Genomic DNA, 451139 nt, shown 5'->3' with positions numbered 1-451139 from the left:
GAAGCGCGGACCTAGCCAGAGGCTCCCGAACTTCTGCAGCACGGCCGACAGCGGCGGAAAGTAGAAGTTGGTCGAGTTCGCGCTGACCGCGTAGAGCAGCGCGAACAGCAGCAACGGCAGTGCCAGCTCGATGGCCAGCTTGCGCAGCAATGACGCAGTCATCGGCCGCCTCCCGCGCTGCGCACGCTCGGGTGCCAGCGCAGCAGCCGCTTCTCGGCCGCGCGCGCCGCCACGTTGATGGCCACGCCCATCAGGCCGGCCACCAGCACGTAGGCATAGGCTTCGGCGATCGCGTTCGAGGTCTGCGCGACCACGATGCCGCGGCCCAGACCCTGGCTGCCGATGACCATCTCCGCCGTCACCGCGAGCACCAGCGCCATCGCCGCGGCCAGCCGCACGCCGGTGAACAGGAAGGGCAGCAGCGTGGGCCATGCGACGTGCCGAATGAAGCCCCACATGCTGAAGCGGAACGAGCGCGCCGTGTCGCGCGCCACCGAGTCGATGTCCTGCAGGCCATAGAGCATCTGCAGCAGGACCTGCCAGAACGCGGCATAGGTGATCAGCACCACGCCGGACTGGTAGCGCGAGCCGAACAGCAGGATCACGCCGGGAATCAGCGCCACCGACGGGATCGGCCGCAGGAACTCGATGGTCGAGTGCGTGTAGGTGCGCGCGCCTGGCGTCAGGCCGATGACCAGGCCCGCTGCCACGCCGCTCGCCGTGGCGATGGCCAGGCCGAGCACCCAGGTGCGCGCGGTGCTCAGCACGTAGCCCCAGAACTCGGCCGTGGTGCCGAGCGTCGCGAGCTGCGTCAGCACCGCCGACAGCGGCGGAAAGAAGTCGCGGTTGACCAGGCCGAGCCGGGGCGCGAACTCCCACAGCGCCGCCAGCGCCAGCACGCCGACGGCGCCGCCGAGCCAGCGGACGACGGCCCCGGTGTCGAACAGCGGCGCGGCCGGCGCTGACCGCGCCTCGCCCGCAAAGCCATTGCCAGCCGACACGGTCACTTGCCCTCGGTCCAGACGACTTCGTCGTACACGGCCGGCTTGCTCAGCATGCCGAACTCATTGCCGGTGCGCGAGAACATCTCCACCGACTCGCGCGGGATCGCGGTCAGGTAGTTCGGCAGGATCAGCTTGGCGGCGACGTCCGGGCCCAGCTTGGTGAACTTGGGCAGCTGCTTGCGCACCGCGTCCGGGTTCTTCTGCGCGTACTCGAGCGACTCGTTGATGGCCGCGCGCAGGTTCTTGAAGAGCTCCGGATTGGCCTTGATCTGCTGTTCGCTGGTGAAGTAGCCCGAGGTCAGCATGCTCTTGGTCGACATCGACTGGTAGGGCGACGCGATCGGCGGAAAGCCGGCGGCGATGGCCGCGGTGCCGAAGGGCTCTGCGCCGACCATCGCATCGGTCTTGCCGGCCTGCAGCGCGGCCAGTGCTTCCGCAAAGCCCAGCTCGATGAAGCGCACCTTGCCCGGGTCGCCGCCATCGGCCTTCACCGCGGCCTTGCCCAGCATCTGCAGCAGGCCGTTGAGCGCGTTCACGCTGACGGTCTTGCCTTCGAGGTCCTTGGCCGACTTGATGCCGCTCTTCGGGCCGGCGTGGATCATGGTCACGTCGGCGCCGGCCACGCCGGTGGAGCTGGAGCCCGCGGCGATGATCTTCAGCGGCAGGCCCTTGTCGCGTGCCTGCAGGATGTTCACCAGCGCGGTGAAGGCGAAGTGGTATTCGCCGCTCATGACCGCGGGCACGCCGCCGGTCGACGCCACGTTGGCCTTCAGCTGGAGGCCATGCTTCTTGAAGATGCCGACCTCCTCGCCGAGATAGAGGGCGGCCACGTCGGTCACCGGCACGAAGCCGGCGTTGACCGTGACGAGCTTGGGTTCGGACTGTGCGATGGATGGGCTGCTGGCCATCAGGCCGGCCGACATCAGCACGGCGGCGACGGTGGCGGCGAAGGTTCGGCGGAAGAGGTGGGGCTTCAAGTCGGTCTCCTTGTGGGTGTGGGTAATCGTTGTCGGGGGCGTTGTCGGGGCGTTGTCGGGGCGTTGTCAGGGTGTTGCGCGGTGTCAGCGCGGCCGTTCGCCGGCGATGGTCGTGCGCGTCATGTAGCGCGCGCGGCCGATGTAGTCCGGGATGGCCTTGTGCATGGCGCAGCGGTTGTCCCAGATCAGCACCTGGTCCTTCTGCCAGCGCACGCGGCAGGTGTTCTCGAAGCGGGCGCAGTGGTCGTAGAGAAAGCGCAGCAGCGGCTGGCTCTCGGCCTCGGTCATGCCTTCGAAGCGCTGCACGTAGACCTGGTTGACGAACAGGAAGCGCCGGCCCGAGCCCGGGTGCGTGCAGACCGCCGGATGGATCGTCTCGCGGTCGCCGGCCTCGATGTCGAGATCGACCTTCGCGTTGTTGGCGCTGAACTTCCTTTTCTGCGCGTGGTAGGCCGAGCCGTAGATGCGCGTCGCGCTGTGCACCACGTTGAGCGTGTCCAGCAGCTCGCGCAGCCTGGGCGAGAGCGTCTCGTAGGCCGCGTACATGCTGAGGAAGCCGGTGTCGCCGCCGAACTCCGGCACCGTCACCGCGCGCATGACCACCGCCGCCGGCGGCTGCTCGAAGTACGTACTGTCCGCGTGCCAGTTCTCGCCGATCACGCGGCCGTTGTCGTCCGCGTCGCGCTTGATGATGTGGATCTGGCCGAAGCCGTCGACCGCATGCAGCTGCGGCATGTCCATGAGGTCGCCGAAGCGCTGGCTGAAGGCCAGGTGCTGCGGATGCGTCAGCGGCTGGTCCGGGAAGTAGATGACCAGGTAGTCGTGGAAGGCCTGGCGGACTTCCGCCCAGGTTTCGTCGTCGAGCGGGCGGCTCAGGTCCACGCCGCGGATCTCCGCACCGATCGTGCTGTTGGCGGGGCGCACGTCGATCCGCCGGAATTTGAGTGGGTTGTCGTAGATCGCTGTCACGTCGGATTCAGTCCATGTTCTGTTCAATGAAGACAGCCTCGCGGCTGCCCGTGTCGGCACGTCGCGCCTTGTCTTGCGGGGGATGTGTTCGTCTAACCCAGGTGCGTGCCGAGCCACTGCATCGAGCGCTCCCAGGCCCGCGCGGCCGATGCCGGCTCGAAGGCCGCGCGCTCGTCGCAGTTGAAGCCGTGGCCCGCGGGGTAGACATGGACCTCGCATTCCGGTCGCCCTGCGCGGATGCGCGCGACCTTGTCCATCGGGATCGTGTGGTCGGTCTCGCCGTAGTGGAGGATCGTCGGGCACTGCGGCGGCGTGTCGAGATGCTCCGCGATCTGGCCGCCGTAGTAGCCGACGACAGCCGAGAGATCGGGGCTGCGCTGCGCGGCCATGTAGGCCACCGATGCGCCAAGGCAGAAGCCCATGGCCGCGACCGGCAACCGGCCGTCGTGCGCTCCGCGCGCACGGGCCACGGTGGCCAGCGTGTCGACGACCATCGCGTCCCAGTCGAGCCTCGGCAGGAACTGCAGCGCCACGGCCACTTCTTCCTGGCTGTAGCCGCTCGCGAACCCGGGCTCCATGCGATCGAAGAGCGCCGGCGCATAGGCGTCGTAGCCGGCTGCCGCGAGGCGCGTGCAGAGCGCACGGATGTGGTGGTTGACGCCGAAGATCTCCTGCAGCACGACCACGCTGCCGCGCGGCCCGCCGACGGCGCCCACGTGCCAGCAGCCGAAGCCGTGGCCATCGGGCGAGACGATGTCGATGTATCCGGTCATGGCGCGCCTCAGTCCGCGGGGCCGAGCGTGGTGCCGCCGTCCACGATGATCTGCTGGCCCGTGATCAGCCGCGATGCCGGCGACGCGAGGAACAGCGCCGCGCCTTGCAGGTCGGCCGTGCTGCAGATCTCGTGCATCGGCGCTGCGCGTTCGAAGGGCGCGCGGGCCTCGGCGGACTTCAGGCGCCCGCCGCCGATGTTGGTGATGACCGGCCCCGGTGCGATCGCATTCACGAGGATGCCGTAGGCCGCGAGTTCGTGGGCGTACTGGCGGACCATGTAGCCGACCGCGGCCTTGGAGGTCGAATAGATCGAGCTGACGAGGGTCTCGGTCTTCGACGCCGAGATCGAACTCGTGACGATCACGCGGCCGCCGCCCAGCTTCTTGAAGTGAGGCACGACGATCTGCAGCGTGGCGAAGATCGATCGCGTGTTGGTCGCGATGACGCGGTCCCACAGCGCCAGAGAGAGGTTCTCGACCGCGCCCGCCGGATTGCGTTCGCCGGCGCCGTTCAGGAAGCCGGGGCCGGCGCTGATGCCGGCGTTGGCGAACACGGTGTCGAGCCGGCCGTGGCGTGCCAGCACGCGATCGAAGGCCTGGGCCAGGGTGTCCGGCTGCGTCACGTCGGCGAGTTCGCCGCTGACGGTGGCGCCGCTGGCGGCCAGGCGTTCGACCGCGCCGTCCAGCGCATTCCGGTCCACGTCGATGAGGGTGACGCGTGCGCCATTGGCCGCCATGACTTCGGCATAGGCCAGGCCGATTCCGCTGGCCGCACCGGTGATCGCGACCACCTGGCCCTCGACATTGAAAAGTTCTTCTGATCTCATGGGGTCTTAGTTTGCAGTCTCATTTAATGAGATGTCAATATAAGAATAACCCTGAGAAGGTCAGCGCGGGCCGACCGAAAGCCTGGCTGCGCTTGCCGAACATGGGAATCAGCAATGGAGCGGTCAGGGGCACTGAAGAACACCGCCGCAGGCCTCGCGCACTGGTCGCCGACGTTGCCATCTCGGCGGGTGCCCTGATCAGTTCCGCCGCATGTGCGCTGAAGTAGTCGTCACCTACCAGTCTGCAGGTCGGTGTCCGACGCGCACCTCGTATTTGGGACTGTGATGCATCACCGCGTCTTCGGGCACCGTCGCCTTCACCTGTTACCCAGGTTGTATCCCGACATTGAACATGCGTATCGCACGCGCAACCGCAGTGTCGGGCGCCAGGGGAACAGTCGGCCAAAACCGGCCGCGTGAAGCTGGCTTGGCCAGGAACCATTCAGCCCCCAGACGGAGACAAACCATTGATCGAGTTTTTTCATACGAAGGAGCGCCTTCGATTTCTGCTGTACGTTGGCGCGATCGCCGTGCCGATCCTGCTTGCTTCCGCTTGGGTTGTGAGCCGGATGGAGGACTCGGCCGCCGCCAAGGGCGAGCCGAATGACAAGGGTGGCCTGCATTACCGCATTCAGGAGAAAGGCGGCGCCGCGGCGCTGCCTCCTGCGCTGGCTGCCCTGATCTCGGTGCCGCCGAACACCGCGATGACCGATGTGAACGCGGACACCGACAGCGCCGGGCGCCTGACCAGCGCCTCAATCAAGGCCTTCAGCACCGACGACTTCAAGACAGTTGCGGCGTTTCACAGACCCACGCTTGCGCCTGTGACTGACGACACCGCGAACAGCCTCGCGGGCGTGCGCGATGGCTATGACATCAAGATCTCGCAAGAGTCGAAGTTCTTTGACAACGATCCCTACAAGGACCGCACGAAGATTGAGTACTACGTCAATCCGTCAGGAAAGTGATCGTTCTTCAAGACCAGGCAGCGGCCACGCCGATTTGGCTGCGGCGCCACCCCGACGTGTGGCTGCGGCGCAGCGCTCCTCGCGCCGGTTCAAGCCGCGTTGGCGAGCGCTGCGGCCTTGAATGCTCGGCGCTTTGCGGCGAGCGCCACGAGCCCAAGCGCTACGAGTTCGCATGCTGCGCCGAGAAAACCAAGGCGCTCGATGTGCCCCGAGGCCGCCACGAACGAACCGAGCACCGCGCCCACCGACACGCCCAGGTAGATCGCCGAGCTGTTCAGGGACAGCACCACAGGCGCCAGGGTTGGCGCACTGCGCACGAGGCTGAGCTGCTGCGCCGGCGGGAACGACCAGCCCACCACGCCCCATGCTGCGATGACCACCAAGATGGCCACCGTCGCCATGGCCGGCGGTACCCAGGTCGCGATGACCGAAACCAATGTGAACAGTACCGTCACACCGAGCAATGCGCGCCGAATGACGCGCTCCGGCCCCAGTGCATCGGCGGCGTGGCCGCCCCACAGATTGCCGATGGCACTGCCAATGCCGAACACCATCAGAGCGAAAGCCACTTGGGTGTCTCCATACCCACTCACCTTATGCAGCAGTGGGGACAGGTAGGTGTAGATGGCAAAGACGCCGGCCAACGTGGTGGTGGTGGTCAACAGGCCCAGCAGGATCTCGGGGCGCCGAGCCACCGCCAGACGCTCCTTCAGCGAGACCACGGCCTGCAAGGGCTGGGGCGCACGCGGGAGGCACAGCCCCGCCCAGGCAACGGCCGCGAGCGCAGCCACCCCGAGAAAGGTCGAGCGCCAGCCGAACATATGGCCGACGAGCGTGCCGAGCGGCACGCCGACCACGGTGGCGACCGTGAGGCCCATGTACACCAGCGCCATCGCACGACCGCGCTGCTCGGGCTTGACCGACGAGGCCGCGTAGCCGCCAGCGGTTGCCATGAACAGCCCGGCACAGCCAGCCAGCAGGACGCGCCCGACGACGAGCCAGCCGTAGCTCGGTGCAACGGCCGCGGCGACGTTGGCAAGCGCGAAGGCGCCCATGGCGACGCGCAGTACGCGCTCGCGCGGCCAGCTCGCCGTGGTCACCGCGAGCAGTGGCGCGGCGACCGCATAGGTCAGCGAGAACGCCGTCACCAGCTGCCCCGCGCGCCACAGTGAGACACCCAGGTCAGCCGAAAGCGAAGGCAGAAGGCCGGAGACCACGAAGCTCTCGGTGCCGATGGCGAAGGCGCCGAGCGTGAGCCAGAAAAGGTTGCGGAACATGACAAGCCATGAAGTTCAAGAAGCGTTGAACTATTGCGCCGGCATCGTGCCTTGTCAATAGTTGTTCAAAACATATTGAACAAATGGACAAAGGCCGTCGCCTGCCTGGCTGCGCTATCCTTCCGAAATGGCTCGCGAACTTGACCATCCCCCCGTCGAACAGATAGGGCTGTCCGGCATCTACGACGCGCTGAGCGATCCGGTTCGTCGTCAGATGGTGTTGGCATTGGCAGCGCAAGGCGAGCAGAACTGCGCCGCTTTCGGCGTCCTCGGTTCCAAGACCAACCTGTCGTATCACTTTGCCCGCCTGCGCGGGGCGGGTCTCACACTCACGCGCCTGGAAGGTACGTCGAGGTACATACAGTTGCGAAGGGCTGATCTGGCGGCGCGGTTTCCAGGGCTGCTCGACGCGGTGATAGCCGCGGCGCGCGATGAACAACGGGTGAAAGCCGAGGCGACAAAGCCGCTGGCGGCAGAAATCCCGGCGACAGTGCGCACACAAGTCTGATTGGAGCGGTCTGGCCGCGTTGCGGATGCGGAGGGTAACCACGACATCTCGGTGGAGGCTGGGAGCCTTCTCCACGCAGTCTCTCCCCGACTGTCGGGTGAACAGCTCGGCCTCGAATGGGTGACTGCACAAATGTGCCTGTGTCTGAACGCAAGCGACATTTCGACGGCCCAACTTAGCTGAGGTAGGCGGCCTGGAGCAGATTGGAGTCGGAAACGTGCACACCCTCGAGAGGCTTCAAATCGTTGTTCGAGAACGGCTGGGCGGCGACATGGCGCGCCTGTCCGAGCTCTTTGAGGACAGTGAGGTGTTCAACCTGCTCAAGTCAGAACAGCGGCCCGCCGACTGGTATCACTTCGAGCCAAAGACTTTTGATGGCGAATACTTGATCGAAAACCCGAGTGGATTCCGGGTCTACCAACAGGATCGCGGCGTTCAGTTCTCCGTTCAAGATTTCAGGACGCTCCGGGAAGCTTGTTGCGCTCTCTTTGCGGATCGTACGAAGCACGGCTGACGTCTATAACCAGACATCCGGTCGGTCGTTGAAACCATGCGCGTCGGCGAAAATCGATTCCCGCTCTGGCTGGACGGGCCGGGAAGGCGGGACGCTGCGCCTGGATTCAGAAGAATGAACTGCGAGTTTGAAAGCGCGGCCTTCTTCTATGCGGCCGCACCCACCATGTCATTCCAGCGTGAAGCCGACCTTCAGCGTGACCTGCCAATGCGCCACGTTGCCGTCGATCACATGCCCGCGCGTTTCGATGATGTTGAACCAATGGATGTTGCGCACGGATTCGCTCGCCTTGTGGATGGCGATTTGTACGGCGTCCTCGATGCTGTTGGGAGATGAGCCGGTCAGTTCCAGCAGCTTGTAGACATGGTTCGACATGGCGATGGCCTTTCTGTGGAGTGATGAAAGCGGGACGGGAATCGAGGGCGTGAACGCATCGTCTGCGTCTCAGCCCGGCGTGAGCACGCCCAGATGGCTCTTGCCGATCACGTCGTGGCTGGCCACCGTGTTGGGCGGATGGAAGGGGCCGGAACGCACGTCGCGCGTGAGCCGTTCCAGCTCGTTCCGGCGGAACAGCGAGGACGCACCGACCACATCGGTGGCCAGGTCGACGACGCGCCGCGCACCGTCGACCGCGTGCTGCTTGGCCGCCAGCAGCTTGGCCGGCCACAACGCGCCATGGTCGACACCGGCCGCCCAGTCGCGCGCCACGCTGTCGAGCAGTGCACCGATCGAGTCGAGCTCGATCGCCGCCTTCGAGATGTTGAACTGCGCAATCGGGTGATGCGCCTGGCTGAGGCCGCCGAGCGCGGGCGACGTGCGCTTGCGTGCCGACTCGATGGCGATGTCGAACGCGCGGCGCGCGATGCCGTAATAGACGGCGGCGATCGGCAGGATGGCTGCGCCGAAGATGCCTTCGGTGAAAGCGTCCTTCGGCGGCCCCGCGGGCAGCACGCGGGACACGCGATCCGCCTTCACCACCACGCCGTCGAGCACGGTGTCGTCGCTGCGCGTGGCGCGCACGCCGTGCGTGTCCCAGGTCAGCTCGGAACGATGGCCGGCATCGTTCCGGTTGACGAACGCATGGACGATGCGCGGACGGCCCGGGTCGGACGCGTCGAGCGCATGGATGCCCAGCCAGTCCCACACCGGCGACAGCGACGTGAATACCTTGCGTCCGGTGAACCGGTAGGCGCCGTCGGCCAGCGGCTCAGCCACAGTGCCCGAGCCCGCGAGGCCGAGATCGTTGCCGGCTTCGCCATGGCCGGCCGCGAAGATCTTGCCCGCCGCGATCTCTTCCAGGATCCAGTTGGTGGAGTGGTCGCCGCGCTTCCACAGATGCGTGGCGGTGCCGCTCCAGTACAGGTGCATGTTGATGGCGAGTGCCGTGGCCGGCGCGTGATAGGCCAGTCGCGACTGCTCGCGCACCACCTCGGGAAGGTCCAGGCCAAGTCCGCCGAACTCCTCCGGCAGCCACAGCAGCAGATAGCCGGCGCTCCGGAGTTCGTCGAGGTCCTCATGGAAGAAGGCGTTGTCCCGGTCGTAGGCTGCCGCGCGGCCGGCAATCCGGTCGAGCAGGGCCTGGTCCAGCACGGGCGCACGACGAGCTTCCTTCGCAGCATCCGGCCTGGACAGTACCGCTGAATTCATGGATGGACTCCTGGGATGAGAGATTGGAAATCCATCGTAGGCCGGGGTCGTGCGGATGCGCCAACGCGGAATCCGCGCATCGATACGCACGGCGACTGCATATCGTTGATCGCTTTTATTCTTTGTCCGTGAGCCTTCGCGCCACTAAGGTCCTTCCCTTTGCAGTCGGGGCCAGCAATCATGGGTGCGAGAGATTTCGAGCGGCAGTTACTTTCCGGCGCGGACGGCGCCGTGCAGCACCAGGCCGATGTGCTGGTGATCGGCGGCGGGCCGGCCGGCGCGTGGGCCGCGGTGAGCGCAGCCGCACAGGGCGCGCGCGTGGTGCTCGCCGACAAGGGCTTCTGCGGCACCTCGGGTGCGACCGCGCCATCGGGCACCGGGCTCTGGCATGTGTCGCCCGACGGCACGGCGCGCGAAGAGGCCAAGGCCAGCCGGTTCACCATGGGCGGCCAACTGGCCGAGCACGCCTGGATGGACCGCGTGCTCGCGCAGACCTGGGACAACGTCGAGCGCCTGAAGGACTGGGGCTATCCGTTCCCGGCCGATGACCAGGGCACGCTGCGCTGCACGTCCCTGCAAGGGCCGGAGTACATGCGGCTGATGCGCAAGCGCGTGAAGGAGTCCGGCGCGCGCATCCTCGACCATAGCCCCGCGCTCGAACTGCTGGTCGACGAACACGGTGCCGTCTGCGGCGCCACGGGCGTGAACCGCCAGAGCGGCGACACCTGGGTCGTGCGTGCCGGCGCCGTGGTCATCGCGACGGGCGGCTGCGCCTTCCTGAGCCGTGCGCTGGGCTGCAACGTGCTCACGGGCGACGGGCAACTGATGGCCAGCGAGGTCGGCGCCGCGTTGTCGGGCATGGAGTTCTCGAATGCCTACGGCCTGGGGCCGGCGTTCTCGTCGGTCACCAAATCGCTGTTCTACAACTGGGCCACGTTCTACACGGCGGACGGCGTGGCGATCGAAGGTGCCGGCTCGTCGAAAGGCCGCGGCGTGATCGCGCAGACGCTGCAGTCGCAGCCCGTGTTCGCCTGCCTCGACCATGCCGATGCGCAGATCCGCGCGTGGATGCGCACCGCGCAGCCGAACTTCTTCGTGTCCTTCGATCGGCAGGGCATCGACCCGTTCACGCAGCACTTCCCGGTCACGCTGCGGCTGGAAGGCACGGTGCGCGGCACCGGCGGGCTGCACCTGGTCGACGATTCCTGCGCCACGTCCGTCCCCGGCCTCTATGCCGCAGGCGATGCCGCCACGCGCGAGCTGATCTGCGGCGGCTTCACCGGCGGCGGCAGCCACAACGCGGCCTGGGCGCTGTCGTCCGGCTTCTGGGCGGGCGCGGGTGCGGCGGCCTTCGGGCGCGACGCGCGCGCTGGCGCTCCGCGTGCGGCCTTCCGTGCGGGTGGCGTGGCGCTGTCGAGCCGGGGCAGTGCGCCCGTCGACAGCCAGGCGCTGATCCGCGCGGTGCAGGCCGAGGTGTTTCCGTACGAGCGCAACTGGTTCCGCGAGGGCGATGCCCTGCGCGATTCGCTCGCGCGTCTCGACGCGCTGTGGGCGCGGCTGCGCACCAGTGCGCCGGCCGCCACCGCCACCGAGGCGGTGCGCGCACGCGAGGCGGCGGCCATGCTGGCCACGTCGCGCTGGATGTACCGCAGCGCACTGGAACGCACCGAGACGCGCGGCATGCATCGCCGTCGCGAGCACGGCGGGATCGACCCGGCACAGCGCCATCGCCTGCTCAGCGGCGGCCTCGACGAGGTGTGGGTCCAGCGCCAGGTCGTGAAGGAGTCCGCATGATCGAAGTCATCAGTGCCGAGCGCTGCACGGCCTGCAACATCTGCGTGAACGCCTGCCCGACCAACGTGTTCGAGGCGGTGCCGGGCGGCCCGCCGCGCATTGCGCGCCAGGACGACTGCCAGACCTGCTTCATGTGCGAGCTGTACTGCCCGGAAGACGCGCTCTATGTCGCGCCCATCGCCGACCGTGGTGCCACCGCGGAAGAGCGCGACGCTGCGGCCGTGGCGCTGATGGGCAGCTACCGCAGTGCCATCGGCTGGGGCAGGGGGCGGCAATCGACCGCTTCGGCCGACGCGAGCTTCGAGCTGCTGCGCCGCGCGCACTGAGCTCTTTCACCGCCCCTTTGTCTTCTTTCCCGTAGAGAGTTCCCTGATGTCCGATTTCTTCGGCCGCCGCAGGCTGCTGCGCGGCGCCGCGGCGGGTGTGGCCGCCAGCACCCTGCCCATCTTTTCCATCGCCCAGGCGGCCGGCCAGACGCTGCGCCTCGGCTACATCGGCCCCGGCAAGAAGCCCGCGAACGCGACCGGCTGGGCGCTGCGCCAGGGCCACCTGCAGCACGAGCTGTCGCAGCTCGGGTTCAAGGACGTGACGACGCGCAACTTCCCGAACGGGCCCGACCTCAACGAGGCCTTTCTCTCGGGTGCGCTCGACGTCGGCATCTACGGCGACACGCCCGCCATCGTGGCGCGCTCGCGCGGCCTCGAAGGGCAGCTGATCGGCTTCGACGCGGTCGGCATGAACGTCTGGCTGCTCACGCCACGCAACGGGGCGCGCAACGTCAAGGCGCTCGAAGGCCAGTCGATCGGCGTGGCCCGCGGTTCCTACATGCATCGCTATGTATTGGGCCTGCTGAAGGAGCACGGGCTGCAGAAGTCGGTGAAGGTGATCCACATGTTCCCGCGCGATGGCGAGGCTGCGCTCGACCAGGGTTCCATCGCGGCCTTTGCGGCACAGATCGACGTCGGCCCGCTGCTGGCCTCGCGCGGCTATCCGGTGATCGACGAGGCCGAGCAGCATCCCACGCTGCGCGGCACGTCGGTGATCGTCGCCTCCGCCAAGGTGCTGGCCGCGGCGCCGGCGCTGCCTGCCGCGTGGACGCGCGCGCGCCGCACCGCGCTGCAGGAGATCCGGCGCGACAGCAACGCGTACTACGCCTTCCATTCGGAGGTCAGCGGCTTTCCGGTGGACGTGGTCAAGGTCTCGCATCCGTTGTCGCAGTTCCCCGAGGCGGCCTTTCCGCAGGAAGGCATGGCGCTGCTGGACGAGGTGAAGAAGTTCCTGCTGGCGGAAAACCTCGTCACCCAGGACTTCGCACTCGGCCAGTGGCAGGCGCCCGACGCCTAGCGCCTGCGAGGAGCGACATCCATGACGACGACCGTCCGATTCGGCGTGTGGGCGCCGGTGTATGGCGCCTGGGGCAGCTACCAGCATCCGGACGATCCGCCCGACGCGAGCTACCGGCGCAGTCGCGACCTCGTCGTGCGGGCCGAGGCGCTGGGCTTCGACTCGGCATTGCTGGCGCAGCACATCGTCAACCCGTCGTTCAGGGAAGAGCCGATCCTCGAGACCTGGACTGCCGCCGCGGGCATCGCGGAGGCGACGCAGCGCATCGAACTCATCGCGGCCGTCAAGCCGCTGCTCTTCCACCCCGGCGTGCTGGCGAAGATGGCGCTCGGCATCGACGGGATCAGCAACGGGCGCCTGGCCATCAACCTGGTCAGTGCGTGGTTCCGGCCCGAGATGGACCGGCTGGGCATCGCGATGCCCGGGCACGACGCCCGCTATGCGTATTCCGCCGAATGGCTCGACGTGGTCACGCGCCTCTGGTCGGGGGCGACGGTCCACCACAAGGGCAGGCATTTCGAGATCGATGACCTGCGCCTCGTTCCGGCGCCGCGGCACGGAAGGCGGCCGACCATCTACCTGGGCGGCGAGTCGGAGCCGGCACGTGCGCTGGCCGCCGATGCGGCCGACGTGTTCTTCATCAACGGGCGCCCGCTGGCCGACACGGCGGCACTCATCCAGGACGTGCGGGCACGGCCGCGCCGGGGCGCACCGTTGCGCTTCGGCCTGTCGGCCTTCGTCATCGCGCGCGAGACCGAGGAAGAGGCCCGGGCCGAGTACCGCCGCCTGCAGGCGCTGGCCGACCTCGACGACCGTTCGGCGGTGCATCACGGCCTCGATCCGGAAGTCGCGATGTTCAAGGTGGGCGCCGGCGAGAAGCGGGTGGGGACCAATGGCGGCACCTATGCAGGGCTGATCGGCAGCTACGCGCAGGTGGCCGCCCGGATCGACGCCTTCGCCGATGCGGGCGTCGAACTCTTCATGTTGCAGTTCCAGTCGCTGGAGGCGGAGCTTGAACGCTTCGCGCGCCATGTGAGGCCGCTGGTCGGTTTGCAGAATGCGGCGTAACCTTCCGATGGCCGATGCGCTGCATCGCGCATTTGGATATTCGGCATTCTTCGTTCCCGCGCGGGCTGGCCTTGGCTATCCTTCAGTTGCTTCTTGATTGGAAGGGAAGTAAGTCTCCTCGTCGCGGGTGACGACGTTCGACGGACCCCCTGGGGGTCCGTTTTTTTTGGCAGCGACAGATCCACGGAGATCCCCATGAGCCTTCGACAGTTTCCTCAGCCCACGCAACCGGTCGCATGGATCGCAGGCGTCGGTGCCACCGCGGGCCTGGGTGCGGCCCTGGCGCGGCGGTTCGCACGCGAAGGCCACGTGGTGGCGCTGACCGGGCGAACACCGCAGCAGTTGCAGGCGGTCGCGCACGAGATCGAGGCCGCGGGCGGCAAGGCCCACGCATTCGCCGGCGACGTGGCGAGCGAAGCGGAAGTCCAGGGCATCGCACAGCGCGTGCGCGCGCTCGGCAACCTGTCGGTCGCCGTGTTCAACGCGGCGGCGGCGGTCCGTGCGCCGTCGCTCGAGATCACGGTGGACCAGTTCACCCAGGCCTGGCGCACCAGCACGCTCGGCGGCTTCATCTTCGCACGTGAAGCGCTGCCCGCCTTGCTGGCGAACGGCGTCGACGGCCGGGCCGGGAGCGGACGCGGCAGCCTGCTGTTCACGGGTGCGACGGCGGCGCTCCGCGGCAAGCCGCCCTTTGCGGCTTTCGCCTCCGCGAAGGCCGGCCTGCGTTCGCTCAGCCAGAGCCTGGCGCGCGAGTTCGGGCCGCAGGGCATTCACGTGGCGCACGTGGTGATCGATGGCGGCATCGACGGCGAGCGGCTGCGCAGCAGTGCGCCACAGCGCGTCGCACAGGCGGGCGACGACGGGCTGCTGCAACTCGACGCGATCGCCGAGAGCTACTGGCAACTGCATCTGCAGCATCGCAGCGCCTGGACGCAGGAGCTCGACCTGCGGCCTTTCAAGGAACCGTTCTGAGGCGTTCCGGCCGATGGAACGGCGGTCCTGCCGCCTCGGAACGTCAGGACGTCAGAACGCCGGCACGAGCGCGCCGCTGAACTTGGTCTCGATGAAGCTCTTCACTTCGGGCGACTGGTAGGCCTTCACCAGTTGTGCCGCCCAGGGCTTGTCCTTGTCCACGCGGCGCACCGCGATGATGTTGGCGTACGGGCCCTTCGGCGACTCCTTGATCACGCCGTCCTTTGCCAGCGTGAGGCCGGCCTTCTCCGCGTAGTCGTTGTTGATCGACGCGATGGTCAGGTCGTCCAGCGAGCGCGGCAGCTGCGCCGCGTCGAGCGCCACCAGCTTGAGCTTCTTCGGATTCGTCACCACGTCCAGCGGCGTGGCCGTGTTGTTCTTGACCGCTTCCGGCTTGAGCGTGATGAGCTTGGCTTCCTGCAGCAGCAGGAGTGCGCGGTTGCCGTTCGACGGGTCGTTCTGGATGCCGACGGACGCGCCGTCGGGCAACTGGTCGATCGACTTGATCTTGCGCGAGTAGAAGCCCAGCGGCGCCGTGATGGTCAGGCCGACCGGCACGATGTCGAAGCCGCGCGACTTGTTCTGGTTGTCGAGGAAGGGCTGGTGCTGGAACGCGTTGGCGTCCAGGTCACCGGCGGACAGCGCGGCATTGGGCAACTGGTAGTCGTTGAAGACGACCACTTCGACGTTGAGCCCGTCACGTGCAGCGACCTGCTTGACGACTTGCCAGATCTGTTCGCCGCTGCCGACGGACACGCCGACCTTGAGTGTCTTCTTGTCCTGGGCATGAAGGGCACCCGTGGTGGCGAGGAGGGCGACGGAGAGCACGGCGCTGAGTGCAGCGCGGCGGCGGAAGGTATGGAGCATGGTCATGGGGAACGTCGATGGATTGAGCGGCGACTGTGCCTGCGGTCGATGGATCGGAGAAAGAAGAAAAACGTGGAACGTTATGCGGCGAGCGATGTGTCGATGGCTCAGAAGTCCGGGCCGCCGAAGCCGCCTGGCGCGGCGGCCGGTGCGGGTGCGGTGTCGTCCTTGGGCGCCTCGGCCACGATCGCCTCGGTCGTGAGGATCAGGCTGGCCACCGATGCCGCGTTCTGCAGCGCGGTGCGCGTCACCTTGGCGGGGTCGAGCACGCCTTGCGCCACCAGGTCGCCGTAGGTGCCGTTCGCGGCGTTGTAGCCGTAGTTGCCGGTTCCTTCGAGGACCCTGGCCACCACCACGCTGGACTCTTCACCCGCGTTGGCGACGATCTGGCGCAAGGGCTCTTCGATGGCGCGCAGCACCAGCTTGATGCCGGCGTCCTGCTCGGCGTTGTCGCCCTTGAGCGTGCCCGCCTTGAGCACCGCCTGCTTGGCGCGCAGCAGCGCCACGCCGCCGCCGGGCACCACGCCTTCCTCGACGGCTGCGCGCGTCGCGTGCAGCGCGTCTTCCACGCGGGCCTTCTTCTCCTTGAGTTCGACCTCGGTGGCGGCACCGACCTTGATCACGGCCACGCCGCCGGCGAGCTTGGCGACGCGCTCCTGCAGCTTCTCGCGGTCGTAGTCGCTCGTGGCGTCGTCGATCTGGGTGCGGATCTGCTTGACGCGTGCCTCGATGTCGGCGGCTGCACCGGCACCGTCGATGACGATCGTGTTGTCCTTGCCGACCTCGATGCGCTGCGCCTGGCCCAGGTCGGCCAGCGTGACCTTCTCGAGCGTCAGGCCGACTTCTTCCGCGATGACCTTGCCGCCGGTCAGGATGGCGATGTCCTCCAGGATGGCCTTGCGGCGATCGCCGAAGCCCGGCGCCTTGACCGCCACGACCTTCAGGATCCCGCGGATGGAATTCACCACCAGCGTCGCCAGCGCCTCGCCTTCGACTTCCTCCGCGATGATCAGCAGCGGGCGGCCCGCCTTGGCCACGGCTTCGAGCGTCGGCAGCAGCTCGCGGATGTTGCTGATCTTCTTGTCGAACAGCAGGATGAAGGGGCTGTCCAGCACGGCGACCTGGCGCTCCTGGTTGTTGATGAAGTAGGGCGAGAGGTAGCCGCGGTCGAACTGCAGGCCTTCGACCACGTCGAGTTCGTTGTTCAGGCTCTTGCCGTCTTCCACGGTGATCACGCCTTCCTTGCCGACTTTGTCGATCGCGTCGGCAATGATCTGGCCCACGTCCCAGTCGGAGTTCGCCGAGATGGCGCCGACCTGGGCGATCTCCTTGCTGGTCGTCGTCGGCTTGGCGAGCGTCTTCACTTCGGCGACGAGCGCGATCACCGCCTTGTCGATGCCGCGCTTCAGGTCGGCCGGGTTGAGGCCGGCGGCAACGTACTTGAAGCCTTCGCGGACGATGGCCTGGGCCAGCACCGTGGCCGTCGTCGTGCCGTCGCCGGCGTTGTCGCTGGTGCGCGAGGCGACTTCCTTCACGAGCTGCGCGCCGATGTTCTCGTAGCGGTCCTTGAGTTCGATCTCCTTCGCGACCGAGACGCCGTCCTTGGTCACGGTCGGTGCGCCGAAGCTGCGTTCGAGCACCACGTTGCGGCCCTTGGGGCCGAGCGTGACCTTGACCGCGTCGGCGAGGATGTTGACGCCGCGAACGATCTTCGCGCGGGCGTCGTCGGAGAACAGGACGTGTTTGGCTGCCATGGGAATTGCTCCGGATGATTTCTATGTCTGGGGGGTGAGGTGTCGGTCGCGGTGGCCTGGTCGATCAGGCCAGGAGCACGCCGAGGATGTCTTCTTCGCGCAGCACCAGGACTTCGTCGGCGCCGAGCTTCACGGTCTGGCCGGCGTACTTGCCGAACAGCACCTTGTCGCCGACCTTGACGTCGGGCGCGAGGCGTTCGCCCCGTTCATCGCGCTTGCCGGGGCCGACGGCCAGGACTTCGCCCTGCTCGGGCTTCTCACCCGCGGAGTCGGGAATGACGATGCCGCTGGCGGTCCGGGTTTCGGGTTCGTTGCGTCGAATGACGATGCGGTCGTGCAGCGGGCGGATGGATGACATGGGCAAGGGCTCCTGGGGTCGGATGGGACAGTGGCTGCCGATGGTCGGGCCGCATCCCTTTCAGTGGAACGAAGGCTTTCGCAGAAGCTTTCTCTTGGAGCGAGGAAGTGCCGTGCGGGCACGGCACCGTCGCTCAGAACGCGGGCAGCAGCGTGCCTTTGAATTTGGTCTCCAGCAACTGGCGGACCTCGTCGGACTGGAAGGCTCGCACCAGCTTCGGCACCCAGGGCTGGTCGCGGTTCTTCTCCTGCACCGCGATCACGTTGGCGTAGGGCCCGCCGGGCGGTTCCGCGGCGATGGCGTCGCGCGCGAGCAGCAGGCCGGCTTGCGAGGCCTGCGCGGTGATGACGGCGCCGGCGTCCACGTCCGACAGCGAGCGTGCCAGGATCAGCGAGTCGATCTCCTTGATCTGCACCTTCTTCGGGTTCTCGACCACGTCCAGCAGGGTCGCGTTGTCGCCCTTGCTCACGTCGAGCGTGGGCCGCAGCTTGATGACGCCGTAGTGCTGCAGGATCAGCAGCGCGCGGTTGCGATTGGTGTCGTCGCCGGGTATGCCGATCACGGCCTTCTCGGGCAGGCTCGCGAGCGACTTGTAGCGCGTGGAGTAGATGCCCAGCGGCGCGCTAAGCGTCTTGCCGACCGGCACCAGCTTGTAGCCGAAGGCCTTGATCTGCCCGTTCAGGTAGGGCTGGTGCTGGAACGCATTGGCATCGATGTCGCCATCGTTGAGCGGGCCGTTGGCGTTGATGTGGCCGCTGAAGACCACGGTCTGGATGGTGAGGCCTTCGCGCGCGGCTGCCTTCTGCGCCGCCTGCACCACGTCTTCCATGACGCCGCCGCTGATGCCCAGCCTGATCGTCGTCTTGTCCTGCGCGTGCGCGCCGGAAGCGAAGGAGAGAACGGCCACGCAGGCGGCCAGGAGATGTGCGAATTTCATTGCGATCGATGGTCCCGGGGGGATGAAAAAAGAGCAGCGAATCTAAGGCGCCCACCGCCGCATCGCGTCGATGCATTTCAGTTATTCATATGCATGAAACCGGCTTGGAGGACGGCGTCGCGGTCGTTACGCTCCCTGTCCTTTGACCGGCCAGATAGCCCAGATAGCCGCATTGCATGACTGACCTGTCCGATATCCACCGGGTGCTCGACCGGCCCGCCGACGCATCGCCAGCGTCGATGGGCGCCGTTGTCCCTCCGCTCGTCTTCGAGGATCTTTCCAAGCATTACCAGGGGCCGGCGGGCACGATCGCCGCGCTGCAGGACATCGACCTGCGCATCGAGCCCGGCGAGGTCTTCGGCATCATCGGCCGCAGCGGTGCAGGCAAGTCCACGTTGCTGCGCACCATCAACCGGCTCGAGCGTCCGAGCACGGGCCGCGTGCGTGTGCAGGGCATCGACGTCAACACGCTCGGCGAGCGGGAGCTCGTTCGGTTGCGTCGACGCACCGGCATGATCTTTCAGCACTTCAACCTGCTGTCGTCCAAGACAGTCTGGCAGAACGTGGCGCTGCCGCTGCAGGTCGCGAAGGTGCCGGCAGCCGAAGTCGAGGCCAAGGTTGCGCGCCTGCTGGACCTGGTCGGCCTGGCGGACAAATATGCGGTGTATCCGGGCAAGCTGTCCGGCGGGCAGAAGCAGCGCGTCGGCATTGCGCGCGCGCTGGTGCACGACCCCGAACTTTTGCTGTGCGACGAGGCGACGTCCGCCCTGGACCCGGAGACCACGCAGTCGATCCTCGCGCTGTTGCGCGACATCAGCCGGCGGCTGCGGCTGACCATCGTGCTGATCACCCACGAGATGTCGGTGATCCGCGAGATCTGCGACCGCGTGGCGGTGCTGGAGAAGGGGCGGGTGGTCGAGCTGGGCGAGGTGTGGCGCGTGTTCGGCGATCCGCGCGACGATGCCACCCGCGCGCTGTTGCGCCCGCTGCTGCACGACGTGCCACCGGAGCTGCTGGCGGGTGTCGAGCCTGTCGGCGACGCGTTACCGCTGCCTGCCGCAGGCAGCCTGCTGCTGGCGCTGCACTTCACGGGCGAGTCGCGGCAGGAGCCCGACCTTGGCCGGCTCGCGCAGGTGCTGCAGGGCGGCGTGCAACTGATCCATGGCGGCATCGACCGCATCCAGTCGCGACCGCAAGGCCGGCTGCTCGTCGCCGTGACCACGGCACTGCGCGACGTCGCTGCCGTGCGCAGGGCAGCGCATGGCCTGGTCGATCGCCTCGACGTCCTGGGGGTGCGCCATGGTGTTGCTTGACCTGTTCATCGCCGCCATCGGCGAAACGCTGACGATGGTGTCGATCTCCGCGCTCCTGGTGCTTGTCATCGGGTTGCCGCTGGCCGTGCTGCTGGTGACGACCGCGCCCGGCGGCATCTACGAGGCGCCGCGCCTGCATCGCGCGCTCGGCACGGTCGTCAACATGTTCCGTTCGACGCCCTTCATCATCCTGATGGTGGCGCTCATCCCGTTCACGCGCTTCGTGGTGGGGACGACCATCGTCGTGTGGGCCGCCGCTGTGCCGCTCACGGTGGCGTCGGCGCCGTTCTTCGCGCGCGTGTCGGAGGTCAGCCTGCGCAGCATCGACAAGGGGCTGATCGAAGCCGCGCAGGCAATGGGTTGCGAACGCCGCGACATCGTGCGCCACGTGCTGCTGCCGGAAGCGCTGCCCGGCCTGATCGCGGGCTTCACGCTCACCGTGGTGGCGATGATCGGCTCGTCCGCCATGGCGGGCGCGCTCGGTGCGGGCGGCCTCGGCGACCTGGCGATCCGCTATGGCTACCAGCGCTTCGACACCGGCGTCATGCTGATGGTGATTCTGCTGCTGATCCTCCTGGTCAGCCTGGTGCAGTTCGTGGGCGAGTCGCTGGCGCGGCGGCTGACGTGCTGAAGCGAAGAGCTTGCGACGGGCCCGGTATCCCGGTATCGGTATTGCGGCGGCGCGCGCCGCTCAGGTGCCGGCGCCGACCGTCGGCTGCCCGAGCGCGGCGCGCGTCAGATGCGGCGCGAACGACGCGATGAATTCGTAGACGAAGCTCTGCAGGTGATCGCCGCGGCAGATGGCCAACTGGGTCTGGTGCTGCCCGAACAGGTGGCTGGCGTCCAGCGCGCGCAACTGCGCGTCGCGGGCGCCGTCGTACGCCAGGTCGGCCACGATGCCCACGCCCATGCCGAGCGCGACGTAGGTCTTGATGACGTCGGCGTCCATGGCCGCCAGCACGATGTTGGCGCGCACGCCCTGCCGTGCAAAGGCCTCGTCGATGCGTGAGCGGCCGGTCAGGCCGTTGTCGTAGGTGATCAACGGCCACGCCGCGAGCGCCTCGAGCGTGAGGAGTCCGCCACCCAGCAGCGGATGGCCCTTGGGTGCGACCACCACATGGTTCCAACATCGGCAGGGCAGCACGAGCAGCTGCGGGTAGTCGCCGAGCACCTCGGACGCGATGCCCACGTCGGCATCGCCGTCCAGCACCATCTGCGCGATCTGTCTGGGAGACCCCTGGTGCAGTTGCAGCCGGACTTCGGGGAACCGGCTTCGAAAGGCCTGCACGGCCGCGGGCAGTGCGTAGCGCGCCTGCGAATGCGTCGCCGCCACCGACAGCACGCCCTGCTGCTGTGAGAGATAGGCCTGCCCGACGTCGCGCAACTGGCGGCTTTCCAGCAGCACGCGTTCGATGATCGGCAGCAGGTGATCGCCCGGCCGCGTGAGCCCGGTCAGCCGCTTGCCCGCCCGCACGAACAGGTCCACGCCGAGTTCCTGTTCGAGGTCGCGGATCTGCCGGCTCACGCCGGACTGCGACGCCCCCAGCCTGTGCGCCGCCTCGGTCAGGTTGAAGCTGGCGTCGACGGCTTCATGCACCGCGCGCAATTGCTGGAGATTCATGGTGCCCCTTCGGCCGGCGTCGCCGCGTCCGGCGGTCAGTGCACCTTGAAGAATCCATGCCGCTCGGCGAGCAGCGCGAGGATGCGGCGGGTGTCGGTGACGAAGCGCGTGCTGCCGATGGCGAGCGCGTCCGGCGGCGCGGGTTGTTCGTCCCCGAGGATCAGCACGGGCAGCCCCTGGTGTGCTTCGTCGAGCGCGGCGATCACGTCGGCACGCGGGCGCGCGAAGGGGTGATGCGAGATGTCCAGCCTCGCGGTCAATTCGGGAGCGCTGGCCAGCAGACCTTCGATCGGAAGACAGTCCGGACAGACGAAGTTCTCGCCCGGATGCCCGGGGTCGGCAAAGCCTGGAGAAAGCAGGAGGAGGCGGTCGCGGCTCATGGAGTTTCCTTGGCGGGCACCCGGCTGTGCCAGGGTGCAAAGCGATCGATGCTAAGGACGCACCGGTCGGTGCGCAAAGATGAAAAACGTATTTGGTAACGCGCTGGACGCCGCTGCGCCAAGCCGTTCCGCGCATAAGCAAGTGCGCATTCCTTCTGATGGCGCGTTGCATCGACCCCAATAATTCCCGTCGATGTCCGAGCCCCGACCCCTGATCCTCAATGCGTTCACGATGAGTGCGGTGTCGCATCTCAACTATGGGCTGTGGCGTCATCCCGATGACCAGAGCTGGCGCTACAACGAGCTTGCGCACTGGACGGGTCTGGCCCGCACCCTGGAGCAGGGCGGCTTCGACAGCCTGTTCATCGCCGATGCGCTGGGGCAGCTCGATACCCATGGCGGCAATGCCGACGCATCGTTGCGCACCGGCACGCAGTCGCCGCTGTCCGACCCGTTGCTGGCCGTGTCCGCGATGGCGGCCGCCACCGAACATCTGGGCATCGGCGTCACCGTCTCGACGACCTATGAACATCCCTATCTGCTGGCGCGCAAGTTCACCACGCTCGACCACCTGAGCAACGGCCGCATCGCCTGGAACATCGTGACCTCGCAACTCGACAGTGCCGCGCGCAACCTCGGGCTGGCCGAGCAGTTGCCGCACGACGAGCGCTACGAGCGGGCGGATGAGTTCCTGGACGTTGCGTACAAGTTGTGGGAGTCGTCCTGGGACGACGGCGCCGTGCTGCGCGACCGGGAGCGTGGCATCTACACCGATCCCGCGGCCGTGCACGGCATCGGCCATCACGGGCGCTGGTACGACGTGCCTGGCGCACACCTGAGCGAGCCGAGCCCGCAGCGCACGCCCGTGTTGTTCCAGGCCGGCGGCTCGCCGCGCGGCCAGCGCTTCGCAGGCCGGCATGCGGAGCTGGTCTTCGTCGCGGGCGCGAATGCGGCCGGCATCCGCCGCAGCGTGGAGGCCATTCGCGGCTTTGCCGCCGAAGCCGGGCGGGCGCCCGATGCAGTGCGCTTCGTGGCGCCGATCGCGGTGGTCACGGGCGCCGACGACCGCGCCGCGGCGGACAAGCTGGCCGGGTACCGCCGCTACTACGACGCCGAAGGCGCCATCGTCCATTACTCGGCGAGCACCGGCATCGACTTTTCGGCGCAAGACCTCGATGCGCCGATCCGCCATCAGGAAACCAACGCCAACCGTTCGCTGCTGAGCAATCTCACGCAGGACCCGACCCGCGACACGCCCTGGACGCTGCGCGAGGCATTGGCGCCGGCCGCGGGTTTCGGGCGTCACAAGACACTGGTCGGCGGGCCCGCCACCGTCGCCAACGGACTGCAGGCCTGGCTGCGCGACACGGGCACCGACGGCATCAATCTCGCCGCCATCGTCAACCCGGGCAGCTTCAGCGACTTTGCCGAGTTCGTCGTGCCGGAGCTGCGTCGGCGGGGCCTGTTGGCCGATCCGCCCGCGGTGCCCCGGACGCTGCGCGAGCGGCTGTTCGGCGATGCGCGGCTGCCGGCCGACCACCCTGGCCGGCGCCAGCCGCAACCATCCACCGCAAAGCCATGAGCACCGACAACACACATCGCGCCACCGCGCGCGCGCCGCTGATCTTCAACGGCTTCGGCATGAACGTGGTCGGCCACGTGTCGGCCGGACTCTGGCGCCATCCACGCGACCAGGCCCATCGCTACACCACGCTCGCCTACTGGGTGGAACTGGCAAAGCTGCTGGAGCGTGGCGGCTTCGACGGGATCTTCCTGGCCGACGCCGTGGGCCATCTCGACGTGTACGGCGGCAACGCCGACGCGTCGCTGCGCACGGCCGCGCAGTCGCCGGTGAACGATCCGCTGCTGCTGGTGTCGGCCATGGCGGCCGCCACCGAGCACCTGGGCTTCGGCATCACGGTGTCGACGACCTACGAGCAGCCCTACCTGCTGGCACGCAAGTTCAGCACGCTCGACCATCTGACGCGGGGCCGCATCGCCTGGAACGTCGTGACCTCGATGCTCGAAAGCGCGGCGCGCAACCTGGGCCTCGGCCAGCAGATCGAGCACGACGAGCGCTACGACCGCGCCCAGGAATTTCTCGAAGTCACCTACAAGCTGTGGGAAGGTTCGTGGGAAGACGGTGCGGTGGTGCGCGACCGCGAACGCGGCGTCTACACCGATCCGTCGAAGGTGCATCCGATCCGCCACCATGGGCGCTGGTACGACGTGCCCGGCGCCCACCTGAGCGAGCCGAGTCCGCAGCGCACGCCGGTGATCTACCAGGCCGGCACATCGCCGCGCGGCAAGATCTTCGCGGCGCTCAATGCCGAGGTAATCTTTCTCGGTGGCACCAACCCGGCGGCGATCCGCCGGTCGGTCGATGCCATCCGCGCGCAGGCGGTGGCGCTGGGCCGCGCGCCCGACGCCATCAAGTTCATCACCGCGGTCAGCGTGGTCGCCGCGGCCACCGACGCCGAGGCCGAGGCGAAGTACCGCGACTATCTGTCGTACACCAGCACCGAGGCGGCGCTCGCGCTGTTCTCCGCATGGACCGGTGTCGACTGGTCGGTCTATCCGCTGGACCATCCGCTCGAATACATCGAGACCAACGCCAGCCGTTCGATCCTCGCGGCGCTCTCCAGCGTGGACGCGGACCGGCGCTGGACCGTGGGCGGCATCGCCGAGTACATCGGCATCGGCGGCATCCATCCGACGCTGGTCGGCGGGCCGGCCAAGGTGGCCGACCAGCTCGAAGCCCTGGCCGAGGCGGCCGGCGTCGACGGCTTCAACCTGGCCTATGCGATCAGCCCGGGTTCCTTCGAGGAGTTCGTCGAGTTCGTCGTGCCCGAGCTGCGTGCGCGCGGGCGCATCAAGCCGCGCGCCGACACGCCCGTCACTCTGCGTGAGCGGCTGCAGGGCGAAGGCCAGGCGCGGCTGCGCGCCGACCACCCGGGCGCCGCGTTCCGCTCGCTCCAACCAGCGGACCGACCCTCCGTTTCAACTTCGGCCGATACGGCCAGCGCCACATGACGTCCACCGCCAACACGCACGCCGTTGCACCCTATCGCGGTCTCGATGCCGCGTCGTTCACCCACTGGCAGGGCGTGGCGCGCGAGGTCGCGTCGCAGCTCGCCCGGACCGCGCTCGCGCGCGATCGTGCCAACCAGAACCCCGAAGCCGAGATCGCGTTGCTGCGCGATGCCGGCCTGCTCGGCCTGGCCACGCCGGTCGAGTTCGGCGGTGCGGGCGCGAATCTCCCGCAGGCCTTGCGCATCGGCCAGATCGTCTCGGCCGCCGACGGGTCGATCGGCCAACTGTTGCTGTATCACTACTCCAACGGCGTCTGGAGCCACATCCTCGGCACGCCCGCGCAATGGGAGCATGTGGCGCGCGGCGTGGCAGAGAAGGGCTGGTTCCAGGGCGGTGTCAGCAATCCGCGCGACCCCAAGTCCGACATCGCGGAGCGCTACGGCAAGTTCCACATCAACGGCACGCGCACCTTCGCGACCGGCGCCTCGGTGGCGTCGGTGCTCACGGTGACGGTGTGGCTCGGTGAGCGCCTGGTGAACTTCCAGGTGCCGGCCGACCGCGCCGGCCTGCGCTACGAGAGCGACTGGGACAACCTGGGCCAGCGGCTCACGGCCAGCGGCAGCGTGGTCTTCAGCGATGTCGCGGTCGATCCGTCCGAGCGGCTCGCGGGCCTCGACGAATGGCCGGGCGACGTGGCGCTGCGCGACGGGCTGCGTTCGCAGTTCAGCCAGCTGATCTTCGTGTACCTGTATCTCGGCATCGCCGAAGGCGCGCTGGCGGCGGCCGGCGACTACGTGCGCACGGCGGGCCGGCCCTGGCCCGAATCGGGGCTGGCGGATGCGGGGCAGGACCCGTATCACCTGCAATTGCTCGGCCGCCTGTCGGCCGGCGTCGCGGCCGGCATTGCGCTGGCCGATGTCGCCGCCGCGCAATACCAGGCGGCGCTCGAGAAGGGCCCGGCGCTCACGGCGCAGGGATGGGGCGAGCTGGCCTTGCGCATCTCGCAGGCCAAGTCGGTCGCGAGCGAGATCTCGGTCGAGACCAGCACGCAGATCTTCCAGGCCACCGGCGCGCGGTCCACGGCCAACCGCTACGGGCTCGACATCTTCTGGCGCAACGTGCGCACGCACAGCGTGCACGACCCGCTGCCCTACCGCCAGCGCGAAGTGGGGCAGTACGTCATCAACCGCGTGCTGCCGAAGCCGCGCGTGTTCGTGCCCCCCAAGGCCTGATTCATTTTTTCTTCTCTGGAGCGGCCCGCTGCACGGGCCGGATTGCTGCCATGTCCGATTCCCATCTGCCCATCGTCAACGATGCTTCCGTGACCCGCCGCCAGGGCCGTCGCCATTTCATGGCCACGATGGCCGCCATGGCCGGCGTGGTGTCGCTCAGCCTGCAGGATGCTTCCGCGCAGGAGAAGAGAGGCACGCCGCGGCGCGGCGGCACGCTGGTCGTGGGCCTGAGCGGCGAGCCGTCGGTGTTCGACCCGAATCGCCAGTTCAGCTACGAGACCTACCGCATCGACCTGCACATCTACGAGTCGCTCGTGGCCGAGAACCTGGCGCGCCCTTTCAAGGACGGGCCGCCGGAGATCATCCCCGCGCTGGCGGAGAGCTGGCAGGTCAGCGACGACGCGAGGACCTTCACCTTCAAGCTGCGCAAGGGCGTGAAGTTCCACGACGGCACCGACTTCGACGCGGAAGCCGTGCGCTTCAACGTGCGGCGCTTCACCGACCCCACCTTCGAGTTCTACGACGTGCGTTCGAACGGCTCGATGAAGCCGGTGTACGGCGGGCTGAAGGAGATCAAGGTGCTCGACGCGCACACGGTGCAATACGTGTTCGCGCATCCGTTCATCGACTTCCTGCGGCTGCTGCCGCAGGGCAACTTCGTGTCGGGCGTGTTCAGCCCGGCCGCGCTGCAGAAATACGGACAGGACGGCCTGGCCGAACACCCGACCGGCACCGGGCCCTACCGCTTCGTGAGCCGCGTGCGCAACGAGAAGACCGAGCTGGTGCGCAACGACGGCTACTGGGGCGCGCAGCCGTATCTCGACAAGCTGATCTTCCGCCCCATCAACGACGACGCCACGCGCCTGTCGGCGCTGCGCTCGGGCCAGCTCGACATCCTGAGCAAGATCCCGGCCGATGGCGTGGAGGGCCTGCGCAAGTCGGGCTACACGATCCACGACAGTCCCGGCGCGAACCAGCTGTTCCTGAGCTGGTACTTCGGCAATCGCTTCGCCAAGGACAAGGCGGTGCGCCAGGCCTTCGTGAAGGCGATCGACCGCGAGGGCCTGGTGAAGTCGCTCTACAAGGGGCTGGCCTTCCCGTCGTACAGCATCTTCAACTGGGGCAGCACGGCCTACGACCCGGCGCAGAAGGACTTCGCGTACGACCCGGCCGGCGCGCGCAAGCTGCTGGCCGATGCCGGCTACAAGGACGGCGAGATCGAGTTCTCGATCATCACCTACACGCTGCAGCAGCCGGTGATCGAATGGATCCAGCGCGACCTGGCCAAGGTCGGCATCAAGATCAACATCATCTCGCTCGAATGGCTGACCTACGCCAGCAAGCTGGCCACGCCGACGCCCGAGACCGCGTTGTTCACCATGGAGTGGGGCTTCATCACGCCGTACTGGCTCAAGCTGGCCTACCAGACCTACATCGTGTCGCGTGGATCGGGCGAGAAGGTGGTCGACCCGGCGCTCGGCCCGGCCGTCGAGAAGGCCGCCGCGCAGACCAGCGAGGCGCAGGCCATCGTGGAATGGAAGAAGGCCAACCTGATCGCCCAGCGCGACGCCGCCTTCGTGCCGCTGCTGTCGCCCACCGTCAACTTCATCAGCGGCAAGAAGGTGCAGGGTTTCAACGTGCCGCTGCAGAACTTCTACGACCTGAGCAAGGTCTGGCTCGAGAAGTAGGCCGGCGATGATCGCGCGCTCCATCGCCAGCCGCGTGCTGCAGGCGATCCCGGTGTTCCTGGCCATCTCGGTGCTGGTGTTCTTCATCTCGCATCTCGGTGGCGACGACCCGATCACCAACGCACTGGCCGGCATCCTGCCGCAGGACGCGATCGACGCGATCCGGCGCGAATACGGACTCGACCAGCCCGTGTACGTGCAGTACCTGCTGTGGCTGAAGCACCTGTTCTCGGGCGACTGGGGGCTGTCGCTCACGCTGCGCGTGCCGGTGTTCGACGTGCTCGGCAAGGCTTTCTTCAACACGCTGATCCTGACGGTCGGCGCGGTGCTGATCTGCCTGCTGGCGGGCGTGTCGGTCGGCGTGCTGGCCGGCCTGAAGCGCGGCTCGGCGATCGACGGCGTGACGATGCTGGTCATCCAGCTTGGCCACAACCTGCCGGTATTCTGGTCGGGCCTGGTGCTGATCTGGCTCTTCGCCGTGCGGCTCGACTGGCTGCCGGCCTCGGGCATGTACGACATGCGCGGCGACCAGACCTTCGGCGACCTGCTGGTCCATCTCGTGCTGCCGGCCTTCTCGGCGGCGATCGTCTCGATGCTCATCCTGGCACAGCTGGTGCGCGCGTCGGTCATCGAGATCATCGGCTCCGACTACATCCGCACCTATCGCTCGCAGGGCTTCTCGCGCGGCACCATCCTGCGCCGGCATCTCGGGCGCAACCTGCTGAGCCCGGTCGTCAACATCACCGGCCTGCAGATCGGCTACCTGCTCAGCGGCGTGATCTTCGTGGAGAACGTGTTCGCCTGGCCGGGCATCGGCACGCATCTCTACAACGCGGCGGCCGGCAAGGACTATCCGATGACGCAGGCGGGCGTGATGCTGATCACGGGCTGCTTCCTGGTCGTCAACCTGGCCACCGACGTGATCCTCGACCTGCTGAATCCGCGCCTGCGCGCCTGAGCTTTTACCGATGTCTCCTCCCGATCCTTCCTTTGCCCTGGCGGCCGAACTGCCGTCGCACGAGACCGAGCCCTTGCTGCCGTCCGGCGGGCTGGTGCACTGGCGCCGGCTCAAGGCCAACAAGCTGGCGCTGGCGAGCCTGGTCTTCATCGTGTTCATGCTGCTGGTGTCGCTGCTCGCGCCGTGGATTTCGCCGTACGACCCGAATGCCGCGGCCGATCCGTCGCTGCGGCTCGCGCCGCCAGGCACGCCGGGCCATCTTCTCGGGCTCGACGGACAGGGCCGCGACTTGCTCAGCCGCTTGATCTGGGGCGGCCGGCAGTCGCTGCTGTCGACGATCCCGCCCGTTGCCGCCGCCGTGCTGCTGAGCCTGGCGCTCGGGCTGTATGCGGGCTACACGCGTGGGCGCGGCTCGGCGCTGGTCATGCGCGTGATCGACATCCTCTTCGCGTTCCCGATGGTGCTGCTCGCGATCGGGCTGGCGACCGCGCTCGGGCCGGGCCTGTGGACCATCGGCCTCACCATCGTCTTCTCGGCGACGCCCTATCTGGCGCGGGTCGTCTACGCGGGCGTGCGTGCCGAGCGCGACAAGGACTACGTGGAGGCCGCCCGTGCGCTGGGCGCGTCGACCCGCACGGTGCTGTTCTCGGAGATATTGCCGAACGTGGCCACGGCCGCCGTGGTCTACGGCACCACGCTGGTGGGCAGCATGATCGTGTTCCTTTCCGGGCTGAGCTTCCTCGGACTCGGCACCCAGCCGCCGACCGCGGACTGGGGCCGCATGGTCAGCGAGGGCGCGCAGGTGCTGGTGCTCGACGCGGCCCACGTGGCGACCGTTCCCGCCTTGACCATCGTGCTGGTGGCACTCGCCTTCAACTGGCTCGGCAACGGCCTGCGTGATGTGCTCGATCCCAGAAATTGACATGCAAATCCCCATGCCCATCGCTTCGCGTATCGCCGCCCCCCGAGAGGGCGCGTCAGTGCCTTCGGGCGGCCGGGCGGCACTGACATGACTGTCCTTTCCATCCAGGACCTCGAAGTCGATTTCGTCGGCACCCACGGCGCGGTCGAGCCCGCGGTGAAGAAGATCAGCCTGTCGATCCGGCCGGGCGAGATCCTTGCGCTGGTCGGCGAATCCGGCTCGGGCAAGAGCGTCACTGCCGCCGCGGTACTCGGGCTGCTGCCGCAGCGCGTCGCGCGGGCGCGCGGCAGCGTCACCTTCGAAGGGAAGGAACTGCTGGGCCTGGCCGACGCGCAGCTCAACACCGTGCGCGGGCAGGGCATCGGCATCGTGTTCCAGAACTCGCTCACGTCGCTGGACCCGTCGTTCCGGGTCGGGGAGCAGTTGCTGGCGTGTGCCGTGCATCGGCGGCGCCTCGCGTCCGAAGAGGCGCGGGCGCTGGTGCTGAGCTGGCTCGACCGCGTCGGCATCCGCGACGCGGCCCGCGTGCTGCGCTCGTACCCGCACGAGCTCAGCGGCGGCATGCGGCAGCGCGTGATGATCGCCATCGCGGCGATGGCCAAGCCGCGGCTGCTGATCGCCGACGAGCCCACGACCGCACTCGACGCCACCATCCAGAAGCAGATCCTCGCGCTGCTCAAGGACATCAACCAGCGCGACGGCACCGCCATCCTGCTCATCACGCACGACTTCGGCGTGGTGTCGTACCTGAGCCATCGCGTGGCCGTGATGCGCGGCGGACAGATCGTGGAGCAAGGCCCGACCGACCAGGTGCTGCGCGCGCCGGCGCATGCCTACACGCGACGCCTGATCCATGCGGTGCCGGAGCTTGGCGAGCGGGCCGCCGACCCGACGGCGTCGCGGCGGCTCGGCGTGGCGCGGTCGTCGCCGTTGGCGGTCGTGTCGCAGGTGCGGCAGGAAGGCCAGCCGCTCGCGCCCGTGCTGCTCGAAGTGAGCGATCTCAGCAAGACCTATGTGATCGACAGAAGCCTGTTCGATCGACGCGGCAAGTCCGTGCAGGCGGTCAGCCATGTCGACCTGCAGCTGCGGCGCGGCGAGATCCTCGGCCTCATCGGCGAATCCGGTTCGGGCAAATCGACACTGGCGCGGCTGGTGGCGCAGCTGCTGCCCGCCACCGGCGGACGCATCCGCTTCGACGGCGTGGACACGGCCGGCTTCGACGCCGCGGCGCTGCAGGCGTTTCGCCGGCGCGTGCAGTTCGTCTTCCAGGACAGCACGGCGTCGCTCAACCCGCGCCGCAGCGTGGCGAGCCAACTGGTCGAGCCGGCGCTGCGCCTGGGCGTGGCGGGCCATCGCACCGAAGCGCTGAGGCTGGCGGCGGAAGCGCTTGAACGCGTGGGCCTGCTGCCGAGCCATCTGGCGCGCTATCCGCATGAGTTTTCCGGCGGGCAGCGGCAGCGCATCGGCATTGCGCGCGCGTTGATCGTGAAGCCCGAGTTCGTCGTCCTCGACGAGCCGACCTCGGCGCTGGACGTTTCGATCCAGGCGCAGATCCTCAACCTGCTGCTCGAACTGCGCGAGCAGCTCGATCTGACCTACCTGTTCATCGGCCACAACCTGTCGGTGATCGAGTTCCTCTGCGACCGTGTGGCCGTGATGGACCAGGGACGCATCGTCGAGGCTTTCGATGCCGGCGACCTGCATGCCAACGCCACGCATCCGGTCACCCGAAAATTGCTGGATTCGGTGTTGCCGGTACGACGCGCGGTGTTGCGCGATGCCTTGGCCGCCTGACTGGAGCAATTTCCCCATGCCATTCACGACACAGCTCACCGACACGCCGGACGACGAGGCACGCACGGTCATCGTCCAGGGCCTGCTGGCCTACAACCGCGCGCAGACCGGCATCTCGGACCACCGGCCGCTCGCCGTCCTGCTGCGCGACGAGGAGGGGAAGGTCATCGGCGGCCTGTGGGGGCGCACGGCCTACGGCTGGCTGTTCACCGAACTGCTGTTCGTGCCCGAGGTGCTGCGCGGTCAGGGCGCCGGCGAGTCGCTGCTGCTGCAGGCCGAAGCCCAGGCGCGCGAGCGCGGCTGCCACGGCGCCTGGCTCGACACCTTCGCGTTCCAGGCGCGGCCTTTCTATGAAAAGCTGGGCTACATCTGCTTCGGCGAGATCGAGGACTATCCGCGTGGCTCCTCGCGGTTTTTCATGAAGAAGGATTTGGAGGGGGGATGAGGCTGGGCGGGCGCTCCCGATACGGCATCAGGACGCGCAGGCGTTCGCTGCCGTGTCCCGCGCCTCGCGCAGCATCCGCCGGCCTTGTGGGCGCAGCGTGATGCGGCGCTTGCCGTCGTCATCGGCCGTGCGCTCCACCAGCCCGATCTTTTCCAGCGGCAGCAACTGCTGGAGCAAGCGCGAGGCCGGCGTGCGCAAGGTGCGCGCGAGCTCCGTCGCGGGTGCCGCCCCGCCGGCCGCATCCAGCACGGTGAGAAGCACGAAGTCGGTCCATGACAGGCCATGCCGCATGCCGATTTCTTCGTCGAGCACGAACACCATCGCCGCGTGCGCCAGATGGCGGTCGACGCAGGCTTGCAGAGCTTTCTCGCTCATGTCGACAGTCCTTGCAGTTCGCGGTGGATCTGCTCCAGCGCTTTCAGTTCGGCTGCGTAGTCGAAGTCTGGATCCTCGCGTTCCTTCACGAGCTCCCGTACTTCGAACGCGAGTCCATCCGCGCCGCTGCGGTTCCACTCGGCCTGCAGCACCCGGTCGGCGTGCTTGCCCATGCGCAGTTCGAAGTGCGCGCGATTCAGCGCGGCGTGCACGTTTCGGCTTGCGCCAAGCAGCAGGTGGCCGCTCGCGTGACTGCGGATCGCGTAGATGCCCATCGGCGGGAAGGCGTCGCGCACCTGGCGCGCGACTGCTCGCCGCGCCGAGCGCGACGCTTGCTTCGTGGAAGAGTCCATCTTTCTCCTTGGGACGGTAATGAAGGCCGTGCGGCACACGCACATGTGCCTCGTCCCTGTGTGAATTTTACCCGGGCATAATTAATGATGTCAATAAAACCCGGGTAAAAGTCAGCGCACGAGGATAAGTGGTTCCCTCTTGGCAAATTGCCGAAGCTTGCCGTCGGCTGGTAGCAGTCACTCGCCCGCGGATGACCTCATCGGCCAAGGTGGCCGACGCCGACGGCTGCTCATCGGCTCAAGCGGGTCGCCTCGCCAAGTGCCAGGAAATCTGCGGAGGCTGAACACTGGCGCACACCGGCCCCCCATCCTTCATGGTTCCGTGGATGCAGGCCTCGATCGCGGCATCCGGCTTGCCCGCAGCGCTTTTCACAAGCTCGACGGGAATGCCCGCCAGCTTGATCTTCGCCCTTCGTTCCCACGGCGTGCCCATCTGGCCTGCGTAGAAGCCGGAGTTCACGTAGACGAACCGGTCTGCAGCCGTGCCTTGCGCGAAAGGACCGCGGAAGCTGGGGGACCCATCTGCGAGCGAAGGTCCAAGCGTCAGCGTGATGGCGAACGACACCCGGTCTGTCGTCACGAGGAAGGGCTTCACCAGGTCATCGCGACCGCGCTGCACGGCAAAGTCCACGCCGGACGGAGGCGACTGCAGGGTGAGAATGAGCTGGAGGTGTCTCGCTGGGTCAGTCTGCATGCGTTGCAGTTTAGAGGTGGCCTCTCTCTTCGGCTCGAGTTGATGGACCCAGCCATCGCGGCGACTCACCAGGCGTACGGTGCGAGGCCCGCGCCATCGCCGTCGTGGAAGAAGCCACCGGTCGGTCCGGCCCACCCGAGAGTGGCCAGGCGCACGGCAATCACCGCGCCCTGTTCGACCCTGCGTGGCGCCATCGCGCCGCCCATGTCGGTGGCGACCGAGCCGGGGCAGCCGGCGTTGACTTTGATGCCGGTGCCGAGCAGCTCCTTGGCCAGCTTCGCGGTGAACATGTTCAGCGCGGCCTTGGAAGCCGAATAGCCCATGGCGTGCAGGCTCCAGGTGGGCGCCTTCATGTCCTCGGTCAGCGTGATCGAGCCCAGCCCGCTGCTCATCATCACGATGCGCGCCCCATCGGACTTGCGCAGCAGCGGCAGGAACGCCTGGGTGACGCGCACCGTTCCGAAGAAGTTGACGTTGAACGTGGCGTGCATCTCGCTCACGCCCTCCTGGCTGGGGACGGATTGCAGACCACTGCCGATGCCGGCGTTGTTGACCAGCACGTCCAGGCGACCCGAAGCCGCCCCGACCGTGTCCACGGCGGCGCGCACGCTGGCGTCGTCAGTGATGTCCAGCTGGACGAAGTGCGCCTGGATGCCGTCGGCGCGCAATTCTTCGACGGCCCTGGCGCCACGCGCCGGGTCGCGGCAGCCCAGCCAGACGACGTGGCCCAATGCGCCCAGTTGACGCGCCGTTTCGAGTCCGATGCCCTTGTTGGCGCCCGTGACGAGGGCGATTCTTTCAGTGCTCACGATGATCCTTTGCAAAGGATTCGATCGTAGGCAGCGGAGCGTGGCTCGGCAGTCCTGATCGTGCCTTATCCTTGCCCGATTCTTCCAATCACTCATCGTGGCTGCATGACTGAACTTTCGGGCATCGCGAATCGCATCCTTGGACAGGTGGCGCATTTCGTGGCGCAGCAGCCCGGTGTCTCCGGCGTCTCTACGGCCATTCCGCGCCTCAAGGTGTGGTCGAGCCTGCGCCCGACGCCACCCACGCCGGCGATGTTCGAACCCATGTTCTACGTCGTCCTCCGTGGCACGAAGGTGTTGACGATCGCGGAGCATCGCCTGGAGCTCAAGGCGGGCGCCTGCGCGGCTGCGTCGTTCGGCATGCCGTACGTCAGCCAGTTGATCGACGCGAGCCGCGACTCGCCCTATGTCGCGATGAGCCTGGCGCTGGATACTGGGTTGTTGATCCAGGTCATGCTCGATATGCCCAGCGCCGACGACCGTTGGGTCTGTTCCGCGGCGACCTCAACGCTGGCCGGGCCGTTCGGAGAGGCTTTCGCCCGTCTGGTCGGACTGCTCGACACGCCCGAAGACATTGCTGTCCTGGCGCCGCTGCTGGAAGCCGAGCTGTACTACCGCCTGCTTCAGAGTTCGATGGGCGACACCCTGCGCCAGATCGGTCGCCGCAACGGTCGCCTGCGCCAGATCAAGCGGGCGGCGGACTGGTTGTGCCTCAACCAGGACAAGCCGTTCGTCGTGGCCGAGCTGGCCGATTCGGTCGGGATGAGCCTTACCTCCTTTCACCGTCACTTCAAGGCCGTCACAGGTTACAGCCCGATCGCATTCCAGCGTCACGTGCGCCTGCTGGAGGCGCGCAAGCTGCTGTTGACTGGCAGCACGAACGTCTCCGGCGCCGCGTTCGCAGTCGGCTATCTGAGTACGTCCCAGTTCAGCCGCGAGTACAAGCGCATGTTCGGCACGCCACCGCTGCACGATCTGGCCACCACGTCGGGTTAGAAGAACGAGTGCAACTCGGCTTCAGTGGGCAAGCGCAAATTGCCGCAGGCTCTACAGGTCGTTGACTTGGAATCGAGGGGCGGAGATGCGCAGGCCCAGGTGGCTTCTCGAATGCCTCGCGCAAAAGTGGCCTGCAACACCTGCCGTCGGTGGCGCCGATGCTATTTGCCGGAGAGAGCTTTGAGCTGCCAGTCGATACTGCCCAATAGCCGAATCGGCGAATTACGGCCGAATCATTGGACATTGGCCAACTATTTTCTCCATCACGGGAAGTTCAAGTTCAGACCGAGAATCCTGCTAAGGCCGAAGGTGAAAAGCGAGAGGCCCAGGAGCGACAGCACGAAGACTGCGGCCACCTTGCCACCCGCGCGCAGCACGGTGCTCTGTTTCCCCTTCTTCCCTTGATCGTAATGCCACTTGATGGCAAAGAACATGCCTATGCCAAGCACGAGAACCTTGAACGTGATGAGGACTACAGGGATCCAATCCATGATTTCAGTATTTCCAGTCTATTCATTGATGCAATTCAATGCGAGAAGTATTGAATCTCGGCGATTGTCCGTCTCGCCAAAGTGGCAGACGAATTCCAGGTTCAGCGCAGCATAAAGAAACACGCACACCCTTCGACGTTGATGTAACGGTCGGCTGCGGGAGTCACGAACGAGCCTTGATGTCCGCGCTTGGCCGCCAGCTGAATCAGAGTCGCGAAGCCTCTTTCCACCCCAAAGACTTCTTCATGGAAGCAAGGTAGAAGCCGGCCGCATAGTCGTCGATGCGCGCGTATTCCTCATAGCCGTGCTTTCGATAGAACGCGGGCGCTTGCCACTCGAAAGTATCGAGCTTCGCGTTCCTGGCACCCAGTGCGATGGCCTGCCGCTCCGCTTCGGCGAGCAGACGGCTGCCCAGGCCCGAGCCGCGTACATCGGCTTCGACAAACAGCACGTCAATGTTGAGCCAGTAGAGAAACACGAAGCCTCGCAGCCCGCCCAGCAATCGGCCGTTGCCGTCTCTGGCGTTGAGCCGGATGTACTGCTGCTCGGGGTACTCGCCGACGAACCCGTAGTTGTAGTGGCGCAGCCGGCTGCCGAGCTCGCCGGAGCGGAGTTCTTCGGGGGTGGCGGCCGCAATGATGATGTTTTCCATGCGGGAGGAAGCGTAACGGAGAGGGCACCGCGGAGGTCTGCTCTTCGACCGACTGTCGCTGTCGACCGGCCGGGCGAAGTGACTGCGACCCGCCGCGCGCCGGTATCGGCATCCTGTCGCGCCCGCCAGCTGCCGCCCACAGGCCCTTAGACACCACCTGCTTGAGCTTATGAAGAGGAAGTATTTGTCGCAGGCATGATGAATGCTTGATGATCATCAATATGGATGATCGAAACGATGGAACTCCGGCAGCTTGAGGCCTTTGCTGCTGTCATGTCGACCGGCAGCGTGACCGGCGCGGCACGGCTGCTGGCGCGGTCGCAGCCCGCGGTGTCCCGCCTCGTGCAGGAGCTGGAGGCCGAGATCGGCTATGCGCTGTTCACCCGCCACGGCCCGCGCGTCACACCGACCGAGCAGGGATTCCTGCTCTATGAAGACGTGGCGCGTGCGCTCGGCAGCCTGCAGCAGATCCACCTGCGCGCGGCCGAGATCGCGCGCGGCCATGCCCAGCCGCTGCTGCTGGCCGCGACCTCCGCGCTGGCGGTCGGGCTGCTGCCGCAGGCGTTGCAGCGCGTGCAGGCCGCGGCCGGCGCCGTGCCGATCCAGCTGCGCAGCGCGTCGCCCGAACAGGTGGTGCACGCGGTGCTCAGCGGTTCGGTGCAACTTGGTGCGAGCAGCCTGCCGCTGGAGCATCGCGGCCTCGATGTGCACTGGATCGGGCAGATGCCGTGCGTGGCGGTGCTGCCGCAGGACGACCCGCTCGCCGCGCACGCGGTGGTGCCGCTGGAGGCGCTGGCGCATCGCCGACTCATCACGATGAGCAATCCGTTCCGCCTGCGCCGCCGGCTCGACGAGACGCTGGCGCGCGCCGGCCACCGGCCGACGCGCAGCGACGCGCTGATCGAGACCAACTCCTCCGTCAACGCGCAGGCGCTGGCACGGGCCGGGCTCGGCGTGGCCGTGCTGGAGCCGCTGACCGCCTACGGCGCGCCCCTCGACGGGCTGGCCGTGCGGCCGCTGGACATCGACATCCCCTTCGTCTTCGGCGTGGTCACGCCGCAGGCGCGGCCGGTGACGGCACCGGTGAAGGCGCTGATCGACGCGCTGCTCGAGGTGGCGAGCGCGCTGCCGCATTTCGTGCGGCACGACCCGTCCGCCCATGCGGCTCTGCTGCAGACCGTGTATGGCGGCGACAGCCCGACCGGCGACGACACCTCTTCCGAAAGTACCCCGCGATGAACATCCCCCTGGAACCCTCCGTCGGCGCCATCGCCCCCAGTCCCGCCGGACTGCCCGCGCTCGAAGCCCGCCTGCGCCAGGACCTGGCCTGGCTCGGCCTGCCCGCCAAACGCTGGGTGCCGGTGCGCGACGGCCACGGCGAGGCGCTGCTGGACGTCGCCGTCGTCGGTGGCGGCATGGCGGGCCTGGCGCTGCTCGCGACGCTGACGCACCTGGGCCTGCGCGCCCGCATCTACGACCGTTCGCCGGCCGGTTTCGAAGGCCCCTGGGCCACCACGGCCCGCATGGAAACGCTGCGTTCGCCCAAGGAACTCACCGGCCCCGCGCTGGGCCTGCCGGCGCTGACCTTCCGGGCCTGGTTCGAGGCGCAGTTCGGCCTGCCGGCGTGGGACGCGCTCGACAAGATCCCGCGCCTGCAGTGGGCGGACTATCTGCGCTGGTACCGCCGCGTGCTGGCACTCGACGTGCGCAACGAACAGCAGGTGGCCGCGGTGCTGCCGCGCGCCGACGGCGTGGTGCAGCTCGATCTGCTCGACCACACGGCTGACGGCAGGCGCTACGCCGTACAGGCGCGCCACGTCGTGCTCGCGACCGGCCGCGACGGCCTGGGCGGCGCCTGGGTGCCCGAATGGGCGCACGCCTTGCCGCGCGACCGCTGGGCGCACTCGTCCGATCGCTGGGACGCCGCGCAGCTCGAGGGCCGGCGCGTGGCCGTGATCGGCGGTGGCGCCTCGGCCATGGACGCTGCCGCCACGGCACTCGAAGCGGGTGCCGCCCGCGCCGACCTGCTGATCCGCCGGCCCGACCTGCCGCGTGTCAACAAGGGCAAGGGCGCGGGCAACCCCGGCATGGTCCATGGCTTCTGGCAACTGCCGGACGCCTGGAAGTGGCGCCTGCGCAATTACCTCAATCGCCAGCAGGTGCCGCCGCCACACGGCAGCACGCTGCGCGTGTCCCGCCATGCGAATGCGCACTTCCATCTGGGGACGTCGGTGTCCGGCGCCACCCAGCGTGCCGACGGCGTGCTGCGGCTCGACACCGGCAAGGGGCCGCTGGCCACCGACTTCGTGATCTTCAGCACGGGCTTCCGCACCGACTGGTCGCTGCGTCCCGAGTTCGCTGCCTTCGCCGGCCAGGTGCGCGTCTGGCGCGACCGCTTCGCGGCGCCCGACGGCATGGCGGACGATGAGCTCGCCGAGTCGCCCGACCTCGGCGCGCTGTTCGAGTTCCAGCCGAAGACGCCGGACGCGTGCCCGGGGCTGGAACGCATCCATTGCTTCAACTACGCCGCATCGCTGTCGCATGGCGCCGCGGCAGGCGACATTCCGCAGATCACCGACGGCGCGCAGCGCCTGGCGCGCGGGCTCGCGGGCAGGCTGCTGGCCGAAGACGCCGAGCTGCACTTCGCGGCGATGCAGCGCTATGCCGATCCCGAGCTCGACGGCGACGAATGGACGCCGGCCGAATTCCCGCCCTATGCGCAGACCGAGGCCGAAGCCGGCGATCGCGAGGTCTCGCGGTGACCGGTTGGCTGCTGCGCCGGCTGCTGCAGGCGCTGCTCGTGGTGGTCGCGATGACGCTGATCGTCTTCGTCGGCCTGCACGCCATCGGCAACCCGATCGACATCCTGATCGGCGAGGACATGAACCAGCAGGAGCGGCTCGCCGCCATCGCGCGGCTCGGCCTCGACCAGCCGCTGTGGCGCCAGTACCTGGCCTTCGTCGACGGTGCGCTGCACGGCAGCCTGGGCCGCAGCTTCGTCTACCAGGAAGACGCCGTGCGGCTGATCCTGCAGCGCCTGCCCGCCACCATGGAGCTGGCCTTCGCCGCGCTGGTGATGGCGATCGTGGTGGGCGTGCCGCTGGGCCTGTTCGCGGGCATGAAGCCAGACCATCCGGTGTCGCGCGCGCTGATGGCGACCAGCATCGTCGGCTTTTCGCTGCCGGCCTTCTGGGTCGCGTTGATGCTGATCATGGTGTTCAGCGTGCAGCTCGGCTGGCTGCCGGCCAGCGGGCGCGGCGCCACGCGCGAGTTCCTCGGTGTGCAGTGGTCCTGGCTCACGCTCGACGGGCTGCAGCACCTGCTGCTGCCGGCCTTCAACCTGGCGCTGTTCAAGATCTCGCTGGTGCTGCGGCTGACGCGGGCCGGCGTGCGCGAGGTGCTGCCGCAGGACTACGTGAAGTTCGCGCGTGCCAAGGGGCTGTCGCCCGCGCGCGTGGTGCTGATGCATGTGCTGCGCAACACCATGATCCCGCTGGTCACGGTGCTGGGGCTGGAGCTGGGCGCGACCATCGCCTATGCGGTGGTCACCGAGACGATCTTCGCCTGGCCGGGCGCCGGCAAGCTGATCCTCGACAGCATCAACTCGCTCGACCGGCCGGTGGTGGTGGCCTACCTGATGGTCGTGGTCGTGATCTTCGTGACGCTGAACCTGATCGTCGACCTGCTCTACAAGCTGCTCGACCCGCGCGTGCGGCTGGAGGCATCGAAATGAGCGCGGTGAAAAGCGACAAGAGCGACAAGAGCTACGACGAGCACTCGATCTGGTGGCGCGTGGCGGCCGACTTCCTGCAGTCGCGCATCGCGATCGGCGGGCTGGTGGTGCTTGGCCTGGTGGTGCTGGCCGCGCTGCTCGCGCCGTGGATCACGCCGCAGAACCCGTACGACCTGCTGCAGCTCGACGTGCTCGACGCGCGCCTGCCGCCGGGCTCGCACAGCGGCGAGGGCGGCTACACCTACTGGCTCGGCACCGACGGGCAGGGCCGTGACCTGTACTCGGCCATCGTCTACGGGCTGCGCATCAGCCTGACGGTGGGCGTGGGCTCGGCGCTGATCGCGGCGGTCGTCGGCACACTGGTCGGCCTGGTCGCGGCCTATGCGGGTGGCAAGGTCGACGCGCTGCTGATGCGGCTGGTCGACCTGCTGCTGTCCTTCCCGACCATCCTGATGGCGCTGATGATCCTGGCCTACGTCGGCAAGGGCGTCGGCAACGTGATGCTCACGCTGGTGCTGCTCGAATGGGCCTACTACGCACGCACGGCGCGCGGCCAGGCGCTGGTCGAGGCGCGGCGCGAGTACGTCGAAGCGGCGCAAGGGCAGGGGATTCCGCGCTGGCGCATCGTCACCGGCCACATCCTGCCGAATTGCCTGCCGCCGCTGCTGGTCATCGGCGCGCTGCAGATCGCGCGTGCCATCACGCTGGAGGCGACGCTGTCCTTCCTGGGGCTGGGCGTGCCGATCACCGAGCCCTCGCTCGGGCTGCTGATCTCCAACGGCTACCAGTACCTGCTGTCCAACGAATACTGGATCAGCTTCTTCCCCGGCGTCGCCCTGCTGGCCGCCATCGTGGCGATCAACCTGGTCGGCGACCAGTTGCGCGACGTCCTGAATCCGAGGTTGCAGAAATGAGCGCCGTTCCCGTGCAACAGCTCGACGTGCCGACGCTCGAAGTCCGCAACCTGCAGACGCGCTTCCACACGCGCGCCGGCGTGCTGCCGGTGGTCGACGGCGTGTCCTTCACGCTGGGCCGCGGCAAGGTGCTGGGGCTGGTGGGCGAGTCGGGCTCGGGCAAGTCGGTCACCGGCTTCTCGATCATGGGCCTGGTCGATCCGCCCGGCAGGGTCGAGGGCGGCCAGGTGCTATTCCAGGGCCGCGAGCTCACGCAGCTGCCGCCCACCGAACGGCGCGAGCTGCAGGGCAACCGGATCGCGATGATCTTCCAGGATCCGATGGCCACGCTCAACCCGGTGTTGCGGGTCGACACCCAGATGATCGAGGCGGTGAAGGCGCACAAGCGCGTGTCGACCGACGAGGCGCGCCGCCATGCGCGCGACACGCTGGTGCTGATGGGCATCCCGAGCCCGGAGGAACGGCTGCGCGCCTACCCGCACCAGCTGTCGGGCGGCATGCGCCAGCGCGTGGCGATCGCCATCGCGCTGCTGCACGGGCCCGACCTGATCATTGCCGACGAGCCGACCACCGCGCTGGACGTGACGATCCAGGCGCAGATCCTCTCGGAAGTGCAGAAGCTGGTGCGCGAGACCGGCACCTCGCTGATCTGGATCAGCCACGACCTCTCGGTGGTCGCGAGCCTGGCCGACGAGATCGCGGTGATGTATGCCGGCCGCATCGTCGAACACGGCACGGTGGCCGACGTGCTCGACCATCCGCAGCATCCGTACACGCGCGGGCTGATCGACAGCCTGCCGAGCGCCAATGCACGCGGGGCGCGGCTGCGCCAGATCCAGGGCATGACGCCGAGCCTGCTGAACATGCCGGCCGGCTGCGCTTTCGCGCCGCGCTGCCCGCACGCGGATGCGGCCTGCGAACAGCGGCCCGGGCTGTCGCGCCCGCGGCCCGATGCGCCCTGGCACGAGGTGCGCTGCTTCCATCCGCAGCGCCACGTGGTTGCCGCTCAGCCGGTGGCTGCCGTGCCGGTCGCGTCGCCTGCGGCCGTGCGCGCGCCCGCCGATGCGCAGGCCGTTCCGCTGATCGAGCTGCGCCAGGTCGCGCAGCGCTTCGGTGCCGTGCCAGCGCCCGGGGCGGTGGGCCGCGCGCTGCGCAGCGTCGGCCTCAACAAGCCGCCGGTGGTCACGCACGCGGTCGACGGCGTCGACCTGTCGGTGCGGCCCGGGGAGGTGGTCGGCCTGGTCGGCGAGTCGGGCTGCGGCAAGTCGACGCTGGGCCGCATCGCCGCCGGCCTGCTGACGCCGACCGAGGGCGAGGTGATCGTCGGCGGCAAGCCGGTGGCGAGCCTGTCGCCGGCCGAACAGCTCGCCGCGCGGCTGCGCATCCAGATGGTGTTCCAGGACCCGTATGCGAGCCTGAACCCGCGCCTGCGCGTCTCGCGCATCGTGGGCGAGGCCGCGCTGCTGCACGGGCTGACCGATGCGGCCGGGCTGGACGACTACGTGTGCGCCCAGTTGCAGCGCGCCGGGCTCGACCCCGCGCTGCGGCACCGCTATCCGCACCAGTTCAGCGGTGGCCAGCGCCAGCGCATCGGCATCGCGCGGGCGCTGGCGGTGCAGCCGTCGATGCTGGTCAGCGACGAGGCGGTGGCCGCGCTCGACGTGTCGATCCAGGCGCAGATCCTCAACCTGTTCATGGACCTGCGCGACCAGCTCGGCCTGGCCTATCTGTTCATCAGCCACGACCTCGGCGTGATCGAACACCTGTGCGACCGCGTGGTCGTGATGTACCTCGGCCGCGTGGTCGAAAGCGCGCCGGTGGCCGAGCTGTTCGCGCGGCCGAGCCATCCGTACACGCAGGCGCTGCTGGCCGAGATTCCGCGCATCGACGCGCGGCGCACCAGCTTCAGCGCGATCCGCGGCGAGATACCGAGCCCGATCGCACCGCCGTCGGGCTGCCACTTCCATCCGCGATGTCCGCGCGCGATGCCGCGCTGCAGCACCGAGGTGCCGCGGCTGCGCGGCATCGCGGTCAGGCATGCCACGGCCTGCCACCTGTACGACACCGCGCCAAGCTGATTTCTCCCGTCCATCGATTCACCGAATTCACCGTTTTCCCCGAAAGGATTCCTCATGAACCGCCTGCTCCCCATCGTTGCCGCCGCGCTGCTCGCCACCGGCGTCGCGGCCACGGCCCAGACGCTTTCCATCGGCTTCGCCGACCCGATCTCGTCGGTCGACCCCGAGCTCAACAACCATGCGGGCGATCGCTCGCTCGCGCTGCACTTCTGGGATTCGGTCGTCAACTCGCGCGACGGCGGCAAGCTCGAGCCCGGCTTGGCCGCGAGCTGGAAGACGCTGGACGACAAGACCTGGGAATTCAAGCTGCGCACCGACATCAAGTGGCAGGACGGCACGCCGTTCACCGCCGACGACGTGGTCTTCTCGTTCCAGCGCGCGCGCAGCGTGCCGGGCAGCGTGGCCTCGTATTCGGGCGCGCTGCGCACGGTCGAGTCGGCCACAGCCAGGGATCCGGCCACGCTGATCATCAAGACCAACACGCCCAATCCGATGCTGCCGCTGGACATCGCGTCGATCTACATCGTGAGCAGGCACGTGGGCGAGAAGTCGAAGACCGAGGACTACAACGCCGGCCGCGCGGTGGTCGGCACCGGGCCGTACAAGTTCGTCTCGTACGTGCCGGGCGACCGCACGGTGTTCGAGCGCAACCCCGGCTACTACGGGCCGAAGCCGCTGTGGGAGAAGGTCAACTACCGCTTCATCAACAACGGCGCGGCCCGCACCGCCGCGCTGCTGGCCGGCGACGTGGACGTGATCGACAAGGTCGCGGTGACCGACGTCGAGAAGCTGCGCAAGGACCCGAAGGTCAGCGTCTACACGTACCCCGGCCTGCGCGTGCTGCTGCTGCAACCGACCTTCAAGGCCGGCCCCAATGAATTCATCACCGACAACGCGGGCAAGCCGCTCGACAAGAACCCGCTGCTCGACGTGCGGGTGCGCCAGGCGCTGTCGCTGGCCATCAACCGCAAGGCGATCGTCGACCGCATCCTGCAGGGCACGGTGACCGAGGCTAACCAGTGGATGCCCAAGGGCAGCTTCGGCTACAACCCCGACGTCAAGGACATCGCCTACAGCGCCGAGCAGGCGAAGAAGCTGCTGGCCGAGGCCGGCTTTCCGCAGGGCTTCCAGATCTCGATCCATGTGCCGGGCGACCGCTATCCGCAGGCGCCCGAGACGGTTCAGGCCGTGGCGCAGTTCTGGAGCCGCATCGGCGTGAAGACCAAGGTCGAGGTGGTGCCGTGGTCGGTGTATTCGAGCCGCGCGACCAAGAACGAGTACGCGGTGAGCGTGATCGCCTGGGGCAACGGCACGGGCGAGGCCGGCTACGGTCTGCTGCAGACGCTGGCCACGCCAGACGCCAAGCGCGGCCGTGGTTCCAACAACTGGGGCGGCTACAGCAACGAGTCGGTCGACAAGGCGCTGGACGCCGCCACCGTCGAGTTCGACGCCAAGCGCCGCGAGGCGATCTTCCGCCACGCGGCCAAGCTGGTGACCGACGACGTGGGCCAGATCCCGCTGTACCACTACCAGAACATCTGGGCCGCGAAGAAGGGCCTGAAGGTCGTGCCGCTGCTGAGCGACCGCACGACGTCGATGCAGGTCACGCAGGTCAAGTGAGGCCGGCATGCTGAGCATCACGCCTGCCGACGCGCTGATCGACGTGCCGCGGCGCATCGCGGTCGACGGCCTGGCGCCGGGCGAGCAGATCGAGATCGCGAGCTGCACGCTGCGCGGGCCGGGCGTGCCCTGGCGCGCGTCGGCGCGCTTCATTGCCGATGCGCAGGGCACGGTCGACCTGACGCGCGACGCGCCGGCCGCCGGCAGCTACGAAGGCGTGTCGGCCATGGGCCTGGTCTGGTCGCAGGTGCCCGACACGGCGGGTGCGCGCGAACAGTTCGGCGCCGAACCGGGCGCCGCGCTGCGCACCGACATCACGCTGCGCCGGAGCCGTCATGCGGACGGCGTCGGCGCGCCTGACCTGACCGAGATCCACGGCGGCTTCGTCCAGCGCCTGGCCGGCGAGGGCGTCACGCGCCGCGAGGTGCGCGATGAAGGCCTGGTCGGCACGCTCTACCTGCCGGCCGGGCCCGGGCCGCATCCGGCGGTGTTGATCCTCAACGGCTCCGGTGGCGGCATCAACGAGCCGCGTGCCGCCCTGTATGCATCGCACGGCTACGCGGCCTTCGCGCTGGCGTACTTCAAGGCGCCGGGCCTGTCGGACTACATCTCGGCCACGAAGCTCGAGTACTTCGAGACGGCGCTCGCCTGGCTGCATCGCACGGTGAAGCCGCTGCATGGCTTCGTCGCGCTGAGCGGCCAGTCGCGCGGCGGTGAACTGGTGCTGCTGCTGGGCACGCTGTTCCCCGAGTCGGTGTCGGCGGTGATCGGCTACGTGCCCGGCGCGGTGGTGCACTGCGCGCAGAACGCCTGCGACCCGGCGCTTGGCCGCGAAGGTCCGGCCTGGATCTTCCGCGGCCAGCCGCTCACGCACGTGTGGGAGAACAACCGCACCGCGACCTGGGCACCCTGGGACGAAGGCCCGGAGCCGCGCCGCCATGCCGCCGCATTGCTGACCGCCCTGCAGGACCCGGAAGCCGTCGAGCGCGCACGCATTCGCGTCGAGCGCATCCGCGGCCCGGTGATGCTGCTGTCGGCCACCGACGACGGCTCCTGGCCGTCGAGCCTCTACAGCCGCATGGTGACCGAGCGCCTCGCGCAGTTCGACCATCCGCATGCCGTCGAGCACCTGGACTTCGAGGGCGCCGGCCATTCGATCCTGTTCCCCTATGTGCCGACCACGCAGCTCGGCTATGCGCACCCGGTGTCGGGGCGCCGCAGCACCTCGGGCGGCACGCCCGCGAACAACGCCCACGCGGACGAGGCGTCCTGGCACGGCGTGCTGCGCTTCCTGCAGCGGGCCGTGGCCGCCCGCACCGCATCTTCTGGAGACAAAGACAGTGACTGAACCGACTCTTTCCGCCGACCTCGTCGACGCCTCCGTGCCGCTGGCCGAAGGCGGCACCGTGCATGCCGTGCGCCATCAGCGCGACAAGGTGGTGGCCGCCACGCAGGGCAGCCATGACGCCTTGTTCGACCCCGCGCTTCCGGCGCCGCCGCTGGCCGAGCGCCTGCTGGTCGCGCATGCCATCGCGCGCAGCACGGGCAGCGTCGCCTTGCAGGCGCACTATCGCGCGCGGCTCGATGCGCTGGCGCCGTTGAGCGTGGCACAGCAGTCCGCCGCCGACGGCGCCGCGATCGAATCGCTCGGCGACGATCCGCGCCTGCAGGCGATCCTGGCCTTCACTCGCACGTTGACCGACAGCCCGGTGGACGGCGACCGCGGTGCGTTGCTGACGCTCCCGGCCGCCGGCCTGTCGACGCCCGAAGTCGTGGCGCTGGCGCAGCTGATCGCCTTCGTGGCTTACCAGGTGCGCGTGGTGGCGGGGCTGGGCGCGCTGGCCGCACTCGATGCGGTCGATGCCGTCAATGGCGATGGCGCCGCGCCGGCCGTCATCGCCGCCGACGCTGCACCCTTCGTGCATCCGGCCAACCTGCCACCGCCCGGCGAGCCGCTGCGCATCAACGGCTACACCAGCGAAACGCTGGGCTGGAAGGCCTGGCTGCCGACGCTGGACCTCGCGCAGGCCTCGCCCGAACAGATGCGCGTGCTCGACACCAGCCACCCGAAGGCGCGCAGTTCCGACTACTACCTGCTGTTGGTGCAGCAGCCGCGCATCCTGGAAGAGCGCGCGACCGTGTTCAACGCGATCATGTACGCGCCCGGCGGCCTGTCGCGCGCCGAGCGCGAGCTGGCGAGCGCGGTCGTGTCGCGCATCAACGGCTGCGTGTACTGCGCGTCGGTGCATGCGCAGCGCTTCGAGCAGCTCGCGCGCCGCAACGACGTGATCGCCCAGGTCTTCTCCGATCCGTACACCGCCGGCACCACGGCGCGCGAGCGCGCCATCGTGCAGCTGTCGATCGCCCTCACGCGCGACCCGGCAGGCTTCGACGAGGCAAAGCTTCGCGCTGCGCGAGCCGCAGGCCTCACGAACCTGGAAGTCCTCGACGCCTTGCACGCGGTCGCGATCTTCGCGTGGGCCAACCGGCTGATGCTCAATCTGGGCGAGCCGGTGTTTCCTGCGCGCGGCTGAACCGCCTGCGGTCGGCCTCGGCTGCGGCGATTTCCTACGCGCCTTGCATCGCCGCGCGGACACCTCGGCGCCAGCGGAGTGGCAGGCTCCTGTTGTCAATGCGAAGCCGAAGGCCGTACTCTCGCGCGGCCTTCGGTGCTTCCAGACGAGGAGCCACCATGTCGCTACCGGGCCCAGAGCAGGATGTTCCGCACCAGGACGATCAGCCGTCCGTCTGGCGGCGATTCTGGCTGCCGTACTCCTACCTCGAACCGCTTCCGCCGCGCAGTGCATCGGCCTTCCGGTACACGCTTCGCCGCAATGCCCGGTGGCTCGATGCGCATCTCGGCATCTACCTCCGGCGATGGGCGGTCGTCTGGCTGGCGACCCAGGTGGCGATGGGCTTTGCGGAGCAGGCCGAAGCGGATCTGATCGCCATCGCACTGGGGGTGTGCGGCTGGGTCTGCATCGGCTTCATCGCCAATCTGGCCACCGCGCTGATCCAGGCCAAGAGGCTGCTCGCCGAACGCAGCCAGACCTGATCTGACCGGGCGCCGGCTCGTCAGGGGCGCGTGAGGCCGGCTTCGTTCATCCCGTCGGCAAGCATGCGCATCAGCCGGACCAGCTGGTCGAAATCATCCTTGCGCCACTGCTGGAAATGGGCGAGGGCGAGGCGCTCGCGGGCGTCGTCGACCGCATCGGTCGCCATCTTGCCCTGCGCGGTGACGACCGCTTCACGCATCCGGCGGTCGGTCTGGCCCGCGCGGCGGTCGACCAGGCCCAGTTCCTCGAGCCGGGCGACCTGCCGGCTGACCGTGGTGTGGTCGCGGCCGACACGGCCCGCAAGATCGACCACGCCGATCGGCCCGAGCCGTTCGATCAGCACGAGCAGCGGGAACAGCGCCCGCTCGAGCGTCAGTCCCGCCAGGTCCAGCATTTCTGCATCGCGCTCGGGCCGGTTCATCACGCTGACGATGTCGATCAGCGAGCGATGCAGCTCCGGCAAGGACTTCTTGATATGCGCTGCATGCACATTGCCTGCGGTCATCCGTACACCTCTGGTTGGGAGGTGCAGGTTACACGCTGGCGACCATTCGGATCCCATCCGCGGATAGCCAGTTTGCGCATGAGCACATGACGAATGCTTCGTGGTCAGCCGGACCGGTGCGCCATACGCTTGTGCGCTTCTCTCCACACGCCTACGGCACCGTCGATGTCCCTGAAAACCACTCCCTCCATCCGCCGCCGCACCCTTCTTCAAGCGGGTGCGGGCGCATTCGCTGCCGCCATCGCCGTGCCTTCGTGGTCGCAGGTGTCGGCACCGTCGCGGACACTGCGCATCGGTTATCAGAAGTTCAACACGCTCAACATCCTGAAGGGCACGGGCGCGCTCGAGAAGGCACTCGCGCCCGCCGGCGTCACGGTGGAATGGCACGAGTTCCTCGGCGGCAGCCAGCTGTCGGAAGCGCTCTCGGCCGGCGCCATCGACTTCGGCCATGCGTCCGACGGGGTCGGCGTGTTCCAGCAGGCCAGCGGCAAGGGCCTGGTCTATCTCGCGGCCGAGAGTCCGTATCCCGGCGGCGTCGGCTTTCTCGTGCCGAAGGACTCGCCCATCCGCAGCGTGCGCGATCTGCAGGGCAAAAAGGTGGTCACGGGCCGTGGCTACAACACCCAGTACGTGCTCATCAAGGCGCTGCAGGGCGCCGGGCTGCGCTATGAAGACATCGACCCGGTCTACATCCTGACCGCGTCCGACAGCGTCGCGGCCTATCAGTCCGGCAGCGTGGCGGCGCTCGGCCTGTGGGACCCGTTCCTGGCGGGCGCGCAACTCGCCACCGACTCGCGCCTGCTGTTCGACGGCACCGGCCTGAGCGGCAACCGCACCTACCACTTCGCGCAGGCCAACTATGCGCAAGCCAACCAGGCGACGCTGCGCGCGGTGTTCGGCGAGCTGAAGAAAACCAACCAGTGGGCGCAAGGCAATCCCAAGGACGTCGTGGCGCTGCTGTCGCCGCAACTCAAGGTGGAGCCCAAGGTGCTGGCCCTGGCGACCGAGCGTCGCCAGTACGGCGTGGTGGCGCTCACGCCCGAGATCGCGCGCGAGCAGCAGGGCCTGGCCGACGTCTTCGCGCAGCTCAAGCTGATACCCAGGCCGATCGAGGTCAAGGACGCCTTCCTTCCGCTCGATCTCGGCCTGGCCTGATGGCGCACGCGCGCTATGACGCGATCGTCGTCGGCCTCGGCGCGGTCGGTGCGGCGACGCTCTGCCAGCTCGCGCTGCGCGGCGCGCGGGTGCTCGGCATCGATCGCTTCGCGCCGCCGCACGACCGCGGCTCGTCGCACGGCGAGTCGCGCATCACGCGGCTGGCCATCGGCGAGGGCGACAGCTACGTGCCGCTGGTCCAGCGCTCGCACGCGATCTGGCGGGAGCTCGAGTCGCGCACCGGCCGCACGCTGCTGACGCAGACCGGCGGTCTCGTGCTGGCCCCGCGCGACAGCGCCGCCAACCACCACGGCAAGCCCGACTTCCTGCGCCGGACCATCGCCTGCGCCGAGCGCTTCGGCATCCGGCACGAGGTGCTCGATGCCGCCAGCATTCGCGCGCGCTATCCGCAATTCGCGTTGCAGGGCGACGAGATCGGCTACTTCGAGCCCGAGGCCGGCTTCGTGCGGCCGGAAGAAGCCATCGCGGCGCAGCTCGACGTGGCGCGTGCGCTCGGCGCCGAAGTGCACGTCGGTGAACGTGTCGAGGCGGTCGACGACCCGGCGAACGGCGGCGATGTCGTCGTGCGAACCGACGCGGCGCGCTACGGCGCCGCGCAGGTGGTGGTCGCTGCCGGCCCGTGGCTGCCGGACTTTCTCGGTGCGCCGGCCCGCGCGGCCTGGCAGTCCGACTTCGAGGTCTATCGGCAGGTGATGTACTGGTTCGACGCACCCGGTGCGGCCGCGGACTTCGCGCCCGGCCGGCTGCCGATCTTCATCTGGATGTACGGCGACGCGCAGGAGGACTACATGTACGGCTTTCCTTCGGCCGACCCGGCGCGGCCGGCACTCAAGGTCGCGACGGAACAGTACGCGGCCACGACCACCGCCGACGCGCTGGTGCGCGAGGTGGCCGACGAAGAAGCCGCCGCCATGTACGCCAGCCGCGTGGCGGGACGCTTCCCGCAGGTCGTGCCGCGTGCGCTGCAGACGCGGGCCTGCATGTACACGGTCACGCCCGATCGGCATTTCGTCGTCGACACGCTGCCCGATGCGCCCAGCGTCTGGATCGCCTCGGCGTGCTCGGGCCATGGCTTCAAGCATTCGGCCGGATTGGGCGAAGCGCTCGCCGCGCAGCTGCTGGGTCGCGCGGGCTGTGCCGATCTTGCGGCCTTCCGGCGCGTACGGCCGGGGTAGTCGCGCTGGGGAGCGCGGGGCCGGCGCACGCTGGCGGGGCAGGCACCCTAAGCGGGCGTCCGTGCACCAAGCGAGCGCATTGCCTACTTGCGCAATGGGCCAGTGACGACGGAGCGCTCCGGTGTCGCCAAAAGATATTGCAGGCTTCAACAAGTGAGGAACTGCCATGGCGACATATTCGGATCAGAACGTGATAGGTCGGATCTCCGACGACCCCTTGCCCGTTGTGGCGGGGCACGGTAGCGGGGTTTCATGGGGCGCGATATTCGCGGGCGCCGTGGGCGCGGCGGCCTTGTCCCTGGTGCTGGCGCTGCTCGGCTCGGGCCTGGGCTTCTCGTCGGTCAGCCCCTGGACCAACCGCGGGGCGAGCGCGGCATCGATCGGCATCGCGGCCATCCTGTGGCTGTCGTTCACGCAGATCGCCGCGTCCGGCATGGGCGGCTATCTGGCGGGTCGCCTGCGCACGAAGTGGGTGGGTGTCCATACCGATGAGGTTTACTTCCGCGACACCGCGCACGGCTTCCTGGCCTGGGCCGTCGCAACGCTGGTGACGGTCGCGCTGGTGGCTTCGGCGGTGGGTTCCGCCATCAGCGCCGGTGCGCAGGCGGGTGCTTCGGTGGTTGGCGGTGTGGCCTCGACGGCAGCGGTCGCGGGTGCCGGCGCAGCGGGCGCGGCAGCGAACAGCCCGTCCGGCTCCGACGCATCGGCGAACCCGTTGAACTACTTCGTGGACTCGCTGTTCCGCAGAGACGCCGCCGCACCGACGCCCGCCCCTGCAACTGACGCCGGCACGGCGCCCGCCGCAGCGCTGCCGGCACCCGACCGGACGCCCGGCAATTCGAATGCGGAAGTCACGCGCATCTTCCTGAACAGCATCCGCACCGGCGCTCTTCCGCCGGAAGACGCGAAGTACGTCGGGCAGGTCGTCGCGCAACGCACCGGGCTGAGCCAGCAGGACGCGGAGAAGCGCGTGAACGACACCTATGCCAAGGCGCAAGCCGCGTTGAACGACGCGCAGACCAAGGCCAAGGAAGCGGCGGACGCTGCCCGCAAGGCGTCGGCTTACGCCGCACTGTGGCTGGTGGTTTCCATGCTGATCGGCGCCTTCGTCGCGAGCTTCGCAGCGACGTACGGTGGCCGCCGTCGCGACTTCTGAAACTGAACCCGAACTCGAAAGGACCTGATCATGCGTTCACTCTTGCTGTTTTTTCTCGGTGTGCCGATCCCCGTCATCATCCTGATCGCGTTGTTCTTCCACTGAAGGTTGCGGTTCGACCTGCCATCGGCGCCCCGCCAGCCGGCGTGCCGATGGCTTCGGTCGAGATGGGTCGAGGAGCGATTCCGCACGGCAAGCATGAGGCGGCTTCCGGCGGACCCGGGCATGTCCTTTCGGCGACGACCGGGATGCAGGGGCGTAAGACAGGCTTTGCTTCCGCTCCTAGAATTCGGCCCCTTGCACCGAATTCGTGCATTCAGCCCGCGTTCTGCGGGCTGTGTTCATCCATCAAAGGCCTCTGCCAATGTCTGGCTCCTCCGCGCTTCGTCCTCCCTTGCCTGCTTCCCAGAACGCTGTTCCGGCCCCATCCGCCCAAGGATTCCAGATCCGCATCGTCGGCGCCGCCGCGTTCGCCCATCTGCTCAACGACCTGATCCAGGCGCTGCTTCCGTCCGTCTATCCGATGCTGAAGACGCAGTTCGCCCTGAACTTCGCCCAGATCGGCTGGATTGCGCTGGTCTATCAGATCACCGCATCGCTGCTTCAACCCTGGGTCGGGCTCTACACCGACAAGCACCCCAAGCCCTATCTGCTGCCGATGGGCATGACGGTCACGTTGACGGGTATCGCGCTGCTCGCGTTCGCCAGCAGCTATGGCATGTTGCTGGTGGCAGCCGCGGTGGTCGGCGTGGGTTCGGCCACCTTCCACCCGGAAGCCTCCCGCGTGGCGCGGATGGCATCCGGCGGACGCTTCGGCACGGCGCAGTCCACCTTCCAGGTGGGCGGCAATACCGGTTCGGCCATCGGGCCGCTGCTTGCGGCGGCCTTCGTGGTACCGCACGGGCAACCGGCCATCGCGTGGTTCATGCTGGCGGCGTTGCTGGCCATTGCGGTGCTGTTGAAGATCACCGGCTGGACGGTGCGGCATGGCCAGGCGCAGGTGAAGAGCCTGAGCCGCCAGAGTGCCGGAGGACTCGGCCGCAATCAAATCATCCGTGCGGTGGTCGTCATCGCCATCCTGATGTTCGCCAAGTTCGTCTACATCGCGGCCTTCACGAATTACTTCACGTTCTATCTGATTCAACGCTTCGGACTCGGCGTGCAGCAGAGCCAGATGTATCTCTTCATGTTCCTGGCGGCCATTGCCCTGGGCACTTTCGCGGGCGGACCGGTGGGCGACCGCATCGGGCGCAAGGCCGTGATCTGGGTGTCGTTCCTGGGTGTGGCGCCTTTTGCGCTGGCGCTTCCGTATGCCGACCTTTTCTGGACCGCGGTGCTCGCCATTGCCGTGGGCCTGGTCATGTCGTCCGCCTTCGCGGCGCTGGTCGTGTATGCGCAGGAAGCGGTGCCCGGCCGCGTCGGCATGGTGTCCGGCGTCATGTTCGGGCTGATGTTCGGCATCGGCGGCATCGGCGCCGCCGGGCTCGGCAATCTCGCGGACATCCACGGGCTGCCGTGGGTCTACAAGCTGTGTTCCTTCCTGCCGCTGCTGGGGTTGGCGACGGCGTTTCTTCCGAATACGCGGGCCAAGCAGCGCTAGGCCTGGAGCTTCTGTTGCAGCGCGTCGCGCAGTTTCAGCAGGGTGGCATGCAGCGCGACCCGCTCCGCAGGATCGAGCAGTGACAGGATCTCGGCCTGCGCTCGCTGCGCTTGTCGCAGCACACGCTGATAGAGCGCGCGTCCTTTGGCGGTGATGCGGCAGACGACTCTCTTTCCGTGGTCGGGGTCCGCTTCGACGCTGACCAGTCCGCGGCCGGACAGTGACTGTGTCGAGCGGCTCACCAGCGCCTTGTCCGACATCGAGAGCTTGACGAGCTCGCTGAACGGAATGGGCGTGTAGGTCGCAAGCGCAGCCAGGGTGCGCCATTCCGGCGTGGTCAGCTCGAACTCGCCCAGGTAGCCCGAAGCCACTTCACGCTGCAAGGTGCTGGCGAGCCGTCCGAGGACGAAAGACGGGAAGTCCTCGACACCGAGGTTTTCGCCATCGGCACCCGGATCGGCCCAGGGTGACACCGCCGTCTCCTCAAGGATTTCGACAGGCTGGGCGGCGGAGAGCTTCATCGGGCAATTATCACAGTCCGAGTTGGGCAATACCGCCGCTCGCGCGCTCGCGATACAGGGCACCGATGTCGTACGCGGCCTTCTGGCCCACCTGTTGCGCGATCCCGCAGCGCCCGCCATTGAAGAAGTTGAGGCGATCCGGAACCGGCCGGAATCCGGGGAAGCCTTCCAGCCAGAGCCGGATCATGTGGCGCCGCTGCTCGACCGCCACGTGGTCCTCGAACTGCGTCCTGGCGTGCAGGACCGCCACGTTGTTGGTCATCAGCAAATCACCGGGCTGCATCCGGAAGGCAATGCGCAACAAGGGCGAGCTTGCCAATTTGTCGAAGTAGTCCAGTGCGTCAAGTTGCGCATCGCTCAAGGGAATTCCCGCTTCCTTGTGGCCGGCGGCAATCGGCGACCGGACATAGCGGCAACTGAGTCGACCCTGCGCCTGCGCGAACACCGGTACCAGGTCGCGGGTGAAGGGCCCGTCTTCCGGCCGGCCTTCGCCAAAGCGATGCCAATGGAAGCCCCGGTACAGCAGCGCCAGCAGATCCGGGCGCTGTTCGCGCATGGCGTTGTGCACGGCGATCGCGCTGGTCAGCACGCTTTCACCACCCGACTTGGCGTCCTGCACGCATGCGAGTCCGATCATGTCGGAAGCAGGGTCCGTGTGAAGACGCAACTCCTGGCTGGTTCGGTATTGGCGGGGCGAGGGCTCCTTGCCGGTCACGTCGCTGACGTCGACCAGGCGCTCGCCGTTGACAGTCTGCGGTACGTGGGATCCGAGCCAGGTTCCCAGTCCCCATGCGGCCAGCCGGGCCCTGTCCTTGTGCCAGTCGCCCAGCGGAAGCCCCCGCAGCAGTACGAATCCCCGGCCTTCCTGCAACACCGCCCGCACTTCATTCAGCCGTGGCGCCAGCGCATTGAACGGGAAGTCCTCCTTGCCGACATCGTTCCAGCCAAGGCCGCGCTCTTCCAACGCCACGCAAAGCGCCGTCAGTTCGTCGACTTCCGCCGCAGTCACGCGGTGGGTGAAGTCAGCCGGGCTCTTGAAGGTGGACGCGTTCCAGTCGGCGGGGTCGTGGACGGGCAGGGCGGCAAGGTCGGGTGAGGCGAATGAGGCAGGCATGCGTGCGGTCCTTTGCAAAAGTGGTCGATCATCAAGTTTTGTTGATTGAGTCAACATAAGGGATAACGTTGATTGTTGACTGCATCAACACGATCGTCTAATTCGCTCGGACGGCAGGGCACGCGCCTCGTCATCGCCCGTTACATCCCACGAAAGAGAGCATGAACGCCAGACTGAACCCATCCTCCCTCGAAGCCGCCGATGGCTCTTCCCTTCGCATCGAACGCATGACGGGCGCGCTCGGCGCCCGTGTGTATGGCGTCGATCTCCGCAGGCCGCTGAGCGATGAACATCGCGATGCCGTGCAGAGCGCCTTCGACGCGCATCTGCTGTTGACCTTTCCCGGCCAGGAGCCGCTGTCGCCCGAGGCGCACATGGCCTTCAGCGAAATCTTCGGCGCCCATCAGGACCTGCCGCACATACCTCTGGTCGCCGGCTATCCGAAGCTGCAGGAGGTGCTGGCCGAGGTCGCCCACGTGAAGGGCCAGGTCGTCGGGCAGAACTGGCATTCGGACAGCAGCTTTCTTGCCGCGCCGCCGCTCGGCGTCGCCATGCGCGCGGTCGAGCTGCCCGAATACGGCGGCGACACCGCCTTCGTCAACGCCTGCATGGTCTTCGATGCTCTTTCGCCTTCCCTCCAGCAATTGCTGGAGGGCCTTCGGGCGGTGCACAGTGCCACCCGCGTGTTCGGAAAGGCAGCACAGGAACGCGCCGTTCAACTCAATGTTCGCGAGAACGCCAGTGTCGAGGAGGGCGAGCGAGAGAGTTCGCATCCTGTCGTGCGGACGCATCCGCGCACCGGTCGCAAGGGCCTGTTCGTGAATCGGGTCTACACGCAGCGTTTCGACGGCTGGACGGCCGAGGAGAGCGCGCCGTTGCTGGGCTATCTCTATTCGCTGTTCGATCGGCCCGAGTTCGGTTGCCGCATCGAATGGAGTCCGGGCATGGTGCTCCTGTGGGACAACCGCTTCACGCTGCACCGAGCCATCTTCGACTATGCCGGCCAGAGGCGGTACATGGTGCGCACCACGATCCAGGGCGAACGCCCGGCCTGAACGGCTGACGGCCCATCCAGACATCCAGGAGACAAAACGATGAACGATTCCTTGAACCGCCGCCTGTTTTCCGCCGGCGCACTCGGACTGCTGCTGCCGCTGCCCTTGCGCGCGCTCAGTGCCGAGGGCGCGTTTCCGAACCGCCCGCTCAAGTTCGTCAACTGGTCGAATCCGGGCGGAAACCTCGACATCCTCGGACGCATCGTGGGTGACGCGGCATCGCGGCGGCTGGGTGTGCCGGTCATCACGGAGAACAAGCCGGGCGCCTCCGGAATCATCGCAACGGACTATGTCGCCAAATCGGCGCCGGACGGCTACACCGTGCTGATCACTTCGAGCACCGGGCACCTGACCAACACGCTGACGCGCCTCAAGCTGCCTTTCGATCCGGTGAAGGACTTCGAGCCCTTGTCATTGCTGGCGGCGGGCAACATCGTGCTCATCGCGAGTCCGGCGGCGCCCTTCAGCAATCTGAAGGAATTGGCCGAGTATGCGAAGAAGAGCAGCAAGCCCTTGAGCTATGGCAGCTTCGGCATCGGGACGAGCGCGCATCTGTATGGCGAAGCGCTCAGCAGTGCCATCGGTGCGCCGTTGCTGCACGTTCCGTACAAGACGGGCGAGATGGGCGCGATGACCGACGTGATCGGTGGGAGCCTCGACCTGTCGTTCCTGTCCCAGGGGACGGCCAAGGCCCAGGTCGGAAAAGTGAAGATGCTTGCCATCTCGGGCACGCAGCGGACGGCTTCGGTGCCGGACGTTCCCACTTTCGCCGAACAGGGCTTCAAGGACTTCGGTACGGCGGGATGGATCGCGGCGTATGCGCCCGCCGCAACGCCGAAGCCCGTGGTCGCGAAGCTCGCATCGACGCTCCGGGACGTGCTCCAGCAGCCCGACGTCGTGTCGCGCCTCGAAGGACTCGGCTACGACGTCATCGGCGGAACGCCCGAGGAACTGTCGGCTTTCTACAAGGACGAGTACAAGCGCTTCGCAAAGCTCGTGCAATTCGCAGGCATCAAGCCCGAGTGACGCGCGCCGGGCGATCGGCAAGCCCGGCCTACACCGCCCCGCGCGTGTCGAGCCGAGCCTTGCCGTAGCTCCGATACCGCTCGCGCACGACGGCCATTTCCTGCGCGTCGAGGATCACGGGCGCACCGAGCTGCGCGCTCATCCAGTATTGCCGGGCCAGCGTCTCGAGTCGGGCCGCGCTGGCGACGGCCTTTTCCACAGTCGCCGCGTGGCAGATCATCCCGTGGTTGGCCAGCAGGCAGGCGTTGCGCCCGTCGAGCGCATCGGCGGCCGAGCGTGCGAGCGCGTCGGTGCCGAAGGTCGCGTACTCGGCGCAGCGCACGTCGTCGCCGCCGAAGCCGGCCAGCATGTAGTGGAAGGCCGGAATCGGCTTGCGTTGGCAGGACAGCGCGACGCATGCATCGGAGTGCGTGTGCACCACGGCCTGCGCCTGCGGATAGCGGCGGTAGATCTCGGCGTGCATCGACCATTCGCTCGATGGAATGCCCGGGCCGCGCGTGTCGCCGTCCAGCGTGACGTGCACGAAGGCCTCGGGGCTGATGCTGTCGCCGTCCGCGCCGGTCGGGCTGATCAGCGCCCCGTCTCCGAAGCGGCAGCTCATGTTGCCGGCACTGCCGTTGTTGAGGCCGAGGCGCGCCAGGCGCTTGTAGCCGGTGGCGAGCGACTGGCGCAGCGCGGTGTCGGACGCGGGATTCGGGGATGTCGTCATGAGGTTCCTGCGCCATGGCGCGTGAAAGATTGAACGAAGGCGTCAGGCGCCCTGCATGCTCTGGAGCATCGGCAGCAGCATGTCCTCGGGCCCGAGCTTTCCGGACTTGAGGCACAGCGCAATCAAGGCGTCGCCGTCATGCGCCACGGCACGTGCGATGCCCGGCCCGGCGTATGGGCCGACCTGAAGCCGGTCGATGCCCAGGTGCGCGAGCACGGCGCCCGAGGTCTCGCCGCCGGACACGATGAAGCGCGTCACGCCCGCATGGCGCAGGCGTTGCGCGAGCCGGCCGAGGATGTCTTCCGCCAGGGCCGCGGCCTCGTGCCTGCCGACCCGCGCCTGGATGCGCTCGATGATGTCGGCCTGCGCGGACGTGGCGATCGCCACCGGCCCGTCCATCAGGTTCTGCAGCGCCCAGTCCAGTGCATGCGCCACCACGTCGGCGCCGTCGAGCGCTCGCTCGACATCGATCCAGTGCACCGGGCGGTCGCGGGCAAAGGCATGCAGCTGTGCGATGGAGCGATCGGCGCAACTGCCGGCCAGCACCACGCCCGGGCCGGCCACTGCGGGCAGTCGCGCAGTCGCGCTTTCGGGGGCCAGCCAGCCGTGCTGGCGCCACAGCGCTGGCAGGTAGGCGCAGATGGACGAATTGCCGGTCATCAGCGGCCAGTCCCATGTCAGCTCGGCCACGGCGGCGAGGTCGGCGGGCTCGGCCGCGTCGGCGATGGCAAAGCCGATGCCCGCGTCTTCGAGCGCACGGGCGTGGGCGCGCAGGGCGGCCGGCCCCGCATGCACGACCTGCTGCGGTATCAGCCCGACGCGGGTCGCGGTCTGCCGCTGCAGGGTCCGCACGAGGTTGGGGTCGAGCATCGGCGTCAGCGGGTCGAAGCGCTTGGGCGACTCCGAGATCAGCATGTGGTCCGCGAACAGATGGCCCTGGAACACACGGCGTCCGGCTTCCGGAAAGGACGGGCAGAAGGCGGTCAGCCGCGCGCCGGTCATGTCCCGAAGCAAGTCGGCGCACGGCCCGATGTTGCCGTCGTCCGTCGAGTCGAAGGTGGCGCAGTACTTGAAGAACAACTGCCGCGCGCCGTGCGATAGCAGCACCTGCGCGCCTTGCCGGAAGGCGGCAACGGCTTCGGCGGCCGGCACGACGCGCGTCTTCTGCGCAATCACCAGCGCTTCCAGATCGGTGTCCAGGGACGCCGCTGCGTCGGGATGCGTCACGAAGCCGCAGCGCACGCCCTGCGCCACGAGCATGGCGGCGAGCTCCATGCCGCCGGTCAGGTCATCGGCCAGCGCGCCGAACAAGAGTGTCATGAACGAGTCTCCAAACTTGGCTGTTGCATTGCTATTGCACTACATCAAACATGATATATCATGCAGCGAATTAGCAAATCGCCCAAACAGCCAAGGATTCCGCATGTCGTCCGTTGCCTCGCCTGCTCTTGCCAATCACCAGGACGCCCAGTTGCGTCAGCGCGCAGCCAGGGTGGTGCCGGGCGGCATGACCGGGCACCTGAACGCGGCCGCGCTGCCGGCGGGTTATCCGCAGTTCTTCGAGCGCGGGCAGGGCTGCCGGGTGTGGGATGTGGATGGCAATGCCTACATCGACTTCATGTGCAGCTGGGGCCCGAACCTGCTGGGCCATCACCATCCCGAGGTCGACGCCGCCGCCGAGCGCCAGCAGGCGCTGGGTGACTGCCTGAACGGGCCCACGCCGCGCTTCGTCGAACTGGCCGAGCGCTTCGTGGCGCGCAGTGCGCATGCCGACTGGGTGCTGTTCCAGAAGAACGGCACCGACGCCACCACCGTCGCCGTGATGGTGGCGCGGGCCGCCACGGGCAAGCGCAAGGTGCTGGTCGCGACCAAGGCCTATCACGGCGCCGACCCCTGGTGCACGCCGGTGCCGAACGGCATCACGGCCGAGGACCGCGCGCATCTCGTCTACTACACCTACAACGATGTGGCGAGCCTCGAAGCCGCCGTCGGGGCGGCGGGCGACGACCTCGCCGCCATCGTCTGCTCGGCGTTCAAGCACGACATCGGCGTGGACCAGGAACTGCCCAGGCCCGAATTCGCGCGCCGCGCCCGCGCACTGTGCGACAAGGCGGGCGCCGCGCTGATCCTCGACGAGGTGCGCGCCGGCTACCGCATGCATGCCGGCGGCAGTTGGGAAACGGTCGGCGTGCGGCCCGACCTCAGTGCGTGGAGCAAGTCGATCGCCAATGGCTATGCGCTGGCGGCCGTCACCGGCGTCGATGCGCTGCGCGATGCCGCCACCCGCATCTACACCACCGGTTCATTCTGGTCGGGCGGCGTCGCCATGGCGGCCGGCCTGGCCACGCTGGAGGTTGCCGAATCCACGGACGTGGTGGCCCATGTGCAGCGCATGGGCCAGCGCTTTCGCGACGGCATCGCCGCACAGGCGACGAGCCACGGCGTGGGCGTGCGCCAGACCGGGCCTGCAGCCCTGCCGCTGATCCTGTTCGAGAACGATCCGGGCGTCGACCGGGGTGCGGTGTTCGCGGCCGAGGCCCTGCGCCGCGGCGTCTACCTGCATCCGCGCCACAACATGTTCCTGTCGCTGGCGCACACCGAGCAGGACATCGATCTCGCCCTGCAGGCGACCGACGCGGCGTTCGCGCTGGTCGCGCAGCGCTTCGGCAGCCACTGACGACCACGCACAGGACGCAGCAGCATGAGTACGGTTTCCACGGTTTCTTCTGCAGGCCGGCCGGGCACGGAAGCCTCGGCACACGTCGGCGGCGCCGCCATCGAGATCAGCGGTCTCAGCAAGCGCTTCGGCGCGGTGAAGGCCGTCGACGGCGTTTCGCTCAGCGTGCAGGCCGGTGAGTTCCTGGCGCTGCTCGGGCCCAGCGGCTCGGGCAAGACCTCGATCCTCATGAGCATCGCCGGCTTCGAGCTGCCCGATGCAGGCGGCATCGCCATCGACGGCAAGGACGTGACCTATCTGCCGGCCAGCCAGCGCAACCTGGGCATGGTGTTCCAGAAGTACACGCTGTTCCCGCATCTCACCGTGCTCGACAACGTGGCCTTCGGCCTGAAGATGCGCGGCGTTGCGCGTGCGGAGCGCCACCAGCTGGCCGCGCAGGCGCTGGCCACCGTGCGGCTCGACGGCTACGGCGCGCGCATGCCGGCGCAACTCTCCGGCGGCCAGCAGCAGCGCGTGGCGCTGGCGCGCGCCATCGTCTACCGGCCCAAGGTGCTGCTGATGGACGAGCCGCTCAGCGCGCTCGACAAGAACCTGCGCGAAGAGATGCAGCTCGAGATCAAGCGGCTGCAGTCGCAACTCGGCATCACGGTGGTCTTCGTCACGCACGACCAGGGCGAGGCGCTCACCATGGCCGACCGCGTGGCTATCCTCAACCAGGGCCGCATCCAGCAGCTCGATGCTCCGCGCGCGCTGTACGAGAAACCGCAGACGCGCTTCGTCGCCGGCTTCATCGGCGAGACCAACTTCGTGCCGGTGCAGGTCGGCCCGCTGCGGTCGACCGGTGCGCTGGTGCAACTGCCCGGCGGCGTGGGCGCACGCGAAGTGCGCAGCGACGCGCTGGTCGGCCGCGTCGCCGCCAACAGCGCGGCCGTGGCTGCGATCCGGCCCGAGCAGATCACGCTCGGGCGCACCGAGGACCCGGCGGCGCTCCAGGCCACGGTGAGCGGCGTGATCTACAGCGGGTCGACGGTGCTGTGCATCGCCCAGCTCGCCGACGGTACCGAGCTGCGTGCGCGGCTGCCCGATCCGAGCCGCGTCGCGGTGTCGAGCGGCGACCGCGTCGGCCTGCTGTGGCCGGACGACGCATTGCGCATCTACGGGGACGACGTGCACGGAGTGCCGGCGCGATGACGGCCGCGGCCATCACGCCGGCGGCCTCGGTGCCGGGCGCCGCCACGGCGCCGTCGGCGCTCCGGCGCCTGTGCCTGGGCAGCCGCTCGATCAGCGTGGCGGCATCGGCCGCGCTGCTGGCGCCGTTCTTCGCGCTGCTGCTGCTGGTGTTTCTCTATCCCTTGCTCAGCCTGCTGTCGACCAGCTTTCTCGAGCCGCATCCCGGCTGGGGCAACTACGCACGCGTGTTCGACAACCCGGTCTACCTGCGGGTGATGCTGCGCACCGGCTGGATCAGCCTGCTGACCACGCTGCTCGCGCTGGTGCTGGGCTTCCCGATCGCCTACATGATGACCAAGGTGAAGGGCGCCACGGCCGCCTTGCTCACCGCCTGCGTGCTGCTGCCGCTGTGGTCGAGCGTGCTGGTGCGCACCGCCGCCTGGATCGTGCTGCTGCGCCGCGACGGCATCGTCAACAACGTGCTGCAGTGGCTCGGCATCACGGGCCGGCCGCTCACGCTGCTCTACACCGAAGGCGCGGTGGTGCTGGCCATGGCGCACGTGCTGCTGCCTTTCCTGATCCTGCCGATCTACTCGGCGCTGAAGAACATTCCGGACGACTACATGCGCGCCGCCGCCATGCTGGGCGCCAACCGCCGCCGGGCCTTCTTCGAGGTGTTGCTGCCGCTGAGCCGCGCCGGCGTTTGGAGCGGTTGCCTCATGGTGTTCCTGTCGGCGCTCGGCTTCTTCGTCACGCCCGCGCTCATCGGCAGCCCGCAGGAGCTGATGATCGCCACGCTGGTCTCGCAGCAGGTGCGCGAGATGCTCGACTGGCCTTTCGCGGCCGCGCTCATCGGGGTGCTGATGGCGGTCGTCGCCACGCTGACGATGGTCTTCAACAAGGCCGTCAGCTTCAACCGGTTGATCGGGGGTGGGGCATGACCCGGATGAACCAAACGACCCGCGCGCGCTTCGACCTCGGCGCCTTCTCGCTGCGTGCCTACGTGTGGCTGGTGGTGCTGTTCATCATGGTGCCCACGCTGATCATCGTGCCGATGTCCTTCAGCCCGGCGGACTTCCTGGAGTTCCCGCCGAGTGGGTTCACGCTGCATTGGTACGAGGAATTCTTCGGCGACCGGCAATGGCAGAAGGCCGCGGTGCTGAGCCTGCAGGTCGCAGGGCTCACCATGCTTTGCTCGGTGGTGATCGGCACCATGGTGTCCTATGCCATCGTGCGGGGCACGGCGCATTTCCGCTCGGTCACGCAATTGATGGTGATCGGCCCGGTGATCGCGCCGCACATCGCGGTGGCGGTGGCCTGCTACCTGTTCTACCAGCGCCTGGGCGTCGTCGGCTCGCTGGCCGGCTTCGTGGCGGCGCATACGGTGCTGGCGCTGCCCTTCGTCATCTTCACCGTATCGGCGGCGTTGAGCCGGGTCGACCCCGACCTCGAATCCGCCGCCATGAGCTGCGGCGCCAGCCGGCCGCGTGCGTTCTTCCACGTCACGCTGCCGCTGATCGTGCCGGGGCTGCTGAGCGGTGCGCTGTTCGCGTTCATCATTTCCTTCGACGAGCCGGTGGTGTCGTTCTTCGTCTCGAGCGTGCGCCAGCGCACCTTGCCGCGACGCATGTTCGAGGACATCGAGCAGAACCTCACGCCCGTCATTCCGGCCATCGCCACCTTGCTCACCCTGCTGTCCATTGCGGTGCTGATCGCCGTCGCGCTGCTGCGCGTGCTGGAGCGGCGCCGAAAGAGCGGCTGATCCTGCAATCCATTCCCGGTTTTTTCTGGTCTTCGTTCACAAGGAGTTCGTGATGATGAATTGGCTCGATCGATGCAAGGGCGTTGCATTCGCCTCCCTGACCTGCGCGGCCCTGGCGGCTGCCTCGGGCGCCCATGCGCAGGCGCTCGAAAAGGAACTGGTGATCGCCACCACCGGCGGCCTGATGGAGAAGACGCTCGTGCAGCACTTCTACACGCCGTTCTCGAAGGCCAGGGGCGTCGAGGTGGTGCCCGCCGCGATCGAGGTGCCGGACCAGTGGGCCAAGGTGCAGGCCATGTCGCGCAGCGGCGGCATGGAGTTCGACATCGTCACGGCCACGCCGCCCGACCTGGTGCAGAAGAAGGACCTGCTCGAGACCATCGACTGCAGCAAGCTGCCCAGCGTGACGGCGAACGGCGTGAAGGGCGCTTGCACGCCCTATGGCGTGATCCGCACCGTCGGCGGCATGCAGATCGGCTACAGCACCGACGCCTTCAAGGGCGCCAACGTGCCCAAGACCTGGGCCGACTTCTGGGACACCGCAAGGTTCCCCGGCCCGCGCGGCCTGCCCGACACCGGCGACCGCGAATGGTGGGTGCCGGTGGCCGCCTTGCTGGCCGACGGCGTGACGCCCGACAAGCTGTTCCCGCTCGACCTCGACCGCGCCTACAGGAAGCTCGACAAGATCCGCCCGAACGTGGCGGTCTGGTGGAAGAGCGGTGACCAGCTGCAGCAGATCATGCGCAACAAGGAAGTGGTCATGAGCATGGGCTACTCCGGCCGCCTGATCTCGCTGATGAACGCCAAGGTGCCGCTCGCCGTGTCCTGGGACGGTGCGATCCGCGACGTCGGCTACATGTCGATCCCCAAGGGCGCACCGCATCCGAAGGCGGCCCTGGCCTATCTCGACTACTTCTATGCCTCGTCGCCGGAGCAGCACGTGGCCTTCGTCAATGCCGTCAACTACGACACCGGCAACGGCAAGACCGCCAACCTGTTCCCGCCGGAGCGCCGCGCGATGCTGGCCACTTCGGCCGAGAACTTCGACAAGCTGATCGTGGCCGACTACGAATGGATCGGCAACAACCGCCAGATGCTGCGCGACCGCTGGGTCGCCTGGCTGGGCCGCTGAGACGCCGCGTCCCATGCCCTCCCGCCGCGCTGCCATCGCGACAATCGGGAGGCGGATGCACGCGCATCCGGCAACAACAACCAAGGGATTTTTATGGCGAACGTGATCAACGTCGTGGGACGCACCAACCTGGCCAGCCAGATCTATGAGCACCTGCGCGAGCAGTTGATGTCGGCGACCTTCCAGCCGGGGCAGCGGCTCAAGATCCGGGAGCTCGCAAAGACCATGGGCACCAGCGAGACGCCGGTGCGCGAGGCGCTGATCCAGCTGGTGCGCGACCGTGCGCTGGAGATGAAGGAAGGCTACTTCATCCGCGTGCGGCGGCTGTCGCTGGCCGAGTACATCGAGCTGCGCGACATCCGCCTGGCGCTCGAGCCGCTCGCCGCCGAACGCGCGGTGCCCCACCTCGACGCGGCCGCCATCAGGCAGCTGACCGAGAGCCACCGGCTGCTCATGCGCGCGGAAAAGACCAAGGACTACCGCGCCGCGCTGCAGCACAACTTCGACTTCCATTTCGGCATCTACCGGCGCTCCGGCATGCCGCAATTGACCGAACTGCTCGACCGCATCTGGGTGCAGGTCGGGCCGATGCTGAACTTCCTCTATCCCGCCGGCCATCCCACGTATGACGCCGAGCACCAGCACGTGAACGTGCTGCGCGGTCTCCAGCAGCGCGACGCGACGGTGTTGCGCACGGCGATCGAGCAGGACCTGATCGAAGGCGGCCGCGCCTTCGTGCGCGTGCTGGAGGAGATCGAGGCCAACCCGACGCGCGCGGACGAGCTGCTCGCCCTGCGCAACCAATCCCTCCAAGCCGAAAGCCCTGCCTGATGATGGACCACACCAGCGACCCGAACGCGGCGCGCTACGTACTCGACCCGAAGCGCACCGACCTCGCCCGCGAGTTCCGCGACTGCATCCGCGGGCCGCACAGCGAAGAACTCAAGAAGCTCATGCATCGCATGCGCTGGGGCGCCTTTCCGGGGCGCTACCTGCTGGTGATGGTGGAGCCGGGCCGCCGGTGGGCGCTGGCGCAGATGCCGCAGGAGCGCGGCCAGAAGGTCAAGGTGTTCCACGACGTGATGTTCGATTCGCTCGAAGCCGCCGAATGGCATGTGTTCAAGCTGCGCTGGAAGGTCCTGACCGGCGTCGAACTGAATCTGGACTGATCGAGCGGACAACCTGAAGACCATGAGCGCAACCATCGAAACCAATGCCGTCGTCGGCTATCCCGACACCCTCAGCGTGCGCGCCGGAGAGCGCATCCGCTTTCATCTCAGCAGCGAGCAGCTGTCGCAGGTCGATGCCCGGTTCGTCCGCGTGCGTTGCGCCGACGCCGACGCCACCGGGCCCGGCATCAAGTACGACGAGCTGACATCGCCGATCGACGGCACGCACGACGTCGCCTTCCACGAGGCGCCTTGCGGCTCCAGCATGTCGACGCCGGTCGATGCGCGGCTCGCGCCGGCGCAGGCGTTTTCCTTCGGCTGCTACGTCTGGCCGACCCGCCTGCTGGACACGCCGCAGACCGTGCTCGCGCGCTGGAACGACGACAGCGGCAAGGGCTACGCGCTGCAGGTGACGCGCGAGGGCGTGACCTTGCGCGTGGGTGGCGCGGATGGCCCGATCGAGGTGAAGACCGGCGTGCCGCTGAACGAGCGCCGCTGGTACTGGATCCAGGGCGGGCTCGATCGCGCGAGCGGCGAGCTGGTCGTGCAGCAATGCCGGCTGGCGGAAGGCGTGCTGCCGGAGCAGCGGCACGAGCGCCGCCGCCATGCGCCGTCGGGCTGGCAGCTCGACTCGGGTGGGCCGTTGACGGTTGCCGCGCACCACGCATCGCTCGCCACGCTGCGCACCACCGCGCACTACGACGGCAAGATCGAGGCGCCGCGCATCGTCGAAGGGCTGCTGTCGATCGACGCGCTGCGCCGTATCGACGACCTGCCCCGCCCCGGCCTGGCGCCGGCCGAGGTGATCGCCTGCTGGGACTTCTCCGAAGGCATCGACGGCCTCGAGGTGACGGACCGGTCCGCCAATCGCCTGCACGGCACCTTGCGCCAACTGCCGTGCCGCGGCGTCACCGGCGTGCACTGGACCGGCGACGTGCACGACTGGCGGCTCGCGCCACGCGAATACGGCGCGATCCATTTCCACAGCGACGACATCTACGACTGCGGCTGGCCCGCCACGCTGACGCTCGACGTGCCGGCCGACTGGCGCTCGGGCGTCCACGCGCTGCGCCTGCGGCCGACTTCCGCCGAACATGCGGCGCGCGCCGAAACCTTCATCACCTTCTTCGTCACGCCCGCGATCGGCGCGCCGCGCGCACCGCTGGTGCTGCTGGCCGCGACCATGACCTACATGGCCTATGCCAACAGCGCGCTGCGGTTGCACTCCGTGCATTTCGAGGTGCTGACCGAGCGCCTGCTGATGCTGACGGGCGATGACGTCTACCTGCAGGAGCACCCGGAAGTCGGGCAGTCGACCTACGACCACCACATCGACGGCAGCGGCCGTGCATACAGCTCGTGGCTGCGGCCGGTGCTCAACATGCGCCCGCGCTCGCAGCCCGGCAACCTGGCCATCGACACCCACTTCATCGACTGGCTCGAAGAGAAGGGCATCGACTACGACCTGGTGACCGACGTCGAACTCGACCGCCAGGGCGTGGGCGCACTCGCCGGCTATCCGGTGCTCGCGACGCTGTCGCATCCCGAGTACTACAGCGAGGCCATGATGAACGGGATCATGGCCTACCAGAACGGCGGTGGCCGGCACCTGGCCCTGGGCGCCAACGGCTTCTACTGGCGCTGCGCCTTCCATCCGAAGGCGCCGGCGGCGGTCGAGGTCCGGCGTGGCATGGCGGGCACGCGCACCTGGGAATCGCAACCGGGCGAGGTGCACCTGGCCGGCACGGGCGAGCCGGGCGCGCTGTGGCGCCACAGCGGCTTCGCGCCCCAGAAGCTGATCGGCGTGGGCTTCGCCGCGATGGTCTACGACCACGCGGGCTACTACATGCTGACCCCCGGCAGCACCAACCCGCGCGTCGCCTTCGCGGTCGAAGGCATCCGTGCGGACGAGCGCATCGGCGACTTCGGCGTGCGCATCGGCGGCGCGGTCGGCATCGAGATCGACCGCTTCGACGTCGGGCTGGGCTCGCCGCCGCACGCGGTGATGCTCGCGACCTCGCACGGGCTCGGGCCGGGCGCGTTGCCCACGCCCGAGGAATACCGCACGACGGTGCACGGCCTCGACGGCGAGCAGAACGCGCTGGTGCGCGCCGACGTGGTGTTCTTCGAGACCGCCAAGGGCGGCGCGGTGTTCTCGACCGGCTCGATCTCGTATGTGCTGTCGCTGAGCCACAACGGCTACGACAACAACGTGAGCCGCCTCACCGAGAACGTGCTGCGGCGCTTTCTCGACCCGGTGCCTTTCGAGATGCCGGCATGAGCGGCGTGGCAGGTGTGACCATGGCGGTCCGCGAAGACTGGCAGCGCCACGATCGGCTCGCGTTGCCCGAGGCGCAGCTGCGGCAGGTCGCGCATGCGTTGCGCCGCGCCGTCATCGAACTCGTGCGCAAGCACGGCCAGGGCTATGTGCAGCAGGGGCTGGGCGCGGCGGAGATCTTCGCGAGCCTCTACTTCCACGAGGCACGCATCGACCCGGGCGACCCGCGCTGGGATGCGCGCGACCGCTGCATCCTGTCGACGGCTCACAACTCCGCGCTGTTCCATGCGGCGCTGGCGCTGCGCGGCATGATCCCCGTCGCCGCGCTCGACGGCTATGTGCAGGACGGCTCGCCGCTGGAGATCAACGTGTCGGAACGCCTCGGCCCGGTGGTCGAAGGCACCTTCGGTTCGCTCGGGCAGGGCCTGTCGGTCGCGGCCGGCATGGCGCTCGCGTCGCGCATCCGCGGAGTGCCGTATCGCGTGAACGTGGTGCTCGGCGACGGCGAACTGGAAGAGGGCCAGGTGTGGGAGGCCGCGATGTTCGCCGGCTCCACCGGGCTGCACAACCTCTGCGTGGTGCTGGACCTGAACTGGATGCAGGTCGAAGGCCATACCGACAGCGTGTTGCGGTTGAACCCCATCGCCGACAAATGGCGCGCCTTCAACTGGCAGGTGATCGAGGTCGACGGCCACGACATCGGCGCGCTGCTCGCCGCCTTTGCCCAGGCGCGCGGGCAGACCGAACGGCCGACCATGATCGTCGCGACCACCGTGCCGGGCAAGGGCGTGCGCGCACTCGAAGGCGTGATCAGCCACAACGCCAAGCTGCCGGCCGACGTGGCCGACGCCGCCTTGCACGAACTGGGAGCCACCGCATGAGCGCCGTCACCGCACTCGAAGTGAGCGACTTCACGCAGGGCGGCGCGCACACGCCTGCCGGCGCCGTCGCAGCCGTCCCGCGTTACTACGGCGAGGCCCTGCTCGAACTGGCGCGCGAGCGGCCCGAGATCGTCTGCCTGTCGGCCGACCTCACGGCGTCGACCGAGACCGACCTGTTCCGCGACGCCTTTCCGGACCGCTTCGTGATGCCCGGCATCGCCGAGGCCAACATGGTCGGGCTGGCGGGCGGCCTGGCGCGCAGCGGCCTGCAGGCCTGGGTCCACACCTTCTGCGTCTTCGCGACGCGACGCCCCTTCGACCAGGTCGCGATGCAGATCGCGTACCCGCGCTGCGACGTCAAGATCGTCGGCTTTCTGCCGGGGCTGTCGACCATCCTCGGCGTGAGCCACCAGGCGATCGACGACGTGGCCCTGATGCGCGCACTGCCGAACATGACGGTGATCGAACCCTCGGGTCCGGCGCAGGTGCCGGCCGCGGTGCGCGCCGCGGCGAACCACCGCGGGCCGGTGTACCTGCGCATGCTGCGCGCGCCGGAGGCGCTGCCGCCGGACACGCCCTGGGAACCGCTCGAGATCGGCCGCATCCAGCCGCTGGTCGAGGGGCGGGACGCGCTCATCGTCGCGAGCGGCCTGACGGTGGCGCCCGCCAGGCAGGCCTTGCAGTTGCTGAAGGCGCGCGGCATCGACGCCGGGCTGGCCAACGCCCACACGATCAAGCCGCTCGATGAGCGGTTCCTGCGCGAGCAGGCGCGCCGCCATCGGCTCATCGTCACCGTGGAGAACCACTCCGTCATCGGCGGCCTGGGCTCCGCCGTGGCCGAGGTCCTGGCGGAGGCCGGCAGCGGTACGCGGCTGCTCCGCCTGGGCGTGCGCGACTGCTTTGCCGAAGGCGCCTCGATGCCCTATCTGTTCGAACGCCACGGCCTTTCCGCGCCGCGCATCGCCGATGCGCTGCAGCAGGCCCTCGGAGACATCACGCCATGAAGATCACCGGCCAGACGAAGATCCTGTTCATGCTGGCCGACCCGGTCGGCCACGTGGTGGGCTCGCACATCCTCAACCAGCGCTTCCTGGCGGAGGGCTACGACGTCGCGGTGTCGCCGTTGCACGTGGCGCCCGGCGATCTCGCCACGGTGCTCGGGGCCGTGCGCCGCATGCGCAACGTCGCGGGCTTCGGCGTGACGATCCCGCACAAGATCGACGTGGTGCGCCTGCTGGACGACACGACCGAGCGCGCGGCCCGCGTCGGCTCGGTCAACTTCGTGCGGCGCGAGGCCGACGGCCGGCTGGTGGGCGACAACCTGGACGGCGCCGGTTTCGTCGATGGCTTGCAGCACAGCGGCATCACGCTGCGCGGGCGACGCGTGCTGCAGCTGGGCGCCGGTGGTGCCGGGCGCGCCGTCGCATTCGCGATCGCGCAAGCCGGTGCCGCCGCACTCGTCGTGCACAACCGCGACGAGGCCAAGGCCGCGTCCCTGGCGGCGGATGTGGCGAAGGCCTGCCCGGGCTGCGCCTGCGAGGCCGGGCCGAACGACCCGCGCGGCTTCGACGTCGTCGTCAACACGACGTCGCTGGGCATGCGCACGCAGGACCCGCTGCCGCTGCGGCTCGACGGGCTCTCGGCGCAGACGGACGTCGCCGAAATCATCATGTCGCCCGAGATCACGCCGCTGCTGGCCGCCGCACAGGCGCTCGGCTGCCGCATCGGGCTGGGCAAGTACATGCTCGAGGAGCAGTACAAGCTGGTCAAGGAACTGCTGCGGCTGTCCTGAGTCAGCCCGCGAGGGGCGGATAGTCGACGCCGTCGAGGCCCGGCACCACAACCTTCCGTGGGTCGTTGCCGCAGCCTTGCAGCTGGTCCGCGGCGTAGTCGGTCACGCAGCCTGCGAGCAGCTGCCGCGGGTCCTCGAGGATCACGCGCATGCGGGTGTTGAGCGCGCGCCAGTCATCCGGGTTGTCGATGGCGGGCATGTCGCTGACCTCGGTGGTGCCGGGCTGCAGCACGGGCCGGCCGCCACGGCTGGGCGCGAACTGCGGATAGCCCTCGTACATCATCGGCCCCAGGTCGCTCATGGCCCGTGTGGCCCACCAGAGCTGCCGCATCGGTGCCTCATGCAGCGCCACGGCCGCCAGGTCGACCGGCCGCGCGAAGGTGGGCGCCGGCGCATGCGGCGCGATGTACACCCGCTCCAGCGCCAGGGTGTGGTGCGAGGCGGCCAGGATCATGGCGCACACCGCGTTGGTGCTCCAGGTGACACCGGCGGTCGGCCGGCCCTGGCGGCCCACGATCAGCACCATCGCGTTGGCCCAGTCGATGCGATGCCGCTCGAACCACGCGATCACCCGATGCCCGGTGTCGAGGCCGACGAGGAAGAAGGTGGCGATCAGCACCTTGTTCATGGGCACCGTGGCGCCCACCGCGTCGCCCGTCGCCTCGAGGTAGTGCGTGCGCAGGTCGGCCGCGGTGAAGGTCTCGGGGTGCGCCAGCGCGCGTGCGATGTAGCGCTCGGTGAGCGTGCAGGCGTAGTGCACCATGTTCGCGATGGCTGTCTCGCGGCCCTGGTAGGCCGGAACGGCGATGTCGTCGCGCCACAGTGCCACGCCGTTGGCTTGCCGTGCGGCCACCGTGGCGTCCAGAAGGCGCTGCGCTTCGACGCGCCAGGGCGCGCCGTCCGCATCGCCCGGACCGAGTTCGCGCAGCCGGACCAGCGAGGCCAGCGCCGGTCCGAGATGCGACACGGCCGCGAGCTCCTTGAAGCCGCGCGTCGAGAGCCGGTAGCCCTCGACCTCGGGCGGCTTGCCGGCGCCGGGGAACAGGATGAAGTCGGCGGCGGTGGCGACGATCAGCGCGGCGTCGGGTGCCGCCTCGGCGGTGGCGCGCGTCATCTTCGCGCCGATGCTGTCGGCGCTGGCGGTGTAGGTCTCGAAGAGCCGCAGGAATTCAGGGCTCTGGAAATCGTCGGACGTCATGGCGTGACCACCGAGCCTTCCGCCGGCGCGCCGAGCCGGTACACCTTGCTCGGCGTGCGAAAGCGGATGTCCGCGCCCAGGCTGTTCGCCACCACCAGGTAGGCGACGCCCTGGTCCTCGAAGGCACAGGCGTCGGTGCCGCCGAGTGTCGGGAACGTCCGGCGCCGGGCCAGCCTGCCGTCGACGAAACCGTAGCCCACGGAGGTCAGCGACGTGATCGGCGCCTCGCGGCTGCCCAGCAGGAAGTTGATCTGGACCAGTTCGCCGCCTTCGGCATCCTCGCGCCAGACGAACTCGCGTCCGCCGGGGCCGCTCAGTGTCTGGTGCGCGGCGAAGCCGGTGCCGTCCCAGCGCAGCAGCACGGTGTCGTCGTGCAGGCAGGCGAAGGCGAGCCAGGCCTGGCCGCCGTGTTCGAAGAACTGGAAGGCGCGCCCGGTCTTGCCGTCGAGCAGCTGGAAGTCCTCGAAGCGCGTGCCGCTCCACAGCATGATCCGCGAGCGTGCGACGTGGTCGGCGTAGGCCAGGAAGCGTTGTTCGCCGATCTCGAAGAAGGCGAAGTTGTAGCCCCAGGCCGAGTCGATGACCTGGAATTCCACGAAGCGCTCGCCGTCCCATTCCAGGACGGCCGACTTGGCCGGATGCCGCGCCTCGTTGCCCTCCATCACCACGCCCTGCGCCAGCGCGAGGAAGTGCCGGTCGCCGATGGTGAAGTGCGTCCATTGCTTGGCCGCGAAGGTGGGCACGCGCTGGAACTCGGCGAACGCGCCGTCCTTCAGCTCGAAGATGACGGACACGACGTTGAGGTCGTACGGGCCCGTGCCCGACTTGAGGCTGGCGGTCGCGAGGAACGCGCGGTCGCCGATGGTGAAGAACTCCGCGTCCTCGCCGCCCGGCACCGGCAGGCGGGCGTGCGGCACGAAGCCTTCATCCTGCCACCGGTAGACCAGCGCATCGACGTTGCTGTCGCCGACCGTGATCATGGCCGGCTGGCCCGGCACGTCGACCGCGAGCTGCGGCACCACCAGGTAGCGCGTGCCCTGATGAACGAAGGTCTCCACGGCGCGCGCGCCGGAGGTGTCGAGGTCCTGGATGCATTTCATCTTCTTGCTCCTGGGTTCAGGTTCTGCTGCCTGTGCATCCGAACCTTAGCGCGTGCCTGCGGAAAGGGGTGAAAAACCGAAAAGCCGTGCCGGGTTGTCGACCAGGATGCGCTGGCGGGCCTGCGCGTCGGGCGCCCATTGCGCGAGCAGGTTCAGCAGCTCGCCGGTGTCGCGTCCGCCTTCCGGGATGTGCGGCCAGTCGCTGCCCCAGATGGTGCGGTCGGGCAGGGCGTCGATGATGGCGTGCGCCAGCGGCCGCAGCTTCTCGAAGTTGCCGTCCTTGGCCACGCGGTAGGGGCCTGACAGTTTGATCCAGCCGCGCCCTTCGGCCAGCACCTTCAGCATCCGGTCGAAGTCCTGCCGCGTGAGGCCGTCGCTTTCGAGCATGTAGCCCATGTGGTCGATGACGAAGTCGGCGTCGATGTCGCCGAGATGGGGAATCAGGTCGCGCACCACCCAACCCGGCGTATAGAACTGAAGGTGCCAGCCCAGCGCCTTCGTCGTGCGCACGCATCCCTGGATGTATCGCACCAGTTCGGCGGTCGGCAGGGCGGAGCGCAGGAACAGGTCGAGCCGCAATGCGCGCACGCCGCGGCGATGCATGTCGTGCAGCGCCGCTTCGGTGATGCCGTCGTCCACCATGGCCACGCCACGCGCGCGTTCGCCGGCGATGTCGAGTGCGTCGAGCATGCAGCGGTTGTCGGTGCCGTAGAAGCTGGGCTGCACGATCACGTAGCGCGCGAGGCCCAGCGATTCGCACATCGCGTCCAGCTTGGTGAGCGGGCCGTCCGGCAGCGTGTAGTGCGGATGGTCGACATGCGGGTAGGTGTCTTCGCTCTCGAACACGTGCACGTGTGCATCGCAGGCGCCTGCCGGCACATCGAAGGTCGGCCGTGCGAGCGTGTCGGCGGCGCGCATCGGCTTGGAGGTGAGGATGTCGGGCGAAGTCATTTCGGTTGGGTGCTTTCAAAGGAGGCGAGCGCCAGGCGGAAGCGCTCATGGGCCGCGGTGAGCAGCAGGTCGGTGTCGATGGCCGTCATGAGGAAGGGCGCCGCGCCGCGGTGCATCAGCTCGGCCGCATAGGTGGCGTCGGCGATGCCGCCGATGACGAGCGGCTTGCCCGTGCGCTGGCAGGCGGCCAGTGCCGCGTCGTGGGCCGCGCGCACGCGGGGATGCCGGAAGTCGCCCGGCGCGCCGAGTTCGGCGCTCAGGTCGTTGGTGCCGATGCCCACGATGTCGATGCCGGGCACCGCCGCGATGCGCTCGATGTTCTCGATGCCGAGCGGGCTCTCGATCAGCACCTTCACCGCGGTGGCCCGGTTCATGGCCACATTGAAATCGGCGACGGCCATCCGGCGGTAGCCCACGTGCGGCAGCGTGCCGATGGCGGAGCGGTGGCCCAGCGGCGGGAAGCGGCAGGCGGCCACGAGGTCTTCGGCCTGCGCCACGGTCTCGATACGCGGGGCGATGATGCCGCCCGCGCCGCCGTCGAGCACGCGTCCGATCACGCCGTACTCGCGCTCCGGCACGCGGACGAAGGACATGAGGCCGATGTCGAGCGCGGTGGCGCAGATCTGCACGGCGGCGTCGATCGGGATGCCGCTGTGCTCCAGGTCCACCCAGATCGCGTGGTGGCCGCTGGCCTTGGCGATGCGTGCGATGTCCGGCGTGCGCGACGAGCGCACGCCGAGCGCCGCCACCGGCAGGCGCTGGCGCAGGCGGCGCACGACGAGGTTGGTGGAATCGGCGTCGTCACCGATGCCGTCGGGGGTGGCCGTGGGTACGGCCGTTGCGCTGTCTTGCGCCATGCGGTGCTTCCTCTGTCTCGATGGTTGTGCAGGTTCGAGGGGATGCTAGAGAATGAGCGCCATATCCGGAAATACCAGATTCGGATGGCAATCGATACGCTGGAGATATCAATGGAACTTCGACACCTGCGTTACTTCGTCGCTGTCGCGGAAGAACTCAACTTCACCCGCGCCGCGGAGCGCCTCTACATGGCGCAGCCGCCGCTGAGCACGCAGATCCGCGCCCTCGAAGAGGAGCTGGGCGTGCAGCTCTTCGAACGCGACAAGCGGCGCGTGTACCTCACGCAGGCGGGGCGCCACTTCCTGGACCGGGCGCGCACCATCCTCGCGTCGGTACAGAGCGCCAAGGACGAGGTGCACAGCGCGGCCACCGGCGAGGTCGGCAAGCTCAACCTGGGCTTCACCGCGTCGTCGATGCTGACCTCCGCGCTGCCGTCGGCCATCCGCCAGTACCGCGGCAGCTTTCCGGCGGTCGAACTGCGGCTGCAGGAGATGCCTTCCATGCATCAGCTCGACGCCATCAACGCCCGCGAGCTCGACCTGGGCGTGCTGCGCAAGCCCAACGTGAGCATCCCGATGGGCGTGACGATCGAGGAGTGGTATTCGGCGCCGCTGGTCGCGGCGATGCCGCAGCAGCACGTGCTCACGCGCGGCAAGGGCATCCACGTCCGCGAGCTGCAGGACGTGCCGCTGATCGTCTATCCGCGCGACGCCGGCATCGGGCTCTACTGGAAAGTGCAGGAGCTGTGCGCCAAGGCGGGCTTTCGGCCCGCCGTGATGCACGAGACGCGCGAGGCCTCGACCATGATCGGGCTCGTCGCCGCGGGCTTCGGCGTGGCGATCGTGCCGGCCGACACGCAATGCATCCAGCTCGAAGGCGTGCTGTACAGCCGCATTCTCGACAAGGACGCCGTGTCGAGCCTCTACCTGGGTTACCGCGATGCGGATGCCAATCCGCATCTGGACAGTCTGCTGCGGCTGCTGCGCACCAGCCGGGCCGCGACCACCCGCTAGCAGTGGCGCGGGAGGCGGTGGCGATTCAGTCGCGTCGCCGGCTGCGCGCGACCCAGGCGAGTGCCGCGGCGGCAATCAGCGCCGGAATGGCGGCCAGCGCGAACAGCCAGCCCCACGGCAACTGGGCGCCGACCAGGAGACCACCGAACAGCGGTCCGACGATGGAGCCGACGCGGCCCACCGACATCGAAAGGCCGACGCCGGTGGCGCGCACGCTGGCCGGGTAGTAGTCCACGCACAGTGCAGGAATGTTCATCTGCCCGCCGATGACCAGCAGTCCGATCGCGAACACCAGGCAGAACGCGGCGATCTCGCTGCCGACGACATGGAAGCCGAAGAACGGAACCAGCGCGGCGCCCAGTGCCAGGCACAGCGCCACGGGGGCGAAAGGGCTGCGCCGTGCCACCACGAACGACATCGCGAAGGCTCCCGCCACACCGCCCACGTTGAGCATCACGCCGGCCAGCGCCGAGCGCTGCGGGCTCATGCCGTTCATCGCCAGCACGCTGGGCGTCCAGCTCAGGAGGAAGTAGCTGACCAGCAGGATCATGAACGCCGCCGTGGCGATCAGCACGGTGCCGACGGCGCGCCCGTCGGCGAAGAGTTCGGCCAGCGGACGGCGGACAGGCACGGTGTCGGTGGCCGCCGCATCGCGGTCGGGTTCCGTCATGGCATAGACCAAAGGCAGCAGGGCGAGCGCAAGGATGCCGCCGCCGATGAAGATGCCGTGCCAGCCCAGCGTCTGCATCAGTGCCGCCGTGATGGCGCCGCCGACCACCGCACCGATCGGAAAGCCCAGGAACATGCGCGACACCGTGGCGCTGCGGCGCGCAGGATGCGCATGCTCGGCCGTCAGCGCGGAAATGGTCGGGATCGCGCCGCCGAGGCCGATGCCCGAGAGAAAGCGCCACAGCATGAGCTGTTCCGGTGTCGACGAGGTCGCGCTCAGCAGGATGAAGCCGCCCGCCACGAAGATGGACGCGAGCAGCAGCCTGCGACGGCCGAAGCGGTCGGCCGCCGCGCCCACGACGAGGGCGCCGACCACCGCGCCCGCGAAGCTCGCCGCGAACACCTTGCCGAACGCGCCTGCGGGCATGCCCCAGTCCTTCGAGATCAGCGGTGCGACGAAGGAAAGCATCAGCGTGTCGTAGCCGTCGATGAGCGCGACCAGGAAGCACACGAAGATCGAGAAGCGGCCGGCGTGCGAAGTGGCCTGTGCGGTGGATCGGGATGGGCGATTCGCCCGTTCAAGGGGGAGCGACGTCATGTTCTATGTCTCCTTCGGTGGTTTCGGCTTTGTCCCACCCGGCCCGTGATGGGCCATGCCGTGGGAGCGCCGAGTCCGGCCGATGCTAAGAGTCATCGAACATATCCAGAAATACATTTCCGGAATGCTTGGCGGTATCTTTGGCGTATGGAGCGCGGCGTTCAGGCTGTGCCCGGCTCGGGCCGTCCAGGCTGCCCGGGCCGCCGCACCTGCCGCTGCGCCCGCCGCTTGCGCCACCAGATCACGACCCCCGTGACGCTGAGCATCGCCACCAGCAGCCCCACCGCCGACACGAGGATGCGGCCCGCCATGCCGGCGATGCGGCCCGAATGCAGCGGAAACTGCAGCTGCACGAAGACGTCGGCCCCGGTCCCCTGCCATGGCACGCGGTCGCCGATCAGGCGACCGTCGAGGCCGTCGTAATAGAGGCTCTTGACGGCCATGCCGCCGCTGTCGTGGTCGGCGCCCTGCTGGAAGAAGCGGATGCCGAGCACGGCGAAATCGTCGCTGTAGAACGCGTCGCCCGCGGGCTCCTGCCAGCCGCGCACGGCCGCTTCGGCCCGGCCCATGTCGATCAGCTGTTGCCAGCCGATGCGTGCTTCGATCGGCCGCTCGCGCGGCGCCGGCGTGCGGCTCTCGAATGGGCCGGGCGTGGTCTGCGAGACCAATGACATCGCCGGATAGAACAGCTCGCGGTAGAGGTTCAGCGAGAAGGAGGTGAAGGCGAGGATCAGCAGCATGCCCCAGACCCACAGGCCGCCCGCGCGGTGCAGGTCGAAGTTGAGCCTGTAGCCGCCGGCATGCAGCCGCAGCATCCAGGCCGGGCGCCAGCGCGACCACCAGCCCTTGGACTTGCCATTCCGTGGCGCCTTGCGCGGCAAGGTCAGCAGGAAGGCGATGAAGGTGTCGACCAGCCAGACCAGCGCCACGGCGCCCATCAGCCACACGCCCCACTTGTCGTTGCCGCGCCATTCCGGCAGGTGCAGCGTGTAGTGCAGCTTGTAGAGAAAGGACATGAGGTGCTCGCCGTCGACCGCGACCTTTCCCCATTGCCGCCGGCCGACGATCTCGCCGGTGACGGGGTCGATGAAGACATGGTCGTGCCCCAGCGCGTAGCGCCGGCCCGTGGCGGGGTCGATGCGTGCGTCGACCCATACCTGCAGCGTGTGGCCGGGTTCGCTCGTCAGCGGGAAGAGGCTGACGCGCACGCGCGGATCGGCGTGTTCGATGCGTTCGACCAATGTGAGCGGCGGCAGCGCCGCACCCTGGCTGCGCGTCTCGAACAGATGCGGATTGAGCCATTCATCGAGTTCGTGGTCCCACGAGATCACCGCACCGGTGAGGCCCGAGACGATCAGGAAGCCCGCGACGAAAAGACCCATCCAGCGATGGAGGACGACGTAGGTCGAACGCATGCCTGGCTCAGTACTTCCAGTTCACCGCCACCATCGCGTTGCGTGGTGCGCCATAGAAGCCCTGGTCGAGATAGCGCCGCGACGTGAGGTACTTCTTGTCGGTGACGTTGTTCAGGTTGAAGGTGAGGAAGACCTTGTCGCCGAGGTCGTAGCGGGCCATGAGGTTGAGCAGCGCGTAGGCCGGCTGACGGATGGTCACCGTGGGGAACGCGCCGGCCTGGTTGCTCGTCTCGGAGCGCCAGTTGAGGTTGGCGCCCACCTGCAGCGCGTCGATGCCCGGCACGCGGTAGGTGGCCGACACGCGGAAGATCTGGCGTGGCGTCTGCAGGCGCGTGGCCATGCCCTCGTTGTCCTTGAGCGACAGCCGGGTATAGCCGGCGGTCATCTGCAGGCGTGGATGCACCTGGCCCGCGATTTCGAACTCCACGCCCTGCGACTTCACGTCGGTGCCCTCGTAGATCGCGAGCAGCCCCTGTTCGCCGATGTAGTTCGCCAGGTTCTTCTGCTCGGTCTTGAAGACACTGGCCGAGCCCTGCAGCCGCTTGTCGAACAGCTCGGTCTTCAGTCCGGCCTCGGCACTGTTTCCGCGCACCGGGCTCAGCTGCTTCAGGCTGGCGTCGATCTCGCTTTGCGGATTGAAGATCTTCGTGAGGCTCGCGTAGCCCGACAGCGCCGCGTTGATGTCGTACACCACACCGGCATAAGGCGCGATCTCGAAGTCGGACTTCAGCCGCGAGGTGCCGTAGTTGCTGCCGCTCGACTGGGCGCGGGTGGCATTCGCGCCGACGATCAGCTTGAGGTCGTCCGCCAGGTTGAGCCGCGCGGCGGCGTACATGCTGCGTTGCTTGTCGACGAAGTCGGCGCGGCCGCCTTCGTTCGTGAAGGAGGGCGCGGGCGTGCTGCCGTCCCAGGTGTCGAGCGAAGGCAGGGTGACGTCGGCCGAGGTCAGGGTGTGGCCCTTGGCGCGCGAGATCGACAGGTTGGCCCCGAACACCAGCGTGTGGCGCCGGCCGCCGAGCGTGAAGGGGCCCGAGGCGCGCACGTCCATCAGGTCCTGGCGTTCGGTCGCTTCGTAGTCGACCGGCGTGCCGGACAGGCCCAGCCCGGTGACACGGTCGGGCAGCCCGTACACGTAGAAGTAGCGGTTGGACCAGTCGATCGCACGGTGCGTGTAGACCGCGCGCGCCTCCCAGTCGCTGTCGAAGCGGTGCGTGGCCTCGACGAAGGTGGTCTGCGTGCCGATGTCCCAGTGGCTCCAGTCGGAGGTGGTGCTGGTCGAGCGGTCGTAGTCGGTCAGCGTGCCGTCGCTGTAGACCAGCGGAAGCCCGCCCCAGATCTGCCCCTTGGCCTTGCTCTTCTGGTAGGTGATGCCCGCCGCCAGCGTGGTGCGGTCGCCGACATCGGCTTCGATCACGCCATAGAAGGTGTTCTTGGCATGGCTGTAGCGGTCGAGGTAGGAGTCCTTGTCCTGTGCGGCGGCGACGAAGCGGCCCCGCACCGTGCCTTCCTTGTCGAGTGCGCCCGAGACGTCGGCCTCCAGGCGCTTGCTGTTCCAGCTGCCGTAGGTGGCGGCGGCCGAGGCCATGAAGTCGGCGGTCGGGCGCTTGCGCACGAGGTTCACCGTGGCCGACGGGTTGCCGGTGTTCGACATCAGCCCGTTGGCACCGCGAATCACTTCCACGCGGTCGTAGATGGCGGTCTCGAGGTCGCCACCCATCAGGCCGTGCGTGAAGGGGATGCCGACGCCGTCGTCCTGGAAGGTCGTGATGTTGAAGCCGCGTGCGGAGTAGTACGTGCGTTCGGTCTCGACTTTCTCCACCACCACGCCGGGTGTGGCGTCGAGCACGTCGTTCACGTTGTTCAGCTGGAAGTCGTCCATCTGCTGGCGCGTCACGACCGACACCGATTGCGGCGTCTCGCGCAGCGACAGGTTCAGCCCGGTCGCGCCCTTGCTCTGCCGGTAGGCGTACGAAGGGCTGCGCTCGCTGGGTGGCGCGCCAGGCCCCTCGGCGCTGACCTCGACCGTCGCGAGCGTGGTTCCGCCGCCGGCCGTGGCGCCGCCGGGAGCGGCGCTGCGCAGCACGTAGCCGCCGGTGCCCAGCGGTACCGCCTGCCACGGGCTGCGTGCCAGCAGCAGCGCAAAGGCCTCGGCCAGCGTGTGCTCGCCGCGCAGGCCGTCGGTGCGCAGGCCATCGGTCTGGTCGGCCGTGAAGCTCAGCATCACGCCGGCCTGGCTGGCCAGGCGGCGCAGCGCAGGTGCCAGCGGACCGGCGGGAACATCGTATTGCTGCCGCGCCACGGCGTGTGCCGGCGCGGTGTCCTGTGCCAGCGCGGCCGGCGTGAGGCTCCATCCCAGCGCAAGGCTGGCGACCAGCGCAGCGGCGTGGGCGACGGGGCTGCGCGCGGATGGCCGACGCATCGGCGCGAACTGGCGCTTGCGCGCATGGGCGATGGATTTCTGGATTCTGTTGGGCATGGTTTCCCCTCCGGTGACGACTAAAAAAAGAAGCTCCTGGAGGTAAGTGCCGCGAGAAACGGAATCGGGCAGAAAAAAAGCGATGCGCCTCGAAAAAAACCGCGCCACATCCTGGGGTGGCCTGGCGCGCACCCGGTTGGCGCCGCTAGCGTGCGGCTTCGATCGTGACCCAGTAGCGGGTGCGCTGGCGCACCTGCACCGGCAGCACATTGGGCAGGGCGTCGAGGATGCGGTCGGTGTTTTCCAGCGGGAACACGCCGGAGATGCGCAGGTCGGCCACGGCCGGGTCGCACCGCAGCATGCCGGGGCGGTGGCGTGCCAGGTCGGCAATGAAGTCGCCCAGCCGGGTCTCGTCGGCGATCAGCTGTCCGCGCGTCCATGCCAGCAGGGTGGTCTCGTCCGCGGCGGTGCGCGGCTCGATGTGGTTGCCGTCGAAGACCGCCTGCTCACCGGCGCGCAGGGTCTGGCGCGCGGCCAGGGGCGCTGAGGGCGCGATTTCGACCGCGCCGTCGAACACGGCCACGAGGGTCTGGCGTTCGGACTGCCGCACGGTGAACCGGGTGCCGAGCGCGCGGATGGTGCCGTGCGACACCTGCACGGAGAAAGGCCGGTCGGCACCTTCGCCGTGGCCGGTCGACACGAGCACCTCGCCGGCGACCAGCCGGACGACACGTTGCCGGGCATCGAAGAGGACGTCGACCGCGCTGCCACCGTCCAGCAGCAGACGGGTGCCGTCGCCCAGCGCAACGGCGCGCCGTTCGCCGGTCGCAGTGCGGTGGTCGGCCATCCACTGCTGGCCGACGGACGTGCGCGAGACCATCGCACCGGCGCCGATCAGGGCACCCAGACCGAGTACCGACCGGATCACGGTGCGGCGTCCTGCCGGCACCGGTTTGGTCAGCGTCGACAGGCTCTGCCGGGCGGCCTCGGGCTGCAGGCGCCTGAAGCGTGTCGTCACGGCCTCGATGTGCTGCCAGGCGCGCTCGTTGTCCGGATGCGCTTCGCGCCATTGCTGCCAGCGCCGCTTCGCGTGCGCGTCGGCTTCGCCGGACATCAGCAGCGTCAGCCATTCGGCAGCCTCGTCCGCCGTGTGCTCGGGCAGCGGAAGGCCGCCGGCCATCGGTGCGGGCTGCAAGGGGTCGGACGCGCCGATGGCGGAGGTGGGCATCGCCGGCGGCTCAGTGGCTCAGCGCAAAGAGGCACTGGCGGTTGGCGCGTGTCAGGTACTGCTTGACCGAACTCGCGGAAACCTTCAGCCGCTCGGCGATCTGTGCGTACGTCAGTCCTTCGAGATGCGCCAGCAGAAAGGCCTCGCGCACCGGCGGTGGAAGGCCGTCGAGCGCCCGATCGACTTCCTGCAGCGCCTCGAGGGTCAGCAGGCGTTCTTCGGGAGAGGGCGAGAGGGCCTGGGGCTGGGCCGCCAGCGCTTCGAGGTAGGCCGTCTCCAGCAGTTGCCGCCGGTGGCGATGCGCGATCAGGCGCGCGGCCACGGTGGCCAGAAAGGGTCGCGGCTCGCGGATCTCGCCCACATGGCGGCCGGCGATCACGCTCACGAAGGTGTCCTGCGTGAGGTCGGCGGCGTCGAAGGCGTTTCCGAGACGGCGACGCAGCCAGCCGTGGAGCCAGCTCCGGTGCTCGACGTAGAGCGCATGCACCTCGGGTGGCGCAGCGGACCCGGCAGCCAACATGAAAGAACCTCCGACAGGCACGCGGCCCTCGACGCAGACTTGATGAGAATGGTTCTTATTGTAGGGTGACGTTTCCGTCGGCCGGGCGGCGGCACGCGGGTGCGGGCTTGCAGGCCTATCCGCCGAACTGCCGCAACGTCGCATGCAGCGACTTCGCGAACCGCGGGTCCGTGACGGCGCCGACGTTGAATCGCGACCAGGGCGACGCCTCTGCCGAATCGATGCTGAAGACGCGTCCCGGCGCCAGGACGATCTTCTGCGGGAGCAGCGCCTGCGCGAGGGCCAGCGAGTCCGGAACGCCGGGCAGCGTCGCCCAGAGATAGAGCGATTGCAGGTTTCTCGCGAAGACCGTGGCGCCCACCGATTCGAAGAGCTTGTTCGCGTCGGCCGTCGCTTCCTCGAGCCGCGCACGCAGGCGCTTGAGGTGCCGCTGGTAGTGGCCTTCGCTCAGCATCACGTCGACGGTGCGTTCGCAGTACTCGGAGCTGCTCACATGGATGAGCGCCTTGAGGTCGGCAAGGTCGCTCGCCAGGTCGGCACCGCAGGCGATGAAGCCGACGCGCAAGGCGGCCGAGAACGATTTGGAGAAGCTCCCGATGTAGATCGTGCGCTCCAGCTGGTCCAGCGACGACAGCCTCGGCGAAGACATCGGCTTGAAGTCGGCCAGCGGGTCGTCCTCGACGATCAGCAGGTTGTACTTCTGCGCCAGCTGCAGCACGCGGAACGCCTTGGCCGCGGACAGGTCCGAGCCGGTCGGGTTGTGCGCCAGCGATTGCGTGAAGAACAGCCGCGGGCGCTGGGTGATGAGCAACTGCTCCAGCGCCTCCAGGTCGGGCCCGTCCGCGAGCCGCGGCACGCCGAACACTTCGGCGCTGGCCAGCTTCAGCTTGCCGAACAGCGGGTAGTAGCCGGGGTCGTCGACCAGCACCTTGCCGCCCGGCGGCACGAAGTAGCGGATCACGATGTCCATCGCCTCGTTGGCGCCGTGCGTCAACACGATCTGGCGCGGCTCGGCGCCGATGCCGAAGTCCGCCAGCTTGCGCACCAGGTGCTCGCGCAGCGGCGCATAGCCGAAGCGGCTGCCATAGCGGAACAGTGCGCCGAGGCCGGTGCGCACGACCTTCTGCTGGTACTTGTCCAGCCGCACGTCGGCCAGCCATTCCACGGGCGGGAAGCCGTCGCCCACGGCCAGCATGTCGGGCTCGGTCTTGAGCTGCTCGCGCATGAGCCAGACGATGTCCATGGCCCGCCCGAGCCGGCCCGCCTCTTCGTCGGTTCGCCTGGGCGCGGCGCGGTTGACGACGAAGTAGCCCGATCCGCGGCGTGGCTCCAGCAGCCCGCGCGACACCAGCAGCTCGAAGGCGGCGACGACCGTGTTCTTCGAATACCTGTGCAGTTCGGCAAGCTCCCTGAGCGACGGAAGCTTGTCGCCGGCCTTGAATGCGCCGTCGGCGATCTGGCGTTCGATGGCATCGGCCAGCGTGACCGGCAGCGAGGTGGCGCGGCCCTTCGCGGGCGATTTTCCGGGGGTGGCTGTCATGAGATTCATGATGACACAGCCATTGAAAAAAGAAGAGGCAACTTCACTGTCCCTTGAAACTGTACCTTTGATGTTGGGTACAGAAAAACTACATTGGCCGCCATGTCGTCGTATCCCAAGGAACATTGATGGTCGTTGATTCCCGCCTTCCCAACTTTCGCGCGCTGACGCCAGCGCAACGCTTCGAACATGTCGCACGCATCGCCGGGTTGTCCGACGACGACGTGGCGCTCGTGTCGCAGCCGGGCGCGCTCAGCGTCGATCGCGCCAACGGCATGATCGAGAACGTGATCGGAACCTTCGAGCTGCCTTTCGGCATCGCGGGCAACTTCCAGGTCAATGGGCGCGACGTGCTGGTGCCGATGGTGGTGGAAGAGCCGTCGGTCGTCGCCGCCGCTTCGTTCATGGCGAAGCTCGCACGCGAATCCGGCGGCTTCGAGACCTCGAGCACCGGGCCGCTGATGCGTGCGCAGGTGCAGGTGCTCGGCATCACCGATCCGTATGGCGCACGGCAGGCATTGCTGCGGCAGCGCGACCAGATCCTCGAAGTGGCCAACAGCCGCGACAAGGTGCTGATCGGCCTGGGCGGCGGCTGCCGCGACATCGAGATCCATGTGTTTCCCGACACGCCGCGTGGCGCCATGATCGTCATGCACCTGATCGTCGACGTGCGCGACGCCATGGGCGCCAACACCGTCAACACGATGGCCGAGGCCGTCTCTCCACTGGTGGAGAAGCTCACCGGCGGCACGGTGCGGCTGCGCATCCTGTCGAACCTGGCCGATCTGCGGCTGGCGCGTGCCCGCGTGCGCTACACCCCCGAGACGCTCAAGACCAAGGAGCGCAGCGGTGAGGAGATCATCGAAGGCATCCTCGACGCGTACACCTTCGCCGCCGTCGACCCCTACCGTGCCGCGACGCACAACAAGGGGATCATGAACGGCATCGACCCGGTGATCGTCGCGACCGGCAACGACTGGCGTGCCGTGGAAGCCGGCGCGCATGCCTATGCCTGCCGCAGCGGCCGCTACACCTCGCTCACGACCTGGGAAAAGGACACGACCGGTGCCCTGGTCGGCACGATCGAGATGCCGATGCCGGTGGGCCTGGTCGGCGGTGCCACGAAGACGCATCCGCTGGCGCGCCTGGCGCTGAAGATCATGGCCGTCGAGTCGGCCCAGGAGCTGGGCGAAGTCACCGTGGCGGTCGGCCTGGCGCAGAACGTCGGCGCGCTGCGCGCCCTGGCGACCGAAGGCATCCAGCGCGGCCACATGGCCCTGCATGCGCGCAACATCGCGCTGGTGGCCGGTGCCACCGGCGACGAGATCGACATCGTCGCCAAGCGCATGGCCGGCGAGCACGACGTGCGCACGGACCGCGCCGTGGCACTGCTCGCCGAACTGCGCAGCAAGTAGCCCACGGGCCGCGGCTGCCGCGACCGCCGTCCCTCGCGCCGGGTGTCGAAGACCCCGGGGCGGGGCGGCGGTTCGGCCGCATCCGGCGCGGTGCGGCACATCAACATGAGGAGACAGCAATGAAGGACAGCCGAGCGCCCCACAGGTGGCAACTGGTTGAGGTATGGGGCGACACGGTCGACCTGAAGCATCTGGCCTGGGCCATCGTCATCGGCATCGTGATCAGCCTCGCCGGCTACACCGCTGCGAGCCGGCTCCTGGCGGCCAGCGTGGCGACGCCCGAGCTGGCGAAGGCCTACGCGATGCTGGCCGGCCTGGCCGGCTGCCTGATCTCGGGCGTCCTCTGCGCGGTGCTGTTCAAGCCCAAGCGCGAGGTCATCGAAGGCCGCAGCGCCGACCCGGCATGGCGCCAGGAAGTGCTCGACAGGCTGGTCGAACAGACCGGGCCGCTGGGCTCGGTGGCGGACCTGCCGCCCGCGGTCGTGAAGGAAATGAAGGAGCTGGAGATCTACGAGCTCTTCGCCAGCTACAGGCCGGGTGGCGGCGATGCGGTCCACGCCGCGCCAGAGACAACAAGGAACGCATGATGGACGCCAATCTCCTGAATCAGATACTGGTCGCCGCCGGCATGGGGCTGATCGGTGCGGTGGTCTTCGCCGCGATCGGCCTGGTGTCGGGCACCGACGAAACCACGACGCTGGCGCCGCTGACCCTGCTGGTCGTGCTGCTCGGCGTTCCCGTGGCGGGCGTCTTCACCTTCTTCCTGGCCGGTGCGGTGGCCAAGCACATGACCCATGCGATTCCCACGGCCTTGCTGGGCATCCCGGGCGATACGCTGGCGACGCCCCTCATGCAGGACGCCAACGTGCTGCGCAACCTGGGCGTGCCGCACATCGCGCTGCGCAAGATGCTGTCGGGTGCCATCGTCGCCGCCTTCATCGCGGTGCCGCTGGCGGTGCTGTTCGCGGTCCTGCTCGCGCCGTTCGGTCCGGCCATCACGAAGGCCGCGCCGTGGATCTTCGTGGCGGCTGCGGTGCTGATCGCCTATTTCTCGGGTGGACGCTGGGCGTCGGTCGCGACGCTCGTGCCCTTTGTGGTGGTCATCATCGCGCTGCAGACATTGACGGCGAAGTACAACGTCAAGCTGAGCATCAGCTACTTCCTGGGCATCGCGATCGGTCCGCTGGTGGCCGACCTGTTCTCGGTGATTTCGCCGGCCGACCGCGGCCGCATGAAGCGCGACAGCGTGCGCACCTTCCAGCTCGCACCCGACGCGAAGGGATGGACGGGCTACTTCCCCAATCCGTTCAAGGTGCTCGACAGGAGCCAGACGAAGTGGACGCTGGCGACGGCCGGCATCTCGAGCGCGACCTTCGTCTTCAGCCCGGTCGCGATGACCGTGGTGCTCGGCGAACTGGTGGGCTCGCGCATCAGGCACGCGTACCACCGCCTGACCACGGTGCTTGCCGCACGCAACGGCGTGACCGAGGCCACCTACATCGCCGAGGCGCTGATCCCGTTGATCGCCTTCGGCCTGCCGTTGAGCCCGGTGGCCGCGGGGCCGGCCGCGCCGCTCTTCAATGCACCGCCGCGCTTCACGGTCGACGCCGCCACCGGCCAGACCCACAACCTGCACAACCTCATGAACAACTGGGAGTTCCTGGGTTACGGCATGTTGTCGGTGCTGCTCGCCGCACTGGTGTCCTATCCCTTCGCGATGAACTTCGCGCGCCGGGCGGCGCTCTTCGTCTCGCGCAAGGTCAGCCACGAGGCCATCATCGCCACCTTCGTCGGCCTGATCATCGTGATCAGCGTGTGGGAAGGGCAGTTCCTCGGGCTGCTGGTGATCCTCACCATGGGCCTGATGGGCGGGCTGCTGTTGCGCACCATCGGCTTCAACGCGGGCGTCCAGTTCATGGGCTACTACACCGCGGTGCTCACCGTGCCGGCGATCGTCAAGCTGGTCGGCTGACGAGCAGCACGCACACGAGGAACCTGTCATGAACGAACGCGTGAAGATCGTGGAAGTCGGGCCGCGAGACGGCCTGCAGAACGAGAAGCAGTCGATCGACGTCGACACCAAGGTCGGCCTGATCGAGCGGCTGGTCGCCGCCGGGCTCAAGCACATCGAGGCGGCGTCCTTCGTCTCGCCGAAGTGGGTGCCGCAGATGGCCGGCAGCGCCGACGTGATGCGGCGCGTGCCGGCCGCGCCGGACGTGCACTACAGCGTGCTGACGCCCAACCTCATCGGCCTGCAGGCCGCCATCGACGCGGGCTGCAAGGAGGTCGCGGTCTTCGGTGCGGCGTCCGAGTCGTTTTCGCAGCGCAACATCAACTGCTCGATCCGCGAAAGCCTGGAGCGCTTTCGTTCCGTGACCGAGCTCGCGATGAGCGAAGGCGTGAAGGTCCGCGGCTATGTGTCCTGCGTGCTGGGCTGCCCGTATGAAGGGCCGGTCGCGCCCGGCAAGGTGGCGGAAGTCGCCGAACTGCTCAGCGAGATGGGCTGCTACGAGATATCGCTGGGCGACACCATCGGCCGCGGCAACCCGCTGACCACCGCCCGCATGCTCGAGGCCTGCCTGAAGCGGCTGCCGGTGTCGCAACTGGCGGGGCATTACCACGACACCTACGGCATGGCGGCGGCGAACGTGGCCGCCTCGCTGGCGCTGGGCGTGCGGACCTTCGACACCTCGGTGTCCGGGCTGGGTGGCTGCCCCTACGCCGCAGGCGCATCGGGCAACCTGGCCACCGAAGACCTGGTCTACCTGCTGCAGGGCATGGAGTTCGAGACCGGCGTGGACATCGACAAGCTGGTCGCCGCGGGCAGCTTCATCAATGCCGCATTGGGCCGCGCGTCGAACTCGCGCGTGGCGCGCGCGATGACGGCCTGAGGACCCGACCGCCACCGCGCGGTGGCGGGGTTTTCGGAGTCAGGCCTGGGCCTGCGGCGTCAGCTGGCTGCGCAGCATCTGCATCCGCAAGGCCATGTGCAGTTCGAGCGCGCGGCCGCCCGAGCGCCAGTCGCCCAGCAGTTCGTCGATGGTCTCCAGGCGCTGCCGCAGCGTGTTGACGTGGATCTTCAGCGAGTCGGCCGTCGGCTTCGCGTTCTGCGCATGCTCGAAGTAAGCCAGCAGCGTCGCGCAGAGATCCGACTTGCGACGGCGGTCCTGTTCCAGCAACGCGCCGGCATTGGCTTCGATGAACGAGGCCAGCTCGCCGGCCTGCCGCTGCTCGAACAGCAGGGCGTACATCGACAGCGATTCTTCCGTCACGAGTTCGTGCGTTCGACCGAGTGCGCGCAGCACGTCCACGCCCCGCTTGAGCGACCCGAAGTGCCGCGGCAGCATGTCGGCGCGCGGGATCACGGCCGACGTCACGCAGACCATGTCGATCCGTGCGTCGCCCAGCAAGGTGGACTCGATCGCCGCCTTCAAGGGCGCGAACAGGTCGGCCGCCGCGATCGCGACGATGAGGCCTTCGCATTCCTCCATCAGGACGCCGCGCGGCAGCGACGAGCGCACGCGGCGCAGCGTGTACTCGATGTGCCTGCCGTCCACGCTCATCACCAGCATCCGCAGCGGCGCATGGAGGTCGATGCCGTGCGGCTGCACCCGCGCCTGGAGCGCGGCCACGTTCTCCTGCTGCCAGCTGACCAGCGAGCGGATCGCCGCCGCCGCCTCGCTGCTCACGGCCAGCTCGCTGCGCTCCTGCGACAGCAGCACGACGCCGGCCACCAGCGCGCCGCGCTCGAAGATGCGGACCTGCGTCTCCGTCATGTCCCTGTCCTTCAGGATGACGATGGCGCCCAGCAGCCGGTCTGCGCCCATCAGCGCGGCCACCCGCAGGACCGGGCCGGCCTGGATCGCGGCGAGCCGTGACCCGCCGGCCAGCCGGCTCTCGCTCAGCGCCCTGTGCACCGCGTCCTGCACTTCGATCCGGCGAAGCAGCGGTGCCAGCCCCTCGTCCATGCGGTCCGGGCGGTCCATGCGGTCCGTGTGGAGCGCGGTGCCCGCGGCGGCCTGGACCCATTGCTCGGCCTCGTCCAGCAGCGCGACCTGGCCGTCGAGCATGGACGCGATCATGGCGAGGATGTCCCCCGCGGTGCAGCCCTGCGCCACGAGCTTGGTCATCCGCTCGTGTGCCTCGGCGGCGACCTCGATCTCCTTGGCCTGGCGGTGCAGCAGCTGATTCGCCTCGCTGGCACGCTGCAAGGCGACCTGGGCTTCCTGGAACAGGCGCGCGTTCTCGATCGCGATCGACGCCTGCGCAGCCAGCGTTGCCAGCATCGACACCTCCCACGGCGCATGCCGTCGCACCTGCCGGTCGCAGATGCACAGCACGCCGATGCAGTGGTTGCCGATCATCAGCGGCGCGCCCAGCAGCGACAGGACGCCTTCGTCCCTGATCGCCAGGTCGATGCCCTGTTCGTGGGTGAAGCCCTCGTCGTTCAGGTAGCTGGTGGAGTGGTAGGGCGTCTTGTGCTTGAGCACGTAGCCGCAGATGCCGTGGTCGGGCGGCACGCGCACATTCTTGAAGCGCTCCGAGATCGCACCATCCGTGGCGCGGATGTAGAAGTCGTTGCGCACCCGGTCGAAGTTGGTGAGGTAGCCGATGTCCGACGCGAAGATCTGCCGCGCGCGGCGGACGATGGCCTGCAGCACGAGTTCGAGGTCGCGGATCGCGGTCAGGTCCTGCGCGGTCTCGAGCACGACGAGCAGTCCCTTCTCGCGCCTCAACTGGTCGGCCTGCTGCTGGCGCACGGCGATGGCGGCGCGGATGTTGCCGAGCAGCAGCTCGCGGTGCGCGGGCTCGTGCATGCTGGCCTCGACCCGCGTCAGCATGCCGGTGAACTCCGCCAGGCCGGCATTGCGCTGGAGCATCTCCAGCAGTTCCGACTGCAGCGCGCTCGCGTACAGCGTCAAGGGGGTCGGTGTGTCTGCGGCGCTGGTGCTCCATGCGCGGATCACGTGCGTCTCGTCGGCTTGCATCTCTTGGTCTCCTGTCGTCGATCCGCCTACTGTGCCGAAGGCGAGGGCGCGTGTGCATCGAATCGCTCAGTGAAAACCCGAGTCCCGGTCCGGCGGACCCGGTGCCCTGTGCGATGTCTCCATAAAGAAGCCGCTTCGGTGGGCGCTGCGCACATTGGTTCGGCGTGCCGATACGCAGACCATTCACACATTCCCATAAACGATGCCCGGCGCATCTCAGGAGACAACGAAGTGAAACGACTCACCAGAATTCTGGCGATGGGCCTCGCCCTGCTCGCCGTCGCGGCAACGGCCGTCGCCCAGTCCGCCAAGCCCGCCGAACTCAAGCTCGGCATGAGCACCTTCATGACCGGTCCCGCGGCCGTGCTGGGCGCGCCGGCCAAGGCAGCGGCCGACATGTGGATCGAGGACTTCAACGCTGCCGGCGGCATCGACGGCGTGAAGCTCAAGCCGACATGGATCGACGAAGGCCAGGGCGCGGACAAGTTCCTGTCCGAATACCGCCGCCTGGCGCAGGAGCCGGGCGAGAAGCTGATGCTCTCGGCCATCTCCAGCGGCTATTGCAATGCACTCGCACCGGTGGCCGAAGACCTGAAGGTCGTCAACATCCTGTGGGAATGCTCCACCGAGAAGGTGCTCGAGGAACGCCGCTACAAGTACGTCTTCAGGACCGGGCCGAACGGCACCATGGAGATGGTGTCCGCCGTGCTGCACCTGCTGAAGGTCAAGCCGGACTTCAAGACGATCGCCGTCGTGAACCAGGACTACGCCTGGGGCCGCGACTCCTGGGAGATCTTCAGGAACACCCTGGCCGCGCTGCGTCCCGACGTGAAGGTCGTGGCGGAGATGTTCCCCAAGTTCGGCGCACCGGACTTCTCCACCGAAGTCACCCGCCTGCAGGCGCTCAGGCCCGACGTGGTTCTGTCGACCGCATGGGGCGGCGATCTCGACACCTTCCTGCGCCAGTCGTCCCAGCGCGGCCTGCTCAAGTCCTCGCAATTCATCCTGCCACTGGCCGATTCGTCGCTCGAGAGACTCGGCAATGCCGTGCCGCCCGGCGTGATCGTCGGGTTCGTGGGCGACGGCTATTTCGGCGATCCCGAATTCGCCAAGGACCCGGAGACGAGCGCGTTCGTGCAGAAGTTCAAGAAGCAGACGGGCGCCTATCCCAACTTCGCCGTCTATCACATGATCCAGGCGCTGAAGGCCGCCACCGGCGCCTACCGGCAGGCGATCGCGTCGAACAAGGGCCAATGGCCGACCACCGACCAGCTCGTCGCGACGCTGCAGAAGCTCGAATACCGCGGGCTCTCGCGTCCCATCAAGCTGCGCGAGGACGGTCAGGCGCTGCAGGGCCAGCTCTACGGCGTGACCCGGAACGACCCCGCACAGCCGTTCCCGATGGTCGGCCAGCTCACGTACTACCCCGCCGAACTGGTGGCCGCGCCCGTCGGCCAGAAGTCCGCCGACTGGGTGAAGACGCTGAAGCCGTCGCTCCTCGACAGCAAGCTGATCCAGCGCGTCGGCAACTGAGGACGGGTCGAAGGCCTGCAATCGATGAATCTGAACCTGATCCTGTTGGCGGCGGTGGACGGGCTGTCCTATGCGGGCCTGTTGTTCCTGATCTCCCTGGGCCTGACGCTGATCTGCGGCGTCTTCGGCGTCATCAACGTGGCGCACGGGAGTCTCTATGCCATCGGCGGGTACAGCGCGGCGAGCGTGGTGGCGTGGCTCATGCCGCACACGCAGTCGACGCTGGTCCTGGTCTTGTCGCTCTTCGTCACCTCGGTCATCGTGGGTGGCGCACTCGGCGCCGTGCTCGAGCGCTTTCTGCTGCGCCACTTCCAGGACCGGGATCCGATCCTGCAATTGCTCGTGACCTTCGCTGCGTTCATGGTGCTCGAAGACGTGCAGCGCATGGTCTGGGGCGCGACGCCGGTCAACGCCGGCGAGATCGCGACCCGGCTCGGCACGTCCGAGTTCCTCGGCGTCACCTTCATGAACTACCAGCTGATGCTGGTGCCCGCCATCGCATTGGTCGCCTATGTCTCGCTGCAGTTCCTGCTGCGGCATTCCGTTGCCGGCAAGCAGATCGTGGCCATCATCCACAACCGGGAGGTGGCGACCGCGCTGGGCATCAACGCGGCGCGCGTCGGCACCTTGACCTTCGCGCTGGCGGGAACGCTCGGCGCGCTGGGCGGCGCGCTGTCGGTGCCGATGACCTCGTTCGTGCCCGGGCTCGGCGCCGAGATGATCGTCACGTCCTTCGCCGTCATCGCCACGGCGGGCCTCGGCCAGATCACCGGCGCACTCGTCGCGGCGGTGCTGATCGGCCTCGCGCGATCGATCGCCGTCTACACCCTGCCCGAACTCGAAGTCGTCATGCCCTACCTGATGATGGTCGTCGTCCTGCTGGTGCGTCCGCACGGTCTCTTCACGGTCGCCACCGCGCGGAGGATCTGATGACGTTCACCCGACTCATCGCGGGCATCGCCTGCGTGGCTGCCGTCATCGTGGCGCTCGGCATCGCCTTGCCCTGGACGCGCGTGCCCGCCATCACCTTTCTCTGCTTCGGCATGGCCGCGCTGGGCCTGACCGTGCTGATGCGTGCAGGCCAGGTGTCGTTCGGCCATGCGATGTACGCCGCCATCGGCGGCTATGCCGCCGCGTTCGTCGCGCGCGGCTTTCCGGCCGCGGACGCGATCGTGATGCTTCTCGCGGGCACGCTGGCCAGCATCCTGGTGGGTGTGCTCGCAGCGGCGTTCCTGTCGCGCTATCGCGGCATCTTCTTCGGCATGCTGAACCTCGGCATCTCGATGGTCCTGTTCTCCCTGGTCGGCAAGCTCTACACCTGGACCGGCGGAACCGACGGCCTGCGCTTCGAGCGGCCTTCGGTGCTGGGCATGGTGCTGGAGCGCGGCCAGTTCGAACTGGCGATGCTGCTGATCACCCTGGCACTGGCCGTGCTCGTCATCTGCCTCGTGCAGCGCTACTTCGACTCGGCCGCAGGCCAGGTCATGGCCGCCATCAAGACCAACGAGACCCGCCTCGAATACATCGGCGTCTCGGCGCGCCTCGCGCTCGCCGAGGGCTACGTCCTGTCGGCCGGGCTGGTCGGCCTCGCGGGTGCGTTGCTCGCGCTGGTGCAGGGCCTGGTCACGCCCGAGAGCGGCTACTGGATCCGTTCCGGCGAGTACGTCTTCATCGCCATCCTCGGCGGTGCGGGGCATGCCGTGGGCGCGTTTCTCGGCGCGGCCGTCTTCGAGGTCATCAAGCTCGTGGCGGCCGCCTACTTCACGAATGCCTGGCAGATCCTGCTGGGGTCGACGCTGATCGCGGTGATCTTCTTCGCGCCCAACGGACTGATCGGCTGGCTCCGCCGCAAGGCGCCGCTGCGAAAGGGCGAGGCATGAGCGCCAACCTGAACGAGCCGCTGCTGCGCACCGAAGGCCTGATGCTGAAGTTCGGCGGCATCACGGTCGCCGACAACATCGACTTCGAACTGAAGCGCGGCGAGCGTCTCGCGGTGATCGGTGCCAACGGTGCGGGCAAGACCACCTTCATCAACATCTGCACGGGCTACATCAAGCCGACCAGCGGCAGGATCCATTTCAACGGCCGGGACATCACCTCGGTGGGCCCGCGGCAGATCGCACGCCTCGGCGTGGGGCGCTCCTTCCAGTTGCCCCAGCTGTTTCTCGAACACACGGTCCGGGAATGTCTGGAACTCGGGTCGGTCGGCCATGCGGGAAAGCTGTCGCGCTTCCTGCCGATGTCGCGCACCGCCAACCAGCGGGCCGTCGCCGAGATGCTCGAGCTGGTCGAGCTCACGCCCTTTGCGGGCGAGCCGGTCACCGTGCTGCCGGAAGGCCACCGCAAGCTGCTGGACGTGGCCATCGCGTTGATGCTGGAGCCTCGCCTCGTCATCATGGACGAGCCCACCAGCGGCGTCGCGGCCGAGGACAAGCACGGCGTCATGAAGACGCTCATGCGCGCACTGCAGGAGCGCGAGGTCACGAGCTGGTTCGTCGAGCACGACGTCGACATCGTGATGGCCTACGCCACGCGGGTGGCCGCCTGGATCGACGGACGCATCGCGGCCGACGGCACGCCCGAGGAGGTGTTCGCGAACACCGTGATCCGGCGCGAAGTACTGGGGATGAAATGACCTTCCGGCTCGAATCAGTCCACGTCGATCTCGCCGGCCATGCCGTTCTGCGCGACGTCAATGTCGCGTTCCCGGCGGGAAGGACCGTCGCCGTCGTCGGCCGCAACGGTGCCGGCAAGACGACGTTGCTGCGCACCCTCATGGGCCTCGTCAAGCCGCGGTCCGGCCGCGTGCTGCTGGACGCCGCCGACATCACGCACCAGCCGGCCCATCAGCGGGCCGCCGCGGGGTTCGGCTATGCGCCGGAAGACCGCGTGATCCTGCCGACGCTCACGGTGGCCGAGAACGTGGCGCTTCCGTGCGACGTGCTCGGCGTGTCGAAGGCGGAGATCGCCCGGCGCATGGCGTCCGTGCTCGCCGCCGTGCCCCAGCTCAAGCCGATGCTGCCGCGCTCGGGCGCCGCGCTGTCGGGCGGCCAGGGAAAGATCGTCGCGCTGGCACGGGCGCTGATGGTCGGCACCCGCTTCGTGCTGCTCGACGAGCCCTTCCAGGGCCTGGCGCCGGCGCTGGCGCGGCAGTACGGCGAGTCGTTGATTTCCCTGCGGACGACGCATCCCGATCTCTCGGTGATCGTCACCGAGTCGAACGCCGCCTTGCTCGATGGTGTGCAGAACGAAACGCTCTACATCGAGAGAGGCAGCGTGCTGTCCGTGGGACACGGACCGAATGAAACAAGCGGCGAATGCCGCACTGGAGAAAAGACAAGTGGACTCTGAGATGAAGAACCTGCCGTTGGGCGACGGGCCCTTGCGTGGCGTCGTGATCATCGACATCACCCGTGTGGTCGCCGGACCTTACTGCACCATGATGCTGGCCGACCTGGGCGCGACGGTCATCAAGGTGGAGAACCCGTCCGAACCCGACTACGTCCGCACGTTTCCGCCCTTCGTGGACGGTGAGACGGGCAAGGCCAGCGCCTTCTTCGCGCAATACAACCGCCACAAGCTCGGCGTCAGCATCGACCTCAAGACCGAGGCCGGCAAGTCGCTGCTGCGGGAGCTGGCCGGCAAGGCCGACCTCATCGTCGAGAACTTCAGGCCGGGCACGATGGACCGCATGGGTCTCGGGCACGAGGAATTGCTCAAGGTCAATCCACGGCTCGTGTACGTGTCGATCAGCGGGTTCGGGCAGTCCGGGCCGAACTCGCGCCGCCCGGCCTACGACAACAGCGCGCAGGCAACCGGCGGCCTGTGGTCCCTCAACGGCGAGAAGGGCGGCTCGCCGCTGCGCGTGGGCACCATCATCGGCGACCTGTCCGCATCGTTCTACGCGGCGATCGCCGCGCTGGCCGCGCTCATCCATGCGAAGAAGACCGGCCAGGGCCAACTGGTGGACGTGGCGCAGCAGGACTCGGTGATGACGCTCACCGAGCACGCGATCGTCAACTACACCGTGGCCGGGAAGATCGGCGAGCCGTTGGGCAACGACCATCCCTTCGTGCGGCCCTACGGCCAGTACGCGTGCAAGGACGGGTTCGTGTTCTTCGGCGCCTACACGGACAAGTTCTGGCGTGAAGCCTGCCGGATCTTCGGCGAGCCCGAGCTGGTGAACGACCCCGAGATCGACACCATGGAGAAACGCTTCGACGAGGCCACGTACGCGCGCCGCGTCGAGCCCATCGTGCGCCGCTGGTGCGCCGGTCATACCAAGGCGGAACTCGAGGCGATGGCGGGCGACGTGATTCCGATGACGCCCATCAAGACCATCGCGGACGTCGTCGCCGACCCCCATTTGAAAGCACGCGACATGGTCGTGCCGGTCGAGATCGACGGCACGAGCGTGCAGGCGTTCGGCACGCCGATGAAGCTGTCGAAGACGCCGGCCCGTGCGACCGGATCGGCGCCGGCTTTCGGCGAGCACAACGAGGTCGTCCTGAAGGATTGGCTGGGACTCAGCGCCGCCGACTACGCGCGGCATCTCTCGGACGGGGTGATCTGATGGGCATCGTCTACCAGGTCGAGGATGGCATCGCGACGGTCCGCATCGACCGGCCCGAGAAGCTGAACGCGCTCACGCTGGCGATGTACGACGAACTCGGCCGCGCCTTCGCGAGCGCGCAGGCCGACCCGGCCGTGCGCGTCGTGCTTCTCTGCGGCAGCGGCGAGCGGGCCTTCTGCGTGGGCGCCGATCTCACGGAATCGATTCCGGCATTGGCGGAAGGGCGCTTCGACATTTCCGAATGGGACGGCGCCCACATCAAGCAGAACGGCTTCTACAAGCCGGTGGTCGCCGCGGTGAACGGCCTGTGCATGGGCGGCGGCTTCGAGATCATGCTGGCCGCCGACATCCGGGTCGCCTCCGAGACGGCGGTGTTCGCCTTCCCCGAGGCGTCGATGGGTTTTGCGCCGGCGGGCGGCACGCTGGTGCGGCTCGCCCGCCAGATCCCCTATGCGTTCGCGATGGAATTGATGCTCACGGCCGAGCGCTTCCCGGCGAAGCGCCTGGCCGAAATGGGGCTGCTCAATCGGGTGGTTCCGCCGAGCGAACTCGATGCGGTGGCATTGGCCTATGCGCGCGGCATCGCGGCCAAAGGGGCTGTGGCGGTCGAGGTCATCAAGGAGGCCGCGCTGACGCTGGGGCATCTTCCTTTCGACGAGGCATTCCGCCAGGAAGCGCTTCTCGGCCAGCGCGCCTTCACCTCGGACGAAGCCAGGGAAGGTCTGCGGCGCTTCATGGCCAGAACCAAGTAGAGCCGGCTTGAAGCCGGCCTTCCTGCATCCCCACCCGACGACACCGAATCATCCAGAGAAATGAATCGAGCCGCACATGAAGACAAGTGACGCATCGAAGAACACCGAGGCGGCCGCGCCCGGGGCCGGGCCATCGTTCCTGAGGGCCGGCTGGTTCACCCAGGAGCGCATCGTCTTGCTGCTGGCGGCCATTCTCTTCCTCGGATTCAGCCTGTTCCTCACGGGATTCGCCTCCCGGGAGAATCTGCTCGCGCTGGTTCGCAGCGTGGCCGTGCTGGGCATCCTCGGACTCGCGATGGCGCTGGTCGTCATCGGCCGCGGCATCGATCTCTCGCTCGTGGCCATCATGGCCATCTCCGTGGCGTGGACCCTGGCGCTTGCCAACAGCGGCATGCCGATGGGCACCGCGCTGCTGGTGGGACTCGGCTTTGCGGTGATGCTGGGCGTGGTCAATGGCGTGCTGGTCGCGTATGTGGAGATACCGGCGCTGTTCTCCACCCTGGCGATGGGGACCTTCGTCTATGGACTCGGCCGGCTCAAGCTGATACCGCTCGACGTCGTCTATGTGCCCGAGAACGCCGCCTGGTTCACCCGCATGGGCCAGGGCGAGGTCGCGGGCGTTCCGCTGCCCGTCGTCTTCCTGCTGGCCGTGGCAGCCGCAGCGGCGCTGTTTCTTCGATTCACCCGCACCGGGCGATACATCTACACGATGGGCGACAACTACCTGGCGGCCCGGATGACGGGCATTCCGGTGCGCCCGATCGTCGTGCTGCAGTACGCCATCGCTTCGTGCATCGGCTTCGTCGCCGGAATCATCACCGCCGCATCGGTGGGAAGCATGAACACGCGCATCGTCAACTCAACAATGATCTACGACGTCATCCTGGTCGTCGTTCTCGGCGGCATCGGACTCAGTGGCGGCAAGGGCGGCGTGCGCAATGTGCTCGTGGGCACCGTGCTGATCGGCATCCTGCTCAACGGGATGACGATCCTCGACGTGCAGTACACGGTGCAGAACGTCATCAAGAGCGCCATTCTTCTCGGCGCATTGGTGTTCGACAGCCTGATCAATCCGCGTGACGAGCAGACCGCCCAGCAGGGAGATATCTAGTTCAGTGCAGCCAACCCGTGCGTCCACGCACATTCGAAGAAGGAGACAAACCATGACAAGCAGATTTCTCAGACTCGGCCTGACAGTGGCCATCGCGGCCGGCATCGTCTGCACCGCTCATGCGGACGATGCAGCGTTGAAGGGCAAGACGGTCGCGTTCGTTCCCACGTCGCTGGGCTACGACCTGACCGATGGCTGGAACGCCATGATCCGGCAGCAACTCGAGCCACTCGGCGTGAAGATCGTCGTCCGCGATCCGAACTGGAGTACCGACGCGGGCGCCCAGGCGATCACCTCGTTGATCAGCGAGAAGCCTGACGTGCTGCTGGTGCAGAACCCCGACATCCAGTCCTATGCACGGCTGCTGAAGCGCGCGGAAGACGCCGGTATCCGGGTCGTCCAGGTGAACATGCGCTCGTCCGCCAACACGAGTGCCTTCGTGGGCGCCGACTGGGTGGGCATCGGCGAGGCCATGGCCAATGCCGTCGTCCAGAAGTGCGGCACCGGCTCGGGCAAGTCCGGCAAGATCAGCATCGTCCAGGGCGTGCTGACCGCGGCGGCCAGCAGCTACCAGATGAAGGGCGTGCAGAACGTGCTGGCCAAGCACCCCGAGATCAAGGTCGTCTCCAACCAGGCCGCAGACTGGGACGCGTCCAAGGCGCGCGCCGTGACCGACACCGCACTCAAGCAGAACGCCGACCTGTGCGGCGTCATCGGCTTCTGGGACGGACAGGACACCGGCACGGCCGCGGCGATCCGCGAGGCCAAGAAGCAGGACCAGGTCTTTCTCACGACCAACGGCGGTGCCGCGAAAACCGGTTGCGCGAACATCGCCAACGGCAACTTCAGCGCCTACATGACCTATGACGTCAAGCAGCAGTCCGACGAGCTGGTGAAAGTCATCAAGACCTTGCTCACCACCAGCGGAAGGCCTGCGACGGACATCTCGCGGGTGACAACGGTCACCGTCATCACCAAGGCGAACCTGCGCGGCGACTCGTGCTGGAACCTCGACGACTACAAGAAGAAGTAAGCAAGCCAGTCAGTCCGTCAGTCGAACGGCCCGCCGACCACCGGGCCGTTCTCAGGAGAAGCCCGTCATGTCAATTTCCCATGCCGTCGCCCGATGGCGGTACAAGTACGTCCCGGACCATGTCGTCGGTGAGGTCCTGTCCAAGAACTGGATCGACAACGCCGTGCCATTCGTGGCATTGGTCATCGTCTTCCTGGTCTTCGGAGGCCTGATCCCGAACTTCTTCGGCGCTGCGAACCTGAGCGATTCGAGCAGGCAGCTCGGCGAGTTCTCGTTCGTGGTCTTCGCGATGATGATCGTGATGCTCGCCGGCGGCATCGATCTGAGCGTGGGCTCCAACTTCGCGCTGGGCAACCTCGTCGGCCTGCTGCTGATGAACGTCGTGGGCTGGCCGACCTTCGTGGTCGTCCCGGCCGTCATGCTGGTCTGCGCGGGCGTCGGGTTGATCAATGGCGTCCTGATCGGCTATCTGCGATTGCGGGCTTTCCTGACCACGCTCGTCATGCTGATCATCGTCCGCGCGGTCGTCGACATGCTGTTGCTTGCGCACGCCGTGGACATCTCCACCCATATTCCCGAATCGGCGGCCTGGGACTTCATCGGCATCGGATCGATTCTCGGCCTGCCGTTCAGCGTCTGCCTCGCGATCGCCTTCGCAGTGGGGGCGCACGTCTTCCTGAGCCGGACCCGGCCGGGCTGGCACATCATGGCCATCGGCGGCTCGCGCAAGTCGGCCTACAACGTCGGCATTCCCGTGCGTCGAACCATCTGCCTGACCTACGTCGGTTCCGGCGCGCTGTGCGGCGTGGCGGGCTTGATGTATGCCGCACGCCTGGGCAGCGCGGGCTCGGACACCGGGGTCGGGCTCGAGATCATGGCGCTGACCGCCGCGGTCGTCGGCGGGAACAGCCTGGGCGGTGGGCGCGGCTCGGTCGTGAAGGCGCTGATGGGCGCCGTGATCGTGCTGCTGATCACGAACGGCCTGGTCCGCATCGGCTTTCAGAGTGGCGCGGGCTCGCTGGCACTCGGACTGATCCTGCTCGCCGCGATCGGCATCGATGTCCGGTGGCTCAAGAACAAGCACAAGCTCCTCGCGAAGGTCTATGTGTCGCCGGCCTATCTGGCGCTGCCGGACTGTCCGGCCACCGATGAGAGCGCCACGTCGCCCTATGCGGTGAATGACAGGTTGAGGGAGGTCGAGCTGATCGGGCTGGGGCAGGTCGAGGGGCCCGAAGACGTGATCTTCGATGCGCAAGGCAATCTCTACACCGGCACTCGCCATGGCGACATCGTCAGGTTCTTCGGACCCGACCATCAACGGATGGAGGTGTTCGCGCACGTCGGCGGCCATCCGCTGGGGCTCGCCTTCGACCGCGCCGGTTCACTGCTGGTGTGCATTGCAGGGATGGGGCTGTACAGCATCTCGCCGGACCGGGAAGTGCGTCGGCTGACCGACGAGACCAACCGCACGACATGGTCCGTCATCGACGACTCCCGCCTCAAGCTGGCGGACGACCTCGACGTGGCGCCCGATGGCCGCGTGTTCTTCAGCGAGGCCACGGTCCGGTACGAGATGCACAACTGGGCCTACGACGCGCTCGAGAGCCGCGGCAACGGCCGCATCATCTGCTACGACCCGGCGTCGGGAAAGACGCGCACCGTCATCCGCAACCTGATCTTCCCGAACGGCGTCTGCATGGCGCACGACGGCGAGTCCTTCTTCTTCGCGGAGACATGGGCATGCCGCATCAACCGCTACTGGTTTGCGGGCCCCAAAGCCGGCAAGCTGGAACGCGTCATCGACGATCTGCCCGGATATCCCGACAACATCAACCGCGCCTCGGACGGCACGTTCTGGGTCGCACTGGTCGGCATGCGCACGCCGTCGATGGACCTGTCGCTGCGCATGCCGGGTTTCCGCAAGCGGATGGCCCGGCGCGTGTCACCGCAGGAACTGATCTTCCCCAACATCAACACCGGATGCGTCGTGAAGTTCAACGAGCGAGGCGACGTGCTGGAGTCGCTCTGGGACCTCGGCGGAGAGAACCATCCGATGATCACCTCGATGCGCGAGCACGAAGGCTATCTCTATCTCGGCGGGCTGCTCAACAACCGCATCGGCAGGCTGAAGCTGCCGGATGCCGATCCGCACTGGACTGGCCAGAAGAGCTATTGGGGCGCGCAATGAACGACATCCATGCGACAGGACTCATGACGTCCATTCTCGATCGCGTCCTCGGACGCGGCCGGCACGCGGTCACCGTGCCGCCCATGGATGGCGCGCTCCAGCCCAACAACATGCTCGACCGGGCGGCGCGCGTGGCACAGGCCGTGCGGCCGGACAACCTGGTGCGCTTCGGCGACCAACTTTTTTTCAGCAGCGGTCCGGACCTGTACGCGGTGGGCGTGAAAGGCGGGCCGGTCGCCAGCGAGGGCCGGCTCGATGGCGATGTCTGTGCCATGGCGTCCATGCCGGACGGTCGCGCGGTCGCGATCTCGGCCCATGGCCGCGTTCATTCCATCGGCCATCCGGGCGCCGTCCAGCCTGAAGCCGCCACGGCGCTCCAGTCCGTCCGTTGCCCCACTGCGATGGCCGCGGTCGATGACCGGACCCTGATCGTGACGGATGGTTCGAGCCGGCATCGTCCGGATCAATGGCGCGCCGACCTTCTGCGAAGCGAGTCGAGCGGCAGCGTGTGGCGACTCGACATCGGCACGGGCGAGGCGAAGAAGTTGGCGTCGGGTCTTGCCTATCCGGCCGGCGTCGCCCTCCATCGCGATGGCGCGCTCGTGGTGAGCGAGGCCTGGGCCCACCGCCTGGTCAAGATCGGCGCGAACGGAAACCGGACCGTGCTGCTGGACGACCTGCCGGGCTATCCATCGCGACTGTCGCCGGCGGCCGATGGCGGCTACTGGCTCTGTCTCTTCGCGCCGCGCAGCCAGTTGGTGGAGTTCGTCCTGCGCGAGCGGGAGTACCGGGAACGCATGATGGCCGAGATCGAGGAGCGCTACTGGGTCGCGCCGGCGCTCTCGTCGGGGCGCGACTTCCGGGAGCCGATGCAGGGCGGCGCCATCAAGTCGATGGGCATGCTCAAGCCCTGGGCACCGACGCGCTCCTATGGCCTGGTCTGCAAGCTCGATGCGGACTTCCAGCCGCAATGGAGCGCACACAGCCGAGCCGATGGACGCCGGCACGGGGTGACGAGTACGGTGGAGCTCGATGGTCGACTCTATGCCTGCAGCCAGGGTGGCGACGAGATCGTCGCATTGCCCGTTTGACCCGGAGATCGAAGCCATGGACAACTTCATCGAGCTGAAGAATATCGGCAAGGACTACCGCGGCGCGCATGCCGTGCGGGATGTCTCGTTCTCCGTCCGGCGCGGCGAGGTGCACGCGCTGCTCGGGGAGAACGGTGCCGGCAAGTCGACGCTGACCAAGATCCTGGCCGGCGCGGTGCAGCCGTCGAGCGGACAGATCGTTCTGGAAGGGAAGCCGATCACGTTTGCGACGCCAAACGAGGCGCTGCGCCACGGCATCGCGATGGTCTTCCAGGAGACGAGCCTGGTGCCGTCGTTGACGGTCGCGCAGAACCTCTACCTGGGCGATGAACCGTTCTTCAACAGATTGCGCGGCCTGTACATCGCGGCCCAGCAGTTCCTGCAGCGGCTGAACTTCAATGTCGATCCGACCCGCCTCGTCTCGACACTCGGCGCGGCGCAACGGCAGATGGTGGAGATCGCGCGGGCCGTTCAGCACGACGCGCGGCTGATCATCTTCGACGAGCCGACCGCCACGCTGACGCCGGAAGAGAAGCACCACTTCTTCGGACTGGTCCGCCGACTCAAGGCGGACGGCGTGTCGATCGTCTTCATCTCGCACGCGCTCGAAGAGGCGCTGATGATTGCGGACCGCATCACGATCCTGCGCGACGGCGAGCACGTCGTCACGGAAGACGCCAGTCTGATGGACCGCGACTCGGTCATCCAGGCGATGGTGGGCCGGGTGCTGTCCGACGAGCTCTATGGCCAGGACCGGACGGCGCGGCGGCGCCGGCCGCGCGGCGCGAAGGTGCTGAGCGTGCAGAACCTGTCCATGGGAACGATCGTGAAGAACAACGCGTTCTCGCTCTATGCGGGGCAGATCACCGGCATGTTCGGCCTGATCGGCTCGGGACGGACCGAGACGGCGAAGATCATCGCGGGCGTCGCCAAGCGGGACTTCCTGCACGGTGGCGAGATCCATCTCGACGGCCAGCCCGTTCGGTACCGGACGCCGCGGCCCGCCGTCCGGGACGGCATCGTCTACGTGACCGAAGACCGCAAGCTCGAAGGCTTCTTCGAGACGATGTCGATTGCCGAGAACATCTACAGCGGACGCCTGGCCTCGACCGACAAGCCGGTCATGTTCGTGCGCTACGAAGACATGCAGGTGCTTGCGAACGAGTGGCGCAAGACCCTGGGCATCAAGGCGATCAGCAGCGATGCCAAGGTGATCGAGTTGTCGGGCGGCAATCAGCAGAAGGTCGTGATCGCCAAGTCGCTGGTGCAGGCGCCCCGGCTGGTGATCTTCGACGAGCCGACGCGCGGCGTGGACGTGGGCGCCATCGCCGAGATCCACCAGTTGATCCATCGGCTCGCCGATGACGGCATGGCGGTGATGGTGATCTCGTCCTATCTGCCTGAAATCCTGAGCCTGTCCGATCGCATCCTGGTGACCCGGCAAGGTCGCGTGGTGGAGGAGTTCTCGCCGGAAGATGCGGAGGAGAAGAAGATCATGTATGCCGCCGTTCACTGAGCGGTGGCGGAGTGAGGTGGCAGACCGCCATCGGCTCGCGCCGCCGACGGGCATACGATCGGCGCGCCCGATTCAGCCCGTGCTGCGCACGGCGGCCGCGCGTGCCACGCTGCGCGGCACGGAGATCGTCATGTCCAGCAGCATCTGCGCCATGCCTTTTCCGAGCGGATCCATGCGCATCGAAGACGGTCCGCCGCCGTCGAGCGCGTCGTGCACCAGCAGGTTCATCGAGGCGGTGCCAGGCAGGTGGAAGCGCGTGACCTTGCCCGCTGGCAGGTGCGCGAAATAGGCTTCGACCACTTCCGGCTTCAGCCGGTCCCACAGCAGCGGCAGCCACTCGGGGCGGCGCGCGATGAGCCCGATGTTGGAGATGTTGCCCTTGTCACCGCTGCGGCCGTAGGCCAGTTCGATGAGCCGCACCTCTTCGAGGACTTCGCCGCTGTCGCCCGTCCATGCCTCGGGTTGCGGCGCCGCGGGCGAGGGCGCATCGGCGGCGCCGGGCGCGATGCGCACCGCATGCCGCTCACCGTCGATCACGAAGACCGGCTGCAGGGCGCGCTTGTCGAGCAGGAACGAGAAGGGCTTGATCAGCGGCGACACCGCCGGCCGGCCGCCGCCGGGGCTGGTGGTGCCGGGCGCCCACGAGGTGCCCGACGGAGCGATCTCGCGCGCGAACATCGCGAGCGCCGCCTTCTGCGGATGGTTGGCGACCACGCGCATCATCACCTCGCGCACGTTGCGCGTCCGTGCATGCGGGCCGTAGAGCGTCTCGGACCCGATCACTTCGATGTAGGTCGAGGTGAACGGCGGCAGGCCGCTCTCGCGCAGGATGCCGCTCGTGCGTTCGATGATGGCCTCGGCCGTCCGGCGCGCCTTCTTCTCCGCGTCGATGCCGATCATCACCATGCTGCCGGCGCAGCGGAATCCGTCGAGCTGCGTGGCGGACACCTTGTAGTGCGGCGTCGGCGCACGGCCCCTGGCGGGGCTGACGCGCACGCGGTTTTCCCCCACCTGCTCGATCGTCACGTCGCGAAAGTCGCAGCTCACGTCGGGCAGCAGGTAGGCGCCGGGGTCGCCGATCTCGTAGAGCATCTGTTCGGCCACGTTGGCGCTGATCACCTTGCCACCGGTGCCTTCCGGCTTGGTCACGACGAAGCTGCCGTCGGCATGGCATTCGACGATCGGGTAGCCGATGTGCGCCCAGTCGGGTATGTCTTCCCAGTCGGTGTGGAGCCCGCCCGTGGCCTGGCAGCCGCATTCGATGATGTGACCGGCCAGGCTGCCCGACGCCAGCAGGTCGTGGTCGCCGCTGCGCCATCCGAACTCGTGCATCAGCGGGCCCAGCGTGACGGCGCTGTCCACGCAGCGGCCGGTGATCACCACGTCGGCGCCCGCCGCCAGCGCCGCGGCGATCGGCGCCGCGCCGAGATAGGCGTTGGCGCTCAGGACCTTCTCGGGCAGGGCTTCGCCGGTGAACATGTCGCGCACGCCGCGCTCGCGCAGCTCGGGCATCCGCGGGCTCACGTCGTCGCCCTCGATCACGGCGATGCGCAGCGACACACCCTGGGCCTCCGCCAGCGCCTTCAATGCGGCGGCGCAGCCGTGCGGGTTGATGCCGCCCGCATTGCTCACCACCTTGATGCCCTGGCGTTTGACCTCCGCGAGCACCGACTTCATCGCGATGTCGACGAAGTCGGTGGCGTAGCCCATGTCGGGGTTCTTGGCGCGTGCCGATGCGAGGATCGACATCGTCGTCTCCGCCAGGTAGTCGAAGACGAGGTAGTCGAGCCGGCCTCCCTTCACCAGTTGCGGCGCGGCGACCATGCTGTCGCCCCAGAATCCCGATGCGCCGCCGATGCGCACGGTGCGGCCCGTTGTGCTTGATGTGTCTGTCATAGGTGTCCTCTGCGCAGGCCAGCTTATCCAGGCGACGGCCCCAACGCTTGCGCCGACTCGCTGACGATGCGCTGTCCTCAGGTGCCTTCGGCGCGCAGTTGCGCCTTGTGGATCTTGCCGGCCGGGGTCAGCGGCAGCTCGTCGCGCAGCACCACCTGGCGCGGCATCTTGTAGTCGGCGATGTGCCCCGCGCAGTGCGCGATCACGTCGTCCGCCGTGAGCTGGCTGCCGGCCTTCGCGACGATGAAATAACGGCCCACTTCTCCCAGCACGGGGTCGGCCACGCCGATGCCCGCGACCATCACCACCGACGGATGGGTCGCGATCAACGCCTCCACCTCGGCGGGGTAGACGTTGAATCCTCCCTGGATGTACATGTCCTTCATCCGGCCCTTCAGCGTGATGAAGCCGCGAGCGTCCACGCGCCCCAGGTCGCCGGTGCGCAGCCAGCCGCCGTCGAACGCGCCCTGGCTCGCCGCGGCGCCGATGTAGTCGCGCACCACGCCGAGTCCCTTGAACTGCAGTTCGCCGATCTCGCCGGCCGGCAGCTCGTCGCCGCCGGGCCCGATCACGCGGACCTGCGCACCGTACAGCGTGGTGCCGATGCTCTGCATCAGGTCGTCGTCGCTGCAGTGCCATGGCGTCATCACGAGTGCGCCCGACGCTTCGGAGAGCCCGTACAGATTCATGATGGTGGCGGCGGGCATGCGCCGCTGCAGGTGCGCGAGCAGCGTGGCATCGACGTTCGATCCGCCGGTGATGATCAGCCGCACCGAACTCAGGTCGACCTCGGCCGACTCCGGATGCATGAGCAGCAGCGTCATCATCGTCGGCACGCCGATGAGGATGGCCGGCGGATGCCGGCGGATCATGTCGAGCACCGTCTTCGCCTTGAAGACCGGCACCAGCTCGCAGCTCCCGCCGGCGAGCAGTTGCGCCAGGATGCCGCAGGTGATGCCACCCACGTGATTGAACGGGTTGGCGAGCTGCACCAGGTCGCCAGGGCGTGTCCGCGTGTGGTGGAACTGTCCGCCCGCCGAGGCGAGCAGGCTGGCGTGCGTCAGCGCGCAGCCCTTGGGCCGGCCGGTGGTGCCCGACGTGTAGATGACCATCGCCAGGTCGGCTGGCTGCACGGCCAGCGCCGCCTCGGCCAGCGCCGCGCCGTCGGCCGGCGTGCCCGCCATGCCGGCGAACGCGTCGCCGTCGATGGCGACCACATGGCGGAGTTCGGGCAGTGTCGCGGCCATGCGATCGAGCATCGGCAGGAACTCGAAGCCGTCGATGCGGCTCGTCACGAAGACGGCCTTCGACTGGCTGTCGGACAGCATGAAGGCGATCTCGGCATCGCGGTAGCGCGGGCTCAGGGCGACCACCGCCGCGCCGATGCGCGCCGCGGCGAAGAAGATCTGCAGCCATTCGACCTGGTTGTGCGAGAGAACCGCGATGCGGTCGCCCCGCCCCAGGCCGCGTTGCAGCATCGCCGTTGCCAGCCGCCGGCTCGCGGCTTCCATGTCCGCGAAGGAGAAGCGCCGGTCGCCGTCGATGTAGGCGACGACTTCCGGGTGCGATGCCGCGGCATGCTGCAGCGCCGCATGCAGAAGGCCGTGCGGTGCGCCGGGCGATGCGGCGGTCGAAGTGGCGTGGGCTGAGGCGGGCATGGCTCGGAGGCTGGGGTGGGGAGCCGCACAGCCTATGAAATGGGCGCGCGCCTGGCTTGCGTGAAGTCGCTGTTCGCAGCCAGTTCGCGCAAGACCCGTCCGGTGGCCGTCGCTAACCTCGTGCGGGACCAAGGAGCCCCGCATGGAATTTCTCGAAGCGCCGCCGCTTCCCTTCTATTTCAGCCCCGAGCACGAGCAGTTCCGCGCCAGCTTGCGCGACTTCATCGCGCGCGAGATCACGCCGCACGTCAATGAGTGGGACGAGGCCGAGACCTTCCCGCGGGCGCTCTACGGCCGGGTGGCGGAACTCGGCGTGCAGGGGCTGGGCTATCCCGAGGAGTACGGCGGCACGCCGGCGGACATCTTCTATCAGCTCATCGTGGCCGAGGAGTTCGCGCGCTGCGGCGGTGGCGGCGTCCAGGCGTCGCTCAATTCGCACAGCATCGCCTTGCCGCCGATCCTCAAGGCGGGCAGCGACGAGATCAAGCGCAGGGTGATTCCGCCGGTGCTGGCCGGCGACAGGATCGCCGCGCTCGCGGTCACGGAGCCTTCGGGCGGATCGGACGTCGCCAACCTGCGCACCACCGCCATTCGCGACGGCGACTTCTATGTGGTCAACGGCGAGAAGACCTTCATCACCTCGGGCATGCGCGCGGACTTCATCACCACCGCCGTGCGGACCGATCCCGCGATCAAGGGGGCGGGCGGCATCTCGGTGCTGCTCATCGACGGCGACACGCCCGGCCTGTCGCGCACCGCGCTCAAGAAGATGGGCTGGTGGAGCTCGGACACCGCGCACCTGCGCTTCGACAACTGCCGCGTGCCGGTGGCCAATCTCGTGGGCGAGGAGAACAAGGGCTTCAAGACCTTCATGAACAACTTCAACAGCGAGCGCCTGTTCATGTCGGCGCTCGCCTGCGGCTACGCGGAGGTGTGCCTGCAGGAGGCGCTGGACTGGACGCGCCAGCGCACGCTCTCCGGCAGCACCCTGTCGGAGCGGCAGGTGGTGCGCCACAAGCTCATGGACATGACGCTGCGCATCGACCCGGCGAGGGCGCTGCTCTACGACCTGGCCTATCGCATCGAGCACGGCCTGGCGCGCCCCGCGCAACTGGTCGCGCGCGTCTGCCTCGCCAAGGTGCAGGCGACGCAGGCCATGCAGTTCTGTGCCGACCAGGCGGTGCAGCTGCTGGGCGGCATGGGCTTCATGCGGGGCACGCGCAGCGAACGCATCTATCGCGAAGTGAAGGTGATGATGATCGGCGGCGGCTCGGAGGAAGTCATGAAGGACCTTGCCGCACGGCAGCTCGGCGTCTAGCCGGACCGCCAGCGAATGGCAGCTCAAAGAAGAAGACCACGATGCAACAGACGACCGATGACCTGCGTGCCGAATACGCCCAACTCGCCGACCTGGCGCGCACGCTGACGCCCGCCCAATGGGCCGAGCGGAGCGCGTTCTACGGATGGACGCCCTGGGACGAGATCGCGCACCTCTGCTTCTTCGACGAGACGGCCCTGCTGTCCGCGACGGATGCCGGCGCCTTCGCGGCCAACACCGCCGGGCTGCTCGCAGAACTGGCGACCGGCCGGGAGATCAGCGCCATCGCGCGGGAGAAATATGCGCGGCTCGACGGCGCTGCGCTGCTGGCGCATTGGGAGTCGGTCTCGGCCAGGCTGATCGACGCGCTGTCGGCGCTCGACCCGAAGGCGCGCCTGCCGTGGTACGGGCCGTCGATGAGTGCGCGTTCCTTCGCGACCGCCCGCCTGATGGAGACATGGGCGCACGGCCAGGACGTGTGGGACGTGGTGCGCCGCCGCCGGCCTGCGGGCGACCGGCTCCGCCACATCGCGCACATCGGCGTCACCACCTTCGGCTGGAGCTTCGTCAACCGCAAGCGGCCGGTGCCGGACGTCGTTCCCTACGTCGAACTTCGCGCGCCCCAGGGTGCGGCGCTGTGGACGTGGGGCGACCCGGCGTCGCCGTCGCAGGTGCGCGGCTCCGCGCTCGACTTCTGCCTTCTCGTGACGCAGCGCCGCAACCTGGCCGACACCGCGTTGAGCGTCAGCGGCGACGCGGCGCGCGACTGGCTGCAGATCGCACAGTGCTTTGCCGGCGACCCGGCGGATGCGCCCGCGCCCGGCGTGCGCAAGGTGGCGTACGTCGATTGAGCGGGCAGGCGATCACGCTGGCGCTGCAGCCGGGCATCGAGGCGGCGCTGGAGCCGCTTCGCCGCGACAGCGGCGAGCAGTGCCTGTCCGACCACGTCTTCTCCAACCTCTACCTGTTCCGGCAGGCGCACGACTACCGCTTTGTCCCCGGCGAATGGCCCGGTGTGGCAGGGCGGACCTACGATGGCGCGCGCCACTTCATGCCGCTCTTCGACGTGGCGAAGCTCCCCGCCGCGACCCTGGGCGACCTGATCGAGGCGCACGGCTGCCTCTATCCGGTGGCGACCCGGCACCTGAGGGCGCTTCCCGCTCGCTTCGTCGCGTCCGCCTCGGCCGACGACTCGGACTATCTGTACCGCGCGTCCACCTTCGAGGACTATGCCGGCCGCGCGCTCGCCAAGAAGCGCAATCTGGTGCGGCAGTTCCTGGCCAGTCACGTGTCGCACGCCGTGCCCTTCGGCGCGGCGCAGGCAGACGCCGCGCTGGCGGTGCTGGCGGGCTGGATGGCTCAGAAGGAAAAGGCCGAGGGCGAGGCCGACGAGCGCGCCTGCATCGAGGCCATCGCCCAGGCGTCGCGTTTCGGGTTCGAGGGCTTCGTCCACTACGTCGACAAATCGCCGGTGGCCTTCCTGCTCGTCCAGGAACTGCAGCCCGGCGTGTTCGCGGTGCGCTTCGCGAAAGGCCTGGACAGCCATGTCGGCGTCTATCCCTTCATGTTCCAGCATTTCTGCCGCCACTTCCCGCGGCCGGTGCAGTGGCTGAACTTCGAGCAGGACATGGGCATCGCCGGCTTTCGCCGCAGCAAGCGTTCCTACCAGCCGACGGCGCTGCTGCCGAAGTGGCGCATCTCGCTGCGCGCCTGAACCGCGCCAACAGCCAGTCCGCGCAAGACCGCTCCCCGGCCTTTGCCTAAGCTGACAGCCATACACAGTCCGCGAACGCCAACAGGCACCTGCAGCACAACAGCAATGGCAATCATCGAGTCGAACGTATCCCCCGGCAGCGAGGCCTTCGAGACCAATCGCACCGGCATGCTGGCCCTGATCGACCGCGTACGCGGCTACGAGAAGCGCAGCATCGCCACATCGGGCAAGTCCCGCGAACGCTTCGAGAAGCGCGGGCAGCTGCTGCCGCGCGAGCGCCTGTCGCTGCTGCTCGACCCGGGCACGCCCTTCATCGAGATCGGCTCGCTGGCGGGGCTCGGGCTGGACGACCCCGACCTCGACAAGAGTGTGCCGGGCGGCGGCGTGATCGGCGGCATCGGCTGGGTCTCCGGCGTGCGCGTGATGATCAACGCGTCCGACTCGGGCATCGACGCCGGTGCACTCCAGCCCATGGGCATTCCCAAGCAACTGCGCATGCAGGAACTGGCGCTGGAGAACAAGCTGCCCTACGTGCAGCTGGTGGAGAGCGCCGGCGCGAACCTGATGACCTACAAGGTCGAGGAGTTCGTCACCGGCGGCAACCTGTTCCGCAACATCGCGCGGATCTCGGCGGCCGGGCTCCCGGTGGTGACGGTCACGCACGGCTCGTCGACGGCCGGCGGCGCCTACCAGACCGGCCTGTCCGACTACATCATCATGGTGCGGGGCCGCTCGCGGGCCTTCCTGGCGGGGCCGCCGCTGCTGAAGGCTGCGACCGGCGAGATCGCGACCGAAGAGGAACTGGGTGGCGCACTGATGCACACCGCGATCTCGGGCCTGGGCGACTACCTGGCCGAGGACGACCGCGACGCGATCCGCCTGGCGCGCGAGATCCTGTCGAACATCGACTGGAACCGCGGCATGCCGGCGGAGCCCGTGCGCAGCTTCAAGCCGCCGCGCTACGACGCCGAGGAGCTGCTCGGCATCATGCCGATCGACCACAAGCGCCCGGTCGACATGAAGCAGGTCATCGCGCGCATCGCCGACGACTCCGAGTTCCTCGAGTTCGGCGAGAACTACGGCAGCGCCACGGTGGTCGGCCACATCAAGATCGAAGGCATGCCGCTCGGCGTGATCACGAACAACGGCCCGATCGACCCGGCCGGCGCCACCAAGGCGACGCACTTCATCCAGGCCTGCTGCCAGTCGAAGACGCCGATCCTCTACCTCAACAACACGACCGGCTTCATGGTCGGCAAGGACTACGAGGAGGCCGGCATCATCAAGCACGGCTCCAAGATGATCCAGGCCGTGACCAACGCCACCGTGCCGCAGATCACCATCTATTGCGGCGCATCGTTCGGTGCCGGCAACTACGGCATGTGCGGCCGCGGCTTCCATCCGCGCTTCTGCTTCTCCTGGCCCAATGCCAAGACGGCGGTCATGGGCGGTGAGCAGGCCGCGCAGACCATGGTCAACGTGACCGAGGCCGCGATGAAGCGCAAGGGCGCCGAGGTCGATCGCGAGAAGCTCGCCGAGATGGAACGCCGCATCGTCGACCGCTTCGACAGCCAGATGAGCGTCTTCACGACCAGCGCGCACCTGCTCGACGACGGCGTGATCGACCCGCGCGACACGCGCGAAATGCTGGGCAAGGTGCTGTCGATCTGCCGCGACGCCGAGCTGCGGCAGCCGCAGAAGATGCAGTTCTCCGTGGCGCGGCCCTGAGCCGCATGGTCCGCACGAGCCGAGGCAAGCGATGCAACTCACACCCGAACACGACACCCTGCGCGACACGCTCAAGCGCTTCATCGACAAGGAGGTCAACCCCCATGTCGACGAATGGGAGCGCGCCGAGGTCTTTCCGGCACACCAGGTCTTCAAGCGCCTCGGCGAGCTGGGCATGCTGGGCCTGACCAAGCCGGTCGAGAACGGCGGCGCCGGGCTCGACTACTCGTATGGCGCGGTGATGGCCGAGACGCTCGCGCACATGAACTGCGGCGGTGTTCCGATGGCCATCGGCGTGCAGACCGACATGGCGACGCCGGCCCTGGCGCACCGCGGCAGTGCCGAACTGCGGGCGGAGTTCCTCGCGCCCGCGATCAGTGGCGACTACGTGGCGTGCCTGGGCGTGTCGGAGGTCGGCAGTGGCTCCGACGTGGCGTCGATCAAGACCACGGCCCGCCGGGACGGCGACGACTACGTGATCAACGGCGGCAAGATGTGGACGACCAGCGGCACGCAGGCCGACTTCTGCTGCGTGCTCGCCAATACGTCGGACGGCGCCGCGCACCGAAACAAGTCGCTCATCGTGGTGCCGATGAAGACCCGAGGCGTCGAGGTCGCCCGCAAGCTGCGCAAGATGGGCATGCATTCGTCGGACACCGCGCAGATCCATTTCGACGACGTGCGGGTGCCGCAGCGCTACCGCATCGGGGAGGAGGGCATGGGCTTCATCTACCAGATGGAGCAGTTCCAGATCGAGCGCCTCTGGGGCGCGCTCAACAACGTCGGCATGGCGCAGCGCGCCATCGACACCACCATCGGCTACACCCGCGAGCGCCGTGCGTTCGGCCGCTCGATCCTCGACAACCAGTGGGTGCACTACCGGCTGGCCGAGCTGCAGACCGAAGTCGCCGCCTTGCGCGCACTCTGCTGGCAGGGCGTGGAAGAGGTGGTGGCCGGGCACGACGCGACCCGCACCGCCACCATGGCCAAGCTCAAGGCGGGCCGCGTGATCCGCGAAGTGGCCGATGGCTGCCTCCAGTTCTGGGGCGGCATGGGCTTCGTCGACGAAAGCCCGATCTCGCGGATCTTCCGCGACGGCCGGCTGACCTCGATCGGCGGCGGCGCCGACGAAGTGATGCTCCAGATCCTCAGCAAGTTCATGGGCACCTTTCCGTCCGCCCACTGAACGACAACATCGACGAACGCTTCATGACCGCCACGACATCCACGCTCACACCCTTCCGCAAGATCCTGATCGCCAATCGCGGCGAGATCGCCCTGCGCATCATCCGCAGCGCCCGGGCGCTCGGCTATCGCACCGTCGCGGTCTATTCCACCGCCGATGCCGGCGCACGCCATGTGCGCGAGGCCGACCAGGCCGTGTGCATCGGCGAGCCGCTGCCGGCCCAGTCGTACCTGCGCATTCCCGCCATCGTGGAAGCCGCGAAGCTCAGCGGCGCCGATGCGGTGCATCCCGGCTACGGCTTTCTGGCCGAGAACGAAGACTTCGCACAGGCCTGCAAGGACGCGGGGCTGGTGTTCATCGGCCCGTCGGCCGAGGCCATCGTGTCGATGGGCAACAAGGCCGGCGCCAAGACCCTGATGCAGGCGGCGGGCGTGCCCTGCATTCCCGGCTACCAGGGGGCCGACCAGAGCGAGGAGCGCCTGGCGGCCGAGGCGGTGCGCATCGGCTTCCCGGTGATGATCAAGGCCACCGCCGGCGGCGGCGGACGCGGCATGCGGCTGGTGCCGTCGGCCCGAGAGTTCGCCGAACTGCTGCGCAGCGCCCGCTCCGAAGCGCAGAGCGCGTTCGGCGACCCGGAGGTGATCCTCGAGCGCGCCATCGTCGAGCCGCGCCACATCGAGATCCAGGTCTTCGCGGACCGCTTCGGCAATGCGATCCACCTCGGCGAACGCGACTGCTCCGTGCAGCGCCGCCATCAGAAGCTCATCGAAGAGGCGCCGTCGCCCGCCGTCGATGCCGACCTGCGCGCACGCATGGGCGCCACCGCCGTCGCCGCGGTGAAGGCCATCCGCTACGAAGGCGCGGGCACGCTGGAATTCCTGCTCGACGCCGAAGGCAACTACTACTTCATGGAGATGAACACGCGGCTGCAGGTGGAGCATCCGGTGACGGAAGCGATCACCGGGCTCGACCTGGTCGCGCTGCAGTTGCGCGTGGCCGGTGGCGAGGCATTGCCGGTCACGCAGGAGCAGGTGCGCTTCAGCGGGCACGCCATCGAGGTGCGGCTGTGCGCCGAGGACGCCGACAAGGGCTTCATGCCGCAGAGCGGCACCATGGCGCTGTGGGAGATGCCGTCGCAGTTGCGCGTCGAGCATGCGCTGCGTTCGGGCGCGGAGATCCCGCCTTACTACGACTCGATGATCGCCAAGGTCATCAGCCACGGCGACACGCGCGATGCGGCGCGGCGCAAGCTGATGGCCGGCCTGGAGGATGCGGTGGCGCTCGGCGTGACGACCAACCAGGCCTTCCTGAACCGTTGCCTCGGCCATCCGGTCTTCGCGGCCGGCGGCGCGACCACCGCCTTCATCGCGCAGAACCAGGACGCGCTGCTCGCACCCGACGCCGTGACGCGCAGCCGCGCCGCCGCCATCGCGGCCGTGCTGCTCTACGAGACGACCGGTGCGCGGCGCCAGCCATCGACCGGCCGGCGCATGACGCACAGCCTGCCGATATCGCTGCGCTTCGAGGTCGACGGCCGCGCCGTGAGCGCCGGCGTGGTGCTGACGCGCCAGCGCCGCTTCGACGTGTCGATCGGCGAGACGAACCATGTGGTCGAACTCGACGAGATCGGCGAGCACACGGCGCGCTTCGTGTGCGACGGGCTTTATGAAAGCGCAGCCTTCCATCGCGACGGCGCCACGCTGCTGCTGCACTACCGCGGCATTCCCGCCCGCGTCGAGGACAAGACCCGCGCCGCCACCGCACGCCAGAGCGAGGCCGGTGGCGACGGCAAGGTCCGCGCGTCGATGAACGGACGCGTCGTCGCCGTGATGGCCGCCGTCGGCGACCGGGTGGAGGCGGGCCAGCCCGTCGTCACGCTGGAGGCGATGAAGATGGAACACATCCATTCCGCGCCGGTGGCCGGCAAGGTGATCGCGCTGCACGTGAAGACCGGCGACCAGGTGGCGGCCAGTCGCGTGGTGGTCGAGATCGAGGTGGCCCCGAAGGAAGCCGTGCCGGCCTAGGAACCAGGAGCGAGACATGACGAAGACGAACGAAGAGGCCGGCGTACCGGCCGTGCTGGTGGAGAAGCGCGGCCACGCGATGTGGGTCACGATCAACCGGCCGGACAAGCGCAACGCGATCAACAAGGATGTCGTGGCCGGCATCCGCGACGGCTGGCGCCTGGCGCATGCCGACGGCGACGTGCGCGTGATCGTGCTGACCGCGGCCGGCGACAAGGCCTTCTGCGCCGGCGGCGACCTGCAGCCCGGCGCGGGCTTCGCGTTCGACCTGTCGCAACCCAACATCGACTACGCCGACATGCTGCGCGAGGTGCAGAACGCCACGCTGCCGAGCATCGCGCGCATCAACGGCACCTGCATGGCCGGCGGTGTCGGGCTGCTCTGCATGACCGACATGGCCATCGCGGCCGACCACGTGCAGTTCGGCCTGCCCGAGGTGAAGATCGGGCTGTTCCCGATGCAGGTGCTGAGCCTGCTGCAATCCATCGTGCCGCGCCGCACGGTGCGCGAGTGGTGCCTGACCGGCGAGCCCTTCGGCGCCGCGGAAGCCCGGGACGCGGGCCTGCTGAACTATGCGGTGCCCAAGGAAGAACTCGACGACAAGACGCAGTGGCTGATCGATCGCCTGACGGGCAAGTCGCCCACGGCACTGCGCCGCGGCAAGTACGCGATGCGGGCCATGGCCTCGATGTCCTTCGACGAAGGCATCGCCTACACCGAGAGTCAGATCGCGCTGCTCGCCATGACCGAGGACGCGCGCGAGGGCCTGGCGTCCTTCAACGAGAAGCGGCGGCCCGTGTGGACCGGCCGCTGAACGCGGGCGCGCCGACCGACGGCAGCGCGCATGCCGTCGGGCTCGCCGAATGGCTGGCGCGCCGCGCCGCACGTGCGCCCCACCGCCCGGCGCTCACATGCGACGACGTGCACTGGAACTACGGTGAACTCGTCGATCGCATCGAGCGCATGTCGGCGGTGCTGGCCGCGGGCGGCGTGACGGCCGGGGCGCGCGTCGGCTACCTCGGGCTGAACGACCCGATGTTCGTGGTCGTGCTGTTCGCCACCGCGCGGCTCGGCGGCATCTGCGTGCCGTTGAACTTCCGTCTCAGCGGCGCGGAGCTCGCCTTCGTCATTGGCGATGCGGGCGTGCACACGCTGGTGGTCGGCGAGGAGCACATCGCGGTGATCGATCCGGTGCGCGACGGCCTGCCATGCAGCCGCTACATCCACCGCGGCGCGGGCGCGCCGGGCTGGGAATCTGCCGACGCGCTGCTGGCCGACGCACCGCCGGTGCCTGCCGCCGTGCCGGTTCGCGCGGACGACGTGTCGGTGATCATGTACACGTCGGGCACGACCGGCCATCCCAAGGGCGCGATGCTCACGCATGGCAACTTCTGGGCGAACAACCTCAACGAGATGTTCCTGTGGGACATCGTCTCCACCGACGTCACGCTGAACTTCGCGCCGATGTTCCATGTCGGCGGGCTGCTGTGCGGCAGCATGACGACGCTGCTGGCGGGTGGGCATCTCGTGCTGCAGCGTGGCTTCGAGCCCGAGGCCGTGCTCGACGCGGTGGCGCGGCATCGCGTGAGCGTGAGCTTCGCGGTGCCGGCGATGCTGCTGTTCATCAGCCAGCATCCGGCGTTCGAGGCGGCGGACCTGTCGTCGCTGCGCCTCGTGGCGGTGGGCGGTGCGCCGATGCCCGAGCCGCTGCTGCGGCTCTACGGTTCTCGCGGCATCCCGGTGCACCAGGGCTACGGCATGACCGAGACCGCATCGATGATCACCTTCCTGCATCCCGATCGATCGACCGACAAGCTCGGCTCGAGCGGCACGCCGCCGCTGATGACCGAGATCAAGCTCATCGACGTGATGGGCGACGCGGTGACCGATGCCGGCGCGACCGGCGAGATCTGCGTGCGCGGCGGCAACGTGATGCCCGGCTACTGGAAGCGGCCCGAGGCGAACGCCACGGCCTTCACCGCCGACGGCTGGTTCCGCAGCGGCGATGTCGGCTACCGCGATGCGGAGGGCTTTCTCTTCGTGTGCGACCGGCTGAAGGACATGGTGATCAGCGGCGGAGAGAACATCTACCCGGCCGAGGTGGAGAGCGTGCTGTACGACCACCCCGACGTCGCGGAGGCGGCCGTCATCGGCGCGCCCGACGCGCAATGGGGCGAGCGCGTGGTGGCGGTGATCGCGCCCAAGCCGGGCAGGACCGTCACGCTCGACGGCCTGCGCGATTTCGCCCAGACGCGGCTGGCGCGGTACAAGCTGCCGAAGGAACTGCGGCTGGTCGACGCGCTCCCGCGCAACCCGACCGGCAAGGTGCTGAAGGCGAAGCTGCGTGAGCGCGATACCGCTTCCGGCCAGGGCTGAGCACGGCCGGGCTCAGCCCGGGAACGAAGACAGGAGACAAGATGGATTTCAAGCATTCCGACAAGTCGCTGGACCTGCAGGCGCGCGTGCGCGACTTCATGGAGACGCACGTCGTTCCGGTCGAGAAGCTCTATTACGAGCAGGTGCAGGCCAGCGACCATCCCTATCGCACGCCGGCCATCCTCCAGGAGCTGAAGGCGCTGGCGCAAGGGCAGGGGCTCTGGAATCTCTTTCTCTCGTCGGCCAAGGGCGGCCTGAGCAATCTCGACTACGCGCCGGTCAAGGAGATCATGGGCCGCGTGCTGTGGGCGCCCGAGGTGTTCAACTGCTCGGCGCCGGACACCGGCAACATGGAAGTGCTGTCGCACTACGGCACGCCCGCGCAGAAGGCGCGCTGGCTCGAGCCGCTGATGGCCGGCACCATCCGGTCCGCCTTCTCGATGACCGAGCCCGCGGTGGCGTCGAGCGACGCGACCAACATCCAGTGCGAGATCCGGCGGCAGGGCGACGACTACGTCATCAACGGCCGCAAGTGGTTCACGTCCGGCGCGCTCAACGAGGAGTGCACGCTGCTCATCGTCATGGGCAAGACCGACCCCGACCATGCGGACCGCCACCGCCAGCAGTCGATGATCCTCGTGCCGAAGGACACGCCCGGCGTGCGCATCGTGCGCGACGTCACGGCCTTCGGCTACGACGACGCGCCGGTGGGACATCCGGAGATCGTCTACGACAACGTGCGCGTGCCCGCATCGAACATGCTCCTCGGCGAAGGCCGCGGCTTCGAGATCGCGCAGGGCCGGCTCGGCCCGGGGCGCATCCATCACTGCATGCGGCTCGTCGGCTGCGCGCAACGCGCACTGGAGATGATGTGCGAGCGCGCCAACACGCGCGTCGCCTTCGGCCGTGCGCTCGGCGAGCAGGGCTCGGTGCGCGAAGACATCGCGCATTCGTTCTGCGAGATCGAGCAGGCGCGCCTGCTCACGCTGCATGCGGCCGACAAGATGGACCGCGAGGGCAACAAGGCCGCGAAGGACCTGATCGCCGCGGCGAAGATCGTCGTGCCGAGCATGGCGGCGCGCGTCATCGACCGCGCCATCCAGGTCTTCGGCGGGGCCGGCGTCTCGCAGGACACCTTTCTGCCGCGCGCCTATGTCTACGCGCGCTTCATCCGCATCGGCGACGGGCCGGACCAGGTGCACCTGTCGGCCGTCGGGAAGGAACTGCTCAAGCGCAGCGCCGCGCGCGCATCGGCGTGAGCGCCGACCACCCGCCTGAAGGCATGCCGATGAACGCGCCGATCGGCACGGTGGTCAGTGCGCCGCCGCTGGACCTCGAACGGCTCGGTCGCTACCTGGACGCGCATGCGCCGGGCTTCCACGGCCTGCGCAAGGCCGAGCGCTTCGTCGGCGGCAACTCGAATCCGATCTGGCGTGTCGAAGCCGAAAGCGGCCGCTACATCCTGCGGACGCAGCCCGCCGGCGAACTGCTGAAGTCGGCGCATGCGCTGGACCGCGAGGCGCGCGTCATCGCCGCGCTGCGGCACGGCGGCGTGCCGGTGCCGCGCCTGCGCGTGCTGTGCAACGACCTGGACGTGGTCGGCGTGCAGTTCTACCTGATGGACTTCGTCGACGGCGTGGTGCACCGGCATGTCGGCCTGCCCGACGTGCAGCCGGCGCGGCGCCGCGCGGTGTACGAGGCCGCCATCGACAGTCTCGTCGCCATCCACCGCGCCGACGTGGATGCGCTCGGCCTGCGCGACTTCGGGCGCGCCGGCAACTACTTCGAACGACAGCTGCACCGCTGGACGCAGCAGTACCGCGCCGCCCTCCCCGAAGGATCGGCGTCGATGGACAGGCTGATCGGGCGGATCGAGGCGTTGCTGCCGCACGAGGCCCATCCGGTGGTCCTGCTGCACGGCGATTCGCGGCTCGACAACCTGATGTTCGATGCGGCCGGCACGCGCGTGATCGCGGTGCTCGACTGGGAGCTTTCGACGCTGGGCCATCCGCTGGCCGACCTCGGGCAGTTCCTGGGCGTGCAGGAGCTGCCGCACGACTATCTTCTGCCCGGCCTGCGCGGCATCGACCGCGCGGCGCTGGGCCTGCCCACGCAGGACGAGCTGGCCGGGCGCTACCTGCGTGCCATGAACATGGACCCGCACACCGACATGCGCTTCTACAAGGCCTTCGCGATGTTCCGGCAGGCGGCCATGTCCGCCGGCCTGCGCAGGCGGGCCGCGCTCGGTACCGCCGTGGCCGAAAGCGCACGGGCCTTCGGCGACACGATGGACGTGTTCGCACAGGCCGGGCTGGACATCCTCGACCCCGGCGCCGCGCGCCCACCGACATGGAGAACCACATGACCCACATCCGGCCCTTCGACCTGACCGGCAAGGTCGCGCTGGTCACCGGCTCGTCGCAAGGCATCGGCGCCGCGACCGCACGCGTGCTGGCGCAAGCCGGCGCCCACGTGGTGATCAGCAGCCGCAAGGTCGACGATTGCGAACGCGTCGCGCAGGCGCTGCGCGACGAAGGCCTCCGGGCCGAGGCGCGGGCCTGCCACATCGGCCGCATGGAGGACATCGCGTCGATGGGCGCGCACCTGCAGGCCGTGCATGGCGGGCTCGACATCCTGGTCAACAACGCGGTGCTGAGTCCGTGGCGCACCATCGAGGACATCGATCCGGGCCTGTTCGCGAAGACGGTGGACGTCAACCTGCGCGGCTACTGGTTCCTGTCGAGCGAGGCGGTGAAGCTGATGAAGCCGCGTGGCGGCGGCAGCATCGTCAACATCTCGTCGGTGTCCGCATTGCATCCGGAGAAGATGCTGGGCCTGTACGGCACGCTGAAGACCGCGCTCATCGGCATGAGCCGCGCCTTCGCGCTGGAATACGGGCCGTTCGGCATCCGTGCGAACACGGTGCTGCCCGGCGTGATCGAGACCAAGCTGGCGGAGGCCTTCGACGGCGAGGCGCGCGAGCGCATCCTGCAGAAGACGCCGGTGCGCCGCGTCGGCCGGCCCGAGGAAATCGGCTGGGCCGTGCTCTACCTGTGCGCGCCGGCCGGTGCCTTCACCACCGGTGCGAGCCTGGTGGTCGACGGCGGCATGTCCATTTCGATGTTGTGAGGAGAGAGAAGTGAAAGCAGTACTTGCCAGGCGCCACGGCCCGCCGGAATCGCTGGTCGTGGAGGAGGTCGACGCATTGCAGGCCGGGCCGGGCGAGGTCATCGTCCGCGTGCATGCGAGCGCCGTGAATTTTCCGGACACGCTGATCATCGAGAACAAATACCAGTTCAAGCCGGCGTTGCCCTTTTCGCCGGGCGGCGAAGTGGCGGGCACCATCGGCCAGGTCGGCGCCGGCGTCGAGGGCTTCGCGGTGGGCGATCGCGTGATCGCCGTCTGCGGCTGGGGCGGCTTCGCGGAGGAAGTGCGCACCGTGCCCGCCAAGCTGGTGCGCCTGCCCGAGGGCATCGACATGGAGGCCGCGGCCGCGCTGGTCATCACCTACGGCACGTCGCACTACGCACTGAAGGACCGCGCGGCCATCCAGCCGGGCGAGACCTTGCTGGTGCTGGGGGCAGCCGGCGGCACCGGGATTTCCGCCGTCGAGCTGGGCAAGCTCATGGGCGCGCGCGTCATTGCCGCCGCGTCGACCGACGAGAAGCTGGCGCTGTGCAGGGCACATGGCGCGAACGACACCATCAACTACGCGACCGAGGACCTGCGCGAGCGCATCAAGGCCCTGACGGGCGGGCGCGGCGTGGATGTGGTGTACGACCCGGTCGGCGGCAGCTACACCGAACCCGCACTGCGCAGCATGGCCTGGCGCGGGCGCTACCTGGTGATCGGCTTCACCGCCGGCGAGATTCCGAAGCCCGCACTCAACCTGGTGCTGCTGAAGGGCTGCGCGATCGTCGGCGTCTTCTACGGCGGCTTCGCGCAGGCCGAGCCGGCGCGCTACGAGGCGTTCATGGAGGAGCTCGTGGGCCTGCTGGCGCAGGGGCGCATCAAACCCGCGATCACGGCGCGGTTCCCGCTGGAAGATGCCGCGCTGGCATTGCGGTTGGTGGCTGATCGGAAGGTGATGGGGAAGGTCGTGCTGCGCGTAGGGAAGATGGGCTAGCTCAGCGGCTGGGGCAACTGATACGTCAGTTGCCGTTCGTGTCGGATGGAAAGCAACACCGCCTCATGTGCGGAGTGCGCGTACAGCAGCACATGACGCGCCAGGACGAATTCTCTGAGTTCAGGGCAATCGAGTGACTGTGCCAACTGTCTCGCCTGTTCGGCCTGAAATCTTCCCCAGCCTGATCTCGCATCGAGGAACCGGGCGGGGCGACCGCTACCTGGCGCGAAGGAGAGCAGGGCCCTGGCCTTCACCAGTTCAGCTTGCAGCTTTTGGAAGCGTACAGGCATGGATGCGGCGTCCTGCGCTTCCATGAAGCCGCGTGCGACCTGCAGGCACGTCAGGAAATTGGGAACCGCGCGAATCCTGGCATCGACAGGAATGCTCACGATGCAGGACGTATGCCAAGGGCCTGATCCAGTTCGTCGTCCGACACGAACTGGCCTGCCAACGCCTGCTGCAGGCCGGTGATCGCATCGTCCGCCAGAAGAAGGTTGGCGTGTTCCGCTTCCAGAGCATGGTAGTAGTCGAGCCGACGCGCATCGACCAACGCCACGTAGCTGGCGCCGTTCTTGGTGAGCACCTTCTCCGACCCATTGCCCACCACGTCTTCCGCCAGTTCGGTGAGTCTGGCGCGTGCTTCGCTGATGGGGACGATGTCCGAGGCTCTGAGCGTCATATTGAATTCATTAACGTTTTCGTTAATGCAGTCTACCGATCAACGGGGTCTTCAGCAACCGCCGGCAGCACCATCCGCATCGCCTAGGACTTTCCCTGGGATGCCCCCCGTCCAGCGACTCGGCACAAGACCGCAGCGGCACCCGATCGCGACACTGCCCGGATGGCAGGCCGACCCCGGCCCGCCGGACCAAGGAGTGCGCAGAATGATGACGAGACAAGCCGCCGCAGCCAGCCTCGGGCTCGCCGCGTTGGCCAGCATGTTGCCGGCGGCCTCGCAGGCCCAGACCACGCAGGGCGTGACCAAGACCGAGGTGCTGGTCGGCACCATCCAGGACCTGTCCGGGCCGATCGCCGCTTTCGGCAAGGAGACGGTCAACGGCATGAACATGCGCATCGAGGAGTTCAACGCGGCCGGCGGCACCGCGGGCCGCAAGATCCGGCTGATCGTCGAGGACTCCAGCTACGACACCAAGAAGGCCGTGCTGGCCGCGCAGAAGCTGGTGCAGAACGACAAGATCTTCATCACCGTCGCCAACATCGGCACGGCGCTGGCGCTGACGACCATGCCGATCTTCACCGAGGGCGGCGTGATCCACGCCTTTCCGCTGGCGTCGGCACGCGGGCTCTACGACCCGCCGAATCCGCTGGCCTTCTCGTTCACCGTGCCGTACTACCAGCAGGGCCGGGTCATCGTGAAGGCGATGACCCAGACCCGGGCGGAGCGCAAGTGGTGCTCGCTGATGCAGGACGACGAGCTCGGCTCGGAGCTGATGAAGGGCGTCGAGTCGCAGCTCGGCGAACTGAAGAAGACGATGGCCGAGAAGACGACTTACAAGCGCGGCGCGACCGACTTTTCGTCGCAGGTCGCGCGCCTGAAAAGCGCCGGCTGCGACACCGTGGTCGTGGGCACCACGCTGCGCGAAACCATCGGCACGCTGAACGAGGCGAAGAAGGTCGGCTTCGCGCCGGACTTCATCGGCACGGCGGCGTCGTATTCGCACCTGGTGCCCAAGCTCGGCGGCGCGGTGACCGAGGGCTTCCTGTCCGCGCACGCGAGCTCGCAGCCCTATCCCGACGACGCGTCGAAGGCGCTGCGCGACTGGTATGCCGCCTACAAGGCCAAGTACAACGAGGAGCCGGGCCAGTACGCGGTGTTCGGCTATGCGTCGATGGACTGGACCATCAAGACGCTGGAGAAGGTCGGCGCAGACCTCACGACGCAGCGCTTCGTCCAGGCGCTGGAGACCTCGACCTTCCCGCGTGACAAGCTGGGCTTCGACACGATGAGCTTCACCAAGACCAAGCGCCTCGGGTCCGAGGCCGTGCGCATCTCGCGCATCGTGAACGGTCGCTGGGTGCCGATCACCGACTACCTGCAGCCCTGAGGGCGGTGCCTTGGAATTCGTCCAGCTGCTGATCTCGGGCGCCGCGCTCGGCTGCATCTATGCGCTGATTGCGCTCGGCTTCGTGCTGATCTACAAGGCGACCGAGACGGTCAACTTCGCCCAGGGCGAGCTGATGATGCTCGGTGCCTGCACCGGCTACCTGCTGATGCTGTGGCTCAAGCTGCCCTTTCTCTGGGCGGCGCTGGTCAGCGTGGTCGGGATGACGGGCTTCGGCATGCTGCTGGAGCGCCTGGCGATCCGGCCGATCCTCGGGCAGCCGCAGTTCACCGTGGTCATGCTGACCATCGGGCTCGGGTACATCACGCGCGGCCTGGTCACGATGCTGCCGGGCATCGGCACCGACACGCACGTGCTCGACGTGCCTTACCGCGGCGAGGTCTGGAAGCTCGGCACGCTGGTGCTGAGCGCGGAGCAGGGCGCCGTGATCGGCATCACGCTGCTGCTGTGCGTGGCGCTGTTCGTGATGTTCCGCTACACGAAGCTCGGCGTCGCCATGCAGGCCGCCTCGCAGAACCAGCTCGCCGCCTACTACATGGGCATCCCGGTGCGCCGGCTGAACGGCATGGTGTGGGGGCTGTCGGCGGCCGTCGCCACGGTCGCCGGCCTGCTGCTGGCGCCGATCACCTTCGTGCACGTCAACATGGGCTTCATCGGCCTCAAGGCCTTCCCGGCCGCGGTGGTGGGCGGCTTCGGCAGCCTGCCGGGTGCGGTGGTGGGCGGACTGGTCATCGGGCTCGTCGAGGCCTTCGCGGGCTTCTATCTGCCGGAAGGCTTCAAGGACGTGGCGGCCTATGTCGTGGTGCTGCTGATGCTGGTCGTCAAGCCGAGCGGGCTGTTCGGTGAAAAGCTGCGAAAGAAAGTATGAGATTCATCTTCAGGACCAGCTACCGGCAGGACTACCGCCTGGCGCAGCACGGCGGCCATGTCTTCTGGTACGGCCTGCTGCTGGCCGTGCTGTTGGCGGCACCCTGGGTCGTCGGGTCGTACTGGACTTCGCAGCTCACCTTCGTGCTGATCTACGCGATCGCGGGGCTCGGGTTGATGGTGCTCGCGGGCTACACCGGCCTGGTGTCGATCGGCCATGCCGCATTCCTCGGCGTCGGTGCGTACACGCAGGCGGTGCTCACGGGGCAGGGCTGGTCGTTCCCGGTCGCGCTCGCCGCGTCGGCCGGGCTGTCGGCCGCGGTCGGCGTGGTGGTCGGGCTGCCGGCGCTGCGGGTCAAGGGCATCTATCTGGCGGTGGCGACGCTGGCCTTCGGTTTCATCGTCGAAGAGGTGATGGCGCGCTGGGAACACGTCACGGGCGGCAATGCCGGGCTGTCGCTCAAGGCGCCCGCGATGTTCGGCTGGACGGCCAGCAGCGCGCAGGGCTTCTACATGGTGGTGCTCGTGGTGTGCCTGCTCGTGACGCTGGGGGTGCTGAACCTGCTGCGGAGTTCTACCGGCCGGGCCTTCATCGCCATCCGCGACTCCGAGATCTCGGCGCAGAGCATGGGCATCCACCTGGCGCGCTACAAGACCCTGTCCTTCGCGCTGTCGGCGGCCATCGTGGGCGTGGCGGGCGCGCTGTATGCGCACAAGCTGCGCTTCATCTCGCCGGAGCAGTTCGGCATCGCGCAGTCGATCGACCTGCTCCTGCTGGTGGTCGTGGGCGGCCTGGGCTCGGTCCACGGTGCGTTCTTCGGTGCCATCTTCCTGATCACCATGCCGCAGTTCATCGCCATCTTCAAGGACTGGCTGCCGCCGGCCATCGGGCAGGCCGCCGGCCTGCAGGCGGTCGTGTTCGGCGTGGTGCTCATGGTCTTCGTGCTCTTCGAACCGGCCGGCCTGTACGGGCGCTGGGTCAAGCTGCGGACCTACCTGGAGCTGTTCCCGACATACCGGCGCGGCATGTTCCGCCGCCAGAAGAGCTTCCAGAAATCGGAGCGCCTGAAATGAGCGACGTCCTTCTTTCCGCGAGGGACCTCAGCGTGCGCTTCGGCGGCGTGCTGGCCGTCAACCAGGTGAGCTTCGACGTCCTCAAGGGCGAGGTCTTCACGCTGATCGGGCCCAACGGGGCCGGCAAGACGACGGTCTTCAACCTGATCAGCCGCATCTACCTGCCGACCAGCGGCAGCCTGTCGTTCGACGGCCAGCCGATCGACCGGACGCCGGCGCACGGCATCGCGGCGCTGGGCATCGCCCGGACCTTCCAGAACATCGAGCTCTTCGAGCACGCGACCGTGCTGCAGAACCTGCTGATCGGATTTCACACGCACCGCAGGTCGGGCTTCTGGAGCGACCTGGTCTTCTCGCCCGCGGCGCGGCGCAACGAGATCGCTGCACGCCGCAAGGCGGAAGAGGTGATCGAGCTGCTGCGGCTCATGCGCTACCGTGACCAGCGCGTGGCGGGGCTGCCCTATGGCGTGCGCAAGGTGGTCGAGCTGGCGCGTGCGCTGTGCAGCGCACCCAAGCTGCTGCTGCTCGACGAGCCTTCGTCCGGCCTCAACGCCGAAGAGACCGAGGACATGGCCTGGTGGATCCAGGACATCCAGCGCGAGCTGGGCATCACGGTGCTGATGGTCGAGCACGACATGACGCTGGTGTCGCGCGTGTCCGACCGCGTGCTGGCGATGAACCAGGGCCAGGTGCTCGCGCTGGGCACGCCCGGCGAGGTGCAGTCGCATCCGGGCGTCATCGAGGCCTATCTGGGCACGATCGACGATGTGTCGAGTCTTCGGCGGGAGGTAGTGCAATGAGCGCCGTGCAAGTCGAGGCGCCCGCGCCGGCCGTGGCGGACGACGCCCTGCTCAGGCTGTCGAACCTCGAGAGCTCGTACGGCCCGGTGAAGGCGATCCGCGGTGTCAGCCTGCGCGTGCGGCGCGGCGAGATCGCCACCGTGCTGGGCTCCAACGGCGCCGGCAAGAGCACCATCCTGAAGACGATCTCCGGCGTGCTCGACCCGGCCAAGGGCAGCGTGGAATTCAAGGGCGCGGACATCACCGGCGGCGACCCGGCCGCCATCGTGCGCGCCGGCCTGAGCCATGTGCCCGAGGGGCGCGAGGTGTTCCCGCTGCTGTCGGTGCGCGACAACCTGATGATGGGTGCCTTCACGCGCAAGGACCGCGACGGCGTGGCGCGCGACATCGAAGGCGTGTATGGCTACTTCCCGATCCTGCGCGAGCGGGCCGCGCAGGACGCAGGCCTGCTCTCCGGCGGGCAGCAGCAGATGCTCGCGATCTCGCGCGCGCTGATGGCCCGGCCCGAGCTGATCCTGCTCGACGAGCCCAGCCTCGGCCTCAGCCCCCGGCTGACGAAGGAGATCTTCGAGATCATCGTGCGCATCAACCGCGAACGCGGCACGACGATCCTGCTGGTCGAGCAGAACGCGAACATGGCGCTCAATGCCGCGGACTTCGGCTACGTGCTGGAGAACGGCCGCATCGTGATGGAAGACACCTGCAGCGCCCTGCGCGAGAAGGACGACATCAAGGAGTTCTATCTCGGTGCCAAGGACGACGGCGTGCGCGGCGAGCGGCGCTGGAAAAAGAAGAAGACCTGGCGCTGAGTGCAGCGGCTTTTCGACCCAAGCAGACCACTGAGACCAGGAAGACCGACATGGCCATCCCAGCGCCGTTCCCATCCGTTCCGGCGGACATCGACACCGTGCCGCGCCTGTTCAGGCACGCGGTGCAGACGCGCGGCGACGCGGTCATGCTGCGGCAGAAGGAGCTCGGCATCTGGCGCGCCTACAGCTACGCGGAGGTCGGCGTGATCGTCGACGAGCTGACGCGCGGCCTGGCCGCGCTGGGCCTGCGTCCGGGCGACGTGATGTCGGTGCTGTCCAACACCTGCCGCGAATGGCTGTGGATCGACCTCGCCGGCCTGTCGGCGGGCGCGGTGGTCAACGGCATCTACCCGACCGACGCGGCGCCGCAGGTCGAATACCTCTGCAACGACTCGGGCTCCACGCTGCTGGTGGTCGAGAACGAGGAGCAGCTCGACAAGTTCCTCGAAGTGCAGGATCGCGTGCCGGGCGTGCGCCACGTCGTCGTGTTCGACATGGAAGGGCTGGCGCGGCTCGACGACGCGCGCGTGATGTCGCTCGACGCGCTGCGCGAACTGGGCCGATCGCAGAAAGCCGCGCAGCCGGACCTGGTCGACGAACGCATCGCCAGCCGCGGCGCCGCGGACCTGGCGGTGCTGGTCTATACCTCGGGTACGACGGGCCGGCCCAAGGGCGCGATGATCTCGCACGCGAACGTCATGGCGGCGAGCCGCACGCTGGCCGAGTTCCTGCCGCGCACGTCGCTGCGCGAGCGGGCCGCCTTCCTGCCGCTGTGCCATGTCTCGGAGCGCATCTTCGGCGAGTACTACGCGCTGCTTGCCGGGCAGGTGCTGAACTTCGTCGAAGACCCCGAGACGATCTTCGACAACATCCGCGAGATCCAGCCCGACGTCTTCATGGCGGTGCCCCGCATCTGGGAGAAGCTCTATTCGAGCGTGTCGACCGCGATGCGCGAAGCGACGCGGCTCGAACGCTGGGCCTACGCGCGGGCGTTGGCGGTCGGCGAGCGCGTCGGGGCATTGCGCGAGCGGCGCCAGGCGGTGCCCGCACTTCTCGCTGTGCGCCACTGGCTGGCGCGCAAGCTGGTGCTGGACAACGTGCGCAGCCTGATGGGGCTCGGCCGCGTCGAGCTGGCCATCACCGGCGCGGCACCGATATCGGCCGACCTGATCCGCTGGTACATGGCAATGGGCATCGAGCTGAACGAGCTATGGGGCATGACCGAGCTGACCGGTGCCGCCACCTGCAACCCGCGAGGCCGCAGCCGGCCGGGCAGCATCGGCGTGCCGCTGCCGGGCTCCGAGGTCAGGCTGTCGCCGCAGGGCGAACTGCAGGTGCGCGGCGGCCAGGTCTTCATGGGCTACCTCAACCTGCCCGAGAAGACGGCCGAGGTGTTCGAGGACGGCTGGCTGCGCACCGGCGACGTCGGGCGCGTGGACGACGACGGCTACTTCTACATCACCGACCGGATGAAGGACATCATCATCACGGCCGGCGGAAAGAACGTGACGCCGTCGGAATGGGAGAACCAGCTGAAGTTCAGCCCCTACGTGACCGACGCCGTGGTCATCGGCGACCGGCGGGCCTACCTGAGCTGCCTGGTGATGATCGACCAGGACAACGTCGAGCAGTGGGCGCAGGAGCGCTCGGTCGCCTTCTCGGACTACCGGTCGCTGACGCGCAGCCCCGAGGTGGTCGGCCTCATCGCCGAGGAGATCGAGAAGATCAACCGGCGCTTCGCCCGGGTCGAACAGATCAAGCAGTTCCGCCTGATCGAGACGCAGCTGAGCGCCGAGGACGAGGAGCTCACGCCGACGATGAAGCTCAAGCGGTCGTTGGTGAATCGCAAGTACGCGGGGTTGATTGAGTCGATGTACGAGCAGCGGGCAGCCTGAAAGAGGCTCCAGCGCCGGGCAAGAAGATGAAGCGCAGTGCTTCCGAACAGCTAACCCGCAGCAGCGTCGACTGGGACGTTTTGTCTCAATGCAGGGAAGTTGTTTTTAAGTAGCATGACTCGGCGTGTGCGGCACTTCCCTCCCTGCACGGCAGTTGCTGACGTTTTCTTCCTTCTCCTGACCGAACAAAAAAACGAAGCTCTTGAAGCGGCATTTTGAGCAGCGCTCCACACGCGAGACAGTGCCGAGTCATAGCCTGGAAATACCCGAAATGATGGATTGGTTCCCTATAGTCTTCGTGACGTTCAAGGTCCTCGTGCTCGGCACGGGCATGTGCTTCGCCGTCAAGTGGCATTACGACCAAGGGATGAAAGGAAAAGGGAAAGAGGCGCGCGCGGTGCTTCTGGCGGCCGGCAAGGTGGCCGCAGTGTTCTTGCTGTCGCTCCTGGGGCTGTTGCTCGTCACCTTCGTCCTTGGCAGAAAGCTCGGTTTGGACTTGACCTTCCAGCGATAAAAAGCAGTCGGCCGATGTCCAGTGCGCGATCAGTCAGGCGCCGCGCAGCAGCAGCAGGCCCTTCAAGGGCCGCTGCTCAGTGCTGAACGTGCGATGGAAAGCGCAACGTGAAAATGGTGCCCTGTTCCGCCGAGGACGTGACCGCCATCTCGCCACCGTGCGCCTTGGCGATCTCCTTGACGATGAAGAGCCCGAGGCCGACGCTGCGGATCGTGTTGCTGCCTGTGGCGCCGCGCACCATGGGCTCGAAAACGTTGACGAGCATGCCCGGTGGAATCGCCTCACCTTCGTTGCTGACCTCCAACGAGGCCATCCCGTCGTCGATGGACGAACGCACGACGATGGGCGTGCCGACGCGGCCGTAGGTCGCAGCGTTGCTCACCAGGTTGCCGATGAGCTGGGCCAGCCTGTCGTCGTCGCCCGTGCATGGCCCCTCGCCATGCGACACATGGGTGATTTCCCGGGCAGGAAAGGCGAGCCTCAGCTCGTCAAGCGTGCGTGTGGTCACATGATGAAGGTTCATGGGCTGCAGGTTCACGCTGAGCCCGGAGCCGAGCCGCGCCTGTGTGAAGTCAAGCAGTTCCTCGATCAGCCGCTGAGCGCGCTCGGCCGAATTGCGTACATGGCCCAGCACTCGAGTGCGACGCTCGTTGTCGGCCTGACCCAGCAGTTGTACGCCCATGAGGATCGCCGACAGCGGATTGCGCAGGTCATGGCTCACGATGCCCACCATCTGCTCGGCGAACAGTGCGCGGTCCCTGAGCAGGTTCTGTGCGTCGAACTCAGCCGCGAGCAAGCTGTCGGCCTTGTTGCGTGCGTTCATCAACTCGCGTTCGTAGCGGCTGCGATCTTCCGCCACGTACGCGGCGATCTCGTCGAAATCGCCTTCCGCGCGTTTGCGGCGGTGAGCGTTGAGGATCATCGGCACGGTGTGTCCGTCGCTATGGCGCACGTCGAACTTCACCTCTGCGAGCGAGCCTTGCATCTGCAGGGTCGGTACCCAGTGGGTCTGGTGGAAGATGCGCCCACCCACGGTGAACAGGTCCTGTATGCGCTTCGCGCCCACAAGGTCTTCGCGAGGCATTCCGACCCACGTGCAGAAGGTCGTGTTGACCTTGAGGATGGTGCCGTCCAGTCCGGTCACAAGCAGGCCGCAGGGCGCCTCGTCGAAAAGGACGTTCGCGTCTGGCAGGGATGGGGTCATCGCTGCCTAGCGCTGGCCGAGCGAGCGCAGGAACTCGTCGACCGCATCGCAGCTCGCACCCGGCGCACTCAAGTGCGGGCAATGGCCCGTGTTTTCGACGATGCGCAGCGTGCTGTGTGGCAAGGTCCTGTGCATGTACTCACCCACGGCGACGGGGGCGATCAAATCTTCCGATGACTGGATCACCAGCGCGGGTGTCTGGAGCCTGGCCACATCCTTGCGGTTGTCCGACAGAAAGGTCGCCTTGGCGAACCGCTTGGCGATGTCCGGGTCGGTGCGGCAGAAACTGGCCATGAGTTCTTCGCCAAGTTCAGGACGCTCGGGTGCGCCCATGATCGCGGGAGCCATGCTGCCGGCCCAGCCGAGGTAGTTGCTTTCCAGCGTGTCCAGCAGCGAGTCGATGTCTTCGCGCGTGAAGCCGCCGACGTAATCGCCGTCGTTGATGTAACAGGGCGAGGGGCCGATCATCACGTGGGCCGCGAAGGTGCCCGGTGCCTGCAGGTCGGCCAGCATGCCAATCATGGCGCTCACCGAATGACCGACGAAAAACACCGGACCCGGCGCGAACTCGCGCGCGATCTCCAGGAGGTCGTCGGCATAGCCCTGCAGGCTCGCGTATTTCGATATCTCGTAGGCGCCCTGATCGGAATTGCCCGCTCCGACCAGGTCGAAGGTCACCACGCGGTAGCGATCGGCAAAGTGCGGCGCCATGAAACGCCACATGTTCTGGTCGCAGCCGAATCCGTGCGCAAAGATCATCGTCGCTGAGCCGCAGCCCTGGGTCCGGACGTTGTTGCGCTGACGGATGTTCATCAAAAGGGTCGGACAAGCCCGAAAACAAAGAGAAATGGCGGCGGTGTAACGCCGGAAGGCAGCCATTCTGCCCGTTCGGCCATCTGGAGCACGTCATGAGGCCGTCTCGCAGCGCTCTGCCGGGCGGCGGCAGGGCGCCGGCACCTAAAATCGGTTGGCTGGCGACTGTGGTTTCCGCTCGGCTTCTTGTCGGCGCCGCGTTCCAAATCTACCCTCACATCCGCTCACGAAGAATGAAAAGACTACCCACACTCGTCGAAGGTCTGGACGAGATACTCAACGGTGGTTTGTTCGAGGGGGGCGTCTACATCTTCGAAGGCCCTCCTGGCGTCGGAAAGACCACCCTGGCCAATCAGATTGCCTACACACTGGCACGGCGCGAGACGCGCACGCTCTACGTGACCATGCTGGCCGAATCGCACGCCCGCATGCTGCAGCACATGGAAGAGCAGATTTTCTTTGACCACCAAGAGGTCAACGCGAAGGTCTTTTACGTGAGCGGCTACCGCGAGCTGGAGCAGGGTGGCTTACGCGCCGTGGTGGAGCTGTTGAGAGGCGAGCTCATGCGCCATCGCGCGTCGCTGCTGGTCATCGATGGCCTGGTCGTTGAAAGCCTGGCGTCGAGGGCCAACGATTCCGTTCGTCAATTCGTGCACGAGTTGCAGAGCTTGGTGAGCGCGATGTCGTGCACCTGTCTCGTGCTGACGAGTGGCACCGGCAATGCGCTGAGCGCCGAACAGACCATGGTCGATGGAATCTTCTCCTTCGAAGACCACGGCTTCCACTGGCGTGCCGAGCGCCGCATGCAGGTCAGGAAGTTTCGCGGCAGCCAGATCATCCGTGGCCAGCACACCTTCTGCATATCGAACCAGGGACTGCAGTTCTTTCCGCGGCTTGAAAGTTTGCCGTTGAGAAACGCGAACGTGAAGCTGGGTACCGAAGCGGTCACCACCGGGCTGGCTGCGTTGGATTTCGTCCTACAAGGCGGAGGGCTCCTCTCGGGTGGTGGCTCGGTGTTGATCGGTCACAGTGGCTCGGGAAAGACGACCTTTGCACTTGCATTCGCGGCAGCGTCGACGTCGGAAGCCCGAGGTCTTCTACTTTCGTGCACCGAGCTGGCCTCGGACCTGCGGAGAACGAGTTCGATGCTGGAGATAGGGTTGGGTGAGGCGGTCGATGCGGGTGTCTTGACAATCAAAAACCTGGGCCAAGAGGACGAATCGATGGACGAGATGGGTCACAAGCTTCTGAGGCTTGTTGATGAAATGAAGGTTCGTCGCTTGGTCGTCGACGGGTTGGCCGGACTGGCGGACACCTTGGCGTTTCCCGAACGAGGCTACCGTTTCCTTGGCCGGCTTCTTTTGGAGCTGAGGGCACGAGGCGTGACGTCGTTGTTCACTGTCGACCCATCCGCGCTGGCGATTGCTGCCGGAACCTCCTTGGCGGAAGGCGTGGTCGGCTGGTTCGACAACGCCTTCACTTTCGAAGCAGCGTCGCCGAGAGGCATGTCCGTCGGGATACGCAACCTTGCCATCGAAAAGGTGCGAGGCGGTCGTGCGACGCAAGCGGTCGTCAACGTTCATATCCCTTCGCTCGAGTCCGACGAGTTTTCAACCGATTAGATGAAAGTGCGTCCCGATGAAATTGGTGATGATTGTCGAGGACGAATACGGCAATGCCGAAGTACTTCAGCTCCTTTTGGAAGCAGAGGGTTATCGCGTCGCTGCGGCATCCAACGGCAAGATCGCCTTGGAGCTTCTGGAGGGTGAGAAGCCTGCCTTGATCCTTTCGGATTTCATGATGCCGGTCATGAACGGCGCTGAGCTGGGTGAGGCGGTGCGTCAGGATCCCGCGCTGTGCCACATTCCCTTTGTCTTCATGAGTGCGACCAGCCAGGACGTTGTCAGGAAAGCGTTTCCCAACTTCGACGCTTTCCTGGTGAAGCCGTTCAATCTCGACACAATGCTTTCAGTTGTCGAACGCCTGGTCGATAGTGGACGGCCACCTCCGCCTGGCAATGAAAGAGTTGGTGATCCCCTGCGTCAGCTTCTGAAAGGCATTCAACTCCCGCCAGATGAATGACGCATCAAAGCCCTTTGCGCCATCGGATACAACGGGTAGGCCTCACCGAGATTTTGCGAGTACCGACCGTCCGCTGAACGCAGATCGCCCGGGGCCACCCCGACAGCAGCCTATCTGCTGAGTGTGCTGCTGGTGAGCAGAACGCCTCGGCGCGCCGGGTTGCTCGGACTGGCCCGGCCTTTCAGCACGGCGTGATCGCCTGCCCCCACAGCCGGCGCATGCCGCGCAGCCAGCGCTCCGGGTCTTCCACCTTGCGGCGCAACTGCTCCTGCACGAAGCCGTGCGTCATGATCAGGAAGCGCTCCTCGGCGATCGCCTCGACGACCGTGGCCGCCACCGCATCTGCACCGATCAGCCCTTGCCCCAGCACCGCCTGCCGCGCGCTTGATTCAGACCTCAGCAGCGGCGTATCAACCGCCCCCGGGCACAGGCAGCTGACGCGAATGCCGCGATCTCCATAGGTAATCGACAGCCACTCCGCAAAAGCCACCGCTGCGTGCTTGCTCACCGCGTAGGGCGCATCGAACTGCGACAACAGCCCCGCTGCGGATGCGGTCTGCAGCAAGTAGCCGTGGCCGCGCGCCAGCATGCGCGGCAGCAGCGCCCGCGCCGCGCGCACATGCGCCATGAGGTTGACGTCCATCACCCGTGCCCAATCCGCGTCCGGAAGCTCGGGCCCGCCGATCGCGGTGATGCCGGCGTTCGAGCAGAACAGGTCGATCGGCCCGTGCCGGGCCTCGACCTGGTCGACCAGTGCCGCGACAGCGCCGTCCGCCGTGACGTCGAGTGCCATGGCATGCGCGCCGATCCGCGCCGCCTCCGCATGGGCGCGCTCGACGTCGCGGTCGGCCAGCACCACGGCGCGTGCGCCCTCCGCCACGAAGCGGGCGCCCATCGCCAGCCCGATGCCGCTGGCGCCGCCGGTGACCACGACGACCTTGTTCTTCAACTCCATGAGCGATCTCCTGCGCTGGGTGCCCGTTGCGCTGCAAGGCGCAGGCTAGCCCGCGGCGGATGTCGCGTCTTGCGTCGAACGGCTGCCGCGCACGACAGCGACTGCGCGCAAGCAAAGCGGCGGCGACGCCACTAGCCTTCGCGCAACGCCGCCATGCAGCGGCACACCACGTGAATCCGAGGCAGGAAACTCCACCATGAAAGCAGCCGTTTTCCGAGGGGTCGACCAACCCCTGTCCATCGAGGACCTTCCGCTCCCGCAGGCCGGTCCCGGCGAACTGGTGCTGCGCGTCTTCTACTGCGGCGTGTGCGGGTCGGACCTGCACGCCACGCACCCCGGCCTGTTCACCGTCAAGAGCGGCACCGTGCTGGGCCATGAGTTCGCCGGCGAAGTCGTCGACAGCGGCGCGGCCGGCTGGAAGGTCGGCGAGCGCGTGACCGCCTTGCCGAACAATGCCTGCAGCAGCTGCATGGCCGACGGCCACCGCGAATGCCGCGACGGGCTGGGGATGATCTGCCCGAACAACCGCCTGACCGGCTTCAGCCCGAGCCGGCCCGGCGCCCTGGCGGAATACGTGAAAGTACCGGTCGGGCAGGCGCTGCGCTTGCCGGGGCAGGTCGGCGACCGCGAAGGCGCACTGATCGAGCCGCTGGCCGTCGGCCTCCACGCGGTGCAGTCGGGCCGGGTGGGGCTGGCGGACCGCGTCCTCGTGATCGGCGGCGGCCCGATCGGGCTGGCCGTCAGCGCCTTCTCGCGGCAGGCCGGCGCGACGCACGTCGTGGTCAGCGAGTTCGCCCCGGGCCGGCGCGAGACCGCGGCGCGCTTCGGTGCGACCGCGGCCATCGATCCCGCAGCGGGCGACGTGGGCGAAGCCTTCGCGAAGGCGACGGGCGGCGCGCCCGACGTGATCTTCGAATGCGTCGGCGCCGCCGGCCTGATCCAGCAGTGCGTCGACCTGTCCAGGCCGCGCGGCCGCGTGGTGGTGGTCGGCGTGTGCCCGACCGAAGACCGGGTGCTGCCGCAGCGCGCGATGGCCAAGGAAATCAGCCTGCAGTTCGTGATGGGCTACGGCAAGCCCGACTGGCGCCGCGTGCTGGACCTGCTGGACGCAGGCAGCGTCGACCCGGCGCCGATGGTGACGGACACCGTGGGCCTGGACGCGCTGCCGGCCGCCTTCGAGGCGCTGCGCCGTCCGACCACGCAGATCAAGCTGCTGGTGCGGCCGGGTCTGTCCTGAACCGATCAGCGACTTGACGCAAGAGAGTCCGATACCCCTTTGCTAGCCTCCCCCGATCACCTCGCAGCACGCGTTCAAGCGTCTTTCCAATGACTGAAATCGTCTCTCTCGACCGGCACGGCGACATCGCGGTGCTGACCATCTCGAACCCGCCGGTGAATGCCCTGTCGCCCGACGTGGTGGCCGGGCTGGCCGCCGCGGTGGAGGCCTTCGAGGCCGATCGCTCGTACAAGGCGCTGCTCGTGCACAGCGCCGGGCGGACCTTCGTCGCGGGCGGCGACATCAACTCCTTCGACGACCCGAATTTCTCGGCGTCGCTCTTCAACGGCACGCTGGGGCGGATCGAATCGCTGGACCGCCCGGTGGCTGCGGCATTGCACGGCACCGTGCTCGGCGGCGGGCTCGAGCTCGCGCTGGCCTGCCACTGGCGGGTGGCGTTGCCGTCCACGAAGCTGGGCCTGCCCGAAGTCAAGCTCGGCATCCTGCCCGGCTCGCTGGGCACCCAGCGGCTGCCGCGCGTCGCGGGCGTCAAGCTGGCGCTCGACCTGATCTCCACCGGCCGCAGCATCGGCGCCGACGCCGCGCGCGCCGCCGGCATCGTCGACGACGTGCGCGACGGCGCGCCGCTCGACGTGGGCCTGGCCTTCCTGCGGCAACGGCTCGAAAGCGGCGCCGGCACGCGGCGCGCCAGCGAGCGCCAGGTGCCCGACGAGGGGCTGCCCGCCGACTTCTTCGTCAAGGCACTGGCGGAAGCGGCGCTGCGCAATCCCTTTCACCCGTCGGCGCGCAACATCATCCTCGCGGTGCAGGCCGCGGCGACGCTGCCCTTCGCCGAAGGCGAGGCGGCCGAGGCGCGGCTCTTCGAGGAACTGCGCGTGTCGCCGGAATCGCGCGGCATGCGCCACCTGTTCTTCGCGGAGCGGCAGGCCGCGAAGATCCCCGGTCTGGGCCGTGACGTGGCGCTGCGCCCGGTGCGCACCGTCGGCATCCTGGGTGCGGGCACGATGGGCGGCGGCATTGCGATGAACTTCGCGAACGTCGGTATCCCGACCGTGCTGGTCGAGGCCACGCAGGCGGCGCTCGACCGCGGCCTCGGGCTGATCCGCTCGAACTACGAGGCCAGCGCCGCCAAGGGCCGCATGACCGCGGCGCAGGTCGAACAGCGCATGGCGCTGCTGCGCGGCACGCTGGACGACGCGGCCCTCGGCGACTGCGACCTGGTCATCGAGGCCGTGTTCGAGAACATGGACCTGAAGAAGCAGGTCTGCGCGCGGCTCGGCCAGGTCTGCCGGCCGGGCGCGATCATCGCGACCAACACATCGACGCTCGATGTCGACGTGCTGGCCGCCGCCACCGGCCGCCCGGCGGACGTCGTCGGCATGCACTTCTTCAGCCCGGCCAACGTGATGCGCCTGCTTGAGGTGGTGCGCGGCGCGCAGACCGCGCCGGACGTGCTGGCCACCGTGATGCAGCTGGCCCGCACCATCGGCAAGGTGGCGGTGGTGTCGGGCGTCTGCTACGGCTTCATCGGCAACCGCATGGCCGAGGTGTACATGCGCGAGGCCGAGTTCCTGATGATGGAAGGCGCCAGCCCGTCGCAGATCGACGGCGCCGTCGAGGCGCTCGGCATGGCGATGGGGCCGTGCCGCATGCTGGACATGGCCGGCATCGACGTCGGTGCCAAGACCGTCATCGAATACGGCAAGGCCGGCGGGCTGCCGCCGGACGACAGCTACCGCGCCGTGGTGCGCCGGATGTTCGAGCTGGGCCGCTTCGGCCAGAAGACCGGCGCAGGCTACTACCGCTACGAAGGCCGCAAGCCGGTCGACGATCCCGAGACCGCGCGCATCGCCGGCGAGATGGCGCAACGGCACGGCATCGTGCGGCGCAGCGACATCGGTGCGCAGGAGATCGTCGAGCGCCTGCTGTACCCGCTGATCAACGAGGGCGCGAAGATCCTGGAGGAGGGCATCGCCTACCGGCCGGGCGACATCGACATCGTCTGGACCGCCGGCTACGGCTTTCCCGATCACAAGGGCGGCCCCTTGTGGATGGCCGACGGCATCGGGCTCGCCCGCATCGTCGAGCGGCTCGCGCATTACGGCCGCACGCGCGGCGACGCGTTCGGTTACTGGACGGTGTCGCCGCTGCTGGCCGCGCTGGCGCGTGACGGCCAGCGCATCTCCGACTGGAAGGCCGCCTGAACCGCATCCGCGATTCATGCAATCCGCACCCGAAGCACTCTGCGAAAGAACCCCCATGAAAGAAGCCGTCATCGTCTCCACCGCGCGCACCGGCATCGGCCGCGCCTACAAGGGTGCGCTGAACCACACGAAGTCGCCGTCGATGCTGGCCCATGCCATCTCGCATGCGGTGCAGCGCGCCAAGGTGGACGGCGCCGAGATCGAGGACGCCGTCATCGGCTGCGTGCTGACCGGCGGGACGGCCGGCATGAATCTGGCGCGCAACGCGGTGCTGGCGGCCGGGCTGCCCGCGACCGTGTCGGGCCAGACGATGGACCGGCAGTGCGCGTCCGGCCTGATGGCGATCGCCACGGCGGCCAAGCAGGTGATGGTCGACGGCATGGACATCGTGGTGGCCGGCGGGCACGACAACATCTCCGCCGTGCAGGACGCCTACATGGCCTGGGTCGCGAAGGAGAAGGACCCGCGCGTCATCGAGCACGCACCCAACGCCTACATGCCGATGCTGCAGACGGCCGAGTTCGTCGCGAAGAAGTACGGCATCTCGCGCGACGCGCAGGACCGCTATTCGCTGGTGTCGCAGCAGCGCACCGCGGCGGCGCAGGCGGCCGGCCGCTTCGACGCGGAGATCGTTCCGTTCACCACCACGATGGCGGTGGTCGACAAGGCGACCAAGGCGGTCTCGTACCGCGAGGTGACGCTCGACCGCGATGAAGGCAACCGGCCCGAGACGACGCTGGAAGGGCTCGCGTCGCTCAAGCCCGTGATCGAGGGTGGCGTGGTGACGGCGGGCAACGCCAGCCAGCTGTCCGACGGTGCGTCCGCCTGCGTGGTGATGGCGCGCGGACTGGCCGAGCGCCGCGGCCTGGCGCCATTGGGCGTCTACCGCGGCATGGCCGTCGCCGGCTGCGCGCCGGAAGAGATGGGCATCGGGCCGATCTACGCGATCCCGAAGCTGCTGAAGCGCCACGGGCTGAAGGTGGACGACATCGGCCTGTGGGAGCTCAACGAGGCGTTCGCGTGCCAGGTGCTGTATTGCCGCGACCACCTGGGCATCGACCCCGAGAAATACAACGTGAACGGCGGCGGCATCTCGATCGGCCACCCGTACGGCATGACGGGCGCACGCGTGGTGGGCCATGCGCTGATCGAGGGCAAGCGCCGCGGCGTGAAGTACGTGGTCGCCACGATGTGCGTCGGCGGCGGCATGGGCGCGGCGGCGCTGTTCGAAGTGGCCTGAACCACCCTGGCGCCGAGGAAGAACGAGAAGAAGAGAACAAGAGACGGAGACAAGCAGATGGAAGACCTCACCCTCATCGACGGCCTGAAGCGGCAGCTGGCGGCGCGGCCGGACGAGATCGCCTACCGCAATGGCGAGCGGCGGCTCAGCTTTCGCGACGTCGAGGCGCATACCAACCGCATCGCCAACGCGCTGGCCCGGGCCGGCGTCGTGCGCGACACGCGCGTCGCGGTGCTGACCAAGCAGCACATCGAATGCATCCTCGTGACGCTGGCCGCATGCAAGCTCGGCGCGGTGTGCATGCCGGTCAACTGGCGGCTGTCGGCCAAGGAGATCGAGTACATCGTCAACAACGGCGAGGCGCCGTTCCTCATGGCCGATGCCGAGTTCCTGCCGGCGGTGCAGAAGGCGGACATGCCGGGCGTGAAGACGCTGGTGTGCACCGGCGAAGCGAGCGGCGCGGTGCCATCGCTGGCGCAGTGGTATGCCGGCTTCGCAGACACCTGCGAGCCGGTGGCGGCCGACACGCACGACGCGGCGCTGCAGCTGTATTCGTCGGGCACCACCGGCCTGCCCAAGGGCATCGTGCTGTCGCACGCGGGGCTGCTGTCCACGTCGCGCGTGGTGTCGAAGGAATGGAAGTTCGACAGCCGGCACGTGCTGGGCAACCCGCTGCCGGTGTTCCACGTCGCGGGCATGACGATGCTGCTGCTCACGCTGTACACGGGCGGACAGACCTCGGCCTATGCCGAGTTCGACCCGCGGGGCTACCTGCAGGCCATCGGGCAACATGGCATCACCCACACCTTCGTGGTGCCGGCCATGATCCTCTTCATGCTGCAGGTGCCCGAAGCGAAGTCCTTCGACTTCGGCACGCTGCAGCTGATGGCCTATGGCGGCTCGCCGGTGAGCGAGACGGTGCTGCAGCAGGCCTTCGATGTCTTCCGCTGCGACTTCCTGCAGGTGTACGGGCTCACCGAGGTGTCGGGGCCCGCGACCTTCCTGTTTCCGGACGACCACCGTGCGGGCGATGCCGAACTGCTGCGCTCCGCAGGCCGCCCGATCGGCGGCGGCCGGCTGCGCATCGTCGACCCGATCGGCATGCAGGACCTGCCGGACGGCGAGGTCGGCGAAATCTGGATCGAGTCCGACCGCAACCTGAAGGAGTACTGGCGCAGCCCGCAGGCCACGGCCGCCGCTTACCCGGAAGGGCGCAACGGCAATGGCGGATGGTTCCGCTCCGGCGACGGCGGCTACCTGAAGGACGGCTATCTCTACATCAACGACCGCATCAAGGACATGATCGTCTCGGGTGGCGAGAACATCTATCCCGCCGAGGTGGAGAACGTGCTGATGCGCCATCCCGCCGTGGCGGACGGCGCCGTCATCGGCGTGCCGGACGCGACCTGGGGCGAGGCGGTCAAGGCCTGCGTCGTGCTGCGCCAGGGCGCAGCGGCGGATGCGTGCGACATCATCGATTTCATGCGCGAGAACCTCGCGCATTACAAGTGCCCGAAGACCATCGACATCGTCGATGCGCTGCCGCGCAACCCGAGCGGCAAGGTGTTGAAGCGCGTCCTGCGCGAGCCCTACTGGAAGGGCCAGAAGCGCGCGGTGGGCTAGCGCCGCGCGGCCTTCTCGAAGCGGATCACCCCTGCATAAAAAAGGAGACAAGCATGTTGAAGAAGCTCATCGTCGCGGCGACCGCCGCGCTCACCTGCTGGATCGCGCCGCAGGCGCTGGCCCAGGAGAAGCCGATCAAGATCGCGCTCATCGCGAGCAAGACCGGCCCGTCGGAGGCCTATGCGCGCGACACCGAGCGCGGCCTGCGCCTCGGGCTCGAATACCTCACGCAGGGTTCGATGACGCTGCTCGGCCGCAAGATCGAGCTGATCGTCAAGGACGACCAGATGAAGCCCGAACTGTCGAAGGCCATGCTGACCGAGGCGCTGGCCGACGACAAGGCCGACATCGCGATCGGCACCTCGTGGTCGGGCGGCGCGCTATCGATGGCGCCGGTGGCCGAGGAGTACGGCAAGATCCTGATGGTCGAGCCGGCCATCGCCGATTCGCTGACGGGCGCGGCCTGGAACAAGTACCTGTTCCGCGCCAGCCGCAACTCCTTTCAGGATGCGCTGGCGACCGCCGCCGCACTGAAGGACGGCGACAACATCGCCTTCCTCGCGCCCGACTACGTGTACGGCAAGGACGGCGTGAAGGCCTTCAAGGACGCGATGGTGTCGACCCAGAGCAAGGCGAAGGTGATCCACGAGGAATTCATCCCGCTGTCGACCACCGACTTCACCGCGCCGATGCAGCGCGTGTTCGACCGCATGAAAGACCTGCAGGGCAAGAAGTACCTGGTCGTGATCTGGGGTGCGCCCAACCCGATCCGCAAGATATCGGAGCTGAACCCGGGCCGCTACGGCATCGAGTTCATGTCGATCGGCGGCGCCAACCTGGAGAACGCCAAGCCCTGGAAGGGGCTCGACGTGAACGGCGGCACCTTCTATTACTACGGCTTCCCGAAGAACGCGATGAACGACTGGCTGGTGACCGAACACCAGAAGCGCTACCAGGTGCCGCCGGACCTGTTCACCGCGGGCGGCTTCGTCACCGCGGCGGCCATCGTGGCCGGCGTGAAGAAGGCCAACTCGGTCGATACGCCCAAGCTCATCGCCGCGATGGAAGGCATGGAGTTCGACACGCCCAAGGGCAAGATGACCTTCCGCAAGGAAGACCACCAGGCGCTGCAGTCGCAGTACCAGTTCCGCATGAAGAAGAACCCGGCCAGCGAATGGGACCTGTTCGACCTGGTGCGCGAGATCCCGGCGTCCGAGATGCCGCTGCCGATCACCGTCAAGAGATGACGGCCGTCCCTGCGCCCGCGCTTGCCAGCCGCGGGCTCGGCATCCGCTTTGGCGGCCATGCCGCGGTCGACGACGTGACGACCGGGTTCACGGCCGGCACGCTGACCGCGATCGTCGGGCCCAACGGCGCCGGGAAGACGACGTACTTCAACCTGCTGTCGGGGCAGCTCGCACCGAGCGCGGGTTCGGTGCACTTCAAGGGCGAGGACATCACGCGCCTCAACGCGGCGCAGCGCACGGCACGCGGCATCGGCCGTGCCTTCCAGCTGACGAACCTGTTCCCGCGGCTCAGCGTGGTCGAGAACGTGCGGCTGGCGGTGCAGAGCCGCCACCGCGCGGGCTTCAACATGCTCGCCATGTGGCGCAGCCGCGGCGACCTCATCGAGCAGGCCGAGTCGTACCTGAGCCAGGTCGGGCTGGCGGCGCGGCGCGACGACCTGGCGGCCAAGCTGCCGCACGGCGACAAGCGCAAGCTGGAAGTGGCGATCCTCATGGCCCTCGAGCCGGAGATCGTCATGTTCGACGAGCCCACCGCCGGCATGAGCGTCGACGAGGTGCCCGTCATCCTCGAACTCATCCGCCGCCTGAAGGCGCGCGGCGACAAGACCATCCTGCTGGTGGAACACAAGATGGACGTCATCCATTCGCTCGCCGACCGCATCGTCGTGCTGCACAACGGCCGCCTGGTGGCCGACGGCCGGCCCGCCGAGGTGATGGCGTCGCCCATCGTGCAGGAGGCGTACCTGGGTGTGAAGCGCACGCCGACGGCGCGCAAGGAGCCGGCGCATGCCTGAAGTCCTCGACGCATCCGGGCCGCTGCTCACGCTCAGCGGCGTGCACACGCACATCGGCGAATACCACATCCTCCAGGGCGTGGACCTGGTGGTGCCGCGCGCCGGCCTCACGGTGCTGCTGGGGCGCAACGGCGCGGGCAAGAGCACCACGCTGCGAACCATCATGGGCCTGTGGCAGGCGAGCCGGGGCAGGCTGAGCTTCGACGGCGCCGACATCACGGCGGAGAAGACGCCGGAGATCTCGCGCCGCGGCATCGCCTTCGTGCCGGAGGACATGGGCATCTTCTCGGGCCTGACGGTGCAGGAGAACCTGCGTCTGGCGGCCATCGGCGGGCGCTTCGACGAGGCGCGGCTGGACTGGATCTTCGGGCTCTTCCCCGCGCTGAAGCGCTTCTGGCTGCGGCCGGGCGGCACGCTGTCGGGCGGCCAGAAGCAGATGGTCGCGATCGCGCGCGCCATCATCGAGCCGCGCAAGCTGCTGCTCATCGACGAGCCGACCAAGGGCCTGGCACCCGCCATCGTCGACAACCTGGCGCAGGCCTTCGAGGACCTCAAGGCCCGCGACACCACCATCCTGCTGGTCGAGCAGAACTTCCACTTCGTCCGCGCGCTCGGCGACCACGTCGCGGTGATGGACGACGGCCGCATCGTGCACACCGGCTGCATGGAAGCGCTGTCCGCCGACGAAGCATTGCAGGCGCGGCTGCTCGGCCTGCATGCCGGTGCCGTGCACTGAGCGCCAAGCACCCGCCCCCTTGAACGGAGAGCCCATGGCTGCCCTCGAATCCACCATTGCCGCGCCCACGGCCGCGCCACCCGTGCTGGAGCCGTTGCCCGGACGCACGCGGGACCTCGTGCCCGGCGCGATCATCGTCGCCTTCATCGCGCTCGCGCTGCCCGTCATCGGCAGCGTGCCGACGTGGATCACCCTGACGGTGGCCGCGCTGGCGATGGGCATGATGCTGTTCATCATGGCCAGCGGCCTCACGCTCGTCTTCGGCCTGATGGACGTGATGAACCTCGGCCATGCCGCCTTCGTCGCGGTCGGGGCCTACACCGCGACCTTGCTGGTCGGGCCGCTCAAGCACCTGCTCGAATCGCCGTCCGTCTGGGCGAGCCTGGCCGCCATCGCGGCGGTGATCGCCGCCGCGATGGCCGTGACGGCGGCGCTCGGCTGGGTGTACGAGCGGCTCTTCGTGAAGCCGGTGTACGGCGACCACCTCAAGCAGATCCTCATCACCATCGGCTCGATGATCATCATCGAGCAGCTCGTGCTGGTGATCTTCGGTGCCAACCAGATGCTGCTGCCGCTGCCCGAGGCCGTGCGCGGGTCCTTCCTGGTCGGCGACGTCGCCATCGAGCGTTATCGGCTGGTGGCCGTCGCGGTGGGCGTCGTCGTGTTCGTCGGCCTCACGCTGCTGCTGAACCGCACCCGCGTCGGGCTGCTGATCCGCGCCGGGGTCGAGAACCGATCGATGGTCGAGGCGCTCGGCTACCGCGTGCGCGGCATCTTCGTCGGCGTGTTCGTCACCGGCTCGGCACTGGCCGGACTGGGCGGCGCGATGTGGGGCTTCTACCGCGAGCAGTTCACCGTGGCGATCGGTGCCGAGGTGCTGGTGCAGATGCTCATCATCGTGATCATCGGCGGGCTCGGGTCGGTCACCGGCTGCTTCGCCGGCGGGATGCTCATCGCGCTGAGCACCAACTACGTGAGCTTTCTTCTGCCGGACCTGGCGCTGGTGTCGAACATCCTCGTGATGATGGTCGTGCTGCTGTGGCGCCCGCAGGGGCTTTATCCCGTCAACAAGCACTAGAGCGCGCACCATGCTGACCCGAATCCTGTCCGGTGACTTTCCCCGCAGCCGCGTGCTCTCGACGATGCTGGTGCTGGTCTTCATCTACCTGGCGACCGCGCCGTTCCTGTTCTCCGGCGCGCGCTCGCTCAATGTGGCCGCCACCATCTGCGCCTTCATCGTGCTGGTGGCGTCCTTCGACCTGCTGCTGGGCTACTGCGGCGTGGTGTCGTTCGCGCACGCGATGTTCTATGGCATCGGCGCCTATGGCGTGGCCATCGCCATGTACAAGATGGGACCGACGTGGACCGCGATGGGTGTCGGCGCCGTGGCGGCCATCGCGCTGTCGGTGCTGCTGTCGTTCCTGATCGCGCTGATCTCGCTGCGGGTGAAGGCCATCTTCTACACGATGATGACGCTGGCTTTCGGCGCCGCCTTCGGTGCCCTCGTGATGCGGCTGAGCGGCCTCACGGGTGGCGACGACGGCCGCACCTTCCGCCTGCCGGAGGTGCTGACGCCGGCCTACCGGGTGTTCGACGATCCGGTCTTGGGCACCGCCATCAACGGACGCGTGCTGACCTATTACCTGGTCTTCATCGTGTCGGTCGCGCTCTTCCTGCTGATGCTGCGGGTGGTGAACTCGCGCTTCGGCCGCGTGCTGGAAGCCATCCGCGAGAACGACTTTCGCGCCGAGGCCATCGGCTACCGCACGCTCTACTACCGCATCGCCATCAATTGCCTGTCTGCCGCGCTGGCGACCTGCGCCGGCATCCTGATGGCGCTGTGGCTGCGCTATGTGGGGCCGCAGACCACGGTCGGCTTCAACGTGATGCTCAACATCCTGCTGATGGCCGTCATCGGCGGGCTGGGGACTGTCTATGGCGCGGTGGTGGGGGTCGCGCTGTTCGTCGTGGCCGAGAACTACCTGCAGAGCCTGATGGGCAGTCTCAGCGGATCGCTCACTTCGATACCGCTTCTGGCGAACCTCTTTCACCCCGACCGATGGATGCTCTGGTTCGGCCTGGTGTTCGTGCTGTCGGTCTATTTCTTCCCGAGCGGCATCGTCGGCAAACTGCGCGCGGCGATGCCCGGCGCCAAAGGACTTCAATGAGCGAGCAGGCAGACGAGGCGGTGGGCGTGCGTGTCGAAGGGCATGTGCTGATCGTCACCATCCAGAGGCCCCGGGTCCGCAACGCCGTCAACATGGCCGTCGCGCTGGGTCTCGCCGCCGCCATGCAGGAGCTCGATGCCAACCCCGGACTCCATGTCGGCGTGCTCACCGGTGCCGGCGGCAATTTCTGTTCGGGAATGGACCTGAAGGCTTTCGCCTATGAGGGCGTCGAGCCCGCCATCGAAGGCCGGGGCTTCGCCGGCTTCTGCGAGGCGCCGCCACGCAAGCCGCTGATCGCTGCGGTCGAAGGCCATGCGGTGGCGGGTGGCTTCGAGATCGTGCTGGCCTGCGACATGGTGGTGGCAGGACGCACTGCGAGCTTCGGCCTGCCGGAAACCAAGCGCGGGCTGGTGGCGTCGTCGGGCGGGCTGATGCGTCTGCCGCACCGGCTGTCGGCCAATCTGGCGATGGAGATGGCGCTGCTCGGCGACCCGATTTCGGCCGAGCAGGCGCATGCGTGGGGCTTGGTCAATCGGCTGGTCGAGCCGGGTGAGGCGCTGGGGGCGGCGCTGAAGCTGGCGCATGCGATCGACGCGAACGCGCCGCTGGCTGTGGCGGCGAGCAAGCAATTGGTGCAAGGGTCGCGGACGTGGAGCGATGCGGAGATGTTCGAGCGGCAGAGGCCGGTGGCTGTGGCGGTGAATGGGTCGGAGGATGCGAGGGAAGGGGCTGCGGCGTTTGCGGAGAAGCGTGCTGCGCGGTGGCGCGGGTGTTGAGACGGCGGTGGTCAGGTGTGAAGCGCCAAGAGGTTGCTTCTTGAGGCATTGAGTCTGGACATGGGCACGGAGCCGCCATACCGCCATGCGGGCGATGCATTGATGGCGGCTTTGCGATTACCGCCACTATGTGCAAATCACAGGGTAAACCTTGTAAGGAAGCACATCGCTGGCAAAGCCTAATTTCATTCAGGGCATCGACTTTTTCTCCACATTGTGGATTGTGAAACATGCCCCCCCGTTTCATCTCGCCATCAAAAGGAGCAAGCCATGAGAAACCATCGCAAAGCGGTGCGCCAGCGTATTCAGTCCGGACCGACCCTGTGGATGGGGGGCGCGCAGGACGCGCTGTCCGCATTGCTGGTCGATCAGTCGGATTTCGACGGCATCTTCACCACCGGCTTCGGCATAGCCGCTGCACTGCTGGGCCAGCCCGATGTCGAAATCTACACGCTGACCGAGAACGTGAGCGTGGTGAATCGCATCGTCAATGTGGTCAACAAGCCGGTCTTTGCCGACGCGGACACCGGTTACGGCAACGTCATCAACATGGCGCGAACCGTGCGCGAATTCGAGAAGGCGGGCGTGGTCGCCATCCAGATCGAAGATCAATTCAGCCCCAAGCGCTGTCCCGCCGCGGCGTCGACCATGCCGGTCATTCCCGTGCGTGATGCCGTCGCCAAGATCAAGGCCGCCGTTGATGCGCGCGTCGACCCCGACCTGCTGATCGTCGCGCGCACCGACGTGTTGGACCCGTCGGAAGCGATCGACCGCTGCGCTCAATATGCGGAGGCGGGCGCCGACCTGATCCAGCCGATCTCGCGCACCTTCAGCCGCTACGAAGAGTTGGTCAAACTCAAGGAGGTGTCAGGCCGTCGTCTCTCGTTGCAACTGATGCAGGGACTCTGGATGGCGGACCTCACACGGGAACAGGTCGAGTCCGTCGCCGCCTTCGCGAGCTATCCCCTGATCACGTTGATGAGCACGGTCCATGCGCTGCAGGAGAACCTTCGCGTGATGGCCAGCCGTCGTGGCGGTGACATGAACAGCCTGCCGTGCGGCCAGACGACGATGAGTGCGTTCAAGGAAACCATCGGCTGGAAGACCATCGAAGAGCGCCAGACGTACTACGAAACGATGGCCTGAACGCGGCTTCGCCGATGGCGCGTGACGCCCCGCTGTTGCCGCAACCGCCAGCGGTCTGACCCGTCAGTTTCGCTCGGCGGGCGACACGGCAGCGTCGCCCGTCGGCCTGGCCGCTTCCATGGTGGCGACCAGCTTGGCCACCTCGCGCTGCATCTGCCGCGCGATCTCGTGCCTGCGCTCCGGAAGCAGGCGACCTGCGATGGCCGCCACACTGATGGCCGCCACCGGGTTGTCGGGCGGAAACGCCACGCCGATGGACGCGGTGCCGGGCGTGACCGCGCCCTCCAGAAACGAGTAGCCCCGCGCGCGGCCTTCGGCGATGGCGTCGTACAGAAAGTCGGCCGTGAACGACGCGAACTTTTCATAGCGATGGGCATTCGCCTCGACCAGCGCATGCGCCTCCGAAGCAGGCAATGCACAGAGGATTGCCAGTCCACCGGCGCCGACGCCCAACGGCCTTCTGACGCCGACATCGAGCGACAGTGACTTGATCGGGAAGTCGCCGAGCGCACGGTTTGCACAGACCGCTTCGAGACCGCTGCGCTCGCTCAGGTAGACGGTGTCCTGCGTGAATTCGGCCAGGCGATGCAGCGTCGCATCGCACAGTTCGGCCAGCCGGTAGCGGGGTCGTGCCAGCAAGCCCAATTCATGCAGCAGGGGACCGAGAAAGTATTTCTTGCTGTGCGGGTCGCGGTCGAGCATGCCTTCGATTTCCAGCCGACGAAGCATCCGAAAACAAGTCGCCTCGGTCAGTCCCGATGTGGCGACGACTTCGCCGACACGCATGCCGCGACGTCCGCGCGAGGCAATGACGCGCAGCACGTCGACGACCCTTTCAATGCTTTGAGTGCCGGATCGAGAGTCCCCACTTTGTGAAGGATTCTTGAATCGATCGGCTGCGGGACTGGCTTTTGCAATCATCGCGCCGATCATATGGAGTCCACATTGTGATGCTCTAACTATTAACCCTCAACGCGGTGGCTGGCTGCACTTCTAGCATCGAGCCCATGAAGACGCCTCACCTGTCGATCGCACCGGACTATGTGGATACCAGTGCCGGTCCGTTGCGACTCTGGCATGGCGGCACCGGGCCTTCGCTGCTCGTGCTGCCCGGACTGTTGTGCTCGGCGAGTGTCATGGCACGACGGTTGGGCCAGGCCTGTCCGGGCTGGACGATCACGGTACTCGAGTTGCCTGGCATCGGTGGTTCGGCCCGCATCGCGCCGCTGAGTACCGTACAGATCGCTGCGTTGACCGAAGAGGCCGTGGCATCGCTGGGCATCGACATGCGCGCGGTCGCGGCGGTGCTGGCCTACGATTTGAGCGCGCCCATCGCCGAGGCCCTTGCCATGCGACACCCATCGATGCGGTGGCTACTGGTCGATGCCGAGATCGCCGGGGAGTGGGTCGCTCGCCATGTCGCGCCGCCTTCGCTGACGTTGCGTCCGGACGGCACGCATCTCAGCGCCTTGTGGACGCACATTCGCGACTGCGCCATGCTTGACGCCGGGAATCCGACGCGGGTTTCGAAGGTTGGCAGTCCGCTGTTCGATGCAGAGGATCTCGATGCGGCCGTGGTGGCGGCCGCGGTCGACCCGGGAGGCTATGAGCGTCTGTGGGCCTGCTGCGCTGCGGACTTCGATCGAAGCGCCAGCCGCACGGATCGCAGTCGCGAAGTCGCGTCGTCGGATGTCGCGGCGTTGCTCGCGCAATGGCTTCGAGAGGCACCCGTGCCGGAGCCCGATGCCCGGACATCCAGGCCGGTCACCGACAGCATGACGTCGACCGCGCCAGCCGTGCGCTCCGGGTACCTGCAAACGCCATCCGGGCGTGTCCATGTTCGACGCGCCGGCAGCGGCAGTGGCCGCACGCTGCTGATGTTTCATTCCGCGCCGGGCTCCGCCGCACCGCTGGAGGCGTTGATTCGGGGCCTGGCCCAGGATCGCGAAGTCGTGGCCTGCGACTATCTCGGCAACGGAGACTCGGACAAGGCCGTCGGCGGAGTCGATGCGGACATCGACATCGCGACACTGGCGCGCCATGGCCGGGAGGTCGCAGATGTCTTGGGCCTGGCGCAGGTGGACCTGTTCGGCACGCACACCGGCGCGATGATCGCGATGGAGTTCGCCATACGGTGGCCGGCGCGCGTGGGTCGCATGATCCTCGAGGCGCCGGTGCTGATCGACCCCGACTTTGCCGCGGACATCCTGGCGCACTACCTTCCGCCCCTGGTGCCGGACCGGTGGGGCACGCACTTGCTGCGCGCATGGAACATGCGACGCGACATGTTTCTGTTCTGGCCCTGGTACCGGCAGGAACGCGCCGCTGCCAGATCGCTGGGCTCGCCGCCGCTTCGGACCCTGCACGACTGGACGGTCGGCCTGCTCAAGAGCGGCACGACTTACCACCTGTCCTATCGCGCGGCCTTCGTCTACGACACGCGTTCGAGACTGCCCTTGCTCCCGCGGCCCGCACTGGTTTGCGCCGGTCCGGCGGACATGTTGGTCGAAGGCTTGGAGGAAGCGCGGCGACTCGCGCCTGCCGGTACGCAGGTCGCAGCAACGCCGGCCACGGTTTGGTATCCAGGGCAGGCACCCGAAGCGGTACGCACAACGATCGCTTCGTACGAGGCGTTTCTGCGGGCCGCATGACGGCGCAGTGATGTCTCCTGGAGGTCGGCCGAGGGCGAAATCATCTCTACATTGTGGAGACACCAACAGACCTTGAAGCGAACTTCAAGCAATTCACTCGTGATCGAAGTCAATTTCCTCTCCACATCGTGGAGATATGTACGTTTACCCTGTGAAGGCGGTGATCGGACAGCCTAACAATCCGTTCACAAAGAGACCACGGCGAAAACAATGAAGACATTCAAGATCGGTTCGTATCACGTGACGCGCATTGAAGAAATGTTGACGCCGGGATTCAAGCCCGAGTTCCTCTTTCCGGACTACACACCCGACATCTTCGAAGAGCACAAGGTCCTGGGCGGGCCGAGATTCTGGGACGTGCCCACACAGAAGGTCATGTCGAGCATGCACTCGTGGATGATCCGCGACGACAAGCACACGATCCTGGTCGATACCGGCTGCGGCAACGACAAGACGCGGGCCCTGCCGCTGTTCGAGCGCTTCCATCAATTGCATCTGCCCTACCTCGACCGCCTTGCCGAATCCGGCGTGCGCCCCGAGGACGTGACACTGGTGATCTGCACGCACCTGCACATCGATCATGTGGGATGGAACACGCGGCTGGTCGACGGCAAATGGGTTCCGACCTTTCCCAACGCCAAGTACATCTTCTCGCGTCGCGAATTCGAGCATTGGCAGTCGCCGACCGGCGGTCACCTCACGATGCCGGAGAACATCGCTGTCATCGAAGACAGCGTGATGCCGATCATCGAAGCAGGGCAGGCCGAATTCATCGATGACGGATCCAGGATCATCGAAGGACTGTTCTTCCAGGACGCGCTCGGCCACACCGCCGGTCACGGCATGCTGAAGCTGGAGTCCGGCAACGATGCGGCGATCTTTCCGGGCGATTCGCTGCATCAGCCGATGCAGGTGTTTCGCCCCGACTGGAACAGCCGTTTCTGCGAGTTGCCGAGCCAGGCTCGTGCCACGCGGCGTTCGATCCTCGACTATTGCCACGAGCGCAATGCATTGCTGCTGCCGGCCCATTTCGGTGCCCCGCATGGCGGATACGTGAAGCGCCATGCAACCGGCTACGACTTCAAACCCGCCGACGACCTCGTGGTGGCCGGCTGAGTCCGGCTTCTGACATTGCCTGGTAACCCGAAAGATCCATCCCCAATGCAAGACGAATCCTTTCTCTCCGTACTGCGCGACGCCGTGGGCTCGGCCCAGGTGTTGTCGGACAGCGTGACATGCGAGTACTACGCAAACGACATCTTCTGGCAGCCGGGCATCGTGCCGCTGTGCGTCGTGTTGCCGCAAACGCAGGCGCAGGCCGTGGCTGCGGTCAAGGCGGCCTCTGCGCACGAGATCGCCATCGTGCCGCGCGGCGGTGGCATGTCCTATACCAAAGGCTACCTGCCGGAGAGCACGCAGACGATCGTCATCGATACGCGCAAGCTGAACACGGTGCTCGAGATCAACGTGCCCGACAGGTACATCACGGTGGAGGCCGGTTGCACCTGGGCGCAGGTGCACGAAGCGCTGAAGGGCTCGGGTATGAACACCGGCTACTGGGGGCCTCTCTCCGGCATCAACGCCACGGTCGGCGGGGCGTTGTCGCAGAACAGCGCCTTCTTCGGATCGACGCTGCATGGCACTGTCGCGGCGAGCGTGTTGGGCGTGACAGTGCTGCTGGCCAGCGGCGAAGTCGTCACTACCGGGTCGGGTGGCCGCGTGGGCACGAAACCTTTCACGCGCTACGCCGGGCCGGACATGACGGGTCTCTTTCTTGGCGACACCGGCTCGCTGGGTCTGAAGCTCGCCGCCACGCTCAGGCTCGACGCGGCCAATCAACATCTGGACTATTTGGGCTTCGGATTCGAAGACATGAAGTCGATGGCGCTGGCCCAGGCCGAGATGAGTGCAGTGCAGGCCATCTCCGAAGGCTTCGGCATAGACCGCGCCAAGGCGTTGAACTCGGCAAGCGTCAACAAGCTTTCCGATGGGGTGAAGATCCTGGGCAGCGTTGCCCGGTCGTCCAAAGGTCTGTTTCAGGGAATCAAGGACGCTGTGAACGTCGCCACCACAGGCGCCAATTACCTGGCCGACCACGAGTGTTCGCTGCATCTCGTCGTCGAAGGCAAGACGGCCGACGCGCTGGCCGCCAACCTGGTCGCACTGCGCGCGATCGGCAAGAAGCACGGCATCGAGATCGAGAACGCGGCGGCGCGCGTGATGCGCTCGCGTCCCTTCAACCCGGTGCGCGGCATGCTCGGCGCGGATGGTCAGCGCTGGGTGCCCATCCATGCGGTATTTCCATTGAGCGAGACCGCGCGCGTCGTTGAAGCGAGTGCGGCCTATTTCAGGAGTCAGGCCGCGATGATGAAGGCGCACGGGATCATCCTGTCGCACCTCACCATGACGGTCGGCAACGAATTCTTTCTGGAGCCGGCCTTCTATTGGCAGGACGAGATCACGCCGTTGCACCGCCAAAGCCTGGGCGACGACGTCGTCGGGCCGTGGCTGGACCGCCCCGCAAACCTGGCGGCTCGCGAGGCGGTGATCGCGTTGCGCAAGGGTGTACAGCAGGTCTATCTGGAACTGGGCGGCGTCAACTGGCAAATCGGCCGCGATTACCCGCTGCAGCAGGTGATGAAGCAGGAGACCTGGAACATGCTGACGGCCATCAAGAACGCGTTGGACCCCAAGGGCCTCATGAATCCCGGTTCGCTCGGATTACGCAACGCGGCCTGAAGCAAAGCGCTCTTGAGCGCTGTTGAACATACTCGAACCGGAGACAAATCTATGGGTTCCACGATCACTGAAAAAATCCTTGCGCGCGTGTCGGGCCTGGAGTCCGTCAAGGCCGGCGACGAGGTCATGGCCAAGCCCGACTTCGTTCTGGCCTATGACTTCCCCGGCTACACCGATGTGATCTTCAAGCAGTTGAAGAACGACTTCGGCATCACCAAGATGCCGGAGCCGGAGCGCTTCGGCATCTTCATCGACCACATGGTCCCGACCATCACACCGGCCGAAGAAGAGTTGCACAAGGGAACGCGTGAATGGACGACGAACAACGACGTCCAGCTCTACGAGCGCAAGGGCATCGGACATCAGGTGTCGTCCGAGGTGGGTTACGCGACGCCGGGCGCGTTCGTCGTTCACTTTGACGGCCATGTGAGCCAGTTGGGCACCTTCGGTACGCTGGCGATGGGTCTGCGCCGCAACGTGCTCGAGGCCTTTGCGCTGGAGCGGGTTTCGATCCGCGTGCCGCAGACAACCCGTGTCGATCTGGTCGGCAAGCTCCAGCCGGGAGTCATGGCGCGCGATGTATTTCATCACCTGGTGCGCGTGCTGGGTCCGGCGTCCTGTCGTTTCCAGGTGCTCGAGATCGGCGGACCTGCGGTCGCCGACATGTCGAACGATGCCCTGCAAACCATCACCGGTCTGGCGATGTTCACCGGCGCCGTTACCGCCATCGTCAACCCCGATGCCAAGCGCCTCGAATACGCGCTGCCCCGTGCGCGCAAGAAGCTCGATCCCGTCTACAGCGATGACGATGCGCACTATGCCGCACGCCACGAGATCGACCTTTCGACGCTTGAGCCCATCATCGTGATACCGCCGAGTCCGGCGAACACGCGTGACCTGAAGGACTATCTCGACCTTCCGGTCCACACGGGCTATCTCGGCTCCTGCGCCTCCGGCCGCATTGAAGATATGCGTGCCGCGGCGAAGGTGCTGGCAGGTCGACAGGTCGCGCCCGGTTTCGCCTTGCACGTCGTGCCGACCAGCCAGGAAATCATGGCCGCCGCTTCAAGGGAAGGGCTGCTGTCGGTGTTCGTCGAGGCCGGCGCTTTCGTGTCATCGCCGTCGTGTGACTATTGCTTCGGCCGTATTGCGACCATGGCACCCGGGCAACGCGCCGTGTCGACCGGCACGCTGAATGTGCGCGGGCGCATGGGCAGCCCGGATTCGGAGATCTATCTGTGCAACGCGGCTGTTCTCGCGGCCTCGGCGGTCGAAGGCAAGATCGCCGACCCGCGTCCTTATCTGGCCGGTTGAAGGAGCAAGGCATGGCTCTCATGAACCTACGCGGCCGCGTGGCCTTCAAGTTCGACGAGGTCGACTTCGACGTCGACCAGATCGTCGGCGTCAAGAACATCAAGACCACCAACATCGACGAGCTGAGCAAGGCCGCGATGCAGGAATACGACACGGCCTTCGCCAGCCTGGTGAAACCCGGCGATCTGCTGCTGGGCAATCACAACTTCGGCTACGGACATCCTCACTATCCGCCGATGAAAGCCATGCGCCACATGGGCATCGCGGGCGTCATTGCCGAGTCGTTTTCGCCAGGCTACTGGCGCGGCGAAATCAGCATGGGCTTTCCCCAGGTGTCCTGTCCGGGCATCCTTCAGTTCGCCGCACGCTGGGATGAACTGGAGGTGGATTGGGCGCAGCAATGCATACGCAATCTGACGCAGGGAACCGAGATCGCCTTCGAGCCGCTGCCACGCGCCGACCTGGACATGCTGGAAGCCGGCGGACTCGAGACCTATTTGAAAAAGAGATTTCTTGCCGATGCGACGCGGACTGCCCAACACGCGCATCCCTGAACGCTCGAACGACATAACCACCTGAGGAGACGAGATGAAAAACTGGAACACAAAGAATGGTTCGTGGGCGGTGGCCGCCTTGACCGCCCTGGCCGTGTACGCCGTGCCGGTGTCGGCGCAGGGCCTGGCGCCTGGCGACTACAAGATCGGTTTCGTGACTGAAAACACGGGTGCGATCGCCTCCGCCGGCCAGTCCTATTGGAACGGCGCGCAACTGGCGGCGGAAGAAGTCAAGTCGGGCAAGTATCTCGGCGCCGCGTCGATCGTGCTGGACCCGAAGGAAAGCGGAAGCGATGCCGCCCGTGCCATCCAGGCGACCAATCAGTTCGTGGCCGATCCGTCTTTGCTGGCAATCAGCTGCTGCATTCTTTCGCCCGTGGCCGGTTCGCTGAAGCCGATCGTGACCGAAGCGAAAACGCCTTTGGTGATCTTCGGCGCGACGGCGGCCGGCTTGCCGCAACTGCCGTTCGTCTACAGCATGACCATTCTGCCCGGTCCCAAGGACAAGGCCACGGCGCTGAGAGTCGCCGACGCACTCAAACCGAAGACTGCCGCGTACATCCTCGCGGCCGACAACGACGCTTTCAAAGGCCGCATGAACGCGACGCGTGAAGCGCTCGAGGCCAAGGGCATAACGACCGCCGGCGTGGTCAGCGTGCTCACGAAAGACACCGACTTCACCGCTGCTGCGACGCAGGCCATGGGTCTGAAGCCCGACATGATCCTGGTCTATGCAACGCAAGGTGCGGCTGCCGGTTCGATCACCGCATTGAAGGATCGCGGCTACACCAAGACCATCGTCGGCAACGACGTTCTGTCGCCAGTTTCCATCTTCAAGAAGATGGGCGATTCGGTCGTCGGCGTGCCGTTCCCGGTCAGCTTCTCGGACTCGATCGTGGAGACGCCTGAAGCCAAGGCTTTCGTTGCGGCCTACCAGAAGAAGTTCAACGCGTCGCCCGACATCTATTCGGCCCAGGGCTATCAAGTGGTGTGGTTCATTGCGCAGGGGTTGAAGTCACTCTCCGGCAAGCCGACCCGCGAAGCGCTGGCCCAGGCGCTTTCGAAGGTGACGAAGATCGACCATCAGGTCTACGGCGGCGAGTCCATGAAGGACGGGCAGGCAGAGACGGCCGGCACGCTGGTCGTGGCCTGGTCTGCCGAGGGCAAGATCGTGCCTTGGGTCGCACCCAAATAGGCGCGCAATCATGCAACTCTTCATCGAGCAACTGATCAACGGTTGTGCGCTCGGTGCGTTGTACGCACTTTTCGGACTCGGCTTCGGGATCGTTTTTTCGACGCTCGGCATTCTGAATGCGGCACACGGCAGCTATGCGAGTTGGGCCGCGATCGCGGCACTGGCAGCGGTCGAACAACTGAAGATGCCTTTTCTTCCAGCGCTGGTGATCGGTGTCGTCGGGGGTGGGCTGCTCGCCGTGGTGGTCGATCAGATCGCCTTCCAGCCGCTGCGCAAGCGTGGCAGCGGCATGCTCGGCGCGCTCATCACCAGCATCGCGTTCTGGATCATTCTCGACAACCTGGCCGGCACCGCGACAGGTCAGCAAAGCCTGAGCTTTCCTCGCGGCAGCTATCCCGGGACCATGTTCCGTATCGGCGAGATCCCGATTCCGGCGATGCAGCTCATCACGGTGGCTGTCATGCTCGTCGTGACGTTCGGCCTGCACATGCTGATTCGGCGCAGCCGCTTCGGTGCGGCGATGCGCGCCGTCGGCTGGAATCAGACAGCAGCCTCGCTGGGTGGGGTCAATCCGCGTTATGTCGTGATCGTGACTGCCTTCATCGCCGGGGCGACCTCCGGCCTGGCCGGTGTTCTCGGCGGCATCACCACGCACAACGTTTCGTTTCTCCTGGGCGAAGGGTTGCTGCTCAAGGGGTTCGCCGCCGTGGTGGTCGGCGGCTATGACGACGTTCGCGGCACGGCCGTCGCAGGCGTCGGGCTCGGCGTGCTCGAAGTGATGTCGGCGCAGTACCTGTCGTCGGGGCTGCGCGATGGCATCACCTATGCGCTGCTACTGACCTTCCTACTCGTTCGACCGCGCGGCCTCTTCGGCAGCCTCGGTTTTTCGCGGGCCTGACACCATGCAAGCACTTGCCGATTTCTGGCGTACCTACCAGAGCACGGTCGCGTTCGCGATCGTCAATTCCTTCTTCGCACTCAGCACCTATTCGGTCCTCTCGGTCGGTATCCTGAGTTTTGCCACGGTGACCTACGCCGCCATCGGCGGCTTCGTGGGTGCGCGGCTGATCCTGCAGACGGGGCTTGATCCGATATTGCTCTTGCCCGCGGCCATGGCCGCCGGCGCGTTGCTGGCCTATGCGGTCGCCTTGATCTTCCTCAGGCTGGAGAGCCACTGGATGGCGCTGGCGACACTGGCACTCATCTTGATCGTACGTGTGGCTGTCATCAACGTGCCCGGCGTCACCGGCGGTGTGAACGGCCTGAGCGTGCCGGTTACCCTTCCGCTCGGCATTCTGGGCGTCCTGCTGGCCGCCGCCATGATCGTGTTCTACCGGCTCTCGGTATCTTGGTACGGCATCGCCGCGCAGGCGGTGCGCGAAGACCCGGCCGTTGCATCGAGCCTGGGCATCGCGCCACGCAGGATACAAACGATCGCCTTCATCATCTCCGGCGCGGTCGGCGGCCTGGGCGGGATGCTGTTGGCGTTGGTGCTGCAGTTCCTCTCGCCTGACACCTACTTCGTCAACATCGCGTTCACCATGATCGCGGCGGTGGTGCTGGGCGGGTCGTACCACTGGATCGGCGCGATCATCGGAGCGGCGGTGTTCACCGCGTTGCCGGTGATCGCGCAGGCTTTCGTGCCGCACTTCCAGGAAGTGGCGAACGGGGTCGTGCTGCTGCTCATCATGATCTTCCTGCCGCGCGGGCTGGTCGATCCACGCGCCATCCGTCTACGTCGAGCTGCACGCAACGCCGATGCCGAAGGCGCGCCCGCGAGAGCGACGCCCGTTGCCGGAGCCGCACAGTGACCGCGACGGGCATCGCATCCGACGCGCCGCTGTTGGCCGTGGACGCCATTGGCAAGAACTTCGGCGGTGTCGCCGCCGTGTCCGGCCTTTCGATGACGGTGAAGGCCGGCAGCGTCGCAGGGGTGATGGGACCGAACGGTGCCGGCAAGACCACGTTGGTCAATCTCATCAGTGGCCTGCTGCCATCGGACACCGGCACCATCCGCTTCGGCGGCGTCGAGATCCAGCGCAGTCCTGCCTACGACATCGCATCGCAGGGAATCGCACGGACGTACCAGAACGTGCGTCTCTTCAGCGGCATGACGGTGCTCGAGCAGGTGATGGCAGGCTGCTATCTGCGGCGCGGCACGTCGCTGTGGTCGTCGTTCCTCGGGCTGCCCAAGGCACGCGCCGCGCGCAAAGCGGTCGAGCTTCACGCCTTCGAACTGCTTGAGCGCGTGCAACTGGGTCGGCTGGCCCACGTGCTGGCGGAGACACTGTCCTATGGAGAACAGCGCCGCGTCGAAATTGCGCGCGCACTGGGGACCGGGCCGCGACTCCTGCTGCTCGACGAGCCCACCGCCGGCATGAATGTGCAGGAATCGAACGAGATCGGAAGTCTCGTGCACAGCCTGCGCGACGGCGGATTGACAGTGCTGATGGTGGAACACAACGTGCGGCTGGTCAAAGAGTTCTGCGACCACGTCACGGTGATGAACTTCGGCCGACTGCTTGCCCATGGAACACCCGCAGACTGCATGGCGCATCCCGATGTGCAGGCTGCCTATTTTGGAAATACTGCCGATGCTGACCGTATCCGGGCTTTGCGCTAGCTACGGCGCCATCCGCGCCGTCACCAACCTCAGCTTCGAGGTCAAGCCACGCAGCATGGTGGCCATACTCGGTGCCAACGGCGCGGGCAAATCGACCACGTTGCGCAGCGTCGCCGGCTTGCATCGGCCTGTCAAAGGCTCGATCAAACTGGATGGCGAAGAGATTTCGGCGATGGCGGTTCATCGTGTGGTTCGCCGTGGGCTGGCGCTGGTGCCTGAAGGGCGGATGGTTGTCGCGCCGCTCACGGTGGAAGATAACCTGAAGCTCAGCAGTTACGCAGGGCGCGGCAAGGCGGGCGACCTGATGGCGCGTGTCTACGACCTGTTTCCTCGCCTCAAGGAACGACGTGGCCAGATCGCGGGCCTGATGAGCGGTGGCGAACAGCAGATGCTCGCCATCGGCCGCGCGCTCATGACCGAGCCCAGCATGCTCGTGCTCGACGAACCTTCCATGGGATTGGCGCCATCGATCGTGGACCTGGTGTTCCAGGCGATCGTCACCCTGCATCGCGAAGGCCAGTCGATCCTGCTCGTCGAGCAGAACGCCGAGATTGCGTTGTCCGTCTGCGACTACGCATATTTGATGAAGAGGGGTTCGATCGTGACGGAGGGAACGGTCGATGCATTGCGTGCAGATGCCGGCGTTCTCGAGGCCTATCTGGCTTAGCAGGCTGTTGAGTTTCCCCCTGCGTGGACGAGGCGCGGGTGATTGGATCCAGCGCGGAAATGCCGCACATCAGAGCGGCTGGATGTTGGCCGCCTTGATGAGCTTCTCGTACTTCAGAAGATCCTTCTGAACGATCTCATTGAGCTCCGCAGGCGTGCTCGGCGCGGCCTCGGAGCCGGTGACCAGCAGCTTCTTGCGGACCTCCGGGTCCCGCAACGCCTGCGTGATGGCGGCGTTCAGGGTCTGGATGACCGGTGCCGGCGTGTTGGCCGGCGCAAACAGGCCCCACCACGACTCGAGTTCGAAGCCGGGCACGCCGGCCTCGGCCGCGGTCGGCACATTGGGCAGGAGGGGAGAGCGCGTCCTGGCCGTGACAGCCAGCGGACGGAGCTTGCCGCTTTCGATCAGGGCCATTGCGCCGGCCATGGGTGCCGAATAGACGTCGACCTGGCCGCCCAAGAGCGCGAGGAAGGCCGGCTGATCCCCCTGATAGGGCACGTGCGTCATCTCGGTCTGCGTGAGATTCCGCAGCATCTCCATCGTGAGGTGCGGGCTGCCGCCGGCACCGGAGGACGCGTAGTTGAGCGTGCCTGGATGGGTGCGAGCCGCGGTCACCAGATCCTGCAGGCTGCGGGCCGGGTGATCGGCGCGCACGGTGAACACGTTCTGGATCCGGGCCACCAGCGACACCGGCGCGAGCTCGGTGCGCACGTTGTACTGGAGGCTTTGGTAGATGAACGGCGCCATCGTCAGGTTGGCGCCGCCCAGCAAGATCGTGTAGCCGTCGGGTGCCGCCTTGGCAACGTACGTGTAGCCGATGTTGCCGTTGGCCCCTGCACGGTTTTCGATCACCACCGGCTGCTTCAGATACTCCGCCATCTTTTGTCCGAGCAGGCGGCCGTGCAGATCGCCGCCACCGCCTGCCGGAAACGGCACGATCAATTTGATCGGACGCGACGGGTACTCGTTCTGCGCAAGCGCCGGGATGCCCAGACCGACGGCCAGGCCCACGATCAGGAGGCGGATGGATGCATGCATGAATGGAGCGTCCGATGTTGAAGGGGTCGACCACACGCCTGCGCGTGTCCAGTGCTTCAATGTAGGTATCGCTGCCCCGGTGGTGTTTCCGCAATCGCCATAGCTGTATTGCATCCTGCGCAATGCAGTGGGCGATCTCGCCACGTGCTGCGAAGCGGACCGCCGGGGATCAGAACAGGCTGTGGCGACCCGCTGTCATCACCAGTTCGCTCACCTTCTGCGAGACCAGCGTCACCGCACTGGCGGGCGCCTTGGTCTTGCTGTGGGCAATCGAGATGGTGGCGCTGATCGTCGGGTCGACGATGCGGGCCGCCTGCAGCTTGCCGGCGGCAAGTTCTTCACCCAGGGCGTGGTGCGAGAGGATGACGTTGACGTGTTCGTTCATGGCCAGCGTCTTCAGTACACCGAGCGAGTCGGTCTCGAGGATCGGCGTGAGGGTGACGCGCGCGGTACGCGCCTTGACGTCGATTTCATGCCGCAGGCCGTTGGGTGCACTCGGGAGCACCAGCGGGAGGGACGCGAGCGCGCGGAATGGCACGGTCTCGCCCGCCGTGGGGCGGTCTCCTCGACCACCGACCAGGAACGCATCGCCGACCAACAGGGCGGTCTCATGGGCCGGCAGCGGGGTGTTGTACCGATAGAGCAGGCCGATGTCGGCCCGGCCATCGGCCAGCCACTCCTCGACCTTGCCACTCGCGCCCTCGAGCACGCGCAGCCGTGCGCCGGGATGGTGCTCGCGCAGAAAGGCGAAGAGCGGACCCACGATGACGTGGGCCATCGACGGCATGAGCGCGAGCGTGACCTGGCCGGAGAGTGGACGGGTGCGGCCGCGGATGTCCAGCTCCAGCTGCTCGGCCTGGCAGAGCAATTCGCGCACCTGCGGCAGGATGCGCGCGCCCGTCTCCGACAGTTTCACGCCACGACCGGTGCGCTCGAACAGCCGCGCGCCGCACTGCAGTTCGAGCGCCGTGAGGTGGCGGCTGAGCGCGGTCTGGTTGCTGTCGAGGTGCAGGGCCGCGCGCGTGAGCGTTCCTTCCTCCGCCACCGTGACGAACATTTTCCAGCGCTGAAGGTTGGCGGTGATGTCGAGCTGAATGGAACTGGCTTTGGGCATCGTGAAAGGGCGGGGGCAGACGTGAACTGAACAGGAGGAGGCGCGAGCCTCGTCGACGGACAGCGCAATATTCATGCTAGCCGATGGCGTCAGCGCCCAACGCCGATCGCCGTCTTGCAGCCGGTGCAAACCAGCTATGGCGTTTTATGGATCACAGCGCCTGCACCGCTGCCTACAGTGTGGCGTGCCCTGTCCATCCGAAAGCCGCCCATGCCCCGCGCCGTCGTCTGTCTGACTTTCGATCTCGATGCGCTTTCCCTCTGGTTGGCGCGTGGCATCACGTCGCCGACGCCGATGTCGCGCGGCGAGTTCGCGGTGGTCGGTGCGCGCCGCATCCTGGCGCTGCTCCGGCGCTTCGAGGTGCGCTCGACGTGGTTCATTCCCGGCCACACCATCCAGACCTATCCCGAACTGTGCCGCGAAGTGTTCGATGCCGGCCACGAGATCGGTCACCACGGCTGGTCGCATGTGGCGCCGGGAAACCTCACGCGCGAGCAGGAGGAATCCGGGCTGGTGCGCGGCAACGAGGCGATCCGCTCGATCACCGGTGCCAACGCCGCCGGCTACCGCTCCCCTGCGTGGGACCTGAGCCCGCATTCCATCGAGCTGCTGCTCGCCCACGGCTTCACCTACGACAGCAGCATGATGGCTGACGACTACACGCCTTATTGCGTTCGCCAGGGTGACGTGTTCGCGCAGGACACGCCCGTGGTCTTCGGAGAGCGGAGTCCGCTGCTGGAGATGCCGGTCAGCTGGACGCTCGACGACTTTCCGCACTTCGAATACACGCGCATCGGCACCTCGACCGCGATCCCCGGACTGATGAACGCCAATGCCGTGTTGGACAACTGGGTCGAGGACTTCCTCTACATGAAGGACAACCTCGATTGGGGCGCCATCACCTACACCTTCCATCCCGAAGTGATCGGTCGCGGCCATCGCATGCGCATGCTGGAGCGCCTGATCGCGCGGCTGCGTGATGAAGGTGCGTCCTTCGAACGCCTGGGCGACGCGGCGCACGAGCACATCGCGCGCCGCGTGCCCTGATTTCCTTCCTTACCGAGAGACACCACCCGTGCAAGCCTCCTTCGAAAACGACGGCGTCCGTCTGAACTACTACATCGACGATTTCACCGATGCATGGCGCCATGCGCCCACGATCTTCATGGTGCACGGCGCGATGGCGAACGCACAGCGTTTCGCGTCCTGGGTGCCCGGCCTGTCGCGTCAGTACCGCGTGGTGCGCATGGACATGCGCGGCCATGGCGAGAGCAGCGTGCCGTCCCTGGATGCGGAACTGTCGCTGAAGGTGCTGGTGCGCGACGCGTTGGCGCTGATGGATCACCTGGGCCTGGACAAGGTGCACTTCGTCGGCAACTCGGCGGGCGGTTACGTGGGCCAGCACATGGCGATGGACCATGCGGAGCGGATCGCCACACTGTCGCTGTTCGGCTCGGCACCCGGTCTCAAGAACAGCCAGGCCGGCACCTGGCTGGCGAAGGTGGGCGACCGTGGCCTGCGCAACTTCCTGGCCGACACGATCGACGACCGCTTTCCGCCGCACCTGATCGGCACACCCCAGGTCGAGCATTTCCTGGATGCGCTGTCGCGCAACGACGTGCCCTTCATCGGCAAGTTCGTCGGCTACATGGCCTCGCAGGAATGGTCGGCGCAGTTGCACCGCATCCAGTGCCCCACGCTTGTCGTGGTGCCCGGGGCCGGCCGGATCGGTTCGGCGGATGTCTACCGGCCGATGCGTGAGCAGATGCCGCGCGCCGAGGTGCTGTTGTACGAAGGCGAACGCCACAGCATCTGCGAATACCTGCCCGAACGCTGCGTCGCCGATCTGCTGAGCTTCCTGGCGCGCCACCGCGCACTGGCACATGTCGCCTGAGCAATACATCCAGCACGATGCGCTGGGGCTTGCCGCGCTCGTGGCGGCGGGCGAGGTCACGCCGGGCGAACTGATGCGTTGCGCCATTGCGCTCGCACGCGAACGTGGCCCGGTGCTGAATGCCATCTGCCACGCCGAATACGACGCGGCGCAGGAATGGGCCGAGCGCTGGACACCGCGGGGCGTGTTCCAGGGCTTGCCCTTCCTTTTGAAGGACGCGTCGCTGGCATCGACCCGGCTGCCCGCGAGCGTGGGCTCGCGGCTGTTCGCGGGTACGCGCTACGACTGCGACGCCACGCTGGTCCAGCGCTTCGAACGCGCCGGCCTGCTGCCGTTCGCGCGCACCACCGTGCCCGAGTTCTGCATGGCGCCGACCACCGAGGCCGCCCACAATGGCGGCCCGACGCGCAATCCCTGGGATCTATCGCGTTCGCCTGGCGGCTCCAGCGGTGGGGCCGCCGCGGCGGTGGCCGCCGGCATCGTGCCGTTGGCGCACGGCAACGACGGTGGCGGTTCGATCCGTATCCCGGCGGCGTGCTGCGGTGTCTATGGCTTGAAGCCTTCGCGTGGGTTGCTGCCCATGGGGCCGGCGCGCGGCGAGGGCTGGGGTGGCCTGGCCACCGATGGCGTGCTGAGCCGCACCGTGCGAGACACCGCCGCGGCGCTGGACGCCGTGGCAGGCAGCGAACCTGGCGCCCCTTACGCCGCTCCCGCACGGCCGGACTCGTTCCTGGCGCAGCTCGGCGCGACCCCGCGGCCATTCCGCATCGCCGTCTGGCGAGAGGCCTGGAACGACATCGCGGTCGACCGAGAGCCTGCGGCCGCGCTCGAACACACGGTCGCGCTCTGCCGTGCGCTGGGCCACACCGTGGTGGACGGCGCCGTGCCTGCCATCGACTACACCGCCTTCATTCAGGGTGTGATCGACGTGATGGCGGCCAACATCAAGGCGTCGAGCGATGTGCGGCTCGCCGTCCTGGGTCGTGCGTTGCGCGACGATGACCTGGAACCCGCCATGCTCGACGGTTATGAACTCGGTGCCCGCATGGGTGCGGGCGCGTACATCGCCGCGATCCAGAACTTCCATGCCATCGGACGTGCATTTGCACGTGCGATGGAAGGCTTTGACATGGTGCTCACGCCCGCACTCACGTCGCTGCCGGTGCCGCTCGGCCAGCTGTCCATGCGGGGCCCGAGCTTTGCCGACTTCCGCCGCCAGGTGGCGCGCTACACGCCGTTCCTCGCGGTCGTCAACGCGGCCGGCCTGCCCGCCGCCTGCCTGCCGCTGCAGTGGACCGAGGCGGGTCTGCCCGTGGCCTGTCAGTTGATCGCCAACTTCGGTCGCGAAGACCAGCTGCTGCAGCTGTCGGCGCAACTCGAGGACGCTGCGCCCTGGGCTGCACGCCGACCGTCCGTGTTCGCCGCGGCGAGCGCGTGACACGACAGAAGCGTCATGCCGCATTACGCCCGCTCGCAAGCCCGCCCCTGGATTCGCCAGAACCTCCGGGGGTACATCACCGTCCTGTACACGCCGTTCCTGCCCGACGGCAGCATCGACGAGCCCGGTCTTCGACACAACGCCGAGATGACGCTTCGCCAGCCTGGCGTCGGTGGTCTCGCGGTCAACTCGCTGCATCAGGAGTTCTGGACGATGACGGCAGCGGAGCGCAAGCGCGTGGCCGATGTGGTGCTGGAGGCCGTCGCGGGCCGCAAGCCGGTGGTGGTGGGCTGCTCGGACCCCGCCGCGGCCAACGTGATCGACTTCGTGCGCCATGCACAGAGCGCCGGTGCCGACGCCGTCATGGTCTGGCCGCCCTACTACGGAGTGCGCACGGCGGATGGCGTGCATGCCTTCTACGAACAGGTGGCCGGCCGGATCGACATCGGCATGTTCGTCTACAGCACGACCCTGGCCGAACTCGGCTTCTACATGACCCCCGAGATGGTCGAGAGGTTGCTGCACATCGAGCATCTGGCCGCGGTGATGAGCACCACACTCAACTTCTCGAGCTACGCCGCGATGATGGAGCGCGTGGGTGACAGGGTCAGCGTCACCACCTCGCTCGAGGAGTACTTCCTGTTCGGAAAGCTGGCCTTTCCCGAGCGGGCACCGGACTTCCTTTTCGGCGCGTCACGGCCGATGTTCGTGCAGTCGCACGCCAATCCGCAATGCGCCGATTTTCTGGACGCCGTGCAGCAGGGCGACTACGTGGCCGCTGCCGCCTGCGTGCGCCGCATCGTGGCGATCGCCGAGAAGCTGCAGAGTCGCTACTTCGCCAAGGGCTTCCACAACGTGGGACTGTCCAAGGAGCTGACTGCGTTTTTCGGGCTGAGGAGCGGCGGCGTCCGTGCGCCGCTCAGTCCGCCGACAGCCGACGAGCTGCAGGAATGCGTCCAGATCTTGCGTGACGCCGGATTGCTTCCCGTCGGCCAATGAACTCGACCGCTTCTCCACCAACCTCAACCCTTCAGGCCTCATCGTGAACCTCATCCAACGACTTGCGGGGGCCGCGGCCCTCTGCCTGCTGACCGCAGGCGCAGCCCTGGCTGCTACCTTCCCGGAGAAGCCGGTGCGCCTCATCGTGCCGTTCCCGGCCGGAGGAACCACGGATATCCTGGCCCGCATGCTGCAGGTGCCGGCCCAAGCGGCCGCAGGACAGCCGTTCGTCATCGACAACCGTCCGGGCGGCGCGTCCACCATCGGCTCATCCGTTGTGGCACGCGGGCCGACCGATGGCTACACGCTGCTGCTGACCGATCTCGGCATCGTGGTCAATCCGGGCCTGCTCAAGCAGATGCCTTACAACACCACGAAGGACTTCCGTGCCGTGATCGGCCTGGCGAAGGCGCCGCTGGTGCTGCTCGTCAATCCCTCGGTGCCCGTGAACACGTTGCCCGAACTCATCGCGCTGGCCAAGTCGAAGCCGGGCGCGCTCAACTACGGTTCGGGCGGCAACGGTGCGTCCACCCACATCGCCGGCGAGATGTTCAAGCTGGCAACCGGTCTGGACATCGTTCATGTGCCGTTCCAAGGCGTCGCGCCCGCCATGACGGCGCTCGTCGGTGGCCAGGTGGAGATGTACTTCGGCGGCACGACCACCGCGCAGAGCTATCTGGCGACCGGAAAGCTCAAGGCCCTGGCCATCACCAGTGACCAGCGCAGCCCCTTGCTGCCGAACGTCCCGACCTTCAAGGAACTGGGCATCCAGGGCATGAACGCCGACACGTACTGGGGCCTGTACGCGAACAGCGGCACCGACGACGCCAAGGTCCAGGCACTGAACGAGATCTTCCGCAAGGCCCTGAATGATCCGGCGGTCGTCGCGCGCGCGAAGGAGCTGGGGCTCGAGCTGATACCCAACACGCCGCAGGAACAACAGAAGCAATTTCTGAGCATGGTCCAGTACTGGCAGGACTTCTTCAAGAAAACGGGCATCACGCTCGAATGAGCACTCGGGAGCACAGGCCCCCGGTGCGCATCGGGCGGCTGCAGGATCGAGTCGCGTTGCTGGTCGGTGCGGGCACGGGCATCGGCCGGGCGACCGCGGTGGCCTACGCGCGCGAAGGCGCACGCGTGGCCCTGGCCGACATCCGCGTCAATGCCGCGCGCGATCTCGCCCGTGAACTGAAGGCCGAAGGCGCGACGGCGGAAGCCTACGGCGTCGACGTCACCGACGAGGACAGCGTGCGACGACTGGTCGACGCCGTTATCTCGCGCTTCGGCAGGCTGGATACGCTGTTCAACTCCTTCGGTGGATCCTCGCCCGAAGACGCACCGGCCACCGAACTCGACCTGTCGGTCTGGGAGAGGACCCTGACCCTGGATCTGCGCGGCACCCTGCTGATGGCCCGGCACGCCGTTCCGGCCATGATTCGCTCGGGCGGCGGCACGCTGGTCAACATGTCCTCGGGTGCTGCGCTCCTGGGAACAGGCCGTGCGCACGCGTACGCATCTGCCAAGGGAGCGGTCAACTCGCTCACGCGGGCGCTGGCCGGTGCCTATGCCAAGCACAACGTTCGCGTGAATGCCATCTGCGCCGGTCGCATCAACACCGAGCGCGTGCGCGAGGCCTACGGCATGCCGGGCGCGGCGGGGCAGCACGTCGATCACTTCGATGTCGACCGGATCAGCCGGACGTATCCGTTCTGGGTGGGCGAGCCGGAGGACATCGCAGCCATTGCCGTTTTTCTGGCATGCGCCGACTCGCGGATGATCACGGGCTCCTCGATCGAGGCCAATGGGGGGCGCAGCGCGTACTGATGACGGCGCGTTGCGTGAGGCGTTGATGTACCCGCTCCCTGCGCCGCCAAGGTGCGCAGTTGGTTTCATCGCATCGACGGTAAAAACGCGGACGTTCTGCCGAGCGCGCGTCGGCATCGAGCGACGTGGCCGCAGGCGACCATGCTGGATTTGCAATCCTGATCAGCCACTTGGAATCGGAACTGTGTGCAGTGCATCAGTTTCGACATTTCATCGATTTCAGGCGTTTCCGCGAAATTTCGCCGGACGCGCCAGGATCGCAGGCATCGCGGGGGCCGATGTGTGCCGAACGCCATTGGATGTGCGCCGTCGCGCGTCGATGGTCCATCCATGCATATCCCTGATCTATGCGACGTGCGGCAGCGTGACGCGTGCGTCTCCCGCACCTGTCGTGCGGTTGCGCCCGGCCTTCTTGGACTCGAACAGCAGACGCTCGGCGCGCCGGTAGAAGGCCTGCGGCCGCTCCTCCGCATGGATCTGCACCACGCCCAGACTCGCGCTGAGCATGGTGGTTTCACCGGACATCGGGTCCATGGCGTTCGCCGCGGCGATCTGTGCACGCAATCGCTCTCCCTGCATCAGCGCTTCCTGCAATGGGCAGTCGTACAACAGAAGTCCGAACTCATCGCCGCCCAATCGGCTGGCGATGTCCAGCGGGTCGCGCTGAAAGCCTGCAATCACCTCACCGATCGCGACGAGCGCGGCGTCGCCTGCCAAGTGCCCGTGCGTGTCGTTGTAGTCCTTGAGGCAATCGACGTTGATGAGCAAAAAGGAGATTGCGCGCTGCTCGTGTACCGCGCGTCGGCGAACGAGCTCGAAGTGGTCGCTCAACCAACGCCTGTTCTGCAACCCGGTCAGCGGGTCGAGCATCACCTGCTGTCGAAGCAGGCCGCGCATCAGGAATTGCTCGCGACTCGCCATCTCGCGCAAGTAACCCGTGATGCTCGCGAACGCTGCCGTCAGCAGCAGAAGGAATAGAAACATGGCCTGACCGCTTCGCTGTTCCGGTGGCAGGAGGAAAAACCCGGGCAGCGTGCTCAAGAAAGCCATCGCGAACGAGATCACCATGCTTTGTCGAAATACCAAACCCATCGGGAAGAAGGCCGCCAGGATGGGAATCAAAAGCAGCAGGTCGGCATGCGGCAGGTCGTGAATCCAGTAGAGGGATGACGTGACCCCGCCTGCCAGGGCGACTGGCAGAAACACCGAGGCAACCACCGCCCCACGGCTCACCATGCTGCGCGTCAGGATCAGGCCGACACAGCAAAGTCCCAGGATGAACTCGCATGCGCGTATCGCGACGATGACCCAGACCCAATTGGGTCTTTCAGGAAGATCTCCCGTGTCGCGCAGGCGGAAGATGTCCGCCAGGATCAGCAGGAACCAGCCGGCCATTCCAAAGGCGACCAGGATGCGGGCATTCGGTCGGTGAGCCACCAACAGATACTTCGAATATTCGCGCTCCAGCGGCGCATCGAAGCGCGCCCCGCGGTAGCCCTTGGCCAGCTGCTGGGCGTGCGCACTGGTGGTCGCCATGTCGCGCAACCAGGCTGCGTCGAACTTGGACTGCCAGCCGCGGCCGGCCGGCGCGGCCTCGCGTTCCTCGATCCAGTGGGTGTTCGGGCCGAACAGTTCGTTCGCCGTCTCGACGATGATCTCGCAGTCGCGGCGCACCGCAGGCCCGCTGCGTCGCCACTCTGTGTACTCATGCGTGAGTTGGTGCTGCGGAAAATGCCCGCTGCTGCGAATGCGGATTTCTGTCATCGGGATGTGTCGTTGTCGACGATCGGGCCATCTCTCTTTCCAGTCCGAATCCTTGGCAAGCCTCTGGACGAGGCGGAGTCGTTGGGTCGATTGTGCCTTCGCAGATCCCTTTTTTTCCCTGCAATGCGATCGCGTCGGAACCAGTGTCGAGGGCCGCATATCGCGCACGGAACGTGGGGTCCTTCCAGTGAGTCGTCTGCTGCACTCAGGGGAGGCGGCCTGCCCGACAGGGTTGCCGCGGCTTCAGCGCGCGTACTTCAGACCGTCTTCCCACGCGCCGCGCATCTTCGCCAGAAGTGTGGATGGCACCCGTGCGTCCCCCCGGGGCATCGTCCAGTGTCTGGTGCATCGCCTGTGCGATTCTGGCCAGGATCTGCGCCGCTGCTGGCTGGTCCGGGTCGGGTTCGAGATAGCGGAACTCATAGGTCGATCCCTTGAGCAGCTGGCCAGCCCGCGGATCTTCTCAGGCAGCATCGTCGTCGGCCTGGAAGCGGCGGGCCACATCTTGCGCCGAAGGCCGCCCCACCGGTTCGAGTCGTATCCCGACACCGAGCGCACCCAGAACAGCCATCAACGACGACACGGTGGTGTCTTGACCTGCTTCGAGGCGGTGGATCGTCTGGCAAACGGATTGTGTCAGTCATGGCTTGCAACTGATGATGTGATCACCTCCGTGACTCAGGAGAGGAGTCGCCATCCAAAAAGGCAGAGGCCGACCAGCATCAGCACGAGGCCTGCGATTCCCAGCGCCATCGCCCATACGGGCGGCTCTGCTGTCGCTGTTCCTTTTTTACTCTGGTCTGGGAGCAGATCGATCTCTCACACAGCCGGTGCGGGCGGCAGGCCAAGCAGCTTCTCGATGGACAGGCCGATGGCCAGCAGCCGCCGGTCGCTGCCCAGCGGCCCGTCGATTTCCAGGCCCACCGGCAGGCCGCCGACGGACATGCCGGCGGGCTGCGCGAGCCCAGGCAAGCCCGCGTTGCTGCCTGGATCGACGTTGCGAATCAGCGCTTGAAACTGGGCTGCGGGACCGCCGGGCAGTGGCATGCCGTTGACCGATGCCGCACCTGAGAAGGTGGGGTCGATCAGCGAGGGCAGGATCGGCACGGTCGGAAACAACACGCCTTCCACCGCATGGGTGGCGAAGTAGTCCGCGTACAGCGAAACGAGCTGCGGGCGGTACACCGCGATGGCGTCGTCGTAGGCCGATTTGGGCATTGTCTTCGCGATGCCGAACACGCCTTGTACATCGGGGCTCGCAACCACGGCGATCACCTCCTCGACGCTGAGACCCATGTTCTCCTCCTTGAGAAAGTCGTCCAGGTCGCGGTGGCGGAACTCGTACAGCGCAACGGGCATGGAGACGCGTTCATTCAGCTCGCGCAGACCTTCCAGGTCGGCCTCGACGAACACGACGCCCGCATCGCGCAGCTGTCGCACGGCGGCCTGCAGGACGGCCTCCACCTGCGTGTCGAGGTTCTCCCAGAAATAAGCCCTGGGCAAACCGAGCCGTAGCCCGGCCAGGGGTACGGGCTCGATGGGCGGGCTGCCGGTCGCAACTGCGTCGAGCAAGGCCACGTCGGCCACGGTGCGCGCCATGGGCCCGACGGTGTCGCGCGTGCGCGAAATGGGCACCACGCCAGCGCCGTCATAGCGCCGTTGCGCGCCCCCGTTGCCAATCGATGGACGCAGACCGACGATGCCGCAGAACGAGGCGGGGTTGCGCACCGAGGCACCGGTGTCGGTGCCCAGCCCGGCGGGTGCCAAGCGCGCAGCGATACCGGCTGCGGTGCCACCCGACGAGCCGCCCGGGATGCGGTCGATGTCGTAGGGGTTCCTGACGAAGCCGAAGGCGGCGTTGCTCGAGGTACTGCCGAACGCCAACTCGTGCATGTTGGCCTTGCCCAGCACGATGGCACCGGCACTCAGGAAGATGTCGAGCACCGGCGCATTGCGGACGGGCACCACCGCGTCGAAGGCATGGGTGCCGGCGGTGGTCCTGATGCCTTGCGTGAGGATGTTGTCCTTCACCAGCAGCGGCAACCCCGCCAGCGGCCCGAGCGGCTCGCCACGGGCACGTGCGGCATCGACGGCGCGGGCGGCCTCGATGGCACCCGCGTCGTTGAGTGTGATCCAGCTGTTCAGGTGCTTCAGCGCGTGGGCGCGCCTCAGCAGCGTGCGTACGCAGGTCTCGGCCGTGAGCGCGCCGTCGGCGTAGGCGGCCAGCAATTCGACCGCGCTCAAGGCCGGTATGTCGTGTTCGTGTATGGACGCTCGGTTCATGGCGTGGATCTCCTGGCGTTCAGCGTGTGGCGGGAAGGTAGCGAGGTGCGGTTGCATCTTCCATGCCCTCGCCGGGCGGGCGCACGCATCGGCGTGACAACGCTGAAATAACCGCCGGTTATCGGGCTGGTATCGGGCGGACCTTTGCGGGTGCCCGGAGGCGCTTCAGTCCTCAGGCCAACGCCGTCGCAATGCCGATGGCCGTGTCGATCAGTTGGTTGCGCACGGCGCGCCGCCGGATGGCCACCACCTTGCGCTCGAAGCGCGCCCCCAGCACCGTCACGCGCTCCAGTCCGCGCGGTCCCACCGACTGCTCGCCGATGCGCGCCGGCAAGATTCCCATGCCGCAACCGGCCGCAGCCAGGTCGAGCGTGAGCTCCAGCGAGTTGCTCTCGATCACGGGCTGCAGAAGGCGGCCGCACTCGCGCTCCACGATGCGCCGCAGCACGTAGGGCTGCGGCGGCAGGATGAGGCGCTCCGTGGCGAGCTGTGCCACATGCATCTCGCGTGGCAACGAGGCGTCGATGCGGCGGTAGCCAACGAGCATTTCGTCGTGCAGCATCACGCGCTCCAGCCGCTCGGAGTCGACCGCCAGGTCGTACACCAGGCCCATGTCGGCCTTGCCGCGCACGATGGCCTCCACGACGTCATCCGAACTCGCCGTCATCAGGCTCAAGGTGGCCGCCGGCGCGCGGCGCAGGAATTCGGCCGAGAGCTCCGGCAGCATGTAGGCGGCCAGCGTGTTGACGGTCGATATGCGCAGCTGGCCCGTGAGCGCCTGTCCCACGTCCGTCACGGCCTGGTCGATCTGCTCGAAGGCCGGCTCCAGCCGCGCCAGCAGTTCGGCACCCGGCGCGGTCAGCGCAATGCCGCGGCCGTGCCGGCGAAAGAGCGCGAAGCCGAACTGCTCCTCCAGCCGCTGGATCTGCTTGCTGAGCGCGGGTTGAGAAACGTCGAGTGCCTCGGCCGCCTTGCGCAGCGAGGGCGAGCGTGCGGCCACGACGAATTGACGCAAGGCATGGTCGGAGTTGGACATGGTGTGAGCGAGGCTACCGTATCCCAATCGATAACAGAGGGTTATGTCAGCATTGCCGTCCGGGGGATGGGTGCGCGGCGGGACCACGCCCATCATCAGGGCGTCAACTCCAAACCGCCAGACCCCGACATGCACGTCTCGCTGCGCACCGGGGTCGCGCCTGCAGTAGCGGCGTCTCCACTTTCCAGAGTTTTCTCCTTCGACGAACCAACCAAGGTGTGTGCCATGCCAACCGCTTCCCCCGCCGCCGACCCATTGCCCGAGACTGTCCGCGTCTACCCGTGGCTCGTGGTGGCGCTGTTTCTCACTTGCTATGTGTTCTCGTACATCGACCGCCAGGTGCTGAGTCTTCTGGTGCAGCCCATCAAGCAGTCGATGGGGCTCAGTGACACGCAGATCGGGTTGCTGCAGGGCTTTGCCTTTGGCGTGTTCTATGCGCTGGCCGGCGTCCCCATTGCCTGGCTGATCGACAGCGGCAAGCGCACGCGGGTCGCCTGGATCTGTGTCGGCCTGTGGAGCCTGGCGACCATGGGATGCGGCGTGGTGCGCTCCTTTGTCGGCCTGCTGGCGATGCGTGCGTCCACCGCCATCGGCGAGGCTGGCCTGCCCACAGCAGCCATGTCGATCTTCAGCGACCTGTTCGAGCGCCGGAAGCTGGCGCGCGCCACCGGCTTTTTCGTGCTCGGACCCTTCATCGGCGGTGGGCTTGCATTGCTGCTGGGCGCGGCCGTGCTCAATCACTTCAAGGGCGTGGCACAGGTCGAGGTGCCGCTGCTGGGGGCGCTGGAGCCGTGGCGCATCGTATTCCTGGCCGTGGGTGCACCCGGGCTGGTGCTGGCGGCGGCGGTGGCGTTGTGGGTGCGCGAGCCGCGACGTCAGGCGGTCGTGCTGCCGTCGGGCAAGGCGGACGACGTCAACCGCGTGCTGGGCATCGGCGAGGCCGCTCGCGTGCTGGCCGCGGAGCATCCGTATTTCATCGTCTATACGCTCGCGCTCACGCTGGCCGTGTTTGTTTTCTTCTCGCTCGCCGCGTGGTTCCCGACGCAGTTGATTCGCCAGTTCGGCATTGCGCCGGCCGGCGTGGGCGCCATGCTGGGGCCGATCTTTCTGGTCTGCGGCGCGGTCGGAACGCTGACCGCGTCCACGGTGGCCACCGCCGGCGGGCCTGCCGATCCGCTGCGCCGCATCTACCTGGTGAGCGGCGTGTGCCTGGCGGGCTTGCTCGCGGGTGTGTTCACGTCGTTTGCCGCCACCGGGCTGGGCGCCACGCTGGCGGGCTACGGCGCGTCGATCTTCTTTCTCAGCGGCGTGATGTGCCTGGGCCCGATACCGGCGCAACTCGTGCTGCCCAACCGCATGCGCGCACAGGGCATGGCGCTGCAGGCGCTGGTGTTCAGCCTGCTGGCCGCGGGCGGCGCACCGCTGTTGGTAGGGGCCATTGCGGACGGTCTCCTCGGCTCCGCGTCGATGCCCGTGGGCCGGGCCATCGCGCTGGTCTCGCTGCCCGCGACCTTGGGCAGCCTGCTGCTGCTGTGGTGGTCCTTTCGCATGCTCTACCGCCGGCGCGACGCGCCGGTGGCGATGCAGGCCGGCTGATCCCTATTCCGTCTTCGATTTTCCCGAACACACGAGAACCCCATGGAACACACCGCCGAACACCCGACTGCGATGGCGCATCTGATTCGCATCGACCCGTGCATCTTCGATGCCGCCGCTGTCGATGCCGAGACCCGCGCCATGAACGAGCAGTTGCGCGTGGCCACGCTCGAACTGCCCGCACGCTGGGAAATTCCACTCGAAATGGAACGCACGATGCCTCCGGGCGGCGGCATCGTGCCGCCGATGCGCGCCACGCCCGCGTTGCGCGCTGAAGAGCGCCATATCGACGGCCCCAGCGGGCCGCTGATGCTGCGCGAAATCTTTCCGCCTGCAGGCGTGCCTGTGCGCGGCGTTTACCTGCACTTTCATGGTGGCGGCTTCTGCCTGGGCTCCGCGCGCGGGCAGGACGCAATGCTCGAGCGCATCGCGCGCGAGGCCGGCGTGGTGGCGGTCAGCGTCGACTACCGGCTCGCGCCCGAACACCCGCTGCCGGCCGCTGCAGCCGACGCCGAGGCCGCTGCCTGGTGGATGGTGCGAAACGCGCTGGCGACCTACGGCGCACAGCGCATCGTGCTGGGGGGAGAGTCGGCGGGCTCCGCGCTCAGCGTGTACTGCGCTCTGCGGCTGCGTGAGCGCCACGGTTACACCGCGCTCGCCGGGCTCAACCTGTCGCAGGGCGGCTACGACCTGTCGCTCACGCCGAGCATGCGGCAGGGCAGCGATGCGCTGATCCTCAACCTGCCGACCTTCAAGGTGCACCTCGGTCGCTTCCTGCAGGGCATTGCGGCGGACGACCCCGCGGTGTCCTCGCTGTACGCCGACCTGCGGCGGCTGCCGCGCGCGCTCTTCACCATCGGCACGGCCGACCCGCTGCTCGACGACAACCTGTTCATGGCCATGAAATGGGCCGCGGCGGGCAACCAGGGCGAACTGGCGGTGTACCCGGGCGGAATCCACGGCTTCACGTTCCTGCCGACCGCGCTGGCGCGCGAAGCGGCCGCACGCTCGGAGCGCTTCATTGCGGACTGCGTGACCGAGGCGAGCGCGTCATGAATGCCCAACGCGAACAACTGCACCGCGACGTCGACAGACAGATGCACCGCCACCTGTCCCGTGGAAGCTGGAGCGTGCGCGAGCAGATGGCCATCGGCTGCCGCTACCTTGCCCGCGAAGGCCACTGCGAGACGCTGGCCGGCCAGATCACCGTGCGGCTCGATGGAGATCGGCTCTCGACCACGCCACTGGGCAGCGCCTTCGACGAGCTCAGGCCGGCCGATGTGCTGGTCGTCGACCAAGAACTGAAGACGCTGGAGGGCGACGGCATGGCCAACCCCGCGACGCGCTTTCATCTGTGGGTGTACCGCGCGCGGCCCGATGTGCATTGCATCGTCCACACGCATCCGCCGGCGGCGTCGGCCCTGTCCATGATCGGGCAGCCGCTGATCGTCGCGCACATGGACCAGACCCCCTTTCACGACGACTGCGCCTTCCTCCCGCATTGGCCCGGGCTGCCGATTGCTGACGACGAGGGCGAGATGATTGCTGGAGCGCTGGGCAGCAAGCGCTCGATTCTGCTGGCTCACCACGGCCTGCTGACCACGGGCCGCGACGTGGCCGAAGCCATCTACCTTGCGGTCATGTTCGAGCAGGCCGCGCAGCGCCAGCTCATGGCCGCCGCCGCAGGCACCATCGTGCCGATCGATGCTGCGCTGGCGCGCGAGTCGCACGACTTCCTGTTGCAACCGAGCATCGTCGGTGCCAGCTTTGCGATGTACGCGCGGCGTCTGCTGCGCAGCGACGGTGATTTCCTGTCGACGGAGTTGGCGCCATGACGCGCACCTTGCTGGCCAATGCCACGCTGTTCGACGGCGAACGGCACCATGGCGACCGTCGCTTCGCCATCGGCATCGACGGTAGCCGCATCGCCTTCGTGCGCGAGGGGCTGCAATGCGAAGAGCCCGGCTACCGCAGCATCGACCTGGCGGGCAGGCTGGTACTGCCGGGCTTCATCGACGCGCACACGCACGCCACCGGCGCCAGCCTGGATGTGGCAGCGCTCGACGCGCAGCCGCCTTCTTACTTGGCCAGCCATGCGGCCCGTTTCCTCGGGCGCATGGTGCAGCAAGGCTTCACGACCATCCGCGATGCGGGTGGCGGCGACATGGGGCTGGTGCGCGCCATCGACGAGGGGCTGATCGACGGGCCGCGCTACCGGGTCGCGGGCAAGGGTCTGTCGCAGACCGGCGGCCATGGCGACCTGCGCGGGCAGCGCGAGTCCGAACCGTGCGCCTGCGCATTTTCGGGCGTGTTTTCTCGCGTGGTCGACGGGCCAGAGCAGGTGCGCGTGGCCGTGCGCGATCAGTTCCGCATGGGCGCGCACCAGGTCAAGATTTTTGTGTCGGGCGGCGTGCTGTCGCCCACCGACCCGATCTGGATGCTGCAGTTCAACGACGCGGAGGTCAGCGTCGCAGTCGAAGAGGCGGCGCGCTGGCGCTCCTACATCATGGCCCACGCGCACACCAAGGAAGCCATTCTGCGTTGCGCGCGCCTGGGTGTGCGCTCCATCGAGCATGCCACCATGCTCGACCGCGAGGCGGCCGACGTGGTGGCCGAGCACGGCACCTTCATCGTGCCCACCATCGGCGTGATCGACGCGATGCTGCGGCACGCGCAAAGCTTGCCGGCCGGTGCGCTGGCCAAGCTGGAGCCAGTGGTGGATGCGGCTTACCGTGCCATCGGGCACGCCGAGGCGGCGGGCTGCAACATCGGCTTCGGCAGCGACCTGCTGGGAGCGCTGCAAGGGGGTGAGGCAGGCGAGTTCGCCGCGCGCGGCGCGCTGGGCTCCACGCTGCAGGTGCTGCGCTCCGCAACGTCGGTCAATGCAAGACTCCTGGGCCTGCAGGACACCATCGGCCACGTGAAGGCGGGGCACGCGGCGGACCTGTTGGTGGCGGATGCCCGCGTGATGAACGACCTGTCGCGGTTCTCGAAGGACGACACGGTCGAACTCGTGTTGATCGCGGGAAAGCCGCGGCGAGACATCCGCGAGGTGCTTCGCGTCGCGCCCGAAGTGGCCAGCGGCGCTGTCCGGTCTACGGAGTGCTAGCACCATCGACCTCGGCGGATCGGCATATTGAACACCTGCATTTTCGTGTGGAGATTACCCAGGCCGAATTCGAGCGATTGCCCACTTCCTGCCCAAGCAAAGAGGCAATGTCAGATTGCTGAGTTTGGATGTGGCAATGATGTCCGCGATGGTCGTGCTCACATCGATGGCAGCGATGCGCTAGTGAAATCTGGCGCTGCCTGCTGATGTGCTTCGGGTGGCCACCAAGGCAAGACCAGCGGCGCCGACGTGGCGAGCACGTCGGCAGCCAGGGGGCTAAGCCGAAGCCGGCGCGAACGAGGCGCCGTACTTGCGACGCCCCCGGAGTAGCGCATGCCGAAGCGCCTCGATTGTTCCTGTTGTCGCATACATCATCGGATGGTTTGGATGGGCTAAAGTGCCTTTCATGCAAACCGCTCAGCTTCTACCTCACAGCGAAACATTGATCCGCCTGCTGCTCGCCGCCGCTCTTGGCAGTCTGGTTGGGCTTGAGCGCGAACGACTTCTGTGGGCGGCTGGCATACGCACCCACATGTTGGTGAGCGTGGGTGCATGCCTGTTCATGCTTGTATCGGCGTACGGGTTCTCGGATAGCCTGCGCGGCGAACACGTCGTGCTGGACCCGTCGCGCGCGGCTGCGCAAGTAGTGTCCGGGATTGGTTTCCTGGGTGCTGGCGCCATCCTTGCGCGAGGCGAGATCGTGCGCGGCCTGACGACCGCGGCCAGCATCTGGAGCGTGGCGGCCATCGGGCTCGCCGTTGGAGGCGGTCTGTTCTTTGCAGCGGCAGCATCCACCGTCATCATTCTCGTTATCCTGGCTGGCATTAAGCCGCTGGAAGAGGCCTACAGAGCCCGCAGCCAGAGCTGCCGCTTGAGCGTGCTGGCAGATCACGGCGCGGTCAGCCCAGAAACGTTGGAGAAAGCGGTGAAGATTCAGCCGGCGCGATTACGGCGGTTCCTTGTGACGGTCCAGCCTGGTGGAGCGACAGATGCCATCACTGTTCAACTGGTGCGCGTATCGTCGAACGACATTGACGGATTTGTAGAGCGACTTCAGGGCTTGGCTGGAGTGCGCGAAGTCAAAGTAATGTCCCGAGGTGGCGGCCACGGCATCGAGGTAAGTTGAACCCTGCCGTTTTCGAGTGATCTGCCGGCCGAATTTTTGTGGGGCTGCGAAACGCATGAGCCTCGAGAACGCTTATGGCCTTCAGCGCGTGGTGGTCGAACGAAGGAAACAGATGTATGTGGCGGCCGCCGGAAGCGATGCGGACCGCTCGCGGGTGACCGAGTCGGAATCAGATGCGATGCCTTCCACCGCCACGATCTGGCAGATGTCGCGAAACGCCGCTACGGCGGTGTCGATGTCGTCCGGACCGAAAGCCCAGCAGGTCCGCATCACGCGTCGGCCGATGTGGTTGTTCGTACCACAGCAAAAGCAGCAGGGCGCCCTTGGCCAAGTAGTCGTGTGCCGCGTCGGAAAGATCAGGCGTGGCGGTGCGGAAGGCGTCCGGCATGTCTTCGCCGAGCAACTCGACTGACACTCAACAGCGATGCCGCCGTTGTCGGCGACGCCGACGACCGTTGCGCATACGAAGACGTAAGCGGCAGCTGAAGGAACGCGGTGCACGGACCTTTCATGGACGTCGCTGATTGCGAGCCACTCGCGCAGAATCGCCCCCATGCGGCACAGCGAGATGACCGCGCCGGCCCGGTCCTTGGGGGCGCAAACAGCGACGGGCCGCGCGGCGTTCGGTATCTAGTTCTTGGTCTTGGCAATCTCTGTTGCCAAAGTCTCGAACTCTGGACGCACGCGCGCCACGAAGGCGTTCATGTCGTCCGTGTTGAGGTAGCGGATTGCAAGGCCGCGAGAGCCCATGAAGTCGATGAATGCCTTTTCCTTCATGCCTTTGGCAAATCCGTCCTGCAACTGCTTGACGGCCTGGTCGGGGGTGGCTGCGGGAACACCGATGCCTCGCCAAGTCCCGATGCTCAAGTCCACTCCCTTTTCCTTGAGCGTCGGCACATCCGGAAACTCCTTGGCGCGCTGGTCCGCCATGACCGCAAGAATGCGCATCTTGCCGCCCTGGACCTGGGGCGCCACTTCTGGAGGGCTTGCGACAAATGCCTCGATTTGTCCACCGAGCGTAGCTTGGATGGTTTCAGCAGCACCCTTGTACGGTACCTGCAGAAGATCGACGCCTGCCTTCTTGGCGAAGGCCGAGGCGGACATGTGCCAAATGTTGCCGAAGCCCGAGTTGCCCACGCTGATCTTGCCCGGGCTGGCTTTCGCCTCGGCAATGAATTGCTCGAGCGTTTTGAAGCGCGAGTCGGCCGAGACAACGATGCAGGCAGGATCTTCGTTCACCAGCATCACAGGCTTGAAATCCTTGGCCGTAAAGGCAACCTGCGAGAAGATTGGCAATGTGAATACGTCCGGTGAGTATGTGACCATCGTCAAACCGTTTGCCGGTTTGGAGAGGGTGTTCAGGAGGCCAATCGCGCCTCCTGCGCCGGGCATGTTGAGCACCACGATCGTGCGATTCAGGTACGGGCGCGAGGCCTCCGCGAGTGCGCGGAATGTCATGTCGGTGCCACCCCCTACCGCCACGGGCACGATGAAGTTCAGAACGCCCTCAGGCAAGCCTTGCGCATTGACGGTTGCAGTGGCAAGGCCTGTGACGAGCGTTGCAACGCTGATGCAAAGCGCGGCGCGGCGCGACAAGGGCCGGATGTGCCGGAAGCCGAAAGTGTTGGTCATGGATGTCTCCTGTTATGCGTCAGCGTTCTGCTCGACGCCGTTTCATGGGGCCGGCCTCTTGGGCGCCGGCCATGTGTCGTGAGCTCTCGCTCACGGATTCGATACGGCAGTTCCACTCAGCGCTGTGAGCATGATCTTGAACGCGACCATTCCGGGGTCGTCGAGGCCGATGGTCGCGTCGCCGAAGATTCGCGCCCGCCCGATCCGGCTGGGCTGACCGCGAAAGACGGCAAGGGCGCGGTCCACCCCATCCGTGGCGGCGGCGTGCAGGGCTTGCGGGTCGGTGTGGCCCTTGGTGGCGATCGATGCGGCCGCCAACGCGTCGAGTACGGTCTTATCGCCCAGATGGGCTTTGCCGCGTCGCGACATGGCTTCGGTGGCCGCATCCAACAGGCCAGACAGCGCGCTCCAGGGCACGGCAACCTCGCCCCGGAGTTGCTTGCCGGCCGCCATGAGGCCCGTTGCCAGGAGCGTTCCAAAGCTCGAGCTCGAAACCTTGGCCACCGACCCTGCCGCCTGTACAAACGCCAGGCCGAGGTCTTGCGGAAATGTGCTCTTGTCCTGATCCAGTTGGCGAAATGCCTTCAACAAGGTGATTCCCAAATCGCCGTCGCCGACCTTTGCATCCATGACGGTAAGCGTGTCGTGCGACAGCTCCAGCTCAGCGCGGATGTTCTGGATGGCACGCTGCACCAAGATGACGTTGAGTGTCACGTTCATACCTTCCAGAAGGCGCACGCAGCCGGCGCGGTCAGGTATCGCTCGAGCGCGTCGTCGAGCTCGAGGATGCTGAGCGAAACACCACTCATCTCCATCGAGGTGGCGTAGCGACCCACGAGCGGGTGTGCGATGTCGATGCCCGCCTGCGCGAGCCGGTGCGCGATGTGCGGATACATGATGAACAGCTCTTCCGTCGGGGTCGCGCCCAGGCTGTTGAGGAGAAGACCCACACGGGAGCCGGGCGCGAGTTCGAGATCCTCGAGGATCGGGTCGATCAAGGCATCTGCGATTTCGTTTGCTGAAAGCAAAGGACCACGTCGTACACCTGGCTCGCCATGGATGCCCATGCCGATTTCCATCTCGTTGTCGCCGATGACAAAAGTGGGCTTGCCGGCCTGGGGCACGGCGCACGGCGACAGCGCGACGCCCATCGTGCGCACGCGGTCTGCCACCTGTAGCGCTACTTCAGTCACACCGGCCAGATCCAATCCTGCCGCGGCGGCCGCGCCGGATATCTTGAATGCGAACACCATGCCTGCAACACCGCGTCGCTTTTCGCGCTCCGCAAGCGGTGCGCTTGCCACGTCGTCCGCGATGACCACCGTGGTGCTCTCGATGTCTTCCGCTTCGAGCAGCTCGCCGGCCATGTCGAAGTTCATGACGTCGCCGCCGTAGTTGCCGTAGAGGCGCAGGACGCCGGCGCCGCCGTACGCTGCACGCATGGCAATTGCCATTTCATCCGCGGATGGCGAAGCGAACACGTCGCCCACTGCGCAAGCATCGAGCAGACCCGGGCCAACGTAGCCGGTGAATACGGGCAGATGTCCGGAGCCACCACCCGACACGATGCCTACCTTGCCTGGCGTTGCACCGTCGGGCCGCATGACGACGTTCGCGCTCGCGTCTGACCGGCGGTAAAACTGCGGGTACGCGGCGCACAGACCGGTCAACGTGTCGCTCGCGTAGCTGAAGACGTCATTGAGGATCTTTTTCATGCGTGGCCTTCAGGCGCCCACCTTGTAGGGCGTGCTCTTGGCTGCCTTCAGCGCGGCCTCGATTCGCGCACCCTGCTCCTCTCCAACCTGTACGAAGGGGCTGCGGCATTTGCCGACGCGACGCCCCTGCGCGTTCACGGCGTACTTCATGCCGGCCGGCCAGTTGACGTAGCCGATTTCCTTGGAGACATTGGTGATGAGATTGTTGAGCTTCTGAGCGGTCTTGATGTCGCCCATCTGGACGGCCTTGAACAAGTCGATCGTGTGTTGAGGCAGCACCGCGGATGCGCCGGAGATCGAACCGACCGCCCCCATTGCAAGACCTGGGAACAGCAGCCAGTCGTGTGCCCAGGTGACGGCCACGCGGTCGCCGACCGTTTGCAGGATCTCACCGAGCGTCTCGAGCGACCCGCCCACGCTCTCTTTCGTGCCGATCAGACCGCACGCCGGGTCCGAGACCAGCGCGAGCGTGTATTCAGGCGTGATCGACTGGCGTGGCAGCACGTTGTAGGTGATCAGCGGCAGGCCCGTCTCACGGTGGATACGGCCATAGAAGTCTTTCAGGCCTTCAAGGGTGGGTACCTGATAGATCGGTGGAGTGACCATGAGCGCGCCAGCGCCGGCGTCGCGCGCAGCCTTCCCGCGCGCGACGGCCTCGCGCGCTGTGGTGGCGATGATGCCCGCCATCACGGGCAGCCGGCCGCCGACTTCGTCGACCACGGTTTTCACCATCTGACCTGTTTCCTCGGCCGTCAGCGCATGGCCTTCGCCGGTGCTCCCACCGATGACCAGACCTGTGATGTCGTGCGTCATCATGAATCGCACTTCGGCGCGCAAGGCGGGAAGGTCCAGTTCCTCGTCGTCCGTGAAGGGCGTGATGAGGGGAGGGAACATGCCATGGATGTCGGCTTTGGTCAGGAGTTTGGGCACAGCGTCTCTACTTTTTGAACATTGGTGATTGGAGGAGGTCCGTTAGAGCGGACAACCAAATTATCACCACTTATTAACCAATGTCAACCAATTTAGAATTGGTACTAATTTGGTCATTCTTGGCGCGGACATGCTCTCGGATCGGGAGTGGAACGTGTTACCTTTGCGCGTCGCCACTACTGTCGTCTTCCGAAGTGGATCAAATTTGGACAAGCAAGAGGTCAAAAGCGCCATGAATGGACCGGACCATGAGAACGAGCGTCAGCGCGCCCGTCGCATTCAGGATGAGATAGAAATGTTTTTCCGCTCGGCCATCGTCAACAAGTCGCTCAGCGCCGGCGATAGGCTGCCGGCCGAGCGCGAACTGGCGCAGACCTTCTCCGCCACCCGCGCCGTGGTCCGCGGCGCGCTGGATCGCCTCACGAACGAAGGACTGCTGCGGAGGCGCATCGGCAGCGGCACGTTTGTGAACGGTGCGGCCCCACAGCCGGAAGACCCATCGATCAAGACCGAGCAAGTCAGCCCGTCGGATGTGCTGGAGGCGCGGCGCGTACTCGAAGTCGGGTATCTGAATCTGGTGGTGGCGCGCGCCACGGAGACGGACTTCCAGAAGATGGAGGCTGAGTTGCACGCCATGGAAGAGGCTGGCGATCAGCAGAGCTTTCGCCAGGCGGGCTATCGATTCCACCTCCGTGTTGCGGAAAGTAGTCGAAATGCACTGGTGATTGCGATGCAGCGTCAGGTGATGACTGCACGCAGTGCGATTGGATGGTCCACCATCCCAAGCTTGAACGACACGCCCGAATTGCGCAAAGATCAGATCGAGCATCTGCGGGAAATCCTCACCGCTCTGCGCGAACGCGATGGACCCCGCGCGGCTCGTATCGCATCGGATGAGCTCTCCAAAATGATCGGACGGATTATTTCGCCTCGTTAGGTGTAGACCATCCGTTCCCGGCCTTGGTCGACTACCAGACGTCATTGCGCTGCAAAGAACGCATACCGCATGCTCCCAGGGCGAACATCCGCGAAGAAAGTTATCGCAGCCTTGCTCATTCAGTCGGTGTCCAACTGGTGCCTCAGATGCACGCGCACGATCGCTTGCTTCCCGACTTCCAAAAACGCAAGGTGCCGCCCCAAAAGGATTCGCTCAAATACAAGTGCGATTCTCGAAACACGGCAATGAAGGATTTCAGCTCTTATGGTTAGGCCTTGAAGCATCGTCTTGCCGCATCGACTCCGCTACCAATGTCGATGTGCAGCGCGATGACATTCGATGGAGTTTGCGAATAGCGAGGAGTGAGTGGCGGTCGCCTGGCATGTGTGGCAGACCTTCCAGAATCAAAGCGACCTGCCCTACACGATCGATGCCCGCTGAAAACAGGGGGAGCGCCCGCCCCGCCAAGCCAAGGCAGGGTGCCAAGTCTGCACTCGCCAATCCTCGAGGCATCAACCGCTCGACTTCAAGTAGCGTCCAGGCGTTTCGCCAAGCACCTTGCGAAACATGACCACAAAGTTGCTCGCATTCTCGTAACCCAGGCCATCGGCGACATCTTGCACCGTTGCTCCCTTGGCCATCCATTGCAGAGCGAGAAGGATATGAAGTTGCCTGCGCCAGCGTCCGAAACTCATGCCGGTCTCTCTTGAGACCAGGCGTGAGAGCGTGCGTGGGCTGACGTGCATTCGTTCTGCCCAGGAGTCGATGCTGCCGGGACTGGACGGATTCGCCATGATCCATTCAATAAGCTTGCCAAGCCGCTTGTCTGTAGACATTGGAAGATGAACTCGGCCGGGCTGCATCAAAGCCATTTCGTCGAGAAGGAGCGTCATCAGTCTCGATGCCATGCTTCCCTTTTCGTAGTGCATGGGCAATTCCGCTGAACGAATCACCAGCTCCCGGAGCAACGGCGTCGTCGACAAGGTACAGCAGTCGTGCGGCAACGCGTCGCCTGCAGCCGGGTCGATGTAGACCACGTAACACTCGACCGTGCCGGCCACGTCCATCCGATGTCGCACCCCGCCCGGCACCCAAATGCCGCTCCCTGGCGGTACAAGCCAAAAGCCGCCAGCCACTTCGCAAGTGAGAACGCCCCGCATCCATAGCAGGAACTGCCCCTTGCGATGCTGGTGAAAGTTCGTCTCGTCTGCGTTGCCGATCTGCAGCTCGGCGTCGCTCATTGCGGCCGTGTCCAGACCCGCCGCGCCCAAAGTAACCACCGCCCTCGGGACGAGGTCGGGGTCCTGCCAGTCGACGGACGATTCGCTGCTGAAGACAGGCATGGGACGGCGTTCCGAGTCGATGAAGGTGGCGTGGCAAGAATTCAATAGATCATGGCATGCCAGGTTCTTGTGGCCAAGACACGGTGGGCCTACCGTGTTGGCTGACATCGCAACCAGAAAAGCTGAAACATGGAACGAACGAGGAAGATCTTGATATGCGGCGGCGGGATCGCCGGCCCGGCGTGTGCCTGGTGGCTGAGCCGCTACGGCTTCTCGGTGGTAATCGCTGAAAAAGCCAGTGCGTTCAGGGACGGCGGGCAGAACGTCGACGTGAAGGGCGCGGGACAACAGGTCATCAAGCTCATGGGCTTGACGGCACAGATCGAGGCACGCAACACGCTGGAGTGCGGGCAGAAGTGGTTGGACGCTTCCGGCAAGGTGCTTGCCGCTTTCCCTAAGGGTGGCTTCGGCAGCCTGACCAGCGATTTCGAGATCCTCCGAGGCGATTTCGCACGTGTTCTGTTCGATGCGACCAGCAGCACCTGCGAATACCGTTTTGGCACCTCCGTCCTTGGCATCGAAGAGATTCGGGATGGTGTGCGCGCAACCTTCGTCGATGGCTCGACCGAGGAGTTCGGGTTGTTGATCTGTGCCGACGGATTGAGCTCGCCGACGAGAGGTCTGGCGCTCGCTCAGGAAACGCGCATGCGCTACCTCGGTGCCTACATGGCGTTCTTCAAGATTCCCCGGCGTCCAGAAGATGACTTGTGGGCTCACTCCGTCAACGGCATCGGCGGAACGATGATCAACCTCAGGCCCGGAGGACCGACGGAGACCACGGTCCTGATCACCTTCCTGGCCGATGAGCCTGAACCGCAAAGGCCTTCAACACTTTCTCCGCGGGACTTGCTTCGCGAAGCGCTGAAAGGACGAGGCACCGTGGCCGATCGGATCGTCAACGCGCTGGACGCGGTGCAGGACTTCTATTTCGGACCGATGAGCCAAGTGCAAGCTTCGACCTGGTCGAAAGGCCGACTGGTCTTGCTTGGCGATGCAGCGCATTGCCCGACGCCGTTCACAGGCAAGGGCACCGCCTTGGCGCTCGTGGGAGCCTATGTGCTGGCGGGGGAGATCAAGAAACGCTCGACCCACACCGAAGCCTTCCGGACTTATGAACGCATCCTCCGACCGTACGCCGAGCGCTCCCAGCAGGAGTTGAGCCCCCGACTCATTCGACTGATGCATGTGAAGACACGGTTCGGGATCGCCGTCGCTGGTACCCTGCAACGGTTCTTCGGCAGCGCTCCGATCCAAGCGTTGTTGAAGCCGAGCGCTGCGGCTCAGGCGCGCAAGATCGATGACGACTTTGCGCTCCCAGTCTATTGATGGACGCGCCGGATCGGCTGTCCCCGTCGCTGCTGGCCGAAGGTGCGCGGTTGTCCAGCGTCACGCGGTTGCGGCTGTAGCCGCCGAGCACGACCGCATTCCAGGCGTCGCCGACCCGGGCGTCGGCCCCGATCACCGCCGAGCAATGTGTTGCCGGTTAGAACCGGCCTTGCCCGTCGCCGGTGCGGTCGTGCACCCATCTCACCGCCTGCTGCTCGGCATGCCGGAGCGCCTCGGCTGCGCTTCCGTAGGGCTCGGTGTCGATCGGCAGCGCCATCTGCTCCAGGCCGCTCAGCCCGTGCTGGTAGAGAACGTGCGGCTGGTAAAGCGAACCTCCCGACGCGCTCGCACTGCAGACGAAATGGCAGCCGCGATAGGTAAAAGGCCGGTCCTCATACGATCCGACGGCCGATGGCAAAAACGAGTTGGGTTGCATGGCAGGTCTCCTGGCTTGCAATCTCGTTTCGGCCCTCGCGTCGCCATGACAGACAGGAGCGTATGAACGTGCGGGACGCGCGCCGCGGCACGCTGCGCAGCTCGACGCCCGGCGGCCATCTTCTGTGCCTGCGAGCTCAGGTGTCTGGTACCGCCTCTCAGCTCAGGCTGCCTTCGTGATCGACCCACACGCTGGGCTGCAGATGCAACGTCGCGTTTGCGGGATGCGTGGCAAGCCAATGGCTGGCGCAGTCCTCGCTCGTCGCGCTCCAGACGCCGGGTCGGCTTGCGACATGTGCCAGAAAGCGCTCGAATCCCGGCATGCGGTTGGACCAGGCCACATGCTGCGGATGCAGCGTCATCTCGAAATGCCGGCCGCGAGCGTACTGCGCGTCGAATTCACAACGCAGATTGCGCAGCAGCACATCCGGGTTCTCCAGCCCAGACCCGCGGCGTGGGTACAGCATGAAATACTGGTCATTGAAATGGTAGTAGCTCGGCAGCGTGAGCATCGTGCGACGGCGCTCGAAGTCCGACACCCAGTAGTGCGGAATGTCGTCGGCCAGCCCGTTGCCGAAGTAGCGGTATCCGGCGTCGATGAGCAGGTCGATGAGCGCCGAGCTCGCCGTGCCGACGGCGAACGCATCGTTGACCCGTGGCGTGCCGAACCAGCCGGCCGGCTGCCTGCCCGTGATCTCACTGACCATGTCGGTGGCCCATGCGATGCGGCGCACCTTCTCCTCGCGGGAGAGTCGCGTCATGTCCTCGTGCTTGAGTCCGTTGACCGCGATCTCGTGGCCCGCATCCTGCAGCGCGCGCACGCGCTGCGGATACGTCGCCGCCATCATGGCCGGCACCGCGAACGTGGCGCGCAGCGCATGCTTTGCGAGCATGCTCAGCACGACGTCCAGGCCTTCGCCCATCGTGAAGACGGCTTCGGGACTGCGCAGGTTCCTCGGCAGCAGACCGTCGGGAGAATCGGCCAGCCCGAGATCGACCACGATGCGCATGCAGCATCGGTGGCCGTCGGGCCAGCGCACCTCCTCGTCGCGCATGCCGACCTCGTCGCTGATTGTGTAACCTTGTTTCCAGGGCATGGGATGCTTTCTTGAGTCAGGTGCGCAGCTTGCGCGGGGGGAACTGGTCCAGGCAATGGCGCGCGACGGTCTCGCAGGTCGGGAACCACACGCCGTCGAGCTTCTTCATGCGGGCGATGAGTTCGTCGAGCATCGCGATGCGCATCGCTCGGCCCGACACGTAGGGGTGCAGGCAGATGTTCAGGTAGCCGCCGCGCTCGTACTGGCACATGAACGCGTCCCACCACATCTCCAGCACGCGCTGCGGGTCCGACAGGTGCTGCGCGTCGGGTGCGCTGCCGATCCAGCCGAAGGTGAAGAACTGCGCATCGTCGATCGCGAAGTGGAAGGGCAACTCGACCATCGCATGCTCGCCTTGCGCATCGGCCGTGTAGTGAGGCATGAGGCTCGCGGAGCCGTGGCTGTTGTAGACATGGCCGGCCTGGCGCAGCACGGCGTGCGGGTAGAAGCTGCGGGTGCCGCGCGGCCGGTGTCCCGTGAACCGGGACAGCGCCTGCGCCGTCTTCTCGACATGGTCGACCTGGAACCGGTGCTCTGCCGGCGTCTGGTGTTCCCACATGTGGTCGGCCAGTTCGTGGCCGCTGGCCACCATCGCGCGCAGGCTCTCGGGGTAGAGCTCGCAGATTCGCCCCGGCACGAAGAAGGTCGCCTTCACGTCGTGCTTGTCGAACAGCTGCACCAGGCGCAATGCCCCGACCCGGCCGCCGAACTCGCCCTTCGCCAGCTGCAGGGCGGGTTCGTCGAACACCCGCCGCAGCAGCATCGCGTCGTAGTCGGCCGTGAAGTTGACGGCCACGCGCACGCCCTCGGGCCACCGGAAGTCGTCAATGAATTCGTAGCGGCCCGATTCGATGCTTGCGGCCTGCTGCAGGGCCGACAGCTCGGCCTGCATGGACTCCTGGGTCGAGTCCGGCTGTTCGGCATGCTGATCCTTGCGTCTCAGAGAAGTGAAATCGACTGTCATCAGAATGTTCCTTTGGGATCACGCCACGTTCGCGGCGTGCAGGTTGTCGGTCATCCACTGGGCGTGGTCGGCCAGGCGGTAGTCGTCGTGCGGCTGTCCCAGGACCTGGACGCCGACAGGCAGCCCGGCCACGCTCATCAGCGGCAGCGCGACGGCAGGCGCGAGCAGCAGCGACGTCGGCAGGTTGAAGACGGGATTGCCGGTCGCGACATAGATCGGCGCGCCGGGCTCGGGCTTCGCGGCGTCGAGCGCAGGCGCCGGACCTGGGGATGTCGGGCTGATCAAGGCGTCGGCCAGCGGTGCAAGGCGCGCGAAGCACGCCTGTGCGGTACGCCGCTGAGCGAGCGCATGGCGGTAGTCGTCGAGTGTGAGCGTGCGGGCCTTCTCGAGTGACGAAAACGTGCTGGCGGCGAGCGTCGCCGGCCCGCGTGCGAGGTTTTCGTTGTACCAGCGACTTTCGTAGGCGAGGATCACGCCCGTGAACTCGCTCGCCTTCTCGAGGCTCTCCTCGAACGCGTCGATGTAGGGATGGTCGCCGCGGCGTTGCACGCTCACGCCGTGCGCGCGCAGCTGCGCCACGATGTCGTCGAAGGCGCGCCGGGTCCGGTCGTCGGTGACTCTCCAGCCCGTGCACTCCATCACGATCAGCCGCGTCGGCCGGGTGCCGAGTGGTGCGGCTGCAGGGCCGAACAGTCCGGCGTGGCCCGGGTCTCCGCCCACCCGCCGGGCGATCTCGTGCATGACGCTCCACATGTCGCGCAGGCTGCCGGCGTGCACGCCCAGGCAGGCCTGGCTGGAGTTCTGACGCTCGCCACGGTTCAGTGCGCCGAACGTCGGTTTGGCCGCGAAGTTGGCGCAGTACCCGGCCGGCCGGATGATCGAGCCGCCGACCTGTGTGCCGATGGCCGCCGGCAGCATGCATGCCCCGATGGCCGCGGCCGAGCCGCTCGACGAGCCGCCGGGCGTGCGTGTCGCATCGAAGGGGTTGCGTGTCTTGCTGGGTTCGCCTCCGCCGAGCTCCGTTGTCACCAGCTTGCCGAGCAGGATGGCGCCTGCCGCGCGCAACGCCTGCGCACTGGCCGAATCCACGCCTGTCGACGCTCCTTCGTTGTTCCGGATGCCCTCGCCGGTGGGCAGGTCTCGCGTCTGGATCAGGTCCTTGATGCCGATGGGCATGCCGTCGATCGGCGAGAGCGGTTTGCCCGCCTTGTAGCGCAGCGACGCCGCCTTGGCCTCGTTGCGTGCGTCATCGACCCGCATGGCCTGCCATGCCTGTACCGAGGGCTCGCGCCTGTCGATCGTGGCGAGGCAGCGCTCGAGGTAGGCCGTCGGCGAGTCGGTGCCGTCGAGGAAGGCGGGGACGGCGTCGTGGAAGGTCAGGTGTTTGAATGAAGCGGGATCGTAGGGCTGCACGGTGGCGCCTCCTGGATGGGGGATGAAAAGTGGGTAGGGGACAGGCCGTCAGTGACCGAGGAAGGCGCGCTGCACGAAGGGGTTGTCCAGCAGCTCGCGCCCCGTGCCCTCCAGGACCGTCGCGCCCTTTTCCAGCACATAGCCGCGGTGCGAAATCCGCAACGCCTGCCGGAGGTTCTGCTCGACCAGCAGCACGCCGAGTCCGCGCAGATGCAGCCGCTGGATCAGCGCGAACATCTCCTGCACGGCCGACGGCATCAGGCCGAGCGAAGGTTCATCGAGGATCAGCAGCTTCGGCTGTGCCATGAGGCCCCGTGCGATGGCCAGCATCTGCTGTTCGCCGCCGCTCATGAGGCCCGCCAACTGGTTCCTCCGCTGCGCCAGGCGGGGGAATGTCTCCCACATCTCGTCGAGCAGCCCCGCGATGCGGGCCTTGTCGGGCTGCATGCAGGCGCCCATGCGCAGGTTGTCGAGCACGCTCATCTGGGGGAAGACCAGGCGCCCCTCGGGCACCAGGGTCACCCCCTGGCGCACCACTGCGTGGCTGGGCGCGCCGTTCAGCGTGCGCGCCGCGAACCGGATCGTGCCGGTGCGGGGTTTCAGCACACCGGCAATCATCTTGACCGTGGTCGTCTTGCCCGCGCCATTGGCGCCCAGCAACGCGACCACCTCGCCCGGGCCGACGCGCAGCGACACGTCGCGCACGGCCCAGGAGCCGTCGTAGGCATAGGCGATGCTGTCGACCACGAGCGATGCGTCGCTGGTCTGTGCATTCGAAAGGGTGTTCATGCCGTCAGCTCCTCGTCGCTGCCCAGATAGGCTTCGATCACGCGCGGGTCGTTCGCAATGCGCTCGGGTGGCCCCTCGGCGATCTTGCGTCCGGCCTCCAGCACCACGATGTGGTCGGACACCGCCATGACCGACGGCATGTCGTGCTCGACCAGCAGCACGGTCACACCTTCGGTTCGAATCGTGCGCAGCACGTCGATGAGCTCTGCCGTCTCGGTCGGGTTCAATCCCGCGCACGGTTCGTCCGCCAGCAGCAGGCTGGCGCGCGTGGCAATGGCACGGCCGATCTCCAGTCGACGCAGCTGTCCCACGGTCAGCTCGCCGGCTCGGCGCCCTGCGACGGGATCGAGCCCGCTCAGGCGCAGCGCATGGTGCGTGACCTGTTCGACGTCCCGCGCGCCGCTGCGCCCGAACAGCGCGCCGACGCGGACGTTCTCCAGCACCGACAGCTCGCGGAACGGCCGCGCGATCTGGAACGCGCGGGCCATGCCGAGTGCCGCGATGCGATGCGTGGGCAACCCGTCGATGCGCTTGCCCATGAATCGCACCTCGCCCCGGTCGGGCGGGAAGTAGCCGGTGAGCAGGTTGAACAGCGTCGACTTGCCCGCGCCGTTGGGGCCGATGATGCTGGTGATGCTGTGCGCGGCAACGTCGAAGTGGACGTCGTCGGTCGCCACCAGTCCACGAAAGCGCTTCACCAGCCCCTGGACGCTGAGGATCGGTGGCGCGCTCAAGATGCGGCCCCCTTGCGCAGCCGGCGGCGCAGCAGCCCGAGCAGCCCATCGGGTGCCAGCAGCACGAGCGACACCAGCACCAACCCCGTGACGAACAGCTGCACATCCGGGTAGTCGCTCAGGAACACGTACACCAGCAGGGTGAGAAGCACCGCGCCCACGATCGGTCCGAGCAGCGTGCCGATGCCGCCGAGCATGGCGAAGACCACGATGTTGAGGCTGAGTTCATCGCGATACAGCGAGGCCGCCGTCACGAAGCCCAGCGAATGCGCATAGGCCGCGCCGAGCAGTCCCGTGAGCACCGCACTGAGCACGAACACCGACGCCTTGTAGCGCTCCGTGGGCACGCCCAGCATGCGCGCCGTGTCTTCGTCTTCGCGGATGCTCAGCAGACCGTAGCCGAAGCGGCTGTGGCGCACGCGCCACGACAGGAACAGGATGAGCGCGACGGCGGCGATGAAGAGCTCGTAGAAGAACACGTTGGCATCCACACCGGCAGGCACGATCGTTGCGAACATCAATCCGGCCGCGCCGCCGAGGGCGTCGATGTTCGTCGTGAGCTCGGAGGCCACGTGCGACAGGGCCAGCATGGCAATCGCGAAGTACGAGCCGCGCAGCCGCAGCACGGGGTAGGCGAGCAGGGCCGCACTGAAGGCGCACCACGCCACGGCCGCACCGCCGCCGATGGCGAAGCGCGTCAGCGGACCCGCATCGGGAAAACGCGCTTCCGCCAGGCCGGCGGCAAAGCCACCCATGCCGACGAACGCCGCATGTCCGAAGCTGCGGTAGCCCGCCAGCCCGCCCATGAGGTTCCAGGCGAGCGCCAGTCCTGCGAAGAAGAACATCAACTGGCCGATGCGCAGCGAGAACGCCGACATCAGCCCCGCACTCGCCGCTGCGAGCAGCAGCGCGGCGGCGCAAGCCAGCGGCACGAGGCGCGACGCGCGGGACGCGCCGTCCACCGCTTCAGCGCGAGGCTTTGAATGAATGACCGAGGATGCCATGGGGACGCAGCACGAGCGTGCCGACCAGTACGAGGAACATGACGGCGTTGGCATACGCGGGCCCGACAAACTGTCCGGCCATCGTGTAGATCACGCCAAGAAGAAGGCCGCCAACGAGCGCGCCCGAGGGACCTGCGACACCGCCGAGCGTGACGACCATGAACGCGTTGAGCGTCCATGTCGCGTCCGACGACGGCGTGAATGGCAGGATCAGCCCGATCACCACGCCGGCTGCGCCGGCGAAGGCCGATGCGATGGCGAAGGCCAGCGCGTAGATGTGGCGCACGTCGACGCCGCACAGCTGCGCCGCCAGCCCTTGCTGGGCGGTCGCCCGGATCATGCGGCCCGCCGTGGTCCGCTGCAGCAGGATCGACAGGCAGCCCAGCAGCAGCAGGCTCACCCCCAGCGCGCCGAGTCGCACGAGATCGAAACGCAATTCGCCCCACTGCGCCGACGCGAAAGACCAGGCCGGCGTGAGCGCACGCACGTCGGGCGAATAGATCCAGGTGAGCACGTTCTGCGCCATCATCGCCACGCCCAGTGTCAACAGCATGGAACCCATGCCCGTGGGATCGAGCACGCGCTGTACGAGCATTCGCTGGAGCGCATAACCGATGGCCGCCATCACGAGCATCACCAGCGGCAGTGCCAGCAGCGGGTCGATGTGCAGCGCCTGCGTCAGCGAGAAGGCGACATAGGCTCCCACGATGGCCAGCATGCCGTGGCTGAGGTTGAGCACATGCAGCACGCCGAAGACCAGCGAGAAGCCCGCGGCAGACAGCGCGAACACGCCGCCCAGCATCAGTCCGTCGACCAGCGTTTGGAGGAAGATCGGCATCGTGCGGTCCACGCTCAGGCCGTCTTGCTCTGCCAGTCGGGCAGCGGGTGGATCACCGGCGCCACGCGCACGCTGTCGGGATAGATCAACGCGACCCGCCCGGACTGCACCTGGCCCACCTTGAGGCTCAGCGGATCGCCATCACCGTCGGGCGTGAAGCGCACCCGCCCGTACAGCGTCTCGAAGTCGGTGGTCGCGAGCGCCTTGCGGATCGCAGGCACGTCGCCGGTGGAGCGGGCCTGCTGCATTGCCAGCACATAAGTCACCACGCAGGCCGCCGCCGCTGCGCTGTGGTAACTGACGGGACGGTTGATCTTCGCGCGGTACCAGTCTGCGAAGCCCTTGGCGTCACCGAAGAAGCGGTCCTTGAACGGCGCGTCCTCGACCCAGGGTACCGCGAAGGTGAGGCCCTCGGCGTACTTGCCCATCACCTTGCGGAAGTTCTCCGCCTGGGGCCCCAGGTTGTGGAAGATCGTCTTCACGTTGGTGCCCGTGGCCACCATCTGCCGCGTGAGTAGCAGGGCTTCGTTGTCGTGCAGGGTGGTCACCAGCACGTCAGGGGTCTTGCTGCGCATGGCGGTCAGCACGCTGGAGAAATCGTTCGGCTTCTCGGGCAGCACGAATCTGTCGATCGCGCGCAGGCCCTGCTGTTCGCAGGAAGCGATGGCGCCGGCCATCTGCGACTTGCCGTAGCCGTCGTTGGTCGAGACGAAGGACACGGTCGCGGGCTTGGGGTTCAGGCTCGTGAAAAAGCGCGCCATGGTGTCGAACTGCCGGGTCGAGCGCGGATACAGGCCGAAGATGTTCCTGAAGCCCTGCGTGAAGATCTGGTCGGCGCCGCCGCCCGCCTGCACCATGAGCCTGCCGGCGCGCTCCACGAGCGCGGTCGTGGGCAGCAGGATGTTGCTTCCGAACGAGCCCAGGAACAGGTTCGTGCCGTTGTCTATCTCCTTCTGGAGGATGGACACGGCACGCGCCGGATCGCTGGCGTCATCGCTCAGCCGCAGCTTGATCTGGTATTTCTCGCCATCGATCTCCGCGCCACCGAGCTTCTCGTTGATGAAGCTCGCCGCGGCGATGTAGCCGCTGTGCACGTTGAGACCTGTCTCGGCTGCTGCGCCGGTCAGCGGAAGCGAGCCCGCCAGCACGAGCTCCTTGCTGCCCTGGGACCAGGCCGGCAATGTCTTGCCCAGTGCCGCCAGGCCAGCCACCCCACCCATCATCAATTCACGTCTGCGCATAACTGCCACTCCAATCATTGAGTCGATCAACGGAAAATCGCATGAGCAAATTCTGTTTCGCGGCGATGAATTCGCTGCATCCGAAATGCGACGGTTGTCCGGTGGTGCATCAGACAAATCCGGCGCTCGCGGTCGCATGGCGCAACGTCATCGAGAACTCGAAGCGACCCGGCGGATGCACCGTGTCGGTCATCTCGGCCACCGCGTCGTCCGCCAGCAGATACCAGCGTCGGATCCGCAGCAGCGGCTCGCCGGCGCCGCATTGCAGCAATCTGCATTGCGCCCGGTCCGGCATGGTGGCGCTGAAGGACTGGCGCACCTTGCTCACCATGCGGCCCGTCAGGCGCTGCGTCTCCAGGAAGACCGGCATGCGGCTCGCCTGCGCGGCGTTCAGGCACGCGCGATGGCGTGCGGGCAGCCAGATCGAGCTCAGCGCCATCGGCGCGCGATGGCCTGCCGCCGTGCGCAAGGTCTGCGCATGGCACCAGCGCTGGCCGGGCGTCACGCCGATCTCGCGCGCCAGCGTCGCGTCGAGCGCGAGTTCTTCGATGCCGATCAGCTTCTCGGAGGTCTCGCGCGCATAGCGCACCAGTTCGCCGATGGTCTCGAGTGTCTGTGCGTACTCGGGCGTCGGCTGCTGGCGCAGCACGATCGTGCCCAGGCCCTGCACGCTGCGGATCAATCCCTTCGCCGCGAGATCCGACAGGGCGTGGCGGGCGGTCTGCCGGCTGACGCCGTAGGTTTCGACGAGTCTGGCCTCGGTCGGCAGGCAGGTGCCCGGTGGCCAGATGCCTTCCTGGATGCCACATGCGAGCGCTGCCGCAATCCGCTGGCGCTTGGTGCGCGGCGCCTCGTCGGTGTCGTGCATGGCGGCCACCGCATCAGGGCATACCGATGACGGCGCCGGGACGCCCGCCGATCGCAAGCGCCACGAGGATCACCAGTTCGTCTGGCATCGGCGCATCGGGCACGTGCGCCTCGATCGAGTCCAGTGCCGCGAAGTCCCATTCATCGTCCGCCTTGTGCAGCGGTATGTCGATGCGTGCGCCCGGTTCCGCGCGCCTGACGGTCGACGGGATGATGGCCTTGCCCTGTCCGATCAAGGCACGAAGGGGCTTGCCCATGCGTGGATGGAGCACCGCGGCGGCATGCTCGGTCGAGCCTGCCGCGCCGACGATCGCCGCCTTGCCATAGGCGAGCGGCATTCCCGCGTGCCAGTCCAGCGCCGCAAGCAACTGCTGCGTGAGCAGATGGCCCAGTTCGGCGCCCGCTTCGACAGCCGGCACCAGATCGTTGCCGGGCAGGCAGGGGTTGGATATCACGGCCGCGGCGAAACCGCGGCGCACCAGGTGGTCGGGCGAGGTGCCGCTCGCAGTTCGGGTCGTCTCCACGTAGAGTGCCGTCTTGCGCATCGGCGTGATCCAGGCGCTCTCGGTGGCGCGCGGTGCTGGCGTCGGGCACGCCCGTTCCCCATTGGCGACGGTCATCGAGGAAAAGGCATGGGAAATCGCAGCTGCTGACCGGGCCGTGCGCCGGGTGCGTCAGGCGTGACCTGGGCGACCGCCAGGTCAAGGGAGGCGCTGGCCGGACGGGGCAGGGCGATGCACGCGGCAGTGGGCAGAGGGTCGGCGCGTGTCGGCAATCGTGCGAGCATAGGGAGCCCTTTCGAAGCGGGTGAAGGTGGACTTCGATGCTAGGGAGGCACCCGGTGCAGGGGAATGATGAAGTTGCAGTTTCAGAAATGCAGAAAATGAAAGGCGGCGTATGGCAGGCAACTTGCCGTCGATGGACTTGGACCTGAAGCAGCTTCGCTACTTCGTGCAGGTGGCCGAGCTGGGCAGTTTCGCCAAGGCGTCGGACGTGCTCGACGTTGCGCAGCCGACCTTGAGCCGCCAGGTGCGTGCGCTCGAGCTCGCACTGAAGGCCAGCCTCTTGCACCGCAACGGTCGCGGCGTCGAATTGACAGTCATCGGCGCGCGGTTCCTGGAGCACGCCTACAGCGTCCTCGACGCGGCGAACGCGGCGGTCAGGACCCTTCAAGGGCAGGACCGCCGCTTCACGGGACACGTGGCCTGCGGACTGACACCGAGCATCGGCCGCAAGCTGATCGCGGAGTACGTGCGGCGGTTCAGGCGCGAGCTGCCCGATGCGACGCTCACCATCTCCAATCAGCTGTCGCTCGCGCTGAGTGATCAGCTGCGTGCCGCTCGGCTCGACTTCATCGTCGCGCACGATCCCATACCCTCGATGGACCAGGAGATCACGGTCTTGCGCCAGCAGCCGCTGTACCTCGTCGGCGCCGCCGCGGTCGGGGCGGACCCGGCCGTCGTGACCATGGCGGAAGTCTGGCGCACGCCCTTGCTGTTGCCGTCGCGGCCCTATGCCGTGCGCCGCGCGGTCGAGCGCGAGGCCGTGCGTTCAGGCGTCACGCTGGACATCCGCACCGAAGTCGATGTGCTGGACGCCATCTTCGAACTGGCTGCCGAGGGTCTGGGTCATACCGTGGCCACCGGTCTCGCGGTGACGGGCATCAACCATCGCATGGGTTTGTCGGTGCAGCGGATCGTGTCGCCGGGGATCCAGATCCAGCTGGCGCTGGCAACGTCGCCCGAGCAGAACCGCACACCACTGCAATCGCGGGCAGCGGAACTGGCGAAGGCGCTGTTCCGTAGCGATGACGGCCGCGAAGGCCTGCCGGAGCACTGAAGGCCGAGTTCGTCGATAGGCTGGCGCAAGAGCAGCGTGACCTATCTTGCACGCTCTCCCTGCTGAAGCTGCACGTGCATCGAATACTTGAAGAGCTCGCAGGGATGCAGTGACCGGGCCACTTCGATCACCTTGGCGTCGTTGCCGATATAGCGACGCGTGATCTGCATGCCAGGGGATCGAAGCGGCACCTGCAGATGGGTCGCCTCCAGATCGGTCATCGCGGCGATACAGGTGATTTCCTGCTGGATCTCCGTGATGGTCTGCCCGAAGCGCTCGGCGATCTGCGCAAAGATGGGTTGCCGGGCAAGGGGCTCGTTCAATACCGCGCCGAAAGCGAGAGGCACATGGATCTCGGAGTAGGCCACGACGGAATTGCCAGCCGATTCCTTGCGCACCGTGCGCAGGCGCCACCAGTGTTCCCTGGGTTTGCAGCCGAACTGCGCCGCCGTGGCCGCGTCGATGGCTACTTCCTCCTTCTCGCCGACGACACGGACACGCGTGCTGGTCGCGTACTGGAGCAGATCTTCGGCCGAACTGAACCCATGGCTGTAGCGGGACGCCAGCTGTGCTTCCCGGACGTGGCTCCCGACGCCTTTCTGGCTGGACACCAGTCCCAGCTCATTCAGCGAGCGCAATGCCGCACGCACCGTGTGGCGGCTCACGCCAAACCGCTGGCTGAGCTCCGGCTCGGACGGCAGCAGATCGCCGGTCTTGTACCGGCCTGTCTCGATTTCGCTGGTCAACGCAGCGGCGATCAGTCCATGTTTGGTTTGGGGAATCAACGGTTTTTCCATTCAGAGGCTCCGCATCCAGTGCGGTTCGACGCCTGAATGCTAAGCGCTTGGCCCACCACGGTCCGCCGTCGACCCTTTCGGTGAACCCCCTCTGTACTTTCATGGTTTCGCCTGTTATCTTGTATGCCTGTGCAGACAGGCTGCCTCTGAAGGCGGTCTGTGCGCTGCCCGGCAACGGCCAACGTCCGCCGGACAGGTCCACGTTGATAAAGAGACATTTCCATTGATGACCGACGAATCGATTCACATCGCGCAGGATGGCTATCGCCCTCCGACGTTTGGCAGGGACACGGCGAGCGCATGGCGGGCATCGCCACCGGTAACTCGTGCGGCTGACTCTGTCGGTCACGGCCTGCCGGCGCGGCGACGGGGTGTGTCCTCCGGCCGGAGCCTTGCGTCATGAACCTGCCGGCCTACGACACCCTGTTGACGCAGACCCCAGGTGCGCATGTGCTGCATGTCACGCTCAATCGCGTGGCGGCGATGAATGCGTTGAACACACAGATGGGACGCGACCTGCTGGATCTGTTCGGCCGCATCACCGCCGACCCCGGTCCGGTCCGGTGTGTGCTCCTCAGCGGCGCTGGCAGCAAGGCATTCTGTTCTGGAGGGGACCTCAAGGAACGCAACGACATGACGCAGCAAGCCTGGCAGGCGCAGCATGAGCTGTTCGAGCGGGCTTTCTTCGCGATGATGGAATGTCCCACGCCCATCATTGCCGCCCTCAACGGCCACGCCATCGGCGGCGGACTCGAGATGGCACTCTGCTGCGATTTCGTCTACGCGGCGCGCGGCGCACGCTTTGGCTTGTCGGAGGTGCAGCTGGGGATCATGCCTGGTGGCTGCGGCACACAGAACCTCGCACGTGCGGTCGGCGAGCGCCGCGCCAAGGAGCTGATCCTCACGGGGCGGCCTTTCTCCGCAGACGACGGCGTGGAATGGGGCGTGTTCAACCGGGCCTGCGATGGCGACGCGCTCACGGTCGAGGCGCTCGCAACGGCCAGCGCCATCGCCGACAACGCGCCCCTGTCGCTGCGCCAGGCGAAGAAGTCCATCCACTACGGTCTGCAGATGGATCTGCTGACGGGATATCGCTTCGAGATCGAAGCCTACAACCGGCTCGTCGACACCCACGACCGCAGGGAAGGCGTGCGCGCCTTCAACGAGAAGCGCAAGCCCGAGTTCCTGGGCCGTTGACGCTCTTGCTTTCCCTGAGAACCACGCAGAATGAAAATCAAACCACTTGCGCAACAGCGGGTCATCGACCTGACCCAGAACGTTGCAGGCCCTTACTGCACCCAGATACTCGCAGACCTCGGCGCCGAGGTGATCAAGATCGAGCGCCCCGGCTCGGGCGACGACACCCGGCACTGGGCACCTCAGATCGGCGAGGGCATGTCGCCGACGTATGCCACGCTCAATCGAGGCAAGCGCAGCCTCGCACTCGATCTGAACCATGTGGACGGGCAGGCACTGCTGCGCCGGATGCTGCGCGCCAACGACATCGTGATCCACTCGCTCAAGCCGGGAAGCGCCGAGCAGCGCGGACTGGGCTATGACGATCTGAAGGTGCATTGCCCTGGGCTTGTCTACTGCGCGCTGAGCGCATTCGGCAACATCGGGCCGATGGCCACGCTGCCTGGCTACGACCCGTTGATCCAGGCCTATGCGGGCATCATGTCAGTCAACGGACACGACATGCAGCCGCCTGCGCGCGTCGGGGTCTCGATGGTCGACATGGGCGCGGGTCTCTGGTCGGTCATCGGCATCTTGGCGGCGGTCACGCAGCGCAAGGATACGGGCGAGGGCGCGAGGGTCGACACCTCCCTGCTGGAGACGGGGCTCGCATGGATGACCAATCCGATCGCGAACTTCAGCGCCAGCGGCAAGCTGCCGCGGCGCATGGGTTCGGCCACGGCAATGCTGACTCCTTACGAGGTGTTCGGGACAGCCGATTCGCACGTCTTCATCGGCTGCGGTGCGGACCGGATGTTCCAGAAGCTGACTCTCGCGCTGGGCCAGCCGGCGCTCGCGCGGGACCCGCGCTTCGTGCGCAACGCCGATCGGGTCCTGCATCGCGAGGATCTGCATGAGGCGATTGCGTCGCTCACGCGCACGCTGTCCACGCAGACCGTGGTGGAGAGGCTGCGCGCTGCAGGCGTTCCGGTGAGTGCGGTCAACGACATGGCGCAACTGCTCAGTGACGCCCAGGTGGGCGCGCTCGCACTGCATCACCCGATCGCCGCGCCGGGGTTGGACCGTGTGCAAGCGGTTGGCACACCGATCCGGCTGGATGGCGAACGGCCTTTCGACGCCCGCCTGAGCGTTCGCGTCGGGCAGGACACGGAAGCCATCCTGCGCGAGGCCGGGCTGCAGCCCGGCGAGATCTCCGACTTGACGGCACGAGGCGCCGTCCAGGTCTGAGCAGCCCTTTTTTCCTTTCAACCATCTTCGATCCTTCGATCTCTGCGAATCACTCCATGGACTTTTCCTACTCACCCACCCAACAGGAAATCGCCGAAGCCGTGCGGGGCCTCTGCGAGCGATTTCCCGCAGACTACTGGCGCCGGTGCGATGCCGAGCTGGCCTATCCCGATGCCTTCGTCCAGGCGATGACCGAGGCGGGCTGGCTCGCCGCGCTGATCCCGGAGGCCTACGGCGGTTCGGGTCTGGGCCTGCTCGACGCATGCATGATCCTGCAGCAGATCAATGCCTCGGGCGGCAATGCGGCCAGTTGCCACGCACAGATGTACACGATGGCGGCTGTGCTGCAGCACGGCACACCGCAGCAGAAGGACGCCATACTGCCGCGCATTGCTGCGGGCGAACTTCGCCTGCAGGCCTTCGGCGTGACCGAGCCCACCGCCGGCTCCAACACCCTGCGCATCAAGACCTTCGCCAGGAAGGTGCCTGGCGGCTACATGATCAACGGCCAGAAGATCTGGACGTCGCGTTTCCGACAGTCCGACATGTATCTGCTGCTTGCGCGCACCACGCCGTACGAAGACGTCGCGAAGAAGACGGACGGGCTCAGCCTGTTCCTGGTGGACATCAAGCAGGCGGGCAAGGCACTCCAGCCTCGCACCATCGACACCATGCTGAATCACCATACCAACGAGGTCTTCATCGAGAACCTGGAGGTCGGCGACGAATGGCGCGTGGGCGAGGAAGGCAAGGGGTTCAGCTATCTCTTGAGCTCGCTCAATGCCGAACGTCTCCTCGTGGCGAGCGAATGCATCGGCGACGGCAAATGGTTCATCGAGAAGGCGCGCACCTATGCCGGAGAGCGCGTCGTGTTCGACAAGCCGATCGGCGCGAACCAGGGCGTGGCCTTCCCGATCGCGAAGGCGCACATGAACCTGAGCGCCGCCGAGCTCATGCGCAACCAGGCCGCGAGCCTGTTCGATGCCGGCCGACCTTGCGGTGGCGAGGCCAACATGGCCAAGTACTTGTGCAGCGAGGCATCGTGGGAGGCCGCCGAGGCGGCCATGACGACCTTCGGGGGCTTTGGTGTTGCGACCGAGTACGACATCGAGCGCAAGTGGAAGGAGACCCGTCTCTTTCGCACGGCACCGATCTCCAACAACCTGGTGCTCGCCTACGTGGCGCAACACCTCCTCCAGATGCCGCGCTCGTACTGAGTCAGGCGCGCAGAAGGCGGATCCTGGGTAGAGCCATGAACGATCAATCCCCGACATTCCTCGCCGCCTGGAGCGCGTGCGCGGCACGCGCACGCCGGCCGCTGCCAGCAGCGGCCGACGATGCGGCGCGCCGAAGCTGGTTCGACACGCTCGCGGTGATGGCCGCCGGGATCACGGAGAACTGCAGCCGCGCATCGGCGCGGGCGTGCATGTCACTCGCAGGCGTCGCGCCTTCTCCCGCCGATGCCGCGCTGGTGCTGGGCACCGCTTCGCATGCGCTCGACTACGACGACGTCTGCATGCTGGCCACCTGTCATCCCAGCGCGCCGATCGTCTCTGCCTTGCTCGGTGGTCTGCCCCTGTTGGCGCGAGAACGACCTGCGATGACGTTGAACGATCTGCTGTCTGCCTACCTGGTCGGCACGGAAACCATGTTGCGTCTCGGAGCGTGGCTTGGCTTTCGCCACTACGCGCTGGGCTTCCACGCGACCGGCACGCTTGGCACGGTGGGCAGTGCGGCCGCCGTCGCGCATGCGATGCAGCTGCCGCACGCCCAGGCTCATGCGGCGCTGTCGATCGCCGCGAGCAGCGCAGCGGGACTGCGTGCCAATTTCGGTACCGACGTCAAGCCGCTGCATGTGGGGATGGCCGCTGCGGCCGGCTTGCGCGCCGCATCGTTCGCGCGCGCGGGCATCGGGGCCAGCGATGACGTCTGGGAGGCTGCCGGCTTTGGACTTGCATTCAACGGCGGAGTGCCGGCCGCGGCACTGGCCTGGCACGCGGACACCGAATGGGCGATCGTCCAGCCCGGCTTCGAGTTGAAGCGCTACCCAAGCTGCTACCTGTCCCATCGCCTGATCGCCGGCATTCTGGCGATACGAGCCCGGCAGCCGCAGGCGGCTGCCAGGCAACCGGTGGACATCGACATCGAAGTCGCACACAACGGGCTCGCCGCATTGAAATACCCGCGGCCTCGAACAGGTCTGCAGGGCAAGTTCAGCGGGACGTACTGCGCAGCTGCAGCCTGGCTGGACGGTGCCGTCGGGCTGGGGACTTTCTCGGACGAAGCCGTCCAGCGCCCGATGCTGCACGCCTGCATGCAGCGGGTGACTTTGCGCGAGCGCAGCGCGTCGTCGGAGTCTCTGGACACGGCGCCTGTTCAGGTGGCCGTGCGCGGTGCCGACTGGCATGACGCGATCACCGTCGACTGGGCGCCTGGCTCGCTGTCCGATCCCATGAGCCGGGTCCAGCAGATCGGGAAGGCAGAGGATTGCCTGGCACATGGCGGGTCCATGTCCATCGAGCAGATCCTCCCCCTTCTCGACGGACCTCTCCACATGCCGGTATCGGCGTTGCTGCCGATGCGCGAGGCGTTGTTGCAACGCACGTTGCAGTGTGATTCCCAAAACGAAGGAGACAAACCATGTTCGATCGCAAAGGCCCCGCCTTCTTTGACAGCAGGCGGAGCATCCTGAGGGCCGCCGGCGCCGCGGCAAGCCTCTACGCGTTGGGCGCGCACGGTGCGGCCTGGCCCAACAAGCCCATTCGCATCGTTGCGGCGCAGGCACCCGGCTCGTCCAACGATGTGACCGCGCGTGCGCTGGCGGATCATTTCAATCGCAAGCTCGGCGTGCCTGTCGTGGTGGAGAACCGGCCGGGTGGGGTGAGCATGATCGCTGCCGATCTGGTGGCGCGCTCGCCGGCGGATGGGCATACGCTGTTGATTGCACTCAACAGCCAGCTCGCCCAGGCGCCCGTGTTGCTCAAGAAGCCGTCGATCGATCCCGACAAGGATCTGTTGCCGGTCGCTTCGATCGGCGTCGGGCCCGTGACGGCCGTCATGCACAAGGACTTCCCCGCGCAAACGCTGGAGCAGCTGATCTCCTATGCGCGCAAGAAGCCCGTCAACGTGGGCAACTATGCCATCGGATCGGGCTGGCAACTGATGCTGGCCCAGCTGTCCAAGCAAACCGGCGCGCAGTTCAACGTGGTGAACTACAAAGGCACGGGGGCGATGTTGATGGACCTGTTCGCAGGTCAGGTCGATATCGGTGCCGGTTCCCTGGCCGGCATCGGTGCAGGTATTCAGAAAGGCACTGTCAGACCCTTTCTGGTGTTCACGCCAAAGCGCTCGCCTCGCATGCCGGATGTCCCCACATGGACCGAGGCCGGGTTCCACGGACCGGCCTTCGAAAATCTGATCGAGAGCAACGTGCTCTTCCTGCCGGCGCACACACCTGATCAGGTCGTTGCGCAGATCGCTTCGCTTGTGCAGGACGCCTACCGGGAGTCACCGCGCCTGAAAAGCGCATTGCTCGTATTGGCCGAGGATGAGGCGCCCCTGACGGGCACCGACCTGCGGGCTTTCATCGACCGCTCATGGACGAGCTATCGCGATCTCACGCGTGAGCAGGGCATGGTCGCCGAGTAGACATCCGATGTCGGAGGCCGTTGCTCAGGCGTCGCAGTCTGGGCAATGCGCCGCATCCCATATGACCGAGGTTCCCGAATGATTCATTTTCCCAGCCAGGTCAAACTGGTCGATGTCGGCCCGCGCGATGGCCTGCAGAACGAAAAGCAACCGGTCTCCGCCGAGATCAAGATCGGCCTCGTGCACCGCCTGCAGGACGCTGGCCTGAAGGAGATCGAGGTCACGAGCTTCGTGAGCCCGAAATGGGTACCGCAGATGGCCGACAACGCCGAGGTGATGCGCGGCATCCACCGCAAGCCCGGCGTGCGCTATTCGGTGCTCACGCCCAACATGAAGGGCTTCGAGGCGGCCATCGCCGCACCGCGCGCGGAGTGGCCCGACGAGATCGTGGTGTTCGGCGCCGCGAGCGAGGCCTTCAGCCAGAAGAACATCAACTGCTCGATCGCCGAGAGCATCGAGCGTTTCGCGCCAGTGGTCGCCGCGGCGCGCGAGCGGGGCATCCATGTGCGTGGCGGGATGTCCTGCGCACTCGGCTGCCCGTACGAGGGCGACATCGACCCGTCACGCGTCGAGATGCTGGCCGGCCTGATGAAGGGCATCGGCGTGCAGCACGTCGGCGTGGCCGACACCATCGGCACCGGTACGCCCGTCAAGGTGCAGCGCGCGATCGATGCGACGTTGAAGCATTTCGGCATCGACGACATCTCGGGCCACTTCCACGACACCTATGGCCAGGCGCTCGGCAACACGCTGGCGAGCCTGGAGCTGGGCGTGTGGCAGTTCGACACCTCGTCGGCCGGCCTGGGCGGCTGCCCGTATGCGAAGGGCGCGACCGGCAACGTGGCGACCGAAGACGTGGTCTACATGCTGCACGGCATGGGCATCGAGACCGGCATCGATCTCGACCTGCTGATCGACGCGGGCGTGTACATCAGCGAGGCGCTGGGCCGCAAGACAGGCTCGCGCGTGGCGACCGCGCAGCTGGCCAAGTCGGCTTGACACCATTCGATGGCGCCCCAGACGCGGCTCGGCGACGCGACGCCTCATGCAGCGGAGACCGACCCGCGCCGACGAGGACGACGGACTGTTGACGTGGCTCCGTCCGGTGGCCGCACTCAACCGCTCTTTTCGCCGATCCGCTTCCTGCGTGCAATTCCGCCAGGCTTTTTGATCGATTGGATGCTGGAAGCAACTGCCTTGGCCTTGAAACCCGCATGAATGCTGGGTAGTCGGCGGGACAACGCTTCTCTTTGCGCCCGTGGCGCCCGCACGCCGCAGCTCACAGGACGATGAACTCAGGGCAGGGCAGTGGCCTTGACCACGCAAACCCACAGTTGCCAGACTGGCCACCGAAAGGTGCGCTGCCGTAGGCGTTACCGTCATCCAACGCGTCCGTTTTCGAGAGGAGCCCAGCGGGGCAGTTCTCGATGAACCACGACGTCGTTTCGATGACCGCAAGTTTGCCGTTCCGGGCTCGCGCCTGCCTGGAGCGCCGGCCCTCCGGGCCACCAACCTTCCGTTTATGCCCAGCCGTTCCATGGCAGCTGACGCACGGGCGGCGGAGGGTTGGCCAGTTTCCGGTGACCAATCTTCCAATGGTTTGAAGGATCTCGCTTATTGAGCCTTCATGTATCGAAGGGGTGAAACGCCGAAGTGCCTTCGAAACATTGCAATGAAGCTGCTCGAGGTGGAATAGCCCAGGGAATCCGCGACGGTGCCCACGCTGGAACCGAGCGCCAATTGCTCCATCGCTGCCATGAGCACCGCCTGTTCTTTCCAATGGGCGAAGCTGATCTGCACCTCTTGCTGGAAAAGCCGACTCAGCGTTCTCGCAGACAGACCGGCCCATGAAGCCCATGCCTCTCGAGTGCGCGGGTCGGCTGGGTTTTCGAGGATCGCCGAAGCGATCCGAAACAGTCGGCGGTCGCGCGGCATGGGCAAGCGCATGCGATCGTGAGGTGCAACCGCAAGCTCATCGATGAGCACTGCCATCAATCGACTCTGTTCGGCATTCAGTTTCTGGAGCGAGGTCCAATCGACGACGCGGGCCACGATGCACTCCACGAGATCATTGATCTCGATCACGCAAGGTTTGGCTGGCAGGACCTTGCTTGCTGCTGGCGACAGGTAAAGGTTCCAGCTGTGTGTGACGGCGTTGCTGTTGACGGCATGCCGCTCACCCGGGGGCATCCAGGCCGCTCGCCTTGGCGGAACAGCCCAGGCACCGCGGTCCGTGCGCACCTGCAGCAAGCCGTCTGCAATGCACATCAGTTGACCTCTATGGTGCGCATGCCACCGTCCCTCGTATTTGGCAGTTTTGCCGGAGAACGACGGCATCTTGGCGGCGGAGATTGCGAGCACCCGATGTCCGCCCCGTCTTTCTCCGAGCACGTTGAGGGCCTCCCTGTACTCGAGGATGGTTGGAAACAGATGAGGCTTGCTATCCATGGCTCAAATTCGCTACTTATTTGCAGTACCGAGCTACCGCGATCTGGGCTCGCAGTGAGAAAGTTTGTCTGCCGTGCAAAGACGCACGCAGACGTTCCACTCTTATAGCGAAATCGAGCCATGAAACCAATACCCGTCGCGGCAGCGCCGAATGCCACTGCAGTCTTCATCGTTGGTGGAGGTCCCACCGGACTCGCCATGGCGCTGCTGATGGATCGATTCGGGGTTCCCTTCGTGCTCGTGGAGCGCAACGCCGGGTTGACGGATCACCCACGCGCCCGGGGCGCGTGGGTCCGCACGATGGAGTTGTTCCGCCAATGGGGCATCGAGCGTGCGGTCAAGGCTCGGGGCCTGCCCGACGATGCCAATGGCTTTGCCTTCGTGGAGTCCATCGCCGGCCACGAATATGGGCGCGTGCCGCGGGAAATCGACATGGGGCAAACGCCCGCATGGAAGTGCACGGTGTCCCAGGACGTTGTCGAAGACGAGCTGTTCCAGGTGGTACGTCGTTCACCGTGGGGACGCATCTGCTACGGGACCGAGTTCCTGCGACACGAAGAAACGGCGGACGGCCTCACGGCCGTCACGCGCGATACGTCGACGGGTCAAGAAACTGTCTGGTCGGCGAACTATCTCATCGCGGCAGACGGCGCAGGGAGCGGGCTGCGCCGGCAGTTGGACATTGCCATGATGGGGCCCGCGAGCCTGGCAATCATGAACAACGACTACTGGCAGGGAGATCTCTCGCACTTGCCTCGCGTGCGTCAGATCGGCGTCTTTCGCATCATGCCGACCGATCCGGAAGTCATCCCTGCCAGCGTTCTCAATACGAACGGCGCAGACCGATGGCTGACGGTCACCCGGGTGGGCGACGGCAACGACGAGACTCCACCTCAGCGAAGCGATGCCGAAGTCGTTCGCCTGGCACGGGCCCATTCCGGAATTCCCGATCTGGACGTCAAGATCATCAACCGATCGGTATGGCGAGTCAGCAAGCAGGTTGCCGCCAAGTACTCGCGTGGCCGCGCCTTTCTGATTGGCGATGCGGCGCACCGCTTTCCGCCGACCGGCGGCTACGGCATGAACACAGGCATTCAGGATGCGCACAACCTCGCATGGAAACTCGCGATGGTGCTTCGAGGCCAGGCCGGAGAAAGCCTTCTCGACACATACGATACCGAGCGGCGGCCGATCGGACAGGCCAATGCCAATTTCAGCCACGGGAACAGCGTCCGATTCATGAAGTTGGAAGAAGCATTCCAGGCTCGCAACCTCCAGGCCATCAACTTCTGGATCAAGGACGTCGTCCACCATAGCCACAGCATCGGTCTCGGCCTGGGATTCGCCTACGAGGAAGGTGCGCTGGTGCCTGACGGAACTGCCTCGCGCGGACTGACGCTCGGCCGCTATGACCCTTCCGACCGTCCCGGCGGACGCTTTCCCCACCTGTGGCTGGATCTGGCGAGAGAGCGCTCCACGCTCGACCTGTTCGATCGCGACTTCATGATCGTGCATGGTCCCAATTCTGCCGACTGGCAAGCGGCCGCGCGGGACGTGAGCGCACGGCTGGGCCTCACGGTACGTACGTTCCAGCTCGACACGGTCGATCCTCGCGATGGTCTGGACATGGGTCTTCATGGCGCGGTGCTGGTTCGTCCCGATGGGCATGTCGGATGGCGCATGCCATGGGCGCCACAGGATCCGGCGGCCAGTCTGGCGCAGGCCTTGAACACCATCCTCGGCACCGGCCGGACCGCCGATTCACGGAGGGCCGCATGAACGCGTGCGTGCAAGGGTTGCATCACTTCACGTTGCGATGCGACGCCGAAGATCTGGACGGCCTGCGGGACTTCTACTGCCGCGCGCTGGGGCTGGTGCCGGGCGCACGCCCGGACCTGAGGTTCGCGGGGTACTGGCTCTACGCATCGGCCCAGCCTGTCGTGCATCTCTACGCCTCGGGCCGCGCACCGAGCCCCGAGGCCGTGGCACTGGATCACATCGCCTTCAAAGCCACCGGGCTCGCCGCCACGCGCGGCCGCCTGGATGCCGAGGGCATCGGCTACACGGAGGCGCCGGTCCCGGGCTGGACGCTGCACCAGCTCTTCATTCGCGATCCGCTCGGTCTCAAGCTTGAACTGACGTTCGATCTCGCCGAAGAACTCGGGAATGCACCATGACGCTGTTTGCAGACCTGAGCCACGCGCGCACGGCCTATGACATGCGTGGCACGGGCAGCCCGATTCTTCTCATCCACGGTGCCGAGGCGAATCGCGAGAGCCTTGCCGAACTCTCGAAGGCACTTTCGTCTCATGCTGCAGCACCCCTGTGCGCGGTGACATACGACCAGCGCGAATGCGGCGAAACGGTCAGTGATGGCGCGCCCCACAACATCCCCGATCTTGCGGAAGATGCGGTCGAGCTCATGGCGAGCCTGGGCTTCGAACGCTTCTCCGTCATGGGAACCTCTCTGGGCGGTCGGGTGGCGCAGGCCCTGTCCATCGCCCATGCCGAGCGTGTCGAGGCGCTGTGCCTCGTCAACACGTGGCCGCTGGACCGCGCACTGTCGGACCTCCATCCGCAGGGCGTAGATCGTCTCCGGAGACTGCGCGCCGGCCTTCCCGCCACGGCGCGGGATCTGGCCGCGATGTTCTACACGCCTGCGCACGTCGCTCTTCATCCGGCGCTGGCCGAGCGCTTTGCAAGGCCGGGAAGTGCATCGCGTCGCAGCGCGTTGGCGCTCGAGGTTCACGATCTTCCGCCCGAACGCATCCGGGTGCCGACGCTGTGCATTTCGGGCGCGGACGACCAGGTCGTTCCGACCGCCGTCATGTCGGCGCTGGCGGGGCGGGTGGCGCACTCCACTTCTGAAATCGTTCCGGACGCCGGGCATTCGATCGCTGTTCAGGCGCCCGCGATCCTGGCCCTGTGCATCGCGAATTTCACGTCCCGTCAAGTCAAACCGCTTCCTTCAACCTGATTCCCCTCCAGATCATCGAAAGGTCCCGCTCATGTCCACTTCCGCGCTTCGGCGTCGTACTCTCGGCAAGGCTTTGGCCGGCCTGCTCTTTGCAGGCTTCGTTGTCGAGGCGACGGCGCAACAGACAGTCCGCATCGTCGTACCTTTTGCGGCTGGCAGTTCGACCGACCAGCTTGCCCGGCAGTTGACCGACGCCTTGCACGAGATCAACGGCAATACCTATGTCATCGAGAACAAGCCTGGTGCGAGCGGCATCATCGGATCTTCCGACGTCAACAAGTCAAAGGCCGACGGCACGACCCTCCTCATGACCACGGGTGGGCACGCGACCAACGCGGTGCTGTACGACAAGCTGCCCTACGACTCCCTGAAAGGATTCACACCCATCTCCCAGCTCACCGTGACGGCGGGATTTCTGTTGATGGTGCCTGCCGACTCGCCGTACAAGTCGCTCGACGAGCTGGTGGCTGCAGCCAAGGCGCACCCAGGCACGATCAGCTATGGATCAGCCGGCAATGGCAATACGACGCATCTGGTCGGTGCCATGTTCGAGAAGTCGGCGGGAATCAAGCTGATTCACGTGCCGTACAAGAGCACGCCGATGAACGACCTCATTGCGGGCCACATCAATATGCTGTTCTGGGGTTCCGGATTTGCGACACCCCTCATTCAGCAAGGCCGAGCCCGCGCACTGGCACTCGCCGGCGACAAACGTGTGGCGGACCTGCCCGACGTACCGACACTGAACGAGAAGGGATTCCGCGGTGTCGACGTGCCCGCGTGGGCTGGCCTGTTCGGACCACCAGGCATGTCTGCCGAGACCGCCGACAAGATTCAGCGCGATGTGGCCAAGGCCATGCAAAGTCCGTCGTTCGTGAAGGCGTTCAGCGCGACACCCGGCACGTTCAGGCTGGCGTCGACGCCTGCTCAATTCAGCGACTCCCTGACCAACGAAGTCGCTCGTCTTCGCCGAGATATCACCCCGCTCGGCATTCGGATGGATTAGGCGTGGAAACAGTGGACGCGGCGCTGAGCCGGCTTCGCAAGGAGATCGACGTCATCGACGATCAGATCGCCGAACTGCTTGCGCTGCGATTCGTCAAGACCGACATGGTTGGAGCGCACAAGGCGACTCTTGGAGAGCAGGCGAGGCATCCGCAGCGCCAGTTGCAGCGCAGCCTGCTTCTCCAGGAAATAGCCGACCGCCATCAGTTGCCGGCAGATCTCGTATTCAACCTGTTTGGCGTCATCGCACATGAAGTGGTATCGCGCCATCGGGCGGCGGGATGTGCGGACGAGGCACTAGCCCCCTGATCAAGACATATGAAAAGGCGACGACTGACATGCAGTTCAACTGGCAAAACCCATATCCCACCACGCGCATTCCGGTGTTCGCACGCAACAGCGTTGCCACCTCGCATCCGCTCGCCACGCAGGCCGGGCTCTCTCTGCTCTCGCAGGGCGGGAATGCGGTGGACGCAGCCATCGCCGCGGCGGCCATGCTGACGGTCGTCGAGCCGATCTCCTGCGGGCTCGGTGGGGATGCCTTTGCACTGCTTTGGCACGAAGGGCAGCTGCTGGGACTCAACGCCTCGGGCACCGCCCCGGCGCGTTGGAGTCTTGACTATTTCCGAGCGCGATACGGAGAAGACGGCCATGGGCTGGTGCGGCGGCCGCACCGCGGATGGGACAGCGTCACCGTCCCAGGTGTGATCGCAGGCTGGGAGGCGCTTCACAGACGCGCGGGGCACCTGCCCTTCGCTCAACTGCTGGCGCCTGCGATTCGCACCGCGGAAACCGGCTATGCCGTCTCACCGGTCGTGGCGCACAAGTGGGCTGCGGCGGTCCCGGAGTTGAAAGATCAGCCTGGCTATGCCGATACCTTCATGCCCGCTGGCCGCGCACCGACGACGGGTGAATGGTTTCGCGCACCCGGACATGCAGTCACTCTGCGTCGCTTGGCCGAGCATGGTGCTCAGGATTTCTACCGCGGCGAACTCGGCGAACGCCTCGCCGCCGCGGCCCGCCTGGCCGACTCCGCATTGACTGCGGATGACCTCGAACGCTACGAAGTGGAATGGGTCGAACCCATCGCCCAGGCGTATCGGGGCCACACGGTGCACGAGATCCCGCCCAACGGCCAGGGCCTTGCAGCGCTGATCGCGCTGGGCATCTGTGCGCGCTTCGACCTGCGCTCGCTCGGCGCCGAATCGGTCGATGCCCACCACATTCAGATCGAGGCCATGAAGCTCGCTTTCGCCGATGCCTACGAGCACATCGCCGACGGCCGCTTCATGCACGTGGCACCCGAGCGCTTCCTTGAACCGGCGTACCTCGACACGCGCGCCAAGCTCATCGACCGGCGGCGCGCGGGACGCTTCCCGACGGGCTTCCCGCGCCGTGAAGGAACCGTGTATCTGTGCGCTGCCGATGAGAACGGCCAAATGGTGTCGCTGATCCAGTCCAACTACATGGGTTTCGGTTCGGGCGTCGTGGTGCCGGGTACTGGCATTTCCCTGCAGAACCGCGGCGTGGGCTTCTCTTCGGACCCACGATCGGCCAATGTGGTCGCAGGCGGAAAGCGACCCTTCCACACCATCATTCCTGCGTTCATGAGCCGCGACGGGCGACCTGTGATGGCTTTCGGTGTGATGGGCGGCGACATGCAGCCACAGGGACATTTGCAGACCATCGTTCGCATGCTCGACCATGACCAGCAGCCCCAGGCTGCCTGCGATGCGCCACGATGGCGGGTCAATCGAAACGGCACCGTCTCGGTCGAGGCGAACATGGCCGTCGACCTGCGCCGTGGGCTCGCGGAACGCGGGCACGATCTGCAGGCGGTCGATGACCCCTACATGGACTTCGGATCGGGTCAATTCATCGCCCGACTCGACGATGACCCCACACACGGCTACATCGGTGCGAGCGATGCGCGCCGGGACGGGCAAGTCTCTGGTTTCTGACCATTCGCGGCCGTGGCATCTCCCCTTGGCATTTTCACTTTTATTGCGAATTGCCAATGGAAGGCCGTCAGCCGCGCTTCGGCGCGCTCTTTCACTTGCCGATCCTCATCGCCAAATTGATCTTTCGATGCGTGTCTATTGGTGATACTGGCGATATGGTCTTGGTGCGGCGCAACAACTGCCTTGGCCTTGGAACCCGCATGAATGCTGGGTAGTCGGGGGGACAACGCTTCTCGTTGCGCCCGTGGCGCCCGCGCGCCGCAGCTCACAGGACGATGAACTCAGGGCAGGGCAGTGGCCTTGACCACACAAACCTACGGTTGCTAGACTGTCGCCCGCAGTCGCCGAAAGGTGCGCTGCCGTAGGCGTTACCGTCATCCAACGCGTCCGTTTTCGAGAGGAGCCCAGCGGGGCAGTTCTCGATGAACCACGACGCCGTTTCGATGACCGCAAGTTTGCCGTTCCGGGCTCACGCCCGCCTGGAACGCCGGCCCTGTCGGGCCACCCACCTTTCGTTTCTGCCCCGCCGTTCCACGGCGGCTGCCGCATGGCCGCACGGGCGACGGAGGGTTGGCAAGCGCATGCCCAGGTCAGGTTCGCGGCGTCACTGCACTCCCACCTTTCCCAGGGACATCCCCCATGAAAATCACCGGAAACACCATCCTCATCACCGGCGGCACCAGCGGTATCGGCCGCGCGCTGGCCGAAGCGCTGCATGACCGCGGCAATCGCGTCGTCGTCGCGGGCCGGCGCCAGGCATTGCTGGACGAAATCGCCGCCGCGCGACCAGGCATCGAGGGCCTGCTGCTCGATGTGGACGAGCCGACTTCTCTGGCGCAACTCGGCAAGCAGCTGCAGCAGCGTTTTCCCGAGCTGAACGTGCTGGTCGCCAACGCCGGCATCTCGCGCAGCGAGGACATGGCCGACGACGGCTGGACGGCGGACGCCGCCGAGGCCGTGGTGCAGACCAACATCCTGGGCGTGCTGCGTGTGGCGGCCGCCGTGCTGCCGCTCATCAAGCACAAGCCTGATGCTGCCTTGCTGGTCACCGGCTCGGCCCTGGCCTTCGTGCCGCGCGCCGACTTTCCGACCTACTGCGCGAGCAAGGCCTTCCTGCACTCCTGGCTGCAATCGCTGCGGCATCAGTTGCGCCGCCACCCCGTCGAAGTCCTGGAGCTGTCACCGCCCTACGTCCAGACAGAACTCACTGGCGCGGCGCAGGCGAGCGACCCGCGTGCCATGCCGCTGTCTCAGTACATGGAGCAGGTTCTGGAAAAGCTTCAGGCCGGCGATACGCCGAGAGGCGAACTGCTGCTGGACCGCGACCTGCCGCGCCGCTGGGCCGAGCGGGACGGCTGCTTTGACGCGATCTTCTCCACCATGAACCCGATCTGAACCATGAAAACGCAATGCACCGGCACACTGAACCACCTCAGCCTGCCCACGACCGACCCGGCCGCCACTGCGGCCTTCTTCCAGCAACACTTCGGCTGCGAGATCGTCACCACGGGCGACAGCATCCTGCTCCAGCGAGACGGCTTCGACATCGTGCTGGACCACATCGCAGACACGACGTCCTGGCCATCGAACTTCCATTTCGGCTTCGAGATGGCCACTTTGCTCGAAGTGCAACAGTTGCATGCGGCCTTTCAGCAGGCCGGCGTGCACATGGAGACGGGCGTGTTCAACAACACCCGCGGCTCGCGCTTCTTCTGTCGCACGCCGGAAGGCCTACTGATTGAGGTGAACACTCGCGAGGACAGAGGCGGCGGTTGGCAGCAACTCTTCTGACAGCCGCGCTGCTCAAGCCGCTTCGCTGCCCGAAAGCGTGGCGGCCCACGTGCCCACAGCAACGCCGCCGAGCCATTGCCGGGCGTGCTGGTGATCGCGAGCAGTCCCTGCGTGTGCAGGGATGCGCTTCAACTGCAATTCGGGGCACCCAAAGGGCGCTCCACTCTCACAGCCGTTGTCCATCCCGAGGAGCGGTGGCAGGGACTTCCCGGATCTGTCAGAACGCGCTCTTGACCACCCCTCCGTCCACCCGAAGCGCCGCCCCCGTGGTCGCCGACGCCAGTGGGCTGGCCACGTAGGCCACCAGCGAAGCGACTTCCTGCGGCGCAGCGAAGCGCTTGATCAGCGACGTCGGGCGAACGTGGCTGAAGAACTCCGCCTCGACCTGCTCGAAGCTCTTGTCGCTCGATCGCGCCATGCCTTCCACGAAGTCGCCGACGCCACGCGATTTCGTCGGGCCCGGCAGCACGCTGTTGACCGTGATGTTCGTCCCGGCGACCGATTCCGCCAGCCCGCGCGACACCGCGAGCTGCGCGGTCTTCGTGACGCCGTAGTGGATCATCTCGGTCGGGATCTGCACCGCGCTTTCGCTCGAGATGAAGATGATCCGTCCCCAGTTCGCGCGCTTCATCTCCGGCAGCACCAGGCGTGCGAGGCGGACGCCGCTCAGGACGTTGACGTCGAAGAAGCGCTGCCAGTCGTCATCGGGAATATCTTCGAAAGCCTTGGCCTCGAAGATGCCGAGGTTGTTGACGAGGATGTCGATGCCGGCGTGACGACGCACGACTTCCTCGGCAGCATCGGCCCGGCTGAGGTCTCCGGCATAGCCGAGAACCGTGCCACGCGTTTCCGAGCGGATGCGGGCCACCGCCTCGTCGACCGCAGGCTGCGACCGGCCGTTGACGATGACGCTGGCGCCCTCCGCGGCCAGCGTGTGCGCAATGGCGTAGCCAATGCCGGCGGTGCTGCCGCTCACCAGAGCCAGCTTGCCATCGAGTTGCAGATCCATCTTGATTCTCCTTGGTTGGTCGGACGATTGTGTCCGTGAGTTCTATCGTTCGCCCATCAGCCGAGGAAGTCGACCAGCGCCGGGATGACCTGCTCGGGCGCTTCCTCCATCAGCCAGTGCCCGGAGCCTTTCACGATCACGCCCTTCACGTTGGTCGCGACCATCTTCCCCTGTTCGATCAGGAAGGTTCCGCCGGCCTTTTCACCGGAGAGCACCAGCATCGGCATCGGCAGGGGCGTCTTGCCCAGCTCGGCGAACTCCGCCGCGTCCTGCTCGAAGGCCTTGAAGTACTCGAATCCGGCGCGCATGCCGCCGGGCTGTGCGTAGGCCTTGGCGTAGAACTGGCGATCGGCCTCGGGCACCGAGTGCTTCGGGTCGGCCGCGAAGTCGTTCCAGAAGTGCTCGAAATAGATGCGCTCGCGTCCCTTGACGAGTGCCAGTGGCGTCGGGCCATGGAAGTGGAAGTGCCACAGGTCGCGCAGGAGCCACACGTTCTGCCATTGGCCGATGCCGGGCAGGAAGGCGTCCATGAGCACCACCTTGTTCGTCTCCGAAGGAAATTGCGCGGCATACGCATAGGCCACCATCAGGCCGATGTCGTGGCCGACGATGCTGACGCTGCGGATGCCGAGCGACCGGACCAGTTCATGGATGTCGACGGCCATGTTCTTCTTGCCGTATCCGGTCTCGGGCTTCGACGAGTCGCCGGCCCCGCGGAGGTCGGGCACGATCACGGTGTGCGTCTTGGCCAGCAGCGGCATCAACGGGTTCCACATGTGGCCGGTCTCGGCATAGCCGTGCAGCAGCACGATGGCGGGGCCGCTGCCGCCGATGCGGTAGTGGATGCGCGTGCCGTTCACTTCCGCGCTGCCTGCGCGGAAGCCCGGCACGGCGTCGACAGCCGATGCGGCGTGCGCTGCGCCGCCCATGGTCAGTGCGGCGCCGAAGGCGACTGCGCCCGCGATCAGCGCGCGGCGGGAAGGGGTGGGGTGGCTATCGGTCATGTTGAACTTCCTTTCTGTTGGTTTCTCGGGTGACGTGAATTTATGATTCAGCTTCACTTCCAGAAAGGGGCCAAAAGTGGTTTACTCATTCAGCTTTTCTGAATGATTGGAAGTGACGCTCATGGACCGATTGCGTGCATACGAGGTGTTCGTCACCGTGGTGGCGCGGGGCAGTTTCACCAAGGCGGCGGATGCCCTGGACACCTCGCCGGCCAACGTGACGCGCTATGTCAGCGAGCTGGAAGCCCACCTGCGCACGCGGTTGATCAACCGCACATCGCGCCGCCTGTCGCTCACCGAAGGCGGCGAGGCGCTGTTCGACCGGGCCAAGTCGATTCTTGAGGAAGTCGCGGAGACCGAGGCGCTCGCGACCACCGCGTCGCTGCAGCCGCGTGGGCGTTTGCGCATCAACGCGCCGCTGAGTTTCGGCAGCCTGGTGCTGGCGCCCCTGTGGCCGAAGTTCATGGCGCGGTACCCCGACGTCGAACTCGACATCGCGCTGATCGACCGCGTGGTCGACATCGTCGAAGAGGGCTTCGACCTGGCCATCCGCATCTCGCGGACCACGTCGGGCAACCACATCGCGCGCCGACTGGGCAGTTCGTCCAACCTGATCTGCGCGTCACCCGCTTATCTGGCAATCCACGGCATGCCCGAGGTCCCGGCGGATCTTGCGCGGCACATGTGCCTCGGCTACACGTACGGCGCCACGTCCGACGAGTGGCAGTTGGCCGGCCCCGGCGGAACGCTGGAGTCCGTGCGGGTGCGCTGGGCCCTGCGGGCCAACAATGGCGAAACCGCGCGCGCCGCGGCGCTTGCCGGCGGCGGCGTCATCTGGCAACCGAGCTTCGTGATCGGGCAGGACGTGCAGGCCGGTCGGCTGGTCGAGGTCATGCCGGGCTATCGCATGCCGCCCATCGACATCCTGGCGATCTATGCCAGCCGCCGCCATCTCAGCGCGAAGGTGCGGGTGATGGTCGATTTCCTGGTCGATGCGCTTCAAGGCGCGCAGCCCGAGATGTCCGTCGACTCCGGCGGGGCCTCCAAGGATTCGTCCATGCGCTGACGAGACTTCTTCATGACACGCACTTCCCACTACCATCGCTCACCACCCATTGGCCACCACTGAAAGGCACCCATGAGCTTCATCACCACCAGCGACGGTACCGAGATCTTCTACAAGGACTGGGGCACGGGCCAGCCCATCGTGTTCTCGCACGGCTGGCCGCTGAGCGCCGACGACTGGGACGGCCAGATGCTGTACTTTCTGGCCCAGGGCTACCGCGTCGTTGCGCACGACCGCCGCGGTCACGGCCGCTCCAGCCAGGGCTCGAAGGGCCATGACATGGACCACTATGCCGACGACCTTGCGGCCGTCACCGCGCACCTGGACTTGCAGAACGCGATTCATGTGGGCCACTCCACCGGCGGTGGCGAAGTCGCCCGCTACATCGCCCGCCACGGCAGCCAGCGCGTGGCCAAGGCGGTGCTGATCAGCGCGGTGCCGCCGCACATGGCGCGTACGGCGTCCAACCCGAACGGCGTGCCGATGGAAGTGCTGGACGGCATCCGCGCCGCCGTGGCGGCCAACCGCCCGCAGTTCTTCAAGGATTTCACGCTGCCCTTCTATGGCTTCAACCGCCCGGGCGCGGTGGTGTCCGAAGGCATACGCGAGCACTGGTGGCAACAGGGCATGATGGGTTCGGTCCAGGCGCACTACGAGGGCATCAAGGCTTTCTCGGAGACCGACTTCACCGAGGATCTCGAGAAGATCGACGTGCCGACGCTCGTGATGCATGGCGACGACGACCAGGTCGTGCCGATCGCCATCTCGAGCGAGCTGACCGCCAAGCTGATCAAGGGCGCCACGCTCAAGGTCTACCCCGGCTACCCGCATGGCATGTGCGCGACGAACGCAGACGCGATCAACGCCGACTTGCTGGCGTTCTTCAAAGCTGACCGGTAGCGACCGTTCGCCAGGTCTGGCAATATCAGGACGGAAGCCGCCGCTCGATCGCTTCGCTGCCTGCGAGCGATGAGATGCGCGGCCCCGTTCTTACCCAAACCTGAAAGAAATCACCATGGCAAAAGCCTATTGGATCAGTGCGTACCGTGCCGTCAAGGACGCGGACAAACTTGCGGCCTATGCGAAGCTGGCCGGCCCCGCCATTGCTGCCGGAGGCGGGCGCTTTCTGGCGCGCGGACTACCTGCCGAGGTGTACGAATTCGGCCTGTCCCAGCGTGTCGTGCTGATCGAATTCGACAGCGTCGAGCAGGCGAAATCCGTTCATGACAGCGCGGCCTACCAGGCCGCGCTCGATGCGCTGGGCGATGGTGTCGAACGGGACCTGCGCATCGTCGAAGGGGTGTGAGTCCCGGCGGGGCGGGACTCGGCCAGCGGCGGTCTTCAGGACGACCGCCCTGGACGACCGCTTCGAACGGTGATCAGGCCAGTGCCGTGCTGAATGTCGCCAGCAGGCGCGTCCAGGCGCGCTCGGATTGGGCCGCATCGTAGACCTGCGTATCGGGCGGGCACCAGCCGTGCGCTGCGGGGTACACCTCCACCTCGGCCGGCAGCTTCGCGCTGTCGAACGCGGTGCGCAGCGTGACCTTGGTTTCGGGCTCTTTGGCGTCGTCGTTCTGGGCCACCGCAATCAGGTAGCGCGCCTGCGTCTGGGCCACCAGGCGATGCGGGCTGTCGGGGGCTGCGGTCACCATGGCGGCACCGTGGAAGGTTCCGACAGCGCCCACGCGGCCGGGCGCCACGGTGGCCGTGCGCACCGCGATCGGCCCGCCCATGCAATAGCCGGTGGTGCCCAGCTTGCGCGTCTTGTCCACTTCCGATTGGGCGTCGAGCCAGGCCACGAAGGCGGTGGCGTCGCTCAGGTGCATGGCTGGCGTCAGGGCGCGCATCAGCGGCATCACTTCGGCGATCGGCGTCTGGCCGCCCTGTGGGGCGGTGGGCGCCTTCTTCTGCCGGTAGAAAGGGTTCACCACGAGCACGCTGTAGCCTGATTCGGCCAGCCGCCGCCCCATTTGCCTGAAGGCGGGACGAAGGCCGAACACGTCGGGCCAGATCAGCACGCCGGGTGCAGCGCCCGAAGTGGGCGCCACGAAGTAAGCGTCGCAGCTGCCCTCCGCGGTGGTGATGGTCACCTCGCGCTCGGCCACTGCCGCGGCGTTGGCCACGCTGGGCAGCGCGGTCACCAGTCCGGCGGATGCGGCCCACGTACCGAAGTCGCGGCGGGTGTACTTCTTCAGCTCTTCCTGGTCATTCAGATCACACACGATGGATTTACCTTTCAAGATTACGTCACACGCCAGCTTGTGCCATGAATCGGGTCGACCAGCAAGCAATGCTTCGGCAGGCCAGGGATATCGATCGGTGTGCTGCAGCGTCATGGCCGGTTCGATTCGACTGCGCCAGATCAACCCCGCACCAGGTCACGCTCCGTAGCATGGGCCGATGATCGAATTCACTCCCGCCGTCGCCGCCATCTCCGCCGTTGTCGCGGGCGGCATCATGACCGTCGGCTTTGCCGTTCGTGCGACCCGTTGGGGCACGCCGCTCCTGATGATCGGCATCGTCGGGCTGCTGCTGGTCATCTGGTATGGCGTGATCTCCAAGCTCTGACGCCAGCCGATCAGTTCAAAGTGAACGCCGACATCCGTGGCAGCGTCCGTTCGCCGGACTTCTGCAGATGCCGGCGCATGCGCTTCTCGGCCTTGTCCTGATCGCCTTCGAGAATCGCTTCGGTGATCGCGCGGTATTCCGCCACCATCGAGCGAAGGTCGGTGGTCGTCAGCGAGTGATAGAACTGCGCGCGGAACAGATGCGCGCGCGCCTGGGGCAGCACGCGGTCGAGTTCGCTGCTGGCGGCGATCTCGAACATCACCTTGTAGTAGTTGGCGCGCTCGTCGAGCACGCGGTCGAGCGCCTCGGGCGTCTCGGCGCTGATGAGCTTCTGCGCCGCGGCCTCGAAGCGCCGCGCGTTGCTGCCGATCCCGATGTTGGCCGCGGCCAGCCGGGCCGCCAGGCCCGACAGGACCTCCAGCACGCCCAGCAGGCTGGTCGCGTCCTCGCGCGTGAGTGAGCGGATGACCGCGCCGCGGTGCGGCGTGAGGTCGACGACGCCACTCGACGCCAGGATCCGCAGCGCTTCGCGTACCGTGCTGCGGCTGACGCCGAGGTCGCGCGTCAGGTCGGCCTCGATCAGGCGCTGCCCGACCGTGAAGCGCCGCATCAGGATGCCCTTGCTGATCGCATCGGCCACCCGGTCCGGCGTGCTGCGCGGATGGGTCTTTCCGGCGGGGGCCTTGCCCTTCGCTGGCGCGGACCCTGACGTGGGTTCCTTGTCGATGTCGTTCATGCGAGCTTCCAGGGTACGGATGGTGAGTTGCCAGGTCGCCAGCGTAACGGATTCCCCGGCGCCGCCGCGGCCGGAAAACGCCGCCGCCTAGGGCAAACCACGTTGTTTCAGGTATTGATTGTCCGGCAATATTGGCAGACAGTCACAGGCGGGCGCATCGGGGCCAACCCGCTCGATGCATGCACAAACCGAGGCAATGTTCATGAGCCAGAAGATCGACAGCTCCATCGGGCTTCCGCCATTGGCGCAGCGCACGCTCGCGGCGGTGGTCCAAGGCCACCTGCACGATCGCGCCAACAAGATGGCCGTGCGCGATGTCGAGCGGAGCCTGAGCTACTCGGCGCTGTACGAAGAGGCGCTGGCCTTCGCTGCCGGCTTTGCGCGGCTCGGCGTGGCGCGGCAGGAGCCGGTGCTCCTCATGCTCGACAACCATCTCGACTTCGTGATCGCCTGGTGGGCGCTGTCGCTCACCGGGCGCGTCGAAGTGCCGGTCAACACGGCCTACAAGGGCTCGATCCTGGCGCACGTGATCAACAACTCCGGCGCCCGCGTGATGGTGATCGATGCGCCCTACGTTCCATTGCTCAACGCCGTGGCGGACAAGCTCGAAAGGCTCGAGCACGTGGTCGTTCGCGATGCGGCGGGGAGCCGGGTCACGCTGGCCGGCCGGCTCCGGCAGCAGCCCTGGGCCGCCTTGCGAGGCCCGCGCGAATCGGCCGCGCACATCGACCCGTGGGACGTGATCGGGATCATGTACACCTCGGGCACCACCGGGCCGTCCAAGGGCGTCCGCGTCACGCACGCCCACGCCTACGGCTATGCCGCGCCGCAGGTGCTGGGGCTGGCCGATCCGGACGACGTCTCGCTGTGCACGCTGCCGCTGTTCCACATCGGCGGGCAATGGGCGGCCATCTACAACAACCTCATTGCCGGCGGGAGCAACGTGCTGTTGCCGCGCTTCTCCGCCACCACCTTCTGGGACGATGTGCGGCGCCATGGATGCACCTACACGATGCTGCTCGGCGCCATGGCGAACTTCCTGTTCCGGCAGCCCGCGCGCGCCGACGACGCAACGCATCCGCTGCGGCGCGTGATGATGGTGCCGGTCATGGCGCAGATCGACGAGTTCAAGGCCCGCTTCGGCATCGAGGCGGTATGCACGGCCTATGGCCTGACCGAAGGCTCCACCGTGCTGCGGGCCCCGGTGGGCCGGGCCGAGCCGGGCAAGGTCGGCTGGCCGCGGCCCGACTTCGAGGTGCGGCTCGTCGACCGCCACGACCAGCCTGTCGCCGACGGCGAGATGGGCGAACTCGTCATCCGCACGAACGAGCCCTGGATGGTCATGGACGGCTACCACGACATGCCGCAGGCGACGGTCGATGCCTGGCGCAACCAGTGGCTGCACACCGGCGACGCGTTCCGGCGCGAGCCCGATGGCCAGTTCGTCTTTCTCGATCGCATCAAGGACGCGATGCGCCGCCGTGGCGAGAACGTGTCGAGCTTCGAGGTCGAGACCGAGATCAACGAATACCCCGCGGTACTCGAGTGCGCGGTGATCGCGGTCGCGAGCGATGCGAGCGAGGACGAGATCAAGGCCTGCGTGGTCCTGCGCGAAGGGCAGGGCACCGATGCGTCTGCGTTGCTCGCCTTTCTCGACGAGCGCCTGCCTTACTTCATGGTGCCTCGCTATGTCGAATTCATGAGCGAGCTGCCCAAGACACCCACCGCGAAGATCCGCAAGCAGCAGCTGCGCGAAGCGGGAATCAACGCGCTGACCTACGACCGCACGGCCGATCCGGCGGCGCCACAAAGGAAGAGATGAGCAACGAGACAGGCACAGAGCCCCATGGCGCCACACGCCGGGCATTCGACGATTTCATCGCCCGCCGAGACAGCCTCGGCGACGCGGCGCGGCCCGCGGCCGTCGCGCGCCAGCATGCGCTCGGCAAGCTGTCGGCACGGGAGCGCATCGCGCTGCTGGTGGACCCTGGCAGCTTTCACGAGATCGGCGCGCTGGTCGAGCCGAAGCGCGACACCTTCGACACCGAATCGCTCAAGGCGCCCTTCGACGGGGTGATCACGGGCCATGCGCGCATCGATGGCCGTCCCGTCTGTCTCTGCGCGTTCGACTTCACCGTGCTGGGCGGTTCCAACGGCCGCATCGGCGAATACAAGGTCGAGCGGCTGGCACTGCATGCGCTGGAGCATGGCTGCCCCTTCGTGATGCTGCTCGATGGCGGTGGCCACCGTATCCAGGAGGGCCTCGACAGCCGCCACTTCGCGCAAGGGTCGCACTACTTCCAGACGGCGGTGGCGCTGTCGGGCTGGGTGCCGACCGTGGCGGTGGTGATGGGCCCGGGCTTTGCCGGCCCGTCGAACTTCGCCGCGCTGTGCGACTTCGTGGTGATGGTGCGCGGCACCTCGACCATGGGCATCGCGGGGCCGGCGCTGGTGGCCGCCGCCACGGGCGAGGTCGCCGACAAGGAGACGATCGGCGGCGCCGCCGTGCAGGCCGACCGCAACGGGCTGGCCGACATCGCCGCCGGCGACGATGCGGAGGCCATTGCGCTGGTGCGGGCCTACCTGGGCTACATGCCGTCGAATGCGCGGCTGCCCGTTCCTTCCGCGCCTTCGCGCGAACCCGACGCGCAGGCCGAGACGGGGCTGCTCGACGTGATGCCCGACAACCCGCGCAAGCCCTATGACATCCGCAGCGTGATCGCCGGCGTGGTCGACGAGGCTTCGTTCTTCGAGCTCAAGCCCGGCTTCGCGCCGAACCTCGTCGTGGGTTTCGCGCGGCTGGAAGGACGGGCCGTTGGCATCGTGGCCAACCAGCCGCTGCATCTGGCCGGCACGCTGGACGCCAAGGCGTGCGAGAAGGGCGCGCACTTCGTCTCGGTGTGCGATTCGTTCGGCCTGCCGCTGGTCTACCTCGTCGATCTGCCCGGCTTTCTCGTCGGCAGCCAGGCCGAAGACACGGCGCTGGCGCGGCGCAGTGCGCGGCTGCTGTTCGAGCTGGGCCAGGCCACCGTTCCGCGCGTGTCGGTCGTCCTGCGCAAGGGCTATGGCTTGGGCTACATCGCCATGTGCGGTGGCCGCAGCTTCGACGCCGACCTGTGCGTGGCATGGCCGACCGCCGAGATCTGCGCGATGTCGGTCGAGGGTGCCGTCAATGTCGCCTACCAGAAGCAGGTGAGCGCGGCGCCCGTTCCGTCGCAGAAGCGCGAGGAACTGATCGCGCGCTTTCGCGAGCAATTGGGTGCGCTGCACGCGGCGGAGCACTTCGGCATCGACGACGTGATCGATCCGCGCGACACGCGCTCGGTCATCGCGGCGACGCTGGCGCGCTGCCTGCCGCGCAAGACCAGCCGCGGCTGGCCCGACAAGCGGCACGGCATCTCGCCGATCTGACGCGGCGGCGCCGGCGCTGGCGCCGACGTGCGCCGGAATGGGTGTTTCCCCGGGGGACGGCCGGCGCCGCCACAGCGCCTGGACACAAGACGGTCTTGCAGGGCCTGCCTACGCTGCCTGCATGTCGCCGAAGCGGCGATCGAAAGGCTCCCTTGATGTCCTCCGCCGTGCTGCTGGACCGTCGCGACGGCATCGCCGTCATCACCCTGAACAGGCCCGAACGGGCCAATGTGCTCGACCTCGAATTGACGGCGGCGCTGATCGCCGCTGTCGATGCCGTGGCCGAGGACGCGACGGTGAAGGCCGTGCTGCTGCAGGCCGAGGGATCGCATTTCTGCGCAGGCGGCGACATCGGTGATTTCGTGCGGGCGCGCAACGACATCGGAGCCTTGCTGGACGCGCACATCCCGGCGCTGCATCGTGCGATCGAACGGCTGGCCACGTTGCCGGTGCCGGTGGTCAGCGCGCTGAACGGGCCGATCGGCGGCGGTGGCATCGGCCTCGCATTGAGCGCGGACATCGTGATCGCGGCGGAGTCGATGAAGCTGCGCGGCGGGTACTCCGCCATCGGCCTCACGCCCGACGCTGGCGCTTCGTGGTTTCTCACGCGCCGCGTCGGCGTTGCGCGCGCCAAGGAGATCTTCTTCACGAACGAAGCGCTGTCGGCGCAGCGTTGCCTTGCATGGGGCATCGTGTCGGCGGTCTGGCCCGATGCCGAGCTGGGCGTCCGTGCCGCCGCGCTGGTCGCATCGCTGGCACGCGGTGCCACGGGCGCGCTCGGGCGTGCCAAGCGACTCGTCGACGATGCGCCGCTGCATTCGCTCGCCGAGCATCTCGATCACGAGCACCGCGCCATGGTCGCGTCGGGCCGGACGGCCGACGCCATCGAAGGCGTCACCGCATTCACCGAGAAGCGGGCGCCGGTCTTCGGCCGCCAGCCCACCTGAGCCGATCACCACAAGAAGGAGACATCGATGTTGCGCAGAAATTGGATCACCACGGCGTTGTTGCTCGGGGCCGCCGGCCTCGCGCTCGCGCAAGGCAAGGGCGTGAGCGACGGCGAGATCGTGCTCGGCACGATCACCGACCTGTCCGGGCCGATCGCCAACTACGGCAAGGAGTCCCGCAACGGCATGAACATGGCCGTGGAGGAGATCAACGCGAAGGGCGGCATCCAGGGCCGCAAGGTTCGGCTGGTGGTGGAAGACCACGGCTACGAGCCGAGGCGCGCGGTGCTCGCGGCGCAGAAGCTGGTGACGCAGGACGGCGTGTTCGCCATCCTCGGCCATCTCGGCACCGCGACCAACATGGCCGCATTGCCCTTCCTGATCGAGAACAAGGTCTTCAACTTCATGCCGCAGGGCGCGTCGAAGGAACTCTACGACCCGCCGAGCCCGTACAAGGTGGCGCTGGCTCCGTCGTACTTCTCGATGTCGGCATCGACGCTCGACTTCATGATGAAGAAGAAGCCGTACAAGCGCGTCGGCGTGCTCTACCAGGACGACGACTATGGCCGCGAGGCCTTCGAGGGCGTCGAGGCCTACCTGAAGTCGAAGGGCATGCAGCTGGCGGAGAAGACGACCTACAAGCGGGGCGCCACCGACTTCTCGTCGCAGATGGCGCGCCTGAAGGCGGCCGACTGCGACCTGGTCTTCGATGCCTCCACGCTGCGCGAGTTCGTCGGTTCGGTCGGCGAGGCACGCAAGATCGGCTTCAACCCCGACTTCCTGGGCACCGCGGCCAACTATTCGCAGCAGGTGCCGACGCTCGGTGGCGCCGCCATGGAAGGCGTGTACGGCGCGACCTTCATCCCGCTGCCGTATGCGGACGATGCGAATCCGGCGGTGCGCGACTGGGTCGCCGCCTACAAGAAGCGCTTCGGCGACGACCCGGGTCTCTATTCGATGTATGCGTACTACGCGATGACCACCTTCGCCAAGGTGGCCGACAAGGCAGGGAAGACACTGACGCCCGACAGCTTCAACGCCGCGATGGAAGCCACGAAGCTGGGGCCGGACGCCCTGGGCAATCCGGGCTTCAACGTCTCGAAGGACAACCGCCTGAGCAACCAGAAGGTACGCATGACGCAGGTCGTCAATGGCAAGTGGACGTTGGTGAGCGAGTACCTCGAGCCGGTCGGCGTGTCGAAGTGACGGCTGCGGCTGTGGCGGCGGCCATCGGGCCGCGGCAGCGGATCGGCCGCGTCTGCCTGGGCGACATGCTGCACCGCGCGGCACGCCGCTTCGGCACGCGCGATGCGCTGATCGAGGGCGCGCGCCGCACGAGCTTCCGCGCGCTGGACGACGACGCGAATCGCATGGCCCACGCGCTGGTCGCCTCCGGCCTGGTGGCCGGCGACCGCGTCGCGATGCTCTGCGACAACTCGACCGACATGGTGGTCGCGATGTTCGGCATCTACAAGGCCGGACTGGTGTGGGTGCCGATCAACACGGCGCTCGCGCCGGAAGCGGTGGCCTTCATCCTGGCGCACGCCGAGGCGCGGCATCTGGTGGCCGACGCCCGGCTGCTCGACGACGCCGCGCGGCGCGCACGGGTCGACGCGGCGGGCCTGGCGGTGACCGTCTGCAACGCAGGTGCGTCGGACACCGCGAGCCGGTGGCCGACGCTCGCGCAGCGCATCGCGGGCTTCCCCACGGCGCAGCCGGACACCGACATCGATGGCGACGCGCTGGTCCAGATCATGTACACCAGCGGAACCACCGGGCGCCAGAAGGGCGTGATGCACTCGCATGCGTCGATCCAATCGGTGCTGCTGTCCAACCTCGTCGAGTGGGGTATGGGCGTGGAAGGCGAGGTGTTCAGTTGCCACTTGCCGCTGTTCCACGTCGGGCAGCACGTGGTGCTGCTGTCGGCACTGTCGTGCGGCGGCGCGTCCGTGCTGATGCGCGGATTCGACGCGAACGACGTGCTGCCGGCGATCGAGCGGCACCGCATCAGCCTGATCGTCGGGCTGCCGATGATGTACCGCGCGTTGCTCGAACACCCCGACAGAACGCGCACGGACCTGTCGAGCCTGAAGCTGTGCATCTATGCGATGGCGCCCATGTCGAGGACGTTGCTGACGTCGCTGCTCGACGGCTTCTGCAGCCGCTTCGCACTGTGTTCCGGCCAGACCGAGATGTACACGGCGGCCACCATCTTCCGGCCGGAGCAGCAGTTGCGGCGCTTCGGCGCGTACTGGGGCGTGGCGACGCTGGCCAACGAACTGGCCGTGATGTCCGACGACGGCCGGCTGCTCGGCCCGGGCGAAGTCGGCGAGATCGTCTATCGCGGGCCGAACGTGATGCTCGGCTACTACAAGGACCCGGAGGCGACCGCCGCGGCGTCCCGCTTCGGCTGGCACCACTCGGGCGACCTGGGCTGCTGGGACGACGATGGCGAGCTGCTCTTTCTCGATCGCATCAAGGACATGATCAAGACCGGCGGAGAGAACGTGCCGTCGATCAAGGTCGAGGAAGTCCTCCTGCGCCATGCCGCCGTGCGTGCCGTCGCGGTGGTGGGCCTGCCCCATGCGCGCTGGGGCGAGGCCATCACGGCGTTCGTGGTGCTCGACCCCGCGCAGGCGGCCACGGATGCCGACATCGAAGCGCATTGCCGGGCGCATCTCGGGCGCTTCGAAGTGCCCAAGGCCATCGTGCGGCGCGCATCGCTGCCCGTCACGTCGACGGGAAAGATCCAGAAGTTCGAACTGCGCCAGAGCCATCTCCGGCATTTCGAGGAGGAAGAAGAATGAACACCACGGCGACGCCGGTTTTCGAGACCTTGAACGTGACCCTGGCGGGCGGCGTGGCGCGCATCGAGCTCCATCGGCCGCACAAGGCCAATGCGATCAATGCGGCGATGTGGCGCGAATTGCGCGAGGCCATGACCTGGCTCGACGTCACGCCACAGGCGCGGGTCGGCATCCTGTCGGCGGCCGGTGCGCACTTCTCGGCGGGGCTCGACCTGGCGATGCTCGATGAGCTCAAGGCGCAGACCGCCGACGCCTGCGACGGCCGATCGCGCGAGAAGACGCGACGCAACATCCTCGACCTGCAGGACACGGTGACGGCCATCGAGCGTTGCCGCAAGCCGGTGATCGCCGAGGTGCATGCGGCCTGCGTCGGCGGCGGCATCGACATCATCACGGCGTGCGACATGCGCTACTGCTGCGAAGACGCCTGGTTCTCGGTCAAGGAAATCGACGTGGGGCTGGTGGCCGACGTCGGCACGCTGCAGCGCCTGCCACGGCTGGTGGGCGAGGGCATGGCTCGCGAGCTCGCCTATACAGCGCGCCGTTTCTCAGGCGCCGAGGCGGCGCGCATGCGGCTCGTCAACTGCTGCCATGAAAGCCGCGAAGACCTGGCTGCCGCGGTGGCCGACATCGCCGCGCAACTTGCCGCCAAGTCGCCGCTGTGCCTGCGCGGCACCAAGGAAATGATCGGCTACGTGCGCGACAGGCCCGTCGCGGACGGGCTCAACTACATCGCGACGTGGAACGCCGCGATGCTGTATTCCGAGGATCTGGACGAGGCCGTGAGCGCCGCGCGAGAACGCAGGGCGCCGTCGTTCCGCGACTGAGACGCCTGCGGCGGGCGGCGTGGTGTTCATGGTCTTGGTGTCGGACAAACCCTAGTTTATTGTCTGACAATCCTTCCGTACCATCCGGTTCATGGGTACACCGAATGCCGCGAATGCGGGGCTGAACTTGCCGCCACTCGAATCGTGGTTGCGCGCGAACATTCCGGACTTCAAGGCGCCGGCCGCGCTGCAGCGCTTCAAGGGGGGACAGTCGAATCCGACCTACCTGGTGACCGACGGCGCCGGCACGCGCTATGTGCTGCGCAAGAAGCCCGATGGCGAACTGCTGCCGTCGGCGCATGCCGTCGACCGCGAATACCGGGTGATCGCGGCGCTGGGCGACAGCGAGGTGCCGGTGGCCCGCGCGCTGGGCTATTGCGCTGACGCGTCCGTCATCGGCACGCCCTTCTATGTCATGGCCTTCGTGGAAGGACGCGTGCTGTGGGACCCGGCGCTGCCGGCGTGCGACCGCGCCGAACGCACGGCGATCTACGACGACATGAACCGGGTGGTCGCCGCGCTGCATCGCGTCGACCCCGCCGCCGTGGGGCTTGCCGACTACGGCCGCAGCGGCAATTTCTTCGACCGCCAGATCGGGCGCTGGACCCGCCAGTACCAGGCATCCGCCACCGAGCCCATGGCCGCCATGGAGCGCCTCATCGAATGGCTGCCGGCCCATGTGCCGCCGGACGACGAGACGGGCATCTTCCACGGCGACCTGCGCATCGACAACATGATCTTCCACCCGACCGAGCCGCGCGTTCTGGCGTTGCTCGATTGGGAGTTGTCGACGCTCGGTCATCCGCTCGCCGACTTCGCGTACCACGCATTGCCATGGCGCCTGACGGCGGCGCAGTTCCGCGGCATGGCCGGCACCGACTACGCCGCGCTCGGCATCCCGGACGAGCGGAGCTACCTCGACGCGTATTGCCGCCGCACCGGCCGCGCGCCGGTCGATCCGGCGCATTGGGAGTTCTATCTGGCGTACAGCATGTTCAGGCTGGCCGCCATCCTGCAGGGCATCCTGAAGCGCGCGATGGACGGCACCGCATCGAGCGCCGAGGCACGCGAGACCGGTGCCAGGGCACGTCCCATCGCGGAGGCGGCGTGGCGCCAGGTCGAGGCGCACTTCCCGCGCGGCGAACGCTAGGCCCGGCCCATCCGCTCCATCCGACCCAGACCGCACCCATCCGCGCACGACGCGACATCGGCAAGACGCCATCCAGAAAGGTTCATGTGTTCGAGTTTTCTCCCAAGGTCCAGGATCTCCAGCAACGCCTTGGCGCGTTCATGGAAGAACATATCTATCCCAACGAGGAGCGCTATTACAAGGAGGCCGAGAGCCTGGGGCCATGGAAGGTCGCGCCCGTGCTCGACGAGCTCAAGCCGAAGGCCCGGGAGGCCGGGCTCTGGAATCTGTTCCTGCCCGAATCGGCGCATGGCGCCGGGCTGACGAACTTCGAATACGCGCCGCTGTGCGAGATCATGGGGCGCTCGCATCTCGCGCCCGAGGTGTTCAATTGCTCGGCGCCCGACACGGGCAACATGGAGGTGCTCGCCCGCTACGGCACGCCGGAGCACCAGGCGCGCTGGCTCAAGCCGTTGCTGGCCGGGGAGATCCGCTCCTGCTTCGCGATGACCGAACCGGGCGTTGCGTCGAGCGACGCGACCAACATCGAGTCGAGCATCGTGCGCGACGGCGACGACTACGTGGTGAACGGCCACAAGTGGTACACGACCAATGCGACCGACCCGCGCTGCAGGATCGCCATCTTCATGGGCAAGTCGGACCCGGACAACGCCGACCGCCACAAGCAGCAGTCGATGATCCTTGTGCCGATGGACACGCCCGGCGTGAAGGTGGTGCGGCCGATCGCGGTGTTCGGCTTCTACGGCGTGCCCGACCGTGCATCGGAAGTGGTGTTCGACAACGTGCGCGTGCCGGCGTCCAACATGCTGCTGGGCGAAGGCCGTGGTTTCGAGATCGCGCAGGGCCGGCTCGGGCCCGGCCGCATCCACCACTGCATGCGACTGGTCGGCCTGGCCGAGCGGATGCTCGAGCGCATGTGCAGGCGCAGCCTGTCGCGCGTCGCCTTCGGCAAGACGATCGCCCAGCAGGGCGTGACGCTGGAGCGCATTGCGCATTCGCGCATCCTGATCGAGCAGGCGCGCCTGCTCACCCTGAACGCCGCGCACCGCATGGACACGGTGGGCAACAAGGTCGCCAAGGCCGACATCGCGATGATCAAGGTGGCTGCGCCGCAGATGGCCTGCCAGGTGATCGACTGGGTCATACAGGCACACGGTGGCGGCGGCACGAACAACGACCTGGGCATTGCATCGGCTTACGCGACGGCGCGCCTGCTGCGCCTGGCGGACGGCCCGGACGAGGTGCATTGCGCACAGCTTGGCAAATTGGAGCTCGCCAAGTACCGTTGACGGTCCGGCGCCGGACCACGCCGGAGCAGCGTGCGATGCGTGAGAGACAAGTGAGCGATCCGCGGGACATGCGCGGGACCTAAGCGACACATACGCGGCCAGATCAACCAGGAGACAAAAAATGCAGATTCAAGTCGACTCGAGCGAATTGCGGCCCGCGCGGGCCATCTCGTCATCCGTGTCCGAACGGGTGATGTGGCTCAACGCAGATCGCGTGCTGTACGTCGGGCTGTTGGGCGAGCCATCGGTGCGGACCTTCGGCGCTTTCTCGATCTATGTGTCGTTGCGTGGTCCGCATCGCATCTGCGTGGACGGCGGCAAGTGGGAAGAGACGCAGTTCTCCGTCGTTCCGCCTTATGTCGGTCATCGCATCGAGTCGGACGAGCGAATGATCTGCAACATCCTCATCGAGTCGGAGACGGTGCGGCTGGACGATCTGCCCGAACACATCCGCAACGGCCGCGGCGCGGTCGATGCGCCGGAGCCGCTGCAGACCATGCGCGACGCGCTGGACAAGTTCAAGCGCTGCGCCAGCCGGCAGTACGCCCGCACGGAAGATTTCGACGAGAACTTCTTCGGCGACGCGCTGCCCACGCGGGCGCTCGACAAACGCATCGGCGCCGTGCTCGACAAGATCAAGTGCGACCCCAACAGCCACACGTCCGCCGAGGAATGCGCCGTTGCATGCCACCTGTCGGTGTCGCGCTTCCTGCATCTCTTCAAGGCGGAGGTCGGCTCGCCTTTCCGCAGTTTCCGCACCTGGCAGCGTGCGCGCAGCGTTCTCTATTACGTGACGCAGAACGCCAACCTGGCCAACATCGCACTCGATGTCGGCTATCCGGACTCGACGCATTTCAGCCACTCGATCCGCCAGGTCTACGGGCTCACGCCCAAGTCCATCTTCGCGGGTTGCCGCAAGCTGGCGCTGTACGGCAGCGGCGCAGCCGCTGCGCCGCGCTACGGCTTCAACTGATCCCGTCCACGATCCATCCAGAGAAGCCAAGGCATGCAGATAGGCATCGATTTCACAGGCCGCCACGTCGTCGTGTTCGGCGGCACCACAGGCATCAACTTCGGCATTGCGCAGGCTTTTGCGCGCCAGGGCGCGCGCGTGACGGTGGCGAGCCGCAAGCAGGAGAACGTCGATGCCGCCGTCGCTGCGCTGAGCGCCCATGGCGGCCAGGTCTGCGGCGTCGTTGCGGATGTGCGGGACTTCGACGCGGTCGGGGCCGCCTTCGCGACGTCCGTCGAGAAGTTCGGTCCGATCGACGTGCTGATCTCCGGCGCGGCCGGCAACTTCCTGTGCGAAGCCAAGGACATGTCGTCGAACGGCTTCAAGGTGGTGGTGGACATCGACCTGGTCGGCACTTTCCATGTCTTGCGGCAGGCCCATGCGCACCTGCGCAAGCCGGGAGCCGCGGTGATCAACATCACGGCACCGCAGTCCTTCGTGCCGATGCGCTACCAGGCGCACGCGAGCGCGGCCAAGGCCGGCGTCGACCAGCTCACGCGGGTGCTGGCGCTGGAATGGGGCGCGGACGGCGTCCGGCTGAATTCCATCTCGCCAGGCCCGATCGACGGCACCGAAGGCTTCCGCAAACTGATGGCACCGACGCCGGATGACCGGGAATTCGCGCGCAACCAGGTGCCGCTCCAGCGCTTCGGCACGCTGGACGACATCGCGAACCTGGCGCTCTTTCTCGCCTCGCCGTATGGGGCATACATCTCGGGTGCGCTGATCCCGTGCGATGGCGGCGGCGCCTTCGAAAGCGTCAAGCCGGCGCTGGAAGCCGCCGGGCGAGTGCCGGCGTAGTTCCAGCATTCGATCGCGAGGCGGCGCCGGGTTTTGCCGCACGTCCCGGGCGCGTTCGCCAGGTGCCCGCCGTGCCTGCGGCCTAGCCGGGCTGCGCGAACGCTTCGATCAGCGCGTCGACCACGGTGCGCACGCGCAGGGGCAGCGGCCCGCCTTGCGGCCACAGCGCATGGATCGGCAGCACCGGGCCTTGCCAACCATCGAGGACGGCGACGAGCGCGCCGCTTTTCAGATGCGGTGCCGCGAGCCATTGCGGCAACAGCGCCAGGCCATGGCCGGCCAACGCCAGGTCGAGCGTCGCGCGCGTGTCTCCTGAACGCCAGCGTCCCGTGGGGTGCGCGATCTGCCGGCGGCCGGCCGGGTCCGTCAAGGTCCAGCGCGCCGGTGCCGGGTTGCCGACGATGCTGTCGTGAGTGCGCAGATCGTCGGGTCGCGCAGGCACACCATGCGCCGCCAGGTAGGCCGGTGAGGCACACAGCCGCGTGCGCTGTTCGCCCAGCGGACGCGCCACCAGTTCCGCCTCGTCCTTGAGTTCGCCGATGCGCACGGCGAGGTCGATGCCTTCCTCCTGCAGGTCGCTGCGGTCGCTGGAGAAGCGCAGGTCGAAATCCAGGCCCGGATGGCGCTCCGCCAGCGCCATCAGCACGGGCAGCACGCGGTGGCGCCCGAACAGCACAGGCATGGCGATGCGCACGCGGCCGCGCGGCGCGGCCCGCCGTGCCAGCAGATCGGTCTCGGCCGCCTCGAAGGCGTCCATGGCGCGCATGCAGTGCGCGAGATAGGCGTGGCCTTCCTCGGTCAGCGACAGGCGGCGCGTGCTGCGATGGAACAGCCGAACGCCCAGTCGCCGCTCGAGCCGTGCCACCGCCTTGCCCACCGCGGAGCGCGTGAGCTCCAGGCGCTGCGCCGCCAGCGTGAAGCTGCCGGCCTGTGCCGTTTCGACGAAGGCCTGGATGCCGGAAAACTGGTCGCTGGACAACATGATCGATGAATGAATTGGGGAATTTGGTTCCCGCCGAGTGGGCATGCGACGGTCTTTATCGATCGCCGGGCGCTCCCTAGGATAGCCGGCAGCCCGCAGTCGGCGGGCCATTTCAAGACCAGGGGGCTTCATGTTCAGCAATCAGACGGTCGTCGTTGTCGGCGGCACTTCGGGCATCGGGCTGCGGGTGGCGCAGCAGGTGATCGCGCAAGGCGGCAAGGCCTGGATCGGCGGACGCTCGCGCGACAAGCTCGACCGGGCACTGGCGCAGCTCGGGCCGCGCGCTTCGGGCGCGACCGTCGACGTGGCGGAGCCCGCATCGATCGCCGCCTTCTTCGAGCCGATCGACGCCATCGACCATCTGTTCACGCCGGGCGCGTCCTACGTGACGGGGCCCATCGACGTTCTCGACGAAGAGGCGGCGCAAAGCCCGTTCCGCAGCAAGTTCTGGGGCCAGTACTGGTCGGTGCGGCATGCGCTGCCGAAGCTTTCCGCACAGGCGTCGGTGGTGCTGATGGCGGGCGCGGCCGGCGCCCGGCCGATCCGCGGTGCGGCAGCCTATGCGGCCTGCAACAGTGCGCTGGAAGGGTTGGGGCGCGCGCTTGCGCTGGAACTCGCACCGCGGCGCGTCAACACGGTGTCGCCGGGCACCGTCGACAGTCCGCTCTGGCGCAACCGCCCGCAGGCGCAGCGGGAGGCCGCCTACCAGGCGTCCAGCGACGCGAATGCGCTGCGGCGTGTCGGCCAGGTCGACGAAATCGCCGATGCGGTGCTGTTCCTGATGCGCAACGGCTACACCACCGGTTCGACGCTGTACCCGGACGGCGGGTACACGCTGCGCTGACGGGCGCGCCAGCCGCGGGCGCGTGGCTCGGTCGCACGATCCGGCACATAATGCGAGCAATTCTTATTCCCGAATCTGTTCGCGCCCGCGGGCAGTGCCTGCATCGTGAGTGCCTCCAACTGCGCGTCATCCTCCGGCATCGACGTCCTCTATGGCAGCCATCATGGCTGGCTGCAATCGTGGCTCCGGCACAAGCTGGGCAATGCCTTCGACGCGGCCGACCTGGCGCAGGACACCTTCATGCGCGTGCTCGCCAAGCGCGAGCCGATCGATGTGCGCGAACCGCGTGCCTACCTGGCGACCATCGCCAACGGCCTGGTTGCCAACCACTGGCGCCGCCAGGCGCTGGAGCGGGCGTACCTCGACCAGTTGTCTGCCCAGCCCATTGCCTTTGCGCCGTCGCCTGAGGAGCGCCTGCTCATCCTCGAGACGCTCGAAGAAATCTCCCGCCTGCTCGACGGACTGCCGCCGGTGGTGTGCGAAGCCTTCCTGCTCTCGCAACTCGATGGTCTGACCTATCCGCAGATTGCCGAACGCCTGGGCGTCACCGTCAACGTCGTGCAGAAGGCCATGACGCGCGCGCTGATGCATTGCTACCAGGCGCTGTATTCGCCTGCGGCGTGAGCGCATCCGCCAGGTCCCTGGACGACGGCGCACCCGATGACGGTGCCCCGGTCGATGCGCGCATCGTCGAACAGGCCGTGACCTGGTATGTGCGCCGGGCTTCCGGCTCGCCGTCGGGCGACATCGATGCGGCCTTCGCCGCCTGGCACGCGGCGCATCCCGATCACGCCCGCGCATGGCAACGCCTGGAAGCGATGAGCGGCCGGCTGAGCGCCGGCATCGGCCACCTGCCGGCACCGATGGCACGTGCCACGCTGACCCAGGCCGCCGCTGCGCCACGCCGGCGGCTGCTCAAGACCCTGGTATGGACCGGTGTCGGCGGTGGCGCGCTGTACCTGATACAGGAAGAAGTGCCCTGGCGCAGCCAGATCGCCCGCATGTCGGCCGATGTGCGCACGGCCACCGGCGAGCGCCGCGATCTGGTGCTGGCCGACGGCACCCATCTCCTGCTGAACACCGCGACCGCGGTCGACATCCTGTTCGACGCGAAGCAGCGGCGGATCGCGCTGCGTGCCGGCGAGATCCGCGTGGCGACCGCGCATGACCCGGCCGGACGCCCCTTCGTCGTCGACACGCGCGACGGCACGCTCACGCCTGTCGGCACGCGCTTCACCGTGCGGCGCGACGAGGCGGTCGATGACACGCAGGGCTTCACGCGGCTCGGCGTGGAGCAGGGGGCCGTCGATGTCCGCGTTGCGTCGTCCGCGCAGGGCGCTGCCGTGCGGGTGCAGGCCGGCGAGCAGATGCGCTTCACGCGCGGCGGCGTCGACGCGATCGCACCGCTCGACGACGCTGCGCAGTCGTGGGTCGATCGCAAGCTCAGCGCCGAACGCATGCGGCTCGCCGACCTGCTGGCCGAACTCGATCGCTATCGCGTCGGGCGCCTGCGCTGCGATCCGGCGGTGGCGGATCTGCGCGTCACCGGGATCTGGCCGCTGGCCGATGCCGAGGCGACCGATCGGGTGCTGACGGCGCTGGAGGCAACCCTGCCGGTGAAGGTCACGCGCTTCACGCGCTACTGGGTGTCGGTGGGCCCGGCGGCCGTGCGCTGACCCTGGCGTGCCGAGGCGATCGGCACCGAATTCAAAAAAAATATTTCAGGCGACCGGCAGTTTTTTCGGTCTCGCGGGGCCTCCCTGTCAGAACCGCTGCGTGCGGCGCCCGCCGGGCGATGCGCGCCGCTTCCCTTCTGCCTCCAGCCTCTACAAGGAACATGCTCATGGCGCCTGCCCGCGCACCTCATTCTTCGGTTCAGGCCTTGTCGCCGCTGCGTGGCGCAGTGCTGTGCCTGGCCCTCACGACGGCGGCGTCGATGTCGGCGCCGGCATCGGCACAGCAAGCGCCTTCGGCCGGCGCCGCGCGTTCGAGCTTCGACATTCCGGCCGGCACGCTCGATCAGAGCCTCATCCGCTTCGGTCGCCAGTCGGGCCTGCAACTCACCGTCAATGCGGAGCTCACGGCCGGGCTTCGCAGTCCTGGCGTGAGCGGCAGCCATGCGCCGGACGACGCGCTGCGCCTGCTGCTCGTCGGCACCGGCCTGTCGGCGGTGCGCGGCAGCAGCGGCGAATACACGCTGCGCAAGGCACCGCCGGCGACGCCGTCCGACGCCAGGACAGCCGATACCGCGGGCACGTTGGCAGCGGTCACCGTCACCTCCAGCGCGACCGCGGCCGACCGTCTGCCGCCGACCTACGCCGGCGGACAGGTCGCACGCGGCGGCGGCGTCGGACTGCTGGGCAACAAGGACTTCATGGAGACGCCGTTCAACGTGACGAGCTTCACCGCCGAAGGCATCCAGGACCAGCAGGCGCGCACGATCGGCGACGTGGTGAAGAACGATCCTTCGGTGCGCACGATCTGGCCCGACGGCAGCTACATCAACCAGTTCACCATCCGTGGGTTCCCGACGCAGACTTCGGACATGGCCGTCAATGGCCTCTACGGCATCGTGGCGCCGCAGATGACCGGCGGGCTCGAATCGATCGAACGCGTCGAACTGCTCAAGGGCCCGAGTGCGCTGGCCAATGGCATGGCGCCGACCGGCGGCATCGGCGGCAACATCAATCTCGTGACCAAGCGAGCCGACGACGAGCCGCTGACCGAGCTCACGACCAGCTACTACTCCGGCGCGCAGTTCGGCACGCATGTGGACCTGGGCCGGCGTTTCGGCGAAGACAAGCAGTGGGGCGTGCGCTTCAATGGCGCCTACCGCGACGGCGATACCGGCGTGGACGACCAGTCGCAGCGTGCCGGCTCGGCCACGCTCGGCCTCGACTACCGCAGCGAACGCGTGCGCCTGTCCGCCGACCTCGGCTATCACGACATGCGTACCGACGCGCCGACCCGCATCGCTTACACCGACAACGCGACCTTCCAGATCCCGCGGGCGCCGGACAACACGCTGAGTCTCGGCCAGTCCTGGTACTTCGCGAAGTCGCAGGACCGTTTCGGCATGGTGCAGGGCGAGGTCGACATCGCGCCGGACCTGACCGCATTCGCCGCCGTCGGTGGGCGCAAGAACGAATTCCTGGGCCTGTACAACTTCATCTACCTGCGCAATGCGCAGGGGGACTTCCGCGCGAACCAGTACTACCAGCCGACCTATTCGGACACGCGCACGGCCATGGCCGGCCTGCGCGGCAAATGGGACACGGGGCCGGTCCGGCACGAAATCAACTTCAACGTGAGCACGCTGCACACCGAATCGGGCGTGCTGGCGCCCGTCATCTCGACCTACACCGGCAACATGTACCAGCCGCCGGTCATTGCGCAGCCTTCGCTCGCGACCTATGCGTCCACGGCGCCGAAGACGGCCGAATCCGACTTGCGCAGCATCGCGCTGGCCGACACCCTGCATTGGCTGGACGACCGCGTGCAACTGACGCTGGGCCTGCGCCAACAGAGCGTCGAGGTGCAGAACTTCAATGCCTCCACGGGCGCGCCGACCACGGCCTATGACAAGGAGCGCGTCACGCCTGCCGCCGCGCTGGTGGTTCGCGTGTCGAAGGAGCTCAGCGTCTATGGCAACTACATCGAAGGCCTGAGCCAGGGGCCGAGCGCGCCGGCCGGCACGCGCAATGCCGGCGAGGTGTTCGCACCGCTGCGGGCCAGGCAGGTCGAAGCAGGGGCCAAGTACGACTTCGGCCGCTTCGCCGCGACCGCGAGCGTGTTCCAGATCGAGCAGCCCAGCGGACTGACCGACAGTGCGACCAACACCTACGGCGTCGACGGTGAACAGCGCAACCGTGGCATCGAGCTCAATACCTTCGGCGAGGTGGCGCGGGGCGTTCGGCTGCTGGGCGGCGTCACCTTCATGAAAGGCGTGCAGACCCGCACGGCCGGCGGCCTGTTCGACGGGAACAAGGCGATCGGCGTGCCGACCACGCAATTCAACCTCGGCAGCGAGTGGGACCTGCCGTCGGTCGTGGGCCTGACGCTCACCGGCCGGCTGATCTACACGTCCTCGCAGTACTACAACGCCGCCAACACGCAGAGCATTCCGGCGTGGACCCGGATCGACGTCGGCGCGCGTTACCGCACCCATGTCGCCGGCCTGCCCACGACGCTGCGTGCCGGCATCGAGAACCTGCTGGACAAGGACTACTGGGCGGCGGCGTCGAGCTCCTTCGGCCTGGCACGCGGGGCGCCGCGCACCTTCCTGCTGTCGGCCACCTTCGACTTCTGAACATGCGGCGCCGTGGCCTGGCGGGCCGAACCCATCGATGAGGTCCCGCACGCTCAAGGGCTGGCAATGGGTCCACACGTGGAGCAGTCTGCTGTGCACGCTGTTCCTGCTGGTGCTGTGCATCACCGGCCTGCCGCTGATCTTCTCCCAGAAAATCGAGGACCTCGGCAGCACGACATTGCCTCCGCTGGCCGGTACGGCCGCCAGTGCGCATCGGGCGAGTCTCGACACGGTGGTGGGCATTGCACGCGACCGCTATCCGGGCGAAGTCGTGCGCTTCGTCTTCATCGACGATGACGAGCCGCGTGCCAAGGTCGTCATGGCGCCGGCCGACAGCCCGGACCGCAGCAAGGACCATCGCGTCGAGTTCGATCTGCGCACCGCCGCGGTGGTCGCCGATACGCCGCCGGTTGGGGCGCAGCCGCCGACGGCCATCGCCTGGCTGCTGCGTCTGCATACCGATCTGTTCGTCGGCTTCGCCGGCGAGATGACGCTGGCCGTGGTGGGCATGGTGTTCGTTCTGGCACTGGTCTCGGGTGTGGTGCTCTATGCGCCGTACATGCGCAAGCTCGACTTCGGCGTGGTGCGCGTGCGCACGCGCCGGCTGACATGGCTCGACCGCCACAACCTGCTGGGCGTGTGCGTGCTGGCCTGGGCGCTGGTCGTCGGGCTGACCGGCGTACTGAACGAATTGTCGAAGCCACTGTCGGCGCACTGGCGACGCAATGACATGAGCGCCTTGCTGCGGGGCCATCAGGGTCCGCCGATCGCCTGGCCTCGCAGCCCGCCTCAGGCGGCTTTCGACACGGTCCGCGCCGCATTGCCGGAGCGCAATGTCACCAGCCTCATCTTTCCCAGCCGCTCGTTCTCGAACCCGCACCACTACCTGGTCTGGACCAACGGGAACACACCGCTGACCCATCGGCTGTTCACCGCGGCACTCGTCGACGCGGAGACGGGCGCGCTCAGCGCCGTGGCGCAGATGCCGGTCCATCTCAGGGCGCTGCAGCTGGCGCGTCCGCTGCACTTCGGCGACTACGGCGGCCTTCCGTTGAAGATCGTATGGGCCTTGTTGGACCTGCTGGCCATCGCGGTCCTTGGCAGCGGGCTGTATCTCTGGTGCAGCCGCGGACGTTCGGCACGATCCTGAGCGGCGTTGCCGCTCAGGCAGCTCGCCGTCCAGGAACGGGCCGTGCCCTTCAGGGCGTCACCCAGCGGTCGGCCGCTGCGCGGATGTGCGACCGGATCGATGCTTCGGCCGCCAACGGATCTCCCGATCGCAGGCACCGGAGGATGTACTCGTGTTCGGCGAGGGCGGCGTTCAGCGTCGGCTGACCCTCCAGCCGATTGCGCATGTGGCTGGCGAGCGCGCCCCTGCGTTCGTCGAACAGGGCGCCGACGAGGCGCACGAGGACCGAGTTGCCGCTCATCTCGGCGATGCGGACGTGAAACTCCCGGTCGTGATCGAGCACGTCGCGACCTGCCGCGATGTCCGCGCGCATGCCTTCGACGCTCTCCTGGACACGCGCGAGGCCGCGCGGGGTCGCATTGACGCAAGCCAGCACGGCCACCGCGCCTTCCAGTGCGGTGCGTGCCTGCATCAACTCCGCCGGGCTTTCGCCCATCGGGGTCGAAAGTCCGGAGCGGCGCAGTGCCCGGTTGCAGACGTAGACACCGGAACCCATGCGGATCTCGACGCTGCCTTCGATTTCCAGCGCAATCAGCGCTTCGCGCAGCGACGGCCGTGACACGCCGAGCTGCTGCGCCAGATCGCGTTCGGGCGGCAGACGGCTTCCTTCCCGGTAGTCGCCTTGCTGGATGAGGCCCCGCAGCTTGTCGGCGATCACGTGGTACAGGCGGCGCGCATCGGCGGTTTTCGGCGTGTCTTCCATGGCATTCCCTCACTGGAGCTCTGGCCTGACCATTTTGGCCTGACCACTGTAAGAATTTTCACCCCGGCAGTCTGCGCATGTACGTAGAAATACGAGCGTTCCCAGGGGTATTCAGAGTTTCACGGCGGACCGCAAGGGCGGGCATAGGGGTAAATACGGTAAGGCCAAATAACTTTTCAAGCTCAAATTGGCCTTACCAAGACGCCACAAGCGCCGCCGACACGTCGTATTGCCCGGGCCCCACCTTTGAAATATTCCTTCGATTTCTCCGCACCGCTGACCTACTGGCCGGACTTTCTCGCGGGTGCCTGGACCACGTTGACGCTTTCCCTGGCCTCCACGTTCTTCGGTTTCCTGGTCGGCGTGTTCTGCGCGCTCGCCACCACCGGGCGGGCCAGATGGCTGGCGCGTGTGGCGGGCGTCTACATCGAGGTCATCCGCAACACGCCGCTGCTGGTGCAGGTGTTCATCGTGTATTTCGGGCTGTCCTCGCTGGGCTTCCAGGTCGGTGCGTTCACCGCTGCCACGGTGGCGCTGGTGGTCAACGTCGGGGCCTACACCAGCGAAATCGTGCGCGCCGGCATCGAGTCGATTCCCAAGAGCCAGATCGAGGCCGCCGACTGCCTCGGCCTGACGCGGTGGCAACTGCTTCGCCATGTGGTGCTGCCGCCGGCCGTCGAGCGGGTGTTTCCCGCACTGACGAGCCAGTACGTGCTGCTGATGCTGGCTTCGTCCATCTGCTCGCAGATTTCGGCCGAAGAGCTGACGGCCGTTGCCAACCGCGTGCAGTCCGACACCTTCCGCTCGGTCGAGACCTATGTGCTGGTCGCGGTCGCCTATCTGTTGATGTCGCTGGTCATGCGCGCGGTGTTCTGGCTGGTCGCCATGGTCGCCTTCCCGCGCCGCCGCCGGCTCGGCACGCCACTGTAAGAAAGGCGCCGAGTCATGGGCTTTCTCACCGCTGCACATTTCAAGTTCCTGTTCGACGGTCTGCTGTGGACTGTCGGCCTCTCGCTGGTCGCATTCGTGGGCGGCGGGATACTGGGTTTCCTCGTCGCCATCGGTGCGTCGTACGGACCGCGATGGTCGCGCACCGCCGTGTCGCTGTACATCAAGCTGATCCAGGGCACGCCGCTGCTGGTGCTGCTGCCGCTGGCCTATTTCGGTCTTCCCTCGCTGGGCCTCAGCATCACGCCGCTCGCCGCAGCCGCGGTGGCGCTGTCGGTCTATGTGTCGGCCTACCTGGGCGAGATCTGGCGCGGCTGCATCGAATCGGTGCCGCGCACCCAGGCCGAGGCTGCCGAGTGCCTGGCCCTGCGCTGGCACCAGCGTGTGCTGCATGTGCTGCTGCCGCAGGCGATCAAGATCGCCACGCCGCCCACCGTCGGCTTCATGGTGCAGATCGTCAAGAACACGTCGCTCGCATCGGCCATCGGTTTCGTGGAGCTGGCCCGCGCCGGCCAGATCATCAACAACTCCACCTTCGAGCCCTTCGTCATCTTCGTGATCGTGGCGGCCATGTATTTCGCCCTGTGTTATCCGCTGTCGGTGCTGAGCCGCCGCCTGGAGAGGAGTTTCCATGTCGCCCATCGTTGAGATCCAGAACATCTCCAAGTGCTTCGGCACCAATCGCGTCCTCGAGGACGTGTCGTTCACCGTCAGGAAGGGCTCGGTGGTCGCGATCATCGGCCAGAGCGGCTCGGGCAAGAGCACCGCGCTGCGTTGCATCGACCGCCTCGAGACTGTCGACCAGGGCCACATCCGCGTCTGCGGGCACGAGGTCACCGCACCGGGGCTCGACCTGCACCAGTTGCGCCGCGACGTGGGCATCGTGTTCCAGAGCTACAACCTGTTCCCCCATCTCACGGTGGAGCAGAACATCATGCTGGCGCCCCGGCTGGTGCAGAAGACCAGCAAGGCATCCGCACGGGAGCTGGCGCTGAAGGTCCTGGCGCAGGTCGGCCTGTCCGAGAAGGCCGACAGCTATCCGTCGCAGCTCTCCGGCGGGCAGCAGCAACGCGTCGCGATTGCGCGCTCGCTCGCCATGCAGCCGCAGCTGATGCTGTTCGATGAAGTGACTTCCGCGCTCGATCCGCAGCTCACCGGCGAAGTGCTGCGGGTGATGGAGAAGCTGGCGGCCGACGGCATGACCATGATCCTCGTCACGCACGAGATGGCCTTCGCACGCAAGGTGGCCGACGAGGTCATCTTCATGCACAAGGGCCGCGTGTGGGAGCACGGGCCCGCATCCATCCTCGATGCCCCCGCGACCACCGAGTTGCGCGACTTCGTCGGCAACGGGCTCTAGGCCGCGCGCCGCCTCGTTCCTCGTCCTTTCATTGTTCCCTTCTTTTTCTGCACCACCACCCAACGGAGACAAACCATGAAAAAGCATTCCCTTCGGATCAGCCTGTTCGCCGCAGCCACCCTGCTGGCGCTCGGCCTGGGCACGGCGCACGCCGATCTGCTCAAGGACATCCGCGACGCCAAGAAGATCCGCATCGCACTCGATACGGGATCGCCACCCTACGGTTTCGTCAACGACGCCATGAAGCCCATCGGCTCCGACGTCGAGACCGCCCAACTGCTCGCGCAGGACCTCGGCGTGGCGATCGAGATCGTGCAGACCACCAGCCCGAACCGCATTCCCTTCCTGCAGACGAGCAAGGCCGACATCGTGGTGGCGTCGCTGTCGGTGACGCCGGAGCGCGAGAAGGTCATCGACTTCTCGGTGCCCTACGCGCACATCCTGGCCGTGGTCGCAGGACCGAAGGCCGTGCAGATCAGCGGCTTCGACGACCTCAAGGGCAAGCGCGTGGCAACCACCCGCGGTTCCAACAACGACAAGGTCGTGACCACCGGTGCCAAGGATGCGCAGATCGTCCGCTACGACGACGACGCCACCCTGGTGACCGCTGCCGTGAGCGGCCAGGCCGACATCGTCGCGACCTCGCCGGCCATCGTGAGCACCGTGCTGCTGAAGGCACCGCAGAAGGACCTGGTCACGAAGTTCACCATGTCCACCGTGCCGCTGGGCATCGGCCTGCGCAAGGACGAGCCCGAGCTCAAGGCCTGGATCAACGACTGGGTCACCAAGAACCTGGCCAACGGCAAGCTGACTGCCATCTACAAGAAGTACCACGGCGGCTGAGCCGCTGCCATTCCTCCATGCCCTCCGGGCCCAACCTCGCTGGAACCACCATGCTGACCGTGATCTGTGAAACCCCTGGCACCCTGCGCGCCGAACAACGTGAGCGCCCCGTGCGCGGTGAGGGCGAGGTGCTGCTGCGCGTCAAGCGTGTGGGCGTGTGCGGGACCGACCTGCACATCTTCACCGGCAATCAGCCCTTTCTGCAGTACCCGCGTGTCATGGGCCACGAGCTGTCGGGCGTGGTGGAAGAGCCTGTTCCCGGCGGCCGCCTGGTCGCCGGCGACGTCGCCTACGTGATGCCGTACCTCTCGTGCGGGAAGTGCGTGGCCTGCCGCCAGGGCAAGACCAATTGCTGCGTCAACATCCAGGTGCTGGGCGTGCATCGCGATGGCGCCTTCACCGAGTACCTGTCGCTGCCGGAGGCGTTCGTGCACAAGGCGGAAGGGGTGTCGCTCGACCAGGCGGCCATGGTCGAATTCCTGGCGATCGGCGCGCACGGTGTGCGGCGCGGCAACGTGCAGAAGGGCCAGCGCGTGCTGGTGGTCGGTGCCGGCCCGATCGGCATGGCCGCGATGATCTTCGCGCGCATGCGCGGCGGCATCGTGACGGCCATCGACGGCCGGCAGGACCGGCTGGATTTCTGCACGCGCGAGCTGGGCGTGGCCCATGCCGTGGCCCTGGGCGCAGGCGACGAGGCGCAGCTGTCGGCCATCACCGAAGGCGAGTACTTCGACGTCGTGTTCGACGCCACCGGCAACGGCAAGGCCATCGAGCGCGGCTTTGCCTTCGTGGCGCACGGCGGTACCTACGTGCTGATCTCGGTGGTGCGCGACACGATCACTTTCTCCGACCCCGAATTCCACAAGCGCGAGACCACGCTGCTGGGCAGCCGCAACGCCACGACCGAGGACTTCGAGACCGTGATCGCGGCCATGCGCGACGGCCTGGTGCCGACCGCCGCCCTGAACACCCATCGCATGGCGTTGGCCGACGTACCCGCCGACTTCGCGCAACTGCTGGATCCCGCCCGTGGCGTGGTGAAGGCCATCGTCGAGGTCTGACCCACGCATGGCACAGCCCATTCTTCAGTTCGGCACCAGCCGCTTCCTGCAGGCGCACGTCGACCTGTTCGTCCACGAGGCGTTGGCCGGCGAACAAGGCGCCGATGACGCGCTCGGCGGCATCACCGTGGTGCAGACCACCGACCGGCCCGACGGTGCGGCACGCATTGCCGCGCTGGCTTCAGGCGGCGGGTATCCGGTGCGCATCCGGGGTCTGGCGGGCGGCGAGCGCATCGACCGGACGGTCATGTGCACGGCCGTGCGAGAGGCATGGCAGGCCAGCGCGCAATGGCCCGCGCTGCGAAGCGCGGTGGCGACCGATGTGCAGGTGATCGTGTCGAACACCGCCGATCGTGGCTATCTGCTGGACGGGCGCGACGACGCTTCCGCACTTGCCGACGGCAGTCCGGCGCCACACAGCTTTCCCGCCAAGCTGCTGGTGCTGCTGCATGGCCGCTGGTCGACCGCACCGGCATCCGCATTGACGCTGTTGCCCTGCGAACTCGTGGAGCGCAACGGCGACGTGCTGCGCGATGTCGTCAAGGAGCTCGCACGCCAATGGCGCCTGCCCGCCGATTTCATCGAATGGCTCGGCGCGCATTGCGTCTGGGGCAACTCGCTGGTCGACCGGATCGTGTCCGAGGCGATCGAGCCGGTCGGGGCCGTGGCCGAGCCCTACGCCGTATGGGTGATCGAGCGTCAACCCGGCCTGACCTTGCCGTGCACCCATCCGTCCATCGTGCTGACCGACAACCTGGCCTTCTATGAACGGCTCAAGCTGTTCCTGCTCAACGCCGGCCACACCTGGCTTGCCGAGCGCTGGCTGCAGGAGGCGCATGCGCCCGGCGAGACCGTGCGTGAAGCCATGGCCGACGCCACGCTTCGCGCCGGCCTGGAGCGCCTGTGGGCGGACGAGATCCTGCCGGTGTTCAGCGCACTGGGCGACGCAGCCCGTGCGCAGGCCGATGCCTATCTGGTCGATGTGCGCGAGCGCTTCGAGAACCCGTTCCTGGACCATCGAATTGCCGACATCGCGCAGAACCATGCGCAAAAGAAGCAGCGCCGCTTCGGTCCGATCCTGGCGCTGGCCGCGGAACGTCTGCCGCAGCTGGCCCAGCCGGCGCTCAAGGCCGCGATGGCGACAACCTGAACGACGGCGTCCCACGATGAACACCCCATCCCACACCCCTCCGCAGGCGCTCCAGCTGGGCGCCGCAGACAACGTGGCCGTCGCGCGGCAAGCGCTGGCAGCGGGCACGACCCTCACCATCGGACAGCACGTGGTCACGCTGCGGAACGCGATCGCCTCGGGCCACAAGCTGGCTCTGGTGTCCATCGCCGCCGGCGCGCCCGTGCTGAAGTACGGGCAGAGCATCGGCGTCGCGACCGCCGACATCGCGGCCGGCGACCACGTGCATGTGCACAACGTGGGCATGGCCGAGTCCGTGCATGCCCACGCGCCCGGCACCGGCTACCAGCCGACCGTGCAGGTCGCGCAGCCGCTCACGTTCGAAGGCTACGTGCGGAGCGACGGCCGTGTCGCCACCCGCAACTACCTGGGCGTGATTTCGAGCGTGAACTGTTCGGCCACGGTCTGTCGCCACATTGCCGATGCCTTCAAGGGCGAGGCGCTGGCCGACTTTCCGCAGGTGGACGGCGTCGTCGCCATCACCCATGGCAGCGGCTGCGGCATGGGTGGCAACGGCGAGGGGCTGGAGCTGCTGCAGCGCACGCTGCGCGGCTATGCCAACCATCCGAACTTCGCCGGTGTGCTGGTCATCGGCCTGGGCTGCGAAGTCAATCAGATCGCTCCGCTGATCGAGACGCTGGTGTCTCGCGAGCCCGGCATGTTCGCCACGCTCACCATCCAGGACGAAGGCGGCACCCGCGAAACCATTGCAAGGGGCAAGGAACTGTTGCGCGACATGCTCGTGCAGGCCAACCAGGCGCGGCGTCGGAGCGTGCCGTTGAGCCATCTCGCGGTGGGCCTGCAATGTGGCGGGTCGGACGGCTATTCGGGCATCAGCGCGAATCCGGCGCTCGGCGCTGCGGTGGACCTGCTGGTGAAGCATGGAGGCACCGCCATCCTGTCGGAAACGCCCGAGATCTACGGGGCCGAGCATCTGCTGACGCACCGTGCCGCGTCGCCCGAGGTGGCGGACAAGCTCCTCAAGCGACTGTCCTGGTGGGAAGGCTATGCCGCCCTGCATGGCGGCGATCTCAACAACAACCCGTCGCCCGGAAACAAGGCGGGCGGCATCACCACCATCCTCGAGAAATCGCTCGGGGCCGTGGCCAAGGCCGGCAGCAGCGGGCTCATGGACGTGCTGGAGTACGCCGAACCCGTGCATGCGCATGGGCTCGTGTTCATGGACACGCCGGGCTACGACCCGGTGTCCGCGACCGGCCAGGTGGCGGGCGGTGCCAACCTGATCTGCTTCACGACCGGCCGCGGCTCGACCTATGGCTGCAAGCCGACGCCTTCGCTGAAGCTGGCGACGAACACGCCGATGTTCCAGCGCATGCGGCTGGACATGGACTTCGACTGCGGCGCCATCGTCGAAGGACACCAGAGCATTGCCGAGGCCGGCGCTGCGTTGCTGCAGCTGATGATCGCCACGGCCTCCGGCCAGCCCAGCATGAGCGAGCAGAACGGGCTGGGCGACAACGAATTTCTGCCCTGGCAATTGGGCGCGGTGATGTGATGGCGGATGCGTTCCCTGCAACCCTGGACGTCCTGACGGTGGGCGAACCGATGGCGCTCTTCATGGCCGATGCGCCTGGAGAACTGCACACGGTCCGGCGCTTCCAGCGTGCCACGGCTGGCGCCGAGTTGAACGTCGCCACGGGCCTGGCCCGGCTCGGCTTGCGCACCGGCTACATCACGCGCCTGGGGTGGGACTCCTTCGGCCGGTTCATCACGGCGGAACTGGAGCGCGAAGGCATCGACTGCCGGTACGTCACCGTCGACGAGTCCAGGCCCACCGGCTTCATGTTGAAGACGCGGGCCGACGACGGCAGCGATCCGCAGATCGAGTACTTCCGCAAGGGCTCGGCCGCCAGCCATCTCGGGTTGGGCGATGCACCGCCGGCCCCCGGCTTTCCGGCGCGCCACCTGCATCTGACCGGCATCACGCCGGCGCTGTCGGACAGCGCGCGGGAACTGGTCTTTCACCTGGCCCGGCACGCCCGCGCGGCTGGCGCGACGGTGTCGTTCGACCCCAACCTGCGCCCGCGCCTGTGGTCTTCGCCGGAAGCCATGAAGGATTGCATCAATGCGCTGGCCGCGCTCGCAGACACGGTGCTGCCCGGGCTGGCCGAAGGCGCGCTGCTCACCGGCCGCGAAACGCCGCAAGGCATTGCGGATTTCTACCTGTCTCGCGGCGCTCGCGAAGTCGTGGTCAAGCTCGGACCGCAAGGCGCGTTCTTTGCGCGAAAGGACGGCGTCAGCGGTACGGCGCCCGGTGTGCGTGTCGACAAGGTGGTGGACACCGTGGGCGCCGGCGACGGCTTTGCGGTCGGCGTCGTCAGCGGCCTGCTGGAAGGGCTGGGCCTCGCCGATGCATGCGCCCGTGGCAACGCCATCGGCGCGCGCGTGGTGCAGTTCCCCGGGGACTCGGACGGCCTGCCCACAAGGGGCGAGCTGCTGGAAGCCGGCCCCTGACGCTGCCTTCCCCGGCGTCAGGCGCGCCGCAACTTCATGTTGAAGCGGAACTTCTCTGCCGGGTACAGATTGACGGAAACCTCGGCGACCTTGTCCGAGGTGGTCTTGTATGTTCGCGTGACCTCGACGACGCTGGAGTCGGGTTCGACCCCCAGGCCTTCGGCCAATGCAGGCGGTACGGGCCGCACGCGCAGCGTCTGCTCGACTTCGACGAGTCTCTCGCCGTACATGTCCTCGATGAGTCGCCAGATGGGGCCGCGCTGCCGGTTCATCATGCGCTCGACCCCTGCATAGGCTGCAGCGACGAAGACTTCCGTCCAGCAGATCGGCGGCTTTGCGGGCTCGTCATCCAGTCGAAAGCCTTCCAGATGCAGCCAGCGTTGCTTTGGCGGCAGCGCCAGTTCCTGGTCGGCATCTTCGCTGGCGACGACGCCGGTGCGCTCGACCACGTAGCGACTGGCCGCCGCATAAGCGATCAGTTCGTCGATCGACGCCACGCGGTGCACGTTGAACGGAGTGCTTGTCTGAGGTGGCATCACCGTCGTGCCAGACCCTTGGCGGGACGTGACGAGCCCATCGGTTCGCAACTGCCGCAGCGCTTCACGCACGGTGTGGCGGCTGACGGAGAAGCGCTCGCAAAGTTCGCCTTCCGTCGGCATCTGCGAACCCACGGGAAACACGCCCTTCACGATGTCCGCGCGCAAGGACTGCACAACTTGTCGGTACAACGGCTCGCCGGAGGCCGGCGGCAGTGCGGGGAGGACCCTTTTGCGTGGCGCGACTTTCGGCAAAGGTGATGCAGCGGCGGCGTCGACGGTCTTGGCGGTTCTTGGCATGGCGGCAATTCTGCATCAGCCGCAGTTGTACGGAACCATTGGCGTCGCCGCCCGGCGGTCTGCGCGCCAGATGCCGCGACGCCTCAGTCCTCGATGCCGTGGCCTCGCTTCGGCACCAGCACGGTCCGCTCGAAGCTGATCACTTCGGTTCCATCGGCCTTCATGCCGATCGTCCTGACGGTCACGATGCCCTGCGTCGGGCGGCTGGCCGACTCGCGCTTGGCGAGTACGCGGGACTCGGCATACAGCGTGTCGCCGCAGAACACCGGGTTCGTCAGCTTGATGTCGTTCCAGCCCAGGTTGCCGATGGCCTTCTGGCTCACGTCGCTCACGCTCATGCCCACCACGATGGACAGCGTCAGGCAGCTGTTGACCAGCGCCTTTCCGAACTCCGACCTGGCGGCATAGGCGTTGTCGAAGTGCAGCGGATGCGTGTTCATCGTCATCAGCGTGAACGCGATGTTGTCGTTCTCGGTCACTGTGCGGCCGGGGCGGTGCTCGTAGACATGGCCGATCTCGAAGTCCTCGAAGTAGCGGCCGAAGCTCTCGCGGAAGCGGCCGGGTGCGATTTCAACGACGGTGCGGGTCATGGGGTCGGGTCTTTCAGAAGCGTGTGATGTTGGTCGAGATGCGGCGATGCCAGGCTGGGCGCCGAGGGCTCGTCGAGAAAGCGGATCGGGCTGGCGATGTGCGGGCGGCCGTCCTCGTCGCGCAGCACCATGCCGCGGGCGATGAGCTGTGGGTCCTCGAAGGCCTCCGGCAGCGTGTTGACGGCGCCGAAGCAGACGTCGAGCGCGCCGAGCCGCTCTTCCCATTCCGCGCGCGTGGCCTGGGCGAAGGCGTGGGCCAGGAAGTCCATCACCGGCTGCTGGTGCGCGCCCGGTCCGCGCAGGCACGGCGCAGCCAGGTCGGGTCGGTCGAGCGCACCGAGCAGCGCATGGATGAATTTCGGCTCCTGCCCCGCCAGGGCGATGCGGCCACCGTCGCGCGTGCGGTAGATGCGGTAGAACGCGCTGCCGCCGGTGGTGCGCTCCAGCTTCGGGTCGGGCTGGCGGCCTTCGGCAAAGGTCGGTCCCACCACGTTGCGGAGCGCGCCAACCATGCAGTCCATCATCGAGATGTCGATGCGGTCGCCGCGGCCGGTCGTCTGGCGCCGCAGCAGGGCCATCAGCACGCCGTTGAGCCCCTGCAGTCCGCTCAGCAGGTCGGCCACCGGAATGCCCGGGATCGCGGGGTTGCCGTCGTCGCCCAGCGTGAGGCTCAGGATGCCGCTCAACGCCTCGACCGCGAGGTCGTGTGCCGGCCGGTCGCGGTAGGGGCCGTCCTGGCCGAAGGCGCTGATCGAGCAGTACACGATGCCGGGATGCCGGGCCGACAGGGCTTCGTAGTCCACGCCCAGGCGGCTGGCCACGCCGGGCCGGAACGACTCCACGAAGACATCGGCCGTCGCCGCCAGGTCCAGCAGCGCGGCGCGATCCGCGGCGTTCTTGAGGTCGAGCACGATGCTCTTCTTGCCGCGGTTCAGGTTGCGGAAGAACACCGTGTGCGGGCCGTCGGCAACGCCGATGTGCCGGCCCGGATCGCCTTCGCCGGGCTGCTCGATCTTGATGACCTCGGCGCCGTGGTCGGCCATGGCCAGCGTCAGGTAGGGCCCGGGCAGGAAGTTGGAAAGGTCCAGGACGCGGATGCCAGCGAGCTTCATCGCGTATCCCTTTCCGCGGTCATGTCGGCCAGGATGTCCTGCGTGTCGGCGCCCAGCGCGGAGCAGGGCCGCAGGGAAGGGCGCTCGCCGTTGAACTTGAGCGGATTGGCGAGGACCTGCAGGCGCGCTTTGGCCGGATGGGCGATTTCGCCGAGCATGCCGCTCTCCCGGAAGAAGTCGCTTTCCAGCGCATCGGCCAGGCCGAGCACCGGCGCCACCGGAAGCTGGCCCTCCAGCCTGGCGAGCCAGTGCGATGTCGGCTGCTTGCGCAACTCGGCGTCCAGCACGTCGCTCAACTGAGCGCGGTGGCGGTGGCGCGTCTCGGCGGTCAGGAACTCGGGTACATCGCGCAGGTCGAGGCGGTCGATGGCGGTCAGCAGCACTTCCCAGAAACGCTGGGTCATGCACATGATGAAGATCCAGCCGTCCGCCGTGGGAAAGGTCTGTACCGGCGCGATGGACTGGTGTCCGCTGCGCTGCTGGCGCTGCGAGACATGACCTTCATTGAGGTACCAGGTGGCTGCATAGCCCAACTGATGCAGCGTCACGTCGAACAGGCAGGTATCGACGTCGCATCCCTCGCCGGTCTCGCGTGCGCGCAGCAGGGCGGAGAGCAGGCCGACGATCGACGTGATGCCTGTCATGTGGTCGACGATGGAGGGCGCCCCGATGCGCGCCGGCGGCGTGTCGGGCTCGCCGGTCAGGTGCATCAGCCCGCTCTCCGCCTGCATCAGGTAGTCGTAGCCCGGCCACGCGGCACGGCTCGTGTTGCGGCCGTATGCCGAGATGTGGACGCACACCAGGGCCCGGTTCAGCTCGGACAGGGCGGCGTAGTCGAGCCCGAGCTTGGCCGGCAGGTCGCCGCGCAGGTTATTGAGCACCACGTCCGCATCGCGTGCGAGCGCGTCGAACGCAGCGCGGCCTTCGGGCGACTTGAGGTCGAGCGCGATGCTGCGCTTGTTCAGGTTCCAGCCCTGGAAGTACTGGCTGTCGTTGGGGCCGAGCAGGTGCGGGCCGGTGCGCCGCGACGGGTCGCCGTCGCTGGCCGGGTTCTCGATCTTGATCACGTCGGCGCCCATGTGCGCGAGGAACATCGTGCCGTAGGGACCGGCGCCGAACTGCTCGACCGCCAGAACGCGAACGCCCTGCAATGGAAGGTGTGCCGGACGCGGCGTACCGCGGTCCCGTGCGGTGTCGTGTTCGCTGCTCATGTGGCGGGATTCCGCTTGACCCACTGCTTCGAGATGATGATGCGCTGCATCTCGTTCGTGCCCTCGCCGATGCAGGTGAGGGGTGCATCGCGGTAGAGCCGTTCGATGTCGTATTCCTTCGAATACCCATAGGCGCCGTGGATGCGCATTGATTCGGTGCTGTTCTCCAGTGCAGCTTCGGATGCGAAGAACTTCGCCATGCCGGCTTCCATGTCGCAACGCTCGCCACGGTCGAAGCTCGCGGCGGCGTCCAGCGTCAGCAGGCGGGCTGCGCGTGCGCGCGTGGCCATCTCGCCCAGCTTCATCGCGATCGCCTGGTGTTCGGCGATCGGCTTGCCAAAGGTCTTGCGGACCTGCGCGTACTGGGTGGCGAGACGCAGCGCGCCTTCGGCAATGCCGACACCGCGCGACGCCACGTTGATGCGGCCCAGCTCGAGTCCGCCGGTGGCCTGGTAGAAGCCCTGGCCTTCGACGCCACCGATCAGGTGGTCCGTACCCAGCACGTAGTTGTCTGCAATGAGCTCGCCGGAATCGATCGCCTTGTAGCCCAGCTTCTCCAGCTTTCGGCCGTTGGTGAGGCCTTTGCCCTTCGGCGCGATGAACAGGCTCATGCCGGTGTGGCGCGGTTGAGCATTCGGATCGGTCTTCACGAGCAAGGCAAAGCAGGAGCCCTCGATCGCGTTGGTAATCCAGGTCTTGGCGCCATTGATGACGTAATGGTCCCCCTCCCGGCGGGCCGTCATGCGGATGCCCTGCAGGTCGGTGCCGGCGTCCGGTTCGGTCAGTGCCAGGCCGCCGCGCACTTCGCCGGACGCGAGCTTCGGCAACCACTCGTCCTTCTGGGCCGGCGTGCCGAACTTCTCGATCGCCAGCGCCAGCATCAGATGCGAATTGAAGATGCCGGTCACCGACATCCACACCGACGAGATGCGCATCACGATCTTCGCGTAGGTGCTTGCCGGCAATCCGAGGCCGCCGTACTCGGTGCTCACCGTGGCGCCGAACAGGCCGAGTTCCTTCATCTCTTCGACGATCTGGGCCGGATAGCGGTCGGCATGGTCGAACTCGCGAACCACCTCGGGCTTCAGCGAGCGCTCGATCCAGCGGTCGATGGCGGCGATGAACTCGGCCTCGTCGTCGGCGGAGATGGCGCGGATGTGGGTATTTATTTCCATGATGCTCCTAGATGTACGTACAACTGTAGTTTGCTCGATGCGATGATGTCAACAAGATTGTTGTACGAATGACTTGAGGTTCATGGGTTGAATTTTCATGAGGTATTGGTAGGTAATTACCCTGAAACTTATCCGTTCAACCTTCTGATAAATTTATTGTACGTACAAATAACGGCCGCTCGCGATGATCCGTCGCATGCCGGCCACTCAGAAAGGATCCGTCCATGACAGTTCTTGCCGATACCCCCTCGATCGCCGACACCCGTGTCTTCTCGATGCGCAACCTGCCGCTGCTGGACGGCGGGGCCACCATGGAGCTGCTCGGTCTGGCGCCCGCGCTCTGGGCGCATTCGAAGGTCTATTCGACGGGTGGAGAGAACGCGCTGCACAGCCATGACATCGAGGACCACGTGTTCCTCGTGCTGCAGGGCGAGGCCAGCTTCTTCTTTGGCGACGGCAGCACCGCGTCGGTTCGCGCCTTCGACGGCGTGATGGTCCCGCGCGGCACCCAGTACCGCTTTCATGCGAACGAGGCGGGCGGCAACCTGGTGATGTTCCGGGTCGGCGGCGGACCGGTGAAGGACTCGTCCGATCTGGACCCGCGGTTCTCGATCCCGCGCGAAGCGCTCCAGAGCCGCAAGGACCCAGGTGGCCAGTACGCCGCCGGCGACGCGAAGGTGAACGGCGCCGCCGCGCAACCCACGATCTTCAAGGCCGGGGCCTTCTTCGCCCCCGATTGAGCAACCATCACAACAGGAGACAGAAATGGACCGTCGTACCCTATTGCGCGCGGGCGTGGCACTGGCCGCGCCCGCGGCAGGACTGAGCTTTGCGCAAGGCCTTCCCAACCGCCCCATCACGCTGGTGGTGCCCTACGCCGCCGGCGGGAATGCCGACATCACTGCACGCCTCTTCGCCGATGCCCTGACCAAGACCGTCGGGCAGCCGGTGATCGTCGACAACCGGGCCGGCGGCGGTGGCGCGATCGGCGCGACCCACGTCATCAACGCCCGCCCCGACGGGCAGACCCTGCTGTTCTCCGCGCCCAGCGTGTTCTCGGTCACGCCGCACCTGGTGAAGGTCAGCTACTCGCTGACCAGCATCCGGCCGGTGTGTCTGGTGAGCAAGACACCGCTGGTGCTGGTGGTCAAGAAGGGCAGCCGCTTCAAGTCGCTGGCCGACGTCGTGCAGGTCGCCAAGGCGAATCCGCAGGCGGTCCCCATGGGCTACAGCGGGCTCGGCACGCCCAACCACCTGGCCATGCTCAATCTGGAGATGGTCGCCGGCGTGAACTTCAACGGCATCGCCTACAAGGGTTCCGGTCCGATGCTGCAGGACATGCTGGCCGGCCAGATCGAAGTGGCTGCCGACCAGGTCTCGACCTCCAAGCCCTACATCGAATCGGGCGACCTGATCCCGCTGGCCGTGTTCGGAACGCCGCTGGAGCAGCTGCCCGGCGTGCCTTCCGTGTCCACGCTGGGCAAGGAACCGTTCGACGTCACGACCTATCTGGGCATTGCGGCGCCCAGCGGCACACCCGATGCGCTGGTTGCGGCGTTGCAGAAGGCCGCGAGCGCCGCGGTCGGGGACGCGCGCTTCCAGGCAGGCATGCAGAAGGTCGGCGTGTCGGTGTTCTGGGGCGAGGCGCAGGCCTACGAGCGCTCGATGCGCGCCGAGAACGACTTCATGCAGCAGATGGTGGCCAACGGCCGCATCAAGGCAGGTTGAACGGCACCGCGACCCGAGCACCATGAGTTCATCGCATCACCGAGATCCACAGGAAGTCGATCCGGCGCCGGACGACGCACCGCGGCCGCCACGCCGGTATGGCCTTCCTGCGGGCGCCGTCGACACGCATGCGCACGTGATCGGCAGCACGTACATCGACGCCCGCAGCTACACGCCGCGGCCCGCCCCGGAAGCGGCCTACCTGCGCATGCTCGACGCCACCGGCATGGCGCACGGCGTGCTCGTGCAGGTCAGCGTGCACGGCACCGACAACAGCCTGATGCTGCGCAGCCTGCAGGCGCACCCCGGGCGGCTGCGCGGCATTGCCGTGATTCCGCCCGACCTGCCGGACGCCGAGCTGCATCGGCTCAAGGAGGCGGGTGTGGTCGGGCTTCGGCTGAATACGACCACGGGCGGCGGCGTCGGCGTGTCGCAGCTCGATCGCTACGAGGCGCTGTGCGTCGAACTCGGCTGGCACCTGCAGTTCCTGGTCGAGCCCGCGCAGCTGATGCCGCTGGCCGGCCGCATCGCGAGATTGCGCGTGCCTGCCGTTTTCGATCACATGGGCTACGTGCATGCGGGGCCGGGAATGGATGAGCCCGCGCGCACGCTGTTGCAGATGGTGCGCGACGGGGCGTGGGTCAAGCTGTCGGGCGGCTTCAGGCTGTCGCGCACAGGCCCGCCTTACGCCGACACCATTCCCTTCGCGAGTGCGCTGGCGGAGGCGGCACCGCAGCGTTGCGTCTGGGGTTCGGACTGGCCGCACGTCAGTTTCCGCGGGGCCATGCCGAACACGGGCGACCTGCTCGACCTGCTGGCCGACTGGGTGCCGGACCCGGAGGCCCGCCATGCGGTGCTGGTGCACAACCCGCACCGCCTCTACGGCTTCGGCACATAGCGGCCGGCGACGCGCGGGGCCGCTTCGGTCGTCCTTCACGCGTCCAGTTGTGCCAGCAGGGCGCGCGCCCGGTCGATCACGGGCTTGTCGATCAGCTTGCCTTCATGACTGAGTGCGCCTGCCGAGGTCGATGCCGCTGCGGCCATGACGCCGTGCGCCCAGGCGATGGCTTCGGCATCGGGCAGGAAGGCCGCCTTGACGGGCGCTACCTGCGAGGGGTGGATGCAAAGCTTGGCGCCGAAGCCGAGCCTGCGTGCACGCGCAGCGTCGTGGCTGGCCTGCGCCGAATCCTTGATGGCCAGCGTGACGCCATCGATCGGTGAGCCGATGCCGCCCAGCCGCGAAGCCAGAACGAGCTGAGAGCGCGCGAAGAGCAGTTCTTCGCCGTCGCCTTCGATGCCCAGGTCCTGCTGGAAGTCGACCGAGCCGAAGGCGAGCCGGAGCACGCCGCTGCAGCCGGCCAGCACCGCCGCATGGGCCAGGCCGCGCGCGGTTTCGATGAGGGGAATGCAGGGCACCGCGCCGGAGGTCGCTGCGCCCACCGCCGCGAGCGCCTCCTGCGTTTCCGCTTTCGGAAGCATCGCGGCGTGGACGCCGGGCAGCGACAGCAACGACAGGTCGTCCTGGAACCAAGGCGTGTCGACCCCGTTGATGCGCAGGCACACCTGCATCCCTGCTTGCGGACGCGAAAGCGCTTCGGCGACATGGGACCGTGCGAGCGCCTTGTGGGCCGGCGCGACGGCGTCCTCGAGATCGAGCACGACCATGCCGGCACCGCTGGCCAGCGCCTTGTCGAAGCGCTCGGGGCGGTCGCCCGGTACGAAGAGGTAGGTCGAGGGAAGTCGTCTTGATGTCATTTTTCTTTAAGTTGTCCGGATAGAAATTAATGAAGACAAGGAAGCTGTTGGTGTTTTCACTATGAGTGACGAGAAAGCTTGACCTTTCGATCTGCGTGAATCTAACATAGTTGTTCGTACAACATTTTGATCTGGCCCGGATTCAGACACGTCCATGACCACAGACACCGACCACGCGTTCGACAACCACATCGGCGGGCGCGCCATGCCGGCCCGCAGCGGCCGGCGCTTCGCCAGCATCAATCCGACCACCGGGGCCGAATGGGGCAGCTTTGCGGAGTCCGACCGCGACGATGTCGATGCGGCCGTGCAGGCCGCGCACGAAGCGCTGTCGGGTGCCTGGGGACGACTCTCGGCCACGCGCCGTGGCCGCCTTCTCATGGCCTGGGGCGAGAAGATCGCCAGCCGCGCCGAGGTGATCGCGAAACTCGAGTCCAGCCAGAACGGCAAGCTGCTCGCCGAGATGCGCGCGCAGGCGAACATCGCGAAGGAATGGCTCTATTACTTCGGCGGGCTGGCCGACAAGATCGAAGGCCGTGTGGTGCCGCTGGAGCGCCAGAGCGTGCTCAACTACACGCTGCGCGAGCCGCTGGGCGTGGTTGGCGTGATCGTGCCGTGGAACTCGCCGACCTTCCTCACCATCATGAGCTGCGCACCGGCGCTCGCGGCAGGCAACACGCTCGTGCTCAAGCCTTCCGAAGTGACGTCGGCATCGGCCTTCGAGCTGGTTCGGCTGGCGGAAGAAGCCGGCATTCCGCCGGGCGTCCTGAACGTCGTGACGGGTGCCCGCGGTGCCGGCGAGGCGCTGGTCGATCATCCGCTGGTCGCCAAGATCTGCTTCACCGGCAGTGACGGCGCCGGGCGCGTGATCGCGTCGCGTGCCGGGGCACGGCTGGCGAGCTGCACGCTCGAGCTCGGCGGCAAGAGCCCCAACATCGTGTTCGGCGACGCATCGATCGACAACGCGGTGGTCGGCCTGTTGTCAGGCATCTTTGCGGCCGCCGGGCAGACCTGCATCGCAGGCTCGCGCGCCTACGTGCACGAGAGCATCTACGACGAGGTCGTGCAGCGCGTGGCGCAGCGCGCCAAGGCCATCAAGCTGGGCGATCCGCTGCTGGGCGATACGCAGATGGGGCCCGCCGCCACGTCGATGCAATTGCAGAAGAACGAGTCGATGGTGGCGAAGGCGGTGCAAGCCGGCGCCGAGGTGCTCTACGGCGGACGCCGCGCCAGCGTGCCGGGCCTGGAGAAGGGCTTCTTCTTCGAACCCACGATCCTTCATCACCTGGAGGCGGACAACCCGCTGATGCATGAGGAGGTGTTCGGCCCCGTGCTCGCAGTCACGCCCTTTCGCGACGACGACGAAGTGGTCGCGCTGGCCAACGGCACCAAGTTCGGCCTGGCTGCCGGTGTATGGACGCGCGACCTGCGCCGTGCACACACCATGGCGCGTCGGCTGCAGGCCGGCACGGTCTGGATCAACACCTACCGCGCGATGGCCTTCAATTCGCCGTTCGGCGGCTACAAGGACAGCGGCATCGGCCGTGTCAACGGCATGGAGTCGGTCGATCAGTTCCTGCAGACCAAGAGCGTCTGGTGCGAGCTGAGCGACGAGATCCAGGACCCGTTCGTGCTGAAGGTCTGACGGCATGGGCACCGAACAGAAAACAGTGGCCGCCGTGATCGCGCAGGCCTGTGCGGCCCACGGCGTGAAGAACGCCTACGGCGTGCCCGGCGGCGGCAGCTCGCTCGACCTGATCGAGGCGCTGGCGGAGCAGGGCGTTGCGTTTCGGTTGTGCCGGACCGAAACCGCCGCCGTGCTGATGGCCGCAGCCGATGCCGAGATGCGCAACGGCTTCGGCGTGGCCATCACGACGCAGGGCCCGGGCACCGCCAGCGGAATGAATGGCCTCGCCCATGCCTCGCTCGACCGTGCGCCCGTGCTCTTCATCACCGACGGATGGACATCGCGGCAGCAAGCCTTCGACACCCACCAGGTCTTCGATCAGCGCGCCATGTCGGCACCGGTCGTCAAGGCCAGTTCGCGCCTGGAGTCGGACGCACCCGCCGTGGAGCTCGCCGAGCTGATCGGCCTGATGCGTCGTGCGCCCTGGGGCCCGGTGCACATCGAGCTGACCGGCGAGAACGCCCGGCGAATGGTGTCCGAAGCCGGCGATCTGCATCACGCCCCCGGCGATGCGGACCCCGATGCCGGCCATGGCGACGCGCATGCGTTGCTGCGCACGGCGCGCCGGCCCGTACTGCTCGTCGGCCTCGAGGCGCGTGACGAGGGTGCGCCGGCGCAGGTGCTGGCGCTCGCGAAGCGGCTGCGCTGCCCGGTGCTGACCACCTACAAGGCCAAGGGCATCGTCAGCGACGACGAACCTTTCGTCGTCGGCCATTTCACCGGTGGTGCGGCCGAGCGCGACTGCATCGCCGCCGCGGACCTGATCGTCCTGTGCGGCCTCGACCCGGTGGAACTGATTGGCCGCCCGTGGCCCTACACCGTGCCGGTGCTCGACATCGCACTGGTTCGCCACCCCATCCACTATGTCGAGGCGGCGGCCGGTGTCCATGGGCGCCTGGCCCACGGCATCGAGTCGCTGCTGCCGGCCTGTGGTGCCTCGGACTGGCGCGAGGAAGAGATCGCTGCACTCAAGCACGGCATGGTCGAGCGGCTCGGCTACCAGGGCGAGGGCGCCGGGCTCACGCCGCAGCAGGTCGTCGACATGGCGCTGACGGCGGCCGGGCCTGAGGGCGCGAGCATCACGGTGGACGCCGGCGCCCACATGTTCTCCGCGATGGCGTTCTGGCGCGCCTGCTCGCCAGGCAGTGCGCTCATCTCGAACGGCCTCGCCACCATGGCTTTTGCGCTGCCGGCCGGCATCGCGCGTGCCCTGAATGCGCCTGAGCGGCCGACCATCGCCTTCACCGGCGACGGCGGCTTGATGATGTGTGCGGGCGAACTCGCTACCGCGGCGCAATGCGGCGCCCGGCTGTGCGTGATCGTCTTCAACGACAGCGCGCTGTCGCTCATCGCGCTCAAGCAGCGCAACCGGAACATGGCGGACGCCGGCGTGACATGGCCCAGCGCGGACTTCGCCAGCGTCGCCCGGGGCTTCGGCCTGACGGCATTCACCGTGCGCACCGTGGATGCCTACGAGGAGGCCTTGGCATCCGCACTGAAGGCGCGCGGCCCCTGCCTCATCGACGTGCAGGTCGACCCCTCCGGCTATCGCGCGCAGGCCAAGGCGCTCCGGGGATAGCCACGCCCCCGCTCAAGAAATCACCAACGAAGGAGACAGCATGAAGACGAGATTCCGTATCTGGCTGGCGGCGCTGATCGGCGCCACCACCCTGCTTTCGGCGCAAGCCCAAACGGCCAACTGGCCAACCCGCCCGGTCCGCTGGATCGTGCCCTTCGCCGCAGGCGGCACGGCGGACGCCACTGCACGCAACATCGCGCAGAAGCTCAGTGACCGGTGGGGACAACAGGTCGTGGTCGACAACAAGCCGGGAGCGAACACCGCCATCGCGGCGATCGACGCGGCGCGCGCCGCCCCCGACGGCTACACGCTGTTCCAGGCCATCAACTCCACGCTGACGCTCAATCAGTTCACCTTCACGAAGCTGCCCTACGACGTGGCGCGCGATTTCACGCCCATCAGCGTGATCGCTTCCGTCCCGCTCATCTTCGTCGCCAACGATTCACTGCCCGCGAAGACCATGCCGGAACTCATCGCCTATGCGAAGGCCCATCCCGGTGCCGTCACGATCGGCAGCGGCAACGTGGGCATCCAGCTGGGCGTCGAGCGCTTCATCCGCGACGCCGGCCTGACGGTGACCTACGTTCCCTACAAGAGTGGGGCCGACGTCACCAAGGGGCTGCTGTCCAGCGAGATCCAGGTAGGTCTGGATGGCGTGCCGGCCTATCCACCGCACCTGAAGTCCGGAAAGCTGCGCGCACTGGCCACCAACAGCGCCAAGCGGATCTCCCTGCTTCCCGATGTGCCGACGCTGGCCGAGATCGGACTCAAGAATTCGGAGACACCGGTCTGGCACGGCGTGCTCGCCCCCGCCGGCCTCCCGGTGGACATCCAGAAGAGGATCGCCGCGGATCTGCAGGTCGTCCTGGCCATGCCCGATCTCAAGGAGCGCATGGCAGGTCTGGGCCTCGAGCCGATGTGGCTTGGTGCGGACGATTTCAAGGCGTTGATCAAGTCCGAGAGCGCCTACATGGGGCCGCTGGCCAAGGATCTCGGCATCAAGATGGACTGAGGGGAACAGAGTCATGTACGCACCACCACCCCGGAAGACCCTGGAGGTCTTCGCCGAGGTTCCCGAGCAGTTCCATGTCCGCGGCAGGTCGTCGACATGGGTGAACGTGCAGCTCCATGGCGCCGATGCGCCGGCCTTCCTCGAAGGGCCGGCGTTCGACGCGCAGGGAAACCTGTGGGTCGTCGACATCCCGTGGGGCCGGCTGTTCAAGATCGATCCGGCAGGCCGGATGCGCTGCGAACTCGAATACGACGGCGAGCCCAACGGGCTCACCTTCAGCCCCGACGGACGCGCCTTCATCTGCGACAACAAGAACGGCATCATGGTGTTCGACCCGGCCACGGGCAAGGTCGAACCGCATCTGGACCGTGCCCTGGTGCAGCGCTTCAAGGGCGTGAACGACCTGGTCTTCTCGTCCTCCGGGGATCTCTACTTCACCGACCAGGGACAGACGGGCCTGCACGACCCGACCGGCAAGGTCTATCGGCTCACGGCCGATGGCCGGCTCGATTGCCTGCTGTCGAACGTGCCCAGCCCGAACGGGTTGGTGCTCAACCTGCACGAGGACGTGCTGTTCGTCGCGGTCACCCGGGCCAACGCGATCTGGCGCGTGCCGCTGGTCAGGCAGCATGGGCTGGTCACCAAGGTCGGCACGTACATCCAGCTGTCGGGTGGCGGCGGGCCCGACGGGCTGGCGCTCGATGCCACGGGCGGCATCGCCATCTGCCATGTCGGCCTCGGCGCGGTGTGGATCTTCGACGAGGTGGGCCAGCCGGCCTTGCGGCTCGATTCGCCGCGAAGCCGGATGACGACGAACTGCGCCTACGGTGGTGCGGACGGCAAGAAGCTCTTCGTGACGGCCGGCACGCAGGTGCTGGTGGCCGAGGTCGACACGCCCGGCGCACCGACGCCGGCCCAACGGAGCGCTTCCTGACACCATGGCCACCTCAGCGAACAAGTGCCTGAACATCGCGGATCTGCAGGCCCAGGCCCGGCGCTATCTGCCACGCGTGATCTACGACTACCTCGAAGGCGGGGCGGACGACGAGGAGTGCATCGCGGAGAACGCGATGCGCATTCGCCGGCACAAGCTGCGGCCGCGCTATCTCGTCGACATCGCCACGCGTGCGCAGCAGGTGACGGTGTTCGGTCGGACTTACGCGTCGCCGTTCGGCATCGGCCCGATGGGCATGCTCGGCATGGTGCGCCACGATGGCGACCTGGTCCTCGCGGACGCCGCAGCCGAGGCAGGATTGCCATTCGTGCTGTCCGGCGCGAGCAATGGTTCGATCGAAGCGGTCGCTGCGCGGTGTCCCGGTGCCTGGTTGAACTTCTATCCCTGCAAGGACGACGCGATCGAGCGCGACCTCTTGAAGCGGGCAGCGGCGGCCGGCATCGAGACGCTCGTCGTCACCGTGGACGTGCCCCTGCATTCCAAGCGAGAACGCAATATCCGCAGTGGCTGGGTGCGGCCATACAAGCCGACCGCCGGCATCATCCTGGAGTCGCTCAGGCATCCGGCATGGGTTGCGCGCTACCTGCGCAACGGCCTTCCGGTGATGAGCAACTTCAGTCCCTATGCGCCGCCCGCCACCAGCGCACGAGACCTGACGGCCTTCTATGCGTCGCAGGTGCCCACGCGGCATGGGTGGCCGCTGGTCGAGCGGCTCCGCGCGCAATGGCAGGGGCGGCTGGTCCTCAAGGGCATCCTGACGGCGGAGGACGCCGGACTGGCCGCAGCGGCCGGCGTGGATGGCGTGATCGTGTCGAACCACGGCGGACGGCAACTGGACCGCAGCGTGGCGGCCATCGATGCGCTGCCTGAAGTGGTGGCCGCCGTCGGCGACAGGCTCGTCGTCATGTTCGACAGCGGGATCCGGCGTGGATCGGACATCGCCGTTGCACTGAGCCTCGGCGCGAAGATGTGTTTTGCGGGCCGCGCGGCGGCGTACGGGCTCGCGGCCTTTGGCGCCGAAGGTGCACGGCGCTCGCTCGACATCCTGCGCGGTGAGCTGGACCTGACGCTGGGCCAGATCGGTTGCCCGGTCGTCACCGACCTGGGGCCGCGTTACCTCTGGAGCCCGTCGGTCATGCCGCTCGCGTCGACAGTTGCCGCTTGATCGCGTCCTGGGTGATGCCGACGAACTCGGCGATCCGGTGCTCGATCCGCATCATCGGCCCGGCCACCAGCACGGCGAAGTGGCGGTTGGGCAGGCTCAGCGGAAGCGCCACGCCACCGAGGTCGGGTGTGAACTCGCCTCGCCCTTCGAACCAGCCGAGCTTGCGCGAGGCATCGACCTCCCGTTCGACGATGTCCGCCGTCATCAGCGTCGTCTGCGTATAGCGCTTGAACTCGGCCTTGCGCAGGATCGCCGCCCGGTCTTCGGCGCTCATCTGCGAGAGCAGGGCGCGGCCAGTGGCCGTCACGTGCAGCGGCACCAGCTTGCCGGGTTGCGCGGTGTAGCGGATGGCGTGAGGCGACTCGATCGCGTCCAGGAACAGCGCGTACGCACCGCTCGCGGCGGCGAGCACGGCTGTTTCGCCGGTTTCCCGGACCAGTGTTTCCAGCAGGCCGTGGAGCTCGGACGGGATCGGCTGCGCGGCTTCGATCTCGCGGATCAGCGTGGCCCACATCGGCGCCGGGTAGTAGCCACCCCGGGCGCGGGGTTCATACAGGAACCCGCGCGCGGCCAGCGTACCGAGCAGGTTGAAGGTGCTGGAGCGCGGCCATTCGAAGTGCTTTGCGATCTCGGCCAGCGTGGCGGGACGGCGGTGGGTCGCGAAGAACTCGATGAGGTCCAGGACGTTGGCGGCTTGCTTGACGATCACTGCGTGGAGGCCTGTGCGAGAGATGCGCGGTATGGGCTGGGAGCCGGGATGGCCACTTTACCCGAGGGTACCCGGGTATCCCCGCAGCGCCGATGCGTTGTGTTCTTGTTCATGGGTATGTATGATTTGTTCACTATTGTGAATGATAGGGCGCCAGCCTCCTGTGGCGACCACGAACGGAGACCATGGGACCACTTGCCGGAATCAAGGTGCTGGACATGACGTCCGTGCTGATGGGGCCTTTTGCCTCGCAGGCGCTGGGCGACATGGGTGCGGACGTGATCAAGATCGAGGCACCGCAGGGCGACCTGGTGCGGCAGATCGGTCCGGTGCGCCACGAGGGCATGGGCCCGGTCTTCCTGAACGCCAACCGCAACAAGCGCAGCATCGTGCTGGATCTCAAGCAGCCCGCCGGCCTCGCCGTGATCCGGCGCCTCATCGCCGATGCCGACGTGTTGATGTACAACGTGCGCCCCCAGGCCATGGCGCGCCTCGGCCTGAGCTACGAGGACGTGGCCGCGATCAACCCGCTGCTCGTCTACGCCGGCCTGTTCGGCTTCGGACAGGACGGCCCGTACGCGGCCCGTCCGGCCTATGACGACCTGATCCAGGGCGGCGCCACGCTGCCCCACCTGATCGCCCGCGCGTCGGGTGGCATACCGCGCTACGTGCCGACGGCTTTGGCCGACCGCATCGTCGGGCAGACGGCGGTGGGCGGCATCCTCGCGAGCCTGCTGGCGCGCCACCGTACCGGCCGTGGCGACCGCGTCGACGTGCCGATGTTCGAGACGATGGTGGCCTTCGTGATGGGCGACCACCTCGGCGGCCTCACCTTCGAGCCGCCGCTCGACGCGGGCGGCTATGCACGGCAGCTGTCGCCCGAGCGCCGGCCCTACCGGACGCGCGACGGCTACATCTGTGCGCTGGTCTACAACGACAAGCACTGGAACAGCTTCCTGGGTGCGGTCGGCCGCGCGTCGCTGATGCAGGACGAGCGCTTCGCGACCTACGCCGGGCGTTCACGGCACATCGACTACGTGTACGGCGAGCTCGGCACCATCTTCGAAGAGAAGTCGACCGCCGAGTGGATCGGGATCCTCGAGCGCGCCGACGTGCCTTTCATGCCGATGCACGACCTGCTCAGCGTGCTGGACGATCCGCACCTCCAGGCCACCGGATTCTTCTCGACCATCGACCATCCGAGCGAAGGGCCTATCCGCACGATGCGCGTCCCCATGACCTGGCAGCACAGCCAGCCGGACGTCGCTCGCGTGGCGCCGCGCCAGGGCGAGCACACGCGCGAGATCCTGCAGCAGGCGGGTTACGCGCCGACGGACATCGACGCGTTGCTCGACGCAGGCACGGCGGCGCAGGCCGCACCGCTGGCAGCCGTCGGCTGAACGGCGCACCGAAACCACATTCCCCGTCAAGAGACCGACTGCCCATGATTCGCTCGCTGCTCTACGCACCCGCCAACCGGCCCGAACTCGTCGTCAAGTTCCCGCGCTTCCGTGCGGACTGCTGCGTGATCGATCTCGAGGACGGCACACCCGAAGCCGAGAAGGCAGAGGCACGCGGCATGCTGGCCGGGACCGTGCGGCAGGCGCGCGACGCAGGCCTGACCGGCATGCTCGCCATTCGGGTCAACGTGCCTGCGTCGCCGCACTACCTTGCGGATATCGAGGCGGCGCTTGCCTGCGACATCGACGCGATCGTCGTTCCGAAGCTGGAGTCGCCCGACCAGGTCTTTCCGGTGGCGCACTGGATTCGCCGGCGCGACGCGGAGTCGCCGCGTGCGAAGCCCAGGATGATCATCGGCGGCATCGAGTCGGTGCGGGGCGTGCTGAACGCCGTGAAGATCTGCGACGAGACGCCGCACCTGGGCGCGGTGTACTTCGGCGCCGAGGATTTTGCTGCCGACATCGGCGGGCGTCGCACGCCCGGCGGCGACGAGGTGGCGACGGCGCGTTCGTGGGTCGTCATGGCGGCGCGCGCCGCCGATCGCATCGCGCTCGACCAGGTGGTGCTCGACATTCGCGACGACGCGCTGTTCATGCAGGACGCCGCGCGCGGCCGGAACCTGGGCTACCACGGCAAGATGTGCGTCGCCCCCGGACAGGTCAGGCTGGCCAATGCCGCGTTCTCGCCGACATCGGAAGAACGCGCCTACGCGAGGCGGCTGGTCGATGCATACGAGGAAGCGACGGCGCGGGGCATCGGCACCATCGACTTCGAAGGAAAGATGGTCGACGGGCCCATGCTCAAGCACTCGCTCGCCGTGCTCGCCGCGCCGGAGGAGGTCTGAGATGGCGCGCGTCGAATCGCTCTCGACCCTCGACCTGGCACGCCATGTCCGTCCCGGCGATGGCATCGTGTTCGGCCAGGGTACCGGGGAGCCTCTGAGCCTGACCGAGCAGTTGGTCGCGCAGCGTGCCGGCTACAGCGGCGCGGGCATCTTCTTCGGCTCGGGCTTTTCGCAGACCTTCAAGCCCGAACATGCAGACCATCTGCGTTTCAAGGGCATCGGCGGCATCGGGACGCTGCGCAAGCTGTCGAGTGCGGGTGTGCTCGATCCGGTGCCGTGCCACATCTCTGCCATCTCGGGCCTGATCGAGAAGGATCTGATCCGCACCGACGTCGTCATGCTGCTGGTGAGCCCGCCCAACGAACGCGGCGAACACAGTTTCGGTCTCGTCAACGACTATGTGCGCACCGCCATCTCGCGCGCCCGGGTCATCATCGCCGAGGTCAGCAGCCAGGTGCCATGGACGCCGTGCGACGCACCGCTGCGGGCGGACGAGATCACGGTGGCCGTGCATACCGACCGCGCGCCGCTGGAGCTGCCTGCCGCGAAATTCGGCGAGCTCGAACGCCGCATCGCAGCGCATGTCGCCGAACTGATCCCCGATCGAGCCACGCTGCAGATGGGCATCGGCGCCGTGCCCGAAGCGATCGTCTCGCTGCTGGTGGACCGGCGCGATCTCGGTGTCCACTCCGGCATGGTCGGCGACTCGCTGGTCGACCTGATGGAAAGCGGTGCCGTCACCAATGCGTACAAGGGCATGGACGAAGGCGTGAGCGTCACCGGCGTGCTGTTCGGCACGCAGCGGCTGTACCGCTTCGCGCATCGCAATCCGCAGATCCGGCTTTGCCCGACGCGCTACACGCACCACATGTCGACGCTGTCGCGCGTGAAGAACCTGGTGTCGGTGAACTCGGCGCTCGAGGTCGACCTCACGGGCCAGGTGAACGCCGAGGCCATCGGTGCGGACTACATCGGCGCGGTCGGCGGACAGGTGGACTTCGTCCGGGCGGCGGGCCAGTCCGAAGGCGGTGTCTCGATCATGGCGCTGGGCGCGGTCGGCAAGACCGGCGACAGCAAGATCGTGAGCCGGCTGTCCGGCCCGGTGACGACCGCGCGCAGCGACGTCGATGTGATCGCGACCGAACATGGCATCGCACGCCTGCGCGGGCTCGGCCTGCGCGAGCGCATCAAGGCGATGGCGGCCATCGCGGCACCACAGCATCGCGATGCCCTGCTGCGCGAAGCGCGGGACGTCTGGGGATCGGCATGCTGACGGACGAAGTGGACTACGAGGTGGTGGATGGCTGCATCGCCGTCGTCACGATCCAGCGGCCCGCGCAGCGCAATGCGATCAACCGCGGCGTCGTCGAGGGATTGCGGTTGGCCTGGCGTGCGATCGAGCAGGACGACGCGGTGCGTGTGGGCATCCTCACCGGCAGCGGCGATCAGGCCTTCTGTGCGGGCATGGACCTGAAGGAGGCCGCGGCGATGAAGCTGCAGATACCGCCGCGCGACATGCTGCCCGTCCTGGGCGACGTCGAACACGTGAGCAAGCCGATGATCGCAGCGGTCAACGGCATCGCCTACGCCGGCGGCTTCCTGTTCGTCCAGATGTGCGACCTGTGCATCGCCGCCGATCACGCGAAGTTCGGCATCACCGAAGCGAAGGTCGGCCGCGGCATGCCCTGGGCCGCGCCGCTGGCGCAGATGCTGCCGCAACGTGTGGTGATGGAGTTGCTGCTGACCGGGCAACCGATCTCGGCACAGCGTGCGATGGCGCTCGGCTTCGTGAACGACGTGGTGCCGGCGGACCAATTGCGCGCGCGTGCGCTGGAAATGGCACGTGCCATTGCCGCGAACGCACCCTTGACCGTGAAGGCGGCACGCGAGCTGGTCTACCTGTCTTCGGAAATGGGGCGCTCGGCCGGCCTGCGTGCGGCGCAGCACCTCTTCGAACGCGTGTATCTGAGCGAAGACGCGCAGGAAGGCCCGCGGGCCTTCGCAGAGAAGCGGCCACCCCGATGGACCGGACGTTGACATCCCGCACAACCGCGCCTGCCTTGGACCGCCGACATGAACTTTGAACTCACCCCCGAACAGGAGGCCATCCGCGAAGCGGTCAAGGGCCTCTGCGACCGCTTTCCCGAGAGCTACTGGCGGGAACGCGACACCGACGGCGTGTTTCCGCATGCGTTCTACGACGCGATGGCTGAAGCCGGCTGGCTGGGCCTGGCGATCCCCGAGGCGTATGGTGGCGCCGGCCTGGGCGTGCAGGAGGCCAGCATCATGATGCAGACCATCGCAGAGTCCGGTGCCTGCCTGAGCGGCTGCTCCAGCGTGCACATCAACATCTTCGGCCTGATGCCGATCGCCGTCTTCGGCTCGCCGGAGCAGAAGCAGCGGATGCTGCCGCCGATCGCTCGGGGCGAGGTCAAGGCCTGCTTCGGCGTGACCGAGCCGAATGCAGGGCTGAACACCACCAGGCTCAAGACACGGGCGGTACGGCAGGGAGACAAGTACATCGTGCATGGGCAGAAGGTGTGGATCTCCACCGCCCAGGTGGCCGACAAGATCATGCTGCTCGCGCGCACCACACCCATCGAGGACCTGCCGCCCGGCAAGACCTCGTCGGGGCTGTCGCTGTTCTATACGGACCTCGATCGCAGCAGGATCGATGTGCGGCTGATCGAGAAGATGGGCCGCAAATGCGTCGACTCGAACGAGCTCTTCATCGACGGCCTCGAGATCCCGGTCGAGGACCGCATCGGCGAGGAAGGCAAGGGCTTCAAGTACATCCTGCACGGCATGAATCCCGAACGCGTCCTGCTCGCGGCCGAGGCGGTGGGCGTCGGCCGCATCGCGTTGCAGAAGGCCGCCGCCTATGCGCGCGAGCGCGTGGTGTTCGACCGGCCGATCGGCCAGAACCAGGCCATCCAGCATCCGCTGGCGGTCAACTGGGTCGAGCTGGAAGCCGCCCAGATGCTGACCATGAAGGCGGCCTGGCTCTACGACAACGGCAAGGAATGCGGCGCCGAGGCGAATGCCGCCAAGTACTACGCGGCCGAGGCCGGTTACCGCGCCTGCGAGCGCGCCATCCTCACGCATGGCGGCATGGGTTACTCGAAGGAGTTCCATGTCGAGCGCTACCTGCGCGAAATCATGATCCCGCGCATCGCGCCCGTGAGCGCCGAAATGATTCTGAGCCACATCGCCGAGCGCGTGCTCGGCATGCCCAAGTCCTACTGAAGCGGACTTCGCCGATCACCATCAGGAGACAACCATGCTTTCCGCATCGAGAAGACATTCCATGCCGCGTGCCTCGCGGTTTCTGCAACTGGTCGGAGCGATCGTGTTGATCGCGGCCGCCGCTGCACCCGCCGTCGCGGAGTCGTGGCCGACCAAGCCCATTCGCATCGTCGTTCCGGCTGCGCCCGGCGGAAGTGCCGACCCGCTCGCCCGACTCATCGCCGACGAACTCGGCAAGGCCGTCAACCAGTCCGTCATCGTCGACAACCGTCCCGGTGCGAATGGCAACCTCGGCGGCTCTCTCGTCGCGAAGGCGCCCGCCGACGGCTACACGCTGCTGATGGGCTGGCCCGGCACGGTGGTCTCGGCGGTGACGTTGTACGACGCGAAGCCCTTTCATCCGCTGAAGGATTTCGACCCGGTGGTGCTGGTCGGATCGATTCCGAACGTGATCGTGGTCAACCCGTCGCTGCCCGTCAAGAACGTCAAGGAGCTGACGGTCTATGTGCAGGAGAACCCGGGAAAGCTGAATTTCGGTTCGACCGGCAGCGGCAGTTCCTATCACCTGTCCGGCGAGCTGTACAAGAAGACCTTCGGCGTCAACATGGTCCATGTGCCCTACACCTCGCCAGGCGCGGTGTTCACGGACCTGCTGGGCGGTCGGTTGCAGCTCGCCTTTCCGGGCGTCGCGGCAGCGGCGCCGTTCGTGAAGGAGGACAGATTGCGCGCGCTGGCCGTGATGTCCGACAAGCGATCGGTGGCCATGCCCACCGTTCCCACGACCACCGAACTCGGCTATCCGGCGCTCGTGTCGGAAACCTGGTTCGGCCTGCTGACGCCCAAGGGAACGCCGGCGGAAGTCACGCAACGCATCAACGAGGCGCTCAACGCGGCACTGAACACGCCGGCCTTCAGGGAGAAGATCGAACAGATGGGCTATACCGCGCTGGGCGGCACGCCGGAGCGCTTCGTTTCGGCGATCAAGGATGACATCGTCAAGTGGGGCGAGGTGGTGAAGTTCTCGGGCGCCAAGGTCGACTGAAGGCGGGCGCCTCCAGCACCGGTGCATGCCCATGCCGCGCATCCGTTTCACATGCGGAAGAATCTGGCGCCGTTTCTGCGTGACGTTGGGGCGACACGTCAGGATGATCGGCGAACGCGAACTTCCCCTGATGTAGTACCGCTCGGGTCAGCTGCTCTCCCGCACGATCAGCTCGTAGTCCAACGAGATCGAATGGCTTGCCGGCTTGTGGCCGCGCATCAGCGAGAGCAGCATCTTCGCGCCCTGCGCACCGACCTCGGAGCGGGGCGTTCTCACGGACGTCAGTGCGGGACTGAGCTGATCGCTTCCGGGCAGATCGTTGAATCCCGCCATCGCGATCTGGCCCGGCACTGAAATGCCCATGCGCTGGGCAGCGAGGATCCCGCCTTGCGCGAGGTCGTCATTGCAGAAGAAGATGCCATCGACATCGGGCCTGATCTTCATGAGGTCGACCAGCAGCTCCGTGCCCAGCCGGATCGAGGAAGGCTGCCGGCTCATGAGTTCGAGCCGGGGGTCGTAGCAGCCGGCATCCCGGAGAACGCGCCTGTACCCTTCCGCGCGCTGGATCGTCCGTGGATCCAATTGCGCGGCAATGCATGCAATTCTTCGTCGGCCGCGCCCCAGGAGATGGCGCGTGACTTCGGCGCCGGCCTCGGTCTGCGAAAAGCCGACGCAATGGATGCCCGGCGCATTGGCGATCTCCATGAGATGCACGCATGGCAAACCACTGTTCGCAATGATCTGCCGGCTCGACTCGGTCCGGTCGAAACCTGTGACGAGCAGTCCGGCCGGACGATGCGCCAGATAGCTTCTCAGCAGCAATTCCTCCTCGTGGGGGTCGTAATGCGTGATGCCGATCATGGGCTGATAGCCGGCTGCGAACAGAACGACATGGACCGCTTCCAGGACATCGACGAAGAGCGTGTTGGACAGCATCGGAATCAGAACCGGAACCTGCGTGCCCCGCTGCGAAGCGAGTGCCCGCGCAGCCGAATCGGGGACGTAGCCGGTCTTCGCGACCGCCTCCGCAACGCGCGCCGCCAGCGCCGGTGCGACGTGGCGTTCGCCGCGCAGCGCCCTCGATGCCGTGATCGGGCTGACACCGGCTTCGCGTGCGACATCGGTCAGCGTGACGCGCCCGGCCGAGCGGCCGCGCGCGTTGGAATTGGGGGGACTCATAAGGGGCCGTTGATCCTCAGGGTTTACCCGCCTAGCCAAGCCAGTGGGCAATTTTAAGATAGCGCTGTCCAATCATTTATCTTTGACGAGGTAGGTATCGTTTGTGATTATCGATTGGAGAGATTGCAATTGCAGTGTGTCGTTTGGCAAAGATAGCGCAACCAAAGACGACAGAGAAATTTCGAATTGATGGATCCTGCGAAAGGCGGATCCGTCCGTCCGGGTGCGCGGACTCAATAAAAAATGGAGACACAGGGATCAATGTCAGACCCGAAAAATATCGTTGTATTCGGCGTCTCCGGCGCCGGAAAAACGACCGTCGGCCGTCGCTTTGCAGAAGTCCTGCATCGCGCTTTCGCTGACGCCGATGACTTTCATCCGCCCGAATCGGTCCGAAAGATGTCGGCATCGATTCCGCTGACGGACAGCGATCGGTGGCCCTGGTTGAAGTCCGTCCGCGACTGGATGGACCAACAGACCGACGATGGCCAAAGAACCGTGGTTGCGTGTTCGGCGCTCAAGCGTGTCTACCGGGACGAATTGCGCGCCGCGAATGGCGGCGTGCTGTTCGTGCATCTTTCGGGCGCGCCTGAAATCATCCGGGGCCGCCTGAACAGCCGGTCAGGGCACTTCATGCCGGCCACCTTGCTGGCATCGCAATTCGAGACGCTGGAACCGCTTGCACCCGATGAGAACGGTGTGCAGGTCGATGTCCAGTCGCCCGTCGACAGCATCGTCACCACCGTTTGCGACCGCTTCCAGTTGCGTGGCTGATGCCCGCTGGAAGAGCCACCGTATATCCAAATCATCGATTTCAGTTCAAGAAAGAGCGTGAGGCAATGCGTACTTCATTTATCAAGCAGCTGGCGACCGCAGCGACGGTATTGGCAATCGCCGCGAGTCTGGTCGCGTGCAAGGGCGAAAAGACGGCCGGAAGCGGCGCAGCGACGACGATCACCGTCGGCGTCCAGCGGGGGCCCTCGTCGTTCGACCCGCTGCGCAGCGTATGGGGCGGCCAGTATCAGATGTACATGCTGCCGGTCTATGAAACGCTCATCAAGCAGAAGACCGACGGCACCTACGCACCCGGCCTTGCCACGGAGTGGGGCTACGTCGACAGCAGCAAGCTGAAGTTCCAGTTGAAGTTGCGGGAGAACGTCAAGTTCTCTGACGGCAAGACCGCCGTCACGGCGGCGGCCGTCAAGCAGAACCTCGACCGGCTGTTGACCGTCACGGGCCCGATGACGGGCGAACTGGCCAGCACGCTGAAGGCCGTCGAGGCACCGGACGACAAGACGGTGGTCATCGAGCTGTCCAAGCCCAACCCCGATCTCGAACGCATCATCAGCCAGGTGGTCGGCATGATCGTCAACCCCAGCGCGCTGAGCGATGGCGATGCGCTGGCACGGGTGCCCGCGGGCGCAGGGCCTTATGTGCTCGACACGGCGGCAACCATCGTCAACGACACCTATGTCTTCACGAAGAACGCGAACTACTACGCGGCGGACACCTATCCGTACGAGAAGATCACGATGAAGATCTATGCGGACCCGAACGCCATGCTGACGGCATTGCAGTCGGGCGTCGCGCAATTGGGCTATGGCAGTCCCGACAACGTCGATGCGGCCAAGAAGTCCGGACTCCAGGTGGTCACGCAGCCGACGAACGTCTTCCACATCGTGTTGAGCGACCGCAATGGCGAACTGACCCCCGCACTGAAGGACCAGCGCGTGCGGCAGGCATTGAATTACGCCGTCGATCGCGAGGCGATCCTCAAGACCGTCTATCGCGGCCAGGGCTCGGTGACGAACCAGATCTTCGGGCCGAACACCGAAGCCTTCGATCCGGCGCTGGGCGCGTATCCCTACGATCCGGCCAAGGCCAGGCAGCTCCTGGCCGAGGCGGGCTACGCCAACGGGTTCACCTTCTCGATTGCCGTGTTCTTTCCTCAGCGGGACAACGATTTCGTGCAGGCCGTGGCCGACTATCTGTCCAAGGTCGGCGTGACCATGAACATCGCATCGCTGGCCGGTGCACCGACCAGTGCCGATGTCGTGCGCAAGCATTCCGCGTTCGTGAACGGCTATGGCGGGCAGGGCGCGTACACCGATGCACGCACGCTGTTCCTCACCTCCGGCACCGTCTTCAACGCGTTCAGCACGGTCGATCCGGAACTGAGCTCGCTGTGGGACAAGGCGTCGGCCGAGGCCGATCCCGCTGCCCGCAAGGCCGGCTTCCAGGCGCTCGGCAAGGCGGTGACCGACAAGGCGTGGTTCCTGCCGACGACGGTCGTCAATGCCGTTGCCTATTACCGCGGTGACGCACTGAAAGACATCAAGATGACGCCGGGCGTCACCGTGCCGCTGTTCTACGAACTGCAGAAGAAGTGATTGCACCGTTCCACCAGGAAATGAGAGAGACCGCATGCTCTGGTTTGCCATCAAGCGGCTGCTGACAGCCATACCGACCTTGCTGATCGTCACCACCCTGACGTTCCTGCTGGTCTACATGCTGCCGGGCGACGCGGCGCTGACCGTCCTTGGCGACAACGCAACGCCCGAACAACTGGTTGCGGTGCGCCATCAACTGGGCCTCGACCAGCCGCTGCTCCATCAGTACCTGGCTTTCCTCGGGAACCTTGCCCATGGCGAGTTCGGCCATTCGCTCATCACGCGCCAGAGCGTGCTGCAGGCGATCGGCCAGCGGTCGACCGTCACGCTGACATTGGCGATCGGGGCGACCGTGTTCTCGGCCATCGTGGGCGTCGCGCTCGGCATGTGGGCTTCGCTCAAGGGTGGCCGTGTCGACCGCAACCTGCGGACATTGACGAGCGTCGGCATGGCCATCCCCAGCTTCTGGGCCGGGCTCCTGCTGGTTCTGGCGTTCGCCGTGACCTGGAACATCTTCCCGGCGAACGGCTATGTGGCCATCGACACCGACCCGGGTCGTTGGGTGATGTGCCTGATCCTGCCGATCATCGGCATCTCGATCGCGGCGATCTCGACGCTCACCCGGCAGACCCGTGCTTCCTTCCAGGAGGTGCTGGGCCGTGACTTCATCCGCTCGCTGCGCGCCAGCGGCCTGCCGGTGCGGGTGATCGCCTTCAAGCACGGATTGCGCAATGCCGCGATTCCCGTCATCACCGTCATCGGGCTGCAGTTCGTGGCGCTCCTGGGCGGCGCGGTCATCACCGAGCAGGTCTTTGCCTTGCCCGGCATCGGACAACTGGTCGTGAACGCCGTGCAGCAGCGCGACCTGCCGGTCGTGCAGGGCGTCGTGGTCTACATCACCGTCGTCGTTCTTCTCGTCAACCTGGCGCTGGATCTCGCGCAGGGCTGGCTCAATCCCAAGATGCGACTGTCATGAACCAACTGGAAATCGACGTGCCGGAGTCCGTGGTGGACGGTCCGGTCCAGCTGCCCCGTGGCTATGTCCACAAGGTGATGACGATGCCAACGGCCGTGCTCGGCATCGCATGGCTGTTGATCGTGATCGCGGCCGCATTGTTCGCGCCGTACCTGTCGGCCTATTCGCCCACCGCCAACGATTTGACGGCAACCTTCCAATTGCCGTCGTGGGCCCATCCGCTCGGCACCGACCAGCTCGGCCGGGACATCCTGGCGCGTCTGATGTTCGGCGCGGGCGAGGCATTGCTCGGCTCGCTGCTGGCCGTGGCGGTGGCCGTCGTCATCGGGTTGCCGCTCGGGTTGCTGGCGGGCTATTACGGCGGAGCGACGGCGGCGCTGTCGCTGCGATTCGCCGACCTGGTGCTCACCATCCCGAGCATCATCGTGCTGCTGGCGGTCCTGGCCGTCTTCGGCAACAAGATGCACCTGGCGATGATCGCCCTGGGGATCATGCTGTCGGCCGGCTTCCTGCGGCTGTCCAATTCGACGACCCAGGGTGTCGCGCGGGAGTTGTTCGTGGACGCTGCGCGGGTCTTCGGCGTGGCCGACTTGCGCATCCTGTTGCGTCACGTCCTGCCCAACATGATCGGCCCGATCGTGGTGCAGGCCTCGATGACGCTGGGCATCGCGCTGCTCCTGCAATCCGGGCTGAGCTTCCTGGGTCTTGGCGTTGCGCCACCGAATCCGAGCTGGGGCCAGATGGTCGCCGAAGCGTCGATGCAGGTGTACACGCAGCCCTGGATGATGGTCCCGGCAGGCGGCGCCATCGCGCTGACGACCCTGGCATTCAACTTCATCGGCGATGCCGCACGCGATTCGTTGCCGCAGGCGCAACGCGGCAACATGCTGGCTTCCGCACGGGTCGCGGCGGAGCGTGTGGCAACGGCCACGGTCGAGGCGATCGATGGGGGCATCGTGCTGTCGGTGCGCAATCTCGAGGTGTCCAACCCCGGTGCGGAGGCCAACAAGGCCAGGCTGGTCAAGGGCGTCAGCTTCGACGTTCCCCGCGGCAAGACGGTGGGCTTGGTGGGCGAGTCCGGCTCGGGCAAGACGCTGACGGCGTTGTCCATCCTGGGGTTGCTGCCGCAGCCCCTGAGCATCACCGGTGGCAGCGTGCTGCTCGACGGCGTGAACCTGGCCGGCGCCGACGACGAGGGCTACCGGGGCATCCGCGGCCGTCGCATTGCGCTGGTGTCGCAGGAGCCGATGGTCGCGCTGGACCCATGCTTCAAGGTCAAGACGCATCTGCGCGGGCCGTTGATGGGCATCCGCGGCCTGTCGCGTCGCGAGGCGGATGCCGAGGCGATGGAACTGCTGAAGACGGTCGGCATGCGCGACCCGAAGAAGGTCTTCGAGAGCTATCCGCATCAGCTCTCGGGCGGCATGGCGCAGCGCGTCGCCATCGCCTGGGCGCTGGCCGGACAGCCCGATCTGCTGATCGCGGACGAACCCACGACCGCGCTCGACGTCACGGTCGAGGCGGGCATCCTCGATCTGTTGCGCGAGCTCCAGGCGAAGTTCGGCATGTCGATCATCCTGGTCACGCACGACCTGGGTGTCGTGGCGGACATCTGCGACGAGGTCGTGGTCATGCGCGACGGACAGATCGTCGAACACGCGCCCGTCGAGCAGCTCTTCGCGTCGCCTCGCCACCCCTACACCCGGTCGCTCCTGTCGCATGCGCAGGCGCTGGACCGCGACCTCGGCGAAGTGTGAATGGAGAAAGAATGACCGATACGCTACTGACGATCGAGAACCTGGTCGTCGAATATCCCGGTGCCGGTTTCTTCGGCAAGGCCTCGCGTGCGCTGCACGGCGTGTCACTGGACATCCGTCGCGGCGAGACGGTCGGTCTGGTGGGCGAGTCGGGGTCTGGCAAGACCACGCTCGGCCGCGCGATCCTCGGGCTCGCTGCCGTGCACTCCGGCCGGATCAGCTTCGAGGGACGCGACATCTCGCAGGCGGGCAAGGCCATTCGGCGCGAGCTCAGCCGCGACATCCAGGTGGTCTTCCAGGATCCCTATTCGTCCCTGAACCCGGTCATGACCGTGGAAGAGATCCTGATCGAGCCCTTGCGCGTCCATCGCATCGGCAGTCTCGACGAGGCGCGCAACAAGGCGGCCCGGCTGCTGGAACGCGTGAACCTGCCGAAGGACGCGCTGCGCAGGCTGCCGCGCGAGTTCTCGGGCGGCCAGCGTCAGCGGATCGCCATCGCGCGGTCGCTGATGGTCGACCCGAAGCTCGTGGTCTGCGACGAGCCGGTCAGTGCGCTCGACGTGTCGACGCAGGACCGCGTGACTTCGCTGCTGGCCGAGATCCAGCGCGAAACGGGCGTGGCCTATCTGTTCATTGCGCACGACCTTGCGCTCGTTCGGCAGATATCGCAGCGCGTGGCCGTGATGTACCGCGGCGAGATCGTGGAGTGGGGCGATTCCGAAATCATCGGCAGCCGCCCCCAGCATGCCTACACCAAGCGCCTTCTTCTGGCCGCACCGGTGCCCGACCCCGTTCGCCAGCGGGAACGGCGTCGGCGTCGGCTGGAACTGGCTGCCGAACAGCAGCCAGCCTGACAGGCTTCCGGCCCCGAGAGGGCTGAACCAGAGAAACAGGATTCTTTGAATGAGCAAGACAGTCATTGCCGCACGGACCGAGAGCGGAACGGTCGTTGGCTTTCGCAAGAACGACGCCGTTCTGCACTTTCGCGGCATTCCCTTTGCCGCGGCCCCCTTCGGCGATCTCCGTTTTCGTGCGCCCGAGCGCCATCCCGGATGGGTGGGTGATCGAGACGCCACGGTGACCGGCCCCACGTCGCCGCAGCGCGAGCCGGCCTTCCGCGGCCGGGGCTTCAATTACCGCGCGATCTTCTGCCCGGGCTGGGTGCGTGGCGAAGAGGTGCTGAACCTCAACATCTGGACCCCGTCGCTGACCGGCAAGGTGCCCGTCATGGTCTACATCCATGGCGGCGCTTTCGACCACGGCAACGGCGCGGTGCCGCTGTACGACGGCACCCGGTTTGCCGAAAGCGGCGTGGTGCTGGTCACCATCAACTACCGACTGGGCCTCGAAGGCTTCCTGCTGCTCGAAGGTGGCGAGGCCAATGTGGCGATACGCGACCAGATCGCCGCGCTCGAATGGGTGTCGCGCAACATCGCCGGGTTCGGTGGCGATCCGGACAACGTCACCATCTTCGGCGAGTCCGCGGGCGGCGCCAGCGTCAATCTGCTGTTGACGGCGCCGAAGGCGAGCAAGCTGTTCCACAAGGCGATCTCGCAGTCTGGCATGGCGCCCGACGCGCCATCCGCCGATGCCGCACGCGCAGTGACCCGGCTGGTGGCCGAGGAATTGGGGCTCGCGCCGACCGCCGAGGCCTTTCGCCATCTCCCACCCGAGACGCTGCTCGTCGCGGCCGAGGATGTGGCGAAGAAGCGGGCCAAGTCGCTGCTGGCTTCGGAAGGCACGCTGATCGCACGCCCCCATGCCGATGGCGAGGTGCTGCCGCTCAGCCCCCGGGACGCATTTGCAGCCGGCTGTGCCACCGGCAAGCGCGTCATCTGGGGCTTCAATTCGGACGAGGCAACGCTGTTCACCGTGCCCAACGGGCTGCATGCCAAGGCGACCATGGACGACGTCCAGCGCTATGCCGCCGGCGTCAATGCGAACCCCGACCGGCTGATCGCGTATGTCCGCGGGGCGCTGGGCGAGGCTGCGTCGCCTGGCCAGATCCGCGACCGCATCCAGACCTGGGCGATGTTCGGTGCGGGTTCGGTGCGCTCGGCGGGCGTGCATGCGGGCAACGGCGGCAAGGCCTGGCTCTATGAATTCGCCTGGAAGTCGCCGCAGCTCGGCGGAACGATCGGTGCTTCGCACCTCGTCGAACTGCCTTTCGTGTTCGACGCGCTGCACCATCCGAACGTCCCCGCGATGCTGGGCGACGACGCGCCGCCGGCCCTGGCCGCCGAGATGCACAACCGGTGGGTCGCGTTCGCCAAGACCGGCGAGCCGGGATGGCCAGCCTATGACGAGGCGCAGGCCGTCTCGATGACCTTCGACCAGGACAGCCGGACCGAGTCCGGCCGCCATCGCGATGAATTGGAGTTGTGGAACCATGGCTGAGCAAACGCTGTCCGTCTCGCTGGCCACGCCGAGCGACCTGTTCGACGCCGCAGTCCGCGCGGGCGGCGGCACGGTGGTGCCGCCGGGCCCGGAAACGCGCATGCTGCTGTGGAACCGCGGGCATGACGTCAAGGCGCTCGGCGCCATGTTGCCGACGCTGCCCAGGCTCGAATGGGTGCAGTTGCCGAGCGCCGGCGTCGACGATTTCGCGGCGGCGCGGGTCATGGACCCGGCCTATGTCTGGACCAGCGCCAAGGGGTCGTATTCGCAGCCCGTGGCCGAGCACGCGCTGGCACTGACCCTGGCGCTGCAGCGGCAGCTGCACCAACGCGCCCGCGCAACGGCGTGGGGCAGGCAGTCGGGGAAGATGCTCTACGGTGCCCACGTCGTCATCGTGGGCGGCGGCGGCATCGCACAGGAATACATGCGGCTGTGTGCGCCGTTCGACGTCAAGACCACGGTGCTGCGTCGCAGTGGCGATGCGGTCGAGGGCGCCGACCGCACCTTGACGACCGATCGACTGGACGAGGTGTTGCCGCACGCCGATGTGCTCCTGATCGCGGCCCCGCTGACGGACGAGACGCGCGGGCTCGTCGGCATGAAGCAGTTCTCCTTGATGCGCGAGGATGCGATCCTGGTGAACGTGGCCCGCGGGCCGATCGTGCGCACCGACGACCTGGTCGCCGCGCTGTCGTCGAGCCGCATTGCCGGCGCCGCGCTGGACGTGACCGACCCGGAACCGCTTCCCGAAGGCCATCCGCTGTGGTCGGAGCCCCGGGCGTTGATCACGCCGCACAGTGCCGACACGCCCGAGATGATCATGCCGCTGCTGGCGCGGCGCGTGACCGAGAACGTCCGCCGCTTCATTGCGGCCGAGCCGCTCGTCGGTGTGGTCGACACCGCCGCCGGCTACTGACCGGCGGCGCGGCGGGCCGCGCAATCCTCAGGGGGCGCGGCGGCTCTCTTCGTAGTCGTTGTCCAGGCGGGCGAGGCCGAACTGCGAGCCGAGCACGCGCAACTGGCACCACATGGCGTCATAGCGCCCGCGCAACGAGTAGTTGGCCTGCACGACCCAGGTTTCCTCGGAGCGCGGCCGGGCCGGCCACTGGCTGGCTGCCTCGAGGTTGACCGAGGGCCCGACATGGTGGGCCACGTATTCACCGCAGGCCACGCGCGCGTCGGCCACCCGTTTCTCGTTCGCGAGAGACACCCACGAGCCGACCGCCAGGGCGGCGACGACGCCAATCAACAAAAACTGCTTTTCCATACCTTCACCCGATCCGACTCTTTTTTTTCGTCTCCAACCTCGCCGCGCTGTTGCGGCGGTCTGTCTCGCCGTCGTTCACCCTTGAATTGCTGCGCGCGACGGACCTTGCTTGATTTTCGGGTCGATGCCTATCCCATGTTTGGGGGATATGCCCCGTCGGAGCCTGTCTTCACGGCCTGGATCGCCTGGCCCAGATCGGCGATTCCTTGCCGTATCTGCTCGACCGTCAAGCTCGCGTATCCCAGCATCAGCCCTGCGGATCGCGACTGCGTGTCCTCGGCGTTGCCGAAGAGAGGGCCGACGGGGTACACGCCAGTGCCTCGCTCCCGGGCGGCGGCAACCAGCGCCGGCTCGTCGCGGGTTGCCAGCGAGGGTATCCACAGGACGACGTGCAGGCCGGCCGCGGTGCCCGCCACGTTCGCATCCGCCGGAAGGTATCGGGCCACGGCGTCGAGCAGGGCAGCGCGCCGGCGCTCGTTCTCGCGCCGGACGCGGCGAACATGGCGTTCGTAGGCGCCGCCGTCGATCAGCGTCGCCAGCACACGCTGTTCCAGCGCGGGTGCATGCCGGTCGGCCAGTCGCTTGGCCTTTCTGAAGATGCTGACCAGCGCCCAGGGCAAGACGAGGTATCCGAGTCGCAGCTGGGGAGACAAGGTCTTGGAAAACGTGCCGATGTAGATCACGCGCGCGTTGGCGTCGATCGACTGCAGTGCGTCGATCGGACGCTGGCCGTAGCGGAATTCACTGTCGTAGTCGTCTTCGATGATCCAGGCGCGCTGCCGCTCGGCCCACTCGAGCAGCGCGCGGCGCCGGCCGATGGGCAATACGCCACCCAGCGGGAACTGATGCGACGGGGTGACGTAGGCCAGCCGCGTGAGTTCGTCCTGCGGCAGGCGCGCCGTATCCAGCCCCTGTGCGTCGACCGGCACCGCCAGCGCCTCGGCACCGGTGGCCTCGAAGCAGCGGCGCGCCATCGGATAGCCGGGATCCTCGAAGACGAACCTGTCTCCGGCGTCCAGCAGGAGCCGCGCACACAGGTCGATGCCCTGCTGCGATCCGTGCACGACCAGGATCTGCTCCGCGTCGCAGATCAGGCCGCGCGCGCGCCGCAGGTAGCCCTGCAGCGAACGGCGCAACGATGCATCGCCCTCCGGCGCGATGTACGACACGCTGGCCTGCTGGCGCAGCAGTTCGGCCTGGTACGCGCGCCGCCAGATGTGCGCGGGGAAATCGCGCGATGCCACTGCGCCGTACAGGAAATCGATGCGTGCGCCTTCCGGCTCGCGAAAGGCGGGCATGTCGATGTCGGCCATCCGGCGCGCGAGCGCGGACAGCGCGGTGGCCGGCAGGCTGCGGTCGCCCGAGGCGCCCTGGCTCGCGGTCGCGGGCACCTGTGCCGTGGCGACCCGTGCGGCCCGCCCGGCCGCAGTGATCAGGAAGCCCTCGGCGACCAGCTGTTCGTAGGCGGACGTCACCGTGGTGCGCGACACCCCCAGATCCGCCGCGAGCGCGCGTGTCGACGGAGCCCTCGCGCCCGGGAGAAGCGTGCCGTCGGCGATCTGTGCGCGCAGCAGGTCGTAGATTCGACGCCCCGTCCCTGGCGCACCCGGCGCGAGGCCCGGCGCTTTGGAAGACAACTGGTCCATTGAAATATCAAGAAACTGGTTCTTCCCATTGTGCCGGTGTGGCACGACATTGGAGGCTCCATCCCACGAGCACGCCCGATGTACATCCCGCCCCACTTCGCAGAGACCCGGCCCGAACAGTTGCAACGCATCATTCGCGATCATCCGCTGGGTGTTCTCGTGACGGGCACGGCCGATGGCATGGACGCCGACCATGTGCCGTTCGAGTTCGATCCGGATGTGGGGCCGCACGGCCTGCTCTCGGCCCACGTGGCGCGCGCCAACACGCTGTGGACGCGCTGCCCGACGGGTAGCCCGGTCATGGTCGTCTTCCGCGGCGCGGAAGGCTATGTCTCACCCAGCTGGTATCCCAGCAAGCACGAGGCGCATCGCCAGGTTCCGACCTGGAACTATGAAGTCGTCCACGCCCACGGCATCCTGACCGTGCTCGACGACGAGCGCTTCGTGCGTCGCATGGTCGCGCGCCTGACCAAGCGCCACGAGGCGGCCGAACCCAAGCCATGGAAGATGGGCGATTCCGCGCCGGAGTTCATCGACGGCCTGCTGCGCAGCATCGTCGGTATCGAGATCGCGGTCACCTCGCTGGTGGGGAAGTCGAAGCTGAGCCAGAACAAGGAGGCGCGCGACCGTACGGGGGCGGCCGACATGCTGCAACAGCGCGGCCATGACGAACTGGCGCAACGGATGCGCCCTCACGAATAGGCGTCGGCCACGGGACCGGCGCCGGCGACGCCGAACGCCTGGCGGGTGGCTCACTCGCGGCGCAGCGCGCCGGAGAAGGTGTCCGAGAGAAGGCGCACCATGCGGCTGCGTTTGTCGGCCGAACCGCGGGCGACGGCTTCGTCGGCCAGGCCGTGCATCGCATGGAACATCATGACGGCGAGGGATCGCGCGTCGCCGATCCGCCATGCGCCCGCATCGCTGCCTTCGCGCAGGAGGTCGGCGAGTTGCTGGATGACGGGGTTGTCGACCATGACGTCGCGGTCGCCCGGCCGGACGTCGTGGAACAGCATGTCGTGCAGCATCACCTGGCCGAGCAGCACGTCCAGCGCGGTCTCGAACCAGGTGCGCAGGCGCGCGTCCCAACTGCCGGCCCGATGGCGCGACATGGCCAGCCGGACCCGTTCGCAGAAGTCGTGGATGAAGCGTTCCTGCAGTGCGGACAGCATCGCGTCGCGGGACGCGAAGTACAGATAGAAGGTGCCCTTCGCCACCTGGGCCGCACGCGTGATGTCATCCACGTTGGTGGCGATGACGCCCTTCGCAAGAAACAACCGTTCGGCGGCCTCCATCAACTCGGCGCGGCGCGACTGCGGCGCACGAACACGTCGCCGCGGCTCGATGGAAACGTCGCCGGAAGCCGGCTCGCCCGGCTCGTTATCGATTGCATTGCGAGGGCTGGGGCGGCGCGTCATGCCGTCATGATAGTGACGGCTTCGCCGCGGTCGTGGCCGCAGCGACGGTCGCGAGGACGGCTGCTTCGTCCAGGTGCAGGCCTCGCGGCGCGAACACCTGATCGCGCAGCCATGCGATCGCCGAAGGCATGTCCTGGGCCGTCAATGCCGGCACGCCGAAGAGCTTCTCGACATTCATCTTGCGCATGCGTTCGTACTCGGCCGACGGTACGACGTTGACCATGCCGATCACCTGCCGGCGGATGGCCGCGCCTTGTTCCTGCAGCCACTTCTTGGCGTTCTGCGCAGACCCTTCGGGGTGGATCAGCGTGTCGGCATCGGCGAACACGCGCAGGGTGGCGAACGGCACATCGCGCGCGAGCCAGCGGTTCCATTCGGCAGTGAAGGCATTCATGTCGTCCAGGGTTGCCAGGCCCGAAGAGACGCTGACGACCAGGGGCCAGTGCGAGAGGTCATGGTGAATCACGAGATTTCCTTTCTGAAAGTTGGGTCCATGCGATCATCGCAATAATGACCGACAGTCATTAACATGAACGCTCGCAAGGAAAAGAAAGGTCAAGCCATGGCAGGGACACCAGAAGATCAACGGATGCGCGCGCTGGCTGGACAGCTGCGCCAGCCGCATGGAGATGACGGCGCGCAAGTGGGCCGGGTGATGCATGAAAGCAATGCCGGCATGACCCACGCCTGCTTTGCCGGCCTGAAGGGTGGATTCGACAGGCAACGTGGAGCGGATGCGGCCCTGCTGGAGATCAGGCACGAGGAAGAAGTGCAGAGCAAGACGCAGGCCGGAGCGACCACGCGGCGGCCCTTCACCGTGGTTCGGGCGACGAAGGCGCCGTGAGCTTCCTGCTCAGGCGTGTTCGGTCGTGAGGCCGAGATAGGCGCGGCGCAACTCGGGCCGTGCCATCAGTTCGTCGGGCGAGCCCGACGCCACGATGCGTCCTTCTTCGAGTACCGCGGCGCGCTCGGCGATGTCGAGCGCCATGCTCACGTTCTGTTCGACCAACAGCACCGCGATGCCGTCGGCGTGGATGCGCTGGATCGCCCGGAACATGTCGAGCACGATGCTGGGCGCGAGCCCGAGTGAGGGCTCGTCGAGCAGCAGCAGCCGCGGCTGTGCCATGAGCGCCCGGCCGATCGCCACCATCTGCTGCTGTCCGCCGGAGAGGGCACCGGCAGGCTGCCCGAGCTTCTCTGCGAGCGCAGGGAAAAGCGAGCAGACGCGGTCGAGCGAGTTCGTGCGCGCGCGACGCGCGCTGCGCAGGTAGCTGCCGAGCTCCAGGTTCTCGCGAACCGTCATCTCGGTGAAGAGCCGCCGGCCTTCCGGCACCAGCGCAATGCCCTGGCTGCAGAAGCGGTGCGCGGCCAGGCGGGAGATGTCTTGTCCGTCGAGCACCAGGCGTCCGGCACCGATGCGATGCAGCCCCGCGATGGCGTTGATCAGCGTGCTCTTGCCGGCACTGTTCGGGCCGACGACGCACAGCAGCTCGCCCTGGCCGATGGACAGCGACACGTCCCACAACGCGGTGGCCTGGCCATAGGCGACGCGGATGGATTGGATCTCAAGCATGGGCCAGTGTCCTGTCGGGTTGAGGCGCCGCAATGGGCGTGTCGGGTTCCATGGCCTGGCCGAGATAGGCGGCGACGACTTCGGGGCGCTGCATCACGTCCTGCGGCACGCCCTCGGCCAGCACCTCGCCGCGGTTGAAGACGACGATGCGGTCGCACAGCGCCATCACGGCCCGCATCACGTGCTCGACGAAGACGATGGTCGCGCCCTGATCGCGGATGCGGCGGATCAGCGCCACGGCCTCGTCGATCTCCGATGGCGTCAGGCCCGACAGCACTTCGTCGAGCATCAGCACCTGCGGCCGCGAAGCCAGTGCGCGCGCGAACTCGAGGAACTTGCGCTGGTGCAGGTTGAGTGCATCGGGCAGCGCGTGCGCGCGCTCGGTGAGTCCGGTGAAGGCCAGCCATTGCCAGGCCTCGGCCTCGGCCGTTGGGCGGTCGAGCGATGCGGCGCCGAACATCGCCGGCAGTGCGACGTTCTCCAGCACCGTGAGATGGGCGAACGGGCGAGGGATCTGGTAGGTCCGCGCGATGCCGCCGTGCGCGATGCGGTGCGCCGGAATGCCGGATATGCGCCGGCCTTCGAACTCGATCAGCCCCGCCGTCACGGCGTAGTGGCCGCTGGCGACATTGATGAAGGTCGACTTGCCGGAACCATTGGGCCCGAGCAGTCCGAGGATCTCGCCTCGGCGAACCTCCAGGTCGATGCCGCGCAACGCATGCACGCCCTTGAAGGACTTGCGCACGCCCTGCGCGCGCAGCAGCACACCGCTGTTCATCGGCCGAGCCGGTGGCGCGGGTGGTACGCGTGGCACGTGCGTCGCGGTGCCGGCGCGCGGCGGCGCACGCCTCGCGACGTCGGCGCCGCGCTGGCGTGCGTTCCACCATTTCAATGCCTGGCCGAGCAGGCCTTCGGGCATGAACAGGATGACGACGATCAGCACCAGGCCGGTGAGCCCCTTGCCGATGATGGCGCTGTCGCCGCCGGTGAAGGCGTAGAGCAACAGCGTGATCGCCGTGGCGCCGACGATCGGCCCGGCCCAGTGACGCGTGCCGCCGAGCACGGCCATCAGCACGACCGTGAGCGGCATCGCGATGGTGAAGGTGTCGCCGGTCGTCACGTAGGAGATGAAGAGCGCGTGCACGCCGCCGACCAGGCCCGCCAACGCGCAGGACAGCGCCAGGGCGCCCAGCTTGTAGCGGAAGGTCGGCACGCCCATCACTTCGGCGACGTCCTCGTCGTCGTGGATCGCGAAGAGGCCGGTGCCGAAGCGCGAGTGATAGACCGCGAGCGCGGCCAGCACCGTGGCCACCGCCACGGCCAGCGCCAGCAGGTAGAAGGTGCCCGAGGGCGTCGGGCCGATCGCCGGCACGGTCACCGCGCTCATGTAGATGCCGGGGCCGCCGTCGATCGGCGTGTTGAGGATCACGGTGGCCACGACGAAGGTGGCAGCCAGCGTGAGCAGCGAGAACAGTTCGGCACGCACGGCCTGCACGCGGAACGCGACCACGCCCAGCAGCGAGCCGAACAGCGCCGCAACTGCGGCGGCCGCCGGCAGCGTCCAGAGGAAGGGCACATCGAACTTCGTCGCCAGCGTGGCCGTGGTGTACATGCCGATGCCGAAGAAGGCACCGTGGCCGAACGAGAAGTAACCCGAGTAGCCCGACAGCAGGTTCCACGACGTGGCCAGCGCGACCCAGTGCAGGATCAGGTACAGGATCGATTCATAGAACGCCGGGAGCCCGAGCCACGGGACGATCGCCAGGCCCGCACCCGCGGCCAGGATGATTCCGAAGGAGCGCTTCATGCGACCCTCCCTGGCCGCGCGAGCAGCACCAGCATGAGCAGTGAGAAGGACACCAGCGGTGCCCACGACGGCGTGGTGACCGCCATGGTCAGCGCCTCGCTCACGCCTATGATGCAACCCGCGATGAGCGGGCCGAGCGGGCGGCCCAGGCCGCCCAGCATCACGGCCGCGAACACCACGCCGATCCATGCATAGATCTGCGAAGGCGACAGCGTGTAGGTCAGTGCGATGCACACGCCGGCGACGCCGGCCAGCGCCGCATTGAGTCCCGACAGCATCAGCGCCAGCGCATGCTGGTTGATGCCGAAGGACGCGGCCACCGGCGCATCCTGCGCCGACGCGCGCAGCGCCTTGCCGAGATCGGTGCGCGTGAGCGCCAGCCAGACGGCCACCGAGATCCCGACGCCCAGGCCGAGCGTGATCAGCTCGGGCAGCGGCAGAAAGAGTGGGCCGAGGCGCAGCTTCTGCTCGGCATAGCTCGACTCCAGCTTGCGGTAGTCGGCCGTCCAGATCCATTGCAGCAGCGCCTCGATGATGACGGTGATGCCGAAGGTGACCAGCAGCGAGTTGAACGGACTCACCCGGAAGCGCGTCAGCACCCAGTGAAGGGCGGCGCCGAGCACGAAGAACAGCGGCACGATGAGGCCCAGCGTGAGCAGCGGGTCGATGCCGCGGTGGCTCGACAGCTCGTAGGTGAGGTAGGCGCCGAAGAAGGCGAGCGCGAAGTGCGCGAGGTTGATCTGCCGCAGCATGCCCCATGACAGGCTGAGGCCGAGCCCCAGCAAGCCGTAGAGCGCCCCGGTGAAGAGGCCTGCAAGAATCGACTGCGCGAGAAGCGTGGCACTGGGAAAAGTCATCAGCTCGCCATGCCTCGGGTCTGCAGTGCGGCCCCGGGCGCTGCCCAGTCCTTGGGCCATACGGTGAGCCACTTGCCGTTCTGCACCTGCTTCACGCGGTTCAGGTCGGCGCCGAAGTTGCCGCGCTCGTTGAAGCGCAGCTTGCCCTGGATGGTGTCGACCTGGTTGGCGCGCAGCCAGGCCGCCATGGCCTTGTCGTCCAGGCCCTTGGTCGCGACGACGGCGGCCTCGATGATCTGCCATGCCGAGAACGACGCGGCGGCCTGCGTCTCGACGGCGGTGTCGGGCATGCCGGCCTTGCCTGCGCGTTCCCGGTACGTCTTCACGAATTCGGCGGCCACGGGGTTGTCGGTGAAGGGCGGGTGATCCTCGAAGATCGTGATGGCCAGCGCGCCGTTGGCTTCGGGCGCCTTCAGCATCGGCGCGGGGGCGGGCACGTGATAGAAGTGATGCAGCGGCGCGTAGTCGATCTTCTTCATCGCATCGAGCAGCTGGTTGCCTTCGAGCCCGATGGCGCCGTTCCAGATGAAGTCGGGGTTGGCTTCCTTGATGCGGCCGGCGATCGGGCTGAAGTCCCGGTTGCCGAAGTCCCACTCGAGGAACAGCACCTCCTTGATGCCGCGCTGCTTCGCGACCTCGCGCGCGCCGAGCGCCACGAAGTGCACCGACGGGAACTTGCTGGTCACGATCGCGATGGTCTTCGGCGGCCGGGCCGATGCGGCCAGCGCATCCAGCACCGTGGCCGGAATGGTCTTCTCGGGTTCCGGCCCGAGTGCCCAGGCCGGAAACTGCTGGTCGTACTTGGCCAGGCTCGGAATGCCGAAGGTGTGGTGCACGATGGTCTTCCCGTAGCGCTGCGCCACGCCCATCGCCGACAGGATCGCACCGGTCGCGTAAGGCCCGATCAGCAGGTCGACCTTGTCCGCGGTCACCAGCTGCTCGTACAGCGTGCGCGCCAGGTCGGGCTTGGACTGGTCGTCCTTCAGCACCCATTCCACCGGCCGGCCCAGCAGGCCGCCGCGCTTGTTGAGCGTGTCGACGTAGATCTCGCCGGTGAGCTTGTGGACGAGGCCGGTCGACGACAGCGGGCCGGTCAGGGCCAGCGTGCCGCCGACGCGGATGGGGGCGCCCGAAGGCTGGGCGGCGGCGTGCTGTGCCAGAAGCGCGCTGGCGCCGAGGGCACCCGCTGCCGCGACGAAGGAACGACGGTCCATGTTCATGTTTGTCTCCAATGTTCTTTTGTTGGGCGTCTGCGGGCCGGCGCTCAGTCGCCGTCGACGATCGGGTTCGACAGCAGCCCCACGCCTTCGATCTCCACCTCGCACACGTCGCCGGCCTTCATGAAGACCTGCGGGCTGCGTGCGAAGCCCACGCCTGCGGGCGTGCCGGCGATGATGATGTCGCCCGGCTGCAGCGCGAAGGGTTCGGAGCACACCGACACCAGCGTGGCGACGTCGAAGATCATGTCGCTGGTGTTGGCCTCCTGCAGCAAGCGGCCGTTCAGGCGCGTCTGCAGCTTGAGGCCGGCCGCGCCTGGCGGCAGCTCGTCCGGCGTCACGAATTCGGGGCCGAAGGAACCCGAGCGGTCGAAGTTCTTGCCCATCATCCATTGCGCCGACTTGAACTGGTAGTCGCGGATCGAGCCGTCGTTGAACAGCGAATAGCCCGCCACGTGTTCGAGCGCCTTCGCCTTGTCGATGTAGCGCCCGGGCTTGCCGATCACGATCACGAGTTCGCCCTCGTAGTCGAACTGCGTCGAGATGTGCGGGCGGATCAGCGGCTCGCCGTGCCCGACCCACGAGGACGGAAAGCGATGGAACAGCACCGGGTAGGTCGGTGCCGCGAAATTGCCCTCCGCCGCATGGTCGACGTAATTGAGGCCGACGGCGATCGCCTTGGACGGCGCCAGCACCGGCGGCAGCCATTGGAGGCCCGACAACGGCAGCCGGGTGCGTGCCGAGGACGCGGCGCGCTCGGCGGCGGCCAGGCCGTCCGGGCCGGCGCGCAGCAGTTCGTCGAGCGTGGCCGGCAGGCCTTCGGCGGTGAGGTTGACGACTTCCTGGCCGAGGCGCAGGCCCAGAGCCGCTTGGCCGTTGTTCTTGAAGGCGACGAGACGCATGATGATTTCTTGGTGGTGGTGGGTGAATGAATGAAGGGCCGGCCGCGCACGCGGCGGGCCTGCGTGGTCAGGGCTTCTCGATCTCGTGATTGACGACGAAGTCCTCCGGTACCGCGGGACCCCAGGCGTAGAAGGAGTCTTCGGGCGGGTGGTCGGCGGCACGCCAGTCGAAGTCGCCCGGCACGAAGTCGATGTCGTGCGAGTACTCCGAATAGCTGCCCCAGGGGTCGCGCACGTAATGGAAGTAGTTCGAACCGAGCACGTGGCGCCCGACGCCCCAGCCGCGGGTGTGGCCGGCGGCGAACATCTGTTCCATGCCGCGGCCGACCTCGTCGATGCTGCCGACGTCCCAGCTCAGGTGATGCAGCCCGGGTCCGCCGGACTTGGCCATCGCGACCAGGTGATGGTCGCTGCCGTGCGCGCCGTGCAGGAACACGATGAGGTCCGCCGATCGGTCGGTCACGCGCAGGCCGAGCACATCTTCATAGAAGCGGACGGCGCCTGCGACGTCGCCCGAGAAGAGAAGCGCATGCGAAAGCCGGCGCGGTCGCACCTTCGGAATTCGCGCGCGATTCAGGGAGGCGCCGCGGCCGACAGGCGCGGGCGGCTCGACGATGCGGTCGCTCTTGCGGTCGGGCGTGCTCTTGGGCGCCACCAGCACCTGCACCGGAAATCCCTCCGGATGCAGGAGCCAGAGCCCGCCGGCTTCGCCCATCGGATGCGGCGCGGCGTGCGCAATGCCCAGGCGCTCCGCGCGTGCGGCAATGTCGTCGAAGTCTTCCGCGAAGCAGGCGAATCGCAGGTACTGCAGCCGCTTGACACCGGCCTGGGCGAACAGCGACGCCCACACGTGGGGATGGCCGTGCGTGCGCAGGTCGAGGCGCTCGCCGTGGCGCTCGGTCAGGAGCCCGAAGGCATCGTAGAAACGGGCGGCCTCGTCGAGGTCGGGCACTGTGAAGACGATGCGGTCCAGCGAATGAACGCCCTGGATGTCCGCGCGGTTCGCGTGCTTGTGGGTGCGTAGCTCGGTGTCTGCCATGGGCTGTCTCCGGTGGCGTTGATACTTCTATTGAAAATATATTATTTGTCTGAAACTATATGATTATTGAGTTCGACTATTATTAGGGTTTGCGAGAATGATCAGCACTTTCGAACTTGAATGACCACGATGAGTGAGCGAACCAAAGGGATGAGCCAGACGCGAATGGTGTTCGAGCGCATGCGTGCGTCCATCGTGGGCGGACGGCTGCTGCCGGGTTCCAAGCTCAACATCGCGGCACTCGCGGAAGAAATCGGTGTCAGCGCGGGCGCGGTGCGCGAAGGCCTGGCCATGCTCGAGGCCGAGGCCCTGGTCGTGTCGGAGCCGGCCCGCGGTTACCGGGTGAGCCCGGTGTCCGCCGTCGAACTGCGGGACCTGGTCAAGGCGCGCATCGAGATCGAGAAGCTATGCCTGGCCGAAGCCATTCGCCACGGCGACCTCGCGTGGGAAGGCGGAATCGTGTCGGCTTTCCACCGCCTCACACGTGTGGCGGAACGCGACGAGAAGCACCCCACGCAGCTGAACGAGGAGTGGGCCGCGGTGCATGCGGACTTCCATCGCGCCCTGGTCAGTGGCTGCCCCAACCAATGGCTCATGCGCATGCACGACATGCTCTATCAGCAGGGCGAGCGCTACCGGCAACTGTCGGCACCGCTGGCGACCGTCGACCGCGACGTGCTGTCCGAACATCAGGCGATCGTCGACGCGGTGCTGAACCGCGACATCCAGGCCGCGCAGGAGCACATGGCCGAGCATCTCCAGGCCACGGCGCGGCTGTTGCTCACGTCGCCGAAGCTGAGCGTGCTCGGCTAGTTCACGGTCGCGCGGGGTTTTGCATCGGCACCGCCAACTGCGCCTTGAGGATCCGCCGTATCTCCAGGATGGCCAGCGGATTTTCCTGAACGCTGTGGCCCGATGTCAGCACCAGTTCCGACGCCGCGCCGTCCAGGTGCGCGCTGGCATACGGCACGATGCCGTCGCTCGAAAGGGCCGCCGTCACGCCCGGCGTGTCGTTGCCGATGATCGAATGAAAGCGCACGCGCGGATTCATCGGCAAGGACGCCGACACCTGCACGTACGGGTCGTCGTCGCTCAGGTTGTCGATGCTGGTGGGCAGGCGCGTCGACGCTGCGCCGCGTTCGCCGACCGCAATGCCGGTCAGTTCGCGGGACACGTCGTTGATCTGGCCGAGCATGGCGATCGGCAGCGTGATCAGGTTGGCCAGCCAGCGCGCCACGCGGTTGTTGGCGAGCGGTGTGCCGCGGTGCGGCGCCGCGATGAAGATGACGTCGCTCACCTCGGGCAGCGGCTCGAAGTGGAGATACGGCGCCAGGCTCGATTCGATGCGCGCCCGCTGCGCGCCCTGCATCGGCAGGCTGCTGCGCAGCGCATCCAGCAGCCTGTCCTGCGACGACGAGACCAGCAGGCGCGAGAGCACGCCGCCCATGCTGTGGCCGATCAACGTGATGTTGCGCGACGCCTCGGCTTGGCCGCCCGGATCGAAATGCGCGAGCGTCTGGGCGAGCGCCTGGCGGATCGCCAGGCTGTTGATCGGCAGCGGCGCGTTGGTGGGGTAGTACACCTGCCAGATCTGGTAGCGGCTGCGCAGCGTCTCGTCGCCGAGCACTTCGTTGGCGAGGTTGATCCAGGCTTCGGGGCTGCTGGCCAGGCCATGCAGCATGACGATCGTGCGGCGCCGCGGGTCGTAGGGCTGCATCAGGTAGACGCGCGGCTGCGTGATGCCGTCGGCGCGACCGAAGAGGCTGCGCAACGATTGCAGCGCGAAGTCCGAACGCGCCAGCCACAGGCCGTAGCCCGAGGTGAAGTTCCCGGCCAGGGGAATGTCCTGGCCCGCGACGCGCAGCGTCGACGTCCTGTAAGGGTCGAACGCCGCGATGCGGACGACATGCGACGCAAGGACCTGCGCCAGATCGTCGCCTTCGAACTGCAGGAGCGCCGTCACCGGCGGGAACGGCATCTCGCGGTAGGCCGGCTCGGTGCCGGCCCTGAGGCCGTCCCGCGCGCTGCGTGGCGCCGACGCGGCGACCAGCTCGGCGCCGAAGCCGTCGCGTCGATAGACGTTGCGCACGCCCGAGAACGTCAGCGAGGCGGCGGGGATCAGTTCTTTCACCGGCGGCGCATCGGGGCGCAATTGCAGTGCGGACAGATCGCTCTCGATGCGCCAGCCCGCGATCTGGGGTATCTGCGGCGCCTGTCCTGCGGACGGCGGACGCGCCAGGTAACTGCCGAACAGGCCCGTCAGCGCCTGCTGCACCGCGTAGTTGTAATAGTCGCGGACCTGCGTCTGCCTGTCTTCGAATGCACGGTCGCGGGCCTTGCGCTCGGTGAAGAACAGATAGGCATAGGCGTGGCGTGCGGTCTCGAACCAGGCCTCGATGGCGACCGGGGGCGATGAACCCGCTCCCTGCGGGTCGGTCGCCAGCGCGACCTGCAACCACACTTCCGACAATGCCGACAGGCGTTGCTCGTCGGTGAGGCCGCCGGCATCCGTGAGCATCCGCCGGCAGGCTTCGCCATTGCTGCGGCACAGGTCGCCGTCGGAGCCGATCACGCGCAGCACTTCTTCCGCCGATGTGCTGAGCCGTCCGGTGGTCAGCACGTCGCCGCGGCGCTGGGCCAGGTAGTCGCCGGGTGAAATGCTGCCGACCTTCACGCCGGCACAGCCTCCTGCGAGCAGCGCGAGGCACAGCAGCATCGACAGCGCGAGGCGCCGATGCAAGTCCGGAATCGTCATCGCGACGCTCCGGGCAGGCCGATCCGAATGGCGCTCGAGAAATCGGTGGCGCCGGGTGTGGTGTCGAACGCGATGGCGCGCTCGGTGATGCGGCCGCCGCTGCGCAATGCCGCCATGTCGTATCCCGGCGTGAGGCCGCCGACGTCATGCAGGTAGTCGGGCAGGTAGCCCGATGCCAGCAGGCGATAGTCCATCGGCAACCCAGGCACGACGTGCCTGGCCAGCGCGTAGACGATCGTGGTGCAGTTGGCGGTGAGCGTGTTGTAGAAGCTGGGCGCATGCAGGAGCGAATCCGCCTCGCCGAGATAGGCCATGAACAGCGAGCGCATGTCGGGTTGCGACAGGCGCACGCGGTACAGGTAGACGTCCTCGCCGCGCACGTTGGTGCGCACGCGCAGGATGTCGTGCTCGTCCGCCGCGATGAGGCTGGTCTCGAACTGCTTGAAGAAGCCGCCGACGGAGGAGAAGCTCTCGCCGCGCTCCTTGCGGATCTCGATGGAGAAGGTGACGAAGCGGCCGTCGTCGAAGCCGAAGGACACGAGCGTGTGGGCGATCGCCGGGCCGGTCCAGTACGACACCGCCACGTCGACCGAACGCAGGCGCTGGAGATCGTAGCTGCGTGATTCCCACCGCGGGGTGTAGTCGCTATCGCTGCGCCAATTGAAGTTGCGCACGTTGTCCAGCGTGACGCTGCTGCCATCCACCCGCGCGCTCAGCTGCCGCGACACGTCGTCCGCCCACACGCGGTTTTGCGAGGGAAGAATGGTGCTCCACCACGTCATCAGCAGCGCAAAGGCCGCTGCGTAGGACAGCAGTGCGCGCGGGGCGCGTCCGCGCCACAGCAGCACGATTGCCGCCAGGCCGCCCGCGGCCCACAGCACACCTGCCGCGATCTTCAGGGAAGGGCCGGTGGGCAACTGATACCACAGCGCAAGGCACGCCCACATCGCAGAGACCAGGATGACGAGCGACGCGGCGGCGCGGCTGGCCACAGACAGGATTCTTGGGAACATGGGGGTAGCGTATCGCAACGAGTCGTACGCACGGCCTACCCACGGCCCCGGGGAGCGGGCGCCATGCCGAGGCGCATCCGGGAGGCCCCAGGGCCGGCACGGATGCGCCCTGGCGCAGGTGCCTTGCCTTGTGCCTTACTCGGCCTGGATGCCGGCACTCTTCACGATGCGGCCCCATTTCTGCGATTCGCCGGCCTGGAACTTCGCCATCTCCTCGGGCGAGGTCGTGAAGACCTCGGTGCCCGTGGGTTCGTAGAAGGCGGCCTTGGCGGCGTCGCTCTTCGCGGCCTTCACCAGCAACTCGTTGAGGCGGTTGACCACCGATGCAGGTGTCTTCGCGGGCGCATAGGCCGCAAACCAGTAGCCCATCTCGTAGCCCTTCACGCCCGACTCGGCGATGGTCGGCACCTCGGGTGCTAGCGGCGAGCGGTTGGCGCTCGACATGCCCAGGGCGCGCAGCTTGCCGGCCTTGACCTGCGGCAGGCCGGTGGCGGTGTCGGTGATCATCATGCTGATCTGGCCGCCGAGCAGGTCGGTCACTGCGAGCGTGTTGCTCTTGTAGGGAACGTGCAGCAACTTGATGTCGGCCATCTGCTGCAGCAGTTCGCCGGCCATCCGGCTCGACGAACTGCCGCTGCCGAAGCTGTACTTGCCGGGTTCCTTCTTCGCCAGCGCGAGGAACTCCGCCACGTTCTTCGCGGGAAAGTTCGGCTCGACCACCATGATCTGGCCGCCCTTGCCCAGGCCGGTGATCGGTGCGAAGTCCTTCACCGGGTCGTAGGGCAGCTTCTTGAACAGGTGCTCGTTGGCCGCATGGGTCGTGTTGGTCGTGATCAGCACCGTGTAGCCATCCGGCGCCGCCTTCGCCACGTTCTGCGAGGCGATGAAGCCGCTGGCACCGGCCCGGTTGTCGATGATGACGGCCTGCTTCGTCTCGGCCGTGATCTGGTTGCCGAGCGCGCGTGCGATCTGGTCGGTGGCCGTGCCGGCTGCGAACGGCACGACGAAGGTGATCGGCTTGTCCGGGAAGGACTGCGCGCGGCCGAGCAGCGGTGCAAGCGCCATGGCCGTCGCGAGCAGGGTGAAGGAAATGCGTTTCATTGTTTTGTCTCCGAATCGATGGTTGGAAAGGGTGGGGTGATCTATGGCCCTGCCAGCAGCGGCTCCAGCGCTCGCGGCACGCGCAGCGTCATGTCGAGCAGCAGGAACGACAACGACTTGCCATGCGTGTCGAGGTTCAGCGCGTCATTGACGCCGCCGTCCAGCACGCCGTCGAGCACGAAGTTCATCGCGTGCAGCTTCGGCAGTTCGAAACGCTGCACCCGCGACGGTCGGCGGTGGCGGAACTGCTCGGCCACGCGCTCCGGCGTGATCTGCGCCGCGATCAGCGCATAGAACTCGGGACGCCAGGCGATCACGCTGATGTTCGAACGATCGCCCTTGTCCCCCGTCCGGCCGTGTGCCGCGCGGTACAAGGGGACGTCCATGGCGGGCAAGTCCCGAGGTGTCATGCGGTGGCCTCCATGTCGAGCAGTTCGAAGCGAACGGGGATGGCGTCGCGCGGCAACAGGCACGACAGCGTGTTGAGCCGCGGCGTGAGCGCGATCCGCACGCCACCGCCGCCGGCCGGGCCGCAGGTGTAGAGCGCGGTCACCTCGCGGCCCAGGCGCTCGGCCTGTGAGCGTTCCGGATGTGTAGCGGCGATGCGCAGTCGCACGTCGCGCATGCCCGCATCGGGGGTGTCGGCCAGCATGCGTCCGGCGTCGTCGCCGAAGATGCTGAGCGCACCGATGAGGTCGACGCGCAGCTTCAGGCCTTCGAGCCGTTTGACCAGGACGTCGGCCGCCAGCCGGGCACGTGCTTCGGCGCGTGGGCCTGCATAGGAAATCTCGCCTTCCGCGAGCCAGCCGCCTTCGAGACAGACATTGACCTTGTAGTGCGTCGGCCGCACATGGCCGCGAACGCCCGTCAATGCGACGCGGTCCGCGCCGGGGCGTGCATGCACCTCGGCCTCGGTGATGTCGGCGGTCACGTCCGGCGTGAGGTAGCCGGCCGGATCGTGCACTTCATAGAGCAGCTGTTCCTTGACCGTGGCTTCGCTCACGAGTCCGCCGGTTCCGTCGGCCTTGCCGATGACGCAGTGGCCGTCGCCGTGGATCTCCGCGATCGGGAACCCCACGTCGTGCAGACCCGCCACGTCCTTGAAGCCCGGATCGGCAAAGTAGCCGCCGCACACCTGGGCACCGCATTCGAGCAGATGGCCTGCCATGGTGGCGCGGCCGAGCCGCAGCCAGTCGTCGCTGCGCCAACCGAAGTGCGACAGTGCCGGGCCGACGGCGAGAGACGGGTCGGCCACCCGGCCGCAGACCACGATCTGGGCGCCGGCATCGAGCGCGGCTGCGATCGGCTCCGCGCCGATGTAGGCGTTGGCACTGACGACGCGCAGGGTGTCCATCCGGGTACCCAGTGCCTCGCGCAGCATGGCGCGGTGTTCGGGGCCCGACAGGTCGTCGCCTTCGACCACGGCGATGCGGGGCGCGGGAGCGCCGAGTTCCTGCGCCATCCGCCGGATGTGCCGTGCGGCTGCGCGTGGGTTCGCCGCGCCGAAATTGCTCACGATGCGGATGCCGTGCTGCAGGCAGCGTGCGAGCACCGGCCGCAGCATGTCGTCGAGCAGGGGCTCGTAGCCGGCTTCAGGGTTGTCGCGCCGGCGCAGCTGTGCGAGCGCCAGCGTCCGTTCGGCCAGCGTTTCGAATATCAGGAACGCCCGGCCGTCTGCGCCTTGCTGCGCAAGGCGCGCAATCAAGGTGTCGACCACCGGGCCGGCCGCGTCGGTGCGGTCGCCGGAAAAGCCGGCGGCGCAACCGATGAGCAACGGGAGGGGAAACGCTTCGATGGTCATCAGTTCTGTCTTGGTGTGCGCAGAATGTAAGAGCCATCTCGCCATCGGAAAAATTGAAAGTTCAGATCAGCTCATCCAGAATTCGAATCAATATGGCCATCTCCGATCTCTCCACCCGGCAGCTCCGTGCGTTCGCAGCGCTTGCCGACCATCGCAACTTCACTCGCGCGGCGGAGCATTGCCACCTGTCGCAGCCGGCCTTCAGCACGCTGATACGCACGCTCGAAGAGACCGTGGGCGGTCGGCTGTTCGACCGCGACACGCGCAACGTCCATCTCACGCCCGAAGGCCGGCAGTTCGAAGCGTCGGCCAGGCGGCTGCTCGACGACATGCAGGGCCTGATCGGCACGCTCTCCGACCGGGTCGAACGGCGGACAGGCCGGGTGAGCGTCGCGGCACTGCCATCGCTGGCGGCCGGCTGGCTGCCGGCCATACTTGCCGAGTTCATGCAGGCGTGGCCCGGAATCAACGTCGAATTGCACGATGCGCTGTCGGACGCATGCATCGCGCAGGTCCGCAATCAGACCGCCGATTTCGCGCTTTCCGCCAGCGCGTCGGGCTCGACATCGGCGGCGGACCTGCGCAGCACGAAGCTGTGCAGTGATCGGTTTCACCTGGTGTGCCGAAAAGACCATCCTTTGATGCAGTCGTCCCGACTCCTGCCGAAGCAACTCGCCCCTTACCCGTTCATCCAGATGACCCGCAACAGCAGCGTGCGCCAGGCGCTGGACGCGGCCTTGCACCCGATGAAGCTCAACACGGTCTTCGAGGTGGAGCATCTGGCCACCGTGACCGGCCTCATTGAGGCGGGAGTCGGCATCAGCGTGGTGCCGACCTTGACGCTCTTCCATTTCCAGAGCGTGTCGCTGTCGACCCGGCTTCTGACGGCGCGTGGGCTGAGCCGGACGATCCACCTGGTCCAGCGCCGCGAAGGCAGTCTTTCCGTGGCGGCCCAGACTCTGCGCGACCTGATCTTCGCGCGCATGGGATCGCTGACGGTCGCGCAGATGGCCGTGCACTGAGGGGCGGGCGACGCTGCGGCCCGGCTCCGCGAGGGGTAACAAAAGACAGTTGGGACGGATCGCGGAGGGTCAGAGTCCGGCGCCCGTACGCGGAGCCGTCGCCATGTAGTCGTCCAATTGCCGAAGATAGCCAGCGCGGCGTGCATCCGGCAGCCAGGCGCCCTTGAATGCATTGGCCATCACGTCCGCGATCTCCTCCTGCGTGAAGGCGCACTCGCGTGCCACGCGTGGCAGCAGCTCGTGCAGCATGCCGCTGGTCATCATGCCGGGATCGTCGGAATTCAGCGTGATGTTGAGACCCGCATCGAACATCTGGCGGATGCGGGCGAGCCGATGGGGGTCGTTGCTGCCGGGCCACCAGGTCGGGCAGGGTGTGAGATAGATGTCGCGTGCATTCAATGCGTCCGTCAGGCGCGCGTCATCGAGTGCGTTGATGCCGTGGTCGATACGGTCCACCCCGAGCACGTCCAGGCACTGCCACATGTGCTTGACGGCATCCTCCTGGTCGACGTCGCAGTGGCAGGTCAGATGCCAGCCTTCGGCGCGCGCAAAGGCAAACGCTTCCTTGTGCTTCACTGGCGGATTGCCGGGTTCGAGTCCGCCCATGCCGATGCCGACGACGACGTCCTGGTACGGCACCATCGACCGTACCGTTTCGAATCCGCTCTCGGCGCTGTGACCACGGTTGATCGAAAGGATCAGTCCGGCGACCACGCCGAAATCCCGTTCGGCTTCTTCGATGCCGGCGCGCAGTCCGTCCATCAGCATCGGCAGCGGAATGCCGAGCGCCAGATGGGCCTGTGCACCGAAATAGATCTCCGAGTAGCGAATGTTGCCCTCCGCGCAACGCCGCAGATGCTCGTACATGACATCGCGATAGTCCTGTTCGGTCTTGAAGACGACATGGTTGGCGTAATAGAGCTCCAGGAATCTGCGAAGCACCTCGCCGGGGCTGTCCGCCGCATATTCGTGCGCGGCCACCAGTTCCTCGAAGGTCGAGAAGGGCAACTCGATCTTGTTGCGCCGAGCAAGGTCCCACCGCTGCTTCGGCGTCACTGTGCCTTCGATGTGGACGTGCAGTTCGGCTTTCGGCATGCCTTGAAGGAAGGTATCTGGATGCATGGGATGGCCTCGTTTGCGATGTGATTCGGTGGCGCAGATGCCGCAACTTCCGTGCCTTGCGAGCGGATTCAATGTGCTAATTCGGAGAACTTTCCGAATCAAAATCAATGCTTTATCAAATCATTGGCGATCACTACGATCCAGTCCGGGAACATTCATTCCTCCCTTCTGGAGTTCGATTTGCAAGCTGCTGGCGATACCGCGATCACACTGGACGACTATCTCGGTCTGATTCCCAAGGTGGAGGTCCATGCGCATCTGATCGGCTCGATGCGGCCATCGACCTACGACGAGTTCGCGCGCACCGCCGGCATCGATCTGCCGCGTCCCGCGGCGGCGTTCTATCCGTACCGCGACTTCTACGAGTTCCTGCAGCTGTCCCGCCTGGGCACCACGTTCCTCAATACCCGTGAAGACTTTGCCCGCGTGATCTTCGAGGCACTCGAGGATGGCCTGAAGCTCGCCAACCAGCGGCACACCGAGATGTTCTTCAATCCGCAGTACTTCATGGCGCGCGGCATTCCGTATCGCACGGTCGTCGACGGGCTGTGCGACGGCGTTCGCGAGGCGCGCCGCGTGTGGGGCGTGAGCTGCCTGCTGGTTCCATCGTTCGGTCGGCAGATCGACGAGCGCGGTGCGCACGAGGTGCTCGATGCGATCCTCGAGTGCCGCGAGGACGAGGTGGTCGGCATCGGCCTCGATGGCGCCGAGCGCGACGGTCCTCCCGAGCGCTTTGCGGCGGTCTATCAGCGCGCGGGCCGGGCCGGGCTCAAGCGCACGGCGCATGTGTGCGAGGACAACCAGACGATGGCCGAGGCGCCGCCGTCCAATTTCGCTGCATGCCTCGATCTGCTCGGCTGCGACCGGCTCGACCATGGCTACAACCTGCTGGCCGACGGCGACATGGTCAAGCGCGCGCGCGACGAGGGCAAGTACTTCACGACGGTGGCGCTCGCCAGCGCCGAAGTGCGGCGGGCAGGGCGCTTCAGGAGCATCGCACGCATGGTCGAAGAAGGGCTGCCGGTCACCATCAACACCGACAACCCGGCGATGTTCGGCACCCATCTCGCGCACTCGTACCGCGCGGTCTGCACGGCCTGCGGCTGGGGCCATCGGGAGGCGCGGGGCTTCAGCCTCGCCGGTGTCGACGCCAGCTGGCTCGACGACACCGAGAAGCGCCGGCTGCGGGCCGAGTTCACCGAGTCGCTCGACACGTTGGGCACGGCCCTTGCGGCAGCCTCCAGCTGAGTCCTTTCCATCCAGCCCAAGGCCCCCATGATCCGCAGTCCCATTGCCAGTTCCGCCCGCGGCGCATCGCGCCGCGACTTCGTTCGCACAGGCGTCGCACTCGGCGCCGGCAGCCTGCTGCTTCGCGGACTCGCCGCGGCGCAGACCGGCGCGCCGGCCATTGCAGGCCAGGGCCGTACCCTCACCGTGTCCACCTGGGGCGGCACCGCGGCCGACGGCATCAAGCAGGTGGTTGCGCCCGAGTTCAAGAAGCTCACCGGCGCCGAGGTCCTGGTGGACATCGGCGCGCAGGGGCCGCGCTACAACAAGCTGATGGCGCAGCGCAACAGTCCGTCGATCGATGTGTTCTTCGGCACCGACGAGCTGACGGCATCGGGCCATAAGCAGGGGCTGCTCCAGCCCTGCGAGCGAAGCCGGATCACGCGCTACGGCGAAGTCGATCCGAGGCTCCTGAGCTTGAAGCAACTCGACACGGCGACGACGCTGCCCGGCGCCCCCTACACGGTGATCTCGTATGCACTGACGTATTCGCCCGAGGCCGTGAAGAAGGCACCGACCAGCTGGCTCGATCTGTGGTCGCCCGAGTACGCGGACAAGCTGGCGTACTTCTCCGTGGTGCACAGCATGATGCCGGGCAACATCGCGCTGATGGCCGAGTTGCTGGGCGGCAGCGCCGCGAATCCCGAGCCGGCGTTTGCCAAGCTCAAGACGCTGCGTCCGTCCAAGCTCACCAACTTCTGGACCGACTGGGCGCCGTTGCAGAAGACCGGCGACGTGGTCCTCGCCACCGAGAACGACGCCTACACCGCGACCATGAAGGCGCAGGGCTATCCGGTCGAGTTCGTGGTGCCGAAGGAGGGCGCGTTGGCGGCGCTCAACTACGTCTCGCTGGTCAAGGGGACGAAGAATGCCGACCTGGGCCAGGTGTTCATCGATCTCATGATCGATGCGCGGGTGCAGGAGCAGCTCGCGGCGCTGGGCTACGCGGGCACGACCAACAGGACCGCCAGGGTCCCCGCGGATCTCGCGGCCAGGATCACCACGGGCGGCAAGCTCGACAAGCTGCGGCTGATGGACCCGCTGGTCGCCATGAACAACCGCGCCGCCTGGACCGAGAAGCTCAATACCGAAGTCATTCCGATGTGGAGCGCGCGTTGACCCAGGCGAGCGCGATGCCGGCACGCGCGGCATCGCTTCCGCGGCACGGCCGTGGCACCGCATGGATGCTCCTGCCCGCCGCCGCGCTGCTGATCGCGTTTCTCGCCGTCCCTTTGTGCGCGACGGTATGGGCCAGCCTGTCCCCCAACGACATCGTGCAGTTCCCGGGCCCGGGGCTCGACAACTACGGCTATGTGTTCAGCAAGCAGCACTACCTGACGGTCATCTGGCGAACCATCCGGCTGGCATTGCTCGCGACGGCGGTGGCGCTGCTGATCGGTTATCCCACCGCGCTGGCGCTGTGGGGCCTGCCGCCGCGTCTGAACAGCTTCATGCTGATGGGGACGACCTTCCCGATCCTCACGGGGCCGCTGGTGGTCGTGCTGGGCTGGATGATCCTGCTGTCGAGCGGCGGCCCGTTGTTCGCTCCGCTCGCCGCTCTCGGCGTGCCCGTTCCCAAGATACTGGGCACGGAGACCGGCATCAGCGTCGGCATCGTGCACTTCGTATTGCCGCTCGTCATCCTGATGCTCAACAGCGCGCTGCGTGCCATTCCGCCCGCGCTGCTCGAGGCGTCCGCCAGCCTCGGCGCCGGGCCGCTGTCGCGCTTCGTGCACGTGATCTGGCCGCTGTCGCTGCCCGGTGTGCTGTCTGCGCTCGTGGTTGCGTTCGCACTGTCGGCCAGTTCGTACATCTCGCCTTACTACCTCGGAGGCGCGGGCCGCCACATGCTCGGCACGCTGGTCTCGGAATTCATGCTCGCGACCTTCAACGGCCAACTCGCGGCGGTGGCGGCCATGCTGTTGTTGATCATCAAGACGGTTGCCATCGTCGGCGCGACGCTGGCACTGGGCCGAAGGATGCGTGGCCCATGAAGGCACTGAAACGCCTGGGCTACGGCTGGCTGCTCCTGGTCTATCTGTTCGTCCTGGCACCCACGCTGGTGGTGGTCGTCGGGTCGTTCAACACGGCGAGCAGCTTCCCGGCGAAGTTCGAAGGCTTCACGCTCGACTGGTACCGGCAGATTCCGCAGCGCAGCGAATTCGTCGCGGCCATCTTCAACAGCCTGGTCGTGGCGCTGTGCGCGGCCGCATTCGCCACCGTGGTGGGCTTTCTGGCCGGCTACGCCATCCTTCGCAGGCCGATCGCGCGCCGCAACCTGTTGACCACGCTGCTCATGAGCCCGCTGCTGGTGCCCGACATCGTCATCGGCGTCGCCGCACTTCAGATGTTCATGCTGCTCAAGGTGCCGCTCACGCTGGTCAACCTGGTGGCGCTGCACGCCACCTTCTTCATGCCCTTCGCGGTGCGGATGGTGCTGATCGGCCTCGCGCGCTTCAACTTCGGCCTCGAGGAGGCGGCCGCCAGCCTGGGCGCGAGCCCCTGGCGGACCTTGCGCCATGTGACGCTGCCCCTGCTGCGGCCCAGCCTGGTGGCTGGATTCACGGTCGTCTTCATCCTTTCGTTCGTGAACCTGCCGCTCTCGATGTTCCTGGCCACGCCCGACTCGGCGACATTGCCGATCGTGATGTTCTCGTACATCGAGTCGAACCTCACCCCTTTCATCGCGGCCGTTGCGTCGCTGCTGGCGATCACGGCCGGGCTCGTGACCTTCTTCATCGAAGGCGTGCTTCGCATCCGCCTGTTCGCCTGACTTCCCACCCTCGCAGATGACACAACTGATCCTCGAAAAGATCACCAAGCGCTTCAACGATGCGCTCGCGGTCGATGCCGTGTCGCTCACGGTGGCGCATGGCGAACTGATGTGCCTGCTCGGACCGAGCGGCTGCGGCAAGACGACCACGCTCCGCGCGATCGCAGGCTTCGAGCGCCTGGACGCAGGCGCTGTGAAGATCGACGGCGTCGACATCACGGCGATGCCGCCCGAGCACCGCAACATCGGCATCGTGTTCCAGAGCTATGCGCTGTTTCCGCACATGACGGTCGGCGAGAACATCGCCTTCGGTCTCAAGATGCGGCGCAGGCCGGCAGGTGACATCAAGACCGCGGTCGCAGAAGCCCTGAGCCTGGTGCGCCTGAGCGGCGTGGCGACGCGGCTGCCGCACCAGTTGAGCGGCGGACAGCAGCAGCGTGTCGCGCTGGCCCGGGCCATTGCGATCAGGCCGCAGTTGCTCCTGCTGGACGAGCCGCTGTCGAACCTCGACGCCAAGCTGCGCGACGAGATGCGCGATGAGATCCGCCGCGTGCAGCGCGAAGTCGGCATCACGGCGATCATGGTGACGCACGACCAGAGCGAAGCGCTTTCGATGGCCGATCGCATGGCCGTCATGTCGGCCGGCCGCATCGTTCAGGTCGATACGCCCGCAGCCATCTACCGCCGGCCGGCGCACCCTTTCGTCGCGGGTTTCATCGGGCAGGCCAACCTGCTGCCTGGCCGCGTCACGGCGTGCGGGGACGGCGTCGCCACCGCCGAGACCGCGGCCGGCTCGCTGCGCGGCGTGGCGGTGACGTCGCTGGCTGTCGGCGCTGCCGTGGTGTGTGTCGTGAAGACCGAACATGTTTCGTTGGCCACGCAACCTGGCGAAGGGCCGGGGCCGCGACTTCCGGTGCGAATCGATGCACGCAGTTTCCTGGGCCCGACGGTGGTCTACACCTGCGAATCGGGTGCGACGCGCATCGTCGCGGCGCTTGCCCATCGACCCGATCAGTTGCTCGAGGTCGGCATGCGCGTGTGGGCCGGCTGGTCGGCGCAGGACTGTCTCGTGCTGGAGGCCGCGTGATCTCGGCCACCGGCGTGCGCTACTTCGCCGAGGTCAACCGCCGCGGGTCGTTCCGCGCCGCAGCCGAGCACCTGGCCGTGGCTGCATCCGCCATCAGCCGCCAGGTCGCGCTGCTCGAAGAGCAACTCGGGGCGCCGCTTTTCGAGCGCAGCCGCGGCCGATCGGCATTGCGGCTCACCGCCGCCGGCGAGATCCTCATGCAGTACGCGAACAGCGTCGACAACGAGATGCAACGCGTGCAGTCCGAGATCGAGGCACTGCGCGGACTGCGCAAGGGCCATGTGCGCGTGGGCATCCCGGAGTCCTTCACGCGCGACTTCTTCCCGGCGTTTCTCGCGCGATTCAGCAGCCAGTATCCGCGCATCACCTTCCAGGTCGAGATGGCGGGTACGCCGCGCCTGCTCGATCTGGTCATTGCCGGCGAACTCGACGCGACGCTCAGTTTCAATCCGCCGCCGATGGCCGACGTCAAGCACGTCTTCGAGCGGACCTTGCCGACCTGTGTGCTGGTGCCGCGCGGTCATCCGCTCGCCGATCGTCCATCGGTGAGGCTGTCCGACTGCGCCGAATACGGCATGGCATTGCCCGACCTGGCGACCAGTGCCAAGCGGGTGTATGACGAGATGTTCGCCAAGGCCAAGATCCGGCCGCATGCGCTGCTGGTGAGCAATTCCTACGAGTTGCTGCGCGGCGCCGCGATGCACGGCATGGGCATCGCCATCCTCAATCCCCACTTGAACGAGAAGAACAGCGCGCGAGCGACCTACCGCTACGTGCCGATCCGTGACCCGCGCGTCAAGCCGCAGCGCTTCACCGTCAGCGTGAAACACGATCGCAGCCTGCCGATCGCGGCCGCCACTTTCGTCGACAGCCTGGTGCAGGCACTGGCAGAGGACGGCAAGCCGTGATGGAGAGATTGATTCCAAGGAGATCCGACATGCTCGAACAGCCCCGATCCGCTTCGCCGAGCGAAGTACCCATTCTCGATCTCGGTCCCTGGCTGGCCGGCGGTGCCCCCGACACGCTGGTGGCCGAGATACGTGCCGCATGCCTGAATACGGGCTTCTTCTACGTGACCGGCCATGGCGTTCCCGCCCACGTGGTGAGTGGCGTGTTCGACGCGACGCGCCGCTATTTCGACCTACCGCTCGAGACGCGCCTGCAGGACCGGCTGGACGATCGTTTCCGTCGTGGCTTCATGCCGCAGGGGATCAACAAGCATCCGGGCTATGACGCCGACCTGAAGGAAAGCTACGAGTTCGGCCTCGATCTTCCGCTGGCCGATCCGGACGTGGCTGCCGGGCGGCCATTGCATGGACCGAACCGCTGGCCCGAGTGCGCGCCCTGGCTGCAGCCCGCAGCCGAGGCGTATTTCGAACAGACGCTTGGCGTGGGCCGCAACATCCTCAAGTTGCTCGCCCTTGCGCTCGAGCAGGACGAGGGCTTCTTTTTGCAGTGGTGCCGCAAGCCGATGGCGCAGTCGAGGCTGTTTCACTATCCGCCGCAGCCGCCTGCCGTCGAAAGCGCACTGGGCGTGGCGCCGCACACGGATTACGGCATGGTGACCATCCTGACCCAGGACCCGATTGGCGGGCTCGAACTCCAGAAGCGCGACGGCGAATGGATCGGCGCACCCTACATCGAAGACACCTTCGTCGTGAACCTGGGCGACATGTGGAAGGTGTGGACCAACGACCTCTTCGTCTCCAACCTGCACCGCGTCGTCAACCGGACGGGCCGGGAGCGGTACTCGATACCGATGTTCCTGAATCTCGACTACGACGCACCTGTCGCATGCCTGCCCAACTGCCTGCCCGCCGACGGTCAGCCGCGCCACGCGCCCGTCAAGGCGGGGGACTACCTCGTCAGGCGCTTCTCCGAGGTGCAGCAGTACGGCAGCACCGGGCGCTGACGGGCAGCCGGCGACCGCCGGAGTCAGCGGAAGGGGGCGCGTCGAGTCGCGGGCGATGCGGTCCGGAGTCGTCCCATGCAGGTCTCGGCGGACACCAGGGTTTCCTCAGGGTGTCTGCGCGCCGGCATGTCTGTCTACAATATGGATATATATCCACAATATGGACAGACCCCATGCCGATCGACGACTCGGATCCGAATCCGAAGACCCCCTATCAGTACCCCAACCCGCCCGACGCACTTCCCGAGATCGTGATCAACCACGCGATCCCGCAGGACGAGCGCCTGTGGGTTCCGCAGGCCGAGAACGTGTGGTTCCGGCCTCTCTGCCTGAACGCCAGCCAGGGCTACTGGATGAACCTGCTGCGCGTGCGCAAGTCCGGTGTCCTGAGCCGCCACCGCCATCCGCAGGCCGTGCACGGCTTCGTGCTGAAGGGGCGCTGGCGCTACCTGGAACATGATTGGGAAGCGACCGAGGGCAGCTACGTGTTCGAGCCGCCGGGCGAGACGCATACGCTCTACGTGCCGGAAGATGTCGAGGAAATGATCACGTACTTCCAGGTCAACGGTGTCATGTATTACACCGATCCCTGGGGCAAGGGCATGGGCTACGAGGACGTGTTCACCAAGATCGACATGTGCCGCAAGCACTTCGAGTCGGTCGGGCTGGGCGCCGACTTCACCAAGCAGTTCATCCGTTGACCATGGACTACGGTCGCGCGCGCTTCGATTTCGCCGGAGCGGTCGCTGTCGTCACGGGCGGCGCCAGCGGCATCGGTGCCGAGGTCGTCGCCCATCTGCGGCGCAGCGGCGCATGCGTCGTGGTATGGGACATGGCCGAGCCCGCCGGAGACGACAGCTGGCGGGTCGACGTGACGGATCTGGCGGGCGCCGAAGCGGCGGTTGCCGAAGTCCTCGCGCGCTTCGGCCGCATCGATTTCGTGGTCAACAGCGCCGGCTTCGCCGGACCGACGATGCCGCTGGAGGACTACGACCCGCTGGTCTGGCGCCGGATCGTGGACGTCAATCTCGTCGGTACCTTCAACGTGTGCCGTGCGGTGGTGCCGCACCTGCGCGCCGCGGGCGCCGGACGCATCGTCAACATCGCGTCGCTGGCCGGCAAGGAGGGCACGCCCAACGCCTCGGCATACAGCGCGGCCAAGGCCGGCGTGCTGGCATTGACCAAGTCGCTCGGCAAGGAACTGGCGACGACGGGCGTGCGCGTGAATGCGATCGCCCCGGCGGCGGTGCGCACGCCGATCCTCGCCCAGATGTCGCACGAACACGTGCAGACCATGATCGACAAGAGTCCGATGAAGCGTCTCGGCGAGAGCAGCGAGGTCGCCGAAATGGTGGCCTGGCTGTGCTCCGGCTCCTGCACCTTCAACACGGCGGCGGTCTTCGACCTGTCGGGAGGTCGGGCCAGCTATTGATTTTCAGCGTGCGGGCGTCGGAGGGCCGGCCCCATTTTTCAAGAAGACAAACGGAGACAAAACCATGATTCGAATTGCACAGAAATTCCGCCGCCATGCGGCACTTGCCTTGCTGCCGTTCGTGGCGCTCGGCTTCACTCATCCGGCCACGGCACAGGTGCGCGACTTTCCCAATCACCCCATCGAACTCGTCGTGCCGTTCCAGCCGGGCGGCGGCACGGACGCGCTCGCACGCGCATTCGGTGAAGCGGCGCAGAAGCACATGGGCCAGAGCGTGATCATCGTCAACAAGCCAGGCGCCAGCGGTGCCATCGGCTGGCAGGACGTCGTCAACGCCAAGCCCGATGGCTACCGCCTCGCCGTCGTCACGGTGGAACTGACCACCATTCCCAACCTCGGTCTGGCCAAGTTCACCTACAACGACATGACGCCGATCGCGCAACTCAATGCCGACCAGGCTGCGATCACCGTGCGCGCCGAAGCGCCCTGGAACACGGTCGAGGAGTTCCTGGCCGCAGCGAAGAAGGACAGCGGAAAGATCAGCGTGGGCAATGCCGGCAACGGCTCGATCTGGCACCTGGCTGCAGCGGCGCTGGAGGACAAGACCGGAGCCAGGTTCAACCATGCGCCGTTCCAGGGCGCCGGCCCGGCGATCCTCGCCTTGCTGGGCGGCCATATCGACGCGGTGGCCGTGAGCCCTGCCGAAGTCACGACCTACGTGCAATCCGGCAAGCTCAAGATGCTGGCCGTCATGGCCGATCAGCGCGTCAAGGGCTTCGAGAGCGTGCCCACGCTGAAGGAACGCAACATCGACCTGAGCATCGGCACCTGGCGCGGCATCGCGGCGCCCAAGAACACGCCGCCGGAGATCGTCGCCTACCTCAAGGACCTCAGCCAGAAGGCCGCCAACGAGCCTTCGTTCCGTGCGGTGCTGGACAAGCAGAACCTCGGTTTCACCTATGCCGACGACGTCGCGTTCAAGGCCGTCATGGCCAGGGACAGCGCTTATTTCAAAACGCTGATGTCCAAGCTGGACATCAAGAACTGACATCACAGGATCCATGACCTATCAGCCAGGACTCTTCAAGGAAAAACGCGCACTGGTGACCGGCGCGACCCAGGGCATCGGCGCGGTGATTGCCAATCACCTGGCCGCACTCGGTGCGCAGGTGACCGCCATCGGCCTGGGCCGCGGCGACGGCACCCTGCATGCCGACGTGCAGGTGCGCGAGGCGGACGTGACTTCGGTCGACAGCCTCGAGGCCGCCCTGGGCGACCTCGATCGGCTCGACATCGTCTTCAACTGCGCCGGCATCATCCAGCGCGGCGCGGAGCACGACCTCGACGTCTTCCAGAAGGTGCTGGCAGTGAACCTCACCGGCACCATGCGCGTGTGCGGCATGGTCCGCGAACGGCTGAAGGCCAGCGGTGGCTGCATCGTCAATACGGCCTCGATGCTCAGCTTCTTCGGCGGCGGGCTGGTGCCGGGCTACGCGGCCAGCAAGGGCGGTGTGGCGCAGCTCACCAAGTCGCTGGCCATCGCCTATGCGGCGGACGGCATCCGCGTGAACGCGGTCGCACCGGGCTGGATCGCCACGCCGCTGACGCAAGCGCTGCAGGATGACCCGGCGCGCGCCGGCCCCATCCTCGCGCGCACGCCGCTGGGCCGCTGGGGTACGCCGGACGACGTGGCGCGTGCCGCGATGTTCCTGTGCACGCCGGCCGCGTCGTTCATGACGGGTGTGGTGCTGCCGGTGGACGGCGGCTACATGGTGGCCTGAGGCGCGAGGCACGCCCCCGCGGCTGCAGGGTGCGCGGATGCGGCATGGATAATGGTCCGGCCTTCCGCGCCGAGTGCCATTCCCGTTCTCTTCCATGCCTGCTTCCCGTTCATCTCCCGCCACCCCCGCGCCTTCTTCGCCGCCGGCGCAGCCGCAGGTTGCCGGCACCGCGGCCTTCTCGAAGTTCATGCACGTGCTGCAGTTGGTGGCGGATGCCGACGAGCCGATGAACGTCGCCGCGCTGATGCGGGCAAGTGGCTATCCCCGTCCGACGGTGCATCGGATCGTCGCCGCGCTGGTCGCCGAACGCTTGCTGGAGGAGACCGCGCATGGCGCGACGTTGGCGCTGGGCCCGCGGCTCATCCAGCTGGCCAGCCGCAGCTGGGGGCGGTCGGCGATACGGTTGGCCGCGGTCGATGAGCTCAAGCGCCTGCGCGACCTGACCGGCGAGACCGTCCACCTCGCCGTGCCCAGCGGCACCAGCATGGTCTACATCGAGAAGCTCGAGAGTCCCAGCGCCGTGCGCATGTCTTCGCGCATCGGTACCAGCGTGTTCCTGCATTCGACCGCTGTCGGCAAGGCCTACCTGGCCGCGCTCGACGACAAGGCCTTCAAGGCGCTGGTGAAGAACCTGCCCATGCCGCGCCACACGGACAACACGACCGTCGATGCGGCGGTGCTGCGCGAGCAGGTCGTGCAGGCACGCGAACGCGGCTGGGCCGTGGACAACGAAGAGAACGAGCCGGGCATCTTCTGTTTCGGCGCCGCGGTGCGCAACGCGGCGGGAGTGCCGGTCGCGGCCATCAGCGTCAGCACGCTGGTGTTTCGGCAACGGCCCGACCCCGAGGTCGCCTATGTGGCGCCGCTGCTCGAGACCTGCCGCGCCATCTCCGCACGCATCGCGCAGACGCCTTCCGCGTCGATCAGCGACACCTTGTAGGGTTCAGCGAGCGCGCCGACGACCCGCGGGTGTTCGCACGCGCTGAATTCGCCGGTCAGTCCGGCGCCTTCTTGTCGGCGCCGTCTTCACGTTGCTTCTTGCGGAATTGCGCAATGTCCGCAATGCGCAGTCCCTCGGGCAGGCTGCCGCGGTGCTTGCTGTGGCCGACACGTTGTGCGCGATAGATGCTGGCGTGCCCGGAGCACAGATAGCTCACGACGCAGGCGATGGCCGCGAGCGGGCCGATGTCGGGGCCGAAGAGTTCCATCGCCATGACGCTGGTGGCCAGCGGCGTGTTGGCCGCGCCGGCGAAGACCGCCACGAAGCCGATGCCGGCCAGCATCGCAAAGGGCAGGTGAAGCAACGGGGCCAGCGCGTTCCCGAGTGTGGCGCCGATGTAGAACAGCGGCGTCACTTCGCCGCCCTTGAAGCCCGTGCCGAGCGAGGTGACCGTGAAGATGAACTTCCCGAGGGAGTCCCACGGCGCCACCGGTTCCTGGAACGCGTTGACGATGGTGGGAATGCCCAGCCCGATGTACCGGTGCGCATCGGTGCCCAGTGCGCCCAGCCCCCAGACGGCCAGCGCGATGACCGTGCCACCCAGCACGGGCCGCAGCGGCGGATAGCCGACCCGGCGTTTGACCAGGTCGCCCAACTGGTGCGTGGCGGTGGCGAAGGCGAGTCCGGCCAGGCCGAAGATCACGCCTGCGACGACCACGGCGATGACGCTCCATGGCGTCACGGCGGCGATCTGCCCGATCGCGTAGTGCGTGTGATGCACGCCCCAGGCCACGCCGACCCGTTCGGCCACGACGCCGGCGACGACGCAGGGGAACAGCGCGTCGTAGCGCATGCGGCCGATCGCCAGGACCTCCAGGCCGAAGATCGCTCCGGCGAGCGGCGTGCCGAACACGGAGGCGAAGCCCGCGCTGATGCCCGCCATCAGCAGGATGCGCCGATCGGCGTGCGGCATGCGGAACACGTGGGTGAGCTGGTCCGCCAGCGCGCCGCCCATCTGCACCGCGGTGCCTTCCCGCCCGACCGAGGCGCCGAAGAGGTGGGAGATCACGGTTCCTCCCAGCACCAGGGGGACCATGCGCAGCGGCACGATCTTCCGGGGGTCATGGATCTCGTCGATGAGCAGGTTGTTGCCCGCATCGACGGGCTTGCCGAGCTTGAAGTAGATCCAGCCGACCACGCCGCCGGCGATCGGCAGCAGCCAGATGATCAGCGGATGGCCTTCACGCCAGACCGTTGCGCGTTCGAGCAGGAAGAGAAAGGTGGCCGACGCGCTGCCGGCCAGGAAGGCAACGATGCTGGCGACGACGAGCCATTTGCCGATGTACGGCAACAGGTCGAATTGTTCGGGGCGGTGAAAGCGGCGCATGGAGATCAGTGTCGAGAAAATCGGCCTGATCCAGCAAGGGAAATGATGAGCGCGAACGCCTACAGCCCCGTGATGTGATCAGGTGTCTGTAGGCATCATCAGCCCCGGGCGATGCCGCGGCGGTTCACGGAGGAATGCCATCTCCGGACCCTGGAGGCTACTAAAAAATGGCGAAGCGCTCAAGTCCGCAGTGCCGCGGCCATGCGCCCTGGCCGATCGTGCGTGCAGGATCGCGGGGCGATCAGCCAGCGAACTGCGGGTGCCGCATGGCCTCGTCCGTTCGCAGCACGGGCGTTGCGCAGCAGTCGGCGGTGTCGAAACGCGAGGTCCAGTGTGCGAGCGTGTGTTGCGCGAAGATGGTGTCCAGTTCATCGCGAACGGCGCGAGCCTCTTCGCCGCCAGGTACCTGGCCATGGCTCCAGTGGCACCTTGCAAGGTCCGGGCGGTTCAGCAGATCGCAGAGGGCGACCCAGTGCTTCGGCTCGAGTGCCCCTACCGCCACGTGCCGGTGATCTGCCGTCGCGTAGATCCCGTAGCACGGCAGTCCGCCCGTGAGCATGCCTTGGCCGCCCCGTTCGTCCCGGCGGTTCGCGTCGACCGTCGCCGCGGCAAGAAAGTTGCTCTCCAGCATGGCGTGTGCCATGGAGATGTCGATCCAGCGGCCCATGCCGGTCCTGTGCACGGCCAGCAGCGCCGCGAGAAGGGCGACCAGTGCAGGCTGACTGCCGCCGAACAGGTCGCCGATGGGCAGTCCGCAGAGTGCGGGCTGCCCGTCGCGGGCCGCGATCTGCGAGAGCACGCCGGTCAGCGCCAGCAGATTGATGTCGTGGCCTGCGCGCCGGGCGCATGGACCTTCCTGCCCGAATGCCGTCAGCGAGCACAGCACCAGTCTCGGGTTGCGCGCCTGCAGCGTCGGCCAGTCGAGCCCCAGCCGCGCCATGACGCCCGGGCGGAAGCCTTCGAGCACGGCATCGGCCTGTTCGACCATGCCGAGAAAGCGATCGCGTCCGTCGGCCTGCTTGAGGTCGAGTGTCAGCATGTCCTTGCCGTGATGCAGCGCGACGAAGACATGGCTCGAATCCCCCTGGCGTGCGCCCATGTGCCTGGCCGGATCACCGGCCGGCTGCTCGATCTTCGTGACATGGGCGCCGAGTCGTGCGAGCTGCCACGTCGCCCAGGGCCCCGGCAGGTACTGGGTCAGGTCGAGTATCCGCAGCCCGGCCAGTGGCGGGGACGGGTGCGTCGCTTCGGTGTCAGGCAATGCCAAAGGAGCCCCGTCCGATCGCCGTCAATCGACCCTCCGAATCGAACACGTCCACGTCGACCACGCCGATCGTCTTGCCGATCCGTCGCACCTTCGCCTTGCCGACCAGGAACGCGCCGGAGGACGGACGCAGGTAGTCCACCCGGAAGTTGACCGTGGGTACGGGCGCGTGCGTGCCCATCACGACGGCGAAGCAGCCCACCGTGTCGATGAGGCCGGCAATGGGGCCGCCGTGAAACTGGCCGGTTCCGGCGATGCGTTCCAGCTCCGGCCGCATCGGCATCCTGATGGAAAGCATGCCGTGGTCCAAATCGATCTCGGTGCATTGGAGATCGAGGAGCCGGATGAAGGGAGAGCTGTCGAGCCACGCCTGGAGGGCGTCCACTGTCATGGCCGGTTGCTGGGTCGTGTTCATGATCGAAATGGGGAATGGGTTGTGGAAGTTGAGGAAGAGGGGGCCGAGCCTCGACGATTCGTCAGCGGGCCGCCGGCGTGCCCAGCGCCGTCTGAACGAGACTGACCCAGTACGCGCTGCCCAGCGACAGGATCTCGTCGTTGAAGTCGTAGCCGGGGTTGTGGACCATGCAGCCGCCCTGCGCGCCGACACCGTTGCCGATCCACACGTAGGCACCGGGGCGCGCCTCCAGCATGAAGGCGAAGTCCTCGGCCGCCATCAGCGCCTGGCCGTCCACGATCACCTGCGGCTTGCCGACCAGGCGCTCGGCCGCCGCCCGGGCGATTGCGGCTTCCGGTGCGCTGTTGACGGTCGGTGGATAGCGGCGCTCGTAGCGCAGGTCGATGCCGACGTCGTGCGCGATGGCCAGGCCTTCGCACAGCCGCCTCATTTCGGCTTCGACCGCATCGCGCACGTCCGCCTTGAAGACGCGCACCGTGCCGGACAGCCGCGCGTTGTCGGCGATCACGTTGTGCGTGTCCCCGGCATGGAAGGTCGTGACCGAAACGACGGCGGCATCCAGCGGATTCACGCGTCGGCTCACGATGCCCTGCAGGGCATCCACGAGACGCGCACCGGCCAGCAAAGGGTCGATGGTCGTATGCGGAAACGCGGCATGGCCGCCCTTGCCCCGGACCGTGATGTCGAACAGGTCGAAGGACGCCATCATGGGGCCGGGCATGACGCCGAAGGTGCCTGCGACCATCCCCGGGATGTTGTGCATGCCATAGACGGCATCCATCGGGAAGCGGTCGAACAGGCCTTCCTCGACCATGCGCCGCCCGCCGCCGTCGCCTTCCTCGGCGGGCTGGAAGATCAGGTGCACCGCGCCCTCGAAGTCGTCGCGATGGGCGCACAGGTAGCGTGCGGCACCCAGCAGCATCGCGGTGTGGCCGTCATGCCCGCAGCCGTGCATCTTGTTCGGCACGGTCGACCGGTAGGGCCTGTCGCCGAGCTCCGCGATCGGCAGCGCATCCATGTCGGCGCGCAGGCCGATCGATCGGGGGCCGGGCCGGCCGTGGATGGTCGCCACCACCCCGGTGATGGCGATGCCTTGATGGACTTCAAGTCCCAATGCACGCAGGAAGGCGGCCACGATGCCGGCGGTGCGCACTTCCTCGAAAGCGGTCTCGGGGTGCGCGTGCAGGTCGCGGCGGATACGCACGAGCTCGTCGTTGCCGGCCTGGATTTCCGCGAGGGCGCTCATTGCGGCATCTCGACGAATTCGATGACGCTGCCCCTGGCGTGCGCGGGGCCCACGACGATGCGTTCGCCCTGGTCGGCGCAGGGCACCGATGCGTCGCGCAGGCAATCGCGCATCCGCGCCATGTCCGCCACGCCGATGCGCATGCCGGCGTAGCTTGCGCTGGCGCCGACGCGCACCTCCACGCCGAAGCGGGACGCAAAGTCTGCAGGGGCGTACACGACGATATCGGCCGCAGCCGGGCTCGTCGCCCGTCCGCCGCCGGCGCTGGCGTGCGAGGCACGGCCGAACAGCCGTTCGAAGTAGCCGATGGCGTCCGCCGGATCGGGCGCCGTCGCAAAGCACGCCAGCATGCTGACGGCGCCATTGCGATGCTGTTGCCAATCGGCGCGTTGGTACAGCGGCAGGTTGTGATACTGGCAAACGTTGAAGGCCAGTGGCGCCTCGATCGGCAGCAGCACGTCGAATTCGGGCCACACCGACCCTTCGCCGGGCAGGATCCACTCGCGGCGCACGTGTCGGGGCGGCTCGAACGGATAGCCGGCGGCAACCAGCGCCTCCTGCGCCTGCGCGGCGTCGTGCGTCGCCATCACCATCGACTTCACACCCTCGTCGCCCGACAGCACCGAGCGCATGGGTGGCGGCAGCGCCGATGCATCGCTCACGCCCATGAGTTCGACGAAATTCGCCGTGCCCGGCGTGCGCGACTGCAGCAGCACGAGCCGGTTGACGATTCCCATTGCCGTGATGTGCGAGTGGGGCGTCAGCGAAAAGCCGAGGCGCTCCCAGTCCCGGGAGGCGGCTTCGATGTCCGCCACGAAAGTCATCAGGTGGTCGATTTCCGAAAGGCCGTTGTTCATTGCGTGTGGGTTCCTGTGGATGGGTCGGTCGCGGACACCTCGGCGCGCAGTGCGAACCGGGCGAGGATCGCCTGCGAGGCGGCGACGTGTTCGGCGGGCACCTCGGCCCGGACGAGCGTTCCGTGCTGGGCGTGGGGCAGCACCGCCAGACTGAGCTGGCCGTTCAGTCCTTCGATGGCGTTCAGGAGGCGCGTGAAGACGCGTTCCGCTGCGTCCAGGCGCAGCGCCTGCTTGTTGATTTTTCCGATGCCGGTGACCGGCATCGTCGCCACGACGAAGATCTCCTTGGGCACGGCGGCGCGTTCGGTGATCGTCCGTGCGGCCAGGCCCTGCAGCGCCAGCGCGTCCAGCGTGCGGCCCGGCTTGGCCTGGACATAGGCGACCGGGAGCTCGCCGGCATAGGCGTCCGGGCATCCGACGGCTGCCGCCAGCGCCACATCGGGATGCGCGTAGAGCGCGGACTCGATGACGGTCGGATCGATGCCGTGGCCGCCCCGCTTGATCAGGTCCTTCGATCGCCCCGTGATCCAGATGTAGCCCTGAGCGTCCACGCGGCCGAGATCGCCCGTGTCGAGCCATCCTTCGCCGAGCCAGGGTTGGCGGGATGCCGGCAGGCCGAGATAGCCATCGAACACCGTCGGCCCCTGGATGGCGAGGACGCCGATCTCATCCGGTGCGCAGTCGCCGACGGCCTTGCCCTGCGCATCGACATGAACGGCCTTGACGCTGCAGTAGGGAAGGGCGATCCCCACGGACCCGCCGTGCCTCGCGCCGTCGCGCGGCATGGATGTCACCGCCAGCGTGGCCTCCGTCAGGCCCCATGGTTCGGTCAGCGGCACCTCGAGCGCCTCCACCAGCTGTTGCCCGATGGCGACCGGCAACGCGGCCGCGCCGTTGACGAGCAGCCTCAGGCGCGGGAGCTGCTCGCGTGCGGGCATGGCCTGGGCCAGCTGGCCCATCACGGTCGGCGGTCCGATGAGGATGCTCAGCGCTTCTTCGCGTGCCAGTGTCCAGACCGCGGCGATGACGCCCTTGCCCCGATAGCCCTGCTCTCCCGCGAGCAGGATGCCGGCGCCGCAGACCAATGGGAACAGCGTGCTGGCCAGCAGGCCGCCCACATGGAACATCGGCATGGCGGCGAGCACGGTGTCGTCGGGCCCGTAGCCATAGGCATAGGCCGTGATCAACGCCGTCGACGCGAAGTTCAGGCCCGACAGCGGTACCAGTTTGGGCAGGCCGGTGGTGCCGCCCGTGTGGAACAGCGCCACCGTTTCGCCGCGCCTGTCGCGCAGGGGAGGCGCGTGCCGGGCGTTTCCGGCGTGCAGCCGGGCCAGGTTCAGCACTTCGGGCGCCTGCGGGCAGGCCTGCAGGATCGCCGGCAGCTTGGCCGTCGCCAGCTCGCCGTCGACCACCAGCACGCGTGCGCCGGTCGCCGTCAGGAGCGCGGCGATTTCCGCCGGCTCCAGGTAGAAATTGATGGGTGCGGCCACGCCGACGGCCTGCGCGGCGAGCACCGCGCTCACGCCGAGCGGGTGGTTGGGCAGCAGCAGGGCCACCCGATCGCCGGCCGTGATGCCCATGCCGTGGAGAACGGCCATCGCCGCGTGCATGTTCGCGACGACATCGGCGAAGCTGAAATCCTCCGCAATGTCGCCGGGCAGGCCTGAAGGCAGGAAGCGAATGGCCCGCGCATCGCCATGCCGTATCGCCGCCAACGTCATCAGGCCGGGGAGGTCTCCGGCCTCCAGGCGCCCGGCGAGCGGCAATGCGGCGAATCGGTCGACGTCGCCGGGGTCTGCAAAAGGCGCGCGCAGGGGGTAGCGCGTGCTCATGGCGCAACGACGATCTTGCCGAAGAACTCGCGGCGCTCGAAGGCCCCATAGGCCTCGATGGCCTCGGAAAGCGGGACCACACGGTCGATCGCCGGCTTGAGCTTGCCGCTGGCCACCAGGTCCACGCAGGCCTGCTGTTCCTCCATCGTCCAGCCTGTCGACCCGATGATGTTCATCTCCGACATGAAGAGATAGGGAATGTCGGTCATGGCCTTGTAGCCGCCGGTGCCGCCGCAGCACAGGAGCTTGCCGAAGCGCTTCACGCAGCGCATGGATGGCAGCCAGGTTTCTCCCGCCGTGAAGTTCACCACCACGTCCATGCCGCCGCCGCGCAGGAGCGAACCGGTCTTCTGCCGGACCCAGCCGTCGATCGCCGTGGTCGTGTAGTTGATCGTCTCGTCGGCGCCCATGGCACGCAGGCGCTCGCATTTCTCGTCGTCGCCCGCCGCGGCGACCACGTGCAGGCCGGCGATCTTCGCGAGCAGCACGCATGCATTGCCGACGCCGCCGGATGCGCCCAGGATCAGGATCGATTGGCCCGCCGCAATCTGGCCGCGCGTGTGCAGCATGCGATAGGCCGTGCCGTAGGCGCAGGGCAGGCAGGCTGCATCCTCGAAGGACACCTCGTCGGGCAGGCGCATCAGCTGGCTGGCGCGCACCACGCAGTACTCGGCCATTGCGCCATTGCGGTTCTCGCCGAGCATGTCGAAGCTGCCGGTGGTCCAGTCGACTTCATGCGAGATCGGCAGCACGCGGTCCCCGAGCTTCCAGCCGCTGACGCCCTCGCCGAGTGCCGCGATCTCGCCTGCGCAATCGGTGCCCGTGATCCCCGGCAGTTCGACCTTGATGCCCGGCATGCCCCGCCTCGCGAACAGGTCGGCGTGGTTGAAGCTGGTCGCACGCACCCGCACGCGGACCCAGCCGGCTGGCACCGCCGGCTCCGGACGCTCGCCATAGCGCAGCACGGACAGATCGCCGTGCGCATCGAAATAAACCGCCTTCATCTGGAACTCCTCTGATGCGGGACCGTTTGGACAAGAACAGGTACCGCGGTTAGCATTTGCACATTATCCAATAACTTGCTCATAGTGCAACAAACATCATTGTTCGAATCAAGACCGGCATGCGCTGCTTCGCGCCGGCGAGAAGACATGCAGTGCGCGCCGCATGTCTTCGCAGAGTTCGTCGGCGTCCTCGAGCCCCGCGTGGATCCGCACGAGATAGCCTTCCTGAGGCCAGAGGCCGGACGTGCGGAACGGGCGTCCGACCGGAAGTGCCAGGCTCTCGAAGCCGCCCCAGGAGAGGCCGATGCCGAACAGCCGCAGACTCCGAAAGAAGGCCGCGATCTCCGTCTTGTCCTCGCTGCGCAGCACCAACCCGAAAAGGCCGCTTGCGCCCAGGAAGTCGCGTTGCCAGAGCGCGTGCTGGGGATGCGATGGCAACGCGGGATGCAGAACGCGCAGCACGGCCGGATGACGCTCCAGCATCTGCGCCAGCCGCATGCCGGTTCGCCAGTGCTGGCGCATGCGAACGCCCAGGGTGCGGATTCCTCGCAGTGCGAGATACAGGTCATCGGGGCCTGCGGTTTCACCGAAGTCGTGCGCGCTGGCTGCGAGCAGCGGCCACGTCGCCTCGTTGGCGGTGGCAACGCCCAGCAGGGCATCCGAATGGCCCACGAGGTACTTGGTGGCGGCCTGGACCGAGATGTCCACGCCGAGTTCGAAGGGCTTCAGATAGAGCGGCGACGCCCACGAGTTGTCCAGCACGACGCGGGCACCCGCAGCATGGGCTGCGTGTGCGATCGCGGGAATGTCGCTGATCTCGAAGCTCAGCGAACCTGGCGACTCGAGGAAGACGGCACGGGTGCGCTCACGTATCCGGTGTGCCGGGAGACCCGCCGTGGGATCGAAGTATTCGATGTCCACGCCCAACCGGGGCAGGACGCTGTCCGCAAACGCACGCGTCGGCCCATAGACGTTGTCGGTCATGAGCACGTGATCGCCGGTCCCCACGAGGCCCAGCAGTGCATGCGTGCAGGCAGACAGGCCCGATGGAAAGACCAGGGACCGGTGCCCGCCTTCGAGCTGGGCCACGGCCGACTCGAACGCGCGCGTGGTCGGCGACCCGAAGCGGCCGTAGTGCGCATACGGGTTGCCGCCTGCGCGCGCGGCCTCCCAACTCTCGAAGCTGTCGACCAGGATGGTCGACCCGCGATAGATCGGTGTGTTCACGAAGCCTGCGCATGCGGCAGGGTCTCGGCCCGTGCGAACCAGCAGCGTGTCGGGGTGGATTGGAGGCTCTTGCGTCATGCCTTGATGCTAGGTACGCGACCTGCGAATCGGCATGCGCATTCATGGCGCGCGGCAGGGATGTGGTGGAGGCCGTTGCGTGAAATCGCGGATCAGGAGAACCGACATGCTCGACCGGTTTGACAGGGCGATCCTGGCGCGCCTGCAACGGGATTCGACCGTTGCCATGAGCGAGCTTTCAGCAGCCGTCCACCTGGGCGCGAGCGCCGTGTGGCGGCGTATCCAGAAGATGGAAGAGAGCGGCGTCATCCGTCAACGCGTGGTGCTGCTCGACAGCGCCAAGCTCAACCTGGGCGTGACGTGTTTCGTCTCGATCCGCACCGGCCGGCACGAGCTGGACTGGCTGGCCGCATTCCGTGCGGCCATGAGTCTCATCGAGGAAGTCGTGGAGGTCCACCGGCTCTCCGGCGACACCGACTACCTGCTGCGTGTGGTGGTGCCGGACATCGCGGCCTACGACGCTGTGTACCGCCGCATCATCGAGCTGCCCGGCCTGCAGGACGTGAGCTCGAGTTTTGCGATGGAGGAGATCAAGTACTCCACCGCCTTGCCGCTGCACTACGCGGGTTGAGGCGAATCGGCGCCGGTCCAGCCGAGCGCGCGCGAAACCAGTGTGGTGGTGGCGGTGAGCTCTTCCGCAAGCGGCCCCTGGGTGGCCGAGCCGCCGGGCAAGCCGCGGAAGAGCAGTGTGATCACCGCCGTGACGTCGCCCTGGTAATCGAAGACGGGCGCCGCCATGGCCGAGACGCGGTCGACGTAGTGGCTCAATTCCTGCGCAAGGCCGGTCGCACGGACCTGATGGCACATCGATTCGATGGCGCGGGTGTCTGCCGTGCGTCCCTGGCGCGACGCGGCTTCCGCCTCGGCCTTCACGAAATCGGCCGTCATGCTCTCCGCCAGGTACGCAAGGAAGACATGGCCCGTCGCCGACGTGAGAACCGGGAACACGGAGCCCAGGCCCAGATCGGTGCCCAGCAGCAGCTTGCTGCGCCGCATGCGCACGCAGGTGGGGCCACGGTCTCCCCAGACGCAGAGCAGTCCGGTCAGGTCGAGCCGCTCGCAAAGCGCATCCAGCGCATGGGCGGACACTTCGACGAAGTCGGTCTTGGTCATCGCCGAGATGCCCCAGCGCAGCGCCTGCGGACCCAGGCCGTAGCGCCCGCTGGCGGCATCCTGATAGACGAGGCCCGACTTGGCGAAACTGGTGAGATAGCGGTGCGCCTGGCTGGGGGAGATTCCGGCCAGCCTGCCGACCTCGCCCAACGGCAATGCCTGCGCGGCGCCTGCCAGCGCATCCACGACGCGCATGCCCACTTCGACGGATTGGATGCCCTTGCGTCCCTGGGCTGCTGAACTCGTCCGTGGGGACTTGGCGATGAGTTTCTTCTTTTCGGTGACCACGCGATTACTTCTGGATGAGCGACGACGTGGGTGCCGACGCTACCTTGCGCCGTCGCCGGGGATGCCTGCCGCCGCCAGCGCGGCGGCGGCGTGCAGCCAGGCCGTGTCGTAGCAGGGCAGGGCCAGCAACGACGGCCGGGACAGCAGCAAAGGCAGTTCCGTGCAGCCCACGATGACGGCTTCAAGGTGTTGGGCGCGCATCTTAGCAACAAGCTCCTGCACGTATCTGCGCGAGTCATCGAGCAGATTCCCGTGTGTGAGTTCGTCGATCACGATCGCATGCAGGCGTTCCCGGTCCGGCCTTTCGGGAGGGATCACTTCGATGCCGAAGCGCTTGCCGATCCACTGCGCGTAGAAGCCGTCCTCGGTCACGTGCCGGGTGCCGATCAGGCCCACGCGCCGGCGCCCGTCCTTGCGCAGGGCCGCGCCCGTCGCATCGGCGATGTGCAGCAGCGGCAGCCCGACGGCGGCCTCGACCTGTTCGGCCACCCGGTGCGCGGAGTTGGCGGTCAGCAGGAAGAATTGCGCACCGGCGGCCCGCAGGCCCTGGCCGGCCCGGGCGATCGCAGCCGCGACGTCGTCCCAGCGCTGAGCCGCGCCCGCCTGCAGGAGGGGCTCGAAGTCCAGGGAATGGATCAGGCAATGCGCGCCGTGGTGTCCGCCGAGCCGTGTTCGCGCGATCTCGTTGAGGTAGCGGTAGTACAGCGCCGTGGACTCCCAGCTCATGCCGCCGACGAGTCCGATCAGTGGCGTGGCCGCGCTCACGTGCGCAGCGCTCCGGAGCGGCGCGCCAGGCCGGGCAGGGCCAATGCGGCGATGACGAACAGGCCGGTGAGAAGCTTCAGGTCGGAGGGGTTCAGCCCTGTCGCCAGCGTCAGCGACACCAGTTGGTAGTACGCCAGCGACCCGACCACCGGCGCGCACACCTGCCGCGCCACGGTATGCCGGCCGATGAGGGCCTCGCCCAGGATCAGCGATGCGAGTCCGTTGACGACCACTCCGAATCCCATGGTGACATCGGCGTAGCCCTGCTGCTGCACCAGCAGCGCACCGCCGCCGGCGACGATCGCGTTGGCCAGCGCGAAACCGCCGATGACGAAGCGGCGGGAACGGATCGCCAGCGCAGGCGCCAGCTTGTCGTTGGCCCCGACGCAGCGCAGGGAAAGACCGATCTCGGTGCGGAAGAACCAGATGAGTGCAAGGACCATCAGGATCGCCAGGACCGCGAGCACGGCGACCTGAACGCCATTCGATTGCAGGATGCCTTCCCAGATCGAATCGAACACGTTGGCGCCAGGCACCGTGGGGCTGTTGGGCTTGCCCATGATCCGGAGGTTGACGCTCCACAGCATGGTGGAGACGAGGATGCCCGCGAGCAGCGAATGGATGCGGAAGCGCAGATGCAGCCAGGCCGTCGCGGCGCCTGCCAGCGCGCCGGCGGCCAGGGCGAGCGCCGTGGCGCCGTAGGGGCTGAGGCCTGCCGCAGTGGTGGCGGCGACCATGCATCCGCCGAGAGGGAAGCTGCCTTCGCAGGTCATGTCGGGCAGCGCCAGTATCCGGAACGGGATCATGATGCCCAGCGCCACGGTGGCGTAGAGCAGGCTCTGCACGATCGTGATCGGGACGAGATAGAAGAAGCTCGTGAGTATTTCCATGGTGTCAGCTCAGCATCATTCGGTCGTCTGCGATGTGGAAGCGCTCGACGAGGGCCGCGACCGTGAGGCCGCTCTTTTCACTGGACGAGAGGTCGACGCGCACACGGCCGCTGGCCAGCATCACCACACGCGATCCGTACTCGAGCGCGTGCGCCATGTTGTGCGTGACCATCAGCGTGGTCAGCTGCCGGGCCTCGACCAGCCGGCGTGTCGCGTCCATCACGAGGGCGGATGTCTTGGGGTCGAGCGCCGCGGTGTGCTCGTCGAGCAGCAGCACCTGAGGCGACTCGAGTGTCGCCATCACCAGCGCCAGTGCCTGGCGCTGTCCGCCCGACAGCGTGCCGGCCAACGCGCCGAGCCGGCTCTCCAGCCCCAGGCCGAGCTCGGCGAGTACCTCGCGGTAGCGCGTGCGCCGCTGTGCCGTCAGCGCGCTGCGCCATCCGCGGCCCTTGGCCCGCAACTCGGAGAGCACGAGGTTCTCCTCCACGCTCAGCAGTGGCGCCGTGCCGATCATCGGGTCCTGGAAGACCCGCGACACCAGCCTTGCGCGCTGGTCCTCGCGCAGCCTCGTCACATCCCGCCCTGCGATGGAAATCGTTCCGGAATCCGGCAGCAGTGCACCGCTGACGAGATTGAGCAGCGAGCTCTTTCCCGCGCCGTTGCCGCCGATCAGCGCGACGAATTCGCCCGCGCCCACGGAGAGCGAGGCGCCGTCGGTGGCGATCTTCTCGTCGGGGCCCTGGCGATTGAAGGTCTTGCGCAGTTCACGAAGCTCGATCATGGGAGCCGCCGCGGTCATTCGATCACGCAGTTGCAGTCCTTGAGCGCGGCCGGCAGCGTCAGCCCCAGCGCCTTGAGCCGGACCGCGCTCACCATCGGCACGTGGTCCGCCGCGGCCGGCTTCCAGGCCGGCAGGTTGCGTGCGTCCGCACCCTTGAGCAGCTGCGCCGCGATCTTTCCTGCCGCTTCTCCCGACTGGCCGAACGACACGGCCATGGCGCCCAGTGCCTGGTGCTGCTGGACCATCTGCGGAATCGTCGAGATGACGGGCATCTTCATGCGGTCCGCCGTCGCGGCGATGACGGCCGTGCCCTGCTGGATCCGGCCGGAGGCCACCGGATAGATCGCATCGGCCCGGCCCATGGCCGACTGCACGCGCTGCGGAAGTTCGGATGGGTTGTCGACGCCGAGCTTCACGATCGTCACGCCGTACTGCCGGGCGGCCTGGTCCATGCTGTCCAGCGCGATGGTCGAACTGTCGTCCCCCGTGTCGTAGAGGACCGCCAGCCGCTTCAGGTCCGGGACCAGCGTCTTGAAGAACTTGAACACCACTTCATAGTCGAGAGCCACGGACGAACCCGTGAGCAACGGCGCGCCCGCGGTCCAGCTCGGCACCAGTTTGGCATGGACCGGGTCGGCGATCGGCGTGAAGACGATCGGAAAGGTGCGCGTCTTGAGTTGCTGGCTGGCCATGACCGACACCGGCGTTGCGATCGTCACCATCAGGTCGGGCGAGGCACTGGCCAGCTTGTTGAGCATCTGCGGGATCAGCGCGCGATCGAAGTTGACGTTGGTCTCGTCGAAGCTCACGGTTTCGCCTTCCTTGAAGCCCCCGCTGGCGAGCCCCTTCTTGAAGCCGGCGATGGTCTCGTTCAGCGTGGGATGCGGCCCCCAGCCCGCAATGGCGACTTTCTTGACCTGTGCGGCCGCGGGTAGCGCCAGCAGGGCCACGCAGCCAAGAACCGTGAATAACTTGCAAGCGGTCGTCATCGAACTTCTCCGTGTTGAGATTTGGACTATAAACAATTGATTGCACAAGATGCAACAAGCATGCCGACATAAGCTTCCTCGTTTTCCCTCGTTGGATTTCTCTCGCGCTGCGGCATGGATGAAGGATCCGGGTGCTGCGTCCGTCGCGGCCCCGCATGGGTGCGCCGCACCGTTTGCTGGCATCGCCGGGTTCACGAGCAAGCCGGACAGCGCACGCGGTCATCGACTGTGGGCATGCGCCGCCGTCTGGATGGACTCATACAATTGAGAATTATTCTCAATTGAAACGGATTCGTCGATGCTTTCAGCCAACTGGTCGCGGCGCTTCGAGGCCGACATGACGATGTCGGCCGAATCCATCGTTCCGCGCGAGCTGCTGGAAGTGCGGGCGCCCGTGTTCCAGGGCCTGCAGGTCATCGTCTCGCTCAATGGCAAGCTGCGCGGCGGCGTCAACGGCCGCGCGCCCTTCGACATCGACGGCTCCGGCGCCTATCTCGTGCTCGCCACCGGCGAGCACGAGGGCTATGACCGTTTCGAGGCCGGAACGCTGCAGCGCTTCGTCAAGGTCGGCCTGGACGCCCACAGCGCGCAACGCCACGGATTCGATCTCGACGACCTTGCGCGCAGCGGTGGAACGCAGTTGTGCGGCAGCGATGTCCTGGTGCTGCGCCAGCCGCTCACGCCGGCACTGCGTGCGATCGCGACGCAGATCCTGGCCTGCCCGTTCCAGGGGACGCTGCGCGACGTCTACCTCGCCGGCAAAGGCCTGGAACTGACGGCGACGGCCATGGAACGGACTTTGGCCGGCGCCGGAAAGCCGCAAGGCTGCCTCGCCGGTTTCGACGTGGACCGGCTCTGGCATGCGCGCGAACTCGCCACGCTGCGCTACCAGGACCCGCCGACGCTGCATGCGCTGGCACGCGAGGTCGGCATCAACGTGAAAAAGCTCACCGCCGGCTTCCGGCAGCTCTTCGGCCTCAGCGTGTTCGAGTACGTCCAGCAACTGCGCTTGCAGGAGGCCTATCGGATGCTGTCCACCGGCAGCTATTCGGTATCGGAGGTCGCCACCTTCGTGGGCTACACGATTCCCCATTTCTCGACGCTGTTCCGAAAGCGCTTCGGGATGTCTCCCAGCGTGCTGACGGCCTGATGCCACGGCGCGTGCGGCGCTGCCGCCGCGACGTTCGCTCGGCACATGCGAAATGCCGAAAAACGAAAGAGATCGCGCCGCTGGCGAAAGCGCGAATGATGGCGAATTCCTACATTCGTTGAGATTAATTCTCATCCATTCAAGAGGAGTTCGTTCATGCCGCTTCCCGTTCCACCGCCTGCTTCCCGGTACTTCGTCTCGCGGCGGTTCGGCATCGCACCCGTGTGCCTGGCGGTTGCCGTTCTCTGCACGGAAGCCGGCGCGCAGACATCGACTACAGGCACGACGCTCTCGACCGTCACGGTGACGGAGCAGGCGGCCAAGGACCGGCCCACCGAACTGACGGATTCCTACACCGCGTCCGGCACCACCGTGGGTTCCAAGATGCCCGCCACGCTGAAGGAAACGCCGCAGTCGATCTCGGTGATCACGCGCCAGCGCATCGAGGACCAGAACCTGTCGACGCTCGACGAGATCATGGCGCAGACGCCTGGCGTCACGGTCGACCTGTCGGGCACGGCGGTGATCCCGACCTATTACTCGCGCGGTTATCCGGTCGACTACTTCCAGTACGACGGCGTGCCGATCCAGACCGGCGGGGCGTCGTGGAGCCAGCCGGACATGGTGATGTTCGATCACGTCGAGATGCTGCGCGGCGCGGCCGGCCTGTTCAACGGTGCGGGCCAGCCGGGCGGCGTCATCAATCTCGTGCGCAAGCGGCCGGCGAGCAAGCAGCAATTCTCGGGTTCGGTGGGCCTGGGTTCATGGAACACGCGCCGCACCGAGCTCGACTTCAGCACGCCGCTGAACTCGTCCGGCTCGGTGCGTGCGCGCGTGGCCGCGTCCTACGACAAGGCCGACTCGCACGTCGACTACGCCAACAGCGAGCGCACCTCGGTCTACGGCGTCATCGAGGCGGACATCACGCCGACCACGACGGTGTCGCTCGGCGCGGGCTACCAGAAGCGCCACTGGCTGCCCGCCATGATGGGCTTGCCGCGCTACAAGGACGGTGGCGACCTGGGCCTGCCGCGCAGCACCTTCCTGAGCACGCCGTGGACGCACTGGAACTTCGAAAGCACGCAGGTGTTTGCCGACGTGGTCCACCAGTTCGACAGCGACTGGCAGCTCAAGCTCAGTGCCGTGTCCGACCACGAGACCAGCGACCTCAAGTACGCCTACGTCACGGGCGCGATCGATCGCACGACGCTCGCCGGCGCGACCTTGGCCGGCGGCGCGAATGCCTACGACAACCGGCAACTGGCGCTGGACGCGAACCTCACGGGCGCGTTCCAGGCCTTCGGCCGGCGGCATGAAGTGGTGCTGGGTGCCAACTGGTACGACCGCCAGGCCGATTCGCAGGGCGGCCGGCTGACCGGCTTCGGCGGCACCGCGGTCGACGTGTTCAATTTCAACCCGTCCGCGATCGCCGACCCCGGTGATCCGGTCTGGACCAGCAGCAGCCGCACCGACACCACGCAGCATGGGCTGTACGGCGCCGCGCGGCTCAAGCTTGCCGACCCGCTGACCGTCGTTCTCGGCGGCCGCTTCAGCTGGTGGGACACGCAGACGCGCAACCTGCTGACCGACCGCGTGACCACCGACTACCGACAGAAAGGCCGCTTCACGCCGTATGCGGGCGTGGTGTACGACCTCGACCCGACCTGGGCGCTCTATGCGAGCTATGCCGACATCTTCCGCGTGCAGAGCAATTACCGGGACGCGGACGGCAATGGCCTGCCACCGGTGATCGGCGCGAACTACGAGGCCGGTATCAAGGGCGCGCTTTACGGCGGTAAGCTCAACACCTCGCTCGCGGTCTTCCGCATCGACGAGAGCAACCGCGCGGTGCAGGTCTCGCCCACCGTGATCGACAACTGCTGCTACGCGACCAACGGCAAGGTGCAGAGCCAGGGCTTCGAAGCCGAAGCTTCGGGGCAGTTGCTGCCGGGCTGGCAGATCGCCGCGGGCTATACCTTCAACACCAGCAAGTACAAGCAGGACGCGACCTACCAGGGCCAGTCGTTCCGCAGCTTCTCGCCCAAGCACATGCTGCGCCTGTGGACCAGCTACCGCTTGCCCGGCGACTGGAACGCCTGGGACGTCGGCGGTGGCGTGAACGTGCAGAGCGCCACCTACAACGAAGGCGGAACGCCGAAGGTGCGCGTGACGCAGGCCGGCTATGCGGTCGCCAGCCTGCGCGTGGGCTATCGCATCAACGCCAACTGGTCTGCCTCGCTGAACATCGGGAACCTGTTCGACAGGACCTACTACACGCGCCTTGGCAGCGCGAGCTTCGGCCCGGCCAGCTTCGGCAACGTGTACGGCGAGCCGCGCAACACGCAGATCACGCTTCGTGCCAAGTTCTGACCGGGCACGCGCGCGCCAGTCGTGGCGCCAGGTCCACCTGTGGGTCGCGCTCACGGTGGGATTGGTCCTGGCCTTGCTGGGCCTGAGCGGATCGCTGCTGGTGCTGCGAGCGCCCTTGCTGGAGTGGGAAGTCGGCACGGCTGCCGTTCGGTTGCAGGCGCCACCGCCTGCCGGCGCCTCCTATGCGGCGCCGGACGACTGGAAGCGCGCTGCGAGCGAGGCCTATCCGCAACTCGTGCGCGTGATGGGCGCCGCCGCACCGCGCAAGGGCTTCCTGTCGTCCGAGAACGCCTTGGTCTTCGGTCCGGTACAGGGGCGCCGGGCGATGGGGATCGCGATGGTCGATCCCTACACGGCCGCGCCGCGGGCCTTCTTCGTGTTCGACGATCTGCTGCTCGCGAAGGTGGTGGCGCTGCATCGCGCGCTGCTGCTGCCGCCGCCGATCGGCCAGCCGCTGCTCGCGCTCAGCGGATTCGCACTGCTGATCTCACTGGGCACCGGCGCCTGGCTCTGGTGGCCCCGCAGCCTGCAGTGGGCGCGCTGGCGTGCCGCACTGGTCGTGCGCCGGCACAGCCGCGGACTGCGCTTCTGGCTCGAGCTGCACAACGTCGCGGCCGCGTATCTCTTCCTGCCGCTGCTGCTGCTCACCCTGACCGGTGTCTGGCTGGCGCGCCCCGGCTGGTTCGACTGGCTGGCCGGCGCCGGCTTCAAGCCGACGGCCGCCTCGCTGCATGCCGAACTGATGCTGGGCACGGCCGGCCAGGCCATCGTCTTCCTGGCGGGGCTCGCGCTGCCGCTGCTGTACGTGTCCGGCCTCGTGATGTGGTGGCGCAAGCGCGCTGCCCGGCGCCTGGCCGCGCAGTCTTCCTCTTCCGCATCTTCTGCCATCACCCGGATACCGAATCCATGAACTTTCTCTTCCGCAGATCGAAAGCGGCATCGCGCCGCTGGTGCGCCGCATGGCTTGCCGCCGTCCCGTGCGCGATGTGCGCTCCTTCCATGGCGCGCACCGTGCACGACGTCGCCGGCCGCAGCGTGACCGTGCCCGACCATGTGGAGCGGGTGCTGCTCGGCGAAGGCCGCCTGATCTACACCATGGCGTTGCTCGAGGGGCGGCACACCTTCGACCGCGTCGCCGGCTGGCAGGGCGACTTCCGCGGTCTCGACGTGCAGGGCTATGCCGCTTTCGCCAGGACCTTCCCGCAAGCCGATCGCGTGCCGGTGGTCGGAGGAACTTCCTCGGAAACCTTCAGCGTCGAGAAGGCCTTGTCGGTGCGGCCCGATGTCGCCTTCATGGCGGTGTCCGGCGGCCACGGCCCTACGCCCGACAGCGAAGCCGTGCGCCAGCTGCAGGCCGCCGGCGTGCCGGTCGTGTTCGTCGATTTCAGCAACCATCCGCTGGCCCACACCGTGCCGAGCCTGCGCGTGATGGCCGAAGTGCTGGGCCGGCAGCGCGAAGCGCAGGACTACATCGACTTCTACGAGCAGCAGATCCGTCGCGTCACCGAACGCGTCGCGGCTGCGGCGGCACGCCCGGGGTTCACCCGGCCATCGATCTTCATCGACATGCTGGCAGGCCTGCGCGATTGCTGCGGGTCGCCGGGCAAGGGCAACTTCGGCGAGATGGTCGCGCTGGCGGGCGGCGACAACATCGGCGCCGATCGCATCCCCGGCCCGATCGGCAGCCTGAACCTCGAGTACATCCTCGCGCGCGATCCGCACGTCTATGTGGCGACCGGCGTGTTCGCGGCGGGGCAGGGCGGCGTCACGCTGGGTTATGCGGCCACGCCGGCGCAGGCGCGCGGCAGCCTGCGCGCAGTGGCGATGCGCCCGGAAACGCGCGAGCTGCCGGCCGTGAAGGCCGGCCGGGTCCATGGCCTGTGGCACATCTTCTATGACTCGCCCGAGCATGTGATCGCCGTGCAAGCACTCGCCAAGTGGCTGCATCCGGCGTTGTTCGCCGACCTCGACCCTGCGCAGACGCGCGTCGAGCTGTACCGCCGCTTCATGCCGATTCCGCTCGGCGGCGTGCTGTTCACGGACCTCGCGCCATGACGGGGGACCGTGCGCTGCCATCCGCTGTCGTGGCTGCCGACACCGCCGACACCGCCGACACCGCCGGATCGGCCACGTCGGCCTGGCGCTATCGCCGGCGCCATGCGCGCAGGGCCCTGCTGGTGATCGCATTGCTGCTCGCCGTGTGCCTGTCGGTTGCGGTCGACATCGCCACCGGGCCGTCGGGCATGGGGCTGCGCCGCCTGTTCGAGGTGCTGTGGAATCCCGACGGCGTGACCCGCGTGGAGTCGGTGATCGTCTGGAACGTGCGGCTGCCGTACGCGCTCATGGCGGTGCTGGTCGGCGCCGCGCTGGCATTGGCCGGTGCCGAGATGCAGACCGTGCTGGCCAATCCGCTGGCCAGTCCGTTCACGCTCGGGATCTCGGCGGCGGCATCGTTCGGCGCGGCGATGGCCATCGTGCTCGGGCTGGGCATTCCGGGCGTGCCGGCGCAATACATCGTGTCCGCCAACGCCTTCCTGTTCGCGCTGGCTTCGGTTGCGCTGCTGTACGCCCTGGCGCGCTGGCGCGGCTTCGGTGTCGAGAGCCTGGTGCTGTTCGGCATTGCGCTGGTCTTCACCTTCAATGCGCTGGTGGCGTTGCTGCAGTTCGTGGCCAGCCAGGACACGCTGCAGCAACTGGTGTTCTGGACGCTCGGGAGCCTGGCGCGCGCCTCGTGGGACAAGCTGGCGATCCTCGCGGTGCTGTTGGCCGTGCTGTTGCCGGGCGCGCTGCGCCAGAGCTGGGCGATGACGGCGCTGACGCTCGGCGAGGAGCGCGCGCGCAGCTTCGGTGTCGACGTCGGCCGGCTCCGACTGTTCTCGCTGCTGCGCATCAGCCTGCTGTCGGGTGTGGCGGTGTCCTTCGTTGGCGTGGTGGGCTTCATCGGCCTGGTCGCGCCCCACATCGCACGCATGCTGGTCGGCGAAGACCACCGCATGCTGCTGCCGGCGTCCGCGCTCGCCGGTGCGCTGATCCTGTCGCTGGCTTCCATCGCGAGCAAGACGCTGGTCGACGGCGTGCTCGTTCCCGTCGGCATCGTGACGGCGCTGGTCGGCGTGCCGTTCTTCATGGTCATCGTGGCGCGCACACGCGGGGCGGGCTCGCAATGAGCGCGTCTGGCGACGGGCTCGAGGCGCGGGATCTGCGCATCGGCTACGGCGGGCAGCCGGTACTCGGCGGCATCACGCTGCCGGCCCTGCGTCCCGGCACGGTGACGGCGCTGATCGGACCGAACGCCGCTGGCAAGTCGACCCTGCTGCGCGGGCTGGCGGGCCTGCAGCGCATGCAGGGCGCGGTCTGGTTGAACGGCATCGACCTGACGCGGCAGCCGGCGAGCGTGCGCGCGCGGCAACTCGTCTACCTGCCGCAAGCGTTGCCGACCCGCTCCCGGCTCGCCGTGTTCGAGGCGGTGCTGGCTGCCGCCATGGCCGGCCGCGCTGGCCCCGGGTGGCTCGGCCGGCCGGCCGATGCGGGTGCGCTGGATGCCGTGGAGGCGGTGCTGGCGCAGCTCGGGCTGGCCGGCCTGTCGGACCGCTGCATCGATGCACTGTCCGGCGGACAGCGCCAGCTGGTGGGGCTGGCACAGGCGCTGGTGCGCCAGCCGGCGGCCCTGCTGCTCGACGAGCCGACCAGCGCGCTCGACCTCTATCACCAGTGCCAGGTGATCGACACGATCGTGCGCGAGACGCAGCGGCGGCAGCTTGTCACGCTGGTGGTGCTGCACGACATCAACCTCGCGCTTTCCTGTGCCGACCAGGTGCTGGTGCTGCACCGCGGCCGCCTCGCCGCCGCGGGGGTACCGAGCGAGGTGATCGACAGCGATCTTCTGGCGTCGGTCTATCGCGTGCGCGGAACCCTGCAGACGGTCCGGGGCCGTGCCGTCGTGACCATCGACGGTGCCGTCCCGGCCAACGATCCCGAAGGAACATGGTGACCCGAGCTTCTTCCTCTTTCCCTTCCGGCACACCGGATGGCGCCGCGGCCGAGCCGATCGGCTTCGGCGCGATGATCGCCATGGCACCCGGTTCGCTGGGCCTCGCGATCGCGGCGGCGGTGCTGTCGGCGGCGCTGAGCCTGGTGCCGTTCTGGCTGCTCTACCGCATCGCATCGGCGCTGCTCGCGCCGGTTCCCGATCGAACGCTTGCGCTGCGCATGGCCGAATGGGCGTTCGGTGTCTTGCTGCTGCGCTGGGTGCTGATGGCGCTGAGCCATGGCGCTGCGCACATCGGTGCCTTCTCGGTGCAGCGCCGGCTGCGGCTGGCGATGGCTCGCCGGCTCGGCGAAGTGCCGATGCGCTTTTTCGCCGGCCGCGGCAGCGGCGCGCTGCGCCGCACGTTGAACGACGACGTCGATGGCATGGAAGGCTTTCTCGCGCACATGCTGCCCGATGCCGTCGCCGCGGCTGCCGTGCCGCTGTTCGCCGCCGCGCTGCTGTTCGTCGTCGACTGGCGCATGGCACTTGCTGCACTGCTGCCGTTGCCGTTCGCGCTGCTGGCGCAGGCCGTGCTGACGCGGCGTTCCAGCGCACGGATGGCCGAATGGGGCGAACTGCAGAAGCGCATCGCCAACCAGCTGGGCGAGTACGTGCGCGGCGTCCAGGTCGTGAAGGCCTTCGGCCTGTCGGCACGCTCCTTCGCCGACCTCGCGGCGTCGGTGCATGCGGCCTCGGCCTGGGTGGCCGGCTATGCGCGGGGCAGTTCGGCCGGATGGGTGCTGTTCTCCGGACTGCTGTCGGCGAACCTGATCGTGGTGGCGCCGGTGGGCGCCTGGCTGCATCGGCAGGGCACGCTCGATACGCCGACCTACGTCCTGTTCCTGCTGGTGGCGCCGGCGATCCTGCTGCCCCTGCTGCGGCTGACCTTCGCACTGGGCGAGCAGATGCATCGCCGCGAAGCGCTGGTGCGCATCAATTCGATATTGACCGCGCCGACGCTGGCCGATCGCGCCGATGCACGCATCCCGTCGGCACCGCTGGACATCGTGTTCGACGACGTGCGGCTGCGCTACGGCGACCGCCTGGCATTGGACGGCGTCGGCTTTCAGGCGAAGGCCGGCTGCTTCACCGCGCTGGTCGGGCCGAGCGGATCGGGCAAGAGCTCGCTCGCGCGGTTGTTGCCGCGCCTGTACGAAGCCGAATCCGGCGCCGTGCGGCTCGGCGGCACCGACGTGCAGGACTGGCCGCTGGACGCCTTGCTGGACACCGTGGCCGTGGTGTTCCAGGACGTGCACCTGTTCCACGCCAGCGTGTGCGACAACCTGCGCATGGGTCGGCCCGGCGCGCCGATGGAAGACATCGTTGCGGCGGCGCGTGCCGCGCGGGCGCACGACTTCATCACGGCCCTGCCGCAGGGCTACGACACGCTGCTGGGCGAGCGCGGCGCGCGGCTGTCCGGCGGTGAGCGCCAGCGCCTGTCGATCGCGCGCGCACTGCTGAAGGACGCGCCGGTGCTGGTGCTGGACGAGGCCACGTCCTATGCCGACGCGGAGAACGAGGTGCTGATCCAGCAGGCGCTCGCAGCGCTGTGCCAGGGCCGAACGGTCCTGATGATTGCGCACCGGTTGCAGACCGTCGTCGCCGCCGATCGGATCGTCGTGCTGGATGCGGGGCGCGTTGCCGGGCAGGGCACGCACGACGAGCTGCTGCGCGATTGCGCGCTGTACGCCCGGCTGTGGCGTGACCACGAAGAAGCCAGCCACTGGTCGCTCGGGGCCGCCGGCACGATGGGAGGCCGCGCATGATCCGCGAACTGTTCCAGGCCGGCTTCCGGCTCTCGGGCACCCGCGACGCGCGGCTGCTGCGTGGGCTGCAGCTCGCGGCCGTCGAGGGGGCGCTGTCGGCGGCGCCCTATCCCTTGCTGTACCTGCTGCTGGCCGACGTGCTCGCAGGGCGGGTTGACCTGCGGCGCACGCTGATGTCGAGCGCCGGCATGGCGATCTGCCTGATCGCGCGAATGGCGGTCGGCGCAAGTGCCATGCCGCTCATCTTCACCGGCGCCTACGCGATGATGGGAGAGGCGCGGCTGCGGCTGGCCGACCATCTGCGGCATCTGCCGATGGGCTGGTTCGGCCGTATCCGCAGCGGCGATCTGGGTGCCCGGCTGACCACCGACCTCGAGTTGGTGGAGAACGTCTGGTCGCACTTCCTGGGCGTGTTCGTCGCGGGGCTCGTCATGCCGCTGTTTCTGCTGGCTTTCCTGGCGTGGCTCGACTGGCGGCTGAGCCTGGTGGTGCTGGCGACGCTGCCGCTGGCGGTGGCCGCGCTGGCCTGGAGCCAGCGGCTGATGGCGCGTGAAGTGCCGCGCCTGGCGCAAGCCAATGCACACGCGCAGTCGGAGCTGCTCGACTACGTTCAGGGCATCGCGATCATCCGCAGCTTCGGCCGATTCGGCGAAGCCTGGCGACGGCTCGAAGCGGCGGTCGACGCGCAACACGCCGCGGCGGTCCGCATCGAGACCCGGCCGGCACCCTGGGTCGCGGCTTTCGGCTTCGTGCTGGAAGCCGGCTTCGCGCTGTTGTTGCTCGCGGGGCTGTGGTGGCTTGGCCGTGGCGAATTGACGCCACAGGTGCTGATCGCCTTCGCGGTGTTGGCACTGCCGATCCACCGCCAGGTCTTCGACCTCGGCGTGGCGACCGCGTTGCTGCGCTTCGCGCGCCGGGCGATGCACCGCATCGAGGCCGTGCTGGACGCACCGGCCATGCACGAGCCGGCCGTGCCGCGGACACCGGCAGGCCACGACATCGTGCTCGACGGTGTCGGCTTTCGCTATGACGAGGATGACGGCGGCGCACCGGATGCCGTCGCCGGCAGTGCGCTGCACGGCATCTTCTGCACGATCCCCGCGGGCGGATTGACCGCCATCGTCGGCCCGAGCGGCGCCGGCAAGAGCACGCTCGTGCACCTCATCGCGCGGCTGTGGGATGTGGGGCAGGGCGCGATCCGCATCGGTGGCGTCGATCTGCGGGACATGGGGCGCGACGTGCTGCATCGGCATGTCGCGGTGGTCGGGCAGGACGTCGTGCTGTTCGCCGGCACGGTGAGCCAGAACATCCGCATCGGCCGGCCCGATGCCACGCAGGCGCAGGTGGTCGATGCCGCGCGCCGGGCGCAGGCCGACGCCTTCATCAGCGCGCTGCCGCAGGGTTACGACACGGTGATCGACGAGAGCGGTGCGTCGTTGTCGGGCGGCGAGCGCCAGCGCATTGCCATCGCACGCGCACTGCTCAAGGACGCGCCCATCCTGCTGCTGGACGAGGCGACCGCCAGTGTCGATCCGTCGGCCGAGGTGGACATACAGCGCGCGCTGAACGCGCTGGTGTCCGAGCGGACCGTCGTGGTGATCGCGCACAGGCTGCGCAGCGTGCGGCATGCCGACCGCATTCTGGTGATGGACCAGGGGCGGCTCGTTGCGCAAGGCCGGCATGAAGAGCTCATCGCCCAGGCCGGGACCTATGCCCGGCTCTGGACGCAGCAGGAGCGCGCGAGAAGCTGGCGGCTCGGTGGATAGAGTGAGAGTGCGGCGCACTCAGGCCGCGGGACGACGCGCCATCCCGGCCAGGACGCGCGCCGCACCGGACCTTTGCCTCGCGCGCCGCTTCCGGGCCCAGATGATCACGCCGGTGACGCTCAGCATGGCGACGGCCAGGCCCGTGATGGAGATCAGGATGCGCCCGGGCGGACCCAGGATGCGGCCGGAATGCAGCGGGAGCTGCGCTTGCATGAAGACGTCGCCTGCGCTTCCGCTTCCCGGCACTTTGCTGCTCACGATCCCGCCCGTGACGCCATCGAGATAGATCCAAGGGTTGCCCATGCCGTCGTCCGAGCCGTCGTGCTCGGCCGCAAAGAAACTCACGCCGTAGATGCCGAATCGGTGGGCATAGAAGATCTCTCCGGGCGGGGCGTTCCAGCCGAGCGTGCGCACATGGTCGACCGCCCATGCGATCGCCTGCTCCCTGGTCAGTGCGGGCTCGATCGGTGCCTGGATCCCCGCAGGCCGGCGGACCTCGAAAGGCGTCGGCGTCACGGTCGAGAAGAGCGAGACCACCGGCTTCATCACTTCACGCCCGAGATTGAGCGACACCGACGTCACGGCGAGCATCAGCAGGATTCCCCAAAGCCAGACGCCGCCGGATCGGTGCAGGTCGAAGTTCAGTCTGACGCCCCCCTGGCGCAGTCTGAACGCGAAGGACTTTCGCCAGCTCTTCGCGTTCGGAAAAGACACCCACAGCGCCACCAGGCAGTCGAAGATCCATACGGCCGAGACGATGCCCATCACCCAGACGCCGAAGTCGATGCCGAACCCCTTGGGGATGTGCAGCGTGTAGTGCAGCTTGTAGAGGAACGGCAGCAGGTTCTCGCGCGACAGCGAGATCTGCCCCCACTGCCGCGTTCCCTGGATGGTGCCGGTCGCCGGATCGATGGCCACCTGATTGAAGCCGAGGCGGAACGGCGCGCCGGTCGCGGAATCGATGCGTGGCGCAACGCCCAGCATCACCGTGCGGCCGGCTTCCGGATGCAGCGGCACATAGCTGACGCGCAGTCGCGCGTCGGCCGCCTCGAGCCGTCGCGCCAGGTCGAGCGGTGTCATGGGCGCAGCCGTCGTCGGACCGCGGGCCTTGAAGAGTTGCGGGTTGAGCCACTCGTCGAGTTCGTGATCCCATGCGATCACCGCACCGGTCAGGCCGGCGACGAACAGGAAGGCCGCGATCAGCAGCCCCATCCAGCGGTGCAGCGTGACCAGGAGCGGTCGCATCGCGCTCAGAACCGATAGTTCATCGTGAGCGTCACGCTGCGCGGGTCGCCGTAGACGTTGCTCGGGAAGGTGATGCTGCCGGTGATCGCGTTGTAGTAGACCTTGTCGAACAGGTTGTTGATGTTCAGGCGGAGGTCGAGCCTGGGCGTGGCCTGGTAGCCGATCATCAGGTCGGCGACGGCGTAGCTCTTCTGTTCCACGCGATAGGCGACGCCGCTGCTGGTTCCCTCGTTGTAGATCGTTCCTTGCCAATAGACCGAACCGCCGATGCGCCAGCGCTGCCAGTCGCCCGTCAGGCGGTAGGTGCTCGAGAACTTGAAGAGCTGGCGCGGCGTGTCGGTATCGAACAGCTGGCCGATGTTGAGCGGGTTCGCGTCCTTGCGGTAGCGCGCGTTCGTGTAGGTGTAGCCGGCCCCGATCTGCCAGTTCTCGGACACCGCGCCCTGTGCTTCCAGCTCGACGCCCTGGCTGCGAACCAGGCCGGCCGCCGCGTAGCACACCTGGCTCGGATAGCCGCTGCAGGCGGTCTGGTCGCTGAGCTTGTACGCACGGTTCGCCTGGTCGAGGCGGAACAGCGTCGCCGAGGTGTTCAGGGCACCGCCGAAATACTCGCCCTTGATGCCGATCTCGTAGTTCTTCCCCTTGATGGGGTCCAGCAGCTGTTGGTTGGCATCCAGGTAGTTCTGCGGCTTGAAGATGTCCGTGTAGCTCGCATAGACCGAATGCCGGCCGTCGATGTCATAGACCAGCCCGGCGTACTGCGTCAGGTTGTGGTCGACGCCGTACTGGTTGTGGGTGACGGACGACGGCGTGTTGGCGGCGAAGTTGGCATAGGCGTAGACGGCGTCCTTGTAGTCGTACCAGTCCAGGCGCGCCCCGAGAATCAGCTTGAGCGGGTCGGCGAGCTGCAGGCGCGTGGTCGCGTAGATGCTCTTCTGCTCGATGTTCGAGTCGAGCCAGTTGCGCAGCGGAATATCGGGTTTGGCGACGGCGCCGGACGTCCAGGTGGAGGGGTCAAGCCCGCTCACCAGGATGGAACCCTGGCGCGTGTTGCCGTCGAAGTCGACCTTGCGGTAGTTGCCGCCGATCACCAGGTCGTGCTTGCGGCCCAGCAATTCGAAGGGTCCGGACGCATAGAAGTCGTAGCTGTCCTGCTTTTCCTTGTGGAGGTTGCGCGAGGCGTACTGCGTGTAGTTGCCGGTGAGCACGTTCATGCCGATGTAGTCGCCCAGCATGTCCAGGCCGGCACTCGAATGGTAGGCCGACAGGTGCAGTCGCCAGTCGTTGTCGAAGCGGTGTTCGATGCCGCCGTACAGGGTCGTCGTGGACTTGTTCCAGTAGTCCCAGGCGTTGGCCAGCGAGGTCGAGCGCGGCAGGTGCAGGTCGCTGCCGTCCCTTGCCACGGGCAGGCCGGTGAAGCCATTGCCGTCCAGGTTGTCTTCCTGGCGCGACGCGCTCAGCGTCAGCAGGGTTCGCGCGTCGATGTCTTTCTCCAGGATGCCGTAGAGCAGCTTGCGGTTGCTCTGCTGACCATCCTTGTAGCTCTTGTTGTCCTGGTACGCGCCCACCACGCGGCCACGCAGGCTGCCGTCGGCATCGAGCGGGCCCGAGGCGTCGATTTCCGTGCGGTAGCGGTCCCAGTTGCCGGCGCTCTCGGTGATCGACACCTGTGCCTCTTTCGTCGGGCGCTTGCGCACGAGGTTGATGGCCGCGGCAGGGTTGCCGGCACCCGTCGCCAGGCCCGTGGCACCACGCACGATCTCGACGCGGTCGTAGATGGCCATGTCCGTCTGCAGCAGATCCTGGCTCAGGTAGGAGCTGTCCAGGCTCACGGGAAGACCGTCGTACATGACGTTGTCCACCGTCATGCCGCGGGCATAGAAGGACGAGCGTTCCGGTCCGAAGCGGCGGTAGGTGAGTCCCGGTGCGCTTTGCACCACGTCGGTGACCGAGGCCAGGCCCTGGTCTTCGATGCGTTGCCGGGTCATGACCGTCACCGCTTGCGGCGTCTCGCGCATCGACAGGTCCAGGCGGGTCGCGGTGTTCATCGAACGCGTGGTGTACGAGCCGGTGTTTTCCGTGGTGCCTCTGCCGTCGCTGTCGGCGGTCACCGTGACGGTCGGCAGTTCCTTGGCGCCGGCCTGCGGCGCGTCGGGCAGCTTGCGGATCGAGATGGTGTCCGGGCCGCTGCGGACCGATGTCAGGCCGCTGTCGGCCAGCGCGCGCTCCAGGGCCTGCTGAAGCGTCAGCCTGCCTTCCAGCGCGGGGGCGTTCTTGCCGGACAGCAATGCACCTTCGGCGCCGATCGCGACGCCCCATTGGCGCGACAGCGCACTCAGGGTCTGGGCCAGGGGTTGCGCAGGCAAGAGCACCTGCAGCGGCGCGGTCGAGGCCACGGACGCGGTCTGCGCGAACGCGCCATGCGGCGCCGCCAGCAGCGCCAGAGCGGCGGCGCATGCGAGGGCGACGGCGCCCAGGGCGTGCGAAGAAGGAGCGCGGTGTGCGGTCGGGCGATGCGGCGCAGGGCAGGCGCCGGCGGTGTGTTGGGTCATGAAAAGCTCGTCTTCCGGGTTGGTTCGAGCGGAAGACCAGCGAGCGGCCTCAAACCTGACAAAAGAAATGCAACTCGATGTATCCGTCATGGCGCGCCCCTGGACGCGCTCCGGGAACGACGGTTACTTCAGCAGGACGGTGACCGCGCCGCCCGGGTCGCGCTGCACCCGCACGGGAAGAATGTCGGGCAGGCCGTTCAGAAACGCTTGCGGATTGCGAAGCGGAAAACTTCCGCTGAGCCGCAGCGCCTGCAGGCCCGGCGCCGTGCCGAGGCTCAGCGGTTGCTGGAGATAGTCGTTCCATCGGGCGATGGCTTCTGGCAGGCGCGTGTTGTCGAACACCAGCCAGCCGTGGCGCCAGGCCCCGACGTCGGCAGCGCGCACGGACATCAGGGCGCCGAGTCCCTGCGCGTCGCATTCGATGGCTTCGCCGGCGCCGAGCGTGATGGCGGGGCTGTCGGTCCGGTCCTCCGCGGCCAGGCCGGCTCCCCTGCTCGGCCAGACCGCCACGCGGCCCTCGGCGACCGCGACCCGCATGTGCCCGTCACGGGCACTCACGCTGAAGGTGGTGCCCAGCACCTGCACCCGGCCCCAGGCGGTGGTGACCGTGAAGGGCCTCTGCGCGTCGGTGCTCACCTGGAACCGGATCTCGCCCGAATCCAGTCGAATCTCCCGGCGGTCGCGGAAATAGCTCACCGCACCGCGGGTGAGTGCGGCCACGTCGAGTTCGGAACCGTCGGGCAGCCGGTGGTTGAGCATCTGTCCGCGGTTCGTGCCGAGCGCCAGGCGGTAGACGGCCTGTTGCCAATACCAGCGCCCGGCGACGCCCACCGCCGCCGCCACGCCGCCGAACCCCAGCACGTTCCCGATGAAGCTGCGCCGCGCCCGCCGTGCATCGGCCTGGCTGCGCGGCAGGGCCACGCTGTCCTTGAATCCGCTGCCGTCGGTGCTGTCCCACAGGCGCTGTGCGGCCTCGATGGCCGCCGCGTGGACCGCATCCGTCGCGTGCCAGTCCATCAGTTCCCGCCTGGCGGCCGACGCGGCCTCGGGGCGCGCCTTGTGAACGCGGCCGATCAGCAGCAGCGCGTGTTCGACCATCCGGCGCGGGGGAGCGATTTCTTTCATTGCAGCGAGGGCCGATGTGACCACGAAAGGGCAGGCGGCATGGTCATCGCGCCCGTGAAGGTGAAAGGCCTGCGCAGTCCAGGATGCCGCGCATCACGTGCCGTTCGATGGCGACCTCGTTCAGGCCCATGCGTTCGCCGGCTTCCGCGTAGCTGTAGCCATGGATGCGCACGAGGATGAAGACGTCGCGGCGCTTGCGCGGCATGGCGCCAAGGCGAGCGATGAGGCGCTCCAGCTGCTGGCGGGCGATGGCTTGACGCTCGACCGATGGCACCTCGTCGACCGCCACCAGGCTCAGCGTGTCGAGCATCCGCTGCTCGGCGGCACGGCGCGTGGCGATGGTGGCGAGGATGTTGCGGGCCGCGTGGTACAGCAGCGCCCGGGGTTCATGCACGGTCTTGCCGGAGCGCTGCAATGCATACACGCGCGCATAGGCTTCCTGGACCACGTCCGCCGCGCCATCACCCGCATTGCGGGTGAAGTAACGTATCAATTCTCTGTAATAGCGCTCGGGCAACAGACACCTCAGCCGGTGTGAAACAGGACGGCCCCGGCGGCTGAGATGTGGCGGTGGCTGATCTTCGGCGGGGAAAGTCCGATTGTAAGGAGGGCGTTCCGGCTGCCGGTGGCGGAAAAACCGGTTCCTATGGCTCCACGACCGGCGTCGACGGATCGAAATTGGCGAGCAGGCGGCCGCGCCCCGCATGCACGTGGCGCTCGGCCGCGGCACGTGCGCGCGACCGGCTGCCCGCGACGATGGCGTCGAAGATCGCGCGGTGTTCGATGTTCGAGCGGCGCATGTTGCCCGGCACGTTGAAGTACTTGCGCCGAACGAGGTGCAGCTCCTTCACGTAGTCGTCGTAGGCCTGGTGCGCCCGCTGGTTGTTCGACAGCACCAGCACAAGCGCGTGGAACTGCAGGTTGAGCTCGTAATAGAGCGTGCCGTCCGCCGCGTCGCAGGCCGCGTCCATGCCGTCGAGCAGGTCCTGCATCTGCTGGCGGCGCTCCTCGGTCAGGTGTTCGCAGGCACGGTCGGCCGCGAAGCCGAAGACCAGCGCACGCAGGTCGTAGATCTCCAGCATCTCCCGCAGCGACAGCTGGCGTACGAAGACGCCGCGATTGGCCACGGCCGTGACCAGGCCCAGGCCGGCGAGCACCTTGATGGCTTCGCGGATCGGACCGCGGCTGGTGCCCATGCGCAGCGCGAGCGAGGCTTCGTTGAGCCGCTCGCCCGGCTTGAATTCGCCCGTGTAGATCAGCTCCTTGAGCTCGGTGACGATGCGCACCGAAAGGCCTGCTCCCCGGGGGCTTGAAGAAGTAGTGGGCATGAACAATCGTAGTTCAAACCACGGCCGGCGCATCCGCGCACGCCGTCAGCCGAAGGGCCTTCCGCCGGCCTTCACTCGACCTTCACTCTACCTTCACGTTCGCGCTCTTGACCAGCTTGACCCAGAACATGCCGTCCTCGGCGAGGAAGCTGCCGAACTGTTCGGGCGAGCCCGAAATCGAGACCTCGGTGCCGTCGCGTGCCAGCGAAGCCTTGACCGACGGCTGCTGCATCGCGGCGATCGTGGCCTCGTAGATCCTGCGCACCACGGCCGGCGGCGTATCGACCGGCGCGAACATGCCGTACCAGAACTCCAGGTTGTATTCGGGCAGCCCGGCTTCCTTCATGCCCGGCAGGCCGGGCACCAGCGGCGAGCGTTCGCGCGTGCTCACGGCAATGGCCCGCAGGCGCCCGCCGCTGGTCATGGGCAGCACGGACGGCGAGGTGCCGAAGGTCAGCTGGGTGTCGCCGGCCAGCACCGACTGGATCGCCAGGCTGCCACCGCGAAACGGGATGTGCGTCATCTCCACGCCGGTGACCTGGCTGAACAACGCCGCGCCGAGATGCGGTGCCGATCCGTTGCCCGATGTCGAATAGTTGAGCTTGCCCGGATCCTTCTTGGCCGCCGCCACGAGGTCCGCCACGGAATTGATGCCGGTGGCGGGGTTCACGGCCAGAACCAGCGGCGACGTCGTGATCTTGGTGATCGGCCGCAGGTCGCGCGCCGAGTAGGCCAGCTTCGGATTGAGTGCGGGATTGACCGAGATGCTGCTCGGGCTTGCGATCAGCAGCGTGTAGCCGTCGGCCGGGGAGTGCGCCACGATGTCGGCCGCGATGCTCGAACCGTTGCCCGGCTTGTTGTCGACCACCACCGGCTGGCCGAGCGCCTTGCCGAAGGCGTCGCTCATGGCGCGCGCCACGTAGTCGGCCGCGCCGCCGGGTGCGAAGCCGACGACGAGCCGGATCGGCTTGCTCGGGTAGGCCGCAGGCTGCGCGAAGGCGGCGCAGCACATGGCGCCCATCGCGACGGGCACGAAGGGTATGAGGGCCGCGAGCGACCTGGCGGTCTTCCGGAAAATCATGGCGTTGTCTCCTGTTGTTGTGATGCCGCCGCGCGTTCAGGCCGCCGCCTGTATCCGCAGGACGATCTTCCCGACGTGGCTGCCGGCTTCCATGCGCGCCTTGGCCTGCGCGAGATGCGGAAAGTCGAACACCCGATCGATCAGCGGCTTGACGAGCCCGGCCGCGAAGTGCGGCAGCATCCGGGCCGCGAAGCCCGGCACGGCGGCGGCGCGCTGCGCCTTGCTGCGCAGCTTGTTCGACACGCCGAACAGCGTGAGGCGCTTCGCATGCAGGGCCGCGAGGTCGAGGTCGGCATGGACCACGCCGTCCACATAGCCCACGGTGGCCAGCCGGCCCTCGAAGGCCATGGCGCGGATGTCCTCCGCGAAGACGGTGCCGCCGACGGTGTTGATGACGAGGTCGGCGCCGTGCTGCTGCGTCGCCTCGATCACGCCGGCTGCGAAGTCCGGTGCACGCGTGCAGATGGCGACGTCCAGCCCGAGCGGCTTCAGCATCGCCAGCTTCTCGGCCGAGCCCGAGGTGCCGATGACCTTCGCGCCCAGCACCTTCGCGAGCTGGAGCGACGCCACGCCCACGCCGGACGAGACGCCGTTCACCAGCACCCATTCGCCGGGCTCGATGCGGCCCTGCAGCACCAGCATGTCGTACGCCACCAGGAAGGTCAGCGCGACGCTGGCCGCTTCGTCCCATGACAGTTTGTCGGGCACCGCCATGGCTTCGGCTTCTTCCATCAGTGCGTATTCGGCGAAGGCGCCGGCGCACCGGCCCATGACGCGGTCGCCGGGCTTGAAGGCCGTCACACCGTCGCCGACGGAAACGACCTCGCCGGCACCCTCGCCGCCGATCGCCTTCCAGCTGCCGGCCGCGCCGTGCAGGCCATGGCCCGAGACGAACTCGCCGCGGTTGAGCGATGCGGCCTTCATGCGCACCAGCAGTTGTCGGGCGGCCGGCTGCGGCACGGGCGTGTCGCGTATCTCCAGCAGCTGGGCGTCCTCGCTCATCTTCATCCAGTACGACTGCATCGCATCTCCTCGTTGTGGTGGTCCATGTGTGGCCGGCGCCGGACGGGCGAGGGCTAGCGGCCCCGGAAGACCGGCTTGCGCTTCTCCATGAAGGCGGTCCGCCCCTCGGTGTAGTCGGCACTCTCGAAGCAGCCGCGGATCAGCGCGGTGCACAGCGCCAGGTCCAGTTCGGTCGACGGCTTGAGAATCTCGCGCGTGATCGCCTTGCCCGCCGCCACCGTGAGCGGTGCGTTCTCGGCCAGCGCGCCGGTGTACTCCGCGAGCAGCGCGTCGAGCCCCTCCGGCGCGCAGAAGCGCGAGATCAGGCCCAGCGACCGGGCCTCTTCGGCGCCGATGCGCCGCGCCGTGAAGAACAGGTCCTTCGCGGCGCCGGGGCCGATCAGGTCGACCAGGTTCTTCATCGCGGAATAGCGGTAGCCCAGGCCCAGCCGCGCCGCCGGAATGGCGAACACCGAGTCGCTCGCCGCGATGCGGATGTCGCAGCTGATGGCCACGTTCACGCCGCCGCCGATGCAGTAGCCGCGGATGCAGGCGAGCGTCGGCTTGGGGAAGTCGTGGATGCTCATCAGCGCGTCCTCGGCCATGGCCTCGTAGCGGGTGACGGCCTCCCTGGCGGCGCGCATGTCCTCGAACTGCGTGATGTCGGCACCCGACACGAAGGCCTTCTCGCCCGCGCCGGAAAACACGACCAGGCGCACGCGATCGTCGGTGGCGGCGGCGCGCAGCAGCGGGGGCACCGCCTCCCACATGTCGACCGACAGTGCGTTGTGGCGTGCAGGGTTGTTGAAGCGGATGTGCAGCGTGCTGGCATCGAGCCAGGTCTGCACGCGGTCGGTGCTGGATGCGTAGGCGGGTGGGGTGGGGTTGCTCATCTCAATAGACTCCGGTGGCTTTCATGCGGCCGAGATCATCCGGGCCGATGCCCAGTTCGCGCAGCACTTCCTCGGTGTGCTCGCCGCGCCGCGGCGCAGCGCGTGCGATGGTGCTGGGCGTGCGCTCCAGCTGCATCGGCTGGCCGACCAGCCGCTGCGGGCCGAGGCGCGCCGACACCACGTCCTTCACCATGCCCAGGTGCGCGATCTGCGGCTCGGCGAGCACCTCGCGCATGTCGCTGATGAGGCCGCAGGCCACGCCGCCTTCGTTGAACTGCGCGATCCAGTGGCTGCGGTCGTGCGCGGCCAGGCGTCGGTCGATCTCCGCGTTGAGCGCGTCGCGGTTGACGGAGCGCGACGGCTTGTCGTGGTAGCGCGGGTCGTCGATCCATTCGGGGGCGCTGAGGATGTGGCAGAAGCGTTCCCAGATCTTCGAGCCGAACACGGCGATGTTCAGGTAGCCGTCGCGGGCCTTGTAGACGCCGGTCGGGATGCTGGTCGGGTGGAAGTTGCCGGCCTGCGTGCCGACCTCGCCGTCGATCAGGTAGCGGGAGGTCTGGAAGTCCATCATGTAGACCATCGACTCGAGCAGCGAGGTGTGCAGGAACTGGCCGCGGCCGGACGTCTCGCGCTCCAGCAGCGCGACCAGGATGCCTTGCGCCGCGAAGATGCCGGCGCACAGGTCGGCGATCGGGATGCCCACGCGCACCGGCCCGTCGCCCGGCAGCCCGGTGACCGACATCAGCCCGCCCATGCCCTGGGCGATCTGGTCGAAGCCGGGGCGCCTGGCGAGCGGCCCGGTCTGGCCGAAGCCCGAGATGCTGGCGTAGACCAGGCCCGGGTTGTCCGCGCTCAGCGTCTCGTAGTCGATGCCGAGGCGGAACTTCACGTCGGGCCGGAAGTTCTCGACCACCACGTCCGCACCCGCGATGAGCCGCTTCAAGGTCTCGATGCCCTCGGGCTCCTTGAGATTGAGCGTGATCGAGCGCTTGTTGCGGTGCGTGTACTGGTAGTCGGAGCCGTCCTGGCCGCCGAGCGTGTCGTCGCCGCGCATGTGTTCGGGCATCTGCACCTGGATCACGTCGGCGCCCCAGTCGGCCAGCTGGCGGCAGGCCGTCGGGCCTGCGCGCACCTGGGTCAGATCGATCACGCGGAAGCGCGACAAGGCGGATGAAGCGGGAAGGTGAGGCATGGAGAAGGCACTGGAATGGTGGCGCCATTCTTCTTTCTCGTCATCCAAAGTGTCAACACTTTGATGATTCGGGTAAACACTTTGACGCCAAAATCGCGCCATCCGTATACGATATCCACGACCCTCACAGGATTCGAAAAATGATGCCTTGGCTTCGGGACACGGGTGCTGATCAGCTCGGAACGCTGCGCGATGTGCCGCTGGCGAAGGTGGTGCACGACGACATGCTGGGCATGATCCTGCGTGGTGAACTGGTGCCGGGCCAGCGCATCAACGAGCCGGACATGGCGTCGCGCATGGGCATCTCGCGGGTGCCGGTGCGCGAGGCGCTGCGCACGCTCGAGAGCACCGGCCTCGTCGTCGCGCGCAAGCATGCGGGGGTGTTCGTCCACCAGCCCGATGCACGGGAGATCGGCGAGCTCTACGAGATGCGCGGGATGCTCGACAGCTTCACCGGACGCCGTGCCGCGCGGCTGGCGGCGCAGCCCCGCACGGCGCTCGCGGACCTGCTGGACGAATCCATCGCACAGATGACCGACGCCTTCGCCGGGCACGACGTGCAGCGCTACTACCGCGAGAACCTGCGCTTCCACTGGGCGATCGTGCAGGCGGCAGCGAACCAGACGATGGCCGATGCCTACCGCGGCGTGGTGCAAAAGCTCCATCTGTCGCGCCTGAAGAACCTGTCGCAGGACACCGGCATGCGCACCTCGATCGCCGAGCACGGAAAGATCGCCCGCGCGCTGCGCAAGGGCGACGTCGCCCGGTGCGAACACCTGATGGCACGCCACGTGAGCGATGCCTACGACCGTCTGCAGAGCTTCGAGACAAAAAGCCAACCAGGAGACAGTCCATGCAACGCCGTACCTTCGCGCTCGCGCTCCCCGTCGCCATGATGGGGGTCCACAAACTCACCCGCGCACAAACCTATCCGAGCAAGACCATCCGCTACATCGTGCCCGTTGCCGCTGGCGGCGGGAGCGACATGGTGGGCCGCACCGTCACCGAACGCTGGGGCAAGCTGCTCAACCAGACCATCGTGGTCGACAACCAGGGCGGCGGCGGTGGCGTGATCGCCTCGCAGAACACGGCCCGCGCGCCGGCCGACGGGTACACGCTGATGCAGGGCTACGTCGCCACGCACGGCACCAGCCCGGCCACGCGCAAGCTGCCCTACGACCCGATCAAGGACTTCACGCCGATCGGCATGATCGGCGGCACGCCCAATGTGCTCGTGGTGAACGCCGACGTGCCGGCCAGGGACTTCGCGCAGTTCCTCGCCTATGTGCGCGGCAATCCCGGCAAGCTCAGCTACGGCTCGGCGGGGCCGGGCTCGCTCACGCACCTGACCATGGAACTGTTCAAGCAGCAGGTGGACGTGCAGATGACGCATGTGCCATACCGCGGCATCGCGCCGGCGTTCACCGACCTCATGGGCGGCCAGACGCAGGCGATGTTCCCCGGCCTGGCCGCGGCCGTGCCGCACATCAAGTCGGGCCGCGCCCGTCCGCTGGCCGTGACCGGCAAGGTGCGCCATCCGCAGCTCAAGGACACGCCGACGCTCGAGGAACTGGGCCTCACCGGTTTCGACGCCATGCAGTGGTACGGCGTGGTCGGGCCGGCGGGCATGCCGGCGGACGTGGTGCAGCAGCTGAACGACACGCTCAACACGGTGCTCAAGGCGCCGGACCTCAGCGACAAGCTGTCGGTCGAGGCCGTGGAGCCGATGCCCATGACCGCCACGCAGTTCGGCGACTACATGCGCGCGGACATCGCGCGCTGGACCCAGCTGGCGCGCGACCGCAAGATCGCGCTCGACGCCTGAGGCCGGGCGCGTCGGCGTTCTTCCACTTGCTCCTTCTCCTTCCTCAACCATCCGTCACGACACCTTTCCATGGCTCGCAACACCCAGGTTCCCGCAGATCACAACGCACCGCCCATCACCCGCATCCTCGCCGAGTACGTCGCGGGCCATCCCTCGCGCGGCTGGAGCGATGCGGTCGACCACGAAGCCCATCGCACCTTCCTGAACTGGCTCGGCTGCGCGGTGGGCGCGGCGCGGCACGAGGCGGCCGATGCCGCACTGGCCGCCGTCCAGTTCCTGCAGCCGGCGCCGCAGGCAACGATCCTCGGGCGTCCTGAAAAGGTCGACGTGGCGAGCGCCGCGCTGCTCAACGGCATCACCTCGCACACCTTCGACTTCGACGATACGCACCTGAAGACCATCATCCATCCGGCCGGCCCGGTGGCCTCGGCGGTGCTGGCCCTGGCCGAGCACACCGGTGCCAGCGGCCGGGCACTGCTCGACGCGCTGGTGCTGGGCATCGACGTCGCCTGCCGGCTGGGCAACACCGTGTACCCCGAGCACTACGACCGTGGCTGGCACATCACCGGCACGACCGGCATGTTCGGCGCGGCCGCAGGCTGCGCGCGCCTGCTGGGCCTGGACGCCGACCGCACGGCGATGGCGCTCGGCATCGCTGCCTCGCAGCCGGTCGGGCTGCGCGAGCAGTTCGGCACCATGACCAAGCCCTTCCATCCGGGCGGTGCGGCACGTGCCGGCCTGATGGCGGCGCTGATGGCGCGGCACGGCTTCACGGCCAGCCCGCGTGCGATCGAGGCGCCGCGCGGCTGGGCGCAGGTGGTGTCGACCAGGTACGCCTGGCACGAGGTCACCGACCAGCTGGGCGAACGCTTCGAGATCTCCTTCAACAGCTACAAGCCCTTCGCCTGCGGCATCGTGATCCACCCGAGCATCGATGCCTGCGTCCAGCTGCGTGAGCGTGGCGTGCTGGCCGAGCAGGTGGAGCGCATCGAACTCAAGGTGCATTCGCTGGTGCTCGAACTCACCGGAAAGAAAGAGCCGGCCGACGGCCTGCAGGGCAAGTTCAGCGTCTATCACGGCTGCGCTGCCGGGCTGCTCTTCGGCCGCGCGGCCGAGGAGGAGTTCGACGATGCGATCGTCAACCGGCCCGACGTGGTCGCGCTGCGGCGCAAGGTCGTCGCGACGGTGGACGATGGCATCGACGAGGCCAGCGCCGACGTGACGGCGGTGCTCGTCGACGGCCGGCGCGAGCACGTGTTCGTCGAACACGCGATCGGCTCGCTGCAGCGGCCGATGAGCGACGCCGACCTCGAACGCAAGTTCCACGGCCTGTCGGACGCCATCCTGGGAACGCAGAAGACGAGCGCGCTGCTCGCGGCCTGCTGGGGCCTGGGCGGCGCCGCCAGCGTCGAATCCGTCACAGCCCTCGGCCGTCCTTGAAAGAACACATCCCATGCAAGACCTCGATCCGGCCCACGACAGCGGCGCCCGCCGGTCGGCGCTGACACGCCGCGCCTTCTCCGTCTGCCTGGCTGGCGGATTCGCCCTGGCCGGTTGCGCGACAGCGCCGCCCGGTGCCCGCGCCGCAACGGACGAACTCGCCTCGACCGGCAAGCTGCGCGCCGCCATCAATCTTGGCAATCCCATCCTGGCTTCGCGCAATGCCGCGGGCGAGCCCCAGGGCGTCTCGGTAGACCTGGTGCGCGAAGCCGCGCGCCGCCTCGGCGTGCCGCTCGAACTCGTGGCCTTCAATTCCGCAGGGTCGGTCGTGGAGGCCGTCAAGGCGCGCCAGGTCGACCTGGCATTCGTGGCGATCGATCCGGTGCGTGCCGCCGACGTGGACTACACCGCGCCCTACGTGATCATCGAAGGCGCCTACCTCGTGCGCAACGCGTCGCCGCTGCAGCGCAACGAGGACGTGGACCGGGCGGGAACGCGTGTCGTCGTCGGCCGTGGCAGCGCCTACGACCTGTTCCTCACGCGCGAGATCAAGGCGGCCACGCTGGTGCGGGCGCCCACGTCGCCGGCGGTGACCGACATGTTCCTCGCCCAGAACCTCGACGTCGCGGCTGGCGTGCGGCAGCAGCTGGAAGCCGATGCCCTGCGCGTCGGCGGCGTGCGCATGCTGCCCGGCCGCTTCATGGTCATCGAGCAGGCGATGGGCGTGCCCAAGGGCCGCAAGGCCGCGCAGGCCTGGCTCAGCGGCTACATCGAGGAGATGAAGGCGTCGGGCTTCGTGGCGCAGGCATTGAAGCGGCATGGCATCGAAGGCGCGGCCGTGGCGCCTGCGCGCACCTGAACGCCCGGCCTGCGCCGAGGCCATTCCTTCCACCACAACCCCGAAGAGGAGTCCGATGAAACGCTCGACATTGCTCGCGGCCCTGGCCGTTGCATCCGCTGTCCTGGCAACGCCCGCCATCGCCCAGGACGTGAGGGTGACGCCGCTCGGCGGCATCGACGGCGAGTTCTGCCCGCAGGACCGCGCGCTGGTCTTCGAAGACCCGAACGGCACGCGAATCCTCTATGACCCGGGCCGTACGGTGGCGGGCGCCGACGATCCGCGGCTCGGCCGCATCGACATCATCCTGGTGAGCCACATGCACGGCGATCACGTCGGCAACATGCACAACAAGGCGCCCAACTCGGGCAGTTGCGAAAGCCCCGACATGTCAGTGTCGGCGCTGCCGAACACCAGCGCGGTGGAGATCGCGCTCGCGAAGAAGTCGAAGATCGTCACCGGCAGCGAGATGCCGCCGTTCTTCGCGGCCAAGCTCAAGGCGAACGGCGGCAACCCGGCCGATTCGATCCTGGCGCGCTTCGGCGGCAGCGTCACGCTGGGCGGGGTGCGCATCGCCACAGTGATGGCGCTGCACAGCAACGGCGTGGACCCCGACTTCATCGGCGGCGACCTCGGCAATGCCATGAAGGCCGCCGGCATCGCCGGGGACGTCGGCATGCCGACGGGCTACGTGCTGCGATTCAGCAACGGCCTGGTGGCCTACCTGTCCGGCGACACGGGCATCGTGGCGGACCAGGAGCGTGTGGTGCGCGACTACTACAAGGCGCGGCTGGCCGTGATGAACATGGGCGACGGCTTCACGACCGGGCCTGCCGAGTCGGCCTATGTGATCAACGAGCTGGTCAAGCCGGCGTCGGTGATCGCGTCCCATGCCAACGAGGTCGGCACGGTGGGCGGCAAGGTGCGTCCCGGCAGCAAGACGGAGGCCTTCGTGAAGGCGTCGAAAGTCCCGGTGCACATCCCGCTGTCGGGCGTGACGATGGCGTTCGACGCGTCGGGCCGGTGCACGTCGGGCTGCTGAGCGCCGACGGCCGGGGCTAAGCCGCCGCGAGCGTGCCGTCGACCACCCGCCACAGGCCCAGCGGATTGCGTTCCTGGAGCGCCTCGGGACGCAGGGTGTCCGGCAGGTCCTGGTAGCACACCGGGCGCAGGAAGCGGTCGATGGCGGTCGCCCCCACGGAGGTGTACATCGCGTTCGAGGTCGACGGAAAGGGGCCGCCGTGCACCATGGCGTGGCTCACTTCGACGCCCGTGGGAAAGCCGTTGGCGAGGATCCGGCCCGCCTTGCGTTCCAGCACCGGCAGCAGGCGCTTCGCGTCGGCGTGATCGGCCGCGTCCAGTTGCAGCGTCACCGTCAGCTGGCCCTCCAGGTGCTCGGCGACCTGCAGCATCTCGTCGAGGTCCTTCGCCCGCACGATCACCGAGGCCGGACCGAAGACCTCGGCCTCCAGTGTCTTGTCGGACAGCAGGCGCTGCGCATCAGTCGCGTACAGCACCGGCTGCGCCGTGTTCGGCTGCCCGGATGCCGGCGCGCCCTGCGCCACGCGCTCGACGCCTTCGACGGCGCCGATCTTCTCGGTGCCCGCACGGTAGGCCGCATGGATGCCCGGCGTGAGCATCGTCTGCGCCGTCTTGGCCGCGAGGGCGGCGTGTGTGGCCGCGACGAAGCGCTCCAGGTCCGGGCCGGCCAGCGCCACCAACAGTCCCGGGTTGGTGCAGAACTGGCCCGCGCCCAGCGTCAGGGAGTCGGCGAAGTCCCGGCCGATCGCTTCGGCCCGGTTCGCCAGTGCCGCCGGCAGGAGAAACACCGGATTGATGCTGCTCATCTCGGCGTAGACCGGGATCGGTTCGGCGCGGGCCTGGGCGATGCGCACCAGCGCCAGGCCGCCCTGGCGCGAGCCGGTGAATCCCACCGCCTTGATCGCCGGATGGCTCACCAGCGCTGCGCCCATGTCGTTGCCCGCGCCGATCAGCAGCGAGAAAACGCCTTCGGGCAATGACTGGTCGCGGACGGCCCGCTGGATGGCCCGGCCGACCAGCTCCGACGTGCCCAGGTGCGAGTTGTGCGCCTTGACGATCACCGGCGCACCGGCTGCCAGCGCGGAGGCGGTGTCGCCGCCCGCGACGGAAAAGGCCAGCGGGAAGTTGCTCGCGCCGAAGACGGCCACCGGGCCGAGCGGGATCTTCGCCAGGCGCAGGTCCGGCCGCGGCGACGGCTGCCGCGCGGGCTGGGCCGGGTCGATGGTGGCGCCGAGGAAGCGGCCGTCGCGCACGACCTTCGCGAACAGCCGCAGCTGGCCGACCGTGCGGCCGCGCTCGCCCTGCAGCCGTGCAAGGGGCAGGCCCGACTCGGCATGCGCGCGCTCGATGAGCGCATCGCCGAGCGCCAGGATGTTGTCGGCGATGGCTTCGAGCAGTGCGGCGCGCCGGGCCAGCGGCAGGCTGCGGTAGACGTCGAAGGCGTCGGTCGCCAGGCGTGCCGCACGCTCGACCTCCGCCGGGCCGCCGAAGCCGAAGGAGGGTTCGGCGATCTCCGAATCGGTGGCGGGATCGAAGGCACGCTGGCTGCCCAGCGTGCCGCGGACAGCGGCGGCGCCGATCAGCATGTCGCCGGTGAGTGAGGTGGTCATGGGGTCTCCAGGTCGGGATGCGGATGCACGCGGGATGCGTGCGATCGCATGGGGCGGCCGATGTGACCACGCGGCGCGGCGGCCGGGCTTGCTCTTTCGGAAAATCAGCTGTGCAGGAAGCGCACGGCGAAAAGCGCTCCACCGCCGCAATACTCCCGGCCATCAAACAAGCAAGGAGACACGGATGCGCTGGAGCAATCTCAAGAACCGATTCCAGGTGGCCATGGCGGCGACCGTCATGTGCGCTGCGGGGCTGGCCCACGCCTGGCCCGACAAGCCGGTGACGCTCATCGTGCCCTGGCCCGCGGGCGGCCCGTCGGACATCGCGGCGCGTCCGCTGTCGAAGGGCCTGTCCGAAGCGCTGGGCCAGCCTGTCGTCATCGACAACCGCGCCGGTGCCGGCGGCAACATCGGCGCGAACATGGTCGCCAAGGCCAAGCCCGATGGCTACACGCTCATGGTCACGGCCAGCGGCCCGCTGGTGATCAACCAGCACATCTATTCGCAGATGCCCTTCGATCCGCAGAAGGACCTGAAGCCGGTGACCAACCTGCTGCTCGTGCCGCAGGTGCTGGTCGTGCATCCGTCGCTGCCGGTGAACAACCTGAAGGAGCTGATGGCCTACATCAAGGCGAAGAACGGCGACTTCCAGTGGGCCTCGGCGGGCAACGGGACGACCCAGCACATGACTGGCGAGATGTTCAAGAGCGTGACCAGGCTCCAGATGGACCACATCCCCTACAAGGGCTCGGCCCCGGCCATTACCGACCTCGTCGGCGGCCATGTGCCGATGCTGATCGACAGCACCATCGCGATCGTCCCGATGATCAAGGCGGGCAAGGCCAAGGCCATCGCGGTCTCGGGCAAGAAGCGTGCGCTGCAATTGCCGAACGTGCCGACCTTCGACGAGTCGGGGCTGCCCGGATTCGAGTCGTATGCGTGGTATGGCCTGTTCGCGCCGGCCAGGACGCCGCAACCCGTGATCGATCAGCTCGACAAGGCCGCCGTGGCCTACATGAAGACGGCCGAGTTCAAGTCGGTCCTGGAAGAGACGGGTTCCGAATTCGTCGGCTCCGATCCCGAGACCTTCACCCGTTTCGTCGAGGACGAGGCCGCGCGCTGGAAGAAGGTCGCCAGCGGAATGTCGCTGAAGCTCGACTGAGACGCCCGTCCATCCACAGCAAGACCCAAGCCGTATTTCCCCTCCCGGACATCAAGAGAAATGACAGAAAAAACCCTGCGAAACGGCGGCCAGATCCTCGTGGAGGCGCTGTTGCGCAACGCGGTCGACACCGTGTATTGCGTGCCCGGCGAAAGCTACCTGCCCGTGCTGGACGCGTTGCAGGGCAGGACCGACATCCGCACCATCGTCACGCGGCACGAGGGCGCGGCCTCCAACATGGCCGACGCCTACGGCAAGCTCAAGGGCCGGCCGGGCATCGCCTTCGTCACGCGCGGACCGGGCGCGACGCATGCGGCCAACGGCGTGCACACCGCCTGCCAGGACTCCACGCCGATGATCCTGTTCGTCGGCCAGGTGGCGACCGACACGATGGAGCGCGAAGGCTTCCAGGAGGTGGACTACCGGCGCGTCTTCGGCGGCCTCGCCAAGTGGGCGACCGAGATCGATTCGATCGAGCGCATTCCCGAGGTCGTCAGCCATGCCTTCGCCTGCGCGATGTCCGGCCGCAAGGGCCCGGTGGTGGTGGCGCTCCCCGAGGACGTGCTGTTCGGCATGGCCGACGTGGTCGATGCGCCGCCGGTTCGTGTCGCCGAGGCGGCGCCCGACGATGGCGCGCTGCCGGAACTCGTTCAGATGCTGCAGTCGGCACAGAAGCCGCTCGTGATCGTCGGGGGTACGGGCTGGACCGAGGCGGCACAGGACGACCTGAAGCGCTTCGTCTCGCACTTCAACCTGCCGGTGGCCGCGTCGTTTCGCCGCCAGGACGTGCTCGACAACCGCGACCCGCACTACGTCGGCCAGCTGGGCCTCGGCGTGTCGCCGGCGCTGGCCGAGAGCCTGCGCCAGTCGGACCTGTTGATCGTCCTGGGCAGCAGGCTGTCGGAGGTCAGCTCGGGTGGCTATGCACTGGTGACGAGCCCGCGCCCGAAGCAGCGCATGGTCCACGTGCATGCCGACCCGTCGGAGCTGGGCCGTGTGTACCAGGCCGACCTTCCGATCAATGCCGCCGTGGCGCCGATGGCGCGCCGGCTCGCCGCGCTGGCCGCACCCGCTGGCTGTGAATGGAGCGGATGGACCGCCGAAGCCCGCGCGGCCCATGTGCGCCACAGCACGCCGGTCGGCCGCTCGGAAGGGCAGCAGGGCGTCGAGATGTCGGGCGTGGTGGCCCATCTCAACGAGGTGCTGCCGGACGACGCGATCATCACCAACGGTGCCGGCAACTACACCGTGTGGGTTCATCGCTTCTACAAGTACCGCAAGCTGGCCACCGAGCTGGCGCCGACCAATGGTGCGATGGGCTACGGCCTGCCCGCGGCCGTGGCGGCCAAGCTCGCGCATCCGGAGCGAACCGTGGTCTGCTTCGCGGGCGACGGCTGCTTCATGATGTACCCGCAGGAGCTCGCCACGGCGATGCAGTTCGGTGCCGCCGTCATCGTGCTCGTGGTCAACAACGGCATGCTCGGCACGATCCGTATGCATCAGGAGCGCGAGTACCCGGGCCGGGTGTCGGGCACCGATCTGCTGAACCCGGACTTCGTGACCTTCGCACACGCGTTCGGCGCGCATGCCGAGCGGGTGCGCAGCGATGCCGAATTTCCCGCGGCGTTCGAGCGCGCGAAGGCGTCGGGCAAGGCCGCCGTGATCGAGCTGTGCACCGACCCGCTGCAGATCGGTCCGCAGACGCGGCTGGCTCAGCGCTGAGGCGCTTCGGACGGCGGCTGTGCAGGCCGCGCGCCGGGCCATGCGTCGGTCTGGACGAGCTGCAGCGCCACCGTGCGGATCAGCTCGTTCAGTACCCACAGGTCGGCGGTGGGCGTGTGCGTCTTCCCGAGCACCAGCGCGATGCAACGCTCCGAGTCCTCGCCTTCGAGCGGGAACGCGCGCAACCGGCCCGCGGCGAGTTCCGTTTGCGCCGCGGCCAGCGGGAGCACCGTGCAGCCGCATCGCCGGGTGACGAGGTCGACCGTGATGGCGATCGAGCTGTCGCTCTCGAGCACGATGTGCGGGCTGAAGCCGCGCCGTGCCGCCATGGCCTGCACCAGCACCCGCAGGCCGTGGTGGGTTCTCGGAAGCACGAGCGGAATGCCGGCGAGGCCGAGCTCGCTCAACTGCTCGGCCGTCACCTGACTGTCGGTCGGCGTGAGCAGGTAAAGCTTTTCGAACAGCAGGGGTTCGTAGGCGAGGCTGCCCGGGTATTCCGGCTTGTAGAGGATCGCGATGTCGATGTCGCCGGACTGCAGTTCGCCGAGCAGCTTGTCGGCCAGGCCTTCGGTGAAATGGATCTGCGTTTCGGGGTAGCGGGCACGGATCGCATGGAACAGCGCACCGAACAGCACCTTCGCGATGGTTGGTTGCGCCGCGATGCGCACGCGCGCAGGCCCTTGCTGGTTCGTGGTGCGCATCGCGATGCGCGCGGCGTCGATCAGCGTGCCGACCTGGCGCGCGTAGCTGATCAGCACCTCGCCCTGCGAGGTCAGTTCGACGCCGCGTCCGCTGCGACTGAACAGGCGCGCGCCGACGGACTTCTCGAGCTGGCTGATGCGCCGACTGATGGTCGACGCGTCGCATCCGCCTTTCACCGCCGCCGCGGAGATGCTGCCGGCGTCGGCCACGAGGGCGAAGAAATCAAGGTCGTCTGAATTCATGGGCTGCCATGGTGGGCGCGGAGTTGCCCGGCATCGTACAAGGGCACGCGGCGCTCACGAGCGAGGCCGCGGCAGGCCCGTTCAGGCCAGTTTTACAGGTTGGCGGCCGGCATCAGCCTTCCCAGAACCTCCACCAGGGGCGTTGGTCTCGCAGCCGGGTCGGACGCGTATCCAGGTCATCCGGGGCCACCGGTGTGAGCGAGGTGCCGCCACGGCGGCGGAATTCGGTTTCCAAGGCGTGCGCGACCCCGCGCGCGGCCTTCTCGCCACGCAGCGCCCGCTGGCGCCAGTCCTTCGCGTAGAGAGCGAGTTCCTCATCGCTCAACTCATTGATCGTTGTCATGCGGGGATTGTGCAAGCGCCGCGCGGTGTCCCTGTAAGCGGACGTTGAAGTGGGAGGAGCCCTATGCCGAGCCGACCGAGGATCCCGCTCGAAGCAGGTTGGCATCCGAGGCGGATGGCGTCGCCGACGCCATCTGAGGAAAGACGAGCCTGCGGGTGCAGATCAGGAGCAGCATCAGGTCGACGCCGACGCGGCAGACCTCATAGGCTTCCAGCACGCCACGCAGGCCGACCGTGGCGGTCGTGACGGGAATGCCGACGGCAGTCATCAGCAGCGCATGGAACACATCTTGCCGCAGCGCCGGCGACACCTTCAGCACCTCCGTCGCGAAGGGCACTGCGCCGAACGTCAGAACGACGCCACCGGCACCACCCAATGCCGTGGACAGAAGCACGCCGCACTTGATGAGGGCGGGCCGTTCAGCCAGGTGCTCCTGGCTCGAGCGCCTCTGCGACACCCGTTGCGTGAGCGCGCGGCCCAGCCCGAAGTCGAACAGGCTGAAATAGCCCATCAGTGCCCAGACGAGTGTCAGGACGCCGAAGAGCTCGACACCGAGTTGAGCCAGCAAATGGAATTTGCAGTTCTTTATCGCGGCCATTTGCGCTGACGGCCCACCCGGCGCCGCGTCGTCACGCGGGAGTGTCGATCTGCTGATGACGATCCAGGTAGTCGAGCAGCGCTCGCACCGCGGGCATCATTCCCTTGCGGCTGGTGAAGGCCGCCTGCACATGGCCGGGCGGCGACGCCCAACCCGGCAGCGCGAGTTCCAGGCGCCCCGTGCGCAGGTCGTCATGGCAGATCTTGCGTGGCAGCAAGGCCAGGCCGAGGCCGTTGGCTGCGGCTTCCTTCAGCGCGAACATGTCGTCGGTGACCAGCCGGGGTTCGGGGCGCACTTCGACCATGCGCTGCCCGTCGGTCAGGTGCCAGCTCGCCCGTTCGCCGCTCATGGGCAGCGACAGCGTCGGCCAGCGGGCCACGTCCTCGGGCGTGGCGGGGCGGCCCGTTGCGGCCAGGCAGGCGGGGCTGGCCACCAGCACGTCGACCGACTCGCCAAGCTTGCGCACGATCTGGTCGGAGTCTTCCAGCGGCGGCCTGCGCACGCGCAGCACCATGTCCAGGCGTTCCTGTACCGGGTCGATGCGCCGGTTCGAAATGACCACCTGCAGGCGAACTTTCGGGTGCAGCTTCATGAAGCCGGGGATCAGCGGCGTGAGCCACACCTGCGCCAGTGTCATCGGGCAGCTGATGCGCACTTCGCCGGTGGGCTCGCCAGAGGCCTGCATCACGCCGTCGTCGGCCGCCTGCGCCAGTTCCACCAGTGCGCGGCATTGCGCGAAGTAGCCCTGGCCGGCAGTGGTGAGGGTGACGCGGCGCGACGAGCGCTGCAGCAGGCGCACGCCCAGCCGGCTCTCCAGCGCCGCGATGCGCCGGCTCAGCCGCGACTTCGGAATGCCGAGCTGGCGGCCGGCTTCGCTGAAGCCGCCGTACTCCACCACCTTCGCGAAATAGACCAGGTCGTTGATGTCGTGCATGTCGCAAATGTCCCCAATGTGCAGGCCCAGCCGGGGCGTTGTCCGTTCCTCCGGTGGAACGAGCCGTTCCGGCGGACCCGCTAGATCCAGCAGATCGCCCGTCGGATGATGGCCGCTCTTGTATATCGGAATGCCCCATGGAAGTCCTTCCTATCTCGGCCCGTGCGGCCATCGCCGGGCTGTTCGCCGGCGCATCGGCGGTGGTCGCATGAAGATCGCCTCTTTCACCTTCGAGTCGCACGACGGCTTCGGCCTCGTGCACGGCGATGAAGTGCTCGACGTCAGCGGGCTGGAAGACGGTCCGCGTGACCTGCTGGGCATGCTCAACATGGAAGCCGTCGGGTGGGAATGGCTGGCGCGTGTCGGGCCGAAGGCACGGCGGTTGGCACTGGGCAGCGTGCGCCTGCGTGCGCCGGTGCCGGCGCCGCGCAAGTTCCTGGGCCTGGGTGGCAACTACGCTTCGCACCTGGAAGAAGCCCGCAGGATCAACCTGGTCCGGGCGCCCGGCCAGGCCTGGTTCAACAAGCAGGTGACCTGCGTCACCGGCCCGCACGATCCGGTGCACCTGCCAGCTGTGTCCGGCGAATTCGACTACGAGGGCGAGCTGGGCGTGGTCATCGGGCGCCGGTGCCGCCATGTGACGCATGAGAACGCGATGGACATGGTGGCCGGCTTCGTCGTGGTGAACGACCTGAGCGTGCGCGACTGGCAGATGCGCGCGCCGACCCACATGCTGGGCAAGTCCTTCGACACGCACGGCCCGTTCGGTCCGTGGATGGTGACGCGCGACGAGCTGCCCGACCCGCATCGCCTGCGCTTGCGGACCTGGGTCAATGGCGAGCTGCGGCAGGACGGCAACACCGCCGAGATGACCCACCGCGTCGAAGACATGCTGGTCGAGCTGACCACCGCCTTCACGCTGGAGCCCGGCGACGTGCTGACCACCGGCAGCCCCGCGGGCGTGGGAGGGCTCATGGACCCGCCGACCTACCTGCGCGTGGGCGACGTCGTGCGTATCGAGATCGAAGGCATCGGCGCCATCGAGAACACGGTGATCGCCGAGCCGCTGCCCTGAGGCTTCGCGGCTGCGCGCGCCATTCCCCAAGAACACAAGAGAGACAAGAACACCATGACCTCGCGAACGCTTCCGGACGCCGGTGCGGAACCCATCCGGCCGTCCAAGCTGGCCCACGTCGTTTTGCGCGTGAGCGATCTGCCACGTTCGCGCGCCTGGTACCTCGAACTGCTGCAAGCCTGGCCGGCCTTCGAGAACGAGATGCTGTGCTTCATGACATACGACGACGAGCACCACCGCATCGGACTGGTCGCCCGCCCGGGTCTGGGCGTGGCCAGCGACGCGCTGGCCGGGCTCGAGCACATCGCCTTCACCTTCGCCACGCTGGAGCGCTTGCTCGCCACATTCCGCCGGCTGAAGACGGCGGGCGTCACGCCGTACTGGAGCATCAACCACGGACCCACCGTCTCGCTCTACTACAAGGACCCGGACGGCAATCGCGTCGAGCTGCAGTACGACGTGTTCGACCGCCCCGCAGACCTGGATGCCTTCTTCGGCGGAGGCGCCTATGTGCGCAACTTCATGGGCATCCGCTTCGATCCCGAAGAGCTGATCCGCCGCTATGAATCCGGCGAGCCGCTGGAGAGCCTCACGGCGCGGCCCGAGCTGCCCGATGGCAAGACTCCGTGGGACATGCTGGTGAACTGAGTCGGAGCCATCGTCCCGCTCGACCTCTCGAGCCTCGCCGCACCCCCGTGGCAATCTCAGGCCCGCGCATGTCCCAGCACGAAGTCGCGTCGCAGCACGGGCATCGGCGTTTCCACCGAGGCACCGTACGGCGTCGTGCCCGGCGCTGCGGTGCCGAGCTTTTCGATCAACGAGTCCTTCACCCCGAACACGACATCCGAGTCGAGGTAGTCGCTGCCCGCCAGGAACAGATGCGTCACCAGCGTCTCGTGTCCGGGTGCGGCGACCATGAAGTGCACGTGCGCCGGACGGAAGGGGTGGCGGCCTTGCATCTCCAGCATCTGCCCGACCGGTCCGTCATCGGGAATCGGATACGCGGCGGGTACCGCGCCGATCACCCAGAAGTGTCCGTGGGCGTCGGTGCGGACCCTCGCGCGACCACTCAGCTTCACGCCGTCTTTCTGCACGTCGTAGAAGCCAGCGTCGTCCGCGTGCCAGATGTCCACGCTCGCGTTCGCCAATGCTGAGCCATCGACGCTGCTCACGGACCCCTCGATCAGCAGTGCCGGCCCTTCGTTCGGCTCGGCGATGCGCGTGCCTCGCGCCACCTCCGGCGCGTGCTGCACGTAGAACGGGCCCAGCACCGTCGTTTCGGTCGCAGTGCCCGGAAGGCGATGGTTGATCGCATCGACGAGCATCGAGACACCCAGCGCATCGGACAGCAGGATGAACTCCTGGCGCGTGGAACTGCACATCTGGCCGGTGCGTGTGAGGAAATCGATGGCCTGCTCCCATTCGGCCTGGGTGGGCTCGATCTCCCGGACGAAGTCATGCAGATGGCGGACCAGCGAAGCGCTGATCTCCTTCATTCGGGGCGACGGGCTGTCTGCAAGCCGCTCGATCACTGCCTCAGTGATGTTCTTTTCATCGAAGTTGCGCATGGTGTCTCAATCAGGTGCCGGGGCTGCGCCTTCGAAGGCGCGCCGCAGCAGGTTGCGGAGTGGCGCTTCCTCCATCGGTCTCGGGTTCCAGTAGCTGTCGCTGAGGACCAGATCCAGCGCACGTTTCAGCCCCTCTTCAGGCATCCCGATGTCGCGGAGCGAAGAGGGGAGACCGAGCATACCGAGCATTTCGTGCACCTGGGTCCATGGCGCCTTGCCGCCACCGAGCGCGCGACCCAGCCGGGCCATCGCTTCGGGTGCGGCCGATGCGTTGTAGGCGATCGCATGCGGCAGCACGACCGCGTGTGTCTGCGCGTGCGGCAGGTCGAAGCTTCCGCCCAGCACGTGGCAGAGCTTGTGATGCAGCGCCATGCCGACCGCGCCGAGGCAGGTTCCGCACAGCCACGCGCCGTATTGGGCGTCGGAGCGCGCATCGGTGTTGCCCGGACTCTCCACGATCGCCGGCAGGCTGCGCACCAGGGCGGCGATGCCTTCTTCGGCCATCAACGAAACGATCGGATTGGCATCGCGGGCATACAGGGACTCGACCGCATGCGCGATGGCGTTCAGACCACTGCTGGCCGACATCGCCGGAGGCAGCGACAGCGTCTGGTCGACGTCGTAGATGACGACCTGCGGAAGCAGCGACGGCGAGCGCCTCGTCTTCTTCACGCCGTCGGCGGTTTCACCCAGGATCGGCGTGACCTCGGAACCGGCATAAGTGGTCGGGATCGCGATCTGCGGCAGGCCGGTGCGCAGCGCGAGCGCTTTGGACAGACCGATGGCGGACCCGCCGCCAAGCGCCACCAGGGCGTCGCATTGCCGCTCCCGGAGTACGACGAGCGCCGCCGCGGTGACGCCCGTGGGTGTGTGCATGGCCGCGCCGTCGAAAACGGCACCGGCCGAAGGGCCGAGCTGCTCGACCAGCGTGGCAGTCACCGACCGCTGGCTTGGTGTGGAGATGATCAGCGCGCGCTTCGCGCCGAGACGCTCGATTTCCGCGCCCAGTTCGCTCAGCCGGCCGGCGCCGAACAGGATGCGCGCCGGATTGGCGTGGTAGGTGAAGGGCCGCACGCCGTCTCCCGGATCAGAGCGGATGGCCGGCAAGCCATGTCTTGCCGCGGGCGTACAGCTTCTCGACTTCGGGGCCTTCCAGCTGTGGCATGTCGAGCTTGACCTCGTAGCCGATCTGCGTCTGGATATAGGCCAGGTGCCGATAGCCGGCAGGGAATCCGGCGATCGCAGCGGGGTCGAGCGCGAGCTTCGCGCCGGGGTCGATCGGGTCGACACGATCCTTCTCGTAGATCGGCTGGCGGACGACGACGCCCCAGCGGCCGTTGCGCTTCTCGACGAAGTCGTAGAAGCGCCCCGTGCAGACCACGTCGCAGGCGACGCCTTGCACGTCGCCGCGTTGGGAGATGGTCATCTTGGTCTGGACGATGGCGCGATCTCCGGCCAGGTCGATCGAGGTTCCGCCGAGGAAGTGCAGGATGCTGACCCCCTTGGCCCAGCCTTCTTTCGTCACCCGGATGAATTCGGATGCCGGCCCCTGGAACCACGTCGCGTGCATGACGCCGTCGTCATGCCAGACTGTGGCGAAGCGTTCCCAGTCGCCTGCATCGCGCCAGACGGCCCAGTTCTCGATGAGGTCGCGGATGGCGAGGCGGTCGATCAATTCGTTGGTCATTCGATGTTTCCGTTCGTGGGGCGACAGCCGCATCAGCGCGTGGGTGCAAAGCCAGTCTTGCCCGCTCGCAGGCGGTAGACCTTGCCCACGCCGACGGTTGCGACATAAAGCGTTCTTGCCTCGGGCCCGCGTCCGAAGCCGAGATTGACCGGGCTCTCGCGGTTCGGCAATGGCAGCCGCGCAACCAGTTCGCCATTCGGCGTCAGCACGTAGATGCCGGGCCCCGATGGCGCGCTGGGCAATGCGAGATAGACATTGCCTTCGACGTCTGTGGTCATGCCGTCCACGCAACCGGCCTTTTCCAGATCGAGAAGCACGCGCGGCGCACCGGGCTGGCCCGCGGCGTCCAGCGGATAGGCCACCAGACCGCCCGCGCTGGTGCGGTCGAGGGTCGGCGTGCCCTGTTCGCCGAGGGCGTTGGTGCCGGGGTCGCACAGGCCGACGTACAAGGTGCGCTCGTCCGGCGACAGTTCGACGCCGTTCATCTTTGCGTTGTCGCCGAGGATGCGCGTGAGCGGCCACAGGCCCTTGGCGCCTGGGGCGGGTGGATCGAGCCGGTAGACGGCGTTGATGCGCTGCTCCAGCGTCTCGGGTCCGAACAGGCGCAAGTCCGAAAAATAGATGCGGCCGGCACGGTCGATGGTGACGTCGTTCGGCGCATTGAGCTGGCGGTTCTCGTGGAAGTAGGCGACCACGCGGTAGCTGCCGCCGTGCAGGTCGGTGATCGACACGCGGCGTCCGCCGTAGTCGGCTCCTTCAGCTGTCACGAGCCGATCCTGCGCGTCGATGGCAAGCCCCGCCGCCATGTTGCTGGGCTCGCGGAAGATGCGTGGCTTGCCGCCGGGCGGTACGACCCAGATCCGGCCGCCCTGCACGCCGGCAGCATCGCTGCAGCCGACTGAACGGGTGATCTCGGTGAAGTAGACGCTGCCGTCGGAGGCGCTCGCGATGCCTTCCATCACGCCGCAACCGCCCGAGTGCACCAGCTCGAAGGAGGGAGCGGGAAAGAACTCCTGCTGGCGCGAGGGAAGGGCGTCACCCAGGCCGCTCAGGCGCAGGGGCGGGGGCGCGGGTTGCGCATGGGTCTGCAGGGCGAGCAGCAGGCTCGCCAGGATCATCAGTCGTCGCATGGGTGTCTCCGTGGGTTGTTCGTTCGTCAGGCGTGGCGTTGCAGAAAGGGCAGGACCTGGGCCAATACTTCGTCGGGGGCTTCCTCGGCCATCAGGTGACCGCAGTCGATGGTCCCGCCTTCGACCCGGTCGGCCCAGGCTTTCCAGATCGCCAGCGGATCCGGCGTGGCGGTGTTCGACGCACACCACAGCACCTGCAGCGGGCAGGCGATGCGGCGGCCTGCGGCCAGATCCTCGCGGTCGTGCTGCAAGTCGATCGACGCCGCCGCGCGGTAGTCCTCGACCATCGCGTGGCGCACCGACTCCCTGGCGAAGGCCCGGTGGTATTCAGCGAGCGCCTCGGGCGTGACGGCATCGAACTTGAGCACGGCATTGCGCAGCGACCAGTCCAGGTAGTAGGCCGGGTCGGCACGCAGCATGCGTTCGGGCAGATCGAAGGGCTGGGCGAAGAGATACCAGTGAAAGGCCTTGAGCCCGAAGGCCATGCCGGCGCGCTGCCACATCGCTTCGGTCGGGATCACGGTGAGCGAGGTGAACGCGCTGACGGCCTCGGGCCGGTCGAGACACAGGCGATAGCCGACGCGCGCCCCGCGGTCGTGGCCGACGACCGCGAAGCGTTCGAGGCCCAGCGTCCGCATCAACCCGACCTGATCGCCGGCGAGCGTGCGCTTGCAATGGTGGATGTGCAGCGGGTCACCGCCGGGCCCGGTGCTGTCGCCGTAGCCCCGCAGATCCGGCGCCACGACGGTGAAGTGGCGCGCGAGTGTCGGCGCGATCCGGTGCCAGGCGACGTGGGTCTGCGGATAGCCGTGCAGCAGCAACAGCGGCGGCCCGCTGCCGCCGACTTCGGCGTGGATGGTCGCATCGCCGAGTGCGACCCGGTGGACTGCGAAGCCGGGAAAGAAGGCGGCGCTCATCGCCGCGCACCGCCGAAGAAAAAGTCGGCCATCGCTTCGAGCTGCTCGTTCATCATGTGCCGGCCCGGCACGATGCGCGCCCCCATTTCCTGCGCGCTCGCGAGAAATCGCGTGGTCGCCGGCTCCATGATGATGTCGGCGACGGTGTGGCCAGGCTGGATGGCCGACAGTGCGACGGGCAGCGGGTCGCCCTCTTTCATGCCTGCGGGCGTGGCGTTCACCACGAGATCGCGTGGGCTCGCGGCGTCCCAGTTGCCGGCCGCATGGCCGAGCCTGCGCAGACGCTCGATCAGCACGGCGCGCCTTGTCTCATCGACATCGTGCACGTCGATCGACGCCGCGCCGGCGGCCGCCAGCGCCAGGGCGATCGCGTTGCCTGCGCCGCCCGCACCCACGAGTCCGACGCTGCGTCCCCGAACGTCGAAGCCGTTGCGCACCAGGCCTGCGAGAAAGCCCGCGCCGTCGAGCAGTTCGCCTTGCCAGCCCCCGGCGGTGCGCCGGATGACATTGACGGCCTGCGCGTCCCGTGCGGCGCGCGACAGATCGATCGACAACCCGGCCACGCGCTGCTTGTGCGGCACGGTGACCACGATGCCGGCGACGTTGGCCACCGCGTGCAGTGCGTGCAGCAAGGCCGCCACGTTGTCGCCCTCGACATGCAGCGGCACCAGCACCGCATTGATGCCGCGCGCCTGCAACAGGCGCGTCAACGGCAGCGGGGCTTTCACCTGCGCGATCGGGTCGCCGATGATGCCGAGCACGACGGTGTTGCCGTCGAGTCGCAGGCCGTCCCATGATTCATTCGTGGCCATGGCCGTGTCCTTCCAGAAAGTGATGGGTCGCGCGGCAGGCCGCCGCGGCGCGTTCGTGTACGCCGAGCATCGCCATGCGAATGGCGCTCGGTGCTTCGACCGAGAGGATGGCGTCGGCGGCCAGCTGCGGCAGCAAACGGGCGACCGGCAGCGCGCCCTCGCCCGGAAAGAGCCGGTACGCACGCCCTTCTTCGCCCGCCGACAGGCCTGGATGGCGCTGCGCCGGGGCGTCGTTGATCTGCATGAAATGACGATCGATGCACGGGTCGGTCATGTCTTCGGGCACGCAGCCCGCACGAAAGAAATGCAGCGCATCGACCACCACGCGCACCGCGTCGCTTCCGGATGCTTCGGCCAGTTCGTGCGCGACACGCAGCGAACGCGCAGCGGTGTAGACCATGAACTCGAGGCCGAGGTCCAGGCCATGCGCCCGTGCTCGCTCGGCCAGCGCGCCGATGTGGCGCGCGGCGCGGCCGAGGTCCGCGTCGTCCACGTTGACCATGAGCCGCCGCGCGCCGAGCGCCTGGGCCGAGGCCAGCACGCCGGCAAGCGTCCGCACATCGAAATTGGGCTTGATGCGCACGATCTCGATGTCGTGCACCGCCATGCCCAGGTCGCGCAGGCGAGCCCGCGTTTCGCGCATCATCCCGCCGCCATCCTGCATGGGAAACGGCTGCTCGCCGGGGCGAGCGGGAATCAGCCGGATACCGACCCCGCGAAAGCCCGCCGCATGCGCCGCCTCCACCAGCAGGGGTGGCGGCGCATCGAGCATGCCGAGGTGCGCGAGCGACAGCCTGAAGCTCATGCGGGCACCGCTGCACTGGCCTGGCGCAATGGCACGCCCTGTGCACTCAGCAGCGCCTGCAGGCGCTTCACGTCCACGTCGCGCGGCAGTACGCCGCTGTCGACCGCGAGTGCCGCTGCCGTGCCGGCGGCCTGCCCCGTGAGCCAGCACTGCGGGATCTCGCGCAGGAAGCCGTGCGAGTTGGCGTCGCAGGCGATGTGCTTGCCGGCCGCGAGCACGCCGTCGAGCGTCTCGGGCACGAGCGCACCGTAGGGCACCGAGATGTTGGGGAAGCGCGGCGACGGACTCGGGCTGATGCCGATCTCGTCTTGCTCGATCGCGCCCGCGTCCCAGGCGCTGCGCAGCACACGCTTCACGCCCACGAGCCGCCGCCCATGCCGCGTGCCGATCTGCGGTGCCATCAGCATGATCCAGGCGTGCTCGAAGCCCGGCGCATGAGCGCGATAGAACGCCAGATGCTCGGCCATGCTCTTGCGCGATTCCCATTCGACCTGCGTCATCTCGTCGACGTCGAGCGCGCTGAAGCCCGACTTGCGCGGCCCGAGAAAGGTCGCGACGTCGTTGCGCCACGAAACGATGGGCTTCTCGAAGCTTCCGACCGTCTCGCGGCCGCGTGCCATGAAGGCGGAGAAGGCCTCGGGCTGGTGCGCGCGGAAGTCGAGCCAGCGCTGCATGTCGACGCCCGCGAACAGCCAGGAGGTGTTGATGCAATGGTGGATCTCGTGCGTGTCGATGTCCGAATCGAAGGCGGCACCCGCCGCCGCGTAGAGGTCGCCTTCGCCGGTGGTGTCGACCACGACCTTGGCGAGAATCGCGCGTCGGCCCTGCTTGCTTTCGAAGACGGCCCCTGTCACGCGGCCGGCTTCGGCGATCGGCGCGACCATCCAGCCGTGCAGGATCAAGTCGACGCCGGCCTCGCGCACCATGTGGTGGTAGACGCCCTTGAGCACTTCGGGGTCGATGGTCGGTGAATGCGTGACCACCCCATGGAAGGCCGCCGTGCGCAGTCCCCAATGGGCGGCCGCGTCCGGGTCCTGCGACCCCCAGTCCCTGCGCGGCGGCCCGGCGACGGCATCGGCACCGAGCCGGTCCATGAACTCGGCCGCGAGGCCCTGGATCACCGGCTCGCCCTGCCAGTCCGTCATGCGGTCGATCCAGATCACGAGGCCGCCGGTGGAAAGTCCGCCGAGGTGGTTGTAGCGTTCGAGCAGCACTACGCGTGCGCCGGAACGCGCGGCGGCGACCGCGGCCGCGACGCCCGAGGGGCCGCCGCCCAGCACGAGTACGTCGCAGCGCTCGTGCACGGGTATGTCGCGCGCGGCTTCGGTGATGTGGCCTTGCGGCGTACGCTGCTTGCGTTCGCTTTGGCGTGCGTTCACGTCGGAACGGAAAAAGTGTCGGTCTTCGGCGGCGAGGGTGCCCATCGTGCAGCTTTCAGGAAAAAGGGTTGGAGTCAGGCCGCGAGCGCGCGCAGCAGGTCGCTCAGCGGGCCGGGTGCAATGACCATGGCGTCATGGCCGGTCGCGAGCGTGCGTGTGCGCCATCCCGCGTCGGCACGCACGCGCGCCTTGGTTGGCTCGAGCGTCGCGATCGGGTCGACCGTGCATTCGATGTACGTCTTGGGCAGGCCGTTGCCGAGTGGTGACTTGAGTTGCAGCGGCTGCAGGTAGGTGCCCACCGGCTGCGGCGTCATGCGTCGCTGCACCCAGGCCGCGTCGGCTGGATCCCTGACGCCGAAGGCGGCTGGCGGCAGGGCCGGTGCCGCGCCCACGCCCGCACCGGTCTCGCGGATCGTCTTCAGGCGCTGGTCGACCACGGCCTGCGGGAAATCCGAGAACAGGCTCTTGCCGGACTCGAGCAGAAGCGCGTCGAGGAACACCAGTTGGCGCAGCCGGGCGGGCGCACGGTCGGCCACGCCGGAAATCACGATGCCGGCATAGCTGTGGCCGACCAGCACCACGTTCTCGAGTTCTTCGAATTCGAGCAGGTTGACGACGTCGTCGATGTGCGTGTCCAGGTTGACCTGTGGCGACAACAGATGCCGACGCTCGCCGAGGCCGGTGAGCGTCGGCGTGTAGACCGCATGGCCGGCGGCGCGCAGCTGCGAGGCCACGTGCGTCCAGCACCAGCCGCCATGCCAGGCGCCGTGGACGAGGACGAAAGCCGGCTTGTCCGCGGGGGCCGCCGCGCGCAATGGCTGCACCAGGCTTGCGGCCGCGATGCCTGCGGCAAAGAGATGTCTGCGTTGCATCGTGTGCTCCTATTCGCTGCGCGCGCCGGTGAGCTTGATCACGTTGCCCCACATCGCCGTGTCCTCGGCGATCTGGTGCGCGAGCACATCGGGCGCGCTGCCGATGGCGAGCCAGCCCTGTTCGAGCAGGCGCTGTTTCAGGTCCGGCGTCTGGAGGATGCGGGCGATCTCCTGCGACAGGCGGTCGGCCACTGGAGCGGGCATGCTGGCAGGCCCGAAGATGGCATTCCAAGAGGCCACGTCGAAGCCCTGCTTGCCGAGCGCCGACTGGATCGGCGGCACGTCGCCCGAGCCCTGAAAGGCCTTGGCCGTGCTCACGCCATACAGTCGCAGCCGTCCATTCTTCGCCTGCGGCATGGCGACCGACGGGATCATGAACGACAGGTCGACCTGCTCGCTCATGAGCGCCGTCGCGACCTGCGGAAAGCCCTGGAACGGCACGTGCACGGCCCGGATGCCGGTGTGGGTCTTGAGCAGCTCCATCGCGAGGTGCGAGCCGGAGCCTGGTCCGACGGAGCCGTAGCTGAGCTTGTCGCCCTGCGCCTTCGCGAAGTCGAGAAAGCCCCGCAGGTCGGCGGCCGGCATGGTGGTGCTGCCCGCGAGCACGAACGGGCTGCTGGCGACCAGCGAGATCGGTCGCAGGTCGCGTGCCACGTCATACGGCGTGGAAGGCGTCAGCGCCTTGGCGGTGGTGAGCGGGCCGTTGCCCGTGAGGCCGATGGTGTGGCCGTCCGTTGCGCGAGCGACGGCCGTAACGCCGATGCTGCCGGCCGCGCCGACCTTGTTGTCGACGATCACCGGCTGCCCGAGTGCCTGGGCGAGCGGATCCGCGACCAGGCGCGCCAGCGTGTCGGGCGACGAGCCCGGTGGAAAGCCGACGACCAGGCGCAGCGGCTTTTGCGGCCAGCCCGTGGCGGCCTGGGCGAAGGCCGGCGTCAGCGACGCGGCGAGCGCAACCTGCAGCAGGCTGCGGCGGCGCGATGAAAAGGCAGGTTCGGGATGCATGGATGTCTCCGGTCTTTGTCGTTGGCCTCATTCTTGTGTCCCGGCTTCGCTTGAAACGTGATAGTTTGTGATTCTTCGCATCACGTTTCGTGATGAACCGAACTTTGGAGTCCGCCATGCCCGTACCTGCCGATCCGCGCACGCCACGCAGTCACACCGTGGACATCGACCTGCTGCGGGTGTTCGACACGCTCCTGCGTGTCGGCAGCTTCACCACGGCCGCCAAGGCGCTGTCGCGCACGCAGTCGGCTGTCAGCATGCAGTTGAGGCGGCTCGAGGAGCAGCTCGGCACGCAGCTCGTGATCCGTGGCACGCGCAAGCTGAGTCCGACCCCGGAGGGCCAGCAGTTGTTGCCGCTCGCACGGCAGATGCTCGGCCTCAACGACCAGCTGTTCCACGATGCCGACGCCGCCGAGGTCTCGGGCAGCATCCGCATCGGTTCGATCGAGCACTACGCGACACGTGTGCTGCCCGCGCTGATCGCGGAGTTCTGCCGGCTGTATCCGAAGATCCACGTCGAGCTGCAGCATGGCGTGTCATCGCTGATGCATCCAGAGCTGGGCTCGCGCTACGACCTGGTGATCGGCATCGGACCGGTGGGTTCGGGGGAGGGGCTGCGTCTTTCGAAGTCGCGCGTCGTCTGGGCCTCGATGCCAGGCTCGACGACGCATCTTCAACGCCCGCTGCCGCTGGCGCTCAATCCCGAAGGCGCGATGCTGCGGGACTGGGCCACGCATGCGCTCGACGGGGCGGGCATCCCCTGGCGCATCGCTTACACGAGCACGACCGTCACCGGTCTGGAGGCGGCCGTTCGCGCAGGCATTGCGATCGGCGTGTTTCGCGAGGCGACGATTTCCAATCGGCTCAAGGTGCTGGGCATCAGGGAGGGCCTGCCGCGAATGCCCGATTGCGAAGTGTGGCTTGCGGGCGTGCCGTTGCCGGGACGCAAGGCGGTTGAGTTGCTGGAGGCCTTTCTGATCCACAAGCTGCGCAAATCGCTGCGTTGACCAACGTCGCGCTCCGCACGGCTCCGCATCAGATGCTGCGCAAGTTCACGCGCCTGGACAGCGCCTCGGCCGTCTCACGACGTTCGCTGTATCGGTCGACCAGGTAGGCGGCACTGTCGCGCGTGAGCAGCGTGAATTTGACCAGCTCCTCCATCACGTCGACCAATCGATCATGGTATGGCGAAGGCTTCATGCGCCCGTCGTCTTCGAACTCCATGAACGCCTTGGCCACCGACGACTGGTTGGGGATCGTGATCATGCGCATCCAGCGGCCAAGCACGCGCAGCTGGTTGACGGCGTTGAATGATTGCGAGCCGCCCGACACCTCCATCACCGCCAGCGTCTTGCCCTGCGTCGGACGCACGGAGCCGACGGACAACGGAATCCAGTCGATCTGCGCTTTCATGATGCCGGTCATTGCACCGTGGCGCTCGGGTGAGGTCCAGACCATGCCTTCGGACCATTGGGCGAGATCGCGCAACTCCTGCACTTTCGGATGGTCGTCGGGCGCGCCATCCGGAAGCGGCAAGCCGGTCGGGTCGAAGATCCGCGGCTCGGCGCCCATTGCTTGCAGCAGGCGGGATGCTTCCTCGGTCAGCAGACGGCTGAACGAGCGCTCACGCAGCGATCCGTACAGCAGCGCTATCTTTGGGGCATGCGTGGCGCGCTCCAAAGGAAAAAGGCGTTGAATATCCGGCTGGCGAAAGTGCGCCGTCGCGATGTTGGGCAGCTCAGGGCTTGAGGACACGCTGGCCTCCCGCGTCGATCACGACTTCTCCGTCTTCCTTGGTGAACGCGCCTTGCTGGGGGCGCGACAGGATGTCCAGCACCGCTTCCGAAGGGCGGCACAGCCGCGTGCCCGAGGGCGTCTCGACGATGGGGCGGTTGATGAGGATGGGGTTCTGCAGCATGAAGTCGATCAGTTGTTCGTCGGTCCACCTGGCGTCACCGAGGCCCAGCTCGTCGTAGGGTGTTCCCTTCTGGCGCAGCACATCGCGCACCGGCGTACCCATCGCAGCGATGAGTCGCAACAAGGTCGCGCGATCTGGCGGCGTCTTCAGGTATTCGATGACGTTGGGCTCTTCACCGGTGTTGCGGATCAGCGCCAGCGTGTTGCGGGACGTGCCGCATGCGGGGTTGTGATAGATCGTGATGTGGCTCATACGGGCTCGAAGATGGAGAGTGGAAAGCAGGGACCTCGATCAGCCGACGCTCAGCCGCAGGGCAAGTGCGGCCAGCGTGACGGTCAGCACGGGCATGGTCAGGACGATGCCCACCTTGAAGTAGTAGCCCCAGGCGATGGTCGTGCCCTTCTTCGCGAGCACGTGCAGCCACAGCAAGGTGGCCAGGCTGCCGATCGGCGTGATCTTGGGACCGAGGTCGCAGCCGATGGCGTTGGCGTACACCATGGCTTCCTTCACCGCACCGCTGGCGTGGGAGGCATCGATGGACAGCGCGCCGACCAGGACGGTGGGCATGTTGTTCATCACGGACGACAGTGCGGCCGCAAGAAAGCCGGTGCCCATGGCGGCACCCCAAACGCCGGTCAGCGCGAGGCCGTCGAGCAGCGCGGCGACGTGGTTCGTCAGGCCTGCGTTGCGCAGCCCGTAGACGACCAGGTACATGCCCAGCGAGAAGACGACGATCTGCCATGGTGCGCCACGCAGCACCTTCGTCGTGCTGATGACCTTTCCCCGGCCGGCGATGGCCAGCAATGCGAGCGCGCCGGCCGCGGCGACGGCGCTCACCGGCACGCCGAGTGGCTCGAGTCCGAAGAAACCGACGAGCAGCAGCACCAGCACGGCCCAGCCCGCATTGAAGGTCGAGCGATCGCGGATGGCGTCCGCGGGCGCCTTGAGCTGCGTCACGTCGTAACGGGCCGGAATGCTGCGCCGGAAGTAAAGCAACAGCATGGCCAGGCTCGCCAGCACGGCGGCGACGTTCACCGGAAACATCACCGAGGCGTAGCGGTTGAACCCGATCTTGAAGAAGTCCGCCGAGACGATGTTGACCAGATTGGAGACGATCAGAGGCAGGCTCGCCGTGTCGGCAATGAAGCCTGCGGCCATCACGAAGGCCAGCGTGGCGGCCGGCGAGAACCCGAGAGAGACGAGCATCGCCATGACGATCGGCGTGAGGATCAGTGCCGCGCCGTCGTTGGCGAACAAGGCGGAAACGGCGGCGCCCAGCAGGACGATCAACGCGAACAATGTCTTGCCGCGCCCGCCACCCCAACGCGCGACGTGCAGTGCAGCCCACTCGAAGCAGCCTGCTTCATCAAGCAGCAGGCTGACCACGATCACGGCGATGAAGGTGGCTGTCGCGTTCCAGACGACGCCCCAGACCACCGGAATGTCGGCCAGATGCACCACGCCCAGAAGCAACGCGATGGCGGCCCCCAGCGACGCGCTCCAGCCGATGCCGAGGCCACGCGGCTGCGCGATGACCAGCGCCAGCGTGAAGATGAAGACCAGGATGGCCGTGAGCATGATGGGCATGGGACACCGAAGGCGCATGCAGATGCACCCGCGCGATGCGCAGTTCTATGGTTGAAAGGGTTAAGAAAAGCTGCCGAGTTGCGCGTGCGGTCAACAGGCGCAAGCTGTCGAGCCATCGACAGCGCAGGGATTCCCCTGGCAACAGTTCTCGGTGAGGTAGGCCATGAGGCCGTTCATCCGGTCGAACGATGCACGGTAGATGAGGTTGCGGCCTTGCCGCTCCTGCGAAACGAGGCCGGCGTTGGTGAGCTCCTTCAGGTGGAAGGAAAGGCTGGTTGCCGGCACGCTCAGCGCTTCGGTGAGCGTGCCGGGCGTCATGCCTTCCGGGCCCGCCACAACTAGTGCACGAAAAACCCTCAGACGCACCGGCTGCGCCAGGGCCAGCAGGGAGCGCACGACATCATTTTCTTCCATAATTCAAGGATAGTTGAATTATTGGTGCCGTGCAACCGCTTGAATCGACGGCGCACTCGGCGCACCGAAAAAGAAAAGCCCGCTGAATGCGGGCTTCAACGTCCCCGACGGGGCACAGGCCAGTTCTGCCAACGGACGGTGTTCAATAGCCGGTCGACATCGGCTCCGCGTCGCGCCGACGCCAGATCTGCCACCAACTCGGACGCTGCCGCCTCTGGTCGAGCGAGCGCAGATCAAGGGTGTCGTAGTCCGGAAACAGCACGCCGCTGCGCCGGCGCAATTCGGCTTCCAACTCGTGGGCTACGCCGCGTGCACTCAGGTCACCCTGCAGCGCGCGCTGCCGCCATTGAGCGGCCATCGAGGCAAGTTCTGCGTCGGGGAGTTTCTCGCTGTCGGTCATCCGGCGATTGTGCGGGCCGGCCCCGGCGCTGCGCCTCAACGTATTGCCAACCATTTCTCATTTTCTGAACTTATCTGACGTCGCCGGCCCGATCTCGAACAGGCGGGCATGCGCAAGGCTAGATCGACACCATGCTCAACCGTTCCGCCAACTGCTCGACAAACGGCAGATTGGGCACATCACGCAACGTGATCAGATTGGTCCATGTCGGCTGAAAGCGCCAGTCGAGCCGGACCGGGCGAAGGCCATCCATGGCCTGTCGGTAGGCGCTCTCGGGGACGAGGGCGATCATCCGGGTCGAGCTCGCGATCGCCAGGCAGATGTGCGGCGACTCGGTTTCGACATGCGGCTCCGGGGGCATCAGTCCCGCCTGCAAATAGGTCCGCTCCAAGGCCTGGCGATTGGCGCTTCGTCCCGCCATGAGCACCCATGGGTGATGCAGAAGTTCTTCGAGCGAAACCTTGCGTTTGCGGGCGATGGGATTGCTCTTTGCACTCACCACCAGCAGATGCTCTTCCCAGAGCTTGAACATCCGCAGCCGTCCACCGGTGGACGAGGCCGCACGGCTCGTGTCCAGGCTGCTGATCACGCAGTCGACTTCGCCCGCCTCCAGCATCGACAGCAATTCGCCGACGTTGCCCACGCGCAGGACCAGACGGGGCAGGGTGTCATCGGCTTCGAGTTCGGCGACGACACGGCAAAGGCGGTCGGTGCCGACCAGCGGAAGCGCGCCGATGCGAACCATCGGCCTCGGCACGCCGGTGCGCAGCGCGGCAGCTGCCGCGTCGAGTGCGCCCAGCGCGATGCGCAGGCGCTCCAGCGCAATGACGCCCGCCGCGTTCAGGCGCGTGCCGCGCGACGAGCGGTCGAGCAGCGGGCAGCCGAACGCGTCTTCCAGCTCGCGCAGCATGATGGTCGCGCGTGGCTGGCTCACGCCGATGTCCGCCGAGGCCGCGCTGACCGAGACGCGCCGGTCGATGTGGTCGAGCAGTTGCAGGTGGCGCACGCGCAATCGGCTGACGCGCTGATGCAGGGCTGCCGCGTCGGGATTCCTGCCTGGGGCCGCCGCGGGGGACTTCGAGGTTGCCATATCGATTCCGAATAGCGGGTTTCGTATTGGATATTTCCAGATTATCGGTGCCGTCACTACGATGCAGCCAGTCGGCGGCACCGGCGTCCCTGCGCGATTCGAGAGGGGCTCGCACGGTCCGCCGCCCGATCCAGACGCCCGCCAAGGACTCCATGCCCGCATCCTTTCCGCCTTCCACGTTGCCGCTGCACGGCATCGTCGTGCTCGATTTCTCCCATGTCATTGCTGGGCCCTTTGCGACCTATTACCTGGCCAAGCTGGGCGCGCGGGTGATCAAGGTCGAGAACCCGCATCGCGGCGATTCGCTGCGCCGGAGCGAGCACGGCTTCGAAGCCTTCAACCATGGCAAGGACATCGTCCAGCTCGATCTGCAGGATGACCGCGATCGCGAGCGTGCCTGGGCACTTTTCGAGGAGGCGGACATCCTGGTCGACAACATGCGCCCGGGCGTGCTCGAGCGCTTCGGCTTCGGCGCCGCGCAGGTGCGTGCGCGCAAACCCGGGCTGATCCATTGCACGATCAGCGGCTACGGACGCGCGGGTGCGTGGGCCGACCGGTCCGCCTACGACCATGTGATCCAGGCCGCCTCCGGCATGAGCCTGATGGCCGGCAACGAAGGCGACGGTCCCATCAAGGTCGGCTTTCCGGTGGTGGACAGCGCCACCGGCATCCTGGCCGCGCTCGGCATCCTGGCCGCCATCCGCCGCCGCGACCTCACCGGCGAAGGCGAGAGCCTGGATGTTTCCATGCTCGGCGCTGCGCTGCAGCTCATGTATCCGCAGACCGTGGATGTGATGGCCAGCGGCCAGTCGCCGGCACGCGTCGGCAACGTGGGCTATTCCGGCAGCCCCGGCGCCGACACCTTCGAGTGCCGCGACGGGCTCATCGCGCTGGGCGCGAACACGCCACAGCAGATGTACATGCTCGGCGAAGTGCTTCAGGTTCGGGCAGGGGTCGAGTCGCTGATGGGGCCACAGGCGGGCGGGTTCGCGACTGCCGGCCGGCCGGTCGAGTTGCGCGCGTTGCTGCAGGCCGCGATCGCACCGCATTCCGCGGGTGAACTCGAGACGCTGCTGAGCGCCAGCGGCGTGCCCGCGGCCCAAGTCCGCGATCTGGCCCGGAGCGTTGCCGACGCCACGGCCAACGGACTGATCGACGCATGGAACCTGCCCGGCGGCGCGTCGGTGCGGGTTCCGGGCCTCGGTTTCCGCTCCGACGGCCTGTTCGGCGGGCGCGCCGTTCCGCGGGGCCACGAGGCCTGAGCGCGGCGGCTTGCCTCGGGCCGGACCGAGGAGAGACCGAGAAGACCGAGAAGACCGAGAAGATCCAGAAGAGCTTCCAGACCACAACCACAAGGACGAGACAATGAAAACGATGCCCAAGACACTCGCCAGACTCGCATGGCCGCTCGTCGTTGCGACGCATGCAGCCCTGGCATTCGCCCAGCCCGTCGCTCCCGGCGGCTCCACCGGTGCGCCGGTCCGTCTGGTGATTCCGCTTCCGCCCGGCAGCGCGCAGGACGCGATCGCGCGGCGCCTGGCCGATCGCTTGAGCACCATCTGGGCCCGGCCCACCATCGTCGACAACAGGCCCGGCGCGTCGGGGATCCTGGCGACGGATGCGGTCGTGAAGTCACCAGGCGACGGCAGCGTGCTGTCGTTCACGATGGCATCGACGATCACCATCGCGCCGCACACCTTCCGCAAGCTGCCCTACGACCCGCTGCGCGACCTCAAGCCGGTCATCCAGGTCGGGACCACGCCGCTGGTGCTCGTGGTGAATGCGTCCAATCCGGCGCGCACCCTCAAGGAATTCCTGGACAACGCGCGGAAGAATCCAGGAAAGGTGAGCTTCGGCTCCTTCGGCAACGGGACATCGGCGCATCTGCTCGGCGAAGAGCTCAGCAGCAAATCCGGTGCGAAGCTGCTGCACGTGCCCTACAAGACCGTCGCGACGACGGACCTGCTCGGCGGTACCCTGGATTCGATGATTTCCGATTTCGGCAGCATCCGTGACTTCCTGCAGGCGCCGGCCAGGCTGCGCGTGCTGGCGCTCACGGGCGACCACCGCAGCCGCGAGTTCCCCGACATTCCCACGTTCGGTGAACAGGGGTACCCGTCGTTCGATCCGATGGTCGGCTGGGTGGGTGTGTTTGCGCCGGTCGGCATGCCCGATGTGCAGGTCGACCGCATCGCGAAGGACATCGCGCCGATCCTGCAGGCCCCGGACATGCAGCAGCAGTTGCGTGCCTTCGGCTACGAGTCGAGCGGCTTGTCGGGTGGCGCGCTGCGCCAGTACGTGCAGGACGACTTCGCGCGCTGGGGCGCCATCGCCAAGGGCATCGGGCTCGAGCTCAACTGATCGACATGACCGAAGCGAACGACCCGTTGCTCTTCGACGTGCCTGCCCGGCCCGAGTGGCTGGCACGGCACGACGAACCCGCGCTGCTGCCCGACCTGCCGATCGTCGACGCGCATCACCATCTGTGGACGCGTGTCCATGAGCGCTACCTGCTGGAAGATTTCCAGGCCGACCTTGCCGATGGCCACCGTGTCGTGGCCACGGTCCATGTCCAATGCGGCAGCCATTACCGGACGGATCTGCCGGCCGCGCTGGCGCCGGTCGGCGAGACCGAATATGCGAGCGATGCCGCCCGGCGCGCCTTGGCGCAGGGCGGTGGCACACAGGTCTGCGAAGGGATCGTCGGCTATGCGGATCTGCGTGACGAGGCCGTCGAGGAACTGCTCGACGCGCACCTCGCCGTGGACGCACGACGCTTCAAGGGCATCCGCCACGCCACGGCGTGGGACATCGACCCGCGGCTCGTGAATCCGATGATGAAGACGGCCCGCGGCCTGTATGCGGACCCCGGCTTTCGCCGTGGCTTCGCCCGACTCGCGCCGCGCAAGCTCAGCTTCGACGCCTGGGCGCTGCATCCGCAACTGTCCGAGGTCGCGGCGCTCGCACGCGCGTTCCCCGAAACGACGGTCATCGTCAACCACATCGGTGCGCCGCTGGGAGAGGGTCGTTTCGCCGGGCGCAGGGCAGAGGTGCGGCGCGAGTGGATGGACGGCATTCGCGCGCTCGCCGACTGCCCGAATGTCGCGATGAAGCTGGGCGGGCTCGGCCTGCCGATCCTGGGCTTCGGTTTCGCGCGAGGCGACAGGCCACTGGATTCCGAGGCGCTCGCGCGCGAAATGCGCCCGTGGATCGAGCCGTGCATCGAAGCGTTCGGGCCGTCCCGCTGCATGTTCGAGAGCAACTTCCCGGTCGACAGATGTTCGTACCGATACAGGTTGTGCTGGAACGCGTTCAAGCGCCTCTCGCAGGGCTGCACCGACAGCGAGCGGGCGCTGCTGTTCCACGACACGGCCAATCGCGTGTACCGGCTCGGCCTGGCGGAGACGGCACCTCGGCGGTGAGCGACGGGATCCGGCTGCTCGGGTCGGACGCAGAAAGCCGTCAGCGCGCTCGATGCAGGAGGCTCTCCGGCGGGATACCGAGCCGATGGCACGCCTGGGTGGCAGGGCTCGACGGAAGCACGATGCGGTCCGTCCAGGCACCTGCCCGACGCAGCAGCAGCCGTTCGGCAGGCCGGAGTCCGAAGGCCGGGCCCAGCGCAAGATGGGCCCGGACGTCCGCCGGGAGAACATCGACCGCCGCGCGGACCAGCATCCCCTGGACGTACTTCAACGGCCCTGGCAACAACGGCGTGGTGCGCATGATCGCCAGGAACTCCAGGATCACATCGGACGGCTCGAGGGTGCTCAGCATGCGGGCGAATTGCTCCCGCCGGGCCTGTTCCGAGAGCGGCGAGCCAACGGCGCCATAGCGGATCGATGCAGGTCGAGACTCCGCATAGAAGCGGTCGACCTCCTCGGCCTCCAGCGGCTGTACGAAGTGTCTGTAGGCCTCGACGAAGCCGAAGCTCGCGGTGGCCTGTACCCAGTTCAGCAAGCGCGGATCGTTGGCGAAATAAGGCATGCCCGCCGCGTTGACGCCACGGACATGGTCATGCGCGCGCACCACACCGGCGATCATCTTCTCGGCCTGCGTATGAGGTCCGTAGACGGTCATCATGGCGGCGAGGCCGGTGCGTTGCAGCCGGCGCAGCGGGTTCGATCTGAAGGATGAATGCTCCCAGACACCTGCACGTACCGAAGGCTCGGCGAGTTCCAGGACGACCGCCGCGACACCGCCGATGAACACGGAGAGCGGATTGCGGAACACGCGCCACGCGACCGAGTCCGCGGCGGCGAGCGCAGGCTCGCCCAATGGACCGCTGAAATCGATTCGCCTGGCCGGGTCGGGTTGAAGAAGCGACAGCACGGTGCCGTCGATGGCGCGCATCAGCGGTGGCGGCAGCCGGAGGGGACGTGCCTGCAGGGCGGTCGGATGTGGCATGGGCCACAGTCTAGGAGCCGGCACTGCTTCGTGTCGTGCCGTTCCGATCTGGATTCATGCCGAATCGCTCATCCGGCGAGTGCCGGTCGCTTCGGCCACCCGTCGCGAGGTGTCAAAACCTGTAGTTCATCGTCGCCAGGAAATTGCGTGGCGTGCCGTAGGTACCGCTGTTGGAGGAGTAGTAGGCCCAGTACTTCTTGTCGAACAGGTTGTTGATGTTGACTTGGAGCGACAGCCGCGACGTGAATTCGTAGCGCGCCATGATGCCGACCACGGTGACCGCCGACTGCTGGTAGCGGTAGGTGTTTCCGGACGCCGCGAAGCTGATGTCGTCGTAGGTCGAGTTCTGCCATTTCAGATTGCCGCCGACGGTCAGCTTGCTCCATGCGCCGGTCAGCCGATAGGACGTGCCGAGCTTGAAGAGCGTCTTCGGCATGTAGGGGTTGAATTCCGAACCGTCCTGGTTCCTCGAGATGGTGCGCGATAAACCGGCGACCAGATGCCATCCTGGCAATGGCTCGCCCGACACCTCGGCCTCGATGCCGCGGCTTTTCACGCCGTCGGCGCCCACGTAGGCCTGCTCGCTGGTCCCCGACACCATGGTCGTGCCGTCCGCCGTGGCGACATGGTCCTGGAGGGTCTTGAACAATGCCATCGAGGCGTTGAGGCGGCCGTCCAGGTATTCACCCTTCAGCCCGATCTCGTAGTTCTTGCCCACGGTCGGGTCGATGTAGCGGCCATCGGCCGTGCGGTAGTTCTGCGGGTTGAAGATGTCGGTGTAGCTCGCATACAGCGAATGGGCCGATCCGAGGTCGTAGATCGCGCCGACATAGGGCGTGAATTTCGATTGGGAGTTGGTGTCGGTGCTGGTCGTGCCGCGCCAGCTCGTGAAGCGTCCGCCGACGATGAGCTTCAATGGGTCGGCCAGCGACAGGCGCGCCGCCGTGTAGACCGCGCTCTCGCGCGTGCGCGTGACGCTGTCGCTCTCGGAGGAATCCAGCCATTCGGGTTCCGCATAGGAGGTGTTCCAGTTGAAGTAGTTGCCGATCTCCTCGATGGCGTACCTGCTGCCATAGGATCGCGCGCGCCGCGAACTGTCATTGAGGCCCACGATCAGCTCATGCTGGCGTCCCCACAGGGAAACCGGTCCGCTGGCCTGCAACGACCCGGTGGTTTGTCGATGGGCTGCATCGGCGCCCCACGAATAGGCCCACAGTCCGGCACCCGTGGCACTGTCCAGCCCGGTGCCGTACAGATCGTAGGGAAGCACCAACTGGGTCTGGTAGTCCTTTTGACGGTAGGTCAGGTTGCCTTTGAGGTTCCAGCCGTTGTCGAAACGGTGCTCCACATCGGCGAACACCGACTTCGCGGTGCTGTTCCAGTACGTCCAGCGCGCACCTTCGTTGGTCGATCGCGACCAGTCGGTGCGGGTGCCGTCGCTGAACAGCACCGGCAGGCCGCCCCAGGTCGCGCCGTCGAGGTCGCCGCGCGTGTAGTCCGCGCCGATGGACACGCGCGTCTGCGGTGTCAGGTCCGCTTCGATGGTGCCGTAGACACCCCGCTTCCTGCTCTTGTTGTCGTCGATGAACGAGTCCTTGTCCTGGGTCACCGCCACCACCCGGGCGCGGATCCGTCCATCGTCGGTCAGCGGCGTGGACAGGTCCACTTCGGCACGCCGGTTGTTCCAGGAGCCGAGGCTGACGCTCGCGTTGCCCTGGAAGGTCTTGCTGTCGGCGCGCTTGCGCACGTAGTTGACGGTCGCCGACGGCTCGCCCGCGCCGGTCAGCAGGCCGGTGGCGCCGCGCACGATTTCGACGCGGTCGTAGAACGCGAGGTCCTGCGCGTTCTCGCCATAGCTGCCGCCCTCGCCGTCATTGCTGACGACGCCGTCGTAGGAGGTCCGGTCGACGGAAAAGCCGCGAGAGTAGAAGTAGGTCCGGGTGTCCATCTCGTTGCCATAGATGCCGGTTACGCTGTCCAGGGCGTCCTTGGCCGTGATGTAGCCCTGGTCCTCGATCTGCTGGCGAGTCACCACGCTGACCGACTGCGGCGTTTCGCGCAGCGACAGGTCGAGGTGGGTGGCGGCGTTGGTGTCGGTGGCCGTGTAGGAACCGGTCCCTTCCGTTTTTCCGGCGCGTTCCGCCTTGGCCGTCACTTCGACCTCCGACAGCGTGGCGCCGTCCCCCGAAGAGGACGCTGCCGGCGCAACCTGCGCCATGCGCTGCACCAGGTAGCCGCCGTCACCCTGGCGAACGGCTTGAAGCGAGGTTCCCGCCAGCAGCGCATTCAGCGCGTCGGGCACCGTGTGCACACCGGAGAGCCCACCGCTTTGCAGGCCACGGGTCAGCTCGGTTGAAAAAGACAACAGGATTCCTGCCTCGCGGCCGAAGCGGCTCAGCGCGGCGGTGAGCGGGCCGGCCGGAATGTCGTACGCGCGGGCAACTGCAGCCTGCTGGGCTTGGGCGGCCGGTGCCGCCCCGATGGCCGACCCGATCGCGATGCAGGCCACGGCCTGCGCCACTGCGAGGGCCATGCGGCTGCGTCGGCCATACCGCAGGGCGGCATTTGCAATTGAAGCGTCGTGCTGCGCGAGCTGGCACATGTGAGTTTTCCTCTGAAAGACGATTGAAGATAGGTTCCCTACCTTCATTGCCCCGCGAGAAGCCAAACGGGATCAGTTCGCGCCGGTCTTTTATGGAGAAGTTGAAACAGAAAGTTTTTTCGGCCGGTGGCGGGTCATTCCGCCGCTCTCCATGGCTGCACGCTCGCCCAGAATTGGGTGCGGTAGTGGATTTCCACCGGCAACGAGCGGGTCAGCATGTCCAGTACCTTGGTCGTGTCGTCCAGAGGGTAGGTGCCGGTGACCCGCAAGCTCGCGACCGAAGTCGCACAGCTGAGCCAGCCAGGGCGATGACGCGCCAGCTTGGCGATGAAATCGCCCAGCGGCATGTCCTGCGCCACGATCATTCCGTCGACCCACGCCGTGTCGGCCTCGTCGGCGGCTTCGGGCTCGCTCACCTGGCTGGTGGTGAAGCGGGTCTGCTGATCCGCCGTCAGCGCACGCGGGCTGCCGTGTCGGGGCTGCACCATGACCGAACCTTCATAGACGGCAACACTGCTTTCGCCGCGCCCCATCTGGCGCGCGCTGAACCGAGTGCCCAAGGGCTGCAGTCGCCCCTCGGCAGTCTGGACGAAGAACGGGCGGGCCGGGCTGCGATCGTCGGGCGCGGTGTCGATCAATACCTCGCCGCCAGTCAGCCGTATGACCCGCTCGGTGTGGGTGAAGGCGATGTCGATGGCGGTACTGGAGTTGAGTTCGACGCGGCTGCCGTCGGCCAGGGTGATGGCGGTGCGTTCACCCACGCCGGTGCGGCTGTCGGCGACCCATTGGCGCCATGGGGTGTGGCGTTCCGCCGTCCAGGTGATGCCGCCTGCGAAGAGTGCGACAGCGAGCGCCTGGACAGCGCGCCGCCGGCCAGCCGACCCGGCGGGCGCGAGCACCGCATGCGCCAGGGGGCGTCGCAACGTCTGCATCCTGGTGCCGAAAGCCTCGATGCGCTGCCAGGCACGTTCATGGTCCGGGTGAGCCGCTCGCCATGCCTGCCAGTTGGCATGTGTCTGCTCGTCGGCCTCGTCGGACTGCAGTTCCACCAGCCAGGCGGCGGCTTGCTGGCGGACCTCGACAGGAATCGGGGCGTTGGGCGCAGGCTGCGTTGAATCGCCACGAAGCGACATGCGTGTCAGTCTTCCAGGAAGCAGCACTGCGCCACCGCCCGCGAGATGTAGCGCTTGACGGTGGGAACGGAGACGCCGAGCCGCTCTGCGATCTCCGCCTGGCGAAGCCCATCCAGTTGCGACAGCAGGAAGGCCTGGCGGACCAGCGGCGGCAGGCCGTCCAGCAGCCGGTCCACTTCCACCAGGGTTTCAAGCAGGATGGCTCGGGTTTCGGGGGACGGCGCTTCGGCTTCCGGGAGCAGCGCAAGCGCTTCCCAGTAGGCGTTCTCGATCTTTTGGCGCCGGATCTGGTTGGCCACCAGCCCCTGCGCGATGGTCGTCAGAAATGCACGGGGTTCCCGAATGATGGCGAGCTGCGCTTCTTTGCACAGCACCCGGACGAAGGTGTCCTGAGCGATGTCGGCCGCATCGAAGGAGTTGCCCAGCCGCCGACGCAGCCAGCCTTGCAGCCAGCCGTGGTGGGCCGTATAGAGGCTCTGGATGGTTCCCGTTTCATTCAAGACGTGCGCGACCACGGTGCATCCCGATCTGATATGCGATGACGATGCCCGCCATGCAATGGCTGAGAGGTGGCTTGGCTGCGGCTGCATCTCCAGCCCAGGATGCGACGGGGCACGTGAATTATAAATCGCAAATGAGAGTGATTATCGTTGGCGGGGCTTCTACCTCCGAGACGCAGCCGCCAGGCATGAGAAAATCTCGCTGAATCTGGCAACAAAGTGCCAGCCATCGCCACCATGTCCCGCCAATACCTCGACGTTCCCTATCGTTCCAAGGATGCGGCCAAGGCGCTCGGGGCGCGGTTCGACGGCACCGTCAAGCGGTGGTACGTGGAAGCAGGAACCGATCTGTTCGCCTTCAGTGCCTGGTTGCCGGCGGAACTGCGCGCGGTCGCCTTGCCGGCGTTCGGCGGCCTGGAGGATCCGGGCCGGCACGGCGACGCGGGAGCGGTCTCGCTCGACGTCAAGAAAGGCATATCGCTCTCTCGTCTCCTGAACGACGTCAGCGCCGCGGTTGCCCAGGCCTTCGCCGCCGGTGTCTGGACGCTGGTGGAGGTGGTGGAGGCGCGTACCCGCAATGGCCATGTCTACCTGGAACTGTCCGAACGAGACTCCCAGGGACAACCGGTCGCCAAGGCACGTGCCTTGATCTGGGCGAGCACGGCGGCGCGCGTCCTTCCCCAGTTCGAGGAAGCCACCGGCGCGGTGATCGGTCCGGGCATCAAGCTGCTGGTCCGTGCACGCCCCGTGTTCAAGGCCCAGTACGGATTCAGCCTGGAACTCGACGCCATCGACCCCGACTACACCCTCGGCGACCTCGAGGCGCGCAAGAAGGAGATTCGTGCCCGGCTGCAGCGCGAAGGCGTGTTCGAGCGCAACCGGCAGCTCCCTGCACCGTGGGATTACCGGCATGTGCTGGTCGTCGCACCCGCGGAAGCTGCCGGGCTGGGGGACTTCCAGAAGGAGGCGGACCGGCTCGTGCGCTTCGGCCTTTGCGACTTCGTCTATGCGCACAGCCGTTTCCAGGGAGAGGGCGCAGCGCTGGAGATCATTGCCGCCGCGACGGCCGCGCTGCGCACGGCCACGGGAGACCGGCAGCCCGACGCCATTGCGATCATCCGCGGCGGTGGCGCAGTCAACGACCTGGCCTGGCTGAACGACTACGCATTGGCCCGGTTCATCTGCGACGTGGAGATTCCCGTGATCACAGGCATCGGACACGAGCGCGACAGCACCATTCCCGACGAGGTGGCGCATACGCGCTACGACACGCCCAGCAAGGTGATCGCCGGCATCGAACAGCAGATCCTGCGCCGCGCGCGGGAAGCGCGAGCTGCCTGGGACGCCGTCTCGGCATCCAGCGTGCGATGGACGCAGAAGGTGCGTTCGGACGCGGACCGCTGGGACGCCCAGATCCGTTCCGATGCCCGGACCCACCTGGCGCGTGCAAGGCAGGACAGCACCGGTGACTTCCACGCCATCGCGACGGGCGCGATGCAGGCGGTTCATGCGGCCTCGCGTGAGAGCGTGGCGCTGCTGAACCAGGTGAAGGTCGAGACGATGCAGCAGATCGCTGGCGCCCGGCAGTCGGTGCCCATCCTCATGGCGGACGTTCGCGCTGGTGCCCTGGCCCACACGGGCCGCGCCAGGTCGGTCGCCCAGGCCGCCTACAACGCGACCGTCGAAAGCGTCGCCATCGGGTCCCGCCAGGCGCATCGGGATGTCGCGCTGGAACTCCAGCGCGTTGCCGAGCGTGCGCAGAGTGCGGTTCAGCAAGCACGGACACTTTCACAGGCGATGGTCAGAGAAGTGACGGGGCAGGGGCCCGAGCAGACACTGGCGCGTGGCTTCGCGATCGTGCGTTCGAGTGGGGGCCCGCCCATCACGTCGCGCCAGCAAATGCCGGACTCGGGCCACCTCCAACTCCAGTTCCGCGACGGTACCGCCGAAGTGTCGGCGGTGCCTCTCAACAAGAAGATCGAAGAATGACCACCAGTTTTCGTGACGCCTACGGCGTCCTGCAGCGCCACGCCGAAACCCTGCGGGATCAGCGTGAACCCAACATCGACGATCTCCTGAACATCGTCACCGAGTCCGTCGAGGCCTACCGCGTCTGCAAGGCACGCATCGATGCGGTCGAGGTCGCGCTCAAGGCCGCGCTGGATGGCGTGGACGCGCAGTCGCCACCTGTGGCGGTGTCCACGGGGTCTGAAGGGCCGGTTTCGCGCAGGGCTGCCGTGACCGAGCGTGCGCCACGTGCGCCCGCGCCTTCGCCGAGCGGCGCTGCGTTCGACGACGACATACCTTTTTAGGGTGGTTCCAAGGCAACTCGACCGATGACCGGGCCGCGCAATCAAATCAACGGCAGGCGCTGAATGGGTACTGCATCATCAAGTCATCCTGAAGTGGAAGCCGACTACAGACTGGACCATGAAGCATGGTGCTCGACGGCATGCCGGCTCAGGCTGGTCGCCGGCGTTGAGGTAAGACAGGATCTTCTCGGTCGCCCATATCGAACGCGTCGCTCAAGCGCCCTTCGTCGTCGTGATGGACGACGAGCCGCTGCGCCTGTTGCCAGCCCGACAGGTCCTTCGATGGCACATTGGCATAGCTCGCCAGTTCGGCCATGGAGCTTGCTTGCGCCTGCTTGGCGCGCTGGCTGTCCCGATGGGCGTATCGCCTGAAGGGGGCCATGAGCAGCATGGCCGCGAAGATGACGCCGATCACGCCGGCGTAGATGATGAGTAGGCTGGTGCTGCGCAGTTGGTCGGCGGACTGGAACAGGTGGCGCCATGCGTAGTATCCGACGCCGATCCAGAACAGTATCAGCACCGCCGGGCGCAGCAGCTGCAGCCAGATGTACATGCCGATGGCGCGATGGGGTGGCTTGTTGGTACGAAAGGCTTCGAACGGCATGCGTGTCGCATCCAGGATGGGGTCCTGGTTCGGCTCGGCCCAATCGCCAATTCGATCGGTCGGTTGGAGTTCCAGGGTTCGGGAAGGGTGGGGCATAGGCCGCAGGTTTTGATTCATTTCAGTTCGCATTGATTTGTCCTCGATCAGGACTTGTCCAGACCGCACGCTTGCCGCGGCGGCGAAACAGGGTGATGGGAATTGCAAGCACAGTGGTGAACATGTTGATCATCCAGAATGCAATGGGATACCAGACGGTCCAGACGAGGTATCGCATGATGTCGCGGTCGTAATGGCGATCGATCCACAGGCTGACCAGCATCTGCAGCATGCAGGTCGCACCGAGCAACATGCCGTTCCATTCCGGCAGAAAGCCGACGAACTGCCACTCCGGTGGCAGCAAGCGCTTGATGACGGAAAGGATCAACACGCTGAACATGGCATAGGCCCAGACCACGCTGGCCAGATACTCGAAGAAGATGGGCCACATGCGGATGTTTCGCGGATGGAGCACCTCGAGGCCATGGCGCAACAGCGTCTGCGCTCCGCCGGTCGCCCAGCGTTGGCGCTGTCGGTACAGGCCGCGCACGGTCTCCGGCATCAGGATCCAGCACGCCGCACGCGGCTCGAAGCGTACGTCCCAGCCCTTGAGCTGCAGCTTCCAGCTGATGTCGATGTCCTCGGTCATCACATCGGGACTCCAGAATCCCACCTCCAGCAATGCGCTCTTGCGAAACATCGACAGCACGCCCGACACGGTGAACAGCCGTCCGATCAATTGCTGTGTGCGCTTGATGAGCCCGATGGTCGACGAGAACTCGCCGACCTGCATGCGTCCCAGCAGGCTGGTGCGTGTGCGGATGCGCGGATTGCCGGTGATGGCGCCCACGCGCTCCGACTGCTGCATGTGCCGCATCATCCAGGCGATGGCATCGGGGTCGACCAGCGCATCGCCATCGACGCCGAGGATGAAATCGCCTTGGGCCAGCAGCGCCGCGGTGTTCAGACCGACCGCCTTGCCCTGGTTGATGGCATGGTGAAGAACGCGCAGTCTGGGATAGCGCGCAGCGAGTGCGTCGAGTTGTGCACGGTGTCGTCGGTGCTCCCGTCGTTGACCGCGAGCACTTCGAAATTCGGATAGCGACTGCGCATGAGCTGGTCGATGACGTCCGTCACGCTTCTGCCTTCGTTGTAGCACGGCACGATCACACTGACCATCGGCGTGGCGTCCAGCATCGACAACGGATCTTTCGGAAGATGGCGATCGCGCTCGAAGAAGAACGCGTGGGCGAGGCCACCGCACATCCAGACGAATGCCATCAGGAAGGGGTAGTAGAAGACGAAGCTGAACAGGAACCGGACCAGGCCGGCACCAAAGAAATCGGAGCTCATCGAATGGATCCTGATGCGGCGCCGTTGCTGCCGTCGCGTGGTTGCTCTGGAACGAGAGTGGGAACCTCCAGCTTCTGCGGCGCTGGAGAGGCCGACGTGAGGCCGACGGCGTTCGGCAACTCGGTCCGCACGGACAACGCGGCGCGCACCGTGGGCAGTCCGGGTTGGTCATGCAGGAAGTCGTCCGGGGAGTACGCCAGATGCCGCGCGCCCATGCGATGCAGCAAAGACCACTCTGCCGCCAGCGTCTCGTCCGGCACGGCCGAGCCGTCCCGCCAGTCAGTTGCCTGCAACTCGAACACGGTCCGCTCGATCCCGTGCGGCGTCGCCGATACCTTGCGCGCCAGTGCGGCCAGCCAGACCGAGGGATCTGCCGCATGTTCCCTGAACGGCATCGCCATCACGGCCGTGTAGTCGTAGGCGTCGAGCGACTGCGCGTAACTCTGCGCGAATGAGGATTCCGCCTCGGGCTGCATGACGGGTTGCGCATAAAGATTTCGCGCCGTCAGGATCCCGGGCTGCCAGTCGCGCACGCGCTGCGCCAGTTCGAGCGTGAAGTCGGTCAGGAAGCGCGTCTTGGACGCCGACCAGCGCGCGTGCAACGTGGGGTCCGCACGGATGGCCGACACATCCGCGGGCAGGCCCCAAGCCGCGTAGGTTGCGATGGCTGCGGGACTGGTGTCCTCGTCATCGCCGATCGTGGCATCTTCGTGGAAGAGTATTCCGGCAAAGGCAGCGTGCCGGCCCAGGTCCTCGTAGATGTCGCCGATCAGCGCACGGACCGCAGGGTCGAAGGGGGACAAGCGTGCATGACGCGCGCTCTCCGATGCTCCGTCGGGCTTCGTTGCGCCCTGCAGCCGTGCCACCTGCCTCGTCGTCAGCGGATTGCCCGCGGGCAATCGGAACGCCATGACCGGCATCCATGCATAGACCTGCACGCCGGTGCGGGTTCGCAGTTGCCAGGCGACCCGATTGAACAGGTCGGCCCGCATCGGCATGTGGCGATTCGGGAAGTAGAGTGCGTCCGCCACGCCGTCGCCGTCGGGGTCCGCAAAGGCTTGAAGATAGACCGCACCGGGCCCGATGGCCTGGACCCGATCGAGCAGCTGCGACAGCTTGACCTCCTGGCGCGCCGGATCGGGGTCGTAGACACGGTCGAGGTCGACGTGCATCGCGCGATGGAGCGGAAAGATTGCGCCCGACTTGGGCATCCTCAGCAGCATGTTGTAGGGCACGGGCATGTCGAAGCTCGCCAGGCCGCGGCCGATCTCCTTCAACGGAACGCCGCTGTCGTTCGGCCCCTCGTCCAGGGTGAGCGTGATCGGCATGCCGGCGCGATCCGCCGCGCGCAGCGCCTGGCGGTTGTAGGCACCGTAGGGCCACACCATCGCTCGCACCCGGCTTGCCGTGTGGCGTTCGATGAGATCGCGGCTGCGGCGCAGGTCGGCCTCCACGCGCGCCTCGTAAGTCGTCACGTCCTCATAGCGCTGTGTGGCCGCGTCATAGGCCAGCGTCGTCGCAGCCGGTTGCAAGTTGCCTTGCGGGTTGCCGGGAATGCCCTGGTGCATGGCATCGCTGTGGCTTGCGAATTCCACCAGACCCGAGGCGGCCATCTCGCGCGCCTGCGCCCAGGACAGGAAGGCTTCGCGCAACGGTGGCGACACTTCGCTGAAGCCCGTCACCGGCTGCGCCGCTGGAACTTCGAGCCAGCTCGTCACCAACGCCATCACGGCGGGGTAACCAAAGCGCCGGAGCAGCGGGAAGGCCTTGGTGTAGGCACTCTCGTAGCCATCGTCGAAGGTCAACAGCACGGCGCGCGGTGGCAAACGCGGCCCATCGGCGCGGGCATCGACGATCTGCTGCAGGCTGACCGGGTGATAGTCGGAAGCCTCGAGCCATGAGAAGAACTCGGCGAGCGTCCGTTCGTCGATGGCCGTTGCGTCAGGTGCGGTCGCGAAGGTTTCCCGCACATGGGTACGCACGTCGTGGATCGCTATGGCGCGGAAGGTCTTGCCGTCGTCCGCATCGGGCGGGGGAATGCGTTGTGCTGCCGCCGGCATGGCGAGGCAGGCGCCGGCCAGCAACAGCGCGAACGCAACAGGCAGGCGCCGGCGCATCACTGCAGCGAGATTGAATATTCTTGTCATTGCAGTGGCACCGAAAGACTCAGGAAAACGAAGGGGCGGCGTTCGCGTACGCCGTCGTAGGGACGGCTCGACACGCCGAGCCCGTAGCGCAGCCGCATGGTCGGGCTCAGGCCCCACTCGTGTGCATAGCGCAGCGACCACAGCAGGCCGCTGCCGAACCCTTCCTGCTGGTACCGGCCGGTGCTGACCTCGACCGCTTGCGCGAAACTGCGGTCATCGCGTTTCCAGGTGAGGTAGCGGCCACGCAGGCCGATTTCCTCGGCGGTTTCGCGTGACGGGCTGAAGTACGGCACGTTCTGGTCTTGATAGCGTGCCGTCTCGATCGACATGGTGCTTTCAAGCTGGAATTCGGGGCTGCTCGCCAGACGCTCGCGCCACGTAAGCCCGACCGAATCGCGCGCGTTGCCGTCGCTGAAGTCCATGCGTCCGGCGGTCCCTTCAAAGACGCGGGACTCGTCGACGACATAGCTCGCGCCGACTTCGGTGGCATGCGCTCCGATGCCCGCAAGGCGCGCCTTCCATGGTGTGTCGAGGCTGTTGGTGTCCACCGTCGCGAAGAGACGCCATGCATCGCTTGCCCGGTACCTGGCGGCCAATGCCACGCCGGTGCGATAGGGGCCGTCGTTGGCCTGGGTCACCTCGCCGCTGAGGTTCCAGCGTCCCTTCAGCCATTCCGCGCCGAGGCCCGAGCGTGCGAGCAAGACATTGCCGCCGTCGGTACTCGCATGCGCGAGCGCCTGGTGGTAGAAGATTCGCCACTGGTCATCGACCCAGGGTGCGATGAGTCGGGTGTCGGTTCGCCAATCGCGATTGGCGAGGGCACCGCCATCCTTGCCTGCCTCGGCGTCCACTTCGAGTCGGGGCGCCATGGTGGCATTGCGCAGCCTCACCGCATTGCGTACGGCGATGGCGTCGGGTGCCTCGGTCTCGAGCCGATCCGTCAACTCCCTCGCGTCCTTGAGTTCACCGACGTCGAAGAGCGCTCCGGCAAAGCCTGCCCGCGCGGCGACGTCGTCCGGGTGGTCGACAAGCACTTCCCGATAGTGGTCGGCAGCCGCATCCGGGTGATTGCGCACCATCGCGGTCTCGGCCTGCGCCGAACGAAAGCCCGCGTTCATCGGTGCCATGGCGGACAGAATCGTCGCGCTGCGTTCCGCCTGTGCCGGTTGATCGCTGTAGAGCTGCGTCAGCGCGCGCAGGTTGAGCAGCTCGCCATATTGGGCGTTGGGCCGCCCGGCCTCGGGTGTCTGGCGCAGGACCGGCGAGGTTGCAGCTTCGAGACGGGTCAGCAGGCGATCGGCATCCACGAAACGCCCGGTGTCGAGGTATGCGTAGACGAGGCCGATGTGCGTATCGCTGGGCATGGGCAGCCGATCGCCCGCGTCGTCCAGTGCCGCTTCGTACAACGGCACCGCCAGATCCGAGCGGCGCCGCTGTTGCTGAGCGCCCGCCACTTCCGACAGGACGTAGTAAGGCGGCATTGCACCTTCGGCGCGAAGTTCGTCGTACGAAGCGATGACTTCCGGAAAGCGTCCGCGAGCCGACAGCAGCAGGATGCGGTCGTAGTTCAGCTGAAGACGGAGCCTTCGCCAGGCGGCCGTGTCGTCTTCATGGCCGCCCAGTGCTGCCCTGTCTTCTTCGACATGGGTGGCCGCGAGCGTGGTGTCGTAGCGCGGAAGCAGCAGGTCGATGGCGGCGAATCTGTTCTCGCCCGATTCCGTGGTCTGCGATCGTTCGGCGACGGCCCAGCGCGAGGCCTGTCCGAGGGCTTGCTGATGCAGGCTGGCGAGTTCGAACGCCGAGAACATGCCAGGCCACGCTCGTTCTGCCGCCTCCGCTCGCTTCCACGCCGCGGTCGCTGCGTCCGTCGAAGCGAGCAGGAAGATCGCGGCTCGGTTCGCGTAGCGATGCGATGGTTGCAACGCCAGCAGTTGGTCGTACCGGCGCAGTGCCTCCGGTGAATCGCCACGTGCTTCCGCGATCGCGCCCCAGGCCTCCAGCACCGCGACGCGCTGTTCTGCCGTCGGCTCGGCCCAGGAGGCAGACAGGGCGGTCAGTGATGACTCGGCCCGCGCCAGATCGCCGTTGTCGAGTTGCCAGAAAGCCTCGAATACGCGGGGCCGCCATGCGTCGGGTTCACGCTCGCGCATCAAGCTCACGGCCTGGCCCTCCAACTCCCGGTCCGAGGTACCGCGAGCGGCGAGGAAGGCAGGTGCCAGCGCGTAGGTCGCGAGCGCCGACAACGGCGCCTTGCGAGCCCAGGCTGCCGCCTCGACCGACCTGCCGGCCGCCATGGCCCAGGTGATGCCATCGGCGCGGACACGGCGGCGCGCGACGTCGTCGAGTGGTTGCTGCTTCCAGGCGGCCAGACGGTCGAAGCCGTCCGACGCGGACACGCGGCCCGCCCGTTGCTCGGCGACCAGCTGGTCATGGGCGGCCGGGGTGTACGTCGCGACGTTCGCCGGGCCGCTCCCGGTCGATGTGTCGACGGCCTGTGCATGGGCGCCGGGCGTTACCGTGATCAGCGCAATGAGAGCGATCGCACCACCCAGCACGGTGAGCCGGGAGGCCCGCGGAACGCCACGGGGACTGTGGCCGGGTCGGTGGATGTAGCGAAGGGGGGTGTGGAAGTTGGAAGCATGAACTGATGCCGAGGCGCGGTTGTTGAGCTCGGCAGAGTTCCCTTGAATCGATTCCGAGAGGGCCATTAGTGGCGCGGTCTCTCCACGCGGGTGAGGTTCGAATGAGAACTTTCGTGTAGTCTGAAAGCTTATGTAACACCGCGTGAGCGGCGGTTGCTTCTGTGTGCGTGTCGCCTCGGTATCCAGAACGACAAGGTCGGCCAAGCACGGCCGCAGCAGCAGACGGGAAGCAGATGGAGGACAGGACCGGTCCTGTTCGATCGTCAGATGTGAACTATTTCTCGCTTTTTTACTATTTCGGGGTTCCGTCGCGGGGCCGGCGCATTTCCGTACAAATGTGCGGCGACGTTGCTCTCAGCATTCGGTCGTTGATCTCATGGCACTGGAGGGATCGAAAACGAAATAGAGGCTGTCTTGATAAAAATTGCAATAGTGGAGAACCACCCGATTGAGCGTTATGCAATTCGGTCTCTGTTTTTAAAACACGATGACATCCAAGTTGTCGGTGAGGGCATCAATGGCATGGAGGCCATCGAACTCGCTCGCAATCGATCACTGGATGTGATGCTTCTCGACATCTCGATGCCTGGCTTGAGTGGCCTCGACAGCATGGTGCGTATCCATGCGCGCCGCCCAGATCTCAACGTCCTAATTTTGAGTGGTTTCTCGGAAGAGATATATGCACTTAAGATGATTGAGCGCGGCGCGGCAGGGTATCTTAATAAACTCAGCGACCCAGGCGAAATTATCGAAGCTGTGCGGCACGTTGCCACCGGGAAGAAGTTTATAACGTCCAGCGTGAGTCAATTATTGACATCAAGCTTGTTAATAAACGATGCGACGAGCCAGCGGCACAATGCCCTGTCGAAACGCGAATTTCAGGTGCTACTTCAGCTTGCAAGGGGTGCAAAACTCAAATCAATTGCAGAGGATTTGTCCATCACGCCCAAGACGGTCGCTGCACATCGAGCACAGGTATTTATAAAAATGCAGATGAAGACAAAAGCAGATTTAACTCATTACGCTGTCAAGAATGGGCTGGTCCGTTGAACGGCGCGATGGCCGTGTGCTCCTATCAAATGACGTCGATACGGAGATCGAGACAAGCTGTTCGCTCCAATTCGATGTCGAGGGTGGCCGGCATCTCACCGGAGACGGTGTCACGTGCCAAGAAGCGGGCGAACGTTGACCTTCAGACGTTGAACGCGCTCGCGGAATCAAGCGGGGTCGAGCTGAAAATAGCGCCTCAAAAGTCCACCCTCGGCCGGCCTTCGCTGGGCTTGATTTGGTCGAATTCCAAGGCCCCAGCCGATATGCTCGTCCGCAAGGCTCTCACGAAGGGGGCGTTCGTAACGATCGTTGAGCAGGGCTATCCAGCAGTTCTGGAGGAGTTCCAGGCGCTGAAAGCCGAGGATGCGATCACTCCTGCCGTAGCGGCAAATGTGGAGCGGATGCTGCACAACATCAAGCAGAGGATTTCACTTGCTTCGTGAGATATGCAGCGCCTCTGGGATGACCTGAAGAGGGAAGAAGGTCTTGCGGGTTTCATCCGCGTTGGCGGGACGGCCTTATCGATGCATTTGAATCACAGGCTCAGTGAAGAGCCTCGACTTCATGTTTCCGCAGCCCAGGTTACCGCGCATTCGTATCAATGCCTTGAAGCGAAAATCCTAAGAAGCTGGGCACGAGTTCGTCGCAATTGACAGCCCAGGCGCGCTGGTTGAGTTCGACGATTCGGGCATGGATTACTACGACCACCAGAGGACTATGTCCTCAGCGAGATCAAGGTCAGATTTTTCGCGCCTGAAAAGGAAGGCAGGCTCATGCTCATGTCGCCTGCAGCTGACACAGTCAGGGTCGCAAGCGAACAGGAAATCTTCCGTCTGAAATGCATTGCAAGCCCGAGCAGGTCAAAGACCCGGGACTGGTTTGACATTGACCTTTTGCTGAAAACAAGAGCGTTCGGGCCGCTCGACATGTCGGCCGCAACCAATGGCGAGGCCGAGCAGTTCATCCGGTCGACGCTGCGCAAATGGGCCTATGAATGGACGCATCAGAACTCAGTCGAGCGAACCGATGCCCTGGCGAGCTGGCAGCACCAACGACAACTGGCATCGATTGCATAGCGGCATCGGGTGCATCGCTCGAATGCACAGACTCAAATTTACAAACAATCTTTTGACAGTTCATCGCTAGATGTGAGGTGCAAAAGGTTGTTTCGGATGTTCATTCGGAGAAGTTTTGAGGGACTGGAAATCGCCAAACCCCAGTCAACTCAGGGTACCCGATCGGATGAGCACCCGTAAGGATGCCGATTGACCTACCTTTCCCGCATGGAGATGTTCAAAGACATCACAGGGTGGCGTCAGCGCATCAGATGCTGGCGCCAACCAAGACGTCAGTGTCCAACTGGCTCTCGCCCTATCTGGCCGATGGCGCCACCGGTCTTTCAGTGACAGTGTGCAAGCGAACCAGTCGAGGGAATGGCGGCGCGCGATATCTACTGAGATGCAAATGAAACATGCATGTATTTTATGCACGTGAAACGTATGATATATAACGTACGTATCTTTTTAATTTTCGATAACATTCATTTATCGTTGGTAAATAACGGCAAAACCGGGGTGACTCCATCTTCACAAGTAGCCTCCTTCAACAGCGACCATGGCTGTAGCTCGACGCGAGCGCCGGGCCAAAACGCACGGGGGAGGCGCATTCGGTGGGTGATGGCTTCAGTCTCAGACCATTGCCAGTCGAGTCGACGTCGGATCACGTGCAGGTGCTGAACGTGTGGTTGGTTGCCGTTGTGGCCGAGGTCCAAGTGACTTCGTCCGTGGCGTGGGCTCGAACCGCCACCTCCCGGTAGCTCGCCGGCAACTTCAGGCTGCCGGCGAAGACCTGTCTCCGGGCTGCCTGCTGATCTGCAGCATCACGTCGAGCACGCGATGCTTCGAGTTCTCGATGTGCGCATTCATCTGCGCCAATGCGCCGGCGCGGTCGCCGGCTGCCAGCGCGCGCAGGAACTGCAGGTGCTCCCGCATGCCAGGTACCACCTGCACCGGCCGCATGGAGTCGGCGTCGAAGCGGATCAGGCGCACGTGCAGGCTGTTGACCCGGTAGATCTCGGACAGGATCTCGTTGCCGATCGAATCGACCATCAGGTCGTGCAGGCCCCAGTCGACCGCCTGCGCGTCCTTCTCCAGCGCGTCGTCGGGCTGCTGTGCCAATGCACGGTCGAGGATGGCCTGGTGCTCGGCGATCAGGCGTTCGATCGTTGCCGCGCTGGCGGTCTTCGCGAAATGCTGGGTCGCCTCGCGTTCGACCATGGCGCGAACCTGCCAGGCATTGCGGATCAACTTCATGTCCACGTTCGCGACCTGCAGGCCGCGTTTGGGCACCGCCTTGATCAGCCCCGCCGCTTCGAGACGCGGAATCATTTCGCGCACTGCGGCCAGCGGCATCTCGAGCAGCCGCATCAGTTCGCGCTGCGACACGAACTGGCCGGGTCGGATGCGCGCATCGATGATCTGCTGGCGGAACCCCTGGTAAGCCAGGCTGCGCTGGGTGGTGGGCGGGGACGGCGCGTCCTCCCTGCGGACGCCGGTTTCGTCCCGGTCCGGTGGCGCGATGGTTGTCGTGGGCATGGGCGGGATGTTAAGCGCCAACGCCGTCGAGCCCACGTCAGCCGGTCACATGTGTGTATCTGACATGTCAGGGATAACACTAACATCCATCTAACATGTCAGTTCTATGATCCGGTCCATCGGCAGGGTGCCATCACGGTCCTGCCATCCCGCAAACCCGCTTTCATGGAGTCATTCAATGGGTCTCGATCTCACCGGCGTCATTCCTCCGCTCGTCACGCCTTTCAAGGCCAACGGCGACATCGACGAAGCCGCGTTCCGCAACGTCATCCGCTTCAACCTGGCCAAGGGCGTGCACGGCGTGTGCCCCGGCGGCAGCAGCGGGGAAGGCCACACGCTGACGCTCGACGAATTCGTGCGGCTGATCGAGATCTGTGCCGACGAGGTCAAGGGAGCCGTTCCCATCGTGGCCGGCATCATCTCCAACAGCACCCGTGACGCGATCAACCGTGCCCGCGCGATCTCGCACCTCAAGATCGCCGCGCTCCAGATCACGCCCGTGCATTACCTCTTCAAGCCGGACGAGGACGCGACCTACCGGCACTTCAAGGCGCTCACCGAGGCGGTGGATATCCCGGTCATCATCTACAACGTGGTGCCGTGGAACTACCTCACGCCCGCACAGATGATCCGCCTGATGAAGGAGCTGCCAGGCGTGCAGGGCGTGAAGCAGAGCCAGGGCGACCTGAAGCTGATGGCCGACCTGCTGCTCGGCGTGCCGGTCGGCTGCAAGATCTATTCGGCGGTCGATGCGTTGCTCTACTCGTCTTTCGCACTCGGCGCGCACGGCACGATCGCCGCCACGCCAGCGGCTATCCCGGGCGTCTGCGTGGCGCTGTGGAACGCGGTGCAGGCTGGCGACCACGCCAAGGCGCTGGAAATGCACACCGCCATGCTGACCTACTGGAACACCATCGTCGCGGACAACCTGCCCGCGAACATCAAGACCTCGATCACGCTGCAGGGCTGCGACGCCGGTCTGCCGCGTGCGCCGATGCCGGCCACCACCGAGGCACAGCTTGCGCGCATCAAGCCGGCGCTGGACGCCGTGCTGCGATTCGAAGCCTGAGCACGACGCGACTTCGATCCAAGAACACAACAGGAGACACGCCATGACAATCAACCGCCGCAAACTGCTGACCCTGGGAACGCTTGCCGCCGCAGGCAGCACCTTCGGCGCCAGCGCATTCAGCCAGCAGTCCTACCCGAGCAAGCCGGTCACCATCGTGGTGCCCTTTGCGCCGGGCGGAAACACCGACCTCATCGCGCGCATCCTGGCGGTGTCGCTGACGAAGTCGCTGGGCCAGTCGGTCATCGTCGACAACCGCGGTGGCGGCGGCGGATCGATCGGGGCCGGCCAGGTGGCGCGGGCCCAGCCGGATGGCTACACGCTGCTGCTGTGCGGTGCCGGCGTGATCGTCACCCTGCCCGAGATGATCAAGACGCCCTACAGCCGTGCCAACTTCGCTCCGCTGGGCCTGGTCAACAAGAGTTCGATGGTGTTGCTGGCGCGCAGGAACGACACGCGCTTCAAGAGCTTCGCCGACCTGGCGACCTATGCGCGCTCCGGCGAAGGCAAGCTCACCGCCGCGCACTCGGGGCAGGGCACGCCCAACCACCTGGCGCTGCTGCAACTCGAGAACCTGCTGAAGACCACGTTCACGACAGTCAGCTACAAGGGCTCCGGACCGGCGCTGGTCGACCTGATCGGTGGCCAGGTCGACGTGCATTTCGACCAGGTCACGAGTTCGCTGCAGCATGTGAAGTCCGGCGCACTGCAGGCGCTGGCCGTGCTCGGTCCGACGCAGGACGCCGCGCTGCCCGGCGTGCAGACCGTGGCGCAACTCGGCTTCGGCGAACTCGACGGCACCACCTACATCGGTGTGCTGGCGCCCAACGGGACGCCCAAGGACATCCAGGACAAGGTCGCCGCCGCGATCCGGCAGGCGGTTGCGGATCCGCGCATGGTCGCCAGCTGCGCCGAGCTCGGAAGCACCGCCTTCCCGAGCACGCCGCAGGAATTCGTCAAGGTCCTCGATGCCGAGTACGCCGTGGCAACCCTGGCGGCCAAGGAAGGCCGCCTCAAGGCCGAGTAACGACCGGCCAAGGACGCATCCAACGTGAAGAAGATCCTGAACCGGCCGGAGGCCTACGTCGACGAGATGCTCGACGGCTTGTGCCTGGCCCATGGCGATAGCTTTCGCCGTCTCGGAGACGACGGGCGCATCGTGGCACGTGCCGGCGGGCCGGTGGCCGGCAAGGTCGGCATCGTGACCGGCGGGGGCTCGGGCCATCTGCCGGTGTTTCTCGGCTACATCGGCGATGGGCTGATCGATGCCTGCGCCGTCGGCAATGTGTTCGCCGGCCCGCGCGTGGCCGACTGCCAGGCGGCCGCTCAGGCCGTCGATGGCGGCGCGGGCATCCTGCAGCTCTATGGCAACTACGGCGGCGACCGGATGAACTTCGACATGGCCCAGGAGTTCCTGGAGCTCGACGGTGTCGAAGTCGCCTCGGTCCGCGTGGCCGACGATGTCGCCAGTGCACCGGCCAGCGAGCGCGAAAAGCGCCGCGGCGTCGCCGGTATCGTCTATGCCTACAAGATCGCCGGCGCCCGCGCCGCGGCAGGTGGGACGCTGGCCGAGGTGCGGCAGGCGGCCGACAAGGCGGCCCTGTCGTGCCGGTCGATCGGTGTTGCGCTGTCGCCCTGCGTGGTGCCCGAGTCCGGCAAGGCCTCGTTCACGATCGGCGACGACGAAGTCGAGTTCGGCATGGGCATCCATGGCGAGCCCGGCCTCTGGCGCGGCCCGTTGCCGACGGCGGACGGACTCTCGCAACAAATGCTCGACCGGCTCCTGCCCGAACTGGACCTGCAGCGCGGCGCGCGCGTTGCCGTGCTGGTCAACAGCCTGGGCGCGACACCGCCTGAGGAGCTCTACATCCTGTATCGCCACATCGCCGGCGTGCTGTCGGACCTGGGCGTCACGCCGGTCATGCCGCTGGTCGGTCGCTATGCGACCTCGATGGAAATGGCCGGTGCATCGCTGACGCTGATGCAGGTCGACGCCGAGCTCGAAGCGCTCCTGCGCGCACCAGCCAACTGCCCCTTCTGGAGAGTCGGATGAACACCCTGTCGCCCATGCCCGCAGCCGCCGGCGCGCACGCCGACACGCCGCTGACCGCCGCACTCGTCCGATGGTGCGAGGCGCTGATCGCGGCAGCGCCGGAACTGAACGCGCTGGATGCGCGCCTGGGTGATGGCGACCTTGGCGTGACGCTGCAACGCTGCGCCGAGAACGTCGCCGCGGTGCTGCCGACGGCCGGCAGCGAGCCCAAGGCTGTCTTCAAGGCCTGTGCGGCCGCCTGCGCCAAGGCGTCGGGATCGAGCTTCGGCACGCTGCTGACGGTTGCTTTCATGACCGCTGCCAAGTCGGCACATGCGACGCCGCCGCTGGGCCGCGATGCGATCACGGCACTGCTGGGCGAAGTGCTTGCTGCGTTGATGGCACGCGGTGGTGCCAAGCTGGGAGACAAGACGATGCTCGACAGCCTCGACGCGATCGGCCTGGCGCTACGCGATGCGCCGCCACAGGCTGGCACGGACGAACTGCAGCGCCTGGCATTGGGCGCCTCGGTGGCGGCACTCGATGCGATGCGCGGTCAGCCCAACAAGATCGGCCGTGCGCGCATGTTCGCCGAGCAGAGCATCGGCATGGACGACCCCGGCATGGTGGCCGTGCTCCGCATGGTCGAGGCGCTGTAGCTCGCTCGCCGCCGAGACACCGCACATTGATGCTGGCATTGCCGGGCATTGCCGCTCACCTGAGATCGACCGTCAGCTCCGGCGCGCCGAAGGCCTCGAGCGTTCCCTTGGCACGTGTGAAATAGTCGCGCCAGAAAATCTCCAGCAATTGCAGGGTTTGGCCCGAGCGGTATGTATTCCTGGCGTTCTGCGGCACCATCCCGGCCCCCAGCACGAATATGCGTACCCCCTGCAAATCGGGTATCAGCTTGCGTGCATCGACCTTGCGCATCTCCTGTGCCGGGTCGATGTCCCGGATACGGTTGCCGGCATAGAAGTTGGCGAAGTCGCTGTTTTCGAGCATGTCCGACACCAGCAGCATGACGCGATCCCGTGCACCGTTGGCCTGCGCGTCCAGACCGATTTGCTGCAGCGACAGGAAGATCTCGCTGCGCGCAATGTCGGTGCCCGGTTTCGCGAAGCCCTTCAGCAGCTTCTGGCCGAATTCCTTTCGAAAGAAGTCCATCTGTTGCTGGAGGCAGGCATCGAGCTGGCGAACGGTGTTCATGCCGATGCTGTTGCGCAGCTTGTCCGGCAGCGGGGCCTCGAGCGTCCCGGCGAAGGGCAGGCCGAAGTGCTTGCCGGCCAGATAGGCAGAGAACTGATAGAGCCTGACTGAATCGCCCGGCTGCACGAAGCGCAACGCGTGCTGATAGACGGATTCCTGCAGTGACCTGGACAGCAGCACGGTTTCGTCGATGGCCACGATCAGTTCGCGCGCGCGACCGGCTGGCCGGTCGTCTGCCAACTTCACGGCGTCATAGCAACTGGGTATGTCGTTGCGTGCACCGTCTGCCAACGCGCACAGGCAGGTGCCCGCCAGCAAGAGGGCTGTGAGCCCGCAGTGCATGCGTCTCCCGCGCTTCATGCCGCCCCCGGCATGCCCGCAGTTGCAGACGATGCAGGCGCCCTGGCACGCGCCACCGCAAGCTGGACCGTACGGCGCCGCTGCAGCAAGGTGCCTTCGATGCCCAGCGAGGCTGCGATCTCTTCCAACTCGGCGCTGGAGTAACCGGTCAGGTCGCCGAGATTGGCAAGCATTTCCTCGAGCGCAGACACGGGGCCTTTCGTCACCTCTGCCTGGATGGGTTCCATCCTCGAGGCCTGAGGCACCGCCGGAAGCGCGTCGTCGCCGGCGGCCGCCCGCTGCGTCTTCGCGCGCTGGATGTGGTCCTGCTCCAGTTCACGCCGCGTGGCGGCGTCATCGAGCCGGCCGCGCAGACGCGACAGCCTGCGTTCCCGCGCGTAAAGATCGAAGGCGCCGCGCAGTCCGCCCGAGCCGTCGCTCCCCGCGAGTTCGTGCCGCATCTGAATGCGTTGATGCAGCGCGTCCAGCGCCGCCTGGGCGTCGCCCGAGATGAGCTCGCCCTTCTGTTCGTAGAACGCGGCGAACTCGCTCGCGCTGTTGAAATTCCCGATGAAGACGGCCGCCTCGCGCGACTGCTTGCCAGCGAAAGAGCGGAAGAATCCCACCATGATGCCCACGATCTGGATGCCCACGAAGATCACCGAAAGAATGACGAAGGTGGTCCTGTAGGCGGCGATATGGTCGGCCTGCATCTCCCCGGTGGCGCGATCGTCCGCCGCCTTGCCGTCGGCTCGCGCGTCGGCGGGGAGGTCGAACAGCGACATGCTGCCTGGCTTGGTGGCCATGGCACGGGCACCGTTGACCTGTCCGGTCTCGAGCTCCATGATCGTCAATGAACGGATCCAGTAGGCCCCCACTGCGAACACCAGGATCATCGATACCGCCACCGCCGAGAAGACCCAGCCGCCGCGCACACTGGCGGCGTGCGGTACGCGGTTGACGATCTGGATGTACTGCGGTTCGTCGTTGTCGTCGAAGCTGCGGTCCAGATCGATGCGGCCGCTGGGTTTCAGCGGTCTGGCCGTGTGATCCCGACGTGCGTTCTCGTACCAGGCCCGGGCCTTCTTCAGCAGCGCATTGCGGTGCAGCTCCCATCCCATCATGTGCGTCACGGTCACCAGGATGACCGCGATCATCGTGGCCAGGCCCCAGGCGGCGAACACCGCCTGATTGGCGGACACGCGCGAGTCCATGAAGGGCACCAGCACCAGGGAAAAGATATAGGCCTCGAGCAGCACCAGCACAATGGTGCCCACCCACATCGCAAGGCTCTTGGGCCGGCGACCGCGCTCATCGGTCTTGTTCAGGTAGTCCGCGCACTTGTCGAAGAAAGCTGCGTCCCGGGCCATCCGGCTGTAATGGGCATAGAAGCGCGAACACAGGGCCTCCTCGCTCTTGTACCAGACCACATCACCGCTCTGGCGGCCCTTGACGTGCGGCTTGCGCGACTCGCGTGCAATCATCCCGACCCAGGGCAGCCAGACGCCCAGTCGCATGAAGAAATAGCGCACCTGATCCCACCAGCGCATCAGGCTCAGCACCAGTGCCAGCGCTGCCCAGACGTACCAGTAAAGCCGCGCGACGTCGAGGGCCAGTCTCAAGGAGTCCATGGTGCGTTCCAACTCGGTAAAGTCTTCGAAGATGCCTAGAACCCGGCCGGGGCGAAGTCGGCGGCATAGGCCGTGCGGGTGGCCCTGAGGTAGTAGAGCTTCCCGGCCGATGCGACGCTGCCGTCCTTCGGCAGCACGACATCGAGGCAGGACACGGGCGCCTGTGCCCCCGATATGAAGACGCGGTAGAGCACCGCGTTCTCGCCCTCGTAGGCACTGGCCTGCGCGTTGAGCCGCGCGGTGAGCTTGCGATTGCCCTGGCTGTAGCCCTCGACCACCAGCACCCTGGGTGGCTGCGTGACTTCAGCACCCTCGCTGAGCACCCAGACCGGTGACAGCGTGATCTGATGGCCGTTGACCAGACCAGCCCAGGGGCGTCCGTTCATGTTGCCCAGATAGGCACGTGTCGGCCGCAATTCCAGCGGTGCGCCGCTTGCCAGTTGCTTGGCCACCCCGTCGACGCGCGGCCTGTCCTGCTGGCAACTGCGCATGGGTGCATTCGCGGCATAGGCGCTGCTGATCAAGCCCCCGCCGGTGCGCTTGAATGCGATGGCCTCGGCGGGTATCCAGGCCGCCCGGTCGGCTGGAATGCCGCCGAAGTCGATGACTGCGACGCCTTCCACTTGCCGGCCTGGCGGAGACACTGGTGCGCGCGCGGCGGATGCGGTGGGTGCGGCGGGTGCGCCAGGCACGGGAGCCGTGGAGCGCCGCGCGACGGTGCCGCTGTCGCCGCTCACGCCTTGCGTGCCATGGCTCAGATAGCGCGGATTGCCATGCTCCTCGACGACGCGCTGCTTCAGCAGATCGACCGAGGCCAGTTCGACGATCTCGACCCGGCGGTTGATCGCCCGCCCGTCGACGCTGTCGTTGTCGGCCAGTGGTCGCGATGCGCCGGCCCCCTGGTAGTAGATCCGCGTCGGTGCGGTACCGGCCCGCGCCAGGACCTGGCCCACCGTGCGCGCCCGTGCCTCCGACAGCGCCTGGTTGGATTCGGCACTGCCGGTGGCATCGGTGTGGCCCACGACCAGCAGGCTGGTCGGCAGCGCTGTCGCATCGGCGCCTTCGTGCATGGCGAAGGCCGCGCCGATCTTCTGGACCTGCCGAAGTCCGTCGGCGCTCAGTTGATCGCTGCCGACAGGAAACATTCCCTGATCCCGCACCTGTGCCACGAAGCCTGCGGGCACGGCGCTGGCCGATGGCTCATGCGAAGCGCTTCCCGGCACCGGTGGCCGGGCGGCAGTCGTGCTGCTCAAGGTTTCCATCTCGATGTGAATGCGCTCTTCCTGTGCAATTCGGTCCAACGCCTGTTGATGGCTCTGCCAGGCAGCGCCGACCGCACAACCTGCGGCCAGACCGAGGGCTGCGCCTTGGAGTGCGGTGCGCGAATTGCCGGCGCCCGCACCGAGCACTGCGCCGAGGAGGGCCCCGCCGGCGCAGCCTATCGCCGTGCCATGGTCACGGCCCGCCTGCTCCATGGACATGGGCGCGCAGCCGCCCAGGGCGAGCGCGGCCAGCCCCGCCAGGAGGCGACGATGGGCGACGGCAGAGGCGCCGCGCGACGTGATCACACAAGCAGCGCTGCCTTGCGCGATCGCCGGGCCAGGCGCTGGATCAATCGCGTCCATCGATCTCTCTTTCTCGCATGGTCTTCCCATGCGCTCGGCTTCGTCGGCGCGCGCCTGCCGGGCCCGTTCTTCGGCAGGTTGCTCGGCCTGTCGTCGCCGAAAGCTCTGCGCCCAGGAAGGCGAGAAGCCAGCGTTCCTTGAGATAGAGAAACGTCGCTTCCTTGAGGGGAACGGTGGTATTGCCGCTGTGCGTTTCGATCCAGGCTTTGCGTGCCATGTAAGCCGCAGCCGCGAGAAACACCATCCATGCGGCGATCGATAACATGCTGTTCACAGTTGGCTCCTCGAGCGTCGAGAACCCGGGCAGTGCGGCCGCATTCAATGGGTGGCAGTCCGCCTCCGAGGGACGTGCATCCAGTCTAGGAAGTGCAATCCATTTGCGCACCCCTCAATTGGGGGTGAATGGCGGCAGAGAGCCGTGGCGCCATTGCCTCCGCGCGGGCTCCGGCGAGTCGCTTCTCGCTTCCTGACATGTGCTCCAGGAGGCAAGTCTTGTTTTCTGAACGACGTCAGGAAAATCAGCTGCGCGGCGCATCGATGCTGAAAATGGCCTCCACCTCGACCGCTGCGCGCCGCGGCAGTGCAGCAACACCCACGGCAGTTCTTGCGTGGCGGCCATCGTCGCCGAGTACGGCAGCGAACAAGTCCGAGGCGCCGTTGATCACCATCGGCACGAATTCGTAGGTCGGCTCGCAGTTGACGAAACCGCCCACGCGAACGCATTGACGCACGCGGTCCAGATCGCCGTCGCAGGCCAGCTTCAGGCAGGCCAGCAGATTCAGCCCGCACAACTGCGCGGCCTTCTGGCCTTGCGCCAGATCGAACTCGCGGCCCAGTTTCCCGACGTATGGCACGGTGCCATTCCATTCGCTCACCTGTCCGGCCAGGAAGACCAAATGCGCGTGGATCCGGAAGGGGAGGAAGTTGGCCACGGGTATCGGCGGCATTGGCATCGCCAGGCCCAGCGCGGCCAGGCGCTCCTCGATGCGGCTCATGCGCGCAACCCCTGGACGACCGCGCCCGAGGTGGTCATGAAACCGAACAGCAGCTTCACGTTGTACTCGGTCGACTGCATGCAATAGTGTGGCGAGGTCGTGCCCACGCAGTCGCGCAGCATCACGACGTCGTAGCCCAGGAAGCTCGCGTCCTCCAGCGTCGTCATCACGCACTGATCGGCATTCACGCCCGCGAAGAGCAGCGTGCGAACGCCGATGTTGCGCAAGATGCTGTCCAGCGCCGTGTCCCAGAAGCCGCTGAAGCGGTGCTTGGTGACGTGGATGTCTTCCGCAGCCGGGTCGAGGCCGTCCACGATCTGTGCGCCCCACGAGCCCTTGCGCAAGATCTCTGCGCCACCTGGAATCCGGTCGCCCAGTCCAGCGCCGTTGCCGTCGTGCGTGTGAGCGTGCAGCAGCGACGGGTGGACGTTGAGCAGATCCTTGCGCACCCCCCAGTTGAGCCAGACGATCGGGATGCCTTCGGTGCGCAGTACCGGTAGCAGCGCTGCTATCGGAGCGATGGGTGTGCGGTCGGGCGTGATGTCGATGCCGCGGTAGTCCAGGTAACCACCCTTGCTGCAGAAGTCGTTCTGCATGTCCACGACCACCAACGCACTGCGGTTGGCGTCGAAGGTCACGGCCTGCGGCTCGGCGTCGATATCCACGGCGCGCACCGGCCGTGGGTCGGCGCGCGACAGGTCGACCCGCATCTCGCTGACCATCCAGCGATTGGCCGCATGGGATCCCATCGGTTTCATGGTGGCGCTCCTGGTCACTTGATGGTGCCGTTCACGCCCTGCACGAAGAACTGCATGCTCTCCAGCACCTCCGTGTCCATGGGCTTGCCGGCGGGCAGCACTTCCTTTCCGTCCTGGCTCTTGAGCGGTCCGGACCACACGATGAACCTGTCCTGCAGGATGTCGCCCTTCTTCGCCAGGATGGTTTTCCGCGCAGCGGCCGGTACGGCTGGGCCGAAGGTGTCCAGCACCACGGTGCCATCCTTCATGTCACCGCGCACGTGGCTGGGCTTCCAGGTGCCGGCCTCGATTTCCTTGACCAGCTTCAGCATGGTCGGGCCCCAGTTCCACGATGCGCCGGTGAGCACGGCCTTGGGTGCGAACTTCGACACGTCCACGTCCTTGCCCACCACGTAGACACCACGCTTCTCGGCCGTCTGCGCGATGGTGATGGGGCTGTCCACCTGCTCGCCGATGACGTCGGCACCGGCATCGATCAGCGAGTTGGTGGCTTCGGCTTCCTTGGCCGGCTGCAGCCAGCCGCCGGTCCACACCACACTGGTGGTGGCCTGGGGGTTCATGGCCTGCGCGCCCAGCGTGAAGGCGTTGATCGAGCGCACCACCTGCGGAATCGGGAAGGCGGCGATGAAGCCGAGCTTGCCGCTCTTGCTGGTCGCGCCGGCGGCCATGCCGGCCAGATACATGGCGTCGTCGGAGTTGGCCCAGTAGGTGCCGACGTTGCCCCCGAGCTTCGCGCCGCCTGCGTGCAGGAAAGACACCTTGGGGTATTTCTTGCCCAGGCCGATGGCGTAGTCGAGGTAACCGTAGCTGGTGGCGAAGATCACCGTGGCGCCGGACTTGATCATGCGTTCCATGACCTTCTCTACCTCGGCGGCTTCGGGGACGTTCTCGACGTGCAGCGTCTTGGTGCCGGGAATGTTCTTCTCGACGAAGCGGCGGCCATTGTCCATCGAGGTGTTGTAGCCGTTGTCCTTTTCCGGACCGACGTAGATGTAGCCCAGCGTGGCGGCGTGCAATGCGTGGCCCGACAAGGCGAGGGCGGCCGTCACGGCCAGGGGGCAGAAAAAGCGGTGCAGGTTCATGGGTTTCTCCAGAGGGTTGACGAAAGGGGAAGGCTTCAGCGCTCCAGCACGTCCTTGAGCGCAGCGGGTGCGCCGCTGTCGCGCAGCCGCACGCAGGCCACGGCGAACACGGCCAGGCTCACGAGGTAGGGCAGGGTGTGCAGCAGGTGTGCGGGAATGGCGCTGTGAGCCGCCTGGAGGCGCAGCGAAAGTGCTTCGGCACAGCCGAACAGCAGGGCGGCCGGCAGCGTCCACCACGGGTTCCAGCGCGCGACGATCACCAGGCCCACTGCAACCAGGCCGCGGCCGCCGGACATGCCTTCGGCCCAGGTGCGGGTGTAGTCCACCGACAGCGCCGCGCCGCCCAGGCCCGACAGCACGCCGCCAACGGCGATGCCACACACGATGGTCAGCGCAGGACGCACGCCGGCTGCCCTGGCGACGCTCGGCGATTCGCCCACCGCGCGCCAGGCCAGGCCGGTGCGCGTGGTGTACAGCCACAGCCCGATGCAGGGCACCAGCAGCAGGGCCAGCACCATGGTGGGCGTCATGCCGCCGGCCAGCGGCGCGAAGCCTTCGACGCGCTGGCCCACCAGGCCGGCGCCCGCATAGGCGCTGAGCCCGAAGCCCAGCATCCACACGGCCAGCCCGCTGGCGAATTGGTTGGCGCGAGCGGCTACCGTGAGCAAGGCGTAAACCAGCGAGAGCGCCGTGCTCGCTGCCGCGCCGACCAGCAGGCCCAGCCACGGGTTGCCGCTGGCGGCGGCCGCGCCGTAGCCGGCGGCGGCGCCCACCAGCATCTGGCCTTCCACGCCCAGGTTGATGCAGCCCCCGCGCTGGGTCAGGCATTCGCCCAGCAGCACGAAGAGCAGGGGCGTGGCGGCGCGGATGGAGGAGACGAGGAGGCCATCCATCAGACCGGTGAATAGCGTGCTGGCGTCATCCACGACGAGCTCCCGCATTCGCACGCCACCGTTCGCGCAGCCCGCCCGCCAGCAGCACCGACACGAACAGCAGGCCTTGCACCACCAACGTGGCCGATGACGGGATGTCGGCATTCATCTGCAACCCGTCGCCCGCCGCCAGCAGGCCCGCCACGACAAACGCATAGGCCACGGCACGCAACGCGTTGTTGCGCGCCAGCCAGGCCACCAGAAAACCGCTGAGGCCCGCACCGTTGGACAGGTCGGCCTGCAGCCGGCCTTGCACCGACGATGTTTCCGCAATGCCCGCCAGCCCCGCCAGCAGCCCGCCGGCCAGCAGTGCCAACACGATGCGCCGCTTCTGGCCGAACCCTGCCAACAGCGCGGCGCGCGGGTTGCTGCGCATCACGTCCAGTTCCAGGCCCCAGCGCGAGCGGGTGATCAGCAGGTGCAGCGCCAGTGCCAAGGCCATGGCGAGGAACAGGCCCGCATGCACCCGGCTCTCGAACAGCAGCGGCAGCCTTGCGGCCGCAGGGAACTCGATGCTCGCGGGCCAGCCCTGGCTTTGTGGGTTCTTCCAGGGGCCGTACACCAGCCAGGTCACCAGCAAGGCGGCCACGTAGTTGAGCAACAGCGTGGAGATGGTTTCATTGGCATTGGCGCCGATGCGCAGCAGCGCAGGCACAAGCGCCCACAGCGCGCCGCCCAGCGCACCGGCCAGCAAGGTGGCGGGCAGGAGCCATGCGCCGGAAGGTGCGCCCGTCGCCAGCAACAGACCGGTGCCAGTCAGTGCGCCGAAGTACAACTGCCCTTCGGCACCCACCGAGATCAGCCCCGCACGGGCTGGCACGATGGTCGCCAATGCGCACAGCAGGATGGGTGTGGCGCGCAAAAGCGTCTCGCCCAGCGCGTAGCCGTCGCCCCAGGCCGAGCGGGCGATCTCGGCCAGCATGGTCAGCGGATTCGTGCCGATGCCCAGGAAGAAGGCGGAGGCCAACACGATGAACAGTGCGGCTGCAGCCGCGGCGCCCGGGGCGTGCACGCGCAGATTCGACAACACGGCGTTCATGTGGGCACCGCCTCATGGGCACCGGTCAGCACACCGGTCATCCACGCACCGACCTCCGTCGCCTGCGTCTGCCGCGTGTCCAGCACCTGCACCACCCGCCCGCCCAGCATCACCGCGATGCGGTGCGAGTAGCGCAGCAGATCGCCCAGGTCTTCCGAGATCCACAGCACGGCGGCGCCGCGGCGCGCCAGTTCGAACAGGGCTTCGTAGATCTGCGCGGTGGCCGTCACGTCCAGGCCCATGGTGGGGTAGCAGGCGACGACCACGGCGGGCGTGGACGACAGTTCGCGCGCGGCCACCAGCTTCTGCAGATTGCCTCCGGACAGCGCTCGAGCCTGCGCGCCCGGGTCGGCCGGCCGCACGCCATAACGCTGAATCGGTCCCCACGCTTCTTCTTCCAGCAATGCGCGTTTCGGGAAAAACGGCAGCGCCGAGATGCGGCGCAGCGCCAGGTTGATGGCCAGCGACAGATCCGGCGCCACCGCGTTGCGCAACGGTTGCTCGGGTATGTAGGCCACGGCGGCCGAAGGCGTCGGCCGCACACGCGGTGCACGCAGTTGCCGGCCCTCGAGAATGATCTCGCCCGCGGTCAGCGGCGCGATGCCCGCGACGGCTTCCGCCAGGGTCGTCTGACCATTGCCTGAGATGCCCGCCACGCCCAGCAGCTCGCCGGCGCGCAACTGGAGCTCGATGTCGGTCGCCACGCCCGCGTCACCCGATGCGGTCGCGCCCTTGATCCAAAGCCGCACACCGGTACCAGGTTCGTCGACGGGCGAGGGCGGCAAGGGCAGGTGCTCGCCGACCATCAGGGCGACGATCTGCGCATCGTCCAAACCGACGGCGTCCTGGCTCGCCACCAGGCGCCCGCCGCGCAGCACGGCGATGCGATCGGCGCAGGCGTGCACGTCCTGCAGCTTGTGGGTGATGAGGACCACCGCCAGTCCGCTCTCGCGCAGCATGCGCACCAACATCCACAGGCGCTGCGCCTCGGCCGGCGCCAGCACCGCGGTGGGCTCGTCCAGCACGATCAGCCGCGCCTGCAGGTTCAGCACCTTGGCCAGTTCCACCAGTTGCAGCTGCCCCACCGACAACCGGCTCACGCGCTGGTCGGGATCGACGTCGGGAGCGAGTTCGTGCAGCCGTGCTGCGACGTCGCGCGTGCCGCGCAAACGGCGGGCCCCGCGCCCCAGCAGCCACGGCGCGCCGGGCAGGGCGAGGGCCAGGTTCTCGCGCACGGTCAATGCGGGGATCAGGCTGAACTGCTGAAACACCATTCCCACGCCGCGTGCCACCGCTTCGCGCGGGGAACCGCCGGCCAGCGCCACGCCGTCGAGCGACACCGTTCCGCTGTCGGCGCGGTGCACGCCGTAGAGGATTTTCATCAGCGTGCTTTTGCCGGCGCCGTTCTCGCCGACCAACGCCGTCACCTCGCCGGGCGTCGCCTCGAAATCCACGCCATCCAGCGCAGTGAGCGCGCCGAAGCGCTTGCCGATTCCTTCCATGCGCAGATGCATCGCGTCCCTCTTTGTCCAAGCCGTTCGTTCGATGACTTGAATGTAGGAACGAGGCGCGCAGGCGCCCATCGCGACACACGTGACTGAGCAGGCCGCGTGCCGCTATATGTCGCTAGCGGGTTCCGCTAAGGGGTCAGGCGTCGAGCCCGAAGGCGTACTGTGCGAGCTCGCCAGCGCTCTTGAGTGCCAGCTTGCGCTTGATGTTGGCGCGATGGGCGTCGATGGTGTGCACGCTGCGGTTGAGCGTGCGCGCGATGTCGCCGGTCTTCATGCCCTTGCCGATCAGGCGCAGCACCTCCAGCTCGCGGTCGCTGAGTGCGCCGAGCGTCTGTGCTGGCGCGCCCGCGGCGGGCTGTACCGCCGCGCCGGCCAAGCGCTGCAACAAGTGACTGCCCAGCGCGTCGCTCAGGTAGATATGGCCGTCCCTGACGCGGCGCAGCGCGACGATGATCTTGCGCGTGGCCTCCTGCTTCATCACATAGCCGCTGGCACCCGCACGCAGCGCACGTTCGGCGTGCAGGTTTTCGTCGTGCATGGACAGGACCAGGCACCGAACGTGCGGATAGCGCTCGCGCACGGTGCGGATCAGCTCCATGCCGGAGCGGTCGTCCAGCGACAGGTCGACAATGGCCAGGTCGACGGCGTGGCTGGCGACGAATGCCAGCGCCTCCGGCACGCTGCCGGCTTCGCCGCAGACCTGCATGTCGTCCTCGCGCGCCACCATCTGCGCGATGCCGTGGCGCAGGATCGGATGGTCGTCCACGATGAGCACGTTGCTGCGAGCGAGGGTCATGTGCCGCCTGTCGATTGCGGCAGCGTCACCGCCACCTCCCAGCCGATGGCGTCGGTGCGCGGCCCCAGGACGATGCCCGCGCCGATCAGTCGGGCGCGGTACCGCATGATGCCGAGTCCCATGCCGGTGCTTGTCTGCGTTGGCCGCTGTCCGGCACCATCGTCCGTGATGCGCAGCACCAGCGCATCGCCCAGCCAACCGAGAACGATGACCACGTGGCGGCAGCGCGCGTGCTTGGCGGCATTGTTTACCGCCTCCTGAGCGATCCGGTAGAGATGTATGGCAGCGCTGTGGTCCTCCACCTCCACCGGTTCGGGACATTGCAGCGTGCAGGACAGATTCAAGAAATCTCGCGTGTTGGTGGCCAGTTGCGCGAGCGCCGCACTCAGGCCGTTGTCCTCCAGCTCCACAGGAAAGAGCCCACGCGCCAGCAGGCGTGTCTGCGACACGGCGTCTCCCAGCATCGACTCGATTCGCTCGGCCACCTGCGCCGCGGGCCGGCCTTCCAGGTCCCGCGCCAGCAGCGCGGCCTGGAATGCGATGGCCGTCAGATGCTGGCCCAAGCCGTCGTGCAATTCCTGACCGAAGCGCATCTGCTCGTTTTCGCTGACATGGATGATCTCGCCTTCGAGCCGACGACGTTCGGCCACCTCCACCTGCAGCTCGGCATTTGCCTGTGCCAGCTCGCTGGTGCGCTCTGCGACGCGCGCTTCGAGCGTGCGACGCGCATGCCGCAGCGCCTCGGCAGCCTCCACCCGCGCGCTCACGTCCAGGCCGGAGACGATCACGTGCTCGATCGCATTGCCGTTGCCGTCGTTGACTTTGCCGCCCAACGCCGACACCGACCAGGACACGATCAACGGCGGCTTGTTATGCCGTCGGAGGCTGCTGTCGTGGCGCACCGATTGGCTGACTTTCAGGCGCAACAGGTCGGCCAGGGCTTCGATCTTGTGCCACTGCGCCTGAGGTATCAGCGCTTCGTCGAAACGTCGGTTCTGCAACTGCGCCAGCGTGTAGCCGGTGGCAACCGCCATCGCGTGGTTGATGCGCTGGATGCGCCATTGAGGATCGAGCACCGCGACCAGCGCACCTTCGGCGTCCAGCACCGCAGCGGCGAAGTCACGGTCCTGGATCGCCTGCACTTGTGCGCGGTCCCGTTCGGCGCGCGATGCGGCCAGCACCAGGCTGGTGACCGTGATGACGTTGGCGAACAACCACCAGCGCAACAGGCTGGCAGTCTCCGCATCGTCCACGAACGGGCCGAAGCCGTGCACGGTGCCGGCGATGGCCGCAGCTGACAGCACCAGGGTGAGGAGCGTCGCACCGCGCAGTCCGAAGCGCAGGGCTGCCCACACGGCCAGGGGGAACAACGCCAGCGATGCAGGGTAGTAGCCCTGCCGGACCCAGCCGACACCGCCGAAGATGGTGATGCATAGCGACGCGAGCAGGATCGCCAGGCCCGCAGCCTCGATCCGCCGCCCCGTTGACCAGGCGTACGACAGCCGATGCGGCCACCACGCTAGCAACAGCGGCGCCAGCACCACCGCCCCCGTGGCATCGCCCATGAGCCATTGCACCCACACGGACGGGTACACCTCCCACGGAATCGCGCCGCCGGCGGCCAGGCTGGCCGGCCCGATGCACGCGCTGAGCGCGGCACAGCCAGTGCCCAGCGCAATCAGCGCCACCACGTCACGTACGCGTGCCAGGTCGTCGCGAAATTCCGCGCGGCGCAGCAGCCATACGCAGCTGAGCGTCTGAAGGACGTTGCCCGCCGAGATGCCCAGGATGGCCGACATGGGTGCCCCGGTGCCGGCGTTGGCGATCAGGTCGCCCAGCACGATGCCAGGCCAGAAGCGCGGCCCCCAGCGAAGCACCACGAACAGGCTCAGGCCCGTGGGAGCCCATATCAGCGTGACATTGGGCGCCAGGCTCGAGTAGGCCAATCCGAGCCTTGCCAGCGCACCATAAGCCAGGCCGAACACCAGAATGCGCACCACGAGGCTTGGCAGCATTCGCGTCATGCTGCGGAGCGCGCCAATGCAGGCTTCGTGCACACGCGGCTTGCAGGACGGGGAAAGTGACGGCGCGCGCTCTTGCATGGCGTGATTTTGAGCAAAGGATGGGCGCAGTGCATCCATACACGCATCGGAACGGCATAGTGGAATCCGCTATTTTTGCGTCGTTCTCCAGAAAGCATGGTGGCTTCTGGTTCTGCTGCGATCGCCGCTTCAGCGGCGACAAACGGAAGATCCATGGGCACAGCCGTTGCGTGCTCGCCCCTGCTGGACGGGGAAGGCCAGTGGAGGCTGTCTGCAAGGCATTGGGGTTGGCGTCACCATCAAGCCTGATCACCGCCAATGGCGCGGCCTATCGCTCACAACTGCTCGCCAAGACCTTCGAGGCATTGGGCATCCAACACACATTCACCAGGCGCTATCGCCCACAGACCAACGGCAAGGCCGAGCGATTCATCCAGACCTGCTATCCGGGCGAGGTCGAGCAGGTGATCTTCACCCATCCCGCAGTCAAGGACTGCGCGGTTGTCGGTGCACCCGACGAGAAGTGGGCGAGGTGGTGACCGCGGTCATCGAGCTCAAGTCCGGAGCGCATCTCGACGCTGCAGAACTAATCGCGCATTGCAAGCCGCAGTTGGGAAGCGTGAAGTGTCCCAAGCATGTGCATATCTGGAAGGACCTGCCGCGAAGTCCCGTTGGCAAGGTTCTTCGCAAGACGGTGCGCGCCGAGTTCTGGAATGAAGCGAACCGAGCTATCTGAGAAAAAACCATGCCCATCTATTCTTTGCGGGGCGTTGCGCCCACGCTCCCCACGCCTGACAAGCATTGGATCGCGCCCAGCGCGGTACTCATTGGAAATGTTCACCTCAAGGAGGACGCCGCTGTCTGGTTCAACGTCAGTGCGCGAGCCGACCACGAGAAGATCACGATCGGTGCGCGCAGCAATGTGCAGGAGAACTGTGTGTTGCACGTGGATCCGAATTTTCCGGTGCATATCGGCGACGACACCACCATCGGCCATTCGGCGATCATCCACGGAGCCTTCATCGGAGATGGGGTCGTTGTCGGGATGGGCGCCATTGTCATGAACGGTGCGGTCATTGGAGACGGCAGCATCGTAGCCGCGGGTGCGGTGGTACCTGAGGGCAAGACCTTTCCGCCGCAGTCTCTTCTGGTAGGGGCGCCTGCCAAGGTCGTTCGCACCTTGGACGACGAGGCCGCCGAGCGCCTCAAGAGAGTCGCTGAGCGCTACGTTTCGAACTGGAAGGCGATGTCAACCGAGCTCCTATTGATCGCTTAACAATCAGTACGAAACCTCGCAGGCGGCGATATCTGCTCAAGAATCCGGCGTCATTGGACTATCGAAACAAACGAAGGCGAGTTTGTTGCCGTCTGGATCGCGTGCATAGGCGCCATAAAAGGAACCGCCATAGCGCGGCCTCCGGCCGGGCGAACCGTCGTCGCCGCCACCGTTCTTCATCGCCAGTTCATGGAGCCGATCGATCCTCGCAGGAGAATCAATAAGAAATGCGGTCATCGCGCCATTGCCTGCGCTCGCAGGCATGCCGTTGAACGGGTACCCGATCGAGAATCGCGTAAATGAGGCATCGCCATTCCGCCCCCAGGACGCCGATGTTTGATCGAGAAAGCATTGATCAAGACCCATCTCTTTGAATAATGGCTCATAAAAACGCAATGCACGCAACAGATCGTTGACGCCCACCGTGGTGTAGCTGAGCATCCGCTACCTTTCTCTGTCGAGGTTTAGCGAGCCATCGATCATGGCATGGCCGAGTGCGAAGATTTGCAGTTCAAGCCGAGAACATTCATGGTGTCCCAGGATCGATCAAGGGCGGACTCGAGCGCACGGTTTTGATCCCAATCAGGCCGCGTATGCGGTCGAGTGCTCGAGATCGTCAATGAGTGTCGGATATACGGCTGGCGCCCAGCCGAGCCTTTGTCGGGTGAGGGTGCTGGAAGCCGGGTTGTCCATGCTCACGAAGTGTCCCATTGGCCCGAAGTGTGCCGCGGCCTCTTGCGGTGACAGCGACTTGACCGGCACCTTCAACCCATGGCCGATGGCTTCCGCGATGGCCTTGAGCGTCACGCCTTCTTCTTCCACCGCGTGATAGCGCGCACCAGCCTCGCCCTTCTCGAGCGCGAGCCGGTACAGCGACGACGTCGCGAGGCGATGCACCGCCGACCAACGGTTCTGCCCCTCGCCGACATAGGCCGACACCCCGTGTTGCTTGGCGATCGCGATCAAATAGCTGACCAGGCCGGCCTTGTCGCGGTCGTGCACTTGGGGCAGGCGGATCGTCGATGCGCGTACGCCGCGCGCGGCCTGTGCCACGGCCACCTGTTCCGACACGCGCGGTATCGCCGGGGACGGCGCGTCGTCCTCGGTGCTCGCGCGCCCCGGCGCGCCCGGGATACCCGCGGTCACCACGAGGGGCTTGCCGCTGCCGGCCAGCGCTTCGCCCAGTGTCTCGATGGCGGCATGGTCGATTTCGCAGTTGCGCGCGAATTGGGTGAAGTCGTGGATGAAGCCGCAGTGCACGACACCGTCGGCCTGCGCGGCGCCGGCGTGCAAGGCAGCCAGATCCTCGAGGTCGCCGCGGTGGACATCCGCACCCAGCTTGCGCAGCGCCGCAGCGCCATCCTCGGAGCGGGCATAGCCCAGCACGGAGTGACCATGCTGCAGCAGTTCGGGGATGAGGGCGCTGCCGATGAAGCCGGTGGCACCGGTAAGGAAGACTCGCATGACGATGTTCTTGGAAGCTGATGAGGAACGCACTTTAGGACGCCTGAACAATACAATCCATGCTGTTCAGTCCGCAATATCTTCGCAATCGTCCGAAAAGATGCCATGGATCCGCTGTCCGATATCCTGTCCCTTCTACGGCCGCGCAGCGTCATGTCGGGCGCGATCGACTACGGCGGCGACTGGTGTGTGGCTTTTGGCGCGCACGACGGCATCAAGTTCCAGGCGATGACACGCGGCCACTGCTGGCTGGCCATCCAGGGCATGGATGAACCGATCCGCATCAGCGCCGGCGATTGCTATCTGTTGCCACGCGGCCTGCCGTTCCGGCTTGCGAGCGACCTGTCGCTGCCGCCGGTCGATGCAATGGCTTTTTTGCAGGCACCCCTGCGCGGGACGACGCGTGTGATCAACGGCGGCGGTGGGTGTCTGGCGATCGGCGGCCACTTTGCGTTCGCTGGCAAGCACGCCGAGATGCTGCTGGGTATGCTGCCGCCCATCGTCCACTTGCGCAGCGACGCCGACAAGGACGCGCTGCGATGGGCGGTGGAGCGTCTGATGCTCGAGTTGCGCGAGCCGCAGCCCGGCGGCTTTCTTATCGCACAACAGCTCGCATCCATGCTGCTCGTGCAGGCGCTACGACTGCACTTGAAGGATGCCACGGGCGAAGGCGTGGGTTGGCTGTTTGCGCTGGCCGACCGCCAGGTGAGCGCAGCCATGACGGCGATGCACGCTCAGCCCGGACGCCGCTGGACGATCGATGCGCTGGCAAAGGAGGCCGCCATGTCCCGCTCCATCTTCGCTCTCAAGTTCAAGCGCCTGGTCGGCGCGTCGCCGATGGACTATCTCACGCGCTGGCGCATGCTCTTGGCGGCCGACCGGCTGAGCAACGGCGGCGAGACGGTGTCGGCGCTGGCGCCCGCGCTCGGCTATGAATCGGAGAGTGCGTTCAGCACCGCGTTCAAGCGCGTGATGGGCGCGCCGCCACGCCATTACGGCCGGGGGCAAGATACGCCGTCTTCCGACGACGCGCTCGTACCAGTCCAGGCAGGAGTCCGTCCGTCCCGCTGAGTATGGATTAGCCGCCCCTCGGTCCCAGCCGAAGCTCGATCAGAAATGGTCCGGACCGGCTCAGCGCTGAAACGAGCAAGTCGTTCAGTTCTTCCATGCTGGCTGCAGAAGCCGCTTCTACGCCGAAGCCATTGGCCAACTTGACCCAATCCATTGCAGGATCGTCCAGCGAGAACATGCGCTCGGCGCTCGCCCCTGGAGTCAATCCCATGCGCCGCGTTTCAGTGAAGAGGATCTCGTAGCTTCGGTTCGAGAACACGATGGTCGTGACGTCGAGCCGCTCGCGGGCTTGGGTCCAGAGCGCCTGCACGGAATAGAGGCCCGAGCCATCGGCTTGCAAGGTGATGACGCGCCGTCGGGGTGCGGCGATGGCGGCTCCTATCGCCAGCGGCATGCCGCAACCGATCGCGCCGCCAGTGAGCTGCAGCCAGTCGTGCCGGGGAGCATGTTGCGTGGCGGCGAACACGGAACGGCCAAAGCTGATGCCCTCATCCACCACGATCGCGTCGTGCGGAAGCAGGGCGGCCAAGGACTGGCCGAACGCATCTGGCGTGATGGGCCCCTTGGCAACCTCGAGATCTGCCGCGGCGCGGGGCATGGTGTTGGCGCTTCCGGGCGCGGCCCCCAGACGATGGCAGAGCATGTCCAATGCCGTTTCCACGTCGTCGCCCGGGCTGCCGAGGCCGATGAATTGCGTGCCTTCTGCCTCGGGGCCGCTCAATCCGTCGGTGCCGGCGAACGCAAAGACGGGGCGTGCCGCGCCGACCAGGACGATGGCCTCGATGTCTGCAAACATCGCGCGCGCCGGCGCCACGGCGTAAGGAACCCGGCCGATGGCGGGGCGATCCCCACCCCGCTCGATGCGCCGGATGAAACTGTGCGCGAGCACGCGCGCACCGCTCTTCGCGCCAACGGCATGCGCCAGCCGCAGGCACCGCTCGGTCAACGCATCGTCGCCCAGGATGATCGCTGTTCGTTTGTCTCCGCATAGCAAGTCGTGTGCAGCTTCGATGGCGTCTTCGCCGACCACATTGCGAGAAGGCGTGGGAGGACAAATACCGACCGGCCCGCCCGTTCCCCAGCAAACATCGGATGGGAGGATCAGCGTCGCGATCGCGCCCCCGCCGAATCGGGCCTGTGCAACCGCGGCGGCAGCATCCGTGCCCACTGTGAGCGATGAATTGCTGCGGCGTGTCCAGGCTGAAACCGTCTGGGCAAACGCTTCCGTATTCGACGCCAACGGTGGATCGAGATAGCCGTGGAACTGGGCTTGATCGCCGACGATGTTGACGATCGAAGTGCGCGCCTTGCGCGCGTTGTGAAGGTTGGCCAGCCCGTTCGCCAGGCCGGGACCGCAGTGCAGGAGCGTGGCAGCGGTGGCGCCCGACATACGCGCGAAGCCGTCAGCTGCACCGGTCGCCACGTTTTCGGCCAGAGCAAGCACGCAGCGCATGGCGGGCACGGCGTCCAGACCGTGGACGAAATGCACTTCACTCGTGCCTGGATTGCCGAAGCAGGTGGTGACGCCAGCCTGAACCAGCGTCTCGAGGAGGGTTTGCGCACCGCTGGCGGGAGCGTGTTCCATGCCGTGGTTCCCTCACTCAATCGAGTTTGAGCTTCAGCGTCGCGAAAGCTTCGCGCCAGGCGACTGCGTCCTGATCGATGAGCGCCTGAAAGTTCGACGGATCCAGCAGCAGGGGCTGGGATCCGTCCCTGGCGATCAGCGCCGACACCTGAGGGTCTGCCACGGCAGCTTGCACCGCGGCGTTGAGAGTCGAGACGATTTGCCGAGGCAGGCCCGAAGGCGCCACCAGCCCGTACCACACCGACAGCCCGAGCTCCGGAAACCCCTGCTCGTACACCGTCGGTACCTGCGGCGCACTCGAAGCGCGAGACTTGCTCGTGACGGCCAATCCCTTGTATTCGCCTCCGGACACCCGATGAATGGAAGTCGGAATTCCGTCGAAGTACACCTGGATGTCCCCGCGCAGGAGCGCCGTGAGCGCCTGCCCCGCACCCGTGTAGTGCACCGACACCATGGACTCGCCTGCGGCCTTGGAGAGCAGGGCGCCCAGCACGTGGTTGGAGCTCCCGTTGCCCAGCGTGCCGTAATTCAGGATGCCCGGCTTGGCGCGTGCCAATGTCGCAAGATCCTTCAGCGAGTCGACCGGCAGATCCTTCGGGACGTCGAGCATGAAAGGCATCGACATGATGGCGGCGACCGGGACGAACTGTGAAGGCGTATAGGGGATCTGCTTCTGAACCAGCGGCACGATGCTCATCGTCGACGAGGTCGCGAACAGAAGGTTGTAGCCGTCTGCCGGAGCCTTTGCGACGGATACGGCACCGACCACAGTCCCCGCGCCCGGCCTGTTTTCGATGACCACAGGTTGTCCGAGCCGCGCCTGAAGCTTGTCCGCCAACACCCGGGCCACGAGGTCCGCCGAGCCGCCGGCGGCATACGGAACGGTGAGCTTGATCGGTCGATCGGGCTTCCAGTCGGCGGCGTGTGCGGATGAGGCAACAACGGTTGCGAGCATCCAAAAAAGCATCTTGCGGAGCGCCATTTCATTCTTTCCATTGCTGTGCAGCGGGGCTGCTGACGGGTGAGTTGCCGCCCCGTCGAGGCCGCGGCAACGCGAGGCAGTCTCCTTCAGCTTTCTTGTTCTCCCGGCTTCTTGCGGCCGGTCATCGGACAGGGCCTGCTTTCTAGACGGGCGCTTGACTCGGCGCGGACGGTTGCGCGGCGGCCAGTGAGTAAGTCACTGCGTAGCGGCTGGAGAGCAACTCTCCTGCGGTCACCGGTGCATATTTCGCGCCCGTCCCCTCACAGCTCGGAATGCACTCCACGACGGCTTCGTAGTCGGGGATGCAGAAATAGGGAATCGACATCCGATCCGCGGTGGCTGCGACGTCGGGCGGCGGATTGACGACGCGGTGCATCGTCGAAAGGTATCGGTCGTTGGTCCAGCGCATCAGGATGTCGCCGATGTTGACGACAAATGCGTCCTCGACCTTGGGTACGTCGACCCATGCACCGCCTGGCAACTGCACCTGGAGTCCGCCCGGCGCGTCGTCCACCTTGAGAATGGTGATCGCGGTCGCATCCGTGTGGGCAGCTGCGCGCTCCTCACCCTCGGCAGGCAAACCCTGAAGGGGCGGATAGTGGTTGGCACGAAGGATGCTCATGTGTCGATGCACCCTGTCCCGGAAGTACGACGCCGGCACTTCCAGGGAGTGAGAGAAGATGTCCAGGATCACCCCAGCCAGTTGCTCCATCGCAGCGTAATAAGACAGGAACGCGCCTTGAAATCCGGTTCGTTCAGCAGGCCAGAGATTGCCGACACCATCGGCGACCGGCCCGATGGCAAAGCTCTCGAACAGCGAAGGCTTCAGCGCTGGATTGCGGTCTTTGCCTACCGTCTTCAGGCCGACCGGGGAATAACCACGCGGGTTGGTTCCGGAGGGCTTGACCACCTCTTGCTTGATCGCTTCCGACGATCTGAAGAAGGCGTGGGCTTCGCGATACAGGTCATCGACCGTTTCGACGCTGACCTCGTGGCCGGTCACGACAAGAAAGCCGACCTGCTCGCAGGCCGCCTGTACCTGGCGCGCCACCGCGTCCTTGCCCGCTGGCGATCCCTGGAGAAAGGGTTGAATGTCGATGACCGGAACATGGTCAAGAATCGGAATATGGGTCATGGTCGTCCGTTCGGGCTGGAAGGGTGCTGGCATGACAAAAATGCTATCCGTGCCACGCCCGGAGGAGAACCAAGACTTTCTGAAGGCAAGCCGGAGTTATGCTGAATGCGTCCCCTCAACATCGATCACCTCCGGAGCCTGGTCACCATCGCCGACAGCGGCTCGATGGCCTCTGCGGGCAGGTTGCTGCACCTGTCGCCCGCCGCGCTCAGCCTGCATGTGGCCGAGCTCGAACGCCGCATCGGCGGACGCCTTCTCGTACGGCATGCCCGCGGGGTGTCCCTCAACGCCGCGGGCCGTGGGCTGGTCGATCACGCTCGGCGGATCCTCACCCAATGCCTGGAAGCGGAAGAGGTCGCAAAGACCTTGGTGCGTGAGCGCTCGAAGCGAATCAAGGTCGCGGCGCTGACTTTCTTCATCCTCGAAATGCTGCCGCGCGTCGCAAGCGGCGACCACCGGTTGATCGACCCGAGCATGATCGACTTCGTGGTCACCGAGGCGCCTTCGGCCCTGCAGATGCTTTACGCGGACGATGTGGATCTGGCCATCGTGACGAAACCGCCCCAGCTTCCGAGCGAGGATTTCTCATTGATCGCGCTGTGCACGCTCCCCCTGGCGGCGTTTGCGCCAGTGGGATGGCACATCCCCGAACGCGTCGGACCTTCGATCTTCACGGATCGTCCGCTCATCTGTCCTGACACCAGCACGGCATCGCATGAGATCGCCATGCGGTGGCTCGGCCGTGGTGCCGAGCAGCCTGCAGAGTTCACCGTCAATTTCCATTCCGCCATCCTCCGGCTGGTCGCAGAAGGCCTGGGATTCGCGCTGCTGCCTCACACGCCCAAGTTGTTGGGAGAGAGTCAGGTGTCGATCTCCGTGCTCGAAGACGGCCCGTCGATGGATGTGTACGCCGTCTACCGTCGCGACGCGGTTGGCAAGACGCCGTTGAAGCAAATCATCGACGCGGTCACGGCGGTGGGGCATCAGATCACGGCGAACGTCAGCTAGGCGGTCTCCCTCGGCGCATCTGCGCGGCAATCGTCCCCATACGGCGGCGCGACAGGCCTTCATGACGACGGCGGTGTCGTACAGCTTCTCCAAAAGAGCCTGCCACCTGCCGGCTCCACCACAATCCTCGCCCATGAGCAGCCAGGAAAAAATGCTATCCCTTCTCGACGCGTTCAGCGTCGATTCGCCCCTGTGGTCGGCAGAGGAACTCGCCGGACGCTTCGAGTTGCCGACCTCGACCTGCTACCGCTATCTGAAGTCGTTGCACCAGGCCGGCCTGCTGGCTCGCGTCGGCAGCGGTTCGTACGTGGTCGGCCCGCGCGTGCTGGTGCTGGATCGCGTCTCGCGCCAGTCCGACCCGGTGTACAGCGTCGGGAGCCCGGTGATCGTGGCGCTCTCGCGCCGCACCGGCTTCAGCGCGTTGCTGTCGGTGCTCTACAGCGATTCGGTGATGTGCGTGCAGCAGGTGGCGACCGAAGACGCGCCAGCCGGCCTGTTCGGGCGCGGCCAACAGCGGCCGCTCGTGGCGGGCGCGACGGCCAACATCATCCTTGCGCACCTGCAGCCGCACCAGTTGCGCAGCGTCTTCAACAAGCAGCCTGAGCGTGTCGCCGATGCCGGGCTCGGCCGTGATTGGGACACGCTCAAGGCCAGCGCGACCGCGATGCGCCAACAGGGCTACGCGTTCTCCGCTGGCGAATACCGCGCCGGCATCGCCGGGCTGGCCGCACCGCTGTTCAACAAGGATGGCGAAGTGCTCGGCAGCATCGCGCTGGCCACCTCGACGGATTCGCCGCAGCTTGCGGCGTTCAAGGCGCTCGCACCGACATTGATCGATGCCGCAGCGCGCATTTCACAGGGCATCGCGAAGAGCGCGAACGTGGTGGATCTGCCTGCGCGCGCACTGGGGTAGCGGGCGCGCCCGTAAGGGCGATCCATCACGACGGGCTGGCGTGGCTCTTAAAAGTTCTCCTACAATATGAGAATATTTTAAGAACCACGGCGAATGCCGCATGCCCATGACGACCTCCCTCGATGAGCTTCTTCGCAACCCGGTGAAGGAGAAACTGGCCCGCAACGAGGTCGTGGCTTCGATGATGGTGAGACTCGTGAAGGGCGTCGAGATCGCCCGCATTGCGCAGTCCGCCGGCTTCGACACCTTCTATGTGGACATGGAGCACAGCAGCTTTTCGCTGGAGTCCACCAGCCAGACGTGCATGGCGGCGCTGGAGATCGGCATTCCGGCTTTCGTGCGCGTGCCGGCGAACACCCCGGAATACATCTCGCGCGTGCTCGACGGCGGCGCCGTCGGTGTGATCGCACCGCATGTGCGCAGTGCGGCGCAGGCGCGCGAGGTGGTGCGCCATGCGCGTTTCGCGCCGCAGGGCGATCGCTCGGCCAACGCCGGCCTGCCGCATCTGCAGTACCGCGCCTATCCGACCCTGGAGGCCAATCTGGCGCTGAACCGCCAGACCATGGTGATCGTGATGATGGAAGCCGCCGAGGCGCTCGACCAGGTCGAGGACATCGCGGCGGTGGAGGGCGTCGACATGCTGCTGATCGGCACCAACGACCTGACATCCGAATGGGGCGTGCCGGGGCAGTACGACGATCCACGCGTGGCCGCAGCCTACGAACGCACCATCGCGGCCTGTCGTGCGAACGGCAAGCACGTCGGCATCGGCGGCCTCGGGTCGCGGCCCGATCTGGTGGAGCGCTTCGTGCGCATGGGCGCGCGCTTCGTCTCCACCGGCACCGATCTTTCCTTCCTGATGGCCGCCTGCACCGGCAAGGCGAAGGCCGTCGCATCGCTCGCCACCTGATCCCCGCCGTTCCGTTCGACACATAACAGGAGACATGACATGCCCACCACCCGATCCTTCCCGAGCCAGCCGTCCTGGCGTCCATCCACCCGCCGCGGCGTGGCGTTCGCTGTCCTCGCTGCCGCCGTCGTGGCCGGCAGCGCCGGCCCGGTGATGGCACAGGGCGCGTACCCGGACAAGCCGGTGAGGATCGTGGTCGCCTTCACGCCGGGCGGCCCCACGGACGTGGTGGCGCGCATGATCGCGCAGAAGCTCGGCACCAAGTGGGGCCAGCAGGTCATCGTGGACAACAGGCCCGGCGCTGCAGGCGTGATCGGCTCCGAGGCGGTCGCGCGCGCCCCGGCCGACGGCTACACCCTGCTGATGGCCACGGCCGGCAATCTGGTCGTCAACCAGCATCTGTACAAGAACATGAAGTTCGATCCGGTCAAGGACTTCACGCCGATCGCACAGACCGCCGGCGTCGACTTCGTGCTGGTGACGCAACCCACGGCGCCGTTCAACAACGTCAAGGAACTGATCGCCGCCGCGAAGGCCAAGCCGAACGTCATCACAAGCGCGACCTCGGGCAACGGCGGCGCGCCGCACCTTGCCGCGGCGCTGTTCGAGAACGAAGCGGGCGTGGACCTGAACCTGGTGCCCTACAAGGGCACGGCCGACGCCGTCAATGCGGTGCTCGCGGGCCAGACCGACCTCGACTTCGACGCCGCATCGCAGGTGGTGCCGCAGATCAAGGCCGGCAAGTTGAAGGCTCTGGCCGTGCTCGGCACCCAACGCTCGGCACTGCTGCCGGACGTGCCCGTCATGGCCGAGGCCGGACTGCCGAAGTACAACTTCAGCAACTGGTTCGGACTCGTCGGCCCGGCGCACATGCCCAAGGCGGTGGTCGACAAGCTGCAGAAGGACGTCGACGAGGCGCTCAACGACGCCGAGTTGCGCGCCCGCTACCAGACGCTCGGCCTGCAGGCACCGACCGCCACCACGCCCGCGCAGTTCGCGAGCCTGATCCAGTCGGACTCGGCGAAGTGGGCCACCACCATCCGGCAAGCGAACATCGCTGCCGAGTGAGGACGACATGGCACTGACCATCACGGAAAAAATCCTGGCGCGCGCGGCCGGGCTGCCCTCGGTGCGGCCCGGACAGTTCCTCGATTGCCAGGTCGACCAGGTCGCGAGCATGGACCTGCAGGGCAAGCTGGTGTTCAACACCATCGGCGCGATCGGTGCCGACCAGCTCTTCGATCCCGAGCGTGTCGCTTTCACGCTCGACCACCAGAGTCCGGCGCAGACGATCGCCATCGCCGATGTGCATGCGGCGATCCGGCAGTCGGCGAAGAAATTCGAGGTGAAGAATCTGTTCGACGTGGGCAGCGGGATCATGCATGTCGTGATGCCAGAGCGCGGCCTCGTGCTGCCAGGCGAGCTGGTGGTCATGAACGAATCGCACACACCGACCGGCGGCGCGATGGGCGCCGTGGTGGTCGGCGTCGGGCAGACGGACGCTGCCGTGGCGGCGGCGCTCGGGGAGATCTGGCTCGTCGTGCCCGCGACGATCCGGATCGAGCTGCGCGGCACGCTGCGTCCATCGGTCACGACCAAGGACGTGGCGCTGCATCTCATGCGGACGCTCGGCTACGAGCGCAAGGCGATCTACAAGACGATCGAGATTGGCGGCCCCGGTGTCGCGGCGCTGTCGATGGACGCGCGCTTCACGATCACCAACTACTGCTCGGACATGGGCGCGAAGTCCGCCATCTTCGAGCCGGACGCAGTGACCCTCGCCTATGCCGCTTCGCGTGCGCAGCGGGAGTACCAGCCGGTCTACAGCGACCCCGATTGCACCTACGAGGAGGTCATCGTGGTCGACCTCGACACGCTCGAGCCGCTTCTCGCGTGCCCGCACGCGCTGGACAACGTGCAGAGCGTCGAATCGCAAGCCGGCCGGCCGATCAACGAGGCCTTCATCGGCACCTGCACGAACGGCCGCTTCGAGGATCTGGCCGCCGCCGCGGCGATCGTGGCGGGTCGACAGGTCGCGCAAGGCGTGCGCTTCGTCGTCGTGCCCGCTTCGCGCGAGGTCTACCAGCGGGCACTCAAGGCCGGGCACATCGCCACACTCTCGGAGGCCGGGGCGCTGGTGTTCCCGCCCGGCTGCGGACCGTGCATGGGAGAGCACAGCGGCGTGCTGGGCGCGGGGGAGGTCGCGATCAGCTCCGGCAATCGCAACATGAAAGGGCGCATGGGCAGCCCGGACTCCTTTGTCTATCTCGGTTCGCCGCACACCGTGGCGGCATCGGCGATTCGCGGGGTGATCACCGACCCCCGCACCCTGGAACCCCTGCATCAGGAGGCAGCCCATGTCTAGGTCGATCCGTGCCAATGCCTATTGCGTGGGCGACGACGTGAAGGCGCTCGAAATCATGCCGACACGCTTCAAGAGCTCCAATGCGCTGTCGGACGCCGAACTGGCCAAGGCCGCGTTCGCCGATCTCGATCCGTCCTTCTCTGCGAAGGCGCTTGCGGGCGAGTTCGCCATCGTCGTCGCGGGCGTGAACTTCGGCGGCGGCGGCAAGACGGTGGAAGGGCCGGTGTTCGCGCTGCGCGGTGCGGGCGTCCGGCTGGTCATCGCCGAATCGTTCGCCCGCTTCTTCCTGCGCAACGCGATCAACAATGCGTTTCCGGTGCTGGTCTGCCCGGGCATCATGCGCGCGGTGCAAACCGGCCAGCCGCTCGAAGTCGATCTGGAAAGCGCGCGCATCACGAACGTGTCGACCGGCGAGGTACTGAACGGGACACCGCTCTCGGCCACCGCGCTGCAGATCGTGGATGCCGGCGGGCTGGTGCCTTACGCCCGGAAGAAGCTGGCGCAGCGGCTGGCGGACAAGGCCGCCGCAGGCGAAGCCGTCCACGCTGACCCGGCTCCGGTCGTGGCCGGTTGACGCCATCCGTGAGACGGACAGGATCAAGCCTTCGGGCGAAAGCTGATCACCAACGTGGGAGGAACCTTCCCGTTGGCGTTCGCCGGTAGTCTTGGAGTCCGGTCGACCGCCCGGAGGACGGCGGCATCAGCCGAACACGAAAACGAAGACCGATGCCACCAGGCAGTAGATCCCGAAAAGATGCCAGCGGTCATGTTCCAGCCAGCGTGACAGCCAACGAAGCGCCAGCAAGCCGGCGGCGAAGCTGAGCACCATCCCGAGCAGACTGGGCATGAGGACGTGCCACAGGCCACCAGAGTGCATCGTGCTGGCGACATCGGGTGCTTGGTAGAGACGATAAGCCTCCTTGGCAATGACGACGGGTGTCAGCACGACGGCAAGCGCAAAGCTGAATTCTTCAGCCCGGCGTCGCGTGACGCCCAGTGCCAATCCCGTGGATATGGTGGCTCCCGAACGCGAGAGTCCCCGAAACGGCAGGCACAAACCCTGGATCGCACCAATCCAGACGGCATGGCGGCTCGACAGCTCGGTGCCCTGGTACGAGCCACGGCGGGCGGAGTAGAGGATCAGCAAGCCGGCGGTTGCCAAGCCGGCGCCCATGATCATCGGGTTGCCAAACAGATCTTCTATCTCGAATCCAGGACTCTCTTTGGTGAGCAAGCTCTTTATCAGCTGCAGCAACGCGATGCCCACGACGCCGGTCACGCCCGTAGCCAGGATCACTTGCCATCCGTTGCGTCGAAATTCGGACGCAGAGCTGAAGTAGGTCGTGCGCCAGGTCCGCCAGAAATAAGCGATCACGGCAAACATGGTGCCGGTATGCAGCATCACCAATAGCATCGTCATGTCCGGAGCAGTTGGATTCAATCCGAGCAATCTCTCCGTCATGATGACGTGAGCCGAACTCGATACTGGAAGCAACTCGCAGATGCCTTGCACCAATGCAAGGATCAACACGTTCAGTAGATTCATCGGGACAGCAGCTTGTGGCAAAGTGAATTAGAAGACGCGGGTGTGCATTGGCCGATCACGGCGCGGTGGTTATCTCGTGGAGATCGATGGATATGCAATTCAGGCTTCAATTGGGCCTGGCTGAGTTGCATTGTTTCTATCAATTATTCGAGTCGGACATGAGTCATCGGGAAATTAGGGGTGCGAAGATGACATCAGTCGTTGCACAATCCTGGACATGACTTCTGAACTCACTGACTCCGCCTTCCATCCCGTCACGTCGGGCAAGCGCCCATTCGCTCCATCAGACTTGGCTCTTCTCGCCAAGGATGCTTTCGGAAAGCACGCGCATTTGCTTTGGTCGCGTCGCATGCCGAAAGGTCGCCGTCCCGGGGTATCGAGCTATCGAGTGTTCATGGCAATCGTGTTCTTCAGTATCGTTGCGATCGATGCGTGGTCGGATCAATACCTGTCATCGCGATTCACCGATGTGATTGGACCGTTATCGATCGCCTTGTGGACACTGACTTTGCTGGGCTCTTCAGGAGTGGGTCCGATAGCGAAGATTTGGAATACCTTCCGTCGATGATTCAATCCTGATGCTATACGGGTCGGTGGAGTGGAAGCTGACCTTTTGCTGACCATCTGCAAAAAATATCAGGTTGAAAGTAGCGGTTTCCCGCAGCGCCTCGACCGCTCTGACTGGATGGATCTGATCCCATTCATTTGAACGCCTCTGCCAATGCACTTATTCAATGACAACGCATGGCCTCACGAAGCACCGATCGCGATAAGTCCTCCAAGCCATCTACGCACCTGGCATTGAATGGATGCGCATGATGAAGAAACTCATCGCGTGTGCAATCTTGATGACGCTCGGCGGGGCATCGCTGCAGTCGCTGCTGGTCGGCAAGCGCCAGACGGAAATGAAGTCGGCCTGTTACGAGTCTGGCCCCCGCATGGGAGAGCCCGCATGGCAGGAGCCTTCGGATGTCGAAGAGGCCCTGTGGTTGAACCAGCTCAATGACGATCGCAACGCCTGCTCGCCGCCATCGGCGCCACCGTGAACTGGCCGCAGGAAGGACATCTCTCCCCAAGATATGCGATGGCGCGTGCCTGTGGCGAACACGCGGCCCATCACGTCGGTCCCTCCGTCAACCTCGAAGCCCCTCGAGCCAGTGGCTCGCCAGGCCGCGCGCCGAAGAGACGTGGGGCGTGAACGCGAAATCGCCCTGAGAACCTGCTGCGTACACGGCGTCCGCCAGCTGCCCGGGCTCCGTCGAGGCGCCGGGTGCGTCCAACCGGACGTGGCATCGGCGATGGGTCCCCGGCCGCGTTCGCGGTTCAGCGGGACCCGGCGGCAAGAGCCGTCAAACGCTGCGGCCGTTTTGAACACTGTGAATCAATATAAAATCCTCGCGGTTCAGCGCGCCTCTCAAAAAGGTACGAATGACCGACCCATCGACGGAACCGGCGTGGTTGCCGGAGTTTCCAGGTCGGGGCGTTCAACGCACATCATTTGGATTCGAAAAAAGCTTCGATCTGCGATTTCGCAGTGATCGATTGCTGGCAGCTTCGGATCTGTCGTTTTTGCCGCGTGTTAATTATTGAAGAAGGAGACATCAATGCGTTTTTGTTCGAACGTGTCTGGCCGCAGCTCGCTGCGTTTGCTCGGGTCCATCGTGGTTGCCGGGTCGGTTTGGAATGTCGCAGCAGCTGCCGACATCAAGATCGGTGTCGCCGCGGCGCTGTCGGGCGGTGCCGCCCAGTACGGTGCAGCCATCAAGAACGGCTTCCAGCTGGCCGCCGACGAGATCAATGCCGCGGGCGGCATCAACGGCGACAAGATCGTGCTCGCCGTCGAGGATGAACAGGGCAAGAAGGAAGATGCCATCAACGTCTTCAAGAAGCTGATTTTCCAGGACAAGGTCCTGATGACCTTCGGCCCCACGCTGTCGAATTCGGCCCAGGCCGCTGACCCCATCGCCCAGGCCGGAAAGACGGTGGCCTTCGGCACCTCCAACACGGCCGACGGAATCACCTCGATCGGCGACTACGTGTTCCGCAATTCCGTGACCGAAGCCGACGTGCTGCCCGAGACGCTGCGCGTGGCCATCAAGCAGGCCAACATCAAGAAGGTCGCGGTGCTCTACGGCAACGACGACGTGTTCACCAAGAGTGGCTACGACAACTTCAAGAAGGCGCTGGACGACCTGAAGCTGCCGGTGACCACGACCGAGACCTTCGCCAAGGGCGACGTCGACTTCAAGGCCCAGCTCACCAAGATCAAGGCCACCAACCCCGACGCGATCGTGCTGTCGGCCCTGCTGGCCGAAGGCGCGCCCATCATGGTGCAGGCCCGTCAGCTCGGCCTGAACGTGCCGGTCATCGGCGGCAACGGCATGAACTCGACCAAGATCTTCGAACTGGCCAAGGGCAGCTCGGACAACCTGTACGTCGGCAGCCCCTGGTCGGCCAGCAACGCCACGCCCGAGAACACCAAGTTCCAGAAGGCCTACAACGACAAGTACAAGATCGCCCCGGACCAGTTCGCGGCGCAGGCCTACGACGGGCTGTACGTCGTGGCGCAGGCGCTCAAGGGCCTGAAGCTCTCGGGCAACCTGGCGGCCGACCGCACCGCCCTGCGCGACGCGCTGCCCAATGTGAAGTACACCGGTGCCACCGGCGCCTTCGCCTTCGCGCGCGCCAAGGACAAGGCCGGCAAGCCCGCCGGCTACGACGCGCAGCAGACCGCCATCGTGAGCGTCACGAAGGGCACTGCGTTCGTGATCGAGAAGTAAGGAGTTCAGCGGGGCAGCGCCGCAACGGCGCGCTCCGCACGTGACTCTCGCATCAGGCGCAGCTCTCTGCGCCGTTTTTTTTGGACGGAAGCCCATCGTGCTTGATCAGCAGCTTGTCAATGCCCTGTCGCTGGGGTGCGTCTACGCACTCTTCGCGCTCGGTTTCACCCTTATCTTCGGCGTCCTCGGTGTCATCAATCTCTCGCACGGCGCGGTGTTCATGGTGGGCGCTTACGCGGCTGCCGAGTTCATGCGCCTGAGCGGCATGCCCCTGTGGGTCGGCCTGCCGTTCGCCTTCGTGTTCTGCGGCCTGCTGGGTGTGCTGATCGACGTGCTGGTGCTCAAGCCGCTGCGCAAGCGCAATGCGCCCCACCTGATTCCGATGATCGCCACCATCGGCGTGGCCATCATCCTGAACAACGGCGTGCAGGGCCTGTTCGGCGCGGAGAACCTGCGCTTCCCGGCCGGCACGATTCCCGACGACGCGCTCGTCATCGCAGGCATCCACGTAACCGCGCTGGAGCTGGGCATCATCCTCGCGTCCTTCGTTCTCATGGCGGTGCTCATGCTGGCGCTGCAACGCACGCAGCTGGGCCGCGCGCTGCGCGCCATCGCGGAGTCGCCCAAGGCGGCCTACCTCGTCGGCGTGAACGTCGAAGGGCTGTTCTACCTCACGTCATTCGTGGCCGCGGGCCTGGGCGGCGTGGCGGGCGTGCTGATCGGGCTGTACTCGAACGCGCTGTTCCCGCTCATGGGCCAGCCGATGCTCGAGAAGGGCATCGCGGTGATCATTCTGGGCGGCATGGGAGACATCCGCGGCGCGCTGCTCGGTGGGCTTTTCCTGGGTTTCGCCGAGGTGCTGTCGGTGGCCTACGTGGGCTCCAACATGCGCGATGCGGTGGCCTTCGGCCTGCTGTTCCTGGTGCTGCTGGTGCGCCCCAAGGGCCTGTTCGGCTCGCTCAAGGAGCGAAAGGTATGAGCCCCCAAGCTTGCAGCTGCGCTGCGGCGCTGCCCCCCGAGGCGGCGCTGGCCTTCCTTGGGGCGGCCTGGCGGAGGGCCGTCTGACCATGGAAGCGCTCGACAATTTCTGGGCCGTCTACAGCAACCTGGTGCTCTCGCTGGGCATCAACGCGTTGCTCGCCCTCTCGATCTGGCTCACGCTGGCCTGCGGCATGCTCGCGCTGGCCAATGCGGCCTTCATGGGCATCGGCGCCTACACGGCCTCGATCCTCACGCTCAACTACGGCGCGCCGTTCCCGGTCGCGCTGGTGGCCGGCATGGCGGCGCCGGCGCTCGTGGCCTTCGTCATCGGCAAGCCGACGCTGCGGCTGTCGGGCGTCTATCTCGCCATGGCCACGCTGGCCTTCGGTGAGGTGGTGCGCATCGCGATCCTCAACGCCGAGTCGCTCACGGGTGGCGCGCTGGGCCTGAACGGCATTCCGCAGCTCACCGAGTGGTGGCATGTGGCGCTCGCGCTGGTGGTGGTGGTGCTGGTGCTGTGGCGCATTCGCCGCTCCAAGGTGGGCCGGGCCTTCGAGGCCATCAAGGAAGACGAGACGGCCGCCGGCCTCATGGGCATCGATGTGGCGGGCCACAAGATGCTGGCCTTCGTGCTGGGCGGTGCCATCGCAGGCCTGGCAGGCACGCTGAACGCGCATCTCACGTTCTTCATCGGCCCGGCCGAGTACGGCTTCAACCGTGCGGTGGACATCCTCACGATGGCCATTCTGGGCGGCATCGGCGGTCTGACGGGCCCGGTGTTGGGCGGCTCGATCCTCACGCTGCTGCCGGAAGTGCTGCGCGGGCTGGGCGCGTTCCGCCTCGTGGTGAATGGCTTCATCCTCGTGCTGATCGTGCTGTTCCTGCCCAAGGGCATCTGGGACCCGGCGCGCATCCGCAACTGGTTCGGCCGCAAGGGGAGCGCAGCATGAACGGCGAAACCCTTCTGACCCTGACCGGCGTGTCGCGCCACTTCGGCGGCCTCAAGGTGCTGCAGGACGTGAACCTGGAGATCCCCAAGGGCGGCATCTTCGGCCTCATCGGACCGAACGGTGCGGGCAAGACCACGGTGTTCAACCTGATCACCGGGCTGCTGCCGACCACCAGCGGCACCATCCATTTCCAGGGCAAGGACCTGGCCGGCCGCAAGCCGTTCCAGATCACGCGCGGCGGCATCGCGCGCACCTTCCAGAACATCCGCATCTTCAAGGAGATGTCGCTGATCGAGAACGTGATCGTGGGCATGGACGCCAAGCTGGGCTACGGCCCGCTCGGCCTGCTCGCGGGCACCGGCCTGTTCCGCAGCGAGGAAAAGCGTGCCCGCGAACGCGCGCACGAGCTGCTGAGCTGGATCAGGCTCGACCACAAGGCGCACGAGACGGCCGACAACCTGTCGTACGGCGACCAGCGCAAGCTGGAGCTGGCGCGCGCGCTGGCCACCGAGCCCACGCTGCTGCTGCTGGACGAGCCCGTCGCCGGCATGAACAGCACCGAGAAGACAGAGCTCATGGTGGAGATCCGCAACATCGCGCAGCGCGGCTTCACGGTGTTCATGATCGAGCACGACATGCGCTTCGTGATGGGGTTGTGCGAGCAGATCGCGGTGCTGAATTTCGGGCGCATCATCGCGCGCGGCGGTCCCGATCAGATCCGCAACGACCCGCAGGTGATCGAGGCCTACCTGGGCCGTGAAGACGACGAGGCGACGAACGAGGAGGCTGCGACATGAGCGGCGCGACGATGGATCCCCTGTTGAAGGTGCGCGGCCTGGAGGTGTCCTTCGGCCACGTGCAGGCCGTGAAGGGCATCGATTTCGAACTGCATGAAGGGCAGATCACCACGCTCGTGGGCGCCAACGGCGCGGGCAAGTCGACGACGCTGCTGGCGCTGTCGGGCCTCGTGAAGAAGGCGGCCGGCAAGGTCACGTTCGCGGGGCAGGACATCGGCGCGCTGTCACCGCACAAGATCGTGGCTGGCGGCCTCGTGCAGGTGGCCGAAGGCCGCGCCACGCTGACCACGCTCACGGTGCGCGAGAACCTCGAACTCGGGGCCTACACGCGGCGCGACGGCACTGCGGCGCGCATGGCCGACCTGGAGCGCATCTACGCCTTGTTCCCCGTGTTGAAGGACCGCAAGGACGGTTTGGCGGGCAATCTCTCGGGCGGCGAACAGCAGATGCTGGCCATCGGTCGCGCGTTGATGGCCAAGCCGCGCGTGCTGCTGCTGGACGAGCCCTCGATGGGTCTCGCGCCCATCATCGTGCAGGACATCTTCCGCACGCTGCGCGAGATCAACAAGCAGGGGCTGACGATCTTCCTGGTGGAGCAGAACGTGCGCCAGGCCCTGAAGATCGCGGACCGGGCCTATGTGATCGAGACGGGCAGCATCGTGCTTGAAGGCACAGGGCGCGAGCTGCTTGGCAATCCCAAGGTGCAGGACGCGTACCTCGGGAGCTGAGTCCGACGGTCAGGGGTCGAGCACGCTCCGGCGTGCGACCGGGTCCGGCGTGCGTGTTGCTCGCGCATGCCGGACAACCGTTTGCGGCAGCGAAGTCCACGGAGACATCGTGGGCCGCATCTGCCGCCCGATGCCTGTCAGGTGGTTACCGGCGCATTGCGATCGCCACCCAGCATGCCGAACTGCCGATTGACGACGATGAGGATCTTCGCGCCGCCCGCGTCAGCCGCCACATAGGCATGTGGCGTGGCGCTGTCGAACAGCGCACTTGCGCCCGCCGTCATCACCCGTGTCGGCCGGCCCTCGAGATGCAGCGCCAGCTTGCCTGAGAGCACGTAGCAGAACTCCTCTCCGCGATGACCGATGAGGCCACCGGACGATTCGAGGTCGCGCGTGCGGACGTCGATCAACAGCGGCAGCGAGAGTGCCGATTCGTGCGAATGCAGCACGGTGGCCGTCGAATCGCGCACGGTGCGCTTTTCGCCGTCGCCGGGCTGCGCGAAGCTCACGAGCCGATCGCCGGGCTCCGACGCCTTCGGTGCAGTGAGGTCGACCCAGTCGATTTCCAGGCCCATCATCACGCGCGCCAGCACGCCGAAGGTCGGTGAGAGCTTGTTGTTTTCGATGCGCGACAACGTCGCGCCCGGCACGCCGCAGCGTTCAGCGAGTTGCGCCAGCGACAGACCGCGCGCCTCCCGCACGGCGCGGATGCGCACGCCCAGTTCCTGCGTCATCGACTGGTCGCCCTCGGGGCGGCGCCAGCCCTGCGGCGCCGCGGCCACGGCCTCGTCCTTCGGCTTGCGCACCGTCTTTTTCGCAGTGTCGGCGACCTGCGCCTTCTTCCTCGTCGTCGATGCACTCGCATCTGTCTTCATGGTTCGCCTCGTTGGCCACGTCGCTGATTCACACGCCCGACATGTGAATCACGCACGCAGCATGAAAAAACTGTTGACTTACGGATCCGTAAACGTACATTACGTATCCGTATCGATTGCATTCTAGTCACAGCCCCACGGAGCCCTGATGTTCACCACCCGTCCTGAAATCGTCGGAACCTTCGGCGTCGCCTCGTCGACGCATTGGCTTGCCTCGCAAACCGCCATGGGCGTGATGGAGCGCGGCGGCAATGCCTTCGATGCGGCCGTGGCGGGCGGCTTCGTCCTGCAGGTGGTCGAGCCACACCTGAACGGCGCAGGTGGCGAAGTGCCGATCCTTTTCTGGAGCGAGCGCGACGCGCGCGTGGCCGTGATCAACGGGCAGGGCTGTGCGCCGGCCGATGCCACGCCGGCAGCCTTCGCGCGCCTTGGCATGGAGCTGGTCCCGGGCATCGGCCTGCTGGCGGCGCCGGTGCCGGGCGCCTTCTCCGCCTGGATGACGATGCTGCGCGAGCAGGGCACCTGGTCGCTGGCCGACGTGCTGGCGCCCGCCATCGGCTATGCGCGTGACGGCTTTCCGGTGTCGCGTCGCCTGTGCGAGGCGATCCTCGGCGTCAGGCCGCTGTTCGAGGAAGAGTGGACGTCGTCGGCCGCCATCTGGCTGCGCGACGGCAAGGCGCCGCGCCCCGGCTCGCTGATGCGGCTGCCCGCCTATGCGGCCACGCTGGCGCGCGTGATCGAAGAAGCGCAGGGCAGGGCGAGCGAGCGCCACGCCGTCATCGACGCGGCCATCGACATCTGGCAGCGCGGCTTCATCGCCCGCGAGATCGACGCGCACTGCCGCGTACCGGTGCGCGACAGCAGCGGCACGCGCAACGCCGGTTTGCTGCGGATGGACGACATGGCCGAGTGGCAGCCGCGGATCGAAGCACCGGTGACGGGCCGATTCGGCCGCTACGACGTGGCGAAGTGCGGCTTCTGGAGCCAGGGACCGAGCTTCCTGCAGCAGCTGTCGATGCTGAAGCACGCCGGCCTCGAACACCATGCGCCCGGCAGCGCGGGCTTCGTGCACAACCTGGCCGAAACCGCCAAGCTGGCCTTTGCGGACAGGTTGGCCTGGTACGGCAGTGCGCATGCCGCCAGCTCCATCACGCAACGGGCGCTGCTGGGCGACGACTATGGGCTCGCCCGCTGGCACCGCGTGAACGCACGGTCGGCCGCTCGTTCCCTGGATGCCGGCAGCCCGCTCGGGACGGCCCCGCGCCTGCCCGACCTGTCCGTGGCGGAGCGCACCCTGCGCAGCGCCGACCTGCGCTTCGGCATCGGCGAGCCGACCTTCCAGTCGTTGCCGCCGGTGGCCGAGTGGGCCGATCGCGAGCTGTTCGTGGGCGACACCTGCCAGATCAACGTGATCGACGGCGCCGGCAACATGGTCGCGGCCACGCCATCGGGCGGCTGGCTGTCGTCGAGCCCGGCCATCGCATCGCTCGGCTTCGCGCTCGGCACGCGACTGCAGATGACCTGGCTCGATGAAGGCCTGCCCAACACGCTGACGCCACGCGTTGCACCGTGCACCACGCTGTCGCCGTCGCTCGTGCTGCGCGACGGCCAGCCTTCCATGGTGTTCGGCACGCCGGGCGGCGACCAGCAGGATCAATGGCAGAGCGCTTTCTTCCTGCGTCATGCGATCCACGGCATGAACCTGCAGGAGGCCATCGACGCGCCGGCCTTTCACGTCAAGCACTACCCCGCGTCGTTCTGGCCGCGTCCCGTCACGCTGAACCGTCTGAGCATCGAATCGCGCTTCGCGCCTGAGGTGCTCGACCAGTTGCGCGCCTGGGGCCACGACGTGTCCGTGGGCGACGCGTGGTCGGAGAGCCGCATGAGCGCGTGCAGCCGCGAGCGCGATGGCCAGGGGCGGCTGGTGCTGCGCGCCGCCGCGAACCCGCGCGGCATGCAGGGCTACGCGGTCGGGCGCTAGGTCGCCGCCGATTCGCAGATTCACTTTTCTTCTGGAGAAATCATGAGCAAGACGAACGGCGCGCAGGGCGCGCTGCGGACCCGGGTCATCATCGTGGGCGGCGGGCCGGTCGGCCTGGCGATGTCCCTGCTGCTGGGCCGCTTCGAGATCGATCACCTGCTGGTCGAGCGCGCCGCGGGCACCACCGACCATCCCAAGGCGCGTGGCGTGGACATCCGCACCATGGAGCTGTTCCGCCTGTGGGGCGTCGAACGCAAGATCGCCGCGCGCGGCCTGCCACCAGGCGCCGACGTGTTCGCCATCGTCGACACGATGGCCGGCGCCGAGTACGGCCGCACCGTGGCCGAGCTGAACCTGGGCCAGTCGCCCTCGTGGCGCTGCATGGTCGCGCAGGATGCGGTGGAGGAAGAACTCCTGGCGGTGGCACGCACCCAGCCGCACGGCCAGCTGCGCTTCGGCACCGAGTTCGTGCACTTCAGCGCCGGCGACGATGGCGTGACGGCCAGGCTGCGCGACCTGGCCAGCGGTGAAGAGGAGGAGTGGTCGGCCGACTTCCTCATCGGTGCCGACGGCGCCGGCAGCAACGTGCGCCGCCAGGCCGACATCGAGATGCGCGGCCCGTCGACCATGGCCGTGATGGCCAACGAGTACTGGAGCGCCGACCTGTCGCACTTGCCTCGCATCGATGCGACGGCGGCCTACCGCATCGTGCCGAAGGCGCCCGGAGAAGCCATCTGGACCGTGCTCAACACCAACGGCCGCGATCGCTGGCTCAGCGCCGGGCCGGTGGGCCGCGACAGCGACGAGCGTCCCACGCCGCGCACCGATGCCGAGGTGGTGCAGATGGCGCGCAGCCAGACCGGCCTGCCCGACCTCGACGTCAAGGTCATCAGCCGTTCCATCTGGCGGCTGAGCCGGCAGGTGGCGGCGCGCTTCAGCCGCGGCCGCGTGTTCTTGGTCGGCGACGCGGCACATCGCTTTCCACCGAACGGTGGATTCGGCATGAACTCGGGCATCCAGGACGCACACAACCTCGCGTGGAAGTTGAAGCTGGTGCTCGGCGGCCAGGCCGGTGCCGCGTTGCTGGACAGCTACGACACCGAGCGTCGTCCGGTGGCCGAGTCGAATGCGGACTTCAGCCTGGGCAACCAGAAGCGCTTCGTGCAGACCGACATCGCGCTGCGCTCGGGCAACCGCGACCAGATCGACTTCTGGCTGCGCGACACCGACAACCATCTGCACAGCTCGGGCCAGTCGCTCGGCTTTTCCTACGAAGAGGGCGCCGTGGTGCCCGACGGCACGGTGCGCATGCCGCTGCAGTCGCGCTACTACGCGCCGTCGGACCGGCCCGGCGGGCGCTTTCCCCATCTGTGGATGGACCTCGCACGCACCGAGTCGACGCTCGACTGGTTCGATCGCGACTTCGTGCTGGTGTACGGCCCGCGGGGCGAGGACTGGATCGGCGTGGCGAAGGAAGTCGCTGCACGAACGGGCCTGCGCATCGGCACGCGCCAGCTCGACACGCAGGACGCGAAGCACGGCATCGCGATGGGCCAGCGCGGCGCGACGCTGGTGCGGCCCGACGGCCATGTGGCCTGGCGTTCGCCGTGGGTGCCGGCCGATCCCGTGGCCGACCTCGGTTCGGCCATCGACACGATTCTCAGCAGGTAACCGCGACCACCGCCCCATCCACCCGAAAGGACGCTTCCCATGCCCACCACCGGCCTTCACCACTTCACCATACGCTGCGCGCCCGACGACCTGCCGGAGATCGTCGCGTTCTACGGCAAGTACCTGAATCTCACGCCCGGTCCACGCCCGGTGATGCCCGCGCCCGGCTTCTGGCTCTATGCCGGCGGCCACCCCGTGGTGCACCTGTACGCCAACCTCGCGCACAAGGACACGGCCGGCACCGGCCCACTGGACCACATCTCTTTCCGGGGCGAAGGGCTGGAGGCCACACGGGCCTTCCTGCGAGCCGACGGCATCCCTTTCGACGACCTGCCCGTGCCCGGCTGGCCGCTGCAGCAGCTGTTCCTGCGCGATCCCAATGGACTGAAGATCGAGATGACCTTCGACCTCGACCAGGAAGGTGGGCAGGCCGATGACGTCCATGCTTGAACTCGGCGACCTGCGCGTGCGATGCACCGTGTCGGGCGATGGCCCGCCGCTGCTGCTGATCCACGGCGCAGAGGGGAGCCACCGGATGTTCGACGACATCGTGCCGCACCTGGCGCCGCACTTCACGGTCATCGCATACGACCAGCGCGACTGCGGCGAGACGACCAATCCCGACGCGCCCGCGACGCTCGACGATCTCGCCCACGACGCGCTCGCGCTGCTGCGGGCACTGGGCCACCAGCGCGCCCATGTCTTCGGCCATTCGTTCGGCGGCCGCGTGGCGCAATGCCTGGCGCTGCGATATCCCGAGGTGGTGGAGCGCCTGGTGCTGGGCAGCACGTGGCCGTTGCCGCATGCGCTCGACGCGCTGAACTCCACGGGCGTGGCGCAGATCCAGGCGCTGCGCGACCGCCTGCCGGACAGTGCCGACGAACTGGTCGCGTACTTCTTTCCGCCGGCGTTCCTGGATGCCAACCTGCGCTTCCGGCAGATCTTCCGCCATGCGGCACCACGCTCCGAGCGCTCGCGGCGCCGCGCACAGACCGTCGCAGACACGCCGCCGCTCGATCCGCGACAGCTCTCGATGCCAACGCTGCTGCTGGCCGGCTCGCACGATCGCGTGGTGCCGCCGGACGCGATGCTCGGCATGGCTGCGGTCATTCCGCACGCGCTGGCGGCGCGGCTCGACGGCGTCGGCCATGCGGGGATCGCCCAGGCCCCCGATGTCGTCGCCACCCATGTCCGGCGCTTCCTGCAGCGCGAATCCATGCCGGCGCTGGAGAACACATGACACTCGCACTCGAACCCTCGGCATCGTCCGACGCCTACATCCGCATCCGCAAGCTGTCGAAGACCTTCGGCGCTTCGGGCCAAGGTGGCGTGCTCGCGCTGCGCGACATCGACTGCAGCATCGCCAAGGGCAGCTTCGTGTCGGTCGTCGGCCCGAGCGGCTGCGGCAAGAGCACGCTGCTGCGCATCGTGGCGGGGCTGCTCGACTACAGCGAAGGCAGCGTCGTGCTGGACGGCCAGCCGATCCAGGGCACGCGGCGCGATGTCGGCGTGGTATTCCAGAGCTCGATCCTGCTGCCCTGGCGGACGATCCTGGAAAACATCATGCTGCCGGCCGAGGTGCTGGGCCTCGACATGAAGGCCGCGCGAGAACGCGCGATGCAGCTCATCCACATGGTCAAGCTCGACGGCTTCGAGCACAAGCTGCCGCGCCAGCTCAGCGGCGGCATGCAGCAGCGCGCGTCGATCGCGCGGGCGCTGCTGCACGACCCGAAGATCCTGCTGATGGACGAGCCCTTCGGCGCGCTCGACGCCATGACGCGCGAGCAGATGAACCTCGAGCTGCAGCGCATCTGGAGCGAGAGCGGCAAGACCGTGATCCTCATCACGCACTCGATTCCGGAGGCGATCTTTCTGGGCGACGTGGTGTTCGTGATGACGCCGCGCCCCGGTTCGCTGGAGCGCGTCATTCGGGTGGACCTGCCACGGCCGCGCGGCATGGACGCCATGGGCTCGCCGGCCTTCGCCGCGGTGGCCAATGAAATCCGCGAACTCTTCAACCATACCGGCTCGTTCGACTGAGCCCGCAAGGAACCCCATCGTGGCCTCCGACATTTCAGACATTCCCCTGCCGCCCCGCGCGGCCCGTGCCGCGCCCGACTGGCGCCGCCCGTTCCGTTCGATGCGCTTCAACTCTCTCCTGCTGCTGGTGTTCCTGCTGGCGTTCTGGGAGTTCGGCGTTCGCTTCTTCGAGGTGCCGAAGTTCATGCTGCCGCCGGTGAGCGACGTGCTGATGGCGATGTACCGCGGACTGAACGCCAGCCCGTTCGCGAAAGACGGCTTCTGGTTCCACACCTTCTTCACGCTGGCCGAGATATTGATCGGCTTCGTGCTGGGCAGTGCCATCGGGCTCGCGTTGGGCGTGCTGATCTCGGAGATCGAATTCGTCGAGATCCTGCTGCGCCCCTACGTGGCGGCGTTGCAGAGCCTGCCCAAGGTCGCGGTGGCGCCGATCATCGTGATGTGGCTGGGCTTCGGCATGAGCTCGAAGGTAGCCATCGTCTGCCTGATCACCTTCTTCCCGGTGCTGGTGACCAGCATCGCCGGCTTCAAGGCGATCGACACCGACCGCATCGACCTGCTGCGCTCGCTGTCGGCCACGCGCTGGCAGATCTTCACCAAGGCCAAGTTCCCGAGCGCATTGCCCTACATCTTCGCGGGGCTGGACATGGCAGCCGCCTTCGCGGTGGTGGGCGCGGTGGTCGGCGAATTCGTCGGCGCCCAGGCGGGGCTCGGCGTGATGATCTTGCAGATGGACGCGCAGATGGACACCGGCGGCAGCTTTGCCGTCTTCATCATCCTGTCGCTCATCGGCATTGCGCTCACGGCGCTGCTGCGCGCCGTGCGACGACGCGTGCTGAGCTGGATGCCCGCAGACACATCGCAGCGCACCGTCAGCGCCTGAACGCCTCATTTCCCCATCCACTCCTTGCGAGGACCCCATGATCCACAGACGGGATTTCATTCAGGGTGCGACCGCACTTGCCGGCCTCGGTGCCTTCGGTACCGGGTTGCCCGCCCATGCGCAGGGCAAGCGCGTGTTCCGTGCCGCCAACCCGGTCGGCGTGGTCGATGCGCAGCAGGCCTTCGTGACCTGCGGACGGCACCCCAGGCTGCGTTACTACGAGGCCGAGGGCGTCGATATCGAGTACGTCAACATGAGCAGCGTGAACCAGTCGCTGGTATCGGTGGCCACGGGCCAGGCCGACATGGCGTCGCTCGCGCCGGGCGTTTTCCTGCCGGCGATGGCGAAGGAACCTGCGCTGGGTATCGTCGCGGCCTACAACTGGCTGCCGCGCAACGCCAACGTGGTGGTCGTGCCGCCGGACAGCCCGATCCGCTCGATCGCCGACCTGAAGGGCAGGAAGATCGGCATCCGCAACCAGGGCGACGGCGGCATCGTCGCGTTGCAGATCATGTTCACCGAGCTGGGACTGCCCACCTCGGACATCGACTTCATCGCGGTGGGTGACTCGGGTGTGGCCGGTACGGCGCTGTCGCGCAAGACCGTGGATGCATTCGTGACCTATGACACCGCCGCGGCCCGCATCGAGGCTGTGGGCTTTCCGCTGCGTTACCTGCCGCTGCCGCCGGCCTACGCGAAGCTTTCCGCAGGCTGGTTCGGCTTCAGGCGCAAGGACCTGAAGGACGACCGCAAGAACGTCGTCGGCATCTGCCGTGCCATCGCCAAGTCCACGCTCTTCGCGCACACCAACCTGGCCCGCGCGATCGATATCCACTGGGCGCTCTATCCGGAGTCGAAGTCCAAGTCGAAGACCGACGAGGAAAGCCGCAAGGAGATCGAAACCATCCTCGGCCAGCGCAAGGAGAACTGGATCCGCCGGCCCGACGACAGCGACCAGCGCTGGGGCGCGTCGAGCCTGCAGGAGTGGAAGACCATCATCGACATCGCGGCGAAGAGCACCAACAACCCGCAGCTGGCGCAGCAACTGGGCGACCCGGCGAACGTGTTCACCAACGAACTGGTGGACGAGATCAACCGCTTCGACAAGGCGGAAGTGATGAGGCAGGCGCGTGAATTCGTCCTCTGACACCGCACCGCGCTACCAGCCCGAAGGGTGGACGCACTGGCCCGCGCATCCGGCATGGAGCCAGCAGTTCGCCCGCATCCTGGGCGCGACGCAGGAGGGCGCGGGGACCGTTGGCGAATGTCTGCTGGCGGCAAGCCGCATGGTGGCTGGCGATGCGTCGTCCTGGCATCGCGAGTGGCAACGCATGGCCGAGGAGAACGCGCGACGGGCCGATGCGGCGGCAACGGCAGGGCGAGCGGCCACGGCGCGTGCGCACCACCTGCGCGCCAGCAACTACCACCGTGTGTCGGAGCTGTTCCTGGCGCCCGATGACGCGCGCCGCCGCACCACCTTCGCCGAAGTCGTGCGTCACTCGCATGCGCATCTGCGCCTGATGTCGCCACCGGGGGAGGTCGTGTCGATCGACCTCGGCGATGGCCAGACGCTGGACGCGTACCTGCTCAAGCCCGCGCCGGCTTCGCTCGCGCACAGGCCGCCGGTCGTGATCGCCTTTGGCGGCCTCGACGGTTGCAAGGACGAGATGGTGCAGCGCATGGCGAGCGCCGCGCTGGCGCGTGGGCTCGCCTTGCTGGTCGTCGACATGCCGGGGCAGGGCGAGGCCCTGCGCTTTCGCGGCATGGCGAATCGCTCCGACACCGCGACGCCCGTGGCGCGCTGCATCGACCATCTGCAGTCGCGAGAGGACGTCGACGGCCAGCGCATCGCGCTGTACGGCGCGAGCCTGGGCGGTGTGTATTCGGCCCGCGCGGCGTCGGTCGAAACGCGCTTGAAAGCCGTCGTGTCCGACAGCCTGGTCTTCGACCTGCATGCCGTCTTTGTGCGACGGCTGGCAATCGATGGCGACAACGGCGACTGGGCCTTCCTGCAATGGGTGTTCGGCTGCGGATCGCCAGCCGCCGTGGTCGAGAAGAGCCGGCAGTTCCGCATGGCGGATTTCCTGCCGTTGATCCGATGCCCTTATCTGATCGTCCAGGGCGCCCATGACTTTCTGGGTCTCCAGACCGCGCTCGATGCCTTCGATCATGCAAGGCGGCATGCTGTACCGGTCGAACTTCGCGTCTTCGATGCCGAAGAGACCGGCGCCTCGCATTGCCAGGCCGACAACCCGACCATCGGCCAGGCGTTCATCTGCGACTGGCTGGCCGACCGGCTGGATGTGCAACGAACGTACCCGTATCTCCTGCCGATGTACGCCCCCGGAATGAAGATCGAATGTTCGCCATCCGGGCGCGCCACGACGCCGGACGGTCATTGTTTCCCCGGCTGAAACTCAGTAGTACGGGGACAGGCAAGGCCCGTTCTCGCGAGACTTTGATAATTCCGGGCACAACTGTCTTTAGGAAATATCCGTGTCCAGCGCCATCAGCACCTCCCCCATCAGCGACTCTTCAATTTCCAGGGATCTCAGCGATGAGCCCAATGCACTGGGCCTTCTGCAGCGGCTGAAGTGGCGCTATGCGACCAAGAAGATGGACGCCGCTCGCACGGTCGCCACCGAAAAGGTCGAGCGCATCGTGGAGGCTGCACGGTTGGCTCCCACGTCGAGCGGCCTGCAACCGTTCGAGATCGTCGTGGTGACCAACCCCGAGGTCCGCGAGAAGATCAAGGCCATCGCGTGGAACCAGGGGCAGGTCACCGACTGCTCGCATCTGCTGGTCTTCGCTGCCTGGGACGACTACACGGTCGATCGCATCAACGCGATGTTCGACCTGACCAACACGGTCCGGGGCTTCAAGAATGAAGGGTGGGAAAACTACCGCGCGATGCTGCTCAGCACCTATCCGCAGCGCGGCGCCGAAGTCAATTTCGCGCACGCCGCAAGGCAGGCCTACATCGGCCTCGGCGCGGCCTTGATCGCCGCCGCTCACGAAGAGGTGGACAGCGTGCCGATGGAGGGCTTCGATCCGGCAGCGCTTGACGGAATCCTCGGCCTGCAAGCGCGTGGCCTGCGCAGCGTTGCGCTCCTGCCGCTGGGATACCGCGACGCCAGCGGCGATTGGCTGGTCGACCTTGAAAAGGTGCGCCGCCCGCTCGACCAGTTCGTCACCGAGGTTTGAAGGGCAGGTCGCTGACCCTGTAGATGTCCACGCGGCGAGCAACGCGCCAACGCTTCAAGCAGAAAGCGGTGGTGCCCTGTAGACCAGCGCCTTCAGCGATCGCTCGTCGGACACATCGGCAAATGTGGGTGGATTCGCCAGACGCTCCACGAAGACCAGCTGCGGCGCCAGTTCACGCATCTGGTCCATCAGGAACGCCGGCCCCAGTTCCGGCGCATTGAGGCACAGCAACACATGGCCGTCCGGCGCCAGCAGATCGGGCAGGCGCTTGATCAACCGCGCGTAGTCCTTGGTTGCGATGAAGCTGCCCTTCTGGTAGCTGGGTGGGTCGACGACGATCAACCCGTAGGGGCCGCCGCGCGTCACCTTGCCCCATGACGCGAACAGGTCGTGCGGCAGAAAGCTGACGTTGGACAACACGTCGTTGGCGCGATGGTTCTGCTGCCCGATGGCCAGGGCCGGTTTGCTCATGTCCAGATTGGTGACATGCCGCGCCCCCGCCAGCTGAGCGACGACCGAGAAAGCACAGGTGTAGGCGAACAGATTCAACATCCGCACCCGTGAGTGAGGAGCGGTGCGCGCGGCCACGAAGGCGTGCACCCAGCGCCGTCCTTCGGCCATGTCCAGGAACAGTCCATGGTTCTGACCGCGACCTACATTGACGCGATAGCGGACACCGGCTTCGGTGACCCAATGCGGATCGGGTACCGCGCCGGCCATCACCTGCGTGCTGCTCTGGCCTTCGTGCCGGCATTGAAACACCCAGTGCAGCGTCTCGCCTGGCGCCAGTTGCTGCCAGCGCTGCTCGAGCGCGGCGCCGATCACGGCCAGTTCGGTCTCCGCAACGGGCTGGAAGCTGGTCAGCACCCAGACCGGAGGAAAGAAGTCAAGCGATAGATGTGCGCAGTCGGGGTAAAGCGCGCCGCGGCCGTGGAAGATGCGCTGCGCGTCGGTGGGCAGCGACATGGAAGCTATGGCGTTCAGCAAGGGCTGCATTGGCGTGATTCGAGATGCGGGGGGAGAGGGACGGGGGAGGGCTCGTGATTCTGGCGTACCGCACGTGGTTCGATCCGGCGGCGACGAAGATGGCGATGTTCTACCCGCCATCGGGCACGCGCTGCGCAGCTTCCCACGGCGGTTGCGGGCTCATCGCCGTTCGCAGCCAGCCCACCAGCGACTGCACGCGCGCGACCGACACCCGGTTTTCGGGAACGAGGGCCTTCATCCAGAGCTTGACCAACGGGAAATCCGGCAAGATTGGAACCAGCGACCCATTGGCGATAGCCGGCACAGCCAGGTAGGCGCCGAGCATGGCAATCCCGTTGCCCGCGATGGCCGCTCCGTAGACGAGCTGAGCGTCGTTGGACGCAAAGCGCGCATGGACCCGCACCATGAGTTCGCCGGTCGGGCTTTGAAACACCCACTCGTTTCCGGTCGGCAGGAAGTTCAGGACATCGTGCTGGACCAGTTGCCGTGGATCGGTCGGCATGCCTTTGCGTGCCAGGTAGGCGGGCGATGCGCACAGCATGCGAGGGACGGCGCACAGCGGTTCTTCGACGACACCGGCAAAGGTCTGCGGCATGAGCGTGAGGACGAGGTCGAACCCTTCATCGACCGGATTGACCGGCCGGTCCAGCGCGATCACTTCCATGCTCACCTGCGGGTACTGGGTCTGGAACGCATGGAGCAGATCGCCGATATGCAGTACCGCGATGGAGGTCGGCACCTTGACGCGGATGTGTCCTTGCAGCTGCGACGGAACCTCGCGAAGGTCTGCCAGGAGGCCGTCGAGATCGGCGATCACACGTTGCACGCCAGGCAGGTAGCGCCGCCCCGTGGCGCTCAGGCTCACGCGTCGTGTCGTGCGCTCGAACAGCGGGGCCTTCAACTGCCACTCGACCTGGCCGATGCGCTTGGTGACCACCGAAGGTGCTACCCCGAGTTCGCGTGCCGCAGCGGAAAAACTCTCGGTGCGTGCGACGGCCAGGAAGGCGCGCAGGTTGGCAAGCGTGTCCATTTTGTTCTCAATCTGGAAATTGATTCGTCTCGAAATGGCTGATTGTTCTCCAAGAAGGCGCTATTTACCATCGTCACATAGGCCTATCCACCAGGCCGGATGCACAAGGAGACTGATTGACACACGCCACCATTCCAAGCCACGTGATGGAGCCAGCGCGCGAAACGCCCGTCCATGGAGAGTTCGACGTGGTGGTCCTCGGCGGAGGTCCGGCAGGCATCGCTGCGGCCATCTCGGCGGCCCGGGGCGGCTGCCGCACGCTGTTGCTGGAGACCTACGGTTTCCTGGGCGGCATGGGGACCGCGGCCGGCGTGACGAATTTCTGCGGCCTGCACGCCAACGTGCATGGCGAGATCCGCCAGGTGGTGCATGGCGTGGCCGACGAGATCCTCGATCGGATGCGTGCGCTGGGTGGCCTCAGCGAGCCCCATGTCATGTTCGGCGGCAAGATCGCTGCGCAGGCCTACGACAACGCCGCCTTCAAGATCGGCGCGGACCAGGCCGTCCTCGCCAGCGGTGCGCAGGTGCTGTTCCATGCCTTGGTCACCGGCGTGATGATGCGTTCGGCTGCCGAGATCGGTGCGGTGTTCATAGAAACCAAGTCCGGCCGCCGGGCCGTCATTGGCAAGGTCTTCATCGACTGTTCGGGCGATGGCGATCTCAGCGCCCATGCCGGCGTCCCCTATGAAAAAGGGAGCGACGGCCACGGGATGATGTATCCCTCGACCATGTTCCGGGTCAATGGCGTGGACCCGGTCAAGGCCGGCGATGCGTACAACCATTTCGGCCGGCTCATGGACGAAGCCGAGGCGCGCGGACGCCGGTTCGCTCGCAAGACGCCCATCATCCGGCCGCAGAAGAACCCGGTCGAATGGCGGGCCAACGTGACCCAGCTGGCCCGCGCCGACGGCGGACCGGTCGATGGCACCGACGCCCAGCAACTGAGCGACGCCGAATTCGAGGGCCGGCGGCAGATCGCCGACTTCATGGATTTCCTGCGCGAGGCCGCGCCGGGGTTCGAGCAGGCCTACATCCTGGACATCGCCCCGCAGGTTGGCATCCGCGAGACGCGCCGCATCATCGGCGAGTACCGGCTGACCGAAGATGACGTGCTGCAGTGCGCCAGTTTCGAGGACACGATCGGCGTGAATGGCTGGATGGTCGAGGAACACCTGGCCGGGAACATCAACTTCAAGTTCCAGGACATACCGGCCAGCAGGGGCTTCAACCACCTTCCGTACCGGATGCTCCTGCCATTGCGCGTCGACAACCTGCTCGTGGCGGGCCGTTGCGGATCGATGACACACATGGGCCAGTCTGCTGCGCGGGTGACCGGAGGTTGCTTCGTGATGGGACAGGCGGCCGGCAGTGCCGCAGCCCTGACCACGACGCGCGGCGTACGGCCCCGCGATGTGCCCGTACCGGTGTTGCAGGCGAGGCTCGAAGCCGACGGTGCCTGGCTGGGCTGCATCCCATGAACGGCAGCGACCTCATCTCGCGCAACTGCGCCCTGATGGCCGACAAGGAGCGCTGGGCGCAGGGGCTGTCGTTCAGCAACACCGTGGCTGGCTGCGCCTCGCTGGAGGGCGAGGCCTTCTCGGTGGTGAATCCAGCCAACGGTCTGCCTTTCATCGGGGTGCCAGGCGCCGGCCGGGCCCAGCTGGATCAGGCTTTCAACGCGGCCGCGGAAGCGTTCGCAGGCTGGCGGCGCAGAAGTTGGGTCGACCGCGCGACGGTCCTGCGCCGCTTTGCCGACGCGATGGAGGCGCAAGAAGAGATGCTGGCCAGCCTGCTGACGCTGGAACAGGGGCGGCCCTTTGCTTTTGCGCGTGCGGAAGTGCGCCGCAATGCGGACGCCATCCGGCAATTGACGCAGCTGAGCGTCGAGCCGGTCTGCGTGAGGGACGACGAGAAGTCGCTTTCGATGCTGCAATACCGACCGCTCGGCGTGGTCGCGGCCATTGCGCCATGGAA

General features: G+C 66.9%; 425 protein-coding genes, 5 pseudogenes and 1 riboswitch (2 of these 431 running past the window's edge). Of the genes and pseudogenes, 258 read left to right on the top strand and 172 right to left on the bottom strand.

What is annotated here, in order from left to right; genetic code table 11:
* The 6 genes from AC07PZ_RS03225 to AC07PZ_RS03200 all read right to left on the bottom strand — a co-directional run.
* Positions 1–162, bottom strand: the start of a protein-coding gene (locus tag AC07PZ_RS03225; protein WP_495293564.1) for an ABC transporter permease. Its footprint begins 618 nt before the window's first position; 162 of the gene's 780 nt are visible here — the first part of the coding sequence; the start codon lies at positions 160–162; the stop codon falls past the left edge of the window.
* A complete protein-coding gene (locus AC07PZ_RS03220; RefSeq protein WP_495293563.1) occupies positions 159–1001 on the bottom strand; it encodes an ABC transporter permease in 843 nt (280 codons plus the stop codon). Before AC07PZ_RS03220 ends, AC07PZ_RS03225 begins: the two co-directional genes overlap by 4 nt.
* Positions 1002–1003: 2 nt before the next feature.
* Complete coding sequence (locus tag AC07PZ_RS03215) at positions 1004–1981, bottom strand: ABC transporter substrate-binding protein (protein ID WP_495293562.1); 978 nt, start codon at positions 1979–1981, stop codon at positions 1004–1006.
* 84 nt (positions 1982–2065) lie between these two features.
* On the bottom strand, positions 2066–2950 hold the full coding sequence (locus AC07PZ_RS03210; protein ID WP_495293561.1) for a TauD/TfdA dioxygenase family protein: 885 nt from the start codon (positions 2948–2950) through the stop codon (positions 2066–2068).
* A gap of 92 nt (positions 2951–3042) precedes the next feature.
* Positions 3043–3723 (bottom strand): dienelactone hydrolase family protein, encoded by a 681-nt coding sequence (locus tag AC07PZ_RS03205; protein WP_495293560.1) that lies wholly within the window; start codon positions 3721–3723, stop codon positions 3043–3045.
* A gap of 8 nt (positions 3724–3731) precedes the next feature.
* Positions 3732–4550 carry an SDR family NAD(P)-dependent oxidoreductase gene (locus AC07PZ_RS03200; protein ID WP_495293559.1) on the bottom strand — a complete coding sequence of 273 codons (819 nt, stop codon included), beginning with the start codon at positions 4548–4550 and terminating at the stop codon, positions 3732–3734.
* A 467-nt stretch (positions 4551–5017) separates the two neighbouring features.
* Here AC07PZ_RS03200 and AC07PZ_RS03195 point away from each other — a divergent pair, with 467 nt between their 5' ends.
* The gene (locus AC07PZ_RS03195; RefSeq protein WP_495293558.1) at positions 5018–5518 is read left to right on the top strand and encodes a hypothetical protein; all 501 of its coding nucleotides are present in this window, start codon (positions 5018–5020) and stop codon (positions 5516–5518) included.
* Between the two features lie 89 nt (positions 5519–5607).
* On the opposite strand, the gene AC07PZ_RS03190 is transcribed toward AC07PZ_RS03195, so the two are convergent.
* Positions 5608–6795, bottom strand: a complete 1188-nt coding sequence (locus AC07PZ_RS03190) for an MFS transporter (protein WP_495293557.1) — start codon at positions 6793–6795, stop codon at positions 5608–5610.
* A 127-nt stretch (positions 6796–6922) separates the two neighbouring features.
* Between AC07PZ_RS03190 and AC07PZ_RS03185 the strand changes: the two genes are divergently transcribed.
* The gene (locus AC07PZ_RS03185; protein WP_495293556.1) at positions 6923–7303 is read left to right on the top strand and encodes an ArsR/SmtB family transcription factor; all 381 of its coding nucleotides are present in this window, start codon (positions 6923–6925) and stop codon (positions 7301–7303) included.
* A gap of 217 nt (positions 7304–7520) precedes the next feature.
* Positions 7521–7817 (top strand): hypothetical protein, encoded by a 297-nt coding sequence (locus AC07PZ_RS03180; RefSeq protein WP_495293555.1) that lies wholly within the window; start codon positions 7521–7523, stop codon positions 7815–7817.
* Positions 7818–7985: 168 nt separating this feature from the next.
* On the opposite strand, the gene AC07PZ_RS03175 is transcribed toward AC07PZ_RS03180, so the two are convergent.
* On the bottom strand, positions 7986–8192 hold the full coding sequence (locus AC07PZ_RS03175) for a dodecin (RefSeq protein ID WP_495293554.1): 207 nt from the start codon (positions 8190–8192) through the stop codon (positions 7986–7988).
* A 69-nt stretch (positions 8193–8261) separates the two neighbouring features.
* A complete protein-coding gene (locus tag AC07PZ_RS03170; RefSeq protein ID WP_495293553.1) occupies positions 8262–9464 on the bottom strand; it encodes an acyl-CoA dehydrogenase family protein in 1203 nt (400 codons plus the stop codon).
* Positions 9465–9644: 180 nt separating this feature from the next.
* Here AC07PZ_RS03170 and AC07PZ_RS03165 point away from each other — a divergent pair, with 180 nt between their 5' ends.
* From AC07PZ_RS03165 to AC07PZ_RS03145, 5 genes are all read left to right on the top strand, one after another.
* On the top strand, positions 9645–11258 hold the full coding sequence (locus AC07PZ_RS03165; protein ID WP_495293552.1) for an FAD-dependent oxidoreductase: 1614 nt from the start codon (positions 9645–9647) through the stop codon (positions 11256–11258).
* Complete coding sequence (locus AC07PZ_RS03160; RefSeq protein WP_495293551.1) at positions 11255–11584, top strand: 4Fe-4S binding protein; 330 nt, start codon at positions 11255–11257, stop codon at positions 11582–11584. The genes AC07PZ_RS03165 and AC07PZ_RS03160 overlap by 4 nt, the downstream gene beginning before the upstream one ends.
* Before the next feature lie 46 nt (positions 11585–11630).
* Positions 11631–12602: an ABC transporter substrate-binding protein gene (locus AC07PZ_RS03155; protein ID WP_495293550.1), complete on the top strand. Its 972-nt coding sequence runs from the start codon at positions 11631–11633 to the stop codon at positions 12600–12602.
* 21 nt (positions 12603–12623) lie between these two features.
* Positions 12624–13670: an LLM class flavin-dependent oxidoreductase gene (locus AC07PZ_RS03150; protein ID WP_495293549.1), complete on the top strand. Its 1047-nt coding sequence runs from the start codon at positions 12624–12626 to the stop codon at positions 13668–13670.
* Positions 13671–13865: 195 nt separating this feature from the next.
* A complete protein-coding gene (locus AC07PZ_RS03145; protein ID WP_495293548.1) occupies positions 13866–14642 on the top strand; it encodes an SDR family NAD(P)-dependent oxidoreductase in 777 nt (258 codons plus the stop codon).
* Positions 14643–14693: 51 nt separating this feature from the next.
* Here AC07PZ_RS03145 and AC07PZ_RS03140 read toward each other — a convergent pair whose 3' ends face one another.
* The 4 genes from AC07PZ_RS03140 to AC07PZ_RS03125 form a co-directional block, all read right to left on the bottom strand.
* On the bottom strand, positions 14694–15509 hold the full coding sequence (locus tag AC07PZ_RS03140) for a MetQ/NlpA family ABC transporter substrate-binding protein (protein WP_495293945.1): 816 nt from the start codon (positions 15507–15509) through the stop codon (positions 14694–14696).
* A gap of 107 nt (positions 15510–15616) precedes the next feature.
* Positions 15617–17263, bottom strand: coding sequence for a chaperonin GroEL (gene groL / locus AC07PZ_RS03135; protein WP_495293547.1), 1647 nt, complete (start codon positions 17261–17263; stop codon positions 15617–15619).
* Positions 17264–17327: 64 nt separating this feature from the next.
* Positions 17328–17621: a co-chaperone GroES gene (locus tag AC07PZ_RS03130; RefSeq protein WP_495293546.1), complete on the bottom strand. Its 294-nt coding sequence runs from the start codon at positions 17619–17621 to the stop codon at positions 17328–17330.
* Positions 17622–17754: 133 nt separating this feature from the next.
* Entirely contained in the window at positions 17755–18558 is an 804-nt protein-coding gene (locus AC07PZ_RS03125; protein WP_495293545.1) for a MetQ/NlpA family ABC transporter substrate-binding protein, read from the bottom strand.
* A gap of 176 nt (positions 18559–18734) precedes the next feature.
* Between AC07PZ_RS03125 and AC07PZ_RS03120 the strand changes: the two genes are divergently transcribed.
* Entirely contained in the window at positions 18735–19871 is a 1137-nt protein-coding gene (locus AC07PZ_RS03120) for a methionine ABC transporter ATP-binding protein (RefSeq protein WP_495293544.1), read from the top strand.
* Entirely contained in the window at positions 19858–20502 is a 645-nt protein-coding gene (locus AC07PZ_RS03115) for a methionine ABC transporter permease (protein WP_495293543.1), read from the top strand. Before AC07PZ_RS03120 ends, AC07PZ_RS03115 begins: the two co-directional genes overlap by 14 nt.
* A 60-nt stretch (positions 20503–20562) precedes the next feature.
* On the opposite strand, the gene AC07PZ_RS03110 is transcribed toward AC07PZ_RS03115, so the two are convergent.
* Complete coding sequence (locus tag AC07PZ_RS03110) at positions 20563–21492, bottom strand: CysB family HTH-type transcriptional regulator (protein ID WP_495293542.1); 930 nt, start codon at positions 21490–21492, stop codon at positions 20563–20565.
* 35 nt (positions 21493–21527) lie between these two features.
* Positions 21528–21872, bottom strand: coding sequence for a DUF3088 domain-containing protein (locus tag AC07PZ_RS03105; RefSeq protein WP_495293541.1), 345 nt, complete (start codon positions 21870–21872; stop codon positions 21528–21530).
* A gap of 193 nt (positions 21873–22065) precedes the next feature.
* On the opposite strand from AC07PZ_RS03105, the gene AC07PZ_RS03100 reads away from it, so the two are divergent.
* From AC07PZ_RS03100 to AC07PZ_RS03065, 8 genes are all read left to right on the top strand, one after another.
* The gene (locus AC07PZ_RS03100; protein ID WP_495293540.1) at positions 22066–23454 is read left to right on the top strand and encodes an LLM class flavin-dependent oxidoreductase; all 1389 of its coding nucleotides are present in this window, start codon (positions 22066–22068) and stop codon (positions 23452–23454) included.
* A complete protein-coding gene (locus AC07PZ_RS03095; RefSeq protein WP_495293539.1) occupies positions 23451–24905 on the top strand; it encodes an LLM class flavin-dependent oxidoreductase in 1455 nt (484 codons plus the stop codon). The genes AC07PZ_RS03100 and AC07PZ_RS03095 overlap by 4 nt, the downstream gene beginning before the upstream one ends.
* Positions 24902–26137 (top strand): acyl-CoA dehydrogenase family protein, encoded by a 1236-nt coding sequence (locus AC07PZ_RS03090; RefSeq protein WP_495293538.1) that lies wholly within the window; start codon positions 24902–24904, stop codon positions 26135–26137. Before AC07PZ_RS03095 ends, AC07PZ_RS03090 begins: the two co-directional genes overlap by 4 nt.
* A 50-nt stretch (positions 26138–26187) precedes the next feature.
* Positions 26188–27825: an ABC transporter substrate-binding protein gene (locus AC07PZ_RS03085; RefSeq protein WP_495293537.1), complete on the top strand. Its 1638-nt coding sequence runs from the start codon at positions 26188–26190 to the stop codon at positions 27823–27825.
* A 7-nt stretch (positions 27826–27832) separates the two neighbouring features.
* A complete protein-coding gene (locus AC07PZ_RS03080) occupies positions 27833–28783 on the top strand; it encodes an ABC transporter permease (protein ID WP_495293536.1) in 951 nt (316 codons plus the stop codon).
* Between the two features lie 10 nt (positions 28784–28793).
* Positions 28794–29705 (top strand): ABC transporter permease, encoded by a 912-nt coding sequence (locus tag AC07PZ_RS03075; protein WP_495293535.1) that lies wholly within the window; start codon positions 28794–28796, stop codon positions 29703–29705.
* Between the two features lie 87 nt (positions 29706–29792).
* Positions 29793–31499, top strand: a complete 1707-nt coding sequence (locus AC07PZ_RS03070) for a dipeptide ABC transporter ATP-binding protein (protein ID WP_495293534.1) — start codon at positions 29793–29795, stop codon at positions 31497–31499.
* A 16-nt stretch (positions 31500–31515) separates the two neighbouring features.
* A complete protein-coding gene (locus AC07PZ_RS03065) occupies positions 31516–31944 on the top strand; it encodes a GNAT family N-acetyltransferase (protein ID WP_495293533.1) in 429 nt (142 codons plus the stop codon).
* A 27-nt stretch (positions 31945–31971) separates the two neighbouring features.
* Here the strand turns inward: AC07PZ_RS03065 and AC07PZ_RS03060 are convergent, their stop codons facing one another.
* The 4 genes from AC07PZ_RS03060 to AC07PZ_RS03045 all read right to left on the bottom strand — a co-directional run bounded on the left by AC07PZ_RS03060 (position 31972) and on the right by AC07PZ_RS03045 (position 34175).
* Positions 31972–32319 carry a winged helix DNA-binding protein gene (locus AC07PZ_RS03060; RefSeq protein WP_495293532.1) on the bottom strand — a complete coding sequence of 116 codons (348 nt, stop codon included), beginning with the start codon at positions 32317–32319 and terminating at the stop codon, positions 31972–31974.
* Entirely contained in the window at positions 32316–32672 is a 357-nt protein-coding gene (locus AC07PZ_RS03055) for a GIY-YIG nuclease family protein (RefSeq protein WP_495293531.1), read from the bottom strand. Before AC07PZ_RS03055 ends, AC07PZ_RS03060 begins: the two co-directional genes overlap by 4 nt.
* Positions 32673–32910: 238 nt before the next feature.
* Complete coding sequence (locus tag AC07PZ_RS03050) at positions 32911–33366, bottom strand: DUF5990 family protein (protein WP_495293530.1); 456 nt, start codon at positions 33364–33366, stop codon at positions 32911–32913.
* A gap of 65 nt (positions 33367–33431) precedes the next feature.
* Positions 33432–34175, bottom strand: a complete 744-nt coding sequence (locus AC07PZ_RS03045; RefSeq protein ID WP_495293529.1) for an SDR family oxidoreductase — start codon at positions 34173–34175, stop codon at positions 33432–33434.
* Positions 34176–34280: 105 nt separating this feature from the next.
* Here AC07PZ_RS03045 and AC07PZ_RS03040 point away from each other — a divergent pair, with 105 nt between their 5' ends.
* A complete protein-coding gene (locus tag AC07PZ_RS03040; RefSeq protein ID WP_495293528.1) occupies positions 34281–35171 on the top strand; it encodes an AraC family transcriptional regulator in 891 nt (296 codons plus the stop codon).
* 263 nt (positions 35172–35434) lie between these two features.
* Here the strand turns inward: AC07PZ_RS03040 and AC07PZ_RS03035 are convergent, their stop codons facing one another.
* Together AC07PZ_RS03035 and AC07PZ_RS03030 are read right to left on the bottom strand one after the other, a co-directional pair.
* On the bottom strand, positions 35435–35662 hold the full coding sequence (locus tag AC07PZ_RS03035; RefSeq protein ID WP_495293527.1) for a hypothetical protein: 228 nt from the start codon (positions 35660–35662) through the stop codon (positions 35435–35437).
* Between the two features lie 205 nt (positions 35663–35867).
* Positions 35868–36314 (bottom strand): GNAT family N-acetyltransferase, encoded by a 447-nt coding sequence (locus tag AC07PZ_RS03030; RefSeq protein WP_495293526.1) that lies wholly within the window; start codon positions 36312–36314, stop codon positions 35868–35870.
* Positions 36315–36551: 237 nt separating this feature from the next.
* On the opposite strand from AC07PZ_RS03030, the gene AC07PZ_RS03025 reads away from it, so the two are divergent.
* From AC07PZ_RS03025 to AC07PZ_RS02980, 10 genes and pseudogenes are all read left to right on the top strand, one after another.
* Positions 36552–37553 carry a LysR family transcriptional regulator gene (locus AC07PZ_RS03025; RefSeq protein ID WP_495293525.1) on the top strand — a complete coding sequence of 334 codons (1002 nt, stop codon included), beginning with the start codon at positions 36552–36554 and terminating at the stop codon, positions 37551–37553.
* Positions 37550–39076: a SidA/IucD/PvdA family monooxygenase gene (locus AC07PZ_RS03020; RefSeq protein WP_495293524.1), complete on the top strand. Its 1527-nt coding sequence runs from the start codon at positions 37550–37552 to the stop codon at positions 39074–39076. The genes AC07PZ_RS03025 and AC07PZ_RS03020 overlap by 4 nt, the downstream gene beginning before the upstream one ends.
* On the top strand, positions 39073–40047 hold the full coding sequence (locus tag AC07PZ_RS03015; RefSeq protein WP_495293523.1) for an ABC transporter permease: 975 nt from the start codon (positions 39073–39075) through the stop codon (positions 40045–40047). Before AC07PZ_RS03020 ends, AC07PZ_RS03015 begins: the two co-directional genes overlap by 4 nt.
* The gene (locus tag AC07PZ_RS03010) at positions 40044–40961 is read left to right on the top strand and encodes an ABC transporter permease (protein WP_495293522.1); all 918 of its coding nucleotides are present in this window, start codon (positions 40044–40046) and stop codon (positions 40959–40961) included. Before AC07PZ_RS03015 ends, AC07PZ_RS03010 begins: the two co-directional genes overlap by 4 nt.
* Positions 40958–41947: pseudogene (locus tag AC07PZ_RS03005) on the top strand (ABC transporter ATP-binding protein); the annotation flags it as partial. The gene AC07PZ_RS03010 and the pseudogene AC07PZ_RS03005, both read left to right, overlap by 4 nt.
* Positions 41948–42007: 60 nt before the next feature.
* Positions 42008–43039, top strand: a complete 1032-nt coding sequence (locus tag AC07PZ_RS03000; RefSeq protein ID WP_495293944.1) for an ABC transporter ATP-binding protein — start codon at positions 42008–42010, stop codon at positions 43037–43039.
* Positions 43040–43093: 54 nt separating this feature from the next.
* A complete protein-coding gene (locus tag AC07PZ_RS02995) occupies positions 43094–44659 on the top strand; it encodes an ABC transporter substrate-binding protein (RefSeq protein ID WP_495293521.1) in 1566 nt (521 codons plus the stop codon).
* 7 nt (positions 44660–44666) lie between these two features.
* A complete protein-coding gene (locus AC07PZ_RS02990) occupies positions 44667–46007 on the top strand; it encodes an acyl-CoA thioesterase/bile acid-CoA:amino acid N-acyltransferase family protein (RefSeq protein ID WP_495293520.1) in 1341 nt (446 codons plus the stop codon).
* Positions 46000–47193, top strand: a complete 1194-nt coding sequence (locus AC07PZ_RS02985; protein WP_495293519.1) for a CMD domain-containing protein — start codon at positions 46000–46002, stop codon at positions 47191–47193. Before AC07PZ_RS02990 ends, AC07PZ_RS02985 begins: the two co-directional genes overlap by 8 nt.
* Positions 47194–47351: 158 nt before the next feature.
* Positions 47352–47714 (top strand): hypothetical protein, encoded by a 363-nt coding sequence (locus AC07PZ_RS02980; RefSeq protein WP_495293518.1) that lies wholly within the window; start codon positions 47352–47354, stop codon positions 47712–47714.
* Between the two features lie 20 nt (positions 47715–47734).
* Here AC07PZ_RS02980 and AC07PZ_RS02975 read toward each other — a convergent pair whose 3' ends face one another.
* Positions 47735–48220 (bottom strand): MarR family winged helix-turn-helix transcriptional regulator, encoded by a 486-nt coding sequence (locus AC07PZ_RS02975; protein ID WP_495293517.1) that lies wholly within the window; start codon positions 48218–48220, stop codon positions 47735–47737.
* Between the two features lie 165 nt (positions 48221–48385).
* Between AC07PZ_RS02975 and AC07PZ_RS02970 the strand changes: the two genes are divergently transcribed.
* From AC07PZ_RS02970 to AC07PZ_RS02955, 4 genes are all read left to right on the top strand, one after another.
* Positions 48386–49375, top strand: coding sequence for an aliphatic sulfonate ABC transporter substrate-binding protein (locus AC07PZ_RS02970; protein WP_495293516.1), 990 nt, complete (start codon positions 48386–48388; stop codon positions 49373–49375).
* Positions 49375–50571 carry an N-methyl-L-tryptophan oxidase gene (gene solA, locus AC07PZ_RS02965; RefSeq protein WP_495293515.1) on the top strand — a complete coding sequence of 399 codons (1197 nt, stop codon included), beginning with the start codon at positions 49375–49377 and terminating at the stop codon, positions 50569–50571. The genes AC07PZ_RS02970 and solA overlap by 1 nt, the downstream gene beginning before the upstream one ends.
* Before the next feature lie 166 nt (positions 50572–50737).
* Complete coding sequence (locus tag AC07PZ_RS02960; protein WP_495293514.1) at positions 50738–51727, top strand: hypothetical protein; 990 nt, start codon at positions 50738–50740, stop codon at positions 51725–51727.
* A 364-nt stretch (positions 51728–52091) separates the two neighbouring features.
* The gene (locus AC07PZ_RS02955; RefSeq protein ID WP_495293513.1) at positions 52092–53327 is read left to right on the top strand and encodes an MFS transporter; all 1236 of its coding nucleotides are present in this window, start codon (positions 52092–52094) and stop codon (positions 53325–53327) included.
* Here AC07PZ_RS02955 and AC07PZ_RS02950 read toward each other — a convergent pair.
* Positions 53324–53848 (bottom strand): MarR family winged helix-turn-helix transcriptional regulator, encoded by a 525-nt coding sequence (locus AC07PZ_RS02950; RefSeq protein WP_495293512.1) that lies wholly within the window; start codon positions 53846–53848, stop codon positions 53324–53326. The genes AC07PZ_RS02955 and AC07PZ_RS02950 overlap by 4 nt on opposite strands.
* Positions 53849–53858: 10 nt before the next feature.
* Positions 53859–54962: a TauD/TfdA family dioxygenase gene (locus AC07PZ_RS02945; RefSeq protein ID WP_495293511.1), complete on the bottom strand. Its 1104-nt coding sequence runs from the start codon at positions 54960–54962 to the stop codon at positions 53859–53861.
* Positions 54963–55123: 161 nt separating this feature from the next.
* Between AC07PZ_RS02945 and AC07PZ_RS02940 the strand changes: the two genes are divergently transcribed.
* Together AC07PZ_RS02940 and AC07PZ_RS02935 are read left to right on the top strand one after the other, a co-directional pair.
* Positions 55124–56017 (top strand): TauD/TfdA dioxygenase family protein, encoded by an 894-nt coding sequence (locus tag AC07PZ_RS02940; protein WP_495293510.1) that lies wholly within the window; start codon positions 55124–55126, stop codon positions 56015–56017.
* Positions 56018–56056: 39 nt separating this feature from the next.
* Complete coding sequence (locus tag AC07PZ_RS02935; protein WP_495293509.1) at positions 56057–57043, top strand: Bug family tripartite tricarboxylate transporter substrate binding protein; 987 nt, start codon at positions 56057–56059, stop codon at positions 57041–57043.
* A gap of 28 nt (positions 57044–57071) precedes the next feature.
* Here the strand turns inward: AC07PZ_RS02935 and AC07PZ_RS02930 are convergent, their stop codons facing one another.
* Together AC07PZ_RS02930 and otnK are read right to left on the bottom strand one after the other, a co-directional pair.
* The gene (locus tag AC07PZ_RS02930) at positions 57072–57752 is read right to left on the bottom strand and encodes a class II aldolase/adducin family protein (RefSeq protein WP_495293508.1); all 681 of its coding nucleotides are present in this window, start codon (positions 57750–57752) and stop codon (positions 57072–57074) included.
* A gap of 42 nt (positions 57753–57794) precedes the next feature.
* Positions 57795–59072, bottom strand: coding sequence for a 3-oxo-tetronate kinase (gene otnK, locus AC07PZ_RS02925; protein ID WP_495293507.1), 1278 nt, complete (start codon positions 59070–59072; stop codon positions 57795–57797).
* A 103-nt stretch (positions 59073–59175) separates the two neighbouring features.
* Here otnK and AC07PZ_RS02920 point away from each other — a divergent pair, with 103 nt between their 5' ends.
* From AC07PZ_RS02920 to AC07PZ_RS02870, 11 genes are all read left to right on the top strand, one after another.
* Positions 59176–60429, top strand: a complete 1254-nt coding sequence (locus AC07PZ_RS02920; protein WP_495293506.1) for an aminotransferase class III-fold pyridoxal phosphate-dependent enzyme — start codon at positions 59176–59178, stop codon at positions 60427–60429.
* A gap of 24 nt (positions 60430–60453) precedes the next feature.
* A complete protein-coding gene (locus tag AC07PZ_RS02915) occupies positions 60454–61620 on the top strand; it encodes an ABC transporter ATP-binding protein (RefSeq protein WP_495293505.1) in 1167 nt (388 codons plus the stop codon).
* Positions 61617–62540 carry an ABC transporter permease gene (locus tag AC07PZ_RS02910; protein WP_495293504.1) on the top strand — a complete coding sequence of 308 codons (924 nt, stop codon included), beginning with the start codon at positions 61617–61619 and terminating at the stop codon, positions 62538–62540. Before AC07PZ_RS02915 ends, AC07PZ_RS02910 begins: the two co-directional genes overlap by 4 nt.
* Positions 62541–62545: 5 nt before the next feature.
* Positions 62546–63361 (top strand): ABC transporter permease, encoded by an 816-nt coding sequence (locus AC07PZ_RS02905; RefSeq protein WP_495293503.1) that lies wholly within the window; start codon positions 62546–62548, stop codon positions 63359–63361.
* A gap of 52 nt (positions 63362–63413) precedes the next feature.
* Entirely contained in the window at positions 63414–64493 is a 1080-nt protein-coding gene (locus tag AC07PZ_RS02900) for an ABC transporter substrate-binding protein (RefSeq protein ID WP_495293502.1), read from the top strand.
* A gap of 93 nt (positions 64494–64586) precedes the next feature.
* Entirely contained in the window at positions 64587–65324 is a 738-nt protein-coding gene (locus tag AC07PZ_RS02895) for a GntR family transcriptional regulator (RefSeq protein ID WP_495293501.1), read from the top strand.
* Positions 65324–65662 carry a N,N-dimethylformamidase alpha subunit family protein gene (locus AC07PZ_RS02890; protein WP_495293500.1) on the top strand — a complete coding sequence of 113 codons (339 nt, stop codon included), beginning with the start codon at positions 65324–65326 and terminating at the stop codon, positions 65660–65662. The genes AC07PZ_RS02895 and AC07PZ_RS02890 overlap by 1 nt, the downstream gene beginning before the upstream one ends.
* A gap of 22 nt (positions 65663–65684) precedes the next feature.
* Positions 65685–67943 (top strand): N,N-dimethylformamidase beta subunit family domain-containing protein, encoded by a 2259-nt coding sequence (locus tag AC07PZ_RS02885; protein WP_495293499.1) that lies wholly within the window; start codon positions 65685–65687, stop codon positions 67941–67943.
* A complete protein-coding gene (locus AC07PZ_RS02880) occupies positions 67940–68821 on the top strand; it encodes a transketolase (RefSeq protein WP_495293498.1) in 882 nt (293 codons plus the stop codon). Before AC07PZ_RS02885 ends, AC07PZ_RS02880 begins: the two co-directional genes overlap by 4 nt.
* Positions 68818–69825, top strand: coding sequence for a transketolase family protein (locus tag AC07PZ_RS02875; protein WP_495293497.1), 1008 nt, complete (start codon positions 68818–68820; stop codon positions 69823–69825). Before AC07PZ_RS02880 ends, AC07PZ_RS02875 begins: the two co-directional genes overlap by 4 nt.
* The gene (locus AC07PZ_RS02870) at positions 69822–70613 is read left to right on the top strand and encodes a shikimate dehydrogenase family protein (protein ID WP_495293496.1); all 792 of its coding nucleotides are present in this window, start codon (positions 69822–69824) and stop codon (positions 70611–70613) included. The genes AC07PZ_RS02875 and AC07PZ_RS02870 overlap by 4 nt, the downstream gene beginning before the upstream one ends.
* A gap of 1 nt (position 70614) precedes the next feature.
* Here the strand turns inward: AC07PZ_RS02870 and AC07PZ_RS02865 are convergent, their stop codons facing one another.
* The 4 genes from AC07PZ_RS02865 to AC07PZ_RS02850 are packed head-to-tail and all read right to left on the bottom strand — an operon-like array spanning position 70615 to position 74719.
* Positions 70615–71811 (bottom strand): DUF5624 domain-containing protein, encoded by a 1197-nt coding sequence (locus AC07PZ_RS02865; protein ID WP_495293495.1) that lies wholly within the window; start codon positions 71809–71811, stop codon positions 70615–70617.
* Complete coding sequence (locus AC07PZ_RS02860) at positions 71808–72911, bottom strand: hypothetical protein (protein WP_495293494.1); 1104 nt, start codon at positions 72909–72911, stop codon at positions 71808–71810. Before AC07PZ_RS02860 ends, AC07PZ_RS02865 begins: the two co-directional genes overlap by 4 nt.
* A gap of 45 nt (positions 72912–72956) precedes the next feature.
* Positions 72957–73862 (bottom strand): amidohydrolase family protein, encoded by a 906-nt coding sequence (locus tag AC07PZ_RS02855; protein WP_495293493.1) that lies wholly within the window; start codon positions 73860–73862, stop codon positions 72957–72959.
* On the bottom strand, positions 73859–74719 hold the full coding sequence (locus AC07PZ_RS02850; RefSeq protein ID WP_495293492.1) for an HpcH/HpaI aldolase family protein: 861 nt from the start codon (positions 74717–74719) through the stop codon (positions 73859–73861). The genes AC07PZ_RS02855 and AC07PZ_RS02850 overlap by 4 nt, the downstream gene beginning before the upstream one ends.
* Positions 74720–74830: 111 nt before the next feature.
* Between AC07PZ_RS02850 and AC07PZ_RS02845 the strand changes: the two genes are divergently transcribed.
* A complete protein-coding gene (locus AC07PZ_RS02845) occupies positions 74831–75733 on the top strand; it encodes a LysR substrate-binding domain-containing protein (RefSeq protein WP_495293491.1) in 903 nt (300 codons plus the stop codon).
* Between the two features lie 25 nt (positions 75734–75758).
* Here the strand turns inward: AC07PZ_RS02845 and AC07PZ_RS02840 are convergent, their stop codons facing one another.
* The 6 genes from AC07PZ_RS02840 to AC07PZ_RS02815 form a co-directional block, all read right to left on the bottom strand.
* Complete coding sequence (locus AC07PZ_RS02840; RefSeq protein ID WP_495293490.1) at positions 75759–77000, bottom strand: MFS transporter; 1242 nt, start codon at positions 76998–77000, stop codon at positions 75759–75761.
* Positions 77001–77161: 161 nt separating this feature from the next.
* Positions 77162–78415 (bottom strand): PepSY-associated TM helix domain-containing protein, encoded by a 1254-nt coding sequence (locus tag AC07PZ_RS02835; RefSeq protein WP_495293489.1) that lies wholly within the window; start codon positions 78413–78415, stop codon positions 77162–77164.
* 7 nt (positions 78416–78422) lie between these two features.
* On the bottom strand, positions 78423–80891 hold the full coding sequence (locus AC07PZ_RS02830; protein ID WP_495293488.1) for a TonB-dependent siderophore receptor: 2469 nt from the start codon (positions 80889–80891) through the stop codon (positions 78423–78425).
* Between the two features lie 145 nt (positions 80892–81036).
* On the bottom strand, positions 81037–82059 hold the full coding sequence (locus AC07PZ_RS02825; protein ID WP_495293487.1) for a FecR domain-containing protein: 1023 nt from the start codon (positions 82057–82059) through the stop codon (positions 81037–81039).
* Positions 82060–82069: 10 nt separating this feature from the next.
* Entirely contained in the window at positions 82070–82579 is a 510-nt protein-coding gene (locus AC07PZ_RS02820) for a sigma-70 family RNA polymerase sigma factor (RefSeq protein WP_495293486.1), read from the bottom strand.
* 115 nt (positions 82580–82694) lie between these two features.
* Positions 82695–84119 (bottom strand): aminotransferase-like domain-containing protein, encoded by a 1425-nt coding sequence (locus AC07PZ_RS02815; protein ID WP_495293485.1) that lies wholly within the window; start codon positions 84117–84119, stop codon positions 82695–82697.
* Positions 84120–84247: 128 nt separating this feature from the next.
* Between AC07PZ_RS02815 and AC07PZ_RS02810 the strand changes: the two genes are divergently transcribed.
* The 4 genes from AC07PZ_RS02810 (at position 84248) to AC07PZ_RS02795 (ending at position 88425) form a co-directional block, all read left to right on the top strand.
* Positions 84248–85534, top strand: a complete 1287-nt coding sequence (locus AC07PZ_RS02810) for a hydroxymethylglutaryl-CoA reductase, degradative (RefSeq protein ID WP_495293484.1) — start codon at positions 84248–84250, stop codon at positions 85532–85534.
* 119 nt (positions 85535–85653) lie between these two features.
* A complete protein-coding gene (locus tag AC07PZ_RS02805) occupies positions 85654–86121 on the top strand; it encodes a hypothetical protein (protein ID WP_495293483.1) in 468 nt (155 codons plus the stop codon).
* The gene (locus tag AC07PZ_RS02800) at positions 86118–87506 is read left to right on the top strand and encodes a tripartite tricarboxylate transporter permease (protein WP_495293482.1); all 1389 of its coding nucleotides are present in this window, start codon (positions 86118–86120) and stop codon (positions 87504–87506) included. Before AC07PZ_RS02805 ends, AC07PZ_RS02800 begins: the two co-directional genes overlap by 4 nt.
* 28 nt (positions 87507–87534) lie before the next feature.
* Positions 87535–88425 (top strand): hydroxymethylglutaryl-CoA lyase, encoded by an 891-nt coding sequence (locus tag AC07PZ_RS02795; RefSeq protein WP_495293481.1) that lies wholly within the window; start codon positions 87535–87537, stop codon positions 88423–88425.
* A 39-nt stretch (positions 88426–88464) separates the two neighbouring features.
* Here AC07PZ_RS02795 and AC07PZ_RS02790 read toward each other — a convergent pair whose 3' ends face one another.
* Positions 88465–90522, bottom strand: a complete 2058-nt coding sequence (locus tag AC07PZ_RS02790) for a helix-turn-helix domain-containing protein (RefSeq protein WP_495293480.1) — start codon at positions 90520–90522, stop codon at positions 88465–88467.
* A gap of 231 nt (positions 90523–90753) precedes the next feature.
* On the opposite strand from AC07PZ_RS02790, the gene AC07PZ_RS02785 reads away from it, so the two are divergent.
* The 12 genes from AC07PZ_RS02785 (at position 90754) to AC07PZ_RS02730 (ending at position 104319) form a co-directional block, all read left to right on the top strand.
* Positions 90754–92055 carry an ABC transporter substrate-binding protein gene (locus AC07PZ_RS02785; protein ID WP_495293479.1) on the top strand — a complete coding sequence of 434 codons (1302 nt, stop codon included), beginning with the start codon at positions 90754–90756 and terminating at the stop codon, positions 92053–92055.
* Positions 92056–92079: 24 nt separating this feature from the next.
* The gene (locus AC07PZ_RS02780; RefSeq protein ID WP_495293478.1) at positions 92080–92985 is read left to right on the top strand and encodes a branched-chain amino acid ABC transporter permease; all 906 of its coding nucleotides are present in this window, start codon (positions 92080–92082) and stop codon (positions 92983–92985) included.
* Positions 92985–93935: a branched-chain amino acid ABC transporter permease gene (locus AC07PZ_RS02775; protein ID WP_495293477.1), complete on the top strand. Its 951-nt coding sequence runs from the start codon at positions 92985–92987 to the stop codon at positions 93933–93935. The genes AC07PZ_RS02780 and AC07PZ_RS02775 overlap by 1 nt, the downstream gene beginning before the upstream one ends.
* A complete protein-coding gene (locus tag AC07PZ_RS02770) occupies positions 93932–94690 on the top strand; it encodes an ABC transporter ATP-binding protein (protein WP_495293476.1) in 759 nt (252 codons plus the stop codon). The genes AC07PZ_RS02775 and AC07PZ_RS02770 overlap by 4 nt, the downstream gene beginning before the upstream one ends.
* The gene (locus tag AC07PZ_RS02765) at positions 94687–95406 is read left to right on the top strand and encodes an ATP-binding cassette domain-containing protein (RefSeq protein ID WP_495293475.1); all 720 of its coding nucleotides are present in this window, start codon (positions 94687–94689) and stop codon (positions 95404–95406) included. The genes AC07PZ_RS02770 and AC07PZ_RS02765 overlap by 4 nt, the downstream gene beginning before the upstream one ends.
* A complete protein-coding gene (locus AC07PZ_RS02760) occupies positions 95396–96628 on the top strand; it encodes a CaiB/BaiF CoA transferase family protein (RefSeq protein WP_495293474.1) in 1233 nt (410 codons plus the stop codon). Before AC07PZ_RS02765 ends, AC07PZ_RS02760 begins: the two co-directional genes overlap by 11 nt.
* Positions 96628–97380: an enoyl-CoA hydratase/isomerase family protein gene (locus AC07PZ_RS02755; protein WP_495293473.1), complete on the top strand. Its 753-nt coding sequence runs from the start codon at positions 96628–96630 to the stop codon at positions 97378–97380. The genes AC07PZ_RS02760 and AC07PZ_RS02755 overlap by 1 nt, the downstream gene beginning before the upstream one ends.
* 76 nt (positions 97381–97456) lie before the next feature.
* The gene (locus AC07PZ_RS02750) at positions 97457–98491 is read left to right on the top strand and encodes an ABC transporter permease (protein WP_495293472.1); all 1035 of its coding nucleotides are present in this window, start codon (positions 97457–97459) and stop codon (positions 98489–98491) included.
* A gap of 52 nt (positions 98492–98543) precedes the next feature.
* Positions 98544–99524 (top strand): sugar ABC transporter substrate-binding protein, encoded by a 981-nt coding sequence (locus tag AC07PZ_RS02745; RefSeq protein WP_495293471.1) that lies wholly within the window; start codon positions 98544–98546, stop codon positions 99522–99524.
* Positions 99525–99591: 67 nt separating this feature from the next.
* Complete coding sequence (locus AC07PZ_RS02740) at positions 99592–101712, top strand: ABC transporter permease (protein WP_495293470.1); 2121 nt, start codon at positions 99592–99594, stop codon at positions 101710–101712.
* A gap of 23 nt (positions 101713–101735) precedes the next feature.
* Entirely contained in the window at positions 101736–102803 is a 1068-nt protein-coding gene (locus AC07PZ_RS02735) for an SMP-30/gluconolactonase/LRE family protein (protein WP_495293469.1), read from the top strand.
* Between the two features lie 16 nt (positions 102804–102819).
* Positions 102820–104319, top strand: coding sequence for a sugar ABC transporter ATP-binding protein (locus AC07PZ_RS02730; protein WP_495293468.1), 1500 nt, complete (start codon positions 102820–102822; stop codon positions 104317–104319).
* A 72-nt stretch (positions 104320–104391) separates the two neighbouring features.
* Here AC07PZ_RS02730 and AC07PZ_RS02725 read toward each other — a convergent pair whose 3' ends face one another.
* Together AC07PZ_RS02725 and AC07PZ_RS02720 are read right to left on the bottom strand one after the other, a co-directional pair.
* Positions 104392–106215, bottom strand: a complete 1824-nt coding sequence (locus AC07PZ_RS02725; protein WP_495293467.1) for an acyclic terpene utilization AtuA family protein — start codon at positions 106213–106215, stop codon at positions 104392–104394.
* Between the two features lie 77 nt (positions 106216–106292).
* Entirely contained in the window at positions 106293–107873 is a 1581-nt protein-coding gene (locus AC07PZ_RS02720) for a class I adenylate-forming enzyme family protein (RefSeq protein ID WP_495293466.1), read from the bottom strand.
* Positions 107874–108015: 142 nt separating this feature from the next.
* Here AC07PZ_RS02720 and AC07PZ_RS02715 point away from each other — a divergent pair, with 142 nt between their 5' ends.
* The 12 genes from AC07PZ_RS02715 to AC07PZ_RS02660 all read left to right on the top strand — a co-directional run bounded on the left by AC07PZ_RS02715 (position 108016) and on the right by AC07PZ_RS02660 (position 122345).
* Positions 108016–109191 carry an acyl-CoA dehydrogenase family protein gene (locus tag AC07PZ_RS02715; RefSeq protein ID WP_495293465.1) on the top strand — a complete coding sequence of 392 codons (1176 nt, stop codon included), beginning with the start codon at positions 108016–108018 and terminating at the stop codon, positions 109189–109191.
* 41 nt (positions 109192–109232) lie between these two features.
* On the top strand, positions 109233–110042 hold the full coding sequence (locus tag AC07PZ_RS02710) for a TIGR03084 family metal-binding protein (RefSeq protein ID WP_495293464.1): 810 nt from the start codon (positions 109233–109235) through the stop codon (positions 110040–110042).
* Positions 110039–110905 carry a phosphatidylglycerol lysyltransferase domain-containing protein gene (locus AC07PZ_RS02705; protein WP_495293463.1) on the top strand — a complete coding sequence of 289 codons (867 nt, stop codon included), beginning with the start codon at positions 110039–110041 and terminating at the stop codon, positions 110903–110905. Before AC07PZ_RS02710 ends, AC07PZ_RS02705 begins: the two co-directional genes overlap by 4 nt.
* A gap of 105 nt (positions 110906–111010) precedes the next feature.
* Positions 111011–112633: an acyl-CoA carboxylase subunit beta gene (locus AC07PZ_RS02700; protein WP_495293462.1), complete on the top strand. Its 1623-nt coding sequence runs from the start codon at positions 111011–111013 to the stop codon at positions 112631–112633.
* Positions 112634–112664: 31 nt separating this feature from the next.
* Positions 112665–113819 (top strand): acyl-CoA dehydrogenase family protein, encoded by a 1155-nt coding sequence (locus AC07PZ_RS02695; protein ID WP_495293461.1) that lies wholly within the window; start codon positions 112665–112667, stop codon positions 113817–113819.
* 23 nt (positions 113820–113842) lie between these two features.
* Positions 113843–115843 (top strand): acetyl-CoA carboxylase biotin carboxylase subunit, encoded by a 2001-nt coding sequence (locus AC07PZ_RS02690; RefSeq protein ID WP_495293460.1) that lies wholly within the window; start codon positions 113843–113845, stop codon positions 115841–115843.
* 16 nt (positions 115844–115859) lie between these two features.
* Complete coding sequence (locus AC07PZ_RS02685) at positions 115860–116657, top strand: enoyl-CoA hydratase/isomerase family protein (RefSeq protein ID WP_495293459.1); 798 nt, start codon at positions 115860–115862, stop codon at positions 116655–116657.
* Positions 116642–118219, top strand: a complete 1578-nt coding sequence (locus tag AC07PZ_RS02680) for an acyl-CoA synthetase (protein ID WP_495293458.1) — start codon at positions 116642–116644, stop codon at positions 118217–118219. Before AC07PZ_RS02685 ends, AC07PZ_RS02680 begins: the two co-directional genes overlap by 16 nt.
* Before the next feature lie 41 nt (positions 118220–118260).
* On the top strand, positions 118261–119478 hold the full coding sequence (locus tag AC07PZ_RS02675) for an acyl-CoA dehydrogenase family protein (protein ID WP_495293457.1): 1218 nt from the start codon (positions 118261–118263) through the stop codon (positions 119476–119478).
* 29 nt (positions 119479–119507) lie between these two features.
* Entirely contained in the window at positions 119508–120584 is a 1077-nt protein-coding gene (locus tag AC07PZ_RS02670) for a phosphotransferase family protein (protein WP_495293456.1), read from the top strand.
* Positions 120581–121348 (top strand): glucose 1-dehydrogenase, encoded by a 768-nt coding sequence (locus tag AC07PZ_RS02665; protein ID WP_495293455.1) that lies wholly within the window; start codon positions 120581–120583, stop codon positions 121346–121348. Before AC07PZ_RS02670 ends, AC07PZ_RS02665 begins: the two co-directional genes overlap by 4 nt.
* A gap of 10 nt (positions 121349–121358) precedes the next feature.
* A complete protein-coding gene (locus AC07PZ_RS02660; protein WP_495293454.1) occupies positions 121359–122345 on the top strand; it encodes an NADPH:quinone oxidoreductase family protein in 987 nt (328 codons plus the stop codon).
* On the opposite strand, the gene AC07PZ_RS02655 is transcribed toward AC07PZ_RS02660, so the two are convergent.
* Together AC07PZ_RS02655 and AC07PZ_RS02650 are read right to left on the bottom strand one after the other, a co-directional pair.
* Positions 122342–122734 (bottom strand): hypothetical protein, encoded by a 393-nt coding sequence (locus AC07PZ_RS02655; RefSeq protein ID WP_495293453.1) that lies wholly within the window; start codon positions 122732–122734, stop codon positions 122342–122344. The two genes, AC07PZ_RS02660 and AC07PZ_RS02655, sit on opposite strands and share 4 nt — an antisense overlap.
* Positions 122731–123024, bottom strand: coding sequence for a type II toxin-antitoxin system Phd/YefM family antitoxin (locus AC07PZ_RS02650; RefSeq protein ID WP_495293452.1), 294 nt, complete (start codon positions 123022–123024; stop codon positions 122731–122733). The genes AC07PZ_RS02655 and AC07PZ_RS02650 overlap by 4 nt, the downstream gene beginning before the upstream one ends.
* A 205-nt stretch (positions 123025–123229) precedes the next feature.
* Between AC07PZ_RS02650 and AC07PZ_RS02645 the strand changes: the two genes are divergently transcribed.
* From AC07PZ_RS02645 to AC07PZ_RS02615, 7 genes are all read left to right on the top strand, one after another.
* Positions 123230–124411 (top strand): ABC transporter substrate-binding protein, encoded by a 1182-nt coding sequence (locus tag AC07PZ_RS02645; protein WP_495293451.1) that lies wholly within the window; start codon positions 123230–123232, stop codon positions 124409–124411.
* Between the two features lie 10 nt (positions 124412–124421).
* The gene (locus AC07PZ_RS02640; protein ID WP_495293450.1) at positions 124422–125297 is read left to right on the top strand and encodes a branched-chain amino acid ABC transporter permease; all 876 of its coding nucleotides are present in this window, start codon (positions 124422–124424) and stop codon (positions 125295–125297) included.
* Positions 125294–126370, top strand: coding sequence for a branched-chain amino acid ABC transporter permease (locus tag AC07PZ_RS02635; RefSeq protein ID WP_495293449.1), 1077 nt, complete (start codon positions 125294–125296; stop codon positions 126368–126370). The genes AC07PZ_RS02640 and AC07PZ_RS02635 overlap by 4 nt, the downstream gene beginning before the upstream one ends.
* Positions 126367–127170, top strand: a complete 804-nt coding sequence (locus AC07PZ_RS02630; protein ID WP_495293448.1) for an ABC transporter ATP-binding protein — start codon at positions 126367–126369, stop codon at positions 127168–127170. The genes AC07PZ_RS02635 and AC07PZ_RS02630 overlap by 4 nt, the downstream gene beginning before the upstream one ends.
* The gene (locus AC07PZ_RS02625) at positions 127167–127979 is read left to right on the top strand and encodes an ABC transporter ATP-binding protein (RefSeq protein ID WP_495293447.1); all 813 of its coding nucleotides are present in this window, start codon (positions 127167–127169) and stop codon (positions 127977–127979) included. Before AC07PZ_RS02630 ends, AC07PZ_RS02625 begins: the two co-directional genes overlap by 4 nt.
* A 50-nt stretch (positions 127980–128029) precedes the next feature.
* Positions 128030–129874 carry an AMP-dependent synthetase/ligase gene (locus AC07PZ_RS02620; RefSeq protein WP_495293446.1) on the top strand — a complete coding sequence of 615 codons (1845 nt, stop codon included), beginning with the start codon at positions 128030–128032 and terminating at the stop codon, positions 129872–129874.
* A gap of 271 nt (positions 129875–130145) precedes the next feature.
* Positions 130146–130388 carry a hypothetical protein gene (locus AC07PZ_RS02615; protein ID WP_495293445.1) on the top strand — a complete coding sequence of 81 codons (243 nt, stop codon included), beginning with the start codon at positions 130146–130148 and terminating at the stop codon, positions 130386–130388.
* A 76-nt stretch (positions 130389–130464) separates the two neighbouring features.
* Here the strand turns inward: AC07PZ_RS02615 and AC07PZ_RS02610 are convergent, their stop codons facing one another.
* Positions 130465–131592 (bottom strand): PAS domain-containing sensor histidine kinase, encoded by a 1128-nt coding sequence (locus AC07PZ_RS02610; protein WP_495293444.1) that lies wholly within the window; start codon positions 131590–131592, stop codon positions 130465–130467.
* Positions 131593–131598: 6 nt separating this feature from the next.
* On the bottom strand, positions 131599–132405 hold the full coding sequence (locus tag AC07PZ_RS02605) for an alpha/beta fold hydrolase (RefSeq protein ID WP_495293943.1): 807 nt from the start codon (positions 132403–132405) through the stop codon (positions 131599–131601).
* A 233-nt stretch (positions 132406–132638) separates the two neighbouring features.
* Here AC07PZ_RS02605 and AC07PZ_RS02600 point away from each other — a divergent pair, with 233 nt between their 5' ends.
* Positions 132639–134027, top strand: a complete 1389-nt coding sequence (locus AC07PZ_RS02600; RefSeq protein ID WP_495293443.1) for an RAD55 family ATPase — start codon at positions 132639–132641, stop codon at positions 134025–134027.
* A 16-nt stretch (positions 134028–134043) separates the two neighbouring features.
* On the top strand, positions 134044–134487 hold the full coding sequence (locus tag AC07PZ_RS02595) for a response regulator (RefSeq protein WP_495293442.1): 444 nt from the start codon (positions 134044–134046) through the stop codon (positions 134485–134487).
* Between the two features lie 181 nt (positions 134488–134668).
* Here the strand turns inward: AC07PZ_RS02595 and AC07PZ_RS02590 are convergent, their stop codons facing one another.
* Positions 134669–135442 (bottom strand): SDR family oxidoreductase, encoded by a 774-nt coding sequence (locus AC07PZ_RS02590; protein ID WP_495293441.1) that lies wholly within the window; start codon positions 135440–135442, stop codon positions 134669–134671.
* 196 nt (positions 135443–135638) lie between these two features.
* Between AC07PZ_RS02590 and AC07PZ_RS02585 the strand changes: the two genes are divergently transcribed.
* The 11 genes from AC07PZ_RS02585 to AC07PZ_RS02535 all read left to right on the top strand — a co-directional run bounded on the left by AC07PZ_RS02585 (position 135639) and on the right by AC07PZ_RS02535 (position 148613).
* Positions 135639–136679 carry a zinc-binding dehydrogenase gene (locus AC07PZ_RS02585; RefSeq protein WP_495293440.1) on the top strand — a complete coding sequence of 347 codons (1041 nt, stop codon included), beginning with the start codon at positions 135639–135641 and terminating at the stop codon, positions 136677–136679.
* An 89-nt stretch (positions 136680–136768) separates the two neighbouring features.
* A complete protein-coding gene (locus tag AC07PZ_RS02580; RefSeq protein WP_495293439.1) occupies positions 136769–138883 on the top strand; it encodes a 3-hydroxyacyl-CoA dehydrogenase NAD-binding domain-containing protein in 2115 nt (704 codons plus the stop codon).
* Between the two features lie 55 nt (positions 138884–138938).
* Positions 138939–140123 carry an acetyl-CoA C-acyltransferase gene (locus tag AC07PZ_RS02575; protein ID WP_495293438.1) on the top strand — a complete coding sequence of 395 codons (1185 nt, stop codon included), beginning with the start codon at positions 138939–138941 and terminating at the stop codon, positions 140121–140123.
* Positions 140124–140180: 57 nt separating this feature from the next.
* Positions 140181–141746 (top strand): long-chain-fatty-acid--CoA ligase, encoded by a 1566-nt coding sequence (locus tag AC07PZ_RS02570; protein ID WP_495293437.1) that lies wholly within the window; start codon positions 140181–140183, stop codon positions 141744–141746.
* A 56-nt stretch (positions 141747–141802) separates the two neighbouring features.
* Positions 141803–142993, top strand: coding sequence for a substrate-binding domain-containing protein (locus AC07PZ_RS02565; protein ID WP_495293942.1), 1191 nt, complete (start codon positions 141803–141805; stop codon positions 142991–142993).
* Positions 142990–143787, top strand: coding sequence for an ABC transporter ATP-binding protein (locus tag AC07PZ_RS02560; protein ID WP_495293436.1), 798 nt, complete (start codon positions 142990–142992; stop codon positions 143785–143787). Before AC07PZ_RS02565 ends, AC07PZ_RS02560 begins: the two co-directional genes overlap by 4 nt.
* Positions 143780–144523, top strand: a complete 744-nt coding sequence (locus AC07PZ_RS02555) for an ABC transporter ATP-binding protein (RefSeq protein WP_495293435.1) — start codon at positions 143780–143782, stop codon at positions 144521–144523. Before AC07PZ_RS02560 ends, AC07PZ_RS02555 begins: the two co-directional genes overlap by 8 nt.
* A 34-nt stretch (positions 144524–144557) precedes the next feature.
* Entirely contained in the window at positions 144558–145601 is a 1044-nt protein-coding gene (locus AC07PZ_RS02550) for a branched-chain amino acid ABC transporter permease (RefSeq protein ID WP_495293434.1), read from the top strand.
* A 10-nt stretch (positions 145602–145611) separates the two neighbouring features.
* Positions 145612–146691, top strand: coding sequence for a branched-chain amino acid ABC transporter permease (locus AC07PZ_RS02545; RefSeq protein ID WP_495293433.1), 1080 nt, complete (start codon positions 145612–145614; stop codon positions 146689–146691).
* The gene (locus AC07PZ_RS02540; RefSeq protein WP_495293432.1) at positions 146688–147467 is read left to right on the top strand and encodes a crotonase/enoyl-CoA hydratase family protein; all 780 of its coding nucleotides are present in this window, start codon (positions 146688–146690) and stop codon (positions 147465–147467) included. Before AC07PZ_RS02545 ends, AC07PZ_RS02540 begins: the two co-directional genes overlap by 4 nt.
* Before the next feature lie 270 nt (positions 147468–147737).
* Positions 147738–148613, top strand: coding sequence for an isocitrate lyase/PEP mutase family protein (locus AC07PZ_RS02535; protein WP_495293431.1), 876 nt, complete (start codon positions 147738–147740; stop codon positions 148611–148613).
* A gap of 63 nt (positions 148614–148676) precedes the next feature.
* Here the strand turns inward: AC07PZ_RS02535 and AC07PZ_RS02530 are convergent, their stop codons facing one another.
* The gene (locus tag AC07PZ_RS02530; protein ID WP_495293430.1) at positions 148677–149534 is read right to left on the bottom strand and encodes an IclR family transcriptional regulator; all 858 of its coding nucleotides are present in this window, start codon (positions 149532–149534) and stop codon (positions 148677–148679) included.
* Positions 149535–149716: 182 nt separating this feature from the next.
* Between AC07PZ_RS02530 and AC07PZ_RS02525 the strand changes: the two genes are divergently transcribed.
* The 10 genes from AC07PZ_RS02525 to AC07PZ_RS02480 all read left to right on the top strand — a co-directional run bounded on the left by AC07PZ_RS02525 (position 149717) and on the right by AC07PZ_RS02480 (position 160356).
* Complete coding sequence (locus tag AC07PZ_RS02525) at positions 149717–151264, top strand: alpha/beta hydrolase (RefSeq protein ID WP_495293429.1); 1548 nt, start codon at positions 149717–149719, stop codon at positions 151262–151264.
* A gap of 210 nt (positions 151265–151474) precedes the next feature.
* A complete protein-coding gene (locus AC07PZ_RS02520) occupies positions 151475–152380 on the top strand; it encodes an MBL fold metallo-hydrolase (RefSeq protein WP_495293428.1) in 906 nt (301 codons plus the stop codon).
* A gap of 84 nt (positions 152381–152464) precedes the next feature.
* The gene (locus AC07PZ_RS02515; protein WP_495293427.1) at positions 152465–154003 is read left to right on the top strand and encodes an FAD-binding oxidoreductase; all 1539 of its coding nucleotides are present in this window, start codon (positions 152465–152467) and stop codon (positions 154001–154003) included.
* Positions 154004–154015: 12 nt separating this feature from the next.
* Positions 154016–155317: a 3-isopropylmalate dehydratase large subunit gene (locus AC07PZ_RS02510; RefSeq protein WP_495293426.1), complete on the top strand. Its 1302-nt coding sequence runs from the start codon at positions 154016–154018 to the stop codon at positions 155315–155317.
* Between the two features lie 11 nt (positions 155318–155328).
* Positions 155329–155871, top strand: coding sequence for a 3-isopropylmalate dehydratase small subunit (locus AC07PZ_RS02505; RefSeq protein ID WP_495293425.1), 543 nt, complete (start codon positions 155329–155331; stop codon positions 155869–155871).
* A gap of 34 nt (positions 155872–155905) precedes the next feature.
* The gene (locus AC07PZ_RS02500; RefSeq protein WP_495293424.1) at positions 155906–157066 is read left to right on the top strand and encodes an ABC transporter substrate-binding protein; all 1161 of its coding nucleotides are present in this window, start codon (positions 155906–155908) and stop codon (positions 157064–157066) included.
* 10 nt (positions 157067–157076) lie between these two features.
* Complete coding sequence (locus AC07PZ_RS02495; protein WP_495293423.1) at positions 157077–157964, top strand: branched-chain amino acid ABC transporter permease; 888 nt, start codon at positions 157077–157079, stop codon at positions 157962–157964.
* Positions 157965–157968: 4 nt separating this feature from the next.
* A complete protein-coding gene (locus AC07PZ_RS02490; protein ID WP_495293422.1) occupies positions 157969–158877 on the top strand; it encodes a branched-chain amino acid ABC transporter permease in 909 nt (302 codons plus the stop codon).
* Positions 158874–159689, top strand: a complete 816-nt coding sequence (locus AC07PZ_RS02485) for an ABC transporter ATP-binding protein (RefSeq protein ID WP_495293421.1) — start codon at positions 158874–158876, stop codon at positions 159687–159689. Before AC07PZ_RS02490 ends, AC07PZ_RS02485 begins: the two co-directional genes overlap by 4 nt.
* On the top strand, positions 159661–160356 hold the full coding sequence (locus AC07PZ_RS02480) for an ABC transporter ATP-binding protein (RefSeq protein ID WP_495293420.1): 696 nt from the start codon (positions 159661–159663) through the stop codon (positions 160354–160356). Before AC07PZ_RS02485 ends, AC07PZ_RS02480 begins: the two co-directional genes overlap by 29 nt.
* 69 nt (positions 160357–160425) lie before the next feature.
* Here AC07PZ_RS02480 and AC07PZ_RS02475 read toward each other — a convergent pair whose 3' ends face one another.
* A complete protein-coding gene (locus AC07PZ_RS02475) occupies positions 160426–161394 on the bottom strand; it encodes a Bug family tripartite tricarboxylate transporter substrate binding protein (protein WP_495293419.1) in 969 nt (322 codons plus the stop codon).
* Between the two features lie 169 nt (positions 161395–161563).
* Positions 161564–162508 (bottom strand): LysR family transcriptional regulator, encoded by a 945-nt coding sequence (locus AC07PZ_RS02470; RefSeq protein WP_495293418.1) that lies wholly within the window; start codon positions 162506–162508, stop codon positions 161564–161566.
* A 210-nt stretch (positions 162509–162718) separates the two neighbouring features.
* On the opposite strand from AC07PZ_RS02470, the gene AC07PZ_RS02465 reads away from it, so the two are divergent.
* From AC07PZ_RS02465 to AC07PZ_RS02440, 6 genes are read left to right on the top strand one after another with little or no spacing between them, the layout of a single operon-like run.
* Positions 162719–163555: a polysaccharide deacetylase family protein gene (locus tag AC07PZ_RS02465; protein ID WP_495293417.1), complete on the top strand. Its 837-nt coding sequence runs from the start codon at positions 162719–162721 to the stop codon at positions 163553–163555.
* Positions 163556–163583: 28 nt separating this feature from the next.
* Positions 163584–164402, top strand: a complete 819-nt coding sequence (locus AC07PZ_RS02460) for an alpha/beta fold hydrolase (RefSeq protein ID WP_495293416.1) — start codon at positions 163584–163586, stop codon at positions 164400–164402.
* Positions 164392–165840 carry an amidase gene (locus AC07PZ_RS02455; RefSeq protein WP_495293415.1) on the top strand — a complete coding sequence of 483 codons (1449 nt, stop codon included), beginning with the start codon at positions 164392–164394 and terminating at the stop codon, positions 165838–165840. Before AC07PZ_RS02460 ends, AC07PZ_RS02455 begins: the two co-directional genes overlap by 11 nt.
* A gap of 15 nt (positions 165841–165855) precedes the next feature.
* Positions 165856–166839, top strand: a complete 984-nt coding sequence (locus tag AC07PZ_RS02450) for a dihydrodipicolinate synthase family protein (RefSeq protein ID WP_495293414.1) — start codon at positions 165856–165858, stop codon at positions 166837–166839.
* Between the two features lie 43 nt (positions 166840–166882).
* Entirely contained in the window at positions 166883–167851 is a 969-nt protein-coding gene (locus tag AC07PZ_RS02445) for a Bug family tripartite tricarboxylate transporter substrate binding protein (RefSeq protein ID WP_495293413.1), read from the top strand.
* Positions 167852–167907: 56 nt separating this feature from the next.
* Positions 167908–168663: an SDR family NAD(P)-dependent oxidoreductase gene (locus AC07PZ_RS02440; RefSeq protein ID WP_495293412.1), complete on the top strand. Its 756-nt coding sequence runs from the start codon at positions 167908–167910 to the stop codon at positions 168661–168663.
* 345 nt (positions 168664–169008) lie between these two features.
* Here the strand turns inward: AC07PZ_RS02440 and AC07PZ_RS02435 are convergent, their stop codons facing one another.
* From AC07PZ_RS02435 to AC07PZ_RS02425, 3 genes are all read right to left on the bottom strand, one after another.
* Positions 169009–170427: a GGDEF domain-containing protein gene (locus AC07PZ_RS02435; protein WP_495293411.1), complete on the bottom strand. Its 1419-nt coding sequence runs from the start codon at positions 170425–170427 to the stop codon at positions 169009–169011.
* Positions 170428–171246: 819 nt separating this feature from the next.
* Positions 171247–172710 carry an indoleacetamide hydrolase gene (gene iaaH / locus AC07PZ_RS02430; RefSeq protein WP_495293410.1) on the bottom strand — a complete coding sequence of 488 codons (1464 nt, stop codon included), beginning with the start codon at positions 172708–172710 and terminating at the stop codon, positions 171247–171249.
* Positions 172711–172882: 172 nt separating this feature from the next.
* Positions 172883–173746: a LysR family transcriptional regulator gene (locus tag AC07PZ_RS02425; RefSeq protein ID WP_495293409.1), complete on the bottom strand. Its 864-nt coding sequence runs from the start codon at positions 173744–173746 to the stop codon at positions 172883–172885.
* Between the two features lie 225 nt (positions 173747–173971).
* On the opposite strand from AC07PZ_RS02425, the gene AC07PZ_RS02420 reads away from it, so the two are divergent.
* The 6 genes from AC07PZ_RS02420 to AC07PZ_RS02395 all read left to right on the top strand — a co-directional run bounded on the left by AC07PZ_RS02420 (position 173972) and on the right by AC07PZ_RS02395 (position 179989).
* Entirely contained in the window at positions 173972–175342 is a 1371-nt protein-coding gene (locus AC07PZ_RS02420; protein ID WP_495293408.1) for an MFS transporter, read from the top strand.
* Between the two features lie 42 nt (positions 175343–175384).
* On the top strand, positions 175385–176398 hold the full coding sequence (locus tag AC07PZ_RS02415) for an alpha/beta hydrolase (RefSeq protein WP_495293407.1): 1014 nt from the start codon (positions 175385–175387) through the stop codon (positions 176396–176398).
* On the top strand, positions 176395–177177 hold the full coding sequence (locus tag AC07PZ_RS02410; RefSeq protein WP_495293406.1) for an aldolase: 783 nt from the start codon (positions 176395–176397) through the stop codon (positions 177175–177177). The genes AC07PZ_RS02415 and AC07PZ_RS02410 overlap by 4 nt, the downstream gene beginning before the upstream one ends.
* Positions 177174–178451: a metal-dependent hydrolase family protein gene (locus tag AC07PZ_RS02405; RefSeq protein ID WP_495293405.1), complete on the top strand. Its 1278-nt coding sequence runs from the start codon at positions 177174–177176 to the stop codon at positions 178449–178451. Before AC07PZ_RS02410 ends, AC07PZ_RS02405 begins: the two co-directional genes overlap by 4 nt.
* 406 nt (positions 178452–178857) lie before the next feature.
* Complete coding sequence (locus AC07PZ_RS02400; RefSeq protein ID WP_495293404.1) at positions 178858–179577, top strand: MgtC/SapB family protein; 720 nt, start codon at positions 178858–178860, stop codon at positions 179575–179577.
* Between the two features lie 55 nt (positions 179578–179632).
* Positions 179633–179989, top strand: coding sequence for a hypothetical protein (locus AC07PZ_RS02395; RefSeq protein ID WP_495293403.1), 357 nt, complete (start codon positions 179633–179635; stop codon positions 179987–179989).
* Positions 179990–180207: 218 nt separating this feature from the next.
* On the opposite strand, the gene AC07PZ_RS02390 is transcribed toward AC07PZ_RS02395, so the two are convergent.
* The 4 genes from AC07PZ_RS02390 to AC07PZ_RS02375 form a co-directional block, all read right to left on the bottom strand.
* Entirely contained in the window at positions 180208–181209 is a 1002-nt protein-coding gene (locus AC07PZ_RS02390) for a tripartite tricarboxylate transporter substrate binding protein (protein ID WP_495293402.1), read from the bottom strand.
* A gap of 90 nt (positions 181210–181299) precedes the next feature.
* Positions 181300–181923 carry a dihydroxyacetone kinase subunit L gene (locus AC07PZ_RS02385; protein ID WP_495293401.1) on the bottom strand — a complete coding sequence of 208 codons (624 nt, stop codon included), beginning with the start codon at positions 181921–181923 and terminating at the stop codon, positions 181300–181302.
* Positions 181924–181925: 2 nt separating this feature from the next.
* Entirely contained in the window at positions 181926–182924 is a 999-nt protein-coding gene (locus AC07PZ_RS02380) for a dihydroxyacetone kinase subunit DhaK (protein ID WP_495293400.1), read from the bottom strand.
* Between the two features lie 9 nt (positions 182925–182933).
* A complete protein-coding gene (locus tag AC07PZ_RS02375) occupies positions 182934–183818 on the bottom strand; it encodes a dihydrodipicolinate synthase family protein (protein ID WP_495293941.1) in 885 nt (294 codons plus the stop codon).
* A 241-nt stretch (positions 183819–184059) separates the two neighbouring features.
* On the opposite strand from AC07PZ_RS02375, the gene AC07PZ_RS02370 reads away from it, so the two are divergent.
* A complete protein-coding gene (locus tag AC07PZ_RS02370) occupies positions 184060–184791 on the top strand; it encodes a FadR/GntR family transcriptional regulator (protein ID WP_495293399.1) in 732 nt (243 codons plus the stop codon).
* Between the two features lie 512 nt (positions 184792–185303).
* On the opposite strand, the gene AC07PZ_RS02365 is transcribed toward AC07PZ_RS02370, so the two are convergent.
* Positions 185304–186134: an AraC family transcriptional regulator gene (locus AC07PZ_RS02365; protein ID WP_495293398.1), complete on the bottom strand. Its 831-nt coding sequence runs from the start codon at positions 186132–186134 to the stop codon at positions 185304–185306.
* A gap of 129 nt (positions 186135–186263) precedes the next feature.
* Here AC07PZ_RS02365 and AC07PZ_RS02360 point away from each other — a divergent pair, with 129 nt between their 5' ends.
* Positions 186264–187460 carry an FAD-dependent monooxygenase gene (locus tag AC07PZ_RS02360; RefSeq protein WP_495293397.1) on the top strand — a complete coding sequence of 399 codons (1197 nt, stop codon included), beginning with the start codon at positions 186264–186266 and terminating at the stop codon, positions 187458–187460.
* Positions 187461–187617: 157 nt separating this feature from the next.
* Here AC07PZ_RS02360 and AC07PZ_RS02355 read toward each other — a convergent pair whose 3' ends face one another.
* From AC07PZ_RS02355 to AC07PZ_RS02305, 11 genes are all read right to left on the bottom strand, one after another.
* The gene (locus tag AC07PZ_RS02355) at positions 187618–187896 is read right to left on the bottom strand and encodes a hypothetical protein (protein WP_495293396.1); all 279 of its coding nucleotides are present in this window, start codon (positions 187894–187896) and stop codon (positions 187618–187620) included.
* Positions 187897–188053: 157 nt separating this feature from the next.
* On the bottom strand, positions 188054–188992 hold the full coding sequence (locus AC07PZ_RS02350; protein ID WP_495293395.1) for a polysaccharide deacetylase family protein: 939 nt from the start codon (positions 188990–188992) through the stop codon (positions 188054–188056).
* Positions 188993–189008: 16 nt separating this feature from the next.
* On the bottom strand, positions 189009–189956 hold the full coding sequence (locus AC07PZ_RS02345; RefSeq protein WP_495293394.1) for a polysaccharide deacetylase family protein: 948 nt from the start codon (positions 189954–189956) through the stop codon (positions 189009–189011).
* A gap of 18 nt (positions 189957–189974) precedes the next feature.
* A complete protein-coding gene (locus AC07PZ_RS02340) occupies positions 189975–191369 on the bottom strand; it encodes an amidase (RefSeq protein WP_495293393.1) in 1395 nt (464 codons plus the stop codon).
* Positions 191370–191417: 48 nt separating this feature from the next.
* A complete protein-coding gene (locus tag AC07PZ_RS02335; RefSeq protein ID WP_495293392.1) occupies positions 191418–192158 on the bottom strand; it encodes an ABC transporter ATP-binding protein in 741 nt (246 codons plus the stop codon).
* Positions 192155–192892 (bottom strand): ABC transporter ATP-binding protein, encoded by a 738-nt coding sequence (locus tag AC07PZ_RS02330; protein ID WP_495293391.1) that lies wholly within the window; start codon positions 192890–192892, stop codon positions 192155–192157. The genes AC07PZ_RS02335 and AC07PZ_RS02330 overlap by 4 nt, the downstream gene beginning before the upstream one ends.
* Complete coding sequence (locus tag AC07PZ_RS02325; protein ID WP_495293390.1) at positions 192889–193854, bottom strand: branched-chain amino acid ABC transporter permease; 966 nt, start codon at positions 193852–193854, stop codon at positions 192889–192891. The genes AC07PZ_RS02330 and AC07PZ_RS02325 overlap by 4 nt, the downstream gene beginning before the upstream one ends.
* 4 nt (positions 193855–193858) lie before the next feature.
* Positions 193859–194734, bottom strand: coding sequence for a branched-chain amino acid ABC transporter permease (locus AC07PZ_RS02320; protein WP_495293389.1), 876 nt, complete (start codon positions 194732–194734; stop codon positions 193859–193861).
* 14 nt (positions 194735–194748) lie between these two features.
* The gene (locus AC07PZ_RS02315) at positions 194749–195975 is read right to left on the bottom strand and encodes an amino acid ABC transporter substrate-binding protein (RefSeq protein ID WP_495293388.1); all 1227 of its coding nucleotides are present in this window, start codon (positions 195973–195975) and stop codon (positions 194749–194751) included.
* 109 nt (positions 195976–196084) lie between these two features.
* On the bottom strand, positions 196085–196843 hold the full coding sequence (locus AC07PZ_RS02310) for a GntR family transcriptional regulator (protein WP_495293387.1): 759 nt from the start codon (positions 196841–196843) through the stop codon (positions 196085–196087).
* Positions 196844–196856: 13 nt separating this feature from the next.
* Entirely contained in the window at positions 196857–197387 is a 531-nt protein-coding gene (locus tag AC07PZ_RS02305) for an amino acid synthesis family protein (protein ID WP_495293386.1), read from the bottom strand.
* Here AC07PZ_RS02305 and AC07PZ_RS02300 point away from each other — a divergent pair.
* Positions 197380–197526 (top strand): hypothetical protein, encoded by a 147-nt coding sequence (locus AC07PZ_RS02300; protein ID WP_495293385.1) that lies wholly within the window; start codon positions 197380–197382, stop codon positions 197524–197526. The genes AC07PZ_RS02305 and AC07PZ_RS02300 overlap by 8 nt on opposite strands.
* Before the next feature lie 240 nt (positions 197527–197766).
* Positions 197767–198681 carry a LysR family transcriptional regulator gene (locus AC07PZ_RS02295; protein ID WP_495293384.1) on the top strand — a complete coding sequence of 305 codons (915 nt, stop codon included), beginning with the start codon at positions 197767–197769 and terminating at the stop codon, positions 198679–198681.
* A 41-nt stretch (positions 198682–198722) separates the two neighbouring features.
* Here the strand turns inward: AC07PZ_RS02295 and AC07PZ_RS02290 are convergent, their stop codons facing one another.
* Complete coding sequence (locus tag AC07PZ_RS02290; RefSeq protein WP_495293383.1) at positions 198723–199478, bottom strand: GntR family transcriptional regulator; 756 nt, start codon at positions 199476–199478, stop codon at positions 198723–198725.
* 399 nt (positions 199479–199877) lie between these two features.
* Here AC07PZ_RS02290 and AC07PZ_RS02285 point away from each other — a divergent pair, with 399 nt between their 5' ends.
* The 6 genes from AC07PZ_RS02285 to AC07PZ_RS02260 all read left to right on the top strand — a co-directional run bounded on the left by AC07PZ_RS02285 (position 199878) and on the right by AC07PZ_RS02260 (position 206549).
* The gene (locus AC07PZ_RS02285) at positions 199878–200675 is read left to right on the top strand and encodes an enoyl-CoA hydratase/isomerase family protein (RefSeq protein WP_495293382.1); all 798 of its coding nucleotides are present in this window, start codon (positions 199878–199880) and stop codon (positions 200673–200675) included.
* 30 nt (positions 200676–200705) lie between these two features.
* Positions 200706–201902 carry a CaiB/BaiF CoA transferase family protein gene (locus AC07PZ_RS02280; RefSeq protein ID WP_495293381.1) on the top strand — a complete coding sequence of 399 codons (1197 nt, stop codon included), beginning with the start codon at positions 200706–200708 and terminating at the stop codon, positions 201900–201902.
* 56 nt (positions 201903–201958) lie between these two features.
* On the top strand, positions 201959–203119 hold the full coding sequence (locus tag AC07PZ_RS02275; RefSeq protein WP_495293380.1) for an acyl-CoA dehydrogenase family protein: 1161 nt from the start codon (positions 201959–201961) through the stop codon (positions 203117–203119).
* A gap of 35 nt (positions 203120–203154) precedes the next feature.
* Positions 203155–204594 (top strand): MmgE/PrpD family protein, encoded by a 1440-nt coding sequence (locus AC07PZ_RS02270; protein WP_495293379.1) that lies wholly within the window; start codon positions 203155–203157, stop codon positions 204592–204594.
* Positions 204543–205550: a Bug family tripartite tricarboxylate transporter substrate binding protein gene (locus AC07PZ_RS02265; RefSeq protein WP_495293378.1), complete on the top strand. Its 1008-nt coding sequence runs from the start codon at positions 204543–204545 to the stop codon at positions 205548–205550. Before AC07PZ_RS02270 ends, AC07PZ_RS02265 begins: the two co-directional genes overlap by 52 nt.
* A gap of 78 nt (positions 205551–205628) precedes the next feature.
* Positions 205629–206549: a hydroxymethylglutaryl-CoA lyase gene (locus AC07PZ_RS02260; RefSeq protein WP_495293377.1), complete on the top strand. Its 921-nt coding sequence runs from the start codon at positions 205629–205631 to the stop codon at positions 206547–206549.
* Between the two features lie 615 nt (positions 206550–207164).
* On the opposite strand, the gene AC07PZ_RS02255 is transcribed toward AC07PZ_RS02260, so the two are convergent.
* Positions 207165–207998: an AraC family transcriptional regulator gene (locus tag AC07PZ_RS02255; RefSeq protein WP_495293376.1), complete on the bottom strand. Its 834-nt coding sequence runs from the start codon at positions 207996–207998 to the stop codon at positions 207165–207167.
* Between the two features lie 120 nt (positions 207999–208118).
* Here AC07PZ_RS02255 and AC07PZ_RS02250 point away from each other — a divergent pair, with 120 nt between their 5' ends.
* From AC07PZ_RS02250 to AC07PZ_RS02215, 8 genes are all read left to right on the top strand, one after another.
* Positions 208119–209777 (top strand): FAD-dependent monooxygenase, encoded by a 1659-nt coding sequence (locus AC07PZ_RS02250; RefSeq protein ID WP_495293375.1) that lies wholly within the window; start codon positions 208119–208121, stop codon positions 209775–209777.
* On the top strand, positions 209774–210175 hold the full coding sequence (locus tag AC07PZ_RS02245; RefSeq protein ID WP_495293374.1) for a VOC family protein: 402 nt from the start codon (positions 209774–209776) through the stop codon (positions 210173–210175). Before AC07PZ_RS02250 ends, AC07PZ_RS02245 begins: the two co-directional genes overlap by 4 nt.
* Complete coding sequence (locus AC07PZ_RS02240; RefSeq protein WP_495293373.1) at positions 210172–210975, top strand: alpha/beta fold hydrolase; 804 nt, start codon at positions 210172–210174, stop codon at positions 210973–210975. The genes AC07PZ_RS02245 and AC07PZ_RS02240 overlap by 4 nt, the downstream gene beginning before the upstream one ends.
* A gap of 31 nt (positions 210976–211006) precedes the next feature.
* A complete protein-coding gene (locus tag AC07PZ_RS02235) occupies positions 211007–211981 on the top strand; it encodes a Bug family tripartite tricarboxylate transporter substrate binding protein (RefSeq protein WP_495293372.1) in 975 nt (324 codons plus the stop codon).
* A gap of 2 nt (positions 211982–211983) precedes the next feature.
* A complete protein-coding gene (locus AC07PZ_RS02230; RefSeq protein WP_495293371.1) occupies positions 211984–212289 on the top strand; it encodes a chorismate mutase in 306 nt (101 codons plus the stop codon).
* Between the two features lie 29 nt (positions 212290–212318).
* Complete coding sequence (locus AC07PZ_RS02225; RefSeq protein WP_495293370.1) at positions 212319–213941, top strand: gamma-glutamyltransferase family protein; 1623 nt, start codon at positions 212319–212321, stop codon at positions 213939–213941.
* Positions 213942–214580: 639 nt separating this feature from the next.
* The gene (locus tag AC07PZ_RS02220) at positions 214581–215336 is read left to right on the top strand and encodes an SDR family oxidoreductase (RefSeq protein ID WP_495293369.1); all 756 of its coding nucleotides are present in this window, start codon (positions 214581–214583) and stop codon (positions 215334–215336) included.
* Positions 215337–215339: 3 nt separating this feature from the next.
* The gene (locus AC07PZ_RS02215; protein ID WP_495293368.1) at positions 215340–215732 is read left to right on the top strand and encodes a VOC family protein; all 393 of its coding nucleotides are present in this window, start codon (positions 215340–215342) and stop codon (positions 215730–215732) included.
* Between the two features lie 217 nt (positions 215733–215949).
* Here the strand turns inward: AC07PZ_RS02215 and AC07PZ_RS02210 are convergent, their stop codons facing one another.
* Positions 215950–216741, bottom strand: coding sequence for an SDR family NAD(P)-dependent oxidoreductase (locus tag AC07PZ_RS02210; RefSeq protein WP_495293367.1), 792 nt, complete (start codon positions 216739–216741; stop codon positions 215950–215952).
* A 56-nt stretch (positions 216742–216797) separates the two neighbouring features.
* A complete protein-coding gene (locus tag AC07PZ_RS02205; RefSeq protein WP_495293366.1) occupies positions 216798–217745 on the bottom strand; it encodes an alpha/beta fold hydrolase in 948 nt (315 codons plus the stop codon).
* A gap of 121 nt (positions 217746–217866) precedes the next feature.
* On the opposite strand from AC07PZ_RS02205, the gene AC07PZ_RS02200 reads away from it, so the two are divergent.
* The 3 genes from AC07PZ_RS02200 to AC07PZ_RS02190 all read left to right on the top strand — a co-directional run bounded on the left by AC07PZ_RS02200 (position 217867) and on the right by AC07PZ_RS02190 (position 220117).
* Complete coding sequence (locus tag AC07PZ_RS02200; protein ID WP_495293365.1) at positions 217867–218811, top strand: LysR family transcriptional regulator; 945 nt, start codon at positions 217867–217869, stop codon at positions 218809–218811.
* Positions 218812–218883: 72 nt separating this feature from the next.
* Positions 218884–219711, top strand: a complete 828-nt coding sequence (locus AC07PZ_RS02195; protein WP_495293364.1) for an alpha/beta fold hydrolase — start codon at positions 218884–218886, stop codon at positions 219709–219711.
* Positions 219712–219826: 115 nt separating this feature from the next.
* Positions 219827–220117, top strand: a complete 291-nt coding sequence (locus AC07PZ_RS02190; RefSeq protein WP_495293363.1) for a DUF1330 domain-containing protein — start codon at positions 219827–219829, stop codon at positions 220115–220117.
* A gap of 73 nt (positions 220118–220190) precedes the next feature.
* Here the strand turns inward: AC07PZ_RS02190 and AC07PZ_RS02185 are convergent, their stop codons facing one another.
* Complete coding sequence (locus AC07PZ_RS02185) at positions 220191–221033, bottom strand: dienelactone hydrolase family protein (protein WP_495293362.1); 843 nt, start codon at positions 221031–221033, stop codon at positions 220191–220193.
* Between the two features lie 178 nt (positions 221034–221211).
* On the opposite strand from AC07PZ_RS02185, the gene AC07PZ_RS02180 reads away from it, so the two are divergent.
* Positions 221212–221379, top strand: coding sequence for a hypothetical protein (locus tag AC07PZ_RS02180; protein WP_495293361.1), 168 nt, complete (start codon positions 221212–221214; stop codon positions 221377–221379).
* A gap of 10 nt (positions 221380–221389) precedes the next feature.
* On the opposite strand, the gene AC07PZ_RS02175 is transcribed toward AC07PZ_RS02180, so the two are convergent.
* Positions 221390–222115: a GntR family transcriptional regulator gene (locus AC07PZ_RS02175; RefSeq protein ID WP_495293360.1), complete on the bottom strand. Its 726-nt coding sequence runs from the start codon at positions 222113–222115 to the stop codon at positions 221390–221392.
* A gap of 202 nt (positions 222116–222317) precedes the next feature.
* Here AC07PZ_RS02175 and AC07PZ_RS02170 point away from each other — a divergent pair, with 202 nt between their 5' ends.
* The 10 genes from AC07PZ_RS02170 to AC07PZ_RS02125 all read left to right on the top strand — a co-directional run bounded on the left by AC07PZ_RS02170 (position 222318) and on the right by AC07PZ_RS02125 (position 234359).
* Positions 222318–223937: an AMP-binding protein gene (locus AC07PZ_RS02170; protein ID WP_495293359.1), complete on the top strand. Its 1620-nt coding sequence runs from the start codon at positions 222318–222320 to the stop codon at positions 223935–223937.
* The gene (locus tag AC07PZ_RS02165) at positions 223934–225526 is read left to right on the top strand and encodes an acyl-CoA carboxylase subunit beta (RefSeq protein ID WP_495293358.1); all 1593 of its coding nucleotides are present in this window, start codon (positions 223934–223936) and stop codon (positions 225524–225526) included. Before AC07PZ_RS02170 ends, AC07PZ_RS02165 begins: the two co-directional genes overlap by 4 nt.
* Before the next feature lie 155 nt (positions 225527–225681).
* Entirely contained in the window at positions 225682–226473 is a 792-nt protein-coding gene (locus AC07PZ_RS02160) for an enoyl-CoA hydratase-related protein (protein ID WP_495293357.1), read from the top strand.
* Positions 226474–226500: 27 nt separating this feature from the next.
* A complete protein-coding gene (locus AC07PZ_RS02155; protein ID WP_495293356.1) occupies positions 226501–227679 on the top strand; it encodes an ABC transporter substrate-binding protein in 1179 nt (392 codons plus the stop codon).
* Positions 227676–229280: a class I adenylate-forming enzyme family protein gene (locus tag AC07PZ_RS02150; RefSeq protein ID WP_495293355.1), complete on the top strand. Its 1605-nt coding sequence runs from the start codon at positions 227676–227678 to the stop codon at positions 229278–229280. Before AC07PZ_RS02155 ends, AC07PZ_RS02150 begins: the two co-directional genes overlap by 4 nt.
* Positions 229277–230107 carry a crotonase/enoyl-CoA hydratase family protein gene (locus AC07PZ_RS02145; protein ID WP_495293354.1) on the top strand — a complete coding sequence of 277 codons (831 nt, stop codon included), beginning with the start codon at positions 229277–229279 and terminating at the stop codon, positions 230105–230107. The genes AC07PZ_RS02150 and AC07PZ_RS02145 overlap by 4 nt, the downstream gene beginning before the upstream one ends.
* A gap of 91 nt (positions 230108–230198) precedes the next feature.
* On the top strand, positions 230199–231257 hold the full coding sequence (locus AC07PZ_RS02140; RefSeq protein ID WP_495293353.1) for a phosphotransferase: 1059 nt from the start codon (positions 230199–230201) through the stop codon (positions 231255–231257).
* 86 nt (positions 231258–231343) lie between these two features.
* Positions 231344–232546, top strand: coding sequence for an acyl-CoA dehydrogenase family protein (locus AC07PZ_RS02135; RefSeq protein WP_495293352.1), 1203 nt, complete (start codon positions 231344–231346; stop codon positions 232544–232546).
* Between the two features lie 121 nt (positions 232547–232667).
* Positions 232668–233519, top strand: coding sequence for a helix-turn-helix domain-containing protein (locus tag AC07PZ_RS02130; protein WP_495293351.1), 852 nt, complete (start codon positions 232668–232670; stop codon positions 233517–233519).
* A gap of 33 nt (positions 233520–233552) precedes the next feature.
* The gene (locus AC07PZ_RS02125; RefSeq protein WP_495293350.1) at positions 233553–234359 is read left to right on the top strand and encodes an SDR family oxidoreductase; all 807 of its coding nucleotides are present in this window, start codon (positions 233553–233555) and stop codon (positions 234357–234359) included.
* Between the two features lie 82 nt (positions 234360–234441).
* Here the strand turns inward: AC07PZ_RS02125 and AC07PZ_RS02120 are convergent, their stop codons facing one another.
* Positions 234442–235341 carry a LysR family transcriptional regulator gene (locus AC07PZ_RS02120; protein ID WP_495293349.1) on the bottom strand — a complete coding sequence of 300 codons (900 nt, stop codon included), beginning with the start codon at positions 235339–235341 and terminating at the stop codon, positions 234442–234444.
* A gap of 130 nt (positions 235342–235471) precedes the next feature.
* On the opposite strand from AC07PZ_RS02120, the gene AC07PZ_RS02115 reads away from it, so the two are divergent.
* The 5 genes from AC07PZ_RS02115 (at position 235472) to AC07PZ_RS02095 (ending at position 241644) form a co-directional block, all read left to right on the top strand.
* Positions 235472–236185: an SDR family oxidoreductase gene (locus tag AC07PZ_RS02115; protein ID WP_495293348.1), complete on the top strand. Its 714-nt coding sequence runs from the start codon at positions 235472–235474 to the stop codon at positions 236183–236185.
* 105 nt (positions 236186–236290) lie between these two features.
* The gene (locus tag AC07PZ_RS02110; RefSeq protein WP_495293347.1) at positions 236291–236809 is read left to right on the top strand and encodes a sigma-70 family RNA polymerase sigma factor; all 519 of its coding nucleotides are present in this window, start codon (positions 236291–236293) and stop codon (positions 236807–236809) included.
* Complete coding sequence (locus tag AC07PZ_RS02105; protein WP_495293346.1) at positions 236806–237861, top strand: FecR domain-containing protein; 1056 nt, start codon at positions 236806–236808, stop codon at positions 237859–237861. Before AC07PZ_RS02110 ends, AC07PZ_RS02105 begins: the two co-directional genes overlap by 4 nt.
* A gap of 167 nt (positions 237862–238028) precedes the next feature.
* Positions 238029–240494 (top strand): TonB-dependent siderophore receptor, encoded by a 2466-nt coding sequence (locus tag AC07PZ_RS02100; protein ID WP_495293345.1) that lies wholly within the window; start codon positions 238029–238031, stop codon positions 240492–240494.
* A 37-nt stretch (positions 240495–240531) separates the two neighbouring features.
* Positions 240532–241644: a PepSY-associated TM helix domain-containing protein gene (locus tag AC07PZ_RS02095; protein ID WP_495293344.1), complete on the top strand. Its 1113-nt coding sequence runs from the start codon at positions 240532–240534 to the stop codon at positions 241642–241644.
* A 49-nt stretch (positions 241645–241693) separates the two neighbouring features.
* Here the strand turns inward: AC07PZ_RS02095 and AC07PZ_RS02090 are convergent, their stop codons facing one another.
* Positions 241694–242386: a FadR/GntR family transcriptional regulator gene (locus AC07PZ_RS02090; RefSeq protein WP_495293343.1), complete on the bottom strand. Its 693-nt coding sequence runs from the start codon at positions 242384–242386 to the stop codon at positions 241694–241696.
* Between the two features lie 246 nt (positions 242387–242632).
* Here AC07PZ_RS02090 and AC07PZ_RS02085 point away from each other — a divergent pair, with 246 nt between their 5' ends.
* The 8 genes from AC07PZ_RS02085 (at position 242633) to AC07PZ_RS02050 (ending at position 250262) form a co-directional block, all read left to right on the top strand.
* On the top strand, positions 242633–243316 hold the full coding sequence (locus tag AC07PZ_RS02085) for an amino acid ABC transporter permease (RefSeq protein ID WP_495293342.1): 684 nt from the start codon (positions 242633–242635) through the stop codon (positions 243314–243316).
* Positions 243317–243331: 15 nt separating this feature from the next.
* Entirely contained in the window at positions 243332–243982 is a 651-nt protein-coding gene (locus tag AC07PZ_RS02080; RefSeq protein WP_495293341.1) for an amino acid ABC transporter permease, read from the top strand.
* Positions 243966–244694 (top strand): amino acid ABC transporter ATP-binding protein, encoded by a 729-nt coding sequence (locus AC07PZ_RS02075; RefSeq protein ID WP_495293340.1) that lies wholly within the window; start codon positions 243966–243968, stop codon positions 244692–244694. Before AC07PZ_RS02080 ends, AC07PZ_RS02075 begins: the two co-directional genes overlap by 17 nt.
* Before the next feature lie 75 nt (positions 244695–244769).
* A complete protein-coding gene (locus AC07PZ_RS02070) occupies positions 244770–245537 on the top strand; it encodes a transporter substrate-binding domain-containing protein (protein WP_495293339.1) in 768 nt (255 codons plus the stop codon).
* A gap of 50 nt (positions 245538–245587) precedes the next feature.
* Entirely contained in the window at positions 245588–246598 is a 1011-nt protein-coding gene (locus AC07PZ_RS02065; protein ID WP_495293338.1) for a zinc-binding alcohol dehydrogenase family protein, read from the top strand.
* Positions 246599–246605: 7 nt separating this feature from the next.
* Positions 246606–247748, top strand: a complete 1143-nt coding sequence (locus tag AC07PZ_RS02060) for a mannitol dehydrogenase family protein (RefSeq protein ID WP_495293337.1) — start codon at positions 246606–246608, stop codon at positions 247746–247748.
* Positions 247749–247764: 16 nt separating this feature from the next.
* Positions 247765–249303, top strand: coding sequence for a UxaA family hydrolase (locus AC07PZ_RS02055; RefSeq protein ID WP_495293336.1), 1539 nt, complete (start codon positions 247765–247767; stop codon positions 249301–249303).
* Complete coding sequence (locus AC07PZ_RS02050; RefSeq protein WP_495293335.1) at positions 249303–250262, top strand: sugar kinase; 960 nt, start codon at positions 249303–249305, stop codon at positions 250260–250262. The genes AC07PZ_RS02055 and AC07PZ_RS02050 overlap by 1 nt, the downstream gene beginning before the upstream one ends.
* Positions 250263–250279: 17 nt before the next feature.
* Here AC07PZ_RS02050 and AC07PZ_RS02045 read toward each other — a convergent pair whose 3' ends face one another.
* The 5 genes from AC07PZ_RS02045 to AC07PZ_RS02025 all read right to left on the bottom strand — a co-directional run bounded on the left by AC07PZ_RS02045 (position 250280) and on the right by AC07PZ_RS02025 (position 255186).
* Positions 250280–250990, bottom strand: a complete 711-nt coding sequence (locus tag AC07PZ_RS02045) for a GntR family transcriptional regulator (protein ID WP_495293334.1) — start codon at positions 250988–250990, stop codon at positions 250280–250282.
* Between the two features lie 191 nt (positions 250991–251181).
* Positions 251182–251688, bottom strand: coding sequence for a MaoC family dehydratase (locus AC07PZ_RS02040; RefSeq protein WP_495293333.1), 507 nt, complete (start codon positions 251686–251688; stop codon positions 251182–251184).
* A complete protein-coding gene (locus AC07PZ_RS02035) occupies positions 251685–252800 on the bottom strand; it encodes a CaiB/BaiF CoA transferase family protein (RefSeq protein ID WP_495293332.1) in 1116 nt (371 codons plus the stop codon). The genes AC07PZ_RS02040 and AC07PZ_RS02035 overlap by 4 nt, the downstream gene beginning before the upstream one ends.
* Positions 252797–254011 carry a CaiB/BaiF CoA transferase family protein gene (locus AC07PZ_RS02030; protein WP_495293331.1) on the bottom strand — a complete coding sequence of 405 codons (1215 nt, stop codon included), beginning with the start codon at positions 254009–254011 and terminating at the stop codon, positions 252797–252799. Before AC07PZ_RS02030 ends, AC07PZ_RS02035 begins: the two co-directional genes overlap by 4 nt.
* The gene (locus AC07PZ_RS02025) at positions 254008–255186 is read right to left on the bottom strand and encodes an acyl-CoA dehydrogenase family protein (protein ID WP_495293330.1); all 1179 of its coding nucleotides are present in this window, start codon (positions 255184–255186) and stop codon (positions 254008–254010) included. Before AC07PZ_RS02025 ends, AC07PZ_RS02030 begins: the two co-directional genes overlap by 4 nt.
* Before the next feature lie 224 nt (positions 255187–255410).
* Between AC07PZ_RS02025 and AC07PZ_RS02020 the strand changes: the two genes are divergently transcribed.
* Genes AC07PZ_RS02020 through AC07PZ_RS02010 form a run of 3 tightly spaced genes read left to right on the top strand, consistent with a single transcriptional unit; the run spans position 255411 to position 257812 of the window.
* Positions 255411–255926: a cupin domain-containing protein gene (locus AC07PZ_RS02020; protein WP_495293329.1), complete on the top strand. Its 516-nt coding sequence runs from the start codon at positions 255411–255413 to the stop codon at positions 255924–255926.
* Positions 255927–255951: 25 nt separating this feature from the next.
* Positions 255952–256914: a tripartite tricarboxylate transporter substrate binding protein gene (locus AC07PZ_RS02015; RefSeq protein WP_495293328.1), complete on the top strand. Its 963-nt coding sequence runs from the start codon at positions 255952–255954 to the stop codon at positions 256912–256914.
* Between the two features lie 22 nt (positions 256915–256936).
* Entirely contained in the window at positions 256937–257812 is an 876-nt protein-coding gene (locus AC07PZ_RS02010) for an amidohydrolase family protein (protein ID WP_495293327.1), read from the top strand.
* A 35-nt stretch (positions 257813–257847) separates the two neighbouring features.
* Here the strand turns inward: AC07PZ_RS02010 and AC07PZ_RS02005 are convergent, their stop codons facing one another.
* A complete protein-coding gene (locus tag AC07PZ_RS02005; protein ID WP_495293326.1) occupies positions 257848–258669 on the bottom strand; it encodes an HpcH/HpaI aldolase/citrate lyase family protein in 822 nt (273 codons plus the stop codon).
* A 154-nt stretch (positions 258670–258823) separates the two neighbouring features.
* Here AC07PZ_RS02005 and AC07PZ_RS02000 point away from each other — a divergent pair, with 154 nt between their 5' ends.
* The 5 genes from AC07PZ_RS02000 to AC07PZ_RS01980 are packed head-to-tail and all read left to right on the top strand — an operon-like array spanning position 258824 to position 265067.
* The gene (locus tag AC07PZ_RS02000; RefSeq protein WP_495293325.1) at positions 258824–260314 is read left to right on the top strand and encodes an aldehyde dehydrogenase; all 1491 of its coding nucleotides are present in this window, start codon (positions 258824–258826) and stop codon (positions 260312–260314) included.
* Between the two features lie 4 nt (positions 260315–260318).
* Positions 260319–261935 carry a thiamine pyrophosphate-binding protein gene (locus tag AC07PZ_RS01995; RefSeq protein WP_495293324.1) on the top strand — a complete coding sequence of 539 codons (1617 nt, stop codon included), beginning with the start codon at positions 260319–260321 and terminating at the stop codon, positions 261933–261935.
* Positions 261936–261975: 40 nt separating this feature from the next.
* Entirely contained in the window at positions 261976–262947 is a 972-nt protein-coding gene (locus AC07PZ_RS01990) for a Bug family tripartite tricarboxylate transporter substrate binding protein (RefSeq protein WP_495293323.1), read from the top strand.
* Between the two features lie 13 nt (positions 262948–262960).
* Entirely contained in the window at positions 262961–263881 is a 921-nt protein-coding gene (locus AC07PZ_RS01985) for an SMP-30/gluconolactonase/LRE family protein (protein ID WP_495293322.1), read from the top strand.
* 4 nt (positions 263882–263885) lie between these two features.
* Positions 263886–265067, top strand: coding sequence for an alpha-hydroxy acid oxidase (locus AC07PZ_RS01980; RefSeq protein ID WP_495293321.1), 1182 nt, complete (start codon positions 263886–263888; stop codon positions 265065–265067).
* On the opposite strand, the gene AC07PZ_RS01975 is transcribed toward AC07PZ_RS01980, so the two are convergent.
* Positions 265036–265776: an IclR family transcriptional regulator gene (locus AC07PZ_RS01975; protein ID WP_495293320.1), complete on the bottom strand. Its 741-nt coding sequence runs from the start codon at positions 265774–265776 to the stop codon at positions 265036–265038. The genes AC07PZ_RS01980 and AC07PZ_RS01975 overlap by 32 nt on opposite strands.
* Before the next feature lie 185 nt (positions 265777–265961).
* On the opposite strand from AC07PZ_RS01975, the gene AC07PZ_RS01970 reads away from it, so the two are divergent.
* Genes AC07PZ_RS01970 through AC07PZ_RS01945 form a run of 6 tightly spaced genes read left to right on the top strand, consistent with a single transcriptional unit; the run spans position 265962 to position 272369 of the window.
* The gene (locus tag AC07PZ_RS01970; RefSeq protein WP_495293319.1) at positions 265962–267176 is read left to right on the top strand and encodes a CaiB/BaiF CoA transferase family protein; all 1215 of its coding nucleotides are present in this window, start codon (positions 265962–265964) and stop codon (positions 267174–267176) included.
* Between the two features lie 44 nt (positions 267177–267220).
* Entirely contained in the window at positions 267221–268081 is an 861-nt protein-coding gene (locus AC07PZ_RS01965) for an HpcH/HpaI aldolase/citrate lyase family protein (RefSeq protein WP_495293318.1), read from the top strand.
* 1 nt (position 268082) lies between these two features.
* On the top strand, positions 268083–269354 hold the full coding sequence (locus AC07PZ_RS01960; RefSeq protein WP_495293317.1) for an acetyl-CoA hydrolase/transferase family protein: 1272 nt from the start codon (positions 268083–268085) through the stop codon (positions 269352–269354).
* Entirely contained in the window at positions 269348–270118 is a 771-nt protein-coding gene (locus tag AC07PZ_RS01955) for an enoyl-CoA hydratase/isomerase family protein (protein WP_495293316.1), read from the top strand. Before AC07PZ_RS01960 ends, AC07PZ_RS01955 begins: the two co-directional genes overlap by 7 nt.
* A gap of 36 nt (positions 270119–270154) precedes the next feature.
* A complete protein-coding gene (locus tag AC07PZ_RS01950; protein ID WP_495293315.1) occupies positions 270155–271327 on the top strand; it encodes an acyl-CoA dehydrogenase family protein in 1173 nt (390 codons plus the stop codon).
* A gap of 34 nt (positions 271328–271361) precedes the next feature.
* Complete coding sequence (locus tag AC07PZ_RS01945) at positions 271362–272369, top strand: Bug family tripartite tricarboxylate transporter substrate binding protein (RefSeq protein WP_495293314.1); 1008 nt, start codon at positions 271362–271364, stop codon at positions 272367–272369.
* 147 nt (positions 272370–272516) lie between these two features.
* Here AC07PZ_RS01945 and gntR read toward each other — a convergent pair whose 3' ends face one another.
* Positions 272517–273548: an HTH-type transcriptional regulator GntR gene (gene gntR / locus AC07PZ_RS01940; RefSeq protein ID WP_495293940.1), complete on the bottom strand. Its 1032-nt coding sequence runs from the start codon at positions 273546–273548 to the stop codon at positions 272517–272519.
* Positions 273549–273809: 261 nt separating this feature from the next.
* On the opposite strand from gntR, the gene AC07PZ_RS01935 reads away from it, so the two are divergent.
* The 7 genes from AC07PZ_RS01935 (at position 273810) to AC07PZ_RS01905 (ending at position 281984) form a co-directional block, all read left to right on the top strand.
* Positions 273810–274322 carry a gluconokinase gene (locus AC07PZ_RS01935; protein ID WP_495293313.1) on the top strand — a complete coding sequence of 171 codons (513 nt, stop codon included), beginning with the start codon at positions 273810–273812 and terminating at the stop codon, positions 274320–274322.
* 65 nt (positions 274323–274387) lie between these two features.
* Entirely contained in the window at positions 274388–275938 is a 1551-nt protein-coding gene (locus AC07PZ_RS01930) for an ABC transporter substrate-binding protein (RefSeq protein ID WP_495293312.1), read from the top strand.
* 34 nt (positions 275939–275972) lie between these two features.
* Complete coding sequence (locus AC07PZ_RS01925) at positions 275973–276914, top strand: ABC transporter permease (protein ID WP_495293311.1); 942 nt, start codon at positions 275973–275975, stop codon at positions 276912–276914.
* Entirely contained in the window at positions 276911–278671 is a 1761-nt protein-coding gene (locus AC07PZ_RS01920; protein ID WP_495293310.1) for a dipeptide/oligopeptide/nickel ABC transporter permease/ATP-binding protein, read from the top strand. The genes AC07PZ_RS01925 and AC07PZ_RS01920 overlap by 4 nt, the downstream gene beginning before the upstream one ends.
* 11 nt (positions 278672–278682) lie before the next feature.
* Complete coding sequence (locus AC07PZ_RS01915; protein WP_495293309.1) at positions 278683–279525, top strand: ATP-binding cassette domain-containing protein; 843 nt, start codon at positions 278683–278685, stop codon at positions 279523–279525.
* A gap of 49 nt (positions 279526–279574) precedes the next feature.
* Complete coding sequence (locus AC07PZ_RS01910) at positions 279575–281068, top strand: carboxylesterase/lipase family protein (protein ID WP_495293308.1); 1494 nt, start codon at positions 279575–279577, stop codon at positions 281066–281068.
* The gene (locus tag AC07PZ_RS01905; protein ID WP_495293307.1) at positions 281061–281984 is read left to right on the top strand and encodes a D-isomer specific 2-hydroxyacid dehydrogenase family protein; all 924 of its coding nucleotides are present in this window, start codon (positions 281061–281063) and stop codon (positions 281982–281984) included. The genes AC07PZ_RS01910 and AC07PZ_RS01905 overlap by 8 nt, the downstream gene beginning before the upstream one ends.
* Before the next feature lie 27 nt (positions 281985–282011).
* Here the strand turns inward: AC07PZ_RS01905 and AC07PZ_RS01900 are convergent, their stop codons facing one another.
* Together AC07PZ_RS01900 and pdxR are read right to left on the bottom strand one after the other, a co-directional pair.
* Complete coding sequence (locus AC07PZ_RS01900; protein ID WP_495293306.1) at positions 282012–282335, bottom strand: hypothetical protein; 324 nt, start codon at positions 282333–282335, stop codon at positions 282012–282014.
* A 128-nt stretch (positions 282336–282463) separates the two neighbouring features.
* A complete protein-coding gene (gene pdxR, locus AC07PZ_RS01895) occupies positions 282464–283981 on the bottom strand; it encodes a MocR-like pyridoxine biosynthesis transcription factor PdxR (protein ID WP_495293305.1) in 1518 nt (505 codons plus the stop codon).
* A gap of 78 nt (positions 283982–284059) precedes the next feature.
* Between pdxR and AC07PZ_RS01890 the strand changes: the two genes are divergently transcribed.
* Complete coding sequence (locus tag AC07PZ_RS01890) at positions 284060–284683, top strand: FMN-binding negative transcriptional regulator (RefSeq protein WP_495293304.1); 624 nt, start codon at positions 284060–284062, stop codon at positions 284681–284683.
* Positions 284684–284733: 50 nt separating this feature from the next.
* Here AC07PZ_RS01890 and AC07PZ_RS01885 read toward each other — a convergent pair whose 3' ends face one another.
* Both AC07PZ_RS01885 and AC07PZ_RS01880 read right to left on the bottom strand, forming a co-directional pair.
* A complete protein-coding gene (locus AC07PZ_RS01885) occupies positions 284734–285396 on the bottom strand; it encodes a TetR/AcrR family transcriptional regulator (protein ID WP_495293303.1) in 663 nt (220 codons plus the stop codon).
* Positions 285397–285400: 4 nt separating this feature from the next.
* Positions 285401–285862, bottom strand: coding sequence for a hypothetical protein (locus AC07PZ_RS01880; RefSeq protein ID WP_495293302.1), 462 nt, complete (start codon positions 285860–285862; stop codon positions 285401–285403).
* Between the two features lie 63 nt (positions 285863–285925).
* Here AC07PZ_RS01880 and AC07PZ_RS01875 point away from each other — a divergent pair, with 63 nt between their 5' ends.
* The gene (locus AC07PZ_RS01875; protein WP_495293301.1) at positions 285926–286240 is read left to right on the top strand and encodes a hypothetical protein; all 315 of its coding nucleotides are present in this window, start codon (positions 285926–285928) and stop codon (positions 286238–286240) included.
* A 9-nt stretch (positions 286241–286249) separates the two neighbouring features.
* Here the strand turns inward: AC07PZ_RS01875 and AC07PZ_RS01870 are convergent, their stop codons facing one another.
* The 6 genes from AC07PZ_RS01870 to AC07PZ_RS01845 all read right to left on the bottom strand — a co-directional run bounded on the left by AC07PZ_RS01870 (position 286250) and on the right by AC07PZ_RS01845 (position 292791).
* Positions 286250–286969, bottom strand: a complete 720-nt coding sequence (locus AC07PZ_RS01870) for an ABC transporter ATP-binding protein (RefSeq protein WP_495293300.1) — start codon at positions 286967–286969, stop codon at positions 286250–286252.
* Complete coding sequence (locus AC07PZ_RS01865; protein WP_495293299.1) at positions 286962–288776, bottom strand: branched-chain amino acid ABC transporter ATP-binding protein/permease; 1815 nt, start codon at positions 288774–288776, stop codon at positions 286962–286964. The genes AC07PZ_RS01870 and AC07PZ_RS01865 overlap by 8 nt, the downstream gene beginning before the upstream one ends.
* Entirely contained in the window at positions 288773–289633 is an 861-nt protein-coding gene (locus AC07PZ_RS01860) for a branched-chain amino acid ABC transporter permease (RefSeq protein WP_495293298.1), read from the bottom strand. Before AC07PZ_RS01860 ends, AC07PZ_RS01865 begins: the two co-directional genes overlap by 4 nt.
* Positions 289633–290853, bottom strand: a complete 1221-nt coding sequence (locus tag AC07PZ_RS01855; protein WP_495293297.1) for an amino acid ABC transporter substrate-binding protein — start codon at positions 290851–290853, stop codon at positions 289633–289635. The genes AC07PZ_RS01860 and AC07PZ_RS01855 overlap by 1 nt, the downstream gene beginning before the upstream one ends.
* A 44-nt stretch (positions 290854–290897) precedes the next feature.
* The gene (locus tag AC07PZ_RS01850) at positions 290898–291752 is read right to left on the bottom strand and encodes a fumarylacetoacetate hydrolase family protein (protein WP_495293296.1); all 855 of its coding nucleotides are present in this window, start codon (positions 291750–291752) and stop codon (positions 290898–290900) included.
* A 67-nt stretch (positions 291753–291819) separates the two neighbouring features.
* Positions 291820–292791: a VOC family protein gene (locus tag AC07PZ_RS01845; protein WP_495293295.1), complete on the bottom strand. Its 972-nt coding sequence runs from the start codon at positions 292789–292791 to the stop codon at positions 291820–291822.
* 129 nt (positions 292792–292920) lie between these two features.
* Here AC07PZ_RS01845 and AC07PZ_RS01840 point away from each other — a divergent pair, with 129 nt between their 5' ends.
* The gene (locus AC07PZ_RS01840; RefSeq protein ID WP_495293294.1) at positions 292921–293604 is read left to right on the top strand and encodes a GntR family transcriptional regulator; all 684 of its coding nucleotides are present in this window, start codon (positions 292921–292923) and stop codon (positions 293602–293604) included.
* Between the two features lies 1 nt (position 293605).
* Here the strand turns inward: AC07PZ_RS01840 and AC07PZ_RS01835 are convergent, their stop codons facing one another.
* The 5 genes from AC07PZ_RS01835 to AC07PZ_RS01815 all read right to left on the bottom strand — a co-directional run bounded on the left by AC07PZ_RS01835 (position 293606) and on the right by AC07PZ_RS01815 (position 299461).
* Positions 293606–295546, bottom strand: coding sequence for an esterase/lipase family protein (locus tag AC07PZ_RS01835; RefSeq protein WP_495293293.1), 1941 nt, complete (start codon positions 295544–295546; stop codon positions 293606–293608).
* A complete protein-coding gene (locus AC07PZ_RS01830; RefSeq protein ID WP_495293292.1) occupies positions 295543–296559 on the bottom strand; it encodes an Lnb N-terminal periplasmic domain-containing protein in 1017 nt (338 codons plus the stop codon). Before AC07PZ_RS01830 ends, AC07PZ_RS01835 begins: the two co-directional genes overlap by 4 nt.
* A 135-nt stretch (positions 296560–296694) precedes the next feature.
* Positions 296695–297660, bottom strand: coding sequence for a Bug family tripartite tricarboxylate transporter substrate binding protein (locus tag AC07PZ_RS01825; protein ID WP_495293291.1), 966 nt, complete (start codon positions 297658–297660; stop codon positions 296695–296697).
* Between the two features lie 41 nt (positions 297661–297701).
* Entirely contained in the window at positions 297702–298070 is a 369-nt protein-coding gene (locus tag AC07PZ_RS01820) for an AtuA-related protein (RefSeq protein WP_495293290.1), read from the bottom strand.
* On the bottom strand, positions 298067–299461 hold the full coding sequence (locus AC07PZ_RS01815) for an acyclic terpene utilization AtuA family protein (RefSeq protein ID WP_495293289.1): 1395 nt from the start codon (positions 299459–299461) through the stop codon (positions 298067–298069). Before AC07PZ_RS01815 ends, AC07PZ_RS01820 begins: the two co-directional genes overlap by 4 nt.
* Before the next feature lie 92 nt (positions 299462–299553).
* On the opposite strand from AC07PZ_RS01815, the gene AC07PZ_RS01810 reads away from it, so the two are divergent.
* Complete coding sequence (locus AC07PZ_RS01810; protein ID WP_495293288.1) at positions 299554–300483, top strand: LysR family transcriptional regulator; 930 nt, start codon at positions 299554–299556, stop codon at positions 300481–300483.
* 69 nt (positions 300484–300552) lie between these two features.
* On the opposite strand, the gene add (AC07PZ_RS01805) is transcribed toward AC07PZ_RS01810, so the two are convergent.
* Positions 300553–301605 (bottom strand): adenosine deaminase, encoded by a 1053-nt coding sequence (add, locus tag AC07PZ_RS01805; protein ID WP_495293287.1) that lies wholly within the window; start codon positions 301603–301605, stop codon positions 300553–300555.
* A gap of 180 nt (positions 301606–301785) precedes the next feature.
* Between add (AC07PZ_RS01805) and add (AC07PZ_RS01800) the strand changes: the two genes are divergently transcribed.
* The 12 genes from add (AC07PZ_RS01800) to AC07PZ_RS01745 all read left to right on the top strand — a co-directional run bounded on the left by add (AC07PZ_RS01800) (position 301786) and on the right by AC07PZ_RS01745 (position 312817).
* Entirely contained in the window at positions 301786–302853 is a 1068-nt protein-coding gene (gene add, locus AC07PZ_RS01800; protein ID WP_495293286.1) for an adenosine deaminase, read from the top strand.
* Positions 302854–302880: 27 nt separating this feature from the next.
* Positions 302881–304011 carry an ABC transporter substrate-binding protein gene (locus tag AC07PZ_RS01795; protein WP_495293285.1) on the top strand — a complete coding sequence of 377 codons (1131 nt, stop codon included), beginning with the start codon at positions 302881–302883 and terminating at the stop codon, positions 304009–304011.
* Positions 304008–304886, top strand: coding sequence for an ABC transporter permease (locus AC07PZ_RS01790; RefSeq protein WP_495293284.1), 879 nt, complete (start codon positions 304008–304010; stop codon positions 304884–304886). The genes AC07PZ_RS01795 and AC07PZ_RS01790 overlap by 4 nt, the downstream gene beginning before the upstream one ends.
* Complete coding sequence (locus AC07PZ_RS01785) at positions 304883–305665, top strand: ABC transporter permease (protein ID WP_495293283.1); 783 nt, start codon at positions 304883–304885, stop codon at positions 305663–305665. The genes AC07PZ_RS01790 and AC07PZ_RS01785 overlap by 4 nt, the downstream gene beginning before the upstream one ends.
* Positions 305666–305681: 16 nt before the next feature.
* Entirely contained in the window at positions 305682–306752 is a 1071-nt protein-coding gene (locus AC07PZ_RS01780) for an ABC transporter ATP-binding protein (protein WP_495293282.1), read from the top strand.
* Positions 306749–307660 (top strand): LysR family transcriptional regulator, encoded by a 912-nt coding sequence (locus tag AC07PZ_RS01775; RefSeq protein ID WP_495293281.1) that lies wholly within the window; start codon positions 306749–306751, stop codon positions 307658–307660. The genes AC07PZ_RS01780 and AC07PZ_RS01775 overlap by 4 nt, the downstream gene beginning before the upstream one ends.
* Before the next feature lie 29 nt (positions 307661–307689).
* Positions 307690–308664, top strand: a complete 975-nt coding sequence (locus tag AC07PZ_RS01770) for an isopenicillin N synthase family dioxygenase (RefSeq protein WP_495293280.1) — start codon at positions 307690–307692, stop codon at positions 308662–308664.
* Positions 308665–308837: 173 nt separating this feature from the next.
* Positions 308838–309365 (top strand): 2,4'-dihydroxyacetophenone dioxygenase family protein, encoded by a 528-nt coding sequence (locus AC07PZ_RS01765; protein ID WP_495293279.1) that lies wholly within the window; start codon positions 308838–308840, stop codon positions 309363–309365.
* A gap of 2 nt (positions 309366–309367) precedes the next feature.
* Positions 309368–310096, top strand: a complete 729-nt coding sequence (locus tag AC07PZ_RS01760) for an SDR family NAD(P)-dependent oxidoreductase (RefSeq protein ID WP_495293278.1) — start codon at positions 309368–309370, stop codon at positions 310094–310096.
* Positions 310097–310160: 64 nt separating this feature from the next.
* Positions 310161–311144 carry a Bug family tripartite tricarboxylate transporter substrate binding protein gene (locus tag AC07PZ_RS01755; protein ID WP_495293277.1) on the top strand — a complete coding sequence of 328 codons (984 nt, stop codon included), beginning with the start codon at positions 310161–310163 and terminating at the stop codon, positions 311142–311144.
* Between the two features lie 13 nt (positions 311145–311157).
* Entirely contained in the window at positions 311158–311877 is a 720-nt protein-coding gene (locus AC07PZ_RS01750; RefSeq protein ID WP_495293276.1) for an SDR family NAD(P)-dependent oxidoreductase, read from the top strand.
* A 94-nt stretch (positions 311878–311971) separates the two neighbouring features.
* Complete coding sequence (locus AC07PZ_RS01745; protein WP_495293275.1) at positions 311972–312817, top strand: IclR family transcriptional regulator; 846 nt, start codon at positions 311972–311974, stop codon at positions 312815–312817.
* 55 nt (positions 312818–312872) lie between these two features.
* Here AC07PZ_RS01745 and AC07PZ_RS01740 read toward each other — a convergent pair whose 3' ends face one another.
* The 8 genes from AC07PZ_RS01740 to metC form a co-directional block, all read right to left on the bottom strand.
* Complete coding sequence (locus AC07PZ_RS01740) at positions 312873–314204, bottom strand: voltage-gated chloride channel family protein (protein ID WP_495293274.1); 1332 nt, start codon at positions 314202–314204, stop codon at positions 312873–312875.
* 82 nt (positions 314205–314286) lie between these two features.
* Positions 314287–314358: riboswitch (Fluoride riboswitch) on the bottom strand.
* A gap of 87 nt (positions 314359–314445) precedes the next feature.
* Positions 314446–315471 (bottom strand): CaiB/BaiF CoA transferase family protein, encoded by a 1026-nt coding sequence (locus AC07PZ_RS01735; protein WP_495293273.1) that lies wholly within the window; start codon positions 315469–315471, stop codon positions 314446–314448.
* Complete coding sequence (locus AC07PZ_RS01730; protein WP_495293272.1) at positions 315458–315883, bottom strand: PaaI family thioesterase; 426 nt, start codon at positions 315881–315883, stop codon at positions 315458–315460. The genes AC07PZ_RS01735 and AC07PZ_RS01730 overlap by 14 nt, the downstream gene beginning before the upstream one ends.
* Before the next feature lie 61 nt (positions 315884–315944).
* Complete coding sequence (locus AC07PZ_RS01725; RefSeq protein WP_495293271.1) at positions 315945–317129, bottom strand: M20 aminoacylase family protein; 1185 nt, start codon at positions 317127–317129, stop codon at positions 315945–315947.
* The gene (locus AC07PZ_RS01720; protein ID WP_495293270.1) at positions 317126–317986 is read right to left on the bottom strand and encodes a VOC family protein; all 861 of its coding nucleotides are present in this window, start codon (positions 317984–317986) and stop codon (positions 317126–317128) included. The genes AC07PZ_RS01725 and AC07PZ_RS01720 overlap by 4 nt, the downstream gene beginning before the upstream one ends.
* Positions 317983–319818, bottom strand: coding sequence for an AMP-binding protein (locus AC07PZ_RS01715; RefSeq protein WP_495293269.1), 1836 nt, complete (start codon positions 319816–319818; stop codon positions 317983–317985). The genes AC07PZ_RS01720 and AC07PZ_RS01715 overlap by 4 nt, the downstream gene beginning before the upstream one ends.
* Positions 319815–320822: a zinc-binding dehydrogenase gene (locus tag AC07PZ_RS01710; RefSeq protein WP_495293268.1), complete on the bottom strand. Its 1008-nt coding sequence runs from the start codon at positions 320820–320822 to the stop codon at positions 319815–319817. The genes AC07PZ_RS01715 and AC07PZ_RS01710 overlap by 4 nt, the downstream gene beginning before the upstream one ends.
* 108 nt (positions 320823–320930) lie before the next feature.
* Positions 320931–322127 (bottom strand): cystathionine beta-lyase, encoded by a 1197-nt coding sequence (metC, locus tag AC07PZ_RS01705; RefSeq protein ID WP_495293267.1) that lies wholly within the window; start codon positions 322125–322127, stop codon positions 320931–320933.
* A gap of 106 nt (positions 322128–322233) precedes the next feature.
* On the opposite strand from metC, the gene AC07PZ_RS01700 reads away from it, so the two are divergent.
* Positions 322234–322698 (top strand): Lrp/AsnC family transcriptional regulator, encoded by a 465-nt coding sequence (locus AC07PZ_RS01700; protein WP_495293266.1) that lies wholly within the window; start codon positions 322234–322236, stop codon positions 322696–322698.
* Here the strand turns inward: AC07PZ_RS01700 and AC07PZ_RS01695 are convergent.
* Genes AC07PZ_RS01695 through AC07PZ_RS01675 form a run of 5 tightly spaced genes read right to left on the bottom strand, consistent with a single transcriptional unit; the run spans position 322686 to position 326953 of the window.
* Positions 322686–323528 (bottom strand): IclR family transcriptional regulator, encoded by an 843-nt coding sequence (locus tag AC07PZ_RS01695; protein WP_495293265.1) that lies wholly within the window; start codon positions 323526–323528, stop codon positions 322686–322688. The two genes, AC07PZ_RS01700 and AC07PZ_RS01695, sit on opposite strands and share 13 nt — an antisense overlap.
* A gap of 39 nt (positions 323529–323567) precedes the next feature.
* Positions 323568–324293, bottom strand: coding sequence for an aspartate/glutamate racemase family protein (locus AC07PZ_RS01690; protein WP_495293264.1), 726 nt, complete (start codon positions 324291–324293; stop codon positions 323568–323570).
* Positions 324290–325183 (bottom strand): ABC transporter permease, encoded by an 894-nt coding sequence (locus AC07PZ_RS01685; RefSeq protein WP_495293263.1) that lies wholly within the window; start codon positions 325181–325183, stop codon positions 324290–324292. The genes AC07PZ_RS01690 and AC07PZ_RS01685 overlap by 4 nt, the downstream gene beginning before the upstream one ends.
* Positions 325184–325187: 4 nt before the next feature.
* Positions 325188–325964, bottom strand: coding sequence for an ABC transporter ATP-binding protein (locus tag AC07PZ_RS01680; RefSeq protein ID WP_495293262.1), 777 nt, complete (start codon positions 325962–325964; stop codon positions 325188–325190).
* A 14-nt stretch (positions 325965–325978) separates the two neighbouring features.
* Complete coding sequence (locus AC07PZ_RS01675) at positions 325979–326953, bottom strand: ABC transporter substrate-binding protein (protein ID WP_495293261.1); 975 nt, start codon at positions 326951–326953, stop codon at positions 325979–325981.
* A gap of 298 nt (positions 326954–327251) precedes the next feature.
* Between AC07PZ_RS01675 and AC07PZ_RS01670 the strand changes: the two genes are divergently transcribed.
* The 8 genes from AC07PZ_RS01670 to AC07PZ_RS01635 all read left to right on the top strand — a co-directional run bounded on the left by AC07PZ_RS01670 (position 327252) and on the right by AC07PZ_RS01635 (position 338035).
* Positions 327252–328103 carry a helix-turn-helix transcriptional regulator gene (locus tag AC07PZ_RS01670; RefSeq protein WP_495293260.1) on the top strand — a complete coding sequence of 284 codons (852 nt, stop codon included), beginning with the start codon at positions 327252–327254 and terminating at the stop codon, positions 328101–328103.
* 156 nt (positions 328104–328259) lie between these two features.
* Complete coding sequence (locus AC07PZ_RS01665) at positions 328260–330473, top strand: TonB-dependent siderophore receptor (protein ID WP_495293259.1); 2214 nt, start codon at positions 328260–328262, stop codon at positions 330471–330473.
* Positions 330460–331383: a PepSY domain-containing protein gene (locus AC07PZ_RS01660; protein WP_495293258.1), complete on the top strand. Its 924-nt coding sequence runs from the start codon at positions 330460–330462 to the stop codon at positions 331381–331383. The genes AC07PZ_RS01665 and AC07PZ_RS01660 overlap by 14 nt, the downstream gene beginning before the upstream one ends.
* The gene (locus AC07PZ_RS01655) at positions 331380–332528 is read left to right on the top strand and encodes an ABC transporter substrate-binding protein (protein ID WP_495293257.1); all 1149 of its coding nucleotides are present in this window, start codon (positions 331380–331382) and stop codon (positions 332526–332528) included. Before AC07PZ_RS01660 ends, AC07PZ_RS01655 begins: the two co-directional genes overlap by 4 nt.
* Positions 332525–333640: a FecCD family ABC transporter permease gene (locus AC07PZ_RS01650; RefSeq protein ID WP_495293256.1), complete on the top strand. Its 1116-nt coding sequence runs from the start codon at positions 332525–332527 to the stop codon at positions 333638–333640. Before AC07PZ_RS01655 ends, AC07PZ_RS01650 begins: the two co-directional genes overlap by 4 nt.
* Positions 333637–334464, top strand: coding sequence for an ABC transporter ATP-binding protein (locus tag AC07PZ_RS01645; protein WP_495293255.1), 828 nt, complete (start codon positions 333637–333639; stop codon positions 334462–334464). The genes AC07PZ_RS01650 and AC07PZ_RS01645 overlap by 4 nt, the downstream gene beginning before the upstream one ends.
* Entirely contained in the window at positions 334461–336269 is a 1809-nt protein-coding gene (locus AC07PZ_RS01640; protein ID WP_495293254.1) for an ABC transporter ATP-binding protein, read from the top strand. The genes AC07PZ_RS01645 and AC07PZ_RS01640 overlap by 4 nt, the downstream gene beginning before the upstream one ends.
* Entirely contained in the window at positions 336266–338035 is a 1770-nt protein-coding gene (locus AC07PZ_RS01635; protein WP_495293253.1) for an ABC transporter ATP-binding protein, read from the top strand. The genes AC07PZ_RS01640 and AC07PZ_RS01635 overlap by 4 nt, the downstream gene beginning before the upstream one ends.
* 18 nt (positions 338036–338053) lie before the next feature.
* Here AC07PZ_RS01635 and AC07PZ_RS01630 read toward each other — a convergent pair whose 3' ends face one another.
* The 9 genes from AC07PZ_RS01630 to AC07PZ_RS01590 all read right to left on the bottom strand — a co-directional run bounded on the left by AC07PZ_RS01630 (position 338054) and on the right by AC07PZ_RS01590 (position 348453).
* A complete protein-coding gene (locus tag AC07PZ_RS01630; protein WP_495293252.1) occupies positions 338054–339280 on the bottom strand; it encodes a PepSY-associated TM helix domain-containing protein in 1227 nt (408 codons plus the stop codon).
* 5 nt (positions 339281–339285) lie between these two features.
* Positions 339286–341832 carry a TonB-dependent siderophore receptor gene (locus AC07PZ_RS01625; protein WP_495293251.1) on the bottom strand — a complete coding sequence of 849 codons (2547 nt, stop codon included), beginning with the start codon at positions 341830–341832 and terminating at the stop codon, positions 339286–339288.
* Between the two features lie 123 nt (positions 341833–341955).
* Positions 341956–342957 carry a FecR family protein gene (locus AC07PZ_RS01620; protein ID WP_495293250.1) on the bottom strand — a complete coding sequence of 334 codons (1002 nt, stop codon included), beginning with the start codon at positions 342955–342957 and terminating at the stop codon, positions 341956–341958.
* Between the two features lie 43 nt (positions 342958–343000).
* Complete coding sequence (locus AC07PZ_RS01615; RefSeq protein WP_495293249.1) at positions 343001–343474, bottom strand: RNA polymerase sigma factor; 474 nt, start codon at positions 343472–343474, stop codon at positions 343001–343003.
* Between the two features lie 127 nt (positions 343475–343601).
* Entirely contained in the window at positions 343602–344243 is a 642-nt protein-coding gene (locus AC07PZ_RS01610) for a GntR family transcriptional regulator (RefSeq protein ID WP_495293248.1), read from the bottom strand.
* 124 nt (positions 344244–344367) lie between these two features.
* A complete protein-coding gene (locus AC07PZ_RS01605) occupies positions 344368–345366 on the bottom strand; it encodes a Bug family tripartite tricarboxylate transporter substrate binding protein (protein WP_495293247.1) in 999 nt (332 codons plus the stop codon).
* Between the two features lie 36 nt (positions 345367–345402).
* The gene (locus tag AC07PZ_RS01600; RefSeq protein ID WP_495293246.1) at positions 345403–346389 is read right to left on the bottom strand and encodes a quinone oxidoreductase family protein; all 987 of its coding nucleotides are present in this window, start codon (positions 346387–346389) and stop codon (positions 345403–345405) included.
* Between the two features lie 53 nt (positions 346390–346442).
* Positions 346443–347261, bottom strand: a complete 819-nt coding sequence (locus tag AC07PZ_RS01595) for an enoyl-CoA hydratase (RefSeq protein WP_495293245.1) — start codon at positions 347259–347261, stop codon at positions 346443–346445.
* Between the two features lies 1 nt (position 347262).
* Positions 347263–348453 (bottom strand): CaiB/BaiF CoA transferase family protein, encoded by a 1191-nt coding sequence (locus AC07PZ_RS01590; RefSeq protein ID WP_495293244.1) that lies wholly within the window; start codon positions 348451–348453, stop codon positions 347263–347265.
* 140 nt (positions 348454–348593) lie between these two features.
* Between AC07PZ_RS01590 and AC07PZ_RS01585 the strand changes: the two genes are divergently transcribed.
* The 5 genes from AC07PZ_RS01585 (at position 348594) to AC07PZ_RS01565 (ending at position 353598) form a co-directional block, all read left to right on the top strand.
* Complete coding sequence (locus AC07PZ_RS01585; protein ID WP_495293243.1) at positions 348594–349349, top strand: GntR family transcriptional regulator; 756 nt, start codon at positions 348594–348596, stop codon at positions 349347–349349.
* Entirely contained in the window at positions 349307–350278 is a 972-nt protein-coding gene (locus AC07PZ_RS01580; RefSeq protein WP_495293242.1) for a Bug family tripartite tricarboxylate transporter substrate binding protein, read from the top strand. The genes AC07PZ_RS01585 and AC07PZ_RS01580 overlap by 43 nt, the downstream gene beginning before the upstream one ends.
* 69 nt (positions 350279–350347) lie before the next feature.
* Entirely contained in the window at positions 350348–351718 is a 1371-nt protein-coding gene (locus tag AC07PZ_RS01575) for an MmgE/PrpD family protein (RefSeq protein WP_495293241.1), read from the top strand.
* A 13-nt stretch (positions 351719–351731) separates the two neighbouring features.
* The gene (locus tag AC07PZ_RS01570) at positions 351732–352577 is read left to right on the top strand and encodes an ABC transporter substrate-binding protein (RefSeq protein ID WP_495293240.1); all 846 of its coding nucleotides are present in this window, start codon (positions 351732–351734) and stop codon (positions 352575–352577) included.
* Between the two features lie 55 nt (positions 352578–352632).
* Positions 352633–353598, top strand: a complete 966-nt coding sequence (locus tag AC07PZ_RS01565; protein WP_495293239.1) for an MBL fold metallo-hydrolase — start codon at positions 352633–352635, stop codon at positions 353596–353598.
* A 16-nt stretch (positions 353599–353614) separates the two neighbouring features.
* Here the strand turns inward: AC07PZ_RS01565 and AC07PZ_RS01560 are convergent, their stop codons facing one another.
* Positions 353615–355207 (bottom strand): aldehyde dehydrogenase (NADP(+)), encoded by a 1593-nt coding sequence (locus AC07PZ_RS01560; RefSeq protein ID WP_495293238.1) that lies wholly within the window; start codon positions 355205–355207, stop codon positions 353615–353617.
* 184 nt (positions 355208–355391) lie between these two features.
* On the opposite strand from AC07PZ_RS01560, the gene AC07PZ_RS01555 reads away from it, so the two are divergent.
* Both AC07PZ_RS01555 and AC07PZ_RS01550 read left to right on the top strand, forming a co-directional pair.
* Positions 355392–356369: a Bug family tripartite tricarboxylate transporter substrate binding protein gene (locus AC07PZ_RS01555; protein WP_495293237.1), complete on the top strand. Its 978-nt coding sequence runs from the start codon at positions 355392–355394 to the stop codon at positions 356367–356369.
* A 60-nt stretch (positions 356370–356429) separates the two neighbouring features.
* Complete coding sequence (locus tag AC07PZ_RS01550; RefSeq protein ID WP_495293236.1) at positions 356430–358091, top strand: thiamine pyrophosphate-binding protein; 1662 nt, start codon at positions 356430–356432, stop codon at positions 358089–358091.
* Here the strand turns inward: AC07PZ_RS01550 and AC07PZ_RS01545 are convergent.
* From AC07PZ_RS01545 to AC07PZ_RS01530, 4 genes are all read right to left on the bottom strand, one after another.
* Positions 358082–359035, bottom strand: coding sequence for a LysR family transcriptional regulator (locus AC07PZ_RS01545; protein ID WP_495293235.1), 954 nt, complete (start codon positions 359033–359035; stop codon positions 358082–358084). The two genes, AC07PZ_RS01550 and AC07PZ_RS01545, sit on opposite strands and share 10 nt — an antisense overlap.
* A gap of 112 nt (positions 359036–359147) precedes the next feature.
* Positions 359148–359378, bottom strand: a complete 231-nt coding sequence (locus AC07PZ_RS01540) for a hypothetical protein (RefSeq protein ID WP_495293234.1) — start codon at positions 359376–359378, stop codon at positions 359148–359150.
* A 61-nt stretch (positions 359379–359439) separates the two neighbouring features.
* Positions 359440–359946: a hypothetical protein gene (locus AC07PZ_RS01535; RefSeq protein ID WP_495293233.1), complete on the bottom strand. Its 507-nt coding sequence runs from the start codon at positions 359944–359946 to the stop codon at positions 359440–359442.
* A gap of 61 nt (positions 359947–360007) precedes the next feature.
* Positions 360008–360910 (bottom strand): LysR substrate-binding domain-containing protein, encoded by a 903-nt coding sequence (locus AC07PZ_RS01530; protein ID WP_495293232.1) that lies wholly within the window; start codon positions 360908–360910, stop codon positions 360008–360010.
* A 208-nt stretch (positions 360911–361118) separates the two neighbouring features.
* On the opposite strand from AC07PZ_RS01530, the gene AC07PZ_RS01525 reads away from it, so the two are divergent.
* Both AC07PZ_RS01525 and AC07PZ_RS01520 read left to right on the top strand, forming a co-directional pair.
* Positions 361119–361985, top strand: a complete 867-nt coding sequence (locus tag AC07PZ_RS01525; RefSeq protein WP_495293231.1) for a fumarylacetoacetate hydrolase family protein — start codon at positions 361119–361121, stop codon at positions 361983–361985.
* Between the two features lie 54 nt (positions 361986–362039).
* On the top strand, positions 362040–362633 hold the full coding sequence (locus tag AC07PZ_RS01520) for a VOC family protein (protein WP_495293230.1): 594 nt from the start codon (positions 362040–362042) through the stop codon (positions 362631–362633).
* Between the two features lie 56 nt (positions 362634–362689).
* Here AC07PZ_RS01520 and AC07PZ_RS01515 read toward each other — a convergent pair whose 3' ends face one another.
* From AC07PZ_RS01515 to AC07PZ_RS01470, 10 genes are all read right to left on the bottom strand, one after another.
* Positions 362690–363553 carry a dioxygenase family protein gene (locus tag AC07PZ_RS01515; RefSeq protein WP_495293229.1) on the bottom strand — a complete coding sequence of 288 codons (864 nt, stop codon included), beginning with the start codon at positions 363551–363553 and terminating at the stop codon, positions 362690–362692.
* 6 nt (positions 363554–363559) lie between these two features.
* Positions 363560–364627 carry a maleylacetate reductase gene (locus AC07PZ_RS01510; RefSeq protein ID WP_495293228.1) on the bottom strand — a complete coding sequence of 356 codons (1068 nt, stop codon included), beginning with the start codon at positions 364625–364627 and terminating at the stop codon, positions 363560–363562.
* Between the two features lie 13 nt (positions 364628–364640).
* Positions 364641–365240: a nuclear transport factor 2 family protein gene (locus tag AC07PZ_RS01505; RefSeq protein WP_495293227.1), complete on the bottom strand. Its 600-nt coding sequence runs from the start codon at positions 365238–365240 to the stop codon at positions 364641–364643.
* A 32-nt stretch (positions 365241–365272) separates the two neighbouring features.
* Positions 365273–366370, bottom strand: coding sequence for an SMP-30/gluconolactonase/LRE family protein (locus AC07PZ_RS01500; RefSeq protein ID WP_495293226.1), 1098 nt, complete (start codon positions 366368–366370; stop codon positions 365273–365275).
* 26 nt (positions 366371–366396) lie between these two features.
* A complete protein-coding gene (locus AC07PZ_RS01495; protein WP_495293225.1) occupies positions 366397–367287 on the bottom strand; it encodes an alpha/beta fold hydrolase in 891 nt (296 codons plus the stop codon).
* Positions 367284–368099, bottom strand: coding sequence for a shikimate dehydrogenase family protein (locus AC07PZ_RS01490; protein WP_495293224.1), 816 nt, complete (start codon positions 368097–368099; stop codon positions 367284–367286). The genes AC07PZ_RS01495 and AC07PZ_RS01490 overlap by 4 nt, the downstream gene beginning before the upstream one ends.
* Positions 368086–368904 (bottom strand): sugar phosphate isomerase/epimerase family protein, encoded by an 819-nt coding sequence (locus AC07PZ_RS01485; protein WP_495293223.1) that lies wholly within the window; start codon positions 368902–368904, stop codon positions 368086–368088. The genes AC07PZ_RS01490 and AC07PZ_RS01485 overlap by 14 nt, the downstream gene beginning before the upstream one ends.
* Positions 368901–370283 (bottom strand): FAD-dependent oxidoreductase, encoded by a 1383-nt coding sequence (locus AC07PZ_RS01480; RefSeq protein ID WP_495293222.1) that lies wholly within the window; start codon positions 370281–370283, stop codon positions 368901–368903. The genes AC07PZ_RS01485 and AC07PZ_RS01480 overlap by 4 nt, the downstream gene beginning before the upstream one ends.
* Positions 370284–370357: 74 nt before the next feature.
* Positions 370358–371155 (bottom strand): alpha/beta hydrolase, encoded by a 798-nt coding sequence (locus AC07PZ_RS01475; RefSeq protein WP_495293221.1) that lies wholly within the window; start codon positions 371153–371155, stop codon positions 370358–370360.
* 9 nt (positions 371156–371164) lie between these two features.
* Positions 371165–372160 (bottom strand): Bug family tripartite tricarboxylate transporter substrate binding protein, encoded by a 996-nt coding sequence (locus tag AC07PZ_RS01470; RefSeq protein WP_495293220.1) that lies wholly within the window; start codon positions 372158–372160, stop codon positions 371165–371167.
* A gap of 116 nt (positions 372161–372276) precedes the next feature.
* On the opposite strand from AC07PZ_RS01470, the gene AC07PZ_RS01465 reads away from it, so the two are divergent.
* The gene (locus AC07PZ_RS01465; RefSeq protein WP_495293219.1) at positions 372277–373167 is read left to right on the top strand and encodes a LysR substrate-binding domain-containing protein; all 891 of its coding nucleotides are present in this window, start codon (positions 372277–372279) and stop codon (positions 373165–373167) included.
* A 28-nt stretch (positions 373168–373195) separates the two neighbouring features.
* Here AC07PZ_RS01465 and arsH read toward each other — a convergent pair whose 3' ends face one another.
* The 6 genes from arsH to AC07PZ_RS01435 form a co-directional block, all read right to left on the bottom strand.
* Positions 373196–373915 carry an arsenical resistance protein ArsH gene (gene arsH / locus AC07PZ_RS01460; protein WP_495293218.1) on the bottom strand — a complete coding sequence of 240 codons (720 nt, stop codon included), beginning with the start codon at positions 373913–373915 and terminating at the stop codon, positions 373196–373198.
* Positions 373899–374330, bottom strand: a complete 432-nt coding sequence (gene arsC / locus AC07PZ_RS01455) for an arsenate reductase (glutaredoxin) (RefSeq protein WP_495293217.1) — start codon at positions 374328–374330, stop codon at positions 373899–373901. Before arsC ends, arsH begins: the two co-directional genes overlap by 17 nt.
* Before the next feature lie 39 nt (positions 374331–374369).
* Positions 374370–375656, bottom strand: a complete 1287-nt coding sequence (locus tag AC07PZ_RS01450; RefSeq protein ID WP_495293939.1) for an arsenic transporter — start codon at positions 375654–375656, stop codon at positions 374370–374372.
* 99 nt (positions 375657–375755) lie between these two features.
* Positions 375756–376079 (bottom strand): ArsR/SmtB family transcription factor, encoded by a 324-nt coding sequence (locus AC07PZ_RS01445; RefSeq protein WP_495293216.1) that lies wholly within the window; start codon positions 376077–376079, stop codon positions 375756–375758.
* 142 nt (positions 376080–376221) lie between these two features.
* Positions 376222–376479: a hypothetical protein gene (locus tag AC07PZ_RS01440; protein ID WP_495293215.1), complete on the bottom strand. Its 258-nt coding sequence runs from the start codon at positions 376477–376479 to the stop codon at positions 376222–376224.
* Between the two features lie 118 nt (positions 376480–376597).
* Positions 376598–377626 carry a LysR substrate-binding domain-containing protein gene (locus tag AC07PZ_RS01435; RefSeq protein WP_495293214.1) on the bottom strand — a complete coding sequence of 343 codons (1029 nt, stop codon included), beginning with the start codon at positions 377624–377626 and terminating at the stop codon, positions 376598–376600.
* A 95-nt stretch (positions 377627–377721) separates the two neighbouring features.
* Here AC07PZ_RS01435 and AC07PZ_RS01430 point away from each other — a divergent pair, with 95 nt between their 5' ends.
* The 3 genes from AC07PZ_RS01430 to AC07PZ_RS01420 all read left to right on the top strand — a co-directional run bounded on the left by AC07PZ_RS01430 (position 377722) and on the right by AC07PZ_RS01420 (position 380991).
* A complete protein-coding gene (locus AC07PZ_RS01430) occupies positions 377722–378831 on the top strand; it encodes a CaiB/BaiF CoA transferase family protein (protein ID WP_495293213.1) in 1110 nt (369 codons plus the stop codon).
* 103 nt (positions 378832–378934) lie between these two features.
* Positions 378935–379930, top strand: coding sequence for a Bug family tripartite tricarboxylate transporter substrate binding protein (locus AC07PZ_RS01425; RefSeq protein WP_495293212.1), 996 nt, complete (start codon positions 378935–378937; stop codon positions 379928–379930).
* A gap of 5 nt (positions 379931–379935) precedes the next feature.
* Positions 379936–380991, top strand: coding sequence for an amidohydrolase family protein (locus tag AC07PZ_RS01420; protein WP_495293211.1), 1056 nt, complete (start codon positions 379936–379938; stop codon positions 380989–380991).
* 40 nt (positions 380992–381031) lie between these two features.
* On the opposite strand, the gene AC07PZ_RS01415 is transcribed toward AC07PZ_RS01420, so the two are convergent.
* The 4 genes from AC07PZ_RS01415 to AC07PZ_RS01400 all read right to left on the bottom strand — a co-directional run bounded on the left by AC07PZ_RS01415 (position 381032) and on the right by AC07PZ_RS01400 (position 386223).
* Positions 381032–381919, bottom strand: a complete 888-nt coding sequence (locus AC07PZ_RS01415) for an oxygenase MpaB family protein (protein ID WP_495293210.1) — start codon at positions 381917–381919, stop codon at positions 381032–381034.
* A 166-nt stretch (positions 381920–382085) separates the two neighbouring features.
* Entirely contained in the window at positions 382086–384506 is a 2421-nt protein-coding gene (locus AC07PZ_RS01410) for a TonB-dependent siderophore receptor (RefSeq protein ID WP_495293209.1), read from the bottom strand.
* Positions 384507–384709: 203 nt separating this feature from the next.
* A complete protein-coding gene (locus AC07PZ_RS01405; RefSeq protein ID WP_495293208.1) occupies positions 384710–385708 on the bottom strand; it encodes a FecR domain-containing protein in 999 nt (332 codons plus the stop codon).
* Positions 385709–385713: 5 nt separating this feature from the next.
* Positions 385714–386223, bottom strand: a complete 510-nt coding sequence (locus AC07PZ_RS01400; protein WP_495293207.1) for a sigma-70 family RNA polymerase sigma factor — start codon at positions 386221–386223, stop codon at positions 385714–385716.
* 222 nt (positions 386224–386445) lie between these two features.
* Here AC07PZ_RS01400 and xseA point away from each other — a divergent pair, with 222 nt between their 5' ends.
* On the top strand, positions 386446–388197 hold the full coding sequence (xseA, locus tag AC07PZ_RS01395; protein ID WP_495293206.1) for an exodeoxyribonuclease VII large subunit: 1752 nt from the start codon (positions 386446–386448) through the stop codon (positions 388195–388197).
* On the top strand, positions 388194–388520 hold the full coding sequence (xseB, locus tag AC07PZ_RS01390; protein WP_495293205.1) for an exodeoxyribonuclease VII small subunit: 327 nt from the start codon (positions 388194–388196) through the stop codon (positions 388518–388520). The genes xseA and xseB overlap by 4 nt, the downstream gene beginning before the upstream one ends.
* A gap of 148 nt (positions 388521–388668) precedes the next feature.
* On the opposite strand, the gene pgaD is transcribed toward xseB, so the two are convergent.
* The 4 genes and pseudogenes from pgaD to pgaA all read right to left on the bottom strand — a co-directional run bounded on the left by pgaD (position 388669) and on the right by pgaA (position 395368).
* Entirely contained in the window at positions 388669–389241 is a 573-nt protein-coding gene (gene pgaD / locus AC07PZ_RS01385) for a poly-beta-1,6-N-acetyl-D-glucosamine biosynthesis protein PgaD (RefSeq protein WP_495293204.1), read from the bottom strand.
* A 1-nt stretch (position 389242) separates the two neighbouring features.
* A pseudogene (gene pgaC / locus AC07PZ_RS01380) lies at positions 389243–390513 on the bottom strand (poly-beta-1,6-N-acetyl-D-glucosamine synthase).
* Positions 390510–392660, bottom strand: a complete 2151-nt coding sequence (gene pgaB / locus AC07PZ_RS01375; protein WP_495293203.1) for a poly-beta-1,6-N-acetyl-D-glucosamine N-deacetylase PgaB — start codon at positions 392658–392660, stop codon at positions 390510–390512. The pseudogene pgaC and the gene pgaB overlap by 4 nt, the downstream one beginning before the upstream one ends.
* Positions 392657–395368, bottom strand: coding sequence for a poly-beta-1,6 N-acetyl-D-glucosamine export porin PgaA (gene pgaA, locus AC07PZ_RS01370; RefSeq protein ID WP_495293202.1), 2712 nt, complete (start codon positions 395366–395368; stop codon positions 392657–392659). Before pgaA ends, pgaB begins: the two co-directional genes overlap by 4 nt.
* Positions 395369–395716: 348 nt before the next feature.
* Here pgaA and AC07PZ_RS01365 point away from each other — a divergent pair, with 348 nt between their 5' ends.
* The 3 genes and pseudogenes from AC07PZ_RS01365 to AC07PZ_RS01355 all read left to right on the top strand — a co-directional run.
* Positions 395717–396352 (top strand): response regulator, encoded by a 636-nt coding sequence (locus tag AC07PZ_RS01365; RefSeq protein ID WP_495293201.1) that lies wholly within the window; start codon positions 395717–395719, stop codon positions 396350–396352.
* Positions 396349–396795, top strand: coding sequence for a hypothetical protein (locus AC07PZ_RS01360; protein WP_495293200.1), 447 nt, complete (start codon positions 396349–396351; stop codon positions 396793–396795). Before AC07PZ_RS01365 ends, AC07PZ_RS01360 begins: the two co-directional genes overlap by 4 nt.
* A gap of 495 nt (positions 396796–397290) precedes the next feature.
* A pseudogene (locus AC07PZ_RS01355) lies at positions 397291–397498 on the top strand (IS481 family transposase); the annotation flags it as partial.
* A gap of 683 nt (positions 397499–398181) precedes the next feature.
* Here the strand turns inward: AC07PZ_RS01355 and AC07PZ_RS01350 are convergent.
* Positions 398182–398946, bottom strand: a complete 765-nt coding sequence (locus AC07PZ_RS01350; protein WP_495293199.1) for a GntR family transcriptional regulator — start codon at positions 398944–398946, stop codon at positions 398182–398184.
* A 178-nt stretch (positions 398947–399124) separates the two neighbouring features.
* On the opposite strand from AC07PZ_RS01350, the gene AC07PZ_RS01345 reads away from it, so the two are divergent.
* From AC07PZ_RS01345 to AC07PZ_RS01330, 4 genes are read left to right on the top strand one after another with little or no spacing between them, the layout of a single operon-like run.
* A complete protein-coding gene (locus AC07PZ_RS01345) occupies positions 399125–400015 on the top strand; it encodes a dihydrodipicolinate synthase family protein (RefSeq protein ID WP_495293198.1) in 891 nt (296 codons plus the stop codon).
* 43 nt (positions 400016–400058) lie between these two features.
* Positions 400059–401042, top strand: coding sequence for a Bug family tripartite tricarboxylate transporter substrate binding protein (locus tag AC07PZ_RS01340; protein ID WP_495293197.1), 984 nt, complete (start codon positions 400059–400061; stop codon positions 401040–401042).
* 24 nt (positions 401043–401066) lie between these two features.
* Complete coding sequence (locus AC07PZ_RS01335) at positions 401067–402068, top strand: dihydroxyacetone kinase subunit DhaK (RefSeq protein WP_495293196.1); 1002 nt, start codon at positions 401067–401069, stop codon at positions 402066–402068.
* On the top strand, positions 402065–402706 hold the full coding sequence (locus AC07PZ_RS01330; protein WP_495293195.1) for a DAK2 domain-containing protein: 642 nt from the start codon (positions 402065–402067) through the stop codon (positions 402704–402706). The genes AC07PZ_RS01335 and AC07PZ_RS01330 overlap by 4 nt, the downstream gene beginning before the upstream one ends.
* A 55-nt stretch (positions 402707–402761) precedes the next feature.
* Here AC07PZ_RS01330 and AC07PZ_RS01325 read toward each other — a convergent pair whose 3' ends face one another.
* From AC07PZ_RS01325 to AC07PZ_RS01265, 13 genes are all read right to left on the bottom strand, one after another.
* Positions 402762–403571 carry a hypothetical protein gene (locus tag AC07PZ_RS01325; protein ID WP_495293194.1) on the bottom strand — a complete coding sequence of 270 codons (810 nt, stop codon included), beginning with the start codon at positions 403569–403571 and terminating at the stop codon, positions 402762–402764.
* A 38-nt stretch (positions 403572–403609) separates the two neighbouring features.
* Positions 403610–405235: a hypothetical protein gene (locus AC07PZ_RS01320; protein WP_495293193.1), complete on the bottom strand. Its 1626-nt coding sequence runs from the start codon at positions 405233–405235 to the stop codon at positions 403610–403612.
* Positions 405236–405258: 23 nt separating this feature from the next.
* A complete protein-coding gene (locus AC07PZ_RS01315; protein WP_495293192.1) occupies positions 405259–406848 on the bottom strand; it encodes an OmpA family protein in 1590 nt (529 codons plus the stop codon).
* Positions 406835–407122, bottom strand: coding sequence for a hypothetical protein (locus tag AC07PZ_RS01310; protein ID WP_495293191.1), 288 nt, complete (start codon positions 407120–407122; stop codon positions 406835–406837). Before AC07PZ_RS01310 ends, AC07PZ_RS01315 begins: the two co-directional genes overlap by 14 nt.
* A 244-nt stretch (positions 407123–407366) precedes the next feature.
* Positions 407367–407843: a RidA family protein gene (locus AC07PZ_RS01305; RefSeq protein WP_495293190.1), complete on the bottom strand. Its 477-nt coding sequence runs from the start codon at positions 407841–407843 to the stop codon at positions 407367–407369.
* On the bottom strand, positions 407840–408601 hold the full coding sequence (locus AC07PZ_RS01300) for a cysteine hydrolase family protein (protein ID WP_495293189.1): 762 nt from the start codon (positions 408599–408601) through the stop codon (positions 407840–407842). The genes AC07PZ_RS01305 and AC07PZ_RS01300 overlap by 4 nt, the downstream gene beginning before the upstream one ends.
* A gap of 14 nt (positions 408602–408615) precedes the next feature.
* Entirely contained in the window at positions 408616–409683 is a 1068-nt protein-coding gene (locus tag AC07PZ_RS01295; RefSeq protein WP_495293188.1) for a BMP family ABC transporter substrate-binding protein, read from the bottom strand.
* A 35-nt stretch (positions 409684–409718) separates the two neighbouring features.
* Complete coding sequence (locus AC07PZ_RS01290; protein WP_495293187.1) at positions 409719–410576, bottom strand: ABC transporter permease; 858 nt, start codon at positions 410574–410576, stop codon at positions 409719–409721.
* A 25-nt stretch (positions 410577–410601) separates the two neighbouring features.
* On the bottom strand, positions 410602–411654 hold the full coding sequence (locus tag AC07PZ_RS01285) for an ABC transporter permease (protein ID WP_495293186.1): 1053 nt from the start codon (positions 411652–411654) through the stop codon (positions 410602–410604).
* On the bottom strand, positions 411651–413168 hold the full coding sequence (locus AC07PZ_RS01280) for an ABC transporter ATP-binding protein (RefSeq protein ID WP_495293185.1): 1518 nt from the start codon (positions 413166–413168) through the stop codon (positions 411651–411653). The genes AC07PZ_RS01285 and AC07PZ_RS01280 overlap by 4 nt, the downstream gene beginning before the upstream one ends.
* A 133-nt stretch (positions 413169–413301) precedes the next feature.
* A complete protein-coding gene (locus tag AC07PZ_RS01275; RefSeq protein ID WP_495293184.1) occupies positions 413302–413961 on the bottom strand; it encodes a response regulator transcription factor in 660 nt (219 codons plus the stop codon).
* On the bottom strand, positions 413958–415976 hold the full coding sequence (locus AC07PZ_RS01270) for an MASE1 domain-containing protein (RefSeq protein ID WP_495293183.1): 2019 nt from the start codon (positions 415974–415976) through the stop codon (positions 413958–413960). The genes AC07PZ_RS01275 and AC07PZ_RS01270 overlap by 4 nt, the downstream gene beginning before the upstream one ends.
* Before the next feature lie 5 nt (positions 415977–415981).
* The gene (locus tag AC07PZ_RS01265) at positions 415982–416218 is read right to left on the bottom strand and encodes a hypothetical protein (protein WP_495293182.1); all 237 of its coding nucleotides are present in this window, start codon (positions 416216–416218) and stop codon (positions 415982–415984) included.
* A 71-nt stretch (positions 416219–416289) separates the two neighbouring features.
* Between AC07PZ_RS01265 and AC07PZ_RS01260 the strand changes: the two are divergent.
* The 3 genes and pseudogenes from AC07PZ_RS01260 to AC07PZ_RS01250 form a co-directional block, all read left to right on the top strand.
* Positions 416290–416446 (top strand): annotated as a pseudogene (locus tag AC07PZ_RS01260) (IS481 family transposase); the annotation flags it as partial.
* Positions 416447–416467: 21 nt separating this feature from the next.
* Positions 416468–416739, top strand: a pseudogene (locus AC07PZ_RS01255) (AMP-binding enzyme).
* A gap of 9 nt (positions 416740–416748) precedes the next feature.
* Positions 416749–417279 carry a gamma carbonic anhydrase family protein gene (locus tag AC07PZ_RS01250; RefSeq protein WP_495293181.1) on the top strand — a complete coding sequence of 177 codons (531 nt, stop codon included), beginning with the start codon at positions 416749–416751 and terminating at the stop codon, positions 417277–417279.
* Between the two features lie 36 nt (positions 417280–417315).
* Here AC07PZ_RS01250 and AC07PZ_RS01245 read toward each other — a convergent pair whose 3' ends face one another.
* Both AC07PZ_RS01245 and AC07PZ_RS01240 read right to left on the bottom strand, forming a co-directional pair.
* Positions 417316–417720 (bottom strand): VOC family protein, encoded by a 405-nt coding sequence (locus AC07PZ_RS01245; RefSeq protein ID WP_495293180.1) that lies wholly within the window; start codon positions 417718–417720, stop codon positions 417316–417318.
* A 141-nt stretch (positions 417721–417861) separates the two neighbouring features.
* Positions 417862–418743: an SDR family oxidoreductase gene (locus AC07PZ_RS01240; RefSeq protein ID WP_495293179.1), complete on the bottom strand. Its 882-nt coding sequence runs from the start codon at positions 418741–418743 to the stop codon at positions 417862–417864.
* Positions 418744–418848: 105 nt separating this feature from the next.
* On the opposite strand from AC07PZ_RS01240, the gene AC07PZ_RS01235 reads away from it, so the two are divergent.
* On the top strand, positions 418849–419814 hold the full coding sequence (locus AC07PZ_RS01235; RefSeq protein WP_495293178.1) for an AraC family transcriptional regulator: 966 nt from the start codon (positions 418849–418851) through the stop codon (positions 419812–419814).
* A gap of 7 nt (positions 419815–419821) precedes the next feature.
* Here AC07PZ_RS01235 and AC07PZ_RS01230 read toward each other — a convergent pair whose 3' ends face one another.
* From AC07PZ_RS01230 to AC07PZ_RS01220, 3 genes are all read right to left on the bottom strand, one after another.
* On the bottom strand, positions 419822–421399 hold the full coding sequence (locus AC07PZ_RS01230) for an acetolactate synthase large subunit (protein WP_495293177.1): 1578 nt from the start codon (positions 421397–421399) through the stop codon (positions 419822–419824).
* 16 nt (positions 421400–421415) lie between these two features.
* Positions 421416–422381, bottom strand: a complete 966-nt coding sequence (locus AC07PZ_RS01225) for a Bug family tripartite tricarboxylate transporter substrate binding protein (protein WP_495293176.1) — start codon at positions 422379–422381, stop codon at positions 421416–421418.
* Between the two features lie 142 nt (positions 422382–422523).
* The gene (locus AC07PZ_RS01220; RefSeq protein ID WP_495293175.1) at positions 422524–423516 is read right to left on the bottom strand and encodes an isopenicillin N synthase family dioxygenase; all 993 of its coding nucleotides are present in this window, start codon (positions 423514–423516) and stop codon (positions 422524–422526) included.
* 105 nt (positions 423517–423621) lie between these two features.
* Between AC07PZ_RS01220 and AC07PZ_RS01215 the strand changes: the two genes are divergently transcribed.
* The 6 genes from AC07PZ_RS01215 to AC07PZ_RS01190 all read left to right on the top strand — a co-directional run bounded on the left by AC07PZ_RS01215 (position 423622) and on the right by AC07PZ_RS01190 (position 429286).
* Positions 423622–424524: a LysR family transcriptional regulator gene (locus AC07PZ_RS01215; protein WP_495293174.1), complete on the top strand. Its 903-nt coding sequence runs from the start codon at positions 423622–423624 to the stop codon at positions 424522–424524.
* A gap of 151 nt (positions 424525–424675) precedes the next feature.
* Positions 424676–425437 carry an IclR family transcriptional regulator gene (locus AC07PZ_RS01210; RefSeq protein WP_495293173.1) on the top strand — a complete coding sequence of 254 codons (762 nt, stop codon included), beginning with the start codon at positions 424676–424678 and terminating at the stop codon, positions 425435–425437.
* Positions 425438–425543: 106 nt separating this feature from the next.
* Entirely contained in the window at positions 425544–426347 is an 804-nt protein-coding gene (locus AC07PZ_RS01205; protein WP_495293172.1) for an HpcH/HpaI aldolase family protein, read from the top strand.
* A 39-nt stretch (positions 426348–426386) separates the two neighbouring features.
* Positions 426387–427415: a Bug family tripartite tricarboxylate transporter substrate binding protein gene (locus tag AC07PZ_RS01200; RefSeq protein ID WP_495293171.1), complete on the top strand. Its 1029-nt coding sequence runs from the start codon at positions 426387–426389 to the stop codon at positions 427413–427415.
* Positions 427416–427422: 7 nt separating this feature from the next.
* The gene (locus AC07PZ_RS01195) at positions 427423–428712 is read left to right on the top strand and encodes a 3-isopropylmalate dehydratase large subunit (protein ID WP_495293170.1); all 1290 of its coding nucleotides are present in this window, start codon (positions 427423–427425) and stop codon (positions 428710–428712) included.
* Entirely contained in the window at positions 428705–429286 is a 582-nt protein-coding gene (locus AC07PZ_RS01190) for a LeuD/DmdB family oxidoreductase small subunit (protein ID WP_495293169.1), read from the top strand. Before AC07PZ_RS01195 ends, AC07PZ_RS01190 begins: the two co-directional genes overlap by 8 nt.
* Positions 429287–429412: 126 nt before the next feature.
* Here AC07PZ_RS01190 and AC07PZ_RS01185 read toward each other — a convergent pair whose 3' ends face one another.
* Positions 429413–430258, bottom strand: coding sequence for an undecaprenyl-diphosphate phosphatase (locus tag AC07PZ_RS01185; RefSeq protein WP_495293168.1), 846 nt, complete (start codon positions 430256–430258; stop codon positions 429413–429415).
* A gap of 217 nt (positions 430259–430475) precedes the next feature.
* Here AC07PZ_RS01185 and AC07PZ_RS01180 point away from each other — a divergent pair, with 217 nt between their 5' ends.
* The 7 genes from AC07PZ_RS01180 to AC07PZ_RS01150 all read left to right on the top strand — a co-directional run bounded on the left by AC07PZ_RS01180 (position 430476) and on the right by AC07PZ_RS01150 (position 436494).
* The gene (locus tag AC07PZ_RS01180; protein WP_495293167.1) at positions 430476–430826 is read left to right on the top strand and encodes a hypothetical protein; all 351 of its coding nucleotides are present in this window, start codon (positions 430476–430478) and stop codon (positions 430824–430826) included.
* Positions 430827–431076: 250 nt separating this feature from the next.
* Entirely contained in the window at positions 431077–431304 is a 228-nt protein-coding gene (locus tag AC07PZ_RS01175) for a hypothetical protein (RefSeq protein WP_495293166.1), read from the top strand.
* 558 nt (positions 431305–431862) lie between these two features.
* Positions 431863–433038: an ABC transporter substrate-binding protein gene (locus AC07PZ_RS01170; protein ID WP_495293165.1), complete on the top strand. Its 1176-nt coding sequence runs from the start codon at positions 431863–431865 to the stop codon at positions 433036–433038.
* A 97-nt stretch (positions 433039–433135) separates the two neighbouring features.
* Positions 433136–434017 (top strand): branched-chain amino acid ABC transporter permease, encoded by an 882-nt coding sequence (locus AC07PZ_RS01165; RefSeq protein WP_495293164.1) that lies wholly within the window; start codon positions 433136–433138, stop codon positions 434015–434017.
* 88 nt (positions 434018–434105) lie between these two features.
* On the top strand, positions 434106–434969 hold the full coding sequence (locus AC07PZ_RS01160) for a branched-chain amino acid ABC transporter permease (RefSeq protein WP_495293163.1): 864 nt from the start codon (positions 434106–434108) through the stop codon (positions 434967–434969).
* Positions 434966–435766: an ABC transporter ATP-binding protein gene (locus tag AC07PZ_RS01155; RefSeq protein ID WP_495293162.1), complete on the top strand. Its 801-nt coding sequence runs from the start codon at positions 434966–434968 to the stop codon at positions 435764–435766. Before AC07PZ_RS01160 ends, AC07PZ_RS01155 begins: the two co-directional genes overlap by 4 nt.
* Before the next feature lie 11 nt (positions 435767–435777).
* Positions 435778–436494, top strand: a complete 717-nt coding sequence (locus tag AC07PZ_RS01150) for an ABC transporter ATP-binding protein (RefSeq protein ID WP_495293938.1) — start codon at positions 435778–435780, stop codon at positions 436492–436494.
* A 137-nt stretch (positions 436495–436631) separates the two neighbouring features.
* Here the strand turns inward: AC07PZ_RS01150 and AC07PZ_RS01145 are convergent, their stop codons facing one another.
* Positions 436632–437369 (bottom strand): helix-turn-helix domain-containing protein, encoded by a 738-nt coding sequence (locus AC07PZ_RS01145; protein WP_495293161.1) that lies wholly within the window; start codon positions 437367–437369, stop codon positions 436632–436634.
* A 148-nt stretch (positions 437370–437517) separates the two neighbouring features.
* Between AC07PZ_RS01145 and AC07PZ_RS01140 the strand changes: the two genes are divergently transcribed.
* The 9 genes from AC07PZ_RS01140 (at position 437518) to AC07PZ_RS01100 (ending at position 447148) form a co-directional block, all read left to right on the top strand.
* Positions 437518–439350, top strand: coding sequence for a gamma-glutamyltransferase family protein (locus tag AC07PZ_RS01140; protein WP_495293160.1), 1833 nt, complete (start codon positions 437518–437520; stop codon positions 439348–439350).
* 42 nt (positions 439351–439392) lie between these two features.
* Positions 439393–441021 (top strand): FAD-dependent monooxygenase, encoded by a 1629-nt coding sequence (locus AC07PZ_RS01135; protein WP_495293159.1) that lies wholly within the window; start codon positions 439393–439395, stop codon positions 441019–441021.
* A 39-nt stretch (positions 441022–441060) separates the two neighbouring features.
* Positions 441061–441471 (top strand): VOC family protein, encoded by a 411-nt coding sequence (locus AC07PZ_RS01130; RefSeq protein WP_495293158.1) that lies wholly within the window; start codon positions 441061–441063, stop codon positions 441469–441471.
* Complete coding sequence (locus AC07PZ_RS01125) at positions 441455–442261, top strand: alpha/beta fold hydrolase (protein WP_495293157.1); 807 nt, start codon at positions 441455–441457, stop codon at positions 442259–442261. The genes AC07PZ_RS01130 and AC07PZ_RS01125 overlap by 17 nt, the downstream gene beginning before the upstream one ends.
* Positions 442258–443061 (top strand): ABC transporter ATP-binding protein, encoded by an 804-nt coding sequence (locus AC07PZ_RS01120; RefSeq protein WP_495293156.1) that lies wholly within the window; start codon positions 442258–442260, stop codon positions 443059–443061. Before AC07PZ_RS01125 ends, AC07PZ_RS01120 begins: the two co-directional genes overlap by 4 nt.
* Before the next feature lie 19 nt (positions 443062–443080).
* Positions 443081–443944, top strand: coding sequence for an ABC transporter permease (locus AC07PZ_RS01115; protein ID WP_495293155.1), 864 nt, complete (start codon positions 443081–443083; stop codon positions 443942–443944).
* A gap of 37 nt (positions 443945–443981) precedes the next feature.
* Entirely contained in the window at positions 443982–445091 is a 1110-nt protein-coding gene (locus AC07PZ_RS01110; protein WP_495293154.1) for an ABC transporter substrate-binding protein, read from the top strand.
* Positions 445075–446358 carry an alpha/beta hydrolase family protein gene (locus AC07PZ_RS01105; RefSeq protein ID WP_495293153.1) on the top strand — a complete coding sequence of 428 codons (1284 nt, stop codon included), beginning with the start codon at positions 445075–445077 and terminating at the stop codon, positions 446356–446358. Before AC07PZ_RS01110 ends, AC07PZ_RS01105 begins: the two co-directional genes overlap by 17 nt.
* Positions 446359–446515: 157 nt before the next feature.
* Complete coding sequence (locus tag AC07PZ_RS01100; RefSeq protein ID WP_495293937.1) at positions 446516–447148, top strand: nitroreductase family protein; 633 nt, start codon at positions 446516–446518, stop codon at positions 447146–447148.
* A 54-nt stretch (positions 447149–447202) separates the two neighbouring features.
* Here the strand turns inward: AC07PZ_RS01100 and AC07PZ_RS01095 are convergent, their stop codons facing one another.
* Both AC07PZ_RS01095 and AC07PZ_RS01090 read right to left on the bottom strand, forming a co-directional pair.
* Positions 447203–448144 (bottom strand): class I SAM-dependent methyltransferase, encoded by a 942-nt coding sequence (locus AC07PZ_RS01095; protein WP_495293152.1) that lies wholly within the window; start codon positions 448142–448144, stop codon positions 447203–447205.
* Between the two features lie 100 nt (positions 448145–448244).
* Positions 448245–449165 carry a LysR family transcriptional regulator gene (locus AC07PZ_RS01090; RefSeq protein WP_495293151.1) on the bottom strand — a complete coding sequence of 307 codons (921 nt, stop codon included), beginning with the start codon at positions 449163–449165 and terminating at the stop codon, positions 448245–448247.
* A gap of 146 nt (positions 449166–449311) precedes the next feature.
* Here AC07PZ_RS01090 and AC07PZ_RS01085 point away from each other — a divergent pair, with 146 nt between their 5' ends.
* On the top strand, positions 449312–450643 hold the full coding sequence (locus AC07PZ_RS01085; protein WP_495293936.1) for an FAD-dependent oxidoreductase: 1332 nt from the start codon (positions 449312–449314) through the stop codon (positions 450641–450643).
* Positions 450640–451139, top strand: partial view of an aldehyde dehydrogenase family protein gene (locus AC07PZ_RS01080; protein ID WP_495293150.1) — the start only. The gene runs 1000 nt beyond the window's last position; the window shows 500 of its 1500 coding nt (coding positions 1–500); the start codon lies at positions 450640–450642; its stop codon lies beyond the right edge, outside the window. Before AC07PZ_RS01085 ends, AC07PZ_RS01080 begins: the two co-directional genes overlap by 4 nt.

This window comes from Variovorax sp. GW821-FHT10B04 (genome assembly GCF_059415645.1).
This window is presented reverse-complemented; position numbering and strand designations above follow the sequence as displayed.

Excerpts from the sequence above, each read along its gene's own strand:
- AC07PZ_RS01085 (WP_495293936.1), top strand. The coding sequence starts at position 449,312 with ATGGAGCCAGCGCGCGAAACGCCCGTCCATGGAGAGTTCGACGTGGTG.
- AC07PZ_RS01795 (WP_495293285.1), top strand. The coding sequence starts at position 302,881 with ATGATCCGCAGTCCCATTGCCAGTTCCGCCCGCGGCGCATCGCGCCGC.
- AC07PZ_RS01530 (WP_495293232.1), bottom strand. The coding sequence starts at position 360,910 with ATGCACGACATCAACGACCTGGTCTATTTCGCGAAGGTGGTGGAGTAC.
- AC07PZ_RS01720 (WP_495293270.1), bottom strand. The coding sequence starts at position 317,986 with ATGAACAACGGCCTTTCGGAAATCGACCACCTGATGACTTTCGTGGCG.
- AC07PZ_RS02675 (WP_495293457.1), top strand. The coding sequence starts at position 118,261 with ATGGATTTCAAGCATTCCGACAAGTCGCTGGACCTGCAGGCGCGCGTG.
- AC07PZ_RS02740 (WP_495293470.1), top strand. The coding sequence starts at position 99,592 with ATGTCAATTTCCCATGCCGTCGCCCGATGGCGGTACAAGTACGTCCCG.
- AC07PZ_RS03085 (WP_495293537.1), top strand. The coding sequence starts at position 26,188 with ATGTCCGATTCCCATCTGCCCATCGTCAACGATGCTTCCGTGACCCGC.
- AC07PZ_RS03080 (WP_495293536.1), top strand. The coding sequence starts at position 27,833 with ATGATCGCGCGCTCCATCGCCAGCCGCGTGCTGCAGGCGATCCCGGTG.
- AC07PZ_RS01175 (WP_495293166.1), top strand. The coding sequence starts at position 431,077 with ATGAAGAAACTCATCGCGTGTGCAATCTTGATGACGCTCGGCGGGGCA.
- AC07PZ_RS01220 (WP_495293175.1), bottom strand. The coding sequence starts at position 423,516 with ATGACCCATATTCCGATTCTTGACCATGTTCCGGTCATCGACATTCAA.
- AC07PZ_RS02890 (WP_495293500.1), top strand. The coding sequence starts at position 65,324 with ATGATGGACCACACCAGCGACCCGAACGCGGCGCGCTACGTACTCGAC.
- AC07PZ_RS03120 (WP_495293544.1), top strand. The coding sequence starts at position 18,735 with ATGACTGACCTGTCCGATATCCACCGGGTGCTCGACCGGCCCGCCGAC.
- AC07PZ_RS02320 (WP_495293389.1), bottom strand. The coding sequence starts at position 194,734 with ATGCCGATCTTCCTCCAAACGCTGGTCGACGGACTGATGCTGGGCGGC.
- AC07PZ_RS01680 (WP_495293262.1), bottom strand. The coding sequence starts at position 325,964 with ATGATCGAGCTTCGTGAACTGCGCAAGACCTTCAATCGCCAGGGCCCC.
- AC07PZ_RS01925 (WP_495293311.1), top strand. The coding sequence starts at position 275,973 with ATGCTCTGGTTTGCCATCAAGCGGCTGCTGACAGCCATACCGACCTTG.
- AC07PZ_RS01855 (WP_495293297.1), bottom strand. The coding sequence starts at position 290,853 with ATGAACATGGACCGTCGTTCCTTCGTCGCGGCAGCGGGTGCCCTCGGC.
- AC07PZ_RS01150 (WP_495293938.1), top strand. The coding sequence starts at position 435,778 with ATGGATCCCCTGTTGAAGGTGCGCGGCCTGGAGGTGTCCTTCGGCCAC.
- AC07PZ_RS02530 (WP_495293430.1), bottom strand. The coding sequence starts at position 149,534 with ATGATTGCAAAAGCCAGTCCCGCAGCCGATCGATTCAAGAATCCTTCA.
- AC07PZ_RS02895 (WP_495293501.1), top strand. The coding sequence starts at position 64,587 with ATGGCGAACGTGATCAACGTCGTGGGACGCACCAACCTGGCCAGCCAG.
- AC07PZ_RS01545 (WP_495293235.1), bottom strand. The coding sequence starts at position 359,035 with ATGAATTCAGACGACCTTGATTTCTTCGCCCTCGTGGCCGACGCCGGC.
- AC07PZ_RS01765 (WP_495293279.1), top strand. The coding sequence starts at position 308,838 with ATGCCGATCGACGACTCGGATCCGAATCCGAAGACCCCCTATCAGTAC.
- AC07PZ_RS01090 (WP_495293151.1), bottom strand. The coding sequence starts at position 449,165 with ATGGACACGCTTGCCAACCTGCGCGCCTTCCTGGCCGTCGCACGCACC.
- AC07PZ_RS01230 (WP_495293177.1), bottom strand. The coding sequence starts at position 421,399 with ATGGAACACGCTCCCGCCAGCGGTGCGCAAACCCTCCTCGAGACGCTG.
- AC07PZ_RS03025 (WP_495293525.1), top strand. The coding sequence starts at position 36,552 with ATGGAACTCCGGCAGCTTGAGGCCTTTGCTGCTGTCATGTCGACCGGC.
- AC07PZ_RS01440 (WP_495293215.1), bottom strand. The coding sequence starts at position 376,479 with ATGACCGACAGCGAGAAACTCCCCGACGCAGAACTTGCCTCGATGGCC.
- AC07PZ_RS01715 (WP_495293269.1), bottom strand. The coding sequence starts at position 319,818 with ATGAGCACGCGCTACCCCCTGCGCGCGCCTTTTGCAGACCCCGGCGAC.
- AC07PZ_RS02060 (WP_495293337.1), top strand. The coding sequence starts at position 246,606 with ATGGCACAGCCCATTCTTCAGTTCGGCACCAGCCGCTTCCTGCAGGCG.
- AC07PZ_RS02765 (WP_495293475.1), top strand. The coding sequence starts at position 94,687 with ATGACCTTCCGGCTCGAATCAGTCCACGTCGATCTCGCCGGCCATGCC.
- AC07PZ_RS03170 (WP_495293553.1), bottom strand. The coding sequence starts at position 9,464 with ATGAATTCAGCGGTACTGTCCAGGCCGGATGCTGCGAAGGAAGCTCGT.
- AC07PZ_RS01740 (WP_495293274.1), bottom strand. The coding sequence starts at position 314,204 with ATGCGCCGCTTTCACCGCCCCGAACAATTCGACCTGTTGCCGTACATC.
- AC07PZ_RS02795 (WP_495293481.1), top strand. The coding sequence starts at position 87,535 with ATGAACGAACGCGTGAAGATCGTGGAAGTCGGGCCGCGAGACGGCCTG.
- AC07PZ_RS02315 (WP_495293388.1), bottom strand. The coding sequence starts at position 195,975 with ATGCGCAGACGTGAATTGATGATGGGTGGGGTGGCTGGCCTGGCGGCA.
- AC07PZ_RS03100 (WP_495293540.1), top strand. The coding sequence starts at position 22,066 with ATGTCCGAGCCCCGACCCCTGATCCTCAATGCGTTCACGATGAGTGCG.
- AC07PZ_RS02775 (WP_495293477.1), top strand. The coding sequence starts at position 92,985 with ATGACGTTCACCCGACTCATCGCGGGCATCGCCTGCGTGGCTGCCGTC.
- AC07PZ_RS02940 (WP_495293510.1), top strand. The coding sequence starts at position 55,124 with ATGAACGCCAGACTGAACCCATCCTCCCTCGAAGCCGCCGATGGCTCT.
- AC07PZ_RS01865 (WP_495293299.1), bottom strand. The coding sequence starts at position 288,776 with ATGAAGCGCTCCTTCGGAATCATCCTGGCCGCGGGTGCGGGCCTGGCG.
- AC07PZ_RS01860 (WP_495293298.1), bottom strand. The coding sequence starts at position 289,633 with ATGACTTTTCCCAGTGCCACGCTTCTCGCGCAGTCGATTCTTGCAGGC.
- AC07PZ_RS02250 (WP_495293375.1), top strand. The coding sequence starts at position 208,119 with ATGAAACCAATACCCGTCGCGGCAGCGCCGAATGCCACTGCAGTCTTC.
- AC07PZ_RS02220 (WP_495293369.1), top strand. The coding sequence starts at position 214,581 with ATGAAAATCACCGGAAACACCATCCTCATCACCGGCGGCACCAGCGGT.
- AC07PZ_RS02595 (WP_495293442.1), top strand. The coding sequence starts at position 134,044 with ATGAAATTGGTGATGATTGTCGAGGACGAATACGGCAATGCCGAAGTA.
- AC07PZ_RS01505 (WP_495293227.1), bottom strand. The coding sequence starts at position 365,240 with ATGACCAACGAATTGATCGACCGCCTCGCCATCCGCGACCTCATCGAG.
- AC07PZ_RS03060 (WP_495293532.1), bottom strand. The coding sequence starts at position 32,319 with ATGAGCGAGAAAGCTCTGCAAGCCTGCGTCGACCGCCATCTGGCGCAC.
- AC07PZ_RS01990 (WP_495293323.1), top strand. The coding sequence starts at position 261,976 with ATGAAGACGAGATTCCGTATCTGGCTGGCGGCGCTGATCGGCGCCACC.
- AC07PZ_RS02750 (WP_495293472.1), top strand. The coding sequence starts at position 97,457 with ATGAAGACAAGTGACGCATCGAAGAACACCGAGGCGGCCGCGCCCGGG.
- AC07PZ_RS01635 (WP_495293253.1), top strand. The coding sequence starts at position 336,266 with ATGATCCGCGAACTGTTCCAGGCCGGCTTCCGGCTCTCGGGCACCCGC.
- AC07PZ_RS03160 (WP_495293551.1), top strand. The coding sequence starts at position 11,255 with ATGATCGAAGTCATCAGTGCCGAGCGCTGCACGGCCTGCAACATCTGC.
- AC07PZ_RS01675 (WP_495293261.1), bottom strand. The coding sequence starts at position 326,953 with ATGACGACCGCTTGCAAGTTATTCACGGTTCTTGGCTGCGTGGCCCTG.
- AC07PZ_RS02835 (WP_495293489.1), bottom strand. The coding sequence starts at position 78,415 with ATGCGTTCGACCTACGTCGTCCTCCATCGCTGGATGGGTCTTTTCGTC.
- AC07PZ_RS02005 (WP_495293326.1), bottom strand. The coding sequence starts at position 258,669 with ATGACATCAAGACGACTTCCCTCGACCTACCTCTTCGTACCGGGCGAC.
- AC07PZ_RS01550 (WP_495293236.1), top strand. The coding sequence starts at position 356,430 with ATGACAGAAAAAACCCTGCGAAACGGCGGCCAGATCCTCGTGGAGGCG.
- AC07PZ_RS01810 (WP_495293288.1), top strand. The coding sequence starts at position 299,554 with ATGGCCATCTCCGATCTCTCCACCCGGCAGCTCCGTGCGTTCGCAGCG.
- AC07PZ_RS02240 (WP_495293373.1), top strand. The coding sequence starts at position 210,172 with ATGACGCTGTTTGCAGACCTGAGCCACGCGCGCACGGCCTATGACATG.
- AC07PZ_RS01820 (WP_495293290.1), bottom strand. The coding sequence starts at position 298,070 with ATGACACCTCGGGACTTGCCCGCCATGGACGTCCCCTTGTACCGCGCG.
- AC07PZ_RS02645 (WP_495293451.1), top strand. The coding sequence starts at position 123,230 with ATGATGACGAGACAAGCCGCCGCAGCCAGCCTCGGGCTCGCCGCGTTG.
- AC07PZ_RS02180 (WP_495293361.1), top strand. The coding sequence starts at position 221,212 with ATGATCGAATTCACTCCCGCCGTCGCCGCCATCTCCGCCGTTGTCGCG.
- AC07PZ_RS02845 (WP_495293491.1), top strand. The coding sequence starts at position 74,831 with ATGGAACTTCGACACCTGCGTTACTTCGTCGCTGTCGCGGAAGAACTC.
- AC07PZ_RS02725 (WP_495293467.1), bottom strand. The coding sequence starts at position 106,215 with ATGACAGACACATCAAGCACAACGGGCCGCACCGTGCGCATCGGCGGC.
- AC07PZ_RS02420 (WP_495293408.1), top strand. The coding sequence starts at position 173,972 with ATGCCAACCGCTTCCCCCGCCGCCGACCCATTGCCCGAGACTGTCCGC.
- AC07PZ_RS03095 (WP_495293539.1), top strand. The coding sequence starts at position 23,451 with ATGAGCACCGACAACACACATCGCGCCACCGCGCGCGCGCCGCTGATC.
- AC07PZ_RS02880 (WP_495293498.1), top strand. The coding sequence starts at position 67,940 with ATGAGCGGCGTGGCAGGTGTGACCATGGCGGTCCGCGAAGACTGGCAG.
- AC07PZ_RS01285 (WP_495293186.1), bottom strand. The coding sequence starts at position 411,654 with ATGAACGCCGTGTTGTCGAATCTGCGCGTGCACGCCCCGGGCGCCGCG.
- AC07PZ_RS01140 (WP_495293160.1), top strand. The coding sequence starts at position 437,518 with ATGTTCACCACCCGTCCTGAAATCGTCGGAACCTTCGGCGTCGCCTCG.
- AC07PZ_RS02875 (WP_495293497.1), top strand. The coding sequence starts at position 68,818 with ATGAGCGCCGTCACCGCACTCGAAGTGAGCGACTTCACGCAGGGCGGC.
- AC07PZ_RS01685 (WP_495293263.1), bottom strand. The coding sequence starts at position 325,183 with ATGGAAATACTCACGAGCTTCTTCTATCTCGTCCCGATCACGATCGTG.
- AC07PZ_RS02355 (WP_495293396.1), bottom strand. The coding sequence starts at position 187,896 with ATGCAACCCAACTCGTTTTTGCCATCGGCCGTCGGATCGTATGAGGAC.
- AC07PZ_RS01200 (WP_495293171.1), top strand. The coding sequence starts at position 426,387 with ATGCCCACCACCCGATCCTTCCCGAGCCAGCCGTCCTGGCGTCCATCC.
- AC07PZ_RS02910 (WP_495293504.1), top strand. The coding sequence starts at position 61,617 with ATGACGGCCGCGGCCATCACGCCGGCGGCCTCGGTGCCGGGCGCCGCC.
- AC07PZ_RS01350 (WP_495293199.1), bottom strand. The coding sequence starts at position 398,946 with ATGCCCACGACAACCATCGCGCCACCGGACCGGGACGAAACCGGCGTC.
- AC07PZ_RS01160 (WP_495293163.1), top strand. The coding sequence starts at position 434,106 with ATGGAAGCGCTCGACAATTTCTGGGCCGTCTACAGCAACCTGGTGCTC.
- AC07PZ_RS03205 (WP_495293560.1), bottom strand. The coding sequence starts at position 3,723 with ATGACCGGATACATCGACATCGTCTCGCCCGATGGCCACGGCTTCGGC.
- AC07PZ_RS01780 (WP_495293282.1), top strand. The coding sequence starts at position 305,682 with ATGACACAACTGATCCTCGAAAAGATCACCAAGCGCTTCAACGATGCG.
- groL (WP_495293547.1), bottom strand. The coding sequence starts at position 17,263 with ATGGCAGCCAAACACGTCCTGTTCTCCGACGACGCCCGCGCGAAGATC.
- AC07PZ_RS02550 (WP_495293434.1), top strand. The coding sequence starts at position 144,558 with ATGGCTGCCCTCGAATCCACCATTGCCGCGCCCACGGCCGCGCCACCC.
- AC07PZ_RS01600 (WP_495293246.1), bottom strand. The coding sequence starts at position 346,389 with ATGCAGTCGTACTGGATGAAGATGAGCGAGGACGCCCAGCTGCTGGAG.
- AC07PZ_RS03175 (WP_495293554.1), bottom strand. The coding sequence starts at position 8,192 with ATGTCGAACCATGTCTACAAGCTGCTGGAACTGACCGGCTCATCTCCC.
- AC07PZ_RS02155 (WP_495293356.1), top strand. The coding sequence starts at position 226,501 with ATGTTGCGCAGAAATTGGATCACCACGGCGTTGTTGCTCGGGGCCGCC.
- AC07PZ_RS03010 (WP_495293522.1), top strand. The coding sequence starts at position 40,044 with ATGAGCGCGGTGAAAAGCGACAAGAGCGACAAGAGCTACGACGAGCAC.
- AC07PZ_RS01415 (WP_495293210.1), bottom strand. The coding sequence starts at position 381,919 with ATGCGCGCCATCGACGGCACCGTGCTGTCGCTTCTTCAACCCGACCCG.
- AC07PZ_RS01825 (WP_495293291.1), bottom strand. The coding sequence starts at position 297,660 with ATGAAACGCATTTCCTTCACCCTGCTCGCGACGGCCATGGCGCTTGCA.
- AC07PZ_RS01330 (WP_495293195.1), top strand. The coding sequence starts at position 402,065 with ATGAACACCCTGTCGCCCATGCCCGCAGCCGCCGGCGCGCACGCCGAC.
- AC07PZ_RS01945 (WP_495293314.1), top strand. The coding sequence starts at position 271,362 with ATGCTTTCCGCATCGAGAAGACATTCCATGCCGCGTGCCTCGCGGTTT.
- AC07PZ_RS02830 (WP_495293488.1), bottom strand. The coding sequence starts at position 80,891 with ATGCCCAACAGAATCCAGAAATCCATCGCCCATGCGCGCAAGCGCCAG.
- AC07PZ_RS02125 (WP_495293350.1), top strand. The coding sequence starts at position 233,553 with ATGCAGATAGGCATCGATTTCACAGGCCGCCACGTCGTCGTGTTCGGC.
- AC07PZ_RS02865 (WP_495293495.1), bottom strand. The coding sequence starts at position 71,811 with ATGACGTCCGACGATTTCCAGAGCCCTGAATTCCTGCGGCTCTTCGAG.
- AC07PZ_RS03130 (WP_495293546.1), bottom strand. The coding sequence starts at position 17,621 with ATGTCATCCATCCGCCCGCTGCACGACCGCATCGTCATTCGACGCAAC.
- AC07PZ_RS01340 (WP_495293197.1), top strand. The coding sequence starts at position 400,059 with ATGACAATCAACCGCCGCAAACTGCTGACCCTGGGAACGCTTGCCGCC.
- AC07PZ_RS01985 (WP_495293322.1), top strand. The coding sequence starts at position 262,961 with ATGTACGCACCACCACCCCGGAAGACCCTGGAGGTCTTCGCCGAGGTT.
- AC07PZ_RS01190 (WP_495293169.1), top strand. The coding sequence starts at position 428,705 with ATGTCTAGGTCGATCCGTGCCAATGCCTATTGCGTGGGCGACGACGTG.
- AC07PZ_RS02450 (WP_495293414.1), top strand. The coding sequence starts at position 165,856 with ATGCCGCATTACGCCCGCTCGCAAGCCCGCCCCTGGATTCGCCAGAAC.
- AC07PZ_RS02305 (WP_495293386.1), bottom strand. The coding sequence starts at position 197,387 with ATGCGCAAGACGGCACTCTACGTGGAGACGACCCGAACTGCGAGCGGC.
- xseB (WP_495293205.1), top strand. The coding sequence starts at position 388,194 with ATGACCACCAGTTTTCGTGACGCCTACGGCGTCCTGCAGCGCCACGCC.
- AC07PZ_RS01725 (WP_495293271.1), bottom strand. The coding sequence starts at position 317,129 with ATGAGCGCCCTCGCGGAAATCCAGGCCGGCAACGACGAGCTCGTGCGT.
- AC07PZ_RS02285 (WP_495293382.1), top strand. The coding sequence starts at position 199,878 with ATGAACCTGCCGGCCTACGACACCCTGTTGACGCAGACCCCAGGTGCG.
- AC07PZ_RS02400 (WP_495293404.1), top strand. The coding sequence starts at position 178,858 with ATGCAAACCGCTCAGCTTCTACCTCACAGCGAAACATTGATCCGCCTG.
- AC07PZ_RS01710 (WP_495293268.1), bottom strand. The coding sequence starts at position 320,822 with ATGAAGGCGGTTTATTTCGATGCGCACGGCGATCTGTCCGTGCTGCGC.
- AC07PZ_RS02790 (WP_495293480.1), bottom strand. The coding sequence starts at position 90,522 with ATGCAAGCCGACGAGACGCACGTGATCCGCGCATGGAGCACCAGCGCC.
- AC07PZ_RS02225 (WP_495293370.1), top strand. The coding sequence starts at position 212,319 with ATGCAGTTCAACTGGCAAAACCCATATCCCACCACGCGCATTCCGGTG.
- pgaA (WP_495293202.1), bottom strand. The coding sequence starts at position 395,368 with ATGGCCCTCTCGGAATCGATTCAAGGGAACTCTGCCGAGCTCAACAAC.
- AC07PZ_RS02390 (WP_495293402.1), bottom strand. The coding sequence starts at position 181,209 with ATGACCAACACTTTCGGCTTCCGGCACATCCGGCCCTTGTCGCGCCGC.
- AC07PZ_RS01850 (WP_495293296.1), bottom strand. The coding sequence starts at position 291,752 with ATGCGTCTCGTCGCCTTCAAGAACAACGGCCAAGCGGCTCTGGGCCTG.
- AC07PZ_RS02540 (WP_495293432.1), top strand. The coding sequence starts at position 146,688 with ATGAGCGAGCAGGCAGACGAGGCGGTGGGCGTGCGTGTCGAAGGGCAT.
- AC07PZ_RS03155 (WP_495293550.1), top strand. The coding sequence starts at position 11,631 with ATGTCCGATTTCTTCGGCCGCCGCAGGCTGCTGCGCGGCGCCGCGGCG.
- AC07PZ_RS01240 (WP_495293179.1), bottom strand. The coding sequence starts at position 418,743 with ATGCGAGTCTTCCTTACCGGTGCCACCGGCTTCATCGGCAGCGCCCTC.
- AC07PZ_RS02860 (WP_495293494.1), bottom strand. The coding sequence starts at position 72,911 with ATGAAATGCATCCAGGACCTCGACACCTCCGGCGCGCGCGCCGTGGAG.
- AC07PZ_RS01870 (WP_495293300.1), bottom strand. The coding sequence starts at position 286,969 with ATGCTTGAGATCCAATCCATCCGCGTCGCCTATGGCCAGGCCACCGCG.
- AC07PZ_RS02070 (WP_495293339.1), top strand. The coding sequence starts at position 244,770 with ATGAAAAAGCATTCCCTTCGGATCAGCCTGTTCGCCGCAGCCACCCTG.
- AC07PZ_RS02255 (WP_495293376.1), bottom strand. The coding sequence starts at position 207,998 with ATGGATAGCAAGCCTCATCTGTTTCCAACCATCCTCGAGTACAGGGAG.
- AC07PZ_RS01835 (WP_495293293.1), bottom strand. The coding sequence starts at position 295,546 with ATGACGATTCCGGACTTGCATCGGCGCCTCGCGCTGTCGATGCTGCTG.
- AC07PZ_RS02755 (WP_495293473.1), top strand. The coding sequence starts at position 96,628 with ATGGGCATCGTCTACCAGGTCGAGGATGGCATCGCGACGGTCCGCATC.
- AC07PZ_RS02855 (WP_495293493.1), bottom strand. The coding sequence starts at position 73,862 with ATGACTTCGCCCGACATCCTCACCTCCAAGCCGATGCGCGCCGCCGAC.
- AC07PZ_RS02080 (WP_495293341.1), top strand. The coding sequence starts at position 243,332 with ATGGGCTTTCTCACCGCTGCACATTTCAAGTTCCTGTTCGACGGTCTG.
- AC07PZ_RS02095 (WP_495293344.1), top strand. The coding sequence starts at position 240,532 with ATGAGGTCCCGCACGCTCAAGGGCTGGCAATGGGTCCACACGTGGAGC.
- AC07PZ_RS01625 (WP_495293251.1), bottom strand. The coding sequence starts at position 341,832 with ATGACCCAACACACCGCCGGCGCCTGCCCTGCGCCGCATCGCCCGACC.
- gntR (WP_495293940.1), bottom strand. The coding sequence starts at position 273,548 with ATGAGTCCCCCCAATTCCAACGCGCGCGGCCGCTCGGCCGGGCGCGTC.
- AC07PZ_RS02480 (WP_495293420.1), top strand. The coding sequence starts at position 159,661 with ATGCTGACCGTATCCGGGCTTTGCGCTAGCTACGGCGCCATCCGCGCC.
- AC07PZ_RS01215 (WP_495293174.1), top strand. The coding sequence starts at position 423,622 with ATGCGTCCCCTCAACATCGATCACCTCCGGAGCCTGGTCACCATCGCC.
- AC07PZ_RS02695 (WP_495293461.1), top strand. The coding sequence starts at position 112,665 with ATGCAACTCACACCCGAACACGACACCCTGCGCGACACGCTCAAGCGC.
- AC07PZ_RS02500 (WP_495293424.1), top strand. The coding sequence starts at position 155,906 with ATGAAAAACTGGAACACAAAGAATGGTTCGTGGGCGGTGGCCGCCTTG.
- AC07PZ_RS02275 (WP_495293380.1), top strand. The coding sequence starts at position 201,959 with ATGGACTTTTCCTACTCACCCACCCAACAGGAAATCGCCGAAGCCGTG.
- AC07PZ_RS02505 (WP_495293425.1), top strand. The coding sequence starts at position 155,329 with ATGGCTCTCATGAACCTACGCGGCCGCGTGGCCTTCAAGTTCGACGAG.
- AC07PZ_RS01840 (WP_495293294.1), top strand. The coding sequence starts at position 292,921 with ATGAGTGAGCGAACCAAAGGGATGAGCCAGACGCGAATGGTGTTCGAG.
- AC07PZ_RS01110 (WP_495293154.1), top strand. The coding sequence starts at position 443,982 with ATGATCCACAGACGGGATTTCATTCAGGGTGCGACCGCACTTGCCGGC.
- AC07PZ_RS01885 (WP_495293303.1), bottom strand. The coding sequence starts at position 285,396 with ATGACGCGCCGCCCCAGCCCTCGCAATGCAATCGATAACGAGCCGGGC.
- AC07PZ_RS01755 (WP_495293277.1), top strand. The coding sequence starts at position 310,161 with ATGATTCGAATTGCACAGAAATTCCGCCGCCATGCGGCACTTGCCTTG.
- AC07PZ_RS01245 (WP_495293180.1), bottom strand. The coding sequence starts at position 417,720 with ATGCTCAGCTACACCACGGTGGGCGTCAACGATCTGTTGCGTGCATTG.
- AC07PZ_RS03200 (WP_495293559.1), bottom strand. The coding sequence starts at position 4,550 with ATGAGATCAGAAGAACTTTTCAATGTCGAGGGCCAGGTGGTCGCGATC.
- AC07PZ_RS02010 (WP_495293327.1), top strand. The coding sequence starts at position 256,937 with ATGAGTTCATCGCATCACCGAGATCCACAGGAAGTCGATCCGGCGCCG.
- iaaH (WP_495293410.1), bottom strand. The coding sequence starts at position 172,710 with ATGAACCGAGCGTCCATACACGAACACGACATACCGGCCTTGAGCGCG.
- AC07PZ_RS02025 (WP_495293330.1), bottom strand. The coding sequence starts at position 255,186 with ATGGAAATAAATACCCACATCCGCGCCATCTCCGCCGACGACGAGGCC.
- AC07PZ_RS02035 (WP_495293332.1), bottom strand. The coding sequence starts at position 252,800 with ATGAAGCTCGCTGGCATCCGCGTCCTGGACCTTTCCAACTTCCTGCCC.
- AC07PZ_RS02580 (WP_495293439.1), top strand. The coding sequence starts at position 136,769 with ATGACTGAAATCGTCTCTCTCGACCGGCACGGCGACATCGCGGTGCTG.
- AC07PZ_RS01960 (WP_495293317.1), top strand. The coding sequence starts at position 268,083 with ATGGCGCGCGTCGAATCGCTCTCGACCCTCGACCTGGCACGCCATGTC.
- AC07PZ_RS01665 (WP_495293259.1), top strand. The coding sequence starts at position 328,260 with ATGCCGCTTCCCGTTCCACCGCCTGCTTCCCGGTACTTCGTCTCGCGG.
- AC07PZ_RS02945 (WP_495293511.1), bottom strand. The coding sequence starts at position 54,962 with ATGCCTGCCTCATTCGCCTCACCCGACCTTGCCGCCCTGCCCGTCCAC.
- AC07PZ_RS02140 (WP_495293353.1), top strand. The coding sequence starts at position 230,199 with ATGGGTACACCGAATGCCGCGAATGCGGGGCTGAACTTGCCGCCACTC.
- AC07PZ_RS02980 (WP_495293518.1), top strand. The coding sequence starts at position 47,352 with ATGTCGCTACCGGGCCCAGAGCAGGATGTTCCGCACCAGGACGATCAG.
- AC07PZ_RS02810 (WP_495293484.1), top strand. The coding sequence starts at position 84,248 with ATGGTCGTTGATTCCCGCCTTCCCAACTTTCGCGCGCTGACGCCAGCG.
- AC07PZ_RS03035 (WP_495293527.1), bottom strand. The coding sequence starts at position 35,662 with ATGGATTGGATCCCTGTAGTCCTCATCACGTTCAAGGTTCTCGTGCTT.
- AC07PZ_RS01580 (WP_495293242.1), top strand. The coding sequence starts at position 349,307 with ATGCAACGCCGTACCTTCGCGCTCGCGCTCCCCGTCGCCATGATGGGG.
- AC07PZ_RS02710 (WP_495293464.1), top strand. The coding sequence starts at position 109,233 with ATGCAACAGACGACCGATGACCTGCGTGCCGAATACGCCCAACTCGCC.
- AC07PZ_RS01135 (WP_495293159.1), top strand. The coding sequence starts at position 439,393 with ATGAGCAAGACGAACGGCGCGCAGGGCGCGCTGCGGACCCGGGTCATC.
- AC07PZ_RS02600 (WP_495293443.1), top strand. The coding sequence starts at position 132,639 with ATGAAAAGACTACCCACACTCGTCGAAGGTCTGGACGAGATACTCAAC.
- AC07PZ_RS01125 (WP_495293157.1), top strand. The coding sequence starts at position 441,455 with ATGACGTCCATGCTTGAACTCGGCGACCTGCGCGTGCGATGCACCGTG.
- AC07PZ_RS01830 (WP_495293292.1), bottom strand. The coding sequence starts at position 296,559 with ATGTTCCCAAGAATCCTGTCTGTGGCCAGCCGCGCCGCCGCGTCGCTC.
- AC07PZ_RS02190 (WP_495293363.1), top strand. The coding sequence starts at position 219,827 with ATGGCAAAAGCCTATTGGATCAGTGCGTACCGTGCCGTCAAGGACGCG.
- AC07PZ_RS02535 (WP_495293431.1), top strand. The coding sequence starts at position 147,738 with ATGAGAAACCATCGCAAAGCGGTGCGCCAGCGTATTCAGTCCGGACCG.
- AC07PZ_RS02115 (WP_495293348.1), top strand. The coding sequence starts at position 235,472 with ATGTTCAGCAATCAGACGGTCGTCGTTGTCGGCGGCACTTCGGGCATC.
- AC07PZ_RS02730 (WP_495293468.1), top strand. The coding sequence starts at position 102,820 with ATGGACAACTTCATCGAGCTGAAGAATATCGGCAAGGACTACCGCGGC.
- AC07PZ_RS02455 (WP_495293415.1), top strand. The coding sequence starts at position 164,392 with ATGTCGCCTGAGCAATACATCCAGCACGATGCGCTGGGGCTTGCCGCG.
- AC07PZ_RS01620 (WP_495293250.1), bottom strand. The coding sequence starts at position 342,957 with ATGAAAGAAATCGCTCCCCCGCGCCGGATGGTCGAACACGCGCTGCTG.
- AC07PZ_RS02800 (WP_495293482.1), top strand. The coding sequence starts at position 86,118 with ATGATGGACGCCAATCTCCTGAATCAGATACTGGTCGCCGCCGGCATG.
- AC07PZ_RS01250 (WP_495293181.1), top strand. The coding sequence starts at position 416,749 with ATGCCCATCTATTCTTTGCGGGGCGTTGCGCCCACGCTCCCCACGCCT.
- AC07PZ_RS02670 (WP_495293456.1), top strand. The coding sequence starts at position 119,508 with ATGAACGCGCCGATCGGCACGGTGGTCAGTGCGCCGCCGCTGGACCTC.
- AC07PZ_RS02065 (WP_495293338.1), top strand. The coding sequence starts at position 245,588 with ATGCTGACCGTGATCTGTGAAACCCCTGGCACCCTGCGCGCCGAACAA.
- AC07PZ_RS01900 (WP_495293306.1), bottom strand. The coding sequence starts at position 282,335 with ATGGAAAAGCAGTTTTTGTTGATTGGCGTCGTCGCCGCCCTGGCGGTC.
- AC07PZ_RS01730 (WP_495293272.1), bottom strand. The coding sequence starts at position 315,883 with ATGAACACGACCCAGCAACCGGCCATGACAGTGGACGCCCTCCAGGCG.
- AC07PZ_RS02770 (WP_495293476.1), top strand. The coding sequence starts at position 93,932 with ATGAGCGCCAACCTGAACGAGCCGCTGCTGCGCACCGAAGGCCTGATG.
- AC07PZ_RS01980 (WP_495293321.1), top strand. The coding sequence starts at position 263,886 with ATGGCCACCTCAGCGAACAAGTGCCTGAACATCGCGGATCTGCAGGCC.
- AC07PZ_RS02955 (WP_495293513.1), top strand. The coding sequence starts at position 52,092 with ATGTCTGGCTCCTCCGCGCTTCGTCCTCCCTTGCCTGCTTCCCAGAAC.
- AC07PZ_RS01930 (WP_495293312.1), top strand. The coding sequence starts at position 274,388 with ATGCGTACTTCATTTATCAAGCAGCTGGCGACCGCAGCGACGGTATTG.
- AC07PZ_RS02130 (WP_495293351.1), top strand. The coding sequence starts at position 232,668 with ATGCAGATTCAAGTCGACTCGAGCGAATTGCGGCCCGCGCGGGCCATC.
- AC07PZ_RS01745 (WP_495293275.1), top strand. The coding sequence starts at position 311,972 with ATGCCTGCTTCCCGTTCATCTCCCGCCACCCCCGCGCCTTCTTCGCCG.
- AC07PZ_RS03040 (WP_495293528.1), top strand. The coding sequence starts at position 34,281 with ATGACTGAACTTTCGGGCATCGCGAATCGCATCCTTGGACAGGTGGCG.
- AC07PZ_RS01430 (WP_495293213.1), top strand. The coding sequence starts at position 377,722 with ATGCCCGCATCCTTTCCGCCTTCCACGTTGCCGCTGCACGGCATCGTC.
- AC07PZ_RS02820 (WP_495293486.1), bottom strand. The coding sequence starts at position 82,579 with ATGTTGGCTGCCGGGTCCGCTGCGCCACCCGAGGTGCATGCGCTCTAC.
- AC07PZ_RS01425 (WP_495293212.1), top strand. The coding sequence starts at position 378,935 with ATGAAAACGATGCCCAAGACACTCGCCAGACTCGCATGGCCGCTCGTC.
- AC07PZ_RS01275 (WP_495293184.1), bottom strand. The coding sequence starts at position 413,961 with ATGACCCTCGCTCGCAGCAACGTGCTCATCGTGGACGACCATCCGATC.
- AC07PZ_RS01585 (WP_495293243.1), top strand. The coding sequence starts at position 348,594 with ATGATGCCTTGGCTTCGGGACACGGGTGCTGATCAGCTCGGAACGCTG.
- AC07PZ_RS01890 (WP_495293304.1), top strand. The coding sequence starts at position 284,060 with ATGTACATCCCGCCCCACTTCGCAGAGACCCGGCCCGAACAGTTGCAA.
- AC07PZ_RS02850 (WP_495293492.1), bottom strand. The coding sequence starts at position 74,719 with ATGGCGCAAGACAGCGCAACGGCCGTACCCACGGCCACCCCCGACGGC.
- AC07PZ_RS02475 (WP_495293419.1), bottom strand. The coding sequence starts at position 161,394 with ATGCATGCATCCATCCGCCTCCTGATCGTGGGCCTGGCCGTCGGTCTG.
- AC07PZ_RS03055 (WP_495293531.1), bottom strand. The coding sequence starts at position 32,672 with ATGGACTCTTCCACGAAGCAAGCGTCGCGCTCGGCGCGGCGAGCAGTC.
- AC07PZ_RS01210 (WP_495293173.1), top strand. The coding sequence starts at position 424,676 with ATGCTATCCCTTCTCGACGCGTTCAGCGTCGATTCGCCCCTGTGGTCG.
- AC07PZ_RS01605 (WP_495293247.1), bottom strand. The coding sequence starts at position 345,366 with ATGATTTTCCGGAAGACCGCCAGGTCGCTCGCGGCCCTCATACCCTTC.
- AC07PZ_RS02630 (WP_495293448.1), top strand. The coding sequence starts at position 126,367 with ATGAGCGACGTCCTTCTTTCCGCGAGGGACCTCAGCGTGCGCTTCGGC.
- AC07PZ_RS02490 (WP_495293422.1), top strand. The coding sequence starts at position 157,969 with ATGCAAGCACTTGCCGATTTCTGGCGTACCTACCAGAGCACGGTCGCG.
- AC07PZ_RS02975 (WP_495293517.1), bottom strand. The coding sequence starts at position 48,220 with ATGACCGCAGGCAATGTGCATGCAGCGCATATCAAGAAGTCCTTGCCG.
- AC07PZ_RS01405 (WP_495293208.1), bottom strand. The coding sequence starts at position 385,708 with ATGTCGCTTCGTGGCGATTCAACGCAGCCTGCGCCCAACGCCCCGATT.
- AC07PZ_RS02235 (WP_495293372.1), top strand. The coding sequence starts at position 211,007 with ATGTCCACTTCCGCGCTTCGGCGTCGTACTCTCGGCAAGGCTTTGGCC.
- solA (WP_495293515.1), top strand. The coding sequence starts at position 49,375 with ATGGCGCACGCGCGCTATGACGCGATCGTCGTCGGCCTCGGCGCGGTC.
- AC07PZ_RS03150 (WP_495293549.1), top strand. The coding sequence starts at position 12,624 with ATGACGACGACCGTCCGATTCGGCGTGTGGGCGCCGGTGTATGGCGCC.
- AC07PZ_RS01910 (WP_495293308.1), top strand. The coding sequence starts at position 279,575 with ATGAGCAAGACAGTCATTGCCGCACGGACCGAGAGCGGAACGGTCGTT.
- AC07PZ_RS02395 (WP_495293403.1), top strand. The coding sequence starts at position 179,633 with ATGAGCCTCGAGAACGCTTATGGCCTTCAGCGCGTGGTGGTCGAACGA.
- AC07PZ_RS03125 (WP_495293545.1), bottom strand. The coding sequence starts at position 18,558 with ATGAAATTCGCACATCTCCTGGCCGCCTGCGTGGCCGTTCTCTCCTTC.
- AC07PZ_RS02075 (WP_495293340.1), top strand. The coding sequence starts at position 243,966 with ATGTCGCCCATCGTTGAGATCCAGAACATCTCCAAGTGCTTCGGCACC.
- AC07PZ_RS01590 (WP_495293244.1), bottom strand. The coding sequence starts at position 348,453 with ATGCCTCACCTTCCCGCTTCATCCGCCTTGTCGCGCTTCCGCGTGATC.
- AC07PZ_RS01770 (WP_495293280.1), top strand. The coding sequence starts at position 307,690 with ATGCTCGAACAGCCCCGATCCGCTTCGCCGAGCGAAGTACCCATTCTC.
- AC07PZ_RS01170 (WP_495293165.1), top strand. The coding sequence starts at position 431,863 with ATGCGTTTTTGTTCGAACGTGTCTGGCCGCAGCTCGCTGCGTTTGCTC.
- AC07PZ_RS01645 (WP_495293255.1), top strand. The coding sequence starts at position 333,637 with ATGAGCGCGTCTGGCGACGGGCTCGAGGCGCGGGATCTGCGCATCGGC.
- AC07PZ_RS02885 (WP_495293499.1), top strand. The coding sequence starts at position 65,685 with ATGAGCGCAACCATCGAAACCAATGCCGTCGTCGGCTATCCCGACACC.
- add (WP_495293287.1), bottom strand. The coding sequence starts at position 301,605 with ATGCATCCAGATACCTTCCTTCAAGGCATGCCGAAAGCCGAACTGCAC.
- AC07PZ_RS01905 (WP_495293307.1), top strand. The coding sequence starts at position 281,061 with ATGGCTGAGCAAACGCTGTCCGTCTCGCTGGCCACGCCGAGCGACCTG.
- AC07PZ_RS02650 (WP_495293452.1), bottom strand. The coding sequence starts at position 123,024 with ATGACGCTCAGAGCCTCGGACATCGTCCCCATCAGCGAAGCACGCGCC.
- AC07PZ_RS01180 (WP_495293167.1), top strand. The coding sequence starts at position 430,476 with ATGACTTCTGAACTCACTGACTCCGCCTTCCATCCCGTCACGTCGGGC.
- AC07PZ_RS01750 (WP_495293276.1), top strand. The coding sequence starts at position 311,158 with ATGACCTATCAGCCAGGACTCTTCAAGGAAAAACGCGCACTGGTGACC.
- AC07PZ_RS03030 (WP_495293526.1), bottom strand. The coding sequence starts at position 36,314 with ATGGAAAACATCATCATTGCGGCCGCCACCCCCGAAGAACTCCGCTCC.
- AC07PZ_RS02040 (WP_495293333.1), bottom strand. The coding sequence starts at position 251,688 with ATGACCCGCACCGTCGTTGAAATCGCACCCGGCCGCTTCCGCGAGAGC.
- AC07PZ_RS02870 (WP_495293496.1), top strand. The coding sequence starts at position 69,822 with ATGAAGATCACCGGCCAGACGAAGATCCTGTTCATGCTGGCCGACCCG.
- AC07PZ_RS03050 (WP_495293530.1), bottom strand. The coding sequence starts at position 33,366 with ATGCAGACTGACCCAGCGAGACACCTCCAGCTCATTCTCACCCTGCAG.
- AC07PZ_RS03065 (WP_495293533.1), top strand. The coding sequence starts at position 31,516 with ATGCCATTCACGACACAGCTCACCGACACGCCGGACGACGAGGCACGC.
- AC07PZ_RS02100 (WP_495293345.1), top strand. The coding sequence starts at position 238,029 with ATGGCGCCTGCCCGCGCACCTCATTCTTCGGTTCAGGCCTTGTCGCCG.
- AC07PZ_RS02055 (WP_495293336.1), top strand. The coding sequence starts at position 247,765 with ATGAACACCCCATCCCACACCCCTCCGCAGGCGCTCCAGCTGGGCGCC.
- AC07PZ_RS01305 (WP_495293190.1), bottom strand. The coding sequence starts at position 407,843 with ATGAGCCGCATCGAGGAGCGCCTGGCCGCGCTGGGCCTGGCGATGCCA.
- AC07PZ_RS01145 (WP_495293161.1), bottom strand. The coding sequence starts at position 437,369 with ATGAAGACAGATGCGAGTGCATCGACGACGAGGAAGAAGGCGCAGGTC.
- AC07PZ_RS03115 (WP_495293543.1), top strand. The coding sequence starts at position 19,858 with ATGGTGTTGCTTGACCTGTTCATCGCCGCCATCGGCGAAACGCTGACG.
- AC07PZ_RS01525 (WP_495293231.1), top strand. The coding sequence starts at position 361,119 with ATGAAGATCGCCTCTTTCACCTTCGAGTCGCACGACGGCTTCGGCCTC.
- AC07PZ_RS01630 (WP_495293252.1), bottom strand. The coding sequence starts at position 339,280 with ATGCGACCGCTCCTGGTCACGCTGCACCGCTGGATGGGGCTGCTGATC.
- AC07PZ_RS01570 (WP_495293240.1), top strand. The coding sequence starts at position 351,732 with ATGCAAGACCTCGATCCGGCCCACGACAGCGGCGCCCGCCGGTCGGCG.
- AC07PZ_RS02780 (WP_495293478.1), top strand. The coding sequence starts at position 92,080 with ATGAATCTGAACCTGATCCTGTTGGCGGCGGTGGACGGGCTGTCCTAT.
- AC07PZ_RS01295 (WP_495293188.1), bottom strand. The coding sequence starts at position 409,683 with ATGAACCTGCACCGCTTTTTCTGCCCCCTGGCCGTGACGGCCGCCCTC.
- AC07PZ_RS02270 (WP_495293379.1), top strand. The coding sequence starts at position 203,155 with ATGAACGATCAATCCCCGACATTCCTCGCCGCCTGGAGCGCGTGCGCG.
- xseA (WP_495293206.1), top strand. The coding sequence starts at position 386,446 with ATGTCCCGCCAATACCTCGACGTTCCCTATCGTTCCAAGGATGCGGCC.
- AC07PZ_RS02920 (WP_495293506.1), top strand. The coding sequence starts at position 59,176 with ATGTCGTCCGTTGCCTCGCCTGCTCTTGCCAATCACCAGGACGCCCAG.
- AC07PZ_RS02560 (WP_495293436.1), top strand. The coding sequence starts at position 142,990 with ATGACGGCCGTCCCTGCGCCCGCGCTTGCCAGCCGCGGGCTCGGCATC.
- AC07PZ_RS01315 (WP_495293192.1), bottom strand. The coding sequence starts at position 406,848 with ATGGACGCGATTGATCCAGCGCCTGGCCCGGCGATCGCGCAAGGCAGC.
- AC07PZ_RS02735 (WP_495293469.1), top strand. The coding sequence starts at position 101,736 with ATGACGTCCATTCTCGATCGCGTCCTCGGACGCGGCCGGCACGCGGTC.
- pdxR (WP_495293305.1), bottom strand. The coding sequence starts at position 283,981 with ATGGACCAGTTGTCTTCCAAAGCGCCGGGCCTCGCGCCGGGTGCGCCA.
- otnK (WP_495293507.1), bottom strand. The coding sequence starts at position 59,072 with ATGACACTCTTGTTCGGCGCGCTGGCCGATGACCTGACCGGCGGCATG.
- AC07PZ_RS01995 (WP_495293324.1), top strand. The coding sequence starts at position 260,319 with ATGGGCACCGAACAGAAAACAGTGGCCGCCGTGATCGCGCAGGCCTGT.
- AC07PZ_RS02950 (WP_495293512.1), bottom strand. The coding sequence starts at position 53,848 with ATGAAGCTCTCCGCCGCCCAGCCTGTCGAAATCCTTGAGGAGACGGCG.
- AC07PZ_RS01760 (WP_495293278.1), top strand. The coding sequence starts at position 309,368 with ATGGACTACGGTCGCGCGCGCTTCGATTTCGCCGGAGCGGTCGCTGTC.
- AC07PZ_RS01470 (WP_495293220.1), bottom strand. The coding sequence starts at position 372,160 with ATGCATCCCGAACCTGCCTTTTCATCGCGCCGCCGCAGCCTGCTGCAG.
- AC07PZ_RS02620 (WP_495293446.1), top strand. The coding sequence starts at position 128,030 with ATGGCCATCCCAGCGCCGTTCCCATCCGTTCCGGCGGACATCGACACC.
- AC07PZ_RS01205 (WP_495293172.1), top strand. The coding sequence starts at position 425,544 with ATGACGACCTCCCTCGATGAGCTTCTTCGCAACCCGGTGAAGGAGAAA.
- AC07PZ_RS01155 (WP_495293162.1), top strand. The coding sequence starts at position 434,966 with ATGAACGGCGAAACCCTTCTGACCCTGACCGGCGTGTCGCGCCACTTC.
- AC07PZ_RS02265 (WP_495293378.1), top strand. The coding sequence starts at position 204,543 with ATGTTCGATCGCAAAGGCCCCGCCTTCTTTGACAGCAGGCGGAGCATC.
- AC07PZ_RS01560 (WP_495293238.1), bottom strand. The coding sequence starts at position 355,207 with ATGACCACCTCACTCACCGGCGACATGCTGATCGGCGCCGCCGCTGTC.
- AC07PZ_RS02310 (WP_495293387.1), bottom strand. The coding sequence starts at position 196,843 with ATGCACGACACCGACGAGGCGCCGCGCACCAAGCGCCAGCGGATTGCG.
- AC07PZ_RS01445 (WP_495293216.1), bottom strand. The coding sequence starts at position 376,079 with ATGGAAGAAAATGATGTCGTGCGCTCCCTGCTGGCCCTGGCGCAGCCG.
- AC07PZ_RS02635 (WP_495293449.1), top strand. The coding sequence starts at position 125,294 with ATGAGATTCATCTTCAGGACCAGCTACCGGCAGGACTACCGCCTGGCG.
- AC07PZ_RS03075 (WP_495293535.1), top strand. The coding sequence starts at position 28,794 with ATGTCTCCTCCCGATCCTTCCTTTGCCCTGGCGGCCGAACTGCCGTCG.
- AC07PZ_RS02465 (WP_495293417.1), top strand. The coding sequence starts at position 162,719 with ATGCCCCGCGCCGTCGTCTGTCTGACTTTCGATCTCGATGCGCTTTCC.
- AC07PZ_RS02090 (WP_495293343.1), bottom strand. The coding sequence starts at position 242,386 with ATGGAAGACACGCCGAAAACCGCCGATGCGCGCCGCCTGTACCACGTG.
- AC07PZ_RS01845 (WP_495293295.1), bottom strand. The coding sequence starts at position 292,791 with ATGGCAGACACCGAGCTACGCACCCACAAGCACGCGAACCGCGCGGAC.
- AC07PZ_RS02685 (WP_495293459.1), top strand. The coding sequence starts at position 115,860 with ATGACGAAGACGAACGAAGAGGCCGGCGTACCGGCCGTGCTGGTGGAG.
- AC07PZ_RS02575 (WP_495293438.1), top strand. The coding sequence starts at position 138,939 with ATGAAAGAAGCCGTCATCGTCTCCACCGCGCGCACCGGCATCGGCCGC.
- AC07PZ_RS01195 (WP_495293170.1), top strand. The coding sequence starts at position 427,423 with ATGGCACTGACCATCACGGAAAAAATCCTGGCGCGCGCGGCCGGGCTG.
- AC07PZ_RS03020 (WP_495293524.1), top strand. The coding sequence starts at position 37,550 with ATGAACATCCCCCTGGAACCCTCCGTCGGCGCCATCGCCCCCAGTCCC.
- AC07PZ_RS02015 (WP_495293328.1), top strand. The coding sequence starts at position 255,952 with ATGGACCGTCGTACCCTATTGCGCGCGGGCGTGGCACTGGCCGCGCCC.
- AC07PZ_RS03070 (WP_495293534.1), top strand. The coding sequence starts at position 29,793 with ATGACTGTCCTTTCCATCCAGGACCTCGAAGTCGATTTCGTCGGCACC.
- AC07PZ_RS01970 (WP_495293319.1), top strand. The coding sequence starts at position 265,962 with ATGGGACCACTTGCCGGAATCAAGGTGCTGGACATGACGTCCGTGCTG.
- AC07PZ_RS03140 (WP_495293945.1), bottom strand. The coding sequence starts at position 15,509 with ATGCTCCATACCTTCCGCCGCCGCGCTGCACTCAGCGCCGTGCTCTCC.
- AC07PZ_RS02335 (WP_495293392.1), bottom strand. The coding sequence starts at position 192,158 with ATGAACACCCTTTCGAATGCACAGACCAGCGACGCATCGCTCGTGGTC.
- AC07PZ_RS02175 (WP_495293360.1), bottom strand. The coding sequence starts at position 222,115 with ATGAACGACATCGACAAGGAACCCACGTCAGGGTCCGCGCCAGCGAAG.
- AC07PZ_RS02205 (WP_495293366.1), bottom strand. The coding sequence starts at position 217,745 with ATGACCGATAGCCACCCCACCCCTTCCCGCCGCGCGCTGATCGCGGGC.
- AC07PZ_RS02195 (WP_495293364.1), top strand. The coding sequence starts at position 218,884 with ATGAGCTTCATCACCACCAGCGACGGTACCGAGATCTTCTACAAGGAC.
- AC07PZ_RS02990 (WP_495293520.1), top strand. The coding sequence starts at position 44,667 with ATGCTGAGCATCACGCCTGCCGACGCGCTGATCGACGTGCCGCGGCGC.
- AC07PZ_RS02170 (WP_495293359.1), top strand. The coding sequence starts at position 222,318 with ATGAGCCAGAAGATCGACAGCTCCATCGGGCTTCCGCCATTGGCGCAG.
- AC07PZ_RS02160 (WP_495293357.1), top strand. The coding sequence starts at position 225,682 with ATGTCCTCCGCCGTGCTGCTGGACCGTCGCGACGGCATCGCCGTCATC.
- AC07PZ_RS02360 (WP_495293397.1), top strand. The coding sequence starts at position 186,264 with ATGGAACGAACGAGGAAGATCTTGATATGCGGCGGCGGGATCGCCGGC.
- AC07PZ_RS02020 (WP_495293329.1), top strand. The coding sequence starts at position 255,411 with ATGACAGTTCTTGCCGATACCCCCTCGATCGCCGACACCCGTGTCTTC.
- AC07PZ_RS02375 (WP_495293941.1), bottom strand. The coding sequence starts at position 183,818 with ATGTTCCCTCCCCTCATCACGCCCTTCACGGACGACGAGGAACTGGAC.
- AC07PZ_RS02165 (WP_495293358.1), top strand. The coding sequence starts at position 223,934 with ATGAGCAACGAGACAGGCACAGAGCCCCATGGCGCCACACGCCGGGCA.
- AC07PZ_RS02615 (WP_495293445.1), top strand. The coding sequence starts at position 130,146 with ATGATGGATTGGTTCCCTATAGTCTTCGTGACGTTCAAGGTCCTCGTG.
- arsC (WP_495293217.1), bottom strand. The coding sequence starts at position 374,330 with ATGAGCCACATCACGATCTATCACAACCCCGCATGCGGCACGTCCCGC.
- AC07PZ_RS02210 (WP_495293367.1), bottom strand. The coding sequence starts at position 216,741 with ATGGATCTGCAACTCGATGGCAAGCTGGCTCTGGTGAGCGGCAGCACC.
- AC07PZ_RS01280 (WP_495293185.1), bottom strand. The coding sequence starts at position 413,168 with ATGCATCTGCGCATGGAAGGAATCGGCAAGCGCTTCGGCGCGCTCACT.
- AC07PZ_RS01785 (WP_495293283.1), top strand. The coding sequence starts at position 304,883 with ATGAAGGCACTGAAACGCCTGGGCTACGGCTGGCTGCTCCTGGTCTAT.
- AC07PZ_RS01225 (WP_495293176.1), bottom strand. The coding sequence starts at position 422,381 with ATGGCGCTCCGCAAGATGCTTTTTTGGATGCTCGCAACCGTTGTTGCC.
- AC07PZ_RS01965 (WP_495293318.1), top strand. The coding sequence starts at position 267,221 with ATGATTCGCTCGCTGCTCTACGCACCCGCCAACCGGCCCGAACTCGTC.
- AC07PZ_RS02605 (WP_495293943.1), bottom strand. The coding sequence starts at position 132,405 with ATGAACATCCGTCAGCGCAACAACGTCCGGACCCAGGGCTGCGGCTCA.
- AC07PZ_RS01500 (WP_495293226.1), bottom strand. The coding sequence starts at position 366,370 with ATGCGACGACTGATGATCCTGGCGAGCCTGCTGCTCGCCCTGCAGACC.
- AC07PZ_RS01410 (WP_495293209.1), bottom strand. The coding sequence starts at position 384,506 with ATGGCCCTCGCAGTGGCGCAGGCCGTGGCCTGCATCGCGATCGGGTCG.
- AC07PZ_RS01920 (WP_495293310.1), top strand. The coding sequence starts at position 276,911 with ATGAACCAACTGGAAATCGACGTGCCGGAGTCCGTGGTGGACGGTCCG.
- AC07PZ_RS02435 (WP_495293411.1), bottom strand. The coding sequence starts at position 170,427 with ATGACAGAAATCCGCATTCGCAGCAGCGGGCATTTTCCGCAGCACCAA.
- AC07PZ_RS02405 (WP_495293405.1), top strand. The coding sequence starts at position 177,174 with ATGACGCGCACCTTGCTGGCCAATGCCACGCTGTTCGACGGCGAACGG.
- AC07PZ_RS01650 (WP_495293256.1), top strand. The coding sequence starts at position 332,525 with ATGACGGGGGACCGTGCGCTGCCATCCGCTGTCGTGGCTGCCGACACC.
- AC07PZ_RS01345 (WP_495293198.1), top strand. The coding sequence starts at position 399,125 with ATGGGTCTCGATCTCACCGGCGTCATTCCTCCGCTCGTCACGCCTTTC.
- AC07PZ_RS02570 (WP_495293437.1), top strand. The coding sequence starts at position 140,181 with ATGGAAGACCTCACCCTCATCGACGGCCTGAAGCGGCAGCTGGCGGCG.
- AC07PZ_RS02745 (WP_495293471.1), top strand. The coding sequence starts at position 98,544 with ATGACAAGCAGATTTCTCAGACTCGGCCTGACAGTGGCCATCGCGGCC.
- AC07PZ_RS02715 (WP_495293465.1), top strand. The coding sequence starts at position 108,016 with ATGGAATTTCTCGAAGCGCCGCCGCTTCCCTTCTATTTCAGCCCCGAG.
- AC07PZ_RS02290 (WP_495293383.1), bottom strand. The coding sequence starts at position 199,478 with ATGGAAAAACCGTTGATTCCCCAAACCAAACATGGACTGATCGCCGCT.
- AC07PZ_RS02120 (WP_495293349.1), bottom strand. The coding sequence starts at position 235,341 with ATGTTGTCCAGCGACCAGTTTTCCGGCATCCAGGCCTTCGTCGAAACG.
- AC07PZ_RS02380 (WP_495293400.1), bottom strand. The coding sequence starts at position 182,924 with ATGAAAAAGATCCTCAATGACGTCTTCAGCTACGCGAGCGACACGTTG.
- AC07PZ_RS02610 (WP_495293444.1), bottom strand. The coding sequence starts at position 131,592 with ATGACCCCATCCCTGCCAGACGCGAACGTCCTTTTCGACGAGGCGCCC.
- AC07PZ_RS02410 (WP_495293406.1), top strand. The coding sequence starts at position 176,395 with ATGAATGCCCAACGCGAACAACTGCACCGCGACGTCGACAGACAGATG.
- AC07PZ_RS01935 (WP_495293313.1), top strand. The coding sequence starts at position 273,810 with ATGTCAGACCCGAAAAATATCGTTGTATTCGGCGTCTCCGGCGCCGGA.
- AC07PZ_RS01540 (WP_495293234.1), bottom strand. The coding sequence starts at position 359,378 with ATGACAACGATCAATGAGTTGAGCGATGAGGAACTCGCTCTCTACGCG.
- AC07PZ_RS02935 (WP_495293509.1), top strand. The coding sequence starts at position 56,057 with ATGAACGATTCCTTGAACCGCCGCCTGTTTTCCGCCGGCGCACTCGGA.
- AC07PZ_RS02995 (WP_495293521.1), top strand. The coding sequence starts at position 43,094 with ATGAACCGCCTGCTCCCCATCGTTGCCGCCGCGCTGCTCGCCACCGGC.
- AC07PZ_RS02520 (WP_495293428.1), top strand. The coding sequence starts at position 151,475 with ATGAAGACATTCAAGATCGGTTCGTATCACGTGACGCGCATTGAAGAA.
- AC07PZ_RS02720 (WP_495293466.1), bottom strand. The coding sequence starts at position 107,873 with ATGCCCGCCTCAGCCCACGCCACTTCGACCGCCGCATCGCCCGGCGCA.
- AC07PZ_RS02495 (WP_495293423.1), top strand. The coding sequence starts at position 157,077 with ATGCAACTCTTCATCGAGCAACTGATCAACGGTTGTGCGCTCGGTGCG.
- AC07PZ_RS02825 (WP_495293487.1), bottom strand. The coding sequence starts at position 82,059 with ATGCCCACCTCCGCCATCGGCGCGTCCGACCCCTTGCAGCCCGCACCG.
- metC (WP_495293267.1), bottom strand. The coding sequence starts at position 322,127 with ATGACGCAAGAGCCTCCAATCCACCCCGACACGCTGCTGGTTCGCACG.
- AC07PZ_RS02000 (WP_495293325.1), top strand. The coding sequence starts at position 258,824 with ATGACCACAGACACCGACCACGCGTTCGACAACCACATCGGCGGGCGC.
- AC07PZ_RS03110 (WP_495293542.1), bottom strand. The coding sequence starts at position 21,492 with ATGAATCTCCAGCAATTGCGCGCGGTGCATGAAGCCGTCGACGCCAGC.
- AC07PZ_RS02280 (WP_495293381.1), top strand. The coding sequence starts at position 200,706 with ATGAAAATCAAACCACTTGCGCAACAGCGGGTCATCGACCTGACCCAG.
- AC07PZ_RS02690 (WP_495293460.1), top strand. The coding sequence starts at position 113,843 with ATGACCGCCACGACATCCACGCTCACACCCTTCCGCAAGATCCTGATC.
- AC07PZ_RS02970 (WP_495293516.1), top strand. The coding sequence starts at position 48,386 with ATGTCCCTGAAAACCACTCCCTCCATCCGCCGCCGCACCCTTCTTCAA.
- AC07PZ_RS01290 (WP_495293187.1), bottom strand. The coding sequence starts at position 410,576 with ATGGATGGCCTCCTCGTCTCCTCCATCCGCGCCGCCACGCCCCTGCTC.
- AC07PZ_RS01520 (WP_495293230.1), top strand. The coding sequence starts at position 362,040 with ATGACCTCGCGAACGCTTCCGGACGCCGGTGCGGAACCCATCCGGCCG.
- AC07PZ_RS01120 (WP_495293156.1), top strand. The coding sequence starts at position 442,258 with ATGACACTCGCACTCGAACCCTCGGCATCGTCCGACGCCTACATCCGC.
- AC07PZ_RS01490 (WP_495293224.1), bottom strand. The coding sequence starts at position 368,099 with ATGGCCACGAATGAATCATGGGACGGCCTGCGACTCGACGGCAACACC.
- AC07PZ_RS01130 (WP_495293158.1), top strand. The coding sequence starts at position 441,061 with ATGCCCACCACCGGCCTTCACCACTTCACCATACGCTGCGCGCCCGAC.
- AC07PZ_RS03090 (WP_495293538.1), top strand. The coding sequence starts at position 24,902 with ATGACGTCCACCGCCAACACGCACGCCGTTGCACCCTATCGCGGTCTC.
- AC07PZ_RS01515 (WP_495293229.1), bottom strand. The coding sequence starts at position 363,553 with ATGCGCAACTTCGATGAAAAGAACATCACTGAGGCAGTGATCGAGCGG.
- pgaD (WP_495293204.1), bottom strand. The coding sequence starts at position 389,241 with ATGAATCAAAACCTGCGGCCTATGCCCCACCCTTCCCGAACCCTGGAA.
- AC07PZ_RS02470 (WP_495293418.1), bottom strand. The coding sequence starts at position 162,508 with ATGCCCAAAGCCAGTTCCATTCAGCTCGACATCACCGCCAACCTTCAG.
- AC07PZ_RS02960 (WP_495293514.1), top strand. The coding sequence starts at position 50,738 with ATGGCGACATATTCGGATCAGAACGTGATAGGTCGGATCTCCGACGAC.
- AC07PZ_RS02215 (WP_495293368.1), top strand. The coding sequence starts at position 215,340 with ATGAAAACGCAATGCACCGGCACACTGAACCACCTCAGCCTGCCCACG.
- AC07PZ_RS02245 (WP_495293374.1), top strand. The coding sequence starts at position 209,774 with ATGAACGCGTGCGTGCAAGGGTTGCATCACTTCACGTTGCGATGCGAC.
- AC07PZ_RS01555 (WP_495293237.1), top strand. The coding sequence starts at position 355,392 with ATGCGCTGGAGCAATCTCAAGAACCGATTCCAGGTGGCCATGGCGGCG.
- AC07PZ_RS02840 (WP_495293490.1), bottom strand. The coding sequence starts at position 77,000 with ATGACGTCGCTCCCCCTTGAACGGGCGAATCGCCCATCCCGATCCACC.
- AC07PZ_RS02700 (WP_495293462.1), top strand. The coding sequence starts at position 111,011 with ATGGCAATCATCGAGTCGAACGTATCCCCCGGCAGCGAGGCCTTCGAG.
- AC07PZ_RS01700 (WP_495293266.1), top strand. The coding sequence starts at position 322,234 with ATGCTCGACCGGTTTGACAGGGCGATCCTGGCGCGCCTGCAACGGGAT.
- AC07PZ_RS01465 (WP_495293219.1), top strand. The coding sequence starts at position 372,277 with ATGCCCGTACCTGCCGATCCGCGCACGCCACGCAGTCACACCGTGGAC.
- AC07PZ_RS01875 (WP_495293301.1), top strand. The coding sequence starts at position 285,926 with ATGAACGCTCGCAAGGAAAAGAAAGGTCAAGCCATGGCAGGGACACCA.
- AC07PZ_RS01955 (WP_495293316.1), top strand. The coding sequence starts at position 269,348 with ATGCTGACGGACGAAGTGGACTACGAGGTGGTGGATGGCTGCATCGCC.
- AC07PZ_RS01670 (WP_495293260.1), top strand. The coding sequence starts at position 327,252 with ATGCTTTCAGCCAACTGGTCGCGGCGCTTCGAGGCCGACATGACGATG.
- AC07PZ_RS02590 (WP_495293441.1), bottom strand. The coding sequence starts at position 135,442 with ATGGAGTTGAAGAACAAGGTCGTCGTGGTCACCGGCGGCGCCAGCGGC.
- AC07PZ_RS01300 (WP_495293189.1), bottom strand. The coding sequence starts at position 408,601 with ATGAAACCGATGGGATCCCATGCGGCCAATCGCTGGATGGTCAGCGAG.
- AC07PZ_RS02555 (WP_495293435.1), top strand. The coding sequence starts at position 143,780 with ATGCCTGAAGTCCTCGACGCATCCGGGCCGCTGCTCACGCTCAGCGGC.
- AC07PZ_RS01420 (WP_495293211.1), top strand. The coding sequence starts at position 379,936 with ATGACCGAAGCGAACGACCCGTTGCTCTTCGACGTGCCTGCCCGGCCC.
- AC07PZ_RS01185 (WP_495293168.1), bottom strand. The coding sequence starts at position 430,258 with ATGAATCTACTGAACGTGTTGATCCTTGCATTGGTGCAAGGCATCTGC.
- AC07PZ_RS02200 (WP_495293365.1), top strand. The coding sequence starts at position 217,867 with ATGGACCGATTGCGTGCATACGAGGTGTTCGTCACCGTGGTGGCGCGG.
- AC07PZ_RS02805 (WP_495293483.1), top strand. The coding sequence starts at position 85,654 with ATGAAGGACAGCCGAGCGCCCCACAGGTGGCAACTGGTTGAGGTATGG.
- AC07PZ_RS02930 (WP_495293508.1), bottom strand. The coding sequence starts at position 57,752 with ATGACGACATCCCCGAATCCCGCGTCCGACACCGCGCTGCGCCAGTCG.
- AC07PZ_RS03105 (WP_495293541.1), bottom strand. The coding sequence starts at position 21,872 with ATGAGCCGCGACCGCCTCCTCCTGCTTTCTCCAGGCTTTGCCGACCCC.
- AC07PZ_RS02260 (WP_495293377.1), top strand. The coding sequence starts at position 205,629 with ATGATTCATTTTCCCAGCCAGGTCAAACTGGTCGATGTCGGCCCGCGC.
- AC07PZ_RS02345 (WP_495293394.1), bottom strand. The coding sequence starts at position 189,956 with ATGACAGTCGATTTCACTTCTCTGAGACGCAAGGATCAGCATGCCGAA.
- AC07PZ_RS02585 (WP_495293440.1), top strand. The coding sequence starts at position 135,639 with ATGAAAGCAGCCGTTTTCCGAGGGGTCGACCAACCCCTGTCCATCGAG.
- AC07PZ_RS02425 (WP_495293409.1), bottom strand. The coding sequence starts at position 173,746 with ATGTCCAACTCCGACCATGCCTTGCGTCAATTCGTCGTGGCCGCACGC.
- AC07PZ_RS01565 (WP_495293239.1), top strand. The coding sequence starts at position 352,633 with ATGAAACGCTCGACATTGCTCGCGGCCCTGGCCGTTGCATCCGCTGTC.
- AC07PZ_RS01450 (WP_495293939.1), bottom strand. The coding sequence starts at position 375,656 with ATGCTCACGGCCATCCTGGTCTTCATCTTCACGCTGGCGCTGGTCATC.
- AC07PZ_RS01475 (WP_495293221.1), bottom strand. The coding sequence starts at position 371,155 with ATGCAACGCAGACATCTCTTTGCCGCAGGCATCGCGGCCGCAAGCCTG.
- AC07PZ_RS02050 (WP_495293335.1), top strand. The coding sequence starts at position 249,303 with ATGGCGGATGCGTTCCCTGCAACCCTGGACGTCCTGACGGTGGGCGAA.
- AC07PZ_RS01655 (WP_495293257.1), top strand. The coding sequence starts at position 331,380 with ATGAACTTTCTCTTCCGCAGATCGAAAGCGGCATCGCGCCGCTGGTGC.
- AC07PZ_RS03145 (WP_495293548.1), top strand. The coding sequence starts at position 13,866 with ATGAGCCTTCGACAGTTTCCTCAGCCCACGCAACCGGTCGCATGGATC.
- pgaB (WP_495293203.1), bottom strand. The coding sequence starts at position 392,660 with ATGACAAGAATATTCAATCTCGCTGCAGTGATGCGCCGGCGCCTGCCT.
- AC07PZ_RS02030 (WP_495293331.1), bottom strand. The coding sequence starts at position 254,011 with ATGAGCAGCGAACACGACACCGCACGGGACCGCGGTACGCCGCGTCCG.
- AC07PZ_RS02905 (WP_495293503.1), top strand. The coding sequence starts at position 62,546 with ATGAACCAAACGACCCGCGCGCGCTTCGACCTCGGCGCCTTCTCGCTG.
- AC07PZ_RS02415 (WP_495293407.1), top strand. The coding sequence starts at position 175,385 with ATGGAACACACCGCCGAACACCCGACTGCGATGGCGCATCTGATTCGC.
- AC07PZ_RS03190 (WP_495293557.1), bottom strand. The coding sequence starts at position 6,795 with ATGTTCCGCAACCTTTTCTGGCTCACGCTCGGCGCCTTCGCCATCGGC.
- AC07PZ_RS01265 (WP_495293182.1), bottom strand. The coding sequence starts at position 416,218 with ATGGATCTTCCGTTTGTCGCCGCTGAAGCGGCGATCGCAGCAGAACCA.
- AC07PZ_RS02815 (WP_495293485.1), bottom strand. The coding sequence starts at position 84,119 with ATGACAGCCACCCCCGGAAAATCGCCCGCGAAGGGCCGCGCCACCTCG.
- AC07PZ_RS02545 (WP_495293433.1), top strand. The coding sequence starts at position 145,612 with ATGCTGACCCGAATCCTGTCCGGTGACTTTCCCCGCAGCCGCGTGCTC.
- AC07PZ_RS02350 (WP_495293395.1), bottom strand. The coding sequence starts at position 188,992 with ATGCCCTGGAAACAAGGTTACACAATCAGCGACGAGGTCGGCATGCGC.
- AC07PZ_RS02625 (WP_495293447.1), top strand. The coding sequence starts at position 127,167 with ATGAGCGCCGTGCAAGTCGAGGCGCCCGCGCCGGCCGTGGCGGACGAC.
- AC07PZ_RS01270 (WP_495293183.1), bottom strand. The coding sequence starts at position 415,976 with ATGCTGCCAAGCCTCGTGGTGCGCATTCTGGTGTTCGGCCTGGCTTAT.
- AC07PZ_RS01815 (WP_495293289.1), bottom strand. The coding sequence starts at position 299,461 with ATGACCATCGAAGCGTTTCCCCTCCCGTTGCTCATCGGTTGCGCCGCC.
- AC07PZ_RS01575 (WP_495293241.1), top strand. The coding sequence starts at position 350,348 with ATGGCTCGCAACACCCAGGTTCCCGCAGATCACAACGCACCGCCCATC.
- AC07PZ_RS03165 (WP_495293552.1), top strand. The coding sequence starts at position 9,645 with ATGGGTGCGAGAGATTTCGAGCGGCAGTTACTTTCCGGCGCGGACGGC.
- AC07PZ_RS01915 (WP_495293309.1), top strand. The coding sequence starts at position 278,683 with ATGACCGATACGCTACTGACGATCGAGAACCTGGTCGTCGAATATCCC.
- AC07PZ_RS01235 (WP_495293178.1), top strand. The coding sequence starts at position 418,849 with ATGGATCCGCTGTCCGATATCCTGTCCCTTCTACGGCCGCGCAGCGTC.
- AC07PZ_RS01595 (WP_495293245.1), bottom strand. The coding sequence starts at position 347,261 with ATGAGCAACCCCACCCCACCCGCCTACGCATCCAGCACCGACCGCGTG.
- AC07PZ_RS02915 (WP_495293505.1), top strand. The coding sequence starts at position 60,454 with ATGAGTACGGTTTCCACGGTTTCTTCTGCAGGCCGGCCGGGCACGGAA.
- AC07PZ_RS02665 (WP_495293455.1), top strand. The coding sequence starts at position 120,581 with ATGACCCACATCCGGCCCTTCGACCTGACCGGCAAGGTCGCGCTGGTC.
- AC07PZ_RS02145 (WP_495293354.1), top strand. The coding sequence starts at position 229,277 with ATGAACACCACGGCGACGCCGGTTTTCGAGACCTTGAACGTGACCCTG.
- AC07PZ_RS02900 (WP_495293502.1), top strand. The coding sequence starts at position 63,414 with ATGATGAATTGGCTCGATCGATGCAAGGGCGTTGCATTCGCCTCCCTG.
- AC07PZ_RS01485 (WP_495293223.1), bottom strand. The coding sequence starts at position 368,904 with ATGAGCTTCAGGCTGTCGCTCGCGCACCTCGGCATGCTCGATGCGCCG.
- AC07PZ_RS03185 (WP_495293556.1), top strand. The coding sequence starts at position 6,923 with ATGGCTCGCGAACTTGACCATCCCCCCGTCGAACAGATAGGGCTGTCC.
- AC07PZ_RS01950 (WP_495293315.1), top strand. The coding sequence starts at position 270,155 with ATGAACTTTGAACTCACCCCCGAACAGGAGGCCATCCGCGAAGCGGTC.
- AC07PZ_RS01095 (WP_495293152.1), bottom strand. The coding sequence starts at position 448,144 with ATGCAGCCCTTGCTGAACGCCATAGCTTCCATGTCGCTGCCCACCGAC.
- AC07PZ_RS01495 (WP_495293225.1), bottom strand. The coding sequence starts at position 367,287 with ATGAGCGCCGCCTTCTTTCCCGGCTTCGCAGTCCACCGGGTCGCACTC.
- AC07PZ_RS02365 (WP_495293398.1), bottom strand. The coding sequence starts at position 186,134 with ATGCCTGTCTTCAGCAGCGAATCGTCCGTCGACTGGCAGGACCCCGAC.